General features: G+C 69.9%; 415 protein-coding genes, 12 tRNA genes, 3 rRNA genes, 1 other RNA gene, 8 pseudogenes and 2 riboswitches (2 of these 441 running past the window's edge). Of the genes and pseudogenes, 209 read left to right on the top strand and 230 right to left on the bottom strand.

Annotated features, from left to right (window positions below; genetic code table 11):
- Positions 1-207, top strand: the final stretch of a protein-coding gene (locus OG905_RS23355) for a hypothetical protein (protein WP_328676741.1). Its footprint begins 732 nt before the window's first position; 207 of the gene's 939 nt are visible here — the last part of the coding sequence; the start codon falls outside the window, past its left edge; the stop codon is at positions 205-207.
- Positions 200-1,681, top strand: coding sequence for a hypothetical protein (locus tag OG905_RS23350; RefSeq protein WP_328676739.1), 1,482 nt, complete (start codon positions 200-202; stop codon positions 1,679-1,681). Before OG905_RS23355 ends, OG905_RS23350 begins: the two co-directional genes overlap by 8 nt.
- 86 nt (positions 1,682-1,767) lie before the next feature.
- Here the strand turns inward: OG905_RS23350 and OG905_RS23345 are convergent, their stop codons facing one another.
- Both OG905_RS23345 and OG905_RS23340 read right to left on the bottom strand, forming a co-directional pair.
- Entirely contained in the window at positions 1,768-2,856 is a 1,089-nt protein-coding gene (locus OG905_RS23345; protein WP_328676738.1) for a helix-turn-helix domain-containing protein, read from the bottom strand.
- 70 nt (positions 2,857-2,926) lie between these two features.
- Positions 2,927-3,529 carry a hypothetical protein gene (locus tag OG905_RS23340; RefSeq protein ID WP_328676736.1) on the bottom strand — a complete coding sequence of 201 codons (603 nt, stop codon included), beginning with the start codon at positions 3,527-3,529 and terminating at the stop codon, positions 2,927-2,929.
- 499 nt (positions 3,530-4,028) lie between these two features.
- Between OG905_RS23340 and OG905_RS23335 the strand changes: the two genes are divergently transcribed.
- A tRNA-Arg gene (locus OG905_RS23335) sits at positions 4,029-4,104 on the top strand.
- 55 nt (positions 4,105-4,159) lie between these two features.
- On the opposite strand, the gene OG905_RS23330 is transcribed toward OG905_RS23335, so the two are convergent.
- The 13 genes and pseudogenes from OG905_RS23330 to OG905_RS23270 form a co-directional block, all read right to left on the bottom strand.
- Positions 4,160-5,284, bottom strand: coding sequence for a tyrosine-type recombinase/integrase (locus OG905_RS23330; protein WP_328676734.1), 1,125 nt, complete (start codon positions 5,282-5,284; stop codon positions 4,160-4,162).
- Entirely contained in the window at positions 5,284-5,472 is a 189-nt protein-coding gene (locus OG905_RS23325; RefSeq protein ID WP_328676731.1) for a helix-turn-helix domain-containing protein, read from the bottom strand. The genes OG905_RS23330 and OG905_RS23325 overlap by 1 nt, the downstream gene beginning before the upstream one ends.
- A complete protein-coding gene (repSA, locus tag OG905_RS23320) occupies positions 5,469-6,848 on the bottom strand; it encodes a replication initiator protein RepSA (RefSeq protein ID WP_328676728.1) in 1,380 nt (459 codons plus the stop codon). Before repSA ends, OG905_RS23325 begins: the two co-directional genes overlap by 4 nt.
- A complete protein-coding gene (locus OG905_RS23315; RefSeq protein WP_328676726.1) occupies positions 6,845-7,033 on the bottom strand; it encodes a hypothetical protein in 189 nt (62 codons plus the stop codon). Before OG905_RS23315 ends, repSA begins: the two co-directional genes overlap by 4 nt.
- A 91-nt stretch (positions 7,034-7,124) precedes the next feature.
- Positions 7,125-7,448, bottom strand: coding sequence for a SpdD protein (locus OG905_RS23310; protein ID WP_328676724.1), 324 nt, complete (start codon positions 7,446-7,448; stop codon positions 7,125-7,127).
- Positions 7,449-7,466: 18 nt separating this feature from the next.
- On the bottom strand, positions 7,467-7,622 hold the full coding sequence (locus tag OG905_RS23305; RefSeq protein WP_186357128.1) for a hypothetical protein: 156 nt from the start codon (positions 7,620-7,622) through the stop codon (positions 7,467-7,469).
- A gap of 19 nt (positions 7,623-7,641) precedes the next feature.
- The gene (locus OG905_RS23300) at positions 7,642-7,833 is read right to left on the bottom strand and encodes a mobile element transfer protein (RefSeq protein WP_399209320.1); all 192 of its coding nucleotides are present in this window, start codon (positions 7,831-7,833) and stop codon (positions 7,642-7,644) included.
- The gene (locus OG905_RS23295) at positions 7,830-8,018 is read right to left on the bottom strand and encodes a hypothetical protein (protein WP_142217664.1); all 189 of its coding nucleotides are present in this window, start codon (positions 8,016-8,018) and stop codon (positions 7,830-7,832) included. Before OG905_RS23295 ends, OG905_RS23300 begins: the two co-directional genes overlap by 4 nt.
- Positions 8,019-8,033: 15 nt before the next feature.
- Positions 8,034-8,687, bottom strand: a complete 654-nt coding sequence (locus OG905_RS23290; protein WP_328676716.1) for a DUF2637 domain-containing protein — start codon at positions 8,685-8,687, stop codon at positions 8,034-8,036.
- A gap of 77 nt (positions 8,688-8,764) precedes the next feature.
- Entirely contained in the window at positions 8,765-8,956 is a 192-nt protein-coding gene (locus OG905_RS23285; RefSeq protein ID WP_328676714.1) for a hypothetical protein, read from the bottom strand.
- A gap of 80 nt (positions 8,957-9,036) precedes the next feature.
- Positions 9,037-10,392 (bottom strand): FtsK/SpoIIIE domain-containing protein, encoded by a 1,356-nt coding sequence (locus tag OG905_RS23280; protein ID WP_328676713.1) that lies wholly within the window; start codon positions 10,390-10,392, stop codon positions 9,037-9,039.
- A gap of 5 nt (positions 10,393-10,397) precedes the next feature.
- Positions 10,398-10,586: pseudogene (locus OG905_RS23275) on the bottom strand (hypothetical protein); the annotation flags it as partial.
- 104 nt (positions 10,587-10,690) lie between these two features.
- Positions 10,691-11,470: a GntR family transcriptional regulator gene (locus tag OG905_RS23270; protein ID WP_328676710.1), complete on the bottom strand. Its 780-nt coding sequence runs from the start codon at positions 11,468-11,470 to the stop codon at positions 10,691-10,693.
- Between the two features lie 18 nt (positions 11,471-11,488).
- On the opposite strand from OG905_RS23270, the gene OG905_RS23265 reads away from it, so the two are divergent.
- Positions 11,489-11,959, top strand: a complete 471-nt coding sequence (locus tag OG905_RS23265; RefSeq protein WP_328676708.1) for an NUDIX hydrolase — start codon at positions 11,489-11,491, stop codon at positions 11,957-11,959.
- 749 nt (positions 11,960-12,708) lie between these two features.
- Positions 12,709-13,023, top strand: a complete 315-nt coding sequence (locus tag OG905_RS23260) for a hypothetical protein (protein WP_324984675.1) — start codon at positions 12,709-12,711, stop codon at positions 13,021-13,023.
- An 83-nt stretch (positions 13,024-13,106) separates the two neighbouring features.
- Here OG905_RS23260 and OG905_RS23255 read toward each other — a convergent pair whose 3' ends face one another.
- The gene (locus OG905_RS23255; protein WP_328676705.1) at positions 13,107-13,451 is read right to left on the bottom strand and encodes a DUF6959 family protein; all 345 of its coding nucleotides are present in this window, start codon (positions 13,449-13,451) and stop codon (positions 13,107-13,109) included.
- Between the two features lie 41 nt (positions 13,452-13,492).
- Here OG905_RS23255 and OG905_RS23250 point away from each other — a divergent pair, with 41 nt between their 5' ends.
- Positions 13,493-14,812: an ISL3 family transposase gene (locus OG905_RS23250; RefSeq protein ID WP_328676704.1), complete on the top strand. Its 1,320-nt coding sequence runs from the start codon at positions 13,493-13,495 to the stop codon at positions 14,810-14,812.
- Here OG905_RS23250 and OG905_RS23245 read toward each other — a convergent pair.
- Complete coding sequence (locus OG905_RS23245) at positions 14,766-14,969, bottom strand: hypothetical protein (protein WP_328676703.1); 204 nt, start codon at positions 14,967-14,969, stop codon at positions 14,766-14,768. The genes OG905_RS23250 and OG905_RS23245 overlap by 47 nt on opposite strands.
- A gap of 16 nt (positions 14,970-14,985) precedes the next feature.
- The gene (locus OG905_RS23240) at positions 14,986-15,300 is read right to left on the bottom strand and encodes a hypothetical protein (RefSeq protein ID WP_328676702.1); all 315 of its coding nucleotides are present in this window, start codon (positions 15,298-15,300) and stop codon (positions 14,986-14,988) included.
- A gap of 126 nt (positions 15,301-15,426) precedes the next feature.
- On the opposite strand from OG905_RS23240, the gene OG905_RS23235 reads away from it, so the two are divergent.
- A complete protein-coding gene (locus OG905_RS23235; protein ID WP_328676701.1) occupies positions 15,427-15,591 on the top strand; it encodes a hypothetical protein in 165 nt (54 codons plus the stop codon).
- A 33-nt stretch (positions 15,592-15,624) separates the two neighbouring features.
- Here the strand turns inward: OG905_RS23235 and OG905_RS23230 are convergent, their stop codons facing one another.
- Both OG905_RS23230 and OG905_RS23225 read right to left on the bottom strand, forming a co-directional pair.
- Positions 15,625-16,044, bottom strand: a complete 420-nt coding sequence (locus OG905_RS23230) for a transposase family protein (RefSeq protein WP_328676699.1) — start codon at positions 16,042-16,044, stop codon at positions 15,625-15,627.
- A gap of 445 nt (positions 16,045-16,489) precedes the next feature.
- Complete coding sequence (locus OG905_RS23225) at positions 16,490-17,473, bottom strand: tyrosine-type recombinase/integrase (protein WP_328676696.1); 984 nt, start codon at positions 17,471-17,473, stop codon at positions 16,490-16,492.
- A gap of 175 nt (positions 17,474-17,648) precedes the next feature.
- Between OG905_RS23225 and OG905_RS23220 the strand changes: the two are divergent.
- The 4 genes and pseudogenes from OG905_RS23220 to OG905_RS23205 form a co-directional block, all read left to right on the top strand.
- A pseudogene (locus tag OG905_RS23220) lies at positions 17,649-17,891 on the top strand (GNAT family N-acetyltransferase); the annotation flags it as partial.
- Between the two features lie 836 nt (positions 17,892-18,727).
- A complete protein-coding gene (locus OG905_RS23215; protein WP_328676694.1) occupies positions 18,728-19,138 on the top strand; it encodes a hypothetical protein in 411 nt (136 codons plus the stop codon).
- Between the two features lie 727 nt (positions 19,139-19,865).
- The gene (gene dacB / locus OG905_RS23210; protein WP_328676692.1) at positions 19,866-21,482 is read left to right on the top strand and encodes a D-alanyl-D-alanine carboxypeptidase/D-alanyl-D-alanine endopeptidase; all 1,617 of its coding nucleotides are present in this window, start codon (positions 19,866-19,868) and stop codon (positions 21,480-21,482) included.
- A gap of 249 nt (positions 21,483-21,731) precedes the next feature.
- Positions 21,732-22,115, top strand: a complete 384-nt coding sequence (locus OG905_RS23205; RefSeq protein WP_328676691.1) for a hypothetical protein — start codon at positions 21,732-21,734, stop codon at positions 22,113-22,115.
- Positions 22,116-22,406: 291 nt separating this feature from the next.
- On the opposite strand, the gene OG905_RS23200 is transcribed toward OG905_RS23205, so the two are convergent.
- From OG905_RS23200 to OG905_RS23190, 3 genes are all read right to left on the bottom strand, one after another.
- Positions 22,407-24,857, bottom strand: a complete 2,451-nt coding sequence (locus tag OG905_RS23200; protein ID WP_328676690.1) for a hypothetical protein — start codon at positions 24,855-24,857, stop codon at positions 22,407-22,409.
- A gap of 173 nt (positions 24,858-25,030) precedes the next feature.
- Positions 25,031-25,756 (bottom strand): DUF6333 family protein, encoded by a 726-nt coding sequence (locus OG905_RS23195; RefSeq protein WP_328676689.1) that lies wholly within the window; start codon positions 25,754-25,756, stop codon positions 25,031-25,033.
- A gap of 493 nt (positions 25,757-26,249) precedes the next feature.
- Positions 26,250-26,741, bottom strand: coding sequence for an allene oxide cyclase barrel-like domain-containing protein (locus OG905_RS23190; protein ID WP_328676688.1), 492 nt, complete (start codon positions 26,739-26,741; stop codon positions 26,250-26,252).
- 292 nt (positions 26,742-27,033) lie between these two features.
- Between OG905_RS23190 and OG905_RS23185 the strand changes: the two genes are divergently transcribed.
- Positions 27,034-27,330: a DUF3303 family protein gene (locus OG905_RS23185; RefSeq protein ID WP_328676687.1), complete on the top strand. Its 297-nt coding sequence runs from the start codon at positions 27,034-27,036 to the stop codon at positions 27,328-27,330.
- A gap of 114 nt (positions 27,331-27,444) precedes the next feature.
- Here OG905_RS23185 and OG905_RS23180 read toward each other — a convergent pair whose 3' ends face one another.
- Positions 27,445-28,749, bottom strand: a complete 1,305-nt coding sequence (locus tag OG905_RS23180; RefSeq protein ID WP_328676685.1) for a hypothetical protein — start codon at positions 28,747-28,749, stop codon at positions 27,445-27,447.
- Positions 28,750-28,950: 201 nt separating this feature from the next.
- Here OG905_RS23180 and OG905_RS23175 point away from each other — a divergent pair, with 201 nt between their 5' ends.
- Together OG905_RS23175 and OG905_RS23170 are read left to right on the top strand one after the other, a co-directional pair.
- Positions 28,951-29,481 carry an NUDIX hydrolase gene (locus OG905_RS23175; RefSeq protein WP_328682548.1) on the top strand — a complete coding sequence of 177 codons (531 nt, stop codon included), beginning with the start codon at positions 28,951-28,953 and terminating at the stop codon, positions 29,479-29,481.
- A 62-nt stretch (positions 29,482-29,543) separates the two neighbouring features.
- The gene (locus tag OG905_RS23170; protein WP_328676684.1) at positions 29,544-29,852 is read left to right on the top strand and encodes a hypothetical protein; all 309 of its coding nucleotides are present in this window, start codon (positions 29,544-29,546) and stop codon (positions 29,850-29,852) included.
- A 5-nt stretch (positions 29,853-29,857) separates the two neighbouring features.
- Here the strand turns inward: OG905_RS23170 and OG905_RS23165 are convergent, their stop codons facing one another.
- From OG905_RS23165 to OG905_RS23155, 3 genes are all read right to left on the bottom strand, one after another.
- Positions 29,858-30,694 carry an adhesin gene (locus tag OG905_RS23165; RefSeq protein WP_328676682.1) on the bottom strand — a complete coding sequence of 279 codons (837 nt, stop codon included), beginning with the start codon at positions 30,692-30,694 and terminating at the stop codon, positions 29,858-29,860.
- Between the two features lie 193 nt (positions 30,695-30,887).
- On the bottom strand, positions 30,888-32,708 hold the full coding sequence (locus OG905_RS23160) for an MFS transporter (RefSeq protein ID WP_328676680.1): 1,821 nt from the start codon (positions 32,706-32,708) through the stop codon (positions 30,888-30,890).
- Positions 32,709-32,894: 186 nt separating this feature from the next.
- On the bottom strand, positions 32,895-35,357 hold the full coding sequence (locus OG905_RS23155; RefSeq protein ID WP_328676677.1) for a serine hydrolase: 2,463 nt from the start codon (positions 35,355-35,357) through the stop codon (positions 32,895-32,897).
- 219 nt (positions 35,358-35,576) lie between these two features.
- On the opposite strand from OG905_RS23155, the gene OG905_RS23150 reads away from it, so the two are divergent.
- The 3 genes from OG905_RS23150 to OG905_RS23140 all read left to right on the top strand — a co-directional run bounded on the left by OG905_RS23150 (position 35,577) and on the right by OG905_RS23140 (position 37,804).
- The gene (locus OG905_RS23150; RefSeq protein WP_328676674.1) at positions 35,577-36,308 is read left to right on the top strand and encodes a GOLPH3/VPS74 family protein; all 732 of its coding nucleotides are present in this window, start codon (positions 35,577-35,579) and stop codon (positions 36,306-36,308) included.
- Between the two features lie 232 nt (positions 36,309-36,540).
- Positions 36,541-37,398 (top strand): helix-turn-helix domain-containing protein, encoded by an 858-nt coding sequence (locus tag OG905_RS23145; protein WP_328676673.1) that lies wholly within the window; start codon positions 36,541-36,543, stop codon positions 37,396-37,398.
- Between the two features lie 196 nt (positions 37,399-37,594).
- Positions 37,595-37,804, top strand: coding sequence for a DUF397 domain-containing protein (locus tag OG905_RS23140; RefSeq protein ID WP_328676671.1), 210 nt, complete (start codon positions 37,595-37,597; stop codon positions 37,802-37,804).
- 37 nt (positions 37,805-37,841) lie between these two features.
- Here OG905_RS23140 and OG905_RS23135 read toward each other — a convergent pair whose 3' ends face one another.
- Both OG905_RS23135 and OG905_RS23130 read right to left on the bottom strand, forming a co-directional pair.
- Positions 37,842-38,531 (bottom strand): tetratricopeptide repeat protein, encoded by a 690-nt coding sequence (locus OG905_RS23135; protein ID WP_328676669.1) that lies wholly within the window; start codon positions 38,529-38,531, stop codon positions 37,842-37,844.
- A gap of 64 nt (positions 38,532-38,595) precedes the next feature.
- On the bottom strand, positions 38,596-39,435 hold the full coding sequence (locus OG905_RS23130) for a hypothetical protein (protein ID WP_328676667.1): 840 nt from the start codon (positions 39,433-39,435) through the stop codon (positions 38,596-38,598).
- 81 nt (positions 39,436-39,516) lie between these two features.
- Here OG905_RS23130 and OG905_RS23125 point away from each other — a divergent pair, with 81 nt between their 5' ends.
- On the top strand, positions 39,517-40,299 hold the full coding sequence (locus tag OG905_RS23125; protein ID WP_328676666.1) for an SDR family oxidoreductase: 783 nt from the start codon (positions 39,517-39,519) through the stop codon (positions 40,297-40,299).
- A gap of 155 nt (positions 40,300-40,454) precedes the next feature.
- Positions 40,455-42,047, top strand: coding sequence for a sodium:solute symporter family protein (locus OG905_RS23120; protein ID WP_328676665.1), 1,593 nt, complete (start codon positions 40,455-40,457; stop codon positions 42,045-42,047).
- A gap of 65 nt (positions 42,048-42,112) precedes the next feature.
- Here OG905_RS23120 and OG905_RS23115 read toward each other — a convergent pair whose 3' ends face one another.
- From OG905_RS23115 to OG905_RS23105, 3 genes are all read right to left on the bottom strand, one after another.
- Positions 42,113-43,228, bottom strand: coding sequence for an ADP-ribosylglycohydrolase family protein (locus OG905_RS23115; protein WP_328676664.1), 1,116 nt, complete (start codon positions 43,226-43,228; stop codon positions 42,113-42,115).
- Between the two features lie 203 nt (positions 43,229-43,431).
- Complete coding sequence (locus OG905_RS23110; RefSeq protein ID WP_328676663.1) at positions 43,432-47,064, bottom strand: tetratricopeptide repeat protein; 3,633 nt, start codon at positions 47,062-47,064, stop codon at positions 43,432-43,434.
- 12 nt (positions 47,065-47,076) lie between these two features.
- Entirely contained in the window at positions 47,077-49,671 is a 2,595-nt protein-coding gene (locus tag OG905_RS23105; protein ID WP_328676662.1) for a bifunctional FO biosynthesis protein CofGH, read from the bottom strand.
- A gap of 136 nt (positions 49,672-49,807) precedes the next feature.
- Here OG905_RS23105 and OG905_RS23100 point away from each other — a divergent pair, with 136 nt between their 5' ends.
- The 5 genes from OG905_RS23100 (at position 49,808) to OG905_RS23080 (ending at position 56,711) form a co-directional block, all read left to right on the top strand.
- On the top strand, positions 49,808-50,506 hold the full coding sequence (locus OG905_RS23100; protein WP_328676660.1) for a hypothetical protein: 699 nt from the start codon (positions 49,808-49,810) through the stop codon (positions 50,504-50,506).
- A gap of 65 nt (positions 50,507-50,571) precedes the next feature.
- Positions 50,572-51,078 (top strand): SseB family protein, encoded by a 507-nt coding sequence (locus OG905_RS23095; protein ID WP_443043972.1) that lies wholly within the window; start codon positions 50,572-50,574, stop codon positions 51,076-51,078.
- The gene (locus OG905_RS23090; RefSeq protein WP_328676659.1) at positions 51,075-51,722 is read left to right on the top strand and encodes a hypothetical protein; all 648 of its coding nucleotides are present in this window, start codon (positions 51,075-51,077) and stop codon (positions 51,720-51,722) included. Before OG905_RS23095 ends, OG905_RS23090 begins: the two co-directional genes overlap by 4 nt.
- On the top strand, positions 51,722-56,326 hold the full coding sequence (locus OG905_RS23085) for a putative T7SS-secreted protein (protein ID WP_328676658.1): 4,605 nt from the start codon (positions 51,722-51,724) through the stop codon (positions 56,324-56,326). Before OG905_RS23090 ends, OG905_RS23085 begins: the two co-directional genes overlap by 1 nt.
- Before the next feature lie 4 nt (positions 56,327-56,330).
- Entirely contained in the window at positions 56,331-56,711 is a 381-nt protein-coding gene (locus OG905_RS23080) for a hypothetical protein (RefSeq protein WP_328676655.1), read from the top strand.
- Positions 56,712-57,204: 493 nt separating this feature from the next.
- Here the strand turns inward: OG905_RS23080 and OG905_RS23075 are convergent, their stop codons facing one another.
- From OG905_RS23075 to OG905_RS23065, 3 genes are all read right to left on the bottom strand, one after another.
- Entirely contained in the window at positions 57,205-57,552 is a 348-nt protein-coding gene (locus tag OG905_RS23075; protein WP_328676653.1) for a hypothetical protein, read from the bottom strand.
- 76 nt (positions 57,553-57,628) lie between these two features.
- On the bottom strand, positions 57,629-58,216 hold the full coding sequence (locus OG905_RS23070) for a Uma2 family endonuclease (RefSeq protein WP_328676651.1): 588 nt from the start codon (positions 58,214-58,216) through the stop codon (positions 57,629-57,631).
- Between the two features lie 50 nt (positions 58,217-58,266).
- Positions 58,267-58,764: a hypothetical protein gene (locus tag OG905_RS23065; protein WP_328676649.1), complete on the bottom strand. Its 498-nt coding sequence runs from the start codon at positions 58,762-58,764 to the stop codon at positions 58,267-58,269.
- Positions 58,765-59,917: 1,153 nt separating this feature from the next.
- On the opposite strand from OG905_RS23065, the gene OG905_RS23060 reads away from it, so the two are divergent.
- Positions 59,918-60,445 carry a hypothetical protein gene (locus OG905_RS23060; RefSeq protein WP_328676647.1) on the top strand — a complete coding sequence of 176 codons (528 nt, stop codon included), beginning with the start codon at positions 59,918-59,920 and terminating at the stop codon, positions 60,443-60,445.
- Positions 60,446-60,451: 6 nt separating this feature from the next.
- Here OG905_RS23060 and OG905_RS23055 read toward each other — a convergent pair whose 3' ends face one another.
- Complete coding sequence (locus OG905_RS23055) at positions 60,452-60,868, bottom strand: ATP-binding protein (RefSeq protein WP_328676645.1); 417 nt, start codon at positions 60,866-60,868, stop codon at positions 60,452-60,454.
- A 124-nt stretch (positions 60,869-60,992) separates the two neighbouring features.
- Here OG905_RS23055 and OG905_RS23050 point away from each other — a divergent pair, with 124 nt between their 5' ends.
- The 3 genes from OG905_RS23050 to OG905_RS23040 are packed head-to-tail and all read left to right on the top strand — an operon-like array spanning position 60,993 to position 62,305.
- Positions 60,993-61,847: a helix-turn-helix domain-containing protein gene (locus tag OG905_RS23050; protein ID WP_328676643.1), complete on the top strand. Its 855-nt coding sequence runs from the start codon at positions 60,993-60,995 to the stop codon at positions 61,845-61,847.
- Positions 61,844-62,038 carry a DUF397 domain-containing protein gene (locus tag OG905_RS23045; protein WP_328676641.1) on the top strand — a complete coding sequence of 65 codons (195 nt, stop codon included), beginning with the start codon at positions 61,844-61,846 and terminating at the stop codon, positions 62,036-62,038. Before OG905_RS23050 ends, OG905_RS23045 begins: the two co-directional genes overlap by 4 nt.
- Positions 62,039-62,092: 54 nt before the next feature.
- Positions 62,093-62,305: a hypothetical protein gene (locus OG905_RS23040; RefSeq protein ID WP_328676640.1), complete on the top strand. Its 213-nt coding sequence runs from the start codon at positions 62,093-62,095 to the stop codon at positions 62,303-62,305.
- On the opposite strand, the gene OG905_RS23035 is transcribed toward OG905_RS23040, so the two are convergent.
- Both OG905_RS23035 and OG905_RS23030 read right to left on the bottom strand, forming a co-directional pair.
- The gene (locus tag OG905_RS23035) at positions 62,302-62,529 is read right to left on the bottom strand and encodes a hypothetical protein (protein WP_328676637.1); all 228 of its coding nucleotides are present in this window, start codon (positions 62,527-62,529) and stop codon (positions 62,302-62,304) included. The two genes, OG905_RS23040 and OG905_RS23035, sit on opposite strands and share 4 nt — an antisense overlap.
- Before the next feature lie 20 nt (positions 62,530-62,549).
- Positions 62,550-63,377, bottom strand: a complete 828-nt coding sequence (locus OG905_RS23030) for an LLM class F420-dependent oxidoreductase (RefSeq protein WP_328676635.1) — start codon at positions 63,375-63,377, stop codon at positions 62,550-62,552.
- Between the two features lie 96 nt (positions 63,378-63,473).
- Here OG905_RS23030 and OG905_RS23025 point away from each other — a divergent pair, with 96 nt between their 5' ends.
- The 10 genes from OG905_RS23025 (at position 63,474) to OG905_RS22980 (ending at position 71,467) form a co-directional block, all read left to right on the top strand.
- Complete coding sequence (locus OG905_RS23025) at positions 63,474-63,806, top strand: hypothetical protein (protein WP_328676633.1); 333 nt, start codon at positions 63,474-63,476, stop codon at positions 63,804-63,806.
- A gap of 173 nt (positions 63,807-63,979) precedes the next feature.
- Positions 63,980-65,260 (top strand): PucR family transcriptional regulator, encoded by a 1,281-nt coding sequence (locus tag OG905_RS23020; RefSeq protein ID WP_328676631.1) that lies wholly within the window; start codon positions 63,980-63,982, stop codon positions 65,258-65,260.
- Positions 65,261-65,379: 119 nt separating this feature from the next.
- Positions 65,380-65,652 (top strand): hypothetical protein, encoded by a 273-nt coding sequence (locus OG905_RS23015; protein WP_328676629.1) that lies wholly within the window; start codon positions 65,380-65,382, stop codon positions 65,650-65,652.
- A complete protein-coding gene (locus OG905_RS23010) occupies positions 65,652-67,256 on the top strand; it encodes a sodium/solute symporter (protein ID WP_328676627.1) in 1,605 nt (534 codons plus the stop codon). Before OG905_RS23015 ends, OG905_RS23010 begins: the two co-directional genes overlap by 1 nt.
- 154 nt (positions 67,257-67,410) lie before the next feature.
- The gene (locus tag OG905_RS23005; protein WP_328676625.1) at positions 67,411-68,946 is read left to right on the top strand and encodes a CehA/McbA family metallohydrolase; all 1,536 of its coding nucleotides are present in this window, start codon (positions 67,411-67,413) and stop codon (positions 68,944-68,946) included.
- 80 nt (positions 68,947-69,026) lie between these two features.
- On the top strand, positions 69,027-69,644 hold the full coding sequence (locus tag OG905_RS23000) for a DUF3995 domain-containing protein (RefSeq protein WP_328676624.1): 618 nt from the start codon (positions 69,027-69,029) through the stop codon (positions 69,642-69,644).
- A gap of 56 nt (positions 69,645-69,700) precedes the next feature.
- Complete coding sequence (locus OG905_RS22995) at positions 69,701-70,141, top strand: RNA polymerase sigma factor (protein WP_328682543.1); 441 nt, start codon at positions 69,701-69,703, stop codon at positions 70,139-70,141.
- The gene (locus tag OG905_RS22990) at positions 70,138-70,617 is read left to right on the top strand and encodes a hypothetical protein (RefSeq protein WP_328676623.1); all 480 of its coding nucleotides are present in this window, start codon (positions 70,138-70,140) and stop codon (positions 70,615-70,617) included. Before OG905_RS22995 ends, OG905_RS22990 begins: the two co-directional genes overlap by 4 nt.
- A 347-nt stretch (positions 70,618-70,964) precedes the next feature.
- The gene (locus OG905_RS22985) at positions 70,965-71,219 is read left to right on the top strand and encodes a type II toxin-antitoxin system Phd/YefM family antitoxin (protein WP_328676622.1); all 255 of its coding nucleotides are present in this window, start codon (positions 70,965-70,967) and stop codon (positions 71,217-71,219) included.
- Positions 71,216-71,467 carry a type II toxin-antitoxin system RelE family toxin gene (locus OG905_RS22980; protein WP_328676619.1) on the top strand — a complete coding sequence of 84 codons (252 nt, stop codon included), beginning with the start codon at positions 71,216-71,218 and terminating at the stop codon, positions 71,465-71,467. Before OG905_RS22985 ends, OG905_RS22980 begins: the two co-directional genes overlap by 4 nt.
- Before the next feature lie 83 nt (positions 71,468-71,550).
- Here OG905_RS22980 and OG905_RS22975 read toward each other — a convergent pair whose 3' ends face one another.
- The 10 genes from OG905_RS22975 to OG905_RS22930 form a co-directional block, all read right to left on the bottom strand.
- The gene (locus OG905_RS22975) at positions 71,551-73,002 is read right to left on the bottom strand and encodes an aldehyde dehydrogenase family protein (protein WP_328676617.1); all 1,452 of its coding nucleotides are present in this window, start codon (positions 73,000-73,002) and stop codon (positions 71,551-71,553) included.
- Positions 72,999-74,738, bottom strand: coding sequence for an N-acyl-D-amino-acid deacylase family protein (locus tag OG905_RS22970; protein ID WP_328676615.1), 1,740 nt, complete (start codon positions 74,736-74,738; stop codon positions 72,999-73,001). Before OG905_RS22970 ends, OG905_RS22975 begins: the two co-directional genes overlap by 4 nt.
- 404 nt (positions 74,739-75,142) lie before the next feature.
- Entirely contained in the window at positions 75,143-76,264 is a 1,122-nt protein-coding gene (locus OG905_RS22965; protein WP_266489610.1) for an LLM class flavin-dependent oxidoreductase, read from the bottom strand.
- A 109-nt stretch (positions 76,265-76,373) separates the two neighbouring features.
- Positions 76,374-77,135: an SDR family NAD(P)-dependent oxidoreductase gene (locus tag OG905_RS22960; RefSeq protein WP_328676611.1), complete on the bottom strand. Its 762-nt coding sequence runs from the start codon at positions 77,133-77,135 to the stop codon at positions 76,374-76,376.
- Positions 77,136-77,196: 61 nt separating this feature from the next.
- Positions 77,197-78,102: an LLM class F420-dependent oxidoreductase gene (locus tag OG905_RS22955; RefSeq protein WP_328682541.1), complete on the bottom strand. Its 906-nt coding sequence runs from the start codon at positions 78,100-78,102 to the stop codon at positions 77,197-77,199.
- A gap of 149 nt (positions 78,103-78,251) precedes the next feature.
- Positions 78,252-78,887 (bottom strand): pentapeptide repeat-containing protein, encoded by a 636-nt coding sequence (locus OG905_RS22950; RefSeq protein WP_328676609.1) that lies wholly within the window; start codon positions 78,885-78,887, stop codon positions 78,252-78,254.
- A gap of 37 nt (positions 78,888-78,924) precedes the next feature.
- Complete coding sequence (locus tag OG905_RS22945; protein WP_328676607.1) at positions 78,925-79,338, bottom strand: PaaI family thioesterase; 414 nt, start codon at positions 79,336-79,338, stop codon at positions 78,925-78,927.
- Between the two features lie 117 nt (positions 79,339-79,455).
- Positions 79,456-79,869 carry a DUF6640 family protein gene (locus tag OG905_RS22940; RefSeq protein ID WP_328676605.1) on the bottom strand — a complete coding sequence of 138 codons (414 nt, stop codon included), beginning with the start codon at positions 79,867-79,869 and terminating at the stop codon, positions 79,456-79,458.
- Between the two features lie 85 nt (positions 79,870-79,954).
- On the bottom strand, positions 79,955-80,593 hold the full coding sequence (locus tag OG905_RS22935; protein WP_328676603.1) for an FMN-dependent NADH-azoreductase: 639 nt from the start codon (positions 80,591-80,593) through the stop codon (positions 79,955-79,957).
- A gap of 109 nt (positions 80,594-80,702) precedes the next feature.
- On the bottom strand, positions 80,703-81,239 hold the full coding sequence (locus OG905_RS22930; protein ID WP_328676601.1) for a luciferase domain-containing protein: 537 nt from the start codon (positions 81,237-81,239) through the stop codon (positions 80,703-80,705).
- Between the two features lie 194 nt (positions 81,240-81,433).
- On the opposite strand from OG905_RS22930, the gene OG905_RS22925 reads away from it, so the two are divergent.
- Positions 81,434-81,817 (top strand): winged helix-turn-helix transcriptional regulator, encoded by a 384-nt coding sequence (locus OG905_RS22925; protein WP_142217717.1) that lies wholly within the window; start codon positions 81,434-81,436, stop codon positions 81,815-81,817.
- A 97-nt stretch (positions 81,818-81,914) separates the two neighbouring features.
- On the opposite strand, the gene OG905_RS22920 is transcribed toward OG905_RS22925, so the two are convergent.
- Positions 81,915-83,141: an amidohydrolase family protein gene (locus OG905_RS22920; RefSeq protein ID WP_328676597.1), complete on the bottom strand. Its 1,227-nt coding sequence runs from the start codon at positions 83,139-83,141 to the stop codon at positions 81,915-81,917.
- Positions 83,142-83,377: 236 nt separating this feature from the next.
- On the opposite strand from OG905_RS22920, the gene OG905_RS22915 reads away from it, so the two are divergent.
- From OG905_RS22915 to OG905_RS22880, 8 genes are all read left to right on the top strand, one after another.
- Positions 83,378-86,326 (top strand): AfsR/SARP family transcriptional regulator, encoded by a 2,949-nt coding sequence (locus tag OG905_RS22915; RefSeq protein ID WP_328676594.1) that lies wholly within the window; start codon positions 83,378-83,380, stop codon positions 86,324-86,326.
- A gap of 333 nt (positions 86,327-86,659) precedes the next feature.
- Positions 86,660-86,950: a hypothetical protein gene (locus tag OG905_RS22910; RefSeq protein ID WP_328676593.1), complete on the top strand. Its 291-nt coding sequence runs from the start codon at positions 86,660-86,662 to the stop codon at positions 86,948-86,950.
- Between the two features lie 287 nt (positions 86,951-87,237).
- On the top strand, positions 87,238-88,671 hold the full coding sequence (locus tag OG905_RS22905; protein WP_328676590.1) for an ATP-binding protein: 1,434 nt from the start codon (positions 87,238-87,240) through the stop codon (positions 88,669-88,671).
- On the top strand, positions 88,668-89,090 hold the full coding sequence (locus tag OG905_RS22900) for a roadblock/LC7 domain-containing protein (protein WP_324990301.1): 423 nt from the start codon (positions 88,668-88,670) through the stop codon (positions 89,088-89,090). The genes OG905_RS22905 and OG905_RS22900 overlap by 4 nt, the downstream gene beginning before the upstream one ends.
- Entirely contained in the window at positions 89,087-89,446 is a 360-nt protein-coding gene (locus OG905_RS22895; protein ID WP_328676587.1) for a DUF742 domain-containing protein, read from the top strand. Before OG905_RS22900 ends, OG905_RS22895 begins: the two co-directional genes overlap by 4 nt.
- On the top strand, positions 89,418-90,050 hold the full coding sequence (locus OG905_RS22890; protein WP_328676586.1) for a GTP-binding protein: 633 nt from the start codon (positions 89,418-89,420) through the stop codon (positions 90,048-90,050). The genes OG905_RS22895 and OG905_RS22890 overlap by 29 nt, the downstream gene beginning before the upstream one ends.
- Positions 90,047-91,285: a cytochrome P450 gene (locus OG905_RS22885; protein WP_328676584.1), complete on the top strand. Its 1,239-nt coding sequence runs from the start codon at positions 90,047-90,049 to the stop codon at positions 91,283-91,285. The genes OG905_RS22890 and OG905_RS22885 overlap by 4 nt, the downstream gene beginning before the upstream one ends.
- Positions 91,282-92,514, top strand: coding sequence for a cytochrome P450 family protein (locus OG905_RS22880; RefSeq protein WP_328676583.1), 1,233 nt, complete (start codon positions 91,282-91,284; stop codon positions 92,512-92,514). The genes OG905_RS22885 and OG905_RS22880 overlap by 4 nt, the downstream gene beginning before the upstream one ends.
- A gap of 262 nt (positions 92,515-92,776) precedes the next feature.
- On the opposite strand, the gene OG905_RS22875 is transcribed toward OG905_RS22880, so the two are convergent.
- The gene (locus OG905_RS22875; protein ID WP_328676582.1) at positions 92,777-94,336 is read right to left on the bottom strand and encodes a FadD3 family acyl-CoA ligase; all 1,560 of its coding nucleotides are present in this window, start codon (positions 94,334-94,336) and stop codon (positions 92,777-92,779) included.
- Between the two features lie 80 nt (positions 94,337-94,416).
- On the opposite strand from OG905_RS22875, the gene OG905_RS22870 reads away from it, so the two are divergent.
- Genes OG905_RS22870 through OG905_RS22860 form a run of 3 tightly spaced genes read left to right on the top strand, consistent with a single transcriptional unit; the run spans position 94,417 to position 96,765 of the window.
- Complete coding sequence (locus OG905_RS22870) at positions 94,417-95,565, top strand: lipid-transfer protein (protein ID WP_328676581.1); 1,149 nt, start codon at positions 94,417-94,419, stop codon at positions 95,563-95,565.
- 1 nt (position 95,566) lies between these two features.
- On the top strand, positions 95,567-95,992 hold the full coding sequence (locus OG905_RS22865; RefSeq protein WP_328676580.1) for a Zn-ribbon domain-containing OB-fold protein: 426 nt from the start codon (positions 95,567-95,569) through the stop codon (positions 95,990-95,992).
- Complete coding sequence (locus tag OG905_RS22860; protein WP_328676578.1) at positions 95,989-96,765, top strand: enoyl-CoA hydratase/isomerase family protein; 777 nt, start codon at positions 95,989-95,991, stop codon at positions 96,763-96,765. The genes OG905_RS22865 and OG905_RS22860 overlap by 4 nt, the downstream gene beginning before the upstream one ends.
- 133 nt (positions 96,766-96,898) lie before the next feature.
- Here OG905_RS22860 and OG905_RS22855 read toward each other — a convergent pair whose 3' ends face one another.
- From OG905_RS22855 to OG905_RS22835, 5 genes are all read right to left on the bottom strand, one after another.
- Entirely contained in the window at positions 96,899-97,456 is a 558-nt protein-coding gene (locus OG905_RS22855) for a hypothetical protein (RefSeq protein WP_328682540.1), read from the bottom strand.
- A gap of 71 nt (positions 97,457-97,527) precedes the next feature.
- Positions 97,528-97,983, bottom strand: coding sequence for a hypothetical protein (locus OG905_RS22850; RefSeq protein ID WP_443043971.1), 456 nt, complete (start codon positions 97,981-97,983; stop codon positions 97,528-97,530).
- Positions 97,984-98,056: 73 nt separating this feature from the next.
- Positions 98,057-100,477: an outer membrane protein assembly factor BamB family protein gene (locus OG905_RS22845; RefSeq protein WP_328676577.1), complete on the bottom strand. Its 2,421-nt coding sequence runs from the start codon at positions 100,475-100,477 to the stop codon at positions 98,057-98,059.
- 194 nt (positions 100,478-100,671) lie between these two features.
- Positions 100,672-100,986: a hypothetical protein gene (locus OG905_RS22840; RefSeq protein ID WP_328676575.1), complete on the bottom strand. Its 315-nt coding sequence runs from the start codon at positions 100,984-100,986 to the stop codon at positions 100,672-100,674.
- Positions 100,987-101,124: 138 nt separating this feature from the next.
- Positions 101,125-101,898 carry a VOC family protein gene (locus OG905_RS22835; protein WP_328676573.1) on the bottom strand — a complete coding sequence of 258 codons (774 nt, stop codon included), beginning with the start codon at positions 101,896-101,898 and terminating at the stop codon, positions 101,125-101,127.
- 286 nt (positions 101,899-102,184) lie between these two features.
- Here OG905_RS22835 and OG905_RS22830 point away from each other — a divergent pair, with 286 nt between their 5' ends.
- Positions 102,185-102,832 carry a TetR family transcriptional regulator gene (locus OG905_RS22830; RefSeq protein WP_266489780.1) on the top strand — a complete coding sequence of 216 codons (648 nt, stop codon included), beginning with the start codon at positions 102,185-102,187 and terminating at the stop codon, positions 102,830-102,832.
- 273 nt (positions 102,833-103,105) lie between these two features.
- On the opposite strand, the gene OG905_RS22825 is transcribed toward OG905_RS22830, so the two are convergent.
- Together OG905_RS22825 and OG905_RS22820 are read right to left on the bottom strand one after the other, a co-directional pair.
- Positions 103,106-104,275 (bottom strand): acyl-CoA dehydrogenase family protein, encoded by a 1,170-nt coding sequence (locus tag OG905_RS22825; protein ID WP_328676566.1) that lies wholly within the window; start codon positions 104,273-104,275, stop codon positions 103,106-103,108.
- A gap of 91 nt (positions 104,276-104,366) precedes the next feature.
- Complete coding sequence (locus OG905_RS22820) at positions 104,367-104,738, bottom strand: iron chaperone (protein WP_328676564.1); 372 nt, start codon at positions 104,736-104,738, stop codon at positions 104,367-104,369.
- A gap of 42 nt (positions 104,739-104,780) precedes the next feature.
- On the opposite strand from OG905_RS22820, the gene OG905_RS22815 reads away from it, so the two are divergent.
- Entirely contained in the window at positions 104,781-105,962 is a 1,182-nt protein-coding gene (locus OG905_RS22815; RefSeq protein WP_328676562.1) for a thiolase C-terminal domain-containing protein, read from the top strand.
- Between the two features lie 74 nt (positions 105,963-106,036).
- On the opposite strand, the gene OG905_RS22810 is transcribed toward OG905_RS22815, so the two are convergent.
- Complete coding sequence (locus OG905_RS22810) at positions 106,037-106,615, bottom strand: TetR/AcrR family transcriptional regulator (RefSeq protein ID WP_328676560.1); 579 nt, start codon at positions 106,613-106,615, stop codon at positions 106,037-106,039.
- A 64-nt stretch (positions 106,616-106,679) separates the two neighbouring features.
- On the opposite strand from OG905_RS22810, the gene OG905_RS22805 reads away from it, so the two are divergent.
- Positions 106,680-107,354 (top strand): pyridoxine/pyridoxamine 5'-phosphate oxidase, encoded by a 675-nt coding sequence (locus OG905_RS22805; RefSeq protein WP_328682538.1) that lies wholly within the window; start codon positions 106,680-106,682, stop codon positions 107,352-107,354.
- Here OG905_RS22805 and OG905_RS22800 read toward each other — a convergent pair.
- On the bottom strand, positions 107,306-107,800 hold the full coding sequence (locus OG905_RS22800) for a Zn-ribbon domain-containing OB-fold protein (protein ID WP_328676558.1): 495 nt from the start codon (positions 107,798-107,800) through the stop codon (positions 107,306-107,308). The genes OG905_RS22805 and OG905_RS22800 overlap by 49 nt on opposite strands.
- Positions 107,800-108,249 carry a DoxX family membrane protein gene (locus OG905_RS22795; RefSeq protein WP_328676556.1) on the bottom strand — a complete coding sequence of 150 codons (450 nt, stop codon included), beginning with the start codon at positions 108,247-108,249 and terminating at the stop codon, positions 107,800-107,802. Before OG905_RS22795 ends, OG905_RS22800 begins: the two co-directional genes overlap by 1 nt.
- A gap of 174 nt (positions 108,250-108,423) precedes the next feature.
- On the opposite strand from OG905_RS22795, the gene OG905_RS22790 reads away from it, so the two are divergent.
- The 3 genes from OG905_RS22790 to OG905_RS22780 all read left to right on the top strand — a co-directional run bounded on the left by OG905_RS22790 (position 108,424) and on the right by OG905_RS22780 (position 112,974).
- Positions 108,424-109,575 (top strand): flavin-containing monooxygenase, encoded by a 1,152-nt coding sequence (locus OG905_RS22790; RefSeq protein WP_328676553.1) that lies wholly within the window; start codon positions 108,424-108,426, stop codon positions 109,573-109,575.
- A 379-nt stretch (positions 109,576-109,954) separates the two neighbouring features.
- Complete coding sequence (locus tag OG905_RS22785) at positions 109,955-112,186, top strand: acetate--CoA ligase family protein (protein WP_328676551.1); 2,232 nt, start codon at positions 109,955-109,957, stop codon at positions 112,184-112,186.
- Positions 112,187-112,251: 65 nt separating this feature from the next.
- The gene (locus OG905_RS22780; RefSeq protein WP_328682536.1) at positions 112,252-112,974 is read left to right on the top strand and encodes an enoyl-CoA hydratase/isomerase family protein; all 723 of its coding nucleotides are present in this window, start codon (positions 112,252-112,254) and stop codon (positions 112,972-112,974) included.
- On the opposite strand, the gene OG905_RS22775 is transcribed toward OG905_RS22780, so the two are convergent.
- Complete coding sequence (locus OG905_RS22775) at positions 112,975-113,130, bottom strand: hypothetical protein (protein WP_328676550.1); 156 nt, start codon at positions 113,128-113,130, stop codon at positions 112,975-112,977.
- A gap of 108 nt (positions 113,131-113,238) precedes the next feature.
- Here OG905_RS22775 and OG905_RS22770 point away from each other — a divergent pair, with 108 nt between their 5' ends.
- Positions 113,239-113,829, top strand: a complete 591-nt coding sequence (locus OG905_RS22770) for a flavin reductase family protein (RefSeq protein WP_328682535.1) — start codon at positions 113,239-113,241, stop codon at positions 113,827-113,829.
- 146 nt (positions 113,830-113,975) lie between these two features.
- On the opposite strand, the gene OG905_RS22765 is transcribed toward OG905_RS22770, so the two are convergent.
- On the bottom strand, positions 113,976-115,328 hold the full coding sequence (locus OG905_RS22765) for an MFS transporter (protein ID WP_328676548.1): 1,353 nt from the start codon (positions 115,326-115,328) through the stop codon (positions 113,976-113,978).
- Positions 115,329-115,387: 59 nt separating this feature from the next.
- Here OG905_RS22765 and OG905_RS22760 point away from each other — a divergent pair, with 59 nt between their 5' ends.
- Positions 115,388-116,386 (top strand): GlxA family transcriptional regulator, encoded by a 999-nt coding sequence (locus OG905_RS22760; protein ID WP_328676546.1) that lies wholly within the window; start codon positions 115,388-115,390, stop codon positions 116,384-116,386.
- 8 nt (positions 116,387-116,394) lie between these two features.
- Here the strand turns inward: OG905_RS22760 and OG905_RS22755 are convergent, their stop codons facing one another.
- The 3 genes from OG905_RS22755 to OG905_RS22745 form a co-directional block, all read right to left on the bottom strand.
- Positions 116,395-117,444, bottom strand: a complete 1,050-nt coding sequence (locus OG905_RS22755; RefSeq protein WP_328676543.1) for a Zn-dependent alcohol dehydrogenase — start codon at positions 117,442-117,444, stop codon at positions 116,395-116,397.
- A complete protein-coding gene (locus OG905_RS22750) occupies positions 117,441-118,589 on the bottom strand; it encodes an acyl-CoA dehydrogenase family protein (protein ID WP_328676541.1) in 1,149 nt (382 codons plus the stop codon). Before OG905_RS22750 ends, OG905_RS22755 begins: the two co-directional genes overlap by 4 nt.
- Before the next feature lie 311 nt (positions 118,590-118,900).
- Positions 118,901-119,812, bottom strand: coding sequence for an SDR family oxidoreductase (locus OG905_RS22745; RefSeq protein ID WP_328676539.1), 912 nt, complete (start codon positions 119,810-119,812; stop codon positions 118,901-118,903).
- A gap of 86 nt (positions 119,813-119,898) precedes the next feature.
- Here OG905_RS22745 and OG905_RS22740 point away from each other — a divergent pair, with 86 nt between their 5' ends.
- The gene (locus tag OG905_RS22740; RefSeq protein ID WP_328676537.1) at positions 119,899-120,825 is read left to right on the top strand and encodes a cyclase family protein; all 927 of its coding nucleotides are present in this window, start codon (positions 119,899-119,901) and stop codon (positions 120,823-120,825) included.
- Positions 120,826-120,828: 3 nt separating this feature from the next.
- Here OG905_RS22740 and OG905_RS22735 read toward each other — a convergent pair whose 3' ends face one another.
- The 4 genes from OG905_RS22735 to OG905_RS22720 form a co-directional block, all read right to left on the bottom strand.
- Positions 120,829-121,296, bottom strand: a complete 468-nt coding sequence (locus OG905_RS22735; RefSeq protein WP_328676535.1) for an ATP-binding protein — start codon at positions 121,294-121,296, stop codon at positions 120,829-120,831.
- A gap of 389 nt (positions 121,297-121,685) precedes the next feature.
- On the bottom strand, positions 121,686-122,609 hold the full coding sequence (locus OG905_RS22730) for an acyl-CoA dehydrogenase family protein (protein WP_328676533.1): 924 nt from the start codon (positions 122,607-122,609) through the stop codon (positions 121,686-121,688).
- Complete coding sequence (locus OG905_RS22725) at positions 122,609-123,742, bottom strand: acyl-CoA dehydrogenase family protein (RefSeq protein WP_328676531.1); 1,134 nt, start codon at positions 123,740-123,742, stop codon at positions 122,609-122,611. The genes OG905_RS22730 and OG905_RS22725 overlap by 1 nt, the downstream gene beginning before the upstream one ends.
- Positions 123,742-124,935, bottom strand: a complete 1,194-nt coding sequence (locus tag OG905_RS22720) for an amidohydrolase family protein (RefSeq protein WP_328676529.1) — start codon at positions 124,933-124,935, stop codon at positions 123,742-123,744. The genes OG905_RS22725 and OG905_RS22720 overlap by 1 nt, the downstream gene beginning before the upstream one ends.
- A gap of 159 nt (positions 124,936-125,094) precedes the next feature.
- Between OG905_RS22720 and OG905_RS22715 the strand changes: the two genes are divergently transcribed.
- Positions 125,095-126,606 (top strand): class I adenylate-forming enzyme family protein, encoded by a 1,512-nt coding sequence (locus OG905_RS22715; protein ID WP_328676527.1) that lies wholly within the window; start codon positions 125,095-125,097, stop codon positions 126,604-126,606.
- A 16-nt stretch (positions 126,607-126,622) separates the two neighbouring features.
- On the opposite strand, the gene OG905_RS22710 is transcribed toward OG905_RS22715, so the two are convergent.
- Entirely contained in the window at positions 126,623-127,939 is a 1,317-nt protein-coding gene (locus OG905_RS22710; protein WP_328676525.1) for an anti-sigma factor family protein, read from the bottom strand.
- Positions 127,936-128,532 (bottom strand): sigma-70 family RNA polymerase sigma factor, encoded by a 597-nt coding sequence (locus OG905_RS22705; RefSeq protein ID WP_328676524.1) that lies wholly within the window; start codon positions 128,530-128,532, stop codon positions 127,936-127,938. Before OG905_RS22705 ends, OG905_RS22710 begins: the two co-directional genes overlap by 4 nt.
- 263 nt (positions 128,533-128,795) lie before the next feature.
- On the opposite strand from OG905_RS22705, the gene OG905_RS22700 reads away from it, so the two are divergent.
- Complete coding sequence (locus OG905_RS22700; protein WP_328676522.1) at positions 128,796-129,170, top strand: STAS domain-containing protein; 375 nt, start codon at positions 128,796-128,798, stop codon at positions 129,168-129,170.
- A gap of 137 nt (positions 129,171-129,307) precedes the next feature.
- A complete protein-coding gene (locus OG905_RS22695; RefSeq protein WP_328676519.1) occupies positions 129,308-129,820 on the top strand; it encodes an EF-hand domain-containing protein in 513 nt (170 codons plus the stop codon).
- Between the two features lie 289 nt (positions 129,821-130,109).
- On the opposite strand, the gene OG905_RS22690 is transcribed toward OG905_RS22695, so the two are convergent.
- Positions 130,110-130,415 carry a trypco2 family protein gene (locus OG905_RS22690; protein ID WP_328676518.1) on the bottom strand — a complete coding sequence of 102 codons (306 nt, stop codon included), beginning with the start codon at positions 130,413-130,415 and terminating at the stop codon, positions 130,110-130,112.
- A 36-nt stretch (positions 130,416-130,451) separates the two neighbouring features.
- Here OG905_RS22690 and OG905_RS22685 point away from each other — a divergent pair, with 36 nt between their 5' ends.
- Genes OG905_RS22685 through OG905_RS22675 form a run of 3 tightly spaced genes read left to right on the top strand, consistent with a single transcriptional unit; the run spans position 130,452 to position 136,593 of the window.
- On the top strand, positions 130,452-134,183 hold the full coding sequence (locus tag OG905_RS22685; RefSeq protein ID WP_328676517.1) for a tetratricopeptide repeat protein: 3,732 nt from the start codon (positions 130,452-130,454) through the stop codon (positions 134,181-134,183).
- Positions 134,180-135,316, top strand: coding sequence for a hypothetical protein (locus OG905_RS22680; protein ID WP_328676515.1), 1,137 nt, complete (start codon positions 134,180-134,182; stop codon positions 135,314-135,316). Before OG905_RS22685 ends, OG905_RS22680 begins: the two co-directional genes overlap by 4 nt.
- Positions 135,313-136,593, top strand: coding sequence for a hypothetical protein (locus OG905_RS22675; RefSeq protein WP_328676513.1), 1,281 nt, complete (start codon positions 135,313-135,315; stop codon positions 136,591-136,593). Before OG905_RS22680 ends, OG905_RS22675 begins: the two co-directional genes overlap by 4 nt.
- Positions 136,594-136,626: 33 nt before the next feature.
- On the opposite strand, the gene purU is transcribed toward OG905_RS22675, so the two are convergent.
- Both purU and OG905_RS22665 read right to left on the bottom strand, forming a co-directional pair.
- Positions 136,627-137,478 carry a formyltetrahydrofolate deformylase gene (gene purU / locus OG905_RS22670; RefSeq protein WP_328676512.1) on the bottom strand — a complete coding sequence of 284 codons (852 nt, stop codon included), beginning with the start codon at positions 137,476-137,478 and terminating at the stop codon, positions 136,627-136,629.
- 46 nt (positions 137,479-137,524) lie between these two features.
- A complete protein-coding gene (locus OG905_RS22665) occupies positions 137,525-137,971 on the bottom strand; it encodes an SCO4402 family protein (protein WP_266481800.1) in 447 nt (148 codons plus the stop codon).
- 173 nt (positions 137,972-138,144) lie between these two features.
- On the opposite strand from OG905_RS22665, the gene OG905_RS22660 reads away from it, so the two are divergent.
- The gene (locus OG905_RS22660) at positions 138,145-139,461 is read left to right on the top strand and encodes an ABC transporter substrate-binding protein (protein WP_328676510.1); all 1,317 of its coding nucleotides are present in this window, start codon (positions 138,145-138,147) and stop codon (positions 139,459-139,461) included.
- Positions 139,462-139,512: 51 nt separating this feature from the next.
- Here OG905_RS22660 and OG905_RS22655 read toward each other — a convergent pair whose 3' ends face one another.
- Positions 139,513-141,213, bottom strand: a complete 1,701-nt coding sequence (locus OG905_RS22655) for a hypothetical protein (RefSeq protein WP_328676508.1) — start codon at positions 141,211-141,213, stop codon at positions 139,513-139,515.
- Between the two features lie 140 nt (positions 141,214-141,353).
- On the bottom strand, positions 141,354-142,736 hold the full coding sequence (locus tag OG905_RS22650) for a transcriptional regulator (RefSeq protein ID WP_328676506.1): 1,383 nt from the start codon (positions 142,734-142,736) through the stop codon (positions 141,354-141,356).
- 233 nt (positions 142,737-142,969) lie between these two features.
- Between OG905_RS22650 and OG905_RS22645 the strand changes: the two genes are divergently transcribed.
- From OG905_RS22645 to OG905_RS22630, 4 genes are all read left to right on the top strand, one after another.
- Positions 142,970-143,668 (top strand): bifunctional DNA primase/polymerase, encoded by a 699-nt coding sequence (locus tag OG905_RS22645; protein WP_328676504.1) that lies wholly within the window; start codon positions 142,970-142,972, stop codon positions 143,666-143,668.
- 67 nt (positions 143,669-143,735) lie between these two features.
- A complete protein-coding gene (locus OG905_RS22640) occupies positions 143,736-144,557 on the top strand; it encodes an ABC transporter ATP-binding protein (RefSeq protein WP_328676501.1) in 822 nt (273 codons plus the stop codon).
- Positions 144,554-146,149 (top strand): transporter, encoded by a 1,596-nt coding sequence (locus OG905_RS22635; RefSeq protein ID WP_328676499.1) that lies wholly within the window; start codon positions 144,554-144,556, stop codon positions 146,147-146,149. The genes OG905_RS22640 and OG905_RS22635 overlap by 4 nt, the downstream gene beginning before the upstream one ends.
- 61 nt (positions 146,150-146,210) lie before the next feature.
- Positions 146,211-147,056: a hypothetical protein gene (locus OG905_RS22630; protein WP_328676497.1), complete on the top strand. Its 846-nt coding sequence runs from the start codon at positions 146,211-146,213 to the stop codon at positions 147,054-147,056.
- Positions 147,057-147,111: 55 nt separating this feature from the next.
- Here OG905_RS22630 and OG905_RS22625 read toward each other — a convergent pair whose 3' ends face one another.
- On the bottom strand, positions 147,112-148,971 hold the full coding sequence (locus tag OG905_RS22625; protein WP_328676495.1) for a hypothetical protein: 1,860 nt from the start codon (positions 148,969-148,971) through the stop codon (positions 147,112-147,114).
- Between the two features lie 691 nt (positions 148,972-149,662).
- Here OG905_RS22625 and OG905_RS22620 point away from each other — a divergent pair.
- Entirely contained in the window at positions 149,663-150,133 is a 471-nt protein-coding gene (locus OG905_RS22620) for a subtilase-type protease inhibitor (RefSeq protein WP_328676494.1), read from the top strand.
- A gap of 200 nt (positions 150,134-150,333) precedes the next feature.
- Here OG905_RS22620 and OG905_RS22615 read toward each other — a convergent pair whose 3' ends face one another.
- Together OG905_RS22615 and OG905_RS22610 are read right to left on the bottom strand one after the other, a co-directional pair.
- Complete coding sequence (locus OG905_RS22615) at positions 150,334-151,197, bottom strand: alpha/beta fold hydrolase (RefSeq protein WP_328682533.1); 864 nt, start codon at positions 151,195-151,197, stop codon at positions 150,334-150,336.
- A 563-nt stretch (positions 151,198-151,760) separates the two neighbouring features.
- Positions 151,761-152,453, bottom strand: coding sequence for a metal-dependent transcriptional regulator (locus OG905_RS22610; protein WP_328676492.1), 693 nt, complete (start codon positions 152,451-152,453; stop codon positions 151,761-151,763).
- 235 nt (positions 152,454-152,688) lie between these two features.
- Here OG905_RS22610 and OG905_RS22605 point away from each other — a divergent pair, with 235 nt between their 5' ends.
- A complete protein-coding gene (locus OG905_RS22605) occupies positions 152,689-153,444 on the top strand; it encodes an SIS domain-containing protein (RefSeq protein ID WP_328676490.1) in 756 nt (251 codons plus the stop codon).
- A gap of 51 nt (positions 153,445-153,495) precedes the next feature.
- Here OG905_RS22605 and OG905_RS22600 read toward each other — a convergent pair whose 3' ends face one another.
- Positions 153,496-154,881 carry a PAS domain-containing protein gene (locus OG905_RS22600; protein WP_328676488.1) on the bottom strand — a complete coding sequence of 462 codons (1,386 nt, stop codon included), beginning with the start codon at positions 154,879-154,881 and terminating at the stop codon, positions 153,496-153,498.
- A 366-nt stretch (positions 154,882-155,247) separates the two neighbouring features.
- The gene (gene pdxH, locus OG905_RS22595; protein ID WP_328682530.1) at positions 155,248-155,889 is read right to left on the bottom strand and encodes a pyridoxamine 5'-phosphate oxidase; all 642 of its coding nucleotides are present in this window, start codon (positions 155,887-155,889) and stop codon (positions 155,248-155,250) included.
- A 346-nt stretch (positions 155,890-156,235) separates the two neighbouring features.
- Here pdxH and OG905_RS22590 point away from each other — a divergent pair, with 346 nt between their 5' ends.
- Positions 156,236-157,336 carry a citrate synthase 2 gene (locus OG905_RS22590; protein WP_328676486.1) on the top strand — a complete coding sequence of 367 codons (1,101 nt, stop codon included), beginning with the start codon at positions 156,236-156,238 and terminating at the stop codon, positions 157,334-157,336.
- On the opposite strand, the gene OG905_RS22585 is transcribed toward OG905_RS22590, so the two are convergent.
- The 10 genes from OG905_RS22585 to OG905_RS22540 form a co-directional block, all read right to left on the bottom strand.
- Positions 157,315-158,340, bottom strand: a complete 1,026-nt coding sequence (locus tag OG905_RS22585) for an isopenicillin N synthase family dioxygenase (RefSeq protein ID WP_328676485.1) — start codon at positions 158,338-158,340, stop codon at positions 157,315-157,317. The two genes, OG905_RS22590 and OG905_RS22585, sit on opposite strands and share 22 nt — an antisense overlap.
- A 231-nt stretch (positions 158,341-158,571) precedes the next feature.
- On the bottom strand, positions 158,572-159,150 hold the full coding sequence (locus tag OG905_RS22580; RefSeq protein ID WP_328676482.1) for a TetR/AcrR family transcriptional regulator: 579 nt from the start codon (positions 159,148-159,150) through the stop codon (positions 158,572-158,574).
- Positions 159,138-159,884 (bottom strand): enoyl-CoA hydratase family protein, encoded by a 747-nt coding sequence (locus tag OG905_RS22575; protein WP_328682526.1) that lies wholly within the window; start codon positions 159,882-159,884, stop codon positions 159,138-159,140. Before OG905_RS22575 ends, OG905_RS22580 begins: the two co-directional genes overlap by 13 nt.
- Before the next feature lie 20 nt (positions 159,885-159,904).
- Positions 159,905-161,482 (bottom strand): 4-coumarate--CoA ligase family protein, encoded by a 1,578-nt coding sequence (locus tag OG905_RS22570; RefSeq protein ID WP_328676480.1) that lies wholly within the window; start codon positions 161,480-161,482, stop codon positions 159,905-159,907.
- Positions 161,483-161,530: 48 nt separating this feature from the next.
- The gene (locus OG905_RS22565; protein WP_328676479.1) at positions 161,531-162,658 is read right to left on the bottom strand and encodes an acyl-CoA dehydrogenase family protein; all 1,128 of its coding nucleotides are present in this window, start codon (positions 162,656-162,658) and stop codon (positions 161,531-161,533) included.
- The gene (locus tag OG905_RS22560) at positions 162,655-164,559 is read right to left on the bottom strand and encodes an acetyl/propionyl/methylcrotonyl-CoA carboxylase subunit alpha (protein ID WP_328676477.1); all 1,905 of its coding nucleotides are present in this window, start codon (positions 164,557-164,559) and stop codon (positions 162,655-162,657) included. Before OG905_RS22560 ends, OG905_RS22565 begins: the two co-directional genes overlap by 4 nt.
- Before the next feature lie 7 nt (positions 164,560-164,566).
- The gene (locus tag OG905_RS22555; RefSeq protein ID WP_328676475.1) at positions 164,567-166,165 is read right to left on the bottom strand and encodes an acyl-CoA carboxylase subunit beta; all 1,599 of its coding nucleotides are present in this window, start codon (positions 166,163-166,165) and stop codon (positions 164,567-164,569) included.
- Positions 166,162-167,835: an acyclic terpene utilization AtuA family protein gene (locus tag OG905_RS22550; protein ID WP_328676473.1), complete on the bottom strand. Its 1,674-nt coding sequence runs from the start codon at positions 167,833-167,835 to the stop codon at positions 166,162-166,164. The genes OG905_RS22555 and OG905_RS22550 overlap by 4 nt, the downstream gene beginning before the upstream one ends.
- Before the next feature lie 3 nt (positions 167,836-167,838).
- Positions 167,839-168,627, bottom strand: a complete 789-nt coding sequence (locus OG905_RS22545) for a TIGR03084 family metal-binding protein (protein WP_328676471.1) — start codon at positions 168,625-168,627, stop codon at positions 167,839-167,841.
- A 77-nt stretch (positions 168,628-168,704) separates the two neighbouring features.
- Positions 168,705-169,649 carry an EamA family transporter gene (locus OG905_RS22540; RefSeq protein ID WP_443043970.1) on the bottom strand — a complete coding sequence of 315 codons (945 nt, stop codon included), beginning with the start codon at positions 169,647-169,649 and terminating at the stop codon, positions 168,705-168,707.
- A 96-nt stretch (positions 169,650-169,745) separates the two neighbouring features.
- On the opposite strand from OG905_RS22540, the pseudogene OG905_RS22535 reads away from it, so the two are divergent.
- A pseudogene (locus OG905_RS22535) lies at positions 169,746-170,060 on the top strand (helix-turn-helix domain-containing protein); the annotation flags it as partial.
- A gap of 39 nt (positions 170,061-170,099) precedes the next feature.
- On the opposite strand, the gene OG905_RS22530 reads toward OG905_RS22535, so the two are convergent.
- Positions 170,100-171,128 (bottom strand): hypothetical protein, encoded by a 1,029-nt coding sequence (locus OG905_RS22530; protein WP_328676469.1) that lies wholly within the window; start codon positions 171,126-171,128, stop codon positions 170,100-170,102.
- Entirely contained in the window at positions 171,125-171,460 is a 336-nt protein-coding gene (locus OG905_RS22525; RefSeq protein ID WP_328676468.1) for a PadR family transcriptional regulator, read from the bottom strand. Before OG905_RS22525 ends, OG905_RS22530 begins: the two co-directional genes overlap by 4 nt.
- Positions 171,461-171,724: 264 nt before the next feature.
- On the opposite strand from OG905_RS22525, the gene OG905_RS22520 reads away from it, so the two are divergent.
- The 8 genes from OG905_RS22520 to OG905_RS22485 all read left to right on the top strand — a co-directional run bounded on the left by OG905_RS22520 (position 171,725) and on the right by OG905_RS22485 (position 176,184).
- On the top strand, positions 171,725-171,916 hold the full coding sequence (locus tag OG905_RS22520) for a hypothetical protein (RefSeq protein WP_328676467.1): 192 nt from the start codon (positions 171,725-171,727) through the stop codon (positions 171,914-171,916).
- Positions 171,900-172,424 carry a DUF6879 family protein gene (locus tag OG905_RS22515; protein WP_328676466.1) on the top strand — a complete coding sequence of 175 codons (525 nt, stop codon included), beginning with the start codon at positions 171,900-171,902 and terminating at the stop codon, positions 172,422-172,424. The genes OG905_RS22520 and OG905_RS22515 overlap by 17 nt, the downstream gene beginning before the upstream one ends.
- Positions 172,421-173,251, top strand: coding sequence for a helix-turn-helix domain-containing protein (locus OG905_RS22510; protein ID WP_328676464.1), 831 nt, complete (start codon positions 172,421-172,423; stop codon positions 173,249-173,251). The genes OG905_RS22515 and OG905_RS22510 overlap by 4 nt, the downstream gene beginning before the upstream one ends.
- A 32-nt stretch (positions 173,252-173,283) precedes the next feature.
- Positions 173,284-173,586 carry a hypothetical protein gene (locus OG905_RS22505; RefSeq protein WP_328676462.1) on the top strand — a complete coding sequence of 101 codons (303 nt, stop codon included), beginning with the start codon at positions 173,284-173,286 and terminating at the stop codon, positions 173,584-173,586.
- 94 nt (positions 173,587-173,680) lie between these two features.
- Positions 173,681-173,914, top strand: a complete 234-nt coding sequence (locus tag OG905_RS22500; protein ID WP_328676461.1) for a DUF397 domain-containing protein — start codon at positions 173,681-173,683, stop codon at positions 173,912-173,914.
- 65 nt (positions 173,915-173,979) lie between these two features.
- Complete coding sequence (locus OG905_RS22495; RefSeq protein WP_328676460.1) at positions 173,980-174,447, top strand: hypothetical protein; 468 nt, start codon at positions 173,980-173,982, stop codon at positions 174,445-174,447.
- A 93-nt stretch (positions 174,448-174,540) separates the two neighbouring features.
- Positions 174,541-175,188, top strand: coding sequence for a hypothetical protein (locus OG905_RS22490; protein ID WP_328676459.1), 648 nt, complete (start codon positions 174,541-174,543; stop codon positions 175,186-175,188).
- A 231-nt stretch (positions 175,189-175,419) separates the two neighbouring features.
- Complete coding sequence (locus tag OG905_RS22485) at positions 175,420-176,184, top strand: hypothetical protein (protein WP_328676457.1); 765 nt, start codon at positions 175,420-175,422, stop codon at positions 176,182-176,184.
- Between the two features lie 34 nt (positions 176,185-176,218).
- Here the strand turns inward: OG905_RS22485 and OG905_RS22480 are convergent, their stop codons facing one another.
- Positions 176,219-176,401, bottom strand: coding sequence for a hypothetical protein (locus OG905_RS22480; RefSeq protein WP_328676454.1), 183 nt, complete (start codon positions 176,399-176,401; stop codon positions 176,219-176,221).
- Between the two features lie 215 nt (positions 176,402-176,616).
- Here OG905_RS22480 and OG905_RS22475 point away from each other — a divergent pair, with 215 nt between their 5' ends.
- Together OG905_RS22475 and OG905_RS22470 are read left to right on the top strand one after the other, a co-directional pair.
- Positions 176,617-177,087 carry a hypothetical protein gene (locus tag OG905_RS22475; protein WP_328676453.1) on the top strand — a complete coding sequence of 157 codons (471 nt, stop codon included), beginning with the start codon at positions 176,617-176,619 and terminating at the stop codon, positions 177,085-177,087.
- A 126-nt stretch (positions 177,088-177,213) separates the two neighbouring features.
- Positions 177,214-177,633, top strand: coding sequence for a pyridoxamine 5'-phosphate oxidase family protein (locus OG905_RS22470; protein ID WP_328676451.1), 420 nt, complete (start codon positions 177,214-177,216; stop codon positions 177,631-177,633).
- Here OG905_RS22470 and OG905_RS22465 read toward each other — a convergent pair.
- Entirely contained in the window at positions 177,620-180,523 is a 2,904-nt protein-coding gene (locus OG905_RS22465; protein WP_328676449.1) for an FAD-binding and (Fe-S)-binding domain-containing protein, read from the bottom strand. The genes OG905_RS22470 and OG905_RS22465 overlap by 14 nt on opposite strands.
- Positions 180,524-180,743: 220 nt before the next feature.
- Between OG905_RS22465 and OG905_RS22460 the strand changes: the two genes are divergently transcribed.
- From OG905_RS22460 to OG905_RS22445, 4 genes are all read left to right on the top strand, one after another.
- A complete protein-coding gene (locus OG905_RS22460; protein WP_328676447.1) occupies positions 180,744-181,391 on the top strand; it encodes a GTP-binding protein in 648 nt (215 codons plus the stop codon).
- 98 nt (positions 181,392-181,489) lie between these two features.
- Positions 181,490-182,608 (top strand): phosphoserine transaminase, encoded by a 1,119-nt coding sequence (serC, locus tag OG905_RS22455; protein WP_328676445.1) that lies wholly within the window; start codon positions 181,490-181,492, stop codon positions 182,606-182,608.
- A 200-nt stretch (positions 182,609-182,808) separates the two neighbouring features.
- Entirely contained in the window at positions 182,809-183,987 is a 1,179-nt protein-coding gene (locus OG905_RS22450; protein ID WP_328676443.1) for a serine hydrolase domain-containing protein, read from the top strand.
- A gap of 254 nt (positions 183,988-184,241) precedes the next feature.
- Complete coding sequence (locus OG905_RS22445; protein ID WP_328676441.1) at positions 184,242-184,631, top strand: PPOX class F420-dependent oxidoreductase; 390 nt, start codon at positions 184,242-184,244, stop codon at positions 184,629-184,631.
- A gap of 19 nt (positions 184,632-184,650) precedes the next feature.
- On the opposite strand, the gene OG905_RS22440 is transcribed toward OG905_RS22445, so the two are convergent.
- Complete coding sequence (locus OG905_RS22440; RefSeq protein ID WP_328676439.1) at positions 184,651-185,643, bottom strand: WD40 repeat domain-containing protein; 993 nt, start codon at positions 185,641-185,643, stop codon at positions 184,651-184,653.
- A gap of 99 nt (positions 185,644-185,742) precedes the next feature.
- Between OG905_RS22440 and OG905_RS22435 the strand changes: the two genes are divergently transcribed.
- The gene (locus OG905_RS22435; protein WP_328676437.1) at positions 185,743-186,471 is read left to right on the top strand and encodes a GDSL-type esterase/lipase family protein; all 729 of its coding nucleotides are present in this window, start codon (positions 185,743-185,745) and stop codon (positions 186,469-186,471) included.
- A gap of 150 nt (positions 186,472-186,621) precedes the next feature.
- Positions 186,622-186,816 carry a DUF397 domain-containing protein gene (locus OG905_RS22430; protein ID WP_328676434.1) on the top strand — a complete coding sequence of 65 codons (195 nt, stop codon included), beginning with the start codon at positions 186,622-186,624 and terminating at the stop codon, positions 186,814-186,816.
- Positions 186,817-186,822: 6 nt separating this feature from the next.
- On the opposite strand, the gene OG905_RS22425 is transcribed toward OG905_RS22430, so the two are convergent.
- Both OG905_RS22425 and OG905_RS22420 read right to left on the bottom strand, forming a co-directional pair.
- Positions 186,823-187,287, bottom strand: coding sequence for a hypothetical protein (locus OG905_RS22425; RefSeq protein WP_328676432.1), 465 nt, complete (start codon positions 187,285-187,287; stop codon positions 186,823-186,825).
- 278 nt (positions 187,288-187,565) lie between these two features.
- On the bottom strand, positions 187,566-188,072 hold the full coding sequence (locus OG905_RS22420; protein ID WP_328676429.1) for a carboxymuconolactone decarboxylase family protein: 507 nt from the start codon (positions 188,070-188,072) through the stop codon (positions 187,566-187,568).
- Positions 188,073-188,097: 25 nt separating this feature from the next.
- On the opposite strand from OG905_RS22420, the gene OG905_RS22415 reads away from it, so the two are divergent.
- From OG905_RS22415 to OG905_RS22405, 3 genes are all read left to right on the top strand, one after another.
- Positions 188,098-188,613 (top strand): MarR family winged helix-turn-helix transcriptional regulator, encoded by a 516-nt coding sequence (locus OG905_RS22415; protein ID WP_328676427.1) that lies wholly within the window; start codon positions 188,098-188,100, stop codon positions 188,611-188,613.
- Between the two features lie 92 nt (positions 188,614-188,705).
- A complete protein-coding gene (locus OG905_RS22410; protein WP_328676425.1) occupies positions 188,706-189,296 on the top strand; it encodes a Uma2 family endonuclease in 591 nt (196 codons plus the stop codon).
- 51 nt (positions 189,297-189,347) lie between these two features.
- Positions 189,348-190,337, top strand: a complete 990-nt coding sequence (locus tag OG905_RS22405) for an aldo/keto reductase (protein WP_328676423.1) — start codon at positions 189,348-189,350, stop codon at positions 190,335-190,337.
- 322 nt (positions 190,338-190,659) lie between these two features.
- Here OG905_RS22405 and thpR read toward each other — a convergent pair whose 3' ends face one another.
- The 3 genes from thpR to OG905_RS22390 form a co-directional block, all read right to left on the bottom strand.
- Positions 190,660-191,229: an RNA 2',3'-cyclic phosphodiesterase gene (thpR, locus tag OG905_RS22400; protein WP_328676420.1), complete on the bottom strand. Its 570-nt coding sequence runs from the start codon at positions 191,227-191,229 to the stop codon at positions 190,660-190,662.
- Positions 191,230-191,523: 294 nt separating this feature from the next.
- Positions 191,524-192,840, bottom strand: coding sequence for an MFS transporter (locus OG905_RS22395; RefSeq protein ID WP_328676419.1), 1,317 nt, complete (start codon positions 192,838-192,840; stop codon positions 191,524-191,526).
- Between the two features lie 27 nt (positions 192,841-192,867).
- Complete coding sequence (locus OG905_RS22390) at positions 192,868-193,311, bottom strand: MarR family winged helix-turn-helix transcriptional regulator (protein WP_328676417.1); 444 nt, start codon at positions 193,309-193,311, stop codon at positions 192,868-192,870.
- Positions 193,312-193,445: 134 nt separating this feature from the next.
- Here OG905_RS22390 and OG905_RS22385 point away from each other — a divergent pair, with 134 nt between their 5' ends.
- Positions 193,446-193,628, top strand: coding sequence for a ribbon-helix-helix protein, CopG family (locus tag OG905_RS22385; RefSeq protein WP_328676415.1), 183 nt, complete (start codon positions 193,446-193,448; stop codon positions 193,626-193,628).
- Between the two features lie 48 nt (positions 193,629-193,676).
- Here the strand turns inward: OG905_RS22385 and OG905_RS22380 are convergent, their stop codons facing one another.
- Positions 193,677-195,137, bottom strand: a complete 1,461-nt coding sequence (locus tag OG905_RS22380) for an NCS2 family permease (RefSeq protein ID WP_328676413.1) — start codon at positions 195,135-195,137, stop codon at positions 193,677-193,679.
- Positions 195,138-195,319: 182 nt separating this feature from the next.
- Here OG905_RS22380 and OG905_RS22375 point away from each other — a divergent pair, with 182 nt between their 5' ends.
- Together OG905_RS22375 and OG905_RS22370 are read left to right on the top strand one after the other, a co-directional pair.
- On the top strand, positions 195,320-195,625 hold the full coding sequence (locus OG905_RS22375) for a DUF2530 domain-containing protein (RefSeq protein ID WP_328676411.1): 306 nt from the start codon (positions 195,320-195,322) through the stop codon (positions 195,623-195,625).
- 106 nt (positions 195,626-195,731) lie between these two features.
- The gene (locus tag OG905_RS22370) at positions 195,732-198,191 is read left to right on the top strand and encodes an HAD-IC family P-type ATPase (protein WP_328676408.1); all 2,460 of its coding nucleotides are present in this window, start codon (positions 195,732-195,734) and stop codon (positions 198,189-198,191) included.
- Positions 198,192-198,277: 86 nt separating this feature from the next.
- Here the strand turns inward: OG905_RS22370 and OG905_RS22365 are convergent, their stop codons facing one another.
- Complete coding sequence (locus tag OG905_RS22365; protein WP_328676405.1) at positions 198,278-199,411, bottom strand: FAD-dependent oxidoreductase; 1,134 nt, start codon at positions 199,409-199,411, stop codon at positions 198,278-198,280.
- 276 nt (positions 199,412-199,687) lie between these two features.
- On the opposite strand from OG905_RS22365, the gene OG905_RS22360 reads away from it, so the two are divergent.
- On the top strand, positions 199,688-200,356 hold the full coding sequence (locus OG905_RS22360) for a class I SAM-dependent DNA methyltransferase (protein ID WP_328676403.1): 669 nt from the start codon (positions 199,688-199,690) through the stop codon (positions 200,354-200,356).
- A gap of 41 nt (positions 200,357-200,397) precedes the next feature.
- Here the strand turns inward: OG905_RS22360 and OG905_RS22355 are convergent, their stop codons facing one another.
- Together OG905_RS22355 and OG905_RS22350 are read right to left on the bottom strand one after the other, a co-directional pair.
- Positions 200,398-200,559: a hypothetical protein gene (locus OG905_RS22355; protein WP_328676401.1), complete on the bottom strand. Its 162-nt coding sequence runs from the start codon at positions 200,557-200,559 to the stop codon at positions 200,398-200,400.
- Positions 200,560-200,663: 104 nt separating this feature from the next.
- The gene (locus OG905_RS22350; RefSeq protein ID WP_328676399.1) at positions 200,664-201,167 is read right to left on the bottom strand and encodes an ATP-binding protein; all 504 of its coding nucleotides are present in this window, start codon (positions 201,165-201,167) and stop codon (positions 200,664-200,666) included.
- Between the two features lie 187 nt (positions 201,168-201,354).
- On the opposite strand from OG905_RS22350, the gene OG905_RS22345 reads away from it, so the two are divergent.
- The 7 genes from OG905_RS22345 (at position 201,355) to OG905_RS22315 (ending at position 205,267) form a co-directional block, all read left to right on the top strand.
- Positions 201,355-202,269 carry a helix-turn-helix domain-containing protein gene (locus tag OG905_RS22345; RefSeq protein ID WP_328682521.1) on the top strand — a complete coding sequence of 305 codons (915 nt, stop codon included), beginning with the start codon at positions 201,355-201,357 and terminating at the stop codon, positions 202,267-202,269.
- Positions 202,232-202,360, top strand: coding sequence for a DUF397 domain-containing protein (locus OG905_RS22340; RefSeq protein WP_328676397.1), 129 nt, complete (start codon positions 202,232-202,234; stop codon positions 202,358-202,360). The genes OG905_RS22345 and OG905_RS22340 overlap by 38 nt, the downstream gene beginning before the upstream one ends.
- A 274-nt stretch (positions 202,361-202,634) precedes the next feature.
- Complete coding sequence (locus tag OG905_RS22335; protein WP_328676395.1) at positions 202,635-203,543, top strand: hypothetical protein; 909 nt, start codon at positions 202,635-202,637, stop codon at positions 203,541-203,543.
- An 83-nt stretch (positions 203,544-203,626) separates the two neighbouring features.
- A complete protein-coding gene (locus OG905_RS22330) occupies positions 203,627-204,283 on the top strand; it encodes a DUF433 domain-containing protein (RefSeq protein WP_328676392.1) in 657 nt (218 codons plus the stop codon).
- Positions 204,243-204,386: a hypothetical protein gene (locus OG905_RS22325; RefSeq protein ID WP_328676391.1), complete on the top strand. Its 144-nt coding sequence runs from the start codon at positions 204,243-204,245 to the stop codon at positions 204,384-204,386. Before OG905_RS22330 ends, OG905_RS22325 begins: the two co-directional genes overlap by 41 nt.
- A gap of 4 nt (positions 204,387-204,390) precedes the next feature.
- The gene (locus tag OG905_RS22320; RefSeq protein ID WP_328676389.1) at positions 204,391-204,543 is read left to right on the top strand and encodes a hypothetical protein; all 153 of its coding nucleotides are present in this window, start codon (positions 204,391-204,393) and stop codon (positions 204,541-204,543) included.
- A gap of 151 nt (positions 204,544-204,694) precedes the next feature.
- The gene (locus OG905_RS22315; protein ID WP_328676387.1) at positions 204,695-205,267 is read left to right on the top strand and encodes a hypothetical protein; all 573 of its coding nucleotides are present in this window, start codon (positions 204,695-204,697) and stop codon (positions 205,265-205,267) included.
- A gap of 62 nt (positions 205,268-205,329) precedes the next feature.
- On the opposite strand, the gene OG905_RS22310 is transcribed toward OG905_RS22315, so the two are convergent.
- The 3 genes from OG905_RS22310 to OG905_RS22300 form a co-directional block, all read right to left on the bottom strand.
- A complete protein-coding gene (locus OG905_RS22310) occupies positions 205,330-206,082 on the bottom strand; it encodes a calcium-binding protein (RefSeq protein WP_328676386.1) in 753 nt (250 codons plus the stop codon).
- 85 nt (positions 206,083-206,167) lie between these two features.
- On the bottom strand, positions 206,168-209,317 hold the full coding sequence (locus OG905_RS22305) for a sacsin N-terminal ATP-binding-like domain-containing protein (RefSeq protein ID WP_443043969.1): 3,150 nt from the start codon (positions 209,315-209,317) through the stop codon (positions 206,168-206,170).
- Positions 209,318-209,626: 309 nt separating this feature from the next.
- Positions 209,627-210,550 (bottom strand): DUF3027 domain-containing protein, encoded by a 924-nt coding sequence (locus OG905_RS22300; RefSeq protein ID WP_328676385.1) that lies wholly within the window; start codon positions 210,548-210,550, stop codon positions 209,627-209,629.
- A gap of 303 nt (positions 210,551-210,853) precedes the next feature.
- Between OG905_RS22300 and OG905_RS22295 the strand changes: the two genes are divergently transcribed.
- The 4 genes from OG905_RS22295 to OG905_RS22280 all read left to right on the top strand — a co-directional run bounded on the left by OG905_RS22295 (position 210,854) and on the right by OG905_RS22280 (position 214,389).
- Positions 210,854-212,203 carry an MFS transporter gene (locus OG905_RS22295; protein ID WP_328676384.1) on the top strand — a complete coding sequence of 450 codons (1,350 nt, stop codon included), beginning with the start codon at positions 210,854-210,856 and terminating at the stop codon, positions 212,201-212,203.
- Positions 212,204-212,400: 197 nt separating this feature from the next.
- Positions 212,401-212,880, top strand: coding sequence for a DUF2771 domain-containing protein (locus OG905_RS22290; RefSeq protein ID WP_328676383.1), 480 nt, complete (start codon positions 212,401-212,403; stop codon positions 212,878-212,880).
- A 28-nt stretch (positions 212,881-212,908) separates the two neighbouring features.
- The gene (locus OG905_RS22285; RefSeq protein ID WP_328676382.1) at positions 212,909-213,553 is read left to right on the top strand and encodes a futalosine hydrolase; all 645 of its coding nucleotides are present in this window, start codon (positions 212,909-212,911) and stop codon (positions 213,551-213,553) included.
- Positions 213,550-214,389, top strand: a complete 840-nt coding sequence (locus OG905_RS22280; protein WP_328676381.1) for a 1,4-dihydroxy-6-naphthoate synthase — start codon at positions 213,550-213,552, stop codon at positions 214,387-214,389. The genes OG905_RS22285 and OG905_RS22280 overlap by 4 nt, the downstream gene beginning before the upstream one ends.
- 15 nt (positions 214,390-214,404) lie before the next feature.
- Here the strand turns inward: OG905_RS22280 and OG905_RS22275 are convergent, their stop codons facing one another.
- A complete protein-coding gene (locus OG905_RS22275; RefSeq protein WP_323136066.1) occupies positions 214,405-214,788 on the bottom strand; it encodes a cold-shock protein in 384 nt (127 codons plus the stop codon).
- Between the two features lie 191 nt (positions 214,789-214,979).
- Between OG905_RS22275 and OG905_RS22270 the strand changes: the two genes are divergently transcribed.
- Complete coding sequence (locus OG905_RS22270) at positions 214,980-215,216, top strand: hypothetical protein (protein ID WP_328676379.1); 237 nt, start codon at positions 214,980-214,982, stop codon at positions 215,214-215,216.
- On the opposite strand, the gene OG905_RS22265 is transcribed toward OG905_RS22270, so the two are convergent.
- Together OG905_RS22265 and OG905_RS22260 are read right to left on the bottom strand one after the other, a co-directional pair.
- Entirely contained in the window at positions 215,213-215,863 is a 651-nt protein-coding gene (locus OG905_RS22265) for an HAD family hydrolase (RefSeq protein ID WP_328676377.1), read from the bottom strand. The two genes, OG905_RS22270 and OG905_RS22265, sit on opposite strands and share 4 nt — an antisense overlap.
- 59 nt (positions 215,864-215,922) lie before the next feature.
- Positions 215,923-216,936, bottom strand: a complete 1,014-nt coding sequence (locus OG905_RS22260) for a hypothetical protein (protein WP_328676375.1) — start codon at positions 216,934-216,936, stop codon at positions 215,923-215,925.
- 93 nt (positions 216,937-217,029) lie between these two features.
- On the opposite strand from OG905_RS22260, the gene OG905_RS22255 reads away from it, so the two are divergent.
- Together OG905_RS22255 and OG905_RS22250 are read left to right on the top strand one after the other, a co-directional pair.
- Entirely contained in the window at positions 217,030-219,630 is a 2,601-nt protein-coding gene (locus tag OG905_RS22255; protein WP_328676373.1) for a helicase C-terminal domain-containing protein, read from the top strand.
- Positions 219,631-219,792: 162 nt separating this feature from the next.
- On the top strand, positions 219,793-221,430 hold the full coding sequence (locus OG905_RS22250) for a DNA repair helicase XPB (RefSeq protein ID WP_328676371.1): 1,638 nt from the start codon (positions 219,793-219,795) through the stop codon (positions 221,428-221,430).
- 258 nt (positions 221,431-221,688) lie between these two features.
- On the opposite strand, the gene OG905_RS22245 is transcribed toward OG905_RS22250, so the two are convergent.
- Positions 221,689-221,883: a hypothetical protein gene (locus OG905_RS22245; RefSeq protein WP_328676369.1), complete on the bottom strand. Its 195-nt coding sequence runs from the start codon at positions 221,881-221,883 to the stop codon at positions 221,689-221,691.
- 331 nt (positions 221,884-222,214) lie between these two features.
- Here OG905_RS22245 and OG905_RS22240 point away from each other — a divergent pair, with 331 nt between their 5' ends.
- Positions 222,215-224,269 carry a HelD family protein gene (locus OG905_RS22240; protein WP_328676368.1) on the top strand — a complete coding sequence of 685 codons (2,055 nt, stop codon included), beginning with the start codon at positions 222,215-222,217 and terminating at the stop codon, positions 224,267-224,269.
- Between the two features lie 239 nt (positions 224,270-224,508).
- Here the strand turns inward: OG905_RS22240 and OG905_RS22235 are convergent, their stop codons facing one another.
- Positions 224,509-225,198, bottom strand: coding sequence for a copper homeostasis protein CutC (locus tag OG905_RS22235; protein ID WP_328676366.1), 690 nt, complete (start codon positions 225,196-225,198; stop codon positions 224,509-224,511).
- Between the two features lie 175 nt (positions 225,199-225,373).
- Between OG905_RS22235 and OG905_RS22230 the strand changes: the two genes are divergently transcribed.
- Positions 225,374-227,599 carry a heavy metal translocating P-type ATPase gene (locus OG905_RS22230; RefSeq protein WP_328676364.1) on the top strand — a complete coding sequence of 742 codons (2,226 nt, stop codon included), beginning with the start codon at positions 225,374-225,376 and terminating at the stop codon, positions 227,597-227,599.
- 26 nt (positions 227,600-227,625) lie between these two features.
- Here the strand turns inward: OG905_RS22230 and OG905_RS22225 are convergent, their stop codons facing one another.
- Together OG905_RS22225 and OG905_RS22220 are read right to left on the bottom strand one after the other, a co-directional pair.
- Entirely contained in the window at positions 227,626-228,003 is a 378-nt protein-coding gene (locus OG905_RS22225; RefSeq protein ID WP_328676361.1) for a DUF6479 family protein, read from the bottom strand.
- Positions 228,004-228,076: 73 nt separating this feature from the next.
- Complete coding sequence (locus OG905_RS22220) at positions 228,077-228,730, bottom strand: maleylpyruvate isomerase family mycothiol-dependent enzyme (protein ID WP_328676360.1); 654 nt, start codon at positions 228,728-228,730, stop codon at positions 228,077-228,079.
- A 66-nt stretch (positions 228,731-228,796) separates the two neighbouring features.
- Between OG905_RS22220 and OG905_RS22215 the strand changes: the two genes are divergently transcribed.
- Positions 228,797-229,441: an HD domain-containing protein gene (locus tag OG905_RS22215; protein WP_328676358.1), complete on the top strand. Its 645-nt coding sequence runs from the start codon at positions 228,797-228,799 to the stop codon at positions 229,439-229,441.
- 90 nt (positions 229,442-229,531) lie between these two features.
- Here OG905_RS22215 and OG905_RS22210 read toward each other — a convergent pair whose 3' ends face one another.
- The gene (locus tag OG905_RS22210) at positions 229,532-229,798 is read right to left on the bottom strand and encodes a DUF4031 domain-containing protein (RefSeq protein WP_328676356.1); all 267 of its coding nucleotides are present in this window, start codon (positions 229,796-229,798) and stop codon (positions 229,532-229,534) included.
- Positions 229,795-230,151 carry a hypothetical protein gene (locus OG905_RS22205; protein WP_328676354.1) on the bottom strand — a complete coding sequence of 119 codons (357 nt, stop codon included), beginning with the start codon at positions 230,149-230,151 and terminating at the stop codon, positions 229,795-229,797. The genes OG905_RS22210 and OG905_RS22205 overlap by 4 nt, the downstream gene beginning before the upstream one ends.
- Positions 230,152-230,236: 85 nt before the next feature.
- Between OG905_RS22205 and OG905_RS22200 the strand changes: the two genes are divergently transcribed.
- The 3 genes from OG905_RS22200 to OG905_RS22190 are packed head-to-tail and all read left to right on the top strand — an operon-like array spanning position 230,237 to position 233,751.
- Positions 230,237-231,154, top strand: coding sequence for a MurR/RpiR family transcriptional regulator (locus tag OG905_RS22200; RefSeq protein WP_328676352.1), 918 nt, complete (start codon positions 230,237-230,239; stop codon positions 231,152-231,154).
- 54 nt (positions 231,155-231,208) lie between these two features.
- Complete coding sequence (gene murQ, locus OG905_RS22195; RefSeq protein ID WP_328676350.1) at positions 231,209-232,204, top strand: N-acetylmuramic acid 6-phosphate etherase; 996 nt, start codon at positions 231,209-231,211, stop codon at positions 232,202-232,204.
- 56 nt (positions 232,205-232,260) lie between these two features.
- Positions 232,261-233,751: a PTS transporter subunit EIIC gene (locus tag OG905_RS22190; RefSeq protein WP_328676347.1), complete on the top strand. Its 1,491-nt coding sequence runs from the start codon at positions 232,261-232,263 to the stop codon at positions 233,749-233,751.
- 122 nt (positions 233,752-233,873) lie between these two features.
- On the opposite strand, the gene OG905_RS22185 is transcribed toward OG905_RS22190, so the two are convergent.
- The 3 genes from OG905_RS22185 to OG905_RS22175 form a co-directional block, all read right to left on the bottom strand.
- Positions 233,874-235,040, bottom strand: a complete 1,167-nt coding sequence (locus OG905_RS22185) for a low temperature requirement protein A (RefSeq protein WP_328676346.1) — start codon at positions 235,038-235,040, stop codon at positions 233,874-233,876.
- A gap of 170 nt (positions 235,041-235,210) precedes the next feature.
- Positions 235,211-235,858 (bottom strand): DUF4232 domain-containing protein, encoded by a 648-nt coding sequence (locus OG905_RS22180; RefSeq protein ID WP_328676343.1) that lies wholly within the window; start codon positions 235,856-235,858, stop codon positions 235,211-235,213.
- A gap of 64 nt (positions 235,859-235,922) precedes the next feature.
- Entirely contained in the window at positions 235,923-236,195 is a 273-nt protein-coding gene (locus OG905_RS22175; protein WP_328676342.1) for a hypothetical protein, read from the bottom strand.
- A gap of 334 nt (positions 236,196-236,529) precedes the next feature.
- Here OG905_RS22175 and OG905_RS22170 point away from each other — a divergent pair, with 334 nt between their 5' ends.
- Positions 236,530-237,273 (top strand): CAP domain-containing protein, encoded by a 744-nt coding sequence (locus OG905_RS22170; RefSeq protein WP_328676340.1) that lies wholly within the window; start codon positions 236,530-236,532, stop codon positions 237,271-237,273.
- A gap of 42 nt (positions 237,274-237,315) precedes the next feature.
- Here the strand turns inward: OG905_RS22170 and OG905_RS22165 are convergent, their stop codons facing one another.
- The 5 genes from OG905_RS22165 to thrC all read right to left on the bottom strand — a co-directional run bounded on the left by OG905_RS22165 (position 237,316) and on the right by thrC (position 243,243).
- On the bottom strand, positions 237,316-238,788 hold the full coding sequence (locus OG905_RS22165) for a sigma-70 family RNA polymerase sigma factor (protein ID WP_328676338.1): 1,473 nt from the start codon (positions 238,786-238,788) through the stop codon (positions 237,316-237,318).
- 224 nt (positions 238,789-239,012) lie between these two features.
- Entirely contained in the window at positions 239,013-240,635 is a 1,623-nt protein-coding gene (groL, locus tag OG905_RS22160) for a chaperonin GroEL (RefSeq protein WP_266481227.1), read from the bottom strand.
- A gap of 362 nt (positions 240,636-240,997) precedes the next feature.
- Positions 240,998-241,201, bottom strand: coding sequence for a cold-shock protein (locus tag OG905_RS22155; RefSeq protein ID WP_005315736.1), 204 nt, complete (start codon positions 241,199-241,201; stop codon positions 240,998-241,000).
- A gap of 438 nt (positions 241,202-241,639) precedes the next feature.
- Positions 241,640-241,915 (bottom strand): MoaD/ThiS family protein, encoded by a 276-nt coding sequence (locus OG905_RS22150; RefSeq protein WP_142217854.1) that lies wholly within the window; start codon positions 241,913-241,915, stop codon positions 241,640-241,642.
- 23 nt (positions 241,916-241,938) lie between these two features.
- On the bottom strand, positions 241,939-243,243 hold the full coding sequence (gene thrC / locus OG905_RS22145) for a threonine synthase (RefSeq protein WP_328676334.1): 1,305 nt from the start codon (positions 243,241-243,243) through the stop codon (positions 241,939-241,941).
- A 17-nt stretch (positions 243,244-243,260) separates the two neighbouring features.
- A riboswitch (SAM riboswitch) is annotated at positions 243,261-243,388 on the bottom strand.
- Positions 243,389-243,533: 145 nt separating this feature from the next.
- Between thrC and OG905_RS22140 the strand changes: the two genes are divergently transcribed.
- Positions 243,534-244,472 carry a glucosyl-3-phosphoglycerate synthase gene (locus OG905_RS22140; protein ID WP_328682518.1) on the top strand — a complete coding sequence of 313 codons (939 nt, stop codon included), beginning with the start codon at positions 243,534-243,536 and terminating at the stop codon, positions 244,470-244,472.
- A 93-nt stretch (positions 244,473-244,565) separates the two neighbouring features.
- Positions 244,566-245,966 (top strand): alpha,alpha-trehalose-phosphate synthase (UDP-forming), encoded by a 1,401-nt coding sequence (locus OG905_RS22135; RefSeq protein ID WP_328676332.1) that lies wholly within the window; start codon positions 244,566-244,568, stop codon positions 245,964-245,966.
- On the opposite strand, the gene otsB is transcribed toward OG905_RS22135, so the two are convergent.
- From otsB to OG905_RS22120, 3 genes are all read right to left on the bottom strand, one after another.
- The gene (gene otsB / locus OG905_RS22130) at positions 245,940-246,788 is read right to left on the bottom strand and encodes a trehalose-phosphatase (RefSeq protein WP_328676330.1); all 849 of its coding nucleotides are present in this window, start codon (positions 246,786-246,788) and stop codon (positions 245,940-245,942) included. The two genes, OG905_RS22135 and otsB, sit on opposite strands and share 27 nt — an antisense overlap.
- 10 nt (positions 246,789-246,798) lie before the next feature.
- Positions 246,799-247,035, bottom strand: a complete 237-nt coding sequence (locus OG905_RS22125) for a DUF3263 domain-containing protein (RefSeq protein WP_142217858.1) — start codon at positions 247,033-247,035, stop codon at positions 246,799-246,801.
- Between the two features lie 61 nt (positions 247,036-247,096).
- A complete protein-coding gene (locus tag OG905_RS22120) occupies positions 247,097-248,368 on the bottom strand; it encodes an extracellular solute-binding protein (protein WP_443043968.1) in 1,272 nt (423 codons plus the stop codon).
- A 257-nt stretch (positions 248,369-248,625) separates the two neighbouring features.
- On the opposite strand from OG905_RS22120, the gene OG905_RS22115 reads away from it, so the two are divergent.
- The 5 genes from OG905_RS22115 (at position 248,626) to OG905_RS22095 (ending at position 254,018) form a co-directional block, all read left to right on the top strand.
- Positions 248,626-249,519 carry an SIS domain-containing protein gene (locus tag OG905_RS22115; RefSeq protein ID WP_328676327.1) on the top strand — a complete coding sequence of 298 codons (894 nt, stop codon included), beginning with the start codon at positions 248,626-248,628 and terminating at the stop codon, positions 249,517-249,519.
- Between the two features lie 467 nt (positions 249,520-249,986).
- Positions 249,987-250,922, top strand: coding sequence for an ROK family protein (locus tag OG905_RS22110; RefSeq protein ID WP_328676325.1), 936 nt, complete (start codon positions 249,987-249,989; stop codon positions 250,920-250,922).
- Positions 250,922-252,067, top strand: coding sequence for an N-acetylglucosamine-6-phosphate deacetylase (gene nagA, locus OG905_RS22105; protein WP_328676323.1), 1,146 nt, complete (start codon positions 250,922-250,924; stop codon positions 252,065-252,067). Before OG905_RS22110 ends, nagA begins: the two co-directional genes overlap by 1 nt.
- 115 nt (positions 252,068-252,182) lie before the next feature.
- Positions 252,183-253,109 (top strand): 1-phosphofructokinase family hexose kinase, encoded by a 927-nt coding sequence (locus OG905_RS22100; RefSeq protein ID WP_328676321.1) that lies wholly within the window; start codon positions 252,183-252,185, stop codon positions 253,107-253,109.
- A gap of 54 nt (positions 253,110-253,163) precedes the next feature.
- Entirely contained in the window at positions 253,164-254,018 is an 855-nt protein-coding gene (locus OG905_RS22095) for a class II fructose-bisphosphate aldolase (RefSeq protein ID WP_328676320.1), read from the top strand.
- Here the strand turns inward: OG905_RS22095 and OG905_RS22090 are convergent, their stop codons facing one another.
- On the bottom strand, positions 254,019-254,972 hold the full coding sequence (locus OG905_RS22090; RefSeq protein WP_328676318.1) for a CBM35 domain-containing protein: 954 nt from the start codon (positions 254,970-254,972) through the stop codon (positions 254,019-254,021). It abuts the gene before it with no gap.
- An 88-nt stretch (positions 254,973-255,060) separates the two neighbouring features.
- Entirely contained in the window at positions 255,061-256,701 is a 1,641-nt protein-coding gene (cdgB, locus tag OG905_RS22085) for a diguanylate cyclase CdgB (RefSeq protein WP_328676316.1), read from the bottom strand.
- A gap of 305 nt (positions 256,702-257,006) precedes the next feature.
- Here cdgB and OG905_RS22080 point away from each other — a divergent pair, with 305 nt between their 5' ends.
- Positions 257,007-257,561: a flavin reductase family protein gene (locus OG905_RS22080; RefSeq protein ID WP_328676314.1), complete on the top strand. Its 555-nt coding sequence runs from the start codon at positions 257,007-257,009 to the stop codon at positions 257,559-257,561.
- A 27-nt stretch (positions 257,562-257,588) separates the two neighbouring features.
- On the opposite strand, the gene arfB is transcribed toward OG905_RS22080, so the two are convergent.
- The gene (gene arfB, locus OG905_RS22075) at positions 257,589-258,014 is read right to left on the bottom strand and encodes an alternative ribosome rescue aminoacyl-tRNA hydrolase ArfB (protein ID WP_328676312.1); all 426 of its coding nucleotides are present in this window, start codon (positions 258,012-258,014) and stop codon (positions 257,589-257,591) included.
- Between the two features lie 193 nt (positions 258,015-258,207).
- On the opposite strand from arfB, the gene OG905_RS22070 reads away from it, so the two are divergent.
- Positions 258,208-258,783 (top strand): TerD family protein, encoded by a 576-nt coding sequence (locus tag OG905_RS22070; RefSeq protein WP_324971389.1) that lies wholly within the window; start codon positions 258,208-258,210, stop codon positions 258,781-258,783.
- A gap of 57 nt (positions 258,784-258,840) precedes the next feature.
- On the opposite strand, the gene OG905_RS22065 is transcribed toward OG905_RS22070, so the two are convergent.
- Both OG905_RS22065 and OG905_RS22060 read right to left on the bottom strand, forming a co-directional pair.
- Complete coding sequence (locus tag OG905_RS22065; RefSeq protein WP_328682515.1) at positions 258,841-260,226, bottom strand: M1 family metallopeptidase; 1,386 nt, start codon at positions 260,224-260,226, stop codon at positions 258,841-258,843.
- Positions 260,227-260,286: 60 nt separating this feature from the next.
- Positions 260,287-260,409, bottom strand: a pseudogene (locus tag OG905_RS22060) (GlcG/HbpS family heme-binding protein); the annotation flags it as partial.
- Between OG905_RS22060 and OG905_RS39185 the strand changes: the two are divergent.
- The 4 genes and pseudogenes from OG905_RS39185 to OG905_RS22045 form a co-directional block, all read left to right on the top strand.
- Positions 260,386-260,514: pseudogene (locus OG905_RS39185) on the top strand (sensor histidine kinase); the annotation flags it as partial. The pseudogenes OG905_RS22060 and OG905_RS39185 overlap by 24 nt on opposite strands.
- Positions 260,511-261,133: pseudogene (locus OG905_RS22055) on the top strand (response regulator). The pseudogenes OG905_RS39185 and OG905_RS22055, both read left to right, overlap by 4 nt.
- A 355-nt stretch (positions 261,134-261,488) precedes the next feature.
- Positions 261,489-263,030, top strand: coding sequence for a M4 family metallopeptidase (locus tag OG905_RS22050; RefSeq protein WP_328682513.1), 1,542 nt, complete (start codon positions 261,489-261,491; stop codon positions 263,028-263,030).
- A 57-nt stretch (positions 263,031-263,087) separates the two neighbouring features.
- On the top strand, positions 263,088-263,585 hold the full coding sequence (locus OG905_RS22045) for a hypothetical protein (RefSeq protein ID WP_328676306.1): 498 nt from the start codon (positions 263,088-263,090) through the stop codon (positions 263,583-263,585).
- A 35-nt stretch (positions 263,586-263,620) separates the two neighbouring features.
- On the opposite strand, the gene OG905_RS22040 is transcribed toward OG905_RS22045, so the two are convergent.
- Positions 263,621-264,091 carry a GNAT family N-acetyltransferase gene (locus OG905_RS22040; protein ID WP_328676304.1) on the bottom strand — a complete coding sequence of 157 codons (471 nt, stop codon included), beginning with the start codon at positions 264,089-264,091 and terminating at the stop codon, positions 263,621-263,623.
- A 201-nt stretch (positions 264,092-264,292) separates the two neighbouring features.
- On the opposite strand from OG905_RS22040, the gene OG905_RS22035 reads away from it, so the two are divergent.
- On the top strand, positions 264,293-265,690 hold the full coding sequence (locus tag OG905_RS22035) for an NAD(P)/FAD-dependent oxidoreductase (RefSeq protein ID WP_328676302.1): 1,398 nt from the start codon (positions 264,293-264,295) through the stop codon (positions 265,688-265,690).
- A gap of 474 nt (positions 265,691-266,164) precedes the next feature.
- Here the strand turns inward: OG905_RS22035 and OG905_RS22030 are convergent.
- Positions 266,165-266,238: transfer RNA gene (locus tag OG905_RS22030), tRNA-Thr, on the bottom strand.
- A 179-nt stretch (positions 266,239-266,417) separates the two neighbouring features.
- Between OG905_RS22030 and OG905_RS22025 the strand changes: the two genes are divergently transcribed.
- From OG905_RS22025 to OG905_RS22015, 3 genes are all read left to right on the top strand, one after another.
- Positions 266,418-267,554: an ABC transporter ATP-binding protein gene (locus OG905_RS22025; RefSeq protein WP_328682512.1), complete on the top strand. Its 1,137-nt coding sequence runs from the start codon at positions 266,418-266,420 to the stop codon at positions 267,552-267,554.
- A gap of 245 nt (positions 267,555-267,799) precedes the next feature.
- Entirely contained in the window at positions 267,800-268,222 is a 423-nt protein-coding gene (locus OG905_RS22020; protein WP_328676300.1) for a hypothetical protein, read from the top strand.
- A gap of 56 nt (positions 268,223-268,278) precedes the next feature.
- Positions 268,279-269,001 (top strand): nucleotidyltransferase family protein, encoded by a 723-nt coding sequence (locus OG905_RS22015; RefSeq protein ID WP_328676298.1) that lies wholly within the window; start codon positions 268,279-268,281, stop codon positions 268,999-269,001.
- Between the two features lie 64 nt (positions 269,002-269,065).
- Here the strand turns inward: OG905_RS22015 and OG905_RS22010 are convergent, their stop codons facing one another.
- Positions 269,066-270,712, bottom strand: coding sequence for a DoxX family membrane protein (locus OG905_RS22010; RefSeq protein WP_328676297.1), 1,647 nt, complete (start codon positions 270,710-270,712; stop codon positions 269,066-269,068).
- A 187-nt stretch (positions 270,713-270,899) separates the two neighbouring features.
- Here OG905_RS22010 and OG905_RS22005 point away from each other — a divergent pair, with 187 nt between their 5' ends.
- Positions 270,900-272,402 (top strand): hypothetical protein, encoded by a 1,503-nt coding sequence (locus OG905_RS22005; protein ID WP_328676295.1) that lies wholly within the window; start codon positions 270,900-270,902, stop codon positions 272,400-272,402.
- 9 nt (positions 272,403-272,411) lie between these two features.
- Positions 272,412-273,029, top strand: coding sequence for an NUDIX hydrolase (locus tag OG905_RS22000; protein ID WP_328676294.1), 618 nt, complete (start codon positions 272,412-272,414; stop codon positions 273,027-273,029).
- Positions 273,030-273,076: 47 nt separating this feature from the next.
- On the opposite strand, the gene rlmB is transcribed toward OG905_RS22000, so the two are convergent.
- The 5 genes from rlmB to OG905_RS21975 form a co-directional block, all read right to left on the bottom strand.
- Positions 273,077-274,030, bottom strand: coding sequence for a 23S rRNA (guanosine(2251)-2'-O)-methyltransferase RlmB (gene rlmB / locus OG905_RS21995; RefSeq protein WP_328676292.1), 954 nt, complete (start codon positions 274,028-274,030; stop codon positions 273,077-273,079).
- An 85-nt stretch (positions 274,031-274,115) separates the two neighbouring features.
- Positions 274,116-275,516: a cysteine--tRNA ligase gene (gene cysS / locus OG905_RS21990; RefSeq protein ID WP_328676291.1), complete on the bottom strand. Its 1,401-nt coding sequence runs from the start codon at positions 275,514-275,516 to the stop codon at positions 274,116-274,118.
- A 148-nt stretch (positions 275,517-275,664) separates the two neighbouring features.
- The gene (ispF, locus tag OG905_RS21985) at positions 275,665-276,153 is read right to left on the bottom strand and encodes a 2-C-methyl-D-erythritol 2,4-cyclodiphosphate synthase (protein ID WP_328676289.1); all 489 of its coding nucleotides are present in this window, start codon (positions 276,151-276,153) and stop codon (positions 275,665-275,667) included.
- A complete protein-coding gene (ispD, locus tag OG905_RS21980; protein ID WP_328676287.1) occupies positions 276,143-276,880 on the bottom strand; it encodes a 2-C-methyl-D-erythritol 4-phosphate cytidylyltransferase in 738 nt (245 codons plus the stop codon). The genes ispF and ispD overlap by 11 nt, the downstream gene beginning before the upstream one ends.
- A gap of 307 nt (positions 276,881-277,187) precedes the next feature.
- Positions 277,188-277,670: a CarD family transcriptional regulator gene (locus OG905_RS21975; protein WP_003953493.1), complete on the bottom strand. Its 483-nt coding sequence runs from the start codon at positions 277,668-277,670 to the stop codon at positions 277,188-277,190.
- A 613-nt stretch (positions 277,671-278,283) separates the two neighbouring features.
- On the opposite strand from OG905_RS21975, the gene OG905_RS21970 reads away from it, so the two are divergent.
- Positions 278,284-278,970: a DUF461 domain-containing protein gene (locus OG905_RS21970; protein ID WP_328675541.1), complete on the top strand. Its 687-nt coding sequence runs from the start codon at positions 278,284-278,286 to the stop codon at positions 278,968-278,970.
- A gap of 179 nt (positions 278,971-279,149) precedes the next feature.
- Here the strand turns inward: OG905_RS21970 and OG905_RS21965 are convergent, their stop codons facing one another.
- Together OG905_RS21965 and OG905_RS21960 are read right to left on the bottom strand one after the other, a co-directional pair.
- Positions 279,150-279,830: a response regulator transcription factor gene (locus OG905_RS21965; RefSeq protein ID WP_142217884.1), complete on the bottom strand. Its 681-nt coding sequence runs from the start codon at positions 279,828-279,830 to the stop codon at positions 279,150-279,152.
- Positions 279,827-281,083: a sensor histidine kinase gene (locus OG905_RS21960; protein ID WP_328675536.1), complete on the bottom strand. Its 1,257-nt coding sequence runs from the start codon at positions 281,081-281,083 to the stop codon at positions 279,827-279,829. The genes OG905_RS21965 and OG905_RS21960 overlap by 4 nt, the downstream gene beginning before the upstream one ends.
- 210 nt (positions 281,084-281,293) lie before the next feature.
- Between OG905_RS21960 and phoU the strand changes: the two genes are divergently transcribed.
- Both phoU and OG905_RS21950 read left to right on the top strand, forming a co-directional pair.
- Positions 281,294-281,971, top strand: coding sequence for a phosphate signaling complex protein PhoU (phoU, locus tag OG905_RS21955; RefSeq protein WP_324989004.1), 678 nt, complete (start codon positions 281,294-281,296; stop codon positions 281,969-281,971).
- Positions 281,972-282,077: 106 nt separating this feature from the next.
- Positions 282,078-282,227: a hypothetical protein gene (locus tag OG905_RS21950; protein ID WP_328675533.1), complete on the top strand. Its 150-nt coding sequence runs from the start codon at positions 282,078-282,080 to the stop codon at positions 282,225-282,227.
- A 266-nt stretch (positions 282,228-282,493) separates the two neighbouring features.
- Here the strand turns inward: OG905_RS21950 and OG905_RS21945 are convergent, their stop codons facing one another.
- A complete protein-coding gene (locus tag OG905_RS21945; RefSeq protein WP_328675531.1) occupies positions 282,494-283,252 on the bottom strand; it encodes a phosphoglyceromutase in 759 nt (252 codons plus the stop codon).
- Between the two features lie 140 nt (positions 283,253-283,392).
- Here OG905_RS21945 and OG905_RS21940 point away from each other — a divergent pair, with 140 nt between their 5' ends.
- Entirely contained in the window at positions 283,393-284,661 is a 1,269-nt protein-coding gene (locus OG905_RS21940) for an MDR family MFS transporter (protein WP_328675529.1), read from the top strand.
- Here OG905_RS21940 and OG905_RS21935 read toward each other — a convergent pair.
- The 3 genes from OG905_RS21935 to mshA all read right to left on the bottom strand — a co-directional run bounded on the left by OG905_RS21935 (position 284,651) and on the right by mshA (position 288,515).
- Complete coding sequence (locus OG905_RS21935; protein ID WP_328675527.1) at positions 284,651-286,324, bottom strand: glycosyl hydrolase family 28-related protein; 1,674 nt, start codon at positions 286,322-286,324, stop codon at positions 284,651-284,653. The two genes, OG905_RS21940 and OG905_RS21935, sit on opposite strands and share 11 nt — an antisense overlap.
- A 366-nt stretch (positions 286,325-286,690) precedes the next feature.
- A complete protein-coding gene (locus OG905_RS21930; RefSeq protein ID WP_328675526.1) occupies positions 286,691-287,182 on the bottom strand; it encodes a YbjN domain-containing protein in 492 nt (163 codons plus the stop codon).
- Entirely contained in the window at positions 287,175-288,515 is a 1,341-nt protein-coding gene (gene mshA / locus OG905_RS21925; RefSeq protein WP_328675525.1) for a D-inositol-3-phosphate glycosyltransferase, read from the bottom strand. The genes OG905_RS21930 and mshA overlap by 8 nt, the downstream gene beginning before the upstream one ends.
- A gap of 161 nt (positions 288,516-288,676) precedes the next feature.
- Here mshA and OG905_RS21920 point away from each other — a divergent pair, with 161 nt between their 5' ends.
- The 3 genes from OG905_RS21920 to OG905_RS21910 all read left to right on the top strand — a co-directional run bounded on the left by OG905_RS21920 (position 288,677) and on the right by OG905_RS21910 (position 292,221).
- A complete protein-coding gene (locus OG905_RS21920) occupies positions 288,677-289,459 on the top strand; it encodes a class I SAM-dependent methyltransferase (RefSeq protein WP_328675524.1) in 783 nt (260 codons plus the stop codon).
- 222 nt (positions 289,460-289,681) lie between these two features.
- Positions 289,682-290,743 (top strand): C40 family peptidase, encoded by a 1,062-nt coding sequence (locus OG905_RS21915; RefSeq protein ID WP_328675523.1) that lies wholly within the window; start codon positions 289,682-289,684, stop codon positions 290,741-290,743.
- 212 nt (positions 290,744-290,955) lie between these two features.
- On the top strand, positions 290,956-292,221 hold the full coding sequence (locus tag OG905_RS21910; protein WP_328675522.1) for a PP2C family protein-serine/threonine phosphatase: 1,266 nt from the start codon (positions 290,956-290,958) through the stop codon (positions 292,219-292,221).
- An 8-nt stretch (positions 292,222-292,229) separates the two neighbouring features.
- On the opposite strand, the gene OG905_RS21905 is transcribed toward OG905_RS21910, so the two are convergent.
- The 3 genes from OG905_RS21905 to OG905_RS21895 form a co-directional block, all read right to left on the bottom strand.
- Positions 292,230-292,571 carry a DUF2516 family protein gene (locus OG905_RS21905; RefSeq protein WP_328675521.1) on the bottom strand — a complete coding sequence of 114 codons (342 nt, stop codon included), beginning with the start codon at positions 292,569-292,571 and terminating at the stop codon, positions 292,230-292,232.
- A 115-nt stretch (positions 292,572-292,686) separates the two neighbouring features.
- Positions 292,687-293,265, bottom strand: coding sequence for a hypothetical protein (locus OG905_RS21900; RefSeq protein WP_328675520.1), 579 nt, complete (start codon positions 293,263-293,265; stop codon positions 292,687-292,689).
- 37 nt (positions 293,266-293,302) lie between these two features.
- Positions 293,303-293,704 carry a helix-turn-helix domain-containing protein gene (locus OG905_RS21895; protein WP_328675519.1) on the bottom strand — a complete coding sequence of 134 codons (402 nt, stop codon included), beginning with the start codon at positions 293,702-293,704 and terminating at the stop codon, positions 293,303-293,305.
- A 200-nt stretch (positions 293,705-293,904) separates the two neighbouring features.
- Here OG905_RS21895 and OG905_RS21890 point away from each other — a divergent pair.
- From OG905_RS21890 to OG905_RS21880, 3 genes and pseudogenes are all read left to right on the top strand, one after another.
- Positions 293,905-294,027, top strand: a pseudogene (locus OG905_RS21890) (AraC family transcriptional regulator); the annotation flags it as partial.
- Positions 294,028-294,156: 129 nt separating this feature from the next.
- Positions 294,157-294,513 (top strand): VOC family protein, encoded by a 357-nt coding sequence (locus OG905_RS21885; protein WP_328675518.1) that lies wholly within the window; start codon positions 294,157-294,159, stop codon positions 294,511-294,513.
- Positions 294,514-294,722: 209 nt separating this feature from the next.
- Positions 294,723-297,113 carry an excinuclease ABC subunit UvrA gene (locus OG905_RS21880; protein ID WP_328675517.1) on the top strand — a complete coding sequence of 797 codons (2,391 nt, stop codon included), beginning with the start codon at positions 294,723-294,725 and terminating at the stop codon, positions 297,111-297,113.
- 185 nt (positions 297,114-297,298) lie between these two features.
- On the opposite strand, the gene OG905_RS21875 is transcribed toward OG905_RS21880, so the two are convergent.
- Positions 297,299-298,228, bottom strand: coding sequence for an NAD-dependent epimerase/dehydratase family protein (locus tag OG905_RS21875; protein ID WP_328675516.1), 930 nt, complete (start codon positions 298,226-298,228; stop codon positions 297,299-297,301).
- A 176-nt stretch (positions 298,229-298,404) separates the two neighbouring features.
- Between OG905_RS21875 and OG905_RS21870 the strand changes: the two genes are divergently transcribed.
- On the top strand, positions 298,405-298,911 hold the full coding sequence (locus OG905_RS21870) for a DinB family protein (protein ID WP_328675514.1): 507 nt from the start codon (positions 298,405-298,407) through the stop codon (positions 298,909-298,911).
- A 161-nt stretch (positions 298,912-299,072) separates the two neighbouring features.
- Positions 299,073-300,035, top strand: a complete 963-nt coding sequence (locus tag OG905_RS21865) for a zinc-binding dehydrogenase (protein WP_328675512.1) — start codon at positions 299,073-299,075, stop codon at positions 300,033-300,035.
- A 112-nt stretch (positions 300,036-300,147) separates the two neighbouring features.
- On the opposite strand, the gene OG905_RS21860 is transcribed toward OG905_RS21865, so the two are convergent.
- The 3 genes from OG905_RS21860 to OG905_RS21850 form a co-directional block, all read right to left on the bottom strand.
- Positions 300,148-301,197 carry a phosphotransferase gene (locus OG905_RS21860; protein WP_328675511.1) on the bottom strand — a complete coding sequence of 350 codons (1,050 nt, stop codon included), beginning with the start codon at positions 301,195-301,197 and terminating at the stop codon, positions 300,148-300,150.
- A 336-nt stretch (positions 301,198-301,533) separates the two neighbouring features.
- Positions 301,534-302,304, bottom strand: a complete 771-nt coding sequence (locus OG905_RS21855) for an HAD family hydrolase (RefSeq protein WP_328675510.1) — start codon at positions 302,302-302,304, stop codon at positions 301,534-301,536.
- A 126-nt stretch (positions 302,305-302,430) separates the two neighbouring features.
- Positions 302,431-303,321: a GntR family transcriptional regulator gene (locus OG905_RS21850; protein WP_328675509.1), complete on the bottom strand. Its 891-nt coding sequence runs from the start codon at positions 303,319-303,321 to the stop codon at positions 302,431-302,433.
- Positions 303,322-303,547: 226 nt separating this feature from the next.
- On the opposite strand from OG905_RS21850, the gene OG905_RS21845 reads away from it, so the two are divergent.
- Complete coding sequence (locus tag OG905_RS21845; protein WP_266481078.1) at positions 303,548-303,715, top strand: hypothetical protein; 168 nt, start codon at positions 303,548-303,550, stop codon at positions 303,713-303,715.
- Positions 303,716-303,741: 26 nt separating this feature from the next.
- Here the strand turns inward: OG905_RS21845 and OG905_RS21840 are convergent, their stop codons facing one another.
- Both OG905_RS21840 and OG905_RS21835 read right to left on the bottom strand, forming a co-directional pair.
- Positions 303,742-304,986: a GNAT family N-acetyltransferase gene (locus OG905_RS21840; RefSeq protein WP_328675504.1), complete on the bottom strand. Its 1,245-nt coding sequence runs from the start codon at positions 304,984-304,986 to the stop codon at positions 303,742-303,744.
- A 196-nt stretch (positions 304,987-305,182) separates the two neighbouring features.
- Positions 305,183-305,803 (bottom strand): RsiG family protein, encoded by a 621-nt coding sequence (locus OG905_RS21835; protein WP_328675502.1) that lies wholly within the window; start codon positions 305,801-305,803, stop codon positions 305,183-305,185.
- 148 nt (positions 305,804-305,951) lie between these two features.
- Between OG905_RS21835 and dtd the strand changes: the two genes are divergently transcribed.
- Positions 305,952-306,377 (top strand): D-aminoacyl-tRNA deacylase, encoded by a 426-nt coding sequence (gene dtd, locus OG905_RS21830; RefSeq protein ID WP_324989056.1) that lies wholly within the window; start codon positions 305,952-305,954, stop codon positions 306,375-306,377.
- A gap of 129 nt (positions 306,378-306,506) precedes the next feature.
- Here the strand turns inward: dtd and ygfZ are convergent, their stop codons facing one another.
- From ygfZ to OG905_RS21800, 6 genes are all read right to left on the bottom strand, one after another.
- Positions 306,507-307,472 (bottom strand): CAF17-like 4Fe-4S cluster assembly/insertion protein YgfZ, encoded by a 966-nt coding sequence (ygfZ, locus tag OG905_RS21825; RefSeq protein WP_328675500.1) that lies wholly within the window; start codon positions 307,470-307,472, stop codon positions 306,507-306,509.
- 9 nt (positions 307,473-307,481) lie between these two features.
- Positions 307,482-307,919: a Fur family transcriptional regulator gene (locus OG905_RS21820; protein WP_328675498.1), complete on the bottom strand. Its 438-nt coding sequence runs from the start codon at positions 307,917-307,919 to the stop codon at positions 307,482-307,484.
- Positions 307,920-308,014: 95 nt separating this feature from the next.
- On the bottom strand, positions 308,015-308,587 hold the full coding sequence (locus OG905_RS21815; protein WP_328675497.1) for an FABP family protein: 573 nt from the start codon (positions 308,585-308,587) through the stop codon (positions 308,015-308,017).
- A gap of 257 nt (positions 308,588-308,844) precedes the next feature.
- Positions 308,845-309,747 (bottom strand): hypothetical protein, encoded by a 903-nt coding sequence (locus OG905_RS21810; RefSeq protein WP_328675494.1) that lies wholly within the window; start codon positions 309,745-309,747, stop codon positions 308,845-308,847.
- Entirely contained in the window at positions 309,744-310,547 is an 804-nt protein-coding gene (locus OG905_RS21805) for a hypothetical protein (protein WP_328675492.1), read from the bottom strand. Before OG905_RS21805 ends, OG905_RS21810 begins: the two co-directional genes overlap by 4 nt.
- Positions 310,544-311,314 (bottom strand): hypothetical protein, encoded by a 771-nt coding sequence (locus tag OG905_RS21800; protein WP_328675490.1) that lies wholly within the window; start codon positions 311,312-311,314, stop codon positions 310,544-310,546. The genes OG905_RS21805 and OG905_RS21800 overlap by 4 nt, the downstream gene beginning before the upstream one ends.
- A 103-nt stretch (positions 311,315-311,417) precedes the next feature.
- Here OG905_RS21800 and OG905_RS21795 point away from each other — a divergent pair, with 103 nt between their 5' ends.
- Positions 311,418-311,780 (top strand): DsrE family protein, encoded by a 363-nt coding sequence (locus OG905_RS21795; RefSeq protein ID WP_328675489.1) that lies wholly within the window; start codon positions 311,418-311,420, stop codon positions 311,778-311,780.
- Positions 311,781-311,808: 28 nt separating this feature from the next.
- Here the strand turns inward: OG905_RS21795 and OG905_RS21790 are convergent, their stop codons facing one another.
- The 8 genes from OG905_RS21790 to OG905_RS21760 all read right to left on the bottom strand — a co-directional run bounded on the left by OG905_RS21790 (position 311,809) and on the right by OG905_RS21760 (position 317,075).
- Positions 311,809-312,066, bottom strand: a complete 258-nt coding sequence (locus tag OG905_RS21790) for a DUF3099 domain-containing protein (RefSeq protein ID WP_328675486.1) — start codon at positions 312,064-312,066, stop codon at positions 311,809-311,811.
- A gap of 223 nt (positions 312,067-312,289) precedes the next feature.
- A complete protein-coding gene (locus tag OG905_RS21785; protein WP_142217934.1) occupies positions 312,290-312,577 on the bottom strand; it encodes a DUF1416 domain-containing protein in 288 nt (95 codons plus the stop codon).
- Positions 312,578-312,619: 42 nt separating this feature from the next.
- Positions 312,620-313,465 (bottom strand): sulfurtransferase, encoded by an 846-nt coding sequence (locus OG905_RS21780; protein ID WP_328675482.1) that lies wholly within the window; start codon positions 313,463-313,465, stop codon positions 312,620-312,622.
- Between the two features lie 142 nt (positions 313,466-313,607).
- Positions 313,608-313,688, bottom strand: coding sequence for a putative leader peptide (locus tag OG905_RS39180; RefSeq protein ID WP_350310325.1), 81 nt, complete (start codon positions 313,686-313,688; stop codon positions 313,608-313,610).
- Between the two features lie 243 nt (positions 313,689-313,931).
- The gene (locus tag OG905_RS21775) at positions 313,932-314,681 is read right to left on the bottom strand and encodes an LmeA family phospholipid-binding protein (RefSeq protein WP_328675481.1); all 750 of its coding nucleotides are present in this window, start codon (positions 314,679-314,681) and stop codon (positions 313,932-313,934) included.
- Positions 314,682-314,833: 152 nt separating this feature from the next.
- Positions 314,834-315,970 carry a hypothetical protein gene (locus OG905_RS21770; protein WP_328675479.1) on the bottom strand — a complete coding sequence of 379 codons (1,137 nt, stop codon included), beginning with the start codon at positions 315,968-315,970 and terminating at the stop codon, positions 314,834-314,836.
- A gap of 10 nt (positions 315,971-315,980) precedes the next feature.
- The gene (locus tag OG905_RS21765) at positions 315,981-316,235 is read right to left on the bottom strand and encodes a MoaD/ThiS family protein (protein ID WP_328675476.1); all 255 of its coding nucleotides are present in this window, start codon (positions 316,233-316,235) and stop codon (positions 315,981-315,983) included.
- Positions 316,236-316,268: 33 nt separating this feature from the next.
- Complete coding sequence (locus tag OG905_RS21760; RefSeq protein WP_328675474.1) at positions 316,269-317,075, bottom strand: alpha/beta hydrolase; 807 nt, start codon at positions 317,073-317,075, stop codon at positions 316,269-316,271.
- A gap of 219 nt (positions 317,076-317,294) precedes the next feature.
- Between OG905_RS21760 and OG905_RS21755 the strand changes: the two genes are divergently transcribed.
- The 5 genes from OG905_RS21755 (at position 317,295) to OG905_RS21735 (ending at position 322,582) form a co-directional block, all read left to right on the top strand.
- Positions 317,295-318,098: a response regulator transcription factor gene (locus tag OG905_RS21755; RefSeq protein ID WP_328675472.1), complete on the top strand. Its 804-nt coding sequence runs from the start codon at positions 317,295-317,297 to the stop codon at positions 318,096-318,098.
- Positions 318,099-318,122: 24 nt separating this feature from the next.
- A complete protein-coding gene (locus tag OG905_RS21750; protein ID WP_328675469.1) occupies positions 318,123-319,145 on the top strand; it encodes a LacI family DNA-binding transcriptional regulator in 1,023 nt (340 codons plus the stop codon).
- Positions 319,146-319,425: 280 nt separating this feature from the next.
- The gene (locus OG905_RS21745; protein WP_328675468.1) at positions 319,426-320,409 is read left to right on the top strand and encodes a S1C family serine protease; all 984 of its coding nucleotides are present in this window, start codon (positions 319,426-319,428) and stop codon (positions 320,407-320,409) included.
- 20 nt (positions 320,410-320,429) lie between these two features.
- A complete protein-coding gene (locus OG905_RS21740; RefSeq protein ID WP_328675466.1) occupies positions 320,430-321,152 on the top strand; it encodes a response regulator transcription factor in 723 nt (240 codons plus the stop codon).
- Positions 321,149-322,582, top strand: a complete 1,434-nt coding sequence (locus tag OG905_RS21735) for a sensor histidine kinase (protein WP_328675464.1) — start codon at positions 321,149-321,151, stop codon at positions 322,580-322,582. The genes OG905_RS21740 and OG905_RS21735 overlap by 4 nt, the downstream gene beginning before the upstream one ends.
- Before the next feature lie 45 nt (positions 322,583-322,627).
- On the opposite strand, the gene OG905_RS21730 is transcribed toward OG905_RS21735, so the two are convergent.
- Both OG905_RS21730 and OG905_RS21725 read right to left on the bottom strand, forming a co-directional pair.
- Positions 322,628-323,497 carry a phosphatidylinositol-specific phospholipase C gene (locus OG905_RS21730; protein WP_328675462.1) on the bottom strand — a complete coding sequence of 290 codons (870 nt, stop codon included), beginning with the start codon at positions 323,495-323,497 and terminating at the stop codon, positions 322,628-322,630.
- Positions 323,498-323,639: 142 nt separating this feature from the next.
- Complete coding sequence (locus tag OG905_RS21725) at positions 323,640-325,445, bottom strand: bifunctional metallophosphatase/5'-nucleotidase (protein ID WP_328675460.1); 1,806 nt, start codon at positions 325,443-325,445, stop codon at positions 323,640-323,642.
- Positions 325,446-325,641: 196 nt separating this feature from the next.
- On the opposite strand from OG905_RS21725, the gene mshD reads away from it, so the two are divergent.
- From mshD to pstB, 8 genes are all read left to right on the top strand, one after another.
- A complete protein-coding gene (mshD, locus tag OG905_RS21720; RefSeq protein ID WP_328675458.1) occupies positions 325,642-326,565 on the top strand; it encodes a mycothiol synthase in 924 nt (307 codons plus the stop codon).
- A gap of 393 nt (positions 326,566-326,958) precedes the next feature.
- The gene (locus OG905_RS21715) at positions 326,959-329,187 is read left to right on the top strand and encodes an RNA degradosome polyphosphate kinase (RefSeq protein ID WP_328675456.1); all 2,229 of its coding nucleotides are present in this window, start codon (positions 326,959-326,961) and stop codon (positions 329,185-329,187) included.
- The gene (locus OG905_RS21710) at positions 329,174-330,271 is read left to right on the top strand and encodes a CHAD domain-containing protein (RefSeq protein ID WP_443043967.1); all 1,098 of its coding nucleotides are present in this window, start codon (positions 329,174-329,176) and stop codon (positions 330,269-330,271) included. Before OG905_RS21715 ends, OG905_RS21710 begins: the two co-directional genes overlap by 14 nt.
- Before the next feature lie 64 nt (positions 330,272-330,335).
- On the top strand, positions 330,336-330,764 hold the full coding sequence (locus tag OG905_RS21705) for an NUDIX hydrolase (RefSeq protein ID WP_328675454.1): 429 nt from the start codon (positions 330,336-330,338) through the stop codon (positions 330,762-330,764).
- A 483-nt stretch (positions 330,765-331,247) separates the two neighbouring features.
- Positions 331,248-332,384, top strand: a complete 1,137-nt coding sequence (gene pstS, locus OG905_RS21700; protein ID WP_328675453.1) for a phosphate ABC transporter substrate-binding protein PstS — start codon at positions 331,248-331,250, stop codon at positions 332,382-332,384.
- A 92-nt stretch (positions 332,385-332,476) separates the two neighbouring features.
- Positions 332,477-333,469, top strand: a complete 993-nt coding sequence (gene pstC, locus OG905_RS21695; RefSeq protein ID WP_328675451.1) for a phosphate ABC transporter permease subunit PstC — start codon at positions 332,477-332,479, stop codon at positions 333,467-333,469.
- Positions 333,466-334,545 (top strand): phosphate ABC transporter permease PstA, encoded by a 1,080-nt coding sequence (gene pstA, locus OG905_RS21690; RefSeq protein WP_328675449.1) that lies wholly within the window; start codon positions 333,466-333,468, stop codon positions 334,543-334,545. Before pstC ends, pstA begins: the two co-directional genes overlap by 4 nt.
- Positions 334,546-334,575: 30 nt before the next feature.
- Positions 334,576-335,352: a phosphate ABC transporter ATP-binding protein PstB gene (gene pstB, locus OG905_RS21685; RefSeq protein WP_328675447.1), complete on the top strand. Its 777-nt coding sequence runs from the start codon at positions 334,576-334,578 to the stop codon at positions 335,350-335,352.
- A 475-nt stretch (positions 335,353-335,827) separates the two neighbouring features.
- Here pstB and OG905_RS21680 read toward each other — a convergent pair whose 3' ends face one another.
- Both OG905_RS21680 and OG905_RS21675 read right to left on the bottom strand, forming a co-directional pair.
- The gene (locus tag OG905_RS21680; RefSeq protein ID WP_328675445.1) at positions 335,828-336,826 is read right to left on the bottom strand and encodes an inorganic phosphate transporter; all 999 of its coding nucleotides are present in this window, start codon (positions 336,824-336,826) and stop codon (positions 335,828-335,830) included.
- A 5-nt stretch (positions 336,827-336,831) separates the two neighbouring features.
- Positions 336,832-337,452 (bottom strand): DUF47 domain-containing protein, encoded by a 621-nt coding sequence (locus OG905_RS21675; protein WP_327324529.1) that lies wholly within the window; start codon positions 337,450-337,452, stop codon positions 336,832-336,834.
- Between the two features lie 212 nt (positions 337,453-337,664).
- Here OG905_RS21675 and OG905_RS21670 point away from each other — a divergent pair, with 212 nt between their 5' ends.
- On the top strand, positions 337,665-337,997 hold the full coding sequence (locus OG905_RS21670) for a metal-sensitive transcriptional regulator (RefSeq protein ID WP_328675439.1): 333 nt from the start codon (positions 337,665-337,667) through the stop codon (positions 337,995-337,997).
- 88 nt (positions 337,998-338,085) lie between these two features.
- Here OG905_RS21670 and OG905_RS21665 read toward each other — a convergent pair whose 3' ends face one another.
- Together OG905_RS21665 and OG905_RS21660 are read right to left on the bottom strand one after the other, a co-directional pair.
- Entirely contained in the window at positions 338,086-338,268 is a 183-nt protein-coding gene (locus OG905_RS21665) for a hypothetical protein (protein WP_328675438.1), read from the bottom strand.
- Between the two features lie 85 nt (positions 338,269-338,353).
- The gene (locus tag OG905_RS21660) at positions 338,354-339,184 is read right to left on the bottom strand and encodes a hypothetical protein (RefSeq protein WP_328675435.1); all 831 of its coding nucleotides are present in this window, start codon (positions 339,182-339,184) and stop codon (positions 338,354-338,356) included.
- A gap of 152 nt (positions 339,185-339,336) precedes the next feature.
- Between OG905_RS21660 and OG905_RS21655 the strand changes: the two genes are divergently transcribed.
- Both OG905_RS21655 and OG905_RS21650 read left to right on the top strand, forming a co-directional pair.
- The gene (locus tag OG905_RS21655) at positions 339,337-339,528 is read left to right on the top strand and encodes a hypothetical protein (RefSeq protein WP_328675433.1); all 192 of its coding nucleotides are present in this window, start codon (positions 339,337-339,339) and stop codon (positions 339,526-339,528) included.
- 76 nt (positions 339,529-339,604) lie between these two features.
- The gene (locus OG905_RS21650; RefSeq protein ID WP_328675430.1) at positions 339,605-341,170 is read left to right on the top strand and encodes an FAD-binding oxidoreductase; all 1,566 of its coding nucleotides are present in this window, start codon (positions 339,605-339,607) and stop codon (positions 341,168-341,170) included.
- Between the two features lie 45 nt (positions 341,171-341,215).
- On the opposite strand, the gene OG905_RS21645 is transcribed toward OG905_RS21650, so the two are convergent.
- The 3 genes from OG905_RS21645 to OG905_RS21635 form a co-directional block, all read right to left on the bottom strand.
- Positions 341,216-341,962: a phosphatase PAP2 family protein gene (locus tag OG905_RS21645; protein ID WP_328675429.1), complete on the bottom strand. Its 747-nt coding sequence runs from the start codon at positions 341,960-341,962 to the stop codon at positions 341,216-341,218.
- A 248-nt stretch (positions 341,963-342,210) separates the two neighbouring features.
- The gene (locus OG905_RS21640; protein WP_328675427.1) at positions 342,211-343,209 is read right to left on the bottom strand and encodes a C40 family peptidase; all 999 of its coding nucleotides are present in this window, start codon (positions 343,207-343,209) and stop codon (positions 342,211-342,213) included.
- A 70-nt stretch (positions 343,210-343,279) separates the two neighbouring features.
- The gene (locus OG905_RS21635; protein ID WP_443043966.1) at positions 343,280-344,095 is read right to left on the bottom strand and encodes an SAM-dependent methyltransferase; all 816 of its coding nucleotides are present in this window, start codon (positions 344,093-344,095) and stop codon (positions 343,280-343,282) included.
- Between the two features lie 747 nt (positions 344,096-344,842).
- Here OG905_RS21635 and OG905_RS21630 point away from each other — a divergent pair.
- From OG905_RS21630 to OG905_RS21605, 6 genes are all read left to right on the top strand, one after another.
- Positions 344,843-345,151 (top strand): hypothetical protein, encoded by a 309-nt coding sequence (locus tag OG905_RS21630; RefSeq protein ID WP_142217964.1) that lies wholly within the window; start codon positions 344,843-344,845, stop codon positions 345,149-345,151.
- Positions 345,152-345,337: 186 nt separating this feature from the next.
- Entirely contained in the window at positions 345,338-346,201 is an 864-nt protein-coding gene (locus OG905_RS21625; protein ID WP_328675414.1) for a hypothetical protein, read from the top strand.
- Entirely contained in the window at positions 346,191-347,516 is a 1,326-nt protein-coding gene (locus OG905_RS21620; RefSeq protein WP_328675412.1) for a hypothetical protein, read from the top strand. The genes OG905_RS21625 and OG905_RS21620 overlap by 11 nt, the downstream gene beginning before the upstream one ends.
- Positions 347,513-349,072, top strand: coding sequence for an SCO6880 family protein (locus OG905_RS21615; protein ID WP_328675410.1), 1,560 nt, complete (start codon positions 347,513-347,515; stop codon positions 349,070-349,072). Before OG905_RS21620 ends, OG905_RS21615 begins: the two co-directional genes overlap by 4 nt.
- An 18-nt stretch (positions 349,073-349,090) precedes the next feature.
- A complete protein-coding gene (locus OG905_RS21610; RefSeq protein ID WP_328675409.1) occupies positions 349,091-350,506 on the top strand; it encodes an ATP-binding protein in 1,416 nt (471 codons plus the stop codon).
- Between the two features lies 1 nt (position 350,507).
- Positions 350,508-352,310, top strand: a complete 1,803-nt coding sequence (locus tag OG905_RS21605) for a type VI secretion protein (RefSeq protein ID WP_328675407.1) — start codon at positions 350,508-350,510, stop codon at positions 352,308-352,310.
- A 17-nt stretch (positions 352,311-352,327) separates the two neighbouring features.
- Here OG905_RS21605 and OG905_RS21600 read toward each other — a convergent pair whose 3' ends face one another.
- From OG905_RS21600 to OG905_RS21580, 5 genes are all read right to left on the bottom strand, one after another.
- A complete protein-coding gene (locus OG905_RS21600) occupies positions 352,328-352,876 on the bottom strand; it encodes a GNAT family N-acetyltransferase (protein ID WP_328675405.1) in 549 nt (182 codons plus the stop codon).
- A 138-nt stretch (positions 352,877-353,014) separates the two neighbouring features.
- A 5S ribosomal RNA gene (gene rrf / locus OG905_RS21595) occupies positions 353,015-353,131 on the bottom strand.
- Positions 353,132-353,226: 95 nt separating this feature from the next.
- A 23S ribosomal RNA gene (locus tag OG905_RS21590) occupies positions 353,227-356,349 on the bottom strand.
- Between the two features lie 306 nt (positions 356,350-356,655).
- Positions 356,656-358,180: ribosomal RNA gene (locus OG905_RS21585) — 16S ribosomal RNA — on the bottom strand.
- Together the 16S, 23S and 5S rRNA genes form the textbook arrangement of a ribosomal RNA operon.
- A 650-nt stretch (positions 358,181-358,830) precedes the next feature.
- Positions 358,831-359,412, bottom strand: a complete 582-nt coding sequence (locus OG905_RS21580) for a MarR family winged helix-turn-helix transcriptional regulator (RefSeq protein ID WP_328675403.1) — start codon at positions 359,410-359,412, stop codon at positions 358,831-358,833.
- A 156-nt stretch (positions 359,413-359,568) separates the two neighbouring features.
- Between OG905_RS21580 and OG905_RS21575 the strand changes: the two genes are divergently transcribed.
- A complete protein-coding gene (locus OG905_RS21575; RefSeq protein ID WP_328682508.1) occupies positions 359,569-360,855 on the top strand; it encodes an MFS transporter in 1,287 nt (428 codons plus the stop codon).
- Here OG905_RS21575 and OG905_RS21570 read toward each other — a convergent pair.
- A complete protein-coding gene (locus OG905_RS21570) occupies positions 360,852-362,501 on the bottom strand; it encodes an ATP-binding SpoIIE family protein phosphatase (protein ID WP_328675402.1) in 1,650 nt (549 codons plus the stop codon). The two genes, OG905_RS21575 and OG905_RS21570, sit on opposite strands and share 4 nt — an antisense overlap.
- Before the next feature lie 107 nt (positions 362,502-362,608).
- Positions 362,609-364,120 carry an NAD(P)/FAD-dependent oxidoreductase gene (locus OG905_RS21565; RefSeq protein ID WP_328675399.1) on the bottom strand — a complete coding sequence of 504 codons (1,512 nt, stop codon included), beginning with the start codon at positions 364,118-364,120 and terminating at the stop codon, positions 362,609-362,611.
- A 325-nt stretch (positions 364,121-364,445) separates the two neighbouring features.
- Between OG905_RS21565 and OG905_RS21560 the strand changes: the two genes are divergently transcribed.
- The gene (locus OG905_RS21560; RefSeq protein ID WP_328675397.1) at positions 364,446-365,204 is read left to right on the top strand and encodes a TetR/AcrR family transcriptional regulator; all 759 of its coding nucleotides are present in this window, start codon (positions 364,446-364,448) and stop codon (positions 365,202-365,204) included.
- Between the two features lie 202 nt (positions 365,205-365,406).
- Positions 365,407-367,434 carry a sigma-70 family RNA polymerase sigma factor gene (locus OG905_RS21555; RefSeq protein ID WP_328675395.1) on the top strand — a complete coding sequence of 676 codons (2,028 nt, stop codon included), beginning with the start codon at positions 365,407-365,409 and terminating at the stop codon, positions 367,432-367,434.
- Between the two features lie 538 nt (positions 367,435-367,972).
- Here the strand turns inward: OG905_RS21555 and OG905_RS21550 are convergent.
- Entirely contained in the window at positions 367,973-370,078 is a 2,106-nt protein-coding gene (locus tag OG905_RS21550; protein ID WP_328675393.1) for an asparagine synthase-related protein, read from the bottom strand.
- A 760-nt stretch (positions 370,079-370,838) separates the two neighbouring features.
- Between OG905_RS21550 and OG905_RS21545 the strand changes: the two genes are divergently transcribed.
- The 4 genes from OG905_RS21545 (at position 370,839) to OG905_RS21530 (ending at position 376,722) form a co-directional block, all read left to right on the top strand.
- Positions 370,839-372,257 carry an MFS transporter gene (locus tag OG905_RS21545; protein WP_328675391.1) on the top strand — a complete coding sequence of 473 codons (1,419 nt, stop codon included), beginning with the start codon at positions 370,839-370,841 and terminating at the stop codon, positions 372,255-372,257.
- A 141-nt stretch (positions 372,258-372,398) separates the two neighbouring features.
- Entirely contained in the window at positions 372,399-373,646 is a 1,248-nt protein-coding gene (lhgO, locus tag OG905_RS21540) for an L-2-hydroxyglutarate oxidase (protein ID WP_328675389.1), read from the top strand.
- A gap of 883 nt (positions 373,647-374,529) precedes the next feature.
- Entirely contained in the window at positions 374,530-375,327 is a 798-nt protein-coding gene (gene trmB, locus OG905_RS21535; protein WP_328675387.1) for a tRNA (guanosine(46)-N7)-methyltransferase TrmB, read from the top strand.
- 60 nt (positions 375,328-375,387) lie between these two features.
- A complete protein-coding gene (locus OG905_RS21530; protein ID WP_328675385.1) occupies positions 375,388-376,722 on the top strand; it encodes a PrsW family intramembrane metalloprotease in 1,335 nt (444 codons plus the stop codon).
- A 15-nt stretch (positions 376,723-376,737) separates the two neighbouring features.
- Here the strand turns inward: OG905_RS21530 and OG905_RS21525 are convergent, their stop codons facing one another.
- From OG905_RS21525 to OG905_RS21490, 8 genes are all read right to left on the bottom strand, one after another.
- On the bottom strand, positions 376,738-377,682 hold the full coding sequence (locus tag OG905_RS21525; RefSeq protein ID WP_328675383.1) for an aldo/keto reductase: 945 nt from the start codon (positions 377,680-377,682) through the stop codon (positions 376,738-376,740).
- Between the two features lie 203 nt (positions 377,683-377,885).
- Entirely contained in the window at positions 377,886-378,929 is a 1,044-nt protein-coding gene (locus tag OG905_RS21520; RefSeq protein WP_328675381.1) for a M23 family metallopeptidase, read from the bottom strand.
- Positions 378,930-378,940: 11 nt separating this feature from the next.
- A riboswitch (cyclic di-AMP (ydaO/yuaA leader) is annotated at positions 378,941-379,097 on the bottom strand.
- 290 nt (positions 379,098-379,387) lie between these two features.
- Positions 379,388-380,551 (bottom strand): PP2C family protein-serine/threonine phosphatase, encoded by a 1,164-nt coding sequence (locus tag OG905_RS21515; RefSeq protein WP_328675379.1) that lies wholly within the window; start codon positions 380,549-380,551, stop codon positions 379,388-379,390.
- A 169-nt stretch (positions 380,552-380,720) separates the two neighbouring features.
- Positions 380,721-380,794 (bottom strand) — tRNA-Met (locus OG905_RS21510).
- Between the two features lie 49 nt (positions 380,795-380,843).
- Positions 380,844-382,079, bottom strand: coding sequence for a hypothetical protein (locus tag OG905_RS21505; RefSeq protein WP_328675378.1), 1,236 nt, complete (start codon positions 382,077-382,079; stop codon positions 380,844-380,846).
- A gap of 301 nt (positions 382,080-382,380) precedes the next feature.
- Positions 382,381-383,619: an RNA polymerase sigma factor gene (locus tag OG905_RS21500; RefSeq protein WP_328675376.1), complete on the bottom strand. Its 1,239-nt coding sequence runs from the start codon at positions 383,617-383,619 to the stop codon at positions 382,381-382,383.
- Positions 383,616-384,029, bottom strand: a complete 414-nt coding sequence (locus OG905_RS21495) for a YciI family protein (RefSeq protein ID WP_328675374.1) — start codon at positions 384,027-384,029, stop codon at positions 383,616-383,618. Before OG905_RS21495 ends, OG905_RS21500 begins: the two co-directional genes overlap by 4 nt.
- A 660-nt stretch (positions 384,030-384,689) precedes the next feature.
- On the bottom strand, positions 384,690-385,148 hold the full coding sequence (locus OG905_RS21490; protein ID WP_328675373.1) for an endonuclease VII domain-containing protein: 459 nt from the start codon (positions 385,146-385,148) through the stop codon (positions 384,690-384,692).
- Between the two features lie 281 nt (positions 385,149-385,429).
- Here OG905_RS21490 and OG905_RS21485 point away from each other — a divergent pair, with 281 nt between their 5' ends.
- From OG905_RS21485 to OG905_RS21455, 7 genes are all read left to right on the top strand, one after another.
- Positions 385,430-386,359: a peptidoglycan recognition protein family protein gene (locus OG905_RS21485; RefSeq protein ID WP_328675371.1), complete on the top strand. Its 930-nt coding sequence runs from the start codon at positions 385,430-385,432 to the stop codon at positions 386,357-386,359.
- A 129-nt stretch (positions 386,360-386,488) separates the two neighbouring features.
- Entirely contained in the window at positions 386,489-387,832 is a 1,344-nt protein-coding gene (locus OG905_RS21480) for a hypothetical protein (RefSeq protein ID WP_328675369.1), read from the top strand.
- 34 nt (positions 387,833-387,866) lie between these two features.
- The gene (locus tag OG905_RS21475) at positions 387,867-389,513 is read left to right on the top strand and encodes a LuxR C-terminal-related transcriptional regulator (RefSeq protein ID WP_328675366.1); all 1,647 of its coding nucleotides are present in this window, start codon (positions 387,867-387,869) and stop codon (positions 389,511-389,513) included.
- Between the two features lie 103 nt (positions 389,514-389,616).
- Entirely contained in the window at positions 389,617-389,814 is a 198-nt protein-coding gene (locus OG905_RS21470; protein ID WP_328675365.1) for a hypothetical protein, read from the top strand.
- Positions 389,815-389,843: 29 nt separating this feature from the next.
- Entirely contained in the window at positions 389,844-391,286 is a 1,443-nt protein-coding gene (locus tag OG905_RS21465) for a DUF2252 domain-containing protein (RefSeq protein ID WP_328675363.1), read from the top strand.
- Between the two features lie 116 nt (positions 391,287-391,402).
- Complete coding sequence (locus tag OG905_RS21460; protein WP_328675361.1) at positions 391,403-391,819, top strand: SHOCT domain-containing protein; 417 nt, start codon at positions 391,403-391,405, stop codon at positions 391,817-391,819.
- Between the two features lie 53 nt (positions 391,820-391,872).
- Complete coding sequence (locus OG905_RS21455; protein WP_328675359.1) at positions 391,873-392,289, top strand: DUF7144 family membrane protein; 417 nt, start codon at positions 391,873-391,875, stop codon at positions 392,287-392,289.
- A 98-nt stretch (positions 392,290-392,387) separates the two neighbouring features.
- Here the strand turns inward: OG905_RS21455 and OG905_RS21450 are convergent.
- The 9 genes from OG905_RS21450 to OG905_RS21410 form a co-directional block, all read right to left on the bottom strand.
- A tRNA-Lys gene (locus OG905_RS21450) sits at positions 392,388-392,460 on the bottom strand.
- 88 nt (positions 392,461-392,548) lie between these two features.
- A complete protein-coding gene (locus OG905_RS21445; RefSeq protein WP_328675357.1) occupies positions 392,549-394,111 on the bottom strand; it encodes an amino acid permease in 1,563 nt (520 codons plus the stop codon).
- Between the two features lie 48 nt (positions 394,112-394,159).
- Entirely contained in the window at positions 394,160-396,277 is a 2,118-nt protein-coding gene (locus tag OG905_RS21440; protein ID WP_328675355.1) for an FG-GAP repeat domain-containing protein, read from the bottom strand.
- A gap of 109 nt (positions 396,278-396,386) precedes the next feature.
- On the bottom strand, positions 396,387-399,473 hold the full coding sequence (locus OG905_RS21435) for an FG-GAP-like repeat-containing protein (protein WP_328675353.1): 3,087 nt from the start codon (positions 399,471-399,473) through the stop codon (positions 396,387-396,389).
- Positions 399,474-399,699: 226 nt separating this feature from the next.
- Positions 399,700-402,714, bottom strand: coding sequence for an FG-GAP-like repeat-containing protein (locus OG905_RS21430; protein ID WP_328675351.1), 3,015 nt, complete (start codon positions 402,712-402,714; stop codon positions 399,700-399,702).
- 319 nt (positions 402,715-403,033) lie between these two features.
- The gene (locus OG905_RS21425; RefSeq protein ID WP_328675349.1) at positions 403,034-405,283 is read right to left on the bottom strand and encodes a DEAD/DEAH box helicase; all 2,250 of its coding nucleotides are present in this window, start codon (positions 405,281-405,283) and stop codon (positions 403,034-403,036) included.
- Between the two features lie 229 nt (positions 405,284-405,512).
- Entirely contained in the window at positions 405,513-405,983 is a 471-nt protein-coding gene (locus OG905_RS21420) for a hypothetical protein (protein WP_328675348.1), read from the bottom strand.
- Positions 405,984-406,326: 343 nt separating this feature from the next.
- Positions 406,327-406,836, bottom strand: a complete 510-nt coding sequence (locus tag OG905_RS21415; RefSeq protein ID WP_328675345.1) for a fluoride efflux transporter FluC — start codon at positions 406,834-406,836, stop codon at positions 406,327-406,329.
- Positions 406,833-407,183 (bottom strand): metallopeptidase family protein, encoded by a 351-nt coding sequence (locus OG905_RS21410; protein WP_186357137.1) that lies wholly within the window; start codon positions 407,181-407,183, stop codon positions 406,833-406,835. Before OG905_RS21410 ends, OG905_RS21415 begins: the two co-directional genes overlap by 4 nt.
- A gap of 74 nt (positions 407,184-407,257) precedes the next feature.
- Here OG905_RS21410 and OG905_RS21405 point away from each other — a divergent pair, with 74 nt between their 5' ends.
- The 7 genes from OG905_RS21405 to OG905_RS21375 all read left to right on the top strand — a co-directional run bounded on the left by OG905_RS21405 (position 407,258) and on the right by OG905_RS21375 (position 414,385).
- Positions 407,258-408,853, top strand: coding sequence for a metallophosphoesterase family protein (locus OG905_RS21405; protein ID WP_328675341.1), 1,596 nt, complete (start codon positions 407,258-407,260; stop codon positions 408,851-408,853).
- A 113-nt stretch (positions 408,854-408,966) separates the two neighbouring features.
- Positions 408,967-409,039, top strand: a tRNA-Glu gene (locus tag OG905_RS21400).
- A gap of 40 nt (positions 409,040-409,079) precedes the next feature.
- Positions 409,080-409,154, top strand: a tRNA-Asp gene (locus OG905_RS21395).
- A gap of 22 nt (positions 409,155-409,176) precedes the next feature.
- A tRNA-Phe gene (locus OG905_RS21390) sits at positions 409,177-409,250 on the top strand.
- Positions 409,251-409,441: 191 nt separating this feature from the next.
- Entirely contained in the window at positions 409,442-413,359 is a 3,918-nt protein-coding gene (gene hrpA / locus OG905_RS21385; protein ID WP_328675339.1) for an ATP-dependent RNA helicase HrpA, read from the top strand.
- A gap of 119 nt (positions 413,360-413,478) precedes the next feature.
- Positions 413,479-413,553 (top strand) — tRNA-Asp (locus OG905_RS21380).
- A gap of 649 nt (positions 413,554-414,202) precedes the next feature.
- A complete protein-coding gene (locus OG905_RS21375) occupies positions 414,203-414,385 on the top strand; it encodes a DUF6274 family protein (RefSeq protein WP_328675337.1) in 183 nt (60 codons plus the stop codon).
- Between the two features lie 370 nt (positions 414,386-414,755).
- On the opposite strand, the gene bldC is transcribed toward OG905_RS21375, so the two are convergent.
- Both bldC and OG905_RS21365 read right to left on the bottom strand, forming a co-directional pair.
- Positions 414,756-414,962 carry a developmental transcriptional regulator BldC gene (gene bldC / locus OG905_RS21370; protein ID WP_003949541.1) on the bottom strand — a complete coding sequence of 69 codons (207 nt, stop codon included), beginning with the start codon at positions 414,960-414,962 and terminating at the stop codon, positions 414,756-414,758.
- A 486-nt stretch (positions 414,963-415,448) separates the two neighbouring features.
- The gene (locus OG905_RS21365; protein WP_328674696.1) at positions 415,449-416,288 is read right to left on the bottom strand and encodes a hypothetical protein; all 840 of its coding nucleotides are present in this window, start codon (positions 416,286-416,288) and stop codon (positions 415,449-415,451) included.
- 155 nt (positions 416,289-416,443) lie between these two features.
- On the opposite strand from OG905_RS21365, the gene OG905_RS21360 reads away from it, so the two are divergent.
- Both OG905_RS21360 and OG905_RS21355 read left to right on the top strand, forming a co-directional pair.
- Positions 416,444-417,526, top strand: coding sequence for a Leu/Phe/Val dehydrogenase (locus OG905_RS21360; protein ID WP_328674695.1), 1,083 nt, complete (start codon positions 416,444-416,446; stop codon positions 417,524-417,526).
- A 280-nt stretch (positions 417,527-417,806) separates the two neighbouring features.
- A complete protein-coding gene (locus OG905_RS21355) occupies positions 417,807-418,058 on the top strand; it encodes a DUF3073 domain-containing protein (RefSeq protein WP_266547513.1) in 252 nt (83 codons plus the stop codon).
- 84 nt (positions 418,059-418,142) lie between these two features.
- Here the strand turns inward: OG905_RS21355 and purM are convergent, their stop codons facing one another.
- From purM to purS, 7 genes are all read right to left on the bottom strand, one after another.
- Positions 418,143-419,237 carry a phosphoribosylformylglycinamidine cyclo-ligase gene (gene purM, locus OG905_RS21350; protein ID WP_328674694.1) on the bottom strand — a complete coding sequence of 365 codons (1,095 nt, stop codon included), beginning with the start codon at positions 419,235-419,237 and terminating at the stop codon, positions 418,143-418,145.
- 31 nt (positions 419,238-419,268) lie between these two features.
- Positions 419,269-420,786 (bottom strand): amidophosphoribosyltransferase, encoded by a 1,518-nt coding sequence (purF, locus tag OG905_RS21345; RefSeq protein WP_328674693.1) that lies wholly within the window; start codon positions 420,784-420,786, stop codon positions 419,269-419,271.
- 306 nt (positions 420,787-421,092) lie between these two features.
- Positions 421,093-421,917, bottom strand: coding sequence for an META domain-containing protein (locus OG905_RS21340; protein ID WP_328674691.1), 825 nt, complete (start codon positions 421,915-421,917; stop codon positions 421,093-421,095).
- Positions 421,918-421,974: 57 nt separating this feature from the next.
- Complete coding sequence (locus OG905_RS21335) at positions 421,975-422,766, bottom strand: maleylpyruvate isomerase family mycothiol-dependent enzyme (RefSeq protein ID WP_328674689.1); 792 nt, start codon at positions 422,764-422,766, stop codon at positions 421,975-421,977.
- A 95-nt stretch (positions 422,767-422,861) separates the two neighbouring features.
- On the bottom strand, positions 422,862-425,129 hold the full coding sequence (gene purL, locus OG905_RS21330; RefSeq protein ID WP_328674687.1) for a phosphoribosylformylglycinamidine synthase subunit PurL: 2,268 nt from the start codon (positions 425,127-425,129) through the stop codon (positions 422,862-422,864).
- Positions 425,126-425,806, bottom strand: a complete 681-nt coding sequence (gene purQ, locus OG905_RS21325; protein WP_324988836.1) for a phosphoribosylformylglycinamidine synthase subunit PurQ — start codon at positions 425,804-425,806, stop codon at positions 425,126-425,128. The genes purL and purQ overlap by 4 nt, the downstream gene beginning before the upstream one ends.
- Positions 425,803-426,048, bottom strand: a complete 246-nt coding sequence (purS, locus tag OG905_RS21320; protein ID WP_078076409.1) for a phosphoribosylformylglycinamidine synthase subunit PurS — start codon at positions 426,046-426,048, stop codon at positions 425,803-425,805. The genes purQ and purS overlap by 4 nt, the downstream gene beginning before the upstream one ends.
- A gap of 292 nt (positions 426,049-426,340) precedes the next feature.
- Between purS and OG905_RS21315 the strand changes: the two genes are divergently transcribed.
- The 8 genes from OG905_RS21315 to OG905_RS21280 all read left to right on the top strand — a co-directional run bounded on the left by OG905_RS21315 (position 426,341) and on the right by OG905_RS21280 (position 430,876).
- Positions 426,341-426,676, top strand: a complete 336-nt coding sequence (locus OG905_RS21315; protein WP_328674677.1) for a histone-like nucleoid-structuring protein Lsr2 — start codon at positions 426,341-426,343, stop codon at positions 426,674-426,676.
- Positions 426,677-426,787: 111 nt separating this feature from the next.
- Positions 426,788-426,859 (top strand) — tRNA-Gly (locus OG905_RS21310).
- Between the two features lie 80 nt (positions 426,860-426,939).
- Positions 426,940-427,012, top strand: a tRNA-Gly gene (locus OG905_RS21305).
- A gap of 140 nt (positions 427,013-427,152) precedes the next feature.
- The gene (locus OG905_RS21300) at positions 427,153-428,106 is read left to right on the top strand and encodes an ABC transporter ATP-binding protein (RefSeq protein WP_328674675.1); all 954 of its coding nucleotides are present in this window, start codon (positions 427,153-427,155) and stop codon (positions 428,104-428,106) included.
- 1 nt (position 428,107) lies between these two features.
- Positions 428,108-428,863: an ABC transporter permease gene (locus OG905_RS21295; protein ID WP_328674673.1), complete on the top strand. Its 756-nt coding sequence runs from the start codon at positions 428,108-428,110 to the stop codon at positions 428,861-428,863.
- 20 nt (positions 428,864-428,883) lie between these two features.
- Positions 428,884-430,176 (top strand): sensor histidine kinase, encoded by a 1,293-nt coding sequence (locus tag OG905_RS21290; protein WP_328674671.1) that lies wholly within the window; start codon positions 428,884-428,886, stop codon positions 430,174-430,176.
- Positions 430,173-430,781, top strand: coding sequence for a response regulator transcription factor (locus OG905_RS21285; RefSeq protein WP_328674668.1), 609 nt, complete (start codon positions 430,173-430,175; stop codon positions 430,779-430,781). Before OG905_RS21290 ends, OG905_RS21285 begins: the two co-directional genes overlap by 4 nt.
- 22 nt (positions 430,782-430,803) lie before the next feature.
- A tRNA-Gly gene (locus OG905_RS21280) sits at positions 430,804-430,876 on the top strand.
- A gap of 65 nt (positions 430,877-430,941) precedes the next feature.
- Here OG905_RS21280 and OG905_RS21275 read toward each other — a convergent pair.
- The 6 genes from OG905_RS21275 to ffs form a co-directional block, all read right to left on the bottom strand.
- The gene (locus OG905_RS21275; protein WP_328674666.1) at positions 430,942-431,841 is read right to left on the bottom strand and encodes a phosphoribosylaminoimidazolesuccinocarboxamide synthase; all 900 of its coding nucleotides are present in this window, start codon (positions 431,839-431,841) and stop codon (positions 430,942-430,944) included.
- A gap of 70 nt (positions 431,842-431,911) precedes the next feature.
- Positions 431,912-433,369: a N,N-dimethylformamidase beta subunit family domain-containing protein gene (locus OG905_RS21270; RefSeq protein ID WP_328674664.1), complete on the bottom strand. Its 1,458-nt coding sequence runs from the start codon at positions 433,367-433,369 to the stop codon at positions 431,912-431,914.
- A gap of 215 nt (positions 433,370-433,584) precedes the next feature.
- Positions 433,585-435,219: a hypothetical protein gene (locus OG905_RS21265; RefSeq protein ID WP_328674662.1), complete on the bottom strand. Its 1,635-nt coding sequence runs from the start codon at positions 435,217-435,219 to the stop codon at positions 433,585-433,587.
- 212 nt (positions 435,220-435,431) lie between these two features.
- A complete protein-coding gene (gene purD, locus OG905_RS21260; protein WP_328674660.1) occupies positions 435,432-436,685 on the bottom strand; it encodes a phosphoribosylamine--glycine ligase in 1,254 nt (417 codons plus the stop codon).
- A gap of 60 nt (positions 436,686-436,745) precedes the next feature.
- Positions 436,746-438,932, bottom strand: coding sequence for a DNA polymerase III subunit gamma and tau (locus OG905_RS21255; protein ID WP_328674658.1), 2,187 nt, complete (start codon positions 438,930-438,932; stop codon positions 436,746-436,748).
- 119 nt (positions 438,933-439,051) lie between these two features.
- An RNA gene (gene ffs, locus OG905_RS21250) (signal recognition particle sRNA small type) lies at positions 439,052-439,150 on the bottom strand.
- A gap of 72 nt (positions 439,151-439,222) precedes the next feature.
- On the opposite strand from ffs, the gene OG905_RS21245 reads away from it, so the two are divergent.
- Positions 439,223-439,310: transfer RNA gene (locus tag OG905_RS21245), tRNA-Ser, on the top strand.
- Between the two features lie 67 nt (positions 439,311-439,377).
- Here OG905_RS21245 and OG905_RS39175 read toward each other — a convergent pair.
- The 8 genes and pseudogenes from OG905_RS39175 to OG905_RS21210 form a co-directional block, all read right to left on the bottom strand.
- Positions 439,378-439,530 (bottom strand): annotated as a pseudogene (locus tag OG905_RS39175) (site-specific integrase); the annotation flags it as partial.
- 49 nt (positions 439,531-439,579) lie between these two features.
- A complete protein-coding gene (locus tag OG905_RS21240) occupies positions 439,580-440,983 on the bottom strand; it encodes a class II 3-deoxy-7-phosphoheptulonate synthase (RefSeq protein WP_328674655.1) in 1,404 nt (467 codons plus the stop codon).
- A 315-nt stretch (positions 440,984-441,298) separates the two neighbouring features.
- A complete protein-coding gene (locus OG905_RS21235; protein WP_328674653.1) occupies positions 441,299-442,435 on the bottom strand; it encodes an acyl-CoA dehydrogenase family protein in 1,137 nt (378 codons plus the stop codon).
- 54 nt (positions 442,436-442,489) lie between these two features.
- A complete protein-coding gene (locus OG905_RS21230) occupies positions 442,490-443,431 on the bottom strand; it encodes a diiron oxygenase (protein ID WP_328674651.1) in 942 nt (313 codons plus the stop codon).
- Positions 443,432-443,437: 6 nt separating this feature from the next.
- Entirely contained in the window at positions 443,438-444,355 is a 918-nt protein-coding gene (locus tag OG905_RS21225) for an aminotransferase class IV (RefSeq protein ID WP_328674649.1), read from the bottom strand.
- Complete coding sequence (gene pabB, locus OG905_RS21220; RefSeq protein ID WP_328674647.1) at positions 444,352-446,433, bottom strand: aminodeoxychorismate synthase component I; 2,082 nt, start codon at positions 446,431-446,433, stop codon at positions 444,352-444,354. Before pabB ends, OG905_RS21225 begins: the two co-directional genes overlap by 4 nt.
- Before the next feature lie 465 nt (positions 446,434-446,898).
- Positions 446,899-447,333: a MaoC/PaaZ C-terminal domain-containing protein gene (locus OG905_RS21215; RefSeq protein ID WP_328674646.1), complete on the bottom strand. Its 435-nt coding sequence runs from the start codon at positions 447,331-447,333 to the stop codon at positions 446,899-446,901.
- Complete coding sequence (locus OG905_RS21210) at positions 447,330-447,827, bottom strand: MaoC family dehydratase (RefSeq protein ID WP_328674644.1); 498 nt, start codon at positions 447,825-447,827, stop codon at positions 447,330-447,332. The genes OG905_RS21215 and OG905_RS21210 overlap by 4 nt, the downstream gene beginning before the upstream one ends.
- Before the next feature lie 823 nt (positions 447,828-448,650).
- Here OG905_RS21210 and OG905_RS21205 point away from each other — a divergent pair.
- Positions 448,651-449,472 carry an MmyB family transcriptional regulator gene (locus tag OG905_RS21205; protein ID WP_328674642.1) on the top strand — a complete coding sequence of 274 codons (822 nt, stop codon included), beginning with the start codon at positions 448,651-448,653 and terminating at the stop codon, positions 449,470-449,472.
- Between the two features lie 226 nt (positions 449,473-449,698).
- Here OG905_RS21205 and OG905_RS21200 read toward each other — a convergent pair whose 3' ends face one another.
- The gene (locus OG905_RS21200) at positions 449,699-450,571 is read right to left on the bottom strand and encodes a helix-turn-helix transcriptional regulator (protein WP_328674640.1); all 873 of its coding nucleotides are present in this window, start codon (positions 450,569-450,571) and stop codon (positions 449,699-449,701) included.
- 102 nt (positions 450,572-450,673) lie between these two features.
- Here OG905_RS21200 and OG905_RS21195 point away from each other — a divergent pair, with 102 nt between their 5' ends.
- Positions 450,674-452,170 (top strand): MFS transporter, encoded by a 1,497-nt coding sequence (locus OG905_RS21195; RefSeq protein WP_328674638.1) that lies wholly within the window; start codon positions 450,674-450,676, stop codon positions 452,168-452,170.
- A gap of 137 nt (positions 452,171-452,307) precedes the next feature.
- Here OG905_RS21195 and OG905_RS21190 read toward each other — a convergent pair whose 3' ends face one another.
- Both OG905_RS21190 and OG905_RS21185 read right to left on the bottom strand, forming a co-directional pair.
- Positions 452,308-453,516, bottom strand: coding sequence for a PP2C family protein-serine/threonine phosphatase (locus tag OG905_RS21190; protein ID WP_328674637.1), 1,209 nt, complete (start codon positions 453,514-453,516; stop codon positions 452,308-452,310).
- Between the two features lie 99 nt (positions 453,517-453,615).
- Positions 453,616-454,395, bottom strand: coding sequence for an IclR family transcriptional regulator (locus OG905_RS21185; protein WP_328674636.1), 780 nt, complete (start codon positions 454,393-454,395; stop codon positions 453,616-453,618).
- 131 nt (positions 454,396-454,526) lie between these two features.
- On the opposite strand from OG905_RS21185, the gene OG905_RS21180 reads away from it, so the two are divergent.
- On the top strand, positions 454,527-454,605 hold the 5' portion of the coding sequence (locus tag OG905_RS21180; protein WP_328674635.1) for an aldo/keto reductase. It continues 908 nt past the right edge of the window; the window shows 79 of its 987 coding nt (coding positions 1-79); it begins with the start codon at positions 454,527-454,529; its stop codon lies beyond the right edge, outside the window.

Below are 454,605 nucleotides of genomic sequence, written 5' to 3'. Positions count from 1 at the left end.
CGCCGTGTCGGGCTCGGCGATGAGCCCGACGTCAAACCCGCCTCCATCACCGCCACCGCCGCCATCGCCGCATTCGAGGCGACCGGCCGCATCGAGGAGGCGGCCCGCAGCATCGGCCTTCGCTCCCTCGACCGCGCCGCCGCCATCATCGGCTACGACTGGCGCTGCGCCCCCGCCTACACCGACGGAGTACCGCCCCGTGCCTGACGACATCTTCGGTGACCCACTGCCCGAGCTGGGCAGGCCCAACCGCAAGCGCCAACTCGCCGACCACCACCAGCGCACCGTCGCCCAGCGCGTTCAGGACTGCCTCGACTACCCCCTGCTGTACGAGATGGCCGAGCTCCTTCCGCCGCCGGCCAACGTGGGCTGTCCGCGCGAGTACCCGGCGATCGTGTACATGCTCCTCGCTGCCTTGACCCCGGTGACGAAGTCGAAACGGTCGGCCGTCGGCCTGCTGGCGTCACCGCGGGAATGGCGCAGCGTGCGTGCGCACATCCGACGCCATCTGGGCCGCGGAACCGCCGCCGCACTTCCGCTGAACGCACCGTCACGCCACCAGTTCCAGGACGCCGTGGACAAGCTGCTGGTCCCGAGCAGCGACGCACTCGAAGAAGCATTCCGCAGCTACGCCGCCAGACAGGCACTGGAACAGGGGCTCTTCCCGTCCGGCGTTCCCAAGGTCTGGAGCCGCCCGGAGCGCCGACAACTCCTCGTGGGCGACGCCACCGTCCCGCGGGCGATCTCGAAAGCAAGAAAGAGTGAAACCGTCGACGAGGGCACAGGCGTGCTCCGCAACCACCGCGTGGACCCCGCCGCCCGCGTCTACTACGAGAACGGCGAGAAGGCCAAACGGGAGGTCCGCGGCACCAAGTGGTTCTTCGCCTCGGGGCGGTCCGATGGCTACTGGACCCGCGTCATCCTCTCCTTCGCCTACGTCGCCGGCGGTGAGTACGAGGACGAAGCAGCGGTGGCCGTGCGCCAGTTCACCATGCTCAAGGATGTCCTGCCGGACTGTATGGGCATCGTCTACGACGGCGCCTTGCGCGGTATCCACCGCGACGCCCTGGCTCGCCGGGGAATGCTGGCCATCAACAAGCAGCACGGCTCGGTGACTCCCGTGTTCTACGAACACATCAAGCCCTGCCGGAGCGGCCACGAGCTCTGGTGCAACGAAGGACGCATCGCCGAAAGCATCTCCCTCGACGACGGCACCCGCTTCCTTGCGCCAGTCCCGATCACCAAGCTGGAGCCCCGCCTCGGTGTCACCAAGAGCCGCTGGTATCACGTCCTGCGCATCGCCTGCCGTCACGGGGACCACACGCACCGCGTCCCCGTCGGCATCACTACCACCCCTGCGGATCGCGCGTTGCGTGAAGCCGACAGCGGGAAACGTCCCAAGAGCGACCGTGAGCGCGGATTCCATCGCGCCGAACTGCTCCAGCAGATCCCCCAGTCCACACTCGCACACCAGCTCGTCTACCCCTACCGCGCGGACTCCGAGTCCGTGCACGCCCAGTTCGACCAGAGTCTCTGGAACCGCCGCATGGTCGCCTATGGCATCGAACGGCAGAAGGTGTTCGTCCTCGGCTTCTCCCTCGCCCAGAACGCGACGAGCCACCAGATCCACCTGGAAGGGCGGAGCAACGCCCAGACTGTGTCTGGGCTGGCCTTACCCTGATCCGCCCATGTCCACACGACGGCTGCGGCCCGTAAGGGCCCGGCCGTCGTGTCCGTCGGGCCTGAAGGGCAGCAGGGCGGGCGTCGTCAGTTCACCAGGGACAGCGCGCGCCGTGGTTCGCGCTCGGTCTGCTCGCCGCCGCCCTCGACCATAGTGATGGTCAGGCCGAAGAGCATCTTGTTCATCTCGTCCACGGTCAGGCCGAGCTCGCCGGCCACGGCGGCGGGCCGCACGCCGCTTGCCCTGAGCCCCCGGAAGACCTTGGTCAGCACCTGCGAGGTCTCGCGCTTCTTCATGCCGTGCGGCTCGTCCTTGCGGTAGCCGCGCTTGCTCAGCTCGGTGCACGCCGACCGGTACTGCCAGTCGGTGAGGAGCCCCAGATCGTGCATGCGATAGGTGAGCGCCATGGCGGAGACCTTCCAGATGCTCTTGGCCTGGATGATCTGGTCGACATGAGCCCCGGACGGCATGTGGCCGAGGACGCTCGACGCTGGCATCAGGAACGCGCTGGCGAAGTCGTTGGCCTGGCGCTCGGCCTCAGGCCCTGAACACTCCCTGTCGCTGCCGTGCATCACGAGGTGGCCGAGCTCGTGCGCGGCATCGAAGCGGCCCCGCTCCACGGATTTCATGGTGCTCAGGAAGACGAACGGGGTGCCGTTCCGCCACACAGCGAAGGCGTCAACTTCCGCGTAGTCGGGAGCGAGGGAGAACACGCGGACCCCGTGGGCTTCGAGCAGATGCACCATGTTGGGCGCCGGTGCGATGCCCAGGTCCCAGCGTGTACGAACCATGCCGGCCGCGGTCTCCGGGTCCGGCTTGCTCAGCGACGGGATGTCGGCGGCCGGGAGGCGGAAGCGCTCGTCGATCCAGTCATACAGCAGTGCGCCGAGAGCGCCGGCCGAGCGGGCGGCGTCCAGTGTCCGCGCCGAGGTCTTGCTGCGTGCGCGCCAGGAGATGCCTTCTGCCGGGAGCTCGTCGAGCTCGGGCCCCTCGAAGAATGCCTCGGGGAAGTCCAGGGCCTTGGCGATACGAGCCGTGGTCGTGCGGCGGGGGGCTGTGCGGCCCGTCTCGTAGTTGGACAGGCTCTGCAGGGAGACCCCCGCCAAGTCGGACAGCTCGGCGAGCGTCATGCCCCGGCGCTTGCGGGCCAGCGTGATGCGGGACGGGGTCACCATGGTGGGGGCTGCCTCAGTGATCGGTGGTGCGTGATGGGGCGGCGTTACCCGTCACCCCACCCTATGGGCCTCAGCGGAAGTCGATCGGAATGTCGATCTCCCCAGGGCCATCTTCGCCCAAAGGTTCGATTCCGTCCATCTCGAGAACAGGGAGCGGGATGCGCCGCTTCCACTCGACCACGAACCCGCGCTCGACCTTCCCAGGCAGGGAAAGTTCACTATGGATCCGCACAGCCCCCTCGACCTGGACACGATAGGAGACCAGGAACCAGATCTGCAGGGCCGACTCCTCGTCACCCCCGAGCCGCACCTCGTCGGGTTCAGTCGGGGCCGGGAACAGCTCCAGCTGCACGCTGTTGTTCTCCGCGGCGCGGGCGGTCGCGGCACCCCGCTTGTGCAGATTGGTCGGGTGCAGGCTCAGGTTCCCCGTAGCCGCGTCACCGATCATCACGCCGATCGCCAGGGCCTGCTCCGGGTTGTAGGCAAGCTCCAGGTGATCGTGCAGAAGTCGCTTCCATCCCGCCTGACGGATGTGCTCCTCGCGTACGACCCGTACATGCTCCTGGTACGCCCGTGTGCCAGCTGCGTTTGCCGGGTGGTTGGGGCTGGCCGTCCGTCGCGCCGCCTCACCGGCATAGAGCGCCGGGTGCAGGTAGTCCAACTTCGTCCCCAAGGACGCCAACTGGGCATGAACGTCACCGGGTTCAGATGCGGGCGCAACGAGGGACAGGGCCATGGAACCTCCGACAGTTGAATGTGGTCTTATAAGGATCCTACCGCAAACGTGGTCCGAAAATTATAAGAAAAGCCATTGCAGGCGAGCCGAGGTCGACGTGACCGCACGCGCCCTGCGCGCGGAGGGGACGGAACGGACATGCCAGTCGACACACCGCACCGCAAGCGCATCCACACCAGGGCCGAGGCGGATCACCTCAGCGCAGGTCAGCGGCTCGATCCCACTCCCGAGCAGTCGTAGCGCCTTATGGGGGCGCACCCGCGCAACACGATCCGCTAGGCTGTCGGCGGTCAGTGGGCCACCAGGTCGCCCGCTCGGGGAAGTGTCCGTGAGGACTCCGCCCCAGCGGCGTCTGTGCGTCAGCTGACCAGGAGGTTTGCCGCACCGGCCGACGATCCCACACTGGGGTTTTCAGCAGGGTTATCCGCAAGCCCCCGCCTCCGTAGCTCAGGGGATAGAGCACCGCTCTCCTAAAGCGGGTGTCGCAGGTTCGAATCCTGCCGGGGGCACCAGCGAAAAGACCCCCAACCGGTCATGGTTGGGGGTCTTTGACATCCACATCTGACATCAGCGGCGGCGTTTCAGCAGCCTGTCCATGTGGCTGATGGCCTCGCGCTGAGTGTCCTGGACGACGTGCGTGTAGACATCCATCGTGATGCTGATCTGGCTGTGGCCGAGGATCTCCATCACGACGCGCGGAGCCACGCCAGCGGCGGTCAGCAGGGTCGCGCAGCCGTGCCGGGCATCGTGCAGCCGGATCACTCGAAGGCCGGCGCCGTTGGCGACGCGGGTGAACGAGCGATACAGGTTCCTCGGCTCGACCGGCCGACCGTTGCGGGTGACGAAGACGTGGCCGGTGATCTCCGAAGCGGTCGCGGCCTGACGCATCCGGTGCCAGCGAAGAGGCGCTATGCACATCGCGGGCAGCGGCACGGCGCGGCGGCGACGTCCCTTGGGATCGTCGTCGTAGAGAACCCCGCGGCGACGCTGTGTCTGCTGCCGGACGTAGAGGACCCGATTGTCGAGGTCGAGGTCTTCCCAGCGAAGGCCGACGATCTCTCCCCGTCGCAGGCCCGTGGCGATGGCGAGCACGAACGCGGCGTAGAGCGGATCCTTTCGAGCGACAGCGAGGAAATCCAAGGTCTCGTCGAGGGTCCAGGGGCTCAGCTCTCGTGTCTTGGCCCGCGGCGGCTCCACGAGCTTGGCCACATTCCGAGCGATCAGTTCCTCACCGCAGGCGGCCGACAGCGCCGTACGCAGCACGCGGTGCGACTCCTTGGCGGTCGCCGCGGTGGTCTTCTTCTCCAGCTGGTTGAGGAACCGCCGGACATCAGCAACACCCAGCGACTCCAGGCGCTTGGTACCGAGCATCGGTGTCAGGTAGAGGCGCACGTGTGCCTCGTACTTGTCGTACGTGCTGAGCTTCCGGCGCGGCTTGACCATGTTGTCGAGCCAGTACGACAGGTACTCCGAGAGCTTGGCTGATCTGGTGGGCACGGGCACGCCCTGGTCCACCTTGTCGAGCAGTGCGCGGCGCTTGGTGTCGCACTCGGCCCAGGTCTTGCCGTAGGCGAACTTCCGGGCGCGGGTGCCGTCCGGCTGGAGGACGTAGACGGCAGCTTGGTAGCGGCCGTCCTTGCGCTTGGTGATCGTGCCTGCCCCGTTGGGGTTGCGCTTGCGCTGGGAGGCCATCAGGCAGCCTCCTCGATCCGGTCGCGGATGTAGTCCTGGAGCGCGATCTCAGGGATTCGGCGGCAGCGGCCTTCGGTGATCGAGACGAGGCGCTTCGAGCGGATCAGGTCGTAGACCTTCGAGCGGCCGAGCTTGAGCCGCGCCATGACCTCGGGCACGGTCAGCAGTTCGGCAGTGGCGGTGGTCATGCTGCGGCTCCTTCCAGGGCGCGTCGGTCTTGCAGCGCTTCGCGGGCGGTTTCGCGGTTGAGCTGGAGATCACGGGCGATGCTGGCGGCGAGGGCGGACTCGCCGGGTGTGTGGCCATGTCCGGCGTACTGCCAGTCGGAGAGGACGAGCACGGTGTCCGGCTCGTCGGCCAAGCCGAGGGCTTCGCGTTCCTGGGCGGCGCGGTAGTCGGCGCGGATCTGCCGGAGGGCTCCCAAGGTGGTCGAGTAGCGACGGGACTTGGTGGAGAAGTGGCCGCGGAAACCGAGCATGTGTGCCCAGGCCGTCAGCTTCCGGTCCGGGTACAGCGCGTCCAGATCGAAGCAGGCTTCGATGAGGCGGCGCGGGTGGTCCGGCACGTCGAGCAGATCGAGGACTTCGCGGTTGCCGATCCGGCGATCCAGGCTGCCGGTGGTCTCGGCTGCCTTGGTGGCGTACTTGGCGACGTAGGCCGCGACCTTCTGTTCGGTGATGTCGTCGTCGCCGAACGCCTTGATGGGTCGGACGTCGAGTTTTCGGCCCCAGCAAAAGGGCCGGCAGGGCTGGTCTCCTGCGGCGGGCGCGGTGACCGTCGTGTACGAGTGCCTGACGGCGGCCCGGATCGCATCGGTGAGCAACTGCAGCGTGGCCCAGGAGGGCGGCGGGGAGTCGGGCCCGTCCGGTCCGTCGAGACGGATCACAGCGTGGAAGTGGATCGCTCCGCGCTTCTGGAACTCGGCGACCTTTCCGTACGAGACCCGGCAGACGTCGGTGAGTTCACGGCGGGAGAGCCCGGCGCGGGCGGCGATCTCGCGACGGAGCCGGGTGGTGAAGCGCTGCCACAGTTCGCCCGCGTGGTTGTTGAAGAGCACCGCGCCCGCGTAGTCGTACGTCTCCGGGTCAAGCGCCGTACCGAGGGCGGGGTCGTCGTCCTGGTGGTGGACGCCGCAGCGGCACGGCCCGTGGTCGGGCTGGTTGTGTACGCGGCCGAACGAGGGTGCGGTGAAGGTGGCGAAGACGCGGGGGTGGTCGCGGACGGTCGCGGGGATGTCCTTGTCCTCATCCCCGGCGAGCCCGGCGCGGATCAGGTGGAAGGTGTCCCCGGCGTACGTGTGGGCGCAGGCGGGGCAGCGGGAGGCGCGGCGGTTGCCGCAGGCGACCCGGAGCCGCCCGCCGGGCTCGGTCTCGGTCGAGTAGTGGCGCAGGCTCTCGCCGGTCGTCTTGTCCTTGGCGAGGGTCCAGCCGGTGAGGTGGATCGGGTCGGCACAGCCGCCGGTACGGCGCACCTGGTCTTGCCAGCGGTCGAAGTCCTGAGAACCGGCCACCCGCAGCGCGTCGCCGAGGGTGGCCGGGTCCAGACCCGTGAAGGTCTCGGTCATGCGCGGCTCCCGGCGCGGACGGTGACGCGGGCCGGGATGGTGCCGATGCCGTGGCAGCCGGTGCAGTGCGCGGTGATCGTGCGCAGGTTTCCGGCGCGGTTGCGGCCGCCGAGGGTGATCGCGACGGAGGCGAAGCCATCACAGTCCGGGCAGATCCGGACCGGGGTCGTCGGGCGGTGGGTCATGCTGGTGCTTCTCCTTCGGTCTTCGGGTCGGAGGGGGCATGGCTTCCGGGGCGGCGCGATGCTTGGCGGCTTGGGCCACCCCGGAGGCCGGTCAGCGATGCAGCTCGTCGCGGACGGTGCGGACGAGGAAGAGCAGGACCACGCCGCTGGCGGCCAGGGCGATGGCCGTGACGGCGACCGCGAGCAGCAACGAGACGGCGACGGCGGCCAGGGCGAGGGTTCCGCCGATGCCTCCGGCGACCACGAGCACGGCAGTCCCGGGTGAGCGCTGGACGAGTGCGGCGAGCCCGTTCCCGGGGGCGGTCGGCGCGGGTGCCGGGGCCGAACTGGTGGGCTGGACCAGTGGTGCAGCCGGGGTACTTGCCTCCAGGCTGGGCTTGTAGGTGTCCGGGGTTGGGTACTTGGGCTTGAACATGGCGTTCTCCCTTCGGAGCTACTTGGTGAGCGGGTCGATGGCGGGGGCCAGGAAGCTGTCGGCGAGGAGGTAGCCGCCGAGCAGCAGAAGGGCGACCAGCCACAGCGGCGGGCGGGCGAGCTTGATGCCGAGGGCGCCGACGATGATCAGGGCGAGCCAGAGCGGTACGTCCATGACGCGATCTCCCTTGTGATCAGCGGGGGTTGCAGCGATGGGCGGAAGCGGCGAGTTCGGCGGCCGGTCGGGAGTGGTAGTCGCCGGACCAGTCGCAGCCGGGGGCGGTGCAGGCGGCGGCATGGGCTTCGCGGCCGTGGCGGTTGATGTAGCTGCCGACCTCGACCGGGCCGATCCGGCGCACATCGCGGAAGCGGTAGCGGGCCATCACTGCTCTCCCTGCTGGCGAAGGCTGCGGCCGGAGAACTCGCGCAGGATGTGAGCGGCTTCGGTCGGGTCGTCCGTGCGGTCGGCGGCCTCTTCGGCGAGCAGCCGGGCGAGCGTGGGGCGACCGGTGTCGGCCATCTCACGAGCAGCGTCGAGGAGATCGGCGCGGGACGGTTCGCGTCCAGCCATGGGTGATCAGTCCTTTCAGGTGAGTTGGGCGGCGATGGCGTCGGCCATCGGGATCGGGACTCCCAGGCGGGTGCGCAGGGTGTCGGTGTCGATCGGGGTGCCGGTGCGGGTGTGGTGTTCGGCGGCGACTTTGCGTGCGTAGGAGAGCAGCGCGTCCGGAACGTTCACGGCCGGAGCCGCGGGAAGTGCCCCCGGCTGATCCGGGGCGGCGATCTCTTCCGGGGCCGGGTCCGGCTCGGGGGCGGAAAAGGCCAGCACACTCACCTGTTCCGCCGGGTCGTGCTCGGTTTCACGGTCAGCGGGTGTGTGGACGAGGAGGGTGCCGCCGAGAAAGGCCAGCGCAGGCCATCCGGCGACCAGGATCCGCAGCCAGGCCGGGACGTTGCTCAGGTCGAGCAGTCCGGCCGTGGCGACGTTCGCTCCGAGCGAGGCGGCCAGGGCGACGGCGAACCACGTCCACGCGGCACGGATCGGCCCTCCCGTACTACGGAGGATGCGTAGCCGTCGCCAGGCAGCAACGAGCAACAGATCCACGCTGATCGGGTAGGCCCAGGCTTTCCAGCCGTCTTGTCCGGCAGCGGCGGCGATGTCGTGCAGGTGGGCGAAGGACAGCGCACCGGCGATCACGGCTTGTACGAGCACGGCGTCCGGGCGGATCGAGCGGGTCACGGTCTTCACCTCCTTCACAGGAATTGGGGCCGGGCCGGGCGGGGCTCACAGGTCCTGCCGCCCGGTCCCAGCCGGGGCTAGTCGGCGGCGGGGTAGCCGTGACCGGGCGGCGGGTAGTACGGCGTGCCCAGGGCCAGTTCGAACGAGATGGTGAGCGCGTCGCCGACGACGTCCGCGAACTCCGGATCGGCGTCAGGACCGGACTCGTAGGCGACCAAATCGCTGAGCAGGTCGTCCGTGCGGGCAAGGTCGATGCAGTGCGGACACATGCGGTTCGCCCTCCTTCGGGCATGGCTCGGGTAGGGACCTGGCGCGAGACGGTCACGCCGACCGGATGGAACGGGGTGGATCAGAAGGCGTCGGCTACCAGCTCGAAGGCCTCGACAGGCGCCGTGGCCGGGTGCGGGCGGAAGGCGGCCAGGGCCGGGATGTCCGGCGTCAGCGCTTCGTGTTCGACGCAGGCCGCGACCGCTTGATCCAGCGAGGTGAACGGGGATCGGATACGGGCCCATCCGCCGGTGAGCAGGCCGACCACAGCGGTACCGGGGCGGGTGGCGGCGATCGAGGTAGCGGCACCCACGGCGCGGATGCTGATGTCCGCGAGCGCCATCTTGGCGGAAGCCTCGTCGTTGACGCGGTGAGCTACACGGCCGCTGAGCTGAGCGCGCAGGGCAGTGGCGCCGGTGCCGAGTTCGGAACCGAAGCGCTGCCCGCAGACTTCGAGATACAGCCCGGCGGCGCGGCCGAGCTGAGCGAGCCGGATGAGCTGGGTGACCATGTGGTCCCGGCGCTTCTCGTCGGCCTTGCTGGAGATCAGGAAGAGTTCGGCGACCTCGTCGACGAAGAGCACCAGGGGCACGGGGCGGATGTCCTCGGGCAGGCCCCAGATGTCCGAGGTGATCGACTCCAGCGGGCTTGCCGGGTCCAAGTGCTGTGCGGAGCGGATCAGTTCGTACCGGCTGGTCATCTCCTCGACCAGGGCGTCCAGCAGTTCGGACGCCTCATCCGGCGTACAGGCAAGAGCGGACAGGCGACGGGCGAACGGCGCCAGCTCCACACCCCACTTGCAGTCGATCCCGACCAGCGCGACCCGCTGAGGAGCCAGCCCCTTGAACAGGCCCCGCAGGTATACGGACTTACCCGACTCCGTCGCACCGATCACCAGCTCATGGGCGCTGGTACGGAAGTCCCGCACATGGAGCCTGCCGTCAGCCCGAAGCGCAACCGGGACCCTCAGGAGCTCAGTCGGGATCTTGCTGGGCATGACGACCTTGCCCAGCACGTCGTGACCGATCAGCCGTACTTCCAGGAAGCCGGGCTTCAGCGCCTTCACATGCACACCGTGAGCCCGCCACGAGTGCCGCAGCCGCTCAGTCGCAGCGTCGAAGTCCTGAACTTCCTGGCCAGGCTGCATCTTGAGCCGCAGCACCAGTCCCGAACGGGTGATCCGCACCCGGCGCACCTTGGGCACCATCCGGGAGGGCTGCCGGTTCCGTGCCGCAGCCACCCAGATCCGCCAGCGCGAGGGCTGCTCAGTCAGCCCGCACGCCTCCATCACCGACCGGAACGTGACCACGATCCGGGTCAGCATGACCAGCCAGCCGAAGCCGAGCCAGTACCAGGCCGGAAGCCGCCAGCGCAGCAGCCCCTGCCCGACAACGACGAGCGCTAACCCGATCAGTGCGGTGAGCTGTCCCCCAGTCATGGCGATCAGCCCTTGCCGCTCGAAGCCAGGCTGTGGGCGGTCACTGCGGCTGCACGGAAGCTGATGCCGTGCCGCTTCTGGCCGTTGAACTCGTTCTCCCACGGCCGGGCCACCAGACCGGTCAGGGCAACCGGAGCGCCCGTCACCATCTCACCGGAGACGTCCGGCTCGGCCACCGTCACGGTCAGCACCTCGGCGTTGCCCATGAGTGACATGAAGAAGAGTGCCTGACTCCTATACATGAGTCAACCCGCTACGACGAGAAACTCGCAGCGGGCTGTGGGGAGTTGAGTGAGCGTCAGTCGGTGGCAGGGATGCGGTAGCTGAAAACGAACTGGTCAGCGGCCATAAGGGTGTCGCAGACCTCGACCACTCGGCCCTCTTCGGTCACCGCCTCGCGGATGAGGTGGACGACGGGTGCACCGGCACTCAGGGCGAGTTCGGAGGACTCGGCCTTGGTGGCCGGACGCGCTTGAAGCGTCTCAACGAACTCAGCGAAGACGTGGCCGTCGCCTTCCAGCCGGGCGTAGATGCCGCCGGGGCCAGGGTTCTCGGCGAACAGTTCCGGGATGTCCTTGACCACGTCCCACGGGAGGTACGACGTAGCGGTCTCGACAGGGGTCCCGTTGCGGAAGTAGAGCCGTCGACGGGCGAGCACTTGGGTGCCGGCCTCAACACCGAGGCGATCGGCGATGTCCTCGGGCGCTTCCATCGGGCCGATGTAGAGGACGCTCACCTTCGCCGTGGCACCGGACTGCGCGGACTCTGCGAGATACGCGGCCTTGCCGCCCCGTCGATGCGAAGCCCGGAACCGGTCCGAAGAGCGCAGCCGCACGGGCGGCCGGTCTTTCACGATCGAGCCCTTGCCATGGCGCGTGTCCACCAGGCCGCTGGCTCTGACCTCCACCATTGCCTTGCGAATCGTGCCGCCGGAGACGCCGTAGCGCTCGACGAGCTCGGACTCGCTCGGCACCATGTCACCAGGCTTCAGCACACCGGCCCGGATCTGCTTGACGATGTCGTCAGCGATCTGCACGTATCGAGGTCCGTTCGTGCTACCTCCTACCGCGGTTCCCATAGTCCTTCTCACTCTCCTATGCTCCTGTACATGAGTAACGGGTCCCAGCAACACAAGTCAACGCCGATGCACTCCGTGTCCGTGGCGGGGGCAGTGGTGCGCGAGGACGGCCGTCTTCTGGCGATCCGCAGGGCGGACAACGGGACTTGGGAACTGCCGGGCGGCATTCTGGAGCTCTCCGAGTCACCCGAAGAAGGCGTCAGCCGCGAGGTCTTGGAAGAGACCGGTGTCCACGTTGAGGTAGTCGAGCTCTCCGGCGTCTACAAGAACACTGCGCGCGGCATCGTCGCCCTGGTCTTCCGCTGCAAGCCCTCCGGGGGCACCGAGCGCACTTCCGACGAGTCCACGGCAGTCCAGTGGCTCACGCCCGAGGAAGTCGCCGAGCGGATGTCCGAGGTCTACGCAGTCCGGCTACTCGACGCCCTCGACGGGAACGGCCCGCACGTGCGAAGCCACGACGGACGCCGCTTGATCCCAGCAGCTGGATAGAACTTTCCCTACTTCATCAAGGGCCCGCGCAAGCGCGGGCGCGCCCCCTTGCTGGCGCCCGGGCCCCTGCCTTCGGCGGCCCAGCCGCCCGCATGGAGCCGCAGCTCCACTGCGGCCCGTATGTAGGAAACCCTCCGGGGCTGGGGCGGTCGGCTCCACGGCTTTAGCCACCTCCCCGATCAGGGTCCCTCGCCGAGCAAGACCAGGGGGCCAATCGGGCACATCAGCGGGCAGGCCAAGGGCTGCCCGATTTCGCTGAGCAGCGTAAGGCCCCCTGATCATGCACGGCCCCAGACCGGGCAGGACACCGGCCAAACCCGCTCCCGCCGACCGCGCTCGAAGGTGCACACAGAGGGACAATCGACTTAGGAGGTTCGCCATGGCTACCTACAAGGTCGAATACAGGGTTCCGAGTGTTCCGCCCATAAAGCAGCATGAAGTGAGTGCTGACGAGTACGAGGTCAAAGGCGACTTCATAGATTTCAAGGCGGACAACGACAAGGTGTTCACGGTCCGAGCAGACGTGGTCATCACCATCGCGCAGAAGCACTAGCCCGTGCCCGATCCGTGCCCGATAAGGGAGGGAGGGCCGCTCAAAATAGACCAGAAGAGCTGTCTCGGCAGGCAGGGGTAAGCCGAGCCTCTGAAGCACGTGGTTTCAGCCGTCTGTCAGTCGCGGCCCGTGCACGTCCGAGAGATGATGTAACAAACCAGGAAAAACAGGGCAACGTAACGGAGGAGGAATCGCGATGCAATTCGTCGTCGTGTCCGAGCACGCCCCGAATCTGTGCCCTACTTCCAATGCGCAGACCCGCGAGTTGATGCGGGAAGGATCCAAGGAGCTACCCACCCTGGCGCAGAAGCTGGGGGTGGAGATCATAACCGTCAGGGTGTACGGCCCCGATCACGTCATCGTGGCGGTGGTCGAGTCGCCGGACATCGAGCCGGTCCGGGAGTTCATCATGCAGAGCAGGCTGATCCAGTGGACCACCACGCAGATTCATGCCACCTGGTCACTCGAGGAAGCACTGGAAAAAGCCGACAAGCTGCCAGCGCTTTTCTGAAGGCGAACTGCGAGGTGCCCTGAGATTCCGGACAGGGTTAACGGATCGCCCGGCGGATGGCCAAGCTCAGGTTACTCGCGACGTCAGTACGGCCTAGCGATCTTATGTGCGTCCAGCGCAGCGGAATAGCGCGTCAGCAGCGCGTCGATGTCGGCCAGGAGGAGGCCGGCGGTTTCGCGGGCCGCGTCTACGTCGCCCTGGTCGAAGGCTTCCACCACCTCAGCGACATCGCCGCGAAGGATGGAAAGCGAGTCGCCCTGGATCAGTAGACCGGGGAACCGTCGACCGGGCAGGCGCACCACAGCGTTGTTGGGTCTTCGAACTTGAGCGGTGCATCTCGTCAGGCATGCTGACTGTTCGTCACGGTGTGTGATGTTCGTGGCTGGACTGGCCCCGGACGCGGGACGCCCGTGGTCCAGGTTGATCATTTCTGTTCTCTACGCAGAAGGATCATTGGGGAGCCACGGGCTTGGTCAACGATACGACGTTGCTGCTCGGTCTCGACGGGGTGTCCGTCGTGCGGGTCGAGTCACTGGCCGACGGGACGCGTCGGGTGCACCTGATCACGACGGACGAGGCGGCGCGGGCCTGCCCGTCCTGCGGGGTCATCGCCTCCCGGGTGAAGGGGCCGGCGGTGACCCGGCCGCGTGATCTGCCCTACGGGGAGCGGAGGGTGGAGTTCTTCTGGCACAAGCGCCGCTGGTGGTGCCGCGAGCCGAAGTGCCCGAGGAAGTCGTTCACCGAGAGCATTGCCCAGATACCGGCCGGGGCGCGGATCACCGCCCGGCTGCGGGAGGCGGCCGGGCACCGGGTGCGCGATGTCGGCTCCACGGTCATCCAGGCCGCCCGCGACCTGCGTCTGTCCTGGCCGACGGTGATGGGCGCCTTCCGCACATCGGCGCGCGAGGTCGTCGACGCCCCACTGCCCGAGGTGAGGGTGCTGGGCATCGACGAGACCCGGCGGGGCAGGACGAAATGGGAGCAGGACCCCGACAGCGGCAAGTGGCACCTGGTGCGGGACCGGTGGCACACCGGCTTCGTCGACGCCCTCGGCACCGGCGGGCTGCTCGGCCAGGTCGAGGGCCGCACCGTCGCCGACGTCCTGGCATGGCTCGCCAGCACATCGCTGACCTGGCGAAAGAGCATCCGCCACATCGCCATCGACATGTCGGCCGCCTACCGCGCGGCGGTCCGCACCGGCCTGCCGCACGCGATCGTCGTCGTCGACCACTTCCACGTCGTCCAACTCGCCAACAAAATGCTCTCCATGGTGAGGCGCCGCACCACCGCGGAGATCCGGGGCCGGCGTGGACGCGCCACCGACCCGGAGTGGAAGGCCAGACGACGGCTCCTGCGCAACCGTCAGGATCTCACCGACGACCAGTTCGCCACCATGTGGAACACCCTGCTCGGTGAGGGGAAGATCGGGCAGACGCTGCTGACGGCGTGGATCGCCAAGGAGAGCCTGCGCAACCTCCTCGCCCTGGCCCGCACCGGGGCCGACCGCCACCAAGTCGGCCATGCCCGCTGGAAGTTCCTCACCTGGTGCGCGGACTCCGACATCCCCGAAGCTCGTACCCTCGCTGCCACCGTCGACAGCTGGTGGACCGAGATCGCCGCGTTCATCGACACCGGCCACAGCAACGCCAAGAGCGAGGGCATCAACCGCGTGATCAAGCTCGTCGCCCGCAACGCATTCGGCTTCCGCAACGCGGCCAGTCAATGGCTACGGACACGCTGCGTCACCACCCGCCGAGCCCGCGGACACCTCCGCAACGCTCAACTTTGAAGACCCACATAAGCGTCATGGTGTTGCGCGTCTGGTCGCGCGAGACGGCCGCGATCTGCACCCACGCCTGCGGGTGGGGGACGCCGACCGGCTGCCCGTCCTCCCAGTGGGAGAAGCGGGAGGGCCCGACGAACTCGACGAGCGAGACCACGGCCAAGAGGGGGTCCTTACCCTCAGCCCTTGAGCCTCTGGAGCACGCCCTTGCGGTAGATGAAGCGGCCGTTATCGTCGACCGCGTACCACCACAGGACGAAACGGAGCTGCTCGCGCGTGAACTTCCAGGGGCCGCAGTCCTCGGCCTTCAGGAACTCGGCGCTCCAACGGGCGATTTGCCAGCCGAGCGTGTGCTCGGGGAGCTTCCAAGAGCCGTCGGGCTCGCGCGCCCAGGCTGGCCCCAGGAAGGTCGGCTCAAGGAGGTTGATCCTCCAGGGTAGGCACTGCTTGTTTAGGCAAGGCCCACCCCCGATCAGGCGTGCGAATGCGATCAAGTCGGGCCGCTGGTACGGTCGTTGTGTCCAGGTCCGTTGGCTTTCCCCATCGGTCCTCCTTCTCCTCTCCCTGAGTGCCCTGAGCCATTGCTCGGGGTGTTGCAACACCAGAGGAAAGGAGGACCGGTGGATGGGCGCTGGATCTTTGCCGCGATCGGTGTCGTGAGTGGCGCGTTTTTCGTGCTGAACACGACGCTTGATCAGATCCCCCGGATGACGCGTCGTTGGGTGAAGGCAGTGCGGGCATTGAAGGCAGCCAAGGCAGCCATCGAGGAGCCGCACGAGAAATAGGAAAGTGATAAACCCCCAACCCCCCGAGACGCGTTAACCATTCCTCGGGGGGTTGCGTCTATTGAGCAGGTCGCGGGCGGCCTGGATGACCGTGGAGCCGACATCGCGCACCCGGTGCCCGGCCGCCTCCCGCAGCCGGGCGGTGATCCGCGCCCCGGCCGGTATCTGGGCAATGCTCTCGGTGAACGACTTCCTCGGGCACTTCGGCTCGCGGCACCACCAGCGGCGCTTGTGCCAGAAGAACTCCACCCTCCGCTCCCCGTAGGGCAGATCACGCGGCCGGGTCACCGCCGGCCCCTTCACCCGGGAGGCGATGACCCCGCAGGACGGGCAGGCCCGCGCCGCCTCGTCCGTCGTGATCAGGTGCACCCGACGCGTCCCGTCGGCCAGTGACTCGACCCGCACGACGGACACCCCGTCGAGACCGAGCAGCAACGTCGTATCGTTGACCAAGCCCGTGGCTCCCCAATGATCCTTCTGCGTAGAGAACAGAAATGATCAACCTGGACCACGGGCGTCCCGCGTCCGGGGCCAGTCCAGCCACGAACATCACACACCGTGACGAACAGTCAGCATGCCTGACGAGATGCACCGCTCAAGTTCGAAGACCCGCGTTGTTCCCAGCGTCCGTGAGCAGCTCGACCTCAACACGTTCCATGAGGCCATCCAACCCGACATCACCAGGTGACATCAACGACAGCAGACAGGAACGGCGTTGGGCGGTCGTGAGCGGCCGGGCCATGCGCGGCCAAGTGCTCTATGAGGCGCACCCGATCGAACCCCTAAAGCGGGTGTCGCAGGTTCGAATCCTGCCGGGGGCACCAGGTCAGAGGCCGAGCACCTACGAATTTTCGTAGGTGCTCGGCCTTTGACGGCACTGGTTGACGGCAGTCGCGTCTCAGGCCGTCGGCAGACGGCGCTTGAGCAGGCGGTCCATGTGGCTGATGGCCTCTCGCTGGGTGTCGTGCACGACGTGCGTGTACACATCCATCGTGATGCTGATCTGACTGTGCCCCAGGATCTCCATGATGACCCGTGGCGCGACGCCGGCCGCCGTCAGCAGCGTGGCGCAACCGTGCCGCGCGTCGTGCAGCCGGACCACCCGCAGCCCCGCGTCAGCCGCAACCCGCGTGAAGGACCGGTAGACGTTCCGGGGCTCCACGGGCCGACCGTTTCGCGTGGCGAAGATGTAGCCGGTCTCGGACCAGGCGACGCTCGTGCGCGCGAACGTCTCCCGCTGCCGGAGCCGGTGCCACCGCAGCGGTGCGATGCACAGTGCGGGCATCGGTACCACGCGGATGCGGCGGCTCTTTGGATCGTCGTCGTACAGCGTTCCCCTGCGGCGCTGCGTCTGTTGGCGGACGTGCACGACGCGGTTGTCCAGGTCCACATCCGACCAGCGGAGGCCCCCCAGCTCGCCGCTCCGCAGCCCCATTGCAATGGCCAGCACGAACGCCGCGTACAGCGGATCGCTGCGCGCGGCTTCAAGGAAGGCCAGCGTCTCCTCCAGCGACCAGGGACGGATCTCCCGCTGCTTGACGCGCGGCGGCTCCACCAGCGACGCCACGTTCCGCGTGATCAGTTCCTCGCGCACGGCCGCCGTAAGCGCAGTGCGCAGCACCCGGTGCGCCTCCTTCGCGGTCGCGGCCGTGTGGGCGTTCTGCACGCGGGTGATGAAGCGGCGTACGTCTGCCACGCTCAGCGACTCCAGCCGCCTTGTGCCCAGCAGGGGCACGAGATAGAGCCGCACCTGCACTTCGTACTTGTCGTACGTGCTGGGCCTGCGGCGCGGTTCGACGTAGTGCTTCAGCCAGTACGGCAGCCACTCGGAGAGTTTGGCGGAGCGAGTGGGGGTCGGAATGCCTTGTCGGTCGCGGAGCACCAGCTCCTGACGCTTCGTGTCGCACTCTTCCCACGTGGTGCCGTAAACGGTCTTGCGCTTGCGGGTGCCGTCTGGCTGAGGGACGTAGACGCGCGCTTCGAAGCGCCCGTCCTTCCGCTGCCAGACACTGCCGGCACCGTTGGGTTCCTCTTGCGGGGAGACATCAGGCGGCTTCGGCGGCCGGTTGCTCGATTGGGCTGGGGATTGGGCTTACCGCGCGGGAGCCAAGTGGCTCAGGCTTGATGCGTGGACGACGAACGAAGGGCTTCAGAACTACTACGTGTGCCAGGGGTTTGAACACGTTCGCACAGTCCGGGAGGGCGTAGCTGTCAATGGCGGCCCACGCGTCTCAGGATGGCTGGCGCAGAGGCCGACGCGGCTGACGAGTCACGGGTTCATCGATGAGACTTCCAGCCCATTGAGTGGAGCCGTCCCGCTGGGTGCTGCCGGCTCAGCCGATGCACCGGGACAGACGGCAGCCAGAAGGCCGAAAAGGGGCCATACGTGACCTGAGCCAGGGCCGCAAGGATCAACTCAGGGACTGCCGAAAGGGGGACCAGCCATACCGGGCCCGGGGGCCAGCGGCCCTCTTGCAGGGCCGCGAAGAAGATAACTGGGTCGGTCAGGTTCGCCGTCGGCTTCTGCGCCAGTGTGTCCGACCGTTCGGTGGGGCGCAGCCCGTCGCGGCGCATGCGTTTCCGCGCCGGCGCGCGGGCAGCCACCCGCCAAACCCCGTACAAAAGGGTTTGCGATCAACATTTAACCGACTAAGTTCGATTGCTTTTGCGGGGTCTCTCTGTCTGTGCTGAACTGAAATCACTACCTTCCAAGAAAGGGTGGAGGTACCGCGACACTTCCTCGCGTTCGAGCCCACTTCAAGGGGTATCACAGCCGCCTATCAACCAAGGGTTGATCATGAACAAAGTAGGCTTTAGTCTCGCGTCGAGGCTCCTCCGCCCTGCCGCCTATGCGGCGTTGGCTACGGTGCTGGCTGCTGGAAGTGGGATATTGAGCACATCAGCAAGCGCGGCACCCGAGAGTTATCCGTATGGGCCGTACGAGTGCGAGCAGGGAAAGGTGTGGCGCGAGGCTTTCCGCGGAGACAATGTCTGTGTTTACCCCGTGGTGCGAAGTGCCGTAGCTCAGCAAACTCGTGACGCCAGCATGTACTGGGCGGGCGGTGGGGCTTACGGGCCTGACACTTGCGTGCAGGGGCGTGTATGGCGCGAAACCCGCCCCGAGGATCATGTTTGCGTGCCTCCCCAGTTCCGGGACTCGTACGCGTTCGACAACCGAATGGCGGCGTATAACGTCGCGGACCCGGCGGAAATTCCCCGCATATCTGAACGGCTTAGGGGCGCAAGCGGCTGGAACAAGCAGAATCATGACCTTTGGGTCTCAGGATCCGGGTTCACGCCTGGCCGCATAGCTGGCGTATATGCCTACGAATACCGCGCCAAGAAGTGGCATCAGAGGAACGAATTCGAGGTCGCTCGGCAATGGGTGAACTCGGAGGGGAAGATGCACCTGCCTGACATCAGCTACGACGTATGCACGGTCGATCAGCCGGGCAAGTACATGGTCATTCTCCTGGTGGATTGGGCGACGGGCGCTCTCATTTCTGCCGACGCGCAGCAGGTGCCGTGTGGGTGGGAGGGGCGGTGACGTGGGTGCAGGTGACTACGGCCCATGCACCCGCGCAGGCGCCTGCACCACCTGCCCCCAGCTCGCCCTGGACAAGCTCCTCGGCCATGGTGTCCTCCTCCACTCGGCGGGCTTGCGAGGAACCATAGAGGCGGACACTGACAACAGGGCTGTCCTGCCGCGTAGTTGGAGGCGGCCTGGTGCGACGTCGGTGGTCTCAGTCGCGGCCATTTCCAGAGCAGTCCAAGGTCGGACAACTCGTAGTGTGCGGGTCTGACGGCAACGTGCGTGCACATAGCCGTACTCGGAGCGACAGCGCGACACTCTGCTAGCTCGTGCGGCCCGGCAACGCCCGCGCCCGGGAGTCGTCGGCCGGAACTCCTAAAGCGGGTGTCGCAGGTTCGAATCCTGCCGGGGGCACAGTGCCTGACCAGCGCGTTCGTCCTTCCGGGGCGGGCGCGCTGTTCGTCGTAGCCATGGCATTAACCATGAATAGGTTCCAGGACCATGGCGACCAAGACATCCAAGCGACGTCAGCGGGGCAGCATCCGGCCCGCTGAGGGCAAGCGCCTGAAGTCCGAGCCCGGCCGCTGACCGACTGTCCCGACCGGCCGTTCGCTACGCATTTCGACGAATGCGCCGTGCCGTTCGGGTGACTACCGTTCGCGCCGCCCCTTTCCGGCGCCCATCGGGGTCCATACCTGACCCCATGGACAGGAAACTGCCGAGGCAAACGGTGCGTGTTGCAGTGCGAGGAGAGAACGTCGGATCCTTTCGGCGTCGCGTCGTCGCCGGGTGCTGTGCTCTGCTGCTCCTGGCCCTGACGCCGGGCGTGGCAGCCCAGGCGGCCTCGTCGCCCGACGACGGCGGTTCCGACCGGCTGGACCCGCGGATCACGGAGATCATGCGGAAGCCGGACTACCCCAACGCCCAGTGGGGTCTGCTCCAGCGCGACCCGGACAGCGGGAGGGTGATCCACAGCCGCTTCGCCGAGCAGCTCTTCATCCCTGGGTCGGTGGCCAAGCTGTTCGGCGTGTCCGGGGCGTGGGACACCCTCGGCGGCGACCACCGCTTCCGGACCCCGGTCTACGGGGTCGGCGAGCGCCGCGGGAGCACCCTGAAGGGCAATCTCGACCTGGTCGCCCAGGGCGACCTCACCATGGGCGGCAGAACCCGCCCCGACGGCACGGTCGCCTATACCGACCTCGACCACACATACGCCAACAGCTTCCCCGGTGCCACGCTCACCCCGGAGAACCCGCTCGCCGGGATCAACCAGATCGCCCAGCAGGTACGGCGTTCCGGCATCACCCGCGTCGACGGCAACGTGATCGTCGACAACCGGCTCTTCCAGCCCGAGCCGATCTTCGTCCCGGTCCCGACCCCGCTGATCATCAACGACAATCTCATCGATTTGCTGACCACCCCCGGCGCCAGGCCCGGCGCGCCCGCACGACTGGACTGGCGGCCCAAGGTCGCCCCGTACCACGTCACGTCGACGGTGCGGACCGTGGCGGCGGGCGAGCCGACCGACATCGAGGTGACGACCTCCGAGAATGGCACCCGGATCCAGCTGTCCGGCACCATCGCGGCCGACTCCGAACCGGCGCTGAAGGTTTCCGACATCGCCGATCCGGCGGCCTTCGGACGCACCGCGCTGATCGAGGCGCTCGGACGGGCCGGGGTGAAGGTCACCGCCAACCCGACGGGAGCCAACCCGGTCGACCGGCTGCCCGACGGGTACGACGGCCGGCCGCGCGTGGCCCAGTACACCTCCCCGCCCTACACCCAGTACGCCAAGCTCATCTTCAAGGTCAGCCACAACCTGGGCGCCAACCTCGCCATCTGCCTGATGGCCGTCGCGAAGGGCAGCCAGGACTGCATGGACGGCTTCCCGGTGCTGGCCGACTTCCTGGACCGCGCGGGCGTCGACCGCAAGCAGATCCAGCTCCTGGACGGCCGGGGCGGCAACCCCGTCGACCGGACCACGCCGAACGCCGTGGTGCAGATGCTGACGTACTGGCATCGCACCCCCGAGGCAGAGGTCTTCCGGAACGCGCTGCCCATCCTGGGCGTCGATGGCCTGCTGGCCGACAACTGCACCGACTGCCCCGCGCGCGGAAAGGTGTTCGCCAAGACCGGCGCCGCCGTCGGTCTTGATGCGCTCAACAACCGCCTGGCCGTCGGCGCCATCACGATCGCTGGCTACCTGGACAAGGGCAACGGCCGCTTCGACGTCTTCTTCGCCGGCGTCAACGGCGCCTCCACCCCGACGACCGACGTCAACGGCGTACTGAGCATCGCCAACGACCTCGCCACGATCTCCGCTTACCTGCAGGAGGCGGCGGCGCGGCGAGAGGACTGAGAGCACTGCGTCGCGGCCGATTGAGGGGATCCGCACACCGCGTGGTACGACCGGCTGTGACACCCGCAAGACGGTGTTACAGCCGGTCGGCTTGCCGACCTCGGTAACCGCAGGCGCCTCCGGCGCCCTCCCCCTTGCACGTACCCGTACCACCTCCGCAACAACCTGCTCGGAATTCCCAAGCTCAGAGCGCGAGTTCGATTCTCGTCCCGCTCAAAGATCTTGGTGAGGTGCTGACAGGATCCCCACATGCAGACAGATGCGTGGCTCAACCAAGACGACGACTTCACGCCGGGCCGAGTGCTGTTCCGCTCTGAACGGACGTTCGATGGCCCGAGGATCGATGTGCTCTTCAAGCCCGTCGTGGCGATACAGACAGGGATGGTCTACGACGGTCTCGTCATCCGATGCGCAACCCCCGAGGAGCGCTCCCGCATCGTGGCGGATGCCGGAGAGTCCGCCCGGAGAAGCCGCGTCCACATCCTTGAGAATTCGGACGGCCGCACGGACTACGTGATCTCCGCCGCTGTCGGCTGGGCTACCGACAACGAAGACTCTGGCGCCCCGAGCAGCCTCGCCTTTTTCTTCGGAGCGACCGATCCGGCGCGCATCTTGCCAACGGAACCGTCGTGAGTCATCCCACCAACAGGACTTGGATGGAGAGAGAGTCGCCCTGAATCCGCGCACCAGGAAACGGCGGCCAGGCAGGTGCACCACCTCGCCACTTCCGGCGGGGTCCACACCGGCCGCTGCTCTGCTGACCACCCTCACCGATCCGTCGGCCCATCCGGCCGCCGAGCTCATCCGGCTCTGCCACGAACTGGTGACGTCCCCGGCCGGCTGACGCGCACAACGACAAGGGCCCCACCCCCGTCCTGGGGTGGGGCCCTTTCGTGTTCAGCGTGCGAATCGCCGCCGGTCGGCCTAGCCGGTGGCGTCCTGTCGCCTGCGGCGCATCCACCACATCAGGGCCGCACCGGCGACGACGACCGCCGCGGCGATGCCGGAGATCAGCCCGATCGGGGTGCTGGAGCCGGTGTCGGCAAGGCCGCCGTCCGGGTCGGGCCTGTTCGCCGACGGGGTCGGCTTCCCGTCGTCGCCCGGGGTGGACGAGTCCGGGGCCGGGGTCGACGGCCGGTCGGTCGGCTTCGGGTCGTCCGTCGGGGTCGGAGTGGGGTCCGGGCCCGGGTCCTCGCCGCCGGCCTCGATGTTGCCGCTGCCGCCAAGGTAGAGGGTGTCGGTGTCCCGGTAGGACACGTCATCCGACTGGAGAGACGTCTTCGTCGTGGTGTCCAGGGTGCGGTGTTCGACGTTGAACCGGGTCTGGGTGATGTTCCGCTTCGGCTGCTTGGAGAAGTCCACACCGCCAACGCCCTGGTTGAAGACCTTGCCGCCGTACTCCAGCTCGAACCACTCGATGCCCTCACGCAGCGACTTCATGTACTTCTGGTACACGTCTTCGCGGGTCCACTTGTCGTGCGGGGCGCGCAGCGGCCAAGCGGAGACGTCGTTGGAGTTGATGATCTTACGGAAGTCGGTCGGCGTCCTGGCATCCTGCTGGCGGATGTACTCGGCCGCGACACGCGAGGTGTAGACGGCGCGCAGGTCGGCGTAGCGCTTGTCATTGTTGACCCGCTCCTCGATGAGGGGAACGACGTTGACGCGGACGCTCGCTTCCATCGACTTCTTCTGCGCGTCGGTCAGGCCCTTGCACTCAGTGCTGCCGGGCGCTTCCCACTCGATGTCGAGCCACTGGGTGGACACCTTCAGGGGCGCGTCGAGGATGTAGATTCCGCCGTCCTGCTCGCGAACCTGGGCAGTCTTGGGCTCGGCCCAGAACCGGACGCCGGGGAAGCACGGAAGACCGTTCTGGCGGGGGGCGGTGTCCCAGTACCGCTTGCCGCCGGCGTGCTTCTTCGGGTTGAGGGCTTCGGCGAAGTCCTCCTTCATCAGGTAGTCGGCCTCAAGCAGGACCCGGCCGGCGTCGGTCTTGCCGAACTTGGCATCCATGATCTTGTCCGGCTGGTCCGGGTTGAGGTTGACCCAGAACTTCTCCGGGGTGAGCGCGAGCCAGGTGAACAGGGCGTCGGAGGAGAGCTGCATGCGCGCCTCGCCGCCGAAGCCGGGGTTCTCGTCGGGGTTGGGCATCTGGTCGGCACGCATGGAGTACTGCATGCCCTTGCCCTTGCCCAGGCCGCCGACGTACCGCAGTTCCAGGGTGGTGAAGTCGACGCCGCCCGGGCCGCCGCGCGGGAGGGTGCCCCGGGGGTCGAGTCGGCGGGCGTCGGCCTGGATCTTCTTGGCCTCTTGCAGGGTCTTCCCGGAGCCGTTGATGCGGTCGTTCAGCGGGCCGCGCGTGCCGCACGAGGACGCGGCAGCGAGCTGCATCCTGCCCTGGCCGCCTTGACAGCCCGGGGCGAACCACCGCTGATAGTCGGAGTATCCCCTGATGGGCTTGGTCCGCGGGACGGGGTTGTAGATCCGCTGGTTACCGCGAACCTGGTTCGTCTGACCGGGCCGAAGCCGGTTGACGTATCGGTTCAGGTTGTCGATCTTCTTGCGCTGGCCCTCGGTGAACGGCTTCGCGCCGGTGAACCGGAACTTGTGGTCCGGCATGAACCGGGCGATCTTCCGGTCCTTCCCGAGCTGCTTGTTCGTCAGCTCCGAGTTCGACTTGAACTCGTTGAACTCCTTGGTCTTCTGGTTGTAGGCGTCGTACCGGCGCGTTTCGACGACGTTGCCCTGTACGTCGATGAGCTCGACGGTGACCTCACACAGCCAGTCCGGCCCGACCAGGCGGAAGTCACGGACGAGCTGACGTTCGAACGCCGAGCCCTTGTGGTTGTTGGTCTGGTTGCGGATGAACCGGTGCTCGAACCAGTGGTCGAAGCTCAGGCCCTCCGTGTTGTGGAAGTACCGGGCGTAGATCTCGAACCTGCGGTCCTCCGGGTCACCGGACTTGTCCGCGGCCTTCTGCCACGCCTTGTAGTTCTTCTCCGTGTCGTTCGAGACCTTCGACAGCGCCTTGGTCTTGTCGGCGGCCGTCGGCGGGTTCACCCCGTCGTACGCCTTGCCGGGCAGGTCGTAGTTGAAGTTCTTCGGGTTGCCCTGCCAGGCGGAGAAGTTCGAGCCGGTGGGGTCGTTGGGGAACCCCGAGTTCGTCGGCGTGCTCTGGTACTGCTTGCCGAGGTTCTTCACGTCGCAGCGCTTCGCGCCGGGCTTGATCCTGGCCGCGACGGCGCGCGGCGCGGCGGCGGCCGTGTCGATCTCGATGCCGGGCAGACCGGTCACGGTGACCGCCGAGGCGATCCCGAACACGGCCAGAACACGGCCTGCCAGACGCCACCGCTTGGGTATGCGCAGTGCTCTATTCAAGTGTGATCTTCCCTCACCTGTGGGGCCTTGAGGGGATACGGGGCGGCGCGTGAGGCCCCCGTGACGTGTACGCGTCGCCCGTTCACCCTAGACCGATCCGCCGACAGGCAAAGAACGGTTAAGGCCGTGTCGGCGTGTCAACCCGGCTTCTGGAAAGGGAAGTTGAGGTGCAATCAGTCGCTGAGGTACAGGGCTTCCATGTGGCTGGTGGCGTGCTCGCTGTGCCGCACCCGCAGTGAGGAGGCGTCCAGGTCGGCCCTCCCCCACGGGTCCGCGCCGGCGAGACAGGCCGTGGCGAGGGCGCCCCAGTCGTTCTGATTCGGTTCGTCGTCCAGGTCGAAGTACACGTCGAGGTCTTCGAGGACTTCCGTCGTGATCCCGAGAGCGGACATCACCGCCTGCGGGTCGCCGGTCACGACGAACGGTTCGTCACCGGGCCAGCCACAGGCATGGAACATGGTGCCGTCCGGCAGCCACACGAGGTCTTCGGTGTGCTCGGCACCGCAGTGCACCTCTACCCGGCCCACGATGCGTGCGTCGGGGAAGCGCTCCCGCAGCCGAGTGGCCTCCGCCAGAAGCGGCATGTCGTTGCCGTCGTCCGCGAACGCCGGATCGGAGATCGACACGAGGTTCCCCCACGCCCCCGCCTGCACGAGGTCCAGATCAGCTCTCGTGGCGACCGTAATCGTGTCGCTCTGCTTACGGGGGCCGAGGTCTGCGATCACGTAGTCGATCGTGCCCAGGGAGCGAGCGAACTCCGCGGCGCGCTCCGGGTCGTTGGGCGGAAGGTCGTCGACCTCGACCGTGAACGGCGGGTGTAGGACGGTCAGTTCGTAGCGGACGCCGCTGCCACGGGTTATGCGGTCGGGCGGGAAGGTCCAGAAGCCGGTGTCAGACATGCCCGTCACCGTAACCGGTTCCCGATCTCCTCGAGGTGCACTCGCCCGCGCCTGGGCCGGACCGCTACGCGTGGTTCCAACACGCGCTCGGCCGCACAGGCGCCGGCGTTTCGTGAACGGCAAGAGGGTTGGCTCGACAGAGCGCGAGGCAGTGTAGGCCTTTTCGCCGCCAACTCCGTCCTGGTGCTGGCCACGCCAGGTCGCCCTGACACGGTCGCCCGCCGGCAGCGCGGCATCGCTTGGGCGATGGCCGTCGGCGGCGGCCTGATATCTGCCGGCCTCGTCAGCTGGCAAAGGCCGCCCGGAGCGCCGAAGGATCAGCAGTCGATCGTGAGCCTGCTCGGCCTTTGATCCGGCCTGGGCAGGCGCACTTGACACGGTGCCGCAGAACAGATCAGCCGGGTTCCTCCCGCTCCCAGCGAAAAGACCCCCAACCGGTCACGGTTGGGGGCCTTTCAACGGACCGGCTCGTTCGAAGCGCCAACGCCTGTTCTCAGTGAGTCACGTGGATGGCGAGTTCGGTGTCCGTGGCGTTCAGGAAGGTTCCACTGATGTGGCCGCGGGCCTTTCGGTACTTCCCGGTGCCACCGGTGATCGCGATGTCGAACTCGGCCTGCCCGGTGGCGGGCAGCCGGATCAGCCCCTGAGCCGCGATCTGCCCCCCGGGCAGCGAGAACGTGGCCGCGCACTGCGACTCGCTCGAACCGTCCGGTTCGACGGTGAGAACCGTGCAAACGCCCCCGTCGTGGCCGACCTTGACGCTGTCACGCAGGAGGTCGTCGGTGAACACCTCCTCGTCACCCTGATCGAAGCCCGGGTCGCCCAGGTCGAGGTCGGTACGCGACGTCAGGCGCGCGAGCAAGTTGATGACCTGGCCGTCACCTCCCGTGCCGAAGTTGCTGGAAGCGGCCGCGGCGGCATCCGCGATCGGAAGGCCGGTGAGGACCGCGGTCAGGCCGGCGACCGCGCCCAGCCTCAGAGCCATGAAACGGCGCACAGTGCGCCCCCTTTGGAATGAGCGGGTGATTTAGTGATGAAACATCATCTAAGGACCATGAATACAACTCACAACCGGGCCACCCCGCCGACGCGCCCGACACCCACGCGCAATGCCGCCCGATCGGTCGCGTCCGTCCGGCTCCGCACCGGCACCCGCACGAAGAGCGCGGCGCCCGACCCGCCCCACTGGCCCGCCCCGGATGCGCAGGCCCGGGATCGCGACGACGATCGGCTGGTGGGCACAGGTGTGCCGACGCGCCAACGAAAGGTGGAAGAGCATGAGGGTGTTGCTGACCGTCGAGATGGACACCGAGAAGGCGAACAAGGCGATCACGGGCAAAACGTTGCCGCAGACCATGAAGTCGGTGCTGGACCGGGTCAAACCGGAGGCTGTGTACTTCGGGGCGCAGGACGGGATGCGTACCGGGTACATCGTCTTCGACCTGAAGGAGGCGTCCGACATCCCCACCGTCGCCGAACCGTTCTTCCAGGAGCTCGGTGCCAAGGTGAGCATCGTGCCGGTGATGACCTTCGACGATGTCCAGGCCGGCCTGCAGAAGTACGGATCGAGCTGAAGGCACGCACGGAGACGGTCTGGGACAGCAGTTCAGAGGCCCTCCCGCCCAGCAGCAGGGCGGGAGGGCTTCCGGCTTGCAGCGGTGGCGTACGCACCACCGTGCGCCGGGGGCTCAGGACCTGCCGAGCCCCAGGTCGCCGATCACTCCGATCCGGATGCCCAGCCACGGATAGGTGTGGTTGTAGAACACGTTGTCCTGCGGTTGCAGTCCGACCGCCGAGGGCCACATCTGGAAGGCCGGCGCGTTGGAGACTCCGCCGTGCAGCCGCCGCCAGACCCGCGCGGAGTTCCGTCCGGAGGGGGGCGCCGTGATGGTGTCGGTCCACTCGACCGCGTTGCCGCCCTGGTCGAGGGTGCCCCACGGCGAGGTGGTCTTCGCCTGGCCGGCCGTGCTGAGGCTGCCCAGGTAGAGATCGGCATACGTGATGGGGTCCAGCCCGATCGGGTTGACGGTGGAGCAGGCGACGGGCTGCAGCTGCGCCGGGCACCAGCTCGGTGCCGGCTGGTCAGAAGCGTGGTACGAGGCCAGTGGTTGGTTCGCCGCGTTGGTGACATCGCCGGTGGTGGGGTTGAGGACGGTGGGGTTGGGTGCGGTCGCGTCGTCGTCGCCGAAGACTCCCGGGTTGGTCGGGTACTTCCAGTAGGAGTAGGTGCCGCCGCCGTTCGGGTCGTAATAGGCCGCCTTGATCCACTCGTCCTGGCTCGGCACGACGAAGCCGGAATCATGGGCTCGGGTCGCATTCCGCCGGGCGAGGTCGTACATTCCGCGCTCGGTCCGCGACGACAGCCTGACCCGGTAGGTGACGTAGTTGAAGTCACCGTTGCTGCTGGACTGCTTGGAGATCAGTCGACCGTTGTAGAGCGAGTTGACGAAGCGCGCCGCCCTCAGGAAGTTCGCGAAACCGTACGGCTTGTTCGCCCATTCCGGAAAAGCCACCGAGTAGTGGCGGCCGTTGCCGGCACCGGCGGAGAGATTGATCTGGCCGTACTTCGGCCACGCCGACGAGCTCTCGGTCTCGTCATAGAGATCAAGGCGATTGCGCCCCTCGGGATCGACCGTGTTCAGGAACGCCACCCACTGTTCGACGGTGACTTCGAGCTGCCCGATCTCGTAGGGATACCTGACGCCGCCGACCGTCAGACAGCCACTCGGCGTCTGCGGGGCGTCGTCGCACGACTGGTAGATGGCGTCCGTGAACGGGACTACGCCCACCGAAGGATTACCGGGCGCGCCGACCTTGGCGGTCGTCACCGTGATGACCGCGCCCCCACGGGAGGGGTCACCCCCGGGGCCATCCGGCTCGGCGGCAGCGGCACCGGAGCCCGCCGTGGCGGACGCGGCGAGCAGCAGCGCCGATACCCCGCACGTCGCTACGAAGGCCCTGCTCAGGCGAGTGCGGCTGGAAACGAAGTGCATGGGCATACCCTCTTCGGCCATGGCAGCCCGCTCCGCGGCAAGGACAGCGCGGAGCGGACCGACGATCACACAACGGTTGACGCCACGCTAACCCGACCCGCTACTCTCCGCTTCCGATGTATTACGCACAGGCAGCGAGTGATGACCCCCAGGGCAGATCACGCAGAGCCGTTCGGAGTACTGGAAATGGGAGTTGGGCTCGTGCAGTGGACCGTCCATGGCGAACGGCAGATCTACAGCAACCCGTGGGTCAACCTCTGGCTCACGGACGTCCAGCAGCCGGACGGCCACCGATTCGAGCATCACGTCGTACGGATGCGGCATCTGGCGGTCGCCGCCGTGGTCGACGAGCGCAAGCGCGTACTGATGATGTGGCGGCACCGGTTCATCACCGACACCTGGGGGTGGGAGCTGCCCATGGGCCTCATCGAGGCGGACGAGACGCCTCAGCAGACCGCCTCGCGGGAGGTCGAGGAGGAGACCGGCTGGCGGGTGAAGGCCATGAAGCCCCTGGTGTACGCGCAGCCCGCGAACGGCATCACCGACTCCGAGCACCATGTCTTCCGCGCCGACGGAGCCACGTACGCGGGCCCGCCCACAGAGATGAACGAGTCGGACCGGATCGAGTGGATCCCGCTGCGGGAGATCCGCGGCCTGATCGACCGCCGGGAGATCGTCAGCGGCGGCAGCCTGGTCGGGCTGTTGTACCTGCTCCTGGACGAGGCCGGTTGATCGCATCAGAAAGGGTCTGCATTCCCCTCTCCCGGACGGCCGTTCGGGCCTAGGGTCTGCCCATGAGTCAGTACGCCACCGCGATACAGGACGCAGCGCAGGAGCTGGACCACTTCGGTCCCAGCGGGCACGACATACGCCAGCCCGTCCGTGTGCACGCCGTTCACTGGCCGGGGCCGGGTGATGAGCACTGGGACGAGGCGCGGACCATGTGCGGGCGTCCGGCGGCCGGGATGGAGAAGGCCGTGCACACGGCTCCCGATCCCACCTTGTGGCATGCGCCCCGGTGGGACCGGCTGACGTGCGACGCCTGCGACGAGGCCGTGAAGGCGGCCACTGCCGCTGCCACTGCCACTGCCCCGCACGATTGACCGCCTCAGGCGCGGCAGATCGCCCGCATCTGGGCCGCCGCGTGGTGCGCGCCGTCGCGTTCGTCGCTGCCCCAGTCCTTGCCGCGGTCCACCAGCTGCACCGCCAGCTGCTGGTTGGTGACCGGGATCTTCTCGACGATCAGGCCGCGGCCCCGCAGTGACGTCTGGTCGATCTCGAAGGACTTGATCGCGCTGTCCTCGTCGTCCGGGTCGGCCAGTACCCGGTACGTCGTCGGGTCGCCCGCCACGTCCTGGTCGCGGTTGGCCTCCGGGATGACGACGGCCACCGAGCACGTCGTGTATCCGCTGCCCACGTACCACGACCAGGTCGCCCTGCCGCCGCTGTCCTTGGTGTCGCTGCCCGACATCGGCACCGCGCTGAAGCGGCCGTCGCAGCCGTCGCCCTTGTGGCCGCCGATGTTCACCGTGTACCAGCCGTCGAAGCCGTCGCTGAAGCGGCCGGTCTCGCGGTAGAGGCCGCCGCCGGTGCACCCCGGGCCCGCCCAGGCGGAGTACGAGGGCCGGGCCGGGGCTTTCGGCGTGGCCGGCTTCTTCGTGGCGGAGCCGCTCGGGCTCGGGGCGGGCTTGGATGTCGACGACGCGCTCGGGGAGGTGCCGGGCAGTGCCGTGGGGACGATGCGCTGCGGCGCGCCGCCGAAGTCGCCCGGGTCGAAGTCCGCGTCGTCGGACGCGTTCGCCTCGGTCGCGGCCGAGTCACCTCCGTACAGCGTGACCGCCGAGACGACCACGGCGAACGCGGTCAGGACAACTCCCCCCGCCAGCAGGATCTTTCCCGTACGGGAGAGGAGGGAGACACGACCCGCCAGTGTCTCGCGGGCCACCCATACCCCACCCATTGCCCGTGTTCCGCACTTCGGGCATCTCATTCCGGGCAGCGAGCCTCTACTGTCGCCCCCGCATCGTTCGCACGCCATGTCACACCTGAACCAGTAGACCAACTGCTCGGTAGGTCAAGGCTGTCCACTATGCATCAGCACGACAGACCGAGGTAGGTGTTAACGCCGGTAAGGGGGGTCAGCGGAGCTCATCAGGGCACTGAGTGCCACGCGGCAGCTGGTACGGAGCCGCCAAGCGGTACACCCCCGGCGCGGGCGCGAGCAGTTCGGTCCACTCGTCGCCCTCCGAGTCCTCCTGCGCCTTGAACAGACAGCCGTGGCGATTGACGAAGGTCTTCGGCTCGTCCTCGTCGTCCCGCTTCTTCGACGCCTCCGTCTCCTGCGGGCCCTTCACCTTCTTGCCGTGCTCGTCGACGATGCTCAGCCACGGCGAGTACGGGATCCGGATCAGCACCCGGCCCGCCGTCTTCACCTGGATCGTGAGCTCGCCCGCACCCGCCCGGTCCACGGTCGCCGGCGGGTCGGCCAGCGGCATCGGGTCCTTCACCTGGAACAGCTGCCAGTTCTCGTCGCTCCAGATCCGCGTCAGATACGGCTGGCCCTCACGCACCAGCTCCGCCTCCTGCTTCGCGCCGCTGGAGTCGGGCGAGCCCTTGGGCAGCACCACGTAGTGGACCGCCCACCGGTCGAGCCAGGCGCGGTAGCCGGCTGCGGTCAGCGTCCTGTCGTCGTCGTAGAAGAGCGGATTGCGCTTCATGTCGGCCTGGCGGTTCCAGCCGCGGGCCAGATTGACGTACGGCGCGAGCGCGGACGCCTCCCGGTGGCTGCTGGCGGGGACCACCTCGACCCGGCCGCGCTCGGCGCGTACCTGCTGGAGCCGGTTGACCAGCGGCGCGAGCTCCCGGCTCCAGGACGCGGCCGGGGCCGTACGCACCATGTCGTCCACGGCCTTGAAGCCGATCCAGAAGTTCAGGCCCGCGAAGGCGAGGACGAGCGCGTACCACTTACGGGACTTCGGCACCGTGTACGGCAGCGCCGCCAGCAGCACCACACCCGCGAAGAGCATCGGGAGCCGCGAGACGTTCGAGCCGATCTGCGAATCGATCAGCCAGGTCAGCAGCGTGCCCAGGGTGTAGACGGCCGCCGCCACGCGGACCGTCAGCCACTCCTTGGGTACGAGGACGAAGACGAGGACCCCGAAGAGGAAGGGGAGCGAGGTCGACCAGAACGACATCGGCTGCGTACCGGAGAAGGGGAACAGCAACGAGGACAGCGCCACGACGGCAACCGGGGCCAGACCGAGGGCGTACGCGCCGGGACGTCGCCGGTTCAGGAACAGCGCCGCCGCGACCACTCCGAGGAACAGACCGGCGACCGGACTCGACGCGGTGGCGATACCCGCGAGCGGGGCGGCCACCGCCGCCTTCGCCCAGCGTTTCATCCGCCACTTGTGCGGCCAGCAGAAGACCGCGGCGACCGCGCCGAGCGCGAACATCATGCCGAGGCCGAAGGTCACCCGGCCGGACAGCGCGTTGCAGAGGAAGGCGAAGACCCCGGCCAGCGCGCAGGCCACGGGATTGCGGACGGCACGGACACGGACCAGGATCAGCGCGGTCAGCGCGGCCGAGACCGTACCGGCGACCATCATCGTCGACCGGACGCCGATCAGCGACATCAGATACGGCGAGACGACGCTGTACGAGACCGGGTGCATCCCGCCGTACCAGGCGAGGTTGTACGCCGAGTCGGGATGGCGTCCGACGAACTCGGCCCAGGCGTCCTGGGCCGCGATGTCGCCGCCGCTGTTGGCGAAGAAGAGGAACCAGATCAGATGGGTGAGCGCGGCGAGAGCCGTCGCCAGAAGCACGGGGTGACGAGACAGCCGGTCCCGCAGGTCGGCGAGGGGACCGGGCTCGGTGCGGCCGGGCGCGGGCAGACGTATTCGCAGCCCGGTGTCGGGGCTGCTGCCGTCCGCCTGTGTCGGCTCAGCGGTGGTCACTGCGGCTCTCTCCGTCTTCCCCGGCTGTGCCGTGGTCCCCCGGCCTGCCTACCTCCGACGTGCTTTTTGCTGCTGTTCATGTTCAAGGACGCCGTCCGGGCACCTTGAAGTTGCCCCGGGACGCTAGCACGCGGGCGCCCCGTCATCTCGGGACGCCCGCGTGACGTGACGTGTCTGGGCGCTGACCTAGCCGAGCCGGGTCAGCTTGTCGCCGAATCCAGGTTCCGCCAGGTCCCGCTGGAGCGCGACCGGGGCGTTCACCTTGCCCGTGCCCGAGCCGACGGAGACCTGGCCGACGACCGTGCCCGCCTTCGCGCTGTGCGGGATCTTGTTGCCGGCGTCGTTGATCGCGATCTGGACCTGGAGACCGGCCCAGCCGACCGCCTTGAGGTCCTTCGTGGCGACAACGGCCACCCGGCCGCCGAGGCCGTCGTCGATATGGCCGACGACCTCACCCTTCTTGATGACGGTCGCCGACGTGACGCCCTCCTGAGCGGCCTTGATCAGGTTGAGGCTGTACGTCTTGACCGCCAGCTTCAGCTTCTCGTGCAGCAGCGTCGCGTTCTGGGCGCCCATCACCGCGCCGACGATCCGGCGCTTCTGGCCGTCGACGACCGTGTTGGCTGTCCACAGGAGATTGCCTCCGGCCGGGGTCGACGAGCCGGTCTTGATGCCGCTCACGCCCGGCTCGAGGAGGATCGTGTTGTTGTTCTCGATCCGCCCTTCGATGCCCGGGATGGTGATGTTGGGCGTGTCGACGATGGCGCGGAAGATGTCGTTCTGCAGCACCGCCCTGGCCAGCTTGAGCTGGTCCTGCGGGGTGGACACGGTGGTGGCCTTCAGGCCGCTCGGGTCCGTGTAGGTGGTGTCGGTCATGCCCAGCTTCTTGGCGGCGGCGTTCATCTTCTTGACGAACTCGGCCTCGGACGTGGAGTCCCAGCGGGCGAGGAGACGCGCGGCGTTGTTCCCGGACGGGATCATCAGCAGCTGAAGCATCTGCTTCTCGGTGAACTGCTGCCCCTTGGAGATCTGAGCGGTCGACTCGTCGTCGATCCTGGACTCGTCCTCCGCCTTCTGATCGACGGTGATCTTCTCGCCGACCTGCTTCCCGGAGATCGGGTGCTCCTGGAGGATCACGTACGCCGTCATCGTCTTCGCGACGCTCGCGATCGGCGCGGGCTTCTGCGCGCCGTACGTGCCGATGCTGCCGACACCCTCGACCTCGACCGCGCCCTGCCCCTCGCCCGGCCACGGCATGTTCAGCTTTCCGCCCTCGAAGGTGAAGGTGGGCTTGGCGGACAGCGAGAGCGTGGGGTCCGGGAGCGGACGCAGAGCCTGTACGACCGCAAAGATGATCAGGAGCAGAACGACGAGCGGCGTCCAGATCTTGATCCGCCGCATGACGGTGCGGACGGGCGTCTGGGGCGGCGGCGGGGTGTTCGTGAGCTCGGCGAGAAGATCGAGCGGCGGCAGCGGGGGCATGGGCTGCTGCTTGGTCCGCTCGGCCTCGGTGAGCGAGGCGGGCGCGGACTCCGATGCGGCTGCTTCGGGCTTGCTCGGGGCGGGCGGCGTCCGTACGTCCTCAGTCCGCAGCGGCACGAAGGTGCTGATCCGCTCGGCGGGGGCCTCGGGGCGGGGCTCCGGGGACACCTTGAGCGCGGTGGTGGGCTGGTCGACGGCGGGCCGCCGGGGGGCCTTGAAGACGGCGGTGGGCTGATCGACGGGGGGCTTGGCCGGGGCGTTTGCTTCCGCGGATTCGGTGGGGGGTGGGGTGGCTTCGGGCTTGCCCTCGTCCTCGCGCTTGCCCTCGTGCTTGCCCTCGCCCTTGCCCTCGCCCTTGCCGGACGGCTTGGTGCCGGGCTTCGCGGCGGGCGCGTCGGCGTCGTCCTTGGCGTCTTCCTCGGCGGATGCGGCGGTGGCTTCGTCGTCGGGCTCGTCGTCGGGGTCGGGTTCGTCGTCGGGGTCGGGCTCGGGCTCGGGGTCCGCGTCGGCCTCGGGCTGTACGTCCGGGGCCTCGTCGGCCTCGTCGGCCGCCGCGGGCTCGGGCTCAGCAGGCGTGGACTTTGCGTCTGCGGACGCGTCCTCGTCGCCCTCAGGCGCCTCCTCGCGCTCCTCGGCATCCGGAACATCGACGTCCGCGTCTTCGGCGACCGGAGGGGCCTCTCCGTCCGCGTCCGCGGCAACCGGAGCCTTGCCCTCGTCCGCGTCATCCCGGACCGGAGCTTCGTCCGCGTCCGACACCTCGGCGTCCGAGTCCTCCGCCACCGGGGTCTCATCAGCGTCCGCATCGTCGGCGTCGGCAACCGGAGCGGCCTGCGCGTCCTCCGCAGCCGGAGCCGCCTCCTCGTCCGGCGCGTCGCCCCCGTCGCCGGCCACCCACGCCGCCACCGCGGCCCGCAGCCTCGCGTCGTTCGCCACGGAACCCGACTCCGTGCCCGGCTCCGCCTCAGGCTCGGAGGCCGTCCGTTCCGCCGGCAGCTTGAAGACCGCCGTCGCCTGGTCCACCTGGGGAGCCGTCGCCCCCGGAGATGCCTGTCGGAACACGGCGAGGCGCGGGTCGCGCTCACCCGGAGTCGTCTCCCCCGACGACTTCCGCTGCTCCGACTTGTCGGGGGACTCGCCCGCCACCGTGCCTCCTCCATGAGTCATGCGTCATGCGTTCCTGGGCCATACGTACGTACTCACAGGCATCCTCACGCGACAGCCCGTGTTGTCCGAACCATCTACCAGTGTCCTGTGTGAGAGCCCTGCTCCCGGGCCTAGACGAGAACGACATACCTGCCGGTTCCCTCAGAAAGCACCCAGGCGCTCTCGACAGACCAATGTGAGAGGGGTCACCCTGTCGTACATCCACGCGGGGAGGCATGGATGGGCAGGAGCCGCAGAACACTTCCGGAGGAGCTTCTGCTGCTCGCTCTGGACCCGGCCACGGGTACCACAGCGCAGCCGCAGTCGCTCGACCTCGGCCTGGCCGGAGCCCAGCTAGTAGAGCTGGCTCTGGCAGGACGGATAGCCCCAGACGGGGATCGTATCGCCGTGGTGATGCCACGGCCGACCGGAGATCCGACTTTGGACTCCGCACTGGAACTGCTGCGCAGACGCGGCAGCCCGGTCCGGGCCGTCCACTGGATTGGCGGGCCCCGACTGGGGCTGCGCCAGATTTACCTCTCGCATCTGGAGCGGTGCGGCATGGTGCATGCCGTGGCGGGCCAGATGTGCGGAGTGCTGCCGACGACTCGCTACCAGGCGACGGACACGGCGATCAGCCGGGACATCAGGGCCCGGCTGGACAGTGCGATCCGCACCGGCGTACCGCCGGACCCGCGGACCGCGGCGCTCGCCGCACTGGCCCACGCGGTCGGACTCGGCAAGCACCTGTACCCCGGCAACGAGGGGCGTTCCTCGAGGTCCCGTCTGCGGGATCTCATCAGGCACGACCCGATGGGCGGCCTCGTGGCGCACGCCGTGATGGACGTCCAGAACGGTGTGGCCGCTCAGCCGCGCCGTAATCCCACCGCGGTGAACGGCACCAGGCAGCCGGCAGCCGTGGCGGCGATGCAACCGCGCCGCGGAACCATGGCCCGCGTCGCCGCGCACTGACACAAAGCAGCAGCAAAAGCACCACCGGTAGAACCGCCGCATCAAACCGCCGCACCGACGTCCCCACTGACCCGGTTCGGGAGCCGCACAGAACGCGCGGGGCAGCCTCATCGCTGCCCCGCGCGTTCGCACATGACGCCTGTGTAGCCATTTCGCAGCGCAGCCACGACCATTGGTGGCAGTCTGCTGAGCGGTAGATACGCTCAGCTACGCAGCCGGAGGTGCAGTTTCCGTGGCGTCCAATGTCAACCCCACCGTCAGGCGACGCCGTTTGGGACAGGAGCTGCGCCGGCTCCGAGAGCTGAAGGGCATGACGGCCGAGGAGGTGGCGGAGCGTCTGCTCGTCTCCCAGTCGAAGATCAGCCGCCTGGAGAACGGCCGCCGTTCCATCAGTCAGCGCGATGTCCGCGACCTGTGCGGAGTGTACGAGGTCGAGGACCACCGGATCGTGGACTCACTGATGCAAATGGCCAAGGACTCCCGCCAGCAGGGCTGGTGGCACGCCTTCGGTGACATCCCGTACAGCGTCTACATCGGCCTGGAGACCGACGCGGCGAGTCTTCGGGTGTACGAATCACTGATCGTTCCCGGTCTGCTGCAGACGCGTGAGTACGCGCAGGCGGTGATCGAGGGGATGTGGCCCGAGGCCACGCCCAGCGAGATCGACAAACGCATCCAGATCCGCCTCAAGCGCCAGGATCGCCTGACGGACCCGGTCAACCCCCTCCGCTTCTGGGCAGTGATCGATGAGGCACTGCTGCGACGCGTCGTCGGCAATCGGCAGATCATGACTGACCAGCTCAACCACCTCGCGCAGTTGAGTGAACAGCCTCACGTCACGCTGCAGGTACTGCCGTACGACGTCGGCGCACATCCTGGCATGTACGGCAAGTTCGCCATCCTTGAGTTTCACGAGGCGATGGACGCAAGCGTCGTCTACCTGGAGGGAGTCACCAGCGATCTCTACTTGGAGAAAGCCAACGACGTCCAGAGTTACGCCGTAATGTACGAGCACCTGCGAGCCAAGGCGTTGAGCGCCGAGCAATCGCGGGAGTTCATTCACAAGGTAGCGGAAAGCTGCAGCTCGTGATCAAGCAACAAGGTTAGGGGCGCGCACCATACACCCGCGCGACCTCAACTGAGAAGATCCCGATGGAATATGCCATCCAGATGGGTGAACGCCGCATGTCTCCAATGATGTTGCGGCGTAGCGTCGCCCGCAGAGCCGCTGCCCTCAGCGGCTGGGCGCACAAGGCCCAACAACTGGCACAACCATCGGAGTCACTATGCTGATTCGGCACGATGCGCTGACGGAATGGACCAAGTCCTCGTACTCCGCCGTCAACGGGGATTGTGTGGAGGTCAAGGCAGTGGGTGCCGCCACAGTCGCGGTCCGCGATTCGAAGGAGCCTCGAAGGGGAGTCCTCGACTTCGCCGCCGAGACGTGGTCGGCGTTCGTCCTTGACGTCGGCCGAACCACGCCGCGCGGTGCGTGACTTGAGCGGTACACCCACCTCGTAACCACAGCCCGAGTCAAGCCCTCTCGACTGGTCCGCCGTCCTGGCCGAGGGGGCTGGTTGCTGTCCGGCCGTCCAGTTGGCCATTGCCATCGATCAGGCTGCGCGTCTCCACCGTGACGGGGTCATTCGCCCCGAGGACACGCTCACACAGAGGCAGATTCTCTCGGGCCAGGGCCTGCGCCTCAGCCAAGTCGCCCGCGGCCGCGAGGCAAGCAGCCAGCCCTGTTCGATTCACGAGCAGATACGGGTGTTCCGGTCCCAGTGCCCGCTCCTGACCAGACACCACCTGGCGCCTGATGGAGATGGACTCCGCGAGCAGTCCGCGCGCGTCGAGGATCCAGCTCAACAGGACTGCGGCTGACAGAGTCAACGCACGGGCGGAACCATGTAGGCGCTCGCGATCCGACAAAGCCCTTCGAGTAAGGGACTCCGCTTGCTCCCACCGGCCGAAACGGTAGAGCCCGTAGGCAAAATTGTGGCGAGCGGTCACTGTGGTAAACGAGGAATTTCCGAGGATCTCTTCGCAGGCGGCCACAGTCGGCGGGCCGATCCTGTCGAATTCTTCGGCCGCATTGGCCACTGCAAAGTATTCGATGAGAAGCGCTCGGACATGAAGTGTGTCGGGATGGGCCTCACCAATGACTTGGGTCCGGATTTCCTCCGTGGCCCGAAGCGTGGCAATGCACTCATCGAGTCTGTTCAACTGCCCTAGCGGCGAGTGAATATCTTATACGCCGTCGGCAAGACACCAGGCAGCCCGCCCGGCCTCAGCGCAGTTGATCGACGTAGCGGTCGGTGCCGGGGACCGTGGGGATGAAGGGAGCCACGAGCTCCACCCGCCCGAGCCCCGATTCGACGACCGCCACGTCGAGGCCTGCGAATGCAGAGTCCCAGCGCTCCCTCGGGTCCTCCTCGAGGAACCACAGCAGCGTCAGCCGGGTGTCCACGCCTTCGACCTGTTTCACGTAGGTCATCCGGTCGCCGGGCAGTGGCGTCGGCCGGAAGACGGTCACCATCGCGGCGCACGATCCGGCCAGTCGCTTGGGCAGATGCTTCGTACGAAGCCACTCGAGGAGCTCCGCCCGCTGCTCGGGCCCCTCGGCGTCGATGACCTCGACGACCAGGCCCGCGTACGGATGGTCCAGCGCGTGATAGTCGCGCGGGCCGGCCGCCCCGTCCCGGTAGACGGTCGCCTCGTGGTCCTGGAAGGCGGTGAAGACGTGCGTACGGTCCTGGTGGACGCGGCCGTCCCGGTTGAGCCGCTTGTTGATCCCGACGGTCCACTTCATGTGGTCGGCGTAGCGTCCGTCGGTGATCCAGTACGTGGAGATGTAGCAGCCCGCGGTGACGGGCTGGGCGACCGCCGACTTCTCCGGGTAGCGCAGCAGTCGGAGGTCCCGCGTGGCGACCCAGCGCCGCCCCGCGTACATCCAGGGCATGGCCATGGCGCCCGCGTAGTAGTGGTCGTCCTCGTACCAGCGGTTGTACGCGTACTCATGGCCCAGGTGCGGTTCGACCATGGTGATCAGGGCGTGGCCGGGGCGCACCCCGTAGGGACCGACGCCCGCCAGCTCCGCGTACACCTCTGACCGAGTGTCCTCGCTCACGACGCTCCCCTTCCTTCCTCCGGTGGAGGCACCTACTCTGACGCTCCGTCAGAAGAACTGCCAGAGCCGGGAGGCGCCCAGATGCTGCTCCAGGGGAAGACCGTGATCGTCTCCGGCGTCGGGGCCGGGCTCGGCCATCAGATCGCCGCGACCGTCGTACGGGACGGGGGCAACGCGGTCCTCGGCGCACGCACCGAGGCCAATCTCGCCAAGTCGGCGCGCGAGATGGACCCCGAGGGTTCACGCACCGCCCACCGCGCCACGGACATCACCGACGAGGCGCAGTGCGAGGCGCTGGCCGCGCTCGCGCTGGAGCGTTTCGGGCAGATCGACGCGGTCATCCATGTCGCCGCCTGGGACAGCTATTTCGGCGGGCTCGCGGATGCCGACTTCGAGACCTGGCGGGGGGTCGTCGACGTCAATTTGCTGGGCACGCTGCGGATGACCCGGGCCTGTCTGCCGGGGCTGAAGGAGCGCGGCGGCTCGGTCGTCATCATCGGGACGCAGTCGGCGGTGGCGGCGCCCACACAGGTGTGGCAGGCGGCGTACGCGGCATCCAAGGGAGCGCTGACCTCCGCGATGTACTCGCTGGCGCGCGAGCTCGGCCCGGACCGGATCCGGGTCAACACGGTGCTGCCCGGCTGGATGTGGGGGCCGCCCGTGCAGGCGTACGTCCAGTTCACCGCGCACACCGAGGGGGTCCCGGAGGACGAGGTGCTCGCGCGGCTCACCGAGCGGATGGCACTGCCGGAGCTGGCCACGGACGGCGATGTCGCACAGGCCGCGGCCTTTCTCGCCTCCGACCGGGCCCGGGCGATCACGGGTCAGTCGCTGCTCGTCAACGCGGGTGAACTGATGCGGTAGCCGCCCTTTTTGACCTCTCCTCCAGTCACAGATGTGAATGGAGGTCATTAACTCGAACAATTTTACCTGCACTTGACCCCTCAGGTCGTTGTCGTGGCCGCGCGCATGGACACACCATGAACGGCGTTCACAAGGCGGACCCCAGGAGGGGGCACATGAACAGTCTCGACTGGACCGTGCTCATCGGATACTTCGGTGTGATGGTCGCGATCGGACTCTGGTCGCACAAGCGCGTCGACAACGTCAGCGACTTCTTCACCGCCGGCGGCAAGATGCCGTGGTGGCTGTCGGGCATCTCGCACCACATGTCCGGCTACAGCGCGGTGATGTTCACCGGTTACGCGGGCATCGCCTACAAGTACGGTGTCACGTCCTTCGTGACCTGGTCCCTCCCGATCGCCATCGGCATCTTCATCGGCGCCAAGCTGTTCGCGCCGCGGCTGAACCGACTGCGCTCCAAGCTGCATGTCGCCTCGCCGCTGGAGTATCTGAAGAACCGATACAACCTCAAGACCCAGCAGGCGCTGGCCTGGTCGGGCCTGCTGCTGAAGATCGTGGACGTGGGCGCCAAGTGGGCCGCGATCGCCACCCTGCTCTCCGTCTTCACCGGTCTCTCGCTCAACCAGGGCATCCTGATCACCGGCATCATCACCGGTGTCTACTGCACGGTCGGCGGTCTGTGGGCCGACGCCCTGACCGAGCTGGGGCAGTTCATCATCCAGCTCTTCGCCGGACTCGCGATGCTCATCGCGGTCATGGGCAAACTGGACGGCTTCAGCACCCTGTGGACGGTCTGGGACAAGCCGGAGCTCCAGGGGCACACGGACGCGACCGCCGGGCCGTACACCGTGACGTTCCTGCTGGCGTTCCTCTTCATCAAGACCTTCGAGTACAACGGCGGCATGTGGAACCAGGCGCAGCGCTATATGGCGACCGCCAACGCCCGTGAAGCCACCCGCTCGGCGCGGCTCTCCGCCATCCTGTGGTTCGTCTGGCCGCTTGTCCTCTTCTTCCCCATGTGGTGCGCGCCGCTGCTCATCGAGGCGAAGAAGCCGGACGCCTCCGACTCGTACGCGCTGATGACCGAGCAGCTGCTGCCGCACGGTCTGCTGGGCCTGGTCATCGTGGGCTTCTTCTCGCACACCATGGCCATGTGCTCCTCCGACGCCAACGCGATCGCCGCGGTCTTCACCCGGGACATCGCGCCGGTCATCTCCAAGAAGGCACGGAGCTGGACCGAGCGGGCCGGGCTGATCGCCGCGCGTCTGTCGACGATCTCGTTCCTGGCGCTGTCGATGGCGATCGCGACCCAGGTCAACTCGCCGACGTTCAAGGACATCATCACCGTCGTGATCAAGTGGGTGGCCGGACTGATGGGCCCGATCGCGATCCCGTTCATGCTCGGCCTGCTGCGTCCGTTCCGTAAGTCCGGACCGACCGCGGCGCTCACCAGCTGGGCGGCGGGCCTGATCGCCTTCTTCTTCCTCAACTACGAGATCGACGGCACCGCCAGGACCGATGTGGCCCTGCAGTACCAGGTCTCCGTACCGCTGGCGATCTCGCTCGTGCTCTACATCGTGATCGGCCTGGTCAAGCCGGAGGACACCCCCGAGCGCGACGCGGTCATCGCCCGGATCAACACGGACGACGACGGGCCGGAGGGTTCCGGGCTCGCCACGGCGAGCGTGCCGGCTCCCGCCGAGCCGGCCGAGGCGAAGGTGCTGGGCCGCGAGGGCGCGGACGGCTGACGCGCCCGCCTTCGTCCTGCGTACCAGGGCCCGGCTCCCCAGGGGTGGCGCCGGGCTCTCGCGCGTCAGCTGCGCGGGTAGCGGGCCAGCCAGCCGGGCGAGGCGACCGTGGGGCCGTGCAGGGCCGGGCCCTGGGTCATCTCCATCGCGAAGTCGTCGGCGAGTTCGATGACGGTGGGGCGGCCCTCCAGCTCGGAGAGCCAGGCGGGCGGCAGGGCCGTCTCGCCGTGCAGGGCACCCAGCAGCGCGCCGGTGACGGAGCCGGTGGTCTCGGCGGGGCCGTCGTGGTTGACGGCGAGCCGCAGGCCGTGCCGGATGTCCTCGCCGACGAGGGCGCAGTAGACGGCGATGGCGAGGGCGTCCTCGGCGCTGTCGCCCGCGCCGATCGAGGCGATCCTGGCCGGGCCCGGAATGCCCTGGCGTACGGTGCCGAGCGCCAGCTGGAGGGCGTCCGTGACGGGCTGGTGCCCGGGCCGCGCGGCCAGCAGGGCGAGCGCGCGCTGCACCGAGCCGTCGAGGGTCTCGCCCCGGGCCAGACCGTGCACGATGACGGCGAACGCCCCCGCCGAGAGATACGCGATGGGGTGGCCGTGCGTCTGCGCCGCGCACTCCACCGCCAGCTGGCACACCAGCTGCGGCTCCCAGCCCACGAGCAGCCCGAACGGCGCGGAACGCACCAGCGCGCCCGCGTCGCACGCGGTCGGGTTCTTCGGCGCTTCGAGGGTGCCCATCGTCTCGTCGCCCAGCCCGATGAGGCAGGCCCTGGCAGCGTTACGGCGGGTGTAGAGCCACTCCTCGCGGGCGAGCCAGCCGTTGTCCTTGCGGCGTTCGTCGGGGCCCCAGTCGCGCTGGGTGGCAGCCCATCTCAGATAGGCGCGGTGCACATCGGTGGGCGGATGCCAGGCGCCGGTGTCACGGCGGACCTGGGCGCGTATGAGCCCGTCGACGGTGAACAGGGTCAACTGGGTGGCGGCGGTGACGGCCCCGCGGCGGCCGTGGGCGGGCACGAGGTCGGCGACGCCCTCGGGGCCGTGGTCCGCCCGTATCTCCTCCAGGGTCAGCTCCGAGACCCCGGCGCCGAGCGCGTCGCCGATGGCGCCGCCGAGCAGGGCACCGCGCACCCGGGCGCGGAAGTCCTGCTGCTCGGCCCGGCCCCACACGGCAGTAGCTGCTGCGCTCACCCCGCGCCCCTCCCCTGGACGTCGAACTATGCCTGGCGAAGCACTGTAATCGACCGGACCAGATCACTTCAGGACCGGAAGGGAGCGCTGAGCGGTATGTGACCGCTCGTCCCTCGGGTCGGATTTGAGCAGCGTTCAGTGCGGGATTCCGGTGGCGTCCCTGCCGCCGGTGTCACCGCGCGGGCGCCGACGGCCCGTACGACTCAGCCTTCGCCGGCACCGGTCAGGGCGTCTTGAGCCGTCCTGACCCCGGCCAGCAGTTCCGCCAGCCGGTCCGCGTCCGCGCCTGGGCATTCGGCGAATTCGGCCAGGGTGTCCCCCAGATCGGCGAGGTCCCCCCACACAGGTCGCTCCGCCAGCACCCGCTCCAGCAACCGTCCGGTCTCGCCCCACTGCCCGAACGCGCAGGACAGGACGAGCCGCTCACACAGGTCCCACGCGTCCGGCACTTGCGGGTCATGGTCGGTGTACTGCTCGTCGAGTTCTCGCCACAGCCCCGCCGCCTGCTGCGTACCCGTCATCCGGCTCGCTGCCATCGCCAGGTGGAAGAGCCCCTCCTCCGCGTCACGCGTCCGCAGCCGCACGGCCGTCTCCCGTGCCTCCTCGAAACGGCCCAGGCGCCGCAGCGTCTCGGCGACGAGCGGCAGCTCGCCGTCCCGGTCCCCGGGGAGCAGGGCATCGAGCGCCTCCATCGCCGCGGCCGGCCGGTCCAGGTAGAGACAGGCAACGGCGCGACGCCCCTGAGTCCAGGCGGGGAAGTAGCCCATGCCCGCACACTGGTCCAGGTCGGCCAGCGCCCGCCGCACCAGACCGGCCGACGTCAGGGCACGCGCCCGCTGCGCCAGCGCCCAGCCGCGGTTCTTCTCGGTGGCGACGAGCCGGTCCAGATCGGCGAACCACCCCTCCCGGTCGCCGAGCCGCCCCCGGACCCACGCTCTGCGGACCCGTGCCCAGCCGTGTTCGGGGTCCAACTCCAAAGCCCTGGTCCAGTCCGCCAGCGCCTCGTCGTAGCGCCGCGCGGACGTGCGGGCACAAGCACGCCGGATCCATGCCCCCGCCTCGGAGGTGTTCTCCACCGCCTCCTCGCACCGGGCCCGCAGCTCCTCGGACCCCCGCAATTCGTCGTAGGCGTCCTCACGCTCCGCCAGCACCCAGGCCGTCTTCGGCAGTAAGGCGGCGGCCCGTTCAAGATCCGTCAGGGCCTCCGGCAGCCGCTTGGCAGCCAGCAGCACCTGGCCACGTACGCCGATGGCCCACCCATACTCCGGTCTCTGCCCGATGGCCCGGTCCAGATCGGCGAGCGCCTCCTCGTACCGCCCGGCACGACGGTGCGCGTCCCCCCGCTCGGTCAGCGCGAATGGGATGCCCTCACCCTGGCCGACCGCCCTGTCCAGATCTGCGAACTGCGCCTCCCGGTCCCCCAGCCGATGGTGGATGTCGGCCCGCCTCACCAGCGCCCAGCTGTAGTCGGGGTCGATCTCGAGGGCCTGGGTGTAGTCCGCCAGCGCCTGGTCGACGTGGCCGAGAGCCGCCCGGGCCGCGGCCCGGCTGCCCAGCGCCCAGGCGTACTCCGGGTCGATGCGCAGTGCCTGGTCCAGATCCGCGATCGCCTCCTCGAAGCGGCCGGCCTGCCTGTGGACATCACCGCGTTCGCCCACCGCCCATGCCGATTCCGGGTCGACCTCCAGGGCCCGGTCCAGGTCGGCGACGGCCCCGGCGTCGTCACCGAGTGCCTGCCGTACCTCCGAGCGCCGGATCAGTGCCCACAGATACTCCTGGTCCAGCTCGATCGCCCGGTCGAGGTCCGTCAGCGCCTCCCGGCTCCGGTCCAGCAGATGCTTGGCGTGGCCGCGGGTGGCGAGCGCCCGCTCGTCGTCGGGTTCCATCGCAAGGACACGGTCGCAGTCGGCGATCGCCTCCTCGTGGTGACCGAGTTGCCGGTGGACCTCGCCGCGTTCCTGCAGGATCCACGCGGTGTCCGGGGAGTGGGTGTCCGCGCGGTTCAGGTCTTCCAGCGCACCTGCCGTGTCCCCCGCCGCCGCCTGGAGCACCATCGCCCGCCCGTAGTACGCCCGGGCGCAGGCAGGGTCGAGGGTGAGCGCCCGCTCGTAGTCGGAACCCGCGCTGCGGTACTGCTCGGCGAAGCGATGCAGCATGGCCCGTACGACCAGGGCCGCCACCTGATCAGCCGGGCCGAATCCGGCGCGTGCCAGCAGCAGCCCCAGCAGCGCGGTGTCCCCGCGCTGCTCGTCCTCCAGCGCGGCCAGCACGTCCCGGCCCCACCTGCGCACCTCCTCGTCGTCGGCGTCCTCCCCCGCCTCGGCCAGCACCCGGGCCCAGCGGCGGGCCGTCGCCCCGCCCTGCTCGCACGCCTCCAGGCCGTCTCGCAGCATCCCGGGCAGCGCGGTGCGCGGCTGTGCGCACAGCCGGTGGTACCACTCCTCCAGGCGCGGCCCCCGCCAGCTCTCCTGCGCCCACAGTTCATCCGGCGCCACGCCTTCGGCCGCCGCCTCGCGCCGGTCGGCGAACGTCTGGGCCAGCCGAGTGTGCGCGGCGCTCCAGCGGCGCGGCGAACTGCCGCGCTGGAGCCGCAGCATGGGACCGCGTACGACGTCGTGGTACTGGGCGCGGCCCTGCCGCATGCTCACGAATGGCAGCCCGCAGAGCCATGCGAACAGCCCGTCCGGGGACCCGTCCGACTGCCCCGGGCCCGGTTCCACCACCGCCCGCAGGATGTCCTCATCGACCCTGCGCGGCAGCGCACACAGCTGTGCGGCGGCCTTGCGCGCCGGGTCCAACTCCCACTTCAGGAACCGCTCCACGGCGGTGGCGCTCGGGTCGTCCCCGGTGCCCGGATTCTCGGCAAGCGTGGAGATGAGCACCGGCAGCCGGCCGGAGATCCGCAGCACGTCCCGTACGACGTCCTCGTCCATCACCCCTTTCGCGGCGAGGAGTTGGCGTGCCTCCGACTCCGTGAAGGGCTCCAGCGGCAGATCGGTGACGATGTCCGCGTAATCGGCCCAGCAGCCGGGGTCGAGGCTGCCCTGGCCGGCGAGGGTGACGACGACGTTGGCGGGCAGGGTGCCGTATCGCTCGGTGGTGATCAGATCGCGCAGCCAGCCGTCCAGGAAAGTGCCGGTGCGTTCGTAGGTGTCGAAGAAGAGGACGATCCAGGGGCTGTCGGCGGCCACACGTTCCAGTTCGGCGATCAGAACCGGCGTGAGGATCCGCAGCGGGTCCATCACCAGCTGGACATCCTCCTGATTGCGGAAGCGGGCGCTGAGCAACGCCTTGAGCCGGTCCGCGCCCTGGGCTACGTGCGCGGGTTCCACCGCGCCGGCCAGCGCCCCTACGCCCGGCAGCAGACCGAGGCCGACCAGTCCGGCCTGCGCAGCCACCATCGAGCCGGCAGACGGGGGCGGCGGCGCACTGCCCGGAGCCTGCTCCGGCTCGGGCGAGGCCGACTCCGCTTCGTAGCGCCGCTGCCGGTAGGTCGCCAGCATCCGGTCCAGCGCCTTCAGGGGACTGTCCTGCTGAGCGAACTGGGCGCCGATCGCCGCCATCGCCTCCGGCACGCTGTTGACCGACTCGTCGAGCGTGGCGGTGAGCGCCTGACGCTCCCGCGCGGTGTGCTCCAGCTCGCGCACGAGCGAGGTCTTACCGACGCCCGCGTTGCCGTGGATGTGGAAGACGAAACGGTGCCGCTCATCCTCGACCGGGACATCGAAGTTCTCGCGAAACAGGGCGAGTTCGCCGCGTCTGCCGACGAACCCGGCACGCCTGCGGCGCCTGATCAGCTCCTGCATCGACGGTCTCGCCCCAGCTCGCTGCCCCATGGGCCCAGTCTCTCAGCCAGGGTCGAGCACCGGCAGCAGCTCGGGCAGATGTCCGTCGGACGCGGTCGCGGCGCGCATGCGCTCGTGTGCCACCTCGCCGTACAGCGTCGTACGCGGCTTCGCCGGCCGACCTGCCGACTCAGCGATGGCGACGAGGTCCTTGATGGAGCGGTACGAGCCGTAACTGGAGCCCGCCATGCGGGAGATGGTCTCCTCCATCAGGGTGCCGCCGAGGTCGTTGGCCCCGGAGCGGAGCATCTCGGCCGCGCCCTCGGCACCGAGTTTCACCCAGCTGGTCTGGATGTTGGTGATGTGGGGGTGGAGCAGGAGCCGGGCCATGGCGGTGACGGCGCGGTTGTCGCGCGCGGTCGGGCCCGGCCGCGCGATCCCCGCGAGATAGACGGGCGCGTTGGTGTGGATGAAGGGCAGCGTCACGAACTCCGTGAAACCACCGGTCTCCTGCTGGATACGGGCGAGGGTGCGCAGATGCCCGAGCCAGTGCCGGGGCTGGTCCACATGCCCGTACATCATGGTCGACGAGGACCGGATGCCGAGCTCATGCGCCGTGCTGACGACCTCGATCCAGGTGGCGGTGGGCAGCTTGCCCTTGGTGAGGATCCAGCGGACCTCGTCGTCAAGGATCTCCGCGGCGGTCCCGGGGATCGAGTCGAGCCCGGCTTCCTTGGCGGCCGTGAGCCATTCCCGGATCGACATCCCGGTGCGGGTCGCGCCGTTGACGACCTCCATCGGCGAGAAGGCATGCACATGCATGCCGGGAACTCTGGCCTTCACCGCCCGGGCGATGTCGAAGTACGCGGTGCCCGGCAGGTCGGGGTGGATGCCGCCCTGCATGCACACCTCGACCGCGCCGACCTCCCAGGCCTGCTCGGCGCGGTCGGCGACCTGGTCGAGCGAGAGCGTGTAGGCGTCGGCGTCGGTACGGCGCTGGGCGAAGGCGCAGAAGCGGCAGCCGGTGTAGCAGACGTTGGTGAAGTTGATGTTCCGCGTGACGATGTACGTGACGTCGTCGCCGACGACGGATCTGCGGAGGTCGTCGGCGATGCCCGTCAGCGCGTCCAGCGCGGGCCCGTCAGCATGCAGGAGGGCGAGGGCTTCCTCGTCGGTGAGCCGGGTCGGATCGTCGGCGGCCTGCTTGAGGGCTGTCTTGACGTCCCCATCGATGCGGGAGGGCACCATGCCGGGCACGGCGGCCTCGCGCAGCGCCTCCCAGTCCCCGTACACCTCGTCGAAGTCGTCGCGCCGGTCGGCGGTCCGGCCTTCGGTGTCGATCGTCCGGTGCAGATCGGTGCGCCCGGTGGAGGTGAAGCCTTCGTCGGGCTCCTGCCACGGGTGTCCCACGACGGGAGCGTCCGCGTTCGCCAGCCCGGTCTCCGGATCGGCGAGCGCGCGCACGTGCGGCAGCAGACGCGGGTCGAGCCAGGGCTCGCCGCGCTGCACGAACTCCGGGTAGACGCACAGGCGTTCTTCGAGCCGGAAGCCCGCCGCCGCCGAACGCTCGGCCAGCTCGTCGATCTGCGGCCAGGGCCGCTCGGGGTTCACATGGTCCGGCGTCAGCGGCGAGACCCCGCCCCAGTCGTCGATGCCCGCCTCGATGAGCCGCGCATACTCGCCCGCCACCAGATTGGGCGGCGCCTGCAGACAGGCGGAGGGCCCCATGATGTGCCGGGCCACGGCGACGGTCGCGACCAGCTCGTCCAGCTCCGCGTCCGGCATCCCGCGCATCGCCGTGTCCGGCTTGGCGCGGAAGTTCTGCATGATCAGTTCCTGGATGCCGTGATACGCACGGGCGATGCGCCGCAGCGCGAACAGCGAATCGGCGCGCTCCTCGTACGTCTCGCCGATCCCGATCAACAGCCCGCTGGTGAACGGCACGGAACTGCGCCCGGCATCCTCCAGCACCCGCAGCCGGACGGCGGGCTCCTTGTCGGGCGACCCGTGGTGCGGCCCGCCCGGCTCGCTCCACAGCCGCGTCGCCGTGGTCTCCAGCATCATGCCCATGCTCGGCGCGACGGGCTTCAGCCGCTGGAAGTCCGTCCAGGTCATGACGCCCGGGTTGAGATGCGGCAGCAGCCCGGTCTCCTCCAGGATGCGGATCGCCATGGCCCGTACGTACGCGATGGTGTCGTCGTACCCCTCGGCCTCCAGCCACTCCCGCGCCTCGGGCCAGCGGTCCTCGGGCTTGTCCCCGAGGGTGATCAGCGCTTCCTTGCAGCCCAGTTCGGCCCCGCGCCGGGCGATGTCCAGGACCTCGTCGGGCGACATGAACATCCCGTGCCCGGCCCGGCGCAGCTTCCCCGGCACGGTCGCGAAGGTGCAGTAGTGGCACTTGTCCCGGCACAGCCGGGTGAGTGGAATGAACACGCTCTTCGAGTACGTGATGACGCCGGGGCGCCCCGCGGCCTCCAGCCCGGCATCCCGCACGCGCGCGGCAGAGGCACACAGATCGACGAGGTCGTCCGCGCGGGCCTGCAACAGCACGGCAGCCTCGGCGACGTCCAGCGCCACCCCGTCCCTGGCTCGCCTGAGGGCGCGGCGCATGGCGTTCTCGGTGGGGCGTCCGGGCCGTCCGTGCTGGTGATCCGTCATGGATCGAGCATACGAGCGCGGGCTGACAGGCCGACCCGGGGCACAGAACCGGCCTGCCCCCTGAGTACCTGCGCCCAGGGCTCGTGAGGATCAGCACGCATGCGCGGCTCCCGGCCGGTGCATAGCGTCGGGCCCCATGAGCGAACTGTCCGACCTCACCGAACTCCCCGAACTCCCCGAATCCCCAGCCACGGCGGTTGTCCGCAGGACACTGGGCGTGGCCTGGTGGATCTTCATCGCGGCGCTGGTGACGCCGGTGCTTCTCTTTGCCGGCCTGTTCGTCACGTACCAGGTGGAGGGGGCGACTCCGGAGGACTATCCACGCGCCACTCCCGAGGCCATGGGTGACCGGGCGGCGCGTCTGTCTCAAGAGGCGTACGAGGTGCTGGGCTTCGACCGTGCCGTGCCGCCGGGGGTTGTGGAGCCCGGGGTGGGCACGGAGAACTCCTTCTCCACGGATGACTGCTACCCGAGTGGACTGGAGGGCATGGCCGACGAGCCGGTGGCCGGCGCGTACCGGCTGTCGCACCACTGGGAACTGGACCAGGTGCCGGAGCGGGAGGCGGTGCCGGGCCTGCGGCGGCTGCATGACCATCTGAGGAAGACGGGCTGGGACATCACGGAGTACCGGGAGTTCCCGTCCGGCCGGGAGTGGTCATTGCGGGCGAAGCGGGACGGGCATGCGGGGGACGGCGGAGACGAAAGGCTCGTCTTCAGCTGGAGGGCGGGAACGCAGAGGTTCGGCGGGGCAAGCACGGTGCCGTGCGCGCACGACCCGGCCGGGGAGAAGGGCGGTAGCTCAGTGAACGAAGTGGAGCCGCCGGAGCTTCGATGAGTGCGCGGATGCCTTCCCAAATGACCACTTAACGGCGTTGCTTGTGAGAATCGGATCGTGTCAGCATGGCGCGTGTGACCAATGACGGGGACGGAATATCGCAGCCGGAGCGCCGTTCGCGGCTGGCTGACCTCGCTGACTCAACGACGATTCCGGTGGTGGCGGCTGCGGGGCCTGCGAAGGCGGCGCCTGAGATCTCTGCGGACGAACAACTCGCTGCAGCCCGCCGAGAGTTTGCGGTGTTGCTCGGGGAATTCCGCCGCACCGCGGTACTGGTGCCGATCGACGCGTACGGCAGCCTGTGGACGGCCGACCAGGGCGGAGTCCGGTGGATCTGCGCGTTCTCCGACGAGGAGGCGCTTGCCCGGTTCGCACGGGCACAGGGCGACGCCGACCGTGAGTGGACGTATCAGACGATCCTGGGCGCGCGCCTGCTGGACGTGATGGTGCCGATGCTGCCCGGACCCGCAGGCGTGGCACTCGACGCGGGCAGTGACGAGGGCATGTTGTTCCCGCCGGTCGAGGGCATCGTGCCCGACGCGGTGGCGGTTGATCTCGGGGGGACGGAATGACCGGAAGCGATCCTGATCTCGCGGCGCCGCCAGTGGCCTTGGCCGCCATTGCGATGGGCATCAACTTGGCGCATGCCGAGTTGAAGGAACTCGGCATGATCGGCGAGGCGTCTACCGGGCGAGGCTTCTCGGATCTCGCCCTGTCGGGACTGGAGTTGGGGCACGGCGGGCTGACGGCGGAGTTCCAGACGTTCTGTGACCGCTGGGAGTGGGGCGTGCGGACCCTCACCATGCGAGGGAACGGGTTCGCGCAAGGGGTTGGCCTGGCAGCAGGCTCGTTCGCCGAACAGGAGCAGTACGTCAAGGACTCGATCAAGATCGGCGTGAACTCCCTGAACGGGAACCCGCACTTGAGCGAGGACGAGGTCAAGGGCATGAGCTGGGACAAGATCAGCACCCAGTCCGCGTTCGACGGTGCGGACTGGAGCGCCGAGTCCTTCTCCGAGGCCCAGAAAGAGGTCAACCAGACCTGGAAGAACACCGGATACGACGTCATGGACGCGCAGATGGACTCGATGGAGCGCTCGGGAATCATCGACCCGAAAGTGCGCGAGAAGATGGACGAGGAGCTGCGCGAGACGTTCGATCCGGATCAAGCGACGATCGATCAGGCTGAACAGCCGCGGTGGGGGGAGCACGGCTGATGCCGGACTGGGGGAAGTGGGTCGACAAGGGCATCGATCTTGTCGACAAGGGTGTCGACAAGGCCAAGGAGAAGGTCGGCGAGGGTGTCGACTGGACCACCGACAAGATCGGTGAAGGTCTTGATCACGCGGGCCAGCACGCGATGGCGGACGTGGTCGAGGACTGGGGCGACGAGACCGCCTCATCGCTCGGCGCGGAAGTCGGTGAGCAGCAGCTCGGCGAGACCGAGGAAGCGAATGAGCTGATCCACGGCAATCCCGGGAAGATCGCCGAGTCGGTGAAGAACCTGCGGGACTTCCAGATGGCGTTCGACCTGGTCGGCGCCGGAATGAAGAGACTCGACTCCAGTCACTGGAAGGGCGAGGCGGCCGACGCGTTCCGCGAGAAGTTCCAGACCCTGCCCACCGACTGGCTGCACGCGGCCGACGCGTTCGAGGACGCCGCGAAGGCACTGGAGACGTACTCCAAGTCGATCACGAGCGCGCAGGGCAAGGCGAAGGAGGCGATCGCCCTGTACAAGGAGGGCGACGAGTCCTCCAAGACGGCCACAGACGCGTACAACAAGAAGGTCGACGCGTACAACGCCGCGCGCAACGGCGATAATCCGCTGCCCAGGCCAGTTGAGCCCCCCGACCCCGGCGAGGCCAAACGCGAGCGGGCGCAGGAGATCCTCAAGGAAGCGCGCCGTCATCGCAACGAAGCCGCCGAGACAGCCAAGACGGCGGTCACCGCGGCGATGGCCCACGCGCCGAAGGAACCCACCGGCCGCGAGAAGCTAAAGCTCGAAGCCATGGACTGGAGCATGGCCCAGGGCTTCGAACTGGCGCATTTCGGCGGCGGCATCGTCAAGGGCACGGCGGGCCTGCTCAACTTCGTCCGGTCGGTCGACCCGATGGACCCGTACAACCTGACCCACCCGGCGGAGTACTACAAGGGCCTCAACATGACGCTCGCGGGGCTGGCGTCCACCGTGGCCAACCCGGACCGTGCGCTGAAGAACGCATGGGAGGCTGCCAAGGGCGACCCGTCGGAGTTCCTCGGCCGACTGGTTCCGGAGCTGATCGGCTCCAAGGGCGCGGGCGGCCTCAAGGGGCTGCTGCGCTCCGGCGCAAAGGACCTTGCCGAACACCCGAAGGGCAAGGGCCGCCACGGTCACGACAAGGACCCTGACAGCGGCGGCAAGAAGTGCAGCGAGACGAAGTGCGACGGAGACCCCGTTGATGTCGCGACCGGGCGGATGCTCCTGCCGCAGACGGACATCGCGCTACCGGCCTCACTCCCCCTGGTGTTCCGGCGCACCTTCGACTCCTCGTACCGCGCTGGCGGCTGGTTCGGCTCGACCTGGGCGAGCACGGTGGACCAGCGCCTGGAGATCGACTCCGAGGGCGTGGTGTTCAGCTGTGACGAGGGCAGCCTGCTGGCGTATCCGCATCCCGCGCCCGGTGTCCCCGTCATGCCCACGCACGGCCGCCGCTGGCCACTGAACCGGGTGGACGACGGCTACACCGTCACGGACCCCGAGAGCGGCCAGGTCTGGCATTTCGTAGACCACACCGCCGAACTGGCGCTCCTCGCCCAGATCGACGACCGTAACGGCCGCTGGATCACCTTCGAGTACGACGAGGACGGCGCCCCGACCGCGATCGTCCACCACGGCGGCTATCACCTGAAACTCACCACCAACGAGGGCAGAGTCACCGCTCTCCATCTGGCGGGCGCGGCCCTGGACGGCACCGACCAGGAGATCCTGCGCTACGGCTACACCGACGGCCACCTCACCGAGGTCACCAACTCCTGCGGCCGTCCATTGCGGTTCGGATGCGACGAGCACGGTCGCATCACGTCATGGACGGACACCAACGCCAGCCGCTACGACTACGTCTACGACGACCTCGACCGTTGCGTGTACCAGACCGGCGCCAACGGCCACGTCGAGTCGCGCTTCACCTGGGACGACACCGACCCGGACACCGGCCTGCGCCTGACGTCGATGACCGACGGGCTGGGCCACGCCAAGCGGTTCCTCATCAACGAACGTGCCCAGGTTGTCGCGGAGATCGACGCGATGGGTGGCGTGACGCGCTTCGAGCGCGATCGCTACAACCGACTGCTGTCGGTGACGGACCCGCTCGGCCACGTCAGCCGATCCACGTATGACGAGTCGGGCCGTCTGACCACGGTGGTGCGCCCGGACGGGCGGGAGCTGTGCGTCGATTACAACAAGCTGGGAATGCCAGTCCGCGTTAGGCGCGCGGACGGGACAGTCACGCGCCAGACGTACGACGAGCGCTGCAACCGCACGTCGGTCACGGATTCTTCGGGTGCGACGACACGCTTCTCGTACGACCAGGCGGGGCACCTGACGTCGGCCACGGACGCTCTTGGCCACAGCACTATCGTGCGTTGTGACAGGGCGGGACTCCCTCTGGAGATGACTGACCCTCTAGGTGCGACGACTCGGTACGAACGCGACGCGTTCGGCCGCCCGGTCACCATCACGGATGCACTCGGCTCGATAACGCGATTCGAGTGGACCGTGGAGGGCAAGGTCTCCAGGCGTATCGACGCGGACGGGAGCGAGCAGTCCTGGGTGTACGACGGCGAGGGCAACTGTCTGTCGCACACCGATGCCTTGGGCGGGGTCTCAACTTTCGAGTACACAGACTTCGACCTGCTCGTGGCCCGTGCCGGGCCGGACGGTGCGCGCTACGAGTTTGACCACGACACCAATCTCCAGCTGATACGAGTCGCGAATCCGCAAGGGCTGACCTGGGACTACGAGTACGACGCGGCCGGGCGGCTCATATCAGAGACGGACTTTGACGGTCGCACGCTCTCTTACACCCACGACGAGGCGAGCCGCCTTACGTCTCGGACCAACGGGCTCGGCCAGACCGTCCGGTTTGAGCACGACGAGCTCGGCCAGGTGATCCGCAAAGACGCGGAAGGCGCTATCACCACCTTCGAGTACGACATCTTCGACGAGCTCGCTGCAGCAACCAGTCCGGACGCGACCTTGGTCCGGCTCCGCGACCGGTTCGGACTCTTGAGGTCCGAGACCGTGAATGGGCGCAAGCTCCGGTTTGACTACGACGTCCTCGGCCGCCGGACAGGCAGAGCAACGCCGACCGGGGCCGTCAGCACGTGGGCGTACGACGCAGCGGGCAACCGCACCGAGCTCACGACCTCGGGCCGCACTCTCACCTTCGAACACGACGCCATGGGCCGGGAACTCGCCCGCTGCTTCGGCGAGAGGGTCACACTTCGGCACGGGTTCGACGCGATGGGCCGCGTGACCGACCAACACGTCATCAGCCAGGGCCGCGATCTTCAACGCCGCGCCTACACCTATAGAGCCGACGGCCATCTAGTCGGCGTCGAGGACGAGCTATCCGGCGTGAGGACCTTCGACCTGGACGTAGCAGGCCGGGTTACCGCGGTCCGTGCAGCTAATTGGACGGAGAGATACGCGTACGACGCGGCTGGCAACCAGACCGAGGCCTTCTGGCCGGCTTCCCATCCAGGCCAGGAGGCCAGCGGTGCGCGCACCTACACAGGCACGCAAATCAACCGCGCCGGACGCGTCCGCTACGAACACGACGCACAGGGTCGGATCGTACTGCGCCAGAAGACCCGTCTCTCGCGCAAGCCCGACACGTGGTTCTACGAATGGGACGCGGAAGACCGACTCACTTGCGTGACCACGCCGGATGGAGCCGTGTGGCGGTACCGGTACGACCCACTGGGCCGCCGAATTGCCAAACAGAGGCTCGCCGATGACGGCCAGACGATTCTGGAGAACGTCTCCTTCACCTGGGTCGGCGCAACTCTTTGCGAACAGACCACCGAGAGCGAGACACTCCCTAACCCGGTCGCGCTCACCTGGGATTACAACCGTCTGCAGCCAATTGCCCAGACAGAACGAATCCTCGCCGCGGACGCCCCACAGCAGTCCATCGACGAGCGCTTCTTCTCGATTGTCACCGACCTGGTCGGAACCCCCAGCGAACTCATCGACGAGTCGGGCGCACTCGCATGGCAAACTCGAAGCACACTGTGGGGTACAACGACCTGGGCAACCACAAGCACGGCGTATACCCCACTACGGTTCCCGGGCCAATACTTCGACCCGGAGACCGGACTCCACTACAACTTCCACCGCCACTATGAACCTGGAACAGCCCGCTACCTCACGGCGGACCCACTGGGTCTAACACCTGACCCTAATCCGGCGACGTACGTCCACAACCCTCACACCTGGACTGATCCGCTCGGTCTGGCACCCTGCTTTCCGCCGGAAACGGTAATCAACACACCAGAGGTCGTTGCTCCGAAGCCCCTAAAGCCTCACCAGGTGATAGACGAATGGGAGAAATTTCTCGGTGATGGCCCCTACACGAACATTCACCCCCGAACAGGTCAACTGGATCCCAACAGGCTGGTTTCCGCCGACGGCACGCGAAGCATCCGTCTAGGCGATCACGAAATGAATAGCAAGCCCACAAAATTCCACTTCCACAAAGAGTCGTGGACCTTCATTTCCCCGTCGAACACGTGGATAGTTGACAATACGATGGTGCGAGTCCCGCTAGGATTGAAGTGAGCGCGTGAGAATTCAAATTACCGAAGTCCTGGACCCCCAAGCAAAAGTCGTCACCTTCGATAGTCCTGCTGGATCGGCATGGGGTTGCTGGCACAGCTCAATGGAACCCGAAGCTGGTGCATACGACGTCGAACTCGAAGTCCCAGACGTAGTCACCTCATGGGCCCTGACCACCGGACCTGATCTAATTGCAGGAGAGTACTCGCGGCGCGAGGTGACCCTTCGCGGCTCCGTTCAGTCTGTGGGCGATGACGCCGTTGTCGCACTTCGCATCGATCGGGACATCGTGCTCGTTGAGGTCGCGGCTGACACCACAGAAGCCTCCATCGGCGATTCGGTTGAATTCACCACGTCGAACGTCTTGCTATATCCCTACACGATTTGACGCCTCCCCAAGTCACGGGCAGTGAGGCGGGAACGTGTCGGCTCACCGCAGCGTCAGTTCGGCCCAGACCGTCTTGCCGACGACGCGGTCGGCAACTCCCCACGTCGAGGCGAGTACCTCGACCAGGAGCAGGCCGCGGCCCGTTTCCGAGTCAAGGGTCGGTGGCCTCGAAGACGGTTCGCCGGTCGCCGCGGGCGCCGGGACCTCGATGCGGAGCGTCAGCGGCCAGAGCGTGAGGCGCAGTTCGAAGTCGCGGCCCTGGACGGGCGTAGCTGGCTGCGTTGGCTATCAGCTCGGCGGCGATCAGTGTCGCCGAGTCGGTGCAGCCGGCGAGCTCTTACAGTACGTGATGCCCCGGGGCCGCCCGGCATCGCGAGGCACACAGATCGACGAGGTCGCCCCCGCGCGCCTGCAACCGCGCAGCAGCCTCGGCGACATCCAGCCCCCCGTCCCTGGCTCGCTTGCGGGCGCGGCGCATGGCGTTCTCGGCGGATCAGGCCATGGCGAGGATCGCCGTCGCAGTGACGAGCTGCAGCGCGAGCTGGGTGACGACGAGCGACTTCCGCACGCGCCTCGCCCAACCAGCCGTCGGGTACACGATCAGCGCCGCGACTCCCGCGGTCGCGCTTCCCCAGAACGCGTACCACGCCACGCTACCCAGCGCGTTGTAGCTCGCTCCGCACCCCTCCCCGTAGGTCAGACAGCGTCCGAAGCGTTCGGACATCAGGACGGCGAGCCACGCGAGAATCGCGGTCGGGAGCAGCGTCATGAGCCCGAGGCAGGCCGGACGGCGCCATTGCCGGTCGCTGGTCCGGGCGGCGATGGCTGGAGCTTCATTCATGCTCTCCAGTTCGCCACAGGCCGCGTCGCCGAAGATCCGTCCAGCTACTCATCCGCGTACTCAACTCGCTTCCCCATCACTCGGCGTAGTCCTTGAGCTTCTGCGTCTCCAGAGTGATCCCGACAGGGTCGGGGAGCTCGACAACGGCGCCGAAGGGGCGCGTGGTGATGCTTCGATACGAGCCGCCCTCGGGTTCGGCATGGACGGTGACCGAGCAGGCGTCGCGGTCGACGAGGAGGTAGACCGGGATACCTGCCGCCGCGTAGCCGCCGGGCTTCTCGACGCGGTCGCGCTGGTCGGTGTCGGGGTCGTGCGAGGTGACCTCGACGGTCATCAGGACGCCACCCGGCTCGGCCCACTCGCCCTGCGGGACGAAGTGGTCGATGGGCGCGAGAGCGCCGTCCGGACGGGCCCGCCCTCTGCGGTACGTCTCGACCTTCAGGCCTTGCTCGGGGTAGAGGCGATGATCAGGGAGGTGCTGCATGCACTGTTCGAGGAGCCACATCATGATGGCTCCGTGGACACCGTCCGGCACGGGCTTGACCTGGACCTTTCCCTGGCTGAACTCCAGCCGCACCATCTCTGGCGAACGGCGGGCGAGTTCCTCGAACTCTTCGACCGACATCTGGGGCCGGGACGGCCGGGGGGTAGTCCTGGGGGTCATGGCGTCGCCTCCTCCCCTCCATGGTGCCCTGACCGGCGCATCGTGCACGCTCATCCGCGACTCCTCGGCGGCAGTCCGGCCGCGACACGCGCGGCGTCGGCGTGCGCAGCCACCTCCGCCGGACGGGGGCCGGGGCGGAACGTGGCCGGGATGTCGTCCTCGTCCTCGCTGCGACAGGCCTCGCACATGCCGTTGATCAGCGGCTCGTCTTCCTCGGTCGTGTCACAGAACATGCAGATCATGACGCTGTGCAGCACGGTCTCGGGCTCACGGGCAGGCTTGGGCGGCATCTTGTCCTCCAGTCGTCGTTTCGCGATCCCCGCCGGGTTGTGGATCGCATCGGGCAGTCCGTCAGTGAGGACACGGATCAGGTGCTGCACGCTCGCGCCGTACGTCAGCCAGGTCGCGGCGAGAGGTTCCAGCCGCTCGCAGTCGGCGGCAGAGAGGGTCATCCGAGGGTTGGTACGGCCGAGGGCGGCAAGGGTCCGGTAGGCAGTGGTGCGCTCCCGTGCGGGCTCGGCGGCTGCCGGCTGGGTCGTCAGGGGCACCGCCCGGGGCGTCGAGCATCACGCCTCGTAGGCTCCGGCAGAACTTTTGCCACCAGTCGGCACTGCGGGCGGTACGCGACCAGTACGTACGCGTCACCCAGCGCTCCCCGTCGTCGCGGACCACTTTCTCCTTGATCCGGCGCAGATGGCCCGCGTTCGTGAGTGCCTTGAGCGCACTACGGATCGCCGCCTGGCGGTAGCCGGCGATGTGTTTGGCAAGGGTCTTGTGGTCCATTGCCGCGCCCTCGGGGAGGCGATCGATGAAGACGGCGACGGCCGCCTCCCGCTCGGGCAGGTGTGCGAAGTCGCCGCTGCGGGAGGGCGATTGATCGGGTGCGGGGCGCTTGCCGTAGCCGGGGCTGGCCATGGGGTGTGCGGGCGTGGGCAGGGCACAGCTAGAGTTGAGGGAAGCCACGAGATCGGTCCTGTCGATCTTGGAGGTCAGACCCCGGCTGGTGCTCGAACACCGGTCGGGGTTGTTCATTGCTGTGAACGCTAGAGGCATATGACAGCGCGTGGCAAGCTGAACACCGAAAGTCAACTCTCGTGGGCATTACGGGCGTTGGGGAGGGTGGGTGGGTTCAATCCACCAACCATTCCTCACAAACAGGGCTCGGAGCTCGGAGCTCAAAGCTTGGAGCTCAAGGGCCTTTTGAGTAGCGGGATGAGTATCCGCGCGGATCTTCCGGGCTCCGACCATGACCTACTGGCGGCATGCACGACGTTTCCCTCCCACCGCATGTGGCTGACGATCGGCGATCGCGGCTGCAAGCCCGGGCCGGTCTTGTGGGCCTCGTCCCCGCCATCGTCATTGCCTGCGCCCTCTGCTCGAGCGCTGCACCAAGGGAGGCTGCACCGGCCTCCATTACTCCCTCGACATCGCCTGGTGGGCCTTCTGGGTCAGTGCAGCGTCCGGCTCGGTCGCCGCGTTCTCGCCCCAGCGGCCGAGTTGGAGCCGAAACTTGCGCCCGTTACTGACCTGGGTACATCTGACGAGGCTGACGATTTCGGTCGGGGGAATCCTGGCGTGGGGAAAATAGTCTTGTGTCAGATTGTCTCCGCATGTAGACCACTCCGGCCACGAGCGGCTGCTCTCCACTCGCTGGGGCTGCCCTGCGAGAATCAACCTACGGGCGCTCACACGGGGCCTTCGATGCGCTGGAGAGAGCTGATCGTGAAGGCGATTCCATTCCTTGTCTCTTTCATCACCACGGGGCGGCTGCACGGGCTGGGGGTCGGATCGACCCTCGGCCAAGTCGACGAAGCGATCCACTGCAAGTTCATCGACGATGCCTGTCGGTCTGGTCTCTCGCTGCGGCGGGACTATGGATTCTTTGAGTTCTCCTTCAACCCGGGCCCTGAGTGGGTGATGGCCAACTGTTCAATCCAATTGCACAGACTGGCGTCGGGCGGCTCCATGCGAAGAGAGTGGCGCAAGAGCATGCGGGTCGACTTCCCGCAGTACCTCGCCTGGGATGAACTGCGGGACGCGCTCTCCAAGACGCCGGAGGCTCCGACAATGAAGGTCACCGACCAAGGTGGCTTCCTCGAGTACCGCGCAGCCGCGGCGGACACGAATGTGTCCGCCATCGTGAACGACGATCACGAAGAGCGTGGACGGTCGCTAGGGCATGGAGATGTGTGGAGCGTCAGCATGTGGGCCGCCGCTCCGACGCAGTAAGTCGGCTCACTCCAGCGATAGTTCCGCCCAGACCGTCTTGCCTACGACGCGGTCGGCCGTGCCCCACTCCGTGGCCAGCGCGTCGACCAGGAGCAGGCCACGGCCCGTCTCCGAGTCGGGGGTCGGTGGCCTCGCGGCCGGTTCGCGGTCGCCGCGGGCGTCCGAGACCTCGATGCGGAGCGTCAGCGGCCAGAGCGTGAGGCGCAGTTCGAAGTCGCGGCCCTGGACGCGGGCATGGGTGACCGCGTTTGCCGTCAGCTCGGCGACGATCAGTGCGGCCGTGTCGGAGAGGTCGCTGCCGTAGGGGATGCCCCAGCCGTCGAGTTGGTGGACAGCGAGGTGGCGGGCCACGCGGGCGCCCCGGCGGGTGGCGCTGAAGCGTTGCGTGAACTCAGCCGTGGGGGTGGCGATTTCGGATTTCATGTCACCGAGCGTGACCGGTTCCCCGTACCCTGACCAGGAGCGTGATCGCGACGCTGGGTAACTGTACGGGTACGGACGGCGGGCTGTGCGGAACGTCGGCCGTGACCCGAGAAGGCGGTACGGCATGACGGAAGAGCGGCCGGAGCGGCCGGCCGAAGTGGACGGGACAGCGCATCTCTTCAGCGCTCTGGGCAAGCAGATCAAGGTGCTGCGGGAGAACGCCTCGATGAGCCAGCGCGAGCTGGGGGTTGCTGCCCATTGCGGGGAGGACCTCATCTCCGCGATGGAGCGGGGCGTGCGGACGCCGCAGCCCGATTTCCTGGTGCGGGCCGATGAGTTGCTGTCGGCCGGGGATGTGCTCAAGGCGGCGGTGGAGGACGTACGGGAGGCCCAGGCGAAGGCGCGGACCCGGCATCCGGACTGGTTCCGGGATTACGCCCGGGCTGAGGCGGAGGCCGTCGCGCTGCACGACTACAGCAACCAGGCCGTGCCTGGGCTCCTTCAGACCGAGGAGTACGCGCGAGCCATCTTCACCCAGCGTCGGCCGCTGCTTGACGAAGAGACCATCGAAAAGCGCGTGGCCGACCGGCTTGCTCGGCAGCAGATCTTCGAACGATGGCCCGCACCGACCTTCAGCTTCGTGTTGGAGGAGGCCGTACTGAAACGGCCGATCGGTGGGCGCACCGTTAATGAGAACCAGTTGCGTCGACTGCTGCGCGTCGGGCGGTTGCGGACCGTGGAGCTTCAGGTGATGCCCCTGGATCGCGAGGAACACCCGAGCCTGGATGGCGCGTTCATCCTGCTGACGCCCAAGGGGCGGCAACAGGTGGCGTATACGGAGATCTACGGACACCCCCGGCTGATCACCGATGCGGAGGAGGTCCGCGTCTTCACCGAGCGCTATGGGATTATCCGGGCGCAGGCTCTCACCCCACGGGAGTCGCTGTCCCTGGTCGAGAAGATGCTGGGAGAACGATGAACACCACTGAGCTCAACTGGTACAAGAGCAGCTACAGCAGCGGCGAAGGAGGCGCGTGCGTCGAGGTCGCCACCACCGCTGCCACCATCCGTATCCGGGACTCCAAGGTCACCGACGGCCCCCACCTCGCCGTCACCCCCTCCACCTGGTCCGCCTTCCTCGCGCACCCCGCGCTGCTCCCTCTGGACTAGCCCGCACGCGTGTCTCCCGGGCTCGGCCCGTCCGTATCGGCAGGCTCGGGGGGCGTGACCACATCACGGCTGATCGCCATCGCTGTACTGACCGCTGCTGTGCCCGCCGCCGCGCTGTTCCCCGCGTACGCCGCCTATGGGCCACGCACCGGGGCGCCCACCGTGCAGGCCCCCGGTGCGGCAGGCGGCCGCACCGACTGCCTGTACGGCAAGCAGCCCGCGGCTGACACCTACTCGGTGTCCTTCGGATGCCGGGTCGACGCCTAGAGATCGTCCTCCGGCAAGGGGCGCATGAGCTGAGCGGTCAGTTCGGGGTCGGCCAGAATCCGGGCCGTCGCACGCCATTCGGCAATGACACGGTGAAAGTCGGCCTGGACGTTGACGTCGACGTCCGTATGCGCCGTTTCGGCGAGTTCCTGCACGAATTGCCGCACCTCGTCGTCGGACAGGTGCCGCACCCAGGGGACGACCGACGGCAGCTCGCGGTGCACGGCCCGCGCCTCGCCGCCCCTCACAGGTACTGCCCGAATTCGTCCAGCACCCGCAGTACCTCCGCCTCCCCCGCCGGGGGCAACTGCAGCACCACCTCCTCCACGCCCAGTTCCGCGTAGTGCGCCAGCTTCCCCGGCGTCGGCAGGACCGCGTACGGGACCACCTGCAGCTTCTCCGGGTCCCGGCCCGCAGCCGACCACACGTCCCGTAGCACCGGGAGCGACTGCGCCAGGCCCCGGCCGCCGATCGGGAGCCAGCCGTCCGCGTAGTCCGCGATGTGCGCGAAGAGCTTCGGGCCCGCGGCTCCGCCGACGAGCGTGCGCGGCGCACCGCCGCCTGGCTTCGGGTAGGCGTACGAGGCCCGTACGGAGCCGAACTCGCCCTTGTACGGGGTCGGTTCGGGGGCCCAAAGTGCCCGCATCAGCCCCATCCGGTCCCGGGTCAGTTCGCGGCGCGTCGTCCATTCCACCCCGTGGTCCGCGGCCTCTTCCCGGTTCCAGCCGAAGCCGACGCCCAGCGTGAAGCGGCCGCCCGACAGGTGGTCGAGGGTGGCGATCTGCTTGGCCAGGTCGATCGGGTCGTGCTCGGCGACGAGCGTGATGCCCGTGCCGAGGCCGAGCTGCGAGGTGACCGCCGCCGCCTGGCCGAGGGCCACGAACGGGTCGAGCGTGCGGCCGTACTCGGGTGGCAGTTCGCCGCCCGCGGGGTACGGGGTCGTGCGTTCCACCGGGATGTGGGTGTGCTCCGGCAGATAGAGCCCGCCGAATCCGCGCTCCTCCAGCTCGCGCGCCAGCCGCACAGGCGTGATCGTCTCGTCCGTGAGGAAGATCGTGGTCGAGATCCGCATACGGAACCTTCCGTCATCGACTCTGGTGACGGCCCAAACGTATGCCGTACGGTGCCCCATGCCGAGAGCTCGGTATCAACGGGGAGGATCCGCATCATGATGCGACTGCGCGTCGCCACCACCGCACTTGTACTGTCCGGGGCTCTGCTCGCCGGGGCGCCCGCCGCCTCGGCCGCGTACACGCCCACCGCGGCCGTCGCCCAGCAGAACACCGCGGCAGCCCGGCCGGAAGCCGGTGCGGCCGTAGCGAAGACGTCGACCACCAGCACGGTGAGCACCGTCAGCAGCAAGGACCGCAAGAAGAGCAAGAAGAAGAAAAAGAAGAAGAGCGGCCTCTCGGCCGGTCTGGTCATCGGCCTGATCATCGGCATCGCGGTGCTCGTCCTCATCGCGATGCTGCTCATGCGGCGGAACCGCAGCACCGACTAGCCACACGCTCGGCCTGCCCGGACAGCCGTCCGGGCAGGCCCCGCCGCACGGAATCATCACGATTCGGCCTAATTCTCGCTCAGGACTAACCAACCGCTTAGCATGATGCCTTCCTGTACGGGTGGCGCCGGCCTCCAAGGCCGGCGGTCGATCTCCGCGCTGCTGGAGGGCCCATGCACACCAGTCCTGTCTCCGTTCTCGCCGTCCCCGATCTCACGGACGCCTCTCCTCTCGACCTCTTCGACCATGCCTGCCGACGCCTCCTTGAGCGCGGCCAGGAGTTCACCGACACCGTGGTGGACAAGATCCGTACCGAGGTGCCGTACTACGCCGATCCCGTCCTCGCGCCCTCCGACCTGCGGCAGTCCGTCGACATCGGCATACGCCACGCGCTGGAGGCCGCCCTGGATCCGGGCCGGATCGTGGACATCGAGCGGTACACCAGAGAGCTCGGCATACGACGTGCGGAGGAGGGCCGCCCCCTCGACGAGGTGCTGCACGCCTACCGTGTCGCAGGCTCGGCGTGCTGGGGCGGAGTCGTCAGCGCGGTGGAGCGGGACGGCGTCGGCGATGTGCGTCAGCTGGTGCATGTGGCCGAGGTGGTGTGGAAACACAACGACCGCGACGCCGTCATGCTCGCCGACGCCTACCGTCAGGTCGCCAAGGGCGTAGCCAGCCGGCACGGGGAACGAGTCCGGCTGATCCTCGCCGCGCTGCTGGAGAGCCGCAACAAACCCGAGTTCACCCGGGACGCCGCGGCGATGCTCGACCTGCCGCTCGACGGACGTTTCGCCGTGGCAGTGGTGAAGGCCATGCCACCGTACGGCCACGTTCCGGACGGCGTCCCGAACGTGCGCGGCATCCGGATCCTGCGCCAGACCCGTGGGCAGCGCGACGTGCTCGTGGCCCACCTCGGCGACCATTCCCTGGACGCGTTCGCCTCCGGTATGGTCCCGGGCCCGGGCCTTCGGATAGGCATCAGCCCGGTCGTCCAGGGCCTCGACAGCCTGCCCCGGGCGCGGGACATGGCAGACCTCGCCGTCGGCACGTGCCGCGCCGACGGTGAGATCGCCCGGCTCGACTCCCGCCTGCCCGACGGGCTGCTCGTCTCGCGGCCCGACCTGTCCGCCGCACTGGCCCACCAGGTGCTGCGGCCCCTGTACGACCTGGAACCCGCCGACCGAGACACGCTGTTCGACACCCTCCGCATCTGGATCGAGAACGGCGGTTCCGCCGCACAGGCCGCCCGGCACATGTACTGCCATCGCAATACCGTGCTCAACCGCCTGCGCCGCTTCGAGCAGCTCACCGGCCTGGTTCTGTCCCGTCCTCGCGATCTGGTGCAACTCACCCTCGCGCTCGACGCCCACCGCCTGTTCGGGCCGAACGCCGCGCTCGGCACCGGCGACAACCTGCTGGCGCCGGCCACGAGTGAATGGGCATCAGCACACTGATCTCGTGGCGGCATTGGGAGCGCTGAACGGCGTGTGCCCAGCGTGTCGACGCGCCGTTTCCCGCGTGTTCTGGTGAGCCCCCAGCACGGGGAACTGCCCACGCCCGCCAGGAGATCGCCATGGCATACGAGCACGCCCACCACCTGCATCAGCGGCCAACGCCGCCACGCCCAGGCAGGTCCTTCGCCCTGGTCAACGGACTGACCCTCGGCGTACATCTGGTGCTCGCCTGCTCCGCCGCCGACTTCCTCGGCAACCGCGTCTGGGGCGAGATCAACGTCGGCGTGCTGGCTCTGCTCCTCCAGGGGTCCCTCCTGATGTGGACGGCGGCGCGATACGACCGCCGCAAGGACGAACGCGTCCCGCACGAGCAGGACGTGGAGCAGTACTGATGAACCATGAAATCCCGCTCGCCGCGTCCGGCCTCCTGGACACCGACACACGCGCCCTGGTCCTCGCGGGCTTCCTGACGTTCATCGTCCCCATCCTGTTCATCTGCGTTCTCAGCGGCCCTGAGAGAGACCGGGTCAACGAGTTCTACACAGCCGGTCGCAGAATGCGTCCGTTCCGGGGGGCTCTCGTCCTGTCCGGCGTGTACCTGTCCGCGGCGACGGTGCTCGGCACCACGGGAAGCGTCGCGGTCTTCGGCTACGACGGCCTGTTCATCGCCCTGTGCACGGTGCTGTCGCTCGGGGTACTCCTCCTGCTCGCCACTCCCCTGCGCGAGCGCGTCGGCTACACCCTGGGAGACACCTTCGCCCTGCGGACCCCGGGGCCCGCCGTGAGGATCGCGGCCGCCGTCGTGACCTTGAGCGCATGCGTGCCGTATCTGGTCGTGCAGCTCTCCGGCGCGGGAGTGACCACCACGACGCTGCTGGGACTGTCCGGTCCGGGCGCCGAACAGACAGCCGTCGTCATGATCGGCCTCCTGGTCGTCTGCGCCACGGTGTTCGGCGGCATGCGCGGCACGGTCGTGATTCAGGTCATCAAGACGGTGGTGCTGCTCGGCGCCGCCCTCGCTGTGACCGCCGTACTGCTCCACCGCTTTCACTGGAACACCGACTCCCTGATCGATGCCGCCGGACGGGGCAGCGGCCGTCCCGACGGCCATATGCGTCCCGGCCTCCGGTTCGCGGGCAGCAGCGACCCAGAAGCCACCCTCGACTTCATCGGCCTGATGATCACCATCGTGCTGGGAGTGGCGTGCCTGCCCCACGTCGCCCTGCAGCTCAACACCGCTCCCGACGCGGCCACCGCGCGCCGCACGGTGCGCCACACCATCGGCATCGTCGGCGGTTTCTGCCTTGCCACGGCGCTGATGGGCCTGGCGGCCGCCGCGCTGATCGGCACCCCGGCGATCATGGCCGCGGATCCTGGGGGCAACAGCACCCTGCTGCTGCTCACCAGCGAGCTGGCGGGCGGCCCGTCCACCGACGCGGACGGAGCATTTCTCGTCGTACTGGTTTCCTCCGCCGTGTTCCTCACCACGCTGGCCGTCGTAGCCAGCGTCACCCTGGCAGCCGCGGGCGCGGTCGCCCACGACCTGTACACACATGTCCTGCGCAAGGGACGCACGACCGAGGGCCGCGAGGTGGCCGCCGCACGTCTGGCATCCGCGGGCATCGGGCTGCTGAGCATCGCCCTGGCGGTCTGGGTCCAGGGATGGAACGTCCTGTTCCTGTCGGCCCTCTCCCTGGCGGTGGCGGCCTCCTGCCTGCTTCCGGCCCTGGTGTACTCCCTGTTCTGGAGCGGCTACACGCGAGGCGGCCTGCTCTGGACGCTGTACGGAGGCCTCTTCAGCGCCATCGGACTCCAGATCTCCGGCCCGGTCTTCTCCGGAAACCCCTTGGCACTCTTCCCCGACTGGCACCTCAACTGGTTCCCGCTCCAGACGGTCGTCCTCGTGTCGATGCCGGCGGCCTTCCTTCTCGGCCTGCTGGGCAGCCTCGTGGGAAGGCGGCGGGTGCGGCCGGTCATGGAGCACGCCGGGGTATGAGTTCGGCAGATCGCGGCCCCAGCGGCTGGAAAACCACCCCGAAAGGCCCGCGCAACCCGCGAACCCCTTTCCCTTGCACGGCAGTTCACGGCTCAATACGAGGGTTTGAGTACACCACTCCTGTCCCCCTCACCCACCCCGGGGAGCCGACGGCATGTGCAACGACGAACACGCACAACACGCGATGGACAGACGAGGACTGCTCGTGACGGGAGCCGCGACGGCGCTTACGTTGGGCACTGTGAGTTTCGCGAACGCCGCACCCAACGACGGCGGGCCGACCGCCGGCGAACCGACCAAGGTCGTGCGCGGCACACTGCCGCCCGGCTCCCCCGACTTCGTCTATCTGCCGGTCGAGATCCCGAAGGGCGTACGCGAGATCCACGTCGCGTACACCTACGAGCGGCCCGTCGTCCCGCCCGGCACCCAGGGCAACGCGCTCGACATCGGCATCTTCGACGAGCGCGGCACCGAGCTGGGCGGCAGGGGCTTTCGGGGCTGGTCGGGCGGAGCGCGAACGGAGTTCTTCATCCGGGCGGACGAGGCGACGCCCGGATACATCCCGGGCCCGGTGCGGCCGGGCACCTGGTACATCGCGCTCGGGCCGTACACAGTCGCGCCGCAGGGTCTCGCGTACGAAGTCTCCATCACGCTGCGGTTCGGCGAGCCCGGCACGACCCCCGGGCCGGTCTATCCGCCGGAGCGGGCCAAGGGGCGCGGCCGTGCCTGGTACCGGGGTGACTGCCATCTGCACTCCTGGTACTCGGACGGAAAGCGCACTCCCGCCGAGATCGCGGAGCTCGCGCGTGCCGCCGGGCTCGACTTCATCAACACCTCCGAGCACAACACACACTCCTCGCACCCCCACTGGGCCGACCAGGCGGGCGACGACCTGCTGATCCTCACCGGCGAGGAGGTCACCACGCGCAACGGCCACGTGGTGGCGCTCGGCATCGATCCCGGGACCTTCGTCGACTGGCGCTACCGGGCCAAGGACAACCGTTTCGGCCACTACGCGCGCCAGATCAGGCGCGCGGGCGGCCTGGTCGTCCCGGCCCATCCGCACGCGACCTGCATCGGCTGCAACTGGAAGTTCGGGTTCGGCGAGGCGGACGCGGTCGAGGTGTGGAACGGCGCGTACACGCCCGACGACGAGGTCTCGCTCCAGGCCTGGGACAACACGCTGGTCGCGGCCGCCCGCTCGGGCAGGCGCTGGACGCCCGCGATGGGCAACAGCGACGCGCACCGCCCGCCGGACCCGGTCGGCACGCCGCAGACGGTGGTCCTCGCCGAGGCCCTGACGCGGGAAGCGATCCTGGACGGCATCCGCGCGGGGCGTTCGTACGTCGCCGAGTCGAAGGCGATCACGCTGTCCTTCTCGGCGGCGGGCGGCCGCGGGCAGCACGCGGGCATCGGCGAACGGCTCCGGGTCGACGACGACACGACGGTGACGGTACGGCTGGAGGTGACCGGCGCGCCGGGCTGCTCGGTGCGCTTCGTCACCGACCAGGGTGTGCTGCACACGGTGGCGCTGCCGCCGGAGGGAGCGGGCACGGTGGAGTGGCGGACGACGCCGGAGTACGCGACGTATGTGCGGGCGGAGGTCCGGCACGCGGTGGTGGTTCCGGGGCTGCCGGGGCCGCTGGCGGCGTTCACGAACCCGATCTTCCTCGGCGGCGTGGGCGGCTGACTTCCCGCGAACTCGTCGGAACGAATCGCCGGTTCGGCTCCTCTGTGGGGTGACGCATTCCGCTCACCCAGGAGGTCGTGATGGAAACGAACCTGCGAACCGGCGCCGCTCGGGCAGTGGCGGCCGTACTGACCGCCGACGGGCTGCTGCACCTGTTCTGGGCGACCGGCAGCCACTGGCCGGCGGACGACACGAAGGCCTTGTCGTACGCGGTGCTCGGCGCCGACGTGCCGTTCACCGTGCCCGTACTCCTGCCGCTCGCCGCGCTGCTGTTCACCGCGGCCGGACTGGTGACCGCACGGGCGCGGCTCGGCCGCGGGCACCGCTGGGGGCGGCTGCTCCAAGCCGGGACCGTGGCGGTCGCCTGCGGTACGGCGGTGCGCGGACTGGCCGGGCTGGCATGGGCGGGCGGGCTGCGCGCGGGGCTCGACGAGGGCGCGGGCAGCACGTTCTACTGGCTCAACCTGGCCCTCTACACTCCGCTGTGCCTGGCTCTGACGGCTGCGGCACTGCGGGTGGCAAGGGGGTGTGCGGCGGGTCAGGCTGGATCAGGGAGCGGCGTCATGCGGCTTCGGATCCAAGGCGGAGGAGGGAGGCATGGCGGAGCCATGCCGACCGACGACAACGCAGGAGACGGAGTCGCAGGGCGTCGCGAGCCCAGCGTGACCCGCCGGACACCCCCTAGGGAGCGGAGTTGAGTGACGACGACGTCGAACGGCTGGTGCGCGCCGCCCAGCGCGGCGACACCATCGCCATGAACGGCCTCCTCGACGCCCTCACCCCGTACGCGGGCCGCATCTGCACCCCGATCGCCCTGACCGACGGCCCGGACGCCGTCCAGGAGACGCTGGTCGCCGTCTTCCGCGGACTGCGTTCCCTGAAGGAACCGGCGGCGCTGTACGGATGGGTGCGGGCGATCGCGTGCCGGGAGGCGGTACGGGTGGCCCGCAGGTCGGCCCGTGCCGTACCGGCCGATCTCACAACCCTCCCCCAGCGGGGCGATCCGCAACTCGCCGCGGACATCGGGGACGTACTGACCCGGCTCTCGCCCGAACACCGGGCGGTCCTCGTCCTGCGGGACATCGAGGGCTTCGACGAACAGTCCGCGGCCGAACTGCTCGGCCTGCGCGTAGGCACCGTCAAGTCACGGCTGCAAGGGGCCCGGGACTCCTTCAGGAAGGCGTGGTCATCATGACAACCGCCAACTGGCCGCCCGCCGCGGACCTCGACCCGGTGCGGCGGCTCCACGCGCTGGCCGCGGGCGTCCCCGGCGCCGTGATCACCGAGGGCGAGATCGAGGCGGACTACGCCGAGGTCTGGCCGCTCCTCGCCGACCTGGACGGCGAACTCGCCCGCCTGGTCCTGGACATGCGCGGCCTGCGGGTGACCCGGATCGACGGCGACCGCGTGGAGGCGGTGGCACGCAGCCGCTTCGGCATGCGGGCTCGCTTCGACGGCGTACTGCGCCCCGGCTGGATCTGGCTCCAGAGCCGCTTCATCCTGATGGGAGTGGCGGCAACCCCGTGCGGCGAGGGCCGCACCCGGGTCGCTTTCACGGGCGGCATCCGCATCCCGGGCCGCGCGGCACTGATCCCGGTGGGGGTGGGGCGCGCGGGGCGCAGGGTGCTGGGGCGGCTGGAGGCGCGGGTGGGTTCCTGGCGAACGGGGTGAGAAGGGACAGGCCCTGCTTGCACCGAAATCGACCTATCGTCCGCGCATCACCGGATCACGGTTCCCTCGTTCCGGTGGACTGCTGCCCGGTGCGGCTCGACGTCCCCCAGCCCCGGTCACTCACACGAGTGATCTACCCCAACTCGGCTGGCGCATATGCCAATTCGCAGTGCAGGCTCGGGCTGGACGACCACCGGCAGCTGCTCGCCGATCGTGACATCCACCGGCCGCTGTGACCGCTGTCATTCGCGCACGAGAGCCCGGCTACTGCCGCGACTGCCGCCCACCGACCGAGCAAGTTTCCCTGACCATCCCGCTCAAAGAAGCGTGAAGTGTACACTTTCGCCATGAACGAGACGCTGCCCATCACCGAAGCCCGCGCCCGCTTCGGCTCACTCGTCCGCCGGGCTTCGCACGCCCGCGAGCGCATCACCATCACCGATCACGGTCAGCCCGCGGCCGTTTTGATAAACCCGCAGGAACTGGCCGACCTGGAGGACGCGTTGGCTCTCGCGGAGTACCGGGCAGAGAAAATGGCCGGTACGTTCGTCGGTGTCCCCCACGAAGAGGTCGGCGCTCGGCTGGGCCTGGGGCGTGAGTGAGCCATCAGATCATCTGGCGTCTACGGGCAACCGACACCGCGACGCGCTTCCTCAAGGACGACCCCGACGGCCCGCGGCAGGTCTACGCCGCAGTTGACCTGTTGGCGGACGACCCACGTCCGTCAGGCTCAGCCGAGTACGGCTCACCGAATCTGCGCCGTCTGCACGTCGGCCAGTACCGCGTGATGTACGAGATCGCTGACGAGACGATCACCATCGTGGTTATTCACCTCGGCCGCGTCAGCTGACCACAGCCCGGGCCCCGGCACAGGTGTCCGGTTCGTCGCCCGAGGCCACTGTCGCCCGAGCCGAGCGCCATCTGCGCGCCGGTTCAGCCCGGCCAGACCACCGCCTGCAGCTCGCTGTACGCGTGCAGCGCGTACGAGCCCACGTCCCGGCCCACCCCGCTCTTCTTGAACCCCCCGAACGGCGCCTCCATGTTCCGGCCGATCGTGTTCACGCCGACCCCGCCCGCCCGGAGCTCCCCGGCGATCCGGAACGCCCGCGCCACGTCCCCCGACCAGACGTAGTCGATCAGGCCGTAGTCGCTGTCGTTCGCCAGCGCGACACCCTCGTCCTCGTCGTCGAAGGGGACCACGACCACCACCGGGCCGAAGATCTCCTCCCGCACCACCCGCATGTCGTTCGTGCAGTCCGCGAAGAGCGTCGGGGCGACGTAGAAACCCTTCTCGAACGCGGGACGTTCGCCGCCGGCGACGAGCCGCGCGCCTTCCTTCTTGCCCAGTTCGATGTACGACTCGACCCGGTCGCGGTGCGCCGCCGAGATCACCGGGCCGACCACCGTGCCCTGTGCCGCCGGGTCGCCGACCTTCATGTACGTCAGATAGCCGGTCAGCTTCTCGACCAGGAGGTCGTAGATCCCGCGCTGCGCGATCACCCGCGTCGGCGCCGTACAGATCTGGCCGCTGTAGAAGGAGAACGTCGTGCCGATGCCCATCACCGCCAGGTCCACGTCCGCGTCGTCGAAGACGAGCGCCGCGCCCTTGCCGCCCAGCTCCATCAACTGGCGCTTCATGCCGCGGCCGCAGACCTCGGCGATGCGCTGCCCGACGGCCGTCGAGCCGGTGAAGCTGACCATGTCGACGTCCGGGGAGTCGACCGCGGCCTCGCCGACGGCCGCTGCGGAGCCGGTCACCACGTTCACGACGCCGGGCGGTGCGCCCGCCTCCGCGAGGGCCTCGGCCATCTTGTAGACGGACAGAGGGTCCTGCGGGGCGGGCTTCACCACCACCGTGTTGCCCATGGCGAGCGCGGGCGCGACTTTGCCCGCCGGGTTGGCCCAGGGGTTGTTGTACGAGGTGATGCACGTGACGACGCCGACCGGGCGGCGTAGGGCGAGCGCCCCGAAGACACCCGCCTTCCCCATCGGTCCGGCGGCGTTGATCTGCGGCGGCAGCCCCTGCTCCACGGGCTCCAGGGCTCCCTTCGCGTACCGCCTGAAGCGCGCCGCACCCACCGCGACCTGCATACCGCGCGCGGTGGCGGTGGTCGCGCCGCTCTCGGCCTGCGCGAGCGCCGCGTACGGTTCGGCCTCGCGCTGGATGACATCGGCGGCCGCCTCCAGGATCCGGGATCGCTCCTCAGGTTTCGTGCGCGACCAGGCGGTGAAAGCCTCGCGGGCGGCGGCGGCCGCGGCGTACACCTGCTCACGGCTCGCTTCGGGGGCCTGCCCGACGACCTCCTCGGTCGCCGGGTTGACGACGTCGTAGTACCCGCCGTCGGGCTCGACCCACTCCCCTCCTATGAACAGCCTCTGCGTCACTGCGTACTCACGGTCCTTGTGTCACGGCCCGACCTGAGCACCGTGCCCGGCACCGCGCCCGTCACCTTGTCGTCCCGTATCGTCTCGACGCCGTTGACGCGCACCGACACGATCCCGATCGCGCGCGAGTCCAATCGGGGGCTGTCGCCCGGCAGATCGTGCACGAGCATGGCCGGGCCCGCCTCGATCCGCTCCGGGTCGAACAGCACGAGGTCCGCGTGCCAGCCCTCCTGGACGCGGCCGCGTTCGCGCAGGCCGAAGAGCTGCGCCGGGTCGTCGGTCAGCATCTTCACGGCTTCCTCCAGGCCGAGCAGCCTGCGGCCGCGCAGACAGTCGCCGAGGAAGCGGGTGGTGTACGGGGCGCCGCACATCCGGTCCAGGTGCGCGCCCGCGTCGGAGCCGCCGAGCATGACGTCCTCGTGCTGCCAGGTCTGCCGGCGCAGCTCCCAGGAGGCGGGGTCGTTGTCGGTCGGCATGGGCCAAAGGACCGTACGCAACTGGTCGTTGGCGCAGATCTCGACGAGGCAGTGGAAGGGTTCCTGGCCGCGCTCGGCGGCGATGTCCTTCACGACGCGTCCGCGCAGGCCCTCGTTCTCCTTGGAGTACGTGTCGCCGATGACGTACCGCCCGAAGTTGGCCAGGCGCCGGAAGACACCGGCCTCCTTGCTGTCGGCCCGGCGCAGCATCTCCTCCCGTACGGCCCGGTCGTGCAGCTTCTCGATCCGCTCGGGGAGGGGCAGGCCGAGGATCTCGCCCCAGCCGGGGATGAGGTTGAGCGCGCAGAACGTGCCGAGCGACATGTTCATGGGGGTGAGGATCGGCATGGTCAGGGCGACGATGCGGCCGCCGGCCTTACGGGCGCGCTCACTCGCCACGAGTTGGCGCGGCACCCGCTCGGGCACGGACGCGTCGACGGTCAGGACGTTCCAGTTCAGCGGCCGTCCGGCGGCCGTGGTCATCTCGACGAAGAGGTCGATCTCCTCGTCGGCGAACTGGTCCAGGCAGCCCGCGACGATCGCTTCGAGCTGGGTGCCCTCGTGTTCGGCGACGGCCCGGGACAGCGCGAGGAGTTCCTCCGGCTTCGCGTGGCGGGAGGCGACCGGCTTACCGTCGCCGTCGGAATGGGTGGACGACTGGGTGGTGGACAGCCCCCATGCGCCCGCGTCCATCGTGTCGTGGAAGAGCCTGAGCATCTCGTCCAGCTGCTCGGGCGTGGGTTGCCCGCCGACGGCATCGGGTCCCATGACATGCCTGCGCAAGGCGCAATGCCCCACCATGAAGCCCGCGTTGACGGCGATCCGGCCCTCCAGGGCGTCCAGATACTCGCCGAACGTGTGCCAGTTCCAGGGCGCGCCCTCCTCCAGGGCGACCAGGGACATGCCCTCCACCTTGGACATCATGCGGCGGGTGTAGTCGGCGTCCTCGGGGCGGTCGGGGTTCAGGGGCGCGAGCGTGAAGCCGCAGTTGCCGCCGGCGACGGTCGTCACGCCATGGTTCATGGACGGGGTCGCATACGGATCCCAGAACAACTGCGCGTCGTAGTGCGTGTGCGGGTCGACGAACCCGGGGGTGAGGATGAGCCCGGACGCGTCCTCGCTGGTCGTGGCCGCCTCGTCGAGGGTCCCGGGGGCGGCGATGACGGCGATGCGCCCGTCCCGTATCCCGACGTCGGCGACGTACGCGGGCGCGCCCGTCCCGTCCACGACGGTCGCCGAGCGGATGAGGTGGTCGAGCATGACGGTCCCTTCAGCGCGGTGTTGGTCGTCCTGGTTGTCTTGGTCGTCGGCCGTCTTGGCCGTCTTGGCCGTTTCATGGCTCCGGCCGGGGGCGCGTGCGGCAGGCCGCTGCCGACGGGCACCCGGCCGGAGCCCGGGGACGGCGGTCCGGGAGGCCGCCGCCGTTCTGTGGGGGCGGGGGTTTTCCCCTCCCCGCCCTCCCCCAGACTCCGTCCGGGGGAGACCCCCAACCTCCCCCTGTGCGACCTTCGGCCGCATGTCCTCAAACGCCGGACGGACTGAAGGTGCGGCCCAGCCGCACCTTCAGCCCCGCCGGCGATTGAGGCGCGGGGTCCGGGGCGGAGCCCCAGTTCGGGAAGGGGCGGGGTGGGGACAAGGCCCGCCGCAGGCGCAGCGCGGCACCCTCAGCCCGCCGCCCCGCGGAAACGCGTCGTCCGGTGCACCGGATCCGTGTCGATCTTCGGGATCACGTGCTCACCGATCAGCCGGATCGACTGCAGCGTGTCCTCCCGGGAGATCCCGATCGGCATCCCGAACGACAACTGGTCCGCCCCCGCCTGCTCCCACCTCTTGCACTGCCGGAAGACCTCGTCCGGATCACCGCAGATCAGCAGCTCCTCCGCGATGAGCAGCTCGATGATCTCCTCGTTGAACTCGGGCAGGGTCTCCGGCCACACGGGGAAGCCCTCGGGCCGCGGGAAGGTGTCGTGGTACCGGAAGACCAGCGACTGCAGGTAGTGCAGCCCGCCGCCCGCCGCGATACGCACCGCCTCCTCGTGTGTCGGCGCGCAGATCGCGGTCGACGTCACCATCACGTTGTCGTTGACGAAGTCCCCGACCGGCTCGGCCTCGATGATCGCCGTCTTGTACTGCTCCAGCACCCACTCCATGTCGGAGACCTTCTGGACGCTGAAGCCGAGCACGCCGAGGCCCTTCTTGGCCGCCATGGCGTACGACGGCGGCGACCCGGCGGCGTACCACATGGCGGGGTGGGACTTCCCGTACGGCTTGGGCAGCACCTTGCGCGGCGGCAGCGACCAGTGCTTGCCCTGGAAGCCGACGTACTCGTCCTGAAGCCACATCTTGGGGAACTCGGCGATGGTCTCTTCCCAGAGTTCCTTGGTGTAGTTCATGTCGGTGACACCCGGTATGAACCCCAGGATCTCGTGCGATCCCGCCCCGCGCCCGGAGCCGAACTCGAAGCGGCCCTCGGAGAGATGGTCGAGCATGGCGACCTTCTCCGCGACCTTCACGGGATGGTTGACGGGTGCCAGCGGGTTGAAGATGCCCGAGCCCAGATGGATCCGGTCCGTCGCATGCGCGAGGTAGCCGAGGAAGACATCGTTGGCCGACAGGTGGGAGTACTCCTCCAGGAAGTGGTGCTCGGAGGCCCAGGCGTACTTGAACCCGGACTTGTCCGCCTGGATGACGTACTCGGTCTCCTCCATCAGCGCCTTGTGCTCGGCGAGCGGGTCGGTCTCGGCGCGCTTGCCGACGTATCCCTGTACAAAGAGCCCGAATTCCAAGGGGGTTCACCACCGTCCTGATGTTTCTGACGAACCGTCAGATCTGGATGTGCCCGACTGTTCCACCGCGCAGGTGAGCCGTCAATAGCTGACGCATCGTCAGGCCCGCTCAGAAAAGGCTCACTCCGGCCAGCCAGCCGCCGTCGATGACGAAGGGCTGCCCGGTGATGTACGAGGAGTCCTCGCCGCTCAGGAAGAGCGCAAGCCGGGCCACCTCCTCCGGCTGCCCGACCCGGCCGAGCGGCACGAGCTTCTCGTACAGCGCGCCCACCGCCGCCGGGTCCACGCCGTCCGGGTTGCTCATCGGGGTGTCCACCGCGCCCGGGCAGACGGCGTTGACGCGTATCTTCTTCGCGGCCAGCTCCAGCGCGGCGACCCGGGTCAGGCCGAGGATCGCGTGCTTCGTCGCGGCGTACGCGCCCACGCCCGCCATGCCCGTCAGGGCCGTGTACGAGGCGGTGTTGACGATCGTCCCGCCGCCGGCGGCCTCGATCTCCGGCGCGAGGGTGCGGATGCCGAGGAAGCAGCCGATCTGGTTGACCTGGATGATCTGCTGGAACTCCTCCAGCGGCGTGGAGACCAGCTCGTTGAAGCGCAGAATGCCCGCGTTGTTGACCAGCCCGTCGATCTTCCCGAACGTGTCCTTCGCGGCGGCGACGGCGGCGGTCCAGTCGTCCTCCCGGCCGACGTCGAGATGGACGTACGCGGCCGTGCCCTCGCCCAGCTCCTTGGCGAGGGCCTCGCCCTGGTCGTCGAGCACATCGGCGAGCACGACCCTAGCGCCCTCGGCCGCGAAGAGCCGCGCTTCCTGTTCGCCCTGGCCGCGCGCCGCGCCGGTGATCAGGACCACGCGTCCGTCGAGCTTTCCCATGCCACTCTCCTCGGTTCAGGTGCGGGGTCGGTTCAGGTGCGGGGTCGGTTCCAGTGCGGGGTCAGTTCAGGTGCGGGGCCACGTCGGCGCCGAACGCCGCGATCTGGTCGGTGAGCTCGGTGCGGCTCCGGCTGCGGAACCGGACCTGGATCTGGTGCACGCCCATCGCGGCGTAGGCGCGGAGCGACTCGGCGATGGCCTCGGGCTTGCCGCTGACGGTGCGGCGTCCGATCTCCCAGTCCGCATCGCCCACATACAGCGGTTCGGTGATCGCCCCGATCTCGATGGGCGCGGTGATGCCCGCCGCTGCTCTCAGGCCCTTCAGCTTGGCGATCTGGTCGGGAAGTCGCGTACGCGGGTCGCCCTGGGGCAGCCAGCCGTCGCCGCGTACGGCGGCCCTGCGCACGGCGGCGGGCGAGGAGCCGCCGACCCAGAGGGGGATCCGGCGCTGGACGGGCCTGGGCCGCTGCCCGAGCCCGCTGAAGGAGAACAGCTCCCCGGCGAACTCGGGAAACTCCTCCTCGCCGAGCGCCGCCCTGAGCGCGTCGATCGTCTCGTCGAGTACGGCCCCGCGCGCGGCGAAGTCGACGCCGAGCGCCTCGAACTCCTCCTGGACATGCCCGGCCCCGACCCCGAGGATCAGCCGCCCGCCGGAGAGATGGTCGAGGGTGGCGTACTGCTTGGCGCTCACGAGCGGGTGCCGCAGCCCCACGACGGCGACATGGCTGAGCAGCAGCACGCGCTCGGTGATCCCGGCGAGGAAGGCGAGCGTGGCGACGGGGTCGTACCAGACGGTGGACATGGCATCCGCGAGCCGCCGCGGGATGGCGACGTGATCGCAGGTCGCCAGGTACGCGAACCCGGCCCGGTCGGCGGCCCGGGCGATCTCGGCGAGATCCTCGGCGCCGGCGGCGGCCTCCCAGGACTCCGCGTAGATGGCGCTCTGCGACTGGACCGGGAGCTGCATTCCGTACGAGAGCCGCCCCTTGGGCAGTACCTGCACGTGCACCGTGCGCCTCCTCCGCCTTGACCTGACGAACCGTCAACCGGCCGGACGGGGCCCATCGTCGTACCTGACGATCCATCAGACAAGAGGTGCGCAGGCGGCAACCGGCCTCAGGTCACGTCGAACCCCAGCGCGGTGGCGATGACGGCGGCCTGCTCCAGGTCGATCTTCGCGCCCGCGAGCTCCACGGTCAGCGGATCGAGCGCGGTGAGGTCGCTGCCCCGCAGATCGGCACCTATGAGCTTCGACCCGTGCAGCAAGGCCCCGGACAGATCGACCCCGATGACGCTCGCCCCCTCCAGCCGGGCGGCGGTCAGATCCGCCTCCCGCATCCGCACACCGTCGAAGACGGCCTTGCGCAGATCGGCACCGGGCAGCCCGACGTACGACCAGTCGCCGCCGGTCACCGAGATGAGGCTGAACGTGCACTGCTGGAAGAGACTCCCGACGGCCTTGCACTGCTCGAAGCGGGTGTCGAAGAAGGAGCACCGTTTGAAGGTGCAGTTCGTGAAGGCGGCATTGGTGTGCCGGGAGGCGTTGAACCGCACCCCGGAGAAGGTGCACTCGTCGAATGTCCCGCCGTCGTTGACGACCTCGGTCCAGTCGGTGTCGTAGAAGGTGTGCCGGGTGAATCTCTGTCCGGACAGATCGCGTCCGTACCAGTCCTCGTCCCTGATGACGAGGTCCTGGCCGGGGGGCTTCTGCGAGAGGTGGTCGGCGTTGGTTCGCTCGCGTCTGTTGGACATGCTTCCGATTCAACACCGGGCCACTGACAACGGCCTCTCAGCCGAGCAGGGCGTAGACCGTGCTTGCCCGCGCGACCACGTCCGGCGACCCTTCGGCGGTCATCGTGATGTCGGCGAACGCCATCCGTTTGCCCAGCTTGGTGATCCTGGCGTCGACCAGCACGTCGGCGTCGAGGACGGCCCGCTGGAAGCTCGTGGACTGCTGCACGGTGGTCATCGGCACGTACGCCCCTCGCGCCGATGCGACCGCGATGACGGTGGCCGTATCGGCTGCGGCCATGAGCGCCTGCCCGGACATGCCCCCGCCCTCGCGGGCCAGCCGGCCGGACCAGGGCAGCCGCAGTACGGCGTGGCGCTCGCCGGTCCCGACGACGGTCAGGCCGAGGTCGAGGACCCAGCGGGCGAAGTTGTCGGCGAGGATCTTTTCGGCGTCGGTAAGGCTCAGCGTCATGTCCTGAATGGTGACGGTGGGGGCGGCGCGCCACAACACCGCGGGCGGAGGCGCCAAGCGCCTTCGGCTGCCTTCTTGATCCGGAGTTGATCTGCCAGGTGGGCGGCTGAAGAAGTGCTACACCTTGCGGCTCTCGATGCGTCGTCGCTCGAGCACGTACGCAAGCGCGTTGAGGGCCAGCATCGTTCCTGCGAGTGGTGGCTGAATGGGGGGTACCCAGTCCCCGTCGACGAGCGCGGTGCCGGGGTAGAGGATCGCCGACAGCTGAGTGATCCAGTACACCGACGCCGCACCGACGATGACTTGAAGCCGGAAGGGTGACCACGCGTCGCGGTGCACCCACAGCAGGTACAGGCCTATAAGCCCGAGCGCGGCTCCCATGCTCATGGTCTGGGCGTTGTGGAACTTGGCATGAGGTGGCCAGTCGGGGTTGTAGATGTGGGTTTCGTTCCAGTCGGCGAAGTACGCGCCGGTCATGGTGACGAGTGAGGTGAGGGTGAGCAGGGCTCGCCCTGGGGTGAGCTTGGGCATGGGGTTCCTCCGCGAGGTGTGTTGTTCCTTCGTTGCCGAGGGACAGTTCAGGTGGCCCCACCTCGGCAACGGGCGCCGGCTTCGGTCAGGCGGCGAGCTGCCGGCCGACCTTCTCGGCCTGCAGGCGGGCCCGCTCGTGTGCATCGGCCAGGGATGCCTGGTGAAGCGGGACGAGATGGGCCAGCGCCGGGGCCACGGGCGCCATCGTCAGCTCAGGAGTCAGTGCGGTCACATCAAGACCGAGAGAGTCTCCGAGGATCAGCTCCAGAGCCGGCACGACGAAGTCCTTGCCGTGATTGGGGGCACCGGGGCTGTAGCCACCGCCGCGGGCGGAGATCAGCAGGGCCGGACGATCGGCCGCCGCAGGCCCTTCCGGGAGCCCAAAGGTGCGGCCCTTGACGATGATCTGGTCCAGCCATGCCTTGAAAACCGAGGGCATCGTGAGGTTGTACATCGGCACTGTGAACAGGTAAGCGCTCGCTCCGAGGAACTCGTCGATGAGTTCGTCCTGTACGGCGGCGGCCTCGGCCTGTTCCGGAGTGTGCCGCGCAGGGTCGGTGCCCCAGACCGATATGCCCGCGGCGCTCAGGTGAGGCACAGGCGAGGCGGCCAGGTCCCGGTGGACGACCGGCCCGTCCCAGGAGCCGCGGAAGGACTGGGCGACCTGGCGCGAGACCGAATCGGCCCCGAGCGAAGAGGAGTCGATGTGGAGCAGGTAGGACATGGTGACCGTTCATGAGCAGGAAGGGAGGACTGGGAAGACGGGCCGCTGCTGTCCGGCCCCGTCGGGGCAAAAGCAGATTTGTGCGGCGGCCGGTCGGAGAGGGTTTCGGCTACGAGGTGCGCTGGTGAGTACTGCCGACGGGCCACCGGCGCGTCGGCGGGTGAGGGTCAACCGCGGCGGGCGCTGCGTGGCCGGTCGCGTACTCGTACGAGGCGGCGATGACTTTCTTGGCCACCTCCAGGTCAGCCCGGCTGCGGGGGGCGTACAACATCACGACGTTGATGCCGAGGTGGTAGAGCGGGTGCTTCTCTCCCCAGCCGGAGGACAGGAACGCGGCGTGGTCGGACGGGTCCAGGGCCAGGTGGAGGCTGCCGTCAGCGTGCAGGTGTGCGAACTCCGCATCACCGCGCGGCGGCAACAGCACGGCGCCCTTTGCGGGGGCGACCGCGTCGAGGAACAGTGCCCGCGAGCTGGGAGCGGAGATCTCGCTGCGGCCCCAGACGGTGCCGGGCAGCGCAGTGTCCATCCACTGCAGCAGCAGTTCCCTGATCCGTGGTGGGCTGGTCTGGGTGAGCTGCAGGTGCGGGACTTCGGGCCCGGTCTCGGGCCGGTCGCCCTCACGCTCGGGCAGTACTGGGAACGTCATGGTGATGCCTCGTCTGTAGTCGCGGGACCTCTCACCTACGCGATGAGCGGGCCGCTCTTCCAGCAGCAACTCCGGCGGGACACCGGGGCCGCTGCCCTGACATCACCAGGGTAGTTTCCTGCGTATAGTGGTTTCCCGTAGGAAAGTGCCCCTTGGTTCGGTGACGACGGGGCCGAGAAGGAGAGGGAGCAGCCGTGACCGATCCCGTGGAGCAGGCGTGCCCGATCAACCCGGTGATCGACCTGGTGTTCAGCCGCTGGACCACCCCCATCCTGTGGGTCCTGGAGCACCACGGCCGGCTGCGCTTCAACCAACTGCAGCGACACCTGCCAACCATCACCCCCAAAGTCCTCACCCAGCGCGTGCGCCAGCTCGAACGCGACGGCCTGATCATCCGCACCTACCACGCCGAGATCCCCCCGCGGGTCGAGTACGAGATCAGCAACCTGGGCCGCACCCTGGTACCCCTCTTCGGCGCCATCACGGACTGGTCCCAAGCGCACTTTCCGCAGGTCGGCGACGCCCGCCGCGCCTACGACGCCGCGCGGCAGGAAGAAGAAGCCTGGGCCGAAGGCTGAGCGGGCGACCAGCCTGACGGCCGCCGGCGCACCCTAAGCCTCCCGACGAGGCCGTAGACGCCGGTGTCGCCGCGCTGAGTGGTGGCGCTGCCCCGACTCACACCCCCGGGCCCGCCCACAGGCCCTCCGGCGTCAGGCCGAGCAGCTCGATCGCGTTGCCCCGCACGATCCGGTCGACCACGTCCGGCGCCAGGTGGCCCATCTGGGACTCCCCGACCTCCTTCGACTTCGGCCAGGTCGAGTCCGAGTGCGGGTAGTCCGTCTCGTACAGGACGTTTGCGACCCCGATCGCGTCCAGGTTCCTCAGCCCGAACGCGTCGTCGAAGAAGCAGCCGTACACATGCTCCGTGAAGAGCTCCGACGGCGGGCGGTGGACCTTGTCCGCGACTCCGCCCCAGCCGCGGTTCTCCTCCCACACCACGTCCGCGCGTTCCAGGATGTACGGGATCCAGCCGATCTGGCCCTCCGCGTACATGATCTTCAGGTTCGGGAAGCGCTCGAACTTGCCGCTCATCAGCCAGTCGACCATCGAGAAGCAGCAGTTGGCGAAGGTGATCGTCGAGCCGACGGCCGGCGGGGCGTCCGCCGAGGTGGAGGGCATCTTCGAGGACGAGCCGATATGCATCGCGATGACCGTGCCGGTCTCGTCGCAGGCCTGGAGGAAGGGGTCCCACTCGTCCGTGTGAATGGAGGGCAGGCCCAGGTGCGGCGGGATCTCCGAGAAGGCCACGGCACGCACGCCGCGCGCCGCGTTGCGGCGGACCTCGGCGGCGGCCAGGTGGGCGTCCCAGAGCGGGATGAGGGTCAGCGGGATCAGGCGGCCCCGAGCGTCGGGGCCGCACCACTCCTCCACCGTCCAGTCGTTGTACGCCCGCACCCCGAGCAGGCCAAGTTCGCGGTCCTTCGCCTCAGTGAAGGTCTGGCCGCAGAAGCGCGGGAAGGTCGGGAAGCACAGGGCCGACTGGACATGGTTGACGTCCATGTCGGCGAGGCGGTCCGGGACGCTGAAGGACCCCGTCCGCATCTGTTCGTACGTGATGACCTCGAGCCTGATCTCGTCGCGGTCGTAGCCCACGGCGGTGTCGAGGCGGGTCAGCGGCCGGTGCAGGTCCTCGTACACCCACCAGTCGCCTATCGGCCCGTCGTCCCCCTGCGCGCCCATCACCGGGGCGAACTTGCCGCCCATGAAGGTCATTTCCTTCAGTGGCGCGCGGACGATGCGCGGGCCGATGTCCCGGTACTTCGACGGGAGCCGGTCCCGCCAGACGTTGGGGGGCTCAACCGTGTGGTCGTCCACCGAGATGATCTTCGGGAAGGTCTCCATGCGCTCCACCGTAGCGCCGATCTGACGATCCGTCAGCTAGCGGACGCCCTTGACGCGCACCGCCGTTGAACCGCACCTCCTTGACGAAGATCACACACGGCCTTCACAGGACCGGGGTTACCCGGCAGTCCGACCGGGGGAGAGCGAGGAGGAGGTGCCCCCGCTGCTGACGGGGCCGCCCCGAACAAGGCAGACTGTCGAGGGCGATTCCGGCAGTACGGGGGCAGGGGGCAGCTATGGACCGTGACAGCGGGCCACGCGTACCGGAGCAGCGCGCTCCGGAGCACAGCGGCGTCGTTGACCTGCGCTTCAGCGTGCTCGGCCCGGTACGCGCCTGGCGCGGCGGGGAGAGCCTGCCGTCCGGCTCGCCCCAGCAGCGGGCGCTGCTGGCCGCGCTGTTGCTGCGCGACGGCCGTACCGCCACCGCCTCCGAGCTGATCGACGCGATCTGGGGCGAGGACCCGCCCTCCCAGGCGCTCGCGGCCGTACGGACGTATGCCTCCCGTCTGCGCAAGGTCCTCTCCGCGAACGCGCTGGTCAGCGAGTCCGGCGGCTATGCGATTCGGGTACGCCGCGACTCCCTCGACCTCGCGGTGGCACAGGAGTTGGCCACCGAGGCGGAGAAGGCGCGGGCCGCCGGGGACCGCTGCCAGGCCAGGGTGCTGATCAACAAGTCGCTGGGCCTGTGGGACGGCGAGCCGCTGGCCAATGTGCCGGGGCCGTACGCCGAGAACCAGCGGGCCCGCCTGGAGGAGTGGCGGCTCCAGCTTCTGGAGACGCGGCTCGACCTCGACCTGGAGGTCGGCTGCCACGCGGAGGCGGTGTCGGAGCTGACCGCGCTCACCGCCGCGCACCCCCTGCGCGAGCGGCTGCGCGAGCTGCTGATGCTGGCGCTCTACCGCAGCGGACGGCAGGCCGAGGCGCTCGCCGTGTACGCCGACACCCGCCGGATGCTCGCCGACGAACTGGGCGTCGACCCGCGGCCCGAACTGTCCAGGCTCCAGCAGCGCATTCTGCAGGCCGACGCGGAACTGGCCCGCCCGAGCGAGGAGCCCGCCCCGGCACCGCAGGTCACCCGTCCCGCGCAACTGCCGGCCACCGTCCCGGACTTCACCGGCCGCGCCTCCTTCGTACGCGAACTGGGCGACCAGCTCGCCACCGCCGAGGGTTCGGTCATGGCGGTCTCCGCGCTCGCGGGCATAGGCGGCGTCGGCAAGACGACCCTCGCGGTCCATGTGGCGCACGAGGCCCGTCCGCACTTCCCCGACGGCCAGCTGTACGTCGATCTGCAGGGCGCGGGCAACCGCGCCGCCGATCCGGAGACGGTGCTCGGCGCCTTCCTGCGGGCCCTCGGCACCGCCGACTCGGCCATCCCGGACTCGCTGGACGAGCGGGCCGCGCTCTTCCGCTCCATGGTCGACGGCCGGCGGGTCCTGGTCCTGCTGGACAACGCCCGCGACGCCGCCCAGATCCGCCCGCTGCTGCCCGGCACGGCGGGCTGCGCGGCCCTGATCACCAGCCGCGTCCGGATGGTCGACCTGGCCGGTGCGCATCTCGTCGACCTGGACGTCATGTCGCCGGAGGAGGCGCTGCAGCTCTTCACCCGGATCGTGGGCGAGGAGCGGGTCACCTCCGAGCGGGACGCGGCGCTCGACGTGGTCGCGGCGTGCGGGTTCCTGCCGCTGGCGATCCGTATCGCAGCGTCCCGGCTGGCGGCCCGCCGCACCTGGACGGTCTCGGTGCTGGCGGCGAAGCTCGCCGACGAGCGCCGCCGCCTGGACGAACTCCAGGCCGGCGACCTGGCGGTGAAGGCCACCTTCGAACTCGGCTACGGCCAGCTGGAGCCCGCCCAGGCCCGCGCCTTCCGCCTGCTCGGCCTGGCCGACGGCCCCGACATCTCGCTGGCCGCGGCGGCGGCCGTACTCGACCTGCCGCTCCAGGACACCGAGGACCTGCTGGAGGCGCTTGTCGACACCTCCCTGGTCGAGTCGGCGGCGCCTGGCCGGTATCGCTACCACGACCTGGTGCGTCTCTACGCGCGTGCATGCGCCGAAAGGGACGAACACCCGCCGGTGGAACGGGAGCTGGCCCTTTCTCGGCTGCTCGACTTCTACCTGGCGACGGCGGCGAAGGTGTTCGCGATCGAGCGTCCCGGCGACCGTCTGGTGGACCATCTGGAGCCCACCGGTCAGGCGGGGCTCGCCCTGACCGACCGGGAGGAAGCACAGGACTGGTTCTACGCGGAGGCGCACTGCCTGCTGGCCTGCGCACGGCAGGCAGCCGGCGGGGCGCGGCTCCGGGCCGCCGTCGACCTGCTGTGGGCTGCGCAGGATCTGGCGGAGTCCGGCGCGAACTCCAAGGTGTACGAGTCGGTCGCCCTGGCGGCACTCGACGCGGCACGCGCCGCTGGGGACACCCGCAGCGAAGGACGCGTCCGGACGTCGCTGACCAACGTCCATCTGGTGGCGGGCCGTTACGAACAGGCGGACGAGGAGGCCAAGCAGGCGGCTGTGCTCGCACTCGCCGCGCATGACCCCGCGCCCGTGTACTGGTCCGACAACGACCGCGGCATCATCGCCTTCATACAGGGACGCAACGAGGAGGCCGAGGCGCACCTGCGCCGGGCGAGGGAGGGATCCTGCGCCGACGGGAACCTGCCCGGTGAGGCCAGTGCCCTGTGCAACCTCTCCCGGATCCACGTCGCCATGGGCCGCACCGCGCAGGGCATCGCACTGGCCGAACAGGGAATCGCGCTCTACGACCGGATCGGACACACGCTCCGGCTGGCCAACGCGCAGTACGCGCTGGGGGTGGCCCTCACCCAGGCGGGTCGCCACGCCGAGGCGCTGGAGCAACTGGCGCAGGCGCTGGAGCGGTTCGAGGCGAACCGGCAGCGGCTGTGGGAAGGCACGGCGCACTTCCGTATCGCCCAGGCGCATCTCGCGGCCCGGCGTCCGGCACGCGCGGCCCAGTCTGCCGAGCAGGCGCTCGCGATCGGCTGCATGGGCGGCGACCGTACCCGCGCCAATGTGCTGGTCACGTTAGGGAAGGCGCTTGAACGCCTCGGCCAGCCGGACCGGGCGCGCGCATGCTGGCGCGAGGCACTGCTGCTGCAGGAGCAGACGGGCGCGCCCGAGGCCGAGGAAGTCCGGGAGTTGCTCACTCCGCTCACCGGTGCGGCTTAGGCCCTGTCCGGTCGATCAGGCCGGATCAGTGAGCGGTCTGGCGATCGGGGCACCTCCCGTGCCCGAAGGACTGCGGGGGGAGTGCGGGCCACGCGCCGCCAGGCAGACGGGACGTTGAAGACAAGACCTATGCGAGGGCGTTCATCGAATGTTTATGCTCGTCCGACATGCTCAACAGCATTCGATCCGTCGCGTCGGGGGGCAGGCGGATCGCCGGGACCGTCACCTCAGCGGAGGGCGGCAGGTCCACTGGCCTTCTGTCCGGCGACCCTCGGGGGAGTCTCCGGGCAGAAGGCCGCCTTCGGTCATGTTGCAAATCCCAAGGGGGACACCATGAGCACCAAAGAGCCGAATCAGGAAGAGATCACCACGATGGGCGACCACCACGCCCCCGCCCCGCCCGCCGACGGCACCATCACCACGATGGGGGACCACCACGCCCCCGTGCCGCCCGCCGACGGCACCATCACCACCATGGGCGACCACCACGCCCCCGTGCCGCCCGCCGACAGCACCATCACGACGATGGGTGACCACCACGCGCCTGTGCCGCCCCAGCTCCTGAGCGACGGTGTGGCCACGACCCAGGGCGACCACCACGCCCCTCTCCCGCCGAAGGGCTGATTCAGGACTTCACTCGACGGGGTGCGGCCGCGGCGGCGCGGAGGGGAAGCCGTCGCGGCCGCAGCATGTCCCCCACTGGGTCACTCCACCGGGTCGCGATGCTCAAGTGACGTGAATCCACCGGATCTTGACCTGCACTCAGACACTTCGGCCATAAGTGGTCTCCCCTCGGACAATTCCAAAAGGATCTTCCCTCAAAGCGGTGCGCGACCGGTCGATGGCAGTGTGTACTGTGCGGGTCCTCCCCCGTACGGACCCACCCCCTTGCCTTCCCCGAGGTCTATTCGATGATCGAGATACCGGACCTGGCCGTCGGCGGCCTGGCCGCCGGGACGCTGTCGGCATTCGTTCTGGGGGGCGGGCTGCTGCACTCCCGTCGTCAACGGGCCCGGCAGCGCGAGGAGATCGCCACCCTGCGCGCCCATCTGGACATCGCGCGGCAGGAGGTCGACCGTGCCGCGCAGGCGTTCACCGCCGAGGTGGTCCATCTCGCGAAGCGGCGTATTCCGGCCGAGGCCACCCGTGCCGCGCATTCGCACGTCCAAGTGCCCGGAACCCTGCACCCGGAGCTCGCCGGGACCGAGCTGGGCGCGGGGATGGACAGCGTCGTGGCAGGGCTGCTGGCCGCGATGGCGCAGGAGCGCAAGCGGGTCGACGCCGCCGCCCGCGCCGGTATGCGCGGTGCCACACGGGAGATCCAGGCCGGGCTCTACCGGCTGCAGGACGTGCTCCGCGGGCTGCAACAGCGCTACGACGACCCCGACTTGGCGCAGACCCTCTTCGAACTCGACCACGAGAACGAGCAGTCCCTGCGCCGCGCGCAGGTCGCCGCCGTGGTCTGCGGGGCCTGGGTGGGGCTGGCCCGTGAGGAGTCGCACCTGGTCGACGCGGTGACCGGCGGACAGTCCCGGCTCGTCGGCTACCACCGGGTCCAGGTCCACAACCACCTCGAAGAGGGCACCGCGCTCGTCTCGCACGCCGTCGAGCCGGTCGCGATCATCGTCGCCGAGCTGCTCGACAACGCGCTGCGGCACTCCTCGCCCGACACCACCGTCGCGGTGAACCTCGAACGCGCCCACCACGGAGTCTCGGTCACCATCGACGACGCCGGTGTCGGGATGGCCTCGGACGAACGGGCCTACGCACAGCGGATGGTGGCCGGACGCGACCCGATTCTGCTCTCCGAACTCGGCGACCCGCCCCGGATGGGCCTGGCCGCGATCGGCCAGCTGACCCGGCAGTTCGACCTGTCCGTCGATCTGTCGACGCCCTCGCCCTACGGCGGCGTACGCGCGGTGCTGCTCATCAAGAACCACCTCCTCAGCCATATCGACCCCACCGAGCGGCCGCCCGCGGCCAGCGCCCCGCGGTCGACCCGCCAGGCCGCCCCCGCCGCCCCCGCCGCGCCCCCCGCACCTCCCGCGCCGGAAGCGCGCCCGGCCCGTACGCCCGCGCCCGTCGCGCGCGACACCGCCCCCATCACCCACGAATCCACCCCCGCGCCCGCGCCCGACGGGGACGAACTCCCCCGGCGCCGCCGCCGGGTCCGCGCCGACGACCTGCCCGCGCAAAGCCCGGCCGCGCACAGCCCGTCCGCAGCGCAGCCCGAGCCCCGGCCCGCGCGCACCCCCGAGGAGGCGGCCGCCGCGCTCGGCGCCCTGCAGTCCGGAACCGCCGCCGCACGATCCGCCACCGATGCCGAAGGGAACGACCCCCGATGACCAGCCGCGACCCCGGCGACACGGCGTGGGTGCTCGATCCGATCCTTCAGATCCCGCACGTACGGGCCGCTGTCCTGCTCACCAGGGACGGCCTCGTCTCCGGATACTCCGACGCGCTCTCCCAGCCCTCGGCCGAACGCGTCGCCGCGATCACCAGCACCGTCCAGGGCGCCTGCCGTACCGCCGCCGCGGCCTTCGCCGACCAGGACAGCGCCCTGCTGCGCCAGGTCGTCATCGAGTCCGACCACGGCTACATCCTGGTCGCGCCCACCGCGCACGGCACCTGCGTGGCCGCCTTCGGCGATCCCGAGGTGCGCCTCGATCTGCTCGGCCACCGGGTCCACTCCCAGGTGGCACGGCTCGGCGAGAAGGCGATGGCCGCCGCACCCCGCGGAGCCGATGGCGGCGCCGAGGCATGACCGGCCGCCGGAGCGACCGCCCCCTGGTCCCCGCCTATCTGTCCACCGGCGGGGTCGCGCGGCCCAGCCGCAACAGCCTGGAGCGCCTCTCGGTGCTGACCGGCAGGGGACCCGTTCCCGCCGAACTCCCCGCCGCCCAGCGGAGCTTGCTGGAAACGCTGGACGGCGGCTCGCTCACGGTGGTGGAGACCGCGGCCCTGCTGGAGCTGCCGGTCTCCGCAGTACGCGTGCTCGCCGCCGCACTGATCGACCAGGGGCTGGTGAACGCCCGCCCGCCGGTCCCCTATGCCGCCCAGCCCGACCCTGACCTGTTGAAGAGAGTCGCCGATGGCCTCCGCGCCCTCAAGCTTCAGTGAGCCCACAAGCTCCAGCGGGCTGCATTTGCCGGACAGCGCCCGCGAGTTGGTGAAGATCCTCGTGGCGGGCCCCTTCGGGGTCGGCAAGACCACGCTGATCGACTCGGTCTCCGAGATCCGCCCGCTGCACACCGAGGAGCAGCTGACCGAGGCGTCCGTCGCGTCGGACGACCTCGCCGGCGTACGGGACAAGACCACCACCACCGTCGCCATCGACTTCGGACGGATCTCGCTGGCGGGCGGAATCGTGCTGTATCTCTTCGGCACTCCCGGCCAGGAGCGATTCCGCTCGCTGTGGGACGACATCGCCTACGGGGCGCTCGGCGCGCTGGTCCTGGTGGACACGCGCCGTATCGACGACTCCTTCGACGTACTGGGCCTGGTGGAGGAGTCGGGAGTCCCGTACGCGGTCGCGCTCAACCATTTCCCCGACTCCAAGCACTACACCGAGGAGCAGCTGCGCCGCTCCCTGGATCTGGAGCCCGGCACCCCGATGGTGACCTGCGACGCCCGCGACACAGGCGCCTCCATCGACGCGCTGCTCGCCCTCGTGACGCACCTCATCGCCCGCAACACCCCGCCCCCGCCGACGGAGACCCGGTGAACACCTACCCCGCCCCCGCAGAAGCGTTCAACCTGTCGGCTCCGGTCCGGCTCTGGGAAGAGGGCTTCGCCGCCGACCCGCACAGCTACTACGCGACGCTCAAGGCGCAGGGACCGATCGGCTGGGCGGAACTGGCCCCCGGCGTCCCCGCGTATGTCGTCACCGACCGCCGCGCCGCCCTCGATCTGCTGCACGATGCCGAGACCTGGTCGCACGACCCCAGGCCCTGGGAGGCCACGGTCGCCGAGGACTCCCCGATCCTCGGCATGATGCGCTGGCGGCCCAACGCCCTCTTCTCCGACGGCGATGCGCACATCCGCTACCGCCGCACCCTCCTCGACGCCTTCGACCTGCTGGAGCCGCACGATCTGCGCGAGCGGGTGCACCGCGCGGTGGACATCCTGGTCTCCCGGTTCGGCCCCGGCGGCCGCGCCGATCTCGTCGCCGACTTCGCCCGCCCGCTGATGGCGCTTGTCTTCAACAACCTCTTCGGCCTCCCCGACAGCGAGAGCGGACGCCTCAACGACGCGCTGGGCCGGATGATGGAGGGCGGCGAGCAGTCCGCGCAGGGCGAGGCCGAGTACGGACGTTATGTACTCGAACTCATCGCCGCCAAGAGCGCCGAGCGCGGTGACGACCTGACCAGCCGGCTGCTCGACCACCCCCTGGACCTCACCCCCGAGGAGGTCACCTGGCAGGTCTTCCTCACCCTGGGCGCGGGCCACGAGCCCACCGCGAACCTCGTCTCCAACGCCCTGTCCCGCATCCTCGGCAACCCGGCCTACTACTCCACCCTCACCAGCGGCTCCCGCCCGGTCATGGACGCCGTCGTCGAGGTGCTGCGCTACGAGACCCCGCTGTCGAACTACGGCATCCACTTCGCCCGCCAGTCCCTGAGCTTCCACGGCGTCTGGGTGCAGGCGGCGGTCCCCGTCGTCGTCTCCTACGGTGCGCTCGGACACTTCGCGGACAAGGAGTTCGACGGCGCCCACCACCCCCACGACGCCTCGCACCTGTCGTGGTCCGCCGGCGAACACGGCTGTCCCGTCAAACAGCACACCCTGCTGATCGCCACCGAAGCCATCGAGCGGCTCACCCAATGGCTCCCAGACCTGGAGCCGGTCACCCCCCGAGAGCGCCTCACCTGGCGCCCGGGCCCCTTCCACCGGTCGCTGACGGCACTGCCCGTCCGCTTTACGCCCCGTATCCCCGACCAGCCTGGAGAACGAGCATGACCGCGTCCACCCCCGTGGCCCTCGACCCGTTCGGCGCCGACATCCCCGCGGAGAGCGCCCGGCTGCGTGCACTGGGCCCCGTGGTGCCCGTCGAACTGCCCGGCGGCATCCCCGCCTGGGCACCCACCGGATACGACACCCTCAAGACCCTGATCCTGGACCCCCGGGTCAGCAAGGATCCGCGCAAGCACTGGTCGCTCTTCCCCGAGATCGGCGAACACCCCTCCTGGGGCTGGATCCTGGGCTGGGTGGGCGTGGTCAACATGCTCTCCACATACGGCCCCGACCACGCGAGGCTGCGCAAGCTCGTCGCGCCCAGCTTCACCGCCCGCCGTACGCAGACGATGCGCGCCCGCGTCGAGCAGATCACCACCGAGCTCCTGGAAGGCCTGGAGAGCGAGGGCGCCTCGGGCGAAACGGTGGATGTACGCGCCGAATTCGCCAACCCTCTGCCGATGCGGATGATCTGCGAACTCTTCGGCGTCCCCGACCACTTGGTCGGCGACACCGGCCGGCTGATCGCCGCCATCATGGACACCTCCGACCCGAGCCCGGAGCACGGAGCATTCGTCCAGGAGCAGATCGGCAGCGTGCTGGGCCGGCTCATCGCGTACAAGAGCAAGCACCCGGGCGACGACATGACCACCGAGCTCATCAAGGTCCGCGACGAGGACGGCGACCGGCTCAGCGACGCGGAACTGCTCTACACACTGCTGCTGGTCATCGGCGCGGGCTTCGAGACGACGGTCAACCTCATCGGCAACGCGGTCGTCGCGCTGCTGACGCATCCCGACCAGCTCGCCGCCGTACGCTCGGGCGAGATCGGCTGGGACGCGGTGATCGACGAGGTACTGCGCGTCCACCCCTCCATCGCCAGCCTGCCGCTGCGGTTCGCCGTCACCGACATCACGATCGAGGGCGTGACGATCCCGGCGGGGGACGCGATCGTCACGACGTACGCGGCGGCGGGGTACGACCCGGCCCACTACGGGGACGACTCCACGGAGTTCGACGCGGCACGCGGCGCGGACGACCACCTGGCCTTCGGTATCGGGGTACACCGCTGCATCGGCGCGCCGCTGGCCCGCATGGAGGCGGCGACGGCGCTGCCGGCGCTGTTCGAGCGCTATCCGGACCTTCGGCTGGCGGCGAAGCCGGATGAACTGCGGCAGGTCCCGTCGTTCATCGCGTACGGCTGGCAGGAGATCCCGGTCCACCTGCGGGGGTAGTTTCCCCCACCCCGCCCCTTCCCGTAACTGGGGCTCCGCCCCAGACCCCGCGCCTCAAACGCCGGCGGGGCTGAATTGTCCGCCGGTCGGCCTGAAAATTCAGGCCGACCGGCGGAAGTTCAAGCCCGTCCGGCGATTGAGGACACGCCCGGAGGGCGTACCGGGGTCTGGGGGCTCGCCCCCAGTTACGGGATGGGGGTACCTCCCACGGCCGCCAGGCCGTAGGGGGAGGGCGGGGTGGGGAACAAGCCCGCCGCAGGCGTCACGCCGCCCGCGCCCGCAGCTCCCCCTTCAGCACCTTCCCGCTCGCATTCCGCGGAAGCTCCCCCACGAACTCCACCACCCTCGGCACCTTGTAATTCGCCATCTCCCGCCGCGACCACGCGATCAGGTCGTCCGCCGTCACCGTCGCCCCCCGGCGCCGTACCGCGTACGCCTTGCCCACCTCGCCCAGCCGCGCGTCCGGTATGCCGATCACCGCGATGTCCGCGATGTCCGGGTGCAGGCCGAGCAGTTGCTCGATCTCCGCCGGGTAGGCGTTGAAGCCGCCAACGATGAACATGTCCTTGATCCGGTCGGTGATCCGGAGATTGCCGCCCTCGTCCAGCACCCCCACGTCGCCCGTCCGCAGCCAGCCGTCCTCCGTGATCGCCTTCGCCGTCTCCTGCGGATCCTCGAAGTAGCCCTGCATCACGTTGTGTCCGCGCACGAGCACCTCGCCGGGCTCGCCGGTGGCCGCCGACACGCGGACCTCGGTGCCGGGGATCGCGCGGCCGGAGGTGGTCGCGATCGTCTCCGAGGCGTCGCCGCGGCGGCACATGGTGACGATGCCGCTCGCCTCGGAGAGGCCGTACGCCGTCAGGACGGTGTCGATGTGCAGTTCACTGCGCAGCCGCTCGACGAGCAGGAGCGGCACGACCGCCGCACCCGTGACGACGAGCCGGAGCGCGGTCAGATCGTGCTGGTCGCGTGCCGGATGGTCGAGCAGGGACTGGTGCAGTGTCGGCGGTCCCGGCAGTACCGAGATGCGCTCTGAAGCGATGTTGGCCAGCACGGTGTCGACGTTGAAGACGGGCTGCGGCACCATCGTCGCGCCGCGGGTCAGACAGGCGATGATGCCCGCCTTGTATCCGAAGGTGTGGAAGAAGGGGTTCACGATCAGATAGCGGTCGCCTTCCCGCAGTCCGGCGAGCTCGCTCCACACGTCGTAGCAGCGCAGGGTCTGCGCGTGGGTGATGACGGCGCCTTTGGGGCGGCCGGTGGTGCCCGAGGTGTAGATGATGTCGGAGGGGGCCGAGGACTGGATCGAGTCGGCCCGGGTGCGTACGTCCGCGGCCGTGACGCCGTCGCCGCCCGCCAGGAAGTCCTTCCAGGTGCGGTAGTCCTCGGGCGCGCTGTCGGCGAGGACCACCACCTGCTCCAGATGCGGCAGGTCCACCTCCGCGCGCCGGAGGGACGCGACGTACGAGGTGCCGAGGAAGGTGCCGGTGACGAAGAGCAGTCTGGCGCGGCTGCGCTGGAGTACGTACGCGGCTTCCGTGCCCTTGAAGCGGGTGTTCAGCGGCACCAGCACCGCCCCGGCCGTCACCGCGCCGAGCGCCGAGACTATCCAGTCGAGGGTGTTGGGCGCCCAGATGGCGACCCGGTCGCCCGGCCGCACACCGGCCGCGATGCACGCGGCGGCGGCGCGTTCGACGCGCTCGCCCAGTTCGGCGTACGAGACGCGGGTGCGGCCCTCGACGACGGCCTCCCGGTCCGCGTACCGTTCGGCAGCGCTCCGTACCAGCCTCGGGATGGTGCCCCACTCCAGGTCGCCGCGCATCGCAAGCCCTCCCGCCGCAGTTCCGCTCGGTAGCCGACTAGTAGCTGACTACCCGTCAGATTAGCTGTACCCTCCCCCTCATGGCGAGCCTCAAGGACGCAGTCGCGATAGCCGGGATCGGACAGACGGCCTTCGCGAAACAACTCCCCGAATCCGAGAAGACCCTGGCCTGCCGGGCCATACTCGCCGCGCTCGACGACGCGGGGATCCACCCGTCGGAGGTCGACGGCTTCGCCTCGTACACGATGGAGGAGACGGACGAGGTCGAGATCGCGAAGTCCGTCGGCGCCGGTGACGTGACCTTCTTCTCCAAGGCCGGCTACGGCGGCGGCGGTTCGTGCGCCACAATCGCCCATCTCGCCGGTGCGATCGCGACCGGACAGGCGAGCGTGGGGGTCGCCTGGCGGTCCCGGAAGAGGGGCTCGGGACCCCGCCCCTGGAAGAACACCGCCGTTCAGCTCCCCACCCCCGCGCAGTGGACCCGGCCCTTCGGGCTGCTGCGCCCCGCGGACGAGATCGGCATGCTCGCGAGGCGCTATATGCACGAGTACGGCGCCACCCGCGACCACCTCTTCAATGTCGCCCTGGCCTGCCGCAACCGTGCCAACCAGAACCCCGCGGCCGTGATGTACGAACGGCCGCTGACCCGCGACATGTATATGACCTCGCGCTGGATCAGCGAGCCGCTCTGCCTCTTCGACAACTGCCTGGAGACGGACGGCGCGCTGGCCTGCGTCGTCGTCAGCGCCGAGCGCGCCCGCGACTGCCGTCACAAACCGGTCTACGTCCACTCCGCCGCCCAGGGCCTGCCCTCCCAGCACCACGGAATGGTCAACTACTGGAACGACGACCCGCTTACGGGACCCGCATGGACGGCCGCCCGCCAGCTGTGGAAGACCGCGGACTTCGGCCCGCAGGACGTGGACGTCGCCCAGATCTACGACGCGTTCACCCCGCTCATACCGCTCTCCCTGGAGGGCTACGGCTTCTGCGGCCGGGGCGAGGGCGCGGCCTTCACCGAGGGCGGCGCCCTGGAGATCGGCGGCCGGCTGCCGCTCAACACCGGCGGCGGCGGGCTCTCCGAGGGGTACGTCCACGGCTTCAACCTCATCAACGAGGGCGTGAAGCAATTGCGCGGCACCTCCACCGCACAGGTGCCGGGCGCCGCGACCTGCCTGGTCACGGCGGGCGAGGGCGTGCCCACTTCGGCTGTTCTGCTGAGGAGTTGAGATGCTCACACCGGTTCTCGACGAGGACGGCGCACCCTTCTGGGAGTACGCCGCGCAGGGCGAGCTGCGCATCCAGAACTGCGCGGCCTGCGGCGAGCTGCGCTTTCCGCCGCGGCCCTGCTGTCCGCACTGCGGGTCCTTCGACAGCGAGTGGCGCAGGATGAGCGGTCGCGGCCGCATCTGGTCCTACGTCGTGCCCCACCCGCCACTGCTGCCCGCGTACGCGGCCCTGGCCCCGTACAACGCAGTCGTCGTCGAGCTGCTGGACGCGCCCCGGATCCGGCTGGTGGGCAATGTGGTCGCCGCGCCGGACGCCCCGCTGGGCTCCGTCGACCCGGCGCGGCTGCGGATCGGCGCCGGGGTGAAGGTGGCGTTCACGAGCCTCGGCGACATCACCGTGCCGCGCTGGCTTCTGGAGCGGGCATGAGCGTGCGCGTCGAGACGGAGAAGGAGACGGGCGTCGCGCTCGTCACGCTGGACCGGCCCGAGAAGCACAACGCGATCGATCTGGGGATGGCGAGCCAACTGGCCGATGTGTGGAGGCAGTTCCGCTTCGACGACGCCGTACGGGCGGTCGTGGTGACGGGCGCGGGAGGCAAGGCCTTCTGCACCGGCATCGACCGCTCGGTGGACGTGCCGCAGCCCTCGTCCCCGTACTCGATCGACGATCCGCTGATCGCGATCGGCCCGAAGGCGAACGACCTGTGGAAGCCGGTGATCGCGGCGGTGGAGGGGATGGCGTGCGGCGGGGCGTTCTATCTGCTCGGCGAGAGCGAGTTCGTGGTGGCCTCGCGGGAGGCGACGTTCTTCGATCCGCACACGACGTACGGCATGGTCAGCGCGTACGAGACGATCTACCTGGCGCAGCGGATGCCGTACGGCGAGGTGGCGCGGATGGCGCTGATGGGGACGGCGGAGCGGACGTCGGCGCGGCGGGCGTACGAGACGGGGCTGGTGTCCGAACTCACCGAGCCCGGTGGGGCGTTGGACGCGGCGCTTGGCTGCGCCCGGACCATTGCGTCGTACCCGACGGGGGCCGTGCAGGGGACGGTGCGGGCGGTGTGGGCGGCGCGGGAGGGGGCGCGGGGGCAGGCGGTGGCGCATGCGCCGCACTTGATTGCCCTGGGGAACGTGCCGCCGGCACAGCAGGCGGAGCTGTTCGAGGGGGGAAGGGGGCGAGGTGGGTACCGGCTGCGGTAGCTCGGGACAGTGCGCCTGCGGCGGGCCTGTTCCCCACCCCGCCCCTTCCCGAACTGGGGCAAGCCCCAGACCCCGAACGCCCTTCGGGCGTGTCCTCAAACGCCGGACGGGCTGAGCACAGCGCATCGATCACTCAGTCGTCGGCCAGGGCCTCCGCCTCGCACTTCGTCACCCGTGCGACCGACTTGGGGCTCTGCATCCTGACCTGCACCGTCCTGGTCTCGCCGCCGTCCAGCGTGACCTTGGTGTATCCGCGGTCGACGACATCGCCCACGGCGTCCAGGAAGACCACGTCGACCTCGTACCGGTGTGAGACGCCCGCCTCCGCGACGACCTTCACCGTGGCGGACGTGTCGGCCTTGCGCGTGCCGCGGGCCTTTTTCACGCAGTCGACGACATACGCGCGCGCGGCGGTGGTGGCCGAGGCCGTCGGCGTGGGGGAGGCGGTGTACGAGTCCGAGCCGGACGAGCCCGAGGACCCGGACGAGCTGTAGTCGTCATCGTCGTAGCCGCGGTAACCGCCGTTCGACTTCTTGGAGTTCGAGCAGCCACCACCGTCGCCCCCGCCGCTCCCCGACCTGCTCTTGCCGCCCCTGCCGCCCTTTCCTGTCGTATGCGAACTCGAGAAGCCTGTCAGTGCGAGCATCACGACAACGAGTACGGCCGCGAGCTTTGCATGCCGGCGCACGATGGCCACCTTCCCCCAGTGCTGCGGTACTTGATGTACCTGACAACAGCGCGCGACACCGTAGCAGTCGCGAATCACCGAAGGATCAGGGGCTCGGTGTGATCCGACTCCGGGCTCGTACGGCCGCTCATCACCACCGCGGCCACCAGAAGCAGTACGCCGCCGCCCACGGCCATGGCGACCCCGTAGCCGAGACCGCCTCCCACGCCTCCGACGGTCAGGGTGCCCGCCGCCTGTCCCTGGCGGACCATCCACAGGACCGAGAAGCCGAGCACGATCACCCCGGACAGCGCGACCAGCAGCCGCGAGCGCAGGACGAGGCCGATCAGGGTCACCAGGGCCGCGAAGGCGAAGGGCAGCAGGAGCGAGCCGAGCAGCTCGGCCTCGGTGTCCGAGATGCCGTTGAAGAGGTCCTGGATCCGGTAGTCGCGCCCGTGACGGCCGTCGTACCAGTCACGGAAGGGGCTCCATACGGCGGCCGTCGCTCCGATGAGGGCGAGGATCGAGCCGATGACGTTGCGGATCATCATCGGCCCTCCCTGCGCCGCTCTCGATCACGACGCTACGCCCGGACCGTGCCCCTCGCCATCGGGACGGCCCCTGTCATCCCGGCGCCCCCCGGCCGGTCGCCGTGCCCTTGACCGCGTCCAGCGCGTACACACAGCGGTCCTTGCTGCACGCGTACACGACACCGCTCTGCGCCACCGGGGAGCCGGTGATCTCACCGCCCGTCGCGAGCTTCCAGCGCAGCTGGCCGCCGCTCGCATCGAGGGTGTAGAGCACATGGTCCGCGGAGCCGAAGTGGACGCGGCCGTCCGCGACGACCGGTGCGCCGATGACCTCGCCGCCCGCGGCGAAGCGCCACATCGGGGTGCCCGTGACGGCGTCCAGGGTGTAGAGCGCGCTGCCGCTGCCGACATGGACGTTGCCGCCCGCGATCAGGACCGGCTCGATGGACTGGCGCGACTCGGTGGCGATACGCCAGCGGTCCTTGCCGGTGGTGGCGTCCAGGGCGTACACCGTGCCGAGGTAGTCGGCGAGATACACGCCGCCGCCCGTCACCGCCGGGCCCGGTGCGAAGACCGGCGGCGAGAGGAAGACCGCGGGGGCCTCGAAGTGCCAGCGCACGAGTCCGTTGGCGATGTCGATGGCGAGGACTCGGGTGCCGGCCGCGACATAGACATAGCCGTCGGACGCGGGATGCACGCGGACCGGCACATTGCCGCAGGACGCCGCGTCCCCGACGGGGTACGACCAGCGCTCGACGCCCGTACGGGCCTCCAGCGCGCGCAGCCTCGCGTCCTGCCACACGTACACCGTGTCGTCGAAGATCGCGGGCCCCGCCTCGGGGGTCTCGAAGTCGCTCTGCGCCCCGCTGGTCTCCCACAGCTTCTCGCCGTTGGAGGCCTCCCAGGCCTGTACGCCGCCGCCGCGCGTCCCGGTGAGGACCGTGCCGCGGTCGACCTTGAGGGAGTACACCCACGCATCCGTCTGGAGCCGCCAGCGTTCGACGCCGCTCGCGGCGTCGAGGGCGTACAGCGAGGGACCGTCGGAGGCGTGGATACGGCCCCCTGCGACGGCCATCGCCCAGGCCACGTCCTTGGTCTTGAACTGGCGGCGGCCGCTGCCCACGTCCAGCGCGTGCACCTCGAAGGAGGTGACGTACAGCAGACCCCCGGCCACCACGGGCGTGCCCCAGACGTCGTTCGACATCCTGAAACGCCAGGGCCGCCAGTGTCCGGTGGCACCGTCCGGGGGTGAGGTGGGCGGTGCGGCCGGGGCCCGGTCGGGGGCCGGTGCCGGTGCGGGGACGGCGCTGGTGGCCGCCTCGGCCCCGTTCAGCCCGCCGGGCGGGCGGACCCAGCCGGTCGCGGGACCGGCCTCGGCGACCGCGCCGCGGCTCGCGTCGAAGACCCGGGGGCCGGGGCCGATCGGGACCTTGGAACCGGGCAGCCGCACGGGCCCGGCGGCCGCGGGCACGGGAGCCCGGGCCGCGACGGGAGACGGCGCGGCCTGTCCCGTACGCGGGTCGCTGCCGCCGCGCCAGGCGGAGTCCCAGTCGGCGCCCTGACGGGGCGGAGGTGCCTGGGGCACGGGCGGGGCGGGCTGGGCAGGGGCCGGGGGTGTGGGCCGTCCGCCGCGGCGCCGCTCGATCATCGCGGTGGCCCGCGAGGGCAGCCACGCGGACGCGGTCCCGCTGTCGTCGCTGCCGGAGGAGAAGAGATGGGGGGAGAGCTGTGCCTGCAGATCCTCGGGCGTGGGCCGCCGCCCGGCCTCCATCTGCATACAGGACTCGATCAGCGGCCTCAGCTCGTCGGGCAGACCCTCCAGGTCCGGGCCCTCGCGCAGCAGCATGAAGACGGTCTCGACCGGGTTCGCGCCGTGGAAGGGCGCATGCCCGGTCGCGGCGAAGACGAGCGTGGAGCCGAGCGAGAACACATCGCTCGCGCCGGTCACGCTGCGGGAGTCGCGCGCCTGCTCCGGCGACATGTACGCGGGTGTGCCCACGGCGACATTGGTCATGGTCAGCCGGGTGTTGGAGACGCCGGACGCGATACCGAAGTCGATGACGCGCGGCCCGTCCTCCACGACCAGGACGTTCGAGGGCTTGAGGTCGCGGTGGACGAGGCCCGCGCCGTGGATGGACTGCAGCGCTTCGGCGATCCCGGCCGCGAGCCAGCGGACCGCCTGGGCCGGCATCGGCCCGCACTCATTCACTATTTCTTCGAGGGAGGGGGCAGGCACGTACGCGGTGGCCAGCCAGGGCACGGCCGCCCGTGGATCGGCGTCCACGACGGCTGCCGTGTAGAAACCGCTGACGGCCCGCGCCGCCTCCACCTCACGGGTGAAGCGGACGCGGAACAGCTGGTCCTCGGCGAGTTCGGTACGCACCGTCTTGATCGCCACCCTGCGACCGGACGCGGACCGGGCGAGATACACCAGTCCCATGCCGCCGGCACCGAGCCGGCCCAGCACCTCGAACGGACCGATCCGTCTCGGGTCATGCTGCGTCAGCTGCTCCATCACTTGCCTGCCACCTCCCCGTACGGGCCCCATAAGAAATGGAGCCCGTCACCTACGGCCCCGTGCAGCGTCTCACCACCGAGCCCTCAGCGGTGCGCACCCTGATTCTTCCTGTCGGAGGCGGCGGTTGCGAACCCGGGGGCGGATCGGGGTGTCTCACCCGTATTCGGGCACGGATCGGGGCCTGAAATGGTTCAGCCGCGCGCCTCCAGGCGTCCGGTGGCCCGCAGGGAGCCTTCGCACGAGATCGAGTCGCTGCCGTCACCCGTGTGCCAGGCCCCGTACAGGGTGGTGACGCGGACCGGCCACTTCGGGTTGCTCACGTCGTCGCAGTCGACGACGAGACGCCAGGTGTAGGAGGAGCCGCTGTAGCAATTGGCGTAGGCGGCGTTGCCGCTGCCGGCGAGGTTGCAGGGCAGGCGGGCGGCGGAGGCGGGGGTCGCGGTGAGCAGTCCGGCGGCGACGGCGGCGCAGGCGGCGAGGCCGAGCGCGGTTCGGGTACGGAACACGGGGGTCCTTCCATGTCGTGGGGGACCCCACTATGGATCAGTAGGCGGGCTCAGGTCTAGACCACTGTTCGTCTCAACTCCCTTAATTTCAGGTCGCTTTCAGGTTGCCGGTTGCCGGTCGCCGGTCGCCGGTCGCCGTCAGGCGGCTTTCGGCTCCGCGAGTACGGCGAAGGTCGCGCCCTGATTGTCGGAGAGCACGGCGATGCGCCCGTAGGGAATGTCGAAGGGCGGGGCCTGGATGCGCCCGCCGAGGCGGGTGACGGCCGCGACGGTGTCGTCGCAGTCCTCGACGCTGAAGTAGATGAGGAAGTGGCCGGGCATCTCGGCAGGGAAGGCGTCGGTGATCACGCTGCGGCCGCCGATCGCGGTGTCTTCGCCGGGCTCGGCGCCTGCGGGCGACCACATACGGAAGTCGACGGAGGAGTCGGGCAGGTCCGTCCCCCCGAAGCCGAAGACCGACTCGTAGAAGGCGTCGACCCGCTCCGGGTCCCGGGTGTACACCTCGGCCCAGCAGAAGGATCCGGGCTCGCCCTGTTTCTCGAAGCCGTCCCTGTCACCCGCCTGCCAGAGCCCGAAGACAGCCCCGCCGGGGTCCGCGGCGACGCTGGCCGTGCCGGAGGTCCCGACCGGCTGGCGGTCGCTGATCACCTGTCCCCCGGCGTCCCTGATCTTGCGGCCCAGCGTGCCTGCGTCGGCGGTGGCGAAGTAGACGCCCCAGACGGTGGGCATCCGGCCGTCGGTCTTGGGCACGAGGGCCGCGACGAGCTTGTCTTCACTGAAGGCGTCGGCCTGCGGGCCGTCACCCTCGCGGAATGTCCAGCCGAACAGCTCACCGTAGAAGCGCTTGCCCGCCACGACGTCGGGGAGCGCTGCGTCCACCCAGCACGGCGTGCCCTCTGGGAATGCGGCCATGGACCTGGTTCCTTCCCTGCGCGGGATATGGGCGTACCTCCCACGGCCGCCAGGCCGTAGGGGGAGGGTGTGGCACCCGTCACACTCAAGCTAGCCGCGCCCGACGCGGGCCGCAGGGCATCGAATCGAACATTTGCCTTATTATCCGGACAATACGGCGCGAAGGCGGCCCGGAATTGTTGAGTTGTCCACGGAAGTTGTCCACAGGCTGTTGATAAGACTATTGCTGCACCCCATTTGCAGTCGGCCGAATCGCGCGCCGATCACCCCTCGGTAAGCTGACGGCATGACAGGACAAGTACGCACCGTCGACGGCCGCGTGGCCGGGCGACGCGGACAGGCGACGCGGCAGAAGCTGCTGGACTGCCTCAGCGAGATGCTCAGCTCCTCGCCGTACCGGGACGTCAAAGTCATCGACGTGGCCCGGAAGGCGGGCACGTCCCCCGCGACCTTCTACCAGTACTTCCCCGACGTCGAGGGCGCGGTCCTCGAGATCGCCGAGGAAATGGCCAAGGAAGGCGCCGGGTTGACCGAACTCGTCTCCGGCCGCTCCTGGGTCGGCAAGGCGGGCTGGCAAACGTCGGAGGAACTCGTCGAGGGCTTCCTCGACTTCTGGCGTCGCCACGACGCGATCCTTCGGGTGGTGGATCTGGGGGCCGCGGAGGGGGACAAGCGGTTCTACAAGATCCGCATGAAGATCCTCAACTCCGTCACCAACTCTCTTACGGACTCGGTGAAGGACCTCCAGTCCAGGGGCAAGGTCGACAAGGACGTCAGCCCGGCGGCGATGGCCGGATCGCTGGTGGCGATGCTGGCGGCGGTGGCGTCGCATCAGAAGGGGTTCACGACCTGGGGTGTGAAACAGGCGGAACTGAAGCCGAATCTGGCGCTGTTGGTGCACTTGGGTATCACGGGCAAGAAGCCGACGAAGTAGCTGCGCTACCTGCACCGAGTCCTGTCACGCCGACGGCGGTCCCTGCCTTGGGGGGCGCCGTCGGCTTTTTTGTTCCCCACCCCGCCCCTTCCCGTAACCAAGGGGCTTCGCCCCCTGGACCCCCTATGCGACCTTCGGCCGCATGTCCTCAATCGCCGGACGGGCTGAATGTGCGGCCCTTGAGGCGCGGGGTCTGGGGCGGAGCCCCAGTTCGGGGAGGGGCGGGTAGGGGACAAGGCCCGCCGCAGGCGCACCGCCCGCACCCCGCACCCCTCACCGCGCCGCGAACAGACCCGCCCGTTCGGCCGCATGCGCGCGCAGCCTGTGGACCGGGCCGAAGAGCAGCTCGTCGGAGGCCGCCCGTTTGAAGTAGAGGTGCGCCTCGTGTTCCCAAGTGAAGCCAATGCCTCCGTGCAGCTGGATCGCCTCGCCCGTCACCACCCGCAGCGCCTGAAGGCACTGGGCCAGCGCCAGCCCGCCCTCGGCCGGGTCCCAGGCCGCGTAGTACGCCGCCGAGCGTGCCACCTGGATACGTACGTACAGGTCGGCGAGCCGGTGCTTGACCGCCTGGAAGGAGCCGATCGCCCGGCCGAACTGCTCGCGGGCGCGGACGTACTCCACCGTCCGGTCCAGCGCGCTCGCCGCCGCGCCGACCGCCTCCGCCGCGAGCAGGGTCGCCGCCCCGGCCCCCACGGCCGCCAGCGCCCCCGGCACATCCGCCGCATCGTCCTCGCCCAGCAGCCGGGCCGGGCAGTTGCGCAGTTCGATGCGCGCCTGCGGCCGCGTCTCGTCCAGCGAGGTCTGCCGGGTGCGCGACAGACCCGCCGCATCCGCCCGGACCAGGAACAGGAGCGTACGGCTGCGGGCGTACCCTCCCGTGTGCGCGGCGATCAGCAGCAGTCCGGCGCTGTGCCCGTCGAGGACCTGCCCGGCCTCCCCGTACAGCAGCCACTCCCCACAGTCCCCGGGCCGCGCCTGTACGCCACCGGCCCGGCCGCCGCCCGCCCACTGCCCCGAGGTGTTGTCGCCGCTCAGTGCGAGCGCGAGCGCCAGGCTGCCGCCGGGCACGGCGAATGCGCAGGTCAGCGAGCCGTCCGCGATACGCGGCAGCAGTTCGCCCCGCTGCTCGGGCGTCCCGAGCGCGGCGATCAGCGGCGCCCCGAGCCCCGCCGTGGCCAGCAGCGGCGAGGGCAGCAGCGCCCGCCCGGTCTCCTCGCAGGCGAGCGCGAGTTCGGTGAGTCCGCAGCCCACGCCTCCGTACGACTCGGGCAGCGCGAGGCCCGGCAGTCCGAGCTGCTCGGACAGCTGCGCCCACAGCTGCGGGTCGTACCCGGCGGCGGTGCGGACGGCGGCCTTGACCTCGTCCGGTCCTGACCGTTTGGCCAGCAGCTCGCGCAGGGTGCGACGGATCTCGTCCTGCTCCGCGGTGAAGGCGGTGTCCATGGGATCCCCTCCGTATCTGACGGCCCGTCATGTTAGGGCGGGAGGATCCAGAAGCACAGAGGTGCGCACACAGACGCACGAGGCCGTGGGTTCAGCAGACCTCGCCCGGCGCCGCCGCGGTCGCCCGCAGCAGATCCCGCACCAGGTCGTAGTCGATCTTCTCGGTCCGCCGGAACCGCAGGCACCCCTTGCCCATGTCCTGGTCAGCCAGCCGCTCCTCGAAGCCTTCCCGGACGTCAGGGCGCATCAGATAGAAGGAGATGTACTGCTTCTGATTGGCGAAGGAGATCTCCGGCTCACCACCCTGGGGGCGATAGCAGGGCATGCCCCACGCCATGACTTCCTCGTAGTCCGCAAGCTCCGTGCGGCACAGCTCCCGGATCCTCACCAGCGCCGTGAGCCGGTCCGGCTCCACCACTTCGGCAAGGTAGCCGTCGACGTCTTCGGCAGTGCTTCTGGGCATACGCTCCACGCCGTCCGAGTTATCTGATGTACCGTCAGATTCATGCCTTCCACCCCGCGAGCTCCGCGCAAGGTCGCCATCGTCGGCATATCCCTCTCGGACTGCGGGCGTATCGATGGTCCCACGCCCTACGCCCTGCACGCCCAGGCCGCGCGCCGGGCACTGTCCGACTCAGGACTCGAACGCTCCGCCATCGACGGCTTCGGCTCGGCCGGCCTCGGCACCCTCGCCCCGGTCGAGGTCGCCGAATATCTGGGCCTGAAACCGCGCTGGGTGGACTCGACCGCCGTGGGCGGCGCCACCTGGGAGGTCATGGCGGCACACGCGGCCGACGCCATCGCGGCCGGTCACGCCAATGCCGTGCTCCTCGTCTACGGATCGACCGCACGCGCCGACATCAAGGCGCGCCGGCGCACCTCCAACCTCTCCTTCGGCGGCCGCGGACCGCTCCAGTTCGAGGTCCCGTACGGGCACACGCTCATCGCCAAGTACGCGATGGCCGCCCGCCGCCATATGCACCAGTACGGCACGACGCTGGAGCAGCTCGCCTCGGTGGCGGTCCAGGCGCGGGCGAACGCCGCGGCCAATCCGGACGCGATGTTCCGCGAGCCGATCACCGTCGACGAGGTGCTGGACGGGCCGGTGATCGCGGACCCGTTCACCAAACTGCACTGCTGCATCCGCAGCGACGGCGGCTGCGCGGTGCTGCTGGCGGCCGAGGAGTACGTGCCGGACACGGCGAAGGATCCGGTGTGGATCCTCGGCACCGGCGAGTACGTCTCGCACACCACGATGTCGGAGTGGGAGGACTTCACCGTCTCCCCGGCGGCGGTGAGCGGACGCCTCGCCTTCGAGCGCGCGGGTGTCACGCCCGCCGACATCGACATCGCCGAGATCTATGACGCCTTCACCTATATGACCCTCGTGACGCTGGAGGACCTGGGCTTCTGCGCCAAGGGTGAGGGCGGCCCGTTCGTCGAGAAGGGCCGGATCGGGCTCGGCGGCGAGCTGCCGGTGAACACCGACGGCGGCGGCCTCTCCGCCTGCCATCCGGGGATGCGCGGGCTGTTTCTGCTGGTCGAGGCGGTACGGCAGCTTCGGGGCGAGGCGGGCGGCCATCAGGTGCGGCGGCGGGACGGAGGGCTGCCACGACTGGCGGTGGCGTCCGGTACGGGCGGCTGGTTCTGCTCGTCCGGAACGGTGGTGCTCGGACGGGACCGATGAATCCCCGCCCGGCCCGCCGGCTTACCGTTGCCGCGGGGATTCAGGAGTCACCGTCCACCGCACCACCGGCCGAGCTACTCGTCCGGCGGCAGCAGCCGCTCGACCAGGGCCGTGATGAGATCGCCCGCCTGCTCCTCGGGGAACACGTCGGGCAGCGTGAGGCGCTCCACCACCAGCCAGTTGGTCGCCAGATAGATCATCCTGACCGCGTCGGCGTCGCCGGGCAGACCGGACGCCAGGTGGGCCGCGACATTCGCCTCGACGTCCTCGCTGACGCGCTCGGTGAGCACCGCCCGCAGCTCGGGGCGGCGGGTGGCCTCCAGGCGCAGTTCGAGCAGGGCGAGATATCCGGTGCGGAACGCGGTGACCCGCTCCACCACCTCGCGGACCAGCTCCGCGGTCCGTGCGCGGGTGGTCGGGCCGTGCAGCATGGCCTGCATCGTCGCGTCGTCCGGGCGCATGCGCTCGTAGATGCGGCCGCCGGCCTGGTTGAGGAGATCGTCGCGGTTGGTGAAGTAGTTGGACGCGGTGCCCTTGGGTACGTCGGCCTCCGCGTCGACGGCCCGGAAGGTGAGGCCGCGGGCGCCCTCGCGGGCGAGGACTTCTATGGACGCGTCCACCAGTGCAGCGCGCCTGGCCAGGTTCTGCCGCATGCGTGTTCCTTCCGCTCGGCTGACCACTCTAGACGGAGTGGTGTTGACTGGCCGTATGGACGGTATGGATCACAGCGACAACGATCAGAACGCGTTCCGTACGCTGCTGCACGCGCAGCGGGTATGGGACACCGAGCTTCCCGAGTTCGACCCGGCCACCGCGCCCGGCAGACCGCTGCCGCTGTTCTACAGGTGGTTCGCGGAGGCCGTGGCCGCCGGTCAGGTCGAGCCGCACACCATGACGCTGGCGACCGTGGACGAGCGGGGGGTTCCCGACGTACGGACGCTGATGCTGCACGACGCGGACGAGCGCGGCTGGCACTTCGCCTCCCACGCCACCAGCGCGAAGGGCCGGCACCTGGCCGCGAACCGCGAGGCCGCCCTGGGCTTCTACTGGGCGGCACAGGGCCGCCAGGTCCGGATCCGCGGACGGGTGAAGGCGGGCAGCTCGACGGAGAGCCGGGCCGATCTGCACGCCCGCTCCACGGGCGCGCTGGCCGCAGCGCTCACCGGCCGTCAGAGTGAAGTCCTCGACTCCCAGGACGAGTTGGCGTACGCCTCGCAGGCCGCATGGGACCTGGCCCAGAGAGAGCCGGACGCTCCCGTGCCGACCTGGACGCTCTATGTGCTGGGGGCGTACGAGGTGGAGTTCTTCCAGGGGGACGGGCAGCGGCGGCACGTCCGGCTGCGCTACCGGCGCGAAGAGGATTCCTGGGTGAGGGAGTTGCTCTGGCCCTGACCCGCCGGCCGGAACACCGGCACCGCCACGCCGTCCCCCTCCGTACCCTCCGTGGCTTCCGTGGCTTCCGTGGCTTCCGTACGGATGGTGACCTCAAGCTCCATGCCGATCAGCAGCTCTGCCTCCGGGCACTCGACGATCTCGGTCATCATCCGCGGACCTTCGGCGAGATCGACGACCGCGGTGGTGTACGGGACGCGCTCGCCGAACGGCGGCAGGTCATTGCGGTGCACGACCGACCACGTGTAGAGCGTGGCGCGGCCGCTCGCCCGCTCCCAGTCGACGTCCTCGCTCCAGCAGTACGGACAGAACTCCCGCGGATAGTGATGAGCCTTCGCGCAGGCGCGGCAACGGCGGATCAGCAGCAGCCCCTCGGCGGCCGCGTCCCAGAAGGGCCGGGTGAAGTCGTCGGACTCGGGCAGGTCGAAGCGGGGGGCCGCGGACATCAGAAGAATCCGATCGCGCTGTCGAGGGACCAGGTCTGCCAGGACATGGCGAAGAGGGCGACGAAGGATATGAGGGCCATCATGGCGTTCTGCCCCTGTTCTGCCCAGTCGTGGATCATCAGGACCAGATAGATCAGGTTGAGCAGCAGGCCGCCGACGAGGGCGATCGGGGTGAGGAAGCCGACGATCAGGCCGAGACCGAGGGCGAGTTCGGCGTAGACGACGATGTACGCCATCGCCCTGGGGCGAGGCTGGACCACCTTCTCGAAGCCGTTCTTCACCACGGGCCATTTGTGCTTGCCCGCGACGTCGGCTGCCCAGGCGATGCCGGTGCCGCGCTCGAACCAGCCCTTCTTGTCCTTGTGGCGCCAGCTCTCCAGCCACCACAGGCCGAGACCGATACGGAGTACGGCAAGCCATTCGGCGCCGGTGAGCCAGACGGTCTCCATCCCGGACTCTCCCTCTCTCGGACTTCTGACGGCACGTCAGTTCAGCGGATCGGGGGCTCGCGCGCAAGGGATGCGGCAGCTTGTGAACAAGTGGTGTGCGGCGTGATGAATTCGCAACCGATTCCCGTCTTGACTGAGACCCATCAAGTAATCGCGCGATTACGCTCACGGTTCATGCCCGACGAAAAGGACATCGCCCTCACGAACGACCGGCCCGTCTACGTCATCGGCGGCGGCCCGGGCGGTCTCGCGGCAGCAGCGGCACTGCGGGAGCGGGGCGTACGAGCGGTGGTGCTGGAGAAGTCCGAGTCCGTGGGCGCGTCCTGGCGCCGCCACTACGACCGGCTGCACCTGCACACCACCCGGCGGCTCTCCGGGCTGCCCGGCCTCGCGATGCCGCGGTCGTTCGGCCGCTGGGTCTCCCGCGACAACGTGATCCGCTACCTGGAGAAGTACGCGGAGTTCCACGAGCTGGAGATCGTGACGGGCGTCGAGGTCTCCCGTATCGAGCAGTCCGGAGCCGACTGGCTGCTCCACGCGACCGGCGGCCGGCAGCTGACCGGACGGGCCGTCGTGGTGGCCACCGGCTACAACCACACCCCGCGACTGCCGGACTGGCCGGGCCGCGAGGCGTACACCGGTGAACTGCTGCACGCGGGCGAGTACCGCAACGCCGCGCCGTACGCGGGCAAGGACGTGCTGGTCGTCGGCGTCGGCAACACGGGCGCGGAGATCGCCGTCGACCTGGTGGAGGGCGGAGCCACCCGGGTCCGGATCGCCGTGCGGACGATCCCGCACATCGTCCGCCGCTCGACGGCGGGCTGGCCCGCCCAGCGCACCGGCATCCTGGTCCGCCGGCTGCCGGTCCGCGCCGTGGACCGGGCGGGCGAGATCATGTGCCGGATCGCCGTGCCCGACCTCGCGGAACAGGGCCTGCCGCGCCCGGACACGGGCCTGTACTCCCGCGTCAAGCAAGGCGCGATCCCGGTCCAGGACGTGGGCCTGATCGACGCGGTACGCACCGGAAAGGTCGAACCGGTCGCGGCGCTCGACTCCTTCGACGCCGACAAGGCGGTCCTCGCGGACGGCACTCGGATCTCCCCGGACACGGTGATCGCGGCGACGGGCTACCGCCGGGCACTGGAAGGCCTGGTCGGCCACCTCGGCGTCCTGGACGAACGGGGACGGCCGGTGGTGCACGGGGGGAGGTCGCCGGGGGCGGCGCCGGGGCTGTACTTCACGGGTTTCACGAACCCGATCAGCGGGATGTTCCGCGAGATGGGGCTGGACGCGCGGCGGATTGCGCGGGCGGTGGCGCGGGGCTGAGCCGCCCTTCAGCCCGTCCGGCGTTTGAGGACATGCGGCCGAAGGTCGCATACGGGGGTCTGGGGGCTTGCCCCCAGTTCGGGATGGGGGTACCTCCCACGGCCGCCAGGCCGTAGGAGGAGGGCGGGGTGGGGACTGGGCCCGCCGCAGGCGCACCGCCGGCACCCCGCACCCCGCACTCCGCACTCCGCGCAGGGAAGGTCGGCTGAATCGAACCGTCTTCCGGGCACCAAGGGCGGGTATGGAATCCCCCGGAGCCGGACCCCGAACCGCCGCCCGCCTCCAGGCTTTGCCCGCAGGAGTGTTCCTGACTGGTCGTCAGGTCTGTAATCTGACTATGCGTCAGTTAACCGCCAACGAGCAGGAGCGGGGCACAGCGATGCTTGGATCTACCCACGGCACCCTCACCTCCGACCTCCGCGCACGTGTGGTGGCCTGCGGGGAACAGCCCCGCAACGCCGTCCATGACACGGCCGCCATCACCGCGGTCGACGGCGATCTGGATGTCAGCGGACGGCCGTTGTACGCGCCGGTGCCTGATCTGGACCGTTTCTTCCGGCCCGCGTCCGTCGCCGTCGTCGGGGCGTCCGACGCCGACGGGCGGCCCAATACCGGTATCACCCGGCAGCTCGTCGACTGGGCCCGGCGCGTCGGCGCGCGGCTGTACCCCGTGCATCCCTCCCGGGAGAGCGTCTTCGGACTGCGCTGTGTGCCCTCCGTCGCCGAGCTGCCCGAGCAGGTCGATCTCGCCGTGCTGCTGGTCGGCGATCCGCTGCCGGTCATCGAGGAACTGGCCGAGGCCAAGGTGAAGTTCGCCGTCGCCTTCGCATCCGGGTATGCCGAGACCGGCCAGGAGGGCGCGGCGGCGCAGACGCGGCTGGCGGCCGCGGTGGAGCGGTCGGGGCTGCGGCTGCTCGGGCCCAACACCAATCTCAACGCCTTCGAGAAGTTCCGGGAGGACCTGGAAGGACCGGCGATCGCGCTGATCACCCAGTCGGGGCACCAGGGACGGCCCGTCTTCGCCCTGCAGGAGCTCGGCATACGGCTCTCCCACTGGGCGCCCACCGGCAACGAGGCCGATCTGGAGACCGCCGACTTCATCTCGTACTTCGCCGAGCGACCCGAGGTCGGGGCCATCGCCTGCTACGTGGAGGGCATCAAGGACGGCCGCTCCTTCCTGCTCGCCGCCGACCGGGCCGCGCAGCGCGGAGTCCCGGTCGTCGCGGTCAAGGTCGGGCGGACCGAGACCGGCGCGCGGATGGCCGCCTCGCACACCGGCAAGCTGACCGGCGCGGACCAGGTGGTGGACGCGGCAATGCGGCAGTTCGGGGTGATCCGGGTGGACGGGCTCGACGAACTCCAGGACACCGCCGCGCTGTTGGCGCGGGCGCGCAGGCCGGTGGCCGACGGCGTCGTCGTCTATTCGATCTCCGGCGGCACGGGCGCGCACTTCTCGGACCTGGCGGCGGCGGCCGGGCTGAAGCTCCCGCGGCTCTCCGAGGCCAAGCAGGCCGAACTGCACACCTGGATACCGGAGTATCTGAGCGTCGCGAACCCCGTCGACAACGGCGGGCACCCGGTGGGCGACTGGCGCGGCCGCAAGATCATCGACGCGATACTCGACGACCCGTCCGTCGGGGTGCTGATCTGTCCCATCACCGGCCCGTTCCCGCCGATGAGCGACAAGCTGGCCCAGGACCTGGTGGACGCCGCGGAGGCCACGGACAAGCTGGTGTGTGTGGTGTGGGGGTCGCCGGTGGGTACGGAGGCGGCGTACCGCGAGACGCTGCTCGGGTCCTCGCGCCTCGCCACGTTCCGTACCTTCGGCAACTGCATCACGGCCGTCCGCGCCTATCTGGACCACCACCGCTTCACCACCGGCTACCTCTCGCCCTTCGACGAGGCGCCGCGCACCCCGTCCCCCTCCTTCCGCAAGGCGCAGGCGCTGATGCGCCCGGGCAAGCAGCTGAGCGAACACGCGGCGAAGTCGCTGCTGCGGGCGTACGGCATCCGCGTGCCGCGCGAACAGCTGGTGACCAGCGCGGCGGCGGCGGTCCGGGCCGCGGGCCTGGTCGGCTACCCCGTCGTCATGAAGGCGTCCGGGACGCAGCTCGCCCACAAGACCGAACTGGGCCTGGTCAAGGTCGGGCTGACCTCGGCCAGCCAGGTACGTGACGCCTATCGCGAGCTGACCGACATCGCACGCTACGAGGACGTGGACCTGGACGGGATCCTGGTCTGCCAGATGGTCGAACGGGGCGTCGAGATGGTCGTCGGCGTGACCCAGGACGCGCTGTTCGGACCGACGGTGACGGTGGGCCTGGGCGGGGTGCTGGTCGAGGTCCTGCACGACGCGGCCGTACGCGTTCCTCCCTTCGGCGAGGACCAGGCACGCGCGATGCTCGGCGAACTGCGTGGGCGCGCCCTGCTGGACGGGGTCAGGGGCGGGCCGCCGGTGGATGTGGACGCGCTGGTGGAAGTCGTGCTGCGCATCCAGCGGATGGCCCTCGAACTGGGCGACGAGCTCTCCGAGCTGGACATCAACCCCTTGATGGTGCTGCCGCGCGGTCAGGGCGCGGTGGCACTGGACGCGCTGGCGGTGTGCCGGTGAGCGGCGATCTGCTGCACCGCGCGGAGGGCGGCGTCTGGTGGATCACCCTCAACCGCCCCGAGGCGATGAACGCCGTCACCCGGGACCAGCGGGAGAGGATCATGGAACTGCTCGACGCCGCGTCCGCCGACCCGGAGGTCCGGGCCATTGTCATCACCGCCACCGGCCGGGGTTTCTGCGCGGGCGCGGATCTGCGCGGCACCGCGCAGACCGGCCGGGAGCGGGTCGCCGGGGACGTCGCGCGGACGATACGGCTGGGGGCGCAGCGGCTGATCGGCGCGGTACTGGACTGCGAGAAGCCCGTGATCGCCGCGGTGAACGGCACCGCCGCCGGCATAGGCGCGCATCTGGCCTTCGCCTGTGATCTGGTCCTGGCGGCCGAAACCGCCAAGTTCATCGAGGTGTTCGTACGCCGCGGCCTCGTCCCGGACGGCGGCGGGGCGTATCTGCTGCCCCGGCTGATCGGACCGCAGCGCACGAAGGAGCTGATGTTCTTCGGCGACGCGCTCCCGGCGGCCGAGGCGGAACGGATCGGCCTGGTCAACCGGGTCGTCGCCGCGGAGGACTTGGAGAAGACGGCCCGCGAGTGGGCGGACCGGCTGGCGGCCGGACCGACGCGGGCTCTCGCGCTCACCAAGCAGCTGGTGAACGCGTCGCTGGAGTCGGACCTGGCCACGGCCTTCGCCGCGGAGGCGGCGGCGCAGGAGATCAACATGACGACGAGGGACGCGAACGAGGGCGTGGCGAGCTTCGTGGAACGCCGGACTCCGCGGTACCGGGGGCTGTAGTCAGCCGCCGTCCACGTCTCCGCGGTAGACGACCATCTCGACACGGCCACCCGCCGACTCGGGACCGCCCGTGCTGAAATACACCTTCGGGTCTCCGAACCGCCCCGTCGTACGGAGGATGCCGTCCGAGCCGGGGAGACACGAAGCCCCATCCACCTGCCCCTGTGGGACGCCGTGGGCTCACGGATAGTTGCTGCTCGGCCGATCCCCTTCCAATCTGACGATGCGTCAGCTTCAATGGCTGATGTGATGGGACATGCAGGGATGGCGGCCACCGCCGTCCGATACCTCAGGTCGGTCGGGGCCCCCACGGCCACCGAGCCGTTCGACGCCCTGCCGCGCCCGGACCTGCGGGCCGTCGGTGACGACGAGCGGCTGCCCGTCGACCCGGGTGAATTCCGGCGCGTACTGGGCCACTTCGCGACCGGCGTCACGGTCGTCACGGCGTACGACGAGATGGGCCCGGCCGGCTTCGCCTGCCAGTCCTTCGCCTCACTCTCACTCGATCCCCCGCTGATCGCCTTCATGGTCGCCCGTACGTCGACGACCTGGCCGCGCATCGCCGGCGCGGGCGCCTTCTGCGTCAACGTCCTGGGCGCGCACCAGGGCGAGCTATGCCGGGGCTTCGCGGTCAGCGGCGCGGACAAGTTCGCCGGCGTCCCGTACGACCGCGCACCGGCCACCGGGTCGCCGCGCCTGGAGTCCGTACCGGCCTGGATCGACTGCACGATCCAGGCCGTGCACACCGGCGGCGACCATCTGATCGTGGTGGGCCGGGTGGCGGCGCTCGGAGCGGCGGACGAGGCCACGCCGCTGCTCTTCCACCGGGGGAAGTTCGGCCGCTTCATCACGTGAGGGCGGCACTCCCCCTCCTCGGTTCTATCTGCTCACCCATGACGCCGGAGGCGGTAGCGGGGTCCTCAAGCAACTTCGAGACCTCCTCGCCCGCTGAACGGCCGAGGCCGGGAGCGGGACCTCCGTGAGCGCCTCCCGTGAACGCGTCAGGCAACCGGGTCCGGCGCACCCTTCACAAGGGAGACCGGCAGCGCCGCCGGCAGCGGGGCCAGGGGTCTGCGGCGGATGACCAGGGCCATCAGTGCCGCCGCCGCGCACAGCGCGCCCGAGGCGTACCAGATCACGTCGTACGAGCCGAACACGTCCCGCGCCACGCCGCCCGCGAAGGCCACCGCCGCCGCGCCCACCTGGTGGGAGGCCAGGACCCAGCCGAAGACGATCGCGCTGTCCTCGCCGTAGTGCTCGCGGCACAGGGCGATCGTCGGCGGGACCGTCGCCACCCAGTCGAGGCCGTAGAAGATGATGAAGAAGAGCATCGGCGGGTGGACGGACGGTGCCAGCAGCATCGGCAGGAAGAGCAGGGAGATGCCGCGCAGCGCGTAGTAGACCGCCAGCAGCCGCCGGGCCTCGAAGCGGTCGGTGAACCAGCCCGACGCGATCGTGCCGACGACATCGAAGACACCGATCACCGCGAGCAGCGACGCGGCCGCCGTGATCGGCATGCCGTGGTCGTGGGCGGCGGGCACGAAGTGGGTTTTGACCAGGCCGTTCGTCGATGCGCCGCAGATCGCGAAAGTGCCCGCGAGCAGCCAGAACGGCCCCGTGCGGGCCGCCCGGAACAGCACCTTGAGCGCTCGGCGGGCCGCGCCAGGAACCGGGCCCGGCTTCGGGGTGAAGCCCTCCGCGCCGTACGCCGCGATCCCCACGTCCGCCGGGTGGTCGCGCAGCAGCAGCCAGACGAAGGGGACGACCGCCAGCGCCGAGAGCGCGACGGTGATCGCGGCCGGGCGCCAGCCGTGGTGCTCGACCAGCCAGGAGAGGAGGGGGAGGAAGACCAGCTGGCCCGAGGCGCCGGCCGCGGTGAGGATGCCGGTGACCAGACCGCGCCGCCGCACGAACCATCTGTTGGTGACCGTCGCGGCAAAGGCCAGCGCCATCGAGCCGCTGCCCAGGCCGACCAGGATTCCCCAGTACAGGACCAGCTGCCAGGACGTCGTCATGAAGACCGTCAGCCCGGAGCCGAGCGCGATGACCGACAGGGCCACGGCGACCACCCGGCGGATGCCGAAGCGGTCCATCAGCGCCGCGGCGAACGGCGCGGTGAGCCCGTACAGCGCGAGATTGACCGAGACCGCGAAGCCGATCGTGCCGCGCGACCAGTCGAACTCCTCGTGCAGCGGCTCGATCAGCAGACCGGGCAGGGACGCGAACGCCGCGGCGCCGATGATCGTCACAAAGGTGACGACGGCGACGAACCAGGCGCGGTGAATACGAGGAGGACGACGGAGGGCGGGCGGGCTGTGGTGCGGGGCGGTTGTCTCGTTCACGTCACTCAGCATCCGGGGGCGGATCCCCGCCATCGAGTGGCCCGAGGGACAGCATTCGATAGGATCGGGCCATGGGTGACGTCACAACGCATCGGATCAAGAGGCATCGGGTGGTCGTGCTGGCCCTGACCGGGCTGCTTCCCTTCGAGCTGGGCATCCCGCACCGGATCTTCGGCCGCGCCAAGGACGCGGACGGCCATCCGCTCTACGAGATCGTCACCTGCTCGCTGCGCCCGGGACCCGTCCGTACAGAGGCCGACTTCGACATCCACGTCGAGCACGGCCCGGAGATCCTCGCCACCGCGGACACCGTCGTCATCCCCGCCTCGTACGAACTGGGTCCCGTCTACGAGGAGGGCCGGCTCACCGAAGAGCTGGCCGGCGCGCTCGCACACATCCGTCCCGGCACCCGCATGGTCTCCATCTGCACCGGCGGTTACGTCCTCGCCGCCGCCGGATACCTCGACGGGCGGCCCGCCACCACCCACTGGTCCTCCGCCGAGCACTTCCAGCGGCTCTTCCCCTCCGTCAAGGTCGACGCCGACGTGCTCTTCATCGACGACGGCGACGTCCTCACCTCGGCGGGCGTCGCCGCGGGCATCGATCTGTGCCTGCACATCGTGCGGCGCGACCACGGCACGGCCGTCGCCAACGACGTCGCGCGCCGCACCGTCGTACCGCCGCACCGCGACGGCGGGCAGGCCCAGTACATCCACCGGCCCGTCCCCGAACCGCAGTTGGCGACCACCACCGGCGCGCGAGCCTGGGCGCTGAGCCGGCTGCACGAGCCGATCCAGCTGCGCGACATGGCCGACCAGGAGTCCATGTCGGTACGGACGTTCACGCGCCGCTTCCGCGAGGAGGCGGGCATCAGCCCCGGGCAGTGGCTGACGCGGCAGCGCGTGGAGCGGGCCCGGCATCTGCTGGAGTCCACGGATCTCTCCGTCGACCAGGTGGCCCGGGACGCGGGCTTCGGCACGGCGCAGTCGATGCGGCAGCATCTGCAGGCGGCGCTGGGGGTCCCGCCGACCGCGTACCGGCGCGCTTTCCGCGCCGCCGCTGAAGGCTGAGGAGCGGCTCAGAAAGTCAGCACGCCGCGCGCCACCCGCCCGTGGTGCGCGTCGTCCGCCGCCTTCGCGAAGTCCTCGACCGGATACGTCTCGGTCACCAGCTCGTCCAGCAGCAGCCGGCCCTGCCGGTACAGCTCGGCGTACAGGGCGATGTCGTGCTGCGGGCGCGAGGAGCCGTAACGGCAGCCCAGGATGGACTTGTCCAGGAACATCGCCGCGGGCACGAAGGACGCCTCCGCCGTCGCCGACGGCATCCCCAGCAGAATCGCCTGCCCGCGCCGGTCGAGGAGCTCGATCGCCTGCCGGATCAGGCCGACGTGCCCGACGCACTCGAAGACATGGTCGGCGCCGGTCGGCAGAATGTCCCGCACCCCGTCGGCCGACGGGAGAAAGTCCGTCGCCCCGAACTGCCGGGCCACGGCCTCCTTCGCCGGGTTCGAGTCGACGGCGACGATCGCGGACGCGCCCGCGATCCGGGCGCCCTGGATGACGTTCAGCCCGATGCCGCCGGTCCCGATGACGACGACGGTGTCGCCGCGCTCCACCTTTGCGCGGTTCAGTACGGCTCCGACGCCCGTCAGAACCCCGCAGCCGATCAGCGCGGCGGACGTCAGCGGCAGCTCGGAGGGGATCTTCACCGCCTGGACGGCCTTGACGATCGTGCGTTCCGCGAAGGCGGAGTTGGAGGCGAACTGGAAGACCGGTTCGCCTCCGCGCGTGAACGGACGGCCGGGACGGCCGATCGCCTTGCGGCACATCGTGGGGCGGCCGCGGTCGCAGTCCGCGCAGGCGCCGCAGTTGGCGAGCGTGGAAAGCGAGACATGGTCGCCGGGCACGACATGGCCGACGCCCGCGCCGACCGCCTCCACCACGCCCGCGCCCTCGTGCCCGAGGACCACCGGCACGGGGAAGGGGATCGTGCCGTCGATCACGGAGAGATCGCTGTGACACAGCCCGGCGGCGGCGACGGCGACCAGCACCTCGCCGGGCCCCGGCTCCCGTATCTCCAGATCGTCGACCACCTGGGGCTGCTTGCCGTCGAAGACGACGCCTCTCATCGGGGCTCCCTCGGTAGGCCGAGCACCCGCTCGGCGATGATGCTGCGCTGGATTTCGTCCGAGCCGCCGTAGATCGTGTCGGCGCGGGTGAAGAGGAACAGGCGCTGGAGTGCGTCGAGTTCGTACGGGCACTTACGGCTCCAGTCGTACGGGCCGATGGCCGCGGCGGCGCCCCGGACGGCCATGGCGAGCTCGCCGAGACGCTGGTGCCAGCCGCCCCAGAGCAGTTTGGCGACGCTGGGGGCGCCGGGGTCGGCGGGATCATCCGAACTGCCCAGCGTGCGCAGGGCGTTCCAGCGCATGACGCGCAGCTCGGCCCACTGGCAGACGAGCCGGTCCGCGAGCACGGGGTCACCGGCGGCGCCGCTCTCCAGGGCCAGCCGGATCACGCGCTCCAACTCCTCGGCGAATCCGATCTGTTGGGTCAGCGTGGAGACCCCGCGCTCGAAGCCGAGCAGGCTCATCGCGACGCGCCAGCCGTTGCCCTCGCCGCCGACGAGATGCTCGGCGCGGGCCTCGGCGCCGTCGAAGAAGACTTCGTTGAACTCGCTCGTGCCGGTCATCTGGCGGATGGGACGTACCTCGATGCGGCCCGGCTGGTCCATCGGGACGAGCAGGAACGACAGTCCGTGGTGGCGCTGCGAGCCGGGCTCGGTCCTGGCCAGTACGAAGCACCAGTCGGCGTCCTGGGCGAGTGAGGTCCAGATCTTCTGTCCGTCGATCCGGTATGTGTCCCCGTCCCGGACCGCGGCGGTCCTGATCCCGGCGAGATCGGATCCGGCGCCGGGTTCGCTGTAGCCCTGGCACCAGAGCTCGTCACCGCGGGCGATCGCGGGCAGGAAGCGCGCCTTCTGCTCGTCGGTGCCGTGCGCGATGAGCGTCGGCGCGAGCAGGTTCTCGCCGATGTGGCCTACGCGGGCGGGGGCGGCGGCGCGGGCGTACTCCTCGGCCCAGACGACCTGCTGCGTAAGGCGGGCCTGCCGGTTGCCGTACCCGGCTTCGGCCCAGCCGATCCCGATCCAGCCGTCGCGGCCGAGCAGGCGCTCCCAGGTGCGGGGGGTGGCGGTGCGGGGCACGTGCGCGGTGAGCCAGGCGCGGGCGTCGTGGCGGAACGCGTCGTCGGCGGGGCCGAACTCGAAGTCCACGTTGTCTCCTAGGAGTTGTGTTTCCCCCACCCCGCCGCTTCCCGTAACTGGGGCGAAGCCCCAGACCCCGTCCGGGGCTTCGCCCCCGAACCCCCGTATGCGGCCTTCGGCCGCATGTCCTCAATCGCCGGACGGGCTGAAATTCAGCCCCGTGGGGGTCCCCCCGGACGAAGTCTGGGGGAGTTTGAGGCGCGGGGGTCCGGGGGCGGAGCCCCCGGTTACGGGATGGGGGTACCTCCCACGGCCGCCAGGCCGTAGGGGGAGGGCGGGGTGGGGTGAAGCCCGCCGCAGGCGACCGAGGCGCGGCCCCGTCACGCGTTCGGGCGGGCGCCCGATTCCGCCGCCCTCGCCATCTCCTCCAGCCGCGCCAGCATCGGCATCGGATCCACCCCCACCGTCCCCGGCAGGAAGTCCGCGATCCTCTCCGGGGTCCAGCCGCCCTCCGCGTACCCCGCCCTCAGTTCCCTCGGCTGCGCCCACACCGCGATCTTCGGGCCCGCGATCGTATAGACCTGGCCCGTGATCCGTTCCTCGCGGGCGGGGTCGGAGAGCAGGTAGACGACCAGCGCCGCCACGTCCTCCGGCTCGCCGATCTCCTTGAGCTCCATGGGGACGTTCGCGGACATGCGCGTACGAGCCACCGGCGCGACCGCGTTCGCCGTGACGCCGTACTTGTTGAGGCCCAGCGCCGCGCTGCGGACGAGCGAGATGATGCCGCCCTTCGCCGCGGAGTAGTTGGCCTGCGCCACGCTCCCCTGGTGGTTGCCGCTGGTGAAACCGATCAGCGTTCCGGCGCCCTGTTTGCGCATCACCGCGGACGCAGCCCGAAAGACCGTGAACGTGCCCTTCAGATGTGTGGCGACCACCTGGTCCCACTCCTCCTCGGACATGTTGAAGAGCATCCGCTCGCGCAGGATCCCGGCCACGCACACGACTCCGTCGATCCGCCCGTACTCGGCGAGCGCGACGTCCACGAGCCGCTGGCCCCCGGCCATTGTGGAGATGTCGTTGGCGACGGCGACCGCTTCGCCGCCCGCCGCGACGATCTCCTTGACGACCGCCGAAGCGATCTCGGACGTCGGCTCGCCGCCGCCGATGGAGACGCCGTAGTCGTTGACGACGACCCGCGCCCCTTCCGCTGCCGCGGCCAGGGCGACGGCCCGGCCGATGCCGCGGCCCGCGCCGGTGACGGCGACGACCTTGCCTGCCAAGAAGTTCCCCACGTCCGGCCCCTTCCCGCGGTTTCTGACGGACCGTTAGATTCTACGGTCAGTCAGATACTCGAGCACAAGCCCCAGGAGGCAGCCCGATGTCACTCCCGGCCGAGTTCCACGAGATCGCCAAACGCGTGAACAACTGGGGCCGTTGGGGCGCCGACGACGAGATGGGCACGCTGAACCTGATCACGGACGAGGTCGTCAGAGCCGCCGCCGAGGCCGTCCGCAGCGGGCGTCGCGTACCTCTCGCCCTCCCCCTCCACCAGGACGGCATCCAGACCGGTGTCATCCCGGGCCGGGTGAACCCCCTGCACACCATGGTCCAGATCAACCAGGAGCTCTTCGGACCCGGCACCGTCGCCACCAGCGACGACGCCGTGACCATGGGGCTCCAGGCCGCGACCCACTGGGACGCCCTGACCCATGTCTCCCACTCGGGGAAGATCTACAACGGCCGTCCCGCCGACACCATCACCCCGCACACCCGCGCGCAGTTCAGCGGCATCGACAAGGCCCCGTACATCGTCTCCCGCGGTGTCCTGCTCGATGTCGCACGCGCCAAGGGGCTGGACCGGCTGCCCGGCGGGCATGCCGTGACGCCCGAGGATCTGGACGAGGCCGCGGAGTTCGGCGGTGTCGCCGTCGGGCCCGGTGACATCGTTCTCGTACGGACGGGACAGATCCAGGTCGTCCTCGGCGGCGACAAGCACGCCTACGGCTATCCGTCCCCGGGCCTGTCGGTCCGCACCCCCGAGTGGTTCCACGCCCACGATGTCGCCGCCGTCGCGAACGACACCCTCACCTTCGAGATCTTCCCGCCGGAGATCGAGGACCTCTGGCTGCCCGTGCACGCCCTCGATCTCGTCGAGATGGGCATGCTCCAGGGCCAGAACTGGAACCTGGAGAGCCTGTCCACAGCTTGTGCGGAGGCGACGCGGTACGCATTCCTGCTGTCCGCGATGCCCGAGCCGTTCGTCGGCGCCACCGGAACCCCCGTTGCTCCGGTCGCGGTCCTGTGAGTCCTACGGGGTGGTGACGAAGCCCCGCACTCCGGGCTCGTACACAGTCCCCGGCGCGCCCTGGTCCACCTCGCACCGGTCCACCTCGCACCAGATGGACTTACCGACGCCCTCGCGCTGCCAGCCCCACCGGTCGGCGAGTCCGTCGACGAGTTCGAGGCCGCGGCCGTTGGTGTCGTCCCCCTCGGCGTGCCGCGGCTGCGGCGGGCAGGCGCTGATGTCGGCGACCTCCACCCGTACCGTCCCGGCCTCGGTCACTCCCGCGCCGAACAGCATGCGCAGGACCGCCGGACAGCCGGTGTGCACGACCGCGTTGGTGACCAGTTCCGAGATCAGCAGGATCAGTGTCTCGGCCAGCGGCTCGTCGTCCCCTATCCCGGACCCTGCGAGCCGCGATCGCGCCCACCTACGGGCTCGTCCCACCTCCGCCGGGTCGGGCCCGACTTCCAACTGAACCAGAAGCACCTGCACCGCTCACACCATCCGAACCGGCGGACACATCGCCTCGCGCATCGACAAGGTCCTCGACCAGGTCACCGAACGTGACTCCGTTACGAGACAGCATGGTTGACGTACAGTCACCGCAACAAGCGCTTCGGGCATATTCCAGCGCGAAGGAGTACCCGTGGTGCATACTGTGCGACGCACGTTGCGGGGAGTCGAACAGAGGCTCGCAGCCCGTACTCGCAGGGGGCGAGCGGCGCGCATTCCCGGGCCCGGAGCCGCCGCACCGGCAACACCGTGACAATCCTGCCTCGGAAGCACTCGCATCCCACGGAGGGTACCGGAGCGTGACCCCGACTCCGGCCCGTGACGAGTCGTCCCAAGGACACAACCCGGTATCGACGCTCAGTGACGCTTCAGAGTGCTGAGGCCAAGGCATCCGCCTGGATCTCCTCCGCCTCCGCGGCGGTCAGCCACATCTGCCCGCGCAGCCAGGCCCGTTTGAGATGCAGATGCACGTCCGCCTCCCATGTGAAGCCCATCCCGCCGTGCACCTGAAGACAGTCGCGGGCATTGCGCACCGCGGCCTCGTCGGCGAGCAGCTTGGCGCCGGCGATCTCGATGAAGTCCTCGGTGAGGGCGGCCGCGTAGACGGCGCTGCGAGCCAGTTCCGTGCGTACGAGCATCTGGGCACACAGATGCTTGACTGCCTGGAAGCCGCCGATGGGCTGCCCGAACTGTTCGCGTTCCCTGGCGTATCGCACGGCCGTCTCCGTGGTGCGGGCGGCGCTGCCGAGCTGTTCGGCGGCGGTCAGGAGCACGGCGTCCGGGCGCGGCGGGGCCTTCGGCGTCCCGTCCGGGATCCGGTGCACCGGAGTGAGCGGGTCCATGGACCGCACGGGACGGGTGTGGGGCAGATCCTTCGGGTCCCGCTTGCGTATCCCGGTGCCGTGGATCACCAGGGCCGCATCCGCCTCGGCGAAGTGCGGGATCAGCGAGCGCAGTTGGGTCGCACAGGTGACGACGCAGGTGCCGTCCGCCGCCTCCGGGATCCGTTCGGCGGCCACATGGGTCGCCACCAGCGGCCCGTTCAGCAGCGCCCGGCCCGCCTCCTCGAAGACCAGGGCCGCCTCGGGCAGCCCGAGCCCGGCACCGCCCTGAGCCTCGGGCAGGCGCAGCGAGAAGAATCCGGCCGCGCCGAGCTCGCGCCACAGCTCACGGTCGACCGTGCCTCCGCGGTCCACGGCGGCCCGCAGCGCCTCGGGCCCGAAGCGGCCCGCCAGCAATTCCCGTACGCCCCTCTGAAGGGCACGCTGGTCGTCGGTCAACCGGAAGTCCATCAGCGCCCCTTCGGCAGGCCGAGGATCCGCTCGGCGACGATGTTCCGCTGGATCTGGGAGGTGCCTGCGGCGATGGTGTACGAGAGCGAGGAGAGCCGGTCGGCGGCCCACTGCCGGTCGAGGTCGAAGGCATCGGGTCCGAGGACCTCGGCGGCCGCCTCGTACAGCTCCTGTCGCGCGTGGGAGTAGCGGAGCTTGAAGACCGAGCCGCCGATGCCGGGTACTCCGCCCGTCTGCTGGGACTCGCTGACGTTCCACTGGATGAGCCGCCACAGCGCGCAAAAATCGGCGCCCAGTCGGCCGAGCCGGCGGCGCAGCACCGGATCGTCCCAGGTGCCGTTCGCCCGTGCGGCGGCGGCCAGTTCGCCGAGCGTACGGCGGCAGGCGACGACCTCGCCGACGAAGGCCGTGCCGCGCTCGAAGGAGAGGGTGACCATGGTGACGCGCCAGCCGTCGTTCTCCTCGCCGACCCGGTTGGCGACCGGCACCCGGACCTCGTCCAGGAACACCTCGGCGAACTCCGCCGACCCGGCCAGTGTCCGCAGCGGGCGGACGGTGACCCCGGGCGTGTCCATCGGCATGGCCAGCCAGGAGATACCGCGGTGCCTGGGCGCGTCCGGATCGGTGCGCACCAGCAGCTCGCACCAGTCGGCGACCTCCGCGTGCGAGGTCCAGATCTTGGAGCCGGTGACGACATAGGCGTCGCCGTCCCGGACGGCTTTCGTACGCAGCGAGGCGAGGTCCGAGCCGGCGTCCGGCTCGCTGAAGCCCTGGCACCAGATCTCGTCGCCGCGCAGTACGGGCGGCAGCCAGCGTTCGCGCTGCCCGGCCGTGCCCTCGGCGGCGATCGTGGGCCCCGCGTGCAGCAGCCCGACGAAGTTCGCGCCCACATAGGGCGCGCCCGCCCGCTCGGTCTCCTCCAGGAAGATCAGGCGCTGGGTGGGGGACGCGTCCCAGTGGACGTCCGCGTAACCGGCGTCGTACAGCATCCGCTGCCACGTGGTGTCGTACGCCCGGCGGCCCGGCCAGTCCAGCGGGTCGGGCCGGGCGGGCAGCTTCGGCAGCGAGAGTTCCAGCCACTCGCGCAGCCGCGCCCTGAAGACCTCTTCCTCCTCGGTGTACGTGAGGTCCATCAACGATCCAGGTCGAGGTCGAGCATGCGGATCGCGTTGCCGCGCATCAGCTTGTAGACCGTCTCGTCGTCCAGGCCCTTGACGTGGTCGAGTGCGACGTCCTTGGTGTGCGGGAAGGTCGAGTCGACGTGCGGGTAGTCGGTCTCGAAGGTGGCGTTGTCACGGCCGACGACGTCGAGGGACGCGATCCCGTGCTTGTCGCGGAAGAAGCAGCAGAACATCTGCCGGTAGTAGTACGTCGAGGGCGGCTCGGGGATCAGATCGCGCACCCCGCCCCAGGCCCGGTGCTCCTCCCACACGTCGTCGGCGCGTTCCAGGGCGTACGGAATCCAGCCCATCTGGCCCTCGCTGTACGCCAGCTTCAGCCGCGGGAACTTCACCAGGACGCCGGAGAAGAGGAAGTCCATCATCGAGGCCATGGCGTTGTTGAAGCTGAGCGAGGCCTGCACGGCGGGCGGGGCGTCCGGGGATGCGGCGGGCATCTGGGAGCTGGAGCCGATGTGCATGTTCACCACCGTGCCGGTCTCCTGGCAGATCGCGAAGAACGGGTCCCAGTAGCCGGAGTGGATCGACGGCAGCCCCAGATAGGTGGGGATCTCGGAGAAGGTCACGGCCTTCACGCCGCGTGCGGCATTGCGCCTGATCTCCGCGACGGCCAGGCCGATGTCCCAGAGCGGGATGATGCACAGCGGGATGAGCCGGCCGCCGCTGTCGCCGCACCACTCCTCGACCATCCAGTCGTTGTAGGCGCGTACGCAGGCGAGCGCGACCTCCTTGTCGTGGGCCTCGGCGAAGGTCTGCCCGCAAAAGCGCGGGAAGGTGGGGAAGCACAGGCTCGCCTCCACATGGTTGAGGTCCATGTCCGCGAGGCGTTCCTTGGGGTCCCAGCAGCCCCGGCGCATCTGAGCGCGGGTGATGCCTTCGAGGGTCATGTCGTCGCGGTCGAAGCCGACGGCGGCGATATTGCGCTTGTACGGGAACTTGAGGTCCTCGTAGATCCACCAGTCGGTCGGGGGGCCGTCGGGATCCATGGTGATCTGGTATTTCCCGGCGACGTACGCGAGCTCGCCGATGCCGGCGGTCAGCGGCTGGGGGCCGCGGTCCCGGTACTTCGCCGGGAGCCAGGTCTCGAAGAGGTGGGCCGGCTCGATCACATGGTCGTCGACGCTGATGATCCGAGGCAGTTCCGTCATGGTGTCCCCTCCGCCGTGCCCGGTGCGGCCGCCGGACAGCGCTGAATCTGATGACCCGTCAGAAATCAGGCTAGCCCCGCACCCCTGGACCGACAAGGCGGTGAGCCCTACGCTCTCGGCACGATCTGACTACCCGTCAGCAATGGAGGGTTACGGACCATGAACGAGACCGCACACGCCCTGGGCGCATCGCGCACCCTCTGGGAACTTCTCCGGCGCAGGGCGGCGCTCACCCCCGACCGGCCCGTGTTCCTCCACGAGAGCCGCAGCCTCACCTTCGGCGAACTGCGGGACCGCTCGGAGCGGGTCGCGGCCGGTCTGTACGAACTGGGCGTGCGGCCGGGAAGCGTGGTCGCCTGGCAGCTGCCGACCCGGATCGAGACGGCGCTGCTCTCCTTCGCGCTCGCCCGCATCGGCGCCGTACAGTCGCCCGTCATCCCCTTCTACCGGGACCGCGAGGTCGGCTTCGCACTACGGGAGTCCAAGGCCGCGTTCTTCGCCGTGCCGGGGACCTGGCGCGGCTTCGACCACGCGGGCATGGCGCACCGGCTCGCGCTGGAACTGCCCGAACCGCCGCTGGTCTTCGCGGCGTACGACACGCTGCCCGACGCCGATCCGGCGGTCCTGCCACCACCGCCGGAATCCGGGACGGACGTGCGCTGGATCTACTGGACCTCGGGCACCACCTCCGAACCCAAGGGCGTGCTGCACACCGACCGTTCCCTCATCGCGGGCGGCGCGTGCCTGGCAGACGCACTGCATCTGTCGGCCGACGACGTCGGCTCGATGGCCTTCCCCTTCGCACACATCGCCGGGCCCGACTACACGGTGATGCTGCTGCTGTACGGCTTCCCCGCGGTGATGTTCGAGCAGTTCGCGCTGCCCGACGCGCTGGAGGACTACCGCAGACACGGGGTGACCGTCGCCGGCGGATCCACCGCGTTCTACTCGATGTTCCTCGCCGAGCAGCGCAAACAGCCCGGGCAGCCGCTGATCCCCAGCCTGCGGCTGCTGGCCGGGGGCGGGGCGCCCAAGCCGCCGGAGATCTACCACGCCGTCGTGCGCGAGATGGGCTGCGGGCTCACCCACGGGTACGGGATGACGGAGGTCCCCATGATCACCATGGGCGCGCCCGACGACACGGCCGACAACCTCGCCACGACGGAGGGCCGGCCGCCCGCGGGCATGGAGATACGCATCGTCGACGGCGAGGTCCGCCTGCGCGGCGAGGCCGTCTGCCAGGGCTACCTGGATCCGGTCCAGTCCGCCGCGGCGTTCGACGGCGAGGGCTTCTTCATCACCGGCGACCTCGGGCATGTCACGGACTCCGGGCATCTCGTCCTCACCGGGCGGCTGAAGGACGTCATCATCCGCAAGGGCGAGAACATCTCGGCGAAGGAGATCGAGGACCTGCTCCACGAGCACGCGGGGGTGGCGGACGTCGCGGTGATCGGGCTGCCGGACGCGGAGAGGGGGGAGCGGGTGTGTGCGGTGGTGGAACAGGTGGCGGGCGCCGAGGAGTTGACGCTCGACGCCGTCACGTCCTATCTGCGGGGGGCGGGGTTGTCGGTGCACAAGCTGCCGGAGCAGCTGGAGATCACGGATGGGTTGCCGCGGAACGAGACGTTGCGGAAGGTGCTCAAGTACAAGCTGAGGGAGCGGTATTCCTGACCGCAGCCGCCGCCCCCTAGAGCCTGCTCAGCGACGCCGCCGCGAACAGCACGTCCCGGATCGCCTCCCGGTCGCCGTCCTGGCCCGCCGCTGCCTCCTCCGGTGAGACGTGCCCCGCCACCAGGCGGCAGAACTCCAGGCCGTCCAGCGCCACTTGAGCCACCGCCTGGTCCGCCGAGGCGACGGCCGCCGGGGAGTCCAGGGCGATGTACCAGTTCCCGCCGCCCGAACCTTCGACCTCCAGATGCAGTGAACGGCCGGGAGCGCCGGCCGCCACCAGATGCCTGGCCGGTCCGGCGAGCCCCGCGCGTCTGCGGTCGGCGAGTGCCGCGGGCAGCAGCCGCGCCGCCAGGTCGATCATCCGGTGCAGATGGGAGCCGCTCGGCGGCTCGTACGGATAGTCCACCGCGTCCGCGATGTCGCCGGCGTGGATCCAGCACTCGAAGGCCCGGTCCAGCAGGGAGTCCCCCAGCGGCAGGGCGAAGTCCCCGTACGACACCGACAGTTCGGCGACGCCGCGGCCCGCGAAGGACACGGTCCTGATCAGGGTGTGGCTCTGGTCGCGCCACGGCTCGCGGACGGCGCGCGTGCGCGGCAGGTCGGTGGTGCGCCAGTACGCCTCGGTGCGATCGGTCGGCACCGTCGGTGCGTTCGCCCCGAGGGGGTCGTCCAGGCCGAGCGCGCTCGCGACCAGGCCGTCGATGGCCATCAGATGCCCGATCACCCCGGCGACGGTCGTCCGGCGGCTCACCTGCCGTTCGTCCTCGAACCACTTGAGGTGCACCGGCGCGTGCCACTCCGACTCGCCGATGTCCCGCAGCAGCGCGTCGAGCCGCGCGGTCTCGGCGTCGTACGGAGTCGCCCAGACGGGCACGGGGATACGCGCGGGCCTGCGCCCCAGGCAGTTCTCCAGCACCCGGAAGCGCAGCAGCGGGTCGAGGTCCAGATCCCGGTCGGTGTGCAGCAGTGCGACGGCGTCGCGCAGCCGCAGGGCCTCTTCCGCGCAGGGCGCGCAGTCGCCGAGGTGCTGCTCGACCGCCGCGGTCTCCTCGGCGGAGCAGGCGGACAGCGCCCACGCGCCGAGCAGCGACTTCAGCACGCTGTGGGACGGCCGTTGGATGGGCGCGGGCGGTACTTCGGGTACGGGCTGCGCCTCGGGCACCGTCTGTGCTGGCTGCTCGGGCACGCCGCGGAGCGGCAACAGACGTGCGGGCGGGTCCAGATCGTCCGCCGCCGGCCGCGGTCCCGGTATGCGCGGACCGCCCCGTACCTCGTCGCGGCCGTCGTCGCCGGAGCGGCCGTTTCCGCGGCCGCCGTCGAGTGGCCCGTTCACAAGGAGCGTCCGTATCGGGGCGGGGAGGAGCCTTGCAGGGAGGAGCCTTCCAGCGGGCGCGTGTTGGCGGTGGACAGCAGCTGGAGGCCGAGCCGCAGCCGGCGCCTGGCCTCGTCCTCGGTGACCCCGAGGTCGGCCGCCGTCTGACGGTAGTCCCGGCGCTGGAAGTACGCCAGCTCCAGTGCGTCCCGCAGGGGCGCGGGCATGGAGGTGACGATGTAGTCGGCGCGGGCGGCGACCGCTGCCCTGCGCACCTTCTGCTCCAGCTCCTCGGTGGTGCCCTCGCCGCCCTGGGCGAGTGCGGCGGCCTCGGTCTGGCGCAGCCGGTGCACGGCCTGGCTGTTGGTGAGCCTGGCCACCCAGGAACGCATCGAGCCGTGCTTGGGGTCGTAGGAGTCGGGGTTCTCCCAGATGTAGCCGAAGACCTCACGCGTCACCTGGTCTGCGGCCTCGTCGTCGTCGAGCACCCGGTGGGCGAGCATGTGCACCAGTGAGGCGAACTTGTCGTACAGCTCTCCGAGCGCGGCGGCCTCTCCCCGTGCCAGCCGCTGCTGCATCCTGCGGTCCCAGCGCGGCGGTGTGTCCTTTGCCATTCGGCCCCCAAGCCTGTCCCCTGTGCCTGTCGCCTCTTCGAATGTAGTGCGCGTTGCTGCGAACGCACGCCCCTTTATGGCAAGTGCGCCCCCGAGGAGCAGGTTCAATGGTAGGGGCGGTCTGCTCCCGCAAGCCTGCCTTGAGCTTCGTGTTTCAGGCGGGAGGAGCGGGGCAGTCGCGTCAGGAAGGGCAGCTTCCGGATGTGTACGGCCGCACTTCAGCGGGCGCGGCACTCCGGATCGGCGTGAGGAGAGGTCCGGACGTGATGCTCAAGGTGGACGAGACCCGGCAGGGCGCATGGACCGTGCTGCACGTCTGTGGAGAGCTCGATCTCGTCTCGTCGCCCACGGTCCGCCAGCACGTCCACGACGCGGTCGCCGTCGGCCGCCGCGATGTGGTGCTCGACCTCTCCGAGGTGCTCTTCTGCGACTCCAGCGGCGTCGGAGTGCTCATCGCCGCCCGCCGCCTGCTGCGCTCCTGCCAGGGCAGGCTGCGCCTGATACTGCCCGCCCACGGCGCCGAGGAGGGCTCACACGTCAACCGGGTGCTGGGCGCCCTGGGGGTGCGGCGCCTGTTCGACGTGTACGCGGACACGCACTCGGCCACCGACGAGGAGGCCCAGCCGCTCTCCGCCTGATTCGGTAGCCGCCGCGCGGTCACCGTGTGACGTTTCGCCGTCACCGGGCGTACCCGCGGATGTCGTCGTGATGTCGTCAGCACGTAAATGGGGGAGTAGTTGCACGCGTCAGCGCTCGGAGTCGTACGCTCGCCCTCATGGACAGCGCAGAATACGAGCGCAAGATCGCTTCCCGCTTCGCCGCCTTCGACCAGGACGGCAATGGCTACATCGACCGTCAGGACTTCAGCGGGGCGACCGCCGCGCTGCTCGCCGAGTTCTCCACCACGGCTCGCTGTGACAAGGGCCAGGCCCTCTACAGCGGTGCGGAGGCGTTCTGGCAGGGCATGGCCGGGATCGCCGATGTGGACGGCGACCAGCGGGTCACCCGCCCGGAATTCATCACGGGCGCGGTGAAGAGACTGCGCGACAACCCCCAGCGGTTCGCCGAGATCGCCCGCCCCTTCCTCCACGCCCTGATCGACATCGCCGACGAGGACGGCTCCGGTGTGACACCGTCCGCCGCCGAGCGCGTGCTGGAGGTGCTGGGCGTCGAACCGACGCTGGCGGCGCGGGTGGCGGTGGGCCTTGACGCGGACGGGGACGGCCGGATCACGGAGGAGGAGATCCTGTCGGGCTTCGCGTCGTATTTCGTCACGCCGGAGCCGTAGCCCTGCCTCCGGGGCTGCGCCCCAGACTCCGCTTCCGCAAACGGCGGACGGGCTTGCCTGGCGATCGAGGGCACGGTCCAGCAAGCCCGTCCGGCCCGAATACCAACCGTGGGCGAGAAGGGCTCGGCCACTGGCCGAGGCCTTCAGCAGCCACTGGAGTGCATCGAGAGGCTGAACGGCGAAGGCCCCAGCTGCCTTTGGATCGGGGCTGCCGGGGCCTGCTTGCTCTGGATGGTCAGGGGCGGCCGAGGGCTCGGTAGGTCCATCCGGCCAGGTTCCCGTGCAGCGCCTACTCTCCGCCCACCGCGACGTTCGGGTTCCCGTCCCGCCCCTGTGGCTTGAGCTCGATCTGGATCGTGTGCGTCGTGTCCCGCGCCGCCGAGCCGCCGCCGCCCGCCGTCAGCACCCCGATGCGCAGCTCCGCACGTCCGCTGCCCTCGCGGCGGACCTGGACCGCGAACTCCAGATTCACCTTCTCCACGCTGAACTTGAGGTCGCGTCCCTCGCCCGCCCGCTGGGCCCGTTCCAGCTCGTCGCGGACCTGTCCGATCACCTCGGCCAGTCCCGCCACAGCGGCATCGTCACGCTCAGCCATCGCGCACCCCGTCTCCCGTAGTTATGGTTGGGAAGTATGAGGGAGCCGTGGCACACGTCCAACTCATCGTCACCCGAAGAGAGTTGGCGGGTCTGTCTGCTTCGTACGCAGGACCGCTCCGGCCGCCCGCTGGGCGCCGGGGTGCTGCTCCCCGGGGGACTGGTGCTCACCTGCGCCCATACGGTGCTCTCCCGGCCCGGAGGCGACGGCACCCGCGCCCCCTTCGACACGGTCTACGTCGACGTGCCCGCCGCCGCGCTGTCCGGTGCTGCGCCGGAACCTCTGCGCGCCCGGCTGCTGCGGGAGTATCTGGTCCTGCCCACCGCGCACTTCAGCGGCGATCTCGCCCTGCTCAAGCTGGACCATGAGCCGCCCGTGCCCCACGCCGTGCTGCACCGCCAGATCCCGGCCCGCAATGAACCCGTGCACTTCACCGGCTATCCCGAGGACCTGCCGGGCGGCGAGCACCTCGACGCCCGGCTGATGGGGCGCGGCGGGCCCGCGCACCGGCCGGAGTGGGTGCAGCTGGACACCGAAGGCTCGCCCTATGTGGTCCGGCACGGCTACAGCGGCGGCGGGGTCGTGCACAGCCGCTCGCGCCGTCTCATCGGCATCGTGGCCCACCAGTTCGGCACCCCGCAGGCACCCGTGCGGCGGGAGCACGCGTACATGATCCCGACCGAGACGGTGCTCAAGCATCTGCCGCTGGAACGGCTCGGTCTGACGGTCACGGGCCCCCGCGCCGTCTCCCGCGATGTCGCCGTGGCACCCGACCGGACCGCGTCCGGCCGCGTCCCCGGTCTGCACCGCAGGCTCACCCGCTGGCTGGACGGTGAGCCGGACACCGACCCCGTCGAGCTGGCCTTCGCCGGTGAGGGCGAACACGCGCTGCTGCACACCATCCGCTCGGTGCTCACCCTCGCCGACCGGGAGCAGAGCCCGCCGTCCGCGTCCGGGAGTCCGGCGGGCGAGCCGCAGGTGGGCAGCATCGACATCGCCGTCGACGCCACCAACCGCACGGCCGGAGAGCTCGCCGTCCACGCCGCCGAGCGGATCGGCCTGGAGGGCGGCAGATCCCACGGCGCGCGTCTGGAGCAGATCGCCGAGGAGAGCCCGCCGCTGATCGCCGCCTTTCTCGCCGTCGACCGGTCCGCCTCCGAGGACGCGGAGATCACGGCCCTGCTGCGCGCCCTGCTCGCGCGGGGCGACAGCCGGCTGCTGCTCGTCTTCAGCGATCCCGGCTCCCCGCTGCTCGCGCGCGTACGGAGCGAACTCCTCGATCCCGGGTGGGCAGAGCGCCGCGCGGACCGGCTCGCCGCGCGGGTGAACCGGCTGGCCGAGTGCGAGCAGCGATTACGGCAGCTCCCCGCGCGTCCGGCCACCGCGGGACGTGCCGCACCCCGCCGCCCCGACGGCCGGTCGCCGAAGCTGCGCCGCGAGCTCGAACAGCTCTGCCGCGGCGGCCCGTTGTACGACTCGCCCGCCCTGCCGCGCGCGCTGTTCCGGCTCGCCGTCGACGTCGAGACGGCGCTGCTGGACGCCGAGGCCGCCGAGCAGGTGATGGCCGGGCCGCTGGGCCCGCACGAATTCGTCGTGGAGCCGCCGGGGGACGGGCTCACCGATCTGCCGGGGGTCGCCGTGCGCGACCCGGACGCGCTCGTCACCGCACCGGCCGGTCCCCATCTGGCGGGCGGCGACCGGCTGCACCAGCAGTACGAGGTGGTGGGCCCGATCGGCCAGGGCAGCCACGGGCAGGTGTATCTCGCCCGCGATCTGCTGCTGGACAACCGGCCGGTGGCGCTGAAGGGAATCCTCGACCCCGGCAATCCGGCGGCGGTCCTCCAGGCCCATCAGGAACGGCTGCGGCTGGTCAGCCTCAACCATCCCTCCGTAATCCGGGTCGTCAACTACGCGCGCCATCCGTCGACTTCGGTGGAGTTCATCGTGATGGAGTTCGCCGACGGGGCGCCGCTGGAGTGGGTCGCGGCCGGAATCGGCCGGCAGCGTCCGCCGTTCTCGGGGCCCCGTGTGCGCGAGTTCATCGTCGTCTACGGGCTGCTGATCCTGGACGCGCTCAGCCATCTCCACGACCAGGAGGGCCTCGTCTATGGCGATCTCTCCCTCACCAACGTCCTGCACTGCGGCAACGGCATCAAACTCATCGACGTCGCGGGCGTCCGCAGACCTGGCACACCGGGACCCGTCAGCCACCGCCCGCCCGAGGCGGGCCCCTCGGGCGAGATGACGACCGCGGGCGATCTGTACACGGTCGGCGCGGTCCTGGACGAACTGCTCGCCAAGGACCCCGTGCCGCCGGCCGACCTCGGCACCCAGTCGCTGGAGCGCGCCCTGCGGCGCGCCATGGCACGCGACCCCAAACGGCGTTACGCCACCGCCCAGGAGATGGCGCTCCAACTGCGCGGGGTGCTGCGCGAACTGCGTTCCCTGCGGCTCGGCGAGGAGACCTTCGAACCGTCGCCGCTCTTCGACCGGGCCGCCACCGCCCTCGACGGGCAGCTGGGCAAGGCCCCGCCGCTGACCCGCTGGCGGGCCGGCGGCAACGGCGGCGACCCGGGGCACGCGAGCCCGGCAAGGCCGGCCGGACAGGACCAGGGCGCGCAGGTGCCGGGCCCTGCCGAGGTCGCGGTGGCCCTGCCCGTGCCCAAGGCGGACCAGCAGGACCCCAACTGGAAGGAGCTGCAGCGCACTTCGTACGCCGACCCGGCCGGTCTGCTCCAGCTCAGCGACGAGTGGCTGCCCTCTCCCGAACTGCACCTGCTGCGCTGCCGCCTCCACTTGGAGCTCGCCCGCGACCAGCTGCGCGGGCGCGACCAGCAGTTGGTCGCCGCGGCGATGGAGCTGGACCGGGCAGGGCGGCTGCTCGGCGACCGGAGGCGCTACGACTGGCGACTCGACTGGCACCGGGGCCTGACCGAACTCGCCCACGGCCATGTGCGCCAGGCGCTGACCTGCTTCGACGAGGTGTACGACGCGATTCCCGGCGAGTACGCGCCCAAGCTCGCCCTCGGCTACTGCCACGAGAAGCTCGCCGACTCCACGTCGGACGCCGAGGTCCGCGAGGGGCACGAGCAGCAGGCCATGCGGTTCTACGACGCGGTGTGGCGGCGCAACCACGCGCTCGGGAGTGCCGCCTTCGGCCTGGCCCGTATCCATCTCGCCCGCCGCAGCCCGGACCTGGCCCTCGCCTCGCTGGACGGCGTGCCGCCCGACTCCCGGCACCGCACCGCCGCCCGTACGGCGATGGTGCGCATCCACGCCGGCCCGCCCGCCGACGGGTCGCCGCCGACCGTGGCATCGGCGGTGCGCGCCTACGCCGCCCTGCGCCGGCTGGTCAGCCACGAGGGCCTCACCGACCGGCAGGCGTACGAACGGCTCACCGCCCAGCTCCTGGAGCTGCTGCTCGAACTGGTCGCCGCCGCACGGGAGAAGGACCCGCTGGCCGAGCTGCGCGGCTCGCTGCCGCCCGGAATCCCGGTACCCGCCGGTGAACGGGAGCTGCGCGAACAGCTCTCCGCCTGCTACCGCAAGCTGGCCGCGCAGGTGCCGCGCACCGACCTCGCCGAGGACGCCGAGCTCGCGGAGGCGCTACTCGACAACGCGTACCGCACGCGTCCCCTCGGCCTGAGACACGACCGGGACGGGCACAGGAACCGGCGCCGCGGCTCCGGCCCAGGCCGCGGGCCTCGGTCCCTGGCGGTGTGGCTGCCGCGCCGGCCCTGGCTGCGCGACTCCGGGGAGGACGCGTGAAGCTTCGCGAGCGGGTCCGGCTCGTCCTCACGCGGCTGCGCCTCGTGGCACCTCGCGCCCTGCCCGCGCTGCGCGGGCTCTTCCCCGCCTTGTGGCAGCGCGCCGTGGGCCGCACCCCCGAGGGCAGCTGCCCCACCGCCGCGTTCCTGCGTCGGCGCATGCTGGTGCTGCCCGTGCTCGCCGTGGTCTCCCTCGCCCTCTCCGCGGCCGCGTACGGCGACATCCACGGCCGTACACAGCGGCTGCGCGACCGGTGCGCACCCGCGCTGGTCGATCTGGCCCAGGCCAGGACCTCCCTCGAACTGGCCCAGGGACAGGCCGATGTGCGGTTGCTGAAGAGCACGACGCCCGGTCTGGTCGAGCTCGGCGAGACCTACCGCTCCCTGCTGACGGAGGCCACGCAGAGCCTCAGCCGGGTCGCCCGGTCCGGGGCCCTGCACAAGGGACAGGAGCAGGAGCTGCGGGTGGTCTCCGGCCTGGTCGTCGCCTACGGGGACAAGATCGCCTGGGCGGAACGGAACCGTACGAGCGATGTCCTGCGCCGGGCCGGGGTCGCCTACGCCGAGGACATGCTGCGCGGCCGGCACCGCGCGGTCACCCCGGGAACCGCGCAGGAACCGATCTCCATCCTCGAACGGCTCCGGGAGCTGGAGCGCCAGCTCCACCGGGAGAACCACGACCTGGCGGCCTGGAGCCCGCTCACGCTGACCGGCGCGGCCGCCGCCGCACTGGCGGCCGTGCTCTTCGCCTTCGTCCTGCTGGGCACGTCGGTGTTCCTGGCGGACCGGCTGCGGCTGATCAGCCTGCAGTTGGCGGTGGCCGCGGTGCCGGTGCTGCTGACTCCCGTACTGCTGGCCTTCGGCGGGTTCGAGGAGCATGGGGCGCAGGAGCGGTCGCGTGCGGCTGTGGGCAGGCTCGAATCCGTGTCCGCGGACGACACGGCCCCGCGCCGGATCGAGTCGGCCGCGCAGGAGGCGGACGCGGCGATGCGCGGGGCTCACCCCGAGGGCTGGTCGCTGACGGCGGGCGTCGTCGTGCCCGCCGGCGGTGTCGGCGCGCTCGCCTGCGGCGTCACGCTTTTCCTCTACGGCCGCCCCTATCCGGCCGTCCGTCCCCGACGAAGGCTCACATGAAGCGCTTGAGGGCACTGCTGGCCTGCTGTCTGCTCACCGCCGCCGCCGTGACGGCGGGCGGCTGCTCGGACGCGGCCGAGGAGCGCACGCTGGTTGTCCTCGGCCCGTGGACGGACGGCGAGGAGCGGCCGTTCGTGGCGGCGCTGCGGCGTATCGGCGAGCGGACCGGGCGCACTTACGTCTACAAGGGCACCCGCTCCCTGCGCGAGACGCTGCTCGCCCAGCTCCAGGCGGACGCGCCGCCGGACCTTGCGATCCTGAGCAGCCCCGGCGATCTGGTCGAGTACGCCCGCACCGGCGACGCGTATCCGCTCCTCGAGAAGGTCGCCGGGGCAGCGGTCCCGCCCTGGGCGCCGACCCTGACCGTCGAGAGCGAGCGGGGCGAGGCCCGTACGCACGCCTACTGGGCGCCCGTGCGGGTGGACCTCAAGTCGCTCGTGTGGAGCCGTGGGGCGAGCGCGGGGAAGGAGCCGGACTGGTGCCTCGGCATGGGCTCCGGCGCCACCTCGGGCTGGCCGGGAACCGACTGGGTGGAGGATCTGCTGCTGCAGCGGATGGGATTCGCGCAGTACGAGAGCTGGGCGACCGGGAAGACCTCGTGGCAGTCGACGAGGCCGGCGTGGGAGGAGTGGGGCAGGCTGCTGGCCGCGAACGGCGACGACGACGGCAAGGCCCTCGGCGCGGAGGGGCTGCGCTCTTCCTTCGAGCTGCTCGGCAACGGCCGGTACGGGCTGCTGAACCGGGGCGACTGCACCCATGAGCACCAGGGTTCGTTCATCCGCCGCCACTACGGCGACGACGTCCTGCCCGAGCCGACCGCCCGCTTCCTCGGGGCCAGGAGCGCGGGCGCGCACGTCTACGAGGTCTCCGGCGACCTGGCAGCCGTCTTCAAGCCCAGCGCCGCGGCGTGGGACCTGCTGGGCCGCCTCACCTCCCGCGAGGCGCGCGAGGACTGGGCGAAGGCGGCGAAGCCCGCGGAGCGGCCGTACTTCCCCGGCGGCACGTTCGGCTCCGTACCGCTGTCGCGCAGCACGCGAGCCGTGCAGGACCTGTTCGACGGGGCGGGCCAGATCTGCCTGGACGCCTCGGACGCGATGCCGCCGACGCTGCGGGACGCGTTCTACCGGGCGGTGCTGGAGTTCCTGGGCGCGCCGCGGAGCAGCGCGCTGCTGACGCGGCTGCTGGAGCAACTGGAGGCGGAGCGGCAGCTGCAGCTGAAGGAGGACGCGTTCCTCCTCGACGACCTGTGCGACAACGCGCCCGGGCAGTCGCCCTAAGGAGGGCTTAGGGCCTGTCGTTTGGATCAGGCCCTAGGCGAAGACGACCGTACGACGACCGTTCAGCAGGATCCGGTGCTCGGCGTGCCATTTCACCGCGCGGGCGAGCGCCTGGCACTCCACGTCGCGGCCTACCGCCACCAGCTGCTCCGGGGTCACCTGGTGGCCGACGCGCTCGACCTCCTGCTCGATGATCGGCCCCTCGTCGAGCTCGGCCGTCACATAGTGCGCGGTCGCACCGATCAGCTTCACGCCGCGCGCGTGGGCCTGGTGGTACGGCTTCGCGCCCTTGAAGCTCGGCAGGAAGGAGTGGTGGATGTTGATGATCCGGCCGCTCAGCTGCTTGCACAGATCGTCCGAGATCACCTGCATATAGCGGGCGAGTACGACAAGTTCGACATTCTCGGCGCGTACCAGCTCCAGCACCTGCGCCTCAGCGGCCGCCTTCGTGTCCTTGGTGACCGAAATGTGATGGAACGGGATGCCGTACGAGGTGACAAGCTCCTCGAAGTCCGTGTGGTTGGCGACGACCGCGGCGATCTCGACCGGCAGCGCGCCCGTCCTCCAGCGGAAGAGCAGATCGTTGAGGCAGTGGCCGAACTTGCTGACCATCAGGATGATCCGCATCGGCTCCTCGGCGGAATGGATCTGCCAGTCCATCCGGAAGGACTCCCCGACGGCGGCGAAGCCTGCCCGCAGTTTCTCCACGGTCACCGGCTCCTCGGCCGAGAAGTGGACCCGCATGAAGAACAGACCCGTGTCCCGGTCCCCGAACTGCTGACTGTCCTCGATATTGCAGCCGGTGATGTAGAGATAGCTCGACACTGCATGCACAATGCCCTTTTTGTCCGGGCAGGAGAGCGTCAGGACGTACTGGTCAGTCATCCTCGTAGACTGCCATATCCGCCGGTCCCGGCAGGGTAGGCGTCCGTCAGGCGGACCGCGTCATGATGCGGAGCACGTCCAGCGAGCGCGGCGGGGCGTCCGGGTCCTCGCCGTCGTTGGCCGAGAGGCGGACGTGCGCCTCACGGGCGGCCCGTACGGCCTCCGGCCAGCCGTGGTGCTCCAGATACGCCGATACGGGAGCGTCCGCACCGACTTGGTGCATGATCCGCAGCACGCGCAGAACGGCGACATCGACCAGCGCGGCCTCGCCCGAGTCGCGGAAGATCGTGCCGACGTACTTCTCGGCGGACCAGTTGTCCAGCCAGGTGTCCTCGACCAGGCGGTACACGGCGTCGGTGACGTCGCCGTACCCCTCGCGGCCGGCGAGCCAGCACTCCTGATGGAAGACGGGATCGGAAAGCATGTGCAGCGCCGAGCGCACGTTGCTGCGCCAGCGCCACCAGGGCATGTCATTGAGCGGCATGCCGCCCATGGTGGATGAGCGACGGCCGCGACGGGAAGAGGGGACCGAACCTTGCTGCACGCCGTCGATCGTACGTTCCCCCGCCGGTCGGTCTGACCGCCCCCTGTAATTCACCTTCCCGTCACCCTTCGTTGAACGACGCTCACTGCGCCGTTACCCGGGAGGCGGAAATGTACTTGACCATGACCGGTTGGCGACGTTCCTCCTCCCCCCGCCCCTCCAGGACCGCAAGGGTTCGCGCCGTTTGGACGACCACCACGGCAGCTGTGGCGGCCGGAACGTCGCTGGTCGCGGCCTGTGGCGTACTCCCTGGTGGCTCGGGGGGCTCCAGGGAGCCCGTCAAGGTGATGACCTTCGCGCCCGAGGACACCCGGGCGACGAACATGCCCGGCATGCCCGCGATGGCGAAGGCCTATGCCAAGTGGGCCAAGACACAGGGCGGCCTGGACGGGCACGAGCTGCGCGTCATCTCCTGCAACGAGGAGAACACCTCGACCGGCGCCGCCGCCTGCGCCCGGCGGGCGGTCAAGGAGGGCGTGGTCGCGGTCGTCGGCTCCTACAGCCAGCACGGCGACGCGTTCATGGCCCCCCTGGAGGCCGCGGGCATCCCCTACATCGGCGGGTACGGGATATCCGGCGAGGAGTTCACCAGCTACCTCTCCTACCCCGTCAACGGCGGTCAGGCGTCCCTCCTCGCGGGCAACGGCCGACAGCTCGCCGACGTGTGCGAGCGGGTCTCGCTGGTACGGCCCAACACCCTCGCGGGCGACGAACTGCCCCAGCTCCTCAACTCCGGCCTCTCCGAGGGCAGCCGGGACAAGTCCACCGACATCCTGGCGGCCGAGGACGCGACCGACTACACCTCGCAGGCCAAGCAGGCCCGCAAGAAGGCGGGGGCAGGTCTCGCGTTCGGGTCGGACCGCCCCGGATGTGTGACGGCGGCGCTCGGAGACCGTACCGAGACCTTCGTCGACTCCTTCCGGCGACTGCCCGAGGACAACCGCAAGATCCGGATCTCCTCCGTCATGGGCAGCGTCGGCCAGCCGCTCATCGACCGCACCGGCGGCCGCAACGGCCCGCTCGAAGGCGCGTACATCACCGGCTGGTACCCGGACGCGGGCGATGCCCGCTGGACCGGGATGGAGCGGGTCATCCGCGCCCACGCCTTCGGCGACAACCGCATCGACCCCGCCGACGCGGGCGTCCAGACCACCTGGATCGCCTACACCGTGCTGCGGACGGTCATCAAGTCGCTCAACGCGGACAGGATCACCCCGGGGATGATCTCGAAGGCCCTGGACAACGGGGTGCAGGTGTCGACCGGCGGGCTCACGCCCACCCTGCGGTGGGAGTACGACGACATGCTCGGCACGGCCAGCTTCCCGCGGATCGTCAACCGCAGCGTGACCTTCCAAGTGGTGCGCGGCGGGCGGCTGGTGGCGCAGAAACCGGGCTTCGTGGACGTCACCAAGACGCTGACGGAATCCTCGACACTCTGAGACCCTCTGGGCCCTCTGGCCCCTGAGGCCCTTTGGCCACCGCGGCCGCTTCTACAGCTGCTCGCTGCGCCGCTTGGTGAGCCCGTACTTGGCGGCGATGTCGTTCCAGAGCCCGGAAGCTTCCTTCTTGGCCTTGCTCGCGTCACCGCTGGCGCGGTTGGCCAGGGCGGTCTGGCCGGTGTTGCGCGCCTTGCCGTCCTTGCAGCCCTTCTTGTCCTTGACCTGCTGGGCCCAGGCCGCGTAGTGGTCGTCCGCCGACGCGGACGCCTGCCAGGCCCTGGTGAGCGCCGAGGTCAACTCGGCGTGGCTGGGCAGCTTGTCGACGGTCAGACCCTGCAGCCGGGTCACCAGACCGCGGCGCTGCTGCGCGGCGCCCTGCAGATCGGTGGTCGCCTGGTCCAGGTTCTGGCACCGCTTGATGTTCTCCACCGAGCGGATCACCACGGAGCGGCTGTTGTTGCTGTCCGCGAGAAGCTTGTCGAGCGCCTCGGCCTGCGCCTTGGCGGGGTCGGCGGCGGACTGGGGGCTGTTGCTCGGGGCGGGGGACGTGGCGGCGACGTTCTGGCCCGTGCCGGAGTCGTCCTTCTTGTCGTCCCCGCTGAACATCACCATGCTCACGCCGAGCCCGAGTACGGCACAGCCGACGACGACCGCCGCGATGACCGGCATGCGCGAGGACTTGCGCGCGTGGGGCTCGGGGTCGAGGTCGTGCGGCTCGTACTGCGGCTGCTGGTACTGCTGTTGCTGCTGCTGTTGCCGCTGCTGGTGTGGCTGCTGGATCTGCACCCGGGGCGCCTCGAAGCGGGGCAACTGCTGGGTGGAGTCGGGAATCCGGTCCGCGGACGCCTCCGTACGGAAGAGGCTGTCGAACTCCGCGGGAGGCTGCCTGTCCCCCGGAGCCCCCGGCCGGATCCCGAAGGGCGCGGCGGTGGGCGCGGGCGGAACCGGCGCGATGTACTGCGTGGCATCGGCGTCGGGCCCCGACGCGGGCCCCAGGCCGGGCACGGCGCCGAGGAACTGCGTCGACTCGGCGGGGTTCTGGCCCGGCAGCGCGCCCGGGGGGACGGGAGGGATGTACTGCGTGGCGTCGGAGTCCGCGCCGGCGGCGGCATGTGGGGGCAGGGCGTCCGGAAGCGGCTGCCGCTGAGGCTGCGCGCCGTACGCCCCCGGCTGCGCGGGCAGCACCTGCGTGCCGTACTCGGCGTCCGGGGCCGGGCCCTGCGGGTATCCACTCGGCGTGCCGGGGCCCTGCGGGGGCAGCGCCTGGCCGCCGTATCCGGCGTGCGGGGCAGGTTCCTGCGACGGCGGCCCGGCGGGAGGCAGCGCCTGACCGCCGTACCCGGCCTGGGCGGGCGCGCCCGGCGCGGGCAGCGGCTGGGCACCGTACCCGTCCTGGGCGGCAGGCTCGTGCGGCGGCAGCGCATGCGTGCCCTGCGGCTGCGCGTGCGCGCCGTACCCCGGCTGAGGCTCCTGCGGCTGACCGCCGTACCCGGGCTGCGGGGCCTGGCCCCAACCGTCCTGTGCACCCTGGGCACCCTGGCCGCCGGACATATCCGGCATACCAGGCGCACCCGGTCCACCCTGCTGCGGTCCCCACGGCTCGCCCCACGGACGGCCGCCCGCCGGAGAGGCCTGAGCCTCGGAGACCCCCGGTATCCAGGGCTCGCTTCCGTCGGCGGGCAGCACGACGCCTTCGTGCGCGGGCCGAGCTGCAGGCTGCTGCTGCTCGTCACCCTGTCCGCTTTGCGTCACCGGGACTCCTACGTGTGGACCTACGGAATCGACGGCTCACGCTACCGGGTGACTCGGCCGCTCCGCACACACCCGTGGGAGCGGTGACAAGACTGCTGCACAAGACGCTGGTATTGCCCGCCGATTCCCCGCGCTCCCCCTCACGCGGCCTGGAGCTCGAGACGCGCCCCGAACTCGCGGACCGCCGGCTCGTCCGCGTACGGCTCCAGCCGCTGCTGGAGATCGTCCAGGTACTCCGAACCCCGGCTGGAGCGCAGCCCGCCCAGCAGCTCCGCCGCGCGCGTGCCCGTGTGGCAGGCCTGCTCGACCTCCCGCTGCTGCACCTGCGCGGTGGCCAGCAGGACGAGCCCGATCGCCCGCCGCCTGGCCCGCGACTCCGGCAGGCCGTCCAGCGCGTCCGCCGCATGCTGTGCGGCCGCCTCCGGCCGGCCGAGGTCGCGGTAGCAGTGCGCCAGCTCGTCCGCGAGATAGGCCTGGTCGAAGTGGGCGATCCAGGCGGGGTCGTCGCCCGCCGACGGCTCGGCCTGCTCCAGCGCGCGCAGCGCCTTCCCCGCCACCTCGTGGCAGGTGCGGGCGTCCCCGAGCAGGGCGTGTCCGCGCGCCTCGGCCGCGAAGAACATCGCCTGGGCCCTCGGGGTGACCCTCCCCCGGGTGCCTTCCTGGGCGGCCCGCGCCAGCTGGGCGATCTCGCGCGGGTTCCCGAGCTGGGCCGCCAGATGACTCATGGAGGCAGCCAGCACATAGCCGCCGTATCCCCGGTCGCCCGCCGCCTGGGCCAGGCGCAGCGCCTGGATGTAGTAGCGCTGGGCGAGACCGGGCTGGCCTGTGTCGACAGCCATATATCCGGCGAGCTCCGTCAGCCGGGCCGCCGCTGCGAACAGTTCACGGCCGACCGATTCGCGGTACGAGCCCGAGAGCAGCCCGGAGACCACACTGTTCAGGTAGTGCACGACGACCGGCCGGACATGCCCGCTGCCGAAGCGGTGGTCCAGCTCGGTGAGCGCCGCCGTCATGGCCCGTACCGCTTCGACGTCCGAGGCCCCCACCCGCGCCCCTGCCGTCCGCGCCACCTGGCTGTCCGCGCCGGTGATCAGCCAGTCGCGGCTCGGCTCGACGAGCGCGGACGCGGCGACCGCGGAGCCGGACAGGAAGTCGCGGCGGCCGACGTCGCTGCGCCACAGCTCGCAGACCTGCTCGATGGCGCCCAGCACGGTCGGCGAGAAGAGCAGGCCGACGCCCGACGCGAGGTTCTTGCCGTTCGCCATGCCGATCTCGTCGATCGTGACCGTACGCCCGAGTTTGCGGCCCAGCGCCTCCGCGATGATTCCCGGCGCCCGGCCGCGCGGCTGCTGTCCGCGCAGCCAGCGCGCCACCGATGTCTTGTCGTAGCGGAGGTCAAGACCCCGCTCGGCTCCCACCATGTTGACTCGACGGGCGAGGCCGGCGTTGGAACACCCGGCTTCCTGAATGAGCGCCTGCAACCGTTCGTTCGGTTGTCGGGCGACGAGAGGCCTGGCTGCCATGATTACCCCCTGAGGCCGCGATGATCGATGAAGTGATCAATGCCCGGCTGATGTCGGACAATGCAGACTTGAGCTGAGTTGGTCAGGTTTCGCCGTCCGCGTGACGTCCACTGCGAGTGGGTACCCGCCCGCCGCGACCCCGCCGCATGCGCGCCCCCGCCCGTGCACCCATGCGCCCCGTGTGCAGGATCGATGCTCCGGGCCCGCCCGAGACCCGCCCGTAACTCAAGGTGATGGCGGTAGTTGAGTGTGTCGTGGAAGAGACCATCGGACTCACGGAAGCCGCACGGATCCCCCAACAGCGAGGTGAGCAGCTGCTTGACAATGCCGTGCGGTACGCGGAAGAGCGGCACTGGGACGTGTTCCCGGGCACCTGGCTGGAGGCGGTGGAGGGCAGGGAACGCTGCTCGTGCGGCGACACAGCGTGCCCGGCGCCCGGCGCCCACCCGGCCAGGCCGGACTGGGCGAATCAGGCGACAGGAAGCGCGGTCGCCGCACGCCGGCTGTGGTCGAAACACTCAAGGGCCTCGATCCTGCTGCCGACGGGCCGCACCTTCGACGCTCTCGAGGTCCCGGAGTCGGCGGGCTTCCTGGCGCTGGCGCGCCTGGAGCGGATGGACCTCCCGCTGGGCCCGGTGACCTGCACCCCCGACCGCCGGATGGTGTTCTTCGTACTGCCCGGAGCGGCACCCAAGATCCCCGACATGATCCGTACCCTCGGCTGGACGCCGAGCGGCATCGACCTGATCGCGCGGGGCGAGGGCCACTATGTGGCCGCTCCGCCGACCCGGATCGGCGGGTACGGCGCGGTGCAGTGGGCGCGCCGCCCCACCCCGGCCAACCGATGGCTGCCGGACGCGGAGGAGTTGATCAGCCCCCTGGCCTACGCGTGCGGGCGGGATGCTGCCGCCGAACGGGCCCGGCGCGGTTAGGACGCGCCGTACATAAGGTGGTCCCCGTACAGACATACCCACGGGGACATCGAAGGGCAGGGGCACCATGCCGGACCAGGCAATTGGAGCCGAGAAGGCGGGCGTAGCGCGAACAGCGCCGCCCGCCGTTCGCGTTGAGGGACTGTGGAAGAGGTTCGGCGAGCAGATCGCGGTCGCCGGTATCGATCTCACGCTCCCCGCAGGCAAGTTCATCGGCCTGGTCGGCCCGAACGGCGCAGGCAAGACGACAACCCTGTCGATGGTGACCGGCCTGCTCCGGCCCGACCAGGGCCGGGTCGAGGTGTCGGGCCACGACGTGTGGCGCGACCCGGTCGAGGTGAAGTCCCGTATCGGCGTACTGCCCGAGGGTCTTCGCCTGTTCGAGCGGCTCTCGGGCCGCGAACTGCTCGCGTACAACGGGCGGTTGCGGGGGCTGCCGGGCGACGAGGTCGACCGGCGCGCGGCGCAGCTGCTTGACGTACTGGACCTGGCGGGCGCGCAGCACAAGCTGGTCGTCGACTACTCGACGGGCATGCGCAAGAAGATCGGTCTCGCGGCGGCGCTGCTCCACAATCCCGAAGTGCTGTTCCTGGACGAGCCCTTCGAGGGCGTCGACCCGGTCTCGGCGCAGACCATCCGCGGGGTACTGGAGCGGTACACCGCCTCGGGTGCCACGGTCGTCTTCTCCAGCCATGTGATGGAGCTGGTGGAGTCGCTGTGCGACTGGGTGGCGGTGATGGCGGCGGGCCGTATCCGCGCGCAGGGCCCGCTGGGCGAGGTACGCGGCGACGCGCCCTCGCTGCAGAGCGCCTTCCTGGAGCTGGTGGGGGCGAACGGCCGGGACACCGGGGCGTCGCTGGACTGGCTCGGCGGCGGTGGCGCCAGGTGAGTACCTCCGCACTCACCCCGGTCTTCGTCAGCCTCAAGCTGTCGCTGCTGCGCAACGGCCTGCGCCAGTCCTCCGGCCGCAGGGCCGCGTACATCTCGTCCGTCGTCATCACGCTGCTCTTCGCGGCGCTCCAGCTCATCGGCCTGATCGCACTGCGCGGAAACGATCACGCGGCGTCGGTGGTCGTGCTGCTGACCGGGGTGCTCGCCCTGGGCTGGGCGGTCATGCCGCTGTTCTTCCCGAGCGGCGACGAGACGCTCGACCCGACGCGTCTGGTGATGCTGCCGCTGCGGCCGCGCCCGCTGGTCTCGGCGCTGCTCGCGGCCTCGCTGGTGGGCATCGGGCCGCTGTTCACGCTCTGTCTGGCCGTCGGCTCCGCGGTCGCGATCGCTCACGGTGCGACGGCGGTTGTCGTGTCCGTGATCGCCGTGCCGCTCACGCTGCTGGTGTGCGTGGCGCTCGCGCGGGCGGTCGCCGCGGCCAACATCCGCCTGCTGACCTCGCGCAAGGGCCGCGACCTGGCCGTGCTCAGCGGACTGGTGATCGCGGTCGGCATCCAGATCGTCAACTTCGGCGCCCAGCGCCTCGGCGACGCGGGCGGCCTCTCGGCACTCGACCCGGTGGCGGCGGTCGTACGGTGGCTTCCGCCGGCGTCCGCGATCGGCGCGGTGGACTCGGCGAGCGAAGGATCGTACGGGGCCGCGGTCGCCCAACTCGCCCTGTCCGCAGTCGCCCTGGCCCTGCTGCTGGGCTCCTGGCAGCGCAGCCTGACGAAGCTGATGACGACCCCGGACGGCTCGACACTGGCGGCGGCGTCCGAGCCGACCCGCAAGGAGTCCGCCTCCGGCTTCCACCATCTGCTGCCCGAGGGCCGTACGGGCACGGTGATGCAGCGCAGCCTGCGCTATGTGTGGCGTGACCCGAAGACCAAGGCGGCCTGGGTGACGGCGCTGGCGATCGGTCTGATCGTGCCGCTGTTCAACGCCCTTCAGGGCACCGGCTCGATCTACTTCGCCTGCTTCGCGGCGGGGATGCTCGGCATCCAGATGTACAACCAGTTCGGGCAGGACACTTCGGCGTTCTGGATGGTCGCGCTGACCATCTCGTCCACGAAGGACGCGTACACCGAACTGCGCGCCCGCGCCCTGGCGTTGCTCGTGATCACCCTTCCGTACACCGCGCTCGTCACGGTGCTCACCGCGTCGCTGCTGGGCAACTGGAAGGCCCTGCCCGAGGCGCTCGGCCTGTCCTTCGCGCTGCTGGGCGCGATGCTGGCGACGGGCGCGGTGGCCTCCGCCCGCTTCCCGTACTCGATCCCGCAGGACAGCGCGTACAAGAACGTTGCCCCGGGGCAGGGCGGGCTCGCCTGGATCTCGATCTTCGGCGGCATGATCTCGGCTGCGGTGCTGTGCGCACCGGTGATCACCCTGGCGATCCTGCTGCACGCGGCGAGCGGCCAGTCGGCGACATGGGTGCTGCTGCCGGTGGGCGCGGCGTACGGTCTGCTGATCGGCTGGGCGGGCGTACGGCTGGCGGCGCCGCGGACGGCGAACCGGCTGCCGGAGATCCTGGCGGCGGTCAGCAAGGGCTGAGCCGCGGAGGGTTGAGGGGGCGGGCGCCCGTGCGTGGCAGCGTGCGGATAGCGTGACGATCATGTCTACGCCGCCCCCGAACCCCTACACGCAGCCGCAGTACCCGCAGTACCCGCAGTACCCGCAGCAGCCTCAGTATCCGCAGAACCCGCAGGGGCCCGGGGGGCCGCCTCCCGGCCCGTACCAGCAGCCCTACCCGGGCGCGGGCGGCCCCGGCGGCTGGGACGGCCTGCCGATGGCGCCGCCCGTCCCGCCGCCGAAGAAGGACCGCACGGTCCAGGTCCTCGGCATCGTGGTGGCGTCCATCGCGGCACTCGTCGCCGTTGCCTGGCTGGTGAACAACGTCATTCGTCCCGCCGGAAACCGGGCCGCGGGCGCGGGCTTCCCGGAGGCGGAGTACCGGCTCACCCTCCCCCCGACGCTGCTCGACGGAAAGTACAAACTCTCCGACGACCAGTCCGGCAAGCACCAGGACGCGTTGGCGGGAACAAGCGAGGCAACCATCCGCGACGCCCGGGCCTCCGTGGCCCAGTACCTGTCGGCGTCCGAGTCCGGAGTCCTGGTCATCTCGGGCCTGTACGGCCGTATCAAGGACCCTGATCTGGCCCGTACGAAACTGCTGGCGGGCGCCGGGCAGTCGGACGGCTCCAGCATCGCCGTACCTGCGGCGGACTTCACTCCGGCCGGCTCGGACGTGCCGGTCAGCTGCCAGGTGGTGGTCACTGAGCAGACCACGGGCGGGAAGGCCACGCTCCCGATGTGCGCCTGGGCCGACGGCAACACCAGTGCGTCGGTGGCCGTCGTGACGCCCGAGACCGCGAAGCAGTCCCCGCAGGAGGTCGACCTCAAGGCCGTGGCGGAGGCGACGGTGAAGGTGCGTACGGAAACCCGCCAGCCGATCGGCTGACGGGCTCCTCCCGCACGGCGGGGCATCGCTCGGTTCCCTCGATGCGCTCCGTCGCTCAGTTCTCGAGCAGCGACTCCAGTATTGCCTCGTCCGGCGGCCGCACCCTCGCATCGACCCCGCTCGGGCACCGCGGATCGAGCCGGAGCCTGGCCAGATCGCGCCCTGCGACGCCCCAGGCGTACCAGGACGTCCGTTCCCAGGCCATCTGCGGCGGGTTGTACCAGCCGTCGCCGAGGCCGCCGAGCGCCACCTGGGGCTCGTCGAGCCCCGGTCCGAGCCGGTAGACCAGCCCGCCGAACACCGAGGCGTACACCTGGCCGCGGTGGACGCTCAGTTCGCCGTAGCTCGGCAGTTTGCCCGTCCGCAGGACCGTACGCGTCTCGAGGTCCATCGCGAACCAGGCACCCGCGAGCCGCTTGTAGACCCCGTACAGCACGCCGTCACACACCTCGATGTGCTGAATGCTCGCGTACCCCTCGACCGGTGCGACCTCCCACAGCACCTCGCGGCGCCGCAGGTCGAAGGCGGCGATCGTCGCGCTCGGCCTGGTGGGCGGCACGCTGCCGCCGCCCCAGGTGTCCCCGGCGAGATACGCGATCGGGCAACCGTGCCGGTCGTCCAGGGCGACCGACATCACGCTCTGGTCGACGATCACGTCCCGGTAGACCTGGAGTCTGCACCGCCAGGTGTCCACCACGGTCAGCGCGCCCTTGAGCAGGCCGACGCCCGGGGCACTCGACAGCAGCAGGCGTTCGTGGCCGAAGCGCGCGAAGTCCGTGGGCCGCTGCTGGTCGTGGTCGATGAAGCCCAGTGACCTGACCCTGCCGCGGTCCGGGTCGAGTTCGATCACTTCGGTGCTCGGGTACATCGCCGCGTACACCTTGCCGTCGATCACCCGCAGCTGTTTCGGCTCGCCCGCGACCCTGACCCGCTTGGGCGTGCCGTGCTCCGGCCGGTGGGTCGTGATCGAGAAGTGCCCGCCGACGTGGACCGCCCCGTGTGACCCGTACGTCATGGACTGCACGGGATCCGGCCCGGACAGGCCCGCGTCGATCAGCTCCAGTATTTCCGACTGACCGCCGGCCACATCGAGCCACCAGAGCCGGCCGCTGCCCGCGCCGCCGAGCAGTGTCCTGCCCCCGTCGAGCGGGATCAGCGCGCGGTGCTCGTCGCCGCTCACCGGCGCGACGACCGGCACAAGCGTGTCGCCGTCCCGCCGGTAGACGGTTCCGGTGGGGCGGCCGACGCAGTACAGCGTGCCGTCCTCCGTCATCGTCATCGCGTCTATCAGCCGCTCGGCCGCGGGCGTCGCGATCACCCGGGCGTCGCTGCCGTCGGGCGCCATGTCGACGAGGTACTTGGTGAGCGCCGCGATCACCCGGCCACCGCGGGCGATCATGGCGGCCGCGCCGCCGTAGGGCGCCGGCGTGAGGTTCGTCTTCGCACCGGTCGTCCGGTCGTACGCGACGACATAGCCGGACGGCAGCGTGCCCGCGTAGACGTACCGGTCGTCGGCGGTGATCGCGCGTACGTACTGCTGGCCGGGCACGGCGTTGCCGAGATTGCGCAGGGTGCCGGTGGCCGGCTTGTACTCCCACACTTCGCCGCGCGGCGACGTGCCCGCGTAGACCGTGCCGTCGGGCGCCGTGGTCAGACACCAGACGAAACCGCCCGACGGGCCCACCGTGCCGATCAGCTTCACCTCGCCGGTGGCGGGGTCGAAACGGTAGATGTCCGGGAACGGATAGGTCCCGAGGTAGACCTGCCCGCCCGATACGGTCGCCGCCCAGCCGCCTTCACCGCGCCCGAGCCGGACGGTTCTGGTGAGGGTTCTGGACGCCAGATCGATCTCGCCGAGGAGCGGCGGGCTCTGACCGCGGGCCAAGACGTACGCGCGGTCGCCGAGAGTTGTCATGCCTACTATCGCGGCCGTCAACGATGCGACGCCGTAGGTCGAGAGGGGAGGGCCCGAACAGTCCTCCACTCCAGTGGTCGTACTCGTGTCACCGGTGGTGCTGGTCGCGCCGGCTCGGCCGGCTGGGTCTGCCGTGCTGGTTGTGCCTGCTGGGTCGGCCTTCGCCGTGCCCGGGACCGCGATCTGCCCCGCCACGGACGCCAGGGCGAACCCGGCCCCGGCATGCAATAACCGCCTGCGTTCCATGCGTCACTCCCTGAGACTCGGAGACCGTACTCAAGGTAGATGCGGAATCAACGGACCGTCAGCGATCTCGCACGGGTCGGATCAGAATGTCTTGCCGCTCGGCGTGTCGGAAGGATTAGCACCCGTATACGTTCCGCCCCGAAAGACGGAACTCACAGCCGACGCAACGCCCCTGACCGAGCGGCAGTTTCCAGACGATGCGGCCTTCTCGCACGGAGAGTCGTCCGCACATCTGCGCAGCTCAGGAGATAGTTTTCTCTTGCACCACCGAAGATCGTCCACATGCTGGACACCCCGCCGCACCCGCTCCGAGCTGCCCGAACGACCATTCGGTCACCACCGAACGAACGTACGCGGCCGGAAACGCGCGATCGATGTGCACTCACTGTCCGCATGCGCAAGACTCCCGACCGCAATCACCCCCCGATCGAAGGAGTTTTCACACATGCGTTACATCCGAAACACAGTCGCCGCAGTCGCCACGGCATCCGCACTTGTGCTGACCGGCACCACGGCGACCGGCGTCGCACAGGCCGCCCAGCCCACGCAGCCCACGCAGCAGCCGGTCCAGGCGAAGAGTCTGTACGCCCCCTCGGCCCTCGTCCTCACCATCGGCATGGGCGAAACCGCCGCGACCGCCACGGTGGAGCGCGCCGTCACCCTGACCTGCGCCCCGCGCCCCGACGGCACGCACCCCTCCGCCAGGGCCGCGTGCACGGAACTGCGCACCGTCGACGGCCAGTTCTCCGCGCTGGCGGAGGAGACTTCGCACAAGATGTGCACCCGCCAGTGGAACCCCGTGGTGATCAGCGCCCAGGGTGTCTGGCAGGGCAAGCGGGTCGACTGGTCGACCGTGTACGGCAACCCGTGCGAGATGGAGGGCAGCATGGGCGACGGCGCGGTCTTCGCGTTCTGACCGGTCCGCTCACCCGACGTTCCACGAGGCTGACAGCGCTCCCCCGCAGCAGACGACCTCGAACCTGAACGTCACGAGGCCGACCTCGCCGACCGCCCAGCCGCTGCCGCCGCGGCTGAAGGCGGTCGCCCTTCCCCGCACGGACTACCCGTAACTCCGGCGCCCCGCCCAGAAGTTCGCGATCCGGCGAGGCGCCTCGCTCATGGCGTCAGGACGCCGTCCAGGAACGGCTCGATCGCCGACCGCCAGCCGTCCGGCTGGTCGTAGTGCACCAGATGGCCGGCGTCCGCCACCTCCCCGTACTCACCCCGCGGCAGGACCCGCACCATCTCCTGGGCCTCCGCGCGGCCCAGCTCGCCGTCCAGGCCGCGGACCACCAGCGTCGGGCACTGGACCTGGGCCAGTTCCTCCCAGTGCGCGTCATGGACCCAGGTCTCGCGGGACCTGAGCATCTGGCGCCGGGAGAAGAGCGGCCGCCAGCCGTCCGCCCGCTCCGCCATGACCTCCGCGAAGAACTCACCGCGGGCCGGATTGTGGCGCTCCACCCACGGGTCGTCCTCGCCGAACCACTTCCGTACGTCCGCCAGCGTCGCGAAGGGGACCGGCCAGGAGCGGAACCAGTCCTCCCATTCGCGCTGCGAGGCCGCCCCGAGCGCCGAGGCCCGCATGTCGCAGATGATCAGGGCCTGGACCAGGTCCGGGCGCTTGGCCGCAAGCTGCCAGGCGGTGAGCGCGCCCATCGAGTGGCCGATCAGGGTCACCGGGGCCAGGCCCAGCTGTTCGACCGCCTCCTCCGCGTCGGCGACGTACGCCTCGCGGGTGAAGGGGCCCTCCGCCGGCTTGTCGCTGCGGCCGTGGCCGCGCTGGTCGAGGGCGACCGCCCGGTGGCGCTCGGCCAGCCAGCGGGCCGTCGATGCCCAGTGCGAGGCACGGCCCATCAGGCCGTGGAGCAGTAATACCCCGGGGGAGCGCTCCGCCTCGCCGCACCCCTTGGGCGGATCCGCGAACTCCCAGGCAGCCAGGCGTACGCCCTCGGCTCCGGTCACATCGATGCGCCGCACCATCTGGCCTGGCACCCCCTTCTCTCCCCCGGTGGTCGAGCTCCGTCTCGTCCTGCCAGACTATCGAACCTTTATTCGAAAACTGGATTCTGGCGCGCAACACCGCTCGTTCGAGTGACCGCGCTCAAGGATTGACTCCCGTGGCCGTGGGGAGATCTTCAGCGGGAGGCGGGCCGCTCGGGGATGAGGGTCCGAGGGGACTGACCTTGAGAGCTCGGGGCTCCGGGTCAGCACAGGGGAGGACAGGCCCCGGCGCCCATGGGCGCCGGGGCCTTCCCTTGAAGAAGAGACGTACGAGTCGTCGAGCGGGACGCTCGGGCTGAGCGCGATGCACAGGCTGTACGCGGTGCACGGGATGTGCTGAGCGCGCTGCGGTGCGCGCGGGGCGTACGACGGGCGCATACCGTGATCCTCCCCCTGGCTTCGCCGGGTGGACCCCCACCCCGGCCACGGGTCATATGCCTCAGCCACAGCCTGGCACGCGATTCGCCCGGGCGCTGCCATTCCGGACGGAAAACGGTTACTGGCGGGTGAATAACAGCTACCGGCCGACGCCGGCGACCGCCCTACTGCTTGGCCACGAAGACATGCGAGGCCACATCCGCCTTCAGCTCCGCCGCCTCCCCACTGCTGCCCACCAGCACTCCGCCCGCGGACTCCGTCACACTGACCACCGAACCGGGCTGCACGCCCGCCCGCCGCAGTGTGTACATCAGCTGCGCGTCCGTCTGGATCGGCTCGCCAATTCGGCGTACGACCACGGTCTTGCCGTCCGCGCCCGGGTCCAGGTCGGCCAGCGAGACCATGCCGTCGTCGAGGAAGGGGTCGGCCTCCGCCTTCTCGCCCAGCTCCTCCAGGCCCGGGATCGGGTTCCCGTACGGAGACTCCGTCGGGTGGCGCAGCAGCTCCAGCACCCGCCGCTCCACCGCCTCGCTCATCACATGCTCCCAGCGGCACGCCTCCGCGTGGACCTGCTCCCACTCCAGGCCGATCACGTCGACGAGCAGACACTCGGCGAGCCGGTGCTTGCGCATCACGCGTGTCGCCAGCCGCCTGCCCTCTTCGGTCAGCTCCAGGTGGCGGTCGCCCGCGACCTGCACCAAGCCGTCCCGTTCCATACGCGCCACGGTCTGGCTCACCGTCGGGCCGCTCTGGTCGAGCCGCTCCGCGATACGGGCGCGCATGGGCACCACACCTTCCTCTTCCAGTTCGAGGATGGTGCGGAGATACATCTCCGTCGTGTCGATCAGTCCGGACATACGTGCCCCTCGATGCTGTGACTAGAAAATCAGTCGTGCGCTGGCCCCGACTCAATTCTTGCGCATCCCACCGACAACCGTGCCGCGCCCGGGGAAGCCGGTCGCTGAGACCGTATTGACAGGGGAATGGTCCAGACCGCAACGTGATCCGCGGCACTGGTATTCCCCCAGCGGCCCGTCCGCGTACTCCTTACGTACCCATCCGCGTTCCCCACCCCACGGAAAGGGCTCGGCGATGAGCGAGAGCAAGCTGGCCGGTCAGTTCTTCGACGCCGCCATCGGTCTGCTGCAGCGCGTACGGGACGAGGAGGCCGCGAACGTCGCCGACGCCGGGGCCGCGATCGCCGACACCGTCGCCGCGGGCGGCCGCCTGTTCGCCTTCGGCGCCGGGCACTCCTCACTCGCCGCGCAGGACGTCGTCTACCGCGCCGGCGGGTTCGCCCTCATGAATCTGCTCGCCGTCCCCGGCGTGGTGGGCGTCGACGTCATGCCCGCGACACTGGGCTCGGCACTGGAACGCGTGGAGGGTCTCGCGGGCGCGGTCCTGGACTCCAGCCCCGCCAAGTCCGGCGACATCCTCGTGATCATCTCCCTGTCCGGGCGCAACGCCCTGCCCGTCGAGATGGCCATGAACGCGCGGGCGCTCGGACTCAAGGTCATCGGCGTGACGTCGGTGGCGTACGCGGAAGAGACCAAGTCCCGGCATGTCTCCGGCACCTTCCTGAAGGACCACTGCGACATCGTCCTCGACTCGAAGATCGCGGTCGGCGACGCGGAGCTCACGCACGAAGGCATCGAGGCACCGTTCGCGCCCGCGTCCACCGTCGTCACCAGCGCGCTGATGCAGGCGACGATGGCGGCGGCGGCCGAGCAGCTCGTGGAGCGGGGAATCGAGCCGCCGCTGCTGCGCTCGGGGAACGTGGACGGCGGGCACGACTGGAACGGGCGCGTGATGACGGAGTACGGGGACCGGATCTTCTTCCGGCACTAGGACGCCAGGGGCCGACGCCGGGGCTCCGGTTCAACGGGAGGCGCGCGCCCCTTACTCCTCCGCCCGCCGCGCCAGGTCCAGCGACGCCGCCGCCAGCACCGCCACACTCTCCGCGTACATCGCGTCCGCCCGCTCGAATGCCGGCCGGCTCGCCCCCCGCAGGAACGTCACCACGCCCAGCGTCCGCCCCCGGCTCCGCAGCACCGTGCACAGCGCGTGCACCGCGTCCCGCGGCCACTGGCGGTCCGCCGCCCAGTCACCCGTCGCCGACGCCGACGCGGGCGCGCTCGCCCGGACCGAACCGTTGCGGTCGGCCGCCTGGAGCGCCGGGTGGCCCGACGGATAGCGGACCGGGAAGCCGCCGCCCGCCACCGGGACGCACGGGCCCGGCGCACCCGACGGGGTCGCCGCCGCGCGGACCAGGCGTTCCCCGTCCGGCTCCATCAGATCGAGCAGCGCATGGTCCGCGAAACCGGCCAGCGCGAAGTCCAGATACGCCGTCGCCGCCTCCATCGGGTCCTCGCACTCCGCCGCGGCCCGCCCGGCCCGGTGCAGCTGGCTCGACCGGAAGCGCAGCCGGTCCGCCTCCTGCTCCGCCAGCTTCGACTCCGTCACGTCGTGGAACAGCCACCCCACCCCGAGCGGCACCGGCTCCTCCGCCAGCGGCGAGGCCAGCCGCAGAAAACCACTCCGCCAGCACCGGCGCCGCTCCCCCTGCGTGGTGCTCAGCGTCACCCACAGTTCCGCGAGGCCCCGCGGCGCACCCTCCGCCAGCACATGATGGAGCGCGCCCTCCAGCTCCTCGACGCCCTGGACGACCAGCTCACCCAGCGGCCGCCCGAGCGGAGACGTACGCCCGGCGCCCAGCGCGCGCGCCGCATAGCTGTTGACGACGGTCGGCCGCAGATCCACGTCGACCAGGACGACACCCCAGGACGCGTCGTCGAACAGCGCCTCGCTCAGCGCGATGGACCGCTCCAGGTCGATCTGGGCATGCACCTCGCTGAACGCGCAGTACACCCCCGCGGGCTTCCCGTCCGCGCCCAGCACCCGCGCCGACTGGGTCCGTACGAGAACCCGCCCGCCGTCCTTGCGCAGCAGCGCGAACTCATGAACCTGCCGCCCGGGAGCGTCCATCGCGGCCATCAGCCGCCCCTGCACCTCCCCGGCATCCGCGGTCCGCACCGCCCACCCGGCGAACCCGCGCCGCCCGACGGCCTCCTCGGAGGACCAGCCGAGAATCCGCTCCGCCTCGCGGTTCCAGTGCGTGATCGTGCCGCCGGCGTCGAAAGCGCACAGGGCGGCATCCATCCCGTCGAGCAGCGCCGCAAGCAACTCCGACCCGGGCACCGGCGCAGAATCGTCCAACCCCGCGCCCTCCCGGTCCGGCTCGTCGGGCCCCAGCGCACTGGTGGTCTCACTCCTGGAAGCACTCATCCTGAACCCCCTGGCAGGACGTGTCCGCGCGAACTGTGCACGTCAGATCATTCAACTGGAACGTGACGCAGGACACACCCTGTTCCCGGAAATCGTTGCATCCCGGAAATTCGCTTGTGAGGTCCCGGACCGCTTCCTAAGGTGTGGGGCACACGCGAAAGGAGGTGTTCCGGAAGTGATTTCTTCTCGGACTCGTGAGGTGGCTGCGGGCTGACGGCCCGTCGTCGCACTCTGTGTGCAGCCGACTGACCGTCGGCCGAAATTCCAAGCAGTCACCGACCCGCGGGCTCGCCGGTATGTCCGGCCGGCTCCTCCGCAAGGAGGGACCAGAGCCCGCGGGTTTCTGCGTATCCGCGCACCCGGGCGTCACGGCGCCAGCCGCTCCACCCGCCACGCCGCCGCCGGAGCCTCCTCCGCCCCCGTACGGACATACCGCAGCCTGTCGTGCAGCCGGTTCTCGTGGCCCTGCCAGAACTCCATCGCCTGCGGTTCGACCCGGTAGCCGCCCCACTCCGGCGGGGCCGGGATCTGTTCGCCCTCGGGGTAGCGGGTTGCCAGCTCCTCGTATCTGCGCAGCAGGTCGTCGCGTGAGCCGATCACCGAGGACTGTTCGCTCGCCCAGGCGCCCAGCTGCGAGCCGTGCGGGCGGCTGCGGAAGTACGCGGCTGTCTCGTCGCGGCCGGTGCGGGCCGCCGTGCCCGTGACGATGACCTGGCGGGCCAGTGGGTGCCAGGGGAAGAGCAGGGAGATGTGCGGGTTGGCGGCGAGTTCCTGGCCCTTGCGAGAGCCGTAGTTCGTGTAGAAGACGAAGCCCTGCGCGTCGTACTGCTTCAGCAGCACCGTGCGCGAGGAGGGGTGGCCGTCGGGTGTGGCGGTGGAGACGATCATGGCGTTCGGTTCGTGCAGACCGGCGAACGCGGCCTCCTCGAACCAGTGGGCGAACTGTTCCATGGGGTCGTCGGCCAGATCCGTCTCCAGGAGCGGTGTGGAGCGGTACTGCTTGCGCATGACGGCGGGGTCGTACGGGAGCGGATCGGGCTGCGGGGCGTCGGGAACCGGGTTCGGGGCGGCGTGGTCGGTCACGGGGCCATATTGCCGCAGGGGCCGAGTTTGCCCGGCACGGAGTGCCGCTAATCCTTCCCGCCCGGAATCGGGCAGTGTGCCGGATGTCACGCTTCCCCGCATGAGGCGGACCCGCCAAAATTTTGGGTCGGGCCACTGTGGCCTCCATACAGCAGGGGATATCGTGCCTGCCTCCCCGGCGGTTGGGTGACCACCTGCCGCACGGGGCATCACCGGAGTGACAGATCCACTCCGACCCTTGCCTCTCGCACCCATCTTGAGGAGCCGCCTGATGTCCGACTTCGTACCTGGACTCGAAGGAGTCGTCGCGTTCGAGACGGAGATCGCCGAACCCGACAAGGAGGGCGGCTCCCTGCGCTACCGCGGTGTCGACATCGAGGATCTTGTCGGCCACGTCGGGTTCGGGAATGTGTGGGGGCTGCTGGTCGACGGCGCGTTCAACCCCGGTCTGCCGGCCGCCGAGCCCTTCCCGATTCCCGTGCACTCCGGTGACATCCGTGTCGATGTGCAGTCGGCGCTGGCGATGCTCGCCCCGGTGTGGGGTCTGAAGCCGCTGCTGGACATCGACGAGGCGCAGGCCCGTGACGATCTGGCCCGTGCCGCGGTGATGGCTCTGTCGTACGTCGCCCAGTCGGCGCGCGGCCAGGGGCTGCCGATGGTGCCGCAGAGTGAGATCGACAAGGCGGAGTCGGTTGTCGAGCGGTTCATGATCCGCTGGCGCGGGGAGCCGGATCCGCGGCACGTCAGGGCTGTGGACGCGTACTGGACCTCGGCGGCCGAGCACGGCATGAACGCCTCCACGTTCACGGCACGCGTGATCGCTTCCACGGGTGCGGACGTCGCGGCGGCGCTCTCGGGCGCGGTCGGCGCCATGTCGGGGCCGCTGCACGGTGGTGCTCCCTCCCGTGTGCTCGGGATGATCGAGGAGATCGAGCGCACGGGAGATGCGACGGCGTATGTGAAGCGGGCGCTGGACAAGGGCGATCGGCTGATGGGCTTCGGGCACCGGGTCTACCGCGCCGAGGACCCGCGGGCGCGGGTCCTGCGCCGTACGGCCAAGGAGCTGGACGCGCCGCGGTTCGAGGTGGCCGAGGCGCTGGAGAGGGCCGCGCTGGAGGAGCTGCACAATCGCCGTCCGGACCGGGTTCTGGCGACGAACGTGGAGTTCTGGGCGGCGATCATGCTGGACTTCGCGGAGATCCCGGCGCACATGTTCACGTCGATGTTCACCTGTGCCCGTACGGCGGGCTGGTCGGCGCACATCCTGGAGCAGAAGCGCACGGGCCGCCTGGTGCGGCCGTCGGCGCGCTATGTCGGTCCTGCGGCGCGGGACCCGCGCGAGATCGTCGGTTACGAGGACATCTCGGGCTGACGCTCCTCGGTCAGCAGGTCCGCGTGGTGGCGGGCGGCGACCAGCGGGTGTGCCCGCAGTTTCCCCTTGAGTTCGTTACGGCCGTACTCCGCGAACAGCGGGTTCGCGGGGTCCGCCGTCACGCCCGGCGCGTTCGCCGCGTACGGGAAGGGCAGCGGTTCGATACGGGCGTCCAGGCGCGGGTTGTAGAAGAACGGCACGGAGTAGCGCTCGACGGCCCCGGGCGGGCTGACCACGCGGTGGTTGGTGGCCTTGAGGTAGCCGTCGGTGGCGACTTCGAGGAGTTCGCCGAGGTTGACGACGAAGGCACCGGGCAGCGGCGGCACCTCGTGGAACTGTCCGTCGCCGCGCTCGACCTGGAGTCCGCCTATCTCGTCCTGGTGCAGCAGGGTGAGGAAGCCGTAGTCCTTGTGTGCCCCGACGCCCTGGCCGCCGTCGGGGCCGCTGCCCGGGTAGCGCACCAGCTTGAGGTGGAGGTGGGCTCGGTCGCCGAAGACGTCGTCGTAGAAGCCGGGGGGCGCACCGATGGCGGCGAGCAGTTCGTGCAGCAGCTTGTCGGCGACGGAGCTGAGCCGGTCGATCCAGGTGAGTGCGGCGGTACGCAGTTGGGGCAGGGCGGCCGGCCACTGGTTGGGGCCCTGCAGCCACCAGTAGCCGGGTTCGCCGGGGCCGGGCACGTGGGCGGGCCGTTCGGCGCCGATGTCGAGCTGGTCGCGCCAGTCCTGGGCGCCGCCGGTGCGTTCGTCGCCGATGCGCGTGTAGCCGCGGAAGTGCGGCGAGTTGATGTTGTCGATGGCGAGCCGGTCGGCTTCGGGCAGCGCGAAGAAGGCTCGCATGGCGCTGGTGAGGGCTTTGGTCTCGGCGTCGGTGACGCCGTGGCCGGTGAGCTGGAAGAAGCCGACGTCGTGGGCGGCGCTGTGCAGCTGGGCGTGCAGCAGGGCCCGGGCCTGGGGGCCGCGGTCGGCGGCCGAGAGGTCGATGACGGGGAGCTGAAGGTACGACATGGATGCATCCGCGGGGTGTACGGGGTCCCATGGGGCCGCAAGGGGTGGGGCGGGGCCAGGGGTGCCGGGTGGAGAGGGGGCTGTGCGCGCTGGGGTCAGACGGAGCGCGGACAGCCCATGCTCGTGACGCGGACGTAGTCCACGTGGCGGCGTCGTACGAGCAGAAGCATTCGCCCAGGGTACTGCCGGGCCCGCCAAATATGCGTGGCACGGGTCACAGGGGCATCGCTGTCAGCCCAGGGCTTCCTCCAGCAGTGCCGCCCACTGCGCCACCACCCGCTTCCGCCGCGCCGCGTCGTCCGTCAGCAGATTCGCCAGGCCCAGCCCGCGGGCCATGTCCAGCAGGCCCTGGACCGTCTCCCGCACCCCGGGCACGGACTCGTCGACCTCCAGCAGCTGGACCGCGATCCGGTGGGTCTCGCGGCCGACTCTGGCCTCCAGTTCCGTGACCCGTGAGCGCAGCTGCTCCTCGTTGGATGCCGCGACCCACAGATGCAGGGCGGCCCGGAACAGCGGGCCCGTGTAGAGGTCGACGAGCGCGGCGAACACCGCCGTGCGGTCCTGCGTGGGGAGCTCTCGCAGTGCCTGCGAGCGCTCTTCCGCGACGTACTCGACGGCCGCCGTGAACAGGTCCTCCCTGGTCGGGAAGTGGTGCTGCGCCGCGCCCCGTGAGACTCCCGCCCGCTCTGCGACCACCGAGACGGTGGAGCCCGCCCAGCCGTGTTCGGCGAGGCAGGACACCGCGGCCTCCAGGAGTCGCTGCCGGGTCGCCCGGCTGCGGTCCTGCTTGGGGGAGGTCACCGCACCCATGCGGGGTCCCGTCGTTCGAGGAAGGCCGTCATCCCCTCGCGGGCCTCGGCGGACGCGAACAGGGACGCCGAGCGCTGCACCAGGTCCTCGGCGTCCCGGTCGAAGGCCTCCAGCACCCTGGCCGCGAGCAGTTCCTTCGATGCGGCGAGGCCCTGCGGGGATGCTCTGCGCAGCCCGTCGAGCACCGGGGCGAGCGCCGCGTCCACGTCGTCGGCGGCGAGGGTGAGCAGTCCGGTGCGGGCCGCCTCGGCCGCGTCGAAGCGCTCACCGGTGAGGTAGTAGCGCTCGGCCGCGCGCGGGTCCATGCGTGGCAGCAGGGGCAGAGAGATGACGGCGGGCGCGACCCCGATGCGTACCTCCGTGAACGCGAAGTCCGCGCCTGTGGCGCCGGCCGCGATGTCGCACGCCCCCAGCAGGCCGAGGCCCCCCGCCCGGACGTGCCCGGTGACGCGGGCGACGACCGGTTTGGGCAGGGTGACGATCTGCCGCAGCAGGCCGACGAAGGTGTACGGGTTGGGCGGGGCCTTCAGGTCCGCGCCCGCGCTGAACGTGGACCCGGTGTGGGTGAGCACCACGGCCCGTACGGACTCGTCCTTGGCGCAGTCCGCCAGCGCCTGCGCCAGCTCGCCGACCAGCCGCGCCGACAGGGCGTTGCGGTTGTCCGGCGAGTCCAGCGTCAGGGTGGCGATGCTGCGTTCGTGTGCGGTGGCGAGAAGCGGCGGGCGTTCCGTCATGCCTTCCGGCAGGCTTTCCGTCACGTGTTCTCCCTCTCCCGGTCCCTCAGTTCACGCCTGAGGATCTTTCCCGACACGGCGCGGGGAACCGCGCCGATGAATTCGACGCGGCGGATCTTCTTGTACGGCGCGACGCGCTCGGCGACGAAGACGATGATGCCGTCCTCGGTGAGGTCTTCGGCGGCCGGCTGCCTTACGACGTACGCCTTGGGGATCTCGTTCCCGTTCTCGTCGTACACGCCGATCACCGCCGCGTCCGCGATGCCCTCGTGGGTGAGCAGCAGCGCCTCCAGCTCGGCGGGCGCGACCTGGAAGCCCTTGTACTTGATGAGTTCCTTGACCCGGTCGACGACGAAGAGCCAGCCGTCGTCGACCCGGCCTATGTCGCCGGTGTGCAGCCAGCCGTCGGCGTCGATCATCTGCGCGGTGTCCTCGGGGCGTCCGAGATAGCCCTTCATCACCTGCGGGCCGCGGATCGCGATCTCGCCCTCCTCACCGGGTGCGGCGTCCTTGCCGGGGTCGTCGAGGGAACAGATCCGCATCTCGGTCGACGCGATGAGTTTGCCGACGGTGCCGGGCGGCGGGTTCTCGGCGCCCTTGGGGACGAGGTGGGTGCCGGGCGAGAGTTCGGTCATTCCGTACGCCTGGCCGATGGGCGGCAGCCCGAGCCGCTTGGAGCAGGCCGCGGCCAGTTCGGCGTCCAGGGGTGCGGCCGAGCTGATGATGTATTCCAGCGAGGACAGGTCGAACGTCGCGACCGCCGGGTGCTTGGCGAGGGCGAGGACGATCGGCGGGGCGACGTAGATCGCGTTGATGCGGTGCTTCTCGATCGCCGCGAGGAAGGTCTCCAGCTCGAAGCGGGGCAGTACGACGACGGTGGCGCCCTGCCGCAGCGGCGCGTTCATCAGCGCGGTGAGTCCGTAGATGTGGAAGAACGGCAGTACGGCGAGGATGCGGTCGCCGGGACCCATCGGCATCAGCGGGTGGAGCTGGGCGAGGTTGGTGGCGATCGAGCGGTGCGTCAGCATCACGCCCTTGGGGATGCCGGTGGTGCCCGAGGAGTACGGCAGGGCGGCGATGTCCTTGGCCGGGTCGATGACGACGTCCGGCTCGGGTGCGGTCCCGCCGAGCATGTCGAGGATGCTCACATGCCCGTCGGCGCGGTCGCAGACGAAGATCTCCTCGATGCCCGCGGCCAGCTCGGCGGCCCTGCGGGCGACTTCGAGCAGCGGTGAGACGGTGACGATCCAGCGGGCGGAGGAGTCACGCAGCTGCTTGGCGAACTCCTCCGCCGTGGCGAGCGGATGGACGGTGGTGACCGAGGCGCCGGCGCGGGTCGCCCCGTAGAAGACGGAGGGGTAGGCGACGGTGTTGGGGCTGTGCAGCGCGAGGACGTCGCCCTTGCGCAGGCCCGCGTCGGCGAGGGCGGCGGCGATGCGCCGGTGGAACAGGTCGAGCTGCGCGTACGTGACGGTGGTGCCGTTCACGCCGTCGATCAGGGCGATTGCGTCGCCGTACTCGGCTGCTCGGCCGAGCACCGCGTCGTGGATCGGCTCGGTGACGGGCGTGACATCTGCGTACTCGCTCTGGAACACCATCGTGGCCCCTCGCTGTGTCCTCCGGGTGGACGCCCAGAATCTCCTTTGTCAGTAGGACTTGGGGAGACCCAGGGACTGGTGGGATACGTAATTGAGGATCATCTCGCGGCTGACCGGGGCGATCCGGGCGACCCTGGCGGCGGTGATGAGGGAGGCGAGGCCGTACTCCCGGGTCAGGCCGTTGCCGCCGAGGGTGTGGACGGCCTGGTCGACGGCCTTCACACAGGCTTCACCGGCCGCGTACTTGGCCATGTTGGCGGCCTCGCCCGCGCCGATGTCGTCGCCGGCGTCGTAGAGGGCCGCGGCCTTCTGCATCATCAGGCGGGCGAGTTCGAGCTCGATGTGGGCCTGGGCGAGGGGGTGGGCGATGGCCTGGTGGGCGCCGATGGGCTCCTTCCAGACCTGGCGGGTCTTGGCGTAGTCGATGGCGCGGGCGAGTGCGTACCGTCCCATCCCGATGGCGAAGGCGGCGGTCATGATGCGCTCGGGGTTGAGCCCGGCGAAGAGCTGGAGGAGACCGGCGTCCTCGTCCCCCACGAGCGCTTCGGCGGGCAGGCGTACATCGTCGAGGACCAGCTCGAACTGCTTCTCCTGGGCCTGCAGTTCCATGTCGATCTGCGAGCGCTGGAAGCCTTCGGCGTCGCGGGGGACGATGAAGAGGCAGGGCTTGAGCTTGCCCGTGCGGGCGTCTTCGGTGCGGCCGACGATGAGGGTCGCGTCAGCGAGGTCCACGCCCGAGATGAAGACCTTGCGCCCGGTGAGCACCCAGCCGTCGCCGTCACGGCGCGCGGTGGTCGTGATCCGGTGCGAATTGGACCCGGCGTCGGGCTCGGTGATGCCGAAGGCCATGGTGAGGCTGCCGTCGGCGAGACCGGGCAGCCACTGCTGCTTCTGCTCCGTCGTGCCGAACCGGGCGATGACCGTGCCGCAGATGGCGGGTGAGACGACCATCATGAGGAGCGGACAGCCCGCGGCGCCCAACTCCTCAAGGACGATGGACAGTTCGGCCATGCCGCCTCCGCCGCCGCCGTGCTCCTCGGGGAGGTTCACGCCGAGATAGCCGAGCTTGGCGGCCTCGGCCCACAGCTGTTCGCGTTCGTAGCCCCGGCCGTGGCGCTGTCCGAGCGCGGCGACGGCGGCGCGCAGTGCGGTGTGTTCCTGGCTCTCGATGGTCATGACGCGGTGTCCTCCTCCTGTGTGGCTTCCGCCATTACTTCGTTGACGACGGCGAGCGGGGCGCCGACCTCGACCTGACGGCCGGGTACGGCGTGGAGCGCGGTGAGGATGCCGGAGGCGGGCGAGAGGATGCGGTGCTCCATCTTCATGGCCTCCAGCCATACGAGCGGCTGCCCCTGGGTGACCTTGGCCCCCGCGGCGAGCCCGTCCCCGACGCGGACGACGGTCCCGGGCATCGGCGCGAGCAGCGATCCGGGCTCGGCCCGGTCCTGCGGATCGGTGAACCGCGGCCGCACGGCGAGCGCGTGCGCGCCGGTGGGGCTGTCGATATGGACGTACCCGTCACCGTGATCGGTGACGTCGAAGGGCCGCACGACCCCGTCGATCTCGAGCCGCACCCGGTCCGGCCGGGCGTCGACGACGCGCACGCCGGGATCGTCGACGAGTTCGAACCCGCCGCCGCGGGTTCGGCGATACCGGACCTCGTGGTCGCCGTAGCCCTTGACCTGCGGCTGCGAGTGCAGATTCCGCCAGGCTCCGGGCCGGGCGGCGGCATCGGCGACAGCGGCCGCGACCGCGGCGTACCGCTCCCCGTCGGCGGGCGCGGTGAGGGCATCGAGGTGCCGCTCGTAGAACCCGGTGTCGAGCCGGGCGCCGGTGAAGTCGGGATGCTCCAGGGACCGCACGAGCAGAGCCCGATTGGTCACGGGCCCGTGCACGCGCGCCCGCCGCAGGGCCTGCGCGAGCAGCCGCACGGCGGCGTCGCGGGTGGGTGCCCAGGCGATGACCTTGGCGATCATGGGGTCGTAGTGCACCCCGATGGAGTCCCCGGCGGCGTACCCGGCATCAACGCGCAGTCCGGGGACGTCCGGTACGTCGAGGGCCCGCAGCACCCCCGTCTGCGGCGTCCACCCCGTCGCCGGGTCCTCCGCGTACAGCCTCGCCTCCACCGCGTGGCCCCTGGCCTCCGGCGGTGTTGACGGGAGCCGCGAACCCTCGGCGACGCGCAGTTGGAGCGCCACCAGGTCAAGGCCGAACACCGCCTCCGTCACCGGGTGTTCGACCTGGAGGCGGGTGTTCATCTCCAGGAAGTGGGCGCGACCCTCCGGGGAGATCAGGAACTCCACCGTGCCCGCGCCCCGGTAGCCCACCGCCCGCGCCGCCGTCACCGCCGACTCGTGGAGCGAGGCGACCAGGTCGGTGGGCAGTCCCGGCGCCGGGGACTCCTCGATGACCTTCTGGTGGCGCCGCTGGAGCGAGCAGTCGCGCGTCCCCAGCGCCCACACCGTCCCGTACGCGTCCGCCAGCACCTGGACTTCCACATGGCGCCCGTGTTCGACGTACGGCTCCAGGAACACCTCGCCGTCGCCGAAGGCCGACGCCGCCTCGGAGCGGGCCGCCTCCAACTCGGCGCCCAGAGAGGACAGTGCGCGCACCACGCGCATGCCGCGCCCGCCGCCCCCCGCCGCCGCCTTGACCAGCAGCGGCAGGTCCGCCTCCGTGACCGTCGCGGGGTCGAGGGGCGCGCCGCCCATCAGTTCCTTCGCGCGCGTCTTGGACGCCATCGCCTCGATGGCCGAGGGCGGCGGCCCGATCCAGACCAGGCCCGCGTCCGTCACCGCCCTGGCGAACTCCGCGTTCTCCGACAGGAATCCGTACCCGGGATGCACCGCGTCCGCGCCCGCCGCCAGCGCCGCCTTCACGATCAGGTCGCCGCGCAGATACGTGTCCGCGGGCGCCGCCCCCGGCAGTCGTACCGCCGCGTCCGCCTCCCGCACGTGCAGTGCCGACGCGTCCGCGTCCGAGTACACCGCGACCGTCGCGATGCCCAGCTCGCGGCAGGTGCGAAAGACCCGGCAGGCGATCTCGCCCCGGTTCGCGACCAGCAGAGTGGAGATCATCAGTGCCTCACATCCGGAAGACGCCGAAGCCGCCGCGCGCGCCTTCGACCGGTGCCGTGTGGATCGCGGACAGGCACAGTCCGAGGACCGTACGGGTGTCGCGGGGGTCGATCACGCCGTCGTCGTACAGCCGCCCGGAGAGGAACATCGGAAGCGACTCCGCCTCGATCTGCTGCTCGACCATCGCGCGCAGCCCCGCGTCCGCCTCATCGTCGTACGGCTGCCCCTTCGCGGCCGCCGAGGCGCGCGCCACGATCGACAGCACGCCCGCGAGCTGCTGCGGCCCCATCACCGCGGACTTGGCGCTGGGCCAGGCGAAGAGGAAGCGCGGGTCGTACGCCCGTCCGCACATGCCGTAGTGCCCGGCCCCGTACGAGGCGCCCATCAGCACCGACAGATGCGGGACCTTCGAGTTCGACACCGCGTTGATCATCATCGCGCCGTGCTTGATGATGCCGCCCTGCTCGTACTCCTTGCCGACCATGTAGCCGGTGGTGTTGTGCAGGAAGACCAGCGGCACATCGCGCTGATTCGCCAACTGGATGAACTGCGCCGCCTTCTGGGACTCCGCCGAGAAGAGCACGCCCTGCGCGTTGGCCAGCACGCCCACCGGATAGCCATGCAGCCGCGCCCACCCGGTCACCAGGCTCGGCCCGTACAGCGGTTTGAACTCGTCGAAGTCCGAGCCGTCGACGATCCGCGCGACGACCTCGCGCGGGTCGAAAGGAGTCTTGAGATCCTCGGGCACGATCCCGAGCAGCTCCTCCTCCGCGTACTTGGGCGGCTCGACGGGCCCCGGCTCGCCGTGCGCCTTGCGCCAGTTGAGGCGGGCGACCACGCGTCGCGCCTGCCGCAGCGCGTCCGCCTCGTCGACCGCGAAGTAGTCGGCGAGTCCGGACGTACGGGCGTGCATCTCCGCGCCGCCGAGCGACTCGTCGTCGCTCTCCTCGCCCGTCGCCATCTTCACCAGCGGCGGCCCGCCCAGGAAGACCTTCGACCGCTCCTTGATCATGATGGTGTGGTCGGACATGCCGGGGACGTACGCGCCTCCGGCAGTCGAGTTGCCGAAGACGACCGCGATCGTCGGGATCCCGGCCGCCGACAGCCTCGTCAGATCCCGGAACAGCGCCCCGCCGGGAATGAAGATCTCCTTCTGGGACGGCAGATCCGCCCCGCCGGACTCGACGAGCGAGATGCAGGGCAGCCGGTTGGCGTACGCGATCTCGTTGGCGCGCAGGGCCTTCTTCAGCGTCCAGGGGTTGGACGCCCCGCCGCGCACGGTCGGGTCGTTGGCCGTGATGAGGCACTCGACGCCCTCGACCACGCCGATGCCGGTGACCATCGACGCGCCGACGGGATAGTCGCTGCCCCACGCGGCGAGCGGGGACAGTTCCAGGAAGGGCGTGTCGGGGTCCAGCAGCAGCTCGATGCGCTCGCGCGCGAGGAGCTTTCCGCGCGCCCGGTGCCGGGCGACGTACTTCTCGCCGCCGCCCGCGAGCGCCTTCGCGTGCTCGGCCTCCAGCTCGGTGAGCCGGCCGAGCATGGCCTCGCGGCGGGCGGCGTACTCGGGCCCCGTGGGGTCGACGGCCGAGGCGAGCACGGTCACAGCAATACCTCCGGGATGTCGACGTAGCGCGAGCGCAGCCACTCGCCGAGCGCCTTGGCCTGCGGGTCGAAGCGGGCCTGCGCGGCGACGCCTTCGCCGAGGATCCCCTCGACGGTGAAGTTCAGAGCGCGCAGATTCGGCAGGACATGGCGTACGACGGTCAGTTCGGCGGTCTCCGGGAGCAGCGCGCGGAAGCGGTTGACGGTCAGCTCGTGGGCGAGCCAGCGCCAGGCTTCGTCGGAGCGCGCCCACACCCCGACGTTGGCGTCGCCTCCCTTGTCGCCGCTGCGGGCGCCGGCGATCAGCCCGAGGGGCGCGGCCCGTCGCGGCCCGTCGGGCAGTTTCGCGGGCAGCCCGCCCTCGTCCGGGACCGGCTCGACGTCCTTCGTGCGTACGGGAGTGGGCACCGTGATCCGGCGCCCGTCGGGCAGTACGGCCGTGTGCGTCACCTCGGCCGCGTCGATGTACTCGGCCTCGAAGACCCCGTACGGCGCGCCCTTGCCGGGCGGGGCCGTCACATGGAAGCCCGGGTAGCTGCCGAGCGCCAGCTCGATCGCCGCGCCGCTCACCGCACGCCCCACCTTGCCGGGGTCACTGTCGCGCACGACGAGGCGCAGATAGGCGCTGGCGCGCTCCTCCGTGTCGCCGTCGGGCCGCTCGGTGCGGGCCAGCTCCCAGCGGACCTCGGCGGGGCGGTGCTTGCCGAAGGCGTCGTCGAGCTGTTCGCGCACCAGGCGGGCCTTGGCCTCGATGTCGAGCCCGGTGAGCACGAACACGACCTCGTTGCGCCAGCCGCCGATGCGGTTGAGGCCGACCTTGAGGGTGGGCGGCGGGGCTTCGCCGCGTACGCCGGAGATCCGCACCCGGTCCTCGCCGTCCTGCGCCAGCCGTACGGTGTCCAGGCGCGCGGTGACGTCCGGTCCGGCATAGCGCGCGCCTCCGGTCTCGTACAGCAGCTGCGCGGTGACCGTGCCGACGTCGACGAGGCCGCCGGTGCCCTCGTGCTTGGTGATGACGCTCGTACCGTCGGCGTGGATCTCGGCGAGGGGGAAGCCGGGGCGGCGTACGTCATGGCCGCTGAAGAAGGAGTAGTTGCCGCCGGTGGCCTGGGTGCCGCATTCGAGTACGTGCCCGGCGACGACCGCGCCCGCGAGCGCGTCGTAGTCCTCGGGCCCCCAGCCGAAGTGCGCGGCCGCGGGCCCGGTGACGAGGGCGGCGTCGGTGACCCGGCCGGTGACGACGACGTCGGCCCCGGCGCGCAGGCACTTCGCGATTGCTGCGCCGCCGAGGTAGGCGTTGGCACTGAGGGCGCCGGGGAAGCGGTCGGCGAGGTCGTCGCCCTCGACGTGGGCGACCTTGACGGGGACGCCGACGCGGTCGGCCAGTTCGCGTACGGCGTCGGCGAGTGAGGCCGGGTTGAGCCCGCCCGCGTTGGCGACGATCTTCACTCCGCGGTCCTGGGCGAGGCCGAGGCTTTCCTCCAGCTGCCGCAGGAAGGTCTTGGCGTAGCCGAGGCGGGGGTCTTTCAGCCGGTCGCGGCCGAGGATGAGCATGGTGAGCTCGGCGAGATAGTCGCCGGTCAGGATGTCGAGGGGCCCGCCTGTGAGCATTTCCTTCACGGCGTCGAAGCGGTCGCCGTAGAAGCCGGAGGCATTTCCGATGCGCAGCACGCTTTACGCCTCCTTCTGTTCGCGCCCCGGTCCTGCTGGACCGGCGAAGGCCTGCGCGATGTCGAGCCACCGGTCGGCGTCGGCGCCCTTGGCGCGTACGGCGAGGTCGGCGCGGTGCGCGCGCTGGGTCACCAGGAGGCAGAAGTCGAGCGCGGGCCCGGTGACCCGCTGGGCGGCGTCCTCGGGTCCGTACACCCACAGCTCCCCGTCCGGCGCGGTCAGCTCGACGCGGAACGGCTCGGCGGGCGGGGTGAGGCCGCGTACTCCGAAGGCGTAGTCGCGTGCCCTGACCCCGATGTACGCGACATGCCGCAGGCGGGGGGTCGGTTCGCGTACGGCGCCGAGCGCGTCGGCGATGTCCTGGCCGTGCGCCCAGGTCTCCATCAGGCGTCCCGTCGCCATCGATGCGACGCTCATCGGCGGCCCGTACCAGGGGAAACGCGCTCCGGCAGGTGCCGCGCGCAGGGTCTGCTGCAGCTGCTCGCGTCCGGCGCGCCAGCGGGCCAGCAGCTCGGCGGGCGGCAGCGCGGCACCCTCCTCGGCGCCCTCGTCGACGAAGTCGTCAGGCGCTTTGAGCGCCTTCTCGACCTGGGCGCCGAAGGCCTCGCGGTCGGTGACGGCGAGCAACGCTGCCGCGTCGGTCCAGGCGAGATGGGCGATCTGGTGGGCGACGGTCCATCGGGGCGCGGGGGTGGGGCGCCCCCACTGCTCGTCGGTCAACTCCCCTACCAGCTGGTCAAGTTGATTGCTCTCGCTGCGCAGATCGTCGAGTACGACGGCCGGGTCGGACACGGTGCGCTCCCTCGGGACACGACGTTGTGTGCCCCGGAGCATGGCAGCGCGAGCGAAAACAAGCAAGCATGCTTGCTTTACTTTTTGAGGTCGCCCGGTGCCTTTCCGGCCACCTGAGTGCGCACCGCGCCCATGCTCGCCGCGATGACCAGCGCGATCGCCAACGCGTCGACCGCGGAAAGGGCTTGATGCAGTACGAGGAACCCGGCCGTCGCCGCGATCGCCGGCTCCAGGCTCATCAGCACCGCGAAGGTCGGCGCGGGCAGGCGGCGCAGCGCGAGCAGCTCAAGGGTGTACGGAAGGACGGACGACATCAGCGCGACGGCGAGCCCCAGCCCGAGCGTGGAGGGCACGACCAGCTTGGACCCGGCCTCCGCGAGCCCCAGCGGCAGACTCAGCACCGCCCCGACCGCCATCGCCAGCGCGAGCCCGTCGGCCTGCGGGAAGCGCCGCCCGGTACGGGCGCTGAAGACGATGTACGCCGCCCACATCGCGCCCGCCGAGAGCGCGAAGGCCGCGCCCACGGGGTCGAGCCGGTCGAAGCCGCCGCCGCTGAGCAGGAGCACACCGCCGAGCGCGAGACCCGCCCAGACGAGATTGACCAGCCGCCGCGACACGATCACCGAGAGCACGAGCGGGCCCAGCACCTCGAAGGTGACGGCCGCGCCGAGCGGGATGCGGTCGGCGGCCTGGTAGAAGAGCACGTTCATGGCGGCCATGACGGCACCGAAGGCGACGACCGTACGCCAGTCGGCGCGCGAGTGCCCGCGAAGCTTGGGCCGGCAGACCACCAGCAGCACGAGGGCGGCGAGGACGAGCCGCAGCGTCACGACACCGAGGGCACCGGCGCGCGGCATCAGCAGCACGGCGATGGCGGCACCGAACTGCACGGAGAGCGCACCTGCGACGACGAGCGCCACGGGCCCCGACGCGCGGCGGGAGCCGGCTGCGGGAGCGCCCGCCTCCAGTGCGGCAGCGGCCTCCGGCTCATTGGCGACGACCACGGCACGGGTCTCGTCCACCGCACACCTCCCAGGCTGAAATCTGACCCCCTCCAAGCTACGGGTCGGTGCGCGAAGGGTGAAATGCGGACTGGGCTGCGGTTTTGCTCCGCACGCATGAGCATCGAGCTGCGCCATCTCCGCTGCTTTCTCGCCATCGCCGAGGAATCCAGCGTGACCAGGGCGGCAGCCAGGCTGCACCTGACACAGCCGGCCGACTCCCGCACGCTCGCGGCCTTGGAAGCGCACCTCGGCAACCGGCTGGTGGACCGCTCCACCCACCATCTCGCCCTGACCGCACAGGGCCACGTCTTCCGCGACAAGGCCGCGGCCGCGGTCGCCGCGTTCGACGAGGCCCCCGACCGGGCCCGCCTGCGCCACTGGCCCCTGCGGCTGGGCTACGCCTGGTCCGCCCTCGGCCCGTGCACCAGCGAGGCGGCCCCAGGTGGCGGCCCCGTTCGAGCGGTGCCTTCACCGCTTGTGGCGCTGGAGGTCCCTCCACACCTGCACGATGTCGGCCGCACACAGCGCCAGGAGCACCAAGGGGGCCCAGAAGCGGTACGAGGCCACGTCGGGACTGCGCAGCTCGTCGCTCCACGCCACGGCGATCAGTGCGGCGAGCAGCCCGACGGCAAGGACCCGTCGCCGCTGGGCCCGCCCCTCGCGGCCCGGACCGCCGGCCAACCGGGATGCGTAGATCTCCACATCGCCGAATTCCCCCTGCGCCGTCAGTTCCGGTGCCGTGGCCAGGTGTGAGCGGGCTTCGGTCACATGCCCGCGCGCATCCTGCGCCGACATCCCGTGACGTCCGCGCAGCAGCCCGTTCAGGCGCCGGAGCCACGCCGCGCTGTCCCCGCCCCGGGCCGGGGCGAACCACCTGTCTGCTGTCCCCTCGGGCAGGCAGAGCGCGCCCGCCATCACCGCTGCCGATGCCGCCACCAGCACCGGCGCGGGCAGCGAGAACAGGGCGTTTTGGGGCAGCAGGGAAGCTGCTGCGATTCCGCCCACCAGCGCCACCGCGAACGCTCCGAGACACGCCCTCATCGCCGCCACGCGGCCCGCGGTGCGCAGAGCGAGCGCGACACAGGCGACCACTGTGGCTGCGGCAAGCGCGCCGACGCCGGTCAGCATGGCCCACGACACGTGGGCCCATATCCCGTCGCGGACCCAGACGATCACGCTCAGCAGGACTCCTGTGAACCCGGCAACCGCGAGCCCGACGGTGAACCGCTCACCGGCCGTCGTACCCGCCAGGTCCACCCTGCTCGTGTGCGCCTCGTCGATGCGTTCGGCCGCGACCGAGGCTGCGTACTGCCGGGGGTCTTCGAACAGGTCCCGCGCCGACCTGCCGGTCTCGGTCACCATCTCGTGGACCTCGGAGAGGGCCTGGTCCGCCAGCCCCTTCTGGGGGTTGTGCTTCAGAACGAGTTCGAGTTCGAAGGCGGCAGCCCACCACTCGTCCTCGTCCCGCGTCCACTGGATGCTGGTGTTCGCCGTCATAGTCCTTTCCCTCCCGTGAGCGCCGTCACTGTGGTGCTGAAGTCCTTCCAGGCCGTGCGCTGGTCCTCGAGGCGCCTTCGGCCCTCTTCGGTGATGAGGTAGTACTTGCGCCCCGGCCCGGCTTCTCCCGCCGCCCACTGCACCTCGACGGCGCCTTCCTCCGCCAGGCGGGCCAGCGCGGGGTAGAGGGTCGCGGGCTTCACTTTGCCGAGGCCGGCCGACGACAGGCGGGTCAGCAACGCGTAGCCGTAGCTGGGCCCTTCGGCTTCCAGGACGCCCAGCAGGCAGAGCTGCAGGCATGCGCGTACCCACGCCGGGTGAGGTACGGCCATGAAGACCAGCCCCCTCTCGAAGTCTCGACTAGTTCGAGAATCACACTAGTCCAGGAAACAGGAAGACCGCTACCTCGCAGGGGCGGGGCAACTGGGGGCGCCGGCGCGGGAGGTGGCCGCGGCGCAGTGAGCTGCCCCCATGTGGGTGACACGGTCCCGGTTTCCCGTTCCCTCAACTGTGATCCCTTGACCCTTGGGTCTCCACCTCGGGAGCATCGAGCAGGACATGCGGCACTGTCGGCAGGGAAGAGGGGAACCCAGACGATGATGGTCTCGAAGCTGATCAGCACGTGCGAACTCAAGGACTGTCCGACGTTGTACGCCACCGACCGGGACACTCTGCTGGTGCAAGGGGAAACGCCCGCCGACCACGGGCTGCGCATTCCTGCGCATGAGACCCTCGTCGAAATTCCGATGGAACTGATTCGGAAGGCGATTCGTGAGCAGCTCATCTAAGACGTTCGCGGGGCTGTTCGACAACTTCGAGCTGGAAGCCTTCCGACTGGAGACTCTGGATGACTACGGCAAGTCCGGAAACGTCATCGCCTACCAGTCATTCCTGGCAGGTGAGCCGCAACCCGAGGCCTACAACGCGGAATGGGTGGCCGAGCTCCAATCGCACGTAAGCAAGGGAAAGCGTGTGTATCGCGTACATATCCTGTCCCGCCCGCTAACTCCCTATCTTCGGTTTGAGCTCGGCTGGGGCTACCAGAAGAACATGAGCGGAGGCGAGGAGTTCTTCATCCTCGACACGACCGAGCAGTCGAACCCTCTTGATGGCGTCCCCGACTTCTGGCTCTTCGATTCGACGGACACAGCGGTACTGGGGTACGACGAGGCCGGGGCGTTCCTCGGCGCAGAAGTCCTCGAGGCAGGGCGAGCACGCGAGTTCGCCGAGTATCGAGAGACGGCGCTGGCCCATTCAGAGCCGTTCAAAGACTGGTGGGCCACGTACGGGGAGTGAACAGAGCGCAGCTTGGAGCAGCCCTGCGGGCACTGCGAGAGGCATCCGGAAAGGAAGCCAAAGCAGTGGCCCGCAGCGCACTCATGTCGCCGTCCAAGCTGTCCAAGATTGAGAACGCGAAACTTCAGCCGAGCACAACTGATGTAGAACGGGTCCTGACCGCCATTGGCGTGTCGGACGAGATAAAGGCGGAGTACACCGAAGCAGCGCGGACTGCGGCCACCGAGACGACGGCATGGCGTCTGTTGAAGCGAGCCGGGATCCATAAGGGCCAGCAAGCGACAAAGGCTCTTGAGGCGCAGATGTCGGTGCTGCGACTGTTCCAACCGGCGCTGGTTCCAGGGCTGCTTCAGACGCCGGAGTACATCAGGGCCGTTCTGCAACGGCACAGCCTGAGCGAAGAATCCCTGACCAGCACTCTCTGCGGAAGACTTGAACGACAGGAAATCCTTTACGACAACACAAAGACCTTGCGGTTCATTGTCACGGAACCTGTTCTCCGCTGGCGGATTGTCTCAGCGCAGATGATGGCTGCACAGCTGGACCGGATCGTCTCCGTCTCCAGGCTCCCCCACGTGGACATCCGCGTAGTTCCCTTGGAAGGGCGACAGCACGACTTCGCCAACCACGCCTTTGTGATCCGGGATGACCGGATGGTCACCGTAGAAACCGTTCACGCCGAGGTGGTCGTGACCGATCCAAGAGACGTTGCTCTCTACGTACAGAAGTACGAGGGCTTCGAGCAAGTGGCCCTGTCCGGCGATGGAATGCGGAGCATGGTCGAAGGCATCCGGGACGGATTCTTGCGGGAACAGGAAACAGACTAGAGCGGCATCTGTGCTGGCCCCACGATGAACCCATGCCGCAGGAGACACCCAACCAGCAGCCCGTTCCCAGGGGTTGGCAAATGGACCCCATTCCAAGTCGCCCCGCCTACAAAGACGAAGACGGGAACATCCGCATTCCCATCTGGCTGACGAAGAACGGTCGGCATGCGGCGGACACGGAAATGGTCCTGCTCCCCTCGGAAGCCGAATTGCTGAACGAGCGGCTGACCAACGCCGTCGGCGACCCGCCGTCGAACCTGCAGGCGCTGCACCACGCCCACGTCGTCGCCCGGGGCCACGGCGTCACGGTGTCCAAGCTCCCCCACTCCACCTGAGGCGGCCGCCCCTCACACCCCCATGACTTCCGCCCGACCAAGGGCGGGGGACGGCCACGCCCTGTGGCCGTCGGACGATCAGGAAGGCATACCCATGCAGACCGGAACCGACCTGTACGCACTCCCCATCGACCGCGCCGCCTTCGCCAAGGCCTGCGGCGGCAACACCCACCCCGACGGCGAGTCCTGCGTGACTCTCGCCCGCATCGGCGAGGACGCCTGGGCTCTGGGTGACAGCAAGCAACCGGGCGTTCAGCCGCTCCGGTTCACCACGGCCGAGCTGGACGCCGCCGGGATCGACCCGGAGCGGTTCGGACTCTCGGCCTAGCGAGCCGCCCCGGCCCCCCTTCCCCCCGGGGCCGGGGCCTCCAACCGCACCGAACGAGGTGACAGTTGCACTTCCACGGCTACCTCTGGACCGGCCCCAAGCAACAGTTCGACCAGGAAGCCCTGCGCCGCCCTACGCACCCCGATCCGCCCCCGCCCGGCAGCAAGCCGGAACTGATCCAGCGGTACCGCGAGGTCGTCGCCGACTTCCCCGTCTCCGATCTGCCACCCCTTGAGACAGCGCACTGGCTCATGAAGCCCGGGACGCTCGTACAGGGCACGTGGGAGGAGGCGAAGAGGGCAGCGGAATGGCTCGGTGAGCGGCTGACCGAGTACGCACCTCGCTTCGCTTCCGCATCGGATCGTGATGTCACGCGCATGACCACATTGATCGACTCAGCTGCTGATCAGGTTGGTTGGGGCGGCGATGTGTCGATCGGCTTCTATCTCGAACGGCCGTCGTTCCTGTCAGTGGCCTTGGTGACGTGCTCACCCAATCGCTCATCGCCCGATCTCAACTGCCCCATTCGCTAGACGAGGGCTAATGCTGTGACCGGAAAGGTTCGCCGGGTTCCCAGCCGGTTCCTGAAGGAAGTCGCTCCCAGCACTCGCGCTACGGTTCCCACCATGCCTCCATCAACCGCCGGACCGTTGCCTGTCACCGCGGACGACCTTGAGCAAGCTGTCCAACTCGCCGTCGCCACTCTCCGGGAGGCGCCCTCGGCGGCCTGGGACCGCAAGGCCGGCTCTCTGGAGTGGGACTGCTGGGAGACCGTCGAGCACCTGAGCGACGATCTCTTCGCCTATGCCGCCCAACTGGGTCCCAAGGCACCGCCTTTGGAGGGCGACGTGCCCTTCGTGTGGGAAAGCCGAAGGCCCGGCGGCCCTGCGAACGCTGTTCACGCAGACCGCGCGGCGGGATCGGCCGGGCTGTTGCAGGTGCTGGAGGCGAGCGGCGCGCTGCTGGTCGCCATGGTGCGTACGACGCCGTCGCGGGTCCGCGCGTACCACGTCTTCGGGGTTTCGGACCCCGTGGGCTTCGCCGCGATGGGGATCGTGGAGACCCTGGTGCACACCCATGATCTGGCAGAGGGGCTCGGGCTCGCCTGGACGCCGCCCGCCGATCTGTGCTCGCGCGTGCTCGCCCGGCTGTTTCCGGATGCCCCATCGACCACGGACCCCTGGCCCACCCTGCTGTGGGCCACCGGACGCGCCGAACTGCCCGGACACCCTCGTCTCACCACATGGCGCTGGCACGGCACGCCCCGGTCATAGCTCTCGGATGCCTTCGCCGGGAAGGTACGCCCGGTTGGCGGTCAGGCCGCCGGCGCCGTCGGGCCTTGCGACGCGGATCGACTTCAGCGCGGCCAGAGTGTTCGCGGCACCCGCCACGACCACCAACCCGGCGAACCTGTGCGGTCACAGCACCAGCTCCCCCGGGCCCTTGTTCACGCAGGCAACCCGGCTCTACGCTCCGTGCTGCGCCCGGCACAGGAGGACCCCCGCGTGAACTTCGTCAGCCTTGTCACCCTTCTGCCCTTAGCTGTGATCTTGTTCTTGCCGGTGATCGTCGTCATCGTCCGCCGCGGAACAGCAACGCGAGGCCGGGCTCACAGGGAGATCGAGTTCAGGAATGCCCTGCCGGCCCGGTCGACGCCGGAGGGGGAAACGGACAGGCTCGCGCTGGGCGCCCTGGACCACCTGTGCAGCACGAGCGGGAGTGTTCCTGACGTGTTCGTCGACATGTCGGGCTACTTCCGGCAGATGGCCTGGAATCCCGCGGATGTGCATCACATCATGGGCAGGCTGGAGGACCTGGGGCTCGCCCATCAGCAGGTGACCGACCACCATCCGTTCAGCCCCGGCCGCTACCGGGCCACCGCAGTGGGAGTCAGAGAGAACGTGGCGAACTACGGCCGCAGGCACGCGCCTTCCGGTGTCACCATCCATCAGACATCGGGCTCCGGCGACAACCACGTCTCGGGGAATTTCAACAGCCCCGGTGCGACCTCCACCACCTATCAGTCCCACAACGAGCAAGGCCGGGTCACTTACCAGGAGTTGGCACAGCAACTGAGGAGAGAAGCCGAGCGCGCTCCGCAGGAGCAGGCCGATGTCGCCGCGAGCCATGCGGATGTCCTCGACGCGGCACTGGCCGACGGCGACGAGCAGGCTCGCGATCAGGCGGTGGGACGGATCCAGCGCTTCCTGCAGACGGCCGGTACCGGATTCGAGGCCACGCAGCGGTTGCTGAGCCTGATCAACTCCTAGCGCCTGCCGCCGCCCTGACCTCAGCTGTTGCCCGCTAGTTTTTCTGCAGGGCGCGAGTGACACCCGCGATGACGGCGGTCGTCAGCACCCAGCCGAAGGCGATCAGGAGGTAGGCCAGCCACTGGAGGCTGTCGTTCGACCAATACCAGGCCGTGCGCTGACCCAAACCACCGATGGGGTGCGCGGTGTTCACGCCCTGGAGGAGCGCCACGATCACAGCGGCCCGAACCGTTCGCCCAGGGCCCCACTGCCCACCCTCGGCGACACGGTCATCCTCAGGCACACCCCTGCGCAGGTCCACGCGGCGTCCCTCGGGAAGAGATCCCACAGCTCACGCTCCGGTGAAGTCAACTCGTCGCATGAGAGCACTCATGCAGAGTAATGATCTTCCTTCGCGCTCGCCCTTGCCCTACCGGGCTCGATGGGTTGCCCATGGGCTATGTTGAACATGTTCAAAATCTGGCGCGCGACGTGGGGGGAGCGGTGTCGACGGAGCAGGTGCCCACGCGCAGAGTAGGGCGCGTGTTCAAGCGGATGGGCCGATGCGTGCTGACGTATGTCCTCATCCACACCGCAGCATGGGTGGCCATCTCTCTGACGGTCTCGTGGGAGGAAACCTTCCTGGAGATCATGACGTTCGGGATGGGCATGCTGCTGATCATCGGCATACCGTCCGTGCTCATTGGTGTTTTCGCGGTAACGGTGCACAACCGCATGGACGTGGTCTGGTTCCGCATGCTGCTCGGCATCCCGCTGGTCCTCTGTGCGTGGCCTGTCATCGCCAGCAGCGCGTCCGAACCGATGCAGTTCCAGGTCACCGCGCAAGTCGCTTTCGCCGTGCTGATACCTGCGCCGCTTTTCCCCGAGGACTGGCTCGGAGAGGAGAGGCTGACCGGTGAGTGAAAGCCAGAGGCAGCCGCTGCCGGCCGCCACGGGGCCCGATGTCGGCCCGGTCCCGCCGGGCCTGCCCAGCCACCCGGCTCCCCCGCACCGCGCGCCGCGCCGCCGCGCCCGTGGTAGGGAGGGCTCATGAACCGCGACGAGCTGATTTGGTTTCTTCGCCGCTACAAGCTCGCCGTCCAGTCGACAGTGACCCCGGACGGCGCGCCCCAGGCCGCCGTCGTCGGATACGCGGTCAGTGACGACCTCGAGATCGTCTTCGACACCGTCGAGACGACGCGCAAGTGGCTCAACCTGCGCGCCGACCCCCGCATCGCGCTCGTGATCGGCTGGGACGACGCGATCACCGCGCAGATCGAGGGCGTCGCCGACTTCCCCACCGGCGCCGAACTGGAGCGCGTTCAGGCGTGCTACTTCACGGCGTACCCGGACGGCCGGGACCGGCTGTCGTGGCCGGGCATCACGCATGTGCGGGTGCGGCCGAGCTGGGTGCGCTACAGCGACTTCACCCAGGATCCGCCCCTGATCGAAGAGCTCACGATCGGGTGATCCCGGGGCCCTCGCCCAGGCCCCGCCCCAACCCCTCCGCCAGCACCTCCGCCAGGTGCCTCCCCCTCCGACCCTCCAGTTGTTCCAGTTGCGTACGGCACGAGAAGCCGTCCGCCAGGATTTCCGTGGACTGAGCCGCCGCCCGCACCGCCGGGAGCAGTTGGTCCTCCGCGCAGGCGACCGATACCTCGTAGTGGCCCTTCTCGAAGCCGAAGTTGCCCGCGAGGCCGCAGCAGCCGCCGCTCAACTCGCCCTCCAGGCCGGCCCGTTCGCGCAGGCGGCGTTCCGCCTCGTCGCCCAGGACCGCGTGCTGGTGGCAGTGGGTCTGGCCCGCCACCGGGCGGTTCAGGCGGGGCGGCTCCCAGTCCGGGGCGCATTCCTCCAGGGCCTGGGCGAAGGTGCGGACCGAGGCCGCGAGGCGGGCCGCCCGCGGGTCGTCGGTCAGGAGTTCCGGCAGGTCCGTCTTGAGGGCCGCCGCGCAGCTCGGCTCCAGGACCACCACCGGGACGCCCAGGTCCAGCAGGGGCTCCACGGTGTCCAGGGTCCGGCGCATGACCGTCCGGGCCCGGTCGAGCTGGCCCGTCGAGACGTACGTCAGGCCGCAGCAGACCCGGCCCGGCGGCAGGGCGATGCCGATGCCCGCCGACTCCATGACGTTCACGGCCGCCCGGCCCACGGACGGCGAGAGGTGGTCGGTGAAGGTGTCCGGCCACAGCACCGCCGTGCGGCTGCGGGTGAAGACCTCCGTACGGGTGGCCAGATGGTCGCCCAGCCAGCTGCGGAAGGTCTGCGGCGCCAGCAGCGGAAGGGCACGTTCGGGGGCGATGCCACCTAGGCGCTTCGCGAGCGCCGCGAGCGGGCGCACCCGCGCCAGCGCGTTGACCAGCCGTGCGTACGGCGCGGCCGCCCGCAGCCACTCCGGCAGCCGGCCCATCGCGTAGTGCGAGGCGGGCCGCACCCGGTGCGCGTAGTGGTGGTGCAGGAATTCCGCCTTGTACGTGGCCATGTCGACGCCCACCGGACAGTCGCTGCGGCACCCCTTGCAGGACAGGCACAGATCGAGCGCGTCCCGCACCTCGTGCGAGCGCCAGCGGCCGTGGACCACCTCGCCCGCGAGCATCTCGTGCAGCAGCCGGGCCCGCCCACGGGTGGAGTGCTGCTCCTCGCCCGTCGCGCGGAACGAGGGGCACATCACGTCCGGCCCCGAACTCGGCCCTGCCACCCGGCACTTGGCGACGCCGACACACCGCCGTACCGCCGCCGAGAAGTCCCCGCCGTCCCCGCCGTCGTGCGGATAACCGAAGGCCACCTCGACGCGTTCGCGCGGCAAGACGGAGAAGCGGAGGTTCGCGTCCAGCCGCGAAGGCCGGGCCAGCATGCCCGGGTTCATGCCGCCCGCGGGGTCCCAGACGTCCTTGACCCGGCCGAAGAGGGCGACGAGTTCGTCGCCGTACATCTTCGGCAGCAGTTCCGCACGCGCCTGCCCGTCGCCGTGCTCGCCCGACAGCGAGCCGCCGTGCGCGACGACCAGGTCCGCCACCTCCTGCGAGAAGTGCCGGAAGGCCCGCACACCGCCGTCGCTCATCAGGTCGAAGTCGATACGGACATGGATGCAGCCGTCGCCGAAGTGCCCGTACGGTGTGCCGCGCAGACCGTGCGCCGCGAGCAGGGCGCGGAAGTCCCGCAGATACGCGCCGAGCCGCGCGGGCGGCACCGCGCAGTCCTCCCAGCCCGGCCAGGCCTCGGCCCCGTCGGCGGTGCGGGTCGCGGTGCCCGCCGCGTCCTCGCGGACCCGCCACAGCGCCCGCATTCCGGCCGGATCGTCCACCACCGCGCCATCCAGCGCGTCGGCCGCCCGCACGATGTCCTCGGCGCGGGCCCGCGCCTCGGCCGCCGTGTCGCCGCCCGTCTCCACGAACAGCCAGGCCCCGCCGCGCGGCAGCCCCCGCTCGCCGCGCACCAGATCCTCTGCCATGCCCTCGACGGTCAGCGGCCGGTGCGTCAGCAGTCCGGCCGCCGCGTCCGCCGCCGCGCTCTCGTCCGGGTAGCCGAGCACGGCGAGCGCACGCGCGCGTGGCGCGTCGACGAGCCGTACGGATGCCTCCGTCAGCACCCCCAGCGTTCCCTCGCTGCCGCAGAACGACCGCGCCAGGTCGACGCCCTTCTCGGGCAGCAGCGCATCCAGCGCGTATCCGGAGATCCGGCGCGGCAGCCCTTCGGGGTACCCGGTCCGCAGGAGGGCGAGATTCCGGTCGACCAGCTCGCGCAACCCCGTCGGCGCAGCGCCGCGAGCACGGGGAGCACCGGGAGGGCCTTCCCAGCCCTGGCCGAGACGCAGCTCGGCCCCGCCGTACGTCACGACGGACAGCGCGCGGACGTTGTCGGCGGTCGTGCCCCACGCCACCGAGTGCGCGCCGCAGGAGTTGTTGCCGATCATCCCGCCGAGCGTGCAGCGGCTGTGCGTGGAGGGATCGGGCCCGAAGGTGAGCCCGTTGGGCCGTACGGCATCGCGCAGCGTGTCCAGTACGACTCCGGGCTGCACCACCGCCGTGCGCGCCTCGGCGTCGACCTCGACGACGGCGTTCATGTGGCGGGTGAAGTCGAGGACGACGCCGATGCCGGTGGCCTGCCCGGCGATGGACGTACCGGCGCCGCGCGGCACCACCGGCACCCCGTGCGTACGGCACACCTCCAGGGCGGCCGCCACGTCCGCCGCGTCGCGCGGCGCGACGACGCCGACCGGCACCCGCCGGTAGTTGGAGGCGTCCATCGTCATCAGGGCCCGGGCCGCCGCACTGAAGTCCACCTCGCCGCGCACCGCCCGCGTGAGCGCTCGCACCAGCTCGCCCGTCTCGCGCCGGCTCCGCACTGCCCCTCGCTGCTCAGCCATGTGTCTCAGGATGCCCCTGTCGCTCACATCACACCGGAACGAAACCTGCCGGTTGCGGGCACCGCGTACCGTCGCCGGAGCGGAAAGCCCGCCCGGAACTGCCCAGTCCGATCGCCAACTCTCCTATAGTGACCACCACTTGATCAGGGAACAAGCGGCTCCAGTTACGCCCTCGCCACCCCGGAAGGCAACACTCGATGACCGGCACCCCGCAGAACCGATGACCCCCGCCACGCGGGCGGTCCCCCCGGCGCAGCTCCACCCCACGCGCGCCGGGACGACCGTCAACGCCCTGAAGATCGTCGTCGTGGGCGGTTACGGGGTCGGCAAGACGACGATGGTCCGCTCCGTCAGCGAGATCCGTCCGCTGCACACGGAGGAGGTCATGGGCCTCGCCGGCACCCGCCCCGGCAGCCCCGGCCCCGACGACACCCGCCGCGTCCGCGCCAAGGGCTCCACGACCGTCGCCTTCGACTTCGGCCGCATCACGATCGACGACCGCAGCATCCTCTATCTCTTCGGCGCACCCGGCCAGGAACGCTTCGGGTTTCTGTGGGATCGCCTCTTCGAGGGAACGCTCGGCGCGGTCGTCCTCGTCGACACCCGCTCGCTGCCCGACGCCTGGTACGCGCTGGACCGCCTGGAGCAGCACGGCACGCCCTTCATCGTCGCCGTCAACGACTTCGGCGGACCCCTGCACAGCGAGGAGCAGATCCGCGAGGCACTGGCGCTGGGGACGGAGGTGCCGCTCGTGGAGTTCGACGCCCGCGACCACTCCTCCAGCAAGTTCGTCCTGCTCGCGCTGGTCGAGCATCTGCACGAGCTGTCCGTACGGGAGCACGAGCAGGCCCTCCAGGACAAGGACTGAAGCGCGACCCCCGACGCGCAGGTCAGGCGGGCGGGAGCCCGTCTCAGCCGCCGGACCGCGTGTCCACCACGGCGCGGGACCGGTATACGCTCCAGAACGTGGCTGAGATCCAGATTCCCGCTGACATCAAGCCCGCCGACGGCCGTTTCGGCGCGGGCCCCTCCAAGGTGCGTACGGAGGCGCTGGACGCCCTGGCCGCCACCGGCACCTCTCTCCTCGGCACGTCCCACCGCCAGGCCCCGGTGAAGAACCTGGTCGGCGCGGTGCGCGACGGCGTACGCGACCTCTTCCAGCTCCCCGAGGGCTACGAGGTCATCCTGGGCAACGGCGGTTCCACCGCCTTCTGGGACATCGCGACGCACGGCCTGATCGAGAACAAGTCCCAGCACCTGACCTTCGGCGAGTTCTCCTCCAAGTTCGCCAAGGCCGCCAAGCTCGCGCCGTGGCTGGCCGAGCCGACCGTCATCACCTCCGAGCCGGGCACGCACCCGGACCCGGAGGCGGAGGCGGGCATCGACGTGTACGCCTTCACCCACAACGAGACCTCGACCGGCGTCGCGGCCCCCATCAAGCGCGTGCCGGGCGCCGACGAGGGCGCACTCGTCCTGGTCGACGCCACGTCCGGCGCGGGCGGCCTGCCCGTCGACATCGCCGAGACGGACGTCTACTACTTCGCCCCGCAGAAGTCCTTCGCCTCCGACGGCGGCCTGTGGATCGGCGTCTTCTCCCCGGCCGCGCTGGAGCGCGCCGCGCGTATCCACGGCTCGGGCCGCCATGTGCCGGAGTTCTTCAGCCTGCCGACGGCGATCGACAACTCCCTGAAGAACCAGACGTACAACACGCCCGCGCTGGCGACGCTCTTCCTGCTCAACGAGCAGCTGAAGTGGCTGAACGGCCAGGGCGGCCTGGACTGGTCGGTCGGCCGCACGGCGACGAGCTCGCGGACGCTGTACGGATGGGCCGAGGCGTCCAAGTACGCGACCCCCTTCGTGGTCGACCCGGCGAAGCGCTCGCAGGTCATCGGCACGATCGACTTCACGGACGACATCGACGCGGCGGCCGTCGCGAAGGCGCTGCGCGCGAACGGCATCGTCGATACGGAGCCGTACCGCAAGCTGGGCCGCAACCAGCTGCGGGTGGCGATGTTCCCGGCGATCGACCCGGCGGACGTCGAGGCGCTGACGGCGTGCATCGACTACGTGATCGAGAAGCTGTAGCGCTGAAGCTGTAGCGCTACGGAGGTGTACGGGAACGGGCCCGGCGGCGTGACGCTGCCGGGCCCGTCCCGTTCCCGGGCCCGCCTGCCTTCGTTCCTGAGCGCGCTGTCTGCCGGATGGACCACCGCAGCGGGCGGGCTCGTCTCCCTGTCCTGATGCTGGTTTCTGTGCACCCGCCACCGTCACCACCCTCAGGAGCGATGCCCGTGTCCCGTTTCCGCTTCCGTACCTGGCTGCTCCCCGCCGCCGTCCTGCTGGCCGTCGGCTGCCTCGCCGGGCCGGTGTCCGCCCCCGCGGTGGCCGGGGAGCCGGCAAGCACCGGTCACGACGACGCACTGCAGGAACGCCTCGAAGAACTGCTCCGGGCACCCGGCGGCCCGCCCGGAATCATCGCCGTACTGCAGCGCGGGGACAAGAAGAAGATCTACCGGGCCGGCGTCTCCGAGCTCGGCACCGACCGGCGGCCGCAGCCGACCGACCACATGCGCATCGCCAGCACGGCCAAGGCCTTCAGCGGAGCCGTCGCCCTGCAATTGGTCGACCGCGGACTGCTCGGCCTCGACGACACGATCGGCGAGCGCCTGCCCGCGCTCCCCGAGGCCTGGCACGCGGTGACGCTCCGGCAGCTGCTCAACCACACCAGTGGCCTGCCGGACTACATCTTGTCCCCGGAACTCCTCGCGATCCTGATGGCCGACCCGCACCACGTCTTCGACTCCCGCCGCCTCCTCGACTTCGTCGCCGACGAACCGCTGGCCTTCCCTCCCGGTTCGCAGTACCAGTACTCGAACTCGGACAACATCGCCGTGGCGCTCATGGCCGAGGCGGTGACCGGCCGACCGTACGAGGAGCTGCTGAAGCGGCTCGTCTACCGCCCGCTGGACCTGCGGAACACCAGCCTCCCGCAGGGCTTCCTGCTCCCCGAGCCCTATCTGCACGGCTACGCCGTCGACCCGCCGGACCCCACGGAGGATGTCAGCACCGCACTCAGCGCGTCCGGCGTCTGGGCGTCCGGCGGCATCGTCTCCACCCCCAGGGACCTGACCAGGTTCATCCGCGCCTACGCGGGCGGCGACCTCATCTCGAAGCCGACGCGCCACCAGCAGCTGCAGTGGCGCGCCGGCGCCTCCGAACCGGCGGGCCCGGGCGTCAACGCCACCGGCCTGGCGATCTTCCGCTACACGACGCGGTGCGGTGTCGTGTACGGCCACACGGGCAACTTCCCCGGCTACACCCAGCTGATGGCGGCGACGCCGGACGGGAAGCGGTCGCTGACGTTCTCGATCACCACGCAGGTGAACAAGGACAACAAGCCGGAGCTGCTGGCGGAACTCCGGTCGGTCCAGGAGGACTTCATCTGCGCGCTGCTGCGCCGTTAGCGCTTGCGGCGGGCTTGTTCCCCACCCCGCCCCTTCCCGAACTGGGGGCAAGCCCCCAGACCCCGTACGCGCTTCGCGCGTGTCCTCAATCGCCGGACGGGCTGGATGTGCGGCAGGGCCGCACATCCAGCCCCGCCGGCGATTGAGGCGCGGGGAGGTTGGGGGTCCCCCCGGACGGAGTCTGGGGGAGGGCGGGGTGGGGGAAAGAACCCCCCGAACGTGACGCGGCGCGCAGAACGTGCATTCATGGAGGTATGAGTACGAGCCCGGGGCTCATCCCCTTCGAAAAACAGTGGGCTGTTCTGCTCACCAGCTACAAACAGGACGGCACCCCCGTCGGTACCCCCGTCAGCATCGTCGTCGACGGCGACCACGCATACGTCCGCACCTACGCCGCATCCGGCAAGGCCAAGCGGATGCGGAACAACCCGGAGATCGAGCTCGCGCCCTGCACGGCGCGCGGCAAGCCGACCGGGCCGGCGATCAAGGCAAGGGTGCGGCTGCTCGACCCGGGCAGCGAGGAGAGCCAGCACGCGTCGAAGATGCTTCTGCACGAGCACCCGTTCATGCACGGCGCGCTGGTCCCGATCGCGCACAAGGTGATGCGGGACAAGACGCTGCACTACGAGGTGCGCCCGCTCTAGCCCGCGCACCGGCCCCCGCCTAGTCGCGCCGCAGCAGCCGCTTGAACCCGAGAACGAGCGCCGTGCCACCGGCGAGGGCGATCAGCCCGTACGTGAAGTTGCCGGTCCCACCGGTTCCACCGCTGCCGCCGCCCGAACTCCCGCTCTTGGAGGGAGACGTGCTGCCCCTGTCCGGCGAGGACTCCTTCCCGAGGGCGACCCGCTGCACGTCGCTCTGCTCGCCCTCCGAGCCGAACATCAGCGCCTTGCCGTCGAGGGTGTACGTCACCGACTCGGCCTGCCCCTGAAGGGGCGCCTTCACGCGGTGGTCGGCGCCGAGGCGGCCGTTCTTCCACTCGTATCCGCGCGCGCTGAAGTAGGAGCGCAGCACCAGTTCCCTGCCGTCGGGCGAGAAGGCCCCGTCGGTCACCCAGGGCACCTCGCCGATCCGCCGGAAGGTGTTCGTGCCCGAGGAGGTGAGCTTGGCGGGCCCCTCGTACAGCCCGCCGCCGTCCTCGTTCTTCGACGCGATGTAGACCCGCCCGGTCGTGGGATGCACCATCAGCGCCTCGGCGTTCCGCGCCCCGTCCTCGTACTTGACGATGTACTGCGTCGCCCGGACGGTCATGTCCTTGAGCGCCTTCGGCTCGGGGAACGCGTAGATCCAGACGTGGTCCCAGCTGCCGTTGAGGTTGTCACCGATGTCCCCGACGTAGACCTTCCCGTCCGGGCCGACCGAGATGGCCTCCATGTCACGGGGCTTCCCGACCCCGCTGAAGGTGATCGTCGCGACGGTCTCGCCGGTCCTGGAATCGACGGCGAAGACGCGCGGCTCGTCCTGGTCGTTGTGCGTCCAGTACACGCCGGGGTGCGCCCGGCTGGCGGCGAGCCCGCTGGACTCCGTGATGCGCGGGTCCTTGATCGTGAACCCGGAGTCGTCGTCGGCGGAGGCGGGGACGGCGGCGAGCACCAGGACCGCGAGGGACGCGGCAACGGCTCCGGCGGCCCCGGTGACGTACGGAAGCGAACGCATGCCCCCCAGCCTGCCACCTCGCCCTTGATGCCTCCGGATCGGCGGCCGTGGTCAGCCTCACATCGCAGGTGCGGGGCTTGATCGGACATGATGACCCCCATGCGTTTCATGTTCGTCGGCGACTCCATGACCATCGGACGCGCCGGCGACTACACCTGGCGCTACCGGATGTGGCAGCACCTTGCCACGACCTTCGAGGGCCCGTACGAGATCGTCGGCCCCAGGACCGAGCTCTACGACACGGCATCGAATGCGCCGGTCTCCCACACCTACGCCGACCCGGCCTTCCCGGCCGAAGCCCGCCGCCATCTGTCCGGCTGGGGCGAGGGCTGGCTCCACATGGCCCCGGTCATCCGCGAGGCGGTCGCCACGCAGCGGGTCGACATCCTGCTGGTCTCGCTCGGCCTGATAGACCTCGGCTTCTACACGGACAGCACCCAAACCGCCCTGAACGCCCACCAGTTCATGGCCGAGGCCCGCGCGGCCAACCCACATGTACGGATGGTCCTGCTGCCGGTCATCCCCAACATACGGGCCCGCTCCGACGCCCCCTTCGCGGCGGAGTGCGACCGCTTCAACGAGCTCCTGGCCAAGGCGGTCGCCGACCTGGACACGGCCTCCTCGCCGATCCTGCTGGCGTCGCCGCCACAGTCGTACGCCCTCGACACGGACACGTACGACGGGACGCACCCGGGCCCGACGGGCGAACACAAACTGGCGGCGGCGTTCGCGGGGGCGATGCATCAGGCGTGGGGGCTCGGCGGGGCGTACGGCGTAACGGCATCGCCGTCAGAGCCGGGCGCTGCACACCATCACCGTCTCGTGTAGCAACTCCGGTTCTACGAACGGAACTTCGGTCGACGGCCGCGGCCGCCACTCCAGCGGCCACGTCAGCCCGTCCAACGCGGGCACCCCGCGAACGCAGTACCCCTTCCGCTCCGGGTGAGCGCCCGCGCGCCCGCAGGCCACGCTGGGACTATGAGCACGGACCTGGAGTGGTTCAAGAGCAGCTACAGCAGCGAAGAGGGCGAGTGCGTCGAAGTCGCGAACCGCGGCCGCGCCATCCACGTCCGCGGCTCCAAGGACACCACCCGCCCTGCCCTCGCCCTCGCCCTCGCCCTCTCCCCCGCCGCCTGGACCGCCCTCATCGAGGCCGTCAGGCGCGCTGCCTGACGGCCGTCAGAACACGAACGGGCCTGGCGTCTGTGCCGACGTGGCGGTGCACGTCACCGTGATGCCGAAGACGACGACCGTCAGCGACTTCCCCTCCAGGCTGTCGCCCGCGGCGACCGTCCCGGTCAGCGGCCCGGTGGACACGTCGCCCCCGGCCGGGATGGCCGGGTTGGAGTTGCCGGTGAACGCCGCCGTGTCGGAGCCGTTCTTGGTGAGGTTGAGGGTCGACTTGACCGACTTCTCCGAGATGGCGATGGGCGACTTGATGGCCGAAGTCGAGACGCTGATGGTCGCGGCCGTGCCGTCCTGAGTGGCCGTGAGCGTTGCCGTGCCGGAGCCGAAGGAACCGCAGTCGAAGGAGAGGGCGGCCGTCTCCGGTGTCACGGCGGTGGCGATGGGTGCCATGACGAGCACGCCTGCGGCGACAGCTCCGCCCAGTAACGCGCCTGTGGTGAATGTGCCGTACTTCATGGGGTCCCGCCTTCATGTGGGGGTTACGGGTTTGGCGTCACCGGCCAGCACATCAGATCCGCGGCTCGGCTCCTGACGAGCAGTCAGCGACACACCGTCATTGCGGCATGGACACCTCAAAATGGCAAGGCGGATTCCGCAGGCTTCGCCGCGCACCGGCCAATTCCGGCCTTCACACGCGCGGAGCCGATCCACCACCCGTGCGACTGCGGCTCGACCATCACGGCCACGTCCTGACGCCCGCCGGGGCGCCCGCCCCCGGGCGCCCCGACGCCCCCCTACGCCCGGGTGAGCCGGTTGGCGAGCGTCGACATCGTGTACGTGCCGATGCCCATGACCACCTCCAGCGCGTTCTGCTCGGTATAGCCGTGCGCGAAGAACGACTTCAGCTCCTCGTCGGCCACGCCGCCCGCCGTACGCAGCGCCTCCAGTGTGAACTGCCGTACCGCTTCGAGCCGTTCGTCGCCGAGCGGCTGCCGCCGCTCGCGCAGCGCGGCGATCAACTCCTCGTCCGCGCCCAGCGCCCGCAGCTTGCCGGTGTGCATCTCGACGCACACATGGCACTCGTTCCGCGTCGCGACCACCATGATGACCACCTCGCGGGCGACCGGATCCAGGGTCGCCTGCTCGAACATCGCGCTGAGCTTCAGGAAGCCGTCCAGCAGTTGCGGCGAGGAGGCGAGCCGCGCGACGGCGGGTGGCAGGTGGCCCAGATGCTTGATCGTGGACTCCATGGCGCGGCGCGAGGCGGGCGGGGCCGATTCCAGGGTGTGTTCGGTGAACATGCGAGAGCCTCCTACAATCGACAACATGGTTGACGATGAAAAGGTAAACCAGGTTGTCGAATCGCGCAACGGTCGTGGTGACACGCCTGGTTACGAGCTGCCCCTGCTCCTGTTCGCCGGGTTCCGCTCCCTCATCGACCGCCTCCACGCCGAGCTGGCCCAGCAGGGCCACCCGGACGTCCGGCCCGCGTACGGCTTCGCGATGCAGGCGATCGGCGCGGGCGGCGCGACCGCCAGCGAGATCGGGCGGCGGCTCGGGGTCTCCAAACAGGCCGCGGGCAAGACGGTCGACCGCCTCGTCACCCTCGGCTATGCGGAGCGCACGGACGACCCGTCCGACGCCCGCCGCAAGCTCGTACGCCTCACCGCGCACGGCATCGACGCGCTGACCCGCTCGGCGGCGATCTTCGACGAACTGCGGGCGGAGTGGGCGGGCGCGGTCGGCGCGGGGCGCGTGCGCGAGATCGAGGAGACGCTGCGTACGGTCGTCCCGGCGGATGCGTTCCGGCTGGACGCGGCGGGGTGGTTCGGCGGCGCGTGACGAGTTCTCGCCACGGTGTGACGTTGTCTCCGTGCGTATCGTTGTACGAGGCGACTGCATGCAACCACGCGGCAGTGGGGAGGAGCGCCACGATGACCGTCGTAGAGAGCGGCAGGATCGACATGGCCGACGACAACGCTGAGCGCTTGGACCAGTGGTTCAAGCGGCTTGAGCAGATGCCCGTCCCCGAGGGAGTCAAGGTCGAGATCGTCGGGGGAAACGTCTTCATGTCGCCGCAGCGGAACGTCCATTGGCAGATCATCCGCAGAATCGTCAGAGCGCTGGAAGACAAGTTCGGCATGGATGTCGAAGTGCTGTCGGACGTGCGCATCGATTTCCCGGGCCATGAGAACGGCCTCTGCCCGGACGTGGCAAAACTCCGCGAGGGAGCACTGCCGGACAGCCAGGACCGCTGGCGCTACGAGGACGTCGAGTTCATCGCCGAGGTCATCTCCCAGGGCACCGGCTTCAACGACTACGGCCCCAAGAAAACCGCCTTCGCCACTGCCGAAGTGCCCGTCTACCTCATCGCCGATCCCTACCAGGGCAAGTGCCACCTCTACACCCGGCCCAAGGACGGCGATTACATCGGCGAACAGACGGTCGCCTTCGGCACGGACGTCGACCTCACCGCCACCCCCCTGGGGCTCACCCTCTCCACCGCCGACTTCCCCCGCGACTGACCCCCTTATCCCCTTGCCTGGAGCGCGCTCCAAGGCGTTGGCTGAATAACCATGAAGTACACACAGCTCGGACGCACCGGACTCAAGGTCAGCCGACTCGTCCTCGGGACGATGAACTTCGGGCCGCAGACCGACGAGGCCGACAGTCACGTCATCATGGACGCCGCGCTCGGCGCGGGGATCAACTTTTTCGACACCGCCAATGTGTACGGCTGGGGCGAGAACAAGGGCCGCACCGAGGAGATCATCGGCTCCTGGTTCGCCAAGGGCGGCGACCGGCGCGACAAGGTGGTCCTCGCCACCAAGGTCTACGCGAACATGGCCGCCGACGGCGACGCCTGGCCCAACCACGACCGGCTCTCCGCGCTCAACATCCGCCGGGCCGTCGACGCCAGCCTCAAGCGGCTGCGGACGGACCACATCGACCTCTACCAGTTCCACCACATCGACCGCCGCACCCCGGTCGAGGAGATCTGGCAGGCCATCGACACCCTGATCGCCCAGGGCAAGATCCTCTACGCGGGCTCGTCCAACTTCCCCGGCTGGAAGATCGCCCAGACCAACGAGATCGCCCAGAAGCGCGGCTCGTACGGCCTCGTCAGCGAGCAGTGCCTCTACAACCTCGCCGAACGCCGCGCCGAGATGGAGGTCATCCCGGCCGCGCAGGAGTACGGACTCGGGGTCATCCCCTGGTCGCCGCTGCACGGCGGGCTGCTCGGCGGCGTGATCAAGAAGGAGAACGAGGGCAGGCGCCGGGCCTCGGGCCGCTCGGCCGACGCGCTCACGAACACCGAGGTACGGGCACAGGTCCAGGCGTACGAGGACCTGCTCGACAAGCACGGACTGGAGCCCGGCGAAGCCGCGCTGGCCTGGCTGCTCACCCGGCCGGGTGTCACCGGTCCCATCGTCGGCCCGCGCACCGCGGACCAGCTGGCCTCAGCGCTGCGCGCCGTGGAGCTGGAGCTGAGCGACGAGGTGCTGTCCGGGCTGAACGAGATCTTCCCGGGTCCGGGGCCGTCCCCGGAGGCCTTCGCCTGGTAGGGATCGGCTGGTAGGGCAGCAGCGACGCGGCCGTGAGGCGGACAGGCTACTAGGGCGTGTTTGAGAAGTTTCGCCTGCCACGCGACGCCTGGCACGCGCACTCGCGGTGTTGTCGGAGTCGCCCAAGTACGTCCAGTACGAGGGCGATCCTCCGCCTTGCGATTGCACGCACCAGACGCCGCGGGGCCCGCCCTGCGGGCGGACGGCGCTACTTCTCAAACACGCCCTAGCCCACCACGGCCGCCACGGCGATGATCGCGAACATCAGCACGAGCACGCCGGCCATGATCTGGTTTCTGGTCTTGGGATTCACCCTTCGAGACTAACCGGCCCGCCCGAGCGGCCAGGCACCGACCGTCTCGTACCGCGGCTGCTCGCCGCGCACCCCGCTCGCCGGCAGATTGCTGCGTACGAGCGCGAGCTCGCCTACCTCCCAGGGCGGGCCCTCGAGGGTCTCCAGCTCCTCGACGAAGGGGCGCAGATCCGCGTCGTCACGGCTGCGGGCGATCGTGAGATGGGCCTGGTAGCGGCGGTGCTCCTCCATAGCGATCCCGGTTCGCCGCGCGGCCGCGTCCGCACGCTCGGCGAGAAGCCGCATCTCCTCCAGGCCGCCCGCCGCACCCGCCCACAGCGCCCGGTGCCCGAAGCGCCCACCGCGGTGCAGCCGCAGCGGGAAGGCAGCGGTCCGATGCGCGGCCCGCCCGAGCCGCTCGTGCAGCTCGGGCAGCAGGGCGTCGTCGACCTCCCCCATGAAGGCAAGCGTGAAGTGCCAGCCGGGCCGGCCGGTCCAGCGCAGGGCGTCCGCGCCGGGGAGAGTTCTCAACCGGTCGATTTCCAGGGCGAGTTCGTCGACGGCGGGGGTGGGCGGGAGTACGGCGGCGAAGAGTCTCATGATCCGAGTCTGACGCAGATGGGGCAGCCTGCGGCGGGGTGCCCCCGGACCCCCGCGCCTCAAACTCCCCCAGAGGGCTGAATGTGCGGCAGGGCCGCACATTCAGCCCGTCCGGCGATTGAGGACACGCCCGAAGGGCGTGTGGGGGCTTGGGGCGGAGCCCCCAGTTTGCGCCGCGAAGCGGGGCGCAGGGGTCTGGGGGCTTGCCCCCAGTTCGGGACGGGGCGGGTAGGGGAACGCCCCGCGCAGCGGCACCCGGCACCCGGCACACCGCATCCCGCACCCGGCGACGCCCTACGCCGCCGTCGCCAACTCCTCCCTCCGCACGAACTCCACATGCCTCCGCCCCCGCCGCAGATCTATTTTCAGGCGCAGCCCGCCCACCCGGGCGAGCATCACGCCGACTCCTATCGCCGCCACCAGCGCCACCGCACCGCCCGCCGCGAAGCCGATCCGCGGTCCGTACGTGTCGGTGATCCAGCCGACCAGGGGCGCGCCCAGCGGCGTACCGCCCACGAAGACCATCATGAACAGGCTCATCACCCGGCCCCGCATGGCCGGTTCCGTCGCCATCTGGATGCTGGAGTTGGCCGTGACATTGACCGTCAGGCCGAACATCCCGATCGGCACCAGCAGCACAGCGAAGATCCAGAACTGCGGCGCGAACGCGGTCACGATCTCCAGGACGCCGAAGAGCATCGCCGCGATCACCAGCACCCGCAGTCGCGAGGTGCCGCGCCGGGCTGCGAGCAGGGCTCCCGCCAGGGAGCCGGCTGCCATCAGGGTGTTGAGCAGCCCGTACGTACTGGCACCGGAGTGGTAGACGTTGTTGACGAAGGCCGAGAGCCAGATGGGGAAGTTGAAGCCGAAGGTGCCGATGAAGCCGACGAGGACGATCGGCCAGATCAGCTCGGGCTGCCCCGCGACGTACTTCAGTCCCTCCCGCAGTTGCCCCTTGCCGCGCGGCGCGCGCTCGATCTTGTGGAGCTCGCCGGTGCGCATCAGCAGCAGGCCGGCGAGGGGCGCGATGAAGGACAGGCCGTTCAGCAGGAAGGCGTAACCACTCCCGACGGCCGTGATCAGTACACCGGCGACGGCCGGGCCGACCAGCCGCGCGGACTGGAAGTTGGCGGAGTTGAGGCTGACCGCGTTGGACAGTTGCTCCGGGCCGACCATCTCGGCGACGAAGGACTGACGTGCCGGATTGTCGACGACCGTGACGAGGCCGAGAAGGAAGGCCGTGAGGTAGACGTGCCAGACCTGGACATGGCCGCTGAGCGTGAGTGCGGCGAGCGCCAGGCCGGTCAGGGCCATCGCCAACTGGGTGGCGACGAGCAACTGCCGCTTCGGCAGCCGGTCGGCGAGCACTCCGCCGTACAACCCGAACAGGAGCATGGGCAGGAATTGCAGCGCGACGGTGATGCCCACGGCGGACGCGGATCCGGTCAGGCTGAGCACCAGCCAGTCCTGGGCAATGCGCTGCATCCAGGTGCCGGTGTTGGAGACGACTTGCCCGGTGGCGAAGAGCCGGTAGTTACGGATCTTCAGCGAGCTGAACATGGTTGTAGGGGCGGGTGCGGGTGCGGAGTGTGCTCCGGGTCCCGGACTCAAAAGTGTTCGCCTCCTTGGCTGTGCGGATCAGAGGTGCGCGAGCTTCTCCAGTACGGGGGCGGCGGCACGCAGCTTCGCCCAGTCGTCCTCGTCCAGACCCTCGGCGAGCGAGGCCAGCCAGGCGTTCCGTTTGCGGCGGCTTTCTTCGAGCATGGCCTCGGCCTGCTCGGTCTGGCTGACGACCTTCTGCCGGCGGTCATCGGGGTGCGGCTCGAGCCGGACGAGTCCCTTGGCCTCGAGCAGCGCCACGATCCGGGTCATGGACGGCGGCTGGACATGCTCCTTGCGGGCCAGCTCACCGGGGGTGGCGTGGCCGCAACGGGCGAGGGTGCCGAGCACCGACATCTCGGTCGGGCTCAGCGATTCGTCGACGCGCTGATGCTTCAGGCGCCTGCCCAGCCGCATGACGGCCGAGCGCAGGGAGTTCACGGCGGCGACGTCGATGTCATCGCCATGGGACAGGTCAGGCATGTTCGTTAGCATAACTCATTACCCAGCCTAAAGACCAGTGGAGGTTACTGCCGAGACGACTTCCTCACTCATATGAGTGAGGTGAGTCCGGAAAGTGACGCAGCTGCGGCGGCGGTCCGGCAACTCTGACTGCCATGGAATCGACTGTGCTCAGCCTCCGCATAGACGATGAGCTCCTCGACCGGCTCAGGCACCATGCCGCCAGACGCGGAATGAGCGTCCAGGACTATGTGGTCCGGACGCTCATCCGCGATGACTTCGACGAACGCTTCAAGGCGGCCGTCGACGAGACAGAGAAGTTCTACGGGCTTACGTGAAGAGGCGAACGTGAAGAGGCGTAAGCGAAGAGGCGTAAGTGAGACGGCTTACGTAAGACCCAGCGCCGGCATCGCGTAGTAGAAGACGAACACCGCCGACACCACATACATGGCGACGGGCACCTCGCGGCCCCGCCCCGCGGCGAGCCTCAGCACGCTGAAGGCGATGAAGCCGATGCCGATGCCATTGGTGATGGAGTACGTGAACGGCATCATCACCATCGCCAGGAAGGCCGGGACGGCGACGGTGAAGTCGTTCCAGTCGATGTCGCGGACCGAGCCCGCCAGGATCAGGAAGCCGACCGCCAGCAGCGCGGGCGTCGCCGCCTGGGACGGGACCATCGTGGCGAGCGGGGTGAGGAACAGCGCCGCCCCGAAGAGCGCACCCGTGACGACCGAGGCGAGTCCGGTACGGGCCCCCTCGCCGACGCCCGCCGTGGACTCCACGAAGCAGGTGTTCGCGGACGACGAGGTCGCACCACCTGCCGCCACCGCGATGCCGTCGACGATCAGGACCCGGTTGATGCCGGGGAAGTGGCCGTCCTTGCCCATCAGCTTGGCCTCGTCGCCGACGCCGAGGATGGTGCCCATCGCGTCGAAGAAGCAGGACAGCAGCACGGTGAAGACGAACAGGGCGCCCGTCAGAAAGCCGACCTTCTCGAAGCCGCCGAAGAGACTGACCTGGCCGACGAGCCCGAAGTCGGGGGACGCGACCGGATTTCCGGGCCACGTGGGCGTGGTCAGACCCCAGGACGGGACGGTGGCGACCGCGTTGACGACCATCGCGACCACCGTCATCACGACGATGGAGATCAGGATCGCGCCCGGCACCTTGCGGATGATGAGCGCGAGCGTGAGCAGCGCGCCGAGGGCGAAGACGAGGACCGGCCAGCCGTCCAGATGACCGCCGGTGCCCAGCTGGAGCGGGACGGTGGTCTTGGCGACGTCCGGGATACGGGAGACGAAGCCCGAGTCGACCAGGCCGATCAGCATGATGAACAGGCCGATGCCGATCGCGATGCCCTTGCGCAGACTGCGCGGCACGGCGTTCATCACGCGCTCGCGCAGACCCGTGGCCACCAGCAGCATCACGACGAAACCGGCGAGGACGACCATGCCCATCGCGTCCGGCCAGGACATCCGGGGCGCGAGCTGGAGGGCGACGACGGTGTTCACGCCGAGTCCGGCCGCGAGCGCGATCGGGACATTACCGATGACGCCCATGAGGAGCGTGGAGAAGGCCGCGGTCAGCACCGTGGCGGTGACGAGCTGGCCGCCGTCGAGCTGGTGCCCGTACATGTCCTTCGCGCTGCCGAGGATGATCGGGTTCAGCACGATGATGTAGGCCATCGCGAAGAACGTGGCGAATCCGCCGCGGATCTCGCGGGGGACCGTGGAGCCGCGCTCGGAGATCTTGAAGAAGCGGTCGAGACTGCCGAGGGGCCCGGAGGGGGCCGGGGCCGGGGCCGTGAGCGCGGAGTCGACCTTGGCGGTGGCCGTGGGGGGCATGCGAGACCTCGTCGATCATTTTTGGCTGGTTTTAGATGTTCCTACGAATAAAACCAGTCGGACGCAAACCGCTTCAGTATGAACGTATAAGGCGGATTGCGGTATCTCCGCGCGTAGACCCCTGAGGTCAGAGGGGTCACGGGGGTGTGAGGGGCCGGGACGGGGCAACCTAGACTGGCCGCATGGCGAAGTGGACCCCCAAGCACGAGGCACCCGAGCCCCTGGAGGGGCCCGTCGTCGCCACCATCACCGGCGGCACGATCCTCTGGTTCGTCCTCTTCCTCGTCCAGATCCCCTTCTACAACTGGTTCGCCGACCGTGACCTGATGTGGTGGGTGTGGACCTGCCTGGCCGGCGCCGGTCTCGGCCTGATCGGCATCTGGTACGTGCGCGGGCGGGACGCGGCGATCAAGCGGGTGCAGGCGGAGTCCGCGGAGACCTCCCCGGACGGGGCGGACGCCGCCACCGCGAGCGACGAAGGCAAGTGACCTTTACGGCACCCGTACTGCCAAGGGACGATTCGCGTCCTGCCCCGGTCTGATCCGCCGCGCACTCGGCGGGTGAACCGGCCGGTCCCGCCGTACCGTCGAAACCATGACGCAGCGGGCGAGGATCGACACGGACGGCCCCGAGCCGGGCGGCCCCGCCATCGACGCGGGAGCCGAGCTGGATCCCGTACATCCCCGAAAGCCGCCGAAGTCCGCGCTCGCGCCACGGGCCGAGGGACTGACGACGGCCGAGGTCGCCGAGCGGGTGGCGCGCGGCGAGGTCAACGACGTACCCGTCCGCTCCTCGCGCTCCACCGTCGACATCGTCCGCGCCAACGTCTTCACCCGCTTCAACGCCATCATCGGCGTGCTGTGGGTGATCATGCTCTTCGTCGCGCCGTTCCAGGACAGCCTCTTCGGCTACGTGATCATCGCCAACACCGGTATCGGCATCATCCAGGAGCTGCGCGCCAAGAAGACCCTGGACTCTCTGGCGCTCATCGGCGAGGCCAGGCCGACGGTACGGCGGGACGGCACCGCCACGGAGATCTCCACCTCCGAGATCGTCCTCGGCGATCTCGTCGAACTCGGCCCCGGCGACAAGGTCGTCGTGGACGGCGACATGGCGGAGGCGGACAACCTGGAGATCGACGAGTCGCTGCTGACGGGTGAGGCCGACCCGGTGATCAAGCACCCCGGGGATCCGGTGATGTCGGGGGCCTTCGTGGTCGCGGGCGGCGGCGCGTTCACGGCGACGAAGGTGGGGCGGGAGGCGTACGCGGCACAACTCGCGGAGGAGGCGTCCCGGTTCACGCTCGTCCACTCCGAACTGCGCAGCGGTATCAGCACGATCCTCAAGTACGTGACCTGGATGATGATCCCGACCGCGATCGGGCTCGTCATCAGTCAGCTGGTCGTCAAGGACAACAACTTCAAGGACTCGGTGGCCAGGACCGTCGGCGGCATCGTGCCGATGATCCCCGAGGGGCTTGTGCTGCTGACGTCCGTCGCCTTCGCGATCGGGGTCATCCGCCTCGGCCGCAAACAGTGCCTGGTGCAGGAACTCCCCGCGATCGAGGGCCTGGCGCGGGTCGACGTCGTCTGCCTCGACAAGACCGGCACGCTGACCGAAGGCGGCATGGACGTCACGGAGCTGCGGCCGCTGGGCGGTGCGGACGAGTCGTACGTACGCAAGGTGCTCGGCGCCCTCGGCGAGTCCGACCCGCGCCCCAACGCCTCCCTGAAGGCGATCATCGACTCGTATCCGGACAGCGAGGACTGGCGGTGCACGGAGTCACTGCCGTTCTCGTCCGCGCGCAAATACAGCGGGGCCAGCTTCAGCGAAGGCAACGGCGAGAGCTCCACCTGGCTGCTCGGCGCGCCCGATGTGCTGCTGCCGCAGGACGACGCGGCCCTCGCGGAGATCGAGCAGCTCAACGAACAGGGCCTGCGGGTCCTGCTGCTCACCCGGGCCGCGGGCGAACTGTACGCCCCGTCCGTCGCCGCCGGGGCACTGCCGACCGCGCTCGTCGTCCTGGAACAACGACTGCGCCCGGACGCTGCCGACACGCTGCGCTACTTCGACGAGCAGAAGGTCAACGCCAAGGTCATCTCCGGCGACAACGCCGTGTCCGTGGGCGCGGTGGCCGGGAAACTCGGCCTGCCCGGCGCCCAGAACACGGTCGACGCGCGCCGACTGCCCGCCGAACAGGCCCCGATGGGTGAGTCCCTGGACGCCCACTCGGTCTTCGGCCGGGTCACCCCGCAGCAGAAGCGCGACATGGTCGGCGCACTGCAGTCACGCGGCCACACGGTCGCGATGACGGGCGACGGGGTGAACGATGTGCTCGCCCTGAAGGACGCGGACATCGGCGTCTCGATGGGCTCGGGCTCGGAGGCGACCAAGGCGGTGGCCCAGATCGTGCTCCTCAACAACAGCTTCGCGACGCTGCCGTCGGTGGTGGCGGAGGGCCGCCGGGTGATCGGCAACATCACGCGGGTCGCCACGCTGTTCCTGACCAAGACGGTCTACTCCGTGCTGCTGGCCGTGCTGGTGGTCTGCTCGCAGGTCGAATACCCCTTCCTGCCACGGCACTTGACGCTGCTGTCCACGCTGACGATCGGCGTACCGGCCTTCTTCCTGGCGCTGGCCCCGAACAAGGAGCGCGCGAAGCCGGAGTTCGTACGCAGGGTGATGCGGTACGCGATCCCGGCGGGGGTGATCGCGGCGGCGACGACATTCGCGACGTACCTGCTCGCGCGCTCCTACTACAGCGGCCCCGGCTCGCTCGACGCGGAAACGAGCGCGGCGACGCTGACGCTGTTCCTGGTCTCGATGTGGGTCCTGGCGATCATCGCCCGCCCCTACACGTGGTGGCGGGTGTGCCTGGTGGCGGCGATGGGGGCGTGCTTCCTGATCGTGCTGATGGTGCCGTCGCTCCAGGACTTCTTCGCGCTGAAGCTGGTGGGAGCGGTCCTGCCGTGGACCGCGGTGGGGATCGCGGCGGCGGGGGCGGTGCTGCTTGAGGTGTCCTGGCGGGCGGTGACCCGGAAGTACGGGGCGTAGCCGACTGGCTCGGCGGGTGTCTGCCGGACCGCTCCTCGCGTCGAGGCCACCGCCGGCGCCCTGCGCCCGCTACGCGACCCGGCGTCTCACGGGGTCTGCTCGTGGCCGGTGAACATGTCGAGCAGGCTGTGGGGTGCGCCTGCTCCGTAGAACATCTCGTGGACCTGGGTGCCTTCGGTGGCGGCCGCGGCGCTGCGGGGGAACATGGCCTGCTCGTACTCGGTGAGCGCGGCCTCGACGTCCTCGGGGTGCGCGGCGAGGGCATTGCCCAGTTCGGCGCCGTCGTACATGGCCAGGTTGGCGCCCTCACCGTTCGGGAGCGAGAGGTGGGCGGCGTCGCCGAGCAGGGTCACCCCCGGCACCCGCTCCCACCGGTGCTCGATGGGCAGGGCGTAGAGGGGCCGCAGGACCGGTGCGGTGTCACCGTCCGCGATCAGCGCGGTGAGTTCCGGTGCCCAGCCGTCAAACTCCTGCGCGATCCGTACGGTGGCCGCGGCGGAATCGGTGAAGTCGATGTGGGCGAACCAGTCCCGCGGCTGGGCGAGCATCACGTAGGTGTGCAGGGTGCCGCCCCTCTCCCGGTGCGCCAGGAATCCCTTGCCCGGAGCGAGCGCGAACAGCGACCCGCCGCCGACCGCTTTCGCGCTGGCCGGGTGCCGGGTGTCGGCGTCGAACAGGCAGGTCTCGACGCCCGACATGCCGCTGTACTCGGGTTCCGCATGGGAAAGCAGTGGCCGGACTCGGGACCACGCGCCGTCCGCGCCGACCAGCAGGCCGGTGGTGACGGTGGTGCCGTCGGCGAAGGTCACCTCGTGGCGGCCCTCGCCGAGGGCGCGGGTACCGCTGACCTTGTGGCCCCACCGGACGGTGCCGGCCGGGAGCGAGTCGAGCAGCATCTGCCGCAGCTCGCCGCGCAGCACCTCGGGGTTGCCACCCGTACCGTCGTCGGCATGATCGAACAGGACGGTCCCGTCCCTGTCGAGAACCCTTATCGACTGGCGGCCCTCCAGGATGAGGCTACGGAACTCGTTCATCAGGCCGGCCGCCTGCAAAGCAGGCTGTCCGCTGTCTTCGTGGATGTCGAGCATCCCGCCCTGCGCACGTGCCGTCGGAGAGACCTCCGCCTCGTAGACCGTGGCCGGGATGCCGTGGACGTGCAGGACGCGGGCGAGCGAAAGGCCGCCGAGTCCGGCACCGATGATCGTGACGTCAGTGGTCATGGTTTTGTTCCTTGCTGTCGCACGCCTGCCGGACGGGCACCCGGCAGGATCTCTTGAAAGGTTCCAGACCCCACCGACACGCCGCCTACAACGGACCGACAGCCACCGACATGCGACCGACGCCGTCCGCATCGCCGCGACTCTCGCTCGACGACTGGGGATCTCGGCCGCCGGCAGTCGCCCGCCCGGCGGCGTTCTGGGCGTCCCGGCGGTCCCGGCCGGCGCAAGGCCCGCCGTACCAGCCGCAAGTCCGTTGTGCGGTCCCATCGTTGGCTGATGCGCACACACCACATTGACCGCCCAGCCGATCTCGACGTGGTACGTGAGTCCTATGATCGGGTGGCCGACAACTACGCCCACATGGTGCTGACGACGGGAGTCGGCGACATCCGTACCCACCCCTGGCTCAAGGCTTCAATCGACGCCTTCGCCGACACCGTGAGCGAACTCGGGCCTGTCCTGGACGTCGGCTGCGGACCCGGAACGGTGACCGCCTACCTGGCCGAACGCGGACTCGACGTGTCCGGGGTAGACCTCTCTCCTCGCATGATCGAGAACGCGCGCCGTCTTCATCCGCAATGCCGCTTCAGCGTCGCCTCTGCCACCGATCTCAATCTTGGTGAAGCATCCCTTGGCGGCGTGCTCGGGTGGTGGTCACTGTTCAACCTCCCCCGCGACGTCCTTCCTCAGGTCCTCGCCCTGTTCGCGCGCGCCCTGAAGCCAGGCGGACACTTCATCACCGCAACACACGTCGGCGACGAAGACGCGGTGCGCACCGAGGCATACGGAGGAGTACCCGTTCGTTGGACGACGCACAAATGGCGGCCGGAACAGCTCGTGGACCTGATCGCGCAGGCCGGGCTGCGCCCGGTCGCCGAACTCCGGCTCCCTGCAGATGAGCAGAGCGGGCCGGGTCTGGTCGTCATGGCCAAACGCCCTGACTGAGGACCAGACACCGTAGGCGGCACAGGGTCTCGGCGGAGGAATCACTGAGCGATCACGGTGAGGAACGGCCGTAGTTCCGGGTCGGAGAACTCCAGGAGGACCCGGGACTCCGTCCAGGGGATCCCGACCGCCTCGTCGAGGATCCGCAGCAGGTGCAATGGGGTCAGCCTGAATTCCTCATCGAGCCTGAGCGTCTCGATCATCGCGAGGAGCCCCGCACCTTCTGCCGCTATCCGCCTAATGTCCTCGGCTGCCTTCTCCACTGTTGCCTCCGCTCTGCGCTACGACCAGCGCCCCCAGAGCTTGCTCAGGCCATCGCCACCTCGGCCCAAACCGTCTTGCCGATGGGCACGCGGGGCGTCGCACCCCAGCGACTGGCCAGCACGTCCACGAGGAGCAGGCCGCGGCCCGACTCGTCGTCGGGAGAAGGCTCGGGCGGACCGGTCGGGGGCCGGTCCGGGGAAGCGTCCGAGACCTCGATACGGATCAGGCACGGCCGCGCATCGAAGCTCAGGCGGAGGTGGAAGTCGCGCCCGGGAACGCGGCCGTGGCATACCGCGTTGGCGGAAAGCTCAGCGATCAGCAGGGCCACGGTGCACGAGAGGTCCGACGTGGGCGGATGCCCCCACTCCTCCAGGCGCCGCACTGCCAGCCGTCGGGCGAGCTGGGCTCCCCGGGCCGACGAGGTGAACTGAGCGGCGAACGTGCGCTCTTCAACCCCGGCGTCGTGGGCCTCCTGTCCGAGCCCCCCTACGGTCGATTCCGTCTCGCGCTCCGGGCCGTCGCCCGACATGGCCATGGTCTTCAGCACGTGCCGTCCATCCCAGTCCGTCGATCCTTCACACGACCCACAGTGCCCACAGCGTGTACGGGTCGTAACATTCCGTGCTCAAGAATCGTCCGCCGCGCCTACGCTCGGAAGGTGACGACGCCTTACATCGCAAGCGGTAAGGAACGGAAGTGAGCCCATGGCCAAAGGAATTCAGCCCGAGGAGTCGATGGCCGCGCTCTTCGGCTCACGTGTCCGCAGACTCCGTACGGCCGCCGGGCTGACCCAGGCCGAACTGGGCGCCAGGACACATGTGGTGAGCACCCGGATCACCCAGATCGAGCGCTCGTCGGGGGCGAAACCGACGCTGGAGCTGGCTCGGGCGCTCGACGCGGCCCTCGGGGCGGACAACCTGCTGGTCGACCTGTGGCCCTACGTCTACCGGGAGGCGTTCCCCGACTGGTCACGGGCGTTCATGGCGCACTCGGCGCGAGCGGTGGCCATCGGCGAGTATGCGGCGCATGTGGTGCCGGGTCTGTTGCAGACAGAGGAGTACGCGCGGGCCGTCCTGAGTGCAGGCCGAACGCTCAGAAGCGACGAGCAGTTGGAGGAGCGCCTTGCCGCCCGAATGCAGCGACAGGAGAGGCTCGCATCGCCCGACCAACCGGACCTGTGGGTCGTCCTGGACGAGGCCGTGCTGAGGCGTCCGGTCGGCGGCCGGGCTGTCATGCGGGAGCAGTTGGCCTGGTTGCTGGCGACAGATATCGATGCGCGCATCACCGTGCAGGTGCTGCCGTTCGACCAGGGCGAGCACGACGCGATGGGCGGATCTCTGACGGTTCTGACGCAGCCGGACGGCTCGGAAGTCGCCTACACGGAGGGCGCCGACTACGGCCAACTCATTGAGGATCCGACAGAGGTCAGGCGCTATACCGTGACCTACGATCGGCTGCGGGCAGTAGCACTGCCCCCGCTCATGTCGCTCGACATGATCCGATCTGTGATGGAGGACGACTACCGTGCAGCGACTGTCCCGTCCCGATCTGAACGCCGCCGCCTGGCGCAAGAGCAGCTACAGCAATCAGGAGGGGGGCAACTGCGTAGAGGTGGCGGACGGATTCCCCGGCGTCGTGCCCGTCCGTGACAGCAAGGCCCCGAACCGTCAGGCCCTGCTCCTCTCGGCAGCCTGCTGGGACTCGTTCATAGGCGAGTTGAAGGCCACCAACCGGGACTGAGTCGGCCGGGAGCCGGGTCCCGCAGCGGCATCCCGTAGCGGCCGGAACCTCGCGCGCTGGGGTCCGGCGGGCCACGAACTCCCCCTAAGAACCTGGGGTAAAGAACCACCTGCCCTCCCTCCCCTCCCGCTCGTCACTCGGAAGGGTGACTGGCTTGCGGGGGCAGGAAGTTGGCGGTTACGTTCGCGGCAACAACCTCAGACATATGACGGCCCCCGGCCAGGACGGCAATCCTGATCGAGGGCCTCACCGATCAGGAAGTAGTGCCTTCCCGATGGCTGAACCGCAGTCTAACGCGCCCCTGCGCGCCCCCGCCGGAGCACCGACCTCCGGCGTGATCCACGTCCGTACCCGGCTCACCGCCGACTTCACGGTGATCGCCAACGCCCTTGCGCAGCGCCGCGGAAGCGCGGTCACGGTTGGCGTCGCGGCCTACATCCTCTCGCTGCCGGACGGCGCACCCGTACGCATCGACGCACTGTGCGAGCACTTCACCGAGGGCGAGATCCTCATCTCCCGGGCCCTGCGGGAACTGGAGGCGGACGGCTACCTGGAGCGACGGCGCGAGCGCGGCCTGGGCGGCGTGCTCCGTACCCGGACGTTCTTCCACGACGTTCCGGTTGGCGAGGAGCCCGAGCCTCCGGTGCCGCCATCGCCACCGCGTCCTCGCCGGTCCGGGCCGCCTTCGCGGGAGCCCGAACCCGAGCCACAGCCCGAGGCGGGTCGTGCGCCGGACACCACAGCAGACGCGGAGTCCTCGCCGCCTCCCGCCACCACGGACCCGGATCCCCGTGCCATCGTGATCCTGGCCTCGCTGCGCATCGTCGACCGCCGACTGCTCCTCTCCCGCCGAGACGTCGACCAGCTCGCCCCGGCCGTCACGCAGTGGCTCGCGCAAGGCGTCAGCCCCGAGGAGATCACCAGCCACCTCACCGCCCGCCTCCCGGACCCGCTGCGGGCACGCCCGGCCCGCATCCTGGCCTATCGGCTCCGCGAACTGCCCCCGCCCCTCCCGCCTCAGGCCGCCGCACCCTCCGTACTGCCCTGGCAGACCTGCGACGGCTGCGAGCGCGCCTTCCGCGCCGCCGAGCCGGGCCGCTGCCGCGACTGCCCACCCGAGGCCGGCGTCGGGGCCGCCGACCCGGTCACGCCTCACGAGGACGCCTGGCCCACGGCATGCTGAGCGGCGCGTGTGGGGCCGCTCCCCTCATGCGAGCCTGGTTGTGCAACGATGCGGGACCTGACAGCAGCGGGAGGTGGCGGAACATGGTCGACAGGTTCACGGACGGGCTTCTCACCCCTACGGAAACGTCTTCCTACCTTGAGATTCCGTCCTCGACCCTCACCTCCTGGCTGAAGGGCACGGCCGCCGGGACGCCTCTGGTGCACCAGGTCGAGCCCGTGCGCAAAGGCCGGCCGTCGGTGCCGTTCATCGCCGTGGCCGAGGCCCACGTCCTCCGTTCGCTGCGCTCTCTCGGTCTGCGGATGAGCGAGATCAGAGAAGCGGCGGCCGCGGTACGGAACGCCTTCGATACGCCGTACGGTCTCGTCTCGAAGCGGATCGCCACCGACGGCGTGGACATCTTCGTCGAGCACGGTTTCGGAGATCTGCGCAGAGCCCGGGACGGACAGGCCCCCATCCACGAAGTGGTGTCCGAATATCTCCGCTACCTGACCTGGGAAGCGGACGACGATTTCCCTTCGAGTCTGCGGCTGAGGCAGTACCCGGATACCGTTCCGGTCGTCATCGACCCGAGGTTCGGACGTGGTCTGCCCGTCATCGCGGCCAACCGCGTCCCGGTCAAGGCCGTCACCGACCTCTGGGAAGCCGGCGAGACCGTCGAGGACATCGCCTACGAGTTCAACATGACCCCTGAGCAGGTTGACTCGCTGTGCCACGCAGTGGTGCGCCTTGCCGCCTGAGTTCTTCCTCGACCGCAACCTCGGGCGGCGTGTCGCAGAGGAGCTCCGGGCGCGGGGCTGGACGGTTCATTGCATCGCCGACGTCTTTCCTACAGGACCGTGAGGCGGTGCTCTTCTACCTCGACAACCAACAACTGCGCAGCATCGAGATGGTCGAACGCCTCGACGCACACCGCAGCGCGATGTACCGGGCCGTCGAGAAGGGCGGCCCCGCCGCCTATGCCGTGCGGCGGGACCGTATCGAGCGCACCTGGCCGTGACTACCAGGCGCGCACCGGCTCGCGGGAGAGCCAGTCGACGGACAGGGCGGCTCAGAGTACTCGTACTCAGGACCGTCACTGGGGCCGCGCCTCATAATCGACGCGCACTGTCCCCATTTCAGCCTGGCCGTACGGGAATTGGAGCGCCTCCGTGAATCGTCCGACTGCCGCCTCGGCCGGTCTGTTCGTGCTGCTGGTCGTGTCCGTGACGGCGGGGTGCGGGACGGAGCGAGCCGTCGACGACACCGCCGCCTCCGCGTCCGCTTCGTACGAAGCACAGCGGAAGGCCGCGGAACGCAAGCACGACCGGCTGTTCCGGGACGTGGCCGCGGTCTGCTCGGACAGGGTGACGACCGCGTCACCGAGCACCGCCGCGCCCGAGCCGACGGACCCCGAGGCGCGGAAGTACGCGGAGAACCACGCGTACAAGCAGCTTCGCCCGCTCCAGGGCGCCGCGCTGTGCCGCGGGCAGGCACACGCGAAGCGGATCACGGCCGCGCTGGAGGCCGTCCACAGCGAGGCGGACCTGCGGTCCAAGCTGACCGCCCTGGGCTACCCCGAGTCCACCGTCGAGGTGTACAGGACGGGAGGCTCCCTGGGCTTCACGTTCAGCGTCCCGGAGGCGGGCCCGTGCATCACGGGCCTGCTGACCTCGCCCGTGAAGGTAGAGGCCCACGGCCACTACATGGAGGTCGGCTGCATGGAACCCAGGGGCGGCCACTGACCTCCCGGCGCCTGCGGGTGTGGTGCCCGTCCTCGCGGGCGGGCACCGTGGCACGACTGCACCTAGCGGACGTCCACGAAGTCACCGGCGGTGGTGACCGCCGGGACCGTGGACCAGCCCGCGAAGGTCCAGCGCCAGTAGCCGTCGCTCGACGCTGTGACCGCGGTCCGCAGATCACCGGTGGAGTTTGTCGTCACCGTCTTCACCGTCGAGTAGACAGAGGTGCCGCTCTTGCGGAACTGCAGCTTCACGGACTGACCGGAGTAACCCCGGTACCTGTTCAGATTCCAGTCGGCCAGCAGCATCCTGCCGGTGACCGTGACCGGCTGGCCCTTCGTCACCGGCTCCGGCCCCGCGTCCACCGTCAGCGATGCTGCCCGCTGCACTCGCACGGTCGGGTAGTCGTTGCTGAAGTAGTCGCCGTCCTTCGCCTGTACCTGCGCGTAGAACTTCCAGTTCCCGCCCGCCACCTTGTTGCTGATGATGTCCGATGCGGGATCGAGGACGAACGACGCCGAGCAGGTCGTCAGGCCGCCCGAAGCCGTGCACGTCCCCGCCTTGTGATGCGAGACGTCGAGCTCACCGTCGGTGCTGTGCCACAGCTCCAGGAACGTGTCGCGGATGCCCGAGTCCTCCCGCACGGTCACGGAGACTGACACGGTCTTCTTGCCGGTGCCCAGGACGATGTTCTTGCCGCCGTTGACGACGACTTTGGTGACCGTCAGGTTTCCCTGAACGGCCTGGGCCGTCGGCGTGCCGAGCGCGGCTGCCGTCAGGGCGCCGGAGACGGCGGCCACGACGAAACGGGTACGCATGGGTGGGTTCCCCCCTCGGGAACGATCGATCCCGCCGCACTCCCCTGCGGCGGGATCTTGAATGGTGCCGAGAGTGTAAGGCCCGTCAGTCGAACCAGCGGTCCCGGGCCAGTTCCTCCGTGCGGGACGGGTCCTCCAGCAGCGCCGCCACCTCGAAGCGCCGGGGCCACTGGCCCGCCGACCAGGCCAGGCCCGCCGCCACGCCCTCCACCGTGGACGCGTGGATCACGCCGTCCGGGGTGCGGCGCCATTCCAGTTCGGTGCCGCCTGCGATCAGTTCGTCGTGTTCGATGTACGTCGACGGGGTGGCCGGGCCGAGCAGGACGTGGACCGACTCAGGGACCTCGTGTTCCTCGCCCTGCGTCGTCACCTCGGCCGTGACCGTCTCGCTCAGCCGGCGGACCTGGAACAGTTCCGCCAGTTCCGCGGCGCGCGACGGCGTCACAGGGAGCAGCGGGAGGCCCGCGGCCAGGGGGAGCAGGTCCGGCGCGTCCGCGACCACCGCGTCCGCCGCGTCGACGACGCGGACCTCGCCGTCCACGACCGCGCGCAGGTCGTCCGGGAGGGTGACCTGCTCCGGGTCGAGATCCGCCAGCGCCGTGTACAGGGCGTGGAGTTGGGCCGCCCGTACCGGGCGCGAAGGGTCGGCCAGGCGGCCGAGGAGTTCCGCCGCGCCGCCCGGCTCGTCGAGAAGTGCGGCGACCGAGGTGCGGACGCCGAGGGCCTGCAGGACCTGGGCGTCCTCGAATCCCGTGGTGTCGGCGGACTCGTACAGGCCCGCGAGCAGCGGGTCCGCGCCCGAGGCCCGCAGGCCCGCCGGGCGGCGGCCGTCCAGGACCGGATGGTCCCGCAGCCACCATGCCGTGTACGGACGGACCGTCTCCGTCGTGCCGTCCGGCAGCAGGATCCGTACGGACTGGGTGAGCGCGTCCCGCAGCGGCGGCTGCGCCAGCAGTGCCAGTGCCTGTGGCCAGCAGTCGTCGTCGACCAGGTCCAGGTCACGGACGGCGACGACCTCCGTGGCGACCGGCGGCACGGGTGTGTCCGGCAGCCGGTCGAGGACGTCCTCGCACCACACGTCGACCGCGTCGAGCAGCCCCGCGTCGTCGGGCTCGGCGAAGTCCCCCTCGCGGGGCTCCAGTTCATCGGGGTCAAGGACCACGTCCGTGGCCCGTACGAGCGCGAAGTTCGCCAGCACACCGCACGCGGCGAGCGGCTGCTCGCCCCAGCGATCGGCCAACTCGGCGTCGCAGAGCGCGAGTTCGTCCTCCCGCATGATCGATACGAACGGGCTGCCGGGCAGCACCAGTTCACCCGCGGGCGCGAGTTCCCCATCCTCGTCGGACAGGGCCAGCGCCCCCAGCCACGGCTCGTCCCCGGGTTCGAGGCCCGCGTCCCGTACGAGCGCGAGCACGGTCTCCGCGAGCTCGTCCGCGTCCAGCGCGGCACCGTCCCCGACTCCGTCGTACCAAACCTCGCCCGCGTCCATCGAGCCCGCCACCGCCGCGCGGACCTGCGGCGTCGTCAGTACGGCGCGCGGTGTCGCGGGCAGGGCGCCCAGCTTCTCCAGGAGGGGGTGCGCGGCGTCGGGGTGGACGACCTTCAGGCCGAGCCGGGCCAGCTGCGGCGGCGTCTCGGCCAGCGGGAGCAGCGTCTGGCGGGGCCCGATCGTCGTACGGCCGTCGGCGAGGGGCACGGGCAGCCCGGACAGCCGGTCGGGGTCGACCCCGGCGAGGCTGTCGTACAGCCGCTGCCACCAGCCGGGCTCGCGCTCAAGACCCGCGAGCCGGTCGACCGCCTCGGTCAGCGGCACCCGCGCGACACCGAGCGTACGCAGCTCGACGCGGCGCTCAAGACCCGCGGGCAGCAGGCTCGGCAGCACCTCGGCCAGCACCTGGACCGTCTCCGTGCCCGCGCCCTCCAGAACCTCCGCCTCGATCGGCCGCAGCCCTGCGGAGATCTCCCGGTCCGGCAGACCGGTGTCCTCGCCGGTCACGTCCCGCGGCGCGGCCGCCTCCAGGAACGCCGTACGCGGAAGACGCTCCAGGATCTCCGCCCGCAGCTTGCCGTCCAGCTCACCCTTGCCGAGCGGGCCCGGCACCAGGTCGATGGTGCCGACGGTCACCGGCTGCCAGCTGCCGAGGAGTTCGGCGTACGCGTCCGCCGCCTTGCGCACCAGGAAGTCGGTGAGCGGCCCGGGCGCCGGGTGGCGGCGGGTGGTGTCCAGCGGGAGGGACGCGATCAGCAGCGCGGGCACGCCGAGGGGTTCGTCGGTGGGCGTGGGCGCGTGCACCACGGGGGCGGTACGCGGCCGGGCCGGCGCGCCCGCATCGTCCACGGGCACGGCCCAGGTGACCGTCCAGTACGGCCGCAGCCGCTCCTCGACCGGCCGGTCCGCGAGCAGCGCGGGCTCGATGCCGCCGCCGTGGCTGACGACGCGCCAGCGCCGGTCGCCCTGGACGCTGTCCTCGATGTGTACATACGCCCCGTGTACGGAGCGCCTCAAGTCCCGTACGCCGCCCGGGGTTTCGACGACGATCTCGGAGAGGCCGGTCAGCGTGAGCAGCAGCGCGTCGTCGATCCCGGCGAGCAGCCGCTCCACCAGGTCGACCGCGGCGCCGTCCCGCAGCGGCAGGACGATCACGGTGTCGTAGCCCTCGGGGGCCGTGCCCTCGGCGGGCAGCGGCAGCCGCAGCAGCGGTACGTGCCCGTCCCGGCGGCGCAGCTCGTCACCGAGGCCGGGGCTCGCCTGGGCCGCCTCCTCGGCCAGTCCCCTGGCCTCCGCGAGGGACCAGCGCACGCCGCCGTGGCGTCCGACGACCGCGGGCTCGTCGCTCACCGCGAGGACGGCCGCGAAGCCGACGCCGAAGCGGCCGACGGCGGACTCGTGGCCCTCACGCTTGGCGCTGGCGCGCAGGGTGCTCAGAGACTCGACGCCGGTCGCGTCCAGCGGCGCGCCGGTGTTCGCGGCGGCGAGGACGGCGGGCTGGTCGCCCGTGCCCGGCCGCAGTGTCAGCCGCAGGCGGCCCGGCACCTTGGCGCGGGCGGCCGCGTCGGCGGCGTTCTGGGCGAGCTCGACGACGAGGCGGTCCCGGTAGCCGCCGAGCGCGAGGTCCTCCTCGGCGTTGGCGTCCTCCCGGAAGCGGGCGGGCGAGGCCCCCCACGCGTCGAGCACCCCGCGCCGCAGCCGCGCCGTCCCGAACGGGTCGGCCCACTCGGTCGTCCTGACGCTCACGCTGTGACTCCGCTCTCTCCGGTTACGGGCGTATGCCGCGCATGCCTGTGCGGCCGAAGGTACCTCGGTGCGGGGGGTTGTGGTGCGGTGCGGGTGCGGGTGCCGCTGCTCGGGGCCTGTTCCCCACCCCGCCCCTTCCCGAACTGGGGGCGAGCCCCCAGACCCCGTATGCGACCTTCGGCCGCATGTCCTCAAACGCCGGCGAGGCTGAAATGCCGCCGGTCGGCCTGAAAATTCAGGCCGACCGGCGGCATTTCAGCCTCGCCGGCGTTTGAGGCGCGGGGGTCCGGGGGCGGAGCCCCAGTACGACTACGAGTGCCCCAGGTCCTCCGACGCGCCGTCCGGCTCGGAGACCGAGCCGCCGTCCCGTGCCGGGCGCAGCGGGAACTCGTCCGCGCCCATCGTGTCCAGCACCGGCGGCGGCGGCACCGGAGGCTTCGGCATCACGGCCGCCTCGGAGTGACCTCCGCAGCCGTACGCCAGGGAGACGACCCGCCCGTCCGCCGGCGAGAACTCGTTCGCGCACACGCCGAAGGCCTGCCGCAGCGAGCCCGCGATCGGGACCAGGAAACCGCACGTCACGCATGCCGCAGGGGCCGCCTGTGCCATCGGGGTCTTCGCGCCGAAGGACTCGTCCCAGCGGTCCGCGGCGATATGCAGCCCGTACCGCGACAGCACTCTCGCCCGGCGCATGCCGAGCTCCTCGGCGAGCGCCGAGATCGAGCCACGGGAGGGGGCCAGCGGCAGCGAGGCCGGCGGGCCCGCGGTGACCTCCGCGTCCTCCGCCTCGACCAGTTCCGCCATCTCCTCCGACACCGCGGAGTTCGGCGGCGGCGCGTCCTCGCCGGAGAAGCCGGGCTCCAGCCGCAGATCGTCCGCCTCGGTGGGCAGCAGATCCCCGGGGCCCATGTCGCCGGGCCGCAGCCGTTCGCTCCACGGCACCCACTCGGGCGCCAGCAGTGCGTCGGGGCCGGGCAGCAGGACGGTTTCGTCGAGGGTGACGACCTTGGCGCGCGAGGCCCGGGCGACGGTCACCGCCCAGCGCCAGCCCCGGTAGCCGATCTCCTTGCACTCGAAGAAGTGCGTGACGACGCGGTCTCCCTCCGAGACGAGGGACACATGCTCGCCGACCACCCCCGGGGCCGCGGCCTCCTCGGCCGCCGCCCGGGCGAGGTCTACCGCCTCGGCGCACAGACGGTCAGGGGTACGGCTTCGCGTCGTCGCAGCACTCACAGGTCTCGCTTCTCTCCTACGCCGTATCACGGGTGCGCCGGCCGATTCGCGAGGTACGGGCCGCAGGCGGAGCGGACCAAGGGGCCGCATCGACGTCCGCGCCCAGACCAACCGTGTCTCGGGCACACCTATCGTCATCCATTCTGCGGGATGCCGAAGAGGCGCGCGGCCGAGAACAACCGCCGGTGGCGCGCTACGCACGCTACCCCCTCCGCCGCCCGCCGCCCACCTGCCCGCCCCAACAAGGGGCTAACAACACGGCATCACCGTTCGCGTGGGCGGCGCTTGGGGCACTATGACGGGGTGGCAGCCGTGCGGTCGTCCGAAGGCGCCGGGCAGCTCAGAAGAGCAGGCCGGGCGGTCGGGCGTGCCCTGCATCTCCCGTTCACGGGCACGGCGCGCGGCATCCGCAAAGCGACGCACGCACACGGCGCGGGCGAGTCCGGCCTCGGCAAACTGATCGAGCTCCACGCCGTGAACGGCGCGGGAGATGTCATGATCACCGTCGCGCTCGCGTCGACGGTTTTCTTCTCCGTACCGACGGACGAGGCACGCGGCCGCGTCGCGCTCTACCTCGCCGTCACGATGCTGCCCTTCACCCTGCTGGCCCCCGTCATCGGACCACTTCTGGACCGTATCCCGCACGGCCGCCGGGCGGCGATGGCGGCCTCGATGCTCGCCCGTGCGGTGCTCGCCATCACGATGTCCGGGGCGGTGGAGACCGGCGGCCTGCAGCTGTATCCGGCCGCACTGGGTGTGCTGGTCGCCTCGAAGGCATACGGAGTGGTGCGCAGCGCGGTCGTGCCGCGGCTGCTGCCGCCGACGTTCTCGCTGGTGAAGGCGAACTCCCGGGTGACGCTGGCCGGGCTGCTGGCGACGGGGATCGCGGCGCCGATCGGTATCGGGCTGCAGAAGGTCGCGCCCCAGTGGCCGCTGTACGCGGCGTGCGCGCTGTTCCTGCTGGGCGCGTACTGGGCGTTCACCATGCCGCACAAGGTCGACTCGGCGAAGGGCGAGCGCAAGGCGCACATGCTGACGCACGGCGAGACGAAGCCGAGTCTGCGCACCGTCGGGCCCTCCGTACTGCACGGGCTGCAGGCCAATGCGTCCCTCCGCGCGCTGTCCGGCTTCCTGATCTTCTTCCTCGCCTTCCTGCTGCGGGAGCATCCGCTGAACGGGCAGAGCCCGGCGGTCTCGCTCGGGATAGTGGGCATCGCGGCGGGCGTCGGCAACGCGCTGGGCACGACAGTCGGAGCGTGGCTGAAGGCCCGCGGGCCGGAGATGATCATCGTGACGGTGCAGGGTGTGGTGCTGCTGGCCGCGATCAGCGCGGCACTGTTCTTCGGCGCGGGCATGGTGGCCGTGCTCGGCGCGACGGCGGGTCTGTGCCAGGCGCTCTCCAAGCTGTCCCTGGACGCGCTGATCCAGCGGGACGTCCCGGAACAGGTCCGCACCTCGGCGTTCGCGCGCTCCGAGACGCTGCTGCAGATGGCCTGGGTGATGGGAGGCGCGATCGGCATCGCGCTGCCGCTGATCGGGACGGTGGGGATGTGGGTGGCGGCGGGGATCGTCGGGCTGGGCCTGGTGTTGTCGGCGCGGGGGCTGCTGGGGGCGGCGCGGCACGGCGGCAGGGCGCCGGCGAAGGTGGCGTAGCCGGGTGCCGCTGCGCGGGGCTGTTCCCCACCCTGCCTCTTCCCGAACCGGGGCTCCGCCCCGGACCCCGTGTGCGACCTTCGGCCGCATGTCCTCAAACGCCGGACGGGCTGAAATGCCGCACCGCCCACCTGGCGGGCGCGACGCGCGGTGGACCCCCGCGTGGCGGGGCCCGGCGCGCCCGATAGCCTCGGGACATGACCGTTGCGTTCTTCTCGGGCAAGCGCCGCCGGGCCGCTGCCGCTCTCGGTGCCGTCTCCGCCGGGCTCCTCGTCCTTTCCGCCTGCGACAAGCCGACCCCGCTCGCGACCGTGACGGTCGGGACGGACTCGGTCCACTCCGAGGCGGCCTGCTACAACGACGGCAAGGCGATCAAGGAATCGCTGCTGCAGGGCTGCCTCACCGGGAAGCCCGCCAAGACCATCAAGGTCGCCCTGGACGACAAGGTCCGTATGGGCGTCGACCCGGAGATCGCCGACCACGGATGGACGCTCCTCTTCGGTGGCCAGCCCGTCGAGCAGGAGCCGTACAAGAAGGGCTACCGGACCATCCCCGGCAACGCCTTCTTCTCCTCGCAGACCGGTGAGCCGACCGACAAGACCGCCGTCAGCGTCCTGGAGACCAGCGGCAAGAAGGTCATCGGTATCTGGCACTTCCAGTTCGAGAAGGAGTCCTGACAAGGACCCCAGTCCGGAGGGCAGGGCTGTGCGCGTACTGGTAGTGACCGCGGTGGCGGCGGAGGCTGACTCCGTCGCCGCGGGGCTCACCGGTACCGGCGCGACGTCCGTCGTGGATGTGCTGGCCGCCGGGGTCGGCCCCGCTGCCGCCGCCGCGACCGCCGCCACCGCGCTCGCCCTCGGCTCGTACGACCTCGTCGTCTCCGCCGGAATCGGCGGCGGTTTCCAGCCACACGCCCCCGTCGGCTCCGTCGTCGTCGCCGACGCGATCGTCGCCGCCGATCTCGGCGCCGACACCCCCGACGGCTTTCTGCCCGTCGACGAACTCGGTTTCGGGCGCAGCGTCCACCTTCCGCCGCCCGAGCTGTCCGCGCGTATCGCCAAGGCTCTCGACGCCGTGTACGCGCCCGTCCTCACCGTCTCCACGGTCACCGGCACCGCCGCCCGCGCCGCCGAGCTGAGCGTCCGTCACCCCCGGGCCGCCGCCGAGGCGATGGAGGGCTTCGGGGTGGCGGAGGCCGCCGCGGCCCACGGCGTACCGGTCCTGGAGATCCGCGCGATCTCCAATCCCGTCGGGCCGCGCGACCGTGCGGCCTGGCGCATCGGCCAGGCGCTGGACTCCCTGCGGTACGCCTTCCAGCTGCTCGCCCCCGTCCTCGAGGAAACGCCGTGACCTTGCAGATCGCCTACTCGCCGTGCCCGAACGACACCTTCGTCTTCGACGCCCTGGCGCACGGCCGGGTCCCCGGCGCGCCCGCCGTCGATGTGAGTTTCGCGGACATCGACATCACCAACGCGATGGCCGAGCGCGGTGAGTTCGATGTGCTGAAGGTGTCGTACGCCGTACTGCCCTGGGTCCTCGACGAGTACGCGCTGCTGCCCTGCGGCGGCGCGCTCGGCCGCGGCTGCGGTCCGCTGGTGCTCACCAAGGAGCCCGGTACGGATCTGACGGGAAAGACCGTCGCCGTGCCGAGCGAGCGCTCGACCGCGTATCTGCTCTTCCGGCTGTGGGCCGCGGACGTCGTGCCCGGTGGGGTCGGCGAGGTGGTCGTGATGCCGTTCCACGAGATCATGCCCGCTGTACGGGACGGCAAGGTCGACGCCGGACTGGTCATCCACGAGGCGCGGTTCACCTATCAGAACTACGGGCTGCACTGCCTGGCCGACATGGGCGAGCACTGGGAGTCGTCGACCGGCCTGCCCATCCCGCTCGGCGCGATCATCGCCAAGCGCTCGCTGGGCGGGGCGACGCTGAAGCTGCTGGCCGATTCGATCCGCATCTCGGTGCGTATGGCCTGGGACGAGCCGGAGGTCTCCCGGCCCTACGTACTGGAGCACGCCCAGGAGATGGACCCCGCCGTGGCCGACCAGCACATCGGGCTCTACGTCAATGAGTTCACGGCGGACCTGGGCGACGAGGGGTACGCAGCGGTGCGCGGCCTGCTGACACGCGCCGCGGCCGAGGGGCTCGTACCTCCCCTCGGCCGCGATGCGCTCGGTTTCGTATAGGCGGCTGTACGCCCCCTAAACGTCCAGCTGGTCCGCCACCGCCCGCAGCAGGCCCGCGATCTTCGCGCCGTGGACCTTGTCGGGGTACCGGCCGCGCTCCAGCATCGGCGTGATGTTCTCCAGCAGGGTCGTCAGGTCCTGCACGATGGACGCCAGTTCGTCGGGCTTGCGCCGCTGCGCCGCCGCCACGGACGGGGCCGGGTCGAGAACCGTCACCGAAAGCGCCTGGTCACCGCGCTGGCCTGCCACCACGCCGAATTCGACGCGCTGGCCGGGCTTGAGCGACTCGACCCCGGCGGGGAGCACCGACGAGTGAACGAAGACGTCGCCGCCGTCGTCGCGGGAGAGAAAGCCGAAGCCCTTCTCGCTGTTGAACCACTTGACCTTGCCGGTAGGCACGTCTGTCCTCGTCCTCGTACTCGTTGGGGCGCTGGGGCACCGGAAATCGGGCACCAACCTGGGCACCGAAAAACGGTCTGGATAGCACTACAGCGGGTCGCCTGACCCGCCACCCCCAAGGCTAATGGTCCAGGGGCCGGTGACAAGACGTTGCCGGATGGTTCCTACGCGCAAGGAACTACCCTGGCCGGATGACTGCTACTCCTCCCGCCGCCGGTGACGGGCTGGTGCGCGTCGGCGCGATCGTCTTCATCGTCGGCGCCGTCGCCACACTGGTCACCGTGGCCCCACTGTTTCTGGGGACCGAACCGTTTCCGCCGATCGCGTACGCGGTGTGCATGCTGATGGGCGTCGGCTTCCTGATCGCCGCGGCGGGTGTGCTGCGCTCGATCGCCTCGCAGCGACGACAGGCCAAATCCGCACTCTAGTTCCGGCTGTAGGCGCGCAGCCACGCCGGGAACGCCGTCAGATCGTCGATGATCACGTCCGCGCCGGCCGCACGCAGCTCCGCCGCGTCGCACGGCCCCGTCGGCACCGCGACCGACAGCGCCTGAGCCGCCCGCGCACCCCGTACGTCCCCGGTGTGGTCGCCGACGTACACACTCGCGCCGTGCTCGCGCAGCGCCTCCGCCTTCGCCTCTGCCCACAGCCAGCCGATGACCTCGTCCGGGGCGATCCCGAGATGGGCGAGGTGCAGCTTGGCGTTCGGCTCGTGCTTGGCGGTGACGACTATGGCGCGGCCGCCGAGCTCCTGGACGGCTGCGACGGCCTCGCGGGCGCCGGGCAGGGCGAGGGTCGGCGTGATCGCGTACGTGGGATAGATCTCGCGGTAGCGGTCGCCCATCCGCTGGATGTGCTCGCCCGGGAACCAGTGCGCCAGCTCCTCCTCCAGCGGCGGCCCCAGCCTCGTCACGGCCAGGTCGGCGTCGATCCACACACCGGTCTCGGCGGACAGCGCGAGATAGGCGGCGTGGATACCGGGCCGGGAGTCGATGAGGGTCATGTCCAGGTCGAAGCCGACGGTGAGCGGGTGCCTTGCGGAGTACGAAGCCGAGTGCGAAGCCATAGGAGCCATTGTGCCCAGCCGGCCGCGGCGGCCGGCTGGGTGCTCAGGGGGTGGGCACCTGGACGCCCTCAGCCGGTGTTACGGCGCGCCCGCCACACCAGGTAGAGCGCGGAGGCGACCGCCGCCCCCTTCACCACCCAGGGCCAGGTCCCGGCCAGAGCGTCGCGCATCCCGTCCTGCGGGATCGGTTCGCCCCAGCGCCCGTTGACCCGGCCCCACAGCCAGACGAGGCCGCCCGCCACGACCGCCCCGGGCAGGCCGACGACCGCCCACTTCGCCTCGGCGCGGGACAGCCTGCGCGAGGCGTAGGCGAGAAGCCAGCCGAGGCCGAGGGCGAGGAACGAGCCGAGGAGGGCGCCCCCGAGCAGCAGAGCGGCGGCGATCAGGAGGAACGGGTTGGCGAACGCGGGCGGTTGTCCGGCCCCTTCCGTACGGCGGCGAAGCCGCGGGAGCCACCGGCGGCGCCCGGTCCCGGCCTCCCCCGCGTCGTCGTCCTCGTACTCCTCCTCGGGCTCCGCCGCGTCCTCGGCGGCCTCCTGCGCCTCCAAGTCCTCCTTGGACGGCGGGGGTTTCAGTATTTCGGGGACCTCCACACCGCCGACGAACCCCGCGACGCTCTCGCCCGCGCCGAACGGCCCGGGCTCGACCCGCCACCAGTCGGGCTCACTGCCCGAGGGGCCGAGCTCGTCCATCCCCGCCAGGTGCGGCGGCGAGGCGCCGGCGGACATCCGGGGCGCCTCCGGCTGTTCCGGAGCAGCTCTGCGCGGCCGCGGGATCCGGCGCCGCGCGCGCTGCTCGGGCACGGCGGCCGGCGACGCGGCCTGGGGCGCGGGCCGCTGCGCGGTGCCGCCGCTCTCCTCGAACGCCGCCGCCACGACCTCGTCCGGCGTACCGAGCCGCCCCAGAATGCGGCGTACCGACGCCGGGCTGTCGGAACCGAACCTCGCCCGCTGCCGGTCGATCTCGCCCCGCAGCGTCGACACCAGCCGCATGCGGGTGCCGGACGGCAGTTGCTGTTGCTGAGCCAGGTCCCCGACACGGCTCAGATAGTCGTAGACGAGCTGATCGCTCTCGATCCCCACCGGCGTTCCCCTGACGTTCCCTGCCCGGCCGCCCTGTCGTCCCGGGCCCGCCCTGTCCCCGACGGTAGCGCTCCAGGGACTAACGTGGTGCGGATGGGGACCATGCCCGAAGGAAGCAGTACGGCCGGCCGCGGCGGTCCGCGCACCCTGGCCGAGGCCCTGCGCACCCGCGGTGACGAGGAGCTGGCCGCACTGCTGCGCGCCCGCCCCGATCTGCTGACCCCCGTGCCGGGCGACCTGACGCAGCTCGCGACGCGGGCCGGTACACGCGCCTCCGTCGTACGGGCACTGGAGCGGCTCGACCGCTTCACGCTGCAGGCCGCCGAGGCACTGGCCGTGGCCCCCGACCCCGCACCGTACGAAACCCTGCGCAGCCTGCTCACCGGCGACGAGGGCGATCGGGGCACCTCCCATGCCGGAACGGCTATGGAGGACATCGAAGCCGCCCTGCCGCACGCGGTGGATGTGCTGCGCAGACAGGCGATCATCTGGGGCGGTGCCGACCGGCTACGGCTGGTGCGCACCGCGCGCGAGCTCCTCGCCCCTTCCCCCACCCGGCCGTCGCCGACCGGCCTCGGCCCGACCGTCGCCGAGGCCACCGCCGGGATGTCGCCGACGCGGCTCCAGGAGATCCTCGCCTCCGCCGGGCTGCCGACCACGCACGACCCGGTCTCCGCGGTCGCCGCGCTCGTCTCGCTGTTCACCGACCGGACGCGGATGGCCGCGCTCCTCGACACCGCACCGCCCGAGGCGCTGACGGTCCTGGACCGGCTGGTCTGGGGTCCCCCGTACGGGGAGGTGACGGCCAGCCCGACCCCGCCCGTGCGGTGGCTGCGCGACCGTGGACTGCTGCTGCCCGCGTCGCCGCGCACGGTCGTGCTGCCGCGCGAGGCCGCGCTGCATCTGCGGGCGGGACGCGCGCACCGAGCGGTCGAGCCGCTGCCGCCGGAGGTCAGACCCGCCGCGACGACGTCGATCACCCAGGGCCGTCCACAGGTTGTGGACAGTACGGCCGCGGGCCAGGCGTTCACCGCGCTCTCCACCGTCGAGGACCTGCTGAAGGACTGGCACGAGGGCGGGCCCGCGGTGCTGCGGTCGGGCGGCCTGTCCGTACGTGACCTCAAGCGCACCGCCGCCGCGCTGGACACGAACGAGCAGATGGCCGGGTTCTGGCTCGAACTCACTTATGCGGCAGGGCTGTTGGCATCGGACGGCGCGGCGGACGAACGGTACGCGCCGACGCCCGCGTACGACGACTGGCTCACCCTCCCCGCGGCCGAACGCTGGGCACGGCTCGCCGCGGCCTGGCTCACCGCGACCCGCACGGCGGGCCTGATCGGCGGCCAGGACACCAAGGGCCGCACCCTCTCCGCCCTCGGCCCCGACCTCGACCGCTCCGCCGCGACCGAAGTCCGCCGCCGGGTCCTCGACCTGCTCGCCACCCTCCCCGCGGGCACCGCGCCCGACCCGGAGTCCGTCCTCGCCCGCCTGCGCTGGGAACGCCCGCTGCGCGGCAGCGGGACGGCGGACCCGGACGCGAACGCGGCACGCAACGCGGCGGCCGTGGGCCCCACCGATCTGCGCTCGCGCATCGCCGCCTGGACGCTGAGGGAGGCGGAAGTCCTGGGCATCACCGGCCGCGGCGCACTGTCGGCACACGGCCGGGCCCTGCTGGGCCACGACACGGCCCCGGCCGACGGAACGGACACGCCGGACGGAACGGGGCTCGCGAGGCAGGCCCGGGCCGAAGAGCTCGCCGCCGACGCCACAGCCGCACTCGCGCCGCTCCTGCCCGAGCCGCTCGATCACGTACTCCTCCAGGCCGACCTCACCGCCGTCGCGCCCGGCCCCCTTCAGCGTCCCCTCGCCGAGACCCTCTCCGTACTCGCCGACGTCGAGTCCAAGGGCGGGGCGACCGTCTACCGCTTCACCCCGGGCTCCGTGCGCCGCGCGCTGGACGCCGGGCGGTCCGCGTCCGACCTGCACACCTTCCTGGCCACACACTCCCGTACGCCCGTGCCGCAGCCGCTCAGCTACCTCATCGACGACGTCGCCCGCCGCCACGGCCATCTGCGGATCGGCGCCGCATCCGCCTACGTACGCTGCGACGACGACGCGGTGCTCGGCGAAATCCTCGCCGACAAGCGGTCCCAGGGCCTGCGGCTGCGCCGCCTCGCACCCACCGTCCTGGCCGCCCAGGCCGACCCCGCGACGCTGCTCGACGGCCTGCGGACCATGGGGTACGCGCCCGCCGCCGAGTCCGCCGAGGGCGACGTCCTGATCACCCGCGCCCACGCCCGCCGCACCCCGCCGCGCACTCCGCCCGCCCCCGTCCCGGACGGCCCGCCCATGCCCGACGCCACGCTGCTCGGCGCGGCGGTCAAGGCGATCCGCGCGGGCGACCTCGCGGCCACGGTCGAACGCAAACCCGCCCCGGAACCCGCGAAGAACGGCGAGCTGCCGCGCACCACTTCCGCCGAGACCCTGGCCACCGTCCAGGCGGCGGCGATGACGGGCGCGGCGGTCTGGATCGGCTACGTCAACGCGGACGGCGCGGCCAGCCAGCGCGTCATCGCGCCGGTGCGGGTGGAGGGCGGCTTCGTGACGGCGTACGACCACACGGCGGACGAGGTCCGCACGTACCCCCTGCACCGGATCACGGGAGTCGCCGAACTCGCGGACGACTCAGCCTGACGGGGCCCTGCGGTGCCTGCCCGCTCAGACCTTCCCCGGCACGTGCGCCTCCATCCCCTCCCGTCCCGGTACTCAGGCCGGATCGACCGGACAACGACCTGATACGCGCCCGTGGCCGCGTACGGCACACTGGAGGTTTGGCCTCACCGAAAGGGCGCAGGTGTGAACGGACCCCTCATCGTCCAGAGCGACAAGACCCTCCTCCTCGAAGTCGACCACGAGCTGGCGGACAGCTGCCGTCGCGCCATCGCGCCCTTCGCGGAGCTGGAGCGCGCCCCCGAGCACATCCACACCTACCGGGTCACTCCGCTCGGCCTGTGGAACGCCCGGGCCGCCGGGCACGACGCGGAGCAGGTCGTCGACGCGCTCGTGGCGTACTCCCGCTACCCCGTCCCGCACGCCCTCCTCGTGGATGTCGCCGAGACGATGGCCCGCTACGGCCGGCTCACCCTCTCCAAGCACCCCACCCACGGACTCGTGCTGACCACCACCGACCGGCCCGTCCTGGAGGAGATCCTCCGGTCCAGGAAGGTCCAGCCACTGGTCGGGAACCGGATCGACCCGGACACCGTGGTCGTGCACCCCTCCGAGCGCGGGCAGATCAAGCAGACGCTGCTGAAGCTGGGCTGGCCCGCCGAGGACCTCGCCGGTTACGTCGACGGCGAGGCGCACAGTATCGAGCTGGACGAGACCGGCTGGGCGCTGCGCCCGTACCAGAAGCAGGCCGTCGAGGGCTTCTGGCACGGCGGTTCGGGCGTGGTCGTGCTGCCCTGCGGCGCGGGCAAGACACTCGTCGGCGCGGGTGCGATGGCGCAGGCCAAGGCGACCACCCTGATCCTGGTCACCAACACCGTCTCCGCCCGGCAGTGGAAGCACGAGCTGGTGAAGCGGACGTCACTGACCGAGGACGAGATCGGTGAGTACAGCGGTACGAAGAAGGAGATCCGCCCCGTCACCATCGCGACCTATCAGGTGCTGACGACGAAGCGGAAGGGGATCTATCCCCACCTGGAGCTCTTCGACTCCCGCGACTGGGGACTGATCCTCTACGACGAGGTGCATCTGCTGCCCGCCCCGGTGTTCAAGTTCACGGCGGACCTCCAGGCCCGTCGGCGGCTCGGTCTGACCGCCACGCTCGTACGGGAGGACGGGCGCGAGTCGGACGTCTTCTCGCTGATCGGGCCGAAGCGTTTCGACGCGCCGTGGAAGGAGATCGAGGCGCAGGGCTACATCGCGCCCGCGGACTGTGTGGAGGTCCGGGTCAACCTCACCGACTCCGAGCGGCTCGCGTACGCCACGGCCGAGACCGAGGAGAAGTACCGCTTCTGTGCCACCACCGCGACCAAGCGGAAGGTGACGGAGGCGCTGGTCCAGCGGTTCGCGGGCCAGCAGATCCTCGTCATCGGCCAGTACATCGACCAGCTCGACGAGCTGGGCGAGCATCTGAACGCGCCGGTCATCAAGGGCGAGACGTCCAACGCGCAGCGCGAGAAGCTCTTCGAGGCGTTCCGGCAGGGCGAGATCTCCGTGCTGGTCGTCTCCAAGGTCGCGAACTTCTCGATCGACCTGCCGGAGGCGACCGTCGCCATCCAGGTGTCCGGCACCTTCGGCTCCCGCCAGGAGGAGGCCCAGCGGCTCGGCCGGGTGCTCCGCCCCAAGGCGGACGGGCACCAGGCCCACTTCTACTCGGTGGTCGCGCGGGACACGATCGACCAGGACTTCGCGGCGCACCGCCAGCGCTTCCTCGCGGAGCAGGGGTACGCGTACCGGATCGTGGACGCGGACGAGCTGCTGGGCTAGCAGGACTGCCGGGCGGACCATCCGGAACGGTCCCCGTGCCCGGATGGTGATCAGCAGGCAGGGGACGAGCAGATACGTGTGGGGGGCCGTTTCGAGCCAGAGGCCGGCGGCGAGGGAGATGAGCACCAGCGGCGGCCGCGCAGAGCGCCTGGCGAACCGGAAGAGGGCGAGAGTGGCTGCGGAGAGTAAACATGGGGTCACGTTCCGGGACTTCACGGGCGCGACCCTACAAGGTCCTGTCCGGTCGATCAGGCCGGATCAGCGGCGGCGGACGCCTGCCTCCTCCGCGTACTCGCCGAGGACGGCGACGCTGAAGACGGCCTGGGCGTAGACCTTGACGACGCGCAGCGCGTTGCCGAGGCGGTGCGGGGAGTGCTCGGTGGAGCCGGTGGCGGTCGCGCCGTGGCTGGGATGGGGGATGTGGGCGCCTGGGGTGAAGGTTGCTGTGCTCATAACTCCATGATGGATTTCCGGCCGGCGTATGGCATCGATCTGCGGTCTGAACCCTGCGGTCGCCGGTGTACGACTCCAGGCATAGGCCGTCCCCTACGGGGAGGATGCGCGGCCTCCACCCGGGCGGGGTCCGGACCGGGCACCGGGAAAACCATTCGCGCCCGGTCCGCGCCCTGACTAAACTCCCCGTCTTCCCCGCCTCCCTCCCAGGAGCGCCGCCGCCCGGACGGAAACCGGCCGGTCCGCCATGTCGTGATCCACCACGCCGTGATCAACCACGTCTTGATCAACCATGCCGTGAACCACGCAGCATCCGTCCGGAGGCAAACCCGTGCCCGCGCACGCACCCGACACCGACCCCCTCGCCCGCGAGAGAGCCCATCTCACCGCGTCCCGCTCCGCGTTGCGCGCGATGCGCGAGGACGTCCAGGCCCTCGACATCCGCGACGTCACCGCGAACTGGGTCAACGCCGCCGTCCTCGAGCGCCAGATCGAGGACCGCATCAAGGCGCTCGCCGACCTCTCGCACACCCCGCTCTTCTTCGGCCGCCTCGACTATCTGCACATGGTCGGCGCGGCGCTGGCCGAGGGCGCGGAGGGAGAGCGCTTCTACATCGGCCGCCGGCACGTCCACGACGCGGACGGCGACCCGATGGTCATCGACTGGCGCGCGCCGGTGTCGCAGCCGTTCTACCGGGCGTCCAGAAAGGACCCGCAGGACGTCGGTCTGCGCCGGCGCTTCGGGTACACGGGCGGCGACCTCACGGCGTACGAGGACGAGCATCTGACCGATCCGGCGGAGCAGCAGCGCACCAGCAAACTGCTCCAGGCGGAGATCGAACGGCCGCGTGTGGGCCCGATGCGGGACATCGTCGCCACGATCCAGCCTGAGCAGGACGAGATCGTACGGTCCGGGCTCGGCGGCACGGTTTGTGTGCAGGGCGGCCCCGGCACCGGGAAGACGGCGGTGGGGCTGCACCGGGTCGCGTATCTGCTGTACGCGCACCGGGAGCGGCTGGCCAAGACGGGGACGCTGGTGATCGGGCCGAACCGTTCCTTCCTGCACTACATCGAGCAAGTCCTCCCGGCGCTGGGCGAGTTGGAGGTCCGGCAGGCCACGGTCGACGACCTGGTCGCGCATGTGGAGGTGCGGGGCACCGACGCGGCGGACGCGGCGGTCGTCAAGGGTGACGCGCGGATGGCGGCAGTGCTGCGGCGGGCCGTCCGCTCCCATGTCACGATGCCGACGGAGCCGCTGATGGTCGTACGCGGCTCGCGCAGGTGGCGCATTCCGGCGTACGAACTCGAGGAGATCGTGCGGGAGTTGCTGGACCGCGAGATCCGCTACGGCGCGGCCCGCGAGGCCCTTCCGCAGCGCATCGCGCACGCGGTGCTCGTCCGCATGGAACAGTCGGGCGAGGCCCCGGACGACCGGGTGCAGGACGCGGTGGCGCGCAACCCCGCGGTCAAGGCGGCGGTGAAGGCGGTCTGGCCGCCGGTGGACCCGGCGAAACTCGTACTGCGGCTGCTGTCCGACCCGGACTTCCTCGCGGCACACGCGGACGGTGTGCTGACCGCTGACGAGCAGAAGACGATCCTGTGGACCAGGCCCGCCCGCAGCGTCCGGGCCGCGACCTGGTCCCTGGCGGACGCGGTACTGATCGACGAGGCGACGGACCTGGTCCAGCGCACGCACTCGCTCGGCCATGTCGTACTCGACGAGGCGCAGGACCTGTCCCCGATGCAGTACCGCGCGGTGGGCCGCCGCTGCACGACGGGCTCGGCGACGGTCCTCGGCGACCTGGCGCAGGGCACGACCCCGTGGGCGACGGCCAGTTGGCAGGAGGCCCTGACCCACCTCGGCAAGCCGGACGCGGCGGTGGAGGAACTGACGGCGGGCTTCCGCGTCCCGCGCGAGGTCATCGCGTACGCGTCCCGGCTGCTCCCGCACATGTCCCCCGGCCTGGCGGAGGTCACATCCGTCCGTGAGTCTCCGGGCTCGCTGTCGGTCCGCGAGGTGGAGGTGTCGGAGCTGGACGCGGCGGTGGTGGCGGCGTGCGAGGAGTCCCTGCGGCACGAGGGCTCCATCGGCCTGATCGCGGCGGACGCGCGGGTCCCGTCGCTGGCCGCGGCCCTGACGTCCGCGGGCCATGCGTACCTCGCGCCGGGCGAGGAGACGACGACGGAGTCCCGGCTGACGCTGGTTCCGGCGTCGCTGGCGAAGGGCCTGGAGTACGACTACGTGGTCCTCGACGAGCCGTCGGCGGTCGTCGACGGCGAACCGGACGAACGCACGGGCCTGCGCCGGCTGTACGTGGCGCTGACGAGGGCGGTGTCGGGGCTGACGGTGGTGCATGCGGTGGGGTTGCCGGGCGAGTTGGGGTAGGGGGTGCGCCTGCGGCGGGCCTGTTCCCCACCCCGCCCTCCCCCAGACTCCGTCCGGGGGGACCCCCAACCTCCCCGCGCCTCAAACGCCGGAGGGGCTGGATGTGCGGCAGGACCGCACATTTCAGCCCGTCCGGCGTTTGAGGACACGCGCGAACCGCGTACGGGGTCTGGGGGCCTGCCCCCCAGTTCGGGAAGGGGCGGGTAGGGGACAAGGCCCGCCGCAGGCGCACCGCATCCCTACGCGTCCAGCGCCGACCTCCACGCCGCCACCGCGCCGGGGTCGACCGGCGCCGACCACCCTTCCGGCCTCGCCGCCCCGCCGATGTGGAACGCGTCCACCCCCGCCCCCCGCAGCACCGGCACGTGGTCCAGGCGCAGCCCGCCCCCCACCAGGATCTGCGGCTCGTAGCCCGGCTCGCCGCGCCTCGCCGCCTCCGCGAGCAGTGTCGGCAGGCCGTCGTCGACGCCCGACGCCGAGCCTGCCGTGAGGTATGTGTCCAGGCCCGGCAGGTCCGCGAGCTGCTTGCGGAGCGCGTCGCGGTCCGCCGCGCGGTCGATCGCCCGGTGGAACGTCCAGCGGCAGCCGTCGAGTTCGGCGAGGAGCCGGTCGACCGTCACCAGGTCGGGCGAGCCGTCCTCGTCCAGGAAGCCGAGGACGAATTCGTCGGCGCCCTCCGCCCGCAGCCCCCGCGCGGCGCGTACGAGCGCGTCGGCGTCGCCCGCCTCGAAGCCGTCCGCGAGGCGCAGCATCACGCGCAGCGGGATGTCCACGGCCGCGCGGATGCTCGCGAACGTCTCCCTGGACGGTGTCAGCCCGTCCGCCGCCATATCGCTGACCAGCTCCAGCCGGTCCGCCCCTCCGGACTGGGCCGCGACCGCGTCCTCCGCGTCGAGAGCGATCACCTCCAGGACTGCACGGTTGCTCATGGAACCCCATTCCTCATACAGGTCTAGTCCAATGCCAAGCCTAATGCGCATGTACCGCACAAGCAGCCGCACGAACCTCCCGCATCGGAATCGAGCCTTGCGCCACATACACCCGGGGGGTATACATGAGGTCGAGAGGTACCCCCCAGGGGTATAGCCCGATACGGGAGGAACCGTGCCACCCACCACCACCCCCACCCACGTCGAACTAGCCATCGGCGGCATGACCTGCGCCTCCTGCGCAGCCCGTATCGAGAAGAAGCTGAACCGCATGGACGGCGTCGAAGCGACCGTGAATTACGCCACGGAGAAGGCGAAGGTCAGCTTCCACGCCGCGGACGTCTCCGTGGACGACCTGATCGCCACGGTCGAGGCGACCGGCTACACCGCCGCCGAACCGGCGTCCACGCCCCCGGAAGCCGGGCACGAGGACGACGAGCTGCGCGACCTCCGCGAACGCCTCACCACCGCCGTCGTCCTCGCCGTACCCGTGATCGCCATGGCGATGGTGCCCGCCCTCCAGATCGAGTACTGGCAGTGGCTCTCCCTCACCCTCGCAGCCCCCGTCGTCACCTACGCCGCCTGGCCCTTCCACCACGCCGCCTTCACCAACGCCCGGCACGGCGCCGCGACCATGGACACGCTGATATCCCTCGGCACTTCGGCCGCGTTCCTGTGGTCCGTATGGGCGCTGTTCTTCGGGACCGCCGGGATGCCCGGCATGGTCCACCCCTTCGAGCTGACGATCTCCCGCGGTGACGGCGCCGGGAACATCTATCTGGAGGCCGCGGCCGGCGTCACGGCCTTCATCCTGGCCGGGCGGTACTTCGAGGCCCGCGCCAAGCGCAAGGCCGGCGCCGCCCTGAAGGCCCTGCTCGAACTCGGCGCCAAGGAGGTCACCGTCCTGCGCGACGGACGTGAAGTCACGCTTCCCACCGCCGAGTTGAAGGTCGGGGACCGCTTCCTCGTACGCCCCGGGGAGAAGATCGCCACCGACGGCACCGTCGTCGAAGGCGCCTCCGCCGTCGACGCCTCCATGCTCACCGGCGAGTCCGTACCGGTGGAGGTCTCCACCGGCGACACCGTCACCGGCGCCACTCTCAACGCGGGCGGCCGCCTCGTCGTCGAGGCCACCCGGGTCGGCGCCGACACCCAGCTGGCCAGGATGGCGAGGCTCGTACAGGACGCGCAGAACGGCAAGGCCGCGGCCCAGCGCCTCGCCGACAGGATCTCCGCGGTGTTCGTGCCCGTCGTGATCGCGCTCGCCATGGCCACCCTCGGCTTCTGGCTCGGTACCGGCGCCGGGCCGGCCGCCGCGTTCACCGCCGCCGTCGCCGTACTGATCATCGCCTGCCCGTGTGCGCTCGGCCTGGCCACGCCGACCGCGCTGATGGTCGGTACGGGCCGCGGCGCCCAGCTCGGCATCCTCATCAAGGGCCCCGAGGTCCTGGAGACCACGCGCCGCGTCGACACGATCGTGCTGGACAAGACGGGCACGGTCACCACTGGCCGGATGACCCTCCTCACGGTCCACACCAGCCACGACGAGGCCGAAGTGCTGTGCCTGGCAGGGGCGTTGGAGCACGCGTCCGAGCACCCGATCGCGCGTGCCGTCGCCGACGCGGCTCTGCACAAGACCGGCACGCTCCCCGCGCCCGAGGACTTCGCGAACATCCCCGGCCTCGGTGTTCAGGGCATGGTCGAGGGCCGGGCCGTGCTGGTCGGCCGTACCCAACTGCTCGACGAATGGGAGATCCGCCTGCCCGCCGCCCTGGAGCGGGCGAAGGCAGGCGCGGAGGCCGCGGGCCGTACCGCCATCGCCGTCGCCTGGGACGGCGAGGCCCGCGCCGTCCTGGAGATCGCGGACGCCGTCAGGCCCACCAGCGCCGAAGCCGTCAGCCGCCTGCGGGCACTCGGCCTCACCCCGATCCTGCTGACCGGCGACAACCGCGCGGTCGCCGAGTCCGTCGCCGCCGAAGTGGGCATCGGGGAGGTCGTCGCAGAGGTGCTGCCCGAGGACAAGGTCACCGTCGTCAAGCGTCTGCAGGCCGAGGGCCGATCCGTGGCGATGGTCGGCGACGGCGTCAACGACGCCGCCGCCCTCGCCCAGGCGGACCTGGGCCTCGCCATGGGCACGGGCACGGACGCCGCCATCGAGGCGGGAGACCTCACGCTCGTACGGGGCGACCTGCGGGCGGCCGCCGACGCGATCCGGCTCTCGCGCAGGACGCTCGGCACGATCCGCTCGAACCTCTTCTGGGCCTTCGCGTACAACGTCGCGGCACTGCCGCTCGCCGCCGCGGGCCTGCTCAACCCGATGATCGCGGGCGCGGCGATGGCCTTCTCGTCGGTCTTCGTCGTGGGCAACTCACTGCGCCTGCGCCGCTTCCGGGCGGCGTAGGCACACAAGCGGTGTGCGGGGCGGCCTCAGCCGCCCAGGCCGCCGCTCCCGAACGCCCCGCCACCCGCGTTCTTCCCGTGCTTCGGCCGCTCGTCGGGGCCCTTGCCGGAGTCGTGAGTGCTGTGGGTCTTCAAGTTGTACGGGAGGAGCCGCCCCTCGTGGGGGAAGTCGTCCTCGTCCTCGTCCCGGACCTCCTCGATGTGCTCACGATGGTCGGGGGTGCTCGGCTGCTCCTCGGGGCGGGGCGGAACCAATTGCTCCCGCCGCCTCGCCTCCCGCCACATGGCACCCCCGAGGAGGGCCACGATGACGATTCCGATGAGGACCAGACCGGCTCCGGCCAGGTGCGCACCCTCCGCCAGCTCGTTACCCGAGCTGCTCTGGGCGATCATCACAGCGTTCATGTCGGCTGCCTCCGCACAGGGAACGGCACGGCACACATGCCCTTTGCTGCCATTATCGCCCGTTGGCGCCACTTCAGCCGAAGTAGACGAGGTCCTTCTCGACGGCCCCCGTGAGCTCGTAGCGCGTCCCGGTCAGCGGGCGGCCCGCCACCAGGCGGATCAGCGTGGCGGCCGGTCCCGTGTACGTGGCGGGGTCAGGGCTGTCCGCGCCGAGGACGAGCGGTGCGTCATGGCCGTCCAGCCGGGCCAGCAGCGGCTGGGTCCTGCGGACCCGGGTCAGCGCGGCCAGCAGCTCCAGCGCGTACGGCAGCCCCTCGCCCTGGTACGCCCCCGGCTCGCCGAAGGCCTCCCGTACATCCCCGGCATGCACCCACTCCCCGAGCGCGATCCCGTCCAACTGTCCGTGCCCCGCCTTCTCGATGACCGGGCCCGCCTCGGTCATGCCGCGCTCCAGCTCGTCCACGACACGGGAGTTGGACCACTCGGCCCGCTCGGCAATGTCACGGTCGTTGGCCTCCGGGCTGAACACCCCCTCCTCGAACCGCCCTTCCACCACCCGCATCAGCGCCGAACCGCAGTGCGCGAGCACATGACGTACGGTCCAGCCGGGGCAGCAGGTACGGAGCGCGAAGTCCTCGTCGGGACGGGCGCGCAGCAACGGGATCAGGGCGTCGCGCTCGGTGCGCAGCAGCCGTCCGGGAAGCTCGGGGTCGCGTACGGATTCCATGGCGCCCAGCCAACCGTATGGAGGCGGCCGCGGACAGCCGCGTGCCCGCCGCTTTAGGCTCGCCGTATGACCGCCGCCTCCGTGGACCTCCGTGACCGCTGGACGAAGACCCTCATCGCCGCCCGCGGCGGCGCGAGCGCGCCGGATCCGGCGCCGTACGCCGAGAATCTGCTCGCCCGCTGGTCTCAGCCGCAGCGCCACTACCACACGGTCGATCATCTGACGGCGATGCTGCACCACATCGACGCGCTGGAGGAGTACGCCGCCGACGCGGACCTGGTCCGCCTCGCGGCCTGGTTCCACGACGCGGTCTATCTCCCCGAACGCTCGGAGAACGAGGAACGCTCGGCCCGCCTCGCCGAACGCGCCCTGGCCGAGGCGGGCCTCCCCCCTGAGAGCACGGCCGAGGTCGCCCGCCTGGTCCGCCTGACGATCACCCACGCCCCCGCGCCGGACGACACCAACGGCCAGGTCCTGTGCGACGCGGACCTGGCGATCCTGGCCTCGGCCCCGGAGCCGTACGCGGCGTACACCGCCGCGGTCCGCGAGGAGTACGTCTTCGTCCCGGCCGACGCCTTCCGCACGGGCCGTGCGGCGGTGCTGCGGCAGCTGCTGGACCTGCCGCGGCTGTTCCACACGCCGTACGGGCAGACGCACTGGGAGGCCGTGGCCCGCGAGAACCTGACGGCGGAGCTGGCGTCCCTGGTCTGACTCTGTGTGGTGATCACACGTTCTCTGTGCGGTGATCACACGTTCGTGGGTCGCTGACGTTCATCGCCTGATCTTCGCCGGGGTGGCCCCTTACACGGGCCGCCCCTTCCGTCTGCGCAGCCCCGCCTTCGTCAGCAGTGCGACCACCTCACGGCTCGACACCTCCACCGCACCCGCCGCCACCGCATCCCCGTACCGGTGCGACGGGACGTCGTAGTGGTCCCGTTCGAAGGCCCGTGCCGGGCAGCCGATCGACGCCGCGAACGCGTGCAGTTCCTCGTGCGATACGTCGCTGACCAGGTGCGACCACATCCGGCCGTGGCCCGGCCAGGTCGGGGGATCGATGTAGAGCGTCACCGAAGGCCGCCGACCGGCGCGACGACGACGCCCGCCTTCGCGCAGACCCAGTGCGGATCCGGCCCCAGTTCCGGTTCGACGTCGAGCGCGTGCGGGTCGCCCGCGTTGCAGACCGGGCAGAGCGGCCAGCGGCCGTGCCGCTCCAGGAGGGCGTCCTGGACGTCCTGGGCGACCAGGCCGGGGAGGAAATCGACGCCCTCCGGCCACTGCTCCACCCACCAGCGGCGGTGTGTCACCGCGTCCTCGACCAGCGAGACCACCCCGGCGTCGGCCACATCGCGGGCTGCCAGGTCGGCGAGGACCAGCGCGCGGGCAGCGTGCAGGGCCTGCTCCAGGGGGTTCGGGTCGTCCATACGCTCATTGTCCCCCAGCTCCCCGGCCGGGTCCCGGGGGCCCGAAGGGTTGACGACCACGGAATGCCGAAAATATCTTTCAAGTGTGACCAATTCAGTGAAGGAAATTTTCAGCGGCGACGCCCCGCCCGCCCCCGCCGCCCTCGCGGCCAAGGTGCGGACCCTCGCGCCGTCCATGACCCGCTCCATGCAGCGGGTGGCCGAAGCCGTCGCCGCGGATCCGGCCGGCTGCGCGGCCCTCACGGTCACCGGTCTCGCCGAGCTCACCGGCACGAGCGAGGCCACAGTGGTCCGCACCGCGCGCCTCCTCGGCTACCCCGGATACCGCGATCTGCGCCTCGCGCTCGCCGGGCTCGCCGCCCACCAGCAGTCGGGCCGCGCCCCCGCCGTCACCGCGGACATCGCCGTCGACGACCCCATCGCGGACGTCGTCGCCAAGCTCGCGTACGACGAGCAGCAGACCCTCGCCGACACGGCCGCCGGGCTCGACACCGTACAGCTGGGCGCGGCCGTCGCCGCCGCGGCGACCGCCCGCCGGATCGATATCTACGGCGTCGGCGCGTCCTCCCTCGTCGGCATGGACCTGGCCCAGAAACTGCTGCGTATCGGCCTCGTCGCGCACGCCCACTGCGACCCCCACCTCGCCGTCACCAACGCCGTGCAACTGCGTTCCGGTGACGTGGCCATCGCGATCACCCACTCCGGATCCACCGGCGACGTCATCGAGCCGCTGCGCGTCGCCTTCGACCGCGGCGCCACGACCGTCGCGATCACCGGCCGCCCGGACGGGCCGGTTTCGCAGTACGCCGACCATGTGCTGACCACCTCCACCGCCCGCGAGAGCGAGCTGCGCCCGGCCGCCATGTCGTCCCGTACGAGTCAGCTGCTGGTCGTCGACTGCCTGTTCATAGGCATCGCACAACGTACGTACGAGACGGCGGCCCCTGCCCTCGCCGCCTCGTACGAGGCCCTGGCCCACCGGCACAGCCCGCGCAACCGCTGAGACGGCAGAGCGCACCGACCCCCCACGCAGACCGAGAAAGCAGAGCCGCTCTCCATGACCTCCACGTCCTCCGCCTCGTCGTCCGGGTCGTCCCCCGGGTCGTCCTCCGGGTCCCCGGATTCCTCCTCCTACGGTGAACTCCGCGCCGAGCTGGCCGCCCTCACCACCGAGGCCTTCCGGCCCGAACTCGCCGACATCGACCGGCTGCCCACGCTCGAAATCGCCCGGATCATGAACGGCGAGGACGAGACCGTCCCCGCCGCCGTCGCCGCGCAGCTTCCGCGGATCGCCGCCGCCATCGACGCCACCGCCGAGCGGATGTCCCGCGGCGGCCGGCTCGTCTATGCGGGCGCGGGCACGGCCGGACGGCTCGGCGTCCTGGACGCGAGCGAGTGCCCGCCCACCTTCAACACCGACCCGGCCGAGGTCGTCGGCCTGATAGCGGGCGGACCCGACGCCATGGTCACGGCGGTCGAGGGCGCCGAGGACAGCAAGGAGCTGGCCGCCGCCGACCTGGACGCGCTGCGGCTGACGGCCGACGACACGGTGGTCGGGATCTCCGCATCGGGCCGTACGCCGTACGCCGTCGGCGCGGTCGAGCACGCCCGCACCCGCGGCGCGCTCACCATCGGTCTCTCCTGCAACGCGGGCAGCGCGCTCGGCACGGCCGCCGACCATGGCATCGAGGTCGTCGTCGGCCCCGAACTGCTCACCGGATCAACCCGGTTGAAGGCCGGTACGGCGCAGAAGCTGGTCCTCAACATGATCTCGACGATCACCATGATCCGGCTCGGCAAGACCTACGGAAACCTGATGGTGGACGTCCGCGCCTCCAACGAGAAACTGCGTGCCCGCTCGCGGCGAATCGTCGCGCTGGCCACGGGGGCGTCCGACGAGGAGATAGAGGCCGCACTCGCCGCGACGGACGGAGAGGTGAAGCACGCGATCCTCACCATCCTCGGCGGTGTCGACGGCCCCACGGCCGCGCGCCTCCTGACCGAGAGCCAGGGCCATCTTCGCGCCGCCCTGCAGTCGGCCCGTACGCACTGAACGTCTCCCGGGCGCTCCCGGGCACCCCCGCACCCCCCACAGCAAGGGCCACGCACATGCCCGACGAGAAGAACAGCGCCATCGCCGCCGCCATCCTCCCCCTGGTCGGCGGCGCCCGGAACATCACCTCCGTCGCCCACTGCATGACCCGGCTCCGCCTCGGTCTGCTCGACCCCTCCCTCGTACGGGAAGAGGAGCTGAAGGCGCTCCCGGCCGTACTGGGCGTGGTCGAGGACGACACGTACCAGATCGTGCTGGGCCCGGGCACGGTCGCCCGCGTCACCCCGGAGTTCGAGGCGCTGGTGGCCTCCGCGCCGGGGACCGCGGAGGATCTGGCCGACCGGGGCGCTGCCATCAAGGCCGCCAGGTCGGCCAGGAACTCCACCCCGTTCAAGCTCTTCCTGCGCCGTATCGCGAACATCTTCGTGCCGCTGATCCCGGCGCTCATCGGCTGCGGCATCATCGCCGGGCTGAACGGCGTCCTGACCAACATGGGATGGCTGCCCGCCGTCGTCCCCGCGCTCGCCGCCATGGCCGCCGGCTTCATGTCGCTGATCGCGGTCTTCGTCGGCTACAACACGGCGAAGGAGTTCGGCGGCACGCCGGTGCTCGGCGGCGCGGTCGCCGCGATCATCGTCTTCCCCGGCATCGCGAACATCGAGGCCTTCGGCCACAAGCTCTCCCCCGGCCAGGGCGGAGTGCTGGGCGCACTCGGCGCGGCGGTCCTCGCGGTGTACGTCGAGAAGTGGTGCAGGCGCTGGGTCCCCGAGGCCCTGGACGTCCTGGTCACACCGACCCTCACCGTCCTGGTCTCCGGACTGGTCACCATCTTCGGCCTGATGTTCGTTGCCGGTGAGGTCTCCACGGCGATCGGCGACTTCGCCAACTGGCTGCTGGCCAACGGCGGCGCGGGCGCGGGCTTCGTCCTCGGCGGCCTGTTCCTCCCGCTCGTCATGCTCGGTCTGCACCAGGCGCTGATCCCGATCCACACGACGCTGATCGAGCAGCAGGGCTTCACCGTCCTGCTGCCGATCCTCGCGATGGCGGGCGCGGGCCAGGTCGGCGCGGCGGCCGCGGTCTACGTCCGCCTCCCGCACAACACCTCGATCCGCAACACCATCAAGTCCGCGCTCCCGGCCGGTTTCCTGGGCGTCGGCGAGCCGCTGATCTACGGCGTCTCGCTGCCACTGGGCCGCCCGTTCATCACGGCCTGCGTGGGCGGGGCATTCGGCGGCGGCTTCGTCGGCCTGTTCAACATGCTCGGCGACACGGTCGGCTCCACGGCGATCGGCCCCTCGGGCTGGGCCCTGTTCCCCCTGCTCGACGGCAACAGGGGGTTGGGCGAGACGGTGGCGGTGTACGCGGGCGGGCTGCTGGTGGCGTACGGGGTTGGCTTCTGCGCGACGTACTGGTTCGGGTTTACGGGGCCGATGCTGGCGGAGCTGAACGCGGAGAACCAGCCCCTCCGGCCTGTAAGGAGCGGGGTCGGGGGCGGAGCCCCCCACGCGGCGGAGCCGCCAAATGTCACAGCGGGAAGGGACGGGTAGGGCTGAATCGATCTGCGGCTCCGCCGCGTGGGCCCACCCGCAGGCGCCCCGCCCGCCGGCCTCGGCCTACCCCGCCCGCGGAGCCCCGCAGTTACGCCGCCCCCGTCGCGGGATCGTGGCCTTCACAGCGTCCCCGCGGAGCTCCTGCGTCGCGCCAGCACCCGTGCGTACAGCAGATGCACCACCGCCTCGCCCGCCACCAGCAGAACAACCAGCCAGGGGGCCAGATGCTCCCCGAAGAGAACGACGAGGACGGGTACGCCGACCCCGGGCACGGCCCAGACCGCGACGCTGCGCACCGGTCGCCCGTAACGCAGCGCGATGCCCGCGTGGGCCGCGTGATAGAGGGCGAGCCCGCCGGCAAGGGCAATGACGGCGCCCTTGGGCAGATGGTCGTGCCCGGCTTCCTCGACGGCGGTGGCGAGCCCGGCGGCCATGCAGATCACCGCCCCCGTGACGAAGAAGTGCAGGAATCCGGCTACGTCACGCGCCAGCAGATACGCCTCACGCCCCCGCACGGCACTGAGCACCAGCTCGGCGGACGCGGCCCCGAACTCGAAGTACGACCACCACAGGGCCGCGAGCAGCACAAAGCCGATCAGCGCCACGACACCGGCCTCGGCCGTCCACGCCTCGTCCGTCGAGGTGATCAGGGCGAGCACGGACTCACCGAGAACGATGATCACGAAGAGTCCGACCCGCTCGACGAGATGCCCGGTGTGCAGCTGACCGGGAACGCCCCGGCCGCGGGCCGAGAGCAGGATGATCATCTCGGCGACGAGGACGGCCGACCACATGACGTACCGCCACGGCGAGGGAACGAGCGCGGAGATGCCCCAGAGCACTCCGGAGCCCAGGCAGTAGCTCAGCGGCCGCCAGCGCGGGACCCGTTCGGGCTCCGGAAAGCGCGTGGCGGGCCACCACAGGCCGAGCAGTACGAGCCGCGTCCCGGCATAGCCGAGGGCGTAGGCGGGCCCCCGGTCACCACCGGCCTCGGGTACGGCGGCCGCCATGACGGCGATACAGAGCATGGCGGTGAGCATGAGCAGCCGCCGCCGCGCACTGTCGTCCTCGAAGAGATTCGCGGACACGGTCAGGTTGATCCACAGCCACCACGGCGGGAAGTACAGCGCGAGGAACACGGCGAAGTCCCGGAGCCCCGGGTCCCCGTGGAGGGAGTGGGAGAACTGCGCGGCCAGCGCGACGAAGACGAGGTCGAAGAAGAGTTCCAGCCACGCGGCATGTCGGCTGTCGTGACTTCCGGTCGTGGGGGTGGTGGTCACGGCCATCGGGCCCTCCCAAGGACTGACGCATTCCGGCCGCCCGCGCGGGGCCGGAGAGCATCAGATCACGGAAGCCCACCGCCCCGAGAGAGCGGCCGCCCCCGGACAGCCGCTCTCCCTGGCCCCTGAAAGGCCGCTCACCCCGCCCGCTGAGCCACCTCAGGAGTCCCGGCCGTCTACAGGCTCAGGGCGTCCTCCGCGTTGCTCATCCAGGCAGTCACGGAGTTCTTGTCGGGCGAGACGTACAGGCCGGGAGTAGACGCCTTGAGCGGCTTCTGCTCCAGGTCGGACTCGGTGTTCATGGTCATCGCGATCGAGTTGACGGTCTTGCCCTTGCCGTCGTTGGCGCCGCCCATGAGCCCGGCATAGGCCGACTCGCCCGGCTTGAGCCTGAGCGCCTCCTCGATACCGGGCGCCTTTCCGCGCTCCGTCGCCGCGCCGTCCAGGTCGCCGAAGGTCACGATCGGGTGGCCCAGCACCTTGCACGGCTTGCCGCTCTTGTTGGTGATCTTCAGCAGGTAGCTGCTCGTCGTGGGCTCCGCCAGGCTCGCGGTGAACTTCACGTCGTACGTGCTGCACGGGAAGACGGCGTAATCGGGGTCGGGCGACGAACCGTCACCGCCGCCGGACGAGCCCTTGTCCGGGGACTTCGACGGGGTTGCCGGCTTCGACGGGGTCACGGGCTTCGTCGGGCTTGCGGTCGGCTTGCCCTTGCCCGCTCCGCCCGCCCCGTCGTCCGAGCCGGCGGCGGGCTCACAGGCCGTCAGGGCCAGTGCCGATACGGCGGCGAGCGCGACGGCGGCTCTGCGAACGTTGGTCCTCATCTGATGTCCCCCCGAGTGAGAAGCGCGAGTGCGCTGAACAGAGCACGAGCTTCCCGTACGACCTTCACGGATTGGTGACGGCGTCTTGCCGAAACCACCACGGAATCCGGGCGCCCGCGACTACGGCTTCGCGGTCGAGCGGGACGGCCAGGGTCGCGCACTCCTGGCGCGGGTCGAGTCCGGTGCCCTGACATTTCTCCCAGCGAACGGCCGTGTCGGGCCGCGGGGTTGCCGCGGCGGAAGGGGGTGCCGGGAGGGCGAGTAGGGCGGTCGCGAGGACGGGAAGGGTGAGGGCCACTGACGTGAAGCCGGGCTTGCGGCTGCCGAGGATTCGCATGGGACGACCCTCTCGCAACCGCGGCCGCTGCCCCACGGGGCCAACTGGCCTGTTCACCCGGGGGTTTGCCCCACCCCGGCCCCGGCCCCGACCGAACAAGAACGAGTCCGATGTTCTCAGAAACCGTTATGGCGTCGTCCTCATCCGCTCTCCCTCATGCCGGACCGACCGGCGGAGTACGGATGAGAGCGGAGACTCCATGCACCACCGAGACGAGGACACCCAGTTCCTGGACCCGGCGACCGGCCGTGACAGCACCCGCGAGGGCCGGGGCGGACGACGGAGAGCGGGCGCGGGGCGCCACGGGCGTCGGGGCCGGGCAGGCGGTCGACCGATGGCCGCAATCGCCGCGGCCGGCACCGTCGCGGTCGCGGTCGTCGCGGGCGGAGTCTTCGCCCTGAGCGGCAGGGACGAAGACTCCGCCAGTACCCGGGCCGCGGCATCCGTGCAGCAGGCGCCGCTGGATGCCTCCGTCGGCGGCCTCTCGAAGGCTTCTCCCACCCCCACGGCATCCGTCCCGCCTTCTGCCGTTCCTTCCGCAACTTCCCGGAAAACAAAGGGCCCTACCGCCAAGCCCAGCGCCGCGGCCCGCCGCACGGCCGGGCCCGGGACCGCTCCCGCTCAGCGCAGGCAGCAGTCCGCCCCGGTCGGTGCGGGCGCGAGCGCCCCCACCGCGGGAACTCCCGCAACCGGCAAGGCCGCCGACTACGTCCAGCGGATCGCCGCCCTGGTCAACGCCGAACGCGCCAAGGCCGGGTGCTCGCCCCTGCGCGTCGACGGCCGGGTTCGGGCCGCCGCCCAGGCGCACGCCGACGACATGGCAGCCCGCAACTACTACGAGCACGTCAGCCCCGAGGGGCGGCATGCCGACGACCGGATGAACGCCGCCGGCTATCCCGCCGGCAAGTGGGGGGAGAACATACACAAGGGACCGAAGGACCCGGTCTCCGCGATGCGTGACTGGATGAACAGCCCCGCGCACCGCGACAACATACTGGACTGCGGGTTCAAGGACCTCGGCGTCGGCGTGAACCTCAGCGCGAACGGCCCCTGGTGGGTTCAGAACTTCGGCGGCTGACCGGCGGACGACCGTCAAAGCACCCTGACGGGCGGTGCGGGTTCAGGCCGGCGTGGCGAGGTTCTGCACCCACACCGTCCCGTCGGGACCGGGTACGGCGGCCACGCCGGTGTCCCGGTACCGGCAGTCGAGCATGTTGTCCTGATGGATCGAGCTGTCCATCCAGTCCCCGACCACCGTCGCGGGTTCGCCGGGACCCTGGTCCAGATTCTCGGCCCACTGGCCCACTTCGTATCCGGCTGCCGAGATCCGCGCGTCGGCATGCCGTCCCTCCGGGTCGGCATGGCCGAAGTAGCCACGCGCCACCATGTCCCTGGCGTGCTTGCCGGCCGCGGCGCTGAGTCGCGGATCGATCCGCAGCGGCCCGCAGCCGGCCTCGGCACGCCGGGAGTTGACCAGGGCGGTGAGGCGTTCCTCGATGCTCGCCGCGGACGGCGAGGGCTTGGGGGGCTTGGGGGGCTTGGGGGGCTTCGGGACGGGTGAGGCGGTGGGGGTCGGCGTGGGTGTCGGACGGGGGCTGCTGGTGGGTTTCGGGGCCGTCGCAGCGGGCGGAGCCGCCACCTGGGCACGGTCGGCCGGGGCCTTCGCCGTGGGCCACACCAGGGCGAGGAGGAGTCCGGCGACCACGACCCCGCCGACCACCGCCGCCACGCGTACTTTCAGCCCTCCGCCTGTAGCTTTCAGCCCGCCGCCTGCCCCGCCGGTCGGGTCCCCGGGCTGCCCCGTCCCGGCGGAGTCCCCGTGGCCGGCCGCGCCGAACTGGCTGTGCGGAACGGGAGGGCAGCCGTCGCGCGGGACCACCATCGCCATGCCGGCCAGCAGTCCCTCTGCCGGTACGAGATTCGACCAGTGCCCCGAGCAGCCGGCGCACACGCGGACGTGCCTGGCGATCCGCTTGCGCCACACCGGCGAGGGCTGCCCGTCCCAGGCCGCGGTGACGTCGGCCAATTCGGAGCAGTACGGCTCGGTGGCCAGCGCACGGGCCACGACGCGGCCCAGTTCCAGCTGGGTCTTCATCCGCTGGATGCGGACCGCGGCGTGCTGCGGAGTGACGCCCAGCGCCTCGGCCAGCTCGGCACGGCTCAGTTGTCCTGCGGCCTCTTGCCACCACAGGGCCAGCAGTTCACGATCGCTCTCGTCCAGCCAGCGGGTGGCCTCGGCGACCTCGCGGCGCTGTCCGGACAGCCCCAGACGCAGGATGGTGAGATCCACGAAGTCACCGGTCGGGTCGGCGGTCTCCGCCACGCGGTCCAACGGGGCTGTCGCCGTCTGCTGCTGGAGCGTCCAGCGCCGACGTATCTGATTCATCGCGATCGCGACCAGCCAGGAGCGGAAACGGGAGGGGTCGCGCAGCCCGCCGAGTCCGTCGAGTGCGCGGAACATGGTCTCCTGCACCACGTCGTCGACGTCCGCATGGCCGTCCAGTGCCCGGCCGACGATGTTGTAGACCAGGGGAAGGTAGTCGGCGACCAACCGCTCCCGGGCCTGCTGGTCCCCCGCCCTCGCCTCCGTCACCAGTTCCGGACGGTATCTGTCGTCGCTGCGCATACGTGCCCTCGCCCATTGCCTGTTCGACCCCGTCGCTCAGGGTCCTGCCCTGAGGAGACCCACCGGCGCCGACCGGATAACACAAACCCGACTCGCCCTCCCCGGGCCCAGATCCTGAAACGCCCGAGGGCGGTACCCCCCTGGGAGTGGGGGTACCGCCCTCGGTCAGGACCGGGTCCGAGCCGTCAGGCTCAGAAGTCCATGTCACCGCCCGGCATGCCGCCCGGAGCGGCGGCGCCCGCCTTCTCCGGCTTGTCGGCGATGACGGCCTCGGTGGTCAGGAACAGCGCCGCGATGGAGGCCGCGTTCTGCAGGGCAGAGCGGGTCACCTTCGCGGGGTCGATGATGCCCTCGGCGATCATGTCGACGTACTCGCCGGTCGCGGCGTTCAGACCGTGGCCGACAGCCAGGTTGCGCACCTTCTCGACCACGACGCCGCCCTCGAGACCACCGTTGACGGCGATCTGCTTGAGCGGGGCCTCCAGCGCGAGCTTCACGGCGTTGGCGCCGGTCGCCTCGTCGCCCTCGAGGTCGAGCTTCTCGAAGACCGAGGAGGCCTGGAGCAGGGCCACGCCACCACCGGCGACGATGCCCTCCTCGACGGCCGCCTTCGCGTTGCGAACGGCGTCCTCGATGCGGTGCTTGCGCTCCTTGAGCTCCACCTCGGTCGCGGCACCGGCCTTGATGACGGCCACGCCGCCGGCCAGCTTCGCGAGGCGCTCCTGGAGCTTCTCACGGTCGTAGTCCGAGTCGGAGTTCTCGATCTCGGCACGGATCTGGTTGACGCGGCCGGCGACCTGGTCGCTCTCACCGGAACCGTCGACGATCGTGGTCTCGTCCTTGGTGATGACGACCTTGCGGGCGCGGCCCAGCAGGTCCAGGCCGGCGTTCTCGAGCTTGAGACCGACCTCCTCGGAGATGACCGTGCCGCCCGTGAGGATGGCGATGTCGTTCAGCATCGCCTTGCGGCGGTCGCCGAAGCCCGGGGCCTTGACGGCGACGGACTTGAAGGTGCCACGGATCTTGTTCACGACGAGCGTGGACAGAGCCTCGCCCTCGACGTCCTCGGCGATGATCAGCAGCGGCTTGCCGGACTGCATGACCTTCTCCAGCAGCGGAAGGAGGTCCTTCACGTTGCTGACCTTGGAGTTGACGATCAGGATGTACGGGTCGTCGAGCGACGCCTCCATACGCTCCATGTCGGTGGCGAAGTACGCCGAGATGTAGCCCTTGTCGAAGCGCATACCCTCGGTGAGCTCCAGCTCCAGACCGAAGGTCTGGGACTCCTCGACGGTGATGACGCCTTCCTTGCCGACCTTGTCCATGGCCTCGGCGATGAGCTCGCCGATCTGGGTGTCGGCGGCGGAGATGGAGGCCGTCGAAGCGATCTGCTCCTTGGTCTCCACGTCCTTGGCCTGCTCCAGCAGGGCGCCGGAGACGGCCTCGACGGCCTTCTCGATGCCACGCTTGAGGGCCATCGGGTTGGCGCCGGCCGCCACGTTGCGCAGGCCCTCGCGGACGAGCGCCTGGGCGAGGACGGTCGCGGTGGTCGTACCGTCACCGGCGACGTCGTCCGTCTTCTTGGCGACTTCCTTGACCAGCTCGGCGCCGATCTTCTCGTACGGGTCCTCGAGCTCGATCTCCTTGGCGATGGATACACCATCGTTGGTGATCGTGGGGGCGCCCCACTTCTTCTCGAGGACGACGTTGCGGCCCTTGGGGCCAAGGGTGACCTTGACGGCGTCGGCGAGCTGGTTCATCCCGCGCTCGAGACCGCGCCGTGCCTCCTCGTCGAACGCGATGATCTTGGCCATGTGAAGTGGTCCTCCCGGACTGGGGTGGATTCTCCGGACCGCGCTGGCGCCCGCGACGGACGGCCTGAGAGCCGTGCGGTTCCTTGCCCCGCCGACCCTTCGGGCCTCACCGACCCGGTCCTAAAGCTGTCACTCTCACCTGCAGAGTGCTAACGCCAATGATTAGCACTCGGCACAGGAGAGTGCAAGCGGCTCGAAGAGCCTCGATGAGGGGTGGTGGTCGGGCGACGGGCGGGCGCAAGCGGCTCCGACACATCGTGGACACTGCCGGGGACGCACGAAGGGCCCGCATCCCCCTAGGATGCGGGCCCTTCGTGCGTGAGTGTGTCGCGTGAGTGCGTCGGTGGCCGATCGCGCCGAGATCAGACGGCGAGCTTGACCATGTCCGCCTGCGGCCCCTTCTGGCCCTGCGAGATCTCGAACTCGACCCGCTGACCCTCTTCAAGGGTGCGGTATCCGTCCATCTGGATCGCGCTGTAGTGGACGAAAACATCCGCACCACCGTCGACCGCGATGAAGCCGTACCCCTTCTCCGCGTTGAACCACTTGACGGTGCCCTGAGCCATGCCTAACTCCCCTATTACTGGCCCTTGCACAGGACCGCACTTCGCGGACCCGGGTCAGACCTCACCCTCCCGACAGGAAGGAGAGTGTGCGCCGGAACGCGTCGACCGCGGCTGAATGTATCTGCCCAACTGCCCTCTGCAACAGGTCAATCAGACGAGAAATCTGGGCACGCGCGATCGGATATTTGAACTGAATTCAAGAAATTCCGGGGCAAGTCGGGCCCGGCAAATGGCACTTAGGAGCGCATTTCGATCGAACACATTGGCTGCTTCTTGATGGGCCAGGGCGCATTCTCATATGCGGTCGGCACAAGCAGCGGAGGGGGCTTCCCCAACTGTACCGCGCTCAACCATAGAGAATTGCCCCCTCCGCTTCTCGCGCGGAGGGGGCACTGTGTCAATGAGCGGCTGACGCCGCGGGTGCTGACGCCGGGTGGCTCAGCCGCCGGCGACGGCGGGAATGATCGAAACGCCCGCACCGTCCGGGGTCGCCGTCTCGAGACCCTGCTCGAAACGGACGTCGTCGTCGTTCACGTACACGTTCACGAAACGGCGCAGCTTGCCCTGGTCGTCCAGGACGCGCGCTGCGATGCCCGTGTGGTTCTTCTCCAGGTCCGCGATCACCTCGGAGAGCGTCGCGCCCTCCGCCGGGACCTCGGCCTGACCGCCCGTGTACGTACGGAGAATGGTGGGGATGCGGACGTTCACGCTCATGGTGTTCTGCCTTCCGTAGGTAGTCAGCGGGCCAGGCCGGCGTCGCGGAACGCCTCGAGGCTCGGGCGGATGGTCGCCGTGGGGCCGGTCGTCGGGGCAACGGCGTCGAGGGTCTTGAGACCGTCGCCGGTGTTGAGCACGACCGTGGTGAGCGCCGGGTCGAGCACGCCCTGCTCGATCAGTTTCTTCGCCACGCCCACGGTCACGCCACCCGCGGTCTCCGCGAAGATGCCCTCCGTCCGCGCGAGCAGCTTGATCGCGTCGACGATCTGCTCGTCGTTGACGTCCTCGACCGCGCCGCCCGTGCGGCGCGCGATGTCCAGTACATACGGGCCGTCGGCGGGGTTGCCGATGGCCAGCGACTTGGCGATGGTGTTCGGCTTCTGCGGCCGTACGACGTCCTGCCCGGCCTTGAAGGCCGTCGACACCGGAGAACAGCCCTCGGCCTGGGCGCCGAAGATCTTGTAGGGCTTGTCCTCGACCAGGCCGAGCTTGATCAGCTCCTGCAGACCCTTGTCGATCTTCGTGAGCTGCGAGCCGGAGGCGATCGGGATGACGATCTGGTCGGGCAGCCGCCAGCCGAGCTGCTCGCAGATCTCGTACGCCAGCGTCTTGGAACCCTCGCCGTAGTACGGGCGGAGGTTGACGTTGACGAAGCCCCAGCCCTCGCCCAGCGGGTCGCCGATGAGCTCGGAGCAGAAACGGTTGACGTCGTCGTAGTTGCCCTCGATGCCGACCAGCTCGCCGCCGTACACCGCGGCCATGACGACCTTGCCCTGCTCCAGGTCGTGCGGGATGAACACGCAGGAGCGGAAGCCCGCCCGGGCCGCGGCCGCGCCCACCGCGCCGGCGAGGTTGCCGGTGGAGGAGCAGGAGAGCGTCGTGAAGCCGAAGGCGCGCGCGGCCTCGACGGCGATCGCGACGACACGGTCCTTGAAGGAGTGCGTCGGGTTGCCGGAGTCGTCCTTGATGTACAGGCCGCCGGTGACGCCCAGCTCACGGGCGAGGTTGTCGGCCTTGACGAGCTTGGTGAAGCCGGGGTTGATGTTCGGCTTCTCGGCCACGTCGGCGGGGACGGGCAGCAGCGGAGCGTAACGCCAGATGTTGTTCGGACCCGCTTCGATCCGCTTCCTCAGCGCCGAGCCATAGGAATCAGACGCAGGGTCCGCCGGCAGGTCGTACGCGACTTCGAGCGGCCCGAAACAGGAGGCACAGGCGAAGATCGGGCCGAGGCCGAAACGCTCTCCGCACTCGCGGCACGAGAGCGCCGCGGCGGGTCCCAGGTCTACGGGGCTGGTGGTGTTGCTTGCGGCAGTCTGCACAGCCATGGTGGCGAGGCCCTTTCTCCTCATCTTCCTCGCGACGCATTTCGCCACGAGACGGAATTGGCACCTTCCCCACCGTGACCTCGCGGTCGGCGGGAGGGTTGCCGGGGCTTCAACGGGCCGTTCCCTCTGCCCCTCTGGATGAGCGGTATTCGATTGTCAGCGTGATGACCCCCGGCATGCGACGGTCATCCGCGTTGTTCAAGACTGTAACCGAAGGCCTGCATGGTTGAGATAGTCGTCCGAACCGCGAGACGGATCACAGGATCTCGATGTCAGAGGGAGACGCGCACGTGCTGGAAGAGGTGGAACGCTGGCTGAGCAGGCGTTCCTGGTCGGTGGCCGACCGCCCGCTCGACCGGCTGATGGCCGCCAAGCGCGGCAGCACCGTCAGCGTCGTCCTGCCGGCGCTCGACGAGGAGGAGACGGTCGGCGAGATCGTCTCCGTGATCCGGCGCGAGCTGATGGAAGCCGTGCCGCTCGTCGACGAGCTCGTCGTCGTGGACTCGGGGTCGAGCGACCGTACGGGCGAGGTGGCCGCGGCTGCCGGCGCGCGCGTGGTGCACCGGGACGCGATCCTGCCCCGGATACCCGCGGTCCAGGGCAAGGGCGAGGTGCTGTGGCGCTCGCTGATGGTCACCAGCGGCGACATCGTCTGCTTCGTCGACGCGGATCTGCGCGAGTTCTCGGCCGATTTCGTCTCCGGGATCGTGGGACCGCTGCTGACCGACCCCGAGGTGCAGTTCGTCAAGGCGATGTACGACCGGCCGCTCGGCGAGACGGCAGGTCAGGGCGGCCGCGTGACGGAGCTGGTGGCGCGGCCGCTGCTGAATCTGCACTGGCCGCAGCTGGCCGGGTTCGTCCAGCCGCTGGGCGGGGAGTACGCGGCACGGCGCTCGCTCCTTGAGCGGCTGCCCTTCCCCGTGGGTTACGGAGTCGAGCTGGGCCTGCTCGTCGACGCGCTGCACACGGTCGGTCTGGACGCGCTGGCGCAGGTGGACGTCGGCTCGCGCAAGCACCGCCACCAGGACGGTCAGGCGCTGGGGCGGATGGCCGCGGCGATCTACCGCACCGCCCAACTGCGGCTGTCCAGGGGCCATTTGGTGCGGCCTGCGCTGACGCAGTTCGAGCGGGCCGAGGGGGGCTTCGTACCCCGGACACATGCGGTGGACACGCAGGAGCGGCCGCCGATGCGCGAGATCGGCGAGTACGCGGCGAGGCGCGCGGCATGAGCACGCAGAGTGGCACAACGAGTGGCGCACCGAGTGGCGCAGTCCGGCCGTACGCACGTTTGAGGGGTTACAGGAAGGGCTAGGTTTCGGCACATGGTCTCCGAGCAGCCTGCCGCCCAGGTCCTAGTCGCCTCGAACCGCGGCCCGGTCACGTACACACGTCAGCAGGACGGTTCGCTGGACGCCCGCCGGGGAGGGGGCGGCGTGGTCTCCGGCCTGTCGGCGATCGACTCCGAGTCGGACTCGGTGTGGGTGTGCGCCGCTCTCGGCGACGGCGATCGCGAGGCCGTACGGCGCGGAGTGGCCGAACCCGGGGTGCGGATGCTCGACATCGACGCCGGGGTGTTCGCCGACGCGTACAACGGGATCGCGAACTCGGTGCTGTGGTTCGTCCACCACATGCTCTACCAGACGCCGCTGGAGCCGGTCTTCGACGCGGAGTTCCGCCGTCAGTGGGCCTCCTACGAGGCGTACAACCACGCCTTCGCCGATGCGCTGGCCGAGGCGGCCGCGCCGGGCGCGGCCGTTCTGGTGCAGGACTACCACCTGGCGCTGGTGCCCCGGATGCTCCGCGCCCACCGCCCGGACCTGCGCATCGGCCACTTCTCGCACACGCCCTGGGCTCCCGTCGACTACTTCCGGATGCTGCCCGACGACATCGCGGCCCAGCTGCTCGGCGGCATCCTCGGCGCCGACCGGGCCGCCTTCCTCACCCACCGCTGGGCCGAGGCCTTCACCGACTGCTGCCACACCGTGCTGGGCCCCGGCATCCCCTCCGGCACCCGGATCGGAGTGCACGGGCTCGGCGCGGACGCGGACTTCCTGCGGGAGCGCGCGCACCGGCCCGATGTGGAGGAACGGCTGGCCGCGCTGCGCGAACAGGTCGGCCCCGGGCGAAAGACGATCGTGCGCGTGGACCGTACCGAGCTGTCCAAGAACATCGTGCGCGGGCTGCTCGCCTACCGGCACCTCCTGGACACCAGGCCCGAGTGGCGCGAGCGGGTCGTCCATGTCGCCTTCGCCTACCCCTCGCGGCAGGATCTGGCCGTGTACCGCGACTACACGGCGCAGGTCCAGCGCATCGCTGACGAGATCAACTCCACGTACGGGACGGCGACATGGAGCCCGGTCGTCCTCCATGTGAAGGACGACTTCGCCCGCTCCCTGGCCGCGTACCGGCTCGCCGACGTCGCCCTGGTCAACCCGATCCGGGACGGTATGAACCTGGTCGCCAAGGAGATCCCGGTCGTCTCGGACGACGGCTGCGCGCTGGTGCTGTCGCGCGAGGCGGGGGCGCACGAGGAGCTGGGTGAGGACGCGGTCACGGTCAATCCGTACGACGTGACGGGCACCGCCGACGCGCTGCACGAGGCGCTGACGATGCCCCACGACGAACGGGCCCGGCGTACCAAGCGGCTGGCGGCCGCGGCGACCGCGCTGCCGCCGCAGCAGTGGTTCCTCGACCAGCTACAGGCGCTGCGCGAGGGCTCCTAGGAATTCGACGACGGCCGCCGGACCCGGCAGCAGCAGGTCCGCGCGGTCCGCGACCTCCGGCACCTCCGCGCTGCCGCTGCACACCAGCAGGCCGGGAATGCCGTCCGAACGGAGCTTCTCCACGGCGGCGAAGGCGGGCAGATCGCCGAGGTCGTCCCCGGCGTACAGGACCGCTTCGGCCTCCACTTCGCGTACGTACTCGGCCAGCGCCACGCCCTTGTCCATGCCCGGCGGGCGCAGCTCCAGGACCATGCGGCCCGGCTCCACGATCAGTCCGTGCCGGGCGGCGAGCTCGCCGAGCGGATCGCGCAGGGCGTCGAAGGCGGCCTGCGGGTCAGCGGCGCGGCGCGTGTGCACCGCGACGGCCTGGCCCTTCTCCTCGATCCAGGCGCCGCGCCAGGCTCCGATGTCGTCGAGGAATCCGGGCAGTTCGGCGCGGGCGGCCGCGACGCCGGGGTGCGCGGCCGGGGTTTTGACCGTGCCGGACACGGCGTCCCAGCGCTCGGCGCCGTAGTGGCCGAGGACCACGAGGTGGTCCAGGCCCGGCACTCCGGCGAAGCCGCCGTAGCGTACGGCAACGCCCGCCGGGCGTCCGGTGATCACGGCGACGGACGCCACACGTGGCGCGAGTGCGGCGAGCGCGGGGACGGCGCCGGGGTGGGCGCGGGCCTGTTCGGGGTCGGGCACGATCTCGGCGAGAGTGCCGTCGAAGTCGAGGCCGACGACGGTTTTGTGCGGCCGGCCCAGAATCGCGGCGAGACCGTCACGGCCGGCGGGGGTGGACGGCGTCGGCAGGGAATGCGCGTACGGGGAGCTGCCCATGCCTCCGACCCTATCGGCGACTTCGTCTGTCGTCCCTGACTCGGCGGAGCCGGTTGACCGTGACGGGGTCGTGGGCGAGGGCGCGCTCGTCGTCGATGAGGGCGTTGAGCAGCTGGTAGTAGCGGACCGGGGAGATGCCGAGCTGCTCCCTGATGGCGCGCTCCTTGGCGCCGGGCCCCGGCCAGGAGCGGTGCTCCATGGCCAGAACGGCGCGGTCGCGCTCGGAGAGCGTCTGGTCGTCGGTCATACGATCCAACATATCGGCGGCCGGTCGATGCGGTCTCTGAACTACCCGGAACTACTCGGAACTACTCGGCGTTCTCGGCGACGGAGGCGGCGCGGCCGATGCGGCCGAGGACTTCCGCCGGGTTGGCGCCCGGCTCCACGGCCTTGCCGATGTTCTTCTTGATGTTCTCGCTCACGGCCGCCCACGAGGTCTTGCCGACCGGCGGAAGCACCGAGGTGGGCAGCTCCTCCAGGAACTCCTTGAGGTCCTTGTGCTCGGGGTCGGCGGCCATCGCCTCGGAGGCGGAGACCGTCACCGGCAGCAGGTCGTTCTGGCCCGCGAAGTCGAGGACGTTCTTGTCGCTGAAGACGAAGTCCAGGAACTTGCCGATCTCGACGCGGTGGCCGTTCCGCTTGAAGCCCATGATCCAGTCGGCGACGCCCATCGCCGCCTTCGGCTTGCCGCTGGTGCCGGGCAGGGCCACCTTGCCGACGTCGATGTTGGCCGCCTCGGCCGCCTGCATCAGGGACGGGTGGCCGTTGAGCATGCCGACCTCGCCGCGCGTGAAGGCGGCGAAGGCGTCCTTGCGGTTCAGCTTGCCGGGGGCGACAGGGCCGGTGAGCTTCTTGTCGACCAGGTTCGTCTTCAGCCAGGTGAAGGTGGCGATGTTCTGGTCGGAGTCGATGCCGTAGTTGCCGGTGGTGTCGGTGTACCCGTCACCACCGCTGAGCAGCCACATCATGGTCTCGGCCTGGGCCTCCTCCGGCCCCAGCGGCAGCGCGAAGGGGTACTTCGCGTCGGTGTTGTCCTTCAGCTTCTCCGCGTCCTCGACCAGGTCGTCCCAGGTCTTGGGGTCGCTCTTGATCCCGGCTTCTTTGAAGAGCTTCTTGTTGTAGAAGAGCAGCCGGGTGGAGGCGACGAACGGGAGTCCGTACTGCACGCGCTTCATCTCGCCCGCGTCCGTGAGCGGTTGGAGGAAGTTGGACTGCACGGGTATGGAGAGCAACTGGTCGGCGGAGTACAGCTTGTCGGCCGCGGCGTAGTCGGCGTACGCGCCGATCTGGGCGACGTCGGGGGCCTTGCCGGCCTTGACCATCTCGCCGACCTTGTGGTCGATGTCGTTCCAGGACTCGATCTGGACGTCGATCTTGATGCCGGGGTTCGCCTTCTCGAACTCGGCGGCGAGGTCGGCCCAGTACTTCTTACTGCTCTGGCCGCCGGAGACGTCGTAGTCCGCCGCAACCAGCTTGAGGGTGACATCGCCGGAACCGCTGGAGGTGCCACAGCCCGAGAGGGCCACCGTCATGCCCAGTGCGGCGAGTGCCGCGGTCAGACCCAAGAAGCGCTGATGCACAGCTCTTCCCCCACCCTCTGCTGTTTGTTTGCCCGTCTTGTCCCAGTCGGTTCCCCGTGACGTCCTGTCGAGATGGGCTGCGATTTTCCACTATCCGGAGGATGAGGTCTACTCCAATCGGTATCGCTTCCGCAACGTCTGTCCCAAGGGGTGCGGGCATTGCCCGGGTACGCCGCGGGCTGCTAAGCACGTCCCTTGGCACGAAGTTGGTCGATGCCGGTCCCGACTTACGCGTACGTCGCGAGGAGCCCAGTCGCATGTCCCGTACCGCAGCAGAGATTGCCACCCAGCCCGCATGCTGGCGACGAGCGGCGAAGGCCGCGGCCGCCTTCCCGGGACTGCCACAGCCGGGCGAGCGGGTCGCCGTCACCGGGTGCGGTACGTCCTGGTTCATGGCGATCGCGTACGCGGCGCTGCGGGAGGCGGCGGGGCAGGGCGAGACCGACGCGTTCGCCTCCTCGGAGTTCCCGGCGGGGCGGACCTACGACCGCGTCGTCGCGATCACCCGCTCGGGCACGACGACCGAGGTCCTGGACCTGCTGACCGCCCTGCGCGGCAAGGTCCCCACGCTGGCCCTGACCGCGGATCCCAAGACCCCGGTCATGGACGCGGCGGACGAGGTGGCGGTGCTGGACTGGGCGGACGAGGAGTCGGTCGTCCAGACCCGTTTCGCCACAACGGCGCTCGCCTTCCTGCGGGCGGGTCTGGGTGACGTCCCCGGCGTGAAGTCGGTCACCGAGGCGGCGGTCGACGCGGAGCTGGCGATCACGGAGCCGCTGCCGGAGGCGGTGGTGGGCGCGGAGCAGTGGACGTTCCTGGGCCGCGGCTGGACGTACGGGCTGGCGCTGGAGGCGGGCCTGAAGATGCGCGAGGCGGCGGGCGCGTGGACGGAGTCGTACCCCGCGATGGAATACCGCCACGGCCCGATCTCCATCACCGGCCCCGGCCGCGTGACCTGGGTCTTCGGCCCACTCCCGGAGGGCCTGTCGGTCGACGTGTCCCGCGTGGGCGGCACGCTGGTGGCCCGCCAGGAGACGGACCCCCTGGCCGACCTGATCCGCGCGCAGCGGCTGGCGGTGACGCTGGCGGAGTCGAGGGGCTTCGACCCGGACAGGCCGAGGAATTTGACGCGGAGCGTGATTCTGGGCTGACGGGGTTTGGGGTTCGGGGCGCGCCGGTGCCGTGGGGCGCGGGTCTGGGCGGTCCGGGGTGCCCGGTGCCGTGGGGTGCGGGTTCCGGGTCGCCTCCGGGCTCGACTCCTCGGCGTCGGCGGCAATGAGGGGTTCGTAAGGGCACCCGGTGTTGGCCGCCAATCGCCTGCGGGGACGACCCTGCACCGCCCCTCCCCACGGGGAGGTGTGTCGCGGCGCGCGGGGGTTCGCCCGCGAGACCCATGCGGGGCGCTACCCCCGCGTCTCGCTCCGCGGCGGAGCCGCCGGAGCTCCGGGGCGTGGGGGCGTCAGCCCCCACTGACCTTCCCCCAAGGGGTCTGGGGGCGCAGCCCCCAGGTTCGGGGAGGGCGGGGTGGGGGACAAAACGTTCCGCCGTTTGTATGGGCGCGCAACAATCCGGCGTAGTGGACTAGACCTTTCCGCCGTCCACCCGCCAGACTGTCCACGTGAGACACGTCATCGCCCTCGATGTGGGCGGCACCGGCATGAAGGCCGCCCTCGTCGCCCCCGACGGCACCCTGCTGTACGAGGCCCGTCGCGCCACCGCGCGTGAGCGCGGGCCCGACGCCGTCGTCGAGTCCATCCTCGGCTTCGCCGGCGAGCTACGCGCGTACGGCCAGGAGCACCTCGGCCAGAGCGCCCTCGCCGCCGGCGTCGCCGTCCCCGGCATCGTCGACGCCGAGAACGGGATCGCCGTGTACGCCGCCAACCTCGGGTGGCGCGACGTACCCCTGCGCGACCTCCTGCGTGAACGCCTCGGCGCCCCCGTCGCCCTCGGGCACGACGTCCGTACCGGCGGCCTCGCCGAGGGGCGGATCGGCGCGGGCAAGGGCGCCGACCGGTTCCTGTTCGTGCCGCTGGGCACCGGGATCGCCGGAGCCATCGGCATCGCGGGTCAGATCGAGGCCGGGGCCCACGGATACGCCGGCGAGATCGGGCACATCGTCGTCCGCCCCGACGGCCCCGCCTGCGGCTGCGGACAGCGCGGCTGCCTGGAGACGCTGGCCTCCGCCGCCGCGGTGACCCGCGCGTGGGCGAGGGCAAGCGGCGACCCGGACGCCGACGCCGCCGACTGTGCGAAGGCCGTCGAGTCCGGCGACGCCCGCGCCCGGGAGGTCTGGCTCGACGCCGTCGACGCGCTCGCCGCCGGGCTCGTCACCGCGCTCACCCTGCTGGACCCCCGCACGCTGATCATCGGTGGCGGTCTCGCCGAGGCGGGGGAAACCTTGTTCACACCGCTGCGGGCCGCGGTCGAGGAGCGCGTCACGTTCCAGAAGCTGCCCGCCATCGTCCCGGCAGCCCTCGGGGACACCGCCGGATGCCTCGGCGCGGGGCTGCTCGCCTGGGATCTGCTCGCCACCGACTCGGAGGTAACCGCCTAATGGCCGACCGCATGGTTCTCACGGGCGCCCGGGTGGTGCTGCCGACCGGGATCGTCGAGAACGGACGGGTGATCGTCGAGGGCGCGAGGATCACCGGCGCCGCGGGCGCCGACGCGCCTGCCCTCGACATCACCGGTCACTGGGTCGTGCCCGGCTTCGTCGACATCCACAACCACGGCGGCGGCGGCGCCTCCTTCACCTCCGGCAGCGCCGAGGACGTTCTGAGGGGCGTACGGACCCATCGCGAGCACGGCACGACCACCCTCGTCGCCTCCACCGTCACCGGCGAGATGGACTTCCTCGCCCACCGAGCGGGCTTCCTGTCCGAGCTGGTCGAGCAGGGCGACCTCGCGGGCATCCACTTCGAGGGCCCGTTCATCTCCCCCTGCCGCAAGGGCGCGCACAGCGAGGAGCTGCTGCGCGATCCCGACCCGGCGGAGGTGCGCAAGCTGATCGACGCGGCCCGCGGTACGGCGAAGATGGTCACTCTCGCCACCGAACTCCCCGGCGGCATCGACTCCGTACGTCTCCTCGCCGAGCACGGCGTGATCGCCGCGATCGGCCACACGGACGCGACGTACGAGCAGACCGTCGAGGCGATCGACGCGGGCGCGACCGTGGCGACGCACCTGTTCAACGCGATGCCCGGCCTCGGTCACCGCGCGCCGGGACCGATCGCCGCGCTCCTGGAGGACGAGCGGATCACGGTCGAGCTGATCAACGACGGCACGCATCTGCACCCCGCCGCCCTCGAACTCGCCTTCCACCGCGCGGGCGCGGCCCGCGTCGCCTTCATCACCGACGCCATGGACGCGGCGGGCTTCGGCGACGGCCGTTACCAGCTCGGTCCGCTCGAGGTCGAGGTCAAGGAAGGTGTTGCCCGGCTGGTGGAGGGCGGGTCCATCGCGGGCTCGACGCTCACGCTGGACACGGCGTTCAGGCGCGCGGTCACCATCGACCAGCTGCCGGTTCAGGACGTCGTCCAGGCCATTTCGGCCAATCCCGCCAGGCTGCTCGGCGTGTACGGCACGGTCGGCTCGCTGGAGCCGGGCAAGGACGCCGACCTGGTCGTCCTCGACGCCGAGTTCACGCTGAAAGGCGTGATGCGCAAGGGCGAATGGGTGATTGAGCCGCAAGTGGGGTGATTTCCATGCAAGTCACTCAAGGCGGATGGCCGGGGGGTCTGGGCCAACCGCCTTCCGTTTGGCATGATCAGGGCCCGTACGAGCACGGCAAGCGCGTTCTGTGGGGTGTGTACTGGTGATCCTGACGGTCACGCTCAACACCGCCCTCGACATCACCTACCGGGTCCCCGCGCTGACCCCGCACGCGAGCCACCGCGTCAGCGAGGTCCGCGAACGCCCGGGCGGCAAGGGCCTCAACGTCGCCCGCGTCCTGTCCGCGCTGGGGCACGAGAGCGTGGTCACCGGTTTCGCGGGCGGGCCCACCGGAGCCGTACTGCGCGATCTGCTGGGCCCGCTCGCACCGCGCGACGCGCTCGTCCCCATCGCCGGGACCACCCGCCGCACGATCGCCGTCGTCGACGACGCGAGCGGCGACACGACCCAGCTGAACGAGCCGGGCCCCATCGTCACCGCCGAGGAATGGGCGACGTTCCTCACCTCGTACGACTCCCTGCTGCCCGGCGCCGACGCCGTCGCCCTGTGCGGCAGCCTGCCGCCCGGCATCCATGTGGGCGCGTACGCCGAGCTGATCCGCAGGGCCCGCGGCGCCGGGGTCCCCGTACTCCTGGACACCAGCGGCGAACCGCTGCGCCGCGGCATCGCCGCCCGCCCCGACCTGGTCAAGCCCAACGCCGACGAGCTCGCCCGGCTCACCGGCTCCCGCGAACCGCTGCGCGCCACCCGCGACGCCCGCCGGCGGGGCGCGCACACCGTCGTCGCCTCGCTCGGCCCCGACGGCCTCCTCGCGGCCACCGCGGACGGCGTCTGGCAGGCGACCCCGCCGGAGCCGGTGAAGGGCAACCCGACGGGCGCGGGCGACTCGGCCGTGGCCGGGCTGCTCTCCGGCCTCGTGGAACAACTCCCGTGGCCGGACCTGCTCGCCCGCGCGGTGGCGCTGTCGGCGGCGACCGTACTGGCCCCGGCGGCGGGCGAGTTCGACGCCGCGGCCTACGAGGAGCTGCTGCCACTCATCGCGGTGACCGAGCTCGCGGCCGCGGCGTGAAAGCCCACACACAGCGCACAATCGGGCCCAGCCGCCCGGGAATTGGGGTGCACCATGCCACTCGTCAGCACCGGTGAACTCGTCTCGGCCGCAGCGGCCGACGGCCGCGGCATCGCCGCCTTCAACGTCATCACCCTGGAGCACGCCGAGGCGATCGCCACCGGCGCCGAGCAGGCGGGCGCGCCCGCGATCCTGCAGATCTCCGAGAACGCCGTGAGGTTCCACGGCGGACAGCTCTCCGCGATCGCCGCCGCGGCGGCCGCCGTGGCCCACGCGTCGACCGCGCAGCTCGCCCTCCACCTCGACCATGTCGTGTCCGTGGACCTGCTGCGGTCGGCGGACGACGAGGGCTTCAGCTCTGTGATGTTCGACGCCTCGAAGCTGCCGTACGAGGAGAACGTCCGGGCCACGGCGGACGCGGTGCGCTGGGGCCACGAGCGCGGCATCTGGATCGAGGCCGAACTGGGCAAGGTCGGCGGCAAGGAGGGCGAGACCCCGCTCGACGCCCACGCACCGGGCGTCCGCACCGACCCGGCGGAGGCGGCGGCCTACGTCGCCGCGACGGGCGTGGACGCCCTGGCCGTCGCGGTCGGCTCCTCCCACGCGATGACGCAGCGCACGGCCGCCCTGGACCACACCCTCATCGCCCGCCTGCGCGACGCGATCCCGGTCCCTCTGGTGCTGCACGGCTCCTCGGGCGTCCCGGACGAGGAGATCCGCCGCGCGGTCGCCTCAGGCATGGTCAAGATCAACGTCGGCACGGCCCTGAACACCGCCTTCACGGGCGCGGTCCGGGCCTTCCTGGAAACGACCGACCCGTCGACGGTGGACCCCCGGAAATACCTCGCCCCGGCTCGCGCTGCGATGGCCGGGACGGTGGCGGGGTTCCTGACGGTCGTCAGTGGCTGATCAGCCTTCCTTGACCTCGAGCCAGTCGAGGATGACGTTGCACTGATTGCCCGCCTCGCAGGAGATCTTGAGCTCGTTCTCGCCCTTGTTCAGGTTGACCGGCGCCCAGGTGGTCTGCCAGTTCTTCTCCCAGGCCGGGTCCGTGGAGTGGATGAAGTTCTTCAGGCCCAGCGGGTTGGAGTTCGCCTTGCCGTTGACCGTCAGCGTGGCGTTGGCGTCCTGCGCGGGGATGGCGTAGCGCACGTACAGCCGGTACTCGCCCGCCTCCGCGATCTTGGCCTTCCAGGTGACCGAGGCGCCGACCGCGTTGAAGCCGGTCACAAACGCGCCGCCCGCACCCTCGGCGCCCTTGATGTCCTTCGCCAGCGCGGCCGGCGCACCCAGCTGCAGCGTCGCCGCGTCCTGCTTCGGCAGGGGCTCCTGCGGATCCTGGGACGTCGAGGGATCGTCGCTCGGCTTGACCGACTGGCCCGCGCTCGTGCCGCCGTCGCCGCCGGACTGGCCGCCCGCCTTGTCGTCCTCGCCGCCGCTGGTGATCAGTGCCGCCGCGATGCCGATCACGACCACCGCGACCACCGCGATCGCGCCGATCAGCAGGCCCTTGGTGTTGGGTCCGCCACTGCGGCCGCCGCCGTGGCCGCCGCCCTCGGGCGGGACCGGGCGGGTGGGGGCGCCGCCGGGGTAGGTCTCGGGTGCCGCGTACTGCGCGGTCGGCTGGCCCTGCTGGGCGTACGCCTGCTGCTGCGGCACCTGCTGGCCGTACTGGCGCTCGCCGACCGTCCGGACCTGGTTGTACGAGGTTCTGGGGACGCCGGGCTGTGCGGCCGGACCCGGATAGCCGTAGCCGCGGCTCTGGCCGGGCGGTGTCGCGCCCGCTGCCCGTCCGTCCTCGTACAGGTAGCCGAACGGATCGTCGTCCTCGGGCGTGCTCGCGCCGTTGTTCGCGGCCGTCATCCCCATTCACTCCTCACCATGTCGTCAGCACATCGCCGACGCGGGCGAGCCTACCCGGTTCGGGGTATTCCATAGGGTGTCGTTGACCTCAGCCGGCCCGCCGGTGCACTTTCGCCCGGGACCGCTTCTCGACGTACATCCGCTGGTCGGCACTCTGCAGGACCTCCTCGACGGACATTCCGCAGCTCGCCCAGCCGATCCCGAAGCTCGCCCCGACCCGCACGCCCCGCCCGCCGACCCTGATCGGCAGGATGATCGCGTTCCGCAGGCGTACGGCCAGGTCAGCGGCGTCCGCCGCGCCCAGGCCGTCGGCGAGCACGACGAACTCGTCACCGCCGAGCCGGGCGACCGTGTCGTTGTCGCGCACGCCGGTGGTGAGCCGGCGCGCGACCTCGACGAGCACGGCGTCGCCCGTCTGGTGCCCGAAGCGGTCGTTGATCGACTTGAAGCCGTCCAGATCGCAGAAGAGGACCGCGAGCCCTTTCGTGCCGTCGTCGACCTCGCTGTCGGGCGCGATCGTGTGCACGTGGTGGTCATAGGGCACGCCGGTGGTCTCGAAGTCGAAGCCGTCGCGGCCGAAGATGCCCTCGCTGTCCGCCCCGTACGCGGCGTCCAGGGCCTCGATGGCGCTCTCCCGCGCGGTCTGCGGCCGCTCGCACAGCCGGGCGCTGAGCCGGGCGCGCAGCTCGGCGCTGTTGGGCAGGCCGGTGAGCGCGTCATGACTGGCCCGGTGCGCGAGCTGGAGCTCGTGCCGCTTGCGGTCCTCGATGTCCTCGACATGGGTGAGCAGGAAACGGGGGCCGTCCGCGGTGTCCGCGACGACGGAGTTGCGCAGCGACACCCAGACATACGTCCCGTCCCGGCGGCCCAGCCGCAGCTCGGCACGCCCGCCCTCGGCGGACGTACGCAGCAGCGTGCCGACGTCCTCGGGATGCACGAGATCGGCGAAGGAGTAGCGGCGCATCGCGGAGGCGGGTCTGGCGAGCAGCCGGCACAGGGCGTCATTGGTGCGCAGCAGCCGGCCGTGCTGGTCGCCGCCCATCTCGGCGATGGCCATACCGCTCGGCGCGTACTCGAACGCCTGCCGGAACGACTCCTCACTCGCGCGCAGGGCCTGCTGCTCACGCTCCAGGCGGACCAGGGCGCGCTGCATGTTTGCTCGCAGGCGGGCGTTGCTGATCGCAATCGCCGCCTGGGACGCGTACATCTGGAGCGCTTCCTGGCCCCAGGGTCCCGGCCGCCGTCCGTTGCGCGGCCGGTCGACGGAGATGACGCCGAGAAGCTCGCGGCCGCCGCCCGATGCGTACATGGGGGCGTAGAGACGGTCCTGCGGGTGCCACTCGTCCTCGAAGCGCGGGTCGGGGCCCTCGGTGTGCCACTGCGGGACGTCGTCCTCTATGAGCACCCAGCCCTCGGTGTGCGGGATGAAGCGCAGCTCGCCCCAGGCCTCGCCCATCGACAGACGGCGTTCCCAGGACGGGCGGGAGCCGACGCGGCCCGTGATCAGGGCTTCTGCGGCGGCGCTGCCGGCGAATGCGGCGACGACGAGATCTCCGTCGGGGCGTACGAGATTGACGCAGGCCAGCTCGTAGCCGAGTCCCGCGACGATTCCGTCAGCGACGGTCTGCAGTGTGTCGGCCAAGCTCCGGGCCGTGTTGAGGTCCGCGACCACCTGGTGCAGCTGCCGCAGGGTCGCAAGACGGACGTAGGGCTCCGACTCGGTCTCCATTGTTCGCTCTCCCCGAGACCTCGACAGCAAACTCCAGGGTTCTCATCGACGTTCTTGTTGCGGTATCACGGTCACTGAATCACAGCGAGCTGCCCACTCGGTACACAGGGTCAACAATTACTGCACTCTGTGACTCAAGTCACAGTGAATGATGATGCGTTGCCTGCGCGAGCTGCAATGACCCTCGCTTTCCTGAACGCAAATATCGGTGGGCCGCCGGTCCCAGGGCTGGCCGTCGGTCCTAGGACCCGGCTGGTCCCCCGGCCCGATGCGGGCACGGGTCGGCCGAGACTAGCGTTCCTCGTGTGTTGCAGACGACCCCCGCCACCGCTCCTGTTGCCATCCCCCATGCTGAGGGGGTGAGCAACGAGGAGTTCCGCGCCGCCATGTCCCGGCTGGCCGCGGGTGTGGTGCTGGTGACCGCGCACGATCCGGACGACGGCCCGCGCGGCGAGGACGTCGGCATGACGGCGACCGCCTTCATGTCGGTGTCACTGGACCCGCCGCTGGTCCTGGTGAGCCTGCGCAACGACTCCCGCATGGACGACCTGCTCGCCGAACAGCCGCTGTGGGCCGTCTCGGTGCTCTCGGAGAGCCAGCGGCACATCGCGGGACGCTTCGCGATGAAGGGCCGGGTCAGCGACCGGCTCCTGTTCGAGGACATTCCGTACACGAGGGGCGAGGTGAGCGGGGCGCTGCTGGTGAGGGGCGCGCTGGCGACGCTCGAGTGCCGTACGGAACAGAGGGTGGTGGCCGGGGACCACACGCTGGTGATCGCGCGTGTGCTGTCGGTGGGCCTGCCGAGCGCGGACGGCGGTCCGCTGACGTACTTCCGGGGCCGCTACCGCCAGTTGGACTGAGGTCCCGCCGCCAACCAGGGCGGGGTACTACCAGTCGCGGCCGCTGCGGCCGCGCTTCGTCTCCGCCCGCTGCTTCTTCTCCCGCAGCCGGCGCTCGTTGATGCCCCGCGGAATCCTCGTCGCCCGGCGCGGCCGCGGCGGCGGCGCCGTCGCCTCGGCCAGCAGGGAGGCCAGCCGCACCGCCGCGGTCTCGCGGTTGCGCCACTGCGAGCGGTGTTCCGACGCGCGGACCGCGATCACACCGCCCACCATGCGGCCGGCCAGGCGCTCCAGCGCGCGGTCCTTCCAGACCTGCGGCAGCGCCTCGGTCCTCGCGAGGTCGAAGCGGAGCTCCACCTGCGAGTCGCTGGTGTTGACGTGCTGGCCACCCGGTCCCGACGACCGCGAGAAACGCCACATGAGCTCGGCCTCCGGCAGGGAGACCGAACCACGGATGATGTAGGGACCGGACATGCGTCCATGGTCGCGTGCCCGCGCCGTCCGCGTCACCCGCTTTTCGGGCGTCCGCGCTCCCCGGTGTCCTCACGAGGCGGCAAAGGAAGCCAGGACGGATGGAACCTGGCAGTCCCCTGCCTGCGTTATGACGGGTGACGGTAGCTTCGGGAGGGCTCGAAGCCCGCACAGTCGACACGAAGGGGACTTCCCAATGGCAGTAAGCCTGTCCAAGGGCGGCAACGTCTCGCTCACCAAGGAGGCACCGGGCCTGACCGCCGTCACGGTCGGCCTCGGCTGGGACGTCCGTACGACCACCGGCACCGACTTCGACCTCGATGCCTCCGCGATCGGTGTGAACCCCGGCGGCAAGGTCGCGTCCGACGCCCACTTCGTCTTCTTCAACAACAAGGCGACGCCCGACCAGACCATCGTCCACACCGGCGACAACCGCACCGGCGAGGGCGGCGGCGACGACGAGCAGATCAACGTCAACCTGGCGGGTCTGCCGGCCGACGTCGACAAGATCGTCTTCCCGGTCTCCATCTACGACGCCGTCAACCGCAGCCAGAACTTCGGCCAGGTGCGCAACGCCTACATCCGCATCGTCAACCAGGCCGGCGGCGCCGAGATCGCGCGCTACGACCTGAGCGAGGACGCCGCCACCGAGACCGCGATGGTCTTCGGCGAGCTCTACCGCAATGGCGCGGAGTGGAAGTTCCGCGCGGTCGGCCAGGGGTACGCCTCGGGCCTGGAGGGCATCGCCCGCGACTTCGGCGTCAACCTCTGACGTACGCGGCGCTGAGCGCGAGGAGCCCCGGGCCGCGCGGCCCGGGGCTCCTCGCGCTCATGGACTCGCGGGTTTGTCCTTGCCGTACAACCAGGTGTCCCAGAGTTCGGTGAGGTCCTTGCCGGACTTCTTCTCGACGTAGGCGGTGAAGTCGTCGGTGGAGGCGTTGGAGTGGCGGTGCTCCGCCGCCCAGCCCTTCACGATCTTGAAGAACGCGTCCTCGCCGACCGCCTGACGGATCTTGTGCAGGACCATCGCGCCGCGGTTGTACACCGGTTCGTCCGAGACCTTCGCCGCGGACGGCGGATCGGCCGGCGGGAAGGCCCAGTTCCTGTCGTCGGCGAAGGCGGCGGCGAAGCTCTCCTTGGCCGGGGTGCCGTCGAAGTCCTCCTGCCAGATCCACTCCGCGTAGACGGCGAAGCCTTCGTTGAGCCACATGTCCTTCCAGGACGTGGGCGTCACGGAATTGCCGAACCACTGGTGGGCAATCTCGTGCACGAGCGAGTCCGGGAGCTCGTTCACCGGGATCACGGGCTTGGTCTGGGTCTCCAGGGCATAGCCGAGGTCGTCCTTGGGCACGACGATGACGCCGGCGGACGAGAAGGGGTACGGGCCGAAGTTCAGCTCCCCCCACTCCACAATCTCGGGGACCTGCGCGATCAGCTGTGCGTATTTCTGCCCCACGGCCGGGTCGACGGCGGTGAGGACCGGCACGCCGCTGGAGGTGCGGGACGGCGTCGTCTTGTAGTCGCCGATGGCGAGCGTGGCGAGGTAACTGGCCATCGGTTGCCTGGACTTCCAGGCGTAGGTGGTGCGCCCGCCCGTCGTGTCCATGTTCATCAGCTCACCGTTGGAGATCGCCCGCAGCCCCTTGGGCACGGTGACAGTGATGTCGTACGTGGCCTTGTCGCTCGGGTGGTTGTTGCTCGGGAACCAGGCCATCGAGCCGCTGGGCTCGCCGACCGCGAGCGCGCCGCCCTCGGTCTGCAGCCAGCCTTCCTCGGACTTGTCCTCGTCGTTGTCGACGATCGTCTCCGGTTCGCCGGAGTAGCGGACGACCGTACGGAACGTCTTGCCCTTGTCGATGTCGCGGTGCGGGCGCAGCGTCAGCTCGTCGCCCGCCCGGTTGGCCGCCGCCTCCTTGCCGTCGACCGTGGCGCCGTCGACCTTCAGCCCGTGGAGGTCGAGGTTGAAGGCGCTCAGGTCCTGGGTGGCGCGGGCGGTGATCTCGGCGGTGCCCTTGAGGTGGCTCGTGTCCGGGTCGTAGGCGAGAGTCAGGGCGTAGTGCTGGACGTCGTACCCGCCGTTGCCGAGCCCGCGGAAGAGCGGATCGCGCACACCCGCGGAGCCCGGCTTGCCGTGCACACCCGCGCCGCTGTCGGTGCAGCCCGTGATCAGGAGCAGCGCGACGGCGGGCGTCAGGGTGCGTACGAGAGTTCGCATATCCACGCAGTTGATCCTAAGCGGGTGATCCTGCGCGGGGCGCGGATCAGCAAATGCGGCCTACTTGTTGAGCGCCGCGACACCCACCGCGGCGTACTGCTCGTCCAGGGCGCCACTGGGCGCGCCCGCCACGCCGATGCCCGTGCCGGTGACCGGGGCCACGACCGCGGCCACGGGCTGCCCGCGATGCGCGCCCGCGTACAGCAGCTTGGCGGCACGCTGACCGTCGAGTCGACGCCGAGCGAGGGCACGGTCCTGTCCGCCGCGATTCCCCTGGAGCGCGCATGACCCCGGTACGGATCCTGCTCTGCGACGACCACGCCGTCGTACGCGCCGGGCTCCTCGCCCTCCTCGGCAGCGAGCCGGACATCGAGGTCGTCGGCGAGGCGGGCAGCGGCGAGGAAGCGGTCGCGACGGCGGCGAAACTCAGCCCGGACGTGGTGCTGATGGACCTCCAACTGGGCCCGGCATCGACGGAGTCGAGACGACCCGGCGCATCGCGACGCCCCAGGTGCATGTGCTGGTGCTGACGACGTACGACACGGACGCGGACATCACGCGCGCGATCGAGGCGGGCGCGACGGGCTATCTGCTGAAGGCGGAACGCCCCGAGGAGCTGTTCGCGGCGATCCGCGCGGCGGCGCAGGGCCGAACGGCGCTCTCGGCCCCGGTCGCGAGCCGCGTACTGCACCACATGCGCGGCACGGGCCGCCCGTCCCTGACGGAACGCGAGCGGGACATCCTCGGCCAGCTGGCACGGGGTCTTGGCAACCGGGAGATCGCGCGGGCGCTGTTCATCAGTGAGGCGACGGTGAAGACGCATCTGGGGCGGATCTACGCGAAGTTGGGCGTGGACACGAGGGCGGGCGCGGTCTCGGTGGCGAAGGAACAACGGCTGTTGCCGTAGCCGCGCCGGGCGCGAGGCGTGGCCGCCGCTGCCGTACTCGCGCCGTGCCCGAAGCGCCGCCACGGCTTCCGGAGCGGCGACCCGCACACGGCTCGCCCCCCACCTCCACGTAAGCCACCCTCCGCATCAACACGCCGCATAGCGGACACACTTGTACGTCTTGCGGACAACTCGCGGTCAAATGTTTGTTGCAGACCTGTCAACAAGGCACTTTCGCTGGCACTCTCTCTGCCGCCACCCCCCACCACCCGGCGAAGGAGCCCGCGTGACCCGCCTGCAGTCCTCGCACCACACCGCCCCCTCCCGCACGCGTGCGCGAACCGCACGTGCCGCCGCACTGATCGCCTCGGCCGCCATGGTCGCCGTCGCTCTCACCAGCGGCTCGGCCAGCGCCCAGGCCGACCGCGAAGAGGGCGCGACCGCTCTCGTGCTGTCCGCCGCACAGCGCACCGCCGCGCTCAAGGACGCCCAGGCCGAGGCGGCCACCACCGCCAGAGCCATCGGCCTCGGGGGCAAGGAGAAACTCGTCGTCCGCGACGTCGTCAAGGACACCGACGGCACCGTGCACACACGCTACGAGCGCACCTACGACGGTCTCCCCGTCGTCGGCGGTGACCTCGTCGTCCACGAGAAGAAGTCCGGCGCCCGTTCCGCCACCAAGGCCACCAACGCCAAGATAGCCGTGGCCAGTACGGCCCCCGTCATATCCGTCGCGAGCGCCAAGAAGTCAGCCCTCGCCGCCTCCGACGCGAAGTCCGAGACCGCCTCTTCCGCCCGCAAGGTGATCTGGGCCGCCACCGGCAGGCCCACCCTCGCCTGGGAGACCGTCGTCACCGGCGTCCAGCAGGACGGCACCCCGAGCGAGCGGCACGTCCTCACCGACGCTGCCACCGGCAAGGAGCTGTACGCGTACGAGGCCATCGAGACCGGCACCGGAAACAGCCAGTACAGCGGCACCGTCACCCTCGGCACCGCGCCCTCGTACACGCTGACCGACACCAGCCGCGGCGGCCACAAGACATACGACCTGAACGGCGCCACCAACGGCACCGGCACCCTCTTCAGCGACCCCGACGACACCTGGGGCGACACAACCGCGGCCAACCGCCAGACCGCGGCCGTCGACGCCCACTACGGCGCCGCGGTGACCTGGGACTTCTACAAGAACGAGCTGTCCCGCAACGGCATCAGGGGCGACGGCGTCGCCGCCTACTCCCGCGTCCACTACGGCAATGCCTACGTCAACGCCTTCTGGTCCGACCAGTGCTTCTGCATGACGTACGGCGACGGCGCCGCCAATCTCAAGCCGCTCACCTCGCTCGACGTGGCCGGCCACGAGATGAGCCACGGCCTGACCGCCTCCACCGCGGGCCTGCGCTACAGCAAGGAGTCCGGCGGCCTGAACGAGGCCACCTCCGACATCTTCGGAACCTCGGTCGAGTTCTACGCGGCCAACGCCACGGACGCCGGCGACTACCTCATCGGCGAGAAGATCGACATCCGCGGCAACGGCACCCCGCTGCGCTACATGGACAAGCCGAGCCGCGACGGCAACTCCGCCGACTACTGGTCACGGACCGTCGGCCGGCTCGACGTGCACAACTCCTCCGGCCCGGCGAACCACTTCTTCTACCTGCTCTCCGAGGGCAGCGGCGCCAAGACGATCAACGGCGTCAGCTACGACTCCCCGACCTACGACGGCTCCACCGTCACCGGGATCGGCCGGGTCAAGGCGTACAAGATCTGGTACAAGGCGCTCTCCACGTACATGACCTCCTCGACCAACTACGCGGGCGCGCGCACCGCGACCCTGCAGGCGACGAGCGACCTGTACGGCGCGGGCAGCGCGGAGTACACGGCGGTCGCGGCCGCCTGGACCGCGATCAACGTGAAGTAGTCACTGGTCACGGGCCGCGCGGCAGTGACCCCGCGCGGCCCGTGACACCATCGACCCGTGCTCGACATCGGCTACTCCCTCTCCCGCCGCTTCCCCGACCCCCCGCAGACGGACTACCGCCGCGCGGACGTCCAGGCCCTGCGGCACGACCTCTTCTGCGGCGACGTCTACGTCGCCGACACCAAGGAGGACCGCGAGGTCTCCACAGCCTGGGGATGGGTGCCGGTCCTCGACTTCGCCTGGGCCCTGTGCGACATCGTCGAGCAGCTCGACCGCGACCCCCTCGGCAGCCGCGCCGCCACACCGCAGCACGCCGAGCTCGACTTCACCGAGTCGGCCGACCGCATGCTCTTCGAGCGGCGCTTCGGCTGGGTCGACGTGGAGGCCGACTGGATGCCCGGCGACGAGCCGCCGCTCACCTTCAACCACGGCGAGCTGCGCCGCGAAGCCCGCGACTTTCTGCACGACCTCATCGCGGACCTGTCCGACATGCACGAGGGCCTCGCCGACAACCCCGTGGTGTGGGACCTCCAGGCCCGTTTCCCCCGCGTCTGACAGCGCCGCCCGCCCCCTGCCCCACTCCCGATCGTCTACGAGCCCAACGAGGCCAGCGCCTCGTCGGTCAGCCGGTACACCGTCCACTCGTCCTGCGGCTTCGCGCCCAGCGAGCGGTAGAAGTTGATCGACGGGGTGTTCCAGTTCAGTACGGCCCACTCCAGGCGCTGATACCCGCGCTCCACACAGATCCGCGCCAGCTCCGTCAGCAGCGCCTTGCCGTGTCCAGCACCGCGCAGCGCCGGACGCACGTACAGATCCTCCAGATAGACACCGCTCACGCCGGTCCACGTCGAGAAGTTGAGGAACCACAGCGCGAAGCCCGCCACCTCCCCCTCGTCGGTCTCCGCGATGTGCGCGAAAGCGGCGGGCCGCTCCCCGAACAGCGCCTCGGCCAGCTGCTCCTCGCGCGCGCGGGCCTCGTCCAAGGCCTTCTCGTACTCGGCGAGTTCGCGGACCATGCGGTGAATCTCCGGGACGTCGGCAGGTGTGGCGATACGAATCATGAAACCAGCCTGCCCGCCCGCCCCTTACCGTGCCAGCAGTTCCGGGCAATGGACAGCTGCTCCCGGCACCTGCTCGCAGCACCTGCTCCCAGCGCGCGAGCGGCAGCCCCGCCCGTGCGGCGACCAGTCCTGCGTACGACGATGAAAGGGTGGGCGAGTACCCTCCCGCCACACGCACTCAGGCTGAGCAGCAGGGGCATCATGAGCACGAGCACCGTCAACGGCGGCATATCGTTCTGGTACGCACAGGAAGGCACCCCCGTCGCGCGGGAGCCCCTCCCCGGCGACGCCACCGCGGACGTCTGCATCGTCGGCGGCGGATACACCGGCCTGTGGACGGCCTACTACCTCAAAAAAGCCGTCCCCTTCCTGAACATCACCGTCCTCGAAGGCAAGTTCTGCGGCTACGGCGCCTCAGGCCGCAACGGCGGCTGGCTCTACAACGGCATCGCCGGCCGCGACCGGTACGCCAGACTCCACGGCCACGACGCCGCCGTCCGCCTCCAGCAGGCCATGAACGACACCGTCGACGAAGTCATCCGCGTCGCGGCCGAAGAGAACATCGACGCCGACATCCACAAGGGCGGGGTACTCGAAGTCGCCCACAGCCCCGCCCAGTTGACCCGCCTCAAGAACTTCCACGCCGTCGAGATCGCCTTCGGTGAGAAGGACCGGGTCCTGCTCGGCGCCCGCGAAACAGCCGACCGCATCCGCGTCACCGGCGCCGTCGCCTCCACATGGACCCCGCACGGCGCCCGCCTGCACCCCGTCAAGCTGATCAAGGGCCTGGCGGCGGCCGTCGAGGCCCTGGGCGTCACGATCCACGAATCGACGCCCGTCACCGAAATCAGGCCCAAGCACGCGGTGACCCCCTACGGCACGGTCCGCGCCCCCTACATCCTGCGCTGCACCGAAGGCTTCACCGCGAACCTCAAGGGCCACAAGCGCTCCTGGCTCCCCATGAACTCCTCCATGATCGCCACCGAGCCCCTCCCCCAGTCCGTCTGGGACACCATCGGCTGGGACGGCCGCGAAACCCTCGGCGACATGGCCCACGCCTACATGTACGCCCAGCGCACCGCCGACAACCGCATCGCCCTCGGCGGCCGCGGCGTCCCCTACCGCTACGGCTCCCGCACCGACAACGACGGCCGCACCCAGCCCGCCACCGTCGAAGCCCTCCGCGACATCCTGGTCCGCTTCTTCCCCACCACCGCGGGCATCCGCATCGACCACGCCTGGTCCGGCGTCCTCGGCGTCCCCCGCGACTGGTGCGCCAGCGTCACCCTGGACCGCTCCACCGGTCTCGGCTGGGCAGGCGGCTACGTCGGCTCGGGCGTGGCCACCACCAACCTCGCGGCCCGCACCCTGCGCGACCTGATCCAACAGGACTCGGGCCAGTCGGGCGGCACCGATCTCACCACGCTCCCCTGGGTCAACCACAAGGTCCGCAAATGGGAACCGGAACCCCTGCGCTGGCTGGGGGTCCAGACGATGTACGCGGCCTACCGCACCGCGGACCGCCGCGAATCAACGGCCCACTCGGCACAGACGGACCGCATAGCCCGGCTGGCGGACCAAATCTCGGGCCGCCACTAAGAGGTCCCCTGAGCCTTGCCCCGGCTTTCAGGGCGACTGGACCGTGCGAGGGGTACCTCGCTGAACGGCACCGGGTGGCCGGGCGCGAGCGCCGCGGCGATCCCGTTCGTGATCGTCTCGGCGGTGTTGCCGTCCGGGGTGCTCTCGCCCGCTCGGCGATCCGCAGCACCTCACGGGCCGGGCCGCCCCTGGGCGGCGGAGGGCTGACACACGGGCGGCTCTCGCCGTGCCCGTCCATGGCGGAGGCGGAGACCGTGAACTGGGTGCTCGCGGCGATGAGCGTCGCGACGCAGAGCCGCGTCGTCATGCGTGTGCGTCTCATGCCCGCACTATGAGCGAGCAAGACCGGCGAACTTGGACATAACAGCCCGAACCATACGGGGATCACTCTTCGGGGCCCTTGCCCCGGTGCCGCTGGAGCGGGAAGGACGAGTGGCCCGGACCTGATGGGTCCGGGCTGGTGTGCCACAGGAGAGCCCCCTGTCGGATTCGAACCGACGACCTACGCATTACAAGTGCGTTGCTCTGGCCAGCTGAGCTAAGGAGGCGCGTTCGAGCAGTCTAACCGGACCGGTTACCGCTCCCGGTCGAAAATTTCCTCACCGTCCCGCTACTGACAGATCGGACAACGCCAGGTAGCGTCACGGAAGGTTCACCGCAGGTGGACTACACCACTCCCTTACTCGGATCGTCCGGCACGTTCCTGCCGGTGAAGGAGAACATCACCATGGCCACAGTCACGTTCGACAAGGCGACCCGGATCTACCCGGGCACCGAGAAGCCCGCCGTCGATCAGCTCGAGATCGAGACGCAGGACGGCGAGTTCCTCGTCCTCGTCGGTCCCTCCGGCTGCGGGAAGTCGACCTCCCTGCGCATGCTCGCCGGTCTCGAGGACGTCAACGCCGGATCCATCCGCATCGGTGACCGCGACGTCACCCACCTGCCGCCCAAGGACCGGGACATCGCCATGGTGTTCCAGAACTACGCGCTCTACCCGCACATGTCCGTCGCCGACAACATGGGCTTCGCCCTCAAGATCGCCGGCGTCAACAAGAGCGACATCCGCAAGAAGGTCGAAGAGGCCGCGAAGATCCTCGACCTCTCCGATTACCTCGACCGCAAGCCCAAGGCGCTCTCCGGTGGTCAGCGGCAGCGTGTCGCCATGGGGCGGGCCATCGTGCGTGAGCCGCAGGTCTTCCTCATGGACGAGCCGCTGTCGAACCTCGACGCCAAGCTGCGCGTCTCGACGCGTACGCAGATCGCCAGCCTGCAGCGCCGTCTGGGCATCACCACGGTGTACGTCACGCACGACCAGGTCGAGGCCATGACCATGGGTGACCGTGTCGCGGTCCTCAAGGACGGTCTGCTGCAGCAGGTCGACTCGCCGCGCAGCATGTACGACCGCCCGGCCAACCTCTTCGTCGCCGGCTTCATCGGCTCCCCGGCCATGAACCTCGTCGAGGTCCCGATCACCGACGGCGGTGTGAAGTTCGGCAACAGCGTCGTCCCGATCTCCCGTGAGGCGCTGTCCGCGGCCGCGGACAAGGGCGACACCACGGTCACGGTCGGCGTCCGTCCCGAGCACTTCGACGTGGTCGAGCTGGGCGGCTCGGCGGCCAAGTCCCTTTCCAAGGACACCGAGGACGCCCCGGCCGGTCTCGCCGTGTCCGTGAACGTCGTCGAGGAGCTCGGCGCCGACGGCTACGTCTACGGCTCCGCCCAGGTCGGCGGCGAGCACAAGGACCTGGTCGTGCGTGTCGGCGGGCGTTCCGTGCCGGACAAGGGTGCCGAGCTGCATGTCGTGCCGCGTCCGGGTGAGATCCACGTGTTCTCGACCTCGACGGGTGAGCGTCTCAGCGACTGATCCCCTGCCGGCTCGGCAGAACCCAACTCGCAACTCGGCAGAACGGCCCCGCATTTCGGTGCGGGGCCGTTTTTTCGTATGTCGACAAATACCCCGGCACACCCCGGCACACTCGGACACATCGGCTATTCCAGGACCTTTTCGAGCCCGTGCGTCAACGCCGGATTCGAAAAGCAGCTTCGAACCATCCCCCGCCCGAGTGACTAAATGTCGCCAAATCATTACTGACCGCTACGCTCGCTCGCGTGACCCACACAGCCCGCCGAATCGGCCGCACTCTCGCCCTCGTTCTGCCCGTCGTCCTGGTGCTTTCCGGAACCCTCGCGGTCACCAGCGTCCCGTGGGCAGGGCACAACACCGAGTCGCAGATGCTCACCGCGTCCTCGGAGAACGTCTCCGTACGCGCCCAGCCGCGCGCTCCGCAGGACATTCTGCGCGACCGCCTCCTCACGGAGCTTCAGGAGAAAGGCGCGAGCTCCGCACTCACCCACCTGCAGCGCACGGTCGAGGAGAGCCCCTCGCTCGCCCGGCACTGCATGTCGCTCGCCCGCGCCCTCGGCCGCGCCGCCGTCGAGAAGTACGGCCCCACGCGCGCGCAGACCTTCTCCCGCCCCGTGTGCGACACCTCCTTCGCGAGCGGCGTCTCCCAGCAGACCCAGGGGAGGTGACCGCGGGGGCGAGGGGTGTGACACCTCCTCGTCCCTCGCCGCATATCGTTCACGGCATGCATACGCCTACGTATCCGACGCAGGCCGTGGTCCTGGCGGGCGGCCAGGGCTCGCGGCTGCGCCCGTACACCGATGACCGCCCCAAGCCGATGGTCGAGATCCCCGGGACCGGGACCCCGATCATCGGCCATCAGCTTGCCTGGCTCGCCGCCGAGGGCGTCACCGACGCCGTCGTCTCCTGCGGTCATCTCGCCGAGGTTCTCCAGGAGTGGCTGGAGAGCGCCGATCTGCCGCTGCGGGTGACCACGGTCGTCGAGACGGAGCCGCTGGGCCGGGGCGGCGGCCTCAAGTACGCCGCCGCCCGTCTCCCGCATCCGGACCAGCCCTGGTACGCCACCAACGGCGACATCTGGACCCGCTTCTCGCTGCGCGAGATGGCCGCCTTCCACGGCGAGCGGGACGCGATCGCCACGCTCGCTCTCGCCCGCCCCCGGATCCCCTGGGGAGCGGTCGAGACGGACACCTTCGGCCACATCACGGACTTCGTCGAGTCCCCGCCCTCGCCGTATCTCATCAACGCGGGCGTGTACGTCTTCTCCGCGGCCTTCACAGCGCTGCTGCCCGACAAGGGCGACCATGAGCGCACCACCTTCCCCCGTCTCGCGCGTGATCGCCGTCTGGCGGGTTTCCCGCTGCCTCAGGGCGCGTACTGGCGGGCGATCGACACCGCCAAGGACCTGACCGAGGCCGCCAAGGAGCTTGCCGCGCAGGCGCGTTGAGGGATCCACGCCGAAGGGGCGGCCACCGTGGTCACGGTGGCCGCCCCTTTCGTCGTACGCGGACTCAGCCGAGCAGTCCGCCGATCACCCGGCCGCCGCCCGAGCCGCCCGAGCTGCTCGAACCGCCGGAGCTGCCGCCGCTGCCGCTGCCCCCACCGGAACCGTCCCCGCCGCCGGAGTCTCCGCCGCTGCCGGTGCCGCCGCTGGACGAGGGACCGGAGCTGCTGGACGGCGGCTCCACGGGCTCGGACTGTCCGGGCGGCTGTTGTCCCGTGCCCTGCGTCTGGCTCGGCTGATCGCCGATCGTGCCGGTCTCGCGGACCGCCACCTCGGAGGGGGTCGCCTTCTCGGCCTCGGGGGTGCTGCTCTCGGACGGTGACGGCGTGCCGTCGTCCCCGCGGGTGCCTGACGAGCTGCGCTCGCCGCTGGGCTCCTGCGGCAGCGGGGATCCGGGAAGGTGGTTGGTCGGGTCCTGGTTGGGCCCGGGCACGGTCACCATGTCGGAGGAGCGCACGGCCCCGCCGAGCACGGAGCCGATCAGCAGGGTGAGGCCGACCACGACGGAGGCGACGACGGTGCCGCGTCGCAGTACGCGCCGGCGCAGTTCCCACAGTTCGGAGCGCGGCCCGAGCTTGCGCCAGGCCTCGCCGGCGAGCCGTCCGTCGACGGAGTACACCGGGGCGCCCGCGATGATCAGCGGGGACCAGGCGGCGAGGTAGATGATGTCGGGCGCGTCGTACGCCGGAACGGTCTTCCAGCTCACTGTGAGGATCAGCGCCGCCGACAGCATCGCGCCGATGACCGCCGCGACCCGCTGCCAGAGTCCGAGCACGGTGAGGACGCCGACGACGACCTGGAGGAAGGCGACGGTGAGGCCCGCCCCGACGGGGTGGGACAGTGCGAAGTCGCGCAGCGGTTCGGCGAGTCCCCACGGGTTCAGGGAGTGGAGCCACTTCACCATCGAGCCGCGTTCGCCGCCGTCGAAATAGACGGGGTCGCAGAGCTTGCCCATTCCGGCGTAGATGGAGATGAAGCCGAGGAACACCCGCATGGGCAGCAGCACCACGCCGAGGTTCATGCGCCGCCCGGGGTAGTAGGCGTGCCGGACGGCGTCTGCGCCGTGCCGTTGTACGGAGCTCTCGCCGCCCCTGCCGGTCTCGAACTCCTCGTCCTCGTACGGCTCCTGGCCGTAGGGGTGGTACGAGTCGTACGCGCCGACGGCCTTCCGCATCGGGGGCAGCAACGGCCTGCCGGAACCGCCGGACCCGGGTCCGCCCACGAGCGGCGTGTGCGCGGTCTCGGTGGCACGGCCGGCCGCGAGGTCGATCCGCGGGATGACCTGCGTCGCGCCGGTGTCGTACGCACCGCCGTCGAAGCCGCCGGAGTCGAACCCGCCCGTGTCGAATGCGTCGGTGCCGTAGGCGTCGCGCTCCGCGGTGGAGTTGCGCACGGCCTGGAGCAGACCGGTCGCGCCGACGTCCCCCGGCGCCGACCTGCCGCTCCACACGACGGGCGCCCGCCGCCGCACCGCGGCGCCGGGGATCCGTGCGGTGTCCGCCAGGGCACGTGCGGGGCGCGGGCTCTGGGCGAGCCGCACCCGGAAGCTGGCGTGGTTCACGATGACCTGCGCGGGATCGCAGTCCACCTTGACCATGCTCAGCGCAGGCTGATCATCGAACCCGGGCCGGGGCGTTCTGGTGTCCACACTCATCTAACCGAGTGACTTGTCTTTAGGACACTGCCCCGAAGGGCCCTATCTGTCCGAGACCCGTCAAGGTCCTTTCCGTCAAGATCATTGCGGTCGACGTGGCCCGTTCGTGGCTGATGCGCCAATTCGTATGACGATCACCGCAGTTGGCAGAAGAATGTGACTCAGCCGTCTCAGAGGGGGATCACCAGTGACCGACCGGGCCGAGTCCGCACGGGCAAGCAATCAACTGACCTTCGGGGACCTCACCGACTATCCCGTGATGGCGCAAGCCCTGGACAACCAGTGGCTGCCACCGGATCTCGCGGCCGCTCAGCAGCGCCCCCACGCCGCAAAGGGCAGCACTCCCAAGGCCGTTGCCGCCGCCTCCGCCGAGCTGCGCCGCTCGCTCGTCAACAGCGGGACGCTCGTGGTCAATCGCGCGTATCTCCTCAACAACGAAGCCCTCTACCGCAACTACTGCCCAGGCATCGAACCCGCCGAGCGCGAGGCCTTCGTCCGGCTGCTCAACGACCGCGCCCTGGTGCCCTACCTCTACCGGGAACGGGATCCGGGCGAGGAGTCCGCCTGGAGCAAGGACAAGCACGTACAGCAGTCGTGGCGTCGGCTGCTCGCCGACGAGGCGGAGCCCGCCTGCGTCCGCTTCGACTGGGACGACGACACCAACAGGGAAGAGACCGACAAGGTCAGCAACTACTTCTCCACGAGCCTGTCCACGCTGCGCCGCCTGAAGATCCCGCAGCTCGCCAAGGACTTAGACATCTCGCAGGAGCGCGCCAGGGCGCTGCGCGAGGGAGTCCTCAAGGACATCTACGACTGGGCGGGCGAGCAGGACCCGGACAAGGACATCACCCGCAGTGCCGTCTACCAGCAGTTCCTCTGCCGTCCGGGGTCCGAGCCGCACGAGCAGCTGTTCCGGGAGGGGGAGGACGTACTCCCCGCGAAGCAGCTGATCGACCTGCTGTACAGCGTGGGCGTGCCCAAGGCCAGCGGTCTGATCGCGCTGACTCCGCCCGATTCGCCGCCGCGCAGTGCCCTGCAGGAGCTCGGTGAGGCCGAGCGGTCGCCGGTGGCCGACCCGGAGGCGCTCGGCAGGCTGCTGCGCGACGTCTTCGCCGACGCCCTGCACCGGGGCGTGGACGGGCCCAACTCCTATGCGGATCTCGGTCTTTCCGACATCACCGCGCTGCGCCGCGAGGAGGAGTGGCGCGCCTACATCGACGCGCTCAACGGTTTCGTGCGGGGTGGCTTCGCGCACGGACGTGTCCCCGATCCCGACGCGTTCACGGGCGCGACCTCCGAAATCGCCGACCTGCACGCGAAGATGCTGCGCAAGGCGCGGAAGATCGGCCGCTCGGGGAAGGGTTTCCAGCGCGAGATCGGGATGGCCCTCGTACTCGAGTCGGCCGGCCTCTCGCTCCAGCTCGCGGGTGACGGAGTGTCGTTGCTGTCGGGCTCGGTCCAGCTGGCGAGCGCGGGCCTCGGCGCCCTGGTCGTCCGGCTGGTCTTCACGGACGGGGGCAGCGCTCTGCGCAGCGGGCTCGGGCACAGCGTGACATTTCCCGCGCTCAGGCTGGGCAGTGTGAAGCGGGACTGGGAGGCACTGCTCGGCGCGTACGGCGAACGGATCACGGAAATCGACGCCCTGCCGCGCAGGAACCAGGCCGACCAGCAGATCCCCGACGCCCCGTAGAGGACCAGCATGAACACGTACGACCGGCTGCGCACCGAGCGCCCCGAACTCTTCGTCAATCCGCCCGGCGGCATCGAGATCCTGAGCGATCCGGAGTCGGTCGCGGCGGCGGGCGGGGTGGTGTACGAGGACCCGTACGTGATGGTCCTCCGCGATCCGGTCAGGTTCCCGGACGGCAGGACCGGCACATACATCCGCTCGATCGGCACCACCGCGGAGCCGGGCTGTGTGGTGCTTCCGCTGCTCGACGGCGAGGTGGTGCTGGTCGAGCACTTCCGGCACGCCACCCGCTCGTGGCTGTGGGAGGTGCCGCGCGGTTTCGGCACGCGGGGGCTGGCCGGTGAGCAGAACGCCGCGAAAGAGCTGCGGGAGGAGATCGGCGCGGATGTCCGTGAGCTGATCCCGCTGGGTGCGGTCCACCCGGACTCGGGAGCAGTCGGCGACCGTGTCCTGCTCTACGCGGCCCGGATCGACGCGATCGGCGCGCTTGCGCTGGGGGAGGGCATACGGCGCACGCTCACCGTCTCTTTCGCTGAGGCGGAGGAGATGGTGGGCGACGGCCGGATCATGGATGCGTTCACCATCGTGGTCCTCAGCCGCGCGAGGCTGGCGGGCGTGACGGGCTGAAGGCTCCGCCCGCCCGGGGGCCTGCCGGGCCCCCGGGTCCGTCAGGATCAGAGGCGCCGCTTGGACGCCTCGTACAGCACCACACCCGCCGCGACGCCCGCGTTCAGCGACTCCGCGCCGCCCGGCATCGGGATGCGGACCAGGTAGTCGCAGGTCTCGCCGACGAGGCGGGACAGGCCCTTGCCCTCGCTGCCGACGACGATGACGAGCGGGCCGCCGAGCGCTTCGAGGTCGCCGACCTCGTGGTCGCCGTCCGCGGCCAGGCCGACGACGGTGAGGCCGGCCTTCTGGTACGACTCCAGGGCGCGGGTCAGGTTGGTCGCGCGCGCGACCGGGGTGCGGGCTGCCGTGCCCGCGGAGGTCTTCCACGCGCCGGCCGTCATGCCCGCGGCCCGGCGCTCGGGCACGACCACGCCGTGGCCGCCGAACGCGGAGACGGAGCGGACGACGGCACCCAGGTTGCGCGGGTCGGTCACGCCGTCGAGCGCGACGATCAGCGGATCCTCGCCCTCGTCGAAGGCGGCGGCCGCGAGGTCCTCGGGGTGCGCGTACTCGTACGGCGGGACCTGGAGGACGAGGCCCTGGTGGTTGAGCCCGTTGGTCATCCGGTCGAGCTCGGGGCGCGGCGCTTCCATCAGGTTGATGTTGCCGCGCTGCCCGGCGAGCTGGAGCGCCTCGCGCACCCGCTCGTCGTTGTCGATGAACTGCTGGACGTACAGCGTCGTCGCGGGCACGCCGTCGCGCAGCGCCTCGAAGACCGGGTTACGGCCGACGACCATCTCGGAGGTGCCCTTGCCGCCGCGGCGGGCGACGGGGCGGCGTGCGGCGGTTTTCCTGGCCTGGGCGTTGGCGACGCGGTTCTTCTTGTGGCCCTTGCGGGCGGACGCGGGCGGGGTCGGGCCCTTGCCCTCGAGTCCGCGGCGTCGCTGGCCACCGCTGCCGACCTGCGCGCCCTTCTTGTTGGACGTGCGGCGGTTCCTGCGCTGGCTGTTCCCGGCCATGACTACCTGTTTCCTGAAGCTTTCGAATGCGTACGTACGTAAGAAAGTGTGCCGCCCGGGAGCCCGGGCGGCACATTTTGGCCGGTCAGCGCGGTCCGAGCGTCCAACGCGGCCCGTCCGGACTGTCCTCGATGACGAGCCCGGACTGCTGCAGCTGGTCGCGGATCGCGTCGGCTGTCGCCCAGTCCTTGCGGGCCCGGGCCGCCTCGCGCTGCTGGAGCACCAGCCGGACCAGGGTGTCGACGACGCCATGGAGGTCTTCGCCGCGGTCGGCCTCGCCCGCCCAGTGCGGGTCGAGCGGGTCCAGGCCGAGGACGCCGAGCATGGCCCGTACCTCGGCGAGGCGGGCGACGGCGGCTTCCTTGTCGTCGGCGGCCAGTGCGGAGTTGCCCTGGCGGACCGCGGTGTGGACGATGGCGAGCGCCTGCGGGACGCCAAGGTCGTCGTCCATCGCCTCGGCGAAGGCGAGCGGCACCTCGGGCGCGGGCTCGACGACTCCCCCCGCCTTCTCGAGCACGCGCTGGATGAAGCCCTCGATCCGCGCGAAGGCGGACTCGGCCTCGCGCAGGGCCTCCTCGCTGTACTCGATCATCGAGCGGTAGTGCGGCGTACCGAGGTAGTAGCGCAGCACGATGGGACGCCAGTGCTTGACCATCTCGGAGACGAGCACCGAGTTGCCGAGCGACTTGGACATCTTCTCGCCGCTCAGGGTGACCCAGGCGTTGTGCACCCAGTACCTGGCGAATTCGTCGCCGAAGGCCTTGGCCTGGGCGATCTCGTTCTCGTGGTGCGGGAAGATCAGGTCGATCCCGCCGCCGTGGATGTCGAAGGCCTCGCCGAGGTACTTGTGCGCCATCGCCGAGCACTCCAGGTGCCAGCCGGGCCGGCCGCGGCCCCAGGGGGTCTCCCAGCTCGGCTCGCCGGGCTTGGCCGCCTTCCACATGGCGAAGTCGCGCTGGTCGCGCTTGCCGCTCTCGCCCTCGCCGGACGGCTGGCGCAGCTCGTCGAGGTCCTGGTTGGACAGCTCCAGGTAGCCGGGGAAGGAGCGCACGTCGAAGTAGACGTTGCCGTCGGCCTCGTAGGCGTGCCCGCGCTCGATGAGGCCGCGCATCATCTCGACCATCTCGGTGATGTGGCCGGTGGCGCGCGGTTCGTAGGTGGGCGGCAGGCAGCCGAGGGCGTCGTAGCCGTCGTTGAAGGCGCGCTCGTTCTCGTATCCGATCGACCACCAGGGGCGGTTCTGTTCCGCCGACTTCCAGATGATCTTGTCGTCGATGTCGGTCACGTTGCGCACGAACGTGACCTCGTAGCCGCGGTACTCGAACCAGCGGCGCATGATGTCGAAATTCAGCCCCGACCTGATGTGCCCGATGTGCGGGGCGGCCTGCACGGTCGCGCCACACAGGTAGATCGAGACGCAGCCCGGCGTGAGCGGGGTGAAGTCACGGATCTGCCGGGCGCTGGTGTCGTGCAGGCGAATAGTCACGTATCAAGGGTAGTGGCCCCGTACCAGTGCCCCGCGCCCCTTGTGGGACGCGCGGACAGGTTTGTGACTTTGTCCGAGACCGATACGAGCCGGACTCGGGCCGGAGTCGGGGATTCCTGGCGACAACTCGCCGTCCGTGCCGGGTATTTCACCCGTCCGCGCGGAACACCAATGCTGTGGCGATCGCGGCAAGACCTTCTGCCCGTCCCGTCAGACCGAGCCCGTCCGTCGTGGTGCCCGATACCGAAACGGGCGCACCGACCGCCGCCCCGAGCGTCTTCTGCGCTTCGTCGCGCCGCTTTCCGATCTTCGGGCGTACGCCGATGACCTGGATGGCGACATTGCCGATCTCGAAGCCCTCTGCCCGTACGATCCGGGCCGCCTCGGTGAGCAGCGTGACGCCGGAGGCGCCGGACCACTCGGGCCGGGAGGTGCCGAAGTGGGCGCCGAGGTCGCCGACGCCGGCCGCCGAGAAGAGCGCGTCGCAGGCGGCGTGGGCGGCGACGTCGCCGTCGGAGTGTCCGGCGAGGCCGTCCTCGCCCTCCCACAGCAGTCCGGCGCACCACAGCTCGCGGCCCGCCTCGAAGGCGTGCACGTCCGTGCCGACGCCGATCCGGGGGACATGACTAGAAGCCATCGTTGGCCCTCCTGCGGGCGAGAACCGCCTCGGCGAGTACGAGATCGAGGGGGCGGGTCACCTTGAACGCCTCCTCGTGGCCGGGTACGACCACGACGGGCTCGCCGAGCTGCTCGACCATGCTCGCGTCGTCGGTGACGTTGTCGGTCACGGTCTCGTGGGCGCGCACGAGGGTCTCCCGGTCGAAGCCCTGCGGGGTCTGTACGGCGCGCAGCCTGGCCCGCTCCGGCGTGGCGAGGACCGGCTCGGGCGAGCCGTCCGGGCGCGGCTCGACCTCCTTGACGGTGTCGGCGAGGGGCAGCGCGGGCACGACGGCCACAGCTCCGTCGCGTACGGCCTCGATCACCGCGTCGACCGTGTCGACGGGCACCAGCGGCCGGGCTGCGTCGTGGACCAGCACGGCGTCGATGCCGGGCGGCAGGGCGTCCAGGCCGAGCTTCACGGACTCCTGGCGGGTGTCACCGCCGGGGACGACCAGGAAGTCGGTCCTGTCCGGAAGTGCATGATCGGCGAGGAGGGACTTCACTTCAGCGGCACCGTCGGGCGGGGCCACCACGACGACGAGCGAGACGGCGCGGGATGCGGCCATGGCTCGTACGGCGTGGATGAGCATGGGCGTGCCGTTCAGCGTACGGAGCGCTTTGGGGGCGCCCGGGCCGAGCCGTACGCCCCGGCCGGCCGCCGGGATCACCGCTGCGGTGCGGAACGAGGGTGATTGGTCAGACATCGGTTGCACTCCGGCAGGTTTGTTTCCTTGGCCGACATGGGTATGGCCACAGCGTGCCGGGCGCGACGCCTTGACCGGACCCTTCCGTGACAACTGGTCTGCGCCAGCCGCCCGGGCCCGGCACACCAAGTGGGGCAGGGTGCCGCGCGTGCGGCAAGTGGGGATTCACGAGCGATACACGACACGAGCGATTCACGAGCGGCGATTCACCAGCGCAGACGAACATGCCGCAGCGCCCGGCGACAGGACTGTCATCACAGCATGTCAGCGGGCACCGCGGCACTTTATTGATTCCAACGCCGGTGCGTCAGGACGCGAGGACCTCGTCGAGCAGAGCCTCGGCCTTGTCTTCGTTGGTGTTCTCCGCGAGGGCGAGCTCACTCACCAGGATCTGGCGCGCCTTGGCGAGCATGCGCTTCTCACCAGCGGAAAGCCCACGCTCCCGCTCGCGACGCCACAGGTCACGCACCACTTCGGCGACCTTGATGACATCGCCGGAGGCGAGCTTCTCGAGATTTGCCTTGTAGCGGCGGGACCAGTTCGTCGGCTCTTCTGCATACGGTGCGCGCAGCACCTCGAAGACCCGGTCGAGCCCGTCCTGACCGACCACATCGCGAACGCCCACGAACTCCGCATTGTCCGCCGGCACGCGAACCGTCAGGTCGCCCTGAGCGACCTTCAGCACCAAGTAGGTCTTGTCCACGCCTTTGATCTGGCGAGTTTCGATGGCCTCGATCAGCGCGGCCCCGTGATGGGGATAGACCACGGTGTCGCCAACCTTGAACGTCATGTGACAGGTACCCCTTCCGTGGCTATCCAGGGTAACACGGATACGGCTTCTTCTGAATGGCGTTTTCGCAGGTCAGAGCATATCTCGGGGCTTGACAACAGCAACACGAACGTGCTGCGGGCGGCTTCCGAAAGGGGGTATTCGCAGGTCGGAGCGGCTGCGCGGGCGGACAGAAACGCGCACGTTACACCCGGCACAAGCCCCTCCAAGGGGGCTGAACGTCCCGATTTGCCGGATTCCAAGCGGTGAACTTCCCGTACTCCGTTCGGCGGTCGGTCACCCGTACGGACGGATCCGCCGCCGAATCCGGAATTGATCACCGGAACGTATTCGGTAAGGAATGCGAGGCCACCGCGGAATTGATCAACATGGTTATGTGAACGGCGCACGAAGAGCGGCGTACGAATCGGAAGGATCGCACTGCGGTGCGCGGCGAGTCCGGAGCGGCGGGAGGAGGCGGCCGGCGAAGGGGCGGGTCGGGTGCGGGGCGGGCGCAGGCGCTCGGTAACCTAAGCGCGAACTGACACGGGCTTAGCGATCTGCATGCCGGTTTCCACGCCAGTTCAACAGCCTGTCCGTAGCCAGTCCGTACGTCCAAGGAGATGCCGCCGCCGTGAGCCGCAGCCTTCGACGCGGCGCCCTCGCCGCTACCGCCATCGTGTTCTCGATCGCCTCGCTCTCCGCCTGCGGTGCGGGCATAGACGCGCAGACCCTTGAAGTCCGGCCGGACAACGCCGAGACGACGGTCGACACCATCAAGATCCAGAACGCGACGGTGCTCACCCAGCCGCAGGCGGAGGCGGAAGGTCCGGCGGTCGTCTCCGCGACGCTCTTCAACACCGGCTCCCAGCCGCAGACGCTCGACGCGATCACGCTGCCGGGGCTGAGCGCTCCGGTGAAGCTGTCGGCCGCGAAGGGCTCGGGATCGATCACGATTCCGGCGCAGGGCTCGATCATCGTCGGCGGCGCGGGGAACGCGGCCGCGGTGATCGAGAAGGGCGAGGAGGCGTCGAAGAACGCGGGAGGCGTGCAGAACGTCGTCTTCCGCTTCAGCGAGACCGGCGACGTGAAGGTGCAGGCGCTGGTCCTCCCGGCGAAGAACTACTTCGAGGCGTACGGGCCGAGCTCGCAGCCGTCGGCGAAGCCGTCCACGGAGCCCACCGGCACGCCGTCGGGCACGCCGTCCGGCACCCCGTCGGGTTCGGCCACGGGCCAATCGGGCGAACCCGGCAACGGCGAGTCCGGCGAGCCGGGCACCCCGTCGGACTCCTCCTCGGCGTCCCAGAACGCGGGCCACTGACACACACGAGGGCGCCCCGCCAGAGCTTCTCTGGCGGGGCGCCCTCGTTTTGTCGCCGGTGCACCATGCCGCGTGCACCGCTCGGCGCCGGAGCGCCTCACGGCCGCGTGGCGGAGCCGCTGATGCCACAGCGGGGCGCTGCGCCGGACTCCGTCCGGCCGTCCCACCCGCAGGCCGGTTTACGGCTCGAACTTGTAGCCCAGGCCCCGCACCGTCACCAGGTAGCGCGGCGCGCCCGGGTCAGGCTCGATCTTGGCGCGCAGGCGCTTCACGTGGACGTCCAGCGTCTTCGTGTCGCCCACGTAGTCCGCGCCCCAGACCCGGTCGATCAGCTGCATACGGGTCAGCACCCGGCCCGCGTTGCGCAGCAGCATCTCCAGCAGGTCGAACTCCTTCAGCGGGAGGTCGACCTTTCCGCCCGAGACCGTGACGACGTGGCGGTCCACGTCCATCCGGACCGGGCCCGCCTCCAGGGCCGCGGGGGTGACCTCCTCCGGCTCGCCGCGGCGGCGCAGGACCGCGCGGATGCGGGCGACCAGCTCCCGCGAGGAGAAGGGCTTGGTGACGTAGTCGTCGGCTCCTATTTCCAGCCCGACGACCTTGTCGATCTCACTGTCCTTGGCGGTCACCATGATCACCGGGACATTCGAGCGGCCGCGCAGCTGGCGGCACACCTCGGTGCCCGGCAGCCCGGGCAGCATCAGGTCGAGGAGGACGAGGTCGGCGCCATTGCGCTCGAACTCGTCGAGACCCTCGGGCCCCGTGGTCGCGATGGCGACCTCGAAGCCCTCCTTGCGGAGCATGTAGGACAGGGCGTCGCTGAATGATTCCTCATCCTCGACGACGAGCACTCGGGTCACGGAAGGACCTCCGGGGCAGGAATTTCGCTGTTCGGATCGGTGTCGTAAGGCCGGTCGTCGTCCTCGTCGACGCGATCCGGTCCGGTGGATGAACGGTCCCGCACGGCTCCCGCTTCGGGAAGCCGCAAGGTGAAAGTGGAGCCCTGTCCCTCGGAGCTCCATACCGTGACTTCCCCGCCGTGCGAGGCGGCCACGTGTTTGACGATAGCCAGTCCCAGGCCGGTGCCCCCGGTGGCCCGGGACCGGGCGGGGTCGACGCGGTAGAACCGCTCGAAGACCCGCTCACGGTCCTTCTCGGAGATGCCGATGCCCTGGTCGGTGACGGCGATCTCGATGAGATCACCGCCGGGCGCGGACACGCGACGTGCGGAAATCCCGACCCGGGTGCGGGACGGGGAGTAGTTGACGGCGTTCTCGACGAGGTTGCCGAGTGCCGCGGCGAGCTGGCCGCGATGACCCCAGATGTGCAGGTCGGCAGTGCCGCCCGCGGCCATGGTGATCTGCTTGGTGGACGCGGGGTGCCGGGAGCGGTCGATGGCCTCGGCGACCAGTTCGTCCACGCGTACAGGTTCGGCGTCCTCCAGCGGGTCGTCGTTCTGCACCCGGGAGAGGTCGATGAGCTCCTGTACGAGATTGGTGAGCCGGGTCGCCTCGATCTGCATGCGGCCGGCGAAGCGTTCCACCGCTTCGGGGTCGTCCGAGGCGTCCATGACCGCCTCGGAGAGCAGGGAGAGCGCGCCGACCGGGGTCTTGAGCTCATGGCTGACGTTGGCGACGAAGTCGCGCCGTACCGCTTCTATCCGGCGGGCCTCGGTGAGATCCTCGACGAGGAGCAGGACGAGCCGGGAGCCGAGGGGTGCCACCCGGGCGGAGACGGCGAGGGCCTCGCCGCGGCCGGTGCCGCGCCGGGGCAGATCCAGTTCGACCTGCCGTATCTCGCCGTCTCGGCGGGTGTCGCGGGCCATGTGCAGCATCGGCTCGACGGCGAGTTTCCCGCCGCGCACCAGACCGAGGGCGTACGCCGCGGAGCTGGCCTTGACGACGGAGTCGCTCTCGTCGAGGACGACCGCGGAGGAGCGGAGCACGGACAGGACTGTGTCGACGCCGGGCGGCAGGACGGCGTCGGTGTGCAGGGAGGTGCGGGTGGGTCTCGCCTGGTCGCGTTCGCTCCAGCGGAACGCCAGCATGGCGATGACACCGGTGCACAACCCGGCGATCGCTGCCGCTGCGGCGACCGCCGCGTTCACGTCCATGCACCCAGGTTATGCGGGGCCGGGGAGATGCTCCCAGCCAAACGGGTGGCACCTCGAACAGTCGTCGCCCAGAGTTCACCAAGGGGATATGGCTGATTCACTTCCGGGGGAGGCTCCGGACGCGTAACGGACAGACCGTGGGAGCGTGGGGGTCCGAAACACACCCCCTGACCTACCCGGACCCCGGTCGCATCAAGAGAGGGACATCCCATGCGGGACGCGTACCACGAGGAACTGGACTCGATCGGCGAGGGCCTGGTCGAGATGGCCCGGCTGGTCGGGTCGGCGATCGGGCGCGCCACCACGGCCATGCTCGACGCCGATCTCAAGCTCGCCGAGAGTGTGATCGCCGCCGATCAGAAGGTCGACGATCTGCAGCACGACCTGGAGGCACGGGCGATCGCCCTGCTGGCGCGGCAGCAGCCGGTCGCGACGGATCTGCGGATCGTGGTGACCTCGCTGCGGATGAGCGCGGACCTGGAGCGCTCGGGCGACCTGGCCCAGCACGTGGCCAAGCTGGCCCGGCTGCGCTTCCCCGACTCCGCCGTACCGCACGACCTGCACGCGACCATTCTGGAGATGGGGCAGCTGGCGCAGCGGCTGATGGCCAAGGCGGCGGAGGTCATCATCACCAAGGACGTCGACCTGGCGCTCCAGCTGGAGACGGACGACGACGAGATGGACCTGCTGCACCGCACGCTCTTCCAGCACCTGATGGACGACCGCTGGAAGCACGGCATCGAGACCGCCGTGGACGTGACGCTGCTCGGCCGCTACTACGAGCGCTTCGCGGACCACGCGGTGTCGGTCGCGAAGCGGGTCGTCTATCTGGTGACGGGCGAGCACGCGGACGAGCTCCAGCCGCCGACGCAGGTCGAGGGCGCGTAGGGGCCTCCGGGGGTGCGGTGTGCCTCCGCGCGCTGTTGATGCGCCCGCGCGAGCGGGCATGCACTGGGCATCGGCGGCACATCTCGTACGCCTATGAGGAGGGACCATGACCCAATCCCCCACGAGCGACCCTCAGCAGGAAACCCCTGTCGAGGTGGAGTTCCTGCCCGTACTCGGCGCCTGCGGCTGCGGCTCGGGCTGCGGCTGCGGCTGCCAGTCGGGCGGACCGTGCCAGTGCGGTGGCTGCTGCGGCTAGGCGATTACTTACGTGCGCGTGCGGTTGAAAGGGCTCCGAATTCCCTTGCGGACGGGGCCCTTTCACATGCGGCCGGCCGTGTTTCCTGCACCAACAACGGCCAGGCGGTCAGCAGCCCAGCTGCACCGGTGGCGGCCTGACGCAGGACACCGAGAACCAGAACCCGGCGGGCCATACCCCCGGTGGGCACAACTAGTAGGGGGACAGCAGCGACAAGCCCCCTGCCCGCGGAACTCGCGGGCAGGGGGCTCACATGCGCCTGGGGGCTACTTTTTGCCCTGGTTCTTGACCGCCTCGATCGCGGCCGCCGCCGCGTCCGGGTCCAGGTACTTTCCGCCCCTGGTGAGCGGCTGGAAGTCGGCGTCCAGCTCGTAGTAGAGCGGGATGCCGGTCGGGATGTTCAGGCCCGTGATGTCCGCGTCGGAGATGCCGTCGAGGTGCTTGACCAGGCCGCGCAGGGAGTTGCCGTGCGCGGCGACCAGGACGGTGCGGCCCGCCAGGAGGTCCGGGACGATGCCGTCGTACCAGTACGGCAGCATGCGCTCGACGACGTCCTTGAGGCACTCGGTGCGCGGACGCAGCTCGCTCGGGATCGAGGCGTAGCGCGGGTCGTCGCTCTGCGAGAACTCCGTGCCGTCCTCGAGGACCGGCGGCGGGGTGTCGTACGAGCGGCGCCAGAGCATGAACTGCTCCTCGCCGAACTCGGCCAGGGTCTGCGCCTTGTCCTTGCCCTGCAGCGCGCCGTAGTGACGCTCGTTCAAGCGCCAGGAGCGGTGGACCGGGATCCAGTGGCGGTCCGCGGACTCCAGCGCCAGCTGCGCCGTGCGGATGGCGCGCTTCTGGAGCGAGGTGTGCAGTACGTCGGGGAGCAGGCCGGCGTCCTTGAGCAGCTCACCGCCGCGGACTGCCTCCTTCTCGCCCTTCTCCGTCAGGTTGACGTCCACCCAGCCGGTGAACAGGTTCTTCGCGTTCCAGTCGCTCTCGCCGTGGCGGAGGAGGATCAGCTTGTACGGTGCGTCGGCCATGCGTACGAGCCTAATGGACGCCGATGTCGGCGTGTCGGTTGACGTCCCCCGTCAATTGACTGGCGGCCGGGACCCCGGCGTATGTAACTTGCGGATGCCTGCCAAGCCACTTACAGCGTCTGCTCCCCGGGGGAATCCACATGTCCATAGGCGGTCTGCGACGTGCCGCGAGAGAGAGCGTCTCGGGGCTGCCCCGTGAGTTCTGGTGGCTGTGGACGAGCACGCTCGTCAACCGGCTCGGAGCTTTCGTCGCGACGTTCATGGCGCTGTATCTGACCGTCGACCAGGGCTACTCGGCCTCGTACGCCGGACTCGTGGCCTCGCTGCACGGACTCGGCGGTGTCGTCTCCTCGCTCGGCGGCGGTGTGATGACGGACCGGCTCGGGCGGCGGCCCACGCTGCTGATCGCGCAGACCTCCACGGCCGTCTCCGTCGCGGTGCTCGGCTTTGTCCAGCATCCGGTGGCGATCGCGGCGGTCGCCTTTGTCGTGGGCATGGCCTCCAACGCCTCCCGGCCCGCCGTGCAGGCGATGATCGCCGACATCGTCCGGCCCGAGGACCGGGTGCGGGCCTTCTCGCTCAACTACTGGGCGATCAACCTGGGCTTCGCCGTCTCCGCGGCGGCCGCCGGATTCGTCGCCGAACACAGCTATCTCGCCGGTTTCCTCGGCGAGGCGGCGATGACGCTGATCTGCGCGATCGTCATCTTCGTCAAGCTGCCCGAGTCGCGGCCCGAGCATGTGGAGACGAAGGGCGCACCGGTGGAGCCGCAGATCAGCATGCGGACCGTCCTGCGCGACGGGCGGTTCATGAGCGTCGTCGGACTGTCGTTCCTGATCGCGCTGATCTTCATGCAGGGGCACGTCGGGCTGCCGCTGGCGATGGGGGCGGACGGTTTCGCCAGCTCGGACTTCGGTATGGCGATCGCGGTCAACGGTGTGCTGATCGTGGCCCTGCAGATCCCGGTCACCCGCTACATCGAGCACCGCGACCCGCGCCGCCTGCTGATCATCTCCTCGCTGCTCGCGGGGTACGGCTTCGGGCTCACCGTCTTCGCCGGATCGATCGCCGTCTATGCGCTGACCGTGTGCGTCTGGACACTGGCCGAGATCGTCAACGCGCCCACCCAGACAGGGCTCGTGGTGCGGCTCTCGCCGCTGCACGGCCGCGGCCGCTACCAGGGCATGTACACCCTGTCCTGGTCGGTGGCCGCGCTGGTCGCCCCGCTGCTCGCCGGTTTCGTCATCGACCGGTTCGGAGCGGAGTGGCTGTGGGGCATGTGCGCGGTCCTCGGCACGGTGGCGGGGCTCGGGTACTGGCTGCTGATGCGCGGCCTTCCGGAGGAGGACGCCCCCGGGGAGGCCGCGTCCCCCGAGGACACCGAGAAGGCGGCGGCGGTCAGCGCCTGAGGGCCCGCTGCGCCTCGTACAGATTGCGGGGATGCACGGCGCCGGGGCTGCCGTACGCCTCCAGGCGGGAGTTCAGCGCGCCGCCGAAGTCCGGGATGTCGGTCTGGTCGAACTCGCGGACCGTGCTGATGGCGACGGTCGCGCTGTACGGAGCGATCTCGTCGATCCTGACCAGGCCCGCGCGTTCGTTGGTGACGGTGACGTTCCAGTGCGTGAAACGGGCGCCGTAGAGGGGTCCCGCTGATGCGTCGCCGCCGTGACGGCCGTTGTTGTTGACCGTGATGTCGGTACGGACGTTCGCGAACGGCATGCCGCGGTGGGTATCGAAGGTGCCCATCTCCATCCGCCCGCGCGACCAGACGTTGTGGCTGGACAGGCCCTCCACATTGATGCCGTGGAGCTGGGTGCCCGCCGGAGCAGGGACGGTGCGCTGCGCGATGGTGAAGTCCTCGACGAGGTTGTCGTGCGAGCCCTCACGGCAGAAGTACGGGTGGTGGGAGCCGCGGCCCTCGACGCGCGTGCGGCGCAGGGTGCATGCGGAGGCGGCGACGAGGCCGAAGCCGTTGTCGACGTGGCGGACGGTGATGTCGTCGGCCCAGCAGTCGTACGCGCACTGGAAGGTGACGCCGTTGTAGCCCTTGTCGAGGAGGTGCTGGGACTGCGGGGTCTCGGTCGCCTCCAGGGTCAGGCCCTCGACACCGGAGCCGGTGAGCGGAGTGACGAGGGTGACGATGCGGGGGTCCCATTCGGGGCGTATGTCGAGCGGCAGAGGGCGCTCGAAGGTGACCTTGTTCCGCCTGACCGCCGCGATCCGTACGGGCCATTCGTAGGGGACGTAACTGGTCAACTTGGTCTTGTCGTCCCAGACATACGCCTCGGGACCCGCGCCGCCGCCCGCCATGTGCTCCAGGAGCGTGTGGCCCCCGTCGTCGGCGAGGCGGAGCAGGACGAGCTGTCCGCGGCGCAGCGCCGTGGCGTCGTCCACGGTGACGGACCAGTCGCCGCGCCGGGCGGGCCGGACGGTGGCGAGAGTGCGCCACTCGTCGCGCTTGTTGCCGGTCCAGCCCTCGAAGGGCCAGGCCCTGGCCTTGATGGCGGTGGTGAGGCTGTCCCAACGGTCCTTCGGACAGAGCCAGATGAGCCCGCCGGCCCAGGACCAGGAGGACTTGTCACCGCCGTAGCGGCTGCCGTAGGGGCCGACGAGCTCGGTGAGGTTCTTGGTCGCGTACAGCGTGGTACGGCCGCTGCCGGCGCCGCGCAGGACGACATTGCTGTGCCCGATGCGGATGAGGTCGTCGATGCGGTAGGTGCCGGCGGGGATGTGAACCGTGCCGCCGCCGCGTTCGCCCACAGCGGCGACGGCACGGTTGATGGCGGGTGCGGCGTCGGCGGAGCCGTCCCGCTCGGCCCCGTAGTCAAGGACGTTGGCCGGCACGGGGCGCCGGGGGAAGTGTTCGACACCGCGGCGGCTGCCTGCTCGTCCGACGTAGGGGATCTGGGGGTGGGTGTACGGGGTGCGGCGGAACTCGGCCCAGAGGGGGGACGTTTCGGCGGCGACGGCGGTGCCTGTGCCGGCGCTGGGGCCGACGATGCCGACTGCGGCGACGGCTGTGGCGCTGCCGAGCAGGGTGCGTCTGCTGATGGCGCGTTGACCGGTCTCCATGAGCCCGCCCCTTCATGGATGTGAACGATGTTCAGGTGTGCGTTGGCGGTGAGCATGCCATGGGTTGCGGGGCGCGGGAAGTGTTTGCGCGGGGGTTCGTGGTTCGGCGGGGGTTGTTCCCCACCCCGCCCCTTCCCGAACTGGGGGCAAGCCCCCAGACCCCGTATGCGACCTTCGGCCGCATGTCCTCAAACGCCGGACGGGCTGAATTTCCGCCGACGCGCCTGAATCTTCAGGCCGACCGGCGGGAAATTCAGCCCCGCCGGCGTTTGAGGCGCGGGGGTTCGGGGGCGGAGCCCCCGCAAGGGTCCGGGGCGGAGCCCCGGTTACGGGAAGGGGCGGGGTGGGGGAAACAACCCCCGGACATCAGCCCTGAGTCAGATGCGTGAACGCATCCAGGTTTCGCGTCGACTCCCCCCGCGACACCCGCCACGCATACTCCTTGCGGATCGCGCTCGCGAAACCCATCTCCAGCAGCCTGTTGAAAGCTCCGTCCGCCGCCTCCAGCACCGTGCCCAGGACGCGGTCCAGCTCCTCCGGGGTGACCACGGAAAGCGGGAGGCGGCCCGCCAGGTAGATGTCGCCGAGGCGGTCGATCGCGTAACTCACCCCGTAAAGACGCAGATTGCGCTCCAGGAGCCAGCGGTGCACCGCCGCGTCGTTCTCGTCGGGGTGGCGGATGACGAAGGCGTTGACCGACAGGGAGTGCTTGCCGACGCGCAGGGAGCAGGTCGTCGACAGCTTGCGGGTGCCGGGGAGTTTGACCACGTACGAGCCGGTTTCCGGGCTCTCCCACTCGAGTTCCGCGTCCTTCAGCGTCTGCTCGATGACCTGCGCCGTCTGCTGTACGTCAGCCATGGTGCGAGCGTACCCGGCGGCGGTGTTCGTACATCGCCGCCGTGTAGACGTCCGCCGTCGCCGATGCCGCGGTGTCCCAGCCGAAGGACTCGGCGTGCCGGGCGGCCGCGGTGCCCATGCGGGTGATCAGGGACGGGTCGGCGATGAAGCGGTGCAGCGCGTCGGCGTAGTGGGCCGGGTTGTGGCCCTGGACGAGGACGCCGGTCTGCTCGTCGCGCACCGCAACCGGCAGGCCTCCGACCGCCGCCGCCACCACCGGGGTGCCGGCCGCCTGGGCCTCGATCGCCACCAGGCCGAAGGACTCGCTGTATGAGGGCATGACGAGCGTGGAGGCGGCCCGGAACCAGTCCGCGAGCAGGTCCTGGCCGACCGGCGGCTGGAAGTGGACGAGGTCCGCGATGCCGAGTCGGGCGGCCAGTTTCTGCAGGCCCTCGGGCTTTGCCAGGCCGGTGCCGCTCGGGCCGCCGACGATCGGCACGAAGAGCCGGGAGCGCAGCGAGGGGTCCCGTTCCAGGAGGAGCGCTACCGCGCGGAGCAGGATGTCGGGGGCCTTCAGCGGCTGGATACGGCCCGCGAAGAGCGGGACGAAGGCGTCCTGGGGCACCCCGAGGCGGGCCCTGGCGGCGGCGCGGCCGTCGGCGGGACGGAAGCGGTCCAGGTTCACGCCGGGGTGAACGACGGCCACCTTCGCCGGGTCGGCCTCGTAGAAGCGGACGAGTTCGTCGGCCTCCTCCGCGGTGTTGGCGATGAGCCGGTCCGCGGCGGCGACGATCTGGGTCTCACCGATGACGCGGGAGGGAGGCTCGGGCGTGTCACCCTCCGCGAGTGCGGCGTTCTTGACCTTGGCCATGGTGTGCATGGCGTGCACGAGCGGGACGCCCCACCGTTCGGCGGCGAGCCAGCCGACATGGCCGGAGAGCCAGTAGTGGGAGTGGACCAGGTCGTAGTGGCCGGGTCGGTGTCCGGCCCAGGCCTGCATCACACCGTGCGTGAAGGCGCACAGCTGCGCCGGGAGGTCTTCCTTGGCCAGGCCCTCGTAGGGTCCGGCGTCGACATGGCGTACGAGCACGCCGGGGGCGAGCTCGACGGCGGGCGCACGCTCGCCCGCGGTCGCCCGCGTGAAGATCTCGACCTCGATGTTGATCGCTGCGAGCCGCTTGGCGAGCTCGACGATATAGACGTTCATGCCGCCCGCGTCGCCGGTTCCCGGCTGGTGCAGCGGGGAGGTGTGGACGCTGAGCATGGCGATCCGGCGCGGCTTGCGATGGCCGCCGGGGAACCTGATGCGCGGAGCCACCAGACCACTGCCGAGGCGGGAGACGTACTGGCTCACGTCGAAGGTCCTCCTCGCTTCGGGCACAGCAAGCTGCGGGCATCAGCAGCCCTTCAGAGCCTCTTCAACAGCGGAGGTCCGCCTTCCATTTCCATCGCCGCCCCCTTTTGCCAAATCATTACCGGCCGGAGGCCGTGTCGCGAGCGCATACCCTCGCTTCCATGACCCGCCCCGTCGGTGCCGCGACCCGCGGGACGACCAACCCCAACCGGCTGCGCCGCATGGACCGCTGGATCGCGGCCACCCACGGCCCGGCGCTGCGCCGCGGTGACGCGCCCGTGGCCGTCGACCTCGGTTACGGCGCCGCCCCCTGGACCGCCCTGGAACTGCTCCAGCGGCTGCGCACCGCCGACCCCCGCTGCGAGGTCGTCGGCATCGAGATCGACCCGGCGCGGGTCGCGGCGGCGAAGCCGTACGAGCGCGAGGGGCTCAGCTTCCTCCACGGCGGCTTCGAGGTGCCCCTCACAGCACGGCCGGCGCTGATCCGGGCGGCGAATGTGCTGCGCCAGTACGACGAGGGCGAGGTCGCCGCCGTCTGGGCGCGGCTGTGCGCCCGCCTGGCACCGGGCGGGCTGCTCGTCGAGGGGACCTGCGACGAGATCGGGCGGCGGCACGTGTGGGTGGCGCTGGGCCCGGAGGGTCCGCGCACGGTCACCTTCGCGACCCGCCTCGGCTCCCTGGAGCGCCCGTCCGACCTGGCCGAGCGCCTCCCCAAGGCGCTGATCCACCGCAATGTGCCGGGCGAGCCGGTGCACGCGTTCCTGCGCGACTTCGACCGGGCGTGGGCGGCCGCCGCTCCGTACGCCTCGCTGGGCGCCCGGCAGCGCTGGATCAGGGCCGTACGGGATCTGGCGGCCGACTGGCCGCTCGCGGACGCGCGGGGGCGCTGGCGGCAAGGTGAAGTCACGGTGAACTGGGCCGCCCTCGCACCCAATTCCAGATGACTCGTGGCCCTCTTCGGATGAACATTCTCGAACACGGGAACGGCCAGGGCGCGTTGTTCGTCCCTGACGGGTGGGGTTGATCCACCAGTCGGCAGAACGCGGCCGGTTGGCCCTGTCGGTTTCGTGGGTGTCGTGGCACCATCGCGACGTCACTCGTAAGTTACTGACGGTAAATCACAAGTCAGGTGTTCCGGCGTCCACCCGGAGCCCGGAGGGGGAGTCGTGAACCGACGCCGCTGTGCCACTGCCGCGATCACTCTGGTCTGCGCTCTGACCGTGCTGGCGTCGCCGAGCCAGGCCTTCGCGGCTCCCGAGCCGCCGCCTGCCACGCCGGGCACGCGCGTGCACAAGAAGTCGCTGGAAGACGTGCGCCTGGAGCTCGACGCCCTCTACCGAAAGGCCGCGTCCGCGACCGACGCGTACAACCTCGCCGAGGAGCAGACCGAAAGGCAGTCGGCCGAGATCGTCAGGCTGGCCCAGGAGATCGTGAAGGGCCAGGCCCGGATCCAGGACCTGAGGAACCGCGCGGGCGCCGCCGCCCGCGCCCAGTACCGCGGCGGCGGCCTGCCGACCGAGGCGCAGCTGATGCTCACCGACGACCCGCAGCTCTTCCTGGACAGCGCGGGCCGGATCGCGCAGGGCCAGAAGGCCACCAAGGACCTCATCGGCGAACTGACCAGGACGCAGGCCGACTTGGCGTCCTACAGCAAGGACGCGAGCACCCAGTGGCAGAAGCTTGAGGCCAACCGCCTCAAGCAGGCCAAGGCGAAGAAGGAGATCAACACCCAGATCGCCGCGGCCAAGTCGATAGAGGACAAGCTGGAGAAGGAGGAGCGGGCGCGGCTCCTCCAGCTGGAGCAGCAGGCGCAGTACAAGGCGCAGACGGCCTGGCTGAGTTCGGGCGTGCTCAAGGAGATCAACGGCAGGTCGAGCGAGCAGGGCAAGAAGGCGGTCCACTTCGCCACGGCCCAGGTCGGCAAACCGTATGAGTGGGGCGCCGAGGGCCCGGGTTCGTACGACTGCTCGGGGCTGACGTCCCAGGCGTGGGCGGCGGCCGGCCGGGGCATCCCGCGCACCTCGCAGGAGCAGTGGCGGCTGCTGCCCAGGATCGACATCAGGGACATGCGGCCGGGCGACTTGATCATCTATCACGCGGACGCCAGCCATGTGGGCATGTACATCGGCGACGGCGCGATCGTGCACGCGCCGCGGCCCGGGCGGAATGTGACGATCGCGGGTGCGGGCTCGATGGCGATTCTCGGAGTCGTACGTCCCGACAAGTGACGCATCGGCGACGCAGGGGTAGCTGGTACGTGACGTTCGTCATGGCTCGCTGAGCAAGTACTGAGCAAGTACCTCCCCATGCGCGGCATATGCCATCGGCCGTGTGCTCCAGAGCATTCCGCTCCGGCGCCAGGTACCGCTATGGTCCCCGTCTGGCAGGGCGTCGATCGTCGCCCTGCCGCCCTCGGGGGGAGGGAAGGAAACCGGAACCGATGCCCGTACCCGTACCGCGACAGAGACCTGTCCCTGCCGCGGAAACCGCCCATGGGAGCTCCGGCCCGAGCATGAGCTCAGGCACGGGCTCCAGCGGCGACCTCACGCTACTGGTGATCGAGGACGACCCGGCAGGCACCCTCTCCGTCCCCGAGCTGCTCGACGCGGCCGGGACCCGGGTCCGTATCCGCAGCGCCCGCAATCTCACCGAGGCGGAGCGGCTGCTCACGGACGACGTCCACTGCATCCTCGTCGACCTCGCGCTGCCCGGCCCCGGCGACGACGAGCTCGGCCCGCTCAACCACGTACTGCGCCTCGCGCCGCGCCACGCGGTCCTCGCCCTGACGACATCGGGCGACGCCGAGCGCGCCGCCGAAGCCGTACGGGTGGGGGCACAGGACCATCTCTTCCGCGACGAGCTCGACGGGCGGCTGCTGAGCCGCGCCATCCGCTACGCGGTGGAGCGCAAACGCGCGGACACGGTCCAGGTGAAACTCGCCGAGTCCCGGCTGCGCGCCCAGGAGAACGCCCGTCTCGAGCGCGGCCTGCTGCCCACTCCCCTGCTCGAGGGCTCGGACCTGCGCTTCGCCGCGCGCTACCGGCCCGGCCGCTCGCGCGCGCTGCTCGGCGGCGACTTCTACGACACGGTCCGCACCCCGGACGGCACGGTCCACGCGATGATCGGCGACGTCTGCGGGCACGGCCCCGACGAGGCGGCGCTCGGCGTGGAGCTGCGCATCGCCTGGCGGGCCCTGACCTTCGCGGGCCTGTGCGGGGACGAGCTGCTCTCCACGCTCCAGCAGGTTCTGGAGCACGAGCGGGAGAGCGAGGAGATCTTCGCGACGCTCTGCACCGTCGACATCGCACCGGACGGCCGGCGGGCGGGCCTGTGCCTGGCGGGCCACCCGACGCCGCTGGTCACCCGGAACGGCCGGGCGGCACAGCTGCTTCCGTACGACGACGGCGGCCCGGCGCTGGGTCTGCTGTCGCGCGCACGCTGGCCGCGCCGCCAGGTGGAGCTGGGGGCCGCGTGGAGCCTGATGATGTACACCGACGGGCTGATCGAGGGACGCCAGGGACCGGGCGAGAAGCAGCGGCTCGGCCAGGATGGAATGCTCGAGATGATCAACCGGCAGCTGGCTGCGGGGCTCGAGGGCGAGGCGCTGCTCGAGTCGGCAGTCGCGGAGGTGCGCGAGCTGAACGGCGGGGAGCTGACCGACGATGTGGCCGTGCTGCTGCTCAGCCGAAACGGTTCTTGCCGCTAGATCCTTGGTTACCGGCCGCCGTTGTACGGCCCGTAGGGACCGTCGCTGCTGGAGCCTTTGCCGCGGCGGCCGCCACCGCCCGAGACCTGCTTGAGGGCGGGCCGTACGTCCACGAAGAAGACGATGGTGGCGATCAGCCCGGCGATCGACAGGAACAGCACGGAGATGAACATGTTCACCGCGACCGTGATGCCCAGGATGATCAGCCAGAAGGACTTGGTCTGCTTGCCGGCCGCGCGGTAGGCGTCGTCGCGGGCGAACGCGGCCATGACCAGCGCAGTTACCGCGGTGACCAGGAAGACCAGGTCCAGCACCAGCCAGAGAGTGAAGTCGAATCCCGCGCGCAACATGCTGAGCACCGCCTAGTGAGTGGTTGGTAGCGCCTCCGCGGCCAAGGTACCGGGAGAACGCGCCGGGCACCCGAAAGGTGCCCGGCCGTTCTGCTCGTACCCGTCCCGCTCGGCCTTACTTCGCCGACGGGGTGGTCTTCTTCGCCACGGGCTTGCGCGCAGTGGCCTTGCGGGCCGCCGGAGCGGGCTTCTTCGTCTCGGCCTTCGGCTCGCTCTCGGCCGCGGGCTGCGCCGTCTCCGGCTCGGGCTCGACGGCCACGGCGATCTCGGCGATCTCCTCGGCGGCCTCGCCGCGCCAGGCCTTCACGGCCTGCTCGCCGTGCTCGGCGACCTTCTCGTACGTCTCACGGGCCTTGACGGCGTACTCGGCGGCCACGCCGACACTGCGCAGCGCCAGGTCCTGAGCACTCTCGCCCAGCTTCTTCAGGTCGGTGTCGAGGTTCCCGATCACCTCGGTGACCTTGGCCTGGACGGTGGCCTGGGCCTCCTTGGCCTGGGTGGTCACCTTCTCCTGGACGGTCTTGGGGTCGGTGTTGCGCACGGCCTCGATACGGCTCGGGGCCTCGGCCTTGAGCTGCTCGATCAGCGCGGGAACCTTCTTCGCCTGCTGAACGGCGAGATCGGCCGTGCCGGCCGCGAAGTAGAGGGGGGTCGGGTCGGTGAGGGTCTTACGCAGGTCATCGGTGATGGCCATGACTGTGGTCCTCCCGGAGCGCAGTTCGGTGTTCAGACTAGGGTTTTGCGGCATCACTACCGTCGGCCGTGCGGGGGCCGTCAGCGGCGGTGTCCTCTCCGTTTTCCTTGCGGAAGGACTCGTAGATCTGCAGCAGCACTTGCTTCTGCCGCTCGTTTATCGAGGGGTCGGCAAGGATGACGGCACGCGTCTCCAGCTCGTCCCGCTCCCGCTCGTCGAGAATCCCGGCCCGGACGTAGAGCGTCTCCGCGGAGATCCGCAGGGCCTTGGCGACCTGCTGCAGGACTTCCGCGCTCGGCTTACGCAGACCGCGCTCGATCTGACTCAGATACGGATTGGACACCCCGGCGGCGTCGGCGAGCTGCCGCAGGGAGAGCTGCGCAGTGCGCCGCTGCTCGCGCAGATACTCGCCGAGATTGCCGACGTTGAGTGATGCCATACCTCGATGGTGCCCGCCATTGCTAACTATTGCAAGCACCTGCTTGCAAAAGTGTTCCAGGCAACACGCGGGAGTGCAGCCGGCGACGACGTGCTGCCTGGGCATCCGGCTGCAGCCTGACGGGGGTTGGCGCGTCTCGCCTCACGGGCTGTCCGACGCGCTCAGCCTCGTGGTTCGACCCGGCCCGGTGCTCGCGCCGCAGGTTCACCGAGCTGGTCGGCGTGCCGCCCACCACTCATCTTCGCCGCGCGCCGTCGTGCGTGGCGAAACAGGTCACCAGACCGGTCAGGAATCGAGAAGCGCCGGCCCCGGGCCACAGCTAGCGTGACCGCCAGGACGAACGGCCAACCGTGAACTCGCCGCCCGGGGCGATCGGCCTGTCGATTTTCCGGACTTCCCCTTCGTCTTCAAGCCAGACGATCCCGACCAGACCCACGACGTCAGGAGCGACCATGACCGGCTCTTCCACCCAGGGAATCAAGACCGTGCTGCATCCCGTGTCCGACCTGGCGACGGCCAAGGAGGTGTACGCCGCCCTGCTCGGCGTCCCGCCGCAGACCGACGAGTCCTACTACGTCGGCTTCGAGGCCGAGGGCCAGCACATCGGGCTGGTGCCGGGCGGTGGACAGCAGGGCATGACCGCACCGGTTGCCTACTGGCACGTGCCGGACATCGAGGCGAAGCTGGCCGAGGTGACCGCCGCGGGTGCCATCGTGAAGGAGCCCGCGCACGACGTAGGTGGCGGCCGCCTGGTGGCCACCGTCACCGACCCCGATGGCAACGTCCTCGGGCTGCTTCAGGACCGATGAGTGCCGACCCCCGCTCCCGCGCTGAGCGTCCTCGCGACACCGAGCAGTTGGTCTGAGGGCTCGGCGGGCACGCCGCGTGGCCCGGGCCCACAGGCGCCGCGGGCCAAGGCGAAGCAGCACCAGACGTACGCTCGAAGCCGGTCAGATCGAGCCAGGCGACCCCGACGGAGACCGCGAACGCGGCTCCGCGCAACGCAGATGGAGACACGATGAGCATGGCCACGAGGACGGACACGCAGTCGCCTGCACTGCACGCTGCCGACAGCCACGATCTGATCCGCGTGCACGGCGCGCGCGTGAACAACCTCAAGGACATCAGCATCGAGATCCCGAAGCGCCGGCTGACGGTGTGCACCGGCGTCTCCGGCTCGGGCAAGAGCTCGCTGGTCTTCGCGACGATAGCCGCGGAGTCGCAGCGGATGATCAACGAGACCTACAGCACCTTCGTCCAGGGCTTCATGCCGACGCTGGCGAGGCCCGAGGTCGACGTACTCGAAGGGCTGACGACCGCGATCATCGTCGACCAGCAGCGGATGGGTGCCGACGCCCGCTCCACGGTCGGCACCGCCACCGACGCCAACGCGATGCTGCGCATCCTCTTCAGCCGGCTCGGGAAGCCGCACATCGGCTCGCCCAAGGCCTTCTCCTTCAACGTCGCCTCGATCAGTGGGGCGGGTGCGGTCACCTTGGAGCGCGGCGGACGGACCGTGAAGGAGCGTCGCGCCTTCAGCATCACCGGCGGCATGTGCCCGCGCTGCGAGGGCCGGGGATCGGTCACCGACTTCGACCTGTCCCAGCTGTACGACGACAGCAAGTCGCTCAACGAGGGTGCGCTCACGATCCCCGGCTACAGCGTCGACGGCTGGTTCGGCCGCATCTTCAGCGGCTGCGGTTTCTTCGACCCGGACAAGCCGATCCGTAGGTTCACCAAGAGAGAGCTGCACGACCTCCTCTACAAGGAGCCGACCAAGATCAAGGTCGACAACATCAACCTGACCTACGAAGGGTTGATCCCGAAGATCCAGAAGTCGATGCTGTCCAAGGACGTCGACGCGCTGCAGCCGCACATCCGGGCGTTCGTGGAGCGGGCGATGACGTTCTCCGACTGCCCTGAGTGCGGCGGCACCCGGCTCAGCGAGGGCGCTCGATCGTCGAAGATCGACGGGATCAGCATCGCCGACGCCTGCGCGATGCAGATCAGCGACCTCGCCGAGTGGGTGCGGGGCCTGCACGAGCCGTCGGTGGCGCCGCTGCTGGCGGCGCTGCAGCAGACGCTCGACTCGTTCGTGGAGATCGGTCTTGGCTACCTCTCGCTCGACCGGTCGTCGGGCACGCTGTCGGGCGGCGAGGCGCAGCGGGTCAAGATGATCCGCCACCTCGGCTCCTCGCTCACCGACGTCACCTACGTCTTCGACGAGCCGACCATCGGGCTGCACCCGCACGACATCCAGCGGATGAACGGCCTGCTGCTGCGGCTGCGGGACAAGGGCAACACGGTGCTGGTCGTCGAGCACAAGCCCGAGGCCATCGCGATCGCCGACCACATCGTCGACCTCGGCCCCGGCGCCGGTACGGCGGGCGGCACTGTCTGCTTCGAGGGGACCGTTGAGGGACTGCGGGCCAGCGGCACCATCACCGGCCGCCATTTCGACGACCGGGCCGCCCTCAAGGAGACGGTGCGAAAGCCCACCGGCACGCTGGAGATCCGCGGTGCCACCTCCCACAACCTGCAGGACGTGGACGTCGACATCCCGCTCGGGGTGCTGTGCGTCGTCACCGGCGTCGCCGGCTCCGGCAAGAGCTCACTGATCCATGGCTCCGTCCCCGCCTCGGCGGGCGTGGTGTCGGTCGACCAGGTTCCCATCCGCGGCTCGCGACGGAGCAACCCGGCGACGTACACCGGACTGCTCGACCCGATCCGCAAGGCGTTCGCGAAGGCCAACGGCGTGAAGCCGGCGCTGTTCAGCGCCAACTCCGAGGGCGCCTGCCCCACCTGCAACGGCGCCGGCGTCATCTACACCGACCTGGCGATGATGGCCGGCGTCGCCACCACCTGCGAGGAGTGCGAGGGGAAGCGGTTCCAGGCAGCGGTGCTCGACTACCACCTCGGGGGCCGCGACATCAGCGAGGTGCTCGCGATGTCGGTGACCGAGGCCGAGGAGTTCTTCGGCGCCGGCGAGGCGCGCACACCGGCCGCGCACCGCATCCTCGGCCGGCTCGCCGACGTCGGGCTCGGCTACCTCAACATCGGCCAGCCGCTCACCACGCTGTCCGGCGGCGAGCGGCAGCGGCTCAAGCTGGCCACCCACATCGCCGAGAAGGGTGGCGTCTACGTCCTCGACGAGCCGACCGCCGGCCTGCATCTCGCCGACGTCGAGCAACTGCTCGGCCTGCTCGACCGGCTCGTCGACTCCGGCAAGTCGGTCGTCGTCATCGAGCACCACCAGGCGGTCATGGCGCACGCCGACTGGATCATCGACCTCGGCCCCGGCGCCGGCCACGACGGCGGCCGGATCGTCTTCGAGGGCACACCCGCCGACCTCGTCGCCGCCCGCTCCACCCTCACCGGCGAGCACCTCGCGGCCTACGTCGGCACCTGACCGAGGCCCTGCGGGACACCGTGAAACGGCCCCGGTACCGCTCAGGTCGACTTCTGGCCGTCGAGCGTCTCGCGCAGGATGTCCGCACTCGGCCCTGACCGCTGCCGGCTTGTTCTGGGCTCGTGGTCATGGCCCGGCCTGGCCGCGAGGCAGCGGCCGCAGCTACTGGAACTCCTCGGTCCGGGTCACCCGAGGCTCTCCCGGAAGCCCTGCCGCCACGACGGATAGCGCAGCTCCCAGCCGAGCTCCCGCTTGGCCTTGGCGTTGGAGAAGCCGCGCCCCTCGGTCATCATCGTCACCACCAATTCCCCGGCCAGCAGCCGGGCCAGCCACTTGGGGACCCGCATCGGCCGCTTCGCCCCCGCGCACTCAGCCAGATAAGGCAGCCACTCGCTGACCGGCGCCGGTTCGTCGTCGACGATATTGAACACGCCCCTCGCCTTTTGCTCCACAGCCAGGACGGTAGCGCTCGCCGCGTCGTCGAGATGCACCCACGAGGTGTACCCGGTGCCGCCCCCGACGAGCGGGAACTGCCGCTTGAGCAGGAGCTCGACCTGGTCGTCGGTGGCGCCCGGCCCGTAGAACCCGCCGTAGCGCAGGGCAGCGCCACCAGCCCTGACGACCGCGTCCTCGAGGTGGAGGATCGCTTCCGCCGCCGTGCGGAACTTCCCCGTCTCCTGGGGCAGCGGGTCCTCCTCGGTCTTCACCCATCCACCCTCGCGGATGCCGTTCCAGATGCCGGCGCTCTGCGCGACGACATGGGGGACGCCGGTCGCCTCGGCCGCGGCCAGCAGGTGATCCGTCCCCTCGGAGCGCAGCCGATTGGTGGTGGCGAAGAACCGGTCGAAGTGCCTCATGTCAGGCTTGCCGGCGTGCGCCGCGGAAATTGCCGTCATCTGGTTCACGATCGTGTCCGGCCGGGCAGCCGCCACGGCTTCCAAGACCGACACCGCATCCAGCCCGTCCATCACGACGCCATCCGCGCCCAGCTGCTCCAGCAAGCCCAGCTTGGCCGCGCTCGTCGTCGTAGCCGTCACCTGGTAGCCCCGGGCCACGAGCTGCGGCACCAGCCGCCGTCCCATGACCCCGGTCCCGCCTGCCACGAACACCCGCATGACCATCACCTTCCTGACTCCAGAATCTCTCTCTGAGACTGGGACGAGACAGCCCGGCCGTCTGTGACATGCGAAGGAAGGGTCATAGCGCCGTCCTCGCCCACCTTCACCGAGACCTGACAGCAGTTGAGAGCATCAGCAACGAAGCACCCCCACGCCGTCGAAGGGAATCCGCAGTGACCGTCGAACGAATCGGCCCGCCCCTCACGGGAGGCGAGCGCGAGACGCTCCGGGCCTTTCTGGACTTCCACCGCGCGACACTCGCCATGAAGTGCGAGGGCCTCACCGACGAGGAACTGCGCAAGCAGTCGATGCCGCCGTCGACGCTCTCGCTGCTCGGGCTGGTGCGGCACATGGCCGAGGTGGAGCGCGCCTGGTTCCGCCGGGTGATCAACGGTGAGGACATACCGCTCGTCTGGTCGGACGAGGACGACTACCAGGTGGCGTACGACGCGAGCGCGTCCACCCGCTCGGAGGCGTTCGACGCCTGGCAGTCGGAGGTCGAGCACGCGCGCCGGATCGAGGCGCGGGCGGAGTCGCTGGAGGTGACCGGCTACCAGGCCAGATGGGGCGAGAACGTGTCGCTGCGGCTGGTGATGCTGCATCTGATCCACGAATACGCCCGCCACAACGGCCACGCCGACTTCCTGCGCGAAGGCATCGACGGAACCGTCGGGGCCTGATCGCGCTACCGGCCCAGTTCCCCCGGCAGCGGGCGGCTGTGCAGAACATCGAGCCGCGACACCGCCCGGGCGTACGCAGCCCGCCACCGGACTGGGGCTTGACCTCAATCGCACATGAGGTTTCAGACTTCCAGCAGTTGTCGACTTGGGGAGCGAACGTCATGCGCGTGGCACTGGTGAAGGAATTCGGCGGCCCGGAGGTACTGGTCACCACAGAGGTACCCGATCCGGTGGCGGGTCCGGGCGAGGTGGTCGTGGTGGTCTCCGCCGTGGACACGATCTTCGTGGAGACGCAGGTCCGGTCCGGCAGCTTCGGCGAGCACTTCCCGGTCCGGCCGCCGTACGTACCCGGCGGCGGCATCGCCGGTACGGTGCGCGCGGTCGGCGAGGGGGTGGACAGTGCGTGGCTCGGCCGTCGGGTGATCACGTCGCTCGGCTTCAGCGGTGGTTACGCCGAGCAGGCGGCGGCCTCCGCGGCCAAGCTCGTCGCCGTCCCCGACGGCCTCGGCCTCCAGGAGGCGGCCGCCCTGGTTCATGACGGTGTCACCGCGGCCGCGCTCATGGAGTCCACCGGCCTCGGCGCGGGCGACCGGGTGCTGATCCTGGGAGCGTCGGGCGGCATGGGCACGCTGCTGGTCCAGCTGGCGAAGGCCGCCGGGGCGATGGTCGTCGGCGTGGCACGGGGAGAACGGAAGACGTCCCTGGTACGGGAGTTGGGCGCGGACGCGGTCGTCGACGCGACGGACCCCGAGTGGCTCGCACAAGCCCGCACGGCGCTGGGTCCGGCGGGCGCGGACGTAATCCTCGACGGCGTCGGCGGCGCCCTCGGCCTGGCGGCCTTCGCGCTGACGGCGGACGGCGGCCGCTTCTCGGCGCACGGGGCGCCCACGGGCGGCTTCGCCCCGGTGGACGCGGAGCGCCGGGGCATCAAACTGCTCGGCATCGGCGATGTACAGCTGACGGACGAGGCGTACGTACGCCTGGCGGCGAAGGCGCTCGGGGAGGCGGCGACGGGCCGCCTGCGGCCGGTGATCGGCGGCACGTTCCCGTTGACGCGGGCGGCTCAGGCGCATGAGGCGATCGAGGGGCGGGGGCTGCGGGGCAAGGTGCTGCTGACGACGTGAGGGGACGGCACCGGTGGCGCCCACGCGATCGCCGGTGCCGTTCAGAGTCCGTACGGCGTGAACGTGTTGCGGCCAACTTGCCTGCCCCGCAGCCGTTCGCGCCGACAGCTTCCTAAGCTCGTGGAGACGCGGACCGATCCGCCGGCAACCGGAACCAGCTCGTGTACGCGGACACCACCTGGCGGAGCGTCGGCACGCTCTTCAGCTCCAGCGGGTCCCTCGCCGCGGCCAGAGCCCGGCGGATCTTCCACGCCGCGCGCGGCAGTGCCCGCCGGTTCGGATCCGTACGCGGGCCCAAGGCTTCCGCCGTGCGGATGACGTCGGTGAAGACGGACTGGGTCCGCTTGTAGGCGAGCAGACGTGGCAGGTCCTGCTGCCACGCTGCCGAGCTTCCCGGGCGCGCGGCCTCCACCTCCTGCGCCCACAGCTCGGCGATACGAGTCTCCTCGCGCGGCGCGTAGCGCATGAGATGGAGATGGGTGGCCAGGTCGTAGAGCGGATCGCCGATCATGGCGAGCTCCCAGTCGATGGTCCACAGGTCGCCGTCGGTGTCGACGATGAAGTTGTGGCGGTGCAGATCTCCGTGAATCAGCGTGAAGGGGCGGCTTGTGAGCAGCTTGGCCGAATCTCCGAGGCCCGCCAGCGCCTCTCTGCGCACGCCGAGTTCCTCGAAGAGCGTGCCGTACTGCTCGGCGTTGTCGTCGTAGACCCTTTGCCCGGTGAAGTCGATCAGCCGGCTCAGGAACGCGGTCGAGTCGTCATCGCACGCCGGTGGCTGCCCGTCGGTGTCGCAGGTGCGCGGCACGTCCTTGAGCTCGTCGACCTTGATGGTGACCAGTTCGCGGAAGAGCCGGCGCAGTTGAAGGACGTGGCCGGCGGAGAGGGAGCGGCCCGGCAGCTGCCGGCGGCCGAGGGTCCTGCCCTCGATGAAGCCCTGCAGAAAGACGTTCTCCGCGACCTCCACGATCTCCGGAATCCGGTCGATCCGCCCCTGGAGCGCCATCAGCAGACGGTCCTCGGAGGTGAAACACCGCCGGTCGAACCAGAGCACCCCGGGGCGCGGCGCACGGAGCTTGCCGCGCGCGTAACGGGCACTCAAGGGGTTCTCATCGGGCAGCGGCAAGGCATACGTCTCGTGGTGGTAGCCCTTGAGTGGCCCCACAACTCCCCGGGCGCCACCGCTCAGCTCGGCGGCTTGCCGGTGAACCTGTGATGCCGTATGGCCTGCCATGGCTGATGCCCTTGGTGTTCCGGATCAGGAAGTGATTCGAGGAAGGTACCCTTCCGGCCGGTGTTTCCGGGGGAGGTTTACGGCGATGTCACTCGCCCACAACCGACTGATCCGCCCTGGGTGACCGGCGCGTTTCGAAAAGTAGCCAGGACTGCTCGAAGACGCCTTGAACGGGCCGCCCCACCGCGAAACTACTGCAGCCGTCCAACTCTCGTCAGTTGGTCGGCAGCATTGGCCAACTTTCGATGGACTCCATGCACTTGGCAGTCAGTCCATACGGTGGGCCGACTCCAGGGCGTCGAGAACCGGCAGCAGCTCCGACATGGTGGCCACGATCGCCTTGTCCTGTGCCCCCGCCCAGCGAAGCGGCCCGCGCTTCGACTCGTCGCGCGCGTATCCGAGGAAGGGGACGCCGAGTGTGGAGGCCGCCCGGCAGTCCGCTGCCGAGTCCCCGATCATCAGGGACTCGGCAGCGGTCGAACCGGTCGTCTCCAGCGCCCGCCTGAGGCAGTCCGGGTCCGGCTTCATGAGTTTCGGATCCGGCTTCCGGCCGTGAATGTGCTCGCCGAAGAGATCCGAAAGGCCGGTGCGCTCGAGATAGCTCCGCACCGCGCGCTCGGAGTTGTTCGTCGTGACGGCGAGCCGGAATCCGGCCGCGCCGAGCCGGCGTATCAGCAGGTCGGCGTCTTCCGTCGGCTCCGCCGTCAGGGTCGCCCGCAACTCCTGCGAGGTCAGCTGCTGCTCCATTTCCTTCACCAGGTCGCTGTCCGGGTACATGAGCGCGGCGGCTCTCAGCAGGGCGAGGGGATCATCGACGGAGCCCGCTTCCACCACCACATCACCCGGGACGTTCTGCGCCGCCCAGATCCGGAGCTCGGCAGCGATCCCGGAGGCCGGATGCCCGTCGAAGAGATGGCAGACCGGCCCGTCGAAGTCGAAGAGAACGCACTTGGCGGCGTCGAAGAGGCCGACCAGGTCCCCGGTCAGGTCAGTCACGTCGGGCACATCGGTCAGGTCGGTCACGTCCGATTCAGTCACGTCGCTCCGTCCGTCGCGGCAGAGGGCGGCGTGCCGGTGCCACCACTCCCCATACTGCCCGCAACCGCCCTCAGCGGTCGGGCAGTTGGCGGGGAGCGAGCGGAAGGCCCACAGGAGTGGCGCCGATCAGCTGCCCAGGGTGATTCCCTTGGCGAGCGTGCCCCACAGCCCGTCGAACCACTCCTGCGCCTGCGTCACGAAGGCCTCGTCCCGTGCCCCTGCGCCCAGCCCGAACGGGAAGAGCATCGAGTTGCTGCCGAGCACGTCGAAGATCTCCAGGGGTGTGTCGTCGATCTGCTCCTCCCGCTTCGTGACGGTGTAGAACGCGAACAGCGCCTCAGAGCCGTTCAGCAGATACAGCTTCACGGGCGGGGTGAACGGCAGCGCCCTGAGCGTCACCTCGACGTCGATGCCGCGGGTGCTGCGCAGGGCGCGCAGGCTGTGGCGCAGGACGGCGCCGTGGTTGTTGCGCAGCGACAGCCAGTGATCGTGGACCAGTTGGCCGTCGCCGGACTCCTCCTCCGCCGGGCGGGGAAAGGCGAGGTCCAGGTCGCGCGAGGGCACCATCACCCGGACCTTCACGGTCTCGGGCGTGATCCGGCCCGAGCGGATGAGCTGGAGCGGCTCGGCGAGTGCCATGTTGAGGGACTCCGCGGTCAGCGAGACCGCGTCGATACGGACATGGGGTTTCTCGAACGCCTCGATGAGGCGGGGCCCCAGCCCGGCGGCCGTCTGCTGGGGCTCCTCCACAGCGGGGTCCGCCTCGGGCGGGAGTGCGATCCGGGCGGGAGCGCCCTTGACGGCAGCGGTGAGCAGACCAGCCTCGCGCAGCAGATCAAGCGCCTGGCGCACAGCGCGTCGCTCCACGCCGAACTCTTCGGCCAGGCTCTCCTGGGTCGGCATCCGCTCACCGCTCTTCAGCCGGCCGGAGCGGATGCGTTCGGTCAGAATCTCTGCCACTTCGGCGGGCGAGGGGCGCTTCCTGACACCGTTCACTGCAGCGTGCTCATGGGTCACAACAAAACGCTACAACTTCTGGCTAACTAGCGGGAGTTCCCCGGAAGTTGTTTATGAACCGCAACCAAGAGGGGACAACTTCATTGAAGTTGGTCGCCAACTCGTCCAACCTGGCGAAGCGCCACCGCACTTCCCTGCTCGCCCGTCCACCGTCGTACGGATGTCGCGCGCGGATCCGTCCGCATCCCTTGTGCCGCTCCACTCCCCACCTTGAGGAGGGATCGCCGTGCCCTTGATCACTCTTGTCATCGAGCAGTACGTGCAGTGGCGCTTCGGCGCCATGGCTGCGCTGGGACTCGCCCTGCTGGCCGCCGGACTGAAGACAGAGAACGCCACCTGCGCAGGAATCGGCGGCCTCCTGCTGGTGGCGCCCGCCGTGAGCGCCGGACCCTGACCGCGCCCTGACCACCCGCCCGGACGTCAGAACACGTCCGGGCACCAGGGCCGCCGCGACGTACGGAACAACGCGTCCGCCACGGCCGCCGCCCCCGGCGTCCCCTCGGCCGCCAGACCCAGTGCCGACAGCCTGACCGCCGACTCGTCACCCAGGTACAGCGCACCCAACTCCCGTACATCCAGCGTCAGATCGGGCGACTCGACCGACGGGGCGCACACCGCCCCCTCCGGTGAGGCGTCCAGCCGGAAGGTGCCGCCCGCCAGGCCCGCGGAGTCCTGGACGTCCAGGACCAGGGTCGCGGCGGCCGCGTACGTGCGCGCCTCCAGGGCCCGTACGACATCCAGGATCCGCACCCACAGGAAGTCCGCGTGCGTCAGGATCCGCGCCGCGCGCGGGTCCGGGAGCAGCAGCGGGAGCAGGTCGTCCGGAGCGCGAAAGCCCGACTTGACCGTGGCTATCCAGTCGACCGAGCAGACGTAGTGCCACAGCGCACGCTCCGCCGCAGGCGTCAGCGCCAGCAACTCGCGCACCGTCGCGGTGTTCAGCGGCTGCTTGGCGTCGCCCCACTTGTCGTCCGCCTCGTAGGCCAGCAGGCCCTCGATCTCCCCGGACGCGGAGCGGTGGACCGCGTAGTACGGCTCCGTCCAGGGCTGGCCGGGCAACTGCACCTGGCCCGTGTTCAGCTGCCACCAGCGCTCGTTGCGGCTCACCACGCCCGGCTGCACGGCCGCCAGCCGCGCATGCAGTTCCGGGCCGAGTTTGCGTACGTCAGCCGCGTCCACCAGGTCGATGCGGCTGCCGTCGGACGGGCCCGACCAGCGAGGGTCGAGGCCCGTGCGCGGGACGTCGACCGCCCATTCGGTCATCCAGGCGGCGGGGCCGAAGCCGTAGCGCCCGTATATCGGGTACTCCGCGGCGATCAGCGTGGACACGACGTCGCCGCGTTCCTTCGCCTCGGCGAGGTCCGCGGCCATCATGCGGCTGAGCAGGCCACGGCGGCGGTGGGTGGGCGAGACCGTGACGTTCGAGACGGCGCTCGCCGGGAGCGCGGCGCCGCCCACGGTCGTGAGCTGCTGCTCGAAGGAGCGGAACGTCGCCACACAGCGGCCTTCGTCGAACGCGCCGCGCACCCGCGCGAGGTCGGTGTGCGGCCGGCGCGATGCGACCTCCTCGTCCGAGATCACCGGCGGCCGCAGAAAGCCGGTGTTCAGTGCCCGCAGCCAGTCGGGGTACTCGGACTCGGTGATGACGCGGGTTTCGACGCTCATGCGGACCACGCTAGGCCGAACGCCGATCGCCCCGCATCCGAGTTTCCACAGCCCCGGTACGACGAGAAGACCGCGCGGATCGCGCCGATCCTGCCGAGCCGGGCTCGGCGAGCACGAGGTGGCGGAAGGGGGGAGCTCATGGCGGCCTTCCGGGGCGTGAGCCCGCTCCCCGGAAGACTCGGTGCGATCAATCGCTTCAGGTGAGCAGGTCGTCCACTTGCGCTTCGCCTTCACGGTACCTGCGGGCGATCTCCGCGCTGCAGTCGTCCGCGGTCCGCTGAAGCAGCTGACGGCGGCGGGAGACCTGCTGTTCGTAGCGGATCAGCTGTCCCATCGCCGCGTGCAGCTCCTCGTCCGTACGGGCATCGAGGTCAGAGAGCTCGACATCGGCGAGCATGTCGGCGGCCAGCCGCCGGTACTCCTCGTTGTGCGGCGTCGAGAGCGTGACATGGCGCGCGGAGGAGCGGTGCCGCGACGGCGCGTCCGCCAGGATCTCCGACAGCCGGTCGACGACCGTGGACTCCGGGACGACCGGGGTCACCGGGTCCCTGCGCCGGGCCAGCTCGGCCCGCAGGATGTCGATCCGTCCCTGCAGCAGCCGTCGTACGTAGCTCAGATCCGCCTCGTCACGATGCGAGTCACGGCGCAGGGTGCGCAGCTCGGGCAGCCGAAGGGCGGGGAGGTCGTACTCCGGGGGCTCCGGCAGGGCGCCGGAGATGCGCTGCATGGGCGGCCGCACCGCACACGTCGTTCCGACTCGAGATGCAGGTGTGGATACGGGACCGGGCAGCGGCTGCCCGGCGCCAGATGTGCTCATATGCGTGTGTCCGTCCCCTCGACCGGTGCATGTGGTCTCCCCGGGCCCGGAGGGCCTGGGGGAAGCACCGCCTTGATGCATCGTGCCACTCCGTGCGCACCTGACGCAGGTGCTCTGCACCCGTTCAGCCCCAGATAGGTTGGTCTGTATGCGTGCGGTGGTGCAGAGGGTGGACGGCGCGAGCGTCGTCGTGGCAGGCGAGACGGTCGGCGAGATCGTCGGCGAAGGACTGTGTGTGCTGGTGGGAGTCACCCACGAGGACACCGGGGAGAAGGCGGCGCAGCTGGCCCGCAAGCTGTGGTCGGTGCGGATCCTGGAGGGCGAGAAGTCCTGCTCGGACGTGAATGCGCCCTTGCTCGTGATTTCGCAGTTCACTCTCTACGGGGACGCCCGTAAGGGCCGACGCCCCACCTGGAACGCGGCCGCGCCCGGTGATGTGGCCGAGCCGCTGGTCGACGAGGTGGTGGCGCAGCTGCGGGCGCTGGGCGCGACCGTGCGGACGGGCCGGTTCGGGGCGGACATGCGCGTCTCGCTCACGAACCACGGCCCGTTCACGGTGATCATCGAGGTCTGAGAGCGTCTTCCGGATCCTCCGAAAGACGCCGGCCAGGAGACGAACCCCTGCCCAGCAGACCTGGGCCACGTGGACGTGCCCAGGTCGGCGTTTCGGGCGACCACTGGGGCCGCCGGGCCGGGGCTGGGGCTACGGCTCGACGACGGGTTCCTGCGCCGCCGCCGTGTCTCCGGCCAGCAGCTCCGCGTCCATCGGCACATTGCGCTTGACCAGCGCCAGCGCGATCGGGCCGAGCTCGTGGTGGCGGGCGGACGTGGTCACAAAGCCCAGCTGGCGACCCTCCGTGCCCTCCGACGCGAGCCGGAGCGGGGTGCCGTGCGGCGGCAGGTGCACCTCGCTGCCGTCCAGGTGGAGAAAGACCAGGCGACGCGGCGGCTTCCCCAGGTTGTGGACGCGCGCGACGGTCTCCTGGCCGCGGTAGCAGCCCTTCTGGAGGTGGACGGCGCTGCCGATCCAGCCCAGCTCGTGCGGGATGGTGCGGTGGTCGGTCTCGAAGCCGAGGCGGGGGCGGTGGGTCTCGATGCGCAGTGCCTCGTACGCCAGGATCCCGGCGGCCGGGCCGTTCTCCGCCGCGTACGACTCCAGGTCGGCGCGCGGCAGAAACAGATCGCGGCCGTGTGCGGTCTCCCGTACGACCACGCCCTCGGGCGCCTTGGCGATGGAGCCGGCGGGCAGATGCACCACAGCGAACTCCTCGGTGCGGTCGGCCACTTCGACCCGGTAGAAGAACTTCATCGTCTCCAGATAGCCGATCAGCGCCTCCTGCGTGCCGGGCTCCACGTGCGCCCAGACCGTCTCGCCGTCGTCGACGAGATACAGCGCGTGCTCGATGTGGCCGTGCGCGGAGAGGATCAGCGCCTCGGTGGCCTGCCCCGGCGGAAGCTCGCTCACATGCTGGGTGAGCAGCAGATGCAGCCAGCTCAGACGGTCGTCGCCGGTGACGGTGACGACACCGCGGTGCGAGAGATCGACGAGGCCGGTGCCGTCCGCGAGGGCGCGCTGTTCGCGGAACAGATCGCCGTAGTGCGCGGCGACTCCTTCGTCATGTCCTTCGGCGGCGACGGCGCCCGGCAGGGACAGCAGAGGGCTTTTCATGCGGTAAGCCTACGACTCGGTAGTCGGCGCCTCAGCGGTGCACGTCTCACAGCGGCCGAAGATCGCGAAGTGCTTCATGTCCGTCTCGAAGCCGAAGGTGTCGCGCAGCTTCGCGGTGAAGTCCGCCGCGACCTCGACATCCGCCTCGATCACATTCGTACAGTCCCGGCAGACCAGGTGGATGTGGTGGTGGCGGTCGGCGAGGTGGTAGGTGGGGGCGCCGTGGCCGAGGTGGGCGTGGGAGACCAGGTCGAGCTCTTCGAGGAGCTCCAGGGTGCGGTAGACGGTGGAGATGTTCACGCCGGACGCGGTCTTGCGCACCTCGGAGAGGATGTCGTCGGGCGTCGCGTGCTCAAGCTTGTCGACGGCTTCGAGGACAAGCTGGCGCTGGGGGGTCAGCCGGTAGCCGCGCTGCCGCAGGTCGCTCTTCCAGTCGGTGCTCACCACGGGTCCAGTGTAGGCGGGGGGCACCACTGCGGACGGGCTGCGTCCACAGAGGCAGCCCCGGCCGCGGGCCAGGGCCACCGGGAAGACGCTGCTGACTACTTGAAGAAGGTGATGCCGTCGTCGGGGAGGTCGCCGAGGTCCTTGGCCCATGCCTCGACCTGCTCCGGGGAGATGACCTTCTTCAGATGCGCCGACATGTACGGCCGCAGCGGGACCTCCGGTGTGGACTTCTCGCCCACCCACATCAGGTCGCCCTTCACATAGCCGTAGAGCCGCTTGCCACCGCTGTACGGGCCGGACGCCCTGGTGCGCGCCACCGCGTCCGTCACCAGGTCGATCTGCGGCTTCTGGTCGGCAAGCTCGCCGTACCAGACCTCGACGACGCCCTGGTCACGGACCATGACGATCTCGACCTTGCGGTCGGAGTCGATGCGCCAGTAACCGGACTCGGACTCCAGGGGCTTGACCTTGTTGCCCTCGGCGTCGAGGACCCAGGAGTGGGAGACGTACTCGACGAAGTCCCGGCCGTCGTGGCTGAAGGTGACGGACTGGCCGAAGTTGCACTTCTCGGCCCCCGGGAAATCGGAAACGCCCACACCCTCCCAGGTACCGAGGAGGAAGGCGAGGGGGACGAGGTCCGGGTTCAGGTCGGACGGAATCTCGATCATGAGCAGCTCTGGCGATCTGTAGAGATACGGGTGTGACTAGCGCTGACCCTGGTACAGCTTCTTCACGGCGAGACCGGTGAAGGCGAGCACGCCGACGCAGACCAGGACCAGCAGGGCTTCGAAGAATGCCTCAAGCACGGAGTGCTCCTCGGATGAGCGGGTGGGCAGTAAAGGGCCGGGGCCCAGCCTAATGGGTGGGAGCCCGGCCCTCTGCGTGAGGTGCGGCAAGCGGACCGGCGCTCTGGCGCGGCGGCGTTCTAGCCGAGGAGCTGGTTCTGCAGGACGACGGTCTGGTGGAAGGGGACGGCGGGCGCCGTGCCCTTCTTCGACTGGACGATCAGCGCGATCGTGTCGCCCGCCGTGATGTACGCGTGCCGGACGTGAAGGGGGCCACGGGGTGCCGCCTCGTCGTACACAACGTGCTCCGTCGAGGGGACCATCACTACGGACGGGTACGCCTCGTCGAACGGCGCGTTCTCCTCCACCCCGATGACCGGAAGGGTGGCATCCAGGTCCCCTCCGAGGTGATTGACGAAGAACGAGTCGGCGAAGGCGGACGACCGGAAGCGCACCAGGTAGATCCGGGTCGACGTGGAGTCCGGCATGGTCCAGCCGCGGGCCGCGATGTCGAGCAGACCCTCGTCGGTGAGGTCCTGCTTCATGCCGGCCCGGTCCTCCTCGGGGTACTCCGCGAGGAAACGGTCCGCCGACACCAGGTTCTTGCCGCCGCCCGCCGCCGGGACGGCCTTCGCGCCCTCGGGCGCCGGAAGCAGCAGCGCGCTCAGGCTCGCGTAGTGGATCCGGCCGGTGTTGCCCTTGTCGAACGGCAGCTCGGCACCTGCCGGAAGCACCGGCATCGTCAGCTTCGGATAGACCCAGCGGCCGTCGTTCTTGGTGCTGAGGCCGGGGACGTCGGTACGGGTCTGCTCGGTGATGCCGTACGCGACACCGGCACCGAGGGAGCCGAAGACGAGCACGGCCGCGGTCCAGCGGAGCGCGGCACGCAGCCCCCGGCGCTCGGGCTTGGGCGCGGGCTCGGGGACCGCCTCGGGGACCGCCTCGGGGACCGCCTCGGGCTCGGGCTCGGGCTCGGGCGCGGGCGCGGGCGGTGCCTCCGGCAGCGGGGGCATCGGCGGCGTCTCAGGCATCTGGCCGGTCACACGGACTCCCCGGGAGACTTCAGTAGGTCGAGCTGCTTGGAGAGCATCGTCGCTGCCTCAATGGTGTTGAGCGGCTTGACGCCGTACGCGGTCGCGCTCACCAGGACATCGCCCTGGTAGGCGCTGCAGAACATGGCGTCGAGCTTTTCCTTGGAGTTCTTGGGCATCAGGAAGCATCGGGCGTTCTTGTAGCCCTGGATCGCCGGGCCCTTGCGGAAGATGCCGAGAGCGCTCGCGAACTCGCTCTGGAAGTTGGCCAGTTCGCGGCCCTTCCCGGCGTTCTGGATCTGCGCGAGCCGCGTCTCGACGACGAGAGAGCCGTCGCCGATCCGGTAGCTGCGCATCGCGACACCCTGCAGCTTCAGCTTGTCGACAGCCTTGTTGCTCTTGTTGCGCTGGGCGGAGGGCAGATCGCGCGCGCCCTCCTTGAACACGGCGATGGCCTGCCTCTTGTTGAGGACGACGTCATTCCCGTACTCGCCGATGTCCGGGCCCAGTTCGTAGCCGTACGGCACCGGCAGCAGACTGGCGGCGAGTCCCTTGGGCTGCGCGGCCTTGGCGTTCCCCGCTGCCCCGCCCTTCGGATCCGCCCACACGACGGTGGGCGCGGTGCGGTCGGCTTCGCCGAGCCTGTCCAGCGCCAAGACGCTGCCGCCCGCGACGACCGCGAGGGCGAGCACCGCACAACCGCCCACGACCAGCCTGCGGTTGATGCGGCGGGGCTCCTTGGGGGTGGCGAGGATTTCCGGGGCCGATTCCCCGGCCTCCGACGTCCCAGGTGGGGCCGGCTGCTCGGTCACAGGCGCTCCAGCTGCTGCTTGGCGAGGGACATCACGGCCTTCGCGGAGACCTTGCGGATGTTGTTCAAGTATCTGATCTCCATGACGACATCACCGCGCTGGGCGATGACCCTGGCCTCGTAGAGCGGCTCGTATCCCGCCTGGCGGAAGGGCTTGTCGTAGACGTAGACCCGTCCGTTGCCGCTGCCGGGGATGGGCTCGCCGGTGTTTCCGGCGTAGTCGTCCAAGGACATGTAGGCCTGCTGGCCCATGCCCCAGTCGCGGGCGGCGAGGATGTCGTCGTCGCGGAACTGGATCAGGTTGACGGTGACGAAGACCTCGCCACGCTCCTCCCAGGAGGTCGTCGCGATCCGCCGAGGATCGTCGCTCACCATGTCCGCGAACATACGATCCGGCTTTTTGTAGCCCTGCGCGAACTCCACGAGGCTCGTCCAGCCCTCGGACAGCGACTTGTCGGCCTTGGCGCCTTTCGGCTTCTTCAGCAGCAGCTTGCGCAGATCACCGTCGGTCTTGACCCGGCGGTTCACATTGACCGACTGCGCGCTGGTGCCCGGGCCCGCCGGAACGGTCTTCGCATCACGCAGGTCCGGCTGCGACAGCGGCGGCAGCGGGGTCGGCTCACGGTCGAACTGGACGGCGTAACCGGTGACCACACCTGTGACCACACCGAGCACCGCCGCGCCCGCGATCAGCAGGGTCGTACGACCCCGCCTGCGCGGCGGGCGCGGCGGTTTCTGCCGCTCAGGACGAATTTCTGGCGTTTCCAAAAGGTCCCCCCACGGGACATGAGACACAGATTCCGTTACCTGTGCACAGCACAGACCACCGAGGTACGGAGGGGGTTGTGCGGCCCGGGATTACAGTTCGGGCATGTCGAAAAAGCTCGTGATCAAGGTGACCGCCGGCGCCGACGCGCCCGAACGCTGCTCGCAGGCCTTCACGGTGGCGGCCGTCGCCGTCGCCAGCGGCGTGGAGGTGTCGCTCTGGCTGACCGGCGAGTCCGCGTGGTTCGCGCTGCCGGGCCGGGCGGCGGAGTTCGAGCTGCCGCATGCGGCGCCGCTGGCCGATCTGATCGAGTCGATCCTGGCGGCGGGACAGATCACGCTCTGCACGCAGTGCGCGGCACGCCGGGACATCACGGAGAAGGATGTGCTCGACGGCGTACGGATCGCGGGCGCGCAGGTCTTCGTCAGCGAGATCATGCCGGACGGCGTCCAGGCGCTCGTCTACTGAGGGCTGCTGAAAGGGCGCCGGACAGCCTCTAGTGACGCTTCTTGCCGTCGAGCTCGTCCCACCACTCGTCGGACTTCGGGTCCCCGGACGGATCGTCCCACCAGCGGTCCCCCGGCCCGCGCGCATTGGCGACCATCGCGGCGATCGGCGGGATGACCATGGCGACGACGCACATGCCGACGGCGGCGGGGATCGACCACAGCCGCACGAAAGCCCAGGCGGACACGAACAGGACCAGGCATCCGCCCATCAACAGGAAGTAGGCGTGACGGCGCCGCGCGTACATACCTTCAGCGTACGACCGCGCACCGGGACGACCGAAGGGCCGCACCCTGTTCCAGGAAAGCGTCCAACCCCCTGGGGTGCGGCCCTTCGGCCAGTAAGCGGAGCTACGAGCTACCGGAATCCGACGGACGCCCGTCGCGGAGCGACTGATGTGACGTCGGCGCAGCGGCTCGAAGCCCGTGAGGCGCCCCGGCGCCGAGCGGTGCCAGAGGCGCGTCGAGAAATCAGACGGCGATGGCCACTTCAGCCAGGCCACCGGTCTGCGCGACGACCGTACGGTCCGCCGTGGCGCCCGGGACGAGCGCGCGCACCGTCCACGTGCCCTCGGCCGCGTAGAAGCGGAACTGTCCGGTCGCCGAGGTCGGGACCTCGGCGGTGAACTCACCGGTCGAGTCCAGCAGGCGCACGTAGCCGGTGACGGGCTCGCCGTCACGGGTCACACTGCCCTGGATGGTCGTCTCGCCGGGCTTGATCGTCGAAGCGTCGGGGCCGCCGGCCTTTGCTCCACACATAGAGGCTGTCCTTCGTGAGCGGGGAGGGAGGGGAGAGAGGGATTACTTGTTGGCGCCGAGCTCGATCGGCACGCCGACGAGGGAGCCGTACTCGGTCCAGGAGCCGTCGTAGTTCTTGACGTTCTGGACGCCGAGCAGCTCGTGCAGGACGAACCAGGTCAGCGCGGAGCGCTCACCGATGCGGCAGTACGCGATGGTGTCCTTCGCCAGGTCGACCTGCTCCTCGGCGTAGAGCGCCTTGAGCTCGTCGTCCGACTTGAAGGTGCCGTCGTCGTTGGCGTTCTTGGACCACGGGATGTTGCGCGCGGACGGGATGTGGCCCGGACGCTGCGACTGCTCCTGCGGGAGGTGCGCCGGGGCGAGCAGCTTGCCGCTGAACTCGTCGGGCGAGCGCACGTCGACCAGGTTCAGATTGCCGATCGCGGCGACGGCGTCGTCGCGGAAGGCGCGGATGGAGGTGTCCTGGGCCTTGGCCTTGTACTCGGTGGCCGGGCGGCCGGGGACCTCGGAGCCGTCGACCAGGTCTCGGGAGTCGAGCTCCCACTTCTTGCGGCCACCGTCGAGGAGCTTGACGCTGTCGTGGCCGTAGAGCTTGAAGTACCAGTAGGCGTACGAGGCGAACCAGTTGTTGTTGCCGCCGTAGAGGACGACGGTGTCGTCGTTGGCGATGCCCTTCGCCGAGAGGAGCTTCTCGAAGCCCTCCTGGTCGACGAAGTCACGACGGACCGGGTCCTGGAGGTCGCTCTTCCAGTCGATCCGGACGGCGTTCTTGATGTGGTTCTTGTCGTACGCGGCGGTGTCCTCGTCGACCTCGACGATGACGACCTTCGGGTCCTCGATGTGGGCCTCGACCCAGTCGGCGTCTACCAGGACGTCGCTGCGGCTCATGCTCTTTCTCCTCCGGGGCAGTGTGCGGCGGGTGGTGCGAAGAGAGGGTGTGCAGGTAGGCGCAGCGCGCGGCTTACCGGCACGAGGGGTGGCCCTGACAACACGTCGAAGGGCTCGGGGGATACGGGAGTCGCACTCCCGCTCAGAACGTGCGACAGAGCATGGCGGCGACGCGGCACAGGTCTACTGCCCGCCGCTTCGTGAGATCCGCCTGTCGCTTCATGTGTCCGATCGTAGGGACGGTTCGGCCGCCATGTCACCGGCGTGTCGGATACTGAGACGCGATCGTCCACTATATGGAACGAGACCGCACCCCGGACGGCTCCGGCCCGCCCCGGCCCCCGAATCCGCCCGCGTTCTTTCTACTCAGCGGACGGAGGCGTCTCACCATGCGGCCGGGATGCAGGCGGTCCGCCGGCTTTTCCGGCCTCCGGCCGTGTCCTCACAACGCCGGACGGGCTGAGATTCAGCCCGCCAGCGAGACGTTCGTGCCCCTGCCCGAGAAGCGCAGGCCCGCGTCCGTCGCCTCGACCTTGTCCAGCTTGATGCTGGACGGCATCCCGGCGATCTTCAGGTCGTAGTCGACAATCTGCCGCAGCTTCTCGTCGAAGCCCGGCAGCGGCAGCCTCGGCAGCGACTCGGCCTTCAGCTGGACCGTACTGCCGCCCCTGAGCCCGACCGTGCTGTACGCGGTGACCGTGCGGCCCTTGAGCAGGCCCTTGAACGCGCCGGGCACCTTGATGCCCGCGCCCTCCAGCAGGTCGGTGAGCGGCCCGGTGACCTTGACCTGGCCCTTCGCGGCCCGCTCGGGTCCCGCGTAGCTGACGGTGGCGCCCTGGGGCGCGGCCTTCGTCAGATCGGCGTAGGAGATCCGGGCGGAGCCGTCGGCCCGGTCCGCGACGGCGGAGGAGAAGCTGCTGTCGATCTTCACGCTGCGCAGCTCGGCCCTGACCTCGGTGACGTTGACCGAGCGGCCGCCCGCGCTGGCGGTGATGCCGGCGAGGCTGACGTCGACCTCGTCGAGTTCCTTGCCCACGACTTGGGTGAGGAAGGGGAAACCCTTGATCGAGATCTCGGGAGTCGAGCTCAGCCCCTGACTGCTCTTGATCTTGTCGGCCGCCTCGGACTCGGCCATGTTCACCGCGATCCGGTCCGCGGCGACGAAGATGCCGCCGAGGATCACGACGACGATCAGCAGTATTCGCAGTGCGCGCATTGCTCGGTGTCCCCCACCCTGTCCGTCCGGCCCCCCGTGACGCCGCGAGCCTAAACCAGTGCGGACGACGCCCTTCTGTCGAATGATCGACGATTGGCGCAAGGGCATTGGTTCCTGGCGGGGGAACCGCACAGGTCACACCCGGGCGCGGCTCACACCAGGGCGCGGCCGATCAGGTAGACGGCGGGGGCCGCGGCGGTCAGGGGCAGGGCCACACCCGCCGTCAGGTGGACGAAGCGGGAGGGGTAGTCGTAGCTCGCGACGCGCAGTCCGACCAGCGCGCAGACACCCGCGACGAGGCCGAGCAGCGCGCCCTCGGCGCCGATGCCGGTCAGACCGCCGCCCGCGATTCCGGCGCCTGCCGAGGCCAGCAGCGTGAGCGCGACGGATGCGACACCCGGCAGGGGCAGCGCGCGGGCCAGGACGGTCACGGCGACCGCGATCCCGCCGATGACCACGGCGTCCTCCGCGGCGGCGAGATGCCCGGTGGCGAGGATGGCGAGTGCCGCCGATGCGACGGTCGCCATCAGGCCGTACATCCGCTCGTCGGCGCCCGCGTGGCTGCGCAGCTGCAGTACGAGCGTGAGCAGCACCCAGACGCCGAGCGTGCCGATGATCGCGGCGGGCGCGTGCTCGCGGCCCACGGAGAGCAGTACGGCGTCGGCGGCGAGGCCGCCGGCGAAGGCGAGCGCGATGCCCTGCCGGGCGGGCCACATGCCGTTCAGCCGGAACCAGCCGGCGGCGGTGAGTGCCTGGAGCAGGACGAGCGGTACGAGCAGGGCGTACGGGCCGATGGCCGCGCACACCGCGAACAGCATTCCGAGGGCGGCGGTCAGCCCGGCGGGCTGCATTCCCGGCGGGATGATCGGCGAGCGTCCCTCGGCGCGGGCGCGCTGGGCGTCGGTGATCCGGGCGTTGCCGAGGGTGGTGGGGGCGCTGTATCCGTCGGCGGCGGCGGGCGGCACGTAGGCAGCCGCGGGGTCGGGCGCCGGGGCCGGGGCCTCCGGCGGCAGCGGGTAGGCGGCCTGCGGCGGGAGATACGCGGCCTCCGGGGCGGCAGGCTGCACGGGCTGCGTGGGCTGCACGACCGGCTGGTACTGCGTGTCCCAGGTCTCGGCATCCCAGGTCTGCGTGGCCCCCGAGTCGTAGACCGGCTGCTGGTAGGGGACCTGGTACCGCTGATGCTGATACGGCTGCTGCTCCGGGTACGGCTGCTGTTCCGGGTAGGGCTGCTGGTCCGGGTAGGGCTGCTGTTGCTGCCCGTAGGGATACTGCTGATCGCTGCTCATGTTGCGCGCTTCACCCTCCTGCGAACGGCGGGAGCACCTCGACCGTGCCGCCCTCGGCAAGCCGTACGGTCTCATGGCCGCGGGTGCCGACGGGGTCACCGTCGATGAGGAAGGAACACCGTTGAAGTACGCGCGTCAGTTCTCCGGGGTGTCGTTCACGCACGGCATCGAGCGCCTCGGCGAGCGTTCCCGCCGCGTACGGCTCCTCCGCGACTCCGGCCGCTGACTTGGCCGCGGCCCAGTAGCGGATCGTTCCCGCTGCCATGACGGCACTCCTTTCGTCGGCTTCCATGATGGGCTACGCGCGGATCAGCCAGTCGGCGAGGCGGGCCAGCAGCTCCTCGTCGGCCGCGTTCTCGGCATGTCCCATGCCCGGCTCCAGCCACAGTTCGGCGTCACCCGCCGCGGCCAGCATCCGGGGGTGGTCGACCGGGAAGTACGGGTCGCGGTCGCCGTGGACGATCAGCAGCGGGGTCGGCGCGATGAGTGGCACGGACTCCACCGGGGAGAGCGGGACCGGGTCCCAGACCTCGGGATGGATACGGGTGGCCAGGCCGTAGCGGCCGACGAGCCGGCCGAGCGGACGCGTAACCACCCAGTGCAGCCGCCGCATAGGGGCCGTACCGCGGTAATACCAACGAGCGGGAGCACTGACGGCGGCGACCGCGTCCGTGCGCGCCTCTCTGCGCCCCTCGTGCATCGCCGCGTGCCGCAGCACTACGGAGCCGCCAATGGAGAAACCGGCCGTCACCACCCTCGTGTGACCGAATCCACGCGCCCACTCGACCGCGGCCGCGAGATCGAGCACCTCGCGGTCGCCGACCGTGGAGCGCCCGCCGGAGCCTCCGTGGCCCCGGAAGGAGAAGGTGACCACGGCGGCACGCTGGGCGAACACGCGCGCGGCACGGCGTACGGACGGCCGGTCCACGGACCCCGTGAAACCGTGTGCGATGACGATCGCGGTCGCGCTGACACCCGCGCTGCACGGCTCGTACACAGCCTCGATACGGACGCCGTCAGCGGTCCGCAGGATTGCCCGCCGAGGACCGTCAGTGGTCGAGGAAGCGTCCGAAGTGTGAAATGGACCCTCTGACAGGGAACTCATGTGGGTTATTCTGCTGGGCAGAGGATCCGGGCAACGAAGCCCCCGGGTCCTTTTGTGTTTTCCGGCCGTTGTTACAGGCAGGTAAACAAAGGCTCTCAGGGCGCGGGAGCCACCGTACGAAGCAGTGCCGCAACGTCCTCGCAGGGACCGAGGAGGAACCGACGTTATGGGCGAGCGAACCGTGCACAACCGCAGGACGACCTGGGCAGGTGGGGCGCGATGAGCTCTCTGCTGCTCCTGACCAATGCCCTCCAGCCGTCGACGGAGGTGCTTCCCGCCCTCGGACTGCTCTTGCACAACGTCCGGGTGGCCCCGGCCGAGGGACCGGCTCTCGTCGACACCCCCGGTGCCGATGTGATCCTGGTCGACGGCCGCCGCGATCTGCCGCAGGTGCGGTCGCTGTGCCAGCTGCTGCGGTCCACCGGACCCGGCTGTCCACTGATCCTCGTCGTGACCGAGGGCGGTCTCGCGGCCGTCACCGCGGACTGGGGCATCGACGATGTGCTTCTCGACACAGCGGGTCCCGCCGAGGTCGAGGCGCGGCTGCGGCTGGCGATGGGCCGCCAGCAGATCACCTCGGACGACTCCCCCATGGAGATCCGCAACGGCGACCTGTCGGTGGACGAGGCGACCTACAGCGCGAAGCTGAAGGGCCGGGTCCTGGATCTGACCTTCAAGGAGTTCGAGCTCCTGAAGTACCTCGCGCAGCACCCGGGGCGCGTCTTCACCCGCGCGCAGCTCCTCCAGGAGGTCTGGGGCTACGACTACTTCGGCGGTACGCGCACGGTGGACGTGCACGTACGGCGGCTGCGCGCGAAGCTCGGCCCTGAGCACGAGTCGCTGATCGGGACCGTACGGAACGTGGGCTACCGCTTCGTCACACCGGAGAAGGTCGAACGCGCGGCCGAGGAGGCCAAGGCGAAAGCCGCGGCCGCGCTCGCCCGTACGGCCGCGGAAGCCGTAGTCCGTACGGACGAACCGGCAGAGGAGCATGAAGCAGCCGTACGCCCTGCCCAGAGGTAGGTCACCCCGCGTAGACTGCCGCGCGTGGCCAAGGTGACGCGGGACGATGTGGCGCGACTGGCGGGGACTTCGACCGCGGTCGTCAGCTATGTCATCAACAACGGACCCAGGCCGGTCGCCCCGGCCACGCGCGAGCGGGTACTCGCCGCGATCAAAGAGCTGGGCTACCGGCCAGACCGGGTCGCCCAGGCGATGGCATCGCGGCGGACCGACCTCATAGGCATGATCGTTCCGGACGCGCGGCAGCCGTTCTTCGCCGAGATGGCGCATGCGGTGGAACAGGCCGCGGCCGAGCGCGGAAAAATGGTCCTCGTCGGGAACTCCGACTACCGCGACGAGCGCGAGGTCCACTATCTGCGGGCCTTCCTCGGGATGCGGGTCTCCGGGCTGATCCTGGTCAGCCAGGGCCCCAGCGAGCGGGCAGCGGCCGAGATCGAGGCATGGGACGCGCGGGTCGTGCTCCTGCACGAGCGGCCCGAGGCGATCGACGACGTCGCCGTCGTGACGGACGACATCGGCGGCGCGCAGCTGGCGACCCGGCATCTGCTGGAGCACGGGCACGAGTACGTCGCCTGCCTCGGCGGCGTCGAGAACACCCCGGCGGTCGGCGACCCGGTCGCGGACCACGTCGAGGGCTGGCGGCGGGCGATGCTGGAATCCGGCCGGCCTGTCGAGGGCCGGTTGTTTCAGGCCCCCTACAACCGCTACGACGCGTATCTCGTCGCCCTCAAACTGCTCGCCGGGCCCGACAGGCCGCCGGCGATCTTCTGCTCGACGGACGACCAGGCGATCGGTGTACTGCGGGCGGCGCGGGAGCTGCGGATAGACGTCCCGGGCGAGCTCGCCGTCGCGGGCTTCGACGACGTCAAGGAGGCGGCGCTCACGGACCCGCCGCTGACGACGGTCTCCTCGGACCGCCCGGCGATGGCGCGGGCGGCGGTGGACCTGGTGCTGGACGACGGCCTTCGGGTGGTGGGGTCCCGCCGGGAGAGAGTGAAGCAGTTCCCGTCGGGGTTGGTGATCCGGCGGTCGTGCGGGTGCGTGTAGGGCTCGCGCGGGGGTTCGGGGTGCGGGCGGTTTTGTCCCCCACCCCGCCCCTTCCCTGAACTGGGGGCTGCGCCCCCAGTCCCCTGCCGGGGGGAGGTTACCCACACCCCCGAGGCGGCAGCTTCGCGCCGTGGGACGGTTCGCCCGCGAAGCCACCCACCGGAGAGCAACCACCAAAGCCCCCTGGCCCCACGGCACCCACGACCCCTGGAAACACTTCTGTCGGGCTTCTCAGCGCACCCTCAGGTCGCTCTCATCTACAGGACCGACAGTAAGCGCCATGACGGACAACTACAGCTACCCGCAGCAGCCCCAGCCGCCGCAGCACCAGCCGTACGACTCGGGCGTCTACCCCCCGCCCCCGTCCCATGTGCCCGCCCCCGCGCCCCCGCGGGCCAAGGCCAAGCGGCCCGTCGCGCTCATCGCCGCCGTCGCCATCGCCGCCGCGGTCGTCGGCGGCGGCGCCTCCGCGCTCGTTCAGCAGCTCACCGACAGCAACACCGGCAGCAGCGGCTCCGCCGTCCCCGGCACCACCGTCGCCCAGAGCAGCAAGGGCACCGTCGCCGGTGTCGCCCAGGCCGTCTCGCCGAGCATCGTGGAGATCAACGCGACCTCCAACGCCGGGCAGTCCACCGGATCCGGCGTGATCATCACCGCCGACGGCGAGATCATCACCAACAACCACGTCATCGCCGGGGCCGAGTCCGTGAAGGTCCGGCTCAGCAGCGGCAAGACGTACACCGCCAAGGTCGTCGGCACCGACCCCGACAAGGATCTCGCCCTGATCAAGCTGGAGGGGGCGAGCGGCCTCAAGGCCGCGGCACTCGGCGACTCCAGCAAGGTCGCGGTCGGCGACGAGGTCGTGGCGATCGGCTCGCCCGAGGGTCTGACGGGCACCGTCACCAGCGGAATCGTCTCCGCCCTGAACCGCGACGTGACCGTCGCCAAACAGCAGGACCCGGGTCAGCAGCAGGACCCCCGCCAGGGCTGGCCCTTCGAGTTCGGCGGGCAGCAGTTCAACGGCGACACGGGCTCGTCGAAGACGACGTACAAGGCGATCCAGACCGACGCCTCCCTCAACCCCGGCAATTCGGGCGGCGCCCTGATCAACATGAACGGCGAGATCATCGGCATCAACTCCGCGATGTACTCGCCCAGTTCGACCACGGGCTCCACCGCGGGCAGCGTCGGGCTCGGCTTCGCCATCCCCGTCAACACCGTCAAGGCCGACCTGGACGACCTGCGCTCCGGTGACAACAGCTGAGCGCGTGCGAGGCTGAAGCCATGACGACCCCCCGCGAAGGCGAACGCATCCTCATCGTCGACGACGAGCCCGCCGTCCGTGAGGCGCTCCAGCGCTCGCTCGCCTTCGAGGGGTACGGGACAGAGGTCGCCGTCGACGGCGTCGACGCCCTCACGCGGGCCGAGGCGTACGCACCCGACCTGATCGTCCTCGACATCCAGATGCCCCGGATGGACGGCCTGACCGCGGCCCGCCGGCTGCGCGCCGCCGGGTCCACGACGCCGATCCTGATGCTGACCGCGCGGGACACCGTCGGCGACCGGGTGACCGGGCTCGATGCGGGCGCCGACGACTATCTGGTCAAGCCGTTCGAGCTGGACGAGCTGTTCGCCCGGATCCGCGCGCTGCTGCGGCGCAGCTCGTACGCGACGACGGCGGGCGCGGCGATCGACGACGACGTACTGGCCTTCGCCGATCTGCGGATGGACCTGGCGACCCGCGAGGTCCACCGCGGCACGCGCCGGGTGGAGCTGACCCGTACCGAATTCACGCTGCTCGAGATGTTCCTGGCGCATCCGCGTCAGGTGCTGACCCGTGAGCAGATTCTCAAGGCTGTGTGGGGCTTCGACTTCGAGCCCAGTTCGAATTCGCTGGATGTGTATGTGATGTATCTGCGGCGCAAGACGGAGGCGGCCGGGGAGCCCCGCCTGGTCCACACGGTGCGCGGCGTGGGGTACGCGCTGCGGTCGGGCGGCCCGGAGTGATCGGTAAGTTCCGTGCGCTGCCGCTGCGGTCGCGGCTGGCGCTGCTGGTGGCGGTCGCCGTTGCGGTGGCGGTCGCCGCCGTCTCCACGGCGTGCTGGTTCGTCGTACGCGGCAAGCTGTACGACGAGATCGACTCCAGGCTGAAGGCCGAGAACGCTCCCCTGCGGGCCGACCAGATCGCCCTCGCACTGCAAGAGTGCTCACAGACCCCGGCGGCCCGGACCGGCTACCGGCCCAAGCCGCTCGGGTACCTCCAGCTCGTCCGGGGCGGCAGCGACAAACCGTGCGTCTCCCTCGATGCGGCGGGCACCATCAAGGTGGAAAGCACTGACCAGGACGTGGCCCAGAACGCCGACCCGACCGTCTGGACCTTCCGCAACGGCACGGACACCCGAGGCAACGACGTCCGTGTGCTCACTGTCGCAGCCGTCGTACAGGGTCCGGCCAATGGCGTCGTCCCGAACACGGCCCTGATGATCGGGTACCCCCTCAAGGAAACCGAAGGCACCCTCAACGATCTCGCCCTCCTGCTCCTCATCGTCTCCGGCATCGGTGTCGTCGGCGCGGGTCTCGCCGGCCTGTGGGTCGCGCGGACCGGGCTCAAGCCCGTCGACCGGCTCACCGGGGCCGTCGAGCATGTCGCCCGTACCGAGGATCTGACCGTGCGCATCCCGGTCGAGGGCGAGGACGAGATCGCCCGGCTGTCGCGCTCCTTCAACTCGATGACCGCCGCGCTCGCCAGTTCCCGCGACCGGCAGGCGCAGCTGATCGCGGACGCCGGGCACGAGTTGCGTACGCCGCTGACCTCGCTGCGTACGAATATCGAGCTGCTGGCGCGCAGCGACGCGACGGGCCGGGCGATCCCGCCCGCGGACCGGGCCGCGCTGATGGCCTCGGTCAAGGCGCAGATGACGGAACTGGCCGCGCTCATCGGCGACTTGCAGGAGCTCTCGCGTCCCGATGCGGTGGACCGGGGGCCGCTGAAGGTGGTCGCCCTGCACGAGATCGCTCAGGCCGCGCTGGAGCGGGCCCGGCTGCGCGGTCCGGAGCTGAGTTTCGAGGCCGAGCTGTCGCCCTGGTACGTACGGGCGGAGCCGGCCGCGCTGGAGCGGGCGCTGGTCAATGTCCTGGACAACGCGGTGAAGTTCTCGCCGCCGGGCGGGACGGTCGAGGTCGGACTGCGCCAGGGCGAGCTGACCGTGCGGGATCACGGTACGGGCATTCCGCCTGATGAACTCCCGCATGTCTTCGAGCGGTTCTGGCGCTCGCCGTCGGCCCGTGCGCTGCCCGGCTCGGGGCTCGGGCTCTCGATCGTGGCCCGAACGGTGCAGCAGTCGGGCGGTGAGATCTCGCTGGGCCCGGCGGCGGGCGGCGGTACTCGCGCCGTGATCCGCCTGCCGGGCGCGGCGACCCCACCGCCCGGTGACTAGGCCCTGTCCGGCCGATCTTGCCGGGCTCGATCGACCGGACAGGACCTAGTTGTGCCTGATCAGTGAATCGACCAGCCCCGAGCGGGTGTTGGGGAAGTCCAGCGGCACGATGCCGAGCCCCTTCCAGCCGCTCGCCTCAGAGCCGTTGATAAAGGAGTGGACCCTGGGGTTGAGGTTGTCGGAGTTCCAGCGCGGCGGCAGATACGCGGAGGTGCTGACGAAGTTGATGAACAGCTTCCCGGGCTGCTGGGCCGCCTTGCGGAAGTGCGCCTCGATCTTGGGGTACTTGGCGTTGGGCGCGGCGTTCCAGTCGTCCTGGATGTCGAACACCCCGCTGTCCCACCATTTGACGCCGGGCAGTCCCCCGTTGTCGGCGATGAGGACGACCTTGCCGCGGGCCTCGCCCAGCGACGGCAGTCCGTCGCCGATGCGGAACAGCGGGCGCCAGCCCTTGGTGTCGAGGTAGGTGTCGAAGACGCGGCGGAAGGTCGCGTCGCTCTCCTGCGAGTACTCCTGCTTGACGCGCATGAGGACCGTCTCGGAGGGGTGGGCGTTCAGGAAGTCCCGGCAGGCGATGAGCACATCGCCGAACATCAGGTTCTGGTAGGCCGCGCCGTGGTGGATGGCGAACGAGTCACCGGTGACCCGGCACCGTACGTCCAGAAACCGGATGCCGCTGTTCAACTGGTCGGCGATGGTGGTGTTCTGGCACTCGGCCCAGAGCCCGCCGAAGCGCGCGCCCGAGTCGTGGGTGCCGGGGATCGTCAGCCGCGCGAGGGCGGTGCTGTCCGCGCTGCCCGACATCCAGTCCTGCGCGGACAGGGTGCGGCGGGGTGCGGCGAAGGCGGGGGGTGCGCCGATGAGTGCGGTGGCGGAGACAGCTGCCGCGCCCGCGAGAAAGCTCCGTCGGTCCATGGTCCGGGATTATGGCGGGGTCACGTCAAGAAGCACAGGCTCAGGACTGGCCAGTAACCAACGGCTGAATCAGGCCGTGTCCGGGAATGCCGGTGGGGCGGCAGCCCCGTGGCCCGCCGCCCCACCGTCCCGCCGAGTTCTGCTACTTCACGACGGAGATCCGGCCCATCGCCGGCGGCGCCAGCGGCGCGCTCGCGCTGGAGTGCGCGGCCAGGTAGGCGATGAGGATGTCCAGGTCGGAGGCGCCGACGAGCTTGTTCTTGTGCTCCTTGAGCACCGGGAAGCCGTCACCGCCGCCCGCCAGGAACTCGTTCATCGCGACCCGGTAGGTCTTCGCCGGGTCGATCGCCTCGCCGTTGAGCTTGACCGAGGAGTCGACGATCCGGTCGGCGCCGGTCTTCGTCAGATCCAGGGTGTAGGTGAAGCCCTTCGACACCTGGAGGATCTTCGGGGCCGCCTGATTCGCGCCACTGACCTGCTGCTTGAGCGCGGTGATCAGCTGCGCGCCGGTCAGGTCGACGACATTCATCATGTTGGTGAAGGGCTGCACGGTGAATGCCTCGCCGTACGTCACCACACCGTCGCCCTCACTGCCGGACGCCTTGTGAACCAGGCCCGCCCGGATGCCGCCCGGGTTCATGAAGGCGATCTGCGCGCCCCCCTTGTCCGCCGGGGCGAGACCCTCCTGCTGCGCGTCCGCGATCAGATCGCCCAGCGGCTTCTCGGCCGCGTCGAGGGGGTTCTCGATGTCGGCGGAGATGTAGCCGACGGGGCGGCTCGCGATCGGCGCGGCCAGCTTGTTCCACCGCTGGATCAGCGCCGTCATGTCCTCGGCCTTGGCCACGTCACGGGTGACGACGTGGTTCGCGGAGGCCACGGCCGTACGGACGATGTCGTTGGTACGACGGTCGTAGGTGAGCGTCGTGTCGGTGTAGAGCTTGCCGAACGAGGCGGCCGAGGTGACCGTGCGCGGCTTGCCGGACGGGTCCGGGATGGTGCACGCGTACGCCTGGTGGGTGTGGCCCGTCACCAGGGCGTCGACCTGCGGGCTGACCTTCTTGGCGATCTCGACGATCGGGCCCGAGACGCCGTCGCCGGGGCCGGGGCTGTCGCAGTTGTAGTTGTACGACGTGGAGGCGGGCATGCCGCCCTCGTGGATCAGGGCGACGATCGACTTGACGCCCTTGCGCTCAAGCACCTTGGTGTACTTGTTGATCGTCTCGACCTCGTCGCCGAACTTCAGGCCCTTGACGCCCTCGGCGGTGACGACGTTCGGCGTGCCCTCCAGGGTCACCCCGATGAAGCCGATCTTGACCCCGTTCTTCTTCCAGATGAAGTAGGGGTCGAGCAGCGGCTTGCCGGTCTTCTCCTTCGTCACGTTGGCGGCGAGATACGGGAAGTCCGCGCCCTCGAACGTCGTGCCCGACTCGTAGCAGCCGTCGGTCTTGTGACAGCCGCCGTTCTGCATCCGGGCGAGCTCGCGGGCGCCCTCGTCGAACTCGTGGTTGCCGACGGAGGTGACGTCGAGCTTGAGCTTGTTCAGCGCCTCGATGGTCGGCTCGTCGTGGAAGAGCCCTGAGAGCAACGGCGAGGCGCCGATCATGTCGCCCGCGGCGGCGGTGATTGAGTACCTGTTGTCCTTGCGGGCCTCGCGCAGATGCGTGGCGAGGTACTCGACCCCACCCGCGTCGATGGTCTTGGTCGTGCCGTCCTCATTGGTGTGGGTGACACGCCCGGCCGAGCCGGCGGGCGGCTCCAGGTTTCCGTGCAAGTCGTTGAAGGACAGCAGCTGTACGTCCACGGTGCGGCCGTATCCATGGCCGTGTCCGTGTCCGTGGCCGCTCTCCTGGGCGCCTGCGGGCATCGCGGCGACCAGCGCGCCGACGGTGGTCAGCCCGGCGAGTGCGGCGAGTACGCGGCGGCGGGTCTTGTGCGGTGTCGCTGACATCTGTCCCCTTGTCAGTTTCAGCGTGGCGTAAGGGAATGCGAGCGGCAGCCTAGAGTCAACGCGCGTAGCGCGACAGGGGTATCCGGGTTACGACCAGATTGCTTTCGCGCCAGATTGGGCGGATCTTCGCACCACGGGTCAAAATGCCGAACCCCGCAGATCCCGCGGCCGCCACCTCCCGCCGTACGCTCGACACATGACCACTGACGCAGTGTTTCCGGAGCCCGGTCGGCAGATCCAGACCGTGGACGAGCTCAGCCCCGAGCAGGCCGAAGCCGTGCTCGGCATGCTCGCCGAAGCCGCCCGCGCCGATGGGATGCAGGCCGTCTCCGAGCAGGGCCGGCTGCAGCTGCGCGGCGGAAAGCGGGAGGGCGTGCGGCATCTGCTGCTCACCGTCGGGGGCGAGCTGGTCGGATACGCGCAGCTGGAGGACACCGACCCCGTCGAGGCCCCGGCCGCCGAACTGGTCGTGCACCCCGGGCACCGGGGACGCGGCCACGGGCGGGCACTGGGCAGCGCGTTGCTGGGTGCCTCCGGCAAGCGGCTGCGGGTGTGGGCGCACGGAGGGAAGTCCGCCGCGCGGCATCTCGCGCAGGTGCTCGGGCTGACCCTCTTCCGCGAACTGCGCCAGCTGCGGCGGCCGTTGAGCCTGCTGGACATTCCCGAGCCGGTGTTCCCGGCCGGCGTGACCGTACGCACCTTCGTGCCCGGACAGGACGACGCCGCCTGGCTCGCCCTCAACGCCGCGGCCTTCGCCCACCACCCCGAGCAGGGCTCGCTCACCCAGCGGGACCTCGACGACCGCAAGGCCGAGCCCTGGTTCGACCCGAAGGGTTTCTTCCTGGCCGAGCGCGGCGGGGAGCTCATCGGCTTCCACTGGACGAAGGTGCACGCCGAGGAGCACCTCGGCGAGGTGTACGTCGTCGGCATCCGGCCCGACGCCCAGGGCGGCGGCCTCGGCAAGGCCCTCACCGCGATCGGGCTGCGGCATCTCGCCGCGCAGGGGCTGCCGACCGCGATGCTCTACGTCGACGCGGACAATGCGGCGGCGCTGAGCGTGTACGAACGCCTCGGCTTCACGACGCACGAAGTGGATCTCATGTACCGCACGGAGTCCTGAGGACGGGCACCGCACAGCGGCGCGGCCGGGCCCGGTCGCCGGGTGCCGGACGCGGCCCGCTGTGCAGTCCCCTCGGTCACCGGGCGGGCCGCTGCGCCTCGTCCTCAACCGCCTGACGGGCTTGCCATGGCCGCCCGGCGCCAGCATCCTGGCTGCTGCGCGGGCGCCACGGCCGCCACACCCCGTAACGGGGGCCGCCGGGCACGGGGAATCGCCCCCGCGAGACCCGCCACGCTTCCCCGCACGTCATGTCGTCGTTACCGGACATTAAGACGACCTTGCGACCCTCACTCAATGCAGCCCGCTGTGCCCGCATCCCCAAATGGGAAAATTCCCCCCACTCCGGCCCTCTCCGACGCGCCCTTCCTGTCATCCACGCGGAAGAATGGGTCCATGAGTCAGCAGCCCGCCGAGGTACCGGCCCAGCACCCCCAGCCGTCCGTCGGTTCCATAGCCGCACACCGCCCGCACACCGTCGCGGCCACGGTGTCCGAGCTCGAACCCGATATCGACGCCGACCTCGACGCCTACGAGGAAGATCACGACGGCGAGGGCGCCGAACTGCCCCAGGGGCGCTTCCTCGACCGCGAGCGCAGCTGGCTCGCCTTCAACGAGCGCGTCCTCGAACTCGCCGAGGACCCCGCGACGCCCCTGCTGGAGCGGGCCAACTTCCTCGCGATCTTCGCCTCCAACCTGGACGAGTTCTTCATGGTCCGGGTGGCAGGCCTGAAGCGCCGCATCGCGACGGGTGTCGCCACCCGCTCCGCGTCCGGCCTGCAGCCCCGCGAGGTCCTCGACCTGATCTGGACCCGCTCCCGCGAACTCATGGCCCGGCACGCCGCCTGCTACCAGCAGGACATCGCCCCGGCGCTCGCCGACGAGTCGATCCACCTCATCCGCTGGCCGGATCTCACCGAGAAGGAGCAGGCGCGCCTGTTCACGCTGTTCCGGCAGCAGATCTTCCCGGTCCTCACCCCACTGGCCGTCGACCCCGCGCACCCCTTCCCGTACATCTCGGGTCTCTCGCTGAACCTCGCGGTCGTCGTACGCAACCCCGTGAGCGGCCACCGCCACTTCGCCCGCGTCAAGGTCCCGCCCCTGCTGTCGCGCTTCCTGGAGGCCTCCCCGCAGCGGTACGTCCCCCTGGAGGACGTCATCGCCGCGCACCTGGAGGAGCTGTTCCCCGGCATGGAGGTGCTCGACCACCACATGTTCCGGGTGACCAGGAACGAGGACCTGGAGGTCGAGGAGGACGACGCCGAGAATCTGCTCCAGGCCCTGGAGAAGGAGCTCATGCGGCGCCGCTTCGGCCCGCCGGTGCGGCTCGAGGTCGAGGAGTCAATCGACCCGTACGTCCTGGACCTGCTGGTCCGTGAGCTGAAGATCTCCGACGCCGAGGTCTACCCACTGCCCGGACCGCTCGATCTGACCAGCCTCTTCGGCATCGCGGCCCTCGACCGGCCCGAGCTGAAGTACCAGAAGTTCATCGCGGGCACCCACCGGGACCTCGCCGAGGTCGAGTCCTCGTCCGCGCCGGACATCTTCATGGCGCTGCGCGAGCGCGACGTACTGCTGCACCACCCGTACGACTCGTTCTCGACGTCCGTCCAGGCCTTCCTGGAGCAGGCCGCGGCCGACCCCGACGTGCTGACCATCAAGCAGACGCTGTACCGCACCTCAGGCGAGTCCCCGATCGTCGACGCCCTCATCGACGCCGCCGACTCGGGCAAGCAGGTCCTGGTACTCGTCGAGATCAAGGCCCGCTTCGACGAGCAGGCCAACATCAAGTGGGCACGCAAGCTGGAAGAGGCCGGCTGCCACGTCGTCTACGGGCTCGTCGGACTGAAGACCCACTGCAAGCTCTCGCTCGTGGTCCGCCAGGAGGGCGAGACGCTGCGCCGCTACTCCCACGTCGGCACCGGCAACTACCACCCCAAGACCGCGAGGCTGTACGAGGACCTGGGGCTGCTGACCGCGGACCCGCAGGTCGGCGCGGACCTCTCCGACCTGTTCAACCGGCTGTCTGGCTACTCCCGCCGCGAGACCTACCGCCGGCTGCTCGTCGCCCCCAAGTCCCTGCGCGACGGCCTCATCGCCCGGATCAACAAGGAAGTGGTGCACCACCGCGCCGGGCGCCCCGCCTACGTACGCTTCAAGGTCAACTCGATGGTGGACGAGGCGATCATCGACGCCTGCTACCGGGCATCCATGGCGGGTGTGCCGGTCGACATCTGGGTCCGCGGCATCTGCGCGATACGCCCCTCAGTCGCGGGCCTCTCGGAGAACATCCGGGTGCGCTCGATACTCGGCCGCTTCCTCGAGCACTCCCGGATCTTCGCCTTCGGCAACGGCGGCGAGCCCGAAGTGTGGTTCGGCAGCGCCGACATGATGCACCGCAACCTCGACCGCCGTATCGAGGCACTGGTACGGGTCACCGACCCGTCCCACCGCGCGGCCCTCACCCGTCTCCTCGAGACCGGCATGTCCGGCACCACGTCCTCCTGGCACCTCGGCCCGGACGGCACCTGGACCCGGCATGCGACGGACGGGGAAGGCCAGCCGCTGCGGAACGTACAGGAGATGCTCATAGACGCCCGGAGGCGCCGGCGTGCACAGCCCTGATTTCTCCCGGCACGACGTGGACGTCGTCCCGGCCGCCTGCCCCGCCCCCGTCACGGCGGGCGACGCGCTGGCCGGGTACCTCCATACGCAGGCGGGCGACTTCCTGCGCAGTCTGCGGATGCACACCGGGAGCGGCGCGGACACCGCGGGCGTGGCACAGGCCGCGGCCGCGCTGCGCCAGGCGTCCCGCCGGATCAGCGGGACGCTGCACACCTTCCGGCCGCTGCTCGACCCCTCCTGGGCGGACGATCTGCGCACCGAACTGGCCTGGCTGTCGGCGACGTTGGCCCAGGAGCACGCCTGCACCTCCAGGCTCTCGCGGCTGCTGGAGGCGCTGTCGCGGCTGTCGGGGGCGAGCCCGCTGCCACCGGCCAGGGGGGAACTGCGCCCGCCCGGCGCCGATGCCGCCACCGCCGCCCCGGAAACCACGGCCGCCGCGCGCCCCACAGGCAGCCTGACCGTGGGCGCCGCCCGGGCAGGAGCCCTGCTGGAACGGCAGCTGACACTGGCCCGCACCCGCGCCCACTCCGCCGCGCTCCAGGCGCTCGGCTCCTCCCGGTTCCACGCGGTCGCCGACTCCGTCGCCGTACTCGCCTCCGAGCTGCCGCTCGGCCCGATGGCCACCACCCCGGCCGCCGAGGCCCTGGCGCTGCCCGCCCAAAACGCCGAGCGGCGGCTGCTCGAAGCCGTGGCCGCCCTGCCGCTGGGCCGGGCCGCCCACCCGTACAACGCCGAGGCGCTGGTCCACGGCCTGGCCACCGCATCGGCCGAAGAGGCCCAGGACTCCCCCTGGCACCAGGTGCGGCTGCTGCTGCGACTGCACCGCTACGCCCAGGAGGTGCTCTACCCGCAGGCGGACCCGGTGCTCTGCCACGCGGGCCTGGTCCTGGACCGCCACCGCGACGCCGCCGAGGCCGCCGCGGCCGCAGCGACCGCGGCCCGTACGCCTCGCATCGCCCCGGCGACCGCGTACGCCCTGGGTGTGCTGCACGCCGACCAGCGGCACGAGGTGGAGGCCGCCCGGTTCGCCTTCCAGCAGGTGTGGCAGCGGGCGACGGAGCCGACGCCCGTGACGGCCCCATGAGAGACACACGGCAACCGATCCGGAAAGCCGCCCGTCAGGGACGGCTTCTACGAGGAGCAGCCGTATGAACAATGACTCGGTGGTTCTCGCGGCGGGCTGCGTTCTGTGGCGTCGCTCGCCCTGTGGCGACGGGATCGAGATCGCCCTCGTCCATCGACCGAAATGGGATGACTGGTCCCACCCGAAGGGCAAGCTGAAGCGCGGTGAGGACACCCGTGGCGGAGCAGTGCGCGAAGTGCTGGAGGAAACCGGCATGACGTGCGACCTGGGACCCGAGCTGCCCACCGTCTGGTACCAGGTCGAGGGCCGCCCCAAGGAGGTCCGCTACTGGGCTGCCGAGGCCACCGGCGGATCGTTCGAACCGAACCGGGAAGTGGATCGAATGGTGTGGCTGCCACCCGCTGAGGCATGCGACCGCCTGACACAGGACCGGGACAGGCAGCTCGTCTCCGCGCTCCTCGACACCCTTCACGTGACCAAGGACGGGCTGTAACCGACCCGTACGTGTCAACTGCTCGGGGGGCGGGCGATGCAGGAGCGCGAGTACGCCCTGGAGGGTCGCTCCGAGCTACGTGTATCGACAGGCGCACCGCGCCCAGCCATGAAACGATATTCGTCCCATCCCAATTCGTCATATCCCAAAGGCAGGTTTCAGTGCCGGGCAGGCACCGCGCGTTGCGCTGCCCGGCTGCCCACCGCGCGTCACATTGCGAAAGATCGCCCAGACATGGACGTTCCCCTCGACGCTCTTCACTCGGCGGTAGCTTGCCGGACCCCATCGACTCCCGGCACTCAGCTGCCCGACACGGTTCACCTTCCGTTCACTCTCTCCCGTCGGCGGCTTCACCTCTTCTGCCTAATTTCGGCCGTACACGGTGACCGGCGCAGTGCTGGTCCCCCCACCCCGACACACGCCGCCATAGAACGTGGTCAGACAACAGTCAGCGTCCGGCGGCTCTTGGAAGGAACACCCGAAGTGAAGCTTCAGCGCAAGAACGGCCTTCGCGCCACCGCGCTCGGTGCCCTCGCCGTGACCGGCGCCCTGGTCCTCACGGCGTGTGGTTCGGACGACAACGCCGGCGGCACCGGCGGCAGCGGCGAGAAGACCAGCGCCGCGTCCAACATCAAGTGTGAGGGCGCGAAGGGCCAGCTCCTCACGGCGGGCTCGAGCGCCCAGAAGAACGCCATGGACCTGTGGGTCAAGAACTTCCAGGCTGCCTGCTCCGGCGTCGAGATCAACTACCAGCCGATCGGCTCCGGCGGCGGCATCACCAAGTTCACCCAGGGCCAGGTCGCCTTCGCCGGCTCGGACTCCGCGCTCAAGCCCGAAGAGGTCACCGCCTCGAAGGCCGTCTGCAAGGGCGGCCAGGGCATCAACCTGCCCATGGTCGGCGGCCCGATCGCGATCGGTTACAAGCTGACCGGCGTGGACAACCTGGTTCTGGACGCCCCCACCCTCGCCAAGATCTTCGACTCGAAGATCAAGAAGTGGGACGACGAGGCGATCAAGAAGCTGAACCCGGGCGCCAAGCTCCCCAGCAGCACGATCCAGGCCTTCCACCGCTCGGACGAGTCCGGCACCACCCAGAACCTCGGCAAGTACCTCAGCGAGGCCGCCCCGGCCGACTGGAAGTACGACCCGAAGACGAAGTCCTGGCCGGCCGAGGGTGGCCAGGCTGCCAACGGTTCCTCCGGCGTCGCCACCGCCGTCAAGGACGCCGAAGGCGCGATCGGCTACTTCGAGCTGTCCTACGCGACCGCCAGCAAGATCAGCACCGTCAAGCTGAACACCGGCGCCTCCGCCCCGGTCGACGCGACCACCGAGAACGCCTCCAAGGCCATCGCCGCCGCCAAGATCAAGGGCACCGGCAATGACCTCGCCCTCGGTCTCGACTACAAGACCAAGGTCGAGGGCGCGTACCCGATCGTCCTGGTCACGTACGAGATCGCCTGCGACAAGGGCAACAAGGCGGACTCGCTGGCGACCCTGAAGGCGTTCCTCACCTACACGGCCAGCGAGGAGGGCCAGAAGGTCCTCCCCGACGCCGGCTACGCCCCGCTCCCGGCCGAGATCGCGGCCAAGGTCCGCGCGATCGTCCCGACCCTGTCCTGATTCCCGGCCGAGGCCGGTCCGTGCCGGACCGGCCTCGGCATCCGGTGCACCGCCGCCAGGAGCCCACCGGCTCCGCAGACCGGAGAGTCCAGATGGATACCACCACACCTACCGAAACGCCGCCCGCAGGGCGCGGCGGCATACCCACGTCCAGGGGCAGCACACGCCCCGGCGACCGGATCTTCCTCGGCCTGTCCCGTGGATCCGGAATCACCCTCCTGGTGATCATGGCCGCGATCGCGGTCTTCCTCACCTACCGGGCGGTCATCGCCATCTCCAAGGACGAAGCGAACTTCCTCACCACGTCCGAGTGGAACCCGGCCGGCACCCCACCGGTCTTCGGCATCGCCGTCCTGGCCTTCGGGACGATCGTCAGCTCGATCATCGCGATGCTGATCGCCGTGCCGATCGCGATCGGCATCGCGCTGTTCATCTCGCACTACGCGCCGCGCAAGCTGGCCGCTCCGATCTCGTACGTCGTCGACCTGCTGGCCGCCGTACCGAGCATCATCTACGGCCTGTGGGGCGCCATCTTCCTGGTCCCGTATCTCGCCGGCCTCAACCTCTGGCTGAACGAGTACTTCGCCTGGACCTACATCTTCGACAAGGCCAGTGACGGCCCCGCCCGCAGCATCTTCACGGTGGGCATCCTCCTGGCGATCATGATCCTTCCGATCATCACCAACGTCACCCGTGAGGTCTTCCTCCAGGTGCCGAAGATGCACGAAGAGGCCGCTCTCGCCCTCGGCGCCACGCGCTGGGAGACCATCCGGATGTCGGTGCTGCCCTTCGCCCGCTCCGGCATCATCAGCGCCTCGATGCTCGGCCTCGGCCGCGCGCTCGGCGAGACGATGGCCGTGGCCGTGGTGCTCTCCCCGAGCTTCATCATCTCCGGCCACCTGCTCGACCCGGGTGGCGGCACCTTCGCCCAGAACATCGCGGCGAAGTTCAACGAGGCCAATGAGTTCGGCCGGGACGCGCTCATCGCTTCCGGTCTGGTGCTCTTCCTCATTACGCTGCTGGTCAACGGCGCGGCACGGTGGATCATCGCGCGCCGCAAGGAGTACTCGGGGGCCAACGCATGAGCCAGTCAGCCATAAAGGACAGGCCCACTCCGGCCCCCGTTCCTCCCCAGGGCGGCCTCAGCGGCCGGTCCCTCCCCCGCTTGGCCCCGCTCGGGTTCGCGAACCTCTCCATCGGCCTCGGTGTCGGCGTCAGCATGGCGGCCGGCTGGGAGAGCCGCGTGCAGTGGGGCCTCATCTCGGCCCTCCTGTTTGTCGTCATCTCGTACATCGCGACCTCGATCGTCGAGAACAGGCGCCAGGCCAAGGACCGCCTCGCCACCAGCGTCGTCTGGGTGTGCTTCATCCTCGCCGTCATCCCGCTGCTCTCGCTGGCCTGGGTCACGATCAGCAAGGGCGTCAAGGTCCTCGACGGGTACTTCCTGAGTCACTCCATGAGCGGCGTCCTCGACGCCGACACCGGCGGCGGTGTCTACCACGCGCTGATCGGTACCATCGAGCAGGTCCTCATCGCGACCGTCATCGCCGCCCCCATCGGCCTGCTGACCGCGATCTACCTCGTCGAGTACGGCAGCGGCAAGCTCGCGAAGGCCGTCACCTTCTTCGTCGACGTCATGACCGGCATTCCGTCGATCGTCGCGGCCCTGTTCATCCTCGCCACCTGGAACCTGATGCTGGGCTTCGGGCCCTCCGGGTTCGCCGGCGCGCTGGCGCTCGCCATCCTGATGATGCCGGTGGTCGTCCGCTCCACCGAGGAAATGCTCAAACTCGTCCCCAACGAGCTGCGCGAGGCCTCCCTCGCCCTGGGCATCCCCAAGTGGCGCACGATCCTCAAGGTGGTCCTGCCCACCGCGATCGGCGGCATCACCACGGGCATCATGCTCGCGGTGGCCCGTATCGCCGGCGAAACGGCCCCCGTGCTGCTCCTCGTCTTCGGTACGAAGCTGATCAACAACAACCCCTTCGAAGGCGCCCAGTCCTCGCTGCCGCTGTATGTGTATGAGCAGTACGCCGTCGGCACCGACGCAGCGGTCGACCGCGCCTGGGCCGCAGCCCTGGTCCTGATCGCCTTCGTCATGATCCTCAATCTGGTGGCCCGCGGCATCGCCCGCTGGAAGGCCCCGAAGACCGGTCGCTGACCGCGGCCTTCTGAAAGCGAAGTGATTCACATGGCCAAGCGCATCGACGTCAGCGGCCTGACCGCCTTCTACGGCTCCCACAAGGCGATCGAGGACATCTCGATGACCGTGGAGCCCCGCTCCGTGACGGCCTTCATCGGCCCGTCCGGCTGCGGCAAGTCCACCTTCCTGCGCACCCTGAACCGCATGCACGAGGTCACCCCCGGTGGCCGCGTCGAGGGCAAGGTGCTGCTGGACGACGAGAACCTCTACGCCTCGAACGTCGACCCGGTCGCCGTGCGCCGCACGGTCGGCATGGTCTTCCAGCGCCCGAACCCCTTCCCGACGATGTCGATCTTCGACAATGTCGCGGCGGGGCTGCGGCTGAACGGCTCGTACAAGAAGAGCCGGCTGGCGGACGTCGTCGAGAAGTCCCTCAAGGGCGCGAACCTCTGGAACGAGGTCAAGGACCGGCTGAACAAGCCCGGCTCCGGCCTCTCCGGAGGCCAGCAGCAGCGCCTGTGCATCGCCCGCGCGATCGCGGTCGAGCCGGCCGTGCTGCTGATGGACGAGCCGTGCTCGGCGCTGGACCCGATCTCGACGCTGGCCATCGAGGACCTGATCGGCGAGCTGAAGGAGCGCTTCACGATCGTCATCGTGACGCACAACATGCAGCAGGCGGCGCGTGTCTCGGACCGTACGGCGTTCTTCAACCTGTCGGCGGTCGGGCAGCCCGGAAAGCTGATCGAGATAGACGAGACCGAGCGGATCTTCGCCAATCCGTCGGTCCAGGCGACCGAGGACTACATCTCGGGCCGCTTCGGGTAGTCACCCCGGTCCGTGGTGGCCGTGGGCCGGGGACGCTGATGGAAGTCACCCGGGTTCGTGGATGCCGTGGGCCAGGGGACGTTGGTGGTTGCTCCGAGTGGTGGGTTTCGCGGGCGACCCCCAGGCGCCGGTCGTGGGTTTCGCGGGCGAAGCGCCGCACCCCCACGGCCCCCTAGACCGTCTCGCGGTGCTGCATGGCGGTGCCACCGCAAGACGAAGGGCCCGCCCCTCTCTCCCAGAGGGGCGGGCCCACATATATATCCGCCCGGGTCTAGGGCGTGTTTTAGAAGTCGCTCCCCCAGAGCTTCGCCTGGGAGGTACCCCCACCCCGCGACGCCTGGCACGCGCACTCGCGGTGTTGTCGGAGTCGCCCAAGTACGTCCAGTACGAGGGCGATCCTCCGCCTTGCGATTGCACGCACCAGACGCCGCGGGGCCCGCCCTGCGGGCGGACGGCGCTACTTCTAAAACACGCCCTAGCCGAAGACCAGGTAGACCACGCCATAGCTCAGCGCAGCGACACACCCCGCCGCCGGCATCGTGATGAACCACCCCATGACGATGTTCTTCGCGACACCCCACCGCACGGCGTTCACCCGCTTCGTCGCCCCGGCACCCATGATCGCCGAGGTGATCACATGAGTCGTCGAGATCGGCGCGTGGAACAGATAAGCCGAGCCGAACATGATCGACGCCCCCGTCGTCTCCGCCGCGAACCCCTGCGGCGGGTCCAGCTCGATGATCTTGCGGCCGAGCGTCCGCATGATGCGCCAGCCACCCGCGTACGTACCCAGCGAGAGCATCATCGCGCAGGCGATCTTGACCCAGACCGGAATCGAGTCGCCCTGGTCCTCCACATCGGCGATGACCAGCGCCATCACCACGATGCCCATCGTCTTCTGCGCGTCCTGGAGGCCGTGACCGAGCGCCATCCCGGCCGCCGAGACCGTCTGGGCTATGCGGAAACCGCGCTTGGCCTTCGACGGGTTGGACTTACGGAACATCCACATGATCGCGACCATCACCAGATAGCCGAGGAGCAGACCGACGATCGGCGAGAGGAACATCGGGATGACGATCTTGTCGAGCACACCCGACCAGATCACCCCGGTCCCGCCCGCGAGCGCCGCGCCCACCATGCCGCCGAACAGCGCGTGGGAGGAGGACGACGGCAGACCGAAGTACCAGGTGACCAGGTTCCATACGATCGCGCCGACCAGCGCCGCGAAGAGGATGCCCATCCCCTGCGGGCCCGTGGGCGTCTCGATGATCCCTTCGCTGACGGTGTTGGCGACGCCCTGACCGAGGAAGGCACCGGCGAGATTCATGACCGCGGCCATCACCAGGGCCGCCCTCGGTGTCAGCGCGCGCGTGGAGACCGAGGTCGCGATCGCGTTCGCCGAGTCGTGGAAGCCGTTGGTATAGGTGAATCCGAGCGCGACACCAATGGTCACGATCAGCGCAAAGGTGTCCACGTGGTTCAGGACTCCTTGACCGCGATGGTCTCCACGGTGTTCGCGACATGCTCGAAGGCGTCGGCTGCTTCTTCGAGCACATCGACGATCTGCTTGAGCTTGAGCACCTCGATGGCGTCGTACTTACCGTTGAAGAGCGTCGCAAGGAGCTTGCGGTGGATCTGGTCGGCCTGGTTCTCAAGGCGGTTGACCTCGATCCAGTACTCGGTGAGGTTGTCCATGGTCCGCAGGTGCGGCATGGCCTCCGCGGTCAGCTCGGCCGCCCGTGCCAGCACCTCGATCTGCTGCTCGACACCCTTGGGGAGCTCCTCGACCTGGTAGAGCACGACCAGGTCGACGGCTTCCTCCATGAAGTCCATGATGTCGTCGAGCGACGAAGCGAGTTTGTAGATGTCCTCGCGGTCGAACGGCGTGATGAACGAGGAGTTCAGCTGGTGGAAGATGGCGTGGGTGGCGTCGTCACCAGCATGCTCCGCCGCCCGCATCCGCTCCGCGATCTCGGCCCGGGCGGATGCGTCCGCTCCGAGCAGTTCCATCAGGAGCTTGGAGCCCGTGACGATGTTGTCCGCGGATGCGGCAAACATGTCATAGAAGCTCGTCTCCCTGGGGGTCAGACGAAATCGCACGTGGGGTCCTCGGGATGCTCTGGATTCGGTCAGGCTGATGCTAGGCGCATCATCCGGCCACGGCTAACCGGCCGTCCACAGTCTCGCCCATTGACCAGCGTGATCAGCACGGGCCCCCGCCCCCCATCCGGCACGATTCGTTACCATATACCCACGAGGGGTATGCAGCCCATGTTTTTCGGACAAGTACAGCGGGACAACGGGAGGACGCGATGACAACCACCGAGGCGGACGGCCCCCCGGTCACGGACCACGACCACGGAGTGCACGGCTACCACAAACAGAAGGACGAACACCTCAAGCGCCTGCGCCGGATCGAGGGCCAGATCCGGGGACTGCAGCGGATGGTCGACGAGGACGTCTACTGCATCGACATACTCACCCAGGTCTCGGCGTCCACCAAGGCCTTGCAGTCCTTCGCGCTCCAACTGCTCGAGGAGCATCTGCGGCACTGCGTCGCGGACGCCGCGGTGAAGGGCGGCGACGAGATCGACGCGAAGGTCGAGGAGGCGACGAAGGCCATCGCCCGCCTGCTCCGTACGTGACCGGCAAGCGGCTGACACGCATCGTGGCCGATACGCACCGGAAACGGGGCGCGGCGACGGCGTCCCGGCCGCGCCCCTGGTCAATGCCTCATTGCTGCCCGGTCGAAGCAGATCGCTCGGCCGCCACTTTCAGCACCTCGTCGATACGGTCCGGGCTGAGCCTCTCCTCGTCCGCTGCGGACGCCGCGATGATCAACTCGCCACACAGCTCGATCTCGGCGAGGGCCACGTGGTCCTGGACGGTCGCAGTACTGGGCGGAGCCACGCGCATTCACCTCTTCCTGCCGGTGTCGACTTCCTAGCGTAGGGAGTGATGCACGGACCGCGCATGGCACGTCCGGACCATTTAGAGGGGCCTAAGCCCTGATCCTCCCGGCGTAAATGTCCCGTTCGTCCGGCAGACGCACAGACACCGGCGTCCCGAAGTCGTACAGCAGCGTGGTCGAGGTGACAGCGACCGTGCCGCCCCCGTTGGTGAAGCTGAAGCGATGGCGCACCTTGCGCAGCCGGCCCTCGTCGTCGAGATACGCGTCGAAGGGCACCGTGTCCGTGGCGAAGCCTTTCGCCGCCGCGGCCAGCGAGGCCCGCGCATGCGGTTCGGCGACCTGCGCGGCCCGGGCGATGTCGGTGATACCGCGGTAGTGGCGAACCGTCCGGCCCGCGAGCTTCTCCTCGCCGACGTAACTCACGCCCCGCGCGCTGCGCAGCAGTTCGGCGGCGGCGAGCGGATCGGTGGCCCCGCCCGTGACCAGGTTCCCGTCCTCCAGGGTGGTCGTGTCGACCCGTACCCACTTGTCGGCGGGCACGCCCGCGCCCCGGTTCTTCATATACAGAGCGCCCGGCGTCAGCAGTTCGGTGATCGGACGGTGCTGGTCCGCGCCCGCGGGATCCTTGGGCAGGACGACCGTGAGCTGCCCCATCCGCCGCTCGAAGTCGTAGCCTCCTTCGCCGCGGATCGTCACCCGGGTTCCGCCGGTGGCCATCTCCATGGACGTACGGGCCTTGGAACTTCCGGCACCGGCGAGCACATCCGCGGCCCTGAGCACCTCGTCGGTGTGATCGCCGCCGCGCCCATCGTCGGCGACGGCACCCCCGCCGACGGAGCAACCGCTGGTCGCCACGACCCCGAGTACGGCGGCCGCGACAGCGAAAGTCCCGCCCGTGCGCCTGTGCTGCTGCACCACCATCGCCTGCCAACCCCCAATACCGGACCGCTGCTTCTACGAGACCCCGCCCGCCCCGCATAACGACGACCTGGGCCCCTCGTCACGCGGGCGCCCGCGCCGGACGCCGCCCACGCACCGTGGAAAGGTGCACCGCGCCCACGTACCGTGGAGAGGTGCACCAGCAGGACGCCACCGAAGACCCCTCGGCCCACCACCACATCAGCACCGGTGAACGCGGATCCTTCGCACTCGCGCGCTGCACCTGCGGCTGGACCGGCCCGGCCCGTCGTTCGAGAGAACGGGCGCGTACGGATGCCGCAGTGCATGTCGAGTTCCGGACCTCGCCCGCCGGGACCGACCAGTAGCCCCCCGGGGGCTACGAAAATCACGCGCCCCGGAACCCCTCACACCTCACAGCCGTCTGGTCCTCCAGGAGGCCCCATGGACCGGCGCGCGCTGCTCACCACCGCTGTAGTTCTCACCGCTGCCGCCTGCACAGGCAAGGACGGCAACGGAGCGAACGCGGCAACCACCACCACATCGACCCGACCCTCGCGGAGCGGACCGGCGACGACCACGTCGGCTGCCGCGGCACCCGACTGGAACGCGCTCGCGCGCGGGCTCGACGGGAAGCTCATACGCCCCGGGGACGCCGCGTACGCGAGCGCGCGGCAGCTCTACAACACACGCTTCGACTCGCTGAAGCCCGCGGCCGTCGCGTATGTCGCGGGCGAGGACGATGTCAAGGAGTGCCTCGCCTACGCCAAGGCGCACCGCACGCCCGTCTCCATACGCAACGGCGGCCACTCCTACGCCGGTTGGTCCTCGGGCAACGGCCGGCTCGTCATCGACGTGTCCTCGCTGAACCGGGTCGGGTCGGACGGCACCATAGGCGCCGGCGCCAAGCTGATCGACGTGTACAGCGCCCTCGGCAGCGGCGGCCGCACGATCCCCGCGGGCTCCTGCCCCTCTGTCGGGGTTTCGGGGCTCACCCTCGGCGGCGGGCACGGCGTCACCTCGCGTGCGTACGGTCTGACCTGCGACAGTCTCACCTCCGCCACCATCGTCACGGCCGACGGCAAGGTGCTGACCGCGAGCGCCACCCAGAACAAGGACCTCTTCTGGGCGCTGCGGGGCGCGGGCAACGGCAACTTCGGGGTCGTCACCCGGCTCCGTTTCCGTACGCATCCCACGCCCCCGACCGTCACCGCCTATCTGACCTGGCCCTGGTCGAAGGCCGCGGCCGTGCTGGCCGCCTGGCAGAAGTGGGGTCCTGAGCAGCCCGACGAGATCTGGTCGTCCGCGCATCTGGCCGCCGGTCCCGGCGGCACGCCCACGCTTTCGGTCGCCGCGTTCTCCCTCGGCAGCGAGAGCGATCTGCGCAACGCGCTCGACCGCCTCGCCGACCGGGCGGGCTCGCCCGCGCGCCATGTCTCGGTGCGCCGCCGCGGCTATCTCGACGCGATGCTCGGCTATGCGAACTGCTCGACGCTGAGCCGGGACCAGTGCCATCTGCCCGGCACCACTCCGGGCCGTAGCAAGCAGGGTGCGCTGCAGCGCGAGACGTACGCCGCGGCCTCCGACTTCTTCGACCGCGAGCTCTCCCCGGCCGGGCTGCGCGCGCTGATCTCGGCGGCCGAGGCGTTCACCCGGATCTCACCCTCCCAGGGCGGGGGCGGCGGCTCGATCGCGCTGACGGCGCTCGGCGGAGCGGTCAACCGGGTGGACCCGCTGGCGACGTCGTTCGTTCACCGGCGCTCCAGGGTGCTGGCCCAGTACATCGGCGCCTGGCGGGCCGGCACGGCGGGCTCCGCCCAGCAGGCCTGGCTGAAAGGCGCTCATGCCTCGATGCGCCGTTACGCGTCGGGCGCCGCCTACCAGAACTACATCGACCCGACGCTGACCGACTGGCGCCGGGCCTACTACGGTCCCGCGGCCGACCGGCTCACGCGGCTGAAGAAGCAGTACGACCCGGACCGGGTCTTCACCTTCCCGCAGGCCCTGTAGTTCAGGCGGCGAGGCAGGCGAGGCAGGTCGGACAGGTCTGGCGGCTCAGGCCGCGAGGCCGTTCTCGCCGGTGCCCGGACCCCCGGTCCTGGGCTCGGGGATGCCGAGCGCCTCGGGCCGCCCGGCCCGGGACGCCACCGCGCGCTTCGACCGTACGAGCCGGCCGATCCGCTCCGACGTGGCGACCGCCGACACCACCGGTGTCAGCAGCGCGAGGGCGAGCGGCGCGAGCAGCAGCGCCACCGCCGTGCCGAGCGCGAATCCGCCGACGACGTCGGTCGGATAGTGCACGCCCATGTAGACCCGGCAGAAGCCCTCGGCGAGCGCGAGACCGATCGCGGCAAGACCGAACCTGCGGTGCGCGACGAAGAGCCCGGCCGCGATCGCCATCGCCATCGTGGCGTGGTCGCTGACGAAGGAGTAGTCGCTGTTCCCGGACACCAGGACCTCGATGCCCTGGTGGTCGCGGAAGGGCCGCGGTCTCTCGACGAACCCGCGGATGGGGATGTTGATCAGCAGCGCGATACCGGCGGCGAGCGGCGCCCAGATCAGCGCGGCGACCGCGCCGACCGAGTCCTCCGTGGTGCCGCGCCGGCGCACGCTCCACCAGCACCACAGGACGACAAGGACCATCGCGAGCATGATTCCGTACTCGCCGACGAACGCCATGGTGCGGTCGAGCCACGACGGGGCGTCCTTGGCCAGGCCGTTGATGTCGTAGAGCAGGCTGAGATCGGGATCAGACCCGCCCCTTGACTGCGTCAGGGGGAACCCCAATGCGAGTCCAGCCATCTGCTGCGGCCCCTTGCCTTGTGCCTGGTGTGACGCACCTTCCGGGTGCGCCGCCTCTACCAACCCCCGTGATCAGTGCGGTGTCTCCTGCATGGTCAGTGCGGCTGTCTCCATCCAGGGAACGGCCCGTTCCTCATGTACGTTCCACTCTCCACCGAACGATCACCATGACGTTATCGAAGAGTGACACGTCGTCGCAGTTCAGGGCTTTGGCGTAGCAGAGAGTTCCGGCCACGTCCGATGCCGCGTCAGGCTTCCGGGAGGGCCGTCGGCAGCGCTTTCGCGCCATCCTTGGTGACCCTCGTCGCACCGAAGTAGTCCGGGCTGTCGATCTTGTCGAAGCGGATCACGGCTCCGGTGTACGGGGCGTTGATCATGTACCCGCCACCCACATAGAGCCCGACGTGCCGGATCGCCCGCGAGTTGGTGAGGTCGTCGGAGAAGAAGACGAGATCGCCGGGCAGCAGCTCGTCGCGCGACGGATGCGGTCCCGCGTTGTACTGGTCGTTCGCGACGCGCGGCAGCTCGATGTCCACCGTCCGGTACGCGGCCTGCGTCAGCCCGGAGCAGTCGAAACGTCCGCCCTGCTCAGGCGTGCCGTTGCCGCCCCACAGATACTTCGTGCCGAGCCTCTGCTGAGCGAAGTAGATCGCCCCGGCGGCCTGCCGCGACGGCTCGACACGTCCGACGGGCCGGGCGAAGCTCTTCTCCAGGGTGCGGATGACCTTCACATAGTTCTGTGTCTCGCGGTAGGGCGGGACACCGCCGTACTTGATGACGGCGTACGCGCCGGCGTTGTACGCGGCGAGCATGTTGTCGGTCTGGTCACCGGGCGCCTTTTTGACATATCCGGCCAGTTCGCAGTCGTACGAGGCAGCAGACGCAATCGCGTCGGCCGGATCCCATACGTCGCGGTCCCCGTCCTTGTCCCCGTCGATACTGTGCGCCGCCCAGGTGCCCGGGATGAACTGCGCGATGCCCTGGGCCGCCGCCGGGCTCTGCGCCTTCGGGTTCCAGCCGCTCTCCTGGTAGAGCTGGGCGGCGAGCAGAGCGGGGTTGATGGCGGGGCAGAGGTTGCCCCACTTCTGCACGAGCGGCTGATAGAGCGCGGGCACGGCACCCTTGGCCAGCCCCACCGCCCGCCCGCCGCCCGCACCGCCCATGAGCCCGGCGGCCGCGGAATAGGTCCCGACGACGAGCAGCGCGACAAAGCTCAGGCACAGCCCGATCCCCACCCCACTGGCCATCCAGACTTTCCGCACGCCCTCAACCCTCCCCCATCCGCACCGTGTTACTGCCCCTATTTCGCCCGCGCGCCTACGGTTTGCGCCCCACGCCGCCGAACATGGCCACCTCGCCGGGCTCTTCGCCGCCGGCGGTCTCCGGCCGCCAGCGCGAACACGACACCAAACCGGGCTCCAGCATGTCGAGCCCGTCGAAGTACCGGGCGAGCTGCCGCGGGGTGCGCTGGGTGAGCCTGGGCGTACCGTGCTCGTTCCAGAACGCGACGGCGGCGTCCACATCGGGCATCGCCGGACTGGTGATGGTGTGTGAGAGGACGAGATGACTGCCGGCGGGCAGCGCGTCCATGAGACGGCGGACGATGCCGTACGACTCCTCGTCGTCCTCGATGAAGATCACCACGCCGAGGAGCAGCAGCGCGACGGGCTGCGAGAGGTCGAGTGTCCCTGCGGCGCGCTCGATGATCGTGCCGACGTCGCGCAGATCGGCGTCGAGGTAGTCGGTGCGGCCCTCGGGCGTACTGGTGAGCAGGGCGCGGGCGTGCGCGAGGACGAGGGGGTCGTTGTCCACGTACACGATCCGCGCCGCCGGATCGACGCGCTGAGCCACCTCGTGGGTGTTGTCGGCGCTGGGCAGCCCGGTCCCGATGTCGAGAAACTGCCGGATCCCCACCTCCGCGGCCAGATGACGCACGGCCCGCCCCAGAAACAGCCGGTCCGCGACGGCGTAGTCACCGATGCCGGGATGAAGCCCGCGGATCTGGTCACCGGCCTCGCGGTCGACCTCGTAGTGGTCCTTGCCGCCGGTCCAGTAGTTCCAGATGCGGGCGGTGTGCGGGCGGCTGGTGTCGATCCCGGCGAGTAAGTGCGCGTTGTCGGTCACACGGTCCAAGATAACCAACTTGGCGCAGAGCGGCTTGTGTTGGGGCCGCCGGTTTCGCCACCCCGGCGGGGCGGACCGCCCGCAGGCGTGCGGGTCCGGTACTCGGCGGACCTGAACTCAGCCCCACTGACAATCCTCTTCCCGCACGCATTCCACCCACAGAAGCTTGCCGCCCTGCTGGAGCGGACAGGCACCCCAGCTGTCCGGACACAGCTCCACGAGGTACAGCCCCCGCCCGCGCTCGGCTTCCGCGCAGGGCGGGCTGAGCCCGCCTTTGAAGGGCAGCGGGATCTCCGGAAGCGGGGCGATACTCAGCACCACCCCAGCCCGCCGTCGCGGCCCTGGCACGCGCCCTCAAAGGGAACCGTGGCTGACGTCCCCACGGACGCCTTCGTACTCGGCGTCCGAGCGGGCGAGTTCGACCATTTCGCGGAGCTGGACGGACAGCGCCCCGCAACCCCCTGAGTGCGCTCCCTTGTGCTCGGCCGCGACCCACACCGCCCCAAGGTGCAACAACGACAGTCATTGCCCGGAGTCACCCTCCGTGATACACAGAGTGACCATACGCACTCCCTCGCATCGAACCGGTCCCGTGCCCGTCACAGGTCAAGACGGCAGGATCGGTCATCCGTTCGGAGATCGGGCAAAGAGACCGGCCAAGTCGGCTTACGCGGGCGATTTCATCAGCGAAGATAGAACGACGGCCCATGCCGAGGGGCAAGGGCACTGAACAACCCAACAGGGGCGGTGAGTTACATGATCCTGGCAGCCGAAAAGGGCGACATCACCACCATCATCGGCGGAATCGCCCCGAACTGGGGACCTTTCGGGAGCCTGGGGAACGAAGCTCGAGTGATGATCGAGGTCGTGATGGCCGTGGCCATCCTTCTGTGCCTCGGCATCGCGATCTGGGGCGCGGCCAAACAGCGCATCGGAGCGACGGCGCTGCGCGACACTTTCAGCGCGGAGCAGGGCAAAGGCCTGATCGTCGCCGGACTGACCGGCGTCTTCATCATCGGGTCACTGGGGACCTTGTTCACCATCGTGTACGGGATGGCTGTCTAGCCGCCCGCCGTCCTCTCCGGGCGTGCCCGGGCCCACCCTTTGAGGTTGCGTCTCCCTGATGTCGAGTCACCACACCACGCCCACGCGGGAAGCAGCACGACTACCGTCGTACTACGTGTCGGACCACGCGTCGTACCGCCCGTCGTACTTCGCGGAACTGCAAACGGTTGAGGGGGCGTACGCCAGATGAGCCTCGGCGACGAGCACGGCCACGGCGGCGAGCCGGGAGGCCGCCCGGACGAGAGCTTCGGCGGATCGGGCCAGACCCGCACCAGACTCCCCGGCGGCGGCGACGCGGACGTCTACGGCGGCGCGCGCAAGCCTGTGCGGAACTCACGCTCCCTGATCACGGTCGTGGGTGTGGTGGTGCTGCTGATCGCGGCGATCGCGTTCGCCAACCGGGGCGGAGGCGATGACGCCGCGTCGGGCAACGGCACGGAGGCGGCGGGGCCGGGGGCTGAGCCGACGGCGGCGACGGGGGTGAAGCCGGTGAAGGGGAAGGCCGGGGGGATTCCGTCGGGGTATGCGAAGGATGAGCAGGGGGCGCAGAGCGCGGCGGCGAATTACGCGGTGGCGCTGGGCTCTGACGGTATGTTCAACAAGGCCCGCCGCGACGAGATCGTGAACGCTGTCTACGCGCCCGAGGTCGCCGCCGCCCGCCGTGGTGACCTGGACAAGGTCTACTCCGGTACGAAGTTCCTCACCAGCATCGGGCTGAAGCCAGATGGCACGGCCCCGGCCGGGATGACCTTCATCACGCGCTTCAACCCCGTCGGTTCAAAGGTGGAGAACTTCGGCGCCGACAAGGCGACCGTCTCCGTCTGGTACTCCGCCCTCTTCGGTCTCGCCGGCGAGGGCTCCACGAACCCCGTCTCGGAGAGTTGGTACACCAACACCTTTGAGCTGAAGTGGGTCAACGGGGACTGGAAGATCACCGACTTCACGCAGAAGGACGGACCCGTACCCGTGGGCCGTGACCAGGCCGCGTCCGGCGCCAAGGAGATGGCCGACGCCGTGCAGCAGTTCGGAGGGTTCACGTATGCCCGATAGTCGACGTCGTGCCCTCGCGATCACAGCCGCAGTGACCGGCCTCCAGGCCGCCGCCGTCCTACTCGCGACCCGCGCCTTCGCGGCGCCCACGCCAACGCCAACGCCTGGCAAGAGCAACGACCCCTGCGACCTCATCCGCGGCCCCGCGAGGGACTACTGCGACAAGGGCGAACCCGGCGGCGCCCCCCGTACCGGCCCCACCGACCCCGCCGACGCCCTCGACCCCCTCGCCTCCCTCGCCCGCGGCTGCGCCGACGCCGCCGTCTGGACCGTCGACACCCTCTCCAAGGCCGTGAAGTCCACCGCGACCGTCGACTTCACCAACACCGCGTTCCTCTCCCAGTACGCCATCGTCTTCGCCGCCGCCACCATCCTCACCCTCGTCCTGTGGCTCCTCGCCGTCGCCAAGCGCGCCATCCGCGGCGTCCCCCTCACCACCGCCATCTCCGAAGCCATCGGCTTCCTCTGGCTCACCGTCCTCGCCTCCGCCTTCACCCCGCTGATCCTCTACACCCTCGTCTCCGCCACCGACGGAGTCACCGAGGTCATCGCAGGCGGTACCAGCGGTCAGACGGACATGTTCTTCGGGAACTTCTCCGCCGCTCTGAAGAAGGGCAACGACATCGGCGGCGGGCCGATCATGCTGATCGTCGTCTCGCTCGTCACGATCCTCGCCGCGGGTGTTCTCTACCTCGAGCTGTTCATCCGCGCGGTCCTGCTCTACATCGGCGCGCTCCTCGGAGTCGTCGTCTACGCCGGGCTCGTCGACAAGAACATGTGGGGCCACGTCCGCCGCTGGGCCGGGATCATGATCGCGATCATTCTGGTCAAGCCCGTCATCGCGATCGTCCTCGGACTCGCGGGCGCGCTCTCCGCCGACAAGGGCCCCGATTCCTTCTCGGCCGTCGTCTCGGGGCTGGCGATCATCCTGCTCGCCATCTTCGCCTCGGCGATGATCTACCGCTTCGTGCCCGGCTTCGGCGACGAGATCGTCGCCTCCCGCAACAACCGCTTCCAGAGCGGCGCCGAGAACGCCGCGGCCGCCGTCATCAGTTCCCCCGCCGCCCTTGTCTCCCAGGGCATCAAGACCCACAGCAGCCGCGGCAACCAGCGCGCCGGCGACGGAGGCGGCAACAGCGCCCCACGCCCCGCCAACCCCATCAGCGGCGGCGTGGCCGCCCACAGCAGCCGGCCCTCCTCAGGGGGAGGCGGCGGCGGATCTGTCCCCTCCGCCGCGCCCCCGCCCCGTAGCAGCAGTCCCAGCACCAGCACCCCGCACAGCAACCGCAAGAGCACAGGAGGTGGAGGGCGTTGACGACCCAGTCCCAACCGATCACGCCCCGCCGTACGTATCTGATCGGCCGGGCCCGGCCGAACGCGATCGTCGGCAAGAACCGCGAGACCGGCGAGATCGCCCTGATCATCGCCGGCGCGTTCCTCGGCATGATGAGCGGGCTGCTGGTCCCCGTCCTGTCCCTGCGGATCGTGCTGCTGATGGGCTTCCCGCTCCTCGCTCTCGCCGCCGTGTACGTGCCGTACAAGCACCGCACCTTCTACAAGTGGTTCGAGATCAACCGCAGCTACAAGCGCACCCTGCGCCGGGGCACCCTCTACCGTTCCTCCGCCGCGGAGGCGGGCATCCGCCTCGACGGCCGTGAGATCGAGATCGGCCCGCCCCCCGGCATCGGCCGGATCAACTGGCTCGCCGCCCCCTTCGGCCCCGACGAGATCGCCGTGCTGCTGCACGCCGACCGCCGTACCGTCACCGCCGCCATCGAGATCGAGGGCCCGGGCGTCGGACTGCGCGACAGCGAGGACCAAGAGGCCCTGGTCGACCGTTTCGGCACGCTCCTCAAGCATGTGGCCAACGGCGACGGCTTCGTGACCCGCCTTCAGATGCTCGCCCGCACCCTGCCGGCCGACCCCGACGCGCACGCCAAGGACGTCGCCCAGCGTGGCGACCAGCAGTCGCCCGGCTGGCTGCGTGATTCGTACGACCAGCTCCAGTCCATGGTGTCGACGTCGAGCGAGCAGCACCGCGCGTATCTCGTCGCCTGCATGCACTACTCCCGCGAACTGGCCGCCGAGGCCCATGCCATGGCCCGTGCCGCCGGGCACTCCACCGGTTCGACGGCGCGCAAGCTGGACAAGGACGCCGGTCTCGCCGTCGTCATGGCCCGCGAGCTCACCGACATCTGCGCCCGCCTCGCGGAGGCCGACATCCGGGTCCGCCAGCCGCTCGGCCAGGGCCGGCTCGCCTCGCTCGTCCACTCGATGTACGACCCCGACCACCCCATCGACCACATCCAGGCGATGACGAAGCGGAACGCCTGGCCCGCCGAGCTCGACGCCATGCAGCCCACCTACCTCCAGGCGAAGACCCGCGAGTCCTCCACCCGCGCGCCCTGGTGCCACTCCACCGCCTGGGTGAAGGAGTGGCCGATGACCCCGGTCGGCGTGAACTTCCTGGCCCCGCTGCTCGTTCACACCCCCGATGTGATCCGTACGGTCGCGGTCTGCATGGACCTGGAGCCCACCGAGGTCGCCATCGAGCGGATGCTCACCGAGAAGACGAACGACGAAGCGGACGCGAGCCGCGCCGCCAAGATGAACCGGACCGTCGACCCGCGCGACATCGCCGCGCACGGTCGGCTCGACCAGAGGGGTGAAGATCTCGCCAGCGGTGCGGCAGGTGTCAATCTTGTCGGGTACATCACAGTGTCTTCGCGGTCGCCGGAGGCGCTGGCACGCGACAAGCGGACGATCAGGGCATCGGCCGGCAAGTCGTATCTCAAGCTGGAGTGGTGCGACCGCGAGCACCACCGTGCCTTTGTGAACACCTTGCCGTTCGCGACCGGCATCCGACGCTGAACGAGAGGGCAGTCCGCCATGCGAGATCCGCTGTCCGTCTTCACGGATGCCTTCACCTCCTTCCTCTTCGGGAAGGTGGAGTCGACCCGCCTGCCGGTGCGTACGTCTACGGGCCAGGCGCAGGCCGTGTACCTGCCCACCGCAGCTCCGGGCCTCGGCGACTCGGGCGTGATCATCGGCCGTGAGGTGTACAGCGGAAAGGGCTATATCTACGACCCCTTCCAGCTCTACGGCCAGCAGTTGCCGGCCCCCCACTGGCTGGTCCTCGGCGAGTCCGGAAACGGCAAGTCGGCCCTCGAGAAGACATACGTCCTGCGGCAGTTGCGCTTCCGCGACCGTCAGGTGGTCGTGCTGGACGCGCAGGGCGAGGACGGGGTGGGCGAGTGGAATCTCATCGCCCAGGAGCTGGGGATAACTCCCATCCGGCTCGACCCGATGACGGCGCTGGACGGCGGCATCCGCCTCAACCCGCTGGACCCGGCGATCACGACGACCGGCCAGCTGGCGCTCCTGAGGACGATCATCGAGGTCGCGATGGGGCACGGCCTGGACGAGCGCTCCGGCTTCGCACTGAAGGTGGCGCACGCTTACGTCAACGAGACGATCCTCGAACGTCAGCCGGTGCTGACCGACATCGTGGACCAGCTGCGCCACCCGGAGCCGGAGTCGGCGGAGGCGATGAACGTCGACATAGACGACGTACGGGCCTGGGGCCTGGATGTCGCGCTCGTACTGGACCGGCTGGTCGACGGTGACCTGCGGGGGATGTTCGACGGCCCGACGACGGTCGGCATCGACCTGGACGCGCCACTGATCGTCTTCGACCTCTCCCACATCGACCGGAACTCCATCGCGATGCCGATCCTGATGGCGATCGTGGGAGTGTGGCTCGAACACACGTGGATCCGTCCGGACCGGAAGAAGCGGATCTTCCTGGTCGAGGAGGCGTGGCACATCATCAACTCGCCGTTCGTGGCCCAGCTCTTCCAGCGGCTGCTGAAGTTCGGCCGCCGACTGGGTCTCTCCTTCGTCGCGGTCGTCCACCACCTCTCGGACGTGGTGGACGGCGCGGCCGCGAGGGAAGCGGCGGCCATCCTCAAGATGGCGTCCACGAGGACGATCTACGCCCAGAAGGCGGACGAGGCGAGAGCGACGGGCCGCGTCCTGGGGCTTCCCCGCTGGGCCGTGGAAATCATCCCGACCCTGACCCCGGGTATCGCGGTCTGGGACGTCAACGGCAATGTCCAGGTGGTCAAACACCTGGTGACGGAGGCGGAGCGACCACTCGTCTTCACCGACCGGGCGATGACGGAGTCGTCGGGGCCTGCGTTGCCCGAGGACGTGGCGGCCGCGGAATGGGAGGCGGAGCAGCGCGCGGCCCTGATCGAGCGGCAGCAGCAGCTGGACGAGTCCTCCGAGTCGACGGTGGCATGACATGCGCGACCGCCGATACCGGCCCGAGGAGGAACGAGGCATCCCGGACGGCCTGTTGGTCGGCCTGCTCGCCTTCCTGCTCGGCCTGACACTGCTGGTCTGGACGGCCACCGGCCTGGCGGGCGTTCTGTCCCACGGCGCGTGGCCGACGGGCGTCGCCTTCACGAACACGCCACTCGCGATGCGCGCGCTGGCGTCCAAACCGCACGACCTCGCCTCGGCGTGGCCGGAGACCCCGCCGGCGGAGCTCTCGGGCTACGGGTTGTTCTGGGGCCTGGCGATCGGCGAGCTGATGATCCTTGTGGTCCTCACGATCTTCACCCTGGGCACGCTGGCACGCTGGCGCGCGGTCCGCCGGTCGAAGACGGCGGGCAGCGACCGTGCGAGCGGCGCGTACGGGGGCTACGCCCAACAGCCTGCCCCCCGGCCGGAGTCGAGACACGGCGAGCGGAGCGGGGCGGGGTGGGAGCAGGACACGGGCAGCAGCGGCGCGTACGCGACCCCGGCCCCCGGCCGGCCCGCGGCGAGGGACGCGTATGCGGGCAGCGCCCAACAACCCGGCGCCCCCACCGCGGTCGGCGGCGAAGCCGCGGGCCCAAACACAGGCAACCCCCAACAGCCCGGCGCGCACGCCCAGTCGGGGACCCACGGCGCACGCACGGAGGCGTACGCGGGCACCGCCGAGCAGCGCGGCCCGGGGGCACCCGGCGACACCGGGTGGCCCGCCGGTGGGGGCAGCGGCGCAGCCGTGAGCCCGCCCCACGGGGCCGCAGGCCCCGACTCTCCTGCCGAGCAAGGGGCGAGCGGGCGGAACCCCCACGCCCCCAGCCCCGGCACCGGGACGGCCACAGGTACCAACGTTCCCGCCCCCCGCACCACCCGCCCCGCCCGACTCCTCTACGGTGACCCCGCGACCCGCCGCCCCTCAACCGTCCAGGCCGTCCTCGACGCCCAAGGCCCCGCCCTCGTCGTCACCTCCGACCCCACCGTCTGGGCCGAGACCAAGGACGCCCGGGCCAAGCTCGGCCCCGTCCTCGTCTACGACCCCGGGCACCTGTGCGACACCCCGGCCCGCCTCCACTGGTCCCCCACCGCGCACTGCGAGGACCCCGCCACGGCACAGGAACGCGCCACCGCCCTCCTCGCCCCCGTACGTCCCCGCGCCCTCCTCGACGCCGCCATGGCCGACGCTGCCGAAACGCTCCTGCGCTGCTGGCTCCACGCCGCGGCCGTGGACGGACGCCCGTTCAAACAGCTCCACCGCTGGGCCCAGGGCGGCAGCGCCCATGACGCCGTACGCATCCTCCGTACGCACCCCAAGGCCACCTCCGGTCTCGCAGGCCTCCTGGAGTCCGCGCTCACCGCCCACCCCGAACGCCGGGAAATCGCCCAGCAGTTGGTCGTACGCGCCCTCTCGTCCCTCTCCTCGATCCACATCCGCGAGGCGTGCACCCCGAACCGAGCGGATTCGCTCAGCTTGGAATCATTCGTAAACGAAGGGGGCACGCTCTATCTGGTGGGTGAGTCCATCGAGGACCCCAGAACCCACCCAGGCGCGATGCCACTGCTCACCGCACTGGCTTCAGACGTGGTCGAGCACGGCCGCCGCATGGCCGCACGGTCATCCGACGGTCGGCTCGACCCACCAATGACGCTCGTCCTCGACGACGTCGCAGCGGTGGCTCCGCTTCCCCGGCTGCCGGAGCTGCTGGCAACCGGTCAGGACCAGGGACTTCCGACCCTGGTCCTGCTCCGCTCCGCCGAACAGGCCCGCGCACGCTGGCCGGAGCCGCTCCCGCAGTAGCCGCCGTCCGCGGCCTCCTACCGCAGGATCTCCAGCTCCAGCTCCCGTGCCGTGTCATCGCCCGGCACGGGCACGGAGTCCCCGCTCGCCACAAACCCGAACCGCCGGTAGAACGCCGCAGCCCGCTCATTGCGCTCGTGCACGTACAGCCGCACCCGCTTCACCGGCGGCCCGGCAAGTTCCCACGACCAGTCCAGAGCGGCCCGGAACAGCGCATCCGCCACCCCCGCCCCCCGCGCCTCGGGCCGTACGAACACACCGACCAGATGCGTCTGGTCGGTCTTCGCGGCCTCCCCGAACCGCACCTCGCCGGCGGGCCGTTCGACGAGCGCGGTGAGCGTCCCGTCCCACCGCCCGTCCGGCGCCTCGGCGATGAACTGCTGCGCCACGACCCCTTCCGCAGCGGTCGCCGTTCGGTCCTGCCAGAACCCGTCGGGCCGCTCGACGGCCTGCTCGTACGTCTCCAGAAAGGCGATGGGCGCGGCGGGGTCCTGCAGGGCGGAGAGCCGGAGCTCCCGGGCCTTGGCCCACTCCTCGGCGCCTACGGGTCGAATCACATAGTCCATCCCCCGATACTGACGGCGCCGCCCGCCGCTGAGCAACGCGGTATCGCCGCGAGAGACAGGGGACAGAGGGACAATCGGGCCCTGAACGCAAAAATGCCTCAACCCCCGGACAGAGTCCGGGGGTTGAGGCTAAAAATTGTTCGGCGGCGTCCTACTCTCCCACAGGGTCCCCCCTGCAGTACCATCGGCGCTGAAAGGCTTAGCTTCCGGGTTCGGAATGTAACCGGGCGTTTCCCTAACGCAATGACCACCGAAACACTGTGAAGATATCGATTCCGGAATCCCCCTGTGACCGTGGGGGGACTCGACAGTTCGTTACTTCAGAACTGACACAGTGGACGCGAGCAACTGAGGACAAGCCCTCGGCCTATTAGTACCAGTCAGCTCCACCCCTTGCGGGGCTTCCACATCTGGCCTATCAACCCAGTCGTCTACTGGGAGCCTTAACCCCTCAAAGGGGGTGGGAGTCCTCATCTCGAAGCAGGCTTCCCGCTTAGATGCTTTCAGCGGTTATCCTTTCCGAACGTAGCCAACCAGCCATGCCCTTGGCAGGACAACTGGCACACCAGAGGTTCGTCCGTCCCGGTCCTCTCGTACTAGGGACAGCCCTTCTCAAGACTCCTACGCGCACAGCGGATAGGGACCGAACTGTCTCACGACGTTCTAAACCCAGCTCGCGTACCGCTTTAATGGGCGAACAGCCCAACCCTTGGGACCGACTCCAGCCCCAGGATGCGACGAGCCGACATCGAGGTGCCAAACCATCCCGTCGATATGGACTCTTGGGGAAGATCAGCCTGTTATCCCCGGGGTACCTTTTATCCGTTGAGCGACGGCGCTTCCACAAGCCACCGCCGGATCACTAGTCCCGACTTTCGTCCCTGCTCGACCCGTCGGTCTCACAGTCAAGCTCCCTTGTGCACTTACACTCAACACCTGATTGCCAACCAGGCTGAGGGAACCTTTGGGCGCCTCCGTTACCCTTTGGGAGGCAACCGCCCCAGTTAAACTACCCATCAGACACTGTCCCTGATCCGGATCACGGACCCAGGTTAGACATCCAGCACGACCAGAGTGGTATTTCAACGACGACTCCACCTGAACTGGCGTCCAAGCTTCACAGTCTCCCACCTATCCTACACAAGCCGAACCGAACACCAATATCAAACTGTAGTAAAGGTCCCGGGGTCTTTCCGTCCTGCTGCGCGAAACGAGCATCTTTACTCGTAGTGCAATTTCACCGGGCCTATGGTTGAGACAGTCGAGAAGTCGTTACGCCATTCGTGCAGGTCGGAACTTACCCGACAAGGAATTTCGCTACCTTAGGATGGTTATAGTTACCACCGCCGTTTACTGGCGCTTAAGTTCTCAGCTTCGCCACACCGAAATGTGACTAACCGGTCCCCTTAACGTTCCAGCACCGGGCAGGCGTCAGTCCGTATACATCGCCTTACGGCTTCGCACGGACCTGTGTTTTTAGTAAACAGTCGCTTCTCGCTGGTCTCTGCGGCCACCCCCAGCTCACTGTGCAAGACAGATCACCAGTGATGGCCCCCTTCTCCCGAAGTTACGGGGGCATTTTGCCGAGTTCCTTAACCATAGTTCACCCGAACGCCTCGGTATTCTCTACCTGACCACCTGAGTCGGTTTAGGGTACGGGCCGCCATGAAACTCGCTAGAGGCTTTTCTCGACAGCATAGGATCATCCACTTCACCACAATCGGCTCGGCATCAGGTCTCAGCCTCAATGTGTGACGGATTTGCCTATCACACGGCCTACACCCTTACCCCGGGACAACCACCGCCCGGGCTGGACTACCTTCCTGCGTCACCCCATCGCTTACCTACTACCACCTCGGTTCGGCGGCTCCACCACTCCCCTTTGCCCGAAGGCTCCGGGGCGGCTTCACGGCCTTAGCATTAATGGGCTCGATACTGGGCGTTTCAAAGCGGGTACCGGAATATCAACCGGTTGTCCATCGACTACGCCTGTCGGCCTCGCCTTAGGTCCCGACTTACCCTGGGCAGATCAGCTTGACCCAGGAACCCTTAGTCAATCGGCGCACACGTTTCTCACGTGTGTATCGCTACTCATGCCTGCATTCTCACTCGTGAACCGTCCACCACTCGCTTACGCGGCGGCTTCACCCGGCACACGACGCTCCCCTACCCATCCCAGCGGGCGTTGGCCCTCATGCTGGAATGACACGACTTCGGCGGTACGCTTGAGCCCCGCTACATTGTCGGCGCGGAATCACTTGACCAGTGAGCTATTACGCACTCTTTCAAGGGTGGCTGCTTCTAAGCCAACCTCCTGGTTGTCTCTGCGACTCCACATCCTTTCCCACTTAGCGTACGCTTAGGGGCCTTAGTCGATGCTCTGGGCTGTTTCCCTCTCGACCATGGAGCTTATCCCCCACAGTCTCACTGCCGCGCTCTCACTTACCGGCATTCGGAGTTTGGCTAAGGTCAGTAACCCGGTAGGGCCCATCGCCTATCCAGTGCTCTACCTCCGGCAAGAAACACACGACGCTGCACCTAAATGCATTTCGGGGAGAACCAGCTATCACGGAGTTTGATTGGCCTTTCACCCCTAACCACAGGTCATCCCCCAGGTTTTCAACCCTGGTGGGTTCGGTCCTCCACGAAGTCTTACCTCCGCTTCAACCTGCCCATGGCTAGATCACTCCGCTTCGGGTCTTGAGCGCGCTACTAAACCGCCCTGTTCGGACTCGCTTTCGCTACGGCTTCCCCACACGGGTTAACCTCGCAACACACCGCAAACTCGCAGGCTCATTCTTCAAAAGGCACGCAGTCACGACGCACAGAGTAAACTCTGCGCGCGACGCTCCCACGGCTTGTAGGCACACGGTTTCAGGTACTATTTCACTCCGCTCCCGCGGTACTTTTCACCATTCCCTCACGGTACTATCCGCTATCGGTCACCAGGGAATATTTAGGCTTAACGGGTGGTCCCGCCAGATTCACACGGGATTTCTCGGGCCCCGTGCTACTTGGGTGTCTCTTAAACGAGCCGCTGATGTTTCAGCTACGGGGGTCTTACCCTCTACGCCGGACCTTTCGCATGTCCTTCGCCTACATCAACGGTTTCTGACTCGTCTCATCGCCGGCAGACGATGACAAAGAGATCCCACAACCCCGTATGCGCAACCCCTGCCGGGTATCACACGCATACGGTTTGGCCTCATCCGGTTTCGCTCGCCACTACTCCCGGAATCACGGTTGTTTTCTCTTCCTGAGGGTACTGAGATGTTTCACTTCCCCTCGTTCCCTCCACACTGCCTATGTGTTCAGCAGCGGGTGACAGCCCATGACGACTGCCGGGTTTCCCCATTCGGAAACCCCCGGATCAAAGCCTGGTTGACGGCTCCCCGGGGACTATCGTGGCCTCCCACGTCCTTCATCGGTTCCTGGTGCCAAGGCATCCACCGTGCGCCCTTAAAAACTTGGCCACAGATGCTCGCGTCCACTGTGCAGTTCTCAAGCAACGACCAGCCACCCACCACCCCGTCGACAAGCAACGAGTTCACTGGGGCCGGCATCGCGAAGGTCCAGACGTTTCAGTCCGTACCCTCAGACACCCAACAGCGCGCCCGGCACGACCAGTCAAGAAGTCACGTTCCACGCCGAAGCAGTACTAGTGATCCCAACTCATCGTGCCGAATAGTCAACGTTCCACCCATGAGCAACCAGCATCGGACGTACGCCGATGTACTGGCCTCTGACCAGACCGGGGTCTGGTGAGAAGTGCTCCTTAGAAAGGAGGTGATCCAGCCGCACCTTCCGGTACGGCTACCTTGTTACGACTTCGTCCCAATCGCCAGTCCCACCTTCGACAGCTCCCTCCCACAAGGGGTTGGGCCACCGGCTTCGGGTGTTACCGACTTTCGTGACGTGACGGGCGGTGTGTACAAGGCCCGGGAACGTATTCACCGCAGCAATGCTGATCTGCGATTACTAGCAACTCCGACTTCATGGGGTCGAGTTGCAGACCCCAATCCGAACTGAGACCGGCTTTTTGAGATTCGCTCCGCCTCGCGGCATCGCAGCTCTTTGTACCGGCCATTGTAGCACGTGTGCAGCCCAAGACATAAGGGGCATGATGACTTGACGTCGTCCCCACCTTCCTCCGAGTTGACCCCGGCAGTCTCCTGTGAGTCCCCATCACCCCGAAGGGCATGCTGGCAACACAGAACAAGGGTTGCGCTCGTTGCGGGACTTAACCCAACATCTCACGACACGAGCTGACGACAGCCATGCACCACCTGTATACCGACCACAAGGGGGGCACCATCTCTGATGCTTTCCGGTATATGTCAAGCCTTGGTAAGGTTCTTCGCGTTGCGTCGAATTAAGCCACATGCTCCGCTGCTTGTGCGGGCCCCCGTCAATTCCTTTGAGTTTTAGCCTTGCGGCCGTACTCCCCAGGCGGGGAACTTAATGCGTTAGCTGCGGCACCGACGACGTGGAATGTCGCCAACACCTAGTTCCCAACGTTTACGGCGTGGACTACCAGGGTATCTAATCCTGTTCGCTCCCCACGCTTTCGCTCCTCAGCGTCAGTAATGGCCCAGAGATCCGCCTTCGCCACCGGTGTTCCTCCTGATATCTGCGCATTTCACCGCTACACCAGGAATTCCGATCTCCCCTACCACACTCTAGCTAGCCCGTATCGAATGCAGACCCGGGGTTAAGCCCCGGGCTTTCACATCCGACGTGACAAGCCGCCTACGAGCTCTTTACGCCCAATAATTCCGGACAACGCTTGCGCCCTACGTATTACCGCGGCTGCTGGCACGTAGTTAGCCGGCGCTTCTTCTGCAGGTACCGTCACTTGCGCTTCTTCCCTGCTGAAAGAGGTTTACAACCCGAAGGCCGTCATCCCTCACGCGGCGTCGCTGCATCAGGCTTTCGCCCATTGTGCAATATTCCCCACTGCTGCCTCCCGTAGGAGTCTGGGCCGTGTCTCAGTCCCAGTGTGGCCGGTCGCCCTCTCAGGCCGGCTACCCGTCGTCGCCTTGGTAGGCCATCACCCCACCAACAAGCTGATAGGCCGCGGGCTCATCCTTCACCGCCGGAGCTTTCAACCCCCAAGATGCCTCGGGAGGTGGTATCCGGTATTAGACCCCGTTTCCAGGGCTTGTCCCAGAGTGAAGGGCAGATTGCCCACGTGTTACTCACCCGTTCGCCACTAATCCACCCCGAAGGGCTTCATCGTTCGACTTGCATGTGTTAAGCACGCCGCCAGCGTTCGTCCTGAGCCAGGATCAAACTCTCCATGAATGTTTACCCGTAATCGGGTCGAACACCACAAGAGCGGGACGACCGGTCGGAATAAGACCGATCGTCCACAGCGTCCTCGCTGTGTCATTGCCTGCCCGCCACAAAGGACCGACAGGACTTTCAAAGGAACCTCAACCCACCGAAATGGGCCGGGGTTGTCAATCTGGCGTTGACTTTTGGCACGCTGTTGAGTTCTCAAGGAACGGACGCTTCCTTCGTACTCACCCTCACGGGCTTTCCTCCCGGGCGCTTCCCTTCGGTCTTGCGTTTCCGACTCTATCAGACTCTTTCGTGTCCGATTCCCCGTCGGCGGGGCTCGCTTTCCGGCCTTTCGGCTTTCCGGCGATTCCGACTCTATCAGATCCTTTCGGGCCTGATTCCCGGTCGAACTCGGGTTGTCATTCCGGCCGTTGGGCCGTTCCGACGCCCAAACTCTAGCGGATTTCTCAGGCGACTCATAATCGAGTCTTCGAAATGAATTTCGGCATGCCGAAATTCGTTCCCGGCTGGGAGATCGTGCTGAGTTGGGTTGCCGCGTTCGCGGCGGGAGTGGCTGTCGCAGAACCGTTCCGGCCCCGTGACAACTCGAAGAACTTTACGGACTGGTGAAGGGTGTGTCAACTCCAGCCCTCAGGGCGCCGACCAGCGTTCTAGTCCAGGTCGGTGAGCCTGCCGCCGGCATCCGGCTGGGCGTGTTCGACGCGGCGCAGGACACGGATCAAGAGCTCGCCCAGCACGCCCCGCTCTTCCGCCGAGAGGTCCCGGAGCAGGTCCTCCTCGAAGTCCGTGGCCATGCGCATCGCCTGCTGCCACTTCGTACGGCCCTCGTCCGTCAGCTCCACGATGACGCGCACCCGGTTGTTCTCGTCGCGGTCGCGCGTGACCAGGCCCTCGGCCGCCATGCGGTCGATGCGATGGGTCATCGCGGCCGGCGTGAGGCCCAGTCGCTTGGCGAGCTCGCCCGGGCCCATCCGGTAGGGGGAGCCCGCGAGGACCAGGGTCTTGAGGACTTCCCACTCGGCGCTGCTGATACCGAGGTCGGCGACCTGGCGGCCGTAGGCGACGTTCATCCGGCGGTTGAGGCGGCCCAGGGCCGAGACGACCTTCTCGACCTGCGGGTCCAGGTCACCGAACTCGCGCTGATAGGCCGCGATCTGTTCGTCGAGGCTCGGCTCCTGGAGGGCGGGGCCGGGCACCTCGGGGCCTGGGCCCTCTGGGGTCTCGGTTGGCATGGGCTGAAGTATCGCACGGCGGAGTTGGCCTTGAAGTCCTTCGATGTGTATTGTTCAGGATCTAACTTTAGTGTTGAAGTCTTCAGACTTCAGCCCTTCAGCTCCAAGATGACCAGCACGATCAAGACCTCGAGGCAGGTGAGTGTGACCAGGGCGATGGGCGCTGCGATGCGCCGGATTCAGACGGGGAACGCGCTGAGCGCGTTCGGACTCGGCTTCACCGTTCCGTATCTCTACGTCTATGTGGCGCAGGTGCGGGATCTGGGCGCGACGACGGCGGGGGTCGTCCTCGCGGTCTTTGCGATGGCCGCGCTCGTCGCCCTGCCCTTTACCGGGCGTGTCATCGACCGGCGCGGGCCGCTGCCCGTGCTGATCGGGGCCGCAGTACTCGCCTCCGTGGGGGCGGCGTCCATGGGGCTGTCGGCGAACGTGCCGACCGTCGTCCTGTCCGCCGCGCTGCTCGGGGCCGGTACGGCCGTGATGCAGCCCGCCCTCGCCACGATGATCGTCTGGTGCTCGGACACCTCCACCCGTACGCGTGCCTTCGCCATGCAGTTCTTTCTGCAGAACCTGGGGCTCGGCATCGGCGGGCTGATCGGCGGGCACATCGTCGACGAGAGCCGCCCGGGCAGCTTCACCCTGCTGTTCGGCATCGAGGCCGTGATGTTCCTGGTGCTGGCGGGCATCGTGCTCACCGTGCGGCTGCCGCGCTCGCTCGCGCTCCAGGAGGCACGGCCCGCGAACACCGAGGCCAAGGCCAGGGGCGGGATGCGCGCCGTCTTTGGGCACCGGGCGATGGTGCAGCTGTGCGTGCTCGGGTTCGTCCTCTTCTTCGCCTGCTACGGACAGTTCGAATCGGGTCTTGCCGCGTACGGAACCGAGGCCGCCGGGATCCAGCCCGCGACGCTCGGGACGGCACTGGCCGCCAATACCGCGGTGATCGTGGTCGCGCAGTTCGTGGTGCTGAAGTTCGTCGAGCGCCGCAGCCGTACGCGCGTGATCGCGGCCGTCGGGCTGATCTGGACCCTCGCGTGGATCACCGCGGGGTACGCGGGCCTCGGGCACGGGAGCCAGGCGATGGCGACGGCCGCGTTCATCTCGGCGTACGGCATGTTCGGGCTCGGTGAGGCGATGCTGTCGCCGACCGTCGCGCCGCTTGTCGCCGACCTGGCGCCGGAGGCGATGGTCGGGCAGTACAACTCCGCATTCGCCCTGGTCAAGCAGCTCGCGCTGGCGGTCGGTCCGGCCGTGGGCGGGCCCATGGGGGCCGCGCTGCACGGTCCGTACATCGTGACCTTCGTGCTGTTCTCACTCGGTATCAGCGTGCTGGCGCTGCGGCTGGGCAGGCAGCTGACCGCCGTACAGGACAAGCCGTCTCTCGTGTCGAGGTCGCGGGTCGTGGCCCAGCACAAGCCTTCCGAGCAGCTCGAAGCCGCCGCCTAAGCGGGCAGGGCGAACTCGCACCACACCGCTTTGCCGCCGCCCGGAGTGCGGCGGCTGCCCCAGGACGAGGCGATCGTCGCGACGATGGAAATCCCGCGGCCCGCCTCGTCCTCCGTTTCCGCGCGGCGGCGGCGCGGGAGGTGATCGTCGCCGTCCGTCACCTCGATGATCAGGCGGCGGTCGGTGCGGCGGAGTCTGAGGCGCATGGGCGGGGTGCCGTGCTGGAGGGAGTTGGCGACCAGTTCGCTGGCGGCCAGCACGCCCAGGTCGTGCAGCTCGGGCGAGAAGCGCCAGGAGGCCAGGACACCGGAAGCGAAGGCACGCGCGCGTGGTGCCGCTTCGACGCCGCCGAGCAGTTCGAGGGCGGCGTTGTGGAAGAGCTCGGCCGACGCGCCCGTACGCGTGGGGTGCTGGACGACCAGTACGGCCACGTCGTCGTCGTGTTCCGCGGTCACTCCCAGGGAGCGGATCAACCGGTCGCAGACCACCTGCGGGGCGCCGGTCGCTCCGGACAGCGCGCGCTCCAGCGCGGCCACGCCCTCGTCGATGTCCTCGCCGCGCCGCTCGATCAGACCGTCCGTATAGAGAACGGCGCTGGAGCCGGGCGGCAGGGCGATGGTGCCCGAGGTGTGGAGCCAGCCGCCCGTGCCGAGCGGGGGGCCAGTCGGGTCCTCGGCGCGGCGGACCGTGCCGTCCTCGTCCCGCACGAGGATCGGGAGGTGGCCGGCCGATGCGTAGACGAGCCGGCCTTCGTTCGGATCGTGGACGGCGTAGACGCAGGTGGCGATCTGGCTGGCGTCGATCTCGGAGGCCAGGCCGTCGAGCAGCTGGAGCACTTCGTGCGGCGGCAGGTCGAGGCGGGCATAGGCCCGAACGGCGGTGCGGAGCTGGCCCATGACGGCGGCCGCGCGCACACCGCGGCCCATGACATCGCCGATGACGAGCGCGGTGCGTCCGGCGCCGAGCGTGATGACGTCGTACCAGTCGCCGCCGACCGCGGCGTCCGTGCCGCCCGGTTGGTATGTGGCGGCGATACGCAGATCGTCGGGCTGCTCCAACTCCTGCGGGAGCAGGGATCGCTGGAGGGTGACAGCCGTCTCGCGGTGGCGGCGCTCGCTTGCGCGCAGCCGCTCGGCGGCCTCCGCGTGGTCGGTCACGTCGGCGGCGAAGACGAGGACGCCGCCGCCTTCCTTCGGGCTCTCGGCGGGCAGGCAGCTGACGGTGTACGAGCCGCCCCCGCGCACCTTGCGGGACTTGACCGTACGGGGCTTGCCGCTGCGCAGCACCTGGTCCATCAGCGGCAGCAGGCCGAGCTCGTCGAGCTCGGGGCAGGCGTCGGCCGCCGCGGCACCCGTCCGGCGGGGGCCGAAGGCAGCGGCATAGGCGTCGTTGACATACGCGACGCGGTGCTCGGGGCCGTGGACGAGGGCGACCAGGGCGGGGAGAGGGCCGAGGATCTCCCGTACGGAGAAGTCGTCGAGCGCGGGGACGTCGGGCAGGGACTCCGGCTGCTGTTCAAACTCGCCGCGGGCCGCGGGCACGGAGCCTTCCCCTCGCTGGGCGGGGGAGATCCCGTGGTCGGTCCTCCGCGCTGCGACGCGACGCTGCGTACCGGGGAGCCTTGCGCTCCAACGCGTGAAGTTCACTGACTTTCTAGCCTCAATGGTTGTCGCCAAGGGTCACTCTGTGCAGGTGTGAGCCCACCTATGGTCACACGTCCAGTGTGACCGACCGGACTGACAGTCCTTGTTGTCTACTTCCCGCCGGGGCCCTTGCCCGGTCGGTTGTGCGGTCCGCTGTCGGGACCGCTGTGCGGCGCGTGTTTCGACGGAGTGTCAGGGCCGTGCCCCGGGCGTTTGCCGGTGCCGCCCGCGGCGAGTTCGAATTCCGCGCGCGGGTGCTCCAGCGAGCCGAGGGAGACGATCTCGCGCTTGAAGAGCCCGGCCAGGGTCCACTCGGCGAGCACTCGTGCCTTGCGGTTGAAGGTGGGCACACGGCTGAGGTGGTACACGCGGTGCATCAGCCAGGCCGGATAGCCCTTGAGCTTGCGGCCGTAGACATGCGCGACGCCCATGTGGAGGCCGAGCGATGCGACGGATCCGACGTACTTGTGGGCGTACTCCTTGAGGGGTTCGCCGCGCAGCGAGGCCACGATGTTGTCGGCAAGGACCTTGGACTGGCGCACGGCGTGCTGGGCGTTGGGCGCGCATTCTTTGCCCGGTTCTCCCCCAGAGCCTTCGGCCTGGGAGGTGCCCCCAGCGGTGACGTCGGGGACGGCCGCGGCGTCGCCGGCCGCCCAGGCGTGCTCCACGCCGACGACGGTGAGCCGGGCGGTGCACCTGAGGCGGCCGCGTTCGTTGAGGGGCAGATCGGTGGCGGCCAGGAGTGGCGCCGGCTGGACGCCCGCGGTCCACACGACGGTGCGGGTGGGAAAGCGGCTGCCGTCGCTGAGGACGGCGATGCGGTCCTCGCAGGAGTCCAGGCGTGTTTCGAGGCGTACGTCGATATTGCGCGAACGCAGCTCGCGGACGGCGTACTTGCCCATCTCCTCGCCGACCTCGGGGAGGATGCGGTTGCTGGCCTCGACGAGGATCCACTTCAGGTCGTCGGCCTTGACGTTGTGGTAGTACCGCGCGGTGTAGCGGGCCATGTCCTCCAGCTCGCCGAGTGCCTCGACGCCCGCGAAGCCCCCGCCGACGAAGACGAAGGTGAGTGCGGCGTCACGGATCGCGGGATCGCGGGTGGAGGAGGCGATGTCCATCTGCTCGATGACGTGGTTGCGCAGGCCGATCGCTTCCTCGACGGTCTTGAAGCCGATGCCGTGGTCGGCGAGACCGGGGATGGGCAGGGCACGGGAGATCGATCCGGGCGCGATGACGAGTTCGTCGTACGTGATCTCCACAGCCCCGGTGCGCTCTTCGGCGGTCGCGAGGGTGGTGACCGTCGCCGTGCGCTTGGCGTGGTCGACGGCCTTGGCCTCACCGATGAGGATCTTGCACTTGTCGAGCACGCGCCGCAGGGGAACGACGACATGCCGGGGGGAGATGGAGCCGGCCGCCGCTTCCGGGAGAAAGGGCTGGTACGTCATGTACGGATCGGGCGTGATCACGGTGATCTCCACCTCGCCCCGCGCGAGCTCCTGTTTCAGCTTCTGCTGGAGCCGCAGTGCCGTGTACATCCCGACGTAGCCGCCGCCGATGACGAGAATGCGCGTTCCCGGCGGGGGGCCGGGGGTCGTCCCCCGGGAGTTAGAGGCCTTCACCATCCCATGACGCAACGGCCTCAGGCGTTTGTCCACAGCCCCGGCAAATTGTGTGACGGGAGGCTTTGCGCCAGTGCGCGCGGGAGCGGGGCCGCGTGGCGGGGAAGGTGCGCAGGTCAGGGCATATGAGGGGGGTGGCGCGAGGGGGCGTAATAGGGAACGTTCCGGTCCTTGCTCCGATCGGGGGGCGCTCCGTGCGGAACTACCCCCTTCTGAATTGACCCTGGCTCAACTATGTTCGTACCTCGTCGGGGTGCCCGGACTAGGCACGCCGGCGGACAGGGCGGGGAGGTCTCCGGGGGGAGACATCATGACCGGGGGAACATGTATGACCATTCAGGATTCGCATTGGCAGGCTGCTGTCGCGCCGGGTTCGGCGGCTGACGGGAACGGACGGGCGGGATCGGGCGTGGCCGGCCGCTCCGCGCCGCTGCGTGTGGACGCGCAGCGCAATCTCGAGCATGTACTGCGCGCCGCACGCGAGGTGTTCGGCGAGCTGGGGTACGGCGCGCCGATGGAGGACGTGGCCCGTCGCGCCAGGGTCGGCGTCGGGACGGTCTACCGCCGATTCCCGAGCAAGGACGTGCTGGTGCGCCGGATCGCCGAGGAGGAGACCTCCCGGCTGACCGAGCAGGCGCGCACGGCTCTGGGGCAGGAGGAGGAGCCCTGGTCGGCGCTCTCCCGTTTCCTGCGTACGTCGGTGGCTTCCGGCGCGGGACGGCTGCTGCCGCCGCAGGTGCTGCGGGTGGGCGTGGAGTCCGAGGAGTCGACGGTTGTCGTACGGGACGAGGCGCGGGTGCCGCAGCAGCGGGTCGGCGCACAGCCCGAACTGCGGTTGGTCGGACCGCGTCCGGTGCCGGTGGAGGAGCAGGACGACACGGGCGCGGAGGAACTGCTGGAGGTCGTGGGGCAACTGGTCGACCGGGCGCGCGGGGCGGGCGAGCTGCGCGGCGATGTGACCGTCGCGGACGTGCTGCTCGTGATAGCCACGGCCGCGCCCTCACTGCCGGATGCGGCACAGCAGGCGGCGGCTTCGGCCCGTCTCCTCGACATCCTGCTGGAGGGCCTGCGGCCCCGCTCAGCCTGAGCGCGCTCCTGCCTGAACCGCAGCACCAACTGACTTCTGGGCAAGGCCGGTTCAGTCTTCCCCGAACGAGTGACGAACAGGGCTCGGTTTCGGGAAGTCTCCCCGGATGAGTGGTTGCCGTGCACAAGGCCTCGATGAGCGGCCGCTCTGTGACACCCTTGCCCGGTGTTCGGGTCTGCTGGTGCTTACGGGGGCTTCCGCGATGAGCGGTGAGGGTCGGGACAAGTCACTCGGCGGCGCGGAGGCAGCCGGACTGCCCTCGCGACAGGTGCCGAGCCAGGGCGGGCCCGGTGGGTCGTCCGGCGCGCCCGGAGCTTCGGGCCCCGCCGGTGTGCCCGGTCCCGTCGGTGTGCCCGGTCCCGTCGGCCCGTCCGGGATCGGTGCGAGTGGTTCGGGAGGCTCCGGTTCCGGTGGTGCGGACGAGCATGCCGTGCCGCCGCAGCGCGAGGCTCTCGGTCGCGAATCCCTTCCGCCGCGTGAGCTGCCCACGTCCGACGTCGCGTTGATCCGGCGCATGCGCAACGGCGACGACAGCGCGTACGAGGAGCTGTTCCGTCGCCACTCGGAGTCGGTGCGCCGCTATGCGCGCACCTGCTGCCGGGACGCGCACACCGCCGACGACCTGACCGCCGAGGTGTTCGCGCGGACGCTGCAGGCGGTGCGGGCAGGCTCGGGACCCGAGCAGGCCGTACGGGCGTATCTGCTCACGACAGTGAGGCGGGTCGCAGCCGCCTGGACGAAAACAGCGAAGCGGGAACAACTGGTCGAGGACTTCGCGGTGTTCGCCGCGGAGGCCGCCCACAGCACGGACGCCGCGAACGACGGCGCCCTCGATCCGGGCGCCGACGTCCGGGCGATGCACGAGGCGGAGCAGTCGCTGGCCATGCGGGCCTTCCGCTCCCTGCCCGAGCGCTGGCAGGCCGTGCTCTGGCACACCACCGTCGAGGAGGAATCGCCGAGCGAGGTCGCGCCGCTGTTCGGGCTGACCGCCAACGCCACCGCGGTACTGGCAAGCCGGGCCCGCGAGGGCCTCAAGCAGGCCTACCTGCAAGCCCATGTGAGCACCGCGCTCACGTCCGGCGGCGACTGCGCGCGGTATGCCGACCGCCTGGGCGCGTATGCCCGCGGGGGCCTGCGCATGCGGGCCGAACGCGGTCTGCGCAAGCACCTGGAGGAGTGCGCCAAGTGCCGACTCGCCGCCGGTGAGCTGGCGCATGTCAACGCCGGGATTCCGGCGCTGCTGCCCGTCGCGGTCATCGGCTGGTTCGCCGCCGGGTACTCCCTCAAGGCCGTCGGGATCGTGGCCGGCGGAGCCGCGGGTGCGGCAGGGGCGGGTGCGGTCGCCGCGGCCACAGGCAGTACGTCGGGTGCTTCTGGGGGCACGGCCGGTGGTGCCGCGGTGTCGGAGGGACTGGGTGCCCCGGCGAAGGCCGCGATCGCTGCGGGTCTGGCCGTCGCCGCGGCCGCGGGACTGGTGTGGGGGTTTTCGGGCGACGACCCCAAGCCCGCGCCGAAGGCCGGGGCCGAGCCGGCCGTCTCGGTGCCCGTCGTACCGCAGAAGCCCGCGCCGTCACCGAAGCCCGAGCCTCCGGCGCCGCCCGCGGCGCAGCCCGCCCCGCCGCCGGACAGCCCCGCGCCGCGGCCAACTCCGCTCCCCACCCCGCCGCCCGCACCCGACACGACGCCGATGGACACACCGCCCAAGCCGGTGCCGCCCCTCCCACCGGACCCGTCGGCCCCGCCCGCCCCCGGTCCGACGAAGCCGACCCCGCCGACCCCACCGCCCGCGCCTGGCCCGACGGTCTACCAGGTCAACCGGCTCAAGTACGACGTGTTCGGCGACCACACCGGGCCCGAGGTGCGCCTCGGTGAGAGCAGTTGGCTCTGGCAGCGCTCGGGCATGTCGATCGACGGGAAGCGGTTCGGCCACGGGGTGACCGTGCACGCCACGTCGTGGGTGAAGATCGGCCTCAATCGCCGGTGCACCGCCTACGACGCGTTCGTCGGCGTCGACGATCTGACGCTGGGCATGGGCGCGGTGCGCTTCTCCGTGTACGGCGACGGGGGGCGGCTGTGGCGCTCGCCGGTGATCCGCAGCGGGCAGGCGGCGGTGCCGGTGCATGTGTCGCTCGCCGGGCTGAAGACGATCCGGCTGATCGTGGAGCCGCATACGGCGCTCGACTCGGCGGCGCTCGGCGACTGGGCCCAGGCACAGATCAGCTGCGGCTGACGGCCCCGGCCGGGCCACCCGGGGCCGCGTCGCGCGCAACGGCAGGGGCGTTGCGGTCCAGGGTTCCTTTCCCCCACCCCGCCCCTTCCCGAAACTGGGGCAGGCCCCAGGCCCCCAAGGGGGAAGGAAATGTGGGGGCTGCCGCCCCCACACCCCAGGCGCCGGCTTCGCGGGGCGCCCACCCCGGCACGCGGGAACCGACGGCCGTCGCGGACAGGGGGAACGTGGGGCCTGACGCCCGCCGCCACCAGCGCTACGCCAGCTTCGCGGCGCAGGCCGGGCATCCACTTCCCGCGGCGCGGGCGACCAATTGCCGCCACCGGGTAAGGGGGCCGCGGAGCGGGTGGAGTCGGGACGTAGAGCGTGATGTGTGGCGCGGGGACGCCCGCGCCCCTCGGTACGGCTGAGACGCGCCGTAAATCATGCAGTCCCGACTCCACCCCGGAGCGGACCCAGGCGCCCGCCCCGCGGCACCGGGCAACCCCGCGACCCGCGCCCCGGACGGTCACCGGCACCGCACCGGGCAACCGGCCACCCCCTACGCCTGCAGCGTCCGCCTCGGTGGGACGCCTCCCGCCACCGCCCGCTGTCTCGGCGCCGCCGTGCCCGTCCAGCACGTGCCCCGCCGCGAGAGCAGCCTCCGTAGCCACAGCTCCGTCGAGATCAGGTCCGCCAGTCCGTCCAGCGGGACCGGTTCGCCCTCCGAGGCCGCACGTAGCGCCTTGCGGACCACGCGGGCCTCCACCAGGCCCGCGTCCGCCAGCAGTGGCGCGTCGAACAGGGCGATCAGGTGCGGGAGCGAGGCCCGCAGGCCGGTGCGGGCGGCCGTCGTCGAGGTCGTGTGGGTCGTCGCGCCCCAGCCCGGGGGCAGGTCGTGGATGCCCGCGCCCGCCAGGACCCGGCGGAGGATTTCCGCGCGGGCACCCGGCCGGACCCGCAGGGATTCGGGGAGGTCGCGGCAGGCCCGTACGACCTGGTTGTCCAGAAAGGGGGCGTGCAGGCGCTGGCTGCGGATTTCCGCCGCCTGTTCGAGAATCCGCTGGTCCGACGCGTGGCGGGTCAGCGCCGCCCGCGCGCGGGCCTCGCCGGGCCGTTGCACCGACACCGGCCGCGTCGCCGCCTCCGTCAGGCGAACCGATACTTCAGCGAGCGCCTCACCGGTGAGCCAGCGCGCCGCAGGACCCGGCCGGGACCAGGTCAGGGCGGCCAACGACGCGCCCAGGGGGCCGTCGTGGGCACGGCCGGACGGACGGTTCGCGGCCAGCAAGTGGTCCGCCGCCAGCTCCAGGCCGGTGCGGTAGGGCGTACGCGCCAGTCGTCGCGCCGCCCTGTACACCGTCAGCGGGATGAACAGGGACTGGGGCGAGGGCCCTTCGGCCCGTGCCAACGCCGCGACGGGCCGCATCAGATGGCGACGGCGCCGGTCGAGCAGCAGATCCGCGAGCCGCGCCGGATGCGCGTCCAGGACCTGCCGCGCCCCCGCCCCGGTGAAGTGATCCGCGCTGCCCGCCGCCAGCCGGTTGCGGTGACGTTCCGACACGACAAGCGACGGCGCGGGCTCGTCGGTCAGCGGCCCGTCGAGATCGGCGTACGGAAGGGACTCCTCACCTGCCGCGACCACCACATGGTGCAGACGGGGATTCGCGGCGATCGCCCGGGCCCGCTCCAGTTCGGCCGCGTGTTCCACCTCGCGACCGCCGGTCGCCAGGTCGTTGAAGGTGACCGCGAGCAGCCGCTCCCCCGCGCCCGTGCCATGGCCGAGCACCGTCCCCGGCACGCCCGGCAGCCCCGCCGCCAGCAGCGCGAGTGTGCCGGACGCGCTGCCGCCGGAGAGGTCGGCTCCGATGCCGGGTGCCGGACCCCCGCGGGCGGCGCGCCGGGCCGCCGGTCCCATCCCGGGGACGGGCCCGGGGTCCGGCGGCAGGGTCTCGGGCGCGTGCCGGGGCGCGGTGAGTCTGGCCCGTACGGCGTCGACGAGCGCGTCCCGTACCCCCTCGACCGCACGTTCCGCCTCGATCTGCGGTCCGGCGACGGCAAGCGAGGCCACCGGCTCGTATCCGGTGATCTCGCGCGAGCCCTCGCGCAGGATCAGCGCGTGCCCCGCGGGGATGCGCTTCACACCGACGTACGGAGTGGAGTCGCGCAGCGCCTCCGGCGTCTCCGGGCAGGCCAGCAGCGCCGCCAAGTGCCCGATGTCCAGCTGTGCTTCGATGAGGTCGGCGAGCGGCAGCGCGGCGGTCGCGTACGCGGTGCCGTTCGCCCATGGCGTGTAGAAGACGGGTCTCGCCCCGGCGAGATCGCCCGCGATCGTGATCCGGCGGCCGACCTGTGCGACGGCCGTATAGCTGCCCGCCCACGCGGTCAGATGCCGCAACGCGCCGCCCCGCGCCGCGAACAGACCGACCTTCAGCTCCTCGTCACTGGCCGCGCAGCAGCCCAGGACGGCCAGTTTGGTGAAGGCGTCCACAGTGACGACACGCACCTCGTCGGGGCGCCAGTCGCCGACCGCCCAGAGCGGATCCGGGTCTCCCCACAGGAGTTGGGACCCGACGGGGTGGACGGTACGGCCCTCGTCGGACGCCCCGACGACCCCGGCCGTACCGAAGTGCGCGGCGATACTGCTCCAGCCCACCAACCACCGCATCGCGCCTCCACAGGCTGTGGACGAACTCAGACCCGGGGCCGTAGCCGCTCGGGAGCACCTCGGGAGCATGCAGCCGCACGGGAACATGCGCCGTTCGGGAACATGCTGCCACGAAGGCGGCGCACAAGAGGGTCTCCGGGTCGCGTGCGCAAAAAGTGAACGCGCCCCTGGCATTGGCGATTTGACGACGGTCCAGGACGCGGCGGAGCGAGCGACCAACACCCATAAAGGCGCAAAAAGGATACAGGGGACAGTCGGCATTCAGCCAATCTGCGGGGCGTACATACGTCCGTAACCCCCGCACAACACAGTCCGGGAGGCGGCACACGCCTCCCGGACCGGTCCGCCACCCGCGGGGATTGAAGGCAGCGGATTCCCCCAGCCCACTGGTTCCAGTACGCAGCGGGCCGACCCACGCAGGACTCATGGAAGCGCTCCCCCACCAGCGGGACCAGAGCGCACGGACGGGCGCACGGCCACACACCCGGAGCACGCCAGGAGCACGCCACGACCCCGCCCTTCACGGGCGGTCTGCTCCAACGCACAACAATCTCGCCATACGGAACACCGCCTCTTAACGGTCGGGATGCGGCGAACTACGCTGTGTTTACTGTTGTTCTCCTCAGGGGCGCATATTCCCAGGGGCTCGGCCAGACGCTTTTGCAGCCGGGACCAAGGACGTGTTCACCGGGGAGAACGCAGCACGAATGCCGTGCGCCAACAGCGACGCGGCGGCCGTCTGTGTGTCGAGGGGTGGCGCATGTCCAGGGAGCAACGCGGGCCGAACGAAAAGCTCGGCACCGTTCTCGCCCTCGCGGGAATCAGCAACGCCGGCCTCGCCCGGCGGGTCAACGACCTCGGAGCGCAGCGCGGGCTGACACTTCGCTACGACAAGACGTCCGTGGCGAGATGGGTGTCGAAGGGCATGGTGCCGCAGGGCGCCGCGCCCCATCTCATCGCCGCGGCGATCGGCGCCAAGCTCGGCCGTCCGGTGCCGCTGCACGAGATCGGCCTCGCGGACGCCGACCCGGCCCCCGAGGTCGGGCTCGCCTTCCCACGCGATGTGGGCGAGGCGGTGAAATCGGCCACCGAGCTCTACCGCCTGGATCTTGCGGGCCGCCGGGCGGGCAGCGGGGGCATCTGGCAGTCGCTGGCCGGTTCTTTCGCAGTGAGCGCTTACGCCACGCCCGCGTCCCGCTGGCTGATAACCCCCGCCGACTCCTCGGTCGAGCGATCCTTGGACACGACGGAGGACACTCCCGCCCGCGTGGGCCACAGCGACGTCGCGAAGCTGCGGGAGGCGGCGGAGGACGCGCGGCGCTGGGACTCCAAGTACGGGGGCGGGGACTGGCGTTCATCCATGGTGCCGGAGTGTCTGCGGGTGGATGCGGCTCCGCTGCTGCTCGGGTCGTATTCGGACGAAGTGGGCCGCGCGCTGTTCGGCGCCACCGCGGAGCTGACCCGGCTGGCCGGGTGGATGGCCTTCGACACCGGTCAGCAGGAGGCGGCGCAGCGGTACTACATCCAGGCGCTGCGGCTGGCCCGGGCGGCGGCTGACGTGCCGCTGGGCGGGTACGTACTGGCTTCGATGTCCCTGCAGGCGACCTACCGCGGCTTCGCCGACGAGGGCGTCGACCTCGCCCAGGCGGCCCTTGAGCGCAACCGCGGCCTGGCCACGGCCCGCACGATGAGCTTCTTCCGTCTGGTGGAGGCGCGGGCGCACGCCAAGGCGACCGACGCGCCGGCGGCGGGGGCGGCGCTGAAGGCGGCCGAGGGCTGGCTCGAGCGCTCGCGGGAGGGCGACGCCGACCCGTCCTGGCTGGGCTTCTACTCCTACGACCGGTTCGCGGCGGACGCGGCCGAGTGCTACCGCGATCTGAAGGCGCCGCGGCAGGTACGGCGCTTCACGGAGCAGGCGCTGTCGCGGCCGACGGAGGAGTTCGTGCGCTCGCACGGGCTGCGGCTCGTGGTGTCGGCCGTCGCCGAACTGGAGTCGGGGAATCTGGACGCGGCGTGCGCGGCGGGCACGCGCGCGGTGGAGGTCGCGGGGCGGATCTCCTCGGCGCGGACCACCGAATACGTACGGGATCTGCTGCACCGCCTGGAGCCGTACGGCGACGAGCCGCGGGTGGTGGAGCTGCGGGAGCGGGCCCGGCCGCTGCTGGTGGCCCCGGCGTAGGGGGTGTCTTTTGGATCCGGCCTGATCCAAAAGACACCCCCTAGGGACACATGGCTCCGGCATAGGCGCAGACACCCCGGCTCGGCTGGTTTAACGGCCTTGTCAGTGGGCCAGTGCACTATCGGGGTGGGAGGTGACGCGGTGACAGCGTCCGGGCAGGGCTCGGTGCACGACTTCGACTGTGACGTGCTGGTGATCGGCGGCGGGATCATCGGCCTGTCGACGGCCCATGCCCTCACGCGCGCGGCTCCCGGCACCCGGGTGATCGTCCTGGAGAAGGAGCCGGGCCCGGCGCGGCACCAGACCGGGCGGAACAGCGGAGTGATCCACAGCGGGATCTACTACCGGCCGGGGTCGCTGAAAGCACGGTTCGCGGTGCGGGGCGCGGCCGAGATGGTGAAGTTCTGCGCCGAGTACGGCATCGCGCACAAGGTCACCGGGAAGCTGATCGTGGCCACCGGCAAGGACGAGTTGCCACGGCTGCACGCGCTGGTCCAGCGCGGCAGGGAGAACGGCATTCCGGTGCGGGAGCTGGGCCCCACGCAGATCATGGAGTACGAGCCGGAGGTGCGCGGGCTCGCGGCGATCCATGTCGGGACGACCGGGGTGTGCGACTTCGGGGCGGTGGCGGCGCAGCTGGGAGCCGCGTCCGGCGCGGATGTCCGCTACGGCGAGGAGGTGGCCGCGATCGACCGCCGGAGCTGGGGGGTCGCGGTGCGCACGGCGTCGGGGGCGGTGGTCAGGGCGCGGGTGCTGGTGAACTGCGCGGGGCTGCACTGCGACCGGGTGGCGCGGCTGGCGGGCGACGATCCCGGGATGCGGATCGTCCCCTTCCGGGGTGAGTACTACGAGCTGACGGACCCCTCGCTGGTGCGGGGCCTGGTGTATCCGGTCCCCGACCCGGCCTTCCCCTTCCTGGGCGTCCACCTGACCCGCGGCATCGACGGCGGAGTCCACGTCGGCCCGAACGCCGTCCCGGCACTGGCCCGCGAGGGCTACAGCTGGTCGGCGGTCCGCCCGAGGGAACTCGCCGAGACGCTGAGCTGGCCGGGATCCTGGCGGATAGCGCGGCGGCACTGGCGGTACGGGGCGGGGGAGCTGCACCGCTCACTGTCGAAGCGTGCCTTCACGACGGCGGTGCGCCGACTTCTCCCAGCGGTGACGGAGACGGACCTGCGGCCGTCCGCGGCGGGGGTACGGGCGCAGGCGGTGCTGAGGGACGGGACGCTGGCGGACGACTTCCTGATCCGCGAGGCCCCGCGGACGGTGCATGTGCTGAACGCCCCGTCCCCTGCGGCGACGGCGTCGCTGCCCATCGGCCGCGAGGTGGCCCGCCGGGCCCTGTCGGCACTGACGGAGGGCCGGGTGGCGGGGGCGCGGCGGGCGTGAACGGTCCGTTGCGCGGGCCTGCGGCAGGGTGCGGGCCAGGTGGGCCGCTGCGCGGGGCCTTTTCCCCCCCCGCCCCTTCCCGAAACTGGGGGCGAGCCCCCAGACCCCGGGGAGGTGAGCGTGGGGGCTGACGCCCCCACCCCCCTGCGGCAGCTGCTCGCCGCCCGGCGGGCCCGGGCCTAAACCGTTCCGGTGGGGAGGGGCGGTGCAGGGTCGTCCCCGCGTTTCCAGGGTCCGTGGTGAACGTGGGCCAGGGGGCGTTGGTGGTTGCTCTCCGGTAGGTGGCTTCGCGGGCGAACCCCCGATTGGCGGCCAACACCGGATGCCCTTACGGACCCCTCATCGCCGCCACGCCGAGGAGTCGAGCCCGACGGCGCGTGTACCGGGTTCGTGGGTGCCGTGGGCCAGGGGGCGTTGGTGGTTGCTGCCCGGCGGGTGCTCTCGCGGGCGAACCCCCACGCACCGCAGCCCGTCCGGTGGGGAGGGGCGGTGCAGGGTCGTCCCCGCGTTTCCAGGGTCCGTGGTGAACGTGGGCCAGGGGGCGTTGGTGGTTGCTCTCCGGTAGGTGGCTTCGCGGGCGAACCCCCGATTGGCGGCCAACACCGGGTGCCCCTACGAACCCCTCACCGCCGCCGACGCCGAGGAGTCGAGCCCGGAGACGACCCGGAACCCGCACCCCACGGCACCGGGCACCCCGGACCGCCCAGACCCGCGCCCCGCCCCACCTGGCACCGGGGGGCACCGGACCGCCCAGCCCCGCGCCACGAACGCCCGCACCCCGCGGCGCCGGGCACCCACACCCCGCACGCCGCGCTCCGGCGGCACCGGGCACCCCGGACCGCCCAGACCCGCGCCCCGCGCGGGCCCGTAGAATCGACCCACTGTGTCTGAGCTTCGTAACCCCACCCCCGACCAATCCCCGTCCCGTCCCCCCCTCCGCGCCAAGAGCGAGCCGCGGTTCCCCGGGGGGCCCGCTGCCGATCCCGCCGGGTCGCATCATGAGCGGCGGATCCGGAGCTTCCAGCCGCGGCGGAGTCGGGTGACCGTCGGGCAGGGGGATGCTCTGGAGCGGCTCTGGCCCCGGTGGGGCATGGACATCGACGGGCAGCGCGTCCTCGATCTCGAGGAGCTGTTCGGCGGGCTGCCCGTCGTCCTGGAGATCGGGTTCGGGATGGGCGAGGCCACCGCGCAGATGGCCGCCGCCGATCCCGGCACCGGGATTCTCGCCGTCGACGTGCACACGCCCGGCCAGGGCAATCTCCTCGGTCTCGCGGAGCGGAACGGACTGTCCAACATCCGCGTCGCCAACGGCGACGCGATCATCCTGCTCCGCGAGATGCTCCCGCCCGGCTCGCTCGACGGGCTGCGCGTCTACTTCCCCGACCCCTGGCCCAAGAAGCGCCACCACAAGCGCCGGCTGATCCAGCCCGAGTTCCTCAGCCTCGCCGCTCCTCGCATGAAGCCCGGCGCGGTCCTGCACTGCGCGACCGACTGGGAGCCGTACGCCGAGCAGATGCTCGACGTGCTCTCGGCGCACCCGGACTTGGAGAACACCCAGGAGCACGGCGGCTTCGCCCCGCGCCCCGCCTTCCGGCCGCTCACCCGGTTCGAGGGGCAGGGCCTGGACAAGGGTCACAAGGTGCACGACCTGCTGTTCCGCCGCGTGTTGGAGTCGGCGTAACCCTCAGTAGTGTGCTGGGCACCATCGCCAGGTGTCAGTGTGCCTCGTTAGGGTCATCAGGTGTCCGAGTCGTTCCCGCAGCACCTCTCACCGCATCCGGCGGTCCCGGCCTTCGACGAGCAGCCGCTCTTCGATGCCGTGCCGGAGCGTGCCCGCTGGCGGTACAAACCGCGCCGGGCCTCCCGGCTCTGGCGCAGCAAGGCGGTTCGGGCCGGGGTGGTCATCACCCTGCTCGCCCTCTCCGGCCTCGTCATCCTCGCTCTCGTACGCGAACAGACCGGCACGCACGGCTTCCTGGTCGGACTGGGCCTCGCCACCCTGCCCGTCCCGCTGCTCGCCGCGGCCTTCCGCTGGCTGGACCGGGTCGAGCCGGGACCCTGGCGGAATCTGCTGTTCGCGTTCGCCTGGGGCGCCTTCGCCGCCGCCCTCGTCGCGATCATCGCGAACTCCTTCGCGACGCGCTGGATAGCCACCGCGACCGCCGACCCGGCGAGCGCGGACACACTCGGGGCGACCGTCATAGCCCCGGTCGTCGAGGAGAGCGCGAAGGCCGCGGCGATTTTGCTGATCTTCATCTTCCGCAGACGGGACTTCACCGGGATCGTCGACGGCGTCGTCGTGGCGGGCTTCACAGCGACCGGTTTCGCCTTCACCGAGAACATCCTGTACCTGGGCAACGCCTTCGGTGAGGACCAGGAGATAGGCACTTCGGGCCTGGCATCGGTGACCGCGGCGACCTTCTTCGTACGTGTCGTCATGTCGCCGTTCGCCCATCCGCTCTTCACCGTGCTCACGGGCATCGGCTTCGGGATCGCGGCGCTCGCCGCACGGCGCCAGCGATTCCGGCGGATCGCGCTGCCGCTGCTGGGCCTCGCCCTCGCGATGGGCATGCACGCGCTGTGGAACGGCTCGGCGTCGCTGTTCGGCCCGTTCGGCTTCTACGCGGTGTACGGGGCATTCATGGTCCCGGTCTTCGGGCTGCTGACCTGGCTCACGATCTGGACCCGGCAGCGCGAACTGCGCACGATATCCACCGAACTGCCCGCATACGCGTCGGCCGGCTGGCTGACGGCCGACGAGCCGCGCGCTCTCTCCTCGATGCGGGCGCGCACGATGGCCCGCGACCTCGCCCGCCGTACGCACGGACCGGCCGCGGCCCACGCCGTCTCGGAGTACGAACGGTTCGCGACGACTTTGGCTTTTCTGCGCCACCGGGCCCACCGCGGCGCGGCGGGCCCGGACTTCATGGAGCGCGAGCAGGAGCTGCTGCACCATCTGTGGCAGCGCAAGGATGTCGCGTCTCCCGCGCTGACCTACGCGGCGCGGGCGACGGGCCGGGCATGGACACCGCCGCCGCACCGCGACTACGGCGGCTACAACCCGTACCGCTCCTAGCAGGCGAAAGGCCCCTTACGCGGACGCCGCCGTCAGCACGGCCAGCTCCTCGGCCGTCAGCTCCAGCTCCGCGACCGCCGTCAGCGCGGGCAGCTGCTCGGCCGTCCGGGCCGAGGCTATCGGCGCGGCAACGGTCGGCTGCGCGGCCAGCCAGGCCAGGGCCACGGTCGCGATCTCGGCGCCGCGTGCCCCCGCGACCTGGTCGAGCGCGGCGAGGACCTTCACACCCCGCTCGGTCTCCAGATGCTTGCCCGCGCCCTGGGCCCGGGCGCTCTCCACCGTCGTACCCGGCCGGTACTTGCCGGTGAGGAAGCCGGACGCGAGCGCATAGTACGGGACGGCCACGAGCCCTCCCCGGGCGGCCGTGTCCTGCGGCTCGCCCTCGTACGTGTCACGGGAGACGAGGTTGTAGTGCGGCTGCAGCGCGACATACCGGGCAAGTCCCTCGCGCTCCGAGAAGTCCAGGGACTCCTGCAGCCGCTCCGCGGTGAGGTTGGAGGCGCCGATGGCGCGGATCTTGCCCTCCTTCACCAGCTGGTCGAGGGCCGTGATGATCTCCTCGACGGGAACGCCGGGGTCGTCGAAGTGTGTGTAGTACAGGTCGATGTAGTCGGTGCCGAGCCGCTTCAGCGACGCCTCGGCCGCGGCCTTGATCGTGGCACCGGAGAGACCCTTGTACTGGGGGTGGGCGCCGACCTTGCTGGCGACCACGACATCGGCACGGTTGCCGCGCTCGGCGATCCACCGGCCTAGGACGGTCTCGGACTCGCCGCCCTCGTTGCCCGGTGCCCAGGCGGAGTAGCTGTCGGCGGTGTCGATGAAGTTCCCGCCGGCGGCGGCGTAGGCGTCGAGCACGGCGAAGGACTGCGCCCGGTCGGCGGTCCAGCCGAAGACATTGCCGCCAAGGGCGAGCGGGAAGACGGCGAGATCGGACGAGCCGAGGGTACGTAGAGAAGTCATGGGTTGATCAACAGCCGCACCGGTACGGCCTATTCCGCCCGCATGCCGTACGGCACCGGGGGCTACAGACCGGCAGCCCTGGCGTCGGGGGGTGAGCGCCAGAACTGCCGGCGTTCATGGGAGTGCGGTGCACCGCGCACATGGGGGCATCCGCAGGACGCCCCCTCGCGCCGAGCGGCGGTGCGAGGGGGCGCAGGGAGAAATCAGACGGTCAGGCCCTTGTCCCGCAGCCAGGCCATCGGGTCGATCCCGGTCCCGCTCGCCGTGTGGACCTCGAGGTGCAGATGCGGGCCGGTCACATTGCCCGTCGCGCCGACGCGGCCGATCGTCTCGCCCGTCGACACCTTCTGGCCGACGCTGACCGACATCGAGGACTGGTGGCAGTACCAGAGCTCCGTACCGTCTTCGAGCTCCAGCACTGTGCGGTAGCCGTAAGACCCGGACCAGCCCGCCGACTTGACGGTGCCGCTGTGCACGGCCTTGAGGGGCGTGCCCGTCGGGGCCGCGAAGTCCAGGCCGGTGTGGTAGCCCGAGGACCACATCGATCCGGCCTCGCCGAAGGTGGAGGTGATCGTGTACGAGGAGGTCGGCAGCGCGTAGCTCGCGGCGAGCTTGGCGAGGCGCTCGGCCTCCGCCTTCTCCGCCGCGGCCTTCTCTGCGGCGAGCTTCTCCGCCTCGGCCTTCGCCTCCGCCGCGGTCTGCTGCGCCTTCGCCTCCGCCGCGGCCTTCTCGGCCGCGAGCTTCTCCGCGTCCGCCTTGGCCTCGGCGTCCGCCTCGGCCCGCTGCTGATCGGCCTGCTGGAGGATTCGGGCGCGCAGCGCCTCACCGGCGGAGCCCTGCGCCTCGGCCTTGGAGCCGGTGTCAGCGGCGAGCGTCGCCGAGGTGAGCGGTGCGGTGTTCCCGGCGTCGGCGTCCGAGGAGTCGTCGGACATGAACGAGCTGACGCCCGGAAGGGACTTGGCGTCGGGCAGGTTGTCCGCGATCGAGTCGGGGAGCGAAATGGAGACCGGCGGCTTGCTCTGCGCGGTGGCCATGCCGCCCGCGCCGACCGCGGCGATCACACCGACCCCGAGCACCGTGGAGCTGCGGGCGAGTCCGCCGCGCTGCTTCATGACACGGTGCCGGCCGCGCACCGGACGGACGGAGTCCTCGGTGGGGTTCCATTCCTCCCATGCCCGCTCTGCCACCTCGTCGCCGAAGAAGTCAGTTTCGAAGGGTGCTGTCGGGGCAGGTTTGTTGGACGCCACTGAGGCGTGCTCCTTTCCTTCCTTCTCGCCTACCGGGTTAGCTGACGGGTTCGGAGCAGGAAGGTCTCCTACGGGCGCTTCCGCCGCGGACATGAGCGGCAAAAGGTGCCCGATTCACCCCAATTGGTGGTTCCCCGGTTCCCTTGCGGGATTCGGCGCGTGCGCACGGTGCCGCCTCTTGCGACGACTGGGACGACCGCGCTGCGTTATCGAACGTTAATAGACACCAGGGCCCGATTCCAAGCTGTTCCCACTGATCATTAACAACGTCCGCCGGGACTTACCCGGACACAAGCGCCCGGACTCGGGCGAGTTGATCGCCCCCGATGCACCATCCGCCATCCCCCATCACCTGACGGTGCATCAAATGTTATGCGGAGGGGTGCTTCTCGATTACGTACCGTACCCATCCGGCGTCCGGCTTCACGGCGCCGCAGGGCGCCGTACCGCCAGAGCCTTCACTTGCTGCCGTGATCCCCGCCGCCCCGCCCGCCCCCGCCGATCACGGGCACGATCCTGCGGCGCTCCTGCTGCCCCTCCGCGGGGCGGCTGACCGCGAGCAGCGCCATGTCGTCCGTCGTGCCGCCACCCGTATGGCGTCGTACGTCGTCCACCAAGGCATCCAGCAGCTCCTCGGGCCCGGGGAACAGCCGCCCCGCCAGCCGCCGGCCGGGGTCGTAGAAAACGCCGCTCGCGTCGCGCGCCTCGGACAGCCCGTCCGTATAGAGAAGCAGCGTGGCCCCGGGGGGCAGCCGGTGCGCGTCCGAGCGGTCCGGCCAGATCCCGAGGCCCATCCCGAGCGGCAGCGCGGCCTCGGTCGGCTCCAGGATGTTCACGTTCCCGTCCGCGTACAGCAGGAGCGGCTCCGGATGGCCGCGGTTCACGATCCGTACGACGCGATCACCGCGCGGGATCTCGGCCAGTACGGCGGTGGTGAACCCCTCGACCGCGTCCAGGTTGTGCCGCGCGCCCTCGCGCACCAGCGCCCGCTCCAGCCGCGCGGCGACCCCTTCCAGCGAGCTCTCCTGCTCGGCGGCCTCCCGGAACGCCCCGATGACCACGGCCACCGCCTCGACCGCCTGCATCCCCTTGCCCCGTACGTCCCCGACGACCAGCCGCACCCCGAAGGGCGTGTCCTGTACGGCGAAGAGGTCACCGCCGATGAAAGCGTCCGCCTGTGCCGCCTCGTACCGCGCGGCGACGTGCAGCCCCCCGATCCGCTCCGGGGGAGTCGGCAGCACGGCGCGCTGCGCGGTCTCGGCGATCACCCGGGCCGACGCGAGGCGCTGACTGCCGAGCCGTACGACCCGGTTGATCAGCAGCGCAAGGCCCGAGACGGTGATCACAGTGGTCAGCTCGGTGAATGCCGTGATCTGCGAGATGGTGTTGTTGTAGAAGTGCAGCCCGGTCACGCCGAGGATCGCCGCGATACCTGCCAGCAGGGTGCCGACCCAGGTGAAGATGGGGGCCGCGATCAGCGGCGCGGCCGCGAAGAGCGGGACCGCGGTGAACCGCGGCGGCGTCGCGAGGTCGAAGATCCAGCCGCCGGCGATCATCAGCGCGGGCAGCAGGCGGGCGAATCCGCGAGAGATGTCCGCTCCGCCCTGCTCTCGCTCGGCCACGGGTGCTCTCCTGCCCGGTCCCCACACGGCTGCGGACGGTACCGCGCCCTTCCCAGGCTGGCCGTAGCCGCGCCGGGCGGCGAATCGCCGTCGGCCAACCGGGCGACGCGCGGAGCGCGCACACGACAGTGGCCCGGCACTCCGTCGAGTGCCGGGCCACTGTTGTCAGTAGCGGGGACAGGATTTGAACCTGCGACCTCTGGGTTATGAGCCCAGCGAGCTACCGAGCTGCTCCACCCCGCGTCGGTGAACACCACCTTACGCCATCCGGAGCATGATCAAATCCATTTGTTCAGCGGCGGCGCAGACGCAGTGCGGTGAGGGCTCCGCCGGCCGCGATCAGGGCGGCAGCGGCGATGGCCGCGTACCGGGTGGCGTCGGAAGATCCGGTGCTGGCGAGGGCGCCGGTGGTGGTGACGGGGGTGTTATCGCCGGCCGCGGCCGTGGCCGAGGAGGACGGGGTCACGGAGGGGGTGGCGGAAGCGGTCGCGGAGGGCGTCGCGGACGGCGTCGTGGAGGGCGTCGCGCTCGGCTGGGTGGTGCCGCGCTCGGGTGCGACCGTGATCCTGCCCTGGGCCCCCAGGAACGGATGGGTGTTGCCCTCGGTCAGCCCGGTCGTCGCGTGCAGCGTGATCTTGACCGACTTCTGGATGCCCTTGAAGTCGATGACGCTCACGCGAAGCCTGGTGCGCTTATAGATGTAGCTCTTGCGGACGTCCGCCAGCTGCCACTTCTCCTCGCCGGTGAACTTCTTGACCCGGGTGTACGTGCCGTCCTCGGCCAGTTCCTCGATCACCAGCTCGGGGATCTTCCCCGTGGAGCCGGGCTCCTCGACGACCTCCAGGATGGTCCTCAGGTCGGAGTCGAAAGTCACCCCGCCCTTGAGCTGGTGGACGATGTCGACGGTGCCCGCCGTGCCGGGCTTGATGGGAGCGTTCTCGTCGGTCTCGAGCGTCATGGAGGCGGGCCCGGTGTTGATCTTCGGGCTGGTCTCGAAGACCAGGGTGTCGTCCTGCTCGCGCTTGGTGTTCTCGGCGAGGTCGTCGGCCAGGAGCTTCAGATTGCCGTTGTTGGAGGGGTAGTTCTTGCCGAGGCCGACGGAGACCTTCCAGCTCAGCTCGCCCTTGGCGGGCACCGAGAAGGGGGCGTTGCGGCCCTTGGCGGCCGGGTAGAACACGCCCTGCGCGCCCGTGTCCTGCTGGCCGACGAACTCGTCCGTGGCCGGGGCGTTCACCGGCTGCACGTCGAAGACGACGTGCGAGGCCGCGATGGGGCTCGCGCCGTCCGTGTCCCCGATCAGCCACGGCTGGAAGTCCACCGGCTTGTCCGCGGAGTTCTTCACGGTGAACGTGAACGTCTCGCTCGCCCCGCCCCGGGTCAGCGGCCCGGCCGGCGCCGGGGTGCCCAGCTCGATGGTGAGGGGCTTTTGGGGAGCCACCGGGGCGGCGTGGGCGCTGAGCGGGACAAGCGTGGTGCCGACGGCGGCGGCGACAGTGAGCGCGGCGGCGGAGGCGAAACGAGCGGACATGGTGGACTCCCCCCAAGGAATCGACTAGGGGCCTGACTGCCGCTGGATGGGCTGCAGTCGGCCGTGAGCAGCGCGGCAGAGGGCCGCGGCAGGCGGTGGTACGAGATGAGAGAGCTCGCGTGGCGAGCCGGGTCAGAACTCGCCTTCCGTCCGGCCCTGTTCGGTCCCGGCTTGCGGCGATGTGCTCATCCTCACCGCTCAAGATCAGCCGGGCAATCCCCGTACTGTCACCACTCTGCAACAGCGAGCGGAAGCCACAAATCCGCCTCTGACCTGCGGGTTGTCGGCAGGCACGGGGAAGCTACTTCGGGGGCAGCAGCCGGGCCGCCCGCATCTGGAGGTAGCGCGACTCCGGGACGCTGAGGGTGCGCCCGGCCGCCAACTGGTAGGCGGCCCTGGCTCCTTCGGCATCCCCCGCCTTCTCCAGCAGATGCGCCCGTACGGCGTCCAGCCGGTGATGCCCCGCCAACCGGTCCTCCAGCTCGGCCACTTCGGCGAGCCCGGCCTCGGGACCGTGCACCATGGCGACGGCCACGGCGCGGCCCAGCTCGGCCATCGGCTCGGGAGCACGGCGTACGAGCAGGTCGTACAGCGCGAGAATCTGCGGCCAGTCGGTGTCCTGCGCACGCGCCGCCTCGTCGTGCAGGGCCGCGATCGCCGCCTGCAGCTGGTACGCCCCGGCCGGTCCCTCCGACAGGGCCTCCTCCACCAGCGCGGTCCCCTCGGTGATCGCCTTCGCGTCCCACAGGCCCCGGTCCTGCTCGTCGAGCGGGACGAGCTCGCCGTGCGGTCCGGTGCGCGCGGCGCTGCGGGCGTCGGTGAGCAGCATCAGCGCGAGCAGTCCGGTCACCGCCCCGTCCCTGGGCAGCAGTCTGCGGACGGCCCGGGTCAGCCGGATCGCCTCACCGGCGAGGTCGGCACGGTGCAGATCCCTGCCGGAGGTCGCCGTATAGCCCTCGTTGAAGATCAGGTAGAGCACCTGCAGCACGGCGGCGAGCCGCTGATCGCGGTCCTCGGGCCCCGGCTGACGAAACGCCACGCCCTTGATCTTCTGCTTGGCCCTGCTCACGCGCTGCGCCATCGTCGCCTCGGGCACCAGATGGGCGCGGGCGATCTCGGCCGTCGTCAAACCGCCGACTGCGCGCAGGGTGAGCGCGATCTGGGCGGCCGGGGTGAGTGCGGGGTGGCAGCACAGGAAGAGCAGCGTGAGCGTGTCGTCGTCGGAGGGCGCGCGGCTCTCCCCGGGCGCGGGCGCGGTGAAGGCGTCCCTGGGGGTGAGCGCGGCGACGGTCTCCTCGCGCCTGCGCCGGGCTTCCTCGCTGCGCAGCGCTTCCGTGAGACGGCGGGAGGCGACCTTGATCAGCCAGCCGCGCGGATTGTCCGGGAGCCCCGACTCGGGCCACTGCTGCGCGGCCGCGAGCAGCGCCTCCTGTACGGAGTCCTCGGCCAGGTCGAAGTGCCCGTACCGCCGCACCAGCGCACCGAGGACCTGCGGCGCGTGCAGGCGCAGCAGGTCCTCGATGCCGGACGTACGTCTCACAGATCGCCTCCTTCGTCGAGGATGGGCCGGATCACCAACGGGTAGACGGGCGCCCCCTCGGGCCCGGGGCAGGTCGCGATCCGCGCGGCGATCTCGGTGACCCGCTCCAGGCTCTCGCAGTCGAGCACCCAGTAGCCGGCGAGCAGTTCCTTGGTCTCGCTGTAGGGCCCGTCACTGACCACGGGCCGCCCGTCCTCGCCGAGGCTGACGAACCGGGTCTGGGCGGGCTCGGCGAGCCCGTGCCCGTCGACGAACTCACCGGACTCGGAGAGATCGTTGTTGACCTCGCCCATGAAGGCGAACATCGCCTGAATCTCCTTCTCGCTCCAGGCCGGGCTGTTGCCGGACGCCTGACCGCGCATCGCCTCGTAGTCGGCCTGCGAGCCCTGGATCATCACCAGATACTTCATGACGTGCTCCTTCGGATGCGTCGCCGCCCCTTGTGGGCAACTCTCACAGGGGACGTCGCAGCCGAAGACGGATTCTCGACAGCGCGCGGAGAATTTTTTCGAACCACTCGTCGGGAGCACGCGCACAGGCGTGGCCGCCGGCGGGACCCCGTGTCCGTTGCGCGCCGTGGGAGGGCCGTCGGGCTCGGGTCTACTCGCGGGCTGGCTACCGTCGGGCCGTGATGCCCGAATGAGCGTTTGCCGATGCGGCGGCCCCTCCAGGGATCCTGAGGAGACCTCGGACGTACTGATAAAGACGTGGCGCACCGCCCTGCGGTTGCACGCGCGGTCCGATCCGGCCGGTGCGGAAGCGGGCCCTTCTGGCGGAATTCGGACGTCGTTTTCCCGAGGAGCGCGTCGCGGGCCACCGTCGCCAGAGCGGCGGGCGGGGGGCGGCCTGCCTGCGCGGAAGCTCACCACGTCGGAGGACCAGTGACGCACACGCACTGACGTGGAATCAGATGGCGTGGAACCGCCAGTCAGGCGTAACGGCCGCCGGAAGGGGGGATCCCGCGAGGGAACGGCACGGCGCAACTCCTGATGGGAGGACGCATGGCCTGGTATCCCGGCGCCACCAAGTACGAGCTCCAGCCCGAGTCCGACTCGCAGCCTGCGATCCGGCTATCGGGCAGCGTGCCGATCGAGGTACGCCGCTGCGGCACGCAGGAACTCCGGGCTGTCACGGAACTTCCCCAGTCCGTGGTTGCACGCGGTGCACAGCAGGCCGCGGACGCATTGGCCACAAGACTCGGCGGAGTCGGGACAGCAGGCGTGGTCATGATCAATGGACAGGGTGAGCCCGGTGGCGTCCGTCTGCTTGCAGATGGCGCACGCGCCCCCCTGGCTTGCCAGCATCTCCGCGTAACGCCCGCGCGGCAGCCGGTACAGCGTCTTGCGCTGCGCGTCCCGCGCGCAGCCTCGGCAATGGCCCTGCAGACCGTCCTGGGCGCTGGCGTTCCGGTGGAACATGTCCAGGTGAAGCCAGACGAGGCAAGTGCGGCACTGCTTCTCCCCCCGCTCGTTCCGGTCGGTCGGCTTGGCCTCCCGCCGGTCCGGCAGCGGAGTCAGCTCGCGCCCCATGTTCCGTTGCCAGTTGTGGCTCGCGCACAGCCCCTTGCTGATGTACTTCCGCGTGCAACCGGGGAACTCACACCACCGGGTCTCCGTGGCCGTGCCGGCATGGACGCGGCGCGGGGCTCCAGGGCCCGTATCTCCGTGGCGTTGCCACCGCTGGTAGTGCATGGCGCACCACCCTCGAGAGCGCACGCGTATGGGGCGGTTGCAGTCCTCGACAGTGCAGGTGAGTTCGTCCATGCCGATTCCCCCGAGATGATGTGCCCGAATCAAAAGGAGGCACCCTGATGGCTTGGTGCCCATTCGCTCAGAAGCTGGAGCTTCAGCCCGAAAGCGACCAGCAACCCGCCATCCGACCAACCCAGTTCATCCTCCACAGCGTTGCGGCGCCGTGGACGATCCAACGGATTTACGAGTACTGGCAGTCCACCAATCTTGAGAGTCACTTCGGCCTAGGCTACGACGGCAGCCTCGGCCAGTACATCGGCACGGAGACCCGCGCCGACGCCAACTACCAGGCCAACCGCCGCCCCGACGGGACCGGTGCCGTATCGGTCGAGACCGCCAGCAACACCAGCGGGACCGACCCGTGGACGGACGAGCAGGTCGCCCAGCTCATCCGCGTCGGCGTATGGCTGCACCAGCACCACGGCGTCCCGCTCAGGATCTGCCGCACCCATGACGACCCCGGCTACGGCTACCACCGCCTCCACCCCGAGTGGGCCATATCCGGCACCGCCTGCCCCGGCGACGCCCGCGTGAAGCAGTTCCGCGAGGTCGTGTTCCCCGGGATCGTCGCCCACGCCACCGACCCGCCCCAGGAGCCGGACATGCCCATCGCGAAGCTGTACGAAGCGAACGCCATCGACGTCGAGCTGCCGTCCGGGGACTGGGTCCCCCTCGCCTTCAAGGACGCCGTCATCCACGCCGGGCCGCGCACGCTGATCGGCCCGGTGTACGTACAGCTCACCATCACGAGCGCCCCCGCCGGCAGTCGCATAGACGGCCGGTTCTACTCCACCGACGCCGACGGCTCCGGCAAGTCCGGATACGGCGACATCACCATCACGGGCGGCTCGGGCGGCCACCAGTTCCTCCACAACGCCGACGTGCCCGAGGGCAAGCACCTGCGGTTCGAGGTGTGTGTCACCACCCCCGACGGCAGCACCGCCCTCCTCACCCACCGCCTCGTCACCGGCGACTACCTCGCCGCCTGACAGAGCGGACCGAGCTCCCGCGATTCGCCCGTTCGGCCGGTCCGGACGTGCCGTACCCGGGGACATGGGCGGAAATGGACCAGAGGCAGCAGCCCCACGACGCCCACGGCCCTGACGCAGGAGCTACGGATGACGAGCCCGCCGGAACAACCGCAGGAACCAGCAAGCCCTGCGAGCGAGGGTGCGCCGAAGGGCGGTGGACGCGTCGCCTCCACGGCCGGACGGATCACCAGGAAGGTGTCCTCGGCCGTCCTCATCGTCCTCGCGTGCATCCTCGTCCCGCTGTCCGTACTGACCGTCTGGGTGCACGACATCGCACTCGACACCGACCGGTACGTCGAAACGGTCGCTCCCCTGGCGAGCAATCCGGCGATCGAGGACGCCGCGGTGCAGCGCGCGGTCCAGGCAGTGAACGTCCGCTTCGACGCCAAGCAGTTCACCTCCAACGTGGCGGACTGGCTCCAGTCGCAGGGGCTGCCTCCCACCGCCGCGCAAGCCGTCAAGGGCTTCGCCCCCCAACTGGAATCGGCCGTGGACAGCGCGGTCGAGAAGATTGCCCGCCGCTTCGTCGAGAGCGACAGGTTCGAGACGCTCTGGACCGAGGCCAACCGCGCCGGCCACTCGGCCGTCGTCCACGCGCTCACCGGCAAGGGGCGAGGGGCCGTCGGCGTCGAGGAAGGGACCGTCACCCTCAGCGTCGGCACGGTCGTGGAGACCGTCAAGAAGGAGCTCGTCGACGCGGGACTGCAGCCGGCCTCGAAGATTCCCGACGTCAACAAGACCCTGGTCCTCTTCAAGTCCGACAAGCTCGACAACATCCAGGACGCCGCACACGCGCTCGATGTGCTCGGCAACTGGCTGCCGATCATCACTGTGCTTCTCGGCGCGGCAGGTGTGCTGCTCGCCCATCACCGCAGACGCGCCCTGGCCAAGACCGCTCTCGGTGCCGCCGTGGGATGCCTGATCGTGGCCATCGCCCTGGTGATCGCCCGTCGCTACTATCTCGACCACCTGCCCAACCAGGTGCAGTCCGATGCCGCCGCCGCAGCGATCTTCGACACCCTCCTGCGCTTCCTTCGCGTCACCCTGCGCACCGTGATCGTGCTCGGCGTGATCATCGCTCTCGGCGCCTACCTGATCGGACCCGGGCGGCTGCCCCGCGCCGTGCGGGGCACGGCCGAGCGCACCGCCGACTCCGTGGCCCGCTGGGGCGGCACCCACGGAGTGAACACCGGCCCCGTGGGCACCTGGACGAACAAGTACCGCCACTGGATCAATCTCGGGGTGCTTCTCCTGCTGGCCCTGATCTTCGCCCTGTGGAACCACCCGACCGTGGCGACCGTGCTGCTCCTCGTACTGATCCTGCTCGCGGTCCTCGCCGTGATCTCCTTGCTGGCCGCGACGGGCCGGGACCGGGTCGCCCCCGCGGGCGGTGGTGATCCCCTGCCTGGCGATCATGAACTGCCGCTGTGAAGATTGACCTGTTCTTACGAGTGCCGTCGGCACGATGTCCGACTGCGCCGACCGGCACGCTCCGTACGGTCGGCAGGACAAGGCAGCCGACAGCCAGAGGGTGGTCGCCATGCCCCCCAACTCCACAGGGTCACAGCTGACTCCGGCCGGTGACCCTCTGTTGGCCGCGAAATTCTCCGTACCCGTGATTCCCGGGACGTTCGTACGCCGCAAGCGCCTGCTGGACCGTCTCACCGAGGGAACGGCGGGACCGCTCACCCTGATCACAGGCCCCGCCGGCGCCGGGAAGACCGTGCTCGCCGCCTCCTGGGCGGCCAGGGCGGCGGCAGCGCACCCGGTCGTGTGGCTGACCCTGGAGGACGACGAAAGCGCTCCCGGCGTGTTCTGGACCTACGTCCTCGAAGCCTTCAGACATCACCCGGTGACGCTGCCGGCCGTCGTGGGCTCCCCGGCCCGCGCCGACAGCGTCGACCGTTCCCTGCTGGTCCGTTTCGCCTCCGCGCTGGCCCGGCTGCCCGAGCCGGTGGTTCTCGTACTCGACGGCCTCGACCGGGTACCCGACCGCGAGGTGGCCTCGGGCCTGAACTTCGTCCTGCGGCACGCGGAGCCGCAGCTGCGCCTGGTGCTGATAAGCCGCGTCGACCCGCTGCTCCCCCTGCACCGCCATCGCGCCGAGGGCAGCATCTGCGAGATCCGCGGCGCCGACCTGGCGTTCACCCGCCACGAGACCGCGACAATGCTGCGGCGGCACGGCCTCGTCCCGTCGGCGGAGACCGCCGACACCCTCACCCGGCGGACCGAGGGCTGGGCAGCCGGACTGCGCCTGTGTGCCCTGGCCATGCAGCAGACCGACGATCCGGCCGGCTTCGCCCGCTCGTTCGCCCTGTCCCAGAGTGCCGTTGCCGACTATCTGCTCGCCGAGGTCGTCGACGCCCAGCCCGCCGCCACCCAGGACCTGCTGGTGCGCACGAGCATCCTGGACCGGGTGCACCCTCAGCTGGCGAACCTGCTGACCGGACGCGAGGACGGCGAGGGGATCCTGGCCGCTCTCACCCACGCCAACGCCTTCGTGGAGCCGATCGGTGACACCCCCTGGTGCCGCTTCCACCCGCTGTTCGCCGAGGTTCTCCAAGCGTATCTGCGCAGCCATCAGCCGGGCCTCGAACGGAAGCTGCACCGGCTCGCTGCCCACTGGTTCGCCGAAACCGGCCTGATCGTCGAGGCCGCGGAACACGCGGCCGCCGCCGGGGACTGGGAGCACGCCGCCTCCCTGGTCCTCGACCACGTCGCCCTCTGCGGCCCGCTCAACGGCCCGGACACCCACCGGATGGAACGGCTCTTCGCGGGCATGCCCGCCGACATCCCGGAAGCCTCCCCCTGGCTCCGGCAGCTGCTCGAACACCGGCCCGAGCCGGTCGACGGCCACCCCGCCGAGCTGGTCAACGGCGTGCCGCACCCGGACGGCGGCCCCGCGCACCCGGCTCCCATCGAGACGCTCAGCGACCGCGAATGCGATGTGCTCCGGCAAGCGGCACAGATGATGTCGACCGAAGAGATCGCCACAGAGCTGTACGTATCCGTTAATACGGTCAAGACTCATCTAAGGAGCATCTACCGCAAGTTGTCAGTTTCCCGGCGCCGCGACGCGGTCCGCCGGGCAAAGGAGTTCCACCTGCTCTGAGCGGCGACCGCGCGCTCACCTCCTCCGGGTGATGCCGCGCCCCTCGCACCTCGGACAGCATGCAGGAAAGACGATCCCCCGAGGACCGATGGGGAGTGCGGGCATGCGTTACGAGTTCCGCGTCACCGGCCGCCTGTCCAGGCCCATCGCAGAGGCCTTCCCCGAGCTGGAGGAAGTCGCTGCCGCGCCGCAGACACTGCTCTTCGGCCCCGTCACCGACGAGGCGCATCTGTACGGACTGCTCATGCGCTTCCAGGACTTGGGCCTGCACATGGTGGAGATGCGCCGACTGCCGGACTGACCGGTCCCCCCAGCGGCAAGGAGTGCGCGATGACAGCCACGACACCGGGCCCGCAGACGACACCGGGCCCACGTACGACACCGGGCGAACACCTGACTACCCAGGAGCGGGCCGCCATCGGCAAGGCTGCCCGCGCCCGGGTTCCACGATCCAGCCATGCCGAGTTCGATCCGCCGGCGGACCGGACCGGACCCGTCGAGATCATCGAGCGCCAGTCCGCCACGCGCGTCCCGGAGCTCGTGCCCATCCGCTACGGCCGGATGCTGGAATCACCGTTCCGCTTCTATCGCGGCGCCGCCGCGATCATGGCCTCCGACCTGGGCGCCGCGCCCCACACCGGGATCTACGCGCAGCTCTGCGGGGACGCACACCTGCTGAACTTCCGGCTGCTCGCCTCCCCCGAACGGCATCTGGTCTTCGACATCAACGACTTCGACGAGACGCTGCCCGGCCCCTGGGAGTGGGACGTCAAACGGCTCACGGCCAGTCTCGTGATCGCCGGCCGCGCCAACGACTTCTCGGCCAAGCAACGCCGCAGCGTCGTACGGGGCACGGTGCGGGCGTACCGGGACGCGATGCGCGGCTTTGCCGGGACGGGCAACCTCGATGTCTGGTACACCCAGGCCGACACCGAGCAGCTCCGCGGGCTCATGCCCGAGTCGCTGGGCAGGAGCGCCCGCGACAGGATGTTCCATGCACTGACCACCGCCCGCACCCGCGACACCGTGCAGGCGTTCAACAAACTCACGACCGTCGTCGACGGCAACCGCCGCATCACGGCAGACCCGCCGTTGATCGTGCCGCTGCAGGATCTGCTCCCCGACGTCGAGCGCCATGTGCTGGAGCAGGAGCTACGTCTGCTCATCGAGCGGTACGGCACCAGCCTCGCGTCCGACCGGCGGCATCTGCTCCAGCAGTTCCGGATGGTCGACATCGCCCGCAAGGTGGTCGGAGTCGGCAGCGTTGGCACCCGCTGCTGGGTGCTGCTCATGCTCGGCAGGGACGACGAGGACCCGCTGCTGCTGCAGGCCAAGGAGGCCGACCAGTCGGTGCTCGCCCCGTACGCCGGTGTCGGCCAGTACGAGAACCAGGGCGAGCGCGTGGTGTCCGGGCAGCGGCTCATGCAGGCCGCCGGCGACATCTTCCTCGGCTGGGAGCACGTCACGGGCATCGACGGTCTGCAGCGCGACTTCTACATCCGCCAGCTGCGCGACTGGAAGGGCATCGCCCGGCCCGAGCTCATGGACCCGGGCCAGCTGGAATTCTTCGGCACGCTCTGTGGCATCACGCTGGCCCGTGCCCACGCCCGCTCCGGCGACCGGATCGCCATCGCCGCCTACCTCGGCAGCAACGACTCCTTCGACCGGGCGCTGGCGGAGTTCGCCGAGCTCTACGCCGACCAGAACGAGCGCGATTTCCAGGCCCTGACCGACGCTGCGCGCACGGGACGGGTCACCGCGGAGACCCTCTGATCCGGGTCGGCAAGTCCTACGGATTCACCCGTGGCGGGTGAGGGCTCGCCGGGGGAAACGAGGAGTCTGGAAACAAGCGGACCCCTGGGGTCCGAAAGCGAGGCAGGAGGAGAGCTATGGCTGGCGATCTGGTCCTGGCGTACGACTATCCCGTGCTGGGCGCCTTCTGGACCGTGATGTGGATCTTCCTCTGGATCATCTGGCTGATGCTCCTGTTCCGGATCATCGTCGACATCTTCCGTGACCACGAGATGAGCGGATGGGCCAAGACGGCATGGCTGATCTTCGTGCTGATCGTCCCGTTCCTCGGCGTCCTGGTGTACGTGATCGCCCGGGGCAACCAGATGGGCAAGCGCGAAATCCGGCACGCGCAGGAACAGCAGGCAGCCGTGGACACCTACATCCGGGAGACGGCCGATGCCGGGGGCGCCAAGAGCCAGGCGGACGAGCTCGCCAAGCTGTCCGAGCTCAAGGCCAAGGGTGATCTGTCCGAGGCCGAGTTCCAGGCGGCCAAGGAAAAGATCCTGCACTGACCCCCTCGGGAGTACGTGACCGATCTCAGGAGTACGGGAGTAGAGGAAACGTCATGGCACAGACAATTCACCACCGCTCCGAGGGAGCACAGGCGGCAGCCGGCGGGCTCGTGGTGTTCGCCGCGGTCATGCTGATCATCACCGGTGTCATGGACCTCTTCCGAGGCATCATGGGCATCGCCGAGGACGACATCTTCGTGCGGACACCGAACTACACGTTCCAGTACGACGTGACCGGCTGGGGCTGGTTCCACCTGATCCTCGGAGCCGTAGCCATCCTCGTGGGTCTGAGCCTGTTCAGGGCCCCGCTCTGGGCACGGATCATCGGCATCGCGATCGCGGGAATGCTCATCATCACGAACTTCCTGTCGCTGCCGTACTACCCGGTCTGGTCGGTCATCTGTATCGCCCTGTACGCGTTCGTCATCTGGGCGCTGTGCGTCGTGAAGCGGGACACGATGACCGGCTGACGGCCGGAGCGGGAGCGCGGACAACGCCCTGCAGCAACAGCCGGGAACGACGCGGCGCCCCGACCGGTGGAGACCGGTCGGGGCGCCGCGTTCGCGGGTAGGCCGTGTGGGACTCGAACCCACAACCAACGGATTAAAAGTCCGCTGCTCTGCCAATTGAGCTAACGGCCCTCGGCACAACATCCCTGAGCATAGCCGGACGGGACCGGTGAGCCGATCGGGTATCGGATCACCGGCCCCGTCGAGGCGCCGCGGCAGGTCACCGACGAGACGTCTCGCGGGCGATGGTGCGGGGGTGGTTGCGGTTGAGGAACCAGTGGCGGGCCGAGGCCAGCCACCAGGCCGCGGCGAAGCCCAGGACGGCCAGCACCGCGACCGGGGCGTAGTTGAACGTCTCCCAGGTGACCGGGGAGACCTGCGGAAGCATGAAGAGCACGGTGATCACCGCGACCCAGATCACCGCCACGATGCCGATCGGGCGTGACCAGCGGCCCAGGTGCCAGGGGCCGCGTTCGAAGCTGTCTCCGCGCAGCAGCCGCAGCAGGGTGGGGATGACGTAGGCGATGTAGAGGCCGATGACCGCGATCGAGGTCACGGCGGCGTACGCGGTGACATTGATCAGATACGGCAGACCGAGGACCAGCGCGCCGATCGCCGCGAGCCAGACCGCGGCGACGGGCGTACGGGTCCGGGGGCTGACCGTGTGCCAGACGTTCGAGAACGGCAGGGCGCCGTCCCGGGAGAAGGCGTAGATCATGCGGCTGTTCGCGGTGACGGACGCCATACCGCAGAAGAGCTGCGCGCCGATGACGACCAGGAGCAGCAGCTTCCCGGCACTCGCACCGAGAGCGTCCAGCAGGATCTGGGCCGGCGGCGCTCCTGTCGGAGAGGTGAGGGCTCCTTCGTACGACTGGATGGCGAAGGTGAAGCCGAGCAGCAGGACGAAGCCCGCGATCCACGAGGTCCAGATGGACTGGACGATGCCGCGCGGTCCTGCGGTCGCGGCGTCGTGGGTCTCCTCGGTCATGTGGGCCGAGGCGTCGTAGCCGGTGAAGGTGTACTGGGCCATCAGCAGTCCGATGAGGACGACGTAGATGCCGCTGCCCCAGCCGGTGTTGTTCACGAACTTCGTGAACACGAAGGACGCCGACTGGTGCGAGTCGGGGGCGAAGGTGAGCGCGCCGACGATCACCGCGACGCCCAGCACATGCCACCAGACGCTGACGTTGTTGAGGATCGCGACGATGCGTACGCCGAAGGTGTTGAGGAGGCCGTGCAGCATCAGGATCGCGGCGAACAGCAGGATCGTCCGCCCCGGCGTGACCTCGAAGTCGAACTGGAGATTGAGGTACGCGCCGAGGAAGGAGGCGGCGCCGAAGTCGATGCCCGCCGTGACGGCGACTTGGCCAAGCACGTTGAACCAGCCCGTGAACCAGGCCCAGGCGGCCGCGGTGCGCGGCGGTGCCAGCCGGTGGGCCCAGAAGTACAGGCCCGCGGAGGTCGGGTACGCCGAACAGATCTCGGCCATCGCCAGGCCGACGAACAGGGTCATCAGCCCGACGGCGACCCAGCCCCACGTGATCACGGCCGGGCCGCCGGTGTTCATGCCGAAGAGGTAGAGGGTGAGACAGCCGGAGAGGACCGAGATGATGGTGAACGAGACGGCGTAGTTGGAGAACGCCGACATCCGGCGGGCGAGGACCTGGGTGTAGCCGAGCTGGGCCAGGCGTTCCTCGTCGGTGCCCGCGGAGGGTGGTGTGAGGGCGGCTTCGGGAACGGGTGCTGTTGGCGGGGGGCCTCCCGCAGTGGCGTCATCTGTCATGCCCCCAGCAATTCCCTCGCCGGGGGCACCACATGCGCCATCGGTGGCCTAAAACAGCGCCCGGTAGTACTGCCAGCCGCTTCCGATCTGTTCCGTGGAGCCGAAGGAGCCCCTGCCGTCGCCCCTGTTGCGCAGCAGCTTGCCGTTCGTATCGCGGGAGAGCAGATCGCCCACGCCGTCGCCCGTGACGTCACCCACCGCGATGATGTCCCTGCGTCCCGCGCCCCAGTTGCTGAAAACCAGCGTCCGCGGCTTGAACGAGCCCGTCCCCGTGCCGTCGTAGCGCCACACCTCACCGCCCGCGTCTCGCGCCAGCAGATCCCCTATGCCGTCGCCGTTGAGGTCGTCGGCGCCGATGATCTTCCAGCCCTTCCAGCCCGAGCCGACCTTCACGGCCGGGTCGAGACCGGCACGCGCATTGCCCCGGTAGAGGAAGAGATAGCCGGTGGCCGCCTGGCGTACGAGCAGATCGGGACGGCCGTCCCCGCTGAAGTCGTCGGAAGCGGCGAAGGCGTCAAATCCGTTCCAGCCCTTGCCCATCAGCTGAAGCGGCTCTTTCGGGTCGATGGGGTTGCTGCCGCCGCCCGCACGGTAGAGGGTGCCGTCGGGGGTCCGGATCAGGACATTGCTTCGCGGGTTGTCGGTGTTCGATCCGTACGGGACGAGACGCGTGCGCGGGTCCCATCCGGTGGTGGCCCAGGAGCGGGCGCCGCCCCGCGGGTGGTGTACGGCCGCCTTGCCCGTCGTCGTCATCGAGTAGAACTCGCCGTAGCCGTCGGCGTTCATGTCCCGGAAGGCCGAGGCGCCGTTGACGAGCCGCAGGGAACCGGGCGTCCACGACTCGCCCGTGCCGTCGGCCGGCTGCACGGTCATCTCCCACTGGTACGGGCCGCTGACCCGGTCCTTCGGCTCCCGGTCCCGGGCATCCCACTGGGCACTGACGAGCGCGGCGGTCCGTTCCGTACTGGTCTCGTTCACCAGGACGCCCCTGCGCCAGTCCTTGACCTTGAAGGTGCGGGTGGCGGACGGGCGGTTCAGCAGCACCTTCGCCCTCCAGGGCCAGTGCAGGTCGTCGACGGTGGCCGGGGCGGACACGTCGAGGGCGTAGAAGTCGCCACGCGGCACGGTCACCGGCTTGATGTGGATACGTCCCTCAGTGTCCGTGTAGGCGACATGACCGCCGTACTTGTCGACGCTCCACATGCCCGCCCCCGGCGCCGCCTTGTCGGCCAGCGTCGTGGTGACCGGCATCTCACGGGCGCCGCCGTGGAAGTCGGTCATGGTCAACGCCCCGGTCCCGTCGCCCTGTTGGACGACGAATCCGTCGCCGAGCTTCGCGGACTTGGAGTACGGCAAGCTGATGATCTGGGGGAAGCTGACGCCGGAGTCCCAGATCCATGACCTCGCGGCGCCGTCACAGCGCCAGTAGAACCAGCGGCCGACCTTCTGCAGCTCGTCCGGCGTACAGCTCAGGCCGGTGGCCTGGTCGTACGGAGCGTCGGTCCTGCGGGCCAGGTCGTACCACCGCAGCCACCCGGGATTGCTGCCCGGCGTCCACATGGTGCTGCCCCAGATGGCGACGGCACTGATCGGACGCGTGGTGAGGACCGTGGGCAGCTCGCCGTCGAAGTTGGCGACGTACTGCCTGCCCGTACTCGGCTCGTCGACCGCGAAGAACCGCCCCTCCGCGGCCACCATCCGCTGCTCCGTACCGAGCTGCCCCACGGTGATGGTGTTGTACGACATCCCCTCGCCGGAGACGCTGTGACTGGCCCCGCTCGGATTGGTGTACGCGAACCGGCCGTCCCCGAGCGCATGGACCAGCGGGCCGAACTCCGGGTAGCCGTCCCACACATCGGCAATGTCGGTCCACCGCGGCCCGGGCTCGGGCGTGCCGGTGACGGCGAGGTCGTACGCATACAGCCTGCGCCCGACCTCCGGATCGACCCGGGCCACCACCCCGAGCCGCCCGCCGCCGAGCGCGATGCGCTCGGGCACGGCGGGCCTGCCCTGGTAGGTCCCCAGGTCGATGACGACCTCTTCCGGCTCGCCCTGCCCCTCCGCGACGGCGACACCGCCGGGCGCGAGCCCGAGACCGCCGGCGATGAGGGCGGCGACGGCCCCGAGCACGAGGCTGCGTTTGGTACGTGCGGCGGTGCGGGTCATGCGTACCCCCTGGTGAGCGCCTCAGCTACAGCGCCTCATCGACTCGGAAGGTACGACAGCCCGAACCATCGCTTGGTTGTACACGGTTGACCGGTTGTCAGCTCGGGTCTCAGAAGAGGCCCTTGTAGCCCTGCCACCCCGTCCCGATCTTCGCTGTCGATCCGAACGAACCCTTGCCGTTTCCGTTGTTGCGCAGCAGGTGGCCGGCCGCGTTACGGGTGATGAGATCCGGCTTCCCGTCCTTGGTGATGTCACCGACACCGACGAACGCATTGCGGCCGACGCCCCAGTTGTTGCCGAACACGAGCACCCGCGGCTTCAGCCCGCCCGTCGCCGTACCGTCGTACCGCCACAGCGAGTTCGCCTTGTCGACCGCCAGCAGGTCGCCGATCCCGTCGCCGTTCAGATCCCCGGCACCGAACACTGCTCGGTACGCCGTCCACTTGGTGCCGATCCTGCCGCGGGCCTTCAGACCGCCCGAGCCGTTGTCCGCGTACAGATACAGATCGCCCGTGGAGGCCTGACGCGCCACCAGGTCCGGGCGTCCGTCGCCCGTCAGATCACCTGGTGAGGTCAGCACATTGAACTGGTTCCAGCCGCCGCCCAGTCCTTGCGCGGAGTCGTCGAGCGGGCCACCCGATGAGGTGCAGCGCCCATTGATGCGCGAGAGTTGGCCGTCGGTCTCCCGCAGGATCAGATCGTTGCAGCGGTCACCGTTCATGTCACCGAGCGGGACCGCCTGTGTGACGTTGTACCAATACATGAAGCCACCGCTCCGGAAGCCTCCGGCACCGTTGCCGAAGTGGAAGCGCATGGCGTCGTCGCGGTCGAGTGCGACCAGGTCACCGACGCCGTCCCGGGGGTACGAGAAGTCCCGCCGGGCCGGCGCACCATGGGTCTGCGTGAACAGCCCGGTCAAAGTCAGCGGGGCGCCGTGCCCGTCGGCGGGCTGCGCGGTCAGCGTCCAGGTGTATACGCCGTCCGGCATCAGACCTCCGCTGTCCGACCGGCCGTCCCAGGAACGCTCAAGGTGTCCGCGGACCTCCTCGTTGCCGCGCATGGTGCGGATCACGGCACCGGTGGTCTTGTCCTTGACCGTCACTGTCACAGAGTTGGCCGGCTTGGACAGAACACCCGAGAACTGCCACTCGCCTCCGTTGCTGCCGTCCCCGGTGACGGTCTTCGACACCTCCGAGACGGAGAGCGGCTGAGTCGCCACCCCGGTGGGCACGACATGCATCCGCTCCGCCGCGTCCGCATAGGCGATGTGCCCGCCGAACTTGTCCACCGTCCAGCGGATGCCGCGCTGCGAGGCTGCGGTCGCAGGGAGATCGGCGACCTCGCGGTCCACGGCCGTACCGCCCGAGAAGTCGGTCAGTTCCAGCTTGCCTGCGGTCTTGTCGTGGCGGACCAGGTAACCGTCGCCCAGCAGCGCCTCGTCGGCTGCAACGGCGACGCTCTTCTTGGCCGTACGGTCGTAAACCCCGGCACCGCCGCTCGCCCCGCAGGACCAGTAGAGCCAGCGTCCGAGCGCCTGCAGTTCCTCGGGAACGCAGCCCGCGCCGGTGTCGACCGTCTCCGTGGTCCTCTTGGCCGCGAGGTCGTACGCGGTCACCGTCCCGGCCGTGATCCCCGGGCTCCACAGCTGCCCCGCCCACACGGCGGCGGCCTGGGCGGCACGCGTCAGCACCATCTCGTGCGTGGTCACGTCGAGGACCAGTTGCTGGTCGGCAGCCGGGTTGGTGTAGATCACGTACCGGCCGGCGGCATCGGTGACGCTGCCGCCGTGAGTCCTGCTGCTGTACAGGAAGGCGGCGAAATTGGAATCGATGGTCCTGATCTCGTCACCGACGTACGACCCCGGGTGGCGCAGTACATAAGCGAAGCGTCCGTCACCCGAGGCCTTGAGAGCCGCGCACCCCGGATCGTTCCCTGCGCAGCTCGCGAACGGGCCGTTCAGCGTCCGCTTGATCAGCTGCGTGGGTGTTCCGCGAACTTCCAGCATCCGGAACTGAGCACGGAACGGGCCGGAACTCGCGTCGGTGGAGAGCAGATACCCGTCCCCGGTGGCGATTCCCCGCACGGGCACGGGCACGGGCGGCAGGTCAAGCACCGTGGTGAGATTGGGCGCACCGTCCGTGCCCGCGCTGATCCGGCGCAACGCCCAGTCGTCGGCGTCCTCGCCTCCGACGGCGAGAACAGTGCCGTCGGGGGCCTGCGAGAGCTGGAAAGTGTTCTTGGCGAGCAACGTCTGTGGCGTCCCCCCGGCGATGGGGGTCGCCATGAGCCGGTTCGTAGTCGTATTGATGTGAACGACCCAGTCCCCGACCAGTCCGACCTCATAGCCGACGCGATCCTGCGGCGCCGGGGCGGAGAGTTCGACCGGAGCCGCCGTGATGTCGGATCTGGGTACGACCTTGATCGTGCCACTCACGCTGTACCAGCCCAAGTACTGCGGTGACAGCAGCACTCCGTTGTAGTCGGCCGATGCCGTGTAGGCGGTCACGCGCGCGGTGGAGACATCCACCGTCGCCAGGCGAAGGACATCGGCCACCTTGACCCGCAGCACAACGGTCTTCGCGTCTCCGGCGGTGGCCGTGCCGTAGACACCCCCCTCGGGCAGCCCGGTGACGAGCCGGTCCCGGGTGGTGCCGTCCTCGGCGGCGTCCAGCAGGTGCACCGCGGTGATCCGTGAGGTGGAGGTGCCGTCGACCACGACGGTCTCGCGCTTCACCGCGACCACCGTGCTGCCGTACACCCCGCTGTACGAGAGGCCGGCCGGCACCGTCACGAACTGCGAGGTCCCGGCGGCCGGATCGCGCAGTTCGACATCGCTGCCGCCGACGTAGGCGAGGATGTCAGCTCCAGTGCCGGCCGTCTGGCTGAGTGGGCCAGTCCCCGTCCGCTGCGCGGGAAACGTACGGCCGTCGGAGTAGCGGGTCCACAGATTGCCGGCCACGCCTTCCTGCGTGTGGAAGACACCCTCGGCGCCTGCCGCATCAGCCCATCCGTACGGCCCGGTACCCAGGAGCCCGAGCCCCCGGGGAGACGCACGGAACGTGGCCGGGATCTCGACGGCAGCAGCGGGCTCGACCGGGTCCGCTTGAGCCTCGACGGGTCCGAGACCGATACCCAGCGCGAGCGATACGGCAGCGGCGGCTGCTGTGGTGGCGCGGACGACGGCACGACTGGCCACTCAGGCCCTCCCCATGGAAGAAGAAACAGGGCATGGGGCATCAATGTGGCCTGGTGCGAACGAAAAGTTGGTGACTGGCCCCCCAGTCAGGCCCCCCATGCAAGTGGACGGATCGTAACAGCCGCCTCACAGGCAACGGAAGCGTCTTTCGAACCCGTTCAAAGAGTGAGGTCCCGCCCGGTGCCACAAACGCACGGGGCGAGTCCTTCTCAAGCGAACTGGGCTACTAGAAAAGGCCCTTGTAGCCCTGCCAACCGGTGCCGACCTTGGCCGTGGACCCGAACGACCCCGCGCCGTTGCCGCTGTTGCGCAGCAGATCGCCCGCTGCGTTCCGGGACACCAGATCCGACTTGCCGTCGCCCGTGATGTCGCCGACGCCCACGAAGGCGTTGCGGCCCGTCGCCCAGTTGTTGCCGAAGACCAGCACCCGCGGCTTCACCGTGCCCGCCGCCGTACCGTCATACCGCCACAACTGGTTCGTGCCATCCACAGCCAGCAGATCGCCGATGCCGTCGCCGCTGAGATCACCGGCACCGAACACCGCACGATATGCAGTCCACTTGGCGCCGATGCGGCCGCGCGACTTCAGACCGCCGGCGCCATTGTCGGCGTACAGATAGATGTCACCGGTCGCCGCCTGCCGCGCCACCAGATCCGGACGCCCGTCACCCGTCATGTCACCCGGCGACGTCAGCACATTGAACTGATTCCACACCGTGCCCAACGAGGTGTACGCGCTGGTGGGCGTCAACGCCTTCGCGCAGCCCGGCTTGTATGCCCGCAGCTCGCCGTTCGGCATCCGCACCAGGACGTCATTGCACCGGTCGCCATTGAGATCCCCGAACGGCACCGCGGCAGCCGAAGTCGACCAGCCGCTCCCAGCCGTCGCCCCGGAAAACACGCCGGTGCGAGTGCCGTGCTGGAACGCGAGGACTCCGGACGAGCTCAGCGTCAGCAGGTCACCAACACCGTCGATCGCGCCGGCGGGACCTGCATGGTCGTGTCGTGCCGCCCCCGCACCGGTGAGCTTGATCGAGCCTGATCCCGTCAGTGGCGCGCCTTGGCCGTCAGCGGGGTGGGCTGCCAGGGTCCAGTTGTACGTCCCGTTGGGGACGTACGCGCCCGAGTCGGCCTTCCCGTTCCACGTCACCGCAACCTTGCCTCGCGACGACGCCCCTGACAGCGTTCGTACCACTGCTCCCGTGGAACTGTTCCTGAGGGTCAAGGACCATGAAGCCGCGGGCTTCGACAACCGCCAGGTCCCCTTCCAGTACAGATTCGCGGACCGTGCGTCCGCGGTCGCCGGTGTGCTGGAGTCGATCGTGGTCAGGGCGGAGACCGCTCCCGGGACTGCCCTCACATGGACCCGCTGTTCCCGGTCCAGATAGGCAATTCCTCCGCCGAAGCGGTCGACTGTCCAGCTCAGGCCACGGCCCGTCGGGCTCTCGGTCGGCGCCAGTTCGGCAGGCACCTGCGTCGTGACGCCGCTCTCCCTCAGATCTGTGATCTCCAGCCCGTCCCCGTTGGCACGGCGCACCAGATAACCGTCGCCGAGCAGAGCCTCCCCGACCGGGACAGCGACGGAATGCGCCGTCGTACGGTCGTAAACTCCGGCCGGACCGGCTGCCGCGCAGCTCCAGTAGATCCGTCGACCAACGGTCTGGATCTCCTCCGGAACACAGTTCGCGCCTGTCTCAATGGCCCCGGTCTGCGCGCCACCGCGCAGATCGACCGAGGTGATCCGGCCCGGCTTCGCGGAATCCACCGTCCAGAGCTCGGCGCCCCACAGCGACGTGGCGACAACGGGACGGGTCTGCAGGACCTTCTGTGCCTCGGTGTCGAGAATCGACTGGACCGCCGGCTCCTCGCCGTTGTAGACGACGTAGCGTCCGGACGTGCTGACGAGGCGGCCGCGGACCCCTTCGGGCACCAGCGTGTACGTTCCCGCGCCGCCCTCTCGCTCCACGTTCACGCCTTCGAAGTCCATGGTCTGCCAGACGATGCGGGCGACACCGCCGTCCCCAGTGGCCTGCGCGAGGCACTTTTCACCGCCGAGATGACAGGTGGGAGAAGCTCCCGCCCCGAAGTCCGTGCGTGCTGCGGGGTCGAGCGTGCCGTCCAGGGCAAGGTCCCGGCGGAAAAGGTGCAGATCTTGGCTCCACCTACTGCTGCTGGTGTCACCGGTGATCAATTGACTGTGCGCCAGGGTCAGCACTCCGGTGTGGGCAGTCGCAGGCTCGACGTCTCGCACCCGGCTCACCGTCAGGCTTCCGTCCGCCGCGGCGGACACGCGCTGCACGGCCCAGTTCTGGGCACTGGTGCCACCGACCACGAGCAATGATCCGTCGGGAGCCACCGCGCCCTGGTCCTGGGCCAGATCGAGGATCCTCTGAGTCCGGCCGAGTAGCGGCGCCACGGCCCGCAGCTCAACAGGCGAGTGTCCCGGAACGTATCCTCCGTCGCCGTTTCCGATGACCCAGTCACCGATGACGGCGAGCGGCCAATAGGCATTCGAGGGCAATACCTTGGGAGCCGCGCCCGGCTCGTCGCGCGGGACCACCTTCAACTGTCCGTAGCCTGGAAGAACCACAGAGGTCGACGTCAGTCGGACTCTCAGGGAATCGAGGTATACCCCAGCCGTACCGAGCGCGGCGAACGCCTGGGCAGCCGCACCGGATTCCAGGTCGACGACGAGTGCCCTGGTCTCGCCCGCCTGTACGTAGGGAAGGACCAGGGACCGGGCGTCACCCGCAAGCACACCTGCGCGCCACGTCGCGCCGTCAGGCAGACCGGTGATCGTACGGTCGGTGATAGTGCCGTTCAGATCACGCAGCAGGTGGAATTCCACCACCTGGTTCACGCGTGTGTATGTGAGGACCGAGTCTCCGAAGGCGCCGAGGTAGTACTGCCCCGTCGGCCAGGTGATCGAGACGACTCCGCCCGTCGCCATGTTCTGGATGCGCGCAGTCCTCGCGGCGGTGTCGGCCGAGAGCCGCACGAAATCCGAACCCACCCCGCGGAGGTTCGTTCTCTGCGGAGCCACGCCTTCGAACGTGGTCGTCACCCCGTCGTAGCGAGTCCACTGCACTCCGGGCGCACCTTCTTGCGAGTGCAGATACCCCGAGCTGCCTGCGCTGATGAGTACGTCCGAACGAGGCAGCCCTCGCTCCGCCGCCGGAATCGTCACCTCGGCCGACGGCGTCTCAGCAGCCCCCGCAGGCACAACGACCATCGTTGCCATCGACGTGATCGTCGCGGTTACGGCAATCGCCGCTGACGTGCGGATGGCACGCCGTCTTGGAGCGAAACGCAACAAGGAGGCCCCTCCCCGGGAAACCTGAAAGCCAAGAAGCGGGGAGAGTCTGCGGCGGCCGATGACGGGCGGAACTATTCCGCCGGAGCCCTTGCCGTGCCCCCCACCGCAAGTAGGCGGATCGTAACAGCAGCCACACAGGCAACGGAAGGTGGATTCGAACCCGTTCAAAGCGACAGGGCCCGCACAACACCGAAGTGTCGTACGGGCCCTGTCAGCAGGTCAGGCTCAGTGAGCCGTCAGCCGGTCAGCCGTTGCGCTTCCAGCGCGGCTTGTCGTCACGCCGACCGAAGGAACCGGTGTTCGTGCCGGTGCCGGTACCCCCGCGGTGGTCGTCACGACGGCCGTACGGCCGGTCGCCGCCACCGGAGCGGAAGCCGCCCGTGGGGCGGTCGTCGCGGCGGTCGCGGTTGAACGGGCGGTCGCTGCCTCGGTGGCCCGAGGGGCGGTCGTCGCGGCGGAAGCCGCCACGGTCGTCACGGTTGAAGCCGCCACGGTCGTCACGACGGTCGTTGCCACCGGAGCGGAAGCCGCCCGACGGACGGTCGTTGCCACCGGAACGGAAGCCACCGGACGGACGGTCGTTGCCACCGGAGCGGAAGCCACCGGACGGACGGTCGTCACGACGCTCGAAGGAACGGCCACCACGGTCGTCACGACGGTCGTTGCCACCGGAGCGGAAGCCGCCCGACGGACGGTCGTTGCCACCGGAGCGGAAGCCACCGGACGGACGGTCGTCACGACGCTCGAAGGAACGGCCACCACGGTCGTCACGACGGTCGTCACGGCGGTCATCGCGACGGAAGCCGCCCGACGGACGGTCGTTGTCACGACGGAAGCCACCACGGTCGCCGCCCCGCTCGCCGCCACGGCGCTCGAAGTTGCCCCGGTCGTCGCGGCGCTCGAACGCCGGACGGTCGTCGCGGCGCTCCGCCGACTGCTCCGGCACCGAAGCCGCAACCTCGGCAGCGACCTCCGCCTCGGCGACAGCCTGCACCTCGGCGACCGCGGTCTCCGGGTCGTCGCCCCGCTCGCGCGCCGCGCGCGCCACCAGGCGGTCGGCCTCCTCGCGGAGTTCGGCCGCGCGGCGCTGCACGCGCTCCAGCTGCTTGGTCAGGTCGACGACCTCGCGCTCCGCCTGCTTGGCGGCGTTGTTCGCGGAGTCGGCCTGGACCTCGGTCAGCGAACGGGCGCCGGTGATCTCGGCGACCTCCGGGTCGAACGCGCCGGCACCGGCGACGATGTGGCGCGAGGCGTCGACGCCCGCGTCCTCCATCAGACGGAAGATCTGGCGGCGCTGGTGCGGCAGGGACAGCGACACGACCGTGCCGGACTTGCCGGCGCGGGCGGTACGGCCCGAGCGGTGCAGGTAGTCCTTGTGGTCGCCGGCCGGGTCCACGTTCAGGACCAGGTCGATGCCGTCGACGTGGATACCGCGGGCGGCGACGTCGGTCGCGACGAGCGCGTTGACGTAGCCCTTCTTGAAGTCGTCGAGGACGCGCGTACGGGCGCCCTGCGTCATGCCGCCGTGCAGTGCGTCGGCCTTGACGCCCGAGTCCTGCAGCTGCTCGGCGATACGGTCCGCGCCCAGCTGGGTGCGGACGAAGATGATGGTGCGGCCCTTGCGGGCGGCGATCGCCGCGGTGACCGGCGCCTTGTCCTTCGGCTTCACGACGAGCACGTGGTGCGTCATGGTCGTGACGTTGCCCTGGGCGCTGTCGACCTCGTGGCTGACCGGGTCGACGAGGTAGCGGCGCACCAGCGTGCCGATCTCGTTCTCCATGGTGGCGGAGAAGAGCATCCGCTGGCCGCCGGCCGGGATCTGGTCGAAGAGCTCGGTGACCTCGGGCAGGAAGCCCAGGTCGGACATCTGGTCGGCCTCGTCGAGGACGGCGACCTGGACGTTCTCGAGCGAGCAGGCGCCACGGTTGATGATGTCGCGCAGTCGGCCCGGGGTGGCGACGAGGACGTCGACGCCGCGCTCGAGCGCATAGATCTGGTTGCCCATGGACGTACCGCCGCAGACGACCTTCATCTTGAGGCCGAGTACGTCGCCGTACGGCTGCAGCGCGTCCGCGACCTGCATCGCGAGCTCACGGGTCGGGGTGAGGATGACCGCGCGGGGCTTCTTCTTCTCGGTGTGGCCGCCGGCCAGCGTGGCCAGGGTCGGCAGGCCGAAGGAGAGGGTCTTGCCGGAGCCGGTGCGGCCGCGGCCGAGGATGTCCTTGCCGGCCAGGGCGTCCGGGATGGTCGCGGCCTGGATCGGGAAGGGGACGGTCACACCGTTCTGCGCGAGCTTGCGGACGACGCCCTCGGGCAGGCCCAGCTCGGCGAAGGTGACGGTCTGCTCGGCGGCCTCGGTGTCGGCGACCGCGTCGGACTCGACGGACTCGACGGCCTCTACGGCGTCCAGGGCGTCTACGACCTCGGCAGCGGAAGCCGCCACGGCCTCGTCGTTCTCGGGCATGACGGCGTGATCAGTACTGAAAGTGGACATGCGAAATGCGAAACCTTCCGGAGTCTCGGCACGCGCCCAAACTCCGTGAATCGCAAATTCGACCGCCTCAATGCGGTCAGCCACGGCAAGGGAGAGTACGCGCCACGCGGCGCTCTTCTGTGTCGGCGCCGGGCAATGGGATCAAACGATCTATAACCATACGCACCCTCCCCCACAAATGGCAAACCGCGTCCGAGTGACTCCGGTTACACGGGCATCGGGGCGGGTCCTACATGGGTCCCACCTGCGGAGACGCCGTCGGTTCGCCCCGCATCCGCCACCTCTCGGCCGCCCGCATCGCCCCCGCGCGCACCTCCGGCGCCGACGACGCCGAGGGCGGGTCGGTGGGCTCGCTCGGCGGCGGCGTGGGGCTCTCCGGTGGCGGCTCGGACGGCGACGGCTGCGGCGGCGACGGCGGTTCGGAAAGGGACACCCCGCCGCGCGTCGGCTGCGGCAGCCCCGGCGGCTGGGGCCCGGGCCCGCCCCGCGTCGGCTTCGCCGCGGGGCCCACCGAGGCGCTCGGGCCCGGCGAGGCCCCCTTGCCGTCCGCGTCCTTGCCGCCGGACGTGTCCCTGCCGTCGCGCCCGCCGTCGGCATGCCGCCCGCCCGGCGCGGCGTGCCCGCCGTCCGAATCGGCCACCGTCCCGTGCCGGTCCGCGGTCGAACGGGGCGGCGGCTTCCCGCCCTCGTCGTCGCTCACGCTCATACAGCCTGCCGAGGCTGCGACCGCCAGCGAAGCGGCGATCCACACAGCCAAACGGCCTGGGGCGGACAACTGGCGCACGAGCAGCACCTCCGGAGCACGGGAATCGAGACGGGTCTCACTGCCCAACTCCCCATGCCCCACAAGGGACACGCCCCGCGCTACAAGGCCGACACCCCCCAGGCGCCCCCCTGGGCCACCGGCCCGCCCGCCAACTCCGCGCCCAGGGTCACCGATCGGAGCCCCACCAGCAGCGACGCACCCACATTCGCGGCCGCCGGAAACGTCCAGCCGCCCCCGGTCGGACGCGGCATCTCGTACGAAAACATCGAGGACCTGGTCACTTGGGGACCGTCCGCGTCACGACCGCCCGCGTCGCCGAGGCTCCCAGCCACACCGCGCACAGGGCTCCCACGACCGTCCCCGCCGCGTACGCGAACGCCGTGCCCGCCTCATCGCGTTCGAGGAGCTTGTAGAAGTCCAGCGCGTACGCCGAGAAGGTGGTGAAGCCGCCGAGTACGCCCACGCCGAGGAACGGCCGCACCAGCGGATGCGCGGGCCTGCCGCCCCGGCCGCCCCGGCCGACCAGGACCATCAGCACTCCGATCAGCGCGCAGCCCACCACATTCACCCACAAGACGGTCCACGGGAACGCGCCCGGCGCCGCCGGCCACAGCGAGGTTGCCCCGTACCGCGCCAGCGATCCCGCCATGCCGCCCGCCGAGATGACGGCGAGCACCGGCCACTTGCGCCTGCCCGCGGCCTCGGCGCGCTGGGCGGGGACATGGAGATCGACATCCGGATCGACGGCCTCGGAGGACGGGCGGTGCGGGTGGTCCGGGTGGCTCATCCGTAGCCCAGTGCGTGCAGCCGCTCGTCGTCGATCCCGAAGTGATGGGCGATCTCATGCACAACGGTGATCTCGGTCTCCTCGACCACGTCCTCGCGGGTCTCGCAGATCCGCAGCGTCGGCCCGCGGTAGATGGTGATCCGGTCCGGCAGCACGCCCGCGTACCACTCGCCGCGGTCGGTGAGCGGAGTCCCCTCGTAGAGCCCGAGCAGCTCGGGGTCGTCGGCGGCGGGCTCGTCCTCGACGAACACCGCGACGTTGTCCATCAGCCGCGTCAGCTCCGGCGGGATCCTGTCCAGGGCCTCGGCGACCAGTTCCTCGAACTCCTCGCGCGTCATCTCCAGCACGTGGCCATTGTCACGTACGCCGACCGGGCGGTCGCCCCGGCATGGCCGCCCGCCGGACTGGGCATACGGGACCAATGGCACGCGAAGCCCCGGAACCGATCCGATCGATCCGCGCAGCGCTCACCTCGATCCGCGCACCGCACACCCGGCTCCAGCGCCTCTACCGCTCACGCAACACCGGACCCACCAACACCTTGGTCCACGGCCCCCACCCCTGGACCCGCGCCCTCGGCCTCACCGCCGTGGTCCTCCTCGGCGCATGGCTCGGCCTCCTGATCGTCGGCAGCGTCCGCACGCCGGTCGGCCCGATGGACACGACCATGACCCTGCGCCCGTCCCTCTCCGGCGGAACGAAGATCAACGTCTCGCCGCTGGGGGCGCTGGAGCTCGACTCGCACGTCGCCCCCGTCCGCCTCGACGTCGACGTCGACCAGCTCGACCCGATCCGCTCCCAGGCTCTTGTCGAACACCCCGAACGCCTCTCCGGCCTCCAGGACGAGGTCGTCCACGACGTCACCGACGGCACCACCGAGCTGGCCGTCCGCTCCTGCGTCGCCGCCGTCTCCGGCGCGACCGCGCTCGGCCTCGCGGTCTACCGCCGCCCGCGCCGCGCCCTCGCCGCCGGCGGCCTCGCGCTCGCCCTGCTGGCCGGGTCCGGCGTCTGCGCGTACGCCACCTGGAACCCGAAGTCCGTCCTGGAGCCGAAGTTCTCCGGTCTCCTGTCCAGCGCCCCCTCCGTCGTCGGCAACGCACGTTCCATCGTCACCGAATTCGACGTCTACCAGCAGGAGTTGGCGCGCCTGGTCACCAATGTCACCAAGCTGTACGACGCGACCTCCACCCTGCCGGCCTACCAGCCGGATCCCAGCACGATGCGCGTGCTGCACGTCTCCGACATCCACCTCAACCCGGCGGCGTGGCACATCATCGGCTCGCTCGTCGAGCAGTACGGAATCGACGTGATCATCGACTCCGGCGACACCATGGACCACGGCACCGCCGCCGAGAACGGCTTTCTCGACCCGATCCCCGACCTCGGCGCGCCCTATGTCTGGGTCCGAGGCAACCACGACTCCGGCACCACGCAGGCGTATCTCTCCCACCTGAAGAACGTGCACGTCCTCGACGACGGCCGGGCCGTCACGGTCGCGGGCCTGCGCATCGCGGGCATCGGCGACCCCCAGTTCACCCCGGACCGCTCGATCGTCGCCGAGGGCGACCCGGCCGAACGGATGACGGGCATACGCCTGGCCTCCGCCCTGCGCGACCAGTCCCGCGCGGGCACCCCCGTCGACATCGCGGTCACCCACAACCCGGTCGCCGCCCGCGAGACCGACGGCGTGGTCCCGCTGGCCCTGGCAGGCCATGTCCACCACCGCGAGACGGAGGTACTTCCGCACGGCACCCGCCTGAAGATCGAAGGCTCGACGGGCGGTGGCGGTCTGCGCGCCGTACAGAACCGGGAGCCGGAGAAGGTGCGCGCGTCCGTCCTCTACGTGGACCGTACGACCAGGCGGCTGCAGGCGTGGGACGAGATCACGCTGGGCGGCCTGGGACTGGCGACGGCCGAGGTCAGCCGCCATCTCCCAGAAGAGAACCACCCGGGCGCGACCCCGTCCCCGAGCGTCCCCTCGCCGCCCCCGACCGCGTTGTCCGGGGGGAGACGCTGACCCCGGCGGCTCCACCGCGGGTCGGCCCCGTAAACCGTTTTGGCGATAGCTCCCCGCATCCCATATGCTTCTCACGTCCCCGACGCGCTGCAAAGCGCCCAGGTGGGCCCTTAGCCCTCATCGTCTAGTGGCCCAGGACGCCGCCCTTTCAAGGCGGTAGCACGGGTTCGAATCCCGTTGGGGGCACGCATTACTGTGTGCGAGACTTGTGCTCGCACACTTGCTTGGTCCTGTGGAGCAGTTTGGAGTGCTCGCCACCCTGTCAAGGTGGAGGCCGCGGGTTCAAATCCCGTCAGGACCGCTGCGGCTCGTGAGAGCTGCGTGGCTGGGTAGCTCAGTTGGTACGAGCGATCGCCTGAAAAGCGATAGGTCGCCGGTTCGACCCCGGCCCCAGCCACAACCCGAAAGCCCCGATCCCGTGCGGACCGGGGCTTTCTCCGTTTCCGCACCCCACGGCGCGCCCCGCACCCACGCGAAACGACGTGCTCCCCTGGTTTCGGATCTGAACGGATCTGTTCCGTTCTGCACCAGCTCGTAGGGGAAATGGGTTCGCCAGCGCTTTCCCGGGGGTGCGATCCTGGCATCCGTATGTCTACTTCCTTCGCAGACCTTCAGACCCTGCTGGCCGGGGCGTCACTCCGCGACGCCCACCGGCTCGGCCGTCGTCTCGAAGGCGCCCGCCGCATCCGTCAGCCCGAGGCGCGGCAGGCCGTGCTGGACGAGATCGCCACCGAGGCCGAGCGGTCCTTGGCCCGCACGGCCCTGCGCGCCACCCGGGTCCCCGAGGTCACCTACCCCGAGCAGCTCCCGGTCAGCCAGAAGAAGGACGTGATCCTGGAGGCGATACGGGACCACCAGGTCGTGATCGTCGCGGGCGAGACCGGCTCGGGAAAGACGACGCAGATCCCGAAGATCTGTCTGGAACTGGGCCGGGGCGTACGCGGCATGATCGGCCATACGCAGCCGCGAAGGATCGCTGCCCGCACGGTCGCCGAGCGGGTCGCCGAGGAGCTGCGCACCCCCCTGGGCGAGGCGGTCGGCTGGAAGGTCCGGTTCACCGACCAGGTCGGCGGCGACACCTTCGTCAAGCTGATGACGGACGGCATCCTGCTCGCCGAGATCCAGACGGACCGCGAGCTGCGCGCGTACGACACGATCATCATCGACGAGGCCCACGAGCGGTCTCTCAACATCGACTTCCTGCTCGGCTATCTCGCCCAGCTGCTGCCCAAGCGCCCCGACCTCAAGGTGATCATCACCTCCGCGACGATCGACCCGGAGCGTTTCTCCCGCCACTTCTCAGAGGCCCCGATCGTCGAGGTCAGCGGTCGTACGTACCCCGTCGAGGTCCGCTACCGGCCCCTCCTTGAGGACGAGAGCGAGGAGTCCGACCGCGACCAGATCACCGCGATCTGCGACGCCGTCGAGGAACTCCACGGCGAGGGCAAGGGCGACATCCTCGTCTTCCTCTCCGGCGAGCGCGAGATCCGCGACACCGCGGACGCGCTCAACAAGAAGCAGTACCGCTTCACCGAGGTGCTCCCGCTGTACGCGCGCCTCTCGCACGCCGAGCAGCACCGCGTCTTCCAGCCGCACACCGGGCGCAGGATCGTTCTCGCGACGAACGTCGCCGAGACCTCGCTGACGGTCCCCGGCATCAAGTACGTGATCGATCCGGGCACCGCCCGTATCTCCCGTTACAGCCACCGCACCAAGGTCCAGCGTCTGCCCATCGAGCGGATCAGCCAGGCCAGCGCCAATCAGCGTAAGGGCCGCTGCGGCCGTACGTCGGACGGCATCTGCATCCGGCTGTACGACGAGGACGACTTCCTGTCCCGCCCGGAGTTCACGGACGCCGAGATCCTGCGTACGAACCTGGCGTCCGTCATCCTCCAGATGACCGCTGCCGGCCTCGGCGACCTCGAGAAGTTCCCTTTCATCGACCCGCCGGACCACCGCAATATCCGCGACGGTGTCCAACTCCTCCAGGAACTGGGCGCGTTCGACCCGGCGCAGAAGGACCCCAAGAAGAAGCTCACCCAGCTCGGCCGCAAGCTCTCCCAGCTCCCGGTCGACCCGCGCCTGGCCCGTATGGTCATCGAGGCCGACAAGAACGGCTGCGTACGCGAGGTCATGGTGATCGCGGCCGCGCTCTCCATCCAGGACCCGCGCGAGCGTCCCGCCGACAAGCAGACGCAGGCCGACCAGCAGCACGCCCGCTTCAAGGACGAGACCTCCGACTTCCTCGCCTACCTCAACCTCTGGCGCTACATCCGCGAGCAGCAGAAGGAGCGCGGCTCCTCCAGCTTCCGCCGGATGTGCAAGCAGGAGTATCTGAACTTCCTGCGCATCCGCGAGTGGCAGGACATCTACGCACAGCTGCGTACGGTCGCCAAGCAGATGGGCATCCACCTGAACGAGGAGGACGCGCCCGAGCAGTCCGTCCACACCTCGCTGCTGGCCGGTCTGCTCTCGCACATCGGGCTGAAGGACACCGACAAGAACGAGTATCTGGGCGCCCGCAGCGCCAAGTTCGCGGTCTTCCCCGGCTCGGCGCTCTTCAAGAAGCCCCCGCGCTTCATCATGTCGGCCGAGCTCGTCGAGACGTCCCGGCTGTGGGCCCGGGTCAACGCCAGGGTCGAGCCCGAGTGGATCGAGCCGCTCGCGCAGCATCTGATCAAGCGCACCTACAGCGAGCCGCACTGGGAGAAGGACGCGGCGGCCGTGATGGCGTACGAGCGGGTCACCCTGTACGGGGTGCCGATCGTCGCCCAGCGCAAGGTGAACTACGGGCGCATCGACCCCGAGACCTCGCGCGATCTCTTCATCCGCAACGCGCTGGTCGAGGGCGACTGGCGTACGCACCACAAGTTCTTCGCCGACAACCGCAAACTCCTCACCGAGGTCGAGGAGTTGGAGCACCGCGCCCGCCGCCGCGACATCCTGGTGGACGACGAGACGCTCTTCGACTTCTACGACCAGCGCGTGCCCGAACATGTCGTCTCCGGCGCGCACTTCGACTCCTGGTGGAAGCACAAGCGCCGGGACGAGCCCGAACTCCTCGACTTCGAGCGCGAGATGCTCATGACCGAGAAGGCCGGGCAGGTCACCAAGGACGACTATCCCGACTCCTGGCGCCAGGGTCCGCTGAAGTTCCGGGTGACCTACCAGTTCGAGCCGGGCGCGGACGCGGACGGTGTGACCGTCCACATCCCGCTCCAGGTGCTGAACCAGGTCACGAGCGAGGGCTTCGACTGGCAGATCCCGGGGCTGCGCGAGGACGTCGTCATGGAGCTGATCCGCTCCCTGCCGAAGCCGATCCGGCGGCACTACGTCCCGGCGCCGAACTACGCGAAGGCTTTCCTGGAACGGGCCGTCCCCCTGCAGGAGCCGCTGCCCACCACGCTGGCGCGTGAGCTGCAGCGCATGGTCGGCGTGCCCGTCACGGCGGACGACTTCGATCTCACCCGGATGCCGGACCACCTGAAGATCACGTTCCGGATCATCGACGAGCGCCGCAAGAAGCTCGCCGAGAGCAAGGACCTGGACGCCCTGAAGCTCCAGCTGAAGCCGAAGGCGCGCCAGGCCCTGTCCAAGGCAGCGGCGGCGACCGCGGGCCCCTCGGGCGAGTCCATCGAACGCTCGGGTCTCACCGACTGGACCATCGGCACGCTCACCCGCGTCTTCGAGACCCGGCGCGCCGGCCAGCCGGTCAAGGCCTATCCGGCCCTGGTCGACGCCGGCGAGAGCGTCTCCGTACGCCTCTTCGACACCGAGGCGGAGCAGAAGCAGGCGATGTGGCAGGGCACGCGGAAGCTGATCCTGCTCAACATCCCCGTGAACCCTGCCAAGTTCGCCTCCGACAAGCTGACCAACCAGCACAAGCTCGCGCTGTCACGCAATCCGCACGGCTCGATCCAGGCGCTCTTCGACGACTGCGCCACGGCCGCGGCGGACAAGCTGATCGCCGACCACGGGGGCCCGGCCTGGGACGAGGAGTCGTACCGCAAGCTGTACGACAAGGTGCGGGCCGATCTCGTCGACGCGACCGTACGGACCGTGGGTCAGGTCCAGCAGATCCTGGCCGCCTGGCAGGCCTGTGAGCGCCGCCTGAAGGCGACGAACAGCCTGACGCTGGTCAACAACGTCCAGGACGTCCGCGAACAGCTGGCGGCCCTCATGCCGGCCGGTTTCGTCACCAGGACCGGCCTGCGCAGGCTGCCGGACCTGATGCGCTATCTGGTGGCCGTGGACCGCCGCCTCCAGCAGATGCCGACGGCCGTCCAGCGCGACACGACGCGCATGGAGAAGGTCCACGAGATGCAGGACGAGTACGCCTGGCTGCTGGAGCAGATGCCGCAGGGCCGGCCGGTCCCGCAGGAGGTCCTGGACATCCGCTGGATGATGGAGGAGCTGCGGGTCAGCTACTTCGCGCACGCGCTGGGCACGGCGTATCCGGTCTCCGACAAGCGCATCGTCAAGGCGATCGACGCGGCGGCGCCGTAACGCGGCGGGGCGGCTTGCATCGAGTTCGACCGCACCCACTGGCCTGCTGTACAGTCTCTCTCGCAGCCAACGACAGCAGCACATTGCGGCTCCGCCGCGTGGCACCGGCTGCGAAACCTGGTCCTGTGGAGCAGCTTGGAGTGCTCGCCACCCTGTCAAGGTGGAGGCCGCGGGTTCAAATCCCGTCAGGACCGCAGTGATACGAAGGCCCGCGCCGTTTGGTGCGGGCCTTCGTCGTGTGCTGCCCCGGACCGCCGGAGGCCGCGCCCGCGGCGGAGCCGCAATCAGACACAGCAAATTCCGTCAGGACCGCGCTCGGGCACGCCCGGGCAGCCGTTTGGTGCGGGCCTTCGTCGTGTCCGGGAGGTTTCCCCCACCCCGCCCTCCCCCTACGGCCTGGCGGCCGTGGGAGGTACCCCCATCCCGAAACTGGGGGCAAGCCCCCAGACCCCCAACGGGGCTTCGCCCCGGACCCCGTAAGCGACCTTCGGCCGCATGTCCTCAAACGCCGGACGGGCTGAAATGTACGGCTTGGCCGCACATCCAGCCCCGTGGGGGCCCCGGGACGAAGTCTGGGGAAGCTTGAGGCGCAGGGGTCCTGGGGCAGCGCCCCCAGTTCGCGCCGCGAAGCGGGCGCAGGGAGGTTGAGGGTCCCCCCGGACGGAGTCTCGGGGGAGGGCGGGCTGGGGAACAGCCCCGCGCAGCGGCCCCGCCGAGCGCGGGGGGCGACTCACGTGGCGCTGGCGTCACACCCGCCCCAGCCGTGCCCCCGTCGTCTTGACGGCGTCATCTGCCACCGGTACCCAGTGCATAGAGGACGGCACACACCCGGAGGTGACGTGCATGGCGGCGTCCGCAGCGAGGCAGCACGAGACCAAGGCGCTTCTGCGCGCCCATCTGAAGGCCGCGTCCGGCTATAGGCACCGCACTCGGCACTGCCCGATCTGCCATCGACTCTTGAGGCTCGCCATGGAACCCTCCGCAGACGCCCCCCAGCCCGAGGCCGAAGCCTCGGCCCCCGAGTGACCAAAGCGCCCTGGCACGCGAGTTCGCCCGCGGCACGCTTGTCTTTGGCAAGAGGCGTGCACTGTGACGGGAGTCACCGAACGGGTTTCCCGAACGGGGGAATTTAACCCCTGCCTACAACCGACCAATTTAATATGTGCAATTGCACCACCTTCCGAGCATCTCCCCACCCTTCCGGGCCATCCCGCCCCCAGGGCCCCCCGCCGGCCACCCGCCACACCTCCCCGGGCACAAAAAAATCGCGCTGGACCCGGCGGAGTCCAGCGCGATCAATGACGAAGATGTCCGTTGGGGCAGACGCCCGTCATGTGGAGCTATAGGGGGGCTTGCCGGGATGGGGGTCCCGGAAATGCCCGATCAAATGGGGTGTTCAGGCCTCGCTGCGCTGCTGCGGAATACCCGCAAGCAGTGCGCGGACCTCTGCCTCGCGATACCGACGATGTCCACCGAGCGTGCGGATGGACGTGAGCTTGCCTGCCTTCGCCCAGCGGGTCACCGTCTTCGGGTCCACGCGGAACATCGTGGCAACCTCAGCCGGGGTCAGCAGCGGCTCGGCATCAGGGGTGCGAGCGGTCATGAGCGGCCTCCTCGGGAGAACCGAACCTTCTCGGTTCTTTCCTCTAAATTCTGCACCTTGACCCGCGTTGCCCGAAATGGCGGACGCGGGCCGAGTCGGTTATAGGACGAACGGCTTGTCCTCGGCACTACAACTACACCATCTGTCCAGCCACGTCGGCCAAACCGACGGAATTGCCCTCTGAGTGTCCAACAGCGGCGGAACGCCGATGGACCATGCCATAGCGGACAGTCACGTCACAGTGACGATCAGTCACAGAGCGATCAGGAGTCGTCAGACCCCCCGTAGAGTGCAATGCCGAGTATTCCGCCCATAGTTGGACGGAAGGAGTCCTCCCCGGACTCCTTGTCCTATTTTGACACGAGGGTAGGTGATGGGCGCAAGAGCCCAGTAAGTGCCGTCCGTCACGCTTGAGACAAAGGCCCGGATCGGGACCTACGTCCTGGACCGATGGCTTCCATGAGGCTCAATGGTCCCCAGAAACGCTCAGTTGGCGAACTGAAGGTCCCTCACGGCCCGCCAGCGATCCACGAGGCGCGCGTACGCCTCGCCCGCGCCCTCGCCGTCCCCGGCCCGCAGCGCGGCGATCCCCTCGGCCAGATCCGCGGCCGACCGGTCCTGCGAGAGCTGCGGTCCTGTCAGCGCGTGCACCAGGCCGCCGTAGTCCAGCTCGACCAGGGAACGCGGATGGAATTCCTCCAGCCACCGCCCCACATCTACCAGGCCCTCGGTCAGCAGGCCCTCGTCGATCGTCTCCCGCAGCGTCTTCAGCGCCCGCGCCACCCGCCGCCTGGCCTCCACCATCGGCGTCCGGTAGCGCAGCACGGCCGCCGCGGGCCCGGCCGGCTCGTACTGGCGCTCGTCGTCCGAGAAGAGCGCGAACCAGCGCACCGGCACCTGCCAGACCGCCGTCCTGATCCACGGCCGCGCGTCCGGGTTGCGCTCGCGCCACTGCTCGTAGTCCGCGGCCGCCTGCCCGCGCACCACCGGCGGCAGCACCGCGTCGAGCAGCGGCGCGGGCAGCTGCTCGGCCAGCTCCTCCAGCGCCAGCCAGCCGCGCAGCCGGGTCCGCCACGGGCAGACGCAGACCACCCCGTCCACCTCCGTGACGAAGGCGTCGCCGCTCTCGTGGACCGGCACCGGGACCGGCGGTGTGGGCAGCAAGTCGGCGAGCGATCGCCGTAGTTCGTCCTGCGCGGTGGGGGTGCGCTCCCGGCGGGCGTAGCGGGCCCAGTGGCTCCGCTCCGGCTCGGGAAAGGCCGCCAGCGGCTCGTACACCCGCAGGTAGGCCGCATACGGGACGAGGACCGAGGACAGCGCTGGCATGGGGCAAATCCTTCCACGCCGGTACTCCGCCAGGGGGTGATCCTCAGCACTGGGTCGGATCTACGCGCGCGTAGGACTTACCCTCTGTCCCAACTGGGCCTTCTCCACCCACAGGAAGGTCCGCATCCGCCGCTTCGTACTTGGGAGTCACCACCGTGACCGATGTGACCGACGGCGTCCTGCACACCCTGTTCCGATCGGACCAGGGCGGCCACGAGCAAGTCGTGCTGTGCCAGGACCGCGCCTCCGGGCTGAAGGCCGTCATCGCCATCCACTCGACCGCCCTGGGCCCTGCCCTCGGCGGCACCCGTTTCTATCCGTACGCGTCCGAGGAAGAGGCCGTCGCCGACGCGCTGAACCTCTCCCGGGGGATGTCGTACAAGAACGCCATGGCCGGACTCGACCACGGCGGCGGCAAGGCCGTGATCATCGGTGACCCCGAAACGATCAAGACTGATGAGCTGCTGCTGGCTTATGGCCGGTTCGTGGACTCTCTCGGTGGCCGTTATGTCACCGCCTGCGACGTCGGCACGTATGTCGCGGACATGGACGTCGTGGCCCGTGAGACGCGCTGGGCCACCGGGCGCTCGCCCGAGAACGGCGGCGCCGGCGACTCCTCCGTGCTGACCGCCTATGGCGTCTTCCAGGGCATGCGGGCCTCCGCCCAGCACCTGTGGGGCGACCCGACGCTGCACGGCCGCAAGGTCGGCATCGCGGGCGTCGGCAAGGTCGGCCACCACCTGGTCGAGCATCTGCTCAAGGACGGCGCCGAGGTCGTGATCACGGATGTGCGCGAGGAGTCCGTACGCCGGATCCTCGACAAGCACCCGCAGGTCACGGCCGTCGCGGACACGGACGCCCTGATCCGCACGGCGGGCCTGGACGTCTACGCCCCCTGCGCGCTCGGCGGCGCCCTGAACGACGACTCCGTGCCCGCGCTCACCGCGAAGGTCGTCTGCGGCGCGGCCAACAACCAGCTCGCACACCCGGGCGTGGAGAAGGACATCGCGGACCGCGGGATCCTCTACGCCCCCGACTACGTGGTGAACGCCGGTGGCGTGATCCAGGTCGCCGACGAGCTGCACGGCTTCGACTTCGACCGCTGCAAGGCGAAGGCCGCGAAGATCTTCGACACCACGCTGGCAATATTCGCACGTGCGAAGGAAGACGGCATTCCGCCGGCCGCGGCGGCCGACCGGATCGCCGAACAGCGCATGGCGGAAGCCCGCCGCCGCTGATCCTCGCCGGACCTCGGCCCGCCGCCCTGGGAGAGAAGACTCACCCCGGTCGGCGGGTCGACTGCCAAGAAGAGGTTAAAATCGCAGTTGACCAGCGAGGACGGGGCTCCTCGCGGGTTCTGTGAAGTGGCGCGTCATGCGGGCGGCGTACCGTATGGCCGCGGAAGCAGGTACCGTTGAAGCCCTACGGACCGGTCTCTCCACGGAGAGCCCGTTCCGAATCATGAACGCGTGTCAAGACTCTGGGGCCGTCGAGCCCCGTCACCGAGGGGGTCGAGCCATGGGGCGCGGCCGGGCCAAGGCCAAGCAGACAAAGGTCGCCCGCCAGCTGAAGTACAACAGCGGCGGGACTGACCTGTCGCGTCTGGCCAATGAGCTGGGCGCATCGCCTTCGAGTCAACCACCGAACGCTGAGCCGTTCGAGGATGACGACGAGGAAGATGACCCGTACGCACAGTACGCGGAGCTGTACAACGACGACGATGACGAGGACGAAGAGTCCGGTCCGTCGTCGCAGCGCCGCGGCGCTTGACGTACGTACACCTCAAATAGCACTGCCACGTGACCCGGTCCGGGGTGCTCGCCCCGGACCGGGTTTCGCGCTGCCCCTGTGGGCTCAGTTCGCGTAGTCCCCGGTCAAGGTCGCACCGGTGGTGTGCTCGCCGCGCTCGGTGATCTCTCCCGCGACCCATGCGTCGACGCCGCGGTCCGCGAGCGTGGCCAGCGCCACGTCCACCGACTCCTCGGGGACGACGGCGATCATGCCCACGCCCATGTTGAGCGTCTTCTCCAGCTCCAGTCGCTCGACGTCGCCGGCCGTGCCGACGAGATCGAAGACGGCGCCGGGGGTCCAGGTCGACCGGTCGACGACCGCGTGCAGGCTGTCCGGGATCACCCGGGCGAGGTTGTTGGCAAGACCGCCGCCGGTGACATGGCTGAAAGCGTGCACCTCGGTGGTCCGGGTGAGCGCCAGGCAGTCCAGCGAGTAGATCTTGGTGGGCTCGAGCAGTTCCTCGCCCAGCGTCCGGCCGAACTCCTCGACCTGCTGGTCCAGGGACATCTTCGCCCGCTCGAACAGGACATGGCGGACGAGCGAGTACCCGTTGGAGTGAAGGCCGGAAGACGCCATCGCGATGACCGCGTCACCCGTACGGATACGATCCGCGCCCAGCAGGCGGTCGGCCTCGACCACGCCCGTACCGGCGCCCGCGACATCGAAGTCGTCCTCGCCGAGGAGTCCGGGGTGCTCGGCGGTCTCGCCGCCGACCAGAGCGCAGCCCGCCAGCACACAGCCTTCGGCGATGCCCTTGACGATGGCGGCGACCCGCTCGGGGTGGACCTTGCCGACGCAGATGTAGTCGGTCATGAAGAGCGGCTCGGCGCCGCAGACGACCAGGTCGTCGACGACCATGCCGACGAGGTCGTGGCCGATCGAGTCGTACACACCCATCATGCGGGCGAGATCGACCTTCGTGCCGACGCCGTCGGTGGCGGAGGCCAGCAGCGGGCGCTCGTACCGCTTGAGGGCGGAGGCGTCGAAGAGACCGGCGAAACCGCCGAGGCCGCCGAGGACCTCGGGGCGCCGGGTCTTCTTCACCCACTCCTTCATCAGCTCGACGGCGCGGTCGCCCGCTTCGATGTCGACGCCCGCGGCCGCGTAGCTGGCACCGGTGCCCGCGTGCTCAGCACGCTCGGAAGATTCAGCGGTCATTGCTGGGAGCTTTCGTGTCGTACTGCGGGGGTTACGGACGACGGAGCGCGTCGGCGGCATCGGAACCGCCCGCCAGCTCGGTCTCCAGAAGCTGCTTACCGAGCAGCTCGGGATCGGGAAGATCCATCGGGTACTCGCCGTCGAAGCAGGCGCGGCACAGATTCGGCTTGGCGATGGTGGTCGCCTCGATCATGCCGTCGATGGAGATGTACGAGAGCGAGTCCGCGCCCAGCGAGTTGCCGATCTCCTCGATCGTCATGCCGTTGGCGATCAGCTCGGCGCGGGTGGCGAAGTCGATGCCGAAGAAGCAGGGCCACTTCACCGGCGGGGACGAGATCCGGATGTGGACCTCGGCGGCACCGGCCTCGCGGAGCATCTTGACCAGGGCGCGCTGGGTGTTGCCGCGGACGATCGAGTCGTCGACGACGACCAGGCGCTTGCCCCGGATGACTTCCTTGAGGGGGTTCAGCTTGAGGCGGATGCCGAGCTGGCGGATGGTCTGGGACGGCTGGATGAAGGTGCGGCCGACGTAGGCGTTCTTCACCAGGCCGGAGCCGTAGGGGATGCCGCTGGCCTCGGCGTAACCGATGGCGGCGGGGGTGCCGGACTCGGGTGTCGCTATCACCAGATCGGCCTCGACCGGGGCCTCCTTGGCGAGTCTGCGGCCCATCTCCACACGGGAGAGATAGACGTTCCGGCCGGCGATGTCGGTGTCGGGCCGAGCCAGGTAGACGTACTCGAAGACACAGCCCTTGGGCTTCGCTTCTGCGAAGCGGGAGGTGCGGATGCCGTTCTCGTCGATGGCGATGAGCTCGCCCGGCTCGATCTCACGGACATAGCTGGCGCCGCAGATGTCGAGGGCGGCGGACTCGCTCGCGACGACCCAGCCGCGGTCCAGGCGGCCGAGGACGAGCGGGCGGATGCCCTGCGGGTCGCGGGCGGCGTACAGGGTGCCCTCGTCCATGAAGACCAGCGAGAACGCGCCCAGCACCTCCGGCAGCACCTTGGCGGCGGCCGCCTCGATGGTGAGCGGCTTGCCGTCGTTGTCGACCTGGCCCGCGAGGAGCGCGGTGACCAGATCGGTGTCGTTGGTTGCGGCGACCTGGGTGGACCGGCCGTTCTCCTTGGGGAGAGCCGCGACCATCTCGGCGAGCTGGGCGGTGTTGACGAGGTTTCCGTTGTGGCCGAGCGCGATCGAGCCGTTGGCGGTGGCCCGGAAGGTCGGCTGGGCGTTCTCCCACACGGAGGCGCCCGTGGTCGAGTAGCGGGCGTGACCGACCGCGATATGACCCTTGAGGGAGCCGAGAGAGGTCTCGTCGAAGACCTGGGAGACCAGGCCCATGTCCTTGAAGACGAGGATCTGGGAGCCGTTGCTCACCGCGATTCCCGCGGATTCCTGGCCTCGATGTTGGAGGGCGTAGAGCCCGAAGTAAGTGAGCTTCGCGACCTCTTCGCCCGGGGCCCAGACACCGAAGACGCCGCAAGCGTCCTGGGGGCCTTTCTCACCGGGGAGCAGGTCGTGGTTGAGTCGTCCGTCACCACGTGGCACGGCACCGAGTGTAGGCGAGATCGACCACTGGTCCGAATTGGGGATACGCGGGGGGCTCGCGCGGAGGATGGTCCGGAGCGCTGTTCGACCATGCGGCCTCTTGGTGACCGGACAGTCACGCTGGTGGAGCGCCGACGCGTTGACCTGGCCCGCGTCGTGGACGCGACCTGTCGCCGCGCCCGACAGCCCATGCTCCTGGGCGTCGGGGAGGCGGGGATTCGTCTGCGGGGAACCCGCAGCGCGGGCGTCAGGGACAACGTCGGCGTTGCCCTTGTCACACCTGGCGCGCTCCCGTACCCCGGTTGATCACTTCTCCGACAAGGCGGGCGTCGACGTCGCGGCCAGTCCCTTGCCGTTCTCCGCGGTCAGGGACAGGGTGCGGTAGTCGATCTTGTACGTCACCTTGCCCCCCAGGACCTTCAGCAGGTGGCTCTCGACCGTCTGCGCCGTGCCGGTGCACATCTTCCGGGTGGTGGCGAGCCGGTCGAAGGTGATCGTGGAGCCGGAGATCTTCGCGGTACTGGTGAAGGTGTTGCAGCCGAGGCTGCCGCGTACGGAACCGTCCTTGGCGAAGGTCATGTACGCGTTCTTCTCCGTGCCGGCGGGCAGCGAGGACGCCGTGTCGCCGGTCACCAGGGAGTTGACGGTCCACTTGGTGCCCACCAGCGGGGCCCGCTTCTGGGAGCTGAGGGTGATGGAGTCGCCCTTGTCGGTGGTCAAGGTGAGCTTGCCGTCGGTGACCTTCGCCTTGAGCTTGCCGGAGAAGGCGGACCGCAGCGCGTCTTCGAAGGCCATGCGGCCCTTGTCGCAGGCCATCTCGGTCTGCACGGCGTTGCCCACGGTGATCGTGTCGCCGTTGACCTTCACGTCGGCGCCGAAGCCGTTGCAGCCGTAGTTGCCCTGGGCGCGGCCCTTGGAGGTGATCTCGACATGCGAGCCCTCCGGGGCAGCGGACTTCTTCCCGTCGACGGTCACGCTGTCGACGGACCAGTGGACGCCGGTGAGGGGCAGATCGGTCGAGACCGAGCCGCCGCCGTCGCCGGTGCCGGATCCGGAACCCGTTTCCGTGCCGCAGGCCGCGAGGGCGAGCAGCGCCAGGGCGGTGACAGGAATGCTCAGCTGGTTGCGCATACCGATCTGACGGGGCTGCTGTGGCTCTGGTTCCCCCTCGCCTTCCCCCTGCCGCTTTCAGCCCAGGATCGGGAGCAACCCTGAGAGATCGGCTCGCTCGCCGCTCGCGCTGACCTTCGCCGCGTCGAGCGCCTCGGCCCATCCCGTACGCCCGGTGGCGAGACGGATCCAGGTCAGCGGATCGGTCTCGACGACATTGGGCGGGGTTCCCCGGGTGTGCCGCGGACCCTCGACGCACTGCACGACGGCGAACGGCGGCACCCGTACCTCGGTGGATGCGCCCGGTGCCTTCACCGCGAGCGCGTCGGCGAGCAGCCGGGTGCAGGTGGCGAGCGCCTGCCGGTCGCAGGGGATGCCGAGCCCGGTGGCGTCGTTCAAGTCGTCGGTGTGGACGATGAGTTCGACGGTACGGGTGACCAGGTAATCGCCGAACCGCATCGCGCCGACGCGGGTGGCGAGGAGCCGGTCGTCGGAGGCGACGGGCAGCAACTCGGCGAGCCGGGCAGCGGTCCGGGCATACAGCTCCGGGGGCTCGGCGCTCGCCGCGATCTCCTTGGTGTCCTCCGAGACGTTCCCCGCGTGCTTGATCGTCGCGAACGGCCAGTCCAGCAGCTCGAGTTTCACCGCGGCGGGAGCAGGGTTCGCGTAGGTCCGGACGACCGTGTCGATCACCATGGCGATGTGCCCGGTCAGGTCACGCACGGTCCAGTCGCCGAGCCGGGTCGGCAGGGCGAGCTGCTCGGGCGTGAGGGTGCCGACCGCGCGCCGTACGTGCTCGAACTGGGCCAGGACGGCCGTACGGATCTTGGCGGAGTCGTAGCTGCGGGTGCGCTTCTTGGCCGGTGGCATGAGACCGACAGTAAAGGGTGGGTACGACAGCCGCACAAACCGCGAAAGCCCCCGTCCGGAAGGGTCCGGACGGGGGCTCCCACAGCAGTTGTGCGTCAGACCAGCAGACCCGGGATGGTCTCCTCGTGAGCCGTACGGAGCTCGCTCAGCGCGATGCTGAACTCGCCCTGCACATCCACCACTGCATTTGAATCGGACACGGTCCCGTCCACGACACCGATACGCGTCACGGGCAGACCCCGCGCCCCGCACATGTCGTTGAAGCGGAGCTCCTCGCTGCGCGGGACGGACACGACCGCACGGCCGGCCGACTCGCTGAACAGGAAGGTGAAGGCGTCGAGCCCGTCCGGAACGATCAGCCGCGCACCCGTGCCGCCGCGCAGGCACGACTCGACGACCGCCTGAATAAGGCCGCCGTCCGACAGATCGTGCGCCGCGTCGATCATGCCGTCGCGTGAGGCAGAGATCAGGATCTCGCCGAGCAGCTTCTCGCGGTCCAGGTCCACGGCCGGCGGCAGTCCGCCGAGATGGTCGTGGATCACCTGGGACCAGGCCGAGCCGCCGAACTCCTCACGCGTGTCGCCGAGCAGGTAGAGGAGCTGGCCCTCTTCCGCGAAGGCGATCGGCGTGCGGCGGTTGACGTCGTCGATGACACCGAGGACGGCCACGACGGGCGTCGGGTGGATCGCGACCTCGCCGGTCTGGTTGTAGAGCGAGACATTGCCGCCGGTGACCGGGGTGCCGAGCTGCAGGCAGCCGTCCGCGAGGCCGCGGGTGACCTCGGCGAACTGCCACATGACGTCCGGGTCCTCGGGCGAGCCGAAGTTCAGGCAGTCCGAGATGGCGAGCGGCCTGGCGCCGGAGGCGGCGACATTGCGGTACGCCTCCGCCAGCGCGAGCTGCGCGCCCGTGTACGGGTCGAGTTTGGCGTACCGGCCGTTGCCGTCGGTCGCCATGGCCACACCCAGGTTCGACTCCTCGTCGATCCGGATCATGCCCGCGTCCTCGGGCTGGGCCAGCACGGTGTTGCCCTGCACGAAACGGTCGTACTGATCGGTGATCCAGGACTTCGACGCCTGGTTCGGCGAGGAGACCAGGGCGAGGACCTGCTCACGCAGTTCCTCGGAGGTCGCCGGCCGGGGCAGCTTGTTCGCGTCGTCGGCCTGCAGCGCGTCCTGCCACTGCGGACGGGCGTACGGACGGTGGTACGTCGGGCCCTCGTGGGCGACGGACCGCGGGGGTACGTCGACGATCTGCTCGCCGTGCCAGAAGATCTCCAGCCGCTCGCCCTCGGTCACTTCACCGATGACGGTGGCGATGACGTCCCACTTCTCGCAGATCTCCATGAAGCGGTCGACCTTGCCGGGCTCGACGATCGCGCACATGCGCTCCTGCGACTCGCTCATGAGGATCTCCTCCGGCGAGAGGGTCGCATCACGCAGCGGGACGGTGTCGAGCTCGACGCGCATACCGCCGGAACCGGCGCTCGCCAGCTCGGAGGTGGCGCAGGACAGACCGGCGCCGCCGAGGTCCTGGATGCCCGCGACCAGCTGCTCCTTGAAGATCTCGAGCGTGCACTCGATCAGGAGCTTCTCCTGGAAGGGGTCGCCGACCTGAACGGCGGGGCGCTTGGCGGGACCGGTCGACTCGAAGGTCTCCGACGCCAGGACGGACACGCCGCCGATGCCGTCTCCGCCCGTGCGGGCGCCGTACAGGATGACCTTGTTGCCGGGGCCCGACGCCTGGGCGAGGTGGATGTCCTCGTGCTTCATCACGCCGATGCAGCCCGCGTTGACCAGCGGGTTGCCCTGGTAGCACTCGTCGAAGACGACCTCGCCGCCGATGTTCGGCAGGCCGAGGCAGTTGCCGTAGCCGCCGATGCCCGCGACGACGCCCGGCAGGACGCGCTTGGTGTCGGGGTGGTCGGCGGCGCCGAAGCGCAGCGGGTCGACGACCGCGACCGGGCGGGCGCCCATCGCGAGGATGTCGCGGACGATGCCGCCGACGCCGGTGGCCGCGCCCTGGTAGGGCTCGATGTAGCTGGGGTGGTTGTGCGACTCGACCTTGAAGGTGACCGCGTAGCCCTGGCCGACGTCGACGACACCGGCGTTCTCGCCGATCCCGACGAGCATCGCGTCGCTCTCGGGCTTCTTCTCGCTGAACTGCTTCAGGTGGACCTTGCTGCTCTTGTACGAGCAGTGCTCGGACCACATGACGGAGTACATGGCGAGCTCGGCGCCGGTGGGCCGGCGGCCGAGGATCTCGCGGACGCGCTCGTACTCGTCCTGCTTGAGGCCGAGTTCCTTCCAGGGCTGCTCGACGTCCGGGGTCCCGGCCGCGTGCTTGACCGTATCCAGGCTCATGCGTTGACCAGCTTCTTGAGGATCGAGGTGAAGAAACCGAGGCCGTCGGTGCGGCCCGTGCCGATGAGGGGCTCGACGGCGTGCTCCGGGTGCGGCATCAGGCCGACGACATTGCCCGCGGCGTTGGTGATGCCGGCGATGTCACGCAGCGAGCCGTTCGGGTTGAAGTCCAGGTAGCGGAAGGCGACCCGGCCCTCGGCCTCCAGCTCGTCGAGCACGCGCTCGTCGGCGACGTACCGCCCGTCCATGTTCTTGAGCGGGATCAGGATCTCCTGACCGTCGGTGTAGTCGGCGGTCCAGGCCGTCCCGCTCGTCTCCACCCGCAGCTTCTGCTCGCGGCAGATGAAGTGCAGATGGTTGTTGCGGAGCATGGCGCCCGGCAGCAGATGCGATTCGGTGAGGATCTGGAAGCCGTTGCAGATACCGAGAACCGGCATGCCCGCCCTGGCCTGGTCGATGATCGTCTCCATCACCGGCGAGAACCGGGAGATGGCTCCGGCGCGCAGATAGTCGCCGTAGGAGAAACCTCCGGCGAGGACCACGGCGTCGACCTGCTTGAGGTCCTTGTCGCGATGCCAGAGCGAGACGGGCTCGGCGCCCGCGAGGCGGACGGCGCGCAGGCTGTCCTGGTCGTCGAGCGTGCCGGGGAAAGTGACGACTCCGATACGAGCGGTCACGATTCCACCTTTACGACGAAGTCCTCGATGACGGTGTTGGCGAGGAACGTTTCGGCCATCTCATGGATGCGGGCGAGGGCGGCCTCGTCGACCGGCCCCTCCACCTCCAGCTCGAAGCGCTTTCCCTGACGTACGTCCGCGATTCCGTCGAATCCGAGACGCGGCAGTGCACGCTGTACTGCCTGTCCCTGGGGGTCGAGGATCTCGGGCTTGAGCATGACGTCGACTACGACGCGTGCCACGGGCACTCCCGGTGGTGTGTTGCGAGGGCGGTTCCCTCAGCGTACCCGCCCGAAAAATCTACGCGGGTAGATATCCGGAGAACGCCCAGGGAAAATCCCGGGAAAAATTCCCGCACGCCATTGCATCGGACACGCGCATGTAATTGGCTGGGCTTCACAATGCAGTGCGAACCGCTGTACAAAGGAATACAGAGGAAAGCACCATTGCCCCTCACCCGCCGGAAAGCCGGTATCACCGCATGTCGGTAGGCATGTCAGAACCGGTGATACCGCAGGGAAAGGACCGATATCCGTGGCTCAGCGAGTAGTGGTCACGCTCTCCGACGACATCGACGGCGGAGAAGCGGCGGAAACGGTCGCGTTCGCGCTGGACGGGAAGGCGTACGAGATCGACCTCAATCCCTCCAATGCAAAGAAACTGCGCAAGGCACTGGCCCCGTACATGGCGGCAGGCCGAAAGCAGACAAACGCCGGGAAGCGCGACAAGTCTCGCGTCTCCTACCGGCACACCGCGCTCGAGCCCGCCCCGGCGGCCGTGCGGGCGTGGGCGCAGTCCAACAAGATGGCCGTGCCGGCCCGCGGACGGATCCCCAAGGCGGTCTACGCGGCCTTCCGCGAGGCCAGTTGAGAGGCCGGCCGAGAGCGCTCGCAGATCCGAGTTGCACTGCACCCCCGCTGTTCGGCTAGAGTCTGGAGCACGCCGAGGGGCGAGGCCGCACGGCCCGACCTCACGCAGCGTGCGGGTGTAGTTCAGTAGTAGAACATCCCCCTTCCAGGGGGAAGGCGCAGTGTGCAATTCCTGTCACCCGCTCTACATCGCTTTACCGGCCACGGTTGTGGATCAGGTAGAGTGGTGGACGCACCGCCCAGTGAGAGCTGAGCGGCAGCAATGCGGACGTGGCTCAGTTGGTAGAGCATCACCTTGCCAAGGTGAGGGTCGCGAGTTCGAATCTCGTCGTCCGCTCAGAGTGAGGGCCCTGGTCAATATGACTGGGGCCTTCTTCGTGTTCGCCCTTCGTATGCACCGGCTCCGATGACATTTGTCATGGACAGCGGTGACAGCCCGCACTGCCGGGCGGAGCCGGCCGGCCCGAGCCTTGAGTCATGACCACAGACCAGTACGTCATCGAGGCCGAGGAGCTGCGGCGGACCTACGCCGGCGGCTTCGAGGCAGTGACCGGCATCTCCTTCTCCGTGGCGCGCGGCGAGGTCTTCGCCCTGCTCGGGACCAACGGCGCGGGCAAGACCTCCACGGTCGAGCTGCTGGAGGGCCTTGCTGTGCCCGACGGCGGACGGGTGCGGGTCCTCGGTCACGATCCGCACCGCGAGCGCGCCGCTGTTCGGCCCAGGATCGGCGTGATGCTGCAGGAGGGCGGCTTCCCCTCCGACCTGACCGTGGCCGAGACGGCCCGGATGTGGGCGGGGTGCACGAGTGGGGCCCGGCCGACCGCTGAGGCGCTGGAGCTGGTGAAGCTCGGCGAGCGATCCGGCGTACGGGTCAAGCAGCTGTCGGGCGGGGAGCGGCGGCGGCTGGATCTGGCGCTGGCTCTGCTCGGGCGGCCCGAGGTGCTCTTCCTCGACGAGCCGACGACCGGCCTGGACGCCGAAGGGCGCTACGACACCTGGGAGTTGGTGCGGGCGCTGCGCGACGGTGGCACGACCGTGCTGCTGACCACGCACTATCTGGAGGAGGCCGAGTCCCTGGCCGACCGGCTGGCGATCATGCACCGGGGGCGGATCGTGAGCACGGGCACCCCGGCCGAGGTGACGGCGGCCCGGCCGGCGCGCATCCGGTTCGTCCTGCCCGAGGGGGTGGCGGCGGGACGGCTGCCGCTCTCGCTGCGGGCGGCGGCGGACGGCCGGCGGATCGAGATCCGTACGCACCAGTTGCAGCAGGCGCTCGAAGAACTCCTGCGGTGGGCGCGGGAGTCGGACGTACGGCTCGACGAGCTGGATGCCCGCACCGCCTCGCTCGAAGAGGCCTTCCTCGACATCGCGCGGGGCGCGGCGCAGGACACCGCGCAGGGCATCGCGAAGACAGAAACGGCAGGTGTGTGACATGACCGCGACGGCTGGACGACTGACCGCTCTCGGGCGGGCCGAACTGACTCTTCTGCTGCGGAACCGGACCGCGCTCGCCGTGGCGCTGGTGATGCCCGGGGCGAGTGTCGCGGCGATCAAGGCATCCATGGACCAGCTCGATCCCGACATGAGCGTCGCGGAGGCGGCGATGACGGGCGGGATCGGGATAGTGCTGATCCTCGTCGTCCATCTCAACCTCGTCTCGGCGTATGTGGCGCGGCGCGAGGAGCTGGTTCTCAAGCGGCTGCGTACGGGGGAGGTGCCGGACCGCGAGATCCTCGCCGGGACGGCGCTGCCCGCTGCCGGTCTCGCGCTCGCGCAGTGCGTGCTGATCGTGGTGGCCGGGGTCGCCTTCCTGGGTGTGGGGGCGCCGAAGCGGCCCGAACTGCTGGTCCTGGGTGTGCTGCTGGGGATGGTGCTGCTGGCCGCGCTGGCGGCCGCCACGTCCGCGGTGACCCGGACCGTGGAGAGCGCTCAGCTCACCACGCTGCCGATGCTCCTGATCTCGTATGTCGGCTCCGGCCTGCTCATACCGCTGGAAACGATGCCGCAGGAGCTCTCGTCCGCGTGCAAACTGCTGCCGGTGACCGGGGTGATGACGCTCGTACGGGCCGGCTGGCTGGGCGGTGCCGACGCCCATGACGTGGTCGGGGCCGCGGTGACGGCTCTGGCCTGGATCGCACTCTCGGTGTTTGCTGTGCAGCGGTGGTTCCGCTGGGAGCCCCGCCGCTGACTTCGGGGGTTTCTGTGCGAGTGAAGGGCTGGAGCGGCCGCAGCGGACTGGCGAAGGTGGACCTGTATACGCGCGGCACGGTCTATCTGATCCCGTGGGCGGGGGTCCTCGGGCTGACCTTGCTGCTGCAGGCCCGGCCGGTCCACGAGGACGGGCAGCTGATGCTGGTCTTGAGCGCCTCGCTGCTGGCCGTCGCGGAGGGGGTGCTCTGCGGACGGCTGGCCCGGCACGCGATGGATGCCTATCTGGGGCAGGGGCAGGTGCCCCGGAGCATGGTCTCGCGGGCGGCGGCGGTGACGGCTGCGACGACGGCCGCCGTGGTGGCGCTGGCGTCGACGGTCGATCTGGCGGAGCTGCTGCCGACGATGCTGGCGGCGGGGCTGGCGCCGTTCCTGACCGTCCACTGTCTGCTCGTACGCAACCGGACCACGGGTCTGATCCAACTGGCGGTGCTGGCCGTGGTGGGCGGGCTGGTTTCGCTGACCGGCCGCACCGCCGGTCAGGCGCTGTTCGCCGTCGTGACGACCGGCTTGGTGACCGGCTGGATGGCGTTCACGGCGCGGGCGTCCATGTGGGTACTGGCAGTGATGTGGGAGCTGCGCGAGGCGCGTGACGTACAGGCGCGGCTCGCCGTCGCCGAGGAACGGCTGCGCTTCGGCCGCGATCTGCACGACGTACTGGGCCGGAACCTCGCCGTCATCGCGCTCAAGAGCGAGCTGGCGGTGCAGCTGGCCCGCCGCGCATCGAAAGGGGCGTGCGAAGCACCCGTCGGGCGGCGGTCGGTTGACGGGTGGGACCGAGCGGTCGACCAGATGACAGAGGTCCAGCGCATCGCCCAAGAGTCGCACCGAGAGGTACGGGACGTCGTGCGCGGCTACCGCGAGGCGGACCTGCGGGTGGAAGTGGAGGGCGCGCGAGGCGTGTTGGCGGCGGCCGGGATCGCCTGCACCGTCGAGTGGGGGGAGGCGGAACTGCCCGGCGATGTCCAGTCGGCGCTGGGCTGGGTGGTCCGGGAGGCCACGACGAACGTGCTGCGGCACGGGGACGCTCAGCGCTGCACGATCTCGGTGCGCACCGAGGACGACACCGTCGTCCTGGTCGTCGAGAACGACGGGGTGACCGAGGCGGCGCCGGGCGACGCCCCGGGCTCGGGGCTCGCGGGCCTGCGGGAGCGGCTGTCCGCGGTGGGCGGCACGCTGGAGGCCGGCTCGTGTCGGGGCGGGCGCTTCCGTCTGACGGCCCGCGTTCCCCTCAATGACGGCAGAAACGACGGGGACGACCTGGTCGGGGATGACGTGAAGGAGGCGGTGTGACCGTACGCGTACTGCTCGCCGACGACGAGCATCTGATCAGGGGCGCCCTGGCCGCCCTGCTCTCGCTCGAAGACGATCTCGTGGTGGTCGCCGAGGCGGCCACGGGCGGCGAGGCCCTGGCCATGGCTCGGGCGCACCGGCCCGATGTCGCGGTCCTCGATCTCCAGATGCCAGGGCCGGACGGTGTGAGTGTGGCCACATCCCTGCGGTCCGAACTGCCCGAGTGCCGGACGATGATCGTGACCGGTCATGGGCGGCCCGGCCACCTCAAAAGGGCGCTGGCTGCGGGTGTGCGGGGGTTTGTCCCCAAGACCGTGAGCGCCCAGCGGCTGGCGGAGATCATCCGTACGGTGCACGCCGGAAACCGCTATGTGGACCCGGAGTTGGCGGCCGACGCGATCTCGGCGGGGGACTCGCCGCTGACCGGCAGGGAGGCGGAGGTGCTGGAGCTGGCGGCGGACGGGGCACCCGTCGCGGAGATCGCGGAGCGGGCCTCGCTGTCGCAGGGGACCGTGCGGAACTACCTCTCGTCGGCCGCCTCCAAGCTGGGGGCCGAGAACCGGCATACCGCGGTGCGTCTCGCTCGCGAGCGAGGTTGGGTATAGTGGTCCCCGCGCCACAGCGCATGCGGACGTAGCTCAGTTGGTAGAGCGCAACCTTGCCAAGGTTGAGGTCGCCAGTTCGAACCTGGTCGTCCGCTCAGAGTGGAGAAGGCCCCGGTCATCGCGACCGGGGCCTTCTTCGTGTCTGTCGGTCGTGCCGTGTCTACGACCAGCTCATGCCGGTCAGCAGCTCGTACGCCTCGATGTACTTGGCGCGGGTCGCCTCGACGATCTCCTGGGGGAGGGCCGGCGGCGGCTGCTCGCTCTTGCGGTCCCAGCCGGAGGCGGGCGAGGTCAGCCAGTCGCGGACGTACTGCTTGTCGTACGAGGGCTGGGCACGGCCCGGCTCCCAGGAGGCCGCCGGCCAGAAGCGGGAGGAGTCGGGGGTCAGCACCTCGTCGGCGATGACGAGCTCGTCGCCCTCGAAGCCGAACTCGAACTTGGTGTCCGCCAGGATGATGCCGCGGTCGCGGGCGATGTCACGGGCCCGGCCGTAGACGGCGAGAGTCGTCTGGCGCAGCAGGGCGGCGGTCTCCGCGCCGACCTGGCGGGCCACTTCCTCGTAGCTGACGTTCTCGTCGTGATCGCCCACGGCCGCCTTGGTGGCGGGCGTGAAGATCGGGGCCGGGAGCTCGGAGCCGTCGCTCAGACCCTCGGGCAGGGCGAGGCCGCAGACCGTACGGGACTCCTGGTACTCGACGAGGCCCGAGCCGGTGAGATAGCCACGGGCCACGCACTCGACCGGGACCATGCGCAGCGACTTGCAGATGAGGGTGCGGCCCGCCCAGTCGGCGGGGGCGCCGTCGGGAAGGTCGGTGCTCAGGACGTGGTTGGGGACCAGGTCCTCCAGACGCTCGAACCACCACAGCGACAGCTGGGTGAGCACCCGCCCCTTGTCGGGGATCTCTGTGGGCAGCACCCAGTCGTAGGCGGACATGCGGTCGCTGGCGACCATCACGAGGTCGCCCGCCTCGTTCTGGTACAGGTCGCGCACCTTGCCGGTGTGCAGATGTACCAGGCCCGGCACCTGTAGCGGCTCGGGCTTTTCGACGAATCCGGACACGGTTCCTCCCCGTGGTGATGTCTAACCTGTCCGATTGTCCCGTACGCGGGGTGGACCGGCTCGTACGGGGTCAGTCGCGCTTGCAGATGCGGTCGAGGAGGTTCGCCGTCGCCCGCTGGACACGGGTGTCGACATGGCCGGGGCGGTCCAGCGCCGGGGACCAGGCGAAGGTGCCGGCGGCGAAGACGAGGGCGCCCGAGGGTGCGCGGTACAGCGATGTCTCCTGGTGACGGGTGACGCCCTCGCCGTCCCGGTAGGGGGAGTGGGAGAGCAGGATCCGGCCCTGGTGTTCGGGCAGCGCCGTGCGCGGGAAGTACCGGTCGGCCTCGCCCGCGACCAGGCCGGGGAGCTTGTCGCCCTCGTCGGCTCCGGTCGCCTCCCAGAGCCAGTGATCCGCGTTCCGTACGACCAGGGGGTGTGGCTCGGGGACCCGCCCCGCGTACTGGATGCCCAGCAGCTGCTGCTCCGCCCGGTCGATCTCGCGCCACAGGGCCGGTTTTCCGGGGCAGCGGCGTTTGCGGCAGGTCAGCAGGCGGTCAGGAACGCCGGAGGGCGACGGGCCGAGCTCGACCTGCCAGTACATGGTGTTGGCGGAGAGGAAGACGAGCGAGGTGCCGCCGTCGCGGGCGCGCTCGACGGTGCGGCGCATCGGCGCCGACCAGTACTCGTCGTGGCCGGGGAAGACCAGTCCCCGGTAGCGGCCGGGGTCGATACGGCCGGCGTGGAGGTCGCGGGTCTCCGCGTAGGCGAGGTCGTAGCCGTACCGCTCGGCCCAGCGGATGAAGTCATAGGCGTGGCCGACATGGAGGGGCAGGCCCGCGCCCGCGTACGGACGGTCGAAGGAGACCGTGGTGGCGGCGTCCTCCTCGCCGAGGAGGCGGCCCGTCTCGTCCCAGGCGTGGTAGAGGCTGGCGCCCGTGCGGCCGTCCTCCGGATAGAGGTTGTACGCCTGCCAGGTGATGTCAGGGAGGAGGAGCAGGAGGTCGGCGGGCTGGTCGTCGCGGACGGTGAAGGGGATGTGGGAGCGGTAGCCGTCGGCGGTGGTGAGCACGGCGACATACGCGCCGACCGCCCAGTAGGACGGGATCTGCAGCCGCCAGGAGAGCCACCAGTGGTGGCAGGAGACGGTCCGGTCGGCGGCGAGAGGCGGCGGCTGGACGATGCCGGAGAGGCGCGGGCTGGTGGTGATCTTGGCCGCTCCGTCGCCCCCGTAGTGCCCGATGCGGTAGACGTCGACCGAGAACTGCTGGGGCGGGTCGACGGTGATGTGGAAATCGATCGCCTCGCCGGGGGCGGCCGCGCCCGTGGACGCGAAGCCTTTGATCTGCCGGCGTACGTCGTCGGCGGTGCGGGGTCCGCGGGCGCTCCTGCCGCGGTCGGGATCGGCGTACCAGGGGACGACCTGGCCGGTGTCGTCGAAGTAGTGCTCACTGCCGCGCAGCCAGGGCAGGGGGCCCTGGCCGAAAGGGTCCGTGACGGCGTGGGCGAGGGCGCCCGATTCCCATCGCCGGATCTGCTCCGCCCCCATGCTGCGCCCTCCCTCGAGGCCCCAGGTCATCTGTGATGCGCCACCAGTGTTCAGTGCCGGTCTCCAGCACATCACATAACGCACGCACTCCGTCACCGTTCGTCGCTAATTGACGTGAGCGGAAGGGGATGTTCCGGACGAGATGGGTGTATCGCCCGCGCCGGCGGGCGCGGGGCTCGTCGTCGTCCGGCGCCGTCCGACTGCGTCCGACGCCGTCAGACCAGGCGGACCGGCTTTTCCGGGCGGACGCCCAGGGTGGAGAGCCAGCTGCGCAGAGGGGCCGCGTCGCCGTCCTCTGTCAGGCTCAGCACGCGGGTGGCCAGATCCGCGCGGCGTTCACCATTGATCATCAGCGCCGGGCCGTCGAGCCAATCGAGGCCGGGGGCCGCGCCCGCAGTGTCGACGGCGGCGCAGCAGACCATCGCGGTCACATGGTCGGCGAGCAGCTCACGGCCCGTACGGGGCGGCTGCAGCGGGAAGAGCGGAAGCGGGTCGGCTCCCCAGCCGTTCAGCGCGTCACCGGGGCTCTTGGGGGGCGGGGGGACCGCGGCCTCCTCGCGGGCGACCTCCGCGCTGATCCCGGCGGCCAGCATCTCGCCGGTCTCGGCGCCCCGGCCGGACAGATGGTCCATGACCCGGGTCAGCGTCGGCCCGTGCGGGCCCGTCGACGGCGGTACGCCCAGGTCGTCGAGCACCCTGTGGAGGCGGGCCGCTTCCGTACGCCACTTACGGTCGACCACCTCTTCCGGATACTCCTGCCAGTCCACCGGCGACCAGTCGGGGCCCGCCTCGGCCGGGCCGCCGTGGAAGAGGCGGGCGGCCAGCAGGGATGCGGCCTCGTCTATCGCGCCGGGCTCTTCGAGCAGGTCGCAGGCGGGGCGCTCGCCCAGCCTGGAGGCGAAGCCCTCGGCGAGACGGTCGCGCCGGGAGAGCTCGGTCAGGGCCGAGACGACGCCCGCGTCCAGGCGCGAGGGCCAGCGGCCCATGCGCCAGGCGGGCAGCGCGACCCGGGTCAGCAGCCGGTCCCAGCCCGCATAGGCGAGGCCGACCTGCTCCTGGGCGACGATCCGCAGGCCGTAGTCCACAGCCTGTGCACGCTCGGACGCGGCCGCCGCGACGCCCCGCTCCATCTCGGAAGCCGGCGCCTGACAGCTGCGCAGCAGCAGCCGGGTGCTCCCGCCGACGAAACCGAGCGCCACCTTGCGTATCGGTCCCTGCCCCGGGGCGGCCGCGACCGCGACCGCTGCGTCCAGGCCCCGTATGAAACGGCGGGCCGCTGCTATGTCGGGGTGCGCGGAGGGTGCTGTGCCCGCGACGACCGGCGCCAGCACGGCCCTCAGCTCGGCGACCCGCATCCACCACAGGAAGGGCGAGCCGATCACCAGCACGGGCGCTTCGGTGCCACGGCGCCTGCTTCCACCGCGGATCGCATGGGCCGGGTGCGTACGGTCCTCGAGCCAGCTGTCGCAGTCGGGGGTGAGCGCCAGCGCGGAGGGCGCGGGCACCTCCAGGCGCTCGGCCAGGTCACGCACCAGCCGGTACAGATCCGGGGCCGCGCGCTCCGGGAGCTCGACGGTGGGGCTGAGCGCGGGACTGGCCCGGACGATCACCGCCGCGACCGCCGCGGCGAGCAGCAGCACGATCACCGCGAAGACCGAGACGGCCCAGCGCGCCGCGTCCCAACTTCCGCCGCTCATATGCCCCGCGGCATCGCCCGCGAAGAGCACGACGGCCACGGCCGCGGGCAGCAGCGCCACGGCCAGCGCCCTGCTGCGCACCCGCAGCACGGCGAGGGCTCGCGAGCGCGCGGCGTGCGCACCCATCGACTCACCGAAACCGGTACCGGACACGGTCCGACCTCACCCCCTCTGCCCTGCGACGGTGTTGCTCACTCCCCCACTGTGGCACCCACAACTGACATCGCAATGCCGGTGGGCCAAGTGCCGGAACGCTTGCGCCGCACCCTAGTTGGGGCTTCGGCGGGCGTCATCCGGATGGCTCAGCCGTCACTCGATGGAATGGCGTTGGGTAAAGGTGATGACGGTGCTCAGGGCCTAGAGGTTCACTCCCCGGCGGCCTTGCGTGCGATGTCCGTACGGTGCTGCGAGCCGTCAAGACGGATTCGGGCCACCGCCCGGTACGCGCGCTCACGCGCCTGCGCCAGGTCCTGCCCGGTCGCCGTGACCGAAAGGACCCGGCCGCCGGCGCTCACGATCGCGTCGCCGTCCCGCTTCGTCCCGGCGTGCAGAACGTACGCGTGGGGCGCATCCTGGGCCGCGACCTCGTCCAGGCCCTCGATGGGGTCGCCGGTGCGCGGGGTGTCCGGGTAGTTGTGCGAGGCGACGACCACGGTCACGGCGGCGTCATCCCGCCACCGCAGCGGCGGCTCCAGGTCGAGGGTGCCCTGGGCGGCGTGGAGCAGCAGGCCCGCGAGCGGGGTCTGCAGGCGGGCCAGGACCACCTGTGTCTCCGGGTCGCCGAAACGGGCGTTGAACTCGATGACGCGTACGCCGCGCGACGTGATCGCCAGACCCGCGTACAGCAGCCCGGCGAAGGGCGTGCCGCGGCGGTGCAGTTCGTCGACGGTGGGCTGGAGGACGTTCGCCATGACGTCGTCGACCAGCTTCGGGTCGGCCCACGGGAGCGGGGAGTACGCGCCCATGCCGCCCGTGTTGGGGCCCTCGTCGCCGTCGAGGGCACGCTTGAAGTCCTGGGCCGGGGTGAGCGGGACGACCGTCTCGCCGTCGGTGATCGCGAAGAGGGACACCTCGGGCCCGTCGAGGAACTCCTCGATGACCACGCGGCCGCCGCAGGCCAGTGCGTGCTCACGGGCCTTCTCGAGGTCGCTCGTCACGACGACGCCCTTGCCGGCCGCGAGGCCGTCGTCCTTGACGACGTACGGAGCGCCGAAGGCGTCGAGGGCCTCGTCGATCTCCTCGGGCGTCGTACACACATAGCTGCGGCCCGTGGGCACACCGGCCGCCGCCATCACGTCCTTGGCGAAGGCCTTGGAGCCCTCCAGCTCGGCCGCCTCGCGGGAGGGGCCGAAGCAGGGGATGCCCACGGCTCGTACGGCGTCGGCGACCCCGGCGACGAGCGGTGCCTCCGGGCCGACGACGACGAGCCCGGCCTCCAGCTCGGTGGCGAGCCGCGCCACGGCCTCACCGTCCAGCGCGTCGACCGGGTACAGCTCGGCGACCTCACCGATGCCTGCGTTTCCGGGCGCGCAGTACAGAGCGGTGACGTCGGGGTCGAGGGAGAGAGAGCGGCACAGGGCGTGTTCGCGGGCGCCGCCGCCGATGACGAGGACCTTCACGGCAGCCAGCCTAGCCGCCGGGGCGGGCTGCTCCTGTACGGGCCTCCGAGACCTTCTCCCCTATTCGTTTGTGTATTCCTCCACGACGGTGGCACCGAGCTCGCGGACGATCACGTCGATGCCGGAGAGCGCGGAGTCGACGAGGTCGGGGTCGTCCTCCTCCGGTACGTCGTCCTCGGGGGCGACCGGGGGCGGGCTGTGCACGGGGGCGGGGCGCGGGGGCTCGGCCGCGGAGGCCTGCGGGGCCACCGACTGGGGAGCTGCCTGGGCGGGCCGGGGCGCCGGAGCCGTGGGGGCCGGGGCGGGAGCGGAGTTCTGGGGGGCCGTGGCCTGCGGGGCGGACGGGCCGCGGCCGTATCCGCTGCCACCGCCTCCGTATCCACTGCCGCCACCACCGAAGCCGCCACCGCCGGAGCCGCCTGTGCCGAAGCCGCCTCCGCCGCCGGGTGGGGGCTGGGCGCCTCCGCCGGGGCCGGCCGTGCCGCCCGACGGGTCGATGATCGCCTCGACCTTCCACTGCACATTGAACTGCTCGGCCAGCGCCTGCTTCAGCACCTCCTCGCTGCCGCTGCTCGCGAAGTTGTCCCGGGCGCCGGCGTTGATGAAGCCGAGCTGGAGGGTGGTGCCGTCGAAGCCCGCCACCTGGGCGTTCTGGCTGAGCAGGATCCAGGTGAAGCGGCGGCGGTTCTTCACCGCCTCCAGGATGTCCGGCCACATGTTCCGTACCTGACCGGCGCCTTGGACCATGCCGGGAGCGGGGGCAGGTGCGGCGGGCGTGGGCGCCGCGGGAGCGGGGGCCGCAGGCCCCGGCTGCTGGCCGCTCTGTCCCGGGGCCGACGCGGTGGGCCATCCGCCGGGACGCCGCCCGGCCTCGGGCGCGGTCGCGGCGGGCCATGCCCCTGGGCGCTGCCCGGCGGGCTGCTGCTGCTCGGCGGGGGAAGCGGGAGGAGCGGGGGCGGGAGCTTCGGGCGCAGGGGCAGGGGCTTCGGCGGGCGCGGGTGCGGGTGCGGGCGGCACCGGCGCGTGTGCCTGGGCCGCGGGCCCCGGGACGTACCCCATCGCGGGCCCGGAACCGCCGGTCGAGAACGTCACCCCGCGCTCCAGCTTGTCCAGCCTGGCCTGCGTCGAGCGCTCGTCGTCGAAGGCGGCGGGCAGCAGCACCCGCGCGCAGATCAGCTCCAGCTGCAGCCGTGGCGAGGTGGCGCCACGCATTTCCGTAAGCCCCGTGTTGACGAGATCCGCGGCCCGGCTCAGCTCGGCCGCGCCGAAGACGGAGGCCTGCGCCTGCATCCGCTCGACCACATCCGCGGGGGCGTCGATGAGCCCGGTCGTCCCCGCGTCGGGCACGGCCGCCAGGATCACCAGGTCCCGCAGCCGCTCGAGGAGATCGGCGACGAAGCGCCGCGGGTCGTTGCCGCCTTCGATGACCGTGTTGACGACCTGGAAGGCCGCGGCCCCGTCACCCGACGCGAAGGCGTCCACGATCGAGTCGAGCAACGACCCGTCCGTGTACCCGAGGAGGGCGGTGGCCATGGCATACGTCACACCCTCCTCGGCGGCGCCCGCGAGCAACTGATCCATGACGGACATGGAGTCACGCACGGACCCCCCGCCCGCCCGTACGACGAGCGGCAGCACACCGTCGGCGACCGGGATGTTCTCCTTGCCGCACACCTCGCCCAGGTAGTCGCGCAGCGTCCCTGGGGGCACCAGCCGGAACGGGTAGTGGTGCGTACGCGACCGGATGGTGCCGATGACCTTCTCGGGCTCGGTGGTCGCGAAGATGAACTTGAGATGCTCCGGGGGCTCCTCGACCACCTTCAGCAGAGCGTTGAAGCCCTGCGGGGTGACCATGTGCGCCTCGTCGATGATGTAGATCTTGTACCGGCTGCTCGCCGGGCCGAAGAAGGCCTTCTCCCGAAGATCACGCGCATCGTCCACGCCACCGTGGGACGCGGCGTCGATCTCGATGACGTCGATCGACCCCGGTCCGTTCCTCGCGAGATCGCGGCAGGACTGGCACTCGCCGCAGGGCGTGGGTGTGGGCCCCTGCTCGCAGTTCAGACAACGGGCGAGAATGCGCGCACTGGTCGTCTTGCCGCATCCACGCGGCCCGCTGAACAGGTACGCGTGATTGACCCGGTTGTTCCGCAGGGCCTGCTGCAGCGGGTCGGTGACATGCTCCTGCCCGATGACCTCGGCGAAGGACTCGGGGCGATAGCGGCGGTACAGCGCAAGGGACGACACGCCTACGAGGTTATCGGGGCCCACCGACAAGCGGCGCCGTCGTCCAGCCCGTCCGTCGTCCAGTGCGTCCGTCGCACGGTCCGGCGGTCCGTACGCCGTGTCCGCCCCGTCCGTCCGCAAACGCAAGCGCCCCCCACGCACCCGCCAGAGCCGACCTACCCTTGCTGCCTTCCGGCCCTGGGGGAGTTCAGTCAGATAGCGCCACGTGAGGGGCTCCGCACAGGGTACCTGATGGCAGGGGGTGGGAACGAGTTCGCTAGCACTCCTCAACGTCTTGTATTGTTTGCGGCGGAGGATTCGCCTAGTGGCCTAGGGCGCACGCTTGGAAAGCGTGTTGGGGGCAACCCCTCACGAGTTCGAATCTCGTATCCTCCGCCAGTGCCTCACCGGGCACGATGTCGAAGGGCCCCACCGTCCGCGGTGGGGCCCTTCGTCGTTGTCCGTCTCAGTTGGTTTCTTCTCCGGCCCCGGACGGCGCCCAGAGGGCTTCTCCGACCTGCTGCGCGACCTTCCGGAGCATCGGCCCCGTGATGTGGATGTACCGAGCGCGCATCCGGGCCGCTCCCCCGGGCTCCCATCCCAAAATCGCGTCGATCACGAGCGTGATCACCGCGACTCTGTTCGTCGTCAAAGGCGCCCTCGATCAACTACCTGGAAGTCTTGAGTTCCTGGCGCCGGGCTGTCCGGGTGATCATCTCGGCCACCCGGAACGCCAGGTCGAGCGACTGACTGCGGTTGAGCCGCGGGTCGCACGCCGACTCGTAGCTGCGCGGCAGGTCGTCGAACTCCAGCTCTGTGCCGCCGCCCACGCACTCCGTCACATCGTCGCCGGTCAGCTCGACATGGATGCCGCCCGCGTGGGTGCCGAGCGCTTTGTGTACCTCGAAGAAGCCGGTGACCTCGTCGAGGATGTCGTCGAAGCGCCGGGTCTTGTGGCCGTTGGGCGCCTCAAAGGTGTTGCCGTGCATGGGGTCACAGGTCCATATCACCTGGGCGCCGGAGGCGGTGACCTTCTCCACCAGGTCCGGCAGCCGGTCGCGCACGACCCGGGCGCCCATCCGAACGATGAAGGTGAGCCGCCCGGGCCTCCTGTCCGGGTCAAGTCGGTCGATCAGTGCCAACGCTTCGTCCGGGGTCGTGGACGGCCCCAGTTTCACCCCGACCGGGTTGGCGATCGACGAGAAGTAGGCCACGTGCGCGCCGTCGACGTCACGAGTGCGCTCGCCGATCCACAGCATGTGCCCACTTCCGGCGTAGCGACGTCCAGAGGCTGGGTCGGCCCGAGTCAGCGCGGTCTCGTAGTCGAGCAACAGACCCTCGTGGCTGGCGAACAGCTCTGGGCTGAGGCTCGCGTCCGGCGCAACACCGTAAGCGCGCATGAACCTCAGCGCCCGGTCGATCTCGCCCGCCATCGGCTCGTAACGCCGACCGGCCGGCGAAGTGAGCACGAAGTCGCGGTTCCACTCGTGCACTTGCTGCACGTCAACAGCGCCGTCCAGGGCGAACTCGCTGATCTCCGCCAGAGTGGCCGCCGAGGCGTCGTACATGCGCCGCAGCCGGCGCGGGTCCGGGGTGCGGTCCCGGGTGGTGAAGGCGAGGCCGTTGACCGCGTCGCCTCTGTAGGCCGGCAGCGTGACGCTGCCGCGGGTCTCCTCGTCCCGCGACCGCGGCTTGCCGTACTGGCCGGCGATCCGCCCGACCTTCACCACCGGCACCGACGCGGCATAGGTGAGCACCACCGCCATCTGCAGCAGCACGCGGAGCTTCGCCCGCACCGATCGAGTCGTGTTTCCGTCGAACCGCTCGGCGCAGTCGCCGCCCTGCAGGAGGAACGCCTCACCGCGGGCCACCGAGGCCAGCCGGTCGGCGAGGCTGTCGCACTGGTCCGGAGCGACCAGAGCCGGCTGCCGCGACAGTTCGTCGAGCACTCCGGCCGCCAGTACCGGGTCCGGCCATACGGGCTGCTGCCGGGCCGGGCGAAGTCGCCACGGTGCCGGGTCGGGTGCGGCGCGCGCGCCGTCCGGGGCACCCGTCTCGTAGGTCCTCGTCATCGAAGTCTCCCTCCTAGGGGCGTGTCGCCGACACGCCCCGGCCAGTGGAGCGTCGCGGTCGCTGCGGCTCCGTCAGGCACGGCGCACGCACGACGTCGGCCTGTTCACCTGGTGCTCGGCCACGGCACGGACGGTCGCGGACGAGGTCGTCCCTGTTCCTCGCCCTGAGCGAAGACGCGCCGCGCGGTCGCGCGGGCGCCACGGTTCCGTGCCTCGTCCCCGGTGGCGTCGAACCGCCGATGTCGTCCGTGATCTGGCTCGAACTGCCGGAGTCAACAAGGTGGGGCGGCGGCGCGGTGCGCCGGTGAGGCCGATTCAGACCGCGACCAGGGAACGCGCGATGATCAACCGCATGATCTCGTTGGTGCCTTCGAGGATCTGGTGGACCCTCAGGTCGCGCACGATCTTCTCGATGCCGTACTCGGTCAGGTAGCCGTAGCCGCCGTGCAGCTGGAGTGCTCCGTTGGCGGCCTCGAAACCGGCGTCGGTCGCCACCCGCTTGGCCATCGCGCACAGAGTGACCGCGTCCGAGTCCCCCGCGTCCAGCGCGGCCGCGGCTCGCCACAGCAGGGTGCGGGCGGCCTCGAGCTCGGTGGCCAGGTCGGCCAACCGGAACTGCAGCGCCTGCGACTCGATCAGGGGCCTGCCGAAGGCTTCCCGTTCGCGCAGGTAGGCGAGGGTACGCTCCAGCGCGGCCGCGCCACCGCCGAGCGAGCAGGCTCCGATGTTCAGCCGCCCGCTGTTCAGGCCCGCCATCGCGATACGGAAGCCGCGGCCCTCGACGCCGAGCAGATGGGCGGCGGGCACCCGCACGTCGCGCAGCACGACCTGGCGGGTCGGCTGCGCGTGCCAGCCCATCTTGCGCTCTTCGGGACCGAAGGACAGACCCGGCGTACCGTCCTCGACCAGCAGCGCGGAGATCCCGTCCGGGCCGGGCCCGCCGGTGCGTGCCATGACGAGGTAGACGTCCGAGACCCCGGCACCGGAGATGAACTGCTTGACGCCGTTCAGCACGTACTCCTCACCGTCGCGCACCGCGCTGGTGCGCAGCGCCGCGGCGTCCGAGCCGCAGCCCGGTTCGGTCAGGCAGTAACTGGCCAGGGACTGCATGGAACACAGGTCCGGCAGGAAGCGGGCGCGCTGCCGGGTGTCGCCGAAGGTGTCGATCATCGTGGCGACCATGTTGTGGATGGACAGGTACGCGGCCACGGCCGGGCAGCCGGTGGACAGGGCCTCGAAGACCATGGCTGCGGCCAGTCGGGACAGGCCGGAACCGCCCGACTCCTCCCGCACGGTGATTCCGCCCATGCCGAGCTGGGCGGCCTTGCGCAACGTGTCGACGGGGAAGTGGTGGGTCTCGTCCCACTCCACCGCGGACGGGGCCAGGTGCTCCTCGGCGAAGTCCCGCGCGGTACGCGCGATCGCCTGGAGCTCGTCGGTCAGGGTGAACATCTTTTCCTCGATTTCCGTGGTGACGGATCGAATGCGGCGGCGCGCGGTGCGGGCTCAGCCGCCCTGCGGTACCGCGTCGACGAGCGACTGGTCGATGCCGAGGTCGTCGAGCAGCAGTTGCAGCGGTCCGGTGTCCCGCCGCGGGGCCGGGCGGCCACGGGCCCACTCGGCCAACTGCTCGGGCGCGATCCGCAGGTCACCGGCCGCGGCCACCTCGACCCAGGGGTCGACGTCCGCGGCCCGGAACGCGGCCAGTCCGCTGATCAGCGCGTCGCGGAACAGCGCGCGCTCGGAGCCGTCCAGCGAGCGGTAGAGCGATCCGGCCAACTCGCGGAAGACAACGGCGTGTCCGCTCTCGTCGCGCCGGTGCATGTCCACCGTGATCCGGTTCATCGGCTGGATGTCCTGCGCGGTGGCCAGGCTCGACAGGAAGCCGCTGATGGTGGTCTCGGCGGCCAGTGAGAAGGCGATCTCGACCAGGTCGCGCTCGTAGCCCGACAAGCCTTCTCGAGCCTGGTCGAGGCCCCGCACCACCGCCCAGCCACGCGGGTCGAAGGCGAGGTCGCCGAGCTCGCGCCGTCGCTTGGTCACGCCGACCGCGTTGTGGCACATCAGGATGTGGAAATGCTCGTCGACGATGGTCTGGTGCAGGGCGGTGTACGACACGTCGTCGCGGCGTACCGGTATGCGCTCGTCCAGCATCAGCCGGCAGGCCGGCAGGATGATCTCGTTCTCGATCGCCGCGGTCTTGGCGTTGTACGCGACCCACGCAGCCGCGAGTACACGTTCGCGGGCCTGCCGGTCGAGCATCTCGACGCCGGGGAGCGCGAACACCGGAACGAGGTGCTCGGGGAAGTCCGGCAGGGCCGGGTCGAAGTGCCCGTCGAGGTCGAGTTCGTCCTTCTTCACCGCGACGCGCCGGCCCCAGCGCAGGGTGAGCTGGGCCAGCAGGTCGCGCTCGTAGCTCGGTCGTTGCGTAGAGGTGTCGGTGGACATGGGATGTCAGCCTCGATGCTGCGGATCGGTGGAAGGGAGGGCCCCGGCGGTGCCCGACGCCGGATCATCGGCGTCGGGCACCAGGCCGGGATGGGCGGGCAGGGCGAGCCGATCGAGGCGCGCCTGCCAGCGCTCTGCTTCGGCCGACGAGTCCGGGAGTGGTGGCAGTTCGTCGGCCAGGTTCAGCCACCCGGCGACCGGTCGGATGCCGTGCAGGGCGTTGACCGCCCATACCGGCACGCCGACAAGGTCCGCCGGGGTGGCCGTCTCGGAGACCACCCGGTGGCCCGCATCGGCCACGGCGGTGGTCAGTAGCGCCCGCGTCACTCCGGGCAGCAGGTCCGGCCCGGGCGGCGGGGCGCACAGGCTCGCGCCGCGCCACCAGACGAGGCTGGTGGTGCCGCCCTCGCGGACGTGTCCGGACGCGGAGAGCAGGAGCGGCTCGTCGCCGCCGGCCGCGCGGGACGCCTCGCGCAGTCGCCCGAGCACGTCGAGATCCGGGCCTTTGGCCCACGGCAGGGACCGGGGGTCCGGGGCGCCGGGATACCAGAGCACCACCGGTCCGCCGCGCGGCGGGGCCGGGCGCAGCCACAGGCTCAGGCACGGGCCGCGGGCACCTGGCCGGGCCTCGACCCGGGGGAACCAACGGCCTTCGGACGGCAGCAGGCCGACGGCCGCGCGCAGGAAGCCGGTGACCTGGCCGGACGGTACGCCGAGCAGACGGCGGCACGCGTCCCGGAACCGTCGGGCGTGTTCCGGTAACGCCCGTACCCTGCCGTCCTCGACCAGCCACGAGTCGGCGACGCGCAAGGGGACCGAGACCGACGCCGAGTCGGTGCTCTGTTCGGGGACCAGAGCGCCGTGCGGGCCGGCGGCCGGATCCCACACGAAGCGGCCGGCCCGTGCCGGGGCGAAGGCGTTCATCGGGTCTCGGCGCCCGCTTGAACCGGGAACGGAGCGCGGTAGGCGCGCAGCGGGGCGTCGGCTTTGAGGATCATCTCCTGGTACTCGTCGTGAGGATCCGAGTCGAGCACGATGGCACCTCCGGCGCCGATGCTCAGATCCTCGCCGTTGCGGACGGCGGTACGGATCACGATGTTGAGATCGGTGCCGCCGGACAGGCCGAAGTAGCCGAGGGTGCCGGAGTAGACCCCGCGGGCCTCGGTTTCGAGGCGGTCGATGATCTCCATGGTGCGGAGTTTGGGCGCGCCGGTCATGGAGCCGCCGGGGAAGCAGCGCCGCACGCATTCGACCACGCCGACGGACGGACGCAGGCGCCCCTTGACGGTGGAGACCAGCTGATGCACCGTCTGGTAGCTCTCGACGGCCATGTAGGGGTCGACGTGCACACTGCCGACCTCGCACACCTGCCCAAGGTCGTTGCGCAGCAGGTCGACGATCATCAGGTTCTCCGCCTGCGTCTTCGCACTGGCCCTGAGCTCGGCGGCCAGCGCGGCGTCGCGCTGCGGGTCGGCGTCGCGCGGGGCGGTGCCCTTGATCGGCTTGCTCTCCACGCGCCCGTCCCGCTCGATCCGCAGGAAGCGCTCCGGCGAGGAGCAGAACACCGTCACGCCGTCGACGCGCAGGAATGCGGAGTAGGGCGCCGGGTTCAGCCGCCGCAGCCGACGGTAGAACTCCGTGTCGTCGTCGTCGAAGGGCAGATGCAGTTTGTTGGTCAGGCAGATCTCATAGCTCTCGCCGCGGATCAGCTCACGCTGCGCCGCGCGGACGTCGTCCTCGTAACCGGCCCTCCCACGCACCAGCTGACCGGCCGGGTCGGGTGCCACGCCCGCTGCGGCCTGCTGCTCCGGCACCGCGGCCGGGCGCAGCTGCACCAGGCGGGCCGCGGTGCTCTCGAGCCAGGCGCGGGCCTCGTCCTCGGTCCGCTCGTCGTAGAGGGCCAACGCGTAGGTGCGGTTCTCCAGGTGGTCGACCGCGATCAGCCGGTCGGCGAACATCCAGGCCGCGTCCGGGGTGTCGGCGGCGTGGCGGGCACTGGTGCCGCACTCGGCCTTCAACTCGTAGCCGAAGTAGCCCACATAGCCGCCGGTCAGGTCGAACGGCAGCGAGCCGGGATCGATCGCGCGCTCGCTCAGCCGCGCCTCCAGCACGTCGAACACGCTGCCCCTGAGCACGCGGACGCCCGAGGCGTCGCGCGCCTTGACCGCCGCGGCTTCGACCCGGTACGTGAGCACCTCGCTGAGCGGTCCACTGGCGTCGCCCAGGAACGAGAAGCGCGACAGTCCTGCCTCCACCCGACTGCTGTCGAGCCAGAAGCTGTCCGGGCTGTCGGCGAAGAACTCCACGAACGCCGCCTCGGTGTCGACCGCCTCGGGCAGATCGGTGCTCAGTACCCGCAGTCGGCCGACCAGGCCGGAGCCGGGGGTCGGCGGCTGTTCATCGGCCCGGCCTCGCGCTGCCGCGGCCCGGAGGGTCAACTCGGTGAAGTTGGCAATGAGTTCACGTCCGTACTCCGAGGCGATCGACTCCGGATGGAACTGCACGCCCCAGCGCGGGAGATCGCGGTGCCGCAGCGCCATGATCACGCCATCCTCGGAGCGGGCGGTGGCGATCAGGGTCTCGGGCAGCGGCTCCTGAACACTCAGCGAGTGGTAGCGCACAGCGGTGAACTCGGTGGGAATCCCCGCGAACAGCTCGTCGTCCGCGTGCTTGACGGTGGTCAGATGGCCGTGCCGCGGTTGCGGGGCCGCTGCGACGGAACCGCCGGCAAGGTGCGCGATGGCCTGGTGGCCGAGGCATACGCCCAGCACCGGCAGGCCGGTTCGCAGCAGCAGCTCGCCGACGTACCCGAGATCGCGGCTGTTCTGCGGTCGGCCGGGCCCCGGCGATACGACGATGTTGTCGAACCCGTCCAGCGGCATGGTGGCCAGGGCGGGGTCGTCGTTGACGACCACCACCGGGTCGACGCCGGTGACCGCGGCAATCAGCTGGAAGAGATTGAAGCTGTACGAGTCATGGTTGTCGACAAGCAGGGTTCGCACTCGAATACTCCTGGTTCAAGGGCGTTCGGCAGCCGGTCCGGCTCGCCTCAGAAAGTCAGTCGTTGAGCCGCTGCTGCTCAAGCCGGTCAGGCGATCGAGCACGCCGCGGGCAAGCGTGTACGAGGCCATGGACGACACGCGCTCGTCAGGGCCCGGTGTGGTGGACGGTGGTTACGTACGTCAACGGGGTCGGCAGCGCTCCGGTCGCCTGGGCCCACCTGCACGGGAACCTTGCGCTGGAAGACGCCGGGGCTCCTGGCCGATGCGGCGCCGGAGGCCCGTTCAAGGACACACGAGCGCAGGACAGCGCACGCACAAGCGACAGTCATGGCTGCCCTGTTCCGGTCGACCTGGGCCCGGCTCACCCACAAGGGCGTTGCACCACGGGCCGGATCAGGACCGAGGCAGCACGTGCCCGGTCGACGAACTCAGGAGCCGGTGATCAACGGATCAGCCGGCACTTTCTCAGCCGAGCTGGACGGTGGCTTGGAGGGTGGCGAGCACCTGGCCCTCGGGCGAGGCGGCCGACACACCGACCCGCACCCGGTTGCCGGGAAGCTTCTCCTCGACGGTTCCGGACAGTCGGAAGACCGCCCCTGTCTCGTCGTCCGGGACCGGGACCGGCCGAGCAAGCCGGATGCGGTGCTCCAGCAGCGCGCCCGGGTCGCCGGTCCAGCCGTTGACGATCTCCAGCACCTTGCCGAGGGTGAAGGGCCCGTGCATGATCACGTCGGGCAGTCCGACGGACCGCGAGATCCGCTCGCTCCAGTGGGTCGCGGCGAAGTCCAGCCGCATGGTCTGGCCGCCGAACAACAACAGGGCGAGGCGGTCGACCGTGACCTCCTTGTCCGGCAGCGCCTGCCCGACACTGACGTCCTCGTAGCGCACCTTCGCGTTCATGCCAGGGCCTCCTTCTCGGTCCCGGCGGCCGGATCGAACGTGTCGGCATGCGAGATCACGAACTTGTAGCCCGTGCTGCACACCGGTTCACCGTCCTCGGTGGCGATCTCGTTCTGGATGTGGATGATGTCGCGCTGCCGGCTGATCTCGGTGATGTCCGCGACGGTCGAGGTCATCGTGAGCCTGTCGCCGAGGCGGATCGGGCGGAGCGAGACCGTGTGCAGGTCCGCCAGCAGCAGGTTGGCACCGGGCTTGCGCCCGAGGTCGGGTTCGTACATCGGCCAGGCCCACACCATGCGGAACCACAGTCGTGAGGCGAACGCGGGCGGCGCGATCGGCTCGGGGTGCCCGAGCGCACGGGCCGCCTCCGCGTCCCGGTACACCGCGAGCGGCTCCTCGAACTGAGCCGCCGCGTCGCGCAACGTGTCCTCGGTGACGACCAGGACGGCTTCCGATTTGGTACTGCGGTCGATGACAGCACGATTCAACGGCATGATCGAACCACCTTTCCTCCCCGTGCGATGCGGGGCTCCCCCGTGATTGGAGACACGCTCCAAGAAAAGTTTTGAAGACTTTTATCAACGCATTACTTCCGCGTGTTCAAGGAACATCCGAGGAAGCTCGTTCAACTAACGCGTCCATACGCCACGGACAAAGAACTGACTTGCGCCGTACAGCGGACGGCCCCGCTACGGACTCACCCGGGATCGATACGGTCACCACCGACCGACGCGGGACAACGGTCGTCTGCTCGCCCGCTGAAGCGGGCTACGCCAGGACGGCCGGATGCCATGCGTCGGCATGTCGATCTCCTCTGTCGTGTGGCCGGTGCACCGTCTTACCTGCCTTTGCCGACGTGAACTGCATCACTTCGCCATGTGGCCGGAACCAGGCGGGCACCCGATCGGTTCTGGACACAATGATTCAGGGGCGACCAGCAGCCCACAACGGCAAGCTTGTGAGCGCACTAATAGTGCGTGCGGTCATGGTGTGCGTGACGCGTCACCATGACCGGGGACATGGAGGAGCTGAAGCGGATTAAGCAATTCCGCTTCAGTGGACGGAGTGAGGCCCATGCCCAAGGAGGGCATGAGCCCCCTGATGACGAAGTGGGAGCAGTGAGGTGACAGGCAAGCAAATACGCCAGGATCGCTTACCCACAGGAGGGTTGGAGGAATGTCGATCCCACAACAGCACCATTCCGCCGTCACTCGCGAGGAGCGTCGGGCAGCCCGTCTTCCTGCTCGAACTCGCAAAGGCTATTCAGTGATACTTCGGTAGCCTGAGGCGATCAGGCTGCCTGGAACGGGGGAAAAAATGAATCAGAAGAGGCAGACCTCCCGGGATTATCAGGAGCTTCTGCGACGGTATCGCGCAAACGGCACTCGCGAGTTAATCGGTTTGCCGCCGACCATATCCACACGACGATCACGCAGCGCACGCCTCCGCCAATCAGACATGGATGAGGCCCTGCGAGGGGGCACGGGCACCTATCAGAAACTGGAGAACGGCGTCCTGATTCCGTCTCCCGAACTCTTCCTGCGGGTCTCTCGAACCCTGGGATTCAGCGACCATCATCTCCGCATCGCCCATCTGGACCTCTTCAAGACCGATCCGGTACTGACGGCGGGGCCCGTGTCCCCGCACTGGCGGCGCTGGGCCAACAGCCATACGGAAATGGCTGTCGTGTGCTCTCCTGCCGGCGAGGTCATTGCCGGTAATGACGCGTTCGCAGCCATGTTCCCGTCCGGTGAACCGCCGGCCAACATGACGGAGTGGGCGCTTCTCTCCGACGAAGCCCGCGAGGACGTCCTGCAGAATTGGGAGCGGGACTGGGCACCATTCCTTCTCGCGGACCTGCGTCTTGCTCTCGCCCGGTACCCGGACGACCCTGCTCTCCAGAAGCTGCGTCACGCCGTCCAGAACGACCCGCGCACGAGTCACATCGAGGATGCGCCCACCGGTATCGGGGACGAAGCACGCCAACTGCGCCACGCCGAACGTGGATTGGTCACCGTCCGCATGCTGACCTCCCACACCAGCGATGTCACGCTGGTGATGCTTCTCCTGGAGTCCCCATCGAGTACGGAATCCCCATCGAGTACGGATGAGGCCACGCTTCCGGAAGAGGAGGGCTGAGTGTCGACGACGAACGCGCTCAAGCGGGAACTCACCACCTGAGAACGCCGACCGAGGGTGCCTCGACCTGCGACGACCTGGCCTGTCCGGGACCGGATCATGGTGGAGAGGGGCACCCTCCGGGTGTCAGGGGCCTACCGATCGGCCGGCCGCCACGCGGAATTCCGCAGCATTGGCGCCTCGGGGAATCGGACCGCCCACGACCGGTCGGCTCCCTCGGAGAACCTCAGAACACTCCTGCCACGGCCTCCGCGCCAACCGACCCGAACCTGTGGTCCGGGTCCGCCAGAGCGGGCAGCTTGGCCTCGGTCTCCGCGTCGGCCGGAAGGCAGGTGAACAACTTCACCCCGGGGAACTGCAGCGCGGCCAGGCGCACATAGTCCACGGCCAGTCGGCCGAGCCGGGGGTGGTCGAACTCCCAGCGGGCCGAGCCGAAGTCGGCCACGCGATGCTCGTCCCACAGTTCCCGGAACTCGGCGCTGACGGCATACAGTTCACTGCTCAGCTGCTCGAACCGCGGGTCGCCGAGGTTGCGGACGGCGTCCGCGCGGAACTGCGCGAGCAGGCCGGAGGCCTGGGCGCGCCAGTCCGCCAGCAACCTGCGGGTCTCCGGGTCGGTGAACACCATACGGATGATGTTGCGCTCGTGGCCGGCCAGCCGGGCGGGATCGCCGATGAGCCCGGCCTCGGCCGCGTTCCAGGCCAGCAGGTCCCAGCTCGGGCCGATCAGATAGGTCGGGTTCGGGTTGAGCGCGTCCACGAGGCGCTGCAATTGGGCATTCGGTGCATCAGCGGTCTCCTGACGCACGACACCCTGCTTGTCGGCCAGCGTGTACATGTACAGCTTCTCGGCCGGATTCAGCTGCAACGCCCGCGCCAGACTGTCGAGCACCTGTCCGCTGACCGTGATGTCCCGCGCCTGTTCGAGCCAGGTGTACCAGGTCACGCTCACACCGGAAAGCTGCGCGACCTCCTCGCGCCGTAGCCCTGGAGTGCGCCGCCGTGGACCCGGTTCGATCCCGACCTCACGCGGCGAGAGCTGCCCTCGTCGGGCGCGGAGGAAATCTGCGAGCTCCTGCCGCTGCGCAATGTTGACCATCACATCCCCCGGTACGGACCGTAGCCGCTGATGCTGGTGCCGTCACCACTAGCATATCCGCCCCCATGTGCAGCGGCCGAAGGCGATGGAACGCTGAGAATCATGACGCACCGAAACACCGACACGGCCGGCCAAGGACCAGCAAGCGCGACACAGGTGACCGACGGGCAGGCCGCCCCGGCACGGTCGACCGCCGCCTCGCCCTGGCGGACGCTGCCGATCATCCTCGTCGGCAGTTTCATGGCCATCCTCGACACCTTCATCGTGCTGGTCGCCGCCCCGGCCATCCAAGCCGACCTGCACGCCTCCGACGGCGAGATCCAACTGATCGTCGCCGGCTACCAGGTCACGTACGCCGTGGCTCTGATCACCGGGGCCCGGCTCGGCGACATGTTCGGCCGCAAGCGGTTGTTCATGCTCGGCATGGCCCTGTTCACCCTCACCTCGGTCGCCTGTGCACTGGCGCCGACCGCGGGGGTGCTCATCGCGGCACGCCTCGCGCAAGGCCTGAGCGCGGCGCTGATGTTCCCTCAGGTCTTCTCGATGATCCAGGTCCTGATCCCGGCGCAGCAGCGGCACCGCGCGTTCGGCGCGCTCGGCTCGGTGATCGGCGTGTCCACGGTCATCGGACAGTTGGTGGGTGGCCTGCTGATCGCGGCGAACCTGTTCGGCACCACCTGGCGCCCGGTGTTCTGGGTGAACGTGCCGATCGGCCTGATCACCCTGGCGCTGGCGGCGCGGATGGTGCCCGAGACCCGCGCGCCGCAGGCCCGTTCGCTGGACCTGCCCGGGCTGGTGGTGCTCACGGTCGCACTGTTCCTCCTGGTGGTCCCGCTGGTGGAGGGGCGCGACGCGGGCTGGCCGGCCTGGACCTGGGCCAGCCTCGTCGGCAGCGCGGCCGCGTTCGCGCTGCTCGTCGTGGTCGAACGCCGGGTGGAGCGGGCGGGGCGCGCCCCGCTGGTCTCCCTGCGACTGTTCGCCGAACGCCCCTTCGCAATCGGCATCACCCTCGTGGTCGTCGCCTACGCCGGTGTGAACTCCTTCTTCCTGATCCTTTCGCTGATGCTGCAGGACGGTCTCGGCATGTCCGCTCTGGGCGCAGGGCTCGCGTACACACCGCTGGCGGTCGCCTTCTTCGCCACCAGTCTGCTGGCGGCACGCTGGACGCCGCGCTACGGCCGGCGCGTACTGGAACTCGGCAGCGTGCTTGCCGCGACGGGTTTCCTCGCCACGCTGCTGATCACCTTCGCGGAGGGCGGTCAGCTCTCGGCCGGCCCGCTGATCGCGCCGCTGGCCCTGGTGGGTCTCGGCAACGGCCTGCTGCTCCCGCAGCTGCTGAACACGGTGCTCAGCCGGATCGATCCGAGCGAAATCGGCATGGCCTCCGGCGTCCTGTCCACCGGCCAACAGGTCGGCGGCGCGGTAGGTGTCGCGGTCGTCGGCATGTTCTTCTTCGACGCCCTGCCGCAGCACGGCAGCCTGGTGGCGCGGTACGCGCACGCCTTCGGCACGGCCGCGGTACTGAACCTGGCCATCGCGGCGATCGCCACCGCACTGCTCTTCGCCCTACCCCGCCCGACGCCGGCCGAGGGCGCCTGACGGTCGGTCCCCCTTGCGCAGGTTCGAATCCTGCCGGGGGCACCCTGCGGCCGCGTTCGCGCTGCTCGTCGTGGTCGAACGCCGGGTGGAGCGGGCGGGGCGCGCCGTCGCGGCCTTCATCGTCGTCCGCCCCTCCGTCACAACCGCGCGTTTTCCACAGCTGCGTTCGGGTCCTTCCGCTGGGCACACAGGTGCCCGTCGGCGGCGGTCGGCTTGCGGAGCAGGAGCAGCGCCGCGTCGTCGTGGAGGCGGCCGCCGACGTGTGCCTGCAGTTCGTCGTGGAGCCCGGCGAGGGTGCGGGACGGCTCGTCCGACACGTGATGCGCCACCCGCTCGGCGAGCGGGTAGAACTCACGGCCGTGGTTGCGGGCCTCGGTGACACCGTCGGTGTAGAGGAGCAGTTGGTCGCCCTCGGCGAAGGGCAGCACCTGCAGACTCGGGCTCTCGCCGGAGAGGGCGCGCAGCCCGAGCGGCGGAGCCGGATGCGTCGGCTCGACGGGCAGGACGGTGGAATCGCGGACCAGCAGCGGCGGGGCGTGCCCGCAGTTGACCACCTCCATGCGCCCGGGCTCGGGGTACCCGGCGACGACCGCCGTGACGAAGTCGTCGGCACCGAGGTTGCGCGCCAGGCTCCGCTCGATCCTGCCGACGACGTCGAGGAGGTCCGGCTCGTCGTAGGCGGCCTCCCGGAAGACGCCGAGGACCAGAGCGGCGGTGCTCACCGCGGGCAGGCCCTTGCCGCGCACGTCGCCGACGATCATCCTGACCCCGTACTCGGTGGGCACCAGCGCGTAGAGGTCCCCGCCGATGCGGGCCTCCGCCGCGGCGGCGCTGTAGCGGACGGCCACCTGGAACTCGCCGACCGTCGCCGGTACGGGCTTGAGGAGCGCGTGCTGGGCGGCCTCGGCCACCGAGCGGACCGCCGCCAGTACCCGTTCGCGGCGTACGCGCAACGCACTGGCGAGGGCGCTCGCCAGCGTCACGGCGCCCAGCGAGGACAGCACGATCGCCTGCTCGCGGCCCGGCGCAGCGCCCCTGGCACCGAGTACGGCGCCCAGCGCCACGGCCAGCAAGCCGATCCGCAGGACTCCCCACGGCCTGCTGGTGGCGGCGGCCAGCGCGGGCCCGACGGCGAGCAGCGGCAGCCAGCTCAGTCCGGCTCCCCCGATGAGGCCGACCAGAGCGACAGCACAGACGATCAGTACGGGCGCGACGGCGGCGAGGTGCGCGGCGGCACCTGTGTGCCCCGGCGTCGCCGCCCTCGACTCGGGCGGGCGCTTCGTGAGCCGCTGCGTGAGCTGCCAGGTCGGCCGGCGGTCACGCTGATGATCCCGGGCGTGGCTCATATCCTCTGCCGCAACTCTCCTGACTCACGGCGCGCACGCCTGAATGTCCGTTTCCTCCATGGAACAGGTAGCCGAGGCCTCGCCGCAAGGACAGGATTTTCAGATGGTGAGCGAAAGACCCCTGGTCACGCGGCTCGCGGTCGGGACCAGTCGGGCCCGGACCTCTTCGAGCCGCGCCCGGGCCTCTTCGACGCGGGAGAGCCGGTCGGCCCGGAGGGAGACGCCGAGCGAGCCGAGGGTGTTCCCGCTGTACACGGGCACCGCGACGCAGACCGTACCGAGGGAGTACTCCTCCATGTCCATGGCGCCGGGGGAGGTGGGCGACGTGTCGAGTCGCCGGAGCAGTTCGGAGCGGCTGGTGATGGTGCGGGGCGTGAGGTCGGCCAGCGTGTGCCGGGAGAGGTAGTCGTTGCGGGAGTCGTCGTCCAGCTCGCGCAGCACGGACTTGCCCAGCGCGGTGGCGTGCCCGGCGTCCTCGAATCCCACCCAGAGGTCGACCCGCGGTGTCCGGGGACCGTCGACGATGTCGGCGACCCGGATCTCTCCCTCCTCGTAGAAGGTCAGGTACGTGGCGGCCGAGAGTTCGTCCCGCAGAGCAGCCAGCGTGGGACGGACACGGGTGAGCAGCCCCTGTCCGCGGCTTCCGGTGTGCAGCGTGTGCAGCTTGTCCCCGATGACGAACGCGCCGTCGTCCATCTTCCGCAGATAGCCGTCGTGGGTCAGGGTCCGCAGCAGGTGGTACGCGGTGGCCAGGGGCAGCCCTGCCTCACGTGCCAGCTGCTTCGCCGGGGCGCCGCCCTCGTGGGCCCCTGCGGCTTCCATCAAGCGGAAGGCCCGCTGCACGGACCTGATGAGCGTGGGGCCGTCCTGAGCACCCATGCACACAAGCTTGCGCCCGGCGCCCGGCACCAGCAAGGCACCAGCAAGGCACCTCGCGATCAACGGGGCCTTGACTTGGAGCGCGCTCCAAGATCCAGACTCCTGCTCAGTACGAGTGGAGAGGAACGTCCATGCGATACCGCATCATCGGCCAGAACCCGGGCACCCGGCGCAAGGTGAGCGTGCTGAGCCTCGGCGCGATGCTCTTCG

Origin of the sequence: Streptomyces sp. NBC_00322 (assembly GCF_036147535.1) — a bacterium.
Classification (GTDB): Bacteria; Actinomycetota; Actinomycetes; order Streptomycetales; family Streptomycetaceae; genus Streptomyces.
The sequence above is the reverse complement of the archived record's forward strand: the minus strand, read 5'-3'. Positions and strand labels throughout refer to the sequence as shown.

Excerpts from the sequence above, each read along its gene's own strand:
- OG905_RS22065 (WP_328682515.1), bottom strand. The coding sequence starts at position 260,226 with ATGCGAACTCTCGTACGCACCCTGACGCCCGCCGTCGCGCTGCTCCTG.
- OG905_RS22015 (WP_328676298.1), top strand. The coding sequence starts at position 268,279 with ATGCATACGCCTACGTATCCGACGCAGGCCGTGGTCCTGGCGGGCGGC.
- OG905_RS21670 (WP_328675439.1), top strand. The coding sequence starts at position 337,665 with ATGACAACCACCGAGGCGGACGGCCCCCCGGTCACGGACCACGACCAC.
- hrpA (WP_328675339.1), top strand. The coding sequence starts at position 409,442 with ATGTCTACTTCCTTCGCAGACCTTCAGACCCTGCTGGCCGGGGCGTCA.
- OG905_RS22675 (WP_328676513.1), top strand. The coding sequence starts at position 135,313 with ATGAAGCGCTTGAGGGCACTGCTGGCCTGCTGTCTGCTCACCGCCGCC.
- OG905_RS23305 (WP_186357128.1), bottom strand. The coding sequence starts at position 7,622 with ATGGACGTACCGCTCTGGCTCGCCCTGATCATCGTCGGCGCCCTCGGC.
- OG905_RS22930 (WP_328676601.1), bottom strand. The coding sequence starts at position 81,239 with ATGACGTTCCCAGTACTGCCCGAGCGTGAGGGCGACCGGCCCGAGACC.
- OG905_RS22270 (WP_328676379.1), top strand. The coding sequence starts at position 214,980 with ATGACTGCTACTCCTCCCGCCGCCGGTGACGGGCTGGTGCGCGTCGGC.
- OG905_RS21605 (WP_328675407.1), top strand. The coding sequence starts at position 350,508 with ATGCGCGACCGCCGATACCGGCCCGAGGAGGAACGAGGCATCCCGGAC.
- OG905_RS21185 (WP_328674636.1), bottom strand. The coding sequence starts at position 454,395 with ATGGGTGCTCAGGACGGCCCCACGCTCATCAGGTCCGTGCAGCGGGCC.
- OG905_RS21790 (WP_328675486.1), bottom strand. The coding sequence starts at position 312,066 with ATGTACGCGCGGCGCCGTCACGCCTACTTCCTGTTGATGGGCGGATGC.
- OG905_RS22330 (WP_328676392.1), top strand. The coding sequence starts at position 203,627 with ATGGTCGACAGGTTCACGGACGGGCTTCTCACCCCTACGGAAACGTCT.
- OG905_RS21760 (WP_328675474.1), bottom strand. The coding sequence starts at position 317,075 with ATGAGTTCCCTGTCAGAGGGTCCATTTCACACTTCGGACGCTTCCTCG.
- OG905_RS22730 (WP_328676533.1), bottom strand. The coding sequence starts at position 122,609 with ATGGACTTCCGGTTGACCGACGACCAGCGTGCCCTTCAGAGGGGCGTA.
- OG905_RS22585 (WP_328676485.1), bottom strand. The coding sequence starts at position 158,340 with ATGTCGTACCTTCAGCTCCCCGTCATCGACCTCTCGGCCGCCGACCGC.
- OG905_RS21930 (WP_328675526.1), bottom strand. The coding sequence starts at position 287,182 with ATGGCTGACGTACAGCAGACGGCGCAGGTCATCGAGCAGACGCTGAAG.
- OG905_RS22095 (WP_328676320.1), top strand. The coding sequence starts at position 253,164 with ATGCCACTCGTCAGCACCGGTGAACTCGTCTCGGCCGCAGCGGCCGAC.
- ygfZ (WP_328675500.1), bottom strand. The coding sequence starts at position 307,472 with ATGAAAAGCCCTCTGCTGTCCCTGCCGGGCGCCGTCGCCGCCGAAGGA.
- OG905_RS22805 (WP_328682538.1), top strand. The coding sequence starts at position 106,680 with ATGGATCACAGCGACAACGATCAGAACGCGTTCCGTACGCTGCTGCAC.
- OG905_RS22460 (WP_328676447.1), top strand. The coding sequence starts at position 180,744 with ATGACCCCCGCCACGCGGGCGGTCCCCCCGGCGCAGCTCCACCCCACG.
- OG905_RS22765 (WP_328676548.1), bottom strand. The coding sequence starts at position 115,328 with ATGCTGAGTGACGTGAACGAGACAACCGCCCCGCACCACAGCCCGCCC.
- OG905_RS21640 (WP_328675427.1), bottom strand. The coding sequence starts at position 343,209 with ATGGCCAGTGGGGTGGGGATCGGGCTGTGCCTGAGCTTTGTCGCGCTG.
- OG905_RS22695 (WP_328676519.1), top strand. The coding sequence starts at position 129,308 with ATGGACAGCGCAGAATACGAGCGCAAGATCGCTTCCCGCTTCGCCGCC.
- OG905_RS22860 (WP_328676578.1), top strand. The coding sequence starts at position 95,989 with ATGAGCGTGCGCGTCGAGACGGAGAAGGAGACGGGCGTCGCGCTCGTC.
- OG905_RS22640 (WP_328676501.1), top strand. The coding sequence starts at position 143,736 with ATGCCGGACCAGGCAATTGGAGCCGAGAAGGCGGGCGTAGCGCGAACA.
- OG905_RS21430 (WP_328675351.1), bottom strand. The coding sequence starts at position 402,714 with ATGGCAACGATGGTCGTTGTGCCTGCGGGGGCTGCTGAGACGCCGTCG.
- OG905_RS23345 (WP_328676738.1), bottom strand. The coding sequence starts at position 2,856 with ATGGTGACCCCGTCCCGCATCACGCTGGCCCGCAAGCGCCGGGGCATG.
- OG905_RS22600 (WP_328676488.1), bottom strand. The coding sequence starts at position 154,881 with ATGAGTGCTTCCAGGAGTGAGACCACCAGTGCGCTGGGGCCCGACGAG.
- otsB (WP_328676330.1), bottom strand. The coding sequence starts at position 246,788 with ATGGGCAGCTCCCCGTACGCGCATTCCCTGCCGACGCCGTCCACCCCC.
- OG905_RS22945 (WP_328676607.1), bottom strand. The coding sequence starts at position 79,338 with ATGACGCTGAGCCTTACCGACGCCGAAAAGATCCTCGCCGACAACTTC.
- OG905_RS22870 (WP_328676581.1), top strand. The coding sequence starts at position 94,417 with ATGGCGAGCCTCAAGGACGCAGTCGCGATAGCCGGGATCGGACAGACG.
- OG905_RS21880 (WP_328675517.1), top strand. The coding sequence starts at position 294,723 with ATGAGCATGGCCACGAGGACGGACACGCAGTCGCCTGCACTGCACGCT.
- OG905_RS21555 (WP_328675395.1), top strand. The coding sequence starts at position 365,407 with ATGAGCGGTGAGGGTCGGGACAAGTCACTCGGCGGCGCGGAGGCAGCC.
- OG905_RS22795 (WP_328676556.1), bottom strand. The coding sequence starts at position 108,249 with ATGGAGACCGTCTGGCTCACCGGCGCCGAATGGCTTGCCGTACTCCGT.
- OG905_RS39180 (WP_350310325.1), bottom strand. The coding sequence starts at position 313,688 with ATGAAGCGACAGGCGGATCTCACGAAGCGGCGGGCAGTAGACCTGTGC.
- OG905_RS22375 (WP_328676411.1), top strand. The coding sequence starts at position 195,320 with ATGGCGAAGTGGACCCCCAAGCACGAGGCACCCGAGCCCCTGGAGGGG.
- OG905_RS23205 (WP_328676691.1), top strand. The coding sequence starts at position 21,732 with ATGCAGACAGATGCGTGGCTCAACCAAGACGACGACTTCACGCCGGGC.
- OG905_RS21730 (WP_328675462.1), bottom strand. The coding sequence starts at position 323,497 with ATGGACCGACGGAGCTTTCTCGCGGGCGCGGCAGCTGTCTCCGCCACC.
- mshD (WP_328675458.1), top strand. The coding sequence starts at position 325,642 with ATGACCACTGACGCAGTGTTTCCGGAGCCCGGTCGGCAGATCCAGACC.
- OG905_RS21865 (WP_328675512.1), top strand. The coding sequence starts at position 299,073 with ATGCGCGTGGCACTGGTGAAGGAATTCGGCGGCCCGGAGGTACTGGTC.
- OG905_RS23295 (WP_142217664.1), bottom strand. The coding sequence starts at position 8,018 with ATGGCTGGACGCGAACCGTCCCGCGCCGATCTCCTCGACGCTGCTCGT.
- OG905_RS21210 (WP_328674644.1), bottom strand. The coding sequence starts at position 447,827 with ATGCCGTTGAATCGTGCTGTCATCGACCGCAGTACCAAATCGGAAGCC.
- OG905_RS21575 (WP_328682508.1), top strand. The coding sequence starts at position 359,569 with ATGGGCGCTGCGATGCGCCGGATTCAGACGGGGAACGCGCTGAGCGCG.
- OG905_RS23075 (WP_328676653.1), bottom strand. The coding sequence starts at position 57,552 with ATGAATGAAGCTCCAGCCATCGCCGCCCGGACCAGCGACCGGCAATGG.
- OG905_RS22125 (WP_142217858.1), bottom strand. The coding sequence starts at position 247,035 with ATGACCGACGACCAGACGCTCTCCGAGCGCGACCGCGCCGTTCTGGCC.
- OG905_RS21270 (WP_328674664.1), bottom strand. The coding sequence starts at position 433,369 with ATGGGGGCGGAGCAGATCCGGCGATGGGAATCGGGCGCCCTCGCCCAC.
- OG905_RS21935 (WP_328675527.1), bottom strand. The coding sequence starts at position 286,324 with ATGGAGACCGGTCAACGCGCCATCAGCAGACGCACCCTGCTCGGCAGC.
- ispD (WP_328676287.1), bottom strand. The coding sequence starts at position 276,880 with ATGTCTGACCAATCACCCTCGTTCCGCACCGCAGCGGTGATCCCGGCG.
- thrC (WP_328676334.1), bottom strand. The coding sequence starts at position 243,243 with ATGGCTGTGCAGACTGCCGCAAGCAACACCACCAGCCCCGTAGACCTG.
- OG905_RS22220 (WP_328676360.1), bottom strand. The coding sequence starts at position 228,730 with ATGGAATCCGTACGCGACCCCGAGCTTCCCGGACGGCTGCTGCGCACC.
- OG905_RS22225 (WP_328676361.1), bottom strand. The coding sequence starts at position 228,003 with ATGAACGCTGTGATGATCGCCCAGAGCAGCTCGGGTAACGAGCTGGCG.
- OG905_RS21465 (WP_328675363.1), top strand. The coding sequence starts at position 389,844 with ATGACAGCCACGACACCGGGCCCGCAGACGACACCGGGCCCACGTACG.
- OG905_RS22025 (WP_328682512.1), top strand. The coding sequence starts at position 266,418 with ATGGCCACAGTCACGTTCGACAAGGCGACCCGGATCTACCCGGGCACC.
- OG905_RS23195 (WP_328676689.1), bottom strand. The coding sequence starts at position 25,756 with ATGTCTGACACCGGCTTCTGGACCTTCCCGCCCGACCGCATAACCCGT.
- OG905_RS23095 (WP_443043972.1), top strand. The coding sequence starts at position 50,572 with ATGGCGCGTGTGACCAATGACGGGGACGGAATATCGCAGCCGGAGCGC.
- OG905_RS21405 (WP_328675341.1), top strand. The coding sequence starts at position 407,258 with ATGGCACGCGAAGCCCCGGAACCGATCCGATCGATCCGCGCAGCGCTC.
- OG905_RS21415 (WP_328675345.1), bottom strand. The coding sequence starts at position 406,836 with ATGAGCCACCCGGACCACCCGCACCGCCCGTCCTCCGAGGCCGTCGAT.
- OG905_RS21295 (WP_328674673.1), top strand. The coding sequence starts at position 428,108 with ATGACCGCGACGGCTGGACGACTGACCGCTCTCGGGCGGGCCGAACTG.
- OG905_RS23100 (WP_328676660.1), top strand. The coding sequence starts at position 49,808 with ATGAGCGAACTGTCCGACCTCACCGAACTCCCCGAACTCCCCGAATCC.
- OG905_RS22995 (WP_328682543.1), top strand. The coding sequence starts at position 69,701 with ATGAACGGCCTCCTCGACGCCCTCACCCCGTACGCGGGCCGCATCTGC.
- OG905_RS22190 (WP_328676347.1), top strand. The coding sequence starts at position 232,261 with ATGCCCGACGAGAAGAACAGCGCCATCGCCGCCGCCATCCTCCCCCTG.
- OG905_RS22380 (WP_328676413.1), bottom strand. The coding sequence starts at position 195,137 with ATGCCCCCCACGGCCACCGCCAAGGTCGACTCCGCGCTCACGGCCCCG.
- OG905_RS22835 (WP_328676573.1), bottom strand. The coding sequence starts at position 101,898 with ATGGCCGCATTCCCAGAGGGCACGCCGTGCTGGGTGGACGCAGCGCTC.
- OG905_RS22345 (WP_328682521.1), top strand. The coding sequence starts at position 201,355 with ATGGCCGCGCTCTTCGGCTCACGTGTCCGCAGACTCCGTACGGCCGCC.
- OG905_RS22115 (WP_328676327.1), top strand. The coding sequence starts at position 248,626 with ATGTCCCGTACCGCAGCAGAGATTGCCACCCAGCCCGCATGCTGGCGA.
- pstC (WP_328675451.1), top strand. The coding sequence starts at position 332,477 with ATGGATACCACCACACCTACCGAAACGCCGCCCGCAGGGCGCGGCGGC.
- OG905_RS22445 (WP_328676441.1), top strand. The coding sequence starts at position 184,242 with ATGAGTACGAGCCCGGGGCTCATCCCCTTCGAAAAACAGTGGGCTGTT.
- OG905_RS22565 (WP_328676479.1), bottom strand. The coding sequence starts at position 162,658 with ATGACCATCGAGAGCCAGGAACACACCGCACTGCGCGCCGCCGTCGCC.
- OG905_RS22615 (WP_328682533.1), bottom strand. The coding sequence starts at position 151,197 with ATGGTGCGGCGCATCGATGTGACCGGAGCCGAGGGCGTACGCCTGGCT.
- OG905_RS21300 (WP_328674675.1), top strand. The coding sequence starts at position 427,153 with ATGACCACAGACCAGTACGTCATCGAGGCCGAGGAGCTGCGGCGGACC.
- OG905_RS23330 (WP_328676734.1), bottom strand. The coding sequence starts at position 5,284 with ATGGCCTCCCAGCGCAAGCGCAACCCCAACGGGGCAGGCACGATCACC.
- OG905_RS23270 (WP_328676710.1), bottom strand. The coding sequence starts at position 11,470 with ATGGGAACCGCGGTAGGAGGTAGCACGAACGGACCTCGATACGTGCAG.
- OG905_RS22010 (WP_328676297.1), bottom strand. The coding sequence starts at position 270,712 with ATGAGTGTGGACACCAGAACGCCCCGGCCCGGGTTCGATGATCAGCCT.
- OG905_RS23265 (WP_328676708.1), top strand. The coding sequence starts at position 11,489 with ATGCTCCTGTACATGAGTAACGGGTCCCAGCAACACAAGTCAACGCCG.
- OG905_RS22770 (WP_328682535.1), top strand. The coding sequence starts at position 113,239 with ATGGCGGCCACCGCCGTCCGATACCTCAGGTCGGTCGGGGCCCCCACG.
- OG905_RS23315 (WP_328676726.1), bottom strand. The coding sequence starts at position 7,033 with ATGACCCACCGCCCGACGACCCCGGTCCGGATCTGCCCGGACTGTGAT.
- OG905_RS23170 (WP_328676684.1), top strand. The coding sequence starts at position 29,544 with ATGAGTCAGTACGCCACCGCGATACAGGACGCAGCGCAGGAGCTGGAC.
- purM (WP_328674694.1), bottom strand. The coding sequence starts at position 419,237 with ATGACCGCTGAATCTTCCGAGCGTGCTGAGCACGCGGGCACCGGTGCC.
- OG905_RS23050 (WP_328676643.1), top strand. The coding sequence starts at position 60,993 with ATGACGGAAGAGCGGCCGGAGCGGCCGGCCGAAGTGGACGGGACAGCG.
- OG905_RS22000 (WP_328676294.1), top strand. The coding sequence starts at position 272,412 with ATGAACACGTACGACCGGCTGCGCACCGAGCGCCCCGAACTCTTCGTC.
- OG905_RS22625 (WP_328676495.1), bottom strand. The coding sequence starts at position 148,971 with ATGACAACTCTCGGCGACCGCGCGTACGTCTTGGCCCGCGGTCAGAGC.
- OG905_RS22715 (WP_328676527.1), top strand. The coding sequence starts at position 125,095 with ATGAACGAGACCGCACACGCCCTGGGCGCATCGCGCACCCTCTGGGAA.
- OG905_RS22900 (WP_324990301.1), top strand. The coding sequence starts at position 88,668 with ATGACCAGCCGCGACCCCGGCGACACGGCGTGGGTGCTCGATCCGATC.
- OG905_RS21475 (WP_328675366.1), top strand. The coding sequence starts at position 387,867 with ATGTCCGACTGCGCCGACCGGCACGCTCCGTACGGTCGGCAGGACAAG.
- OG905_RS22050 (WP_328682513.1), top strand. The coding sequence starts at position 261,489 with ATGGTCGCCGTCGCTCTCACCAGCGGCTCGGCCAGCGCCCAGGCCGAC.
- OG905_RS22235 (WP_328676366.1), bottom strand. The coding sequence starts at position 225,198 with ATGAGCAACCGTGCAGTCCTGGAGGTGATCGCTCTCGACGCGGAGGAC.
- OG905_RS21490 (WP_328675373.1), bottom strand. The coding sequence starts at position 385,148 with ATGGGGCGCGAGCTGACTCCGCTGCCGGACCGGCGGGAGGCCAAGCCG.
- OG905_RS22450 (WP_328676443.1), top strand. The coding sequence starts at position 182,809 with ATGCCCGTGTCCCGTTTCCGCTTCCGTACCTGGCTGCTCCCCGCCGCC.
- OG905_RS21340 (WP_328674691.1), bottom strand. The coding sequence starts at position 421,917 with ATGCGCAACCAGCTGAGCATTCCTGTCACCGCCCTGGCGCTGCTCGCC.
- OG905_RS22505 (WP_328676462.1), top strand. The coding sequence starts at position 173,284 with ATGCCGCAGGAGACACCCAACCAGCAGCCCGTTCCCAGGGGTTGGCAA.
- OG905_RS22895 (WP_328676587.1), top strand. The coding sequence starts at position 89,087 with ATGACCGGCCGCCGGAGCGACCGCCCCCTGGTCCCCGCCTATCTGTCC.
- thpR (WP_328676420.1), bottom strand. The coding sequence starts at position 191,229 with ATGAGACTCTTCGCCGCCGTACTCCCGCCCACCCCCGCCGTCGACGAA.
- OG905_RS22390 (WP_328676417.1), bottom strand. The coding sequence starts at position 193,311 with ATGCCTGACCTGTCCCATGGCGATGACATCGACGTCGCCGCCGTGAAC.
- OG905_RS22180 (WP_328676343.1), bottom strand. The coding sequence starts at position 235,858 with ATGAGGACCAACGTTCGCAGAGCCGCCGTCGCGCTCGCCGCCGTATCG.
- OG905_RS21740 (WP_328675466.1), top strand. The coding sequence starts at position 320,430 with ATGACGACCCCCCGCGAAGGCGAACGCATCCTCATCGTCGACGACGAG.
- OG905_RS22170 (WP_328676340.1), top strand. The coding sequence starts at position 236,530 with ATGGCCGCAATCGCCGCGGCCGGCACCGTCGCGGTCGCGGTCGTCGCG.
- OG905_RS22520 (WP_328676467.1), top strand. The coding sequence starts at position 171,725 with ATGATGGTCTCGAAGCTGATCAGCACGTGCGAACTCAAGGACTGTCCG.
- OG905_RS22690 (WP_328676518.1), bottom strand. The coding sequence starts at position 130,415 with ATGGCTGAGCGTGACGATGCCGCTGTGGCGGGACTGGCCGAGGTGATC.
- OG905_RS22990 (WP_328676623.1), top strand. The coding sequence starts at position 70,138 with ATGACAACCGCCAACTGGCCGCCCGCCGCGGACCTCGACCCGGTGCGG.
- nagA (WP_328676323.1), top strand. The coding sequence starts at position 250,922 with ATGGCCGACCGCATGGTTCTCACGGGCGCCCGGGTGGTGCTGCCGACC.
- OG905_RS22810 (WP_328676560.1), bottom strand. The coding sequence starts at position 106,615 with ATGCGGCAGAACCTGGCCAGGCGCGCTGCACTGGTGGACGCGTCCATA.
- OG905_RS21480 (WP_328675369.1), top strand. The coding sequence starts at position 386,489 with ATGACGAGCCCGCCGGAACAACCGCAGGAACCAGCAAGCCCTGCGAGC.
- OG905_RS22665 (WP_266481800.1), bottom strand. The coding sequence starts at position 137,971 with ATGGGCGGCATGCCGCTCAATGACATGCCCTGGTGGCGCTGGCGCAGC.
- OG905_RS21560 (WP_328675397.1), top strand. The coding sequence starts at position 364,446 with ATGACCATTCAGGATTCGCATTGGCAGGCTGCTGTCGCGCCGGGTTCG.
- OG905_RS21355 (WP_266547513.1), top strand. The coding sequence starts at position 417,807 with ATGGGGCGCGGCCGGGCCAAGGCCAAGCAGACAAAGGTCGCCCGCCAG.
- OG905_RS21240 (WP_328674655.1), bottom strand. The coding sequence starts at position 440,983 with ATGACGAGGACCTACGAGACGGGTGCCCCGGACGGCGCGCGCGCCGCA.
- OG905_RS22630 (WP_328676497.1), top strand. The coding sequence starts at position 146,211 with ATGTCTACGCCGCCCCCGAACCCCTACACGCAGCCGCAGTACCCGCAG.
- OG905_RS23255 (WP_328676705.1), bottom strand. The coding sequence starts at position 13,451 with ATGATCAACCTGGACCACGGGCGTCCCGCGTCCGGGGCCAGTCCAGCC.
- OG905_RS22410 (WP_328676425.1), top strand. The coding sequence starts at position 188,706 with ATGACCGTCGTAGAGAGCGGCAGGATCGACATGGCCGACGACAACGCT.
- OG905_RS22720 (WP_328676529.1), bottom strand. The coding sequence starts at position 124,935 with ATGACGGAACTGCCTCGGATCATCAGCGTCGACGACCATGTGATCGAG.
- OG905_RS21525 (WP_328675383.1), bottom strand. The coding sequence starts at position 377,682 with ATGACTTCTCTACGTACCCTCGGCTCGTCCGATCTCGCCGTCTTCCCG.
- OG905_RS21875 (WP_328675516.1), bottom strand. The coding sequence starts at position 298,228 with ATGCGGGTGTTCGTGGCAGGCGGGACCGGGGTCATGGGACGGCGGCTG.
- OG905_RS23010 (WP_328676627.1), top strand. The coding sequence starts at position 65,652 with ATGAACCATGAAATCCCGCTCGCCGCGTCCGGCCTCCTGGACACCGAC.
- OG905_RS21945 (WP_328675531.1), bottom strand. The coding sequence starts at position 283,252 with ATGGCCGACGCACCGTACAAGCTGATCCTCCTCCGCCACGGCGAGAGC.
- OG905_RS23105 (WP_328676662.1), bottom strand. The coding sequence starts at position 49,671 with ATGACGGATCACCAGCACGGACGGCCCGGACGCCCCACCGAGAACGCC.
- OG905_RS21725 (WP_328675460.1), bottom strand. The coding sequence starts at position 325,445 with ATGTCAGCGACACCGCACAAGACCCGCCGCCGCGTACTCGCCGCACTC.
- OG905_RS22660 (WP_328676510.1), top strand. The coding sequence starts at position 138,145 with ATGACCGGTTGGCGACGTTCCTCCTCCCCCCGCCCCTCCAGGACCGCA.
- OG905_RS23285 (WP_328676714.1), bottom strand. The coding sequence starts at position 8,956 with ATGTGTCCGCACTGCATCGACCTTGCCCGCACGGACGACCTGCTCAGC.
- OG905_RS21795 (WP_328675489.1), top strand. The coding sequence starts at position 311,418 with ATGTCGAAAAAGCTCGTGATCAAGGTGACCGCCGGCGCCGACGCGCCC.
- OG905_RS22570 (WP_328676480.1), bottom strand. The coding sequence starts at position 161,482 with ATGGTGTTCCAGAGCGAGTACGCAGATGTCACGCCCGTCACCGAGCCG.
- OG905_RS22355 (WP_328676401.1), bottom strand. The coding sequence starts at position 200,559 with ATGATCGAGACGCTCAGGCTCGATGAGGAATTCAGGCTGACCCCATTG.
- OG905_RS21920 (WP_328675524.1), top strand. The coding sequence starts at position 288,677 with ATGACCCGCCCCGTCGGTGCCGCGACCCGCGGGACGACCAACCCCAAC.
- OG905_RS22580 (WP_328676482.1), bottom strand. The coding sequence starts at position 159,150 with ATGGGTGCGGTGACCTCCCCCAAGCAGGACCGCAGCCGGGCGACCCGG.
- OG905_RS22530 (WP_328676469.1), bottom strand. The coding sequence starts at position 171,128 with ATGACGGCGAACACCAGCATCCAGTGGACGCGGGACGAGGACGAGTGG.
- OG905_RS23070 (WP_328676651.1), bottom strand. The coding sequence starts at position 58,216 with ATGACCCCCAGGACTACCCCCCGGCCGTCCCGGCCCCAGATGTCGGTC.
- OG905_RS22880 (WP_328676583.1), top strand. The coding sequence starts at position 91,282 with ATGACCGCGTCCACCCCCGTGGCCCTCGACCCGTTCGGCGCCGACATC.
- OG905_RS23085 (WP_328676658.1), top strand. The coding sequence starts at position 51,722 with ATGCCGGACTGGGGGAAGTGGGTCGACAAGGGCATCGATCTTGTCGAC.
- OG905_RS21195 (WP_328674638.1), top strand. The coding sequence starts at position 450,674 with ATGACGCACCGAAACACCGACACGGCCGGCCAAGGACCAGCAAGCGCG.
- OG905_RS21470 (WP_328675365.1), top strand. The coding sequence starts at position 389,617 with ATGCGTTACGAGTTCCGCGTCACCGGCCGCCTGTCCAGGCCCATCGCA.
- OG905_RS21940 (WP_328675529.1), top strand. The coding sequence starts at position 283,393 with ATGTCCATAGGCGGTCTGCGACGTGCCGCGAGAGAGAGCGTCTCGGGG.
- OG905_RS22830 (WP_266489780.1), top strand. The coding sequence starts at position 102,185 with ATGACAGGACAAGTACGCACCGTCGACGGCCGCGTGGCCGGGCGACGC.
- OG905_RS22560 (WP_328676477.1), bottom strand. The coding sequence starts at position 164,559 with ATGATCTCCACTCTGCTGGTCGCGAACCGGGGCGAGATCGCCTGCCGG.
- OG905_RS22430 (WP_328676434.1), top strand. The coding sequence starts at position 186,622 with ATGAGCACGGACCTGGAGTGGTTCAAGAGCAGCTACAGCAGCGAAGAG.
- OG905_RS23110 (WP_328676663.1), bottom strand. The coding sequence starts at position 47,064 with ATGGGGCAGCGAGCTGGGGCGAGACCGTCGATGCAGGAGCTGATCAGG.
- OG905_RS23060 (WP_328676647.1), top strand. The coding sequence starts at position 59,918 with ATGCGCTGGAGAGAGCTGATCGTGAAGGCGATTCCATTCCTTGTCTCT.
- OG905_RS23120 (WP_328676665.1), top strand. The coding sequence starts at position 40,455 with ATGAACAGTCTCGACTGGACCGTGCTCATCGGATACTTCGGTGTGATG.
- OG905_RS21545 (WP_328675391.1), top strand. The coding sequence starts at position 370,839 with ATGTCCAGGGAGCAACGCGGGCCGAACGAAAAGCTCGGCACCGTTCTC.
- OG905_RS22205 (WP_328676354.1), bottom strand. The coding sequence starts at position 230,151 with ATGGACGACCCGAACCCCCTGGAGCAGGCCCTGCACGCTGCCCGCGCG.
- OG905_RS22865 (WP_328676580.1), top strand. The coding sequence starts at position 95,567 with ATGCTCACACCGGTTCTCGACGAGGACGGCGCACCCTTCTGGGAGTAC.
- OG905_RS22755 (WP_328676543.1), bottom strand. The coding sequence starts at position 117,444 with ATGAGAGGCGTCGTCTTCGACGGCAAGCAGCCCCAGGTGGTCGACGAT.
- OG905_RS21835 (WP_328675502.1), bottom strand. The coding sequence starts at position 305,803 with ATGAGCACATCTGGCGCCGGGCAGCCGCTGCCCGGTCCCGTATCCACA.
- OG905_RS21715 (WP_328675456.1), top strand. The coding sequence starts at position 326,959 with ATGAGTCAGCAGCCCGCCGAGGTACCGGCCCAGCACCCCCAGCCGTCC.
- OG905_RS21765 (WP_328675476.1), bottom strand. The coding sequence starts at position 316,235 with ATGGCAGCGGGAACGATCCGCTACTGGGCCGCGGCCAAGTCAGCGGCC.
- OG905_RS22815 (WP_328676562.1), top strand. The coding sequence starts at position 104,781 with ATGCCTTCCACCCCGCGAGCTCCGCGCAAGGTCGCCATCGTCGGCATA.
- OG905_RS23090 (WP_328676659.1), top strand. The coding sequence starts at position 51,075 with ATGACCGGAAGCGATCCTGATCTCGCGGCGCCGCCAGTGGCCTTGGCC.
- OG905_RS23125 (WP_328676666.1), top strand. The coding sequence starts at position 39,517 with ATGCTGCTCCAGGGGAAGACCGTGATCGTCTCCGGCGTCGGGGCCGGG.
- OG905_RS22255 (WP_328676373.1), top strand. The coding sequence starts at position 217,030 with ATGGGGACCATGCCCGAAGGAAGCAGTACGGCCGGCCGCGGCGGTCCG.
- OG905_RS22725 (WP_328676531.1), bottom strand. The coding sequence starts at position 123,742 with ATGGACCTCACGTACACCGAGGAGGAAGAGGTCTTCAGGGCGCGGCTG.
- OG905_RS21900 (WP_328675520.1), bottom strand. The coding sequence starts at position 293,265 with ATGGCCATCACCGATGACCTGCGTAAGACCCTCACCGACCCGACCCCC.
- OG905_RS21215 (WP_328674646.1), bottom strand. The coding sequence starts at position 447,333 with ATGAACGCGAAGGTGCGCTACGAGGACGTCAGTGTCGGGCAGGCGCTG.
- OG905_RS21375 (WP_328675337.1), top strand. The coding sequence starts at position 414,203 with ATGGCGGCGTCCGCAGCGAGGCAGCACGAGACCAAGGCGCTTCTGCGC.
- OG905_RS22175 (WP_328676342.1), bottom strand. The coding sequence starts at position 236,195 with ATGCGAATCCTCGGCAGCCGCAAGCCCGGCTTCACGTCAGTGGCCCTC.
- OG905_RS22070 (WP_324971389.1), top strand. The coding sequence starts at position 258,208 with ATGGCAGTAAGCCTGTCCAAGGGCGGCAACGTCTCGCTCACCAAGGAG.
- OG905_RS23025 (WP_328676633.1), top strand. The coding sequence starts at position 63,474 with ATGATGCGACTGCGCGTCGCCACCACCGCACTTGTACTGTCCGGGGCT.
- OG905_RS21580 (WP_328675403.1), bottom strand. The coding sequence starts at position 359,412 with ATGCCAACCGAGACCCCAGAGGGCCCAGGCCCCGAGGTGCCCGGCCCC.
- OG905_RS21895 (WP_328675519.1), bottom strand. The coding sequence starts at position 293,704 with ATGGCATCACTCAACGTCGGCAATCTCGGCGAGTATCTGCGCGAGCAG.
- OG905_RS22650 (WP_328676506.1), bottom strand. The coding sequence starts at position 142,736 with ATGGCAGCCAGGCCTCTCGTCGCCCGACAACCGAACGAACGGTTGCAG.
- OG905_RS21645 (WP_328675429.1), bottom strand. The coding sequence starts at position 341,962 with ATGGCTGGACTCGCATTGGGGTTCCCCCTGACGCAGTCAAGGGGCGGG.
- OG905_RS21225 (WP_328674649.1), bottom strand. The coding sequence starts at position 444,355 with ATGAACGCCTTCGCCCCGGCACGGGCCGGCCGCTTCGTGTGGGATCCG.
- OG905_RS21950 (WP_328675533.1), top strand. The coding sequence starts at position 282,078 with ATGACCCAATCCCCCACGAGCGACCCTCAGCAGGAAACCCCTGTCGAG.
- OG905_RS22385 (WP_328676415.1), top strand. The coding sequence starts at position 193,446 with ATGGAATCGACTGTGCTCAGCCTCCGCATAGACGATGAGCTCCTCGAC.
- OG905_RS21975 (WP_003953493.1), bottom strand. The coding sequence starts at position 277,670 with ATGACGTTCAAGGTTGGCGACACCGTGGTCTATCCCCATCACGGGGCC.
- OG905_RS23020 (WP_328676631.1), top strand. The coding sequence starts at position 63,980 with ATGCACACCAGTCCTGTCTCCGTTCTCGCCGTCCCCGATCTCACGGAC.
- OG905_RS21205 (WP_328674642.1), top strand. The coding sequence starts at position 448,651 with ATGAATCAGAAGAGGCAGACCTCCCGGGATTATCAGGAGCTTCTGCGA.
- OG905_RS23045 (WP_328676641.1), top strand. The coding sequence starts at position 61,844 with ATGAACACCACTGAGCTCAACTGGTACAAGAGCAGCTACAGCAGCGGC.
- OG905_RS21630 (WP_142217964.1), top strand. The coding sequence starts at position 344,843 with ATGATCCTGGCAGCCGAAAAGGGCGACATCACCACCATCATCGGCGGA.
- OG905_RS21905 (WP_328675521.1), bottom strand. The coding sequence starts at position 292,571 with ATGTTGCGCGCGGGATTCGACTTCACTCTCTGGCTGGTGCTGGACCTG.
- OG905_RS22955 (WP_328682541.1), bottom strand. The coding sequence starts at position 78,102 with ATGCAGCTCCCGGTCCAGTCGCAGAGCGCCATCTACGCGGAGTCCTGG.
- OG905_RS22850 (WP_443043971.1), bottom strand. The coding sequence starts at position 97,983 with ATGATGATCCGCAACGTCATCGGCTCGATCCTCGCCCTCATCGGAGCG.
- OG905_RS22890 (WP_328676586.1), top strand. The coding sequence starts at position 89,418 with ATGGCCTCCGCGCCCTCAAGCTTCAGTGAGCCCACAAGCTCCAGCGGG.
- OG905_RS22290 (WP_328676383.1), top strand. The coding sequence starts at position 212,401 with ATGACCGTTGCGTTCTTCTCGGGCAAGCGCCGCCGGGCCGCTGCCGCT.
- OG905_RS21610 (WP_328675409.1), top strand. The coding sequence starts at position 349,091 with ATGCGAGATCCGCTGTCCGTCTTCACGGATGCCTTCACCTCCTTCCTC.
- OG905_RS22905 (WP_328676590.1), top strand. The coding sequence starts at position 87,238 with ATGATCGAGATACCGGACCTGGCCGTCGGCGGCCTGGCCGCCGGGACG.
- OG905_RS21505 (WP_328675378.1), bottom strand. The coding sequence starts at position 382,079 with ATGTCCGCTCGTTTCGCCTCCGCCGCCGCGCTCACTGTCGCCGCCGCC.
- bldC (WP_003949541.1), bottom strand. The coding sequence starts at position 414,962 with ATGACCGCTCGCACCCCTGATGCCGAGCCGCTGCTGACCCCGGCTGAG.
- OG905_RS21455 (WP_328675359.1), top strand. The coding sequence starts at position 391,873 with ATGGCACAGACAATTCACCACCGCTCCGAGGGAGCACAGGCGGCAGCC.
- OG905_RS23140 (WP_328676671.1), top strand. The coding sequence starts at position 37,595 with ATGCTGATTCGGCACGATGCGCTGACGGAATGGACCAAGTCCTCGTAC.
- OG905_RS22360 (WP_328676403.1), top strand. The coding sequence starts at position 199,688 with ATGCGCACACACCACATTGACCGCCCAGCCGATCTCGACGTGGTACGT.
- OG905_RS23005 (WP_328676625.1), top strand. The coding sequence starts at position 67,411 with ATGTGCAACGACGAACACGCACAACACGCGATGGACAGACGAGGACTG.
- OG905_RS22780 (WP_328682536.1), top strand. The coding sequence starts at position 112,252 with ATGAACGCCGTCACCCGGGACCAGCGGGAGAGGATCATGGAACTGCTC.
- OG905_RS21815 (WP_328675497.1), bottom strand. The coding sequence starts at position 308,587 with ATGATCGAGATTCCGTCCGACCTGAACCCGGACCTCGTCCCCCTCGCC.
- cdgB (WP_328676316.1), bottom strand. The coding sequence starts at position 256,701 with ATGGAGACCGAGTCGGAGCCCTACGTCCGTCTTGCGACCCTGCGGCAG.
- OG905_RS23280 (WP_328676713.1), bottom strand. The coding sequence starts at position 10,392 with ATGACTGGGGGACAGCTCACCGCACTGATCGGGTTAGCGCTCGTCGTT.
- OG905_RS23000 (WP_328676624.1), top strand. The coding sequence starts at position 69,027 with ATGGAAACGAACCTGCGAACCGGCGCCGCTCGGGCAGTGGCGGCCGTA.
- OG905_RS22265 (WP_328676377.1), bottom strand. The coding sequence starts at position 215,863 with ATGGCTCCTATGGCTTCGCACTCGGCTTCGTACTCCGCAAGGCACCCG.
- OG905_RS21620 (WP_328675412.1), top strand. The coding sequence starts at position 346,191 with ATGCCCGATAGTCGACGTCGTGCCCTCGCGATCACAGCCGCAGTGACC.
- purU (WP_328676512.1), bottom strand. The coding sequence starts at position 137,478 with ATGACTGACCAGTACGTCCTGACGCTCTCCTGCCCGGACAAAAAGGGC.
- OG905_RS21460 (WP_328675361.1), top strand. The coding sequence starts at position 391,403 with ATGGCTGGCGATCTGGTCCTGGCGTACGACTATCCCGTGCTGGGCGCC.
- groL (WP_266481227.1), bottom strand. The coding sequence starts at position 240,635 with ATGGCCAAGATCATCGCGTTCGACGAGGAGGCACGGCGCGGTCTCGAG.
- OG905_RS21365 (WP_328674696.1), bottom strand. The coding sequence starts at position 416,288 with ATGCCAGCGCTGTCCTCGGTCCTCGTCCCGTATGCGGCCTACCTGCGG.
- OG905_RS21230 (WP_328674651.1), bottom strand. The coding sequence starts at position 443,431 with ATGTCCACCGACACCTCTACGCAACGACCGAGCTACGAGCGCGACCTG.
- OG905_RS23030 (WP_328676635.1), bottom strand. The coding sequence starts at position 63,377 with ATGCGGATCTCGACCACGATCTTCCTCACGGACGAGACGATCACGCCT.
- OG905_RS22215 (WP_328676358.1), top strand. The coding sequence starts at position 228,797 with ATGACCGCCGCCTCCGTGGACCTCCGTGACCGCTGGACGAAGACCCTC.
- OG905_RS21485 (WP_328675371.1), top strand. The coding sequence starts at position 385,430 with ATGGCTTGGTGCCCATTCGCTCAGAAGCTGGAGCTTCAGCCCGAAAGC.
- OG905_RS21335 (WP_328674689.1), bottom strand. The coding sequence starts at position 422,766 with ATGCCACCGGCCAAGAAGCGCACCCGCAGCTACGACTCCGCCAAGATC.
- OG905_RS21660 (WP_328675435.1), bottom strand. The coding sequence starts at position 339,184 with ATGGTGGTGCAGCAGCACAGGCGCACGGGCGGGACTTTCGCTGTCGCG.
- OG905_RS22575 (WP_328682526.1), bottom strand. The coding sequence starts at position 159,884 with ATGACGGAACGCCCGCCGCTTCTCGCCACCGCACACGAACGCAGCATC.
- OG905_RS23055 (WP_328676645.1), bottom strand. The coding sequence starts at position 60,868 with ATGAAATCCGAAATCGCCACCCCCACGGCTGAGTTCACGCAACGCTTC.
- OG905_RS22135 (WP_328676332.1), top strand. The coding sequence starts at position 244,566 with ATGGTCTCCGAGCAGCCTGCCGCCCAGGTCCTAGTCGCCTCGAACCGC.
- OG905_RS23180 (WP_328676685.1), bottom strand. The coding sequence starts at position 28,749 with ATGCACTTCGTTTCCAGCCGCACTCGCCTGAGCAGGGCCTTCGTAGCG.
- OG905_RS22785 (WP_328676551.1), top strand. The coding sequence starts at position 109,955 with ATGCTTGGATCTACCCACGGCACCCTCACCTCCGACCTCCGCGCACGT.
- purL (WP_328674687.1), bottom strand. The coding sequence starts at position 425,129 with ATGAGCCTGGATACGGTCAAGCACGCGGCCGGGACCCCGGACGTCGAG.
- OG905_RS22365 (WP_328676405.1), bottom strand. The coding sequence starts at position 199,411 with ATGACCACTGACGTCACGATCATCGGTGCCGGACTCGGCGGCCTTTCG.
- OG905_RS22875 (WP_328676582.1), bottom strand. The coding sequence starts at position 94,336 with ATGCGCGGCGACCTGGAGTGGGGCACCATCCCGAGGCTGGTACGGAGC.
- OG905_RS23015 (WP_328676629.1), top strand. The coding sequence starts at position 65,380 with ATGGCATACGAGCACGCCCACCACCTGCATCAGCGGCCAACGCCGCCA.
- OG905_RS22645 (WP_328676504.1), top strand. The coding sequence starts at position 142,970 with ATGGCGGTAGTTGAGTGTGTCGTGGAAGAGACCATCGGACTCACGGAA.
- OG905_RS22155 (WP_005315736.1), bottom strand. The coding sequence starts at position 241,201 with ATGGCTCAGGGCACCGTCAAGTGGTTCAACGCGGAGAAGGGGTACGGC.
- OG905_RS22940 (WP_328676605.1), bottom strand. The coding sequence starts at position 79,869 with ATGCCCAAGCTCACCCCAGGGCGAGCCCTGCTCACCCTCACCTCACTC.
- OG905_RS21785 (WP_142217934.1), bottom strand. The coding sequence starts at position 312,577 with ATGTGTGGAGCAAAGGCCGGCGGCCCCGACGCTTCGACGATCAAGCCC.
- OG905_RS21775 (WP_328675481.1), bottom strand. The coding sequence starts at position 314,681 with ATGCGCGCACTGCGAATACTGCTGATCGTCGTCGTGATCCTCGGCGGC.
- ispF (WP_328676289.1), bottom strand. The coding sequence starts at position 276,153 with ATGGCTTCTAGTCATGTCCCCCGGATCGGCGTCGGCACGGACGTGCAC.
- OG905_RS21600 (WP_328675405.1), bottom strand. The coding sequence starts at position 352,876 with ATGGACTATGTGATTCGACCCGTAGGCGCCGAGGAGTGGGCCAAGGCC.
- arfB (WP_328676312.1), bottom strand. The coding sequence starts at position 258,014 with ATGTCCGGTCCCTACATCATCCGTGGTTCGGTCTCCCTGCCGGAGGCC.
- OG905_RS22820 (WP_328676564.1), bottom strand. The coding sequence starts at position 104,738 with ATGCCCAGAAGCACTGCCGAAGACGTCGACGGCTACCTTGCCGAAGTG.
- OG905_RS22475 (WP_328676453.1), top strand. The coding sequence starts at position 176,617 with ATGGGCTATGTTGAACATGTTCAAAATCTGGCGCGCGACGTGGGGGGA.
- OG905_RS22245 (WP_328676369.1), bottom strand. The coding sequence starts at position 221,883 with ATGAGCACAGCAACCTTCACCCCAGGCGCCCACATCCCCCATCCCAGC.
- OG905_RS22185 (WP_328676346.1), bottom strand. The coding sequence starts at position 235,040 with ATGGCCGTGACCACCACCCCCACGACCGGAAGTCACGACAGCCGACAT.
- OG905_RS22040 (WP_328676304.1), bottom strand. The coding sequence starts at position 264,091 with ATGATTCGTATCGCCACACCTGCCGACGTCCCGGAGATTCACCGCATG.
- OG905_RS22150 (WP_142217854.1), bottom strand. The coding sequence starts at position 241,915 with ATGAGCGTGAACGTCCGCATCCCCACCATTCTCCGTACGTACACGGGC.
- pstA (WP_328675449.1), top strand. The coding sequence starts at position 333,466 with ATGAGCCAGTCAGCCATAAAGGACAGGCCCACTCCGGCCCCCGTTCCT.
- OG905_RS22915 (WP_328676594.1), top strand. The coding sequence starts at position 83,378 with ATGGACCGTGACAGCGGGCCACGCGTACCGGAGCAGCGCGCTCCGGAG.
- OG905_RS22920 (WP_328676597.1), bottom strand. The coding sequence starts at position 83,141 with ATGGAGACCTTCCCGAAGATCATCTCGGTGGACGACCACACGGTTGAG.
- OG905_RS23190 (WP_328676688.1), bottom strand. The coding sequence starts at position 26,741 with ATGGCTCTGAGGCTGGGCGCGGTCGCCGGCCTGACCGCGGTCCTCACC.
- OG905_RS22705 (WP_328676524.1), bottom strand. The coding sequence starts at position 128,532 with ATGGCAAAGGACACACCGCCGCGCTGGGACCGCAGGATGCAGCAGCGG.
- OG905_RS21495 (WP_328675374.1), bottom strand. The coding sequence starts at position 384,029 with ATGAAGTATCTGGTGATGATCCAGGGCTCGCAGGCCGACTACGAGGCG.
- OG905_RS22790 (WP_328676553.1), top strand. The coding sequence starts at position 108,424 with ATGCCCGACGAAAAGGACATCGCCCTCACGAACGACCGGCCCGTCTAC.
- OG905_RS23155 (WP_328676677.1), bottom strand. The coding sequence starts at position 35,357 with ATGACTCATGGAGGAGGCACGGTGGCGGGCGAGTCCCCCGACAAGTCG.
- murQ (WP_328676350.1), top strand. The coding sequence starts at position 231,209 with ATGACCTCCACGTCCTCCGCCTCGTCGTCCGGGTCGTCCCCCGGGTCG.
- OG905_RS21745 (WP_328675468.1), top strand. The coding sequence starts at position 319,426 with ATGACGGACAACTACAGCTACCCGCAGCAGCCCCAGCCGCCGCAGCAC.
- OG905_RS21705 (WP_328675454.1), top strand. The coding sequence starts at position 330,336 with ATGAACAATGACTCGGTGGTTCTCGCGGCGGGCTGCGTTCTGTGGCGT.
- phoU (WP_324989004.1), top strand. The coding sequence starts at position 281,294 with ATGCGGGACGCGTACCACGAGGAACTGGACTCGATCGGCGAGGGCCTG.
- OG905_RS21840 (WP_328675504.1), bottom strand. The coding sequence starts at position 304,986 with ATGAGCGTCGAAACCCGCGTCATCACCGAGTCCGAGTACCCCGACTGG.
- OG905_RS22950 (WP_328676609.1), bottom strand. The coding sequence starts at position 78,887 with ATGTCCAACAGACGCGAGCGAACCAACGCCGACCACCTCTCGCAGAAG.
- OG905_RS21235 (WP_328674653.1), bottom strand. The coding sequence starts at position 442,435 with ATGTTCACCCTGACCGACGAGCTCCAGGCGATCGCGCGTACCGCGCGG.
- OG905_RS22985 (WP_328676622.1), top strand. The coding sequence starts at position 70,965 with ATGAACGAGACGCTGCCCATCACCGAAGCCCGCGCCCGCTTCGGCTCA.
- OG905_RS21755 (WP_328675472.1), top strand. The coding sequence starts at position 317,295 with ATGAGCTCTCTGCTGCTCCTGACCAATGCCCTCCAGCCGTCGACGGAG.
- OG905_RS22605 (WP_328676490.1), top strand. The coding sequence starts at position 152,689 with ATGAGCGAGAGCAAGCTGGCCGGTCAGTTCTTCGACGCCGCCATCGGT.
- OG905_RS22405 (WP_328676423.1), top strand. The coding sequence starts at position 189,348 with ATGAAGTACACACAGCTCGGACGCACCGGACTCAAGGTCAGCCGACTC.
- OG905_RS21625 (WP_328675414.1), top strand. The coding sequence starts at position 345,338 with ATGAGCCTCGGCGACGAGCACGGCCACGGCGGCGAGCCGGGAGGCCGC.
- OG905_RS21885 (WP_328675518.1), top strand. The coding sequence starts at position 294,157 with ATGACCGGCTCTTCCACCCAGGGAATCAAGACCGTGCTGCATCCCGTG.
- OG905_RS21200 (WP_328674640.1), bottom strand. The coding sequence starts at position 450,571 with ATGGTCAACATTGCGCAGCGGCAGGAGCTCGCAGATTTCCTCCGCGCC.
- OG905_RS21440 (WP_328675355.1), bottom strand. The coding sequence starts at position 396,277 with ATGACCCGCACCGCCGCACGTACCAAACGCAGCCTCGTGCTCGGGGCC.
- OG905_RS21425 (WP_328675349.1), bottom strand. The coding sequence starts at position 405,283 with ATGTCCACTTTCAGTACTGATCACGCCGTCATGCCCGAGAACGACGAG.
- OG905_RS21665 (WP_328675438.1), bottom strand. The coding sequence starts at position 338,268 with ATGCGCGTGGCTCCGCCCAGTACTGCGACCGTCCAGGACCACGTGGCC.
- OG905_RS23150 (WP_328676674.1), top strand. The coding sequence starts at position 35,577 with ATGGGCAGGAGCCGCAGAACACTTCCGGAGGAGCTTCTGCTGCTCGCT.
- OG905_RS21565 (WP_328675399.1), bottom strand. The coding sequence starts at position 364,120 with ATGGTGAAGGCCTCTAACTCCCGGGGGACGACCCCCGGCCCCCCGCCG.
- OG905_RS22090 (WP_328676318.1), bottom strand. The coding sequence starts at position 254,972 with ATGACGGCCGCGAACAACGGCGCGAGCACGCCCGAGGACGACGATCCG.
- OG905_RS22960 (WP_328676611.1), bottom strand. The coding sequence starts at position 77,135 with ATGGGAAAGCTCGACGGACGCGTGGTCCTGATCACCGGCGCGGCGCGC.
- OG905_RS22590 (WP_328676486.1), top strand. The coding sequence starts at position 156,236 with ATGTCCGACTTCGTACCTGGACTCGAAGGAGTCGTCGCGTTCGAGACG.
- OG905_RS21445 (WP_328675357.1), bottom strand. The coding sequence starts at position 394,111 with ATGACAGATGACGCCACTGCGGGAGGCCCCCCGCCAACAGCACCCGTT.
- OG905_RS22620 (WP_328676494.1), top strand. The coding sequence starts at position 149,663 with ATGCGTTACATCCGAAACACAGTCGCCGCAGTCGCCACGGCATCCGCA.
- OG905_RS22970 (WP_328676615.1), bottom strand. The coding sequence starts at position 74,738 with ATGCTCGACCACCTCATCCGCTCGGCGACCGTCGTGGACGGGACGGGC.
- OG905_RS22425 (WP_328676432.1), bottom strand. The coding sequence starts at position 187,287 with ATGAAGTACGGCACATTCACCACAGGCGCGTTACTGGGCGGAGCTGTC.
- OG905_RS22370 (WP_328676408.1), top strand. The coding sequence starts at position 195,732 with ATGACGCAGCGGGCGAGGATCGACACGGACGGCCCCGAGCCGGGCGGC.
- OG905_RS22685 (WP_328676517.1), top strand. The coding sequence starts at position 130,452 with ATGAGGGAGCCGTGGCACACGTCCAACTCATCGTCACCCGAAGAGAGT.
- OG905_RS21780 (WP_328675482.1), bottom strand. The coding sequence starts at position 313,465 with ATGAGCCGCAGCGACGTCCTGGTAGACGCCGACTGGGTCGAGGCCCAC.
- OG905_RS22800 (WP_328676558.1), bottom strand. The coding sequence starts at position 107,800 with ATGTCCGCGGCCCCCCGCTTCGACCTGCCCGAGTCCGACGACTTCACC.
- OG905_RS22035 (WP_328676302.1), top strand. The coding sequence starts at position 264,293 with ATGAGCACGAGCACCGTCAACGGCGGCATATCGTTCTGGTACGCACAG.
- OG905_RS21650 (WP_328675430.1), top strand. The coding sequence starts at position 339,605 with ATGGACCGGCGCGCGCTGCTCACCACCGCTGTAGTTCTCACCGCTGCC.
- pstB (WP_328675447.1), top strand. The coding sequence starts at position 334,576 with ATGGCCAAGCGCATCGACGTCAGCGGCCTGACCGCCTTCTACGGCTCC.
- OG905_RS23260 (WP_324984675.1), top strand. The coding sequence starts at position 12,709 with ATGCAATTCGTCGTCGTGTCCGAGCACGCCCCGAATCTGTGCCCTACT.
- OG905_RS22610 (WP_328676492.1), bottom strand. The coding sequence starts at position 152,453 with ATGTCCGGACTGATCGACACGACGGAGATGTATCTCCGCACCATCCTC.
- OG905_RS22490 (WP_328676459.1), top strand. The coding sequence starts at position 174,541 with ATGCCTCCATCAACCGCCGGACCGTTGCCTGTCACCGCGGACGACCTT.
- OG905_RS23310 (WP_328676724.1), bottom strand. The coding sequence starts at position 7,448 with ATGTTCAAGCCCAAGTACCCAACCCCGGACACCTACAAGCCCAGCCTG.
- rlmB (WP_328676292.1), bottom strand. The coding sequence starts at position 274,030 with ATGGCCGGGAACAGCCAGCGCAGGAACCGCCGCACGTCCAACAAGAAG.
- OG905_RS22760 (WP_328676546.1), top strand. The coding sequence starts at position 115,388 with ATGGGTGACGTCACAACGCATCGGATCAAGAGGCATCGGGTGGTCGTG.
- OG905_RS22845 (WP_328676577.1), bottom strand. The coding sequence starts at position 100,477 with ATGGAGCAGCTGACGCAGCATGACCCGAGACGGATCGGTCCGTTCGAG.
- OG905_RS21960 (WP_328675536.1), bottom strand. The coding sequence starts at position 281,083 with ATGGACGTGAACGCGGCGGTCGCCGCAGCGGCAGCGATCGCCGGGTTG.
- OG905_RS22435 (WP_328676437.1), top strand. The coding sequence starts at position 185,743 with ATGCGTTTCATGTTCGTCGGCGACTCCATGACCATCGGACGCGCCGGC.
- OG905_RS22500 (WP_328676461.1), top strand. The coding sequence starts at position 173,681 with ATGCAGACCGGAACCGACCTGTACGCACTCCCCATCGACCGCGCCGCC.
- OG905_RS22440 (WP_328676439.1), bottom strand. The coding sequence starts at position 185,643 with ATGCGTTCGCTTCCGTACGTCACCGGGGCCGCCGGAGCCGTTGCCGCG.
- OG905_RS22935 (WP_328676603.1), bottom strand. The coding sequence starts at position 80,593 with ATGTCCTACCTGCTCCACATCGACTCCTCTTCGCTCGGGGCCGATTCG.
- OG905_RS22415 (WP_328676427.1), top strand. The coding sequence starts at position 188,098 with ATGGTTGACGATGAAAAGGTAAACCAGGTTGTCGAATCGCGCAACGGT.
- OG905_RS22310 (WP_328676386.1), bottom strand. The coding sequence starts at position 206,082 with ATGCGTACCCGTTTCGTCGTGGCCGCCGTCTCCGGCGCCCTGACGGCA.
- OG905_RS22420 (WP_328676429.1), bottom strand. The coding sequence starts at position 188,072 with ATGTTCACCGAACACACCCTGGAATCGGCCCCGCCCGCCTCGCGCCGC.
- repSA (WP_328676728.1), bottom strand. The coding sequence starts at position 6,848 with ATGACCGAGACCTTCACGGGTCTGGACCCGGCCACCCTCGGCGACGCG.
- OG905_RS22525 (WP_328676468.1), bottom strand. The coding sequence starts at position 171,460 with ATGGCCGTACCTCACCCGGCGTGGGTACGCGCATGCCTGCAGCTCTGC.
- pdxH (WP_328682530.1), bottom strand. The coding sequence starts at position 155,889 with ATGCGCAAGCAGTACCGCTCCACACCGCTCCTGGAGACGGATCTGGCC.
- OG905_RS21550 (WP_328675393.1), bottom strand. The coding sequence starts at position 370,078 with ATGCGGTGGTTGGTGGGCTGGAGCAGTATCGCCGCGCACTTCGGTACG.
- OG905_RS22465 (WP_328676449.1), bottom strand. The coding sequence starts at position 180,523 with ATGGCTGAGCAGCGAGGGGCAGTGCGGAGCCGGCGCGAGACGGGCGAG.
- OG905_RS21910 (WP_328675522.1), top strand. The coding sequence starts at position 290,956 with ATGCCCGTACCCGTACCGCGACAGAGACCTGTCCCTGCCGCGGAAACC.
- OG905_RS23325 (WP_328676731.1), bottom strand. The coding sequence starts at position 5,472 with ATGACCACCGCCACTGCCGAACTGCTGACCGTGCCCGAGGTCATGGCG.
- OG905_RS22470 (WP_328676451.1), top strand. The coding sequence starts at position 177,214 with ATGAACCGCGACGAGCTGATTTGGTTTCTTCGCCGCTACAAGCTCGCC.
- OG905_RS22825 (WP_328676566.1), bottom strand. The coding sequence starts at position 104,275 with ATGGACACCGCCTTCACCGCGGAGCAGGACGAGATCCGTCGCACCCTG.
- OG905_RS23185 (WP_328676687.1), top strand. The coding sequence starts at position 27,034 with ATGAGGGTGTTGCTGACCGTCGAGATGGACACCGAGAAGGCGAACAAG.
- OG905_RS22910 (WP_328676593.1), top strand. The coding sequence starts at position 86,660 with ATGAGCACCAAAGAGCCGAATCAGGAAGAGATCACCACGATGGGCGAC.
- OG905_RS22740 (WP_328676537.1), top strand. The coding sequence starts at position 119,899 with ATGTCACTCCCGGCCGAGTTCCACGAGATCGCCAAACGCGTGAACAAC.
- OG905_RS22335 (WP_328676395.1), top strand. The coding sequence starts at position 202,635 with ATGGCTGAACCGCAGTCTAACGCGCCCCTGCGCGCCCCCGCCGGAGCA.
- OG905_RS21190 (WP_328674637.1), bottom strand. The coding sequence starts at position 453,516 with ATGAGCCACGCCCGGGATCATCAGCGTGACCGCCGGCCGACCTGGCAG.
- OG905_RS21770 (WP_328675479.1), bottom strand. The coding sequence starts at position 315,970 with ATGAGCAGCGATCAGCAGTATCCCTACGGGCAGCAACAGCAGCCCTAC.
- dtd (WP_324989056.1), top strand. The coding sequence starts at position 305,952 with ATGCGTGCGGTGGTGCAGAGGGTGGACGGCGCGAGCGTCGTCGTGGCA.